This is a genomic window from Bacteroides ovatus, from assembly GCF_001314995.1.
In the GTDB taxonomy this organism is placed as follows: Bacteria; Bacteroidota; Bacteroidia; order Bacteroidales; family Bacteroidaceae; genus Bacteroides; species Bacteroides ovatus.
This window is the reverse complement of sequence record NZ_CP012938.1, coordinates 461,371-922,743: the sequence shown is the minus strand read 5'-3', so window position 1 is coordinate 922,743 and position 461,373 is coordinate 461,371. Positions and strand designations below refer to the sequence as shown.

General features: G+C 40.8%; 368 protein-coding genes, 8 tRNA genes and 2 pseudogenes (2 of these 378 cut by a window edge). 118 read left to right on the top strand and 260 right to left on the bottom strand.

The annotated features are described in order from the left end of the window. From Bovatus_RS03580 to tsaD, 13 genes are all read right to left on the bottom strand, one after another. Nucleotides 1-251: the 5' end (the start) of a vWA domain-containing protein gene (locus tag Bovatus_RS03580; RefSeq protein WP_004295974.1), read on the bottom strand. 733 nt of this gene lie to the left of the window's left edge; 251 of the gene's 984 nt are visible here — the first part of the coding sequence; the start codon lies at nt 249-251; the stop codon falls past the left edge of the window. A gap of 49 nt (nt 252-300) precedes the next feature. Further along, entirely contained in the window at nt 301-1,389 is a 1,089-nt protein-coding gene (locus Bovatus_RS03575) for a hypothetical protein (RefSeq protein WP_004295975.1), read from the bottom strand. After that, on the bottom strand, nt 1,389-2,258 hold the full coding sequence (locus Bovatus_RS03570) for a DUF58 domain-containing protein (protein ID WP_004295976.1): 870 nt from the start codon (nt 2,256-2,258) through the stop codon (nt 1,389-1,391). The genes Bovatus_RS03575 and Bovatus_RS03570 overlap by 1 nt, the downstream gene beginning before the upstream one ends. A gap of 83 nt (nt 2,259-2,341) precedes the next feature. Further along, nucleotides 2,342-3,337 carry an AAA family ATPase gene (locus tag Bovatus_RS03565; protein WP_004295977.1) on the bottom strand — a complete coding sequence of 332 codons (996 nt, stop codon included), beginning with the start codon at nt 3,335-3,337 and terminating at the stop codon, nt 2,342-2,344. A 237-nt stretch (nt 3,338-3,574) separates the two neighbouring features. Then, the gene (locus tag Bovatus_RS03560; protein WP_004295978.1) at nt 3,575-4,990 is read right to left on the bottom strand and encodes an HU family DNA-binding protein; all 1,416 of its coding nucleotides are present in this window, start codon (nt 4,988-4,990) and stop codon (nt 3,575-3,577) included. 12 nt (nt 4,991-5,002) lie between these two features. Next, entirely contained in the window at nt 5,003-5,275 is a 273-nt protein-coding gene (locus Bovatus_RS03555) for an HU family DNA-binding protein (protein WP_004306073.1), read from the bottom strand. Then, a complete protein-coding gene (gene rimO / locus Bovatus_RS03550; RefSeq protein ID WP_004295980.1) occupies nt 5,268-6,578 on the bottom strand; it encodes a 30S ribosomal protein S12 methylthiotransferase RimO in 1,311 nt (436 codons plus the stop codon). Before rimO ends, Bovatus_RS03555 begins: the two co-directional genes overlap by 8 nt. Beyond that, complete coding sequence (gene ftsY, locus Bovatus_RS03545) at nt 6,575-7,534, bottom strand: signal recognition particle-docking protein FtsY (RefSeq protein ID WP_004295981.1); 960 nt, start codon at nt 7,532-7,534, stop codon at nt 6,575-6,577. Before ftsY ends, rimO begins: the two co-directional genes overlap by 4 nt. Nucleotides 7,535-7,672: 138 nt before the next feature. After that, the gene (locus Bovatus_RS24540; RefSeq protein WP_004295982.1) at nt 7,673-7,831 is read right to left on the bottom strand and encodes a DUF4295 domain-containing protein; all 159 of its coding nucleotides are present in this window, start codon (nt 7,829-7,831) and stop codon (nt 7,673-7,675) included. A gap of 16 nt (nt 7,832-7,847) precedes the next feature. After that, nucleotides 7,848-8,036: a 50S ribosomal protein L33 gene (rpmG, locus tag Bovatus_RS03540; protein WP_002560155.1), complete on the bottom strand. Its 189-nt coding sequence runs from the start codon at nt 8,034-8,036 to the stop codon at nt 7,848-7,850. Between the two features lie 21 nt (nt 8,037-8,057). Beyond that, nucleotides 8,058-8,318, bottom strand: coding sequence for a 50S ribosomal protein L28 (rpmB, locus tag Bovatus_RS03535; protein WP_004295983.1), 261 nt, complete (start codon nt 8,316-8,318; stop codon nt 8,058-8,060). Nucleotides 8,319-8,440: 122 nt separating this feature from the next. Beyond that, nucleotides 8,441-9,673: a competence/damage-inducible protein A gene (locus Bovatus_RS03530; protein WP_004295984.1), complete on the bottom strand. Its 1,233-nt coding sequence runs from the start codon at nt 9,671-9,673 to the stop codon at nt 8,441-8,443. 42 nt (nt 9,674-9,715) lie between these two features. Further along, nucleotides 9,716-10,735, bottom strand: coding sequence for a tRNA (adenosine(37)-N6)-threonylcarbamoyltransferase complex transferase subunit TsaD (gene tsaD, locus Bovatus_RS03525; protein ID WP_004295985.1), 1,020 nt, complete (start codon nt 10,733-10,735; stop codon nt 9,716-9,718). Between the two features lie 200 nt (nt 10,736-10,935). On the opposite strand from tsaD, the gene Bovatus_RS03520 reads away from it, so the two are divergent. After that, nucleotides 10,936-15,390 carry a translocation/assembly module TamB domain-containing protein gene (locus tag Bovatus_RS03520; RefSeq protein ID WP_004295986.1) on the top strand — a complete coding sequence of 1,485 codons (4,455 nt, stop codon included), beginning with the start codon at nt 10,936-10,938 and terminating at the stop codon, nt 15,388-15,390. Nucleotides 15,391-15,477: 87 nt separating this feature from the next. Here Bovatus_RS03520 and Bovatus_RS03515 read toward each other — a convergent pair whose 3' ends face one another. Then, the gene (locus Bovatus_RS03515) at nt 15,478-16,335 is read right to left on the bottom strand and encodes a PepSY-like domain-containing protein (protein WP_004295987.1); all 858 of its coding nucleotides are present in this window, start codon (nt 16,333-16,335) and stop codon (nt 15,478-15,480) included. A 21-nt stretch (nt 16,336-16,356) separates the two neighbouring features. Further along, nucleotides 16,357-16,794 (bottom strand): PepSY-like domain-containing protein, encoded by a 438-nt coding sequence (locus tag Bovatus_RS03510; protein ID WP_004295988.1) that lies wholly within the window; start codon nt 16,792-16,794, stop codon nt 16,357-16,359. Between the two features lie 317 nt (nt 16,795-17,111). On the opposite strand from Bovatus_RS03510, the gene Bovatus_RS03505 reads away from it, so the two are divergent. The 3 genes from Bovatus_RS03505 to Bovatus_RS03495 are packed head-to-tail and all read left to right on the top strand — an operon-like array spanning nt 17,112 to nt 19,959. Beyond that, entirely contained in the window at nt 17,112-18,263 is a 1,152-nt protein-coding gene (locus Bovatus_RS03505; RefSeq protein ID WP_004295989.1) for a COG1470 family protein, read from the top strand. A gap of 3 nt (nt 18,264-18,266) precedes the next feature. Continuing rightward, nucleotides 18,267-19,010 carry an ABC transporter ATP-binding protein gene (locus Bovatus_RS03500; protein WP_004295990.1) on the top strand — a complete coding sequence of 248 codons (744 nt, stop codon included), beginning with the start codon at nt 18,267-18,269 and terminating at the stop codon, nt 19,008-19,010. Further along, a complete protein-coding gene (locus Bovatus_RS03495; protein WP_004295992.1) occupies nt 19,003-19,959 on the top strand; it encodes an ABC transporter permease in 957 nt (318 codons plus the stop codon). The genes Bovatus_RS03500 and Bovatus_RS03495 overlap by 8 nt, the downstream gene beginning before the upstream one ends. A gap of 129 nt (nt 19,960-20,088) precedes the next feature. Here the strand turns inward: Bovatus_RS03495 and Bovatus_RS03490 are convergent, their stop codons facing one another. The 5 genes from Bovatus_RS03490 to Bovatus_RS03470 form a co-directional block, all read right to left on the bottom strand. Further along, nucleotides 20,089-21,363 (bottom strand): sensor histidine kinase, encoded by a 1,275-nt coding sequence (locus Bovatus_RS03490; RefSeq protein ID WP_004295993.1) that lies wholly within the window; start codon nt 21,361-21,363, stop codon nt 20,089-20,091. Nucleotides 21,364-21,384: 21 nt separating this feature from the next. Beyond that, entirely contained in the window at nt 21,385-22,062 is a 678-nt protein-coding gene (locus tag Bovatus_RS03485; protein ID WP_004295994.1) for a response regulator transcription factor, read from the bottom strand. 207 nt (nt 22,063-22,269) lie between these two features. Beyond that, complete coding sequence (gene proS / locus Bovatus_RS03480; RefSeq protein WP_004295995.1) at nt 22,270-23,763, bottom strand: proline--tRNA ligase; 1,494 nt, start codon at nt 23,761-23,763, stop codon at nt 22,270-22,272. Between the two features lie 170 nt (nt 23,764-23,933). Further along, nucleotides 23,934-24,362 carry a DUF2867 domain-containing protein gene (locus tag Bovatus_RS03475; RefSeq protein WP_004295997.1) on the bottom strand — a complete coding sequence of 143 codons (429 nt, stop codon included), beginning with the start codon at nt 24,360-24,362 and terminating at the stop codon, nt 23,934-23,936. 137 nt (nt 24,363-24,499) lie between these two features. Next, a tRNA-Gly gene (locus Bovatus_RS03470) sits at nt 24,500-24,572 on the bottom strand. A gap of 776 nt (nt 24,573-25,348) precedes the next feature. On the opposite strand from Bovatus_RS03470, the gene Bovatus_RS03465 reads away from it, so the two are divergent. From Bovatus_RS03465 to Bovatus_RS03445, 5 genes are all read left to right on the top strand, one after another. Then, nucleotides 25,349-26,761 carry a TolC family protein gene (locus tag Bovatus_RS03465; RefSeq protein WP_004295999.1) on the top strand — a complete coding sequence of 471 codons (1,413 nt, stop codon included), beginning with the start codon at nt 25,349-25,351 and terminating at the stop codon, nt 26,759-26,761. A gap of 6 nt (nt 26,762-26,767) precedes the next feature. After that, the gene (locus tag Bovatus_RS03460) at nt 26,768-27,754 is read left to right on the top strand and encodes an HlyD family secretion protein (RefSeq protein WP_004296000.1); all 987 of its coding nucleotides are present in this window, start codon (nt 26,768-26,770) and stop codon (nt 27,752-27,754) included. 22 nt (nt 27,755-27,776) lie between these two features. Further along, complete coding sequence (locus Bovatus_RS03455; protein WP_004318255.1) at nt 27,777-28,961, top strand: ABC transporter permease; 1,185 nt, start codon at nt 27,777-27,779, stop codon at nt 28,959-28,961. Continuing rightward, complete coding sequence (locus tag Bovatus_RS03450; protein ID WP_004296002.1) at nt 28,945-30,129, top strand: ABC transporter permease; 1,185 nt, start codon at nt 28,945-28,947, stop codon at nt 30,127-30,129. Before Bovatus_RS03455 ends, Bovatus_RS03450 begins: the two co-directional genes overlap by 17 nt. Nucleotides 30,130-30,358: 229 nt before the next feature. After that, a complete protein-coding gene (locus Bovatus_RS03445) occupies nt 30,359-34,345 on the top strand; it encodes a hybrid sensor histidine kinase/response regulator transcription factor (protein ID WP_004296003.1) in 3,987 nt (1,328 codons plus the stop codon). Nucleotides 34,346-34,476: 131 nt separating this feature from the next. On the opposite strand, the gene Bovatus_RS03440 is transcribed toward Bovatus_RS03445, so the two are convergent. From Bovatus_RS03440 to Bovatus_RS03395, 10 genes are all read right to left on the bottom strand, one after another. Continuing rightward, complete coding sequence (locus Bovatus_RS03440) at nt 34,477-34,989, bottom strand: hypothetical protein (RefSeq protein ID WP_004296005.1); 513 nt, start codon at nt 34,987-34,989, stop codon at nt 34,477-34,479. A 13-nt stretch (nt 34,990-35,002) separates the two neighbouring features. Continuing rightward, the gene (locus Bovatus_RS03435; protein WP_004318258.1) at nt 35,003-36,892 is read right to left on the bottom strand and encodes a TonB-dependent receptor; all 1,890 of its coding nucleotides are present in this window, start codon (nt 36,890-36,892) and stop codon (nt 35,003-35,005) included. 30 nt (nt 36,893-36,922) lie between these two features. Then, nucleotides 36,923-37,342 carry a DUF1893 domain-containing protein gene (locus tag Bovatus_RS03430; RefSeq protein WP_004296007.1) on the bottom strand — a complete coding sequence of 140 codons (420 nt, stop codon included), beginning with the start codon at nt 37,340-37,342 and terminating at the stop codon, nt 36,923-36,925. An 8-nt stretch (nt 37,343-37,350) separates the two neighbouring features. Beyond that, entirely contained in the window at nt 37,351-38,754 is a 1,404-nt protein-coding gene (locus Bovatus_RS03425) for an aldo/keto reductase (protein ID WP_004296008.1), read from the bottom strand. 19 nt (nt 38,755-38,773) lie between these two features. Then, entirely contained in the window at nt 38,774-40,282 is a 1,509-nt protein-coding gene (locus Bovatus_RS03420) for a 4Fe-4S binding protein (protein ID WP_004296009.1), read from the bottom strand. 187 nt (nt 40,283-40,469) lie between these two features. Then, nucleotides 40,470-41,573 carry an MBL fold metallo-hydrolase gene (locus Bovatus_RS03415; protein WP_004296010.1) on the bottom strand — a complete coding sequence of 368 codons (1,104 nt, stop codon included), beginning with the start codon at nt 41,571-41,573 and terminating at the stop codon, nt 40,470-40,472. Nucleotides 41,574-41,721: 148 nt separating this feature from the next. Then, nucleotides 41,722-44,343: a carboxypeptidase-like regulatory domain-containing protein gene (locus Bovatus_RS03410; RefSeq protein WP_004296011.1), complete on the bottom strand. Its 2,622-nt coding sequence runs from the start codon at nt 44,341-44,343 to the stop codon at nt 41,722-41,724. A 124-nt stretch (nt 44,344-44,467) separates the two neighbouring features. Then, nucleotides 44,468-45,442, bottom strand: a complete 975-nt coding sequence (locus Bovatus_RS03405) for a FecR family protein (RefSeq protein WP_004296012.1) — start codon at nt 45,440-45,442, stop codon at nt 44,468-44,470. A 97-nt stretch (nt 45,443-45,539) separates the two neighbouring features. Then, nucleotides 45,540-46,091, bottom strand: a complete 552-nt coding sequence (locus tag Bovatus_RS03400) for an RNA polymerase sigma-70 factor (protein ID WP_004296013.1) — start codon at nt 46,089-46,091, stop codon at nt 45,540-45,542. A gap of 95 nt (nt 46,092-46,186) precedes the next feature. Further along, nucleotides 46,187-46,537 carry a winged helix-turn-helix transcriptional regulator gene (locus Bovatus_RS03395; RefSeq protein ID WP_004296014.1) on the bottom strand — a complete coding sequence of 117 codons (351 nt, stop codon included), beginning with the start codon at nt 46,535-46,537 and terminating at the stop codon, nt 46,187-46,189. Nucleotides 46,538-46,628: 91 nt separating this feature from the next. Here Bovatus_RS03395 and Bovatus_RS03390 point away from each other — a divergent pair, with 91 nt between their 5' ends. Further along, the gene (locus Bovatus_RS03390) at nt 46,629-47,648 is read left to right on the top strand and encodes an arginase family protein (RefSeq protein WP_004296015.1); all 1,020 of its coding nucleotides are present in this window, start codon (nt 46,629-46,631) and stop codon (nt 47,646-47,648) included. Here the strand turns inward: Bovatus_RS03390 and Bovatus_RS03385 are convergent. From Bovatus_RS03385 to Bovatus_RS03375, 3 genes are all read right to left on the bottom strand, one after another. Continuing rightward, a complete protein-coding gene (locus tag Bovatus_RS03385) occupies nt 47,620-47,898 on the bottom strand; it encodes a DUF3098 domain-containing protein (RefSeq protein WP_004296016.1) in 279 nt (92 codons plus the stop codon). The two genes, Bovatus_RS03390 and Bovatus_RS03385, sit on opposite strands and share 29 nt — an antisense overlap. A gap of 11 nt (nt 47,899-47,909) precedes the next feature. Next, nucleotides 47,910-51,047 (bottom strand): glycosyltransferase family 117 protein, encoded by a 3,138-nt coding sequence (locus Bovatus_RS03380; RefSeq protein ID WP_008775691.1) that lies wholly within the window; start codon nt 51,045-51,047, stop codon nt 47,910-47,912. Between the two features lie 509 nt (nt 51,048-51,556). Continuing rightward, nucleotides 51,557-52,672 (bottom strand): tetratricopeptide repeat protein, encoded by a 1,116-nt coding sequence (locus tag Bovatus_RS03375; protein ID WP_008999612.1) that lies wholly within the window; start codon nt 52,670-52,672, stop codon nt 51,557-51,559. Between the two features lie 255 nt (nt 52,673-52,927). Here Bovatus_RS03375 and Bovatus_RS03370 point away from each other — a divergent pair, with 255 nt between their 5' ends. Both Bovatus_RS03370 and kdsR read left to right on the top strand, forming a co-directional pair. Continuing rightward, nucleotides 52,928-53,548 (top strand): HAD family hydrolase, encoded by a 621-nt coding sequence (locus tag Bovatus_RS03370; RefSeq protein WP_004296019.1) that lies wholly within the window; start codon nt 52,928-52,930, stop codon nt 53,546-53,548. A 37-nt stretch (nt 53,549-53,585) separates the two neighbouring features. Next, nucleotides 53,586-54,395, top strand: coding sequence for a 3-ketodihydrosphingosine reductase (gene kdsR / locus Bovatus_RS03365; RefSeq protein WP_004296020.1), 810 nt, complete (start codon nt 53,586-53,588; stop codon nt 54,393-54,395). A gap of 150 nt (nt 54,396-54,545) precedes the next feature. Here kdsR and Bovatus_RS03360 read toward each other — a convergent pair whose 3' ends face one another. From Bovatus_RS03360 to Bovatus_RS03350, 3 genes are read right to left on the bottom strand one after another with little or no spacing between them, the layout of a single operon-like run. Continuing rightward, on the bottom strand, nt 54,546-55,274 hold the full coding sequence (locus Bovatus_RS03360; RefSeq protein ID WP_004296021.1) for a DUF6064 family protein: 729 nt from the start codon (nt 55,272-55,274) through the stop codon (nt 54,546-54,548). Between the two features lie 11 nt (nt 55,275-55,285). Then, a complete protein-coding gene (locus tag Bovatus_RS03355) occupies nt 55,286-55,771 on the bottom strand; it encodes a threonine/serine exporter family protein (protein ID WP_004296022.1) in 486 nt (161 codons plus the stop codon). Nucleotide 55,772: 1 nt separating this feature from the next. Then, nucleotides 55,773-56,540, bottom strand: a complete 768-nt coding sequence (locus Bovatus_RS03350) for a threonine/serine exporter family protein (RefSeq protein ID WP_004296023.1) — start codon at nt 56,538-56,540, stop codon at nt 55,773-55,775. Nucleotides 56,541-56,617: 77 nt separating this feature from the next. On the opposite strand from Bovatus_RS03350, the gene Bovatus_RS03345 reads away from it, so the two are divergent. Next, complete coding sequence (locus Bovatus_RS03345; RefSeq protein WP_004296024.1) at nt 56,618-57,871, top strand: MFS transporter; 1,254 nt, start codon at nt 56,618-56,620, stop codon at nt 57,869-57,871. A 118-nt stretch (nt 57,872-57,989) separates the two neighbouring features. On the opposite strand, the gene Bovatus_RS03340 is transcribed toward Bovatus_RS03345, so the two are convergent. The 18 genes from Bovatus_RS03340 to Bovatus_RS03255 all read right to left on the bottom strand — a co-directional run bounded on the left by Bovatus_RS03340 (nt 57,990) and on the right by Bovatus_RS03255 (nt 90,686). Beyond that, on the bottom strand, nt 57,990-58,241 hold the full coding sequence (locus Bovatus_RS03340) for a hypothetical protein (RefSeq protein WP_052587804.1): 252 nt from the start codon (nt 58,239-58,241) through the stop codon (nt 57,990-57,992). Nucleotides 58,242-58,323: 82 nt separating this feature from the next. Further along, nucleotides 58,324-58,875, bottom strand: a complete 552-nt coding sequence (locus tag Bovatus_RS03335) for an RNA polymerase sigma factor (RefSeq protein ID WP_004296026.1) — start codon at nt 58,873-58,875, stop codon at nt 58,324-58,326. Between the two features lie 176 nt (nt 58,876-59,051). Beyond that, nucleotides 59,052-62,171 carry a DUF6298 domain-containing protein gene (locus Bovatus_RS03330; protein ID WP_004296027.1) on the bottom strand — a complete coding sequence of 1,040 codons (3,120 nt, stop codon included), beginning with the start codon at nt 62,169-62,171 and terminating at the stop codon, nt 59,052-59,054. 30 nt (nt 62,172-62,201) lie between these two features. Then, nucleotides 62,202-63,884 (bottom strand): polysaccharide lyase, encoded by a 1,683-nt coding sequence (locus Bovatus_RS03325; RefSeq protein ID WP_004296028.1) that lies wholly within the window; start codon nt 63,882-63,884, stop codon nt 62,202-62,204. 58 nt (nt 63,885-63,942) lie between these two features. Beyond that, nucleotides 63,943-68,373: a hybrid sensor histidine kinase/response regulator transcription factor gene (locus Bovatus_RS03320; RefSeq protein ID WP_081015843.1), complete on the bottom strand. Its 4,431-nt coding sequence runs from the start codon at nt 68,371-68,373 to the stop codon at nt 63,943-63,945. A gap of 137 nt (nt 68,374-68,510) precedes the next feature. Continuing rightward, the gene (locus Bovatus_RS03315) at nt 68,511-71,165 is read right to left on the bottom strand and encodes a glycoside hydrolase family 2 protein (protein WP_004296030.1); all 2,655 of its coding nucleotides are present in this window, start codon (nt 71,163-71,165) and stop codon (nt 68,511-68,513) included. A 292-nt stretch (nt 71,166-71,457) separates the two neighbouring features. Next, complete coding sequence (locus tag Bovatus_RS03310) at nt 71,458-73,758, bottom strand: DUF5703 domain-containing protein (RefSeq protein ID WP_004296031.1); 2,301 nt, start codon at nt 73,756-73,758, stop codon at nt 71,458-71,460. Between the two features lie 33 nt (nt 73,759-73,791). Then, nucleotides 73,792-75,225 (bottom strand): sialate O-acetylesterase, encoded by a 1,434-nt coding sequence (locus Bovatus_RS03305; protein WP_004296032.1) that lies wholly within the window; start codon nt 75,223-75,225, stop codon nt 73,792-73,794. A 116-nt stretch (nt 75,226-75,341) separates the two neighbouring features. Beyond that, nucleotides 75,342-78,641 (bottom strand): glycosyl hydrolase, encoded by a 3,300-nt coding sequence (locus Bovatus_RS03300; RefSeq protein ID WP_004296033.1) that lies wholly within the window; start codon nt 78,639-78,641, stop codon nt 75,342-75,344. A 207-nt stretch (nt 78,642-78,848) separates the two neighbouring features. Next, complete coding sequence (locus Bovatus_RS03295; RefSeq protein WP_004296034.1) at nt 78,849-79,742, bottom strand: helix-turn-helix domain-containing protein; 894 nt, start codon at nt 79,740-79,742, stop codon at nt 78,849-78,851. A gap of 79 nt (nt 79,743-79,821) precedes the next feature. After that, nucleotides 79,822-80,187 carry a DUF4469 domain-containing protein gene (locus Bovatus_RS03290; protein ID WP_004296035.1) on the bottom strand — a complete coding sequence of 122 codons (366 nt, stop codon included), beginning with the start codon at nt 80,185-80,187 and terminating at the stop codon, nt 79,822-79,824. Between the two features lie 51 nt (nt 80,188-80,238). Then, the gene (locus Bovatus_RS03285; protein WP_004296036.1) at nt 80,239-81,033 is read right to left on the bottom strand and encodes a DUF1566 domain-containing protein; all 795 of its coding nucleotides are present in this window, start codon (nt 81,031-81,033) and stop codon (nt 80,239-80,241) included. 33 nt (nt 81,034-81,066) lie between these two features. Beyond that, on the bottom strand, nt 81,067-83,376 hold the full coding sequence (locus Bovatus_RS03280; RefSeq protein ID WP_052587819.1) for a DUF4906 domain-containing protein: 2,310 nt from the start codon (nt 83,374-83,376) through the stop codon (nt 81,067-81,069). 30 nt (nt 83,377-83,406) lie between these two features. After that, nucleotides 83,407-85,896, bottom strand: a complete 2,490-nt coding sequence (locus Bovatus_RS03275) for a fimbrial protein (RefSeq protein ID WP_004296038.1) — start codon at nt 85,894-85,896, stop codon at nt 83,407-83,409. 21 nt (nt 85,897-85,917) lie between these two features. After that, entirely contained in the window at nt 85,918-86,886 is a 969-nt protein-coding gene (locus Bovatus_RS03270) for a FimB/Mfa2 family fimbrial subunit (protein ID WP_004296039.1), read from the bottom strand. Between the two features lie 3 nt (nt 86,887-86,889). Beyond that, nucleotides 86,890-88,494, bottom strand: a complete 1,605-nt coding sequence (locus tag Bovatus_RS03265; protein WP_004296040.1) for an Mfa1 family fimbria major subunit — start codon at nt 88,492-88,494, stop codon at nt 86,890-86,892. 55 nt (nt 88,495-88,549) lie between these two features. Continuing rightward, nucleotides 88,550-90,091, bottom strand: coding sequence for a DUF3868 domain-containing protein (locus Bovatus_RS03260; protein WP_004296041.1), 1,542 nt, complete (start codon nt 90,089-90,091; stop codon nt 88,550-88,552). Between the two features lie 7 nt (nt 90,092-90,098). Beyond that, the gene (locus tag Bovatus_RS03255) at nt 90,099-90,686 is read right to left on the bottom strand and encodes a DUF3575 domain-containing protein (protein ID WP_004296042.1); all 588 of its coding nucleotides are present in this window, start codon (nt 90,684-90,686) and stop codon (nt 90,099-90,101) included. Nucleotides 90,687-91,306: 620 nt separating this feature from the next. On the opposite strand from Bovatus_RS03255, the gene Bovatus_RS03250 reads away from it, so the two are divergent. From Bovatus_RS03250 to Bovatus_RS03240, 3 genes are all read left to right on the top strand, one after another. After that, a complete protein-coding gene (locus Bovatus_RS03250) occupies nt 91,307-91,831 on the top strand; it encodes a hypothetical protein (RefSeq protein ID WP_004318320.1) in 525 nt (174 codons plus the stop codon). Between the two features lie 145 nt (nt 91,832-91,976). Then, nucleotides 91,977-92,258, top strand: a complete 282-nt coding sequence (locus tag Bovatus_RS03245) for a DUF3791 domain-containing protein (RefSeq protein ID WP_004296045.1) — start codon at nt 91,977-91,979, stop codon at nt 92,256-92,258. Then, nucleotides 92,252-92,980 carry a DUF3990 domain-containing protein gene (locus Bovatus_RS03240; RefSeq protein WP_004296046.1) on the top strand — a complete coding sequence of 243 codons (729 nt, stop codon included), beginning with the start codon at nt 92,252-92,254 and terminating at the stop codon, nt 92,978-92,980. Before Bovatus_RS03245 ends, Bovatus_RS03240 begins: the two co-directional genes overlap by 7 nt. A gap of 98 nt (nt 92,981-93,078) precedes the next feature. On the opposite strand, the gene mgtA is transcribed toward Bovatus_RS03240, so the two are convergent. The 5 genes from mgtA to Bovatus_RS03215 all read right to left on the bottom strand — a co-directional run bounded on the left by mgtA (nt 93,079) and on the right by Bovatus_RS03215 (nt 104,232). Continuing rightward, a complete protein-coding gene (gene mgtA, locus Bovatus_RS03235) occupies nt 93,079-95,730 on the bottom strand; it encodes a magnesium-translocating P-type ATPase (RefSeq protein ID WP_004296047.1) in 2,652 nt (883 codons plus the stop codon). Between the two features lie 120 nt (nt 95,731-95,850). Continuing rightward, complete coding sequence (locus Bovatus_RS03230) at nt 95,851-97,218, bottom strand: HAMP domain-containing sensor histidine kinase (RefSeq protein ID WP_004296048.1); 1,368 nt, start codon at nt 97,216-97,218, stop codon at nt 95,851-95,853. Beyond that, a complete protein-coding gene (locus Bovatus_RS03225; RefSeq protein WP_004296049.1) occupies nt 97,215-97,901 on the bottom strand; it encodes a response regulator transcription factor in 687 nt (228 codons plus the stop codon). The genes Bovatus_RS03230 and Bovatus_RS03225 overlap by 4 nt, the downstream gene beginning before the upstream one ends. A 145-nt stretch (nt 97,902-98,046) precedes the next feature. Next, nucleotides 98,047-100,896, bottom strand: coding sequence for a glycoside hydrolase family 2 protein (locus tag Bovatus_RS03220; RefSeq protein WP_004296050.1), 2,850 nt, complete (start codon nt 100,894-100,896; stop codon nt 98,047-98,049). A 36-nt stretch (nt 100,897-100,932) separates the two neighbouring features. Further along, the gene (locus Bovatus_RS03215; RefSeq protein WP_052587820.1) at nt 100,933-104,232 is read right to left on the bottom strand and encodes a glycoside hydrolase family 2 TIM barrel-domain containing protein; all 3,300 of its coding nucleotides are present in this window, start codon (nt 104,230-104,232) and stop codon (nt 100,933-100,935) included. Between the two features lie 144 nt (nt 104,233-104,376). On the opposite strand from Bovatus_RS03215, the gene Bovatus_RS03210 reads away from it, so the two are divergent. After that, complete coding sequence (locus Bovatus_RS03210) at nt 104,377-105,903, top strand: TlpA disulfide reductase family protein (protein ID WP_052587821.1); 1,527 nt, start codon at nt 104,377-104,379, stop codon at nt 105,901-105,903. A 62-nt stretch (nt 105,904-105,965) separates the two neighbouring features. On the opposite strand, the gene Bovatus_RS03205 is transcribed toward Bovatus_RS03210, so the two are convergent. Then, a complete protein-coding gene (locus tag Bovatus_RS03205; protein WP_004296053.1) occupies nt 105,966-110,165 on the bottom strand; it encodes a beta-d-glucuronidase/beta-L-arabinofuranosidase in 4,200 nt (1,399 codons plus the stop codon). A gap of 290 nt (nt 110,166-110,455) precedes the next feature. Then, nucleotides 110,456-113,155, bottom strand: a complete 2,700-nt coding sequence (locus Bovatus_RS03200; protein ID WP_059365503.1) for an alpha-d-galacturonidase — start codon at nt 113,153-113,155, stop codon at nt 110,456-110,458. 216 nt (nt 113,156-113,371) lie between these two features. Between Bovatus_RS03200 and Bovatus_RS03195 the strand changes: the two genes are divergently transcribed. Further along, the gene (locus tag Bovatus_RS03195; protein WP_004296056.1) at nt 113,372-115,804 is read left to right on the top strand and encodes a sensor histidine kinase; all 2,433 of its coding nucleotides are present in this window, start codon (nt 113,372-113,374) and stop codon (nt 115,802-115,804) included. Nucleotides 115,805-115,918: 114 nt separating this feature from the next. Further along, nucleotides 115,919-116,449 (top strand): GNAT family N-acetyltransferase, encoded by a 531-nt coding sequence (locus Bovatus_RS03190; RefSeq protein ID WP_004296057.1) that lies wholly within the window; start codon nt 115,919-115,921, stop codon nt 116,447-116,449. 444 nt (nt 116,450-116,893) lie between these two features. On the opposite strand, the gene Bovatus_RS03185 is transcribed toward Bovatus_RS03190, so the two are convergent. The 37 genes from Bovatus_RS03185 to Bovatus_RS03005 all read right to left on the bottom strand — a co-directional run bounded on the left by Bovatus_RS03185 (nt 116,894) and on the right by Bovatus_RS03005 (nt 169,551). Beyond that, a complete protein-coding gene (locus Bovatus_RS03185) occupies nt 116,894-118,129 on the bottom strand; it encodes an MFS transporter (protein ID WP_004296058.1) in 1,236 nt (411 codons plus the stop codon). 36 nt (nt 118,130-118,165) lie between these two features. Further along, on the bottom strand, nt 118,166-118,612 hold the full coding sequence (locus tag Bovatus_RS03180) for a YhcH/YjgK/YiaL family protein (protein ID WP_004296059.1): 447 nt from the start codon (nt 118,610-118,612) through the stop codon (nt 118,166-118,168). A 1-nt stretch (nt 118,613) separates the two neighbouring features. Continuing rightward, entirely contained in the window at nt 118,614-119,810 is a 1,197-nt protein-coding gene (locus tag Bovatus_RS03175; protein ID WP_004296060.1) for an AGE family epimerase/isomerase, read from the bottom strand. An 11-nt stretch (nt 119,811-119,821) separates the two neighbouring features. Next, a complete protein-coding gene (locus Bovatus_RS03170; RefSeq protein WP_059365501.1) occupies nt 119,822-120,739 on the bottom strand; it encodes a dihydrodipicolinate synthase family protein in 918 nt (305 codons plus the stop codon). Between the two features lie 31 nt (nt 120,740-120,770). Next, on the bottom strand, nt 120,771-122,324 hold the full coding sequence (locus tag Bovatus_RS03165; protein WP_004296062.1) for a hypothetical protein: 1,554 nt from the start codon (nt 122,322-122,324) through the stop codon (nt 120,771-120,773). 22 nt (nt 122,325-122,346) lie between these two features. After that, a complete protein-coding gene (locus Bovatus_RS03160; RefSeq protein ID WP_004296063.1) occupies nt 122,347-123,918 on the bottom strand; it encodes an outer membrane protein assembly factor BamB family protein in 1,572 nt (523 codons plus the stop codon). 3 nt (nt 123,919-123,921) lie between these two features. Beyond that, complete coding sequence (locus Bovatus_RS03155; protein ID WP_052587806.1) at nt 123,922-125,634, bottom strand: glycoside hydrolase family protein; 1,713 nt, start codon at nt 125,632-125,634, stop codon at nt 123,922-123,924. A gap of 13 nt (nt 125,635-125,647) precedes the next feature. Next, nucleotides 125,648-127,330, bottom strand: a complete 1,683-nt coding sequence (locus Bovatus_RS03150; protein ID WP_004296065.1) for a hypothetical protein — start codon at nt 127,328-127,330, stop codon at nt 125,648-125,650. 16 nt (nt 127,331-127,346) lie between these two features. Then, entirely contained in the window at nt 127,347-129,095 is a 1,749-nt protein-coding gene (locus tag Bovatus_RS03145) for a RagB/SusD family nutrient uptake outer membrane protein (protein ID WP_052587823.1), read from the bottom strand. Nucleotides 129,096-129,115: 20 nt separating this feature from the next. Next, entirely contained in the window at nt 129,116-132,364 is a 3,249-nt protein-coding gene (locus tag Bovatus_RS03140) for a TonB-dependent receptor (protein ID WP_052587807.1), read from the bottom strand. Between the two features lie 373 nt (nt 132,365-132,737). Next, the gene (locus Bovatus_RS03135) at nt 132,738-133,493 is read right to left on the bottom strand and encodes a creatininase family protein (protein ID WP_052587824.1); all 756 of its coding nucleotides are present in this window, start codon (nt 133,491-133,493) and stop codon (nt 132,738-132,740) included. A 27-nt stretch (nt 133,494-133,520) separates the two neighbouring features. Further along, a complete protein-coding gene (locus tag Bovatus_RS03130) occupies nt 133,521-134,513 on the bottom strand; it encodes a FecR family protein (protein WP_008640446.1) in 993 nt (330 codons plus the stop codon). Nucleotides 134,514-134,518: 5 nt separating this feature from the next. Beyond that, nucleotides 134,519-135,139 (bottom strand): RNA polymerase sigma factor, encoded by a 621-nt coding sequence (locus Bovatus_RS03125; RefSeq protein ID WP_004296070.1) that lies wholly within the window; start codon nt 135,137-135,139, stop codon nt 134,519-134,521. 182 nt (nt 135,140-135,321) lie between these two features. Next, on the bottom strand, nt 135,322-137,526 hold the full coding sequence (locus Bovatus_RS03120; protein ID WP_004296071.1) for an alpha-L-rhamnosidase-related protein: 2,205 nt from the start codon (nt 137,524-137,526) through the stop codon (nt 135,322-135,324). Nucleotides 137,527-137,647: 121 nt separating this feature from the next. Continuing rightward, on the bottom strand, nt 137,648-139,504 hold the full coding sequence (locus tag Bovatus_RS03115) for a right-handed parallel beta-helix repeat-containing protein (RefSeq protein WP_052587808.1): 1,857 nt from the start codon (nt 139,502-139,504) through the stop codon (nt 137,648-137,650). Between the two features lie 35 nt (nt 139,505-139,539). Next, nucleotides 139,540-141,636, bottom strand: a complete 2,097-nt coding sequence (locus tag Bovatus_RS03110; RefSeq protein ID WP_004296073.1) for an aceric acid hydrolase — start codon at nt 141,634-141,636, stop codon at nt 139,540-139,542. Nucleotides 141,637-141,764: 128 nt separating this feature from the next. Next, nucleotides 141,765-142,514, bottom strand: a complete 750-nt coding sequence (locus Bovatus_RS03105) for a DUF5131 family protein (protein ID WP_004296074.1) — start codon at nt 142,512-142,514, stop codon at nt 141,765-141,767. A 152-nt stretch (nt 142,515-142,666) separates the two neighbouring features. Further along, complete coding sequence (locus tag Bovatus_RS25615; protein WP_074558326.1) at nt 142,667-143,065, bottom strand: hypothetical protein; 399 nt, start codon at nt 143,063-143,065, stop codon at nt 142,667-142,669. Between the two features lie 349 nt (nt 143,066-143,414). Continuing rightward, nucleotides 143,415-144,353: an N-acetylmuramoyl-L-alanine amidase gene (locus Bovatus_RS03095; protein ID WP_004296076.1), complete on the bottom strand. Its 939-nt coding sequence runs from the start codon at nt 144,351-144,353 to the stop codon at nt 143,415-143,417. Between the two features lie 28 nt (nt 144,354-144,381). Beyond that, nucleotides 144,382-144,732, bottom strand: a complete 351-nt coding sequence (locus tag Bovatus_RS03090; RefSeq protein WP_004296077.1) for a hypothetical protein — start codon at nt 144,730-144,732, stop codon at nt 144,382-144,384. A gap of 85 nt (nt 144,733-144,817) precedes the next feature. Beyond that, nucleotides 144,818-145,336, bottom strand: a complete 519-nt coding sequence (locus Bovatus_RS03085) for an HU family DNA-binding protein (protein ID WP_004296078.1) — start codon at nt 145,334-145,336, stop codon at nt 144,818-144,820. A 312-nt stretch (nt 145,337-145,648) separates the two neighbouring features. Then, complete coding sequence (locus Bovatus_RS03080) at nt 145,649-147,598, bottom strand: protein-disulfide reductase DsbD family protein (RefSeq protein ID WP_004296080.1); 1,950 nt, start codon at nt 147,596-147,598, stop codon at nt 145,649-145,651. A gap of 57 nt (nt 147,599-147,655) precedes the next feature. Then, complete coding sequence (locus Bovatus_RS03075) at nt 147,656-148,171, bottom strand: hypothetical protein (RefSeq protein ID WP_059365497.1); 516 nt, start codon at nt 148,169-148,171, stop codon at nt 147,656-147,658. 168 nt (nt 148,172-148,339) lie between these two features. Continuing rightward, nucleotides 148,340-148,876 (bottom strand): hypothetical protein, encoded by a 537-nt coding sequence (locus Bovatus_RS03070; protein WP_004296082.1) that lies wholly within the window; start codon nt 148,874-148,876, stop codon nt 148,340-148,342. A gap of 167 nt (nt 148,877-149,043) precedes the next feature. Then, nucleotides 149,044-150,306, bottom strand: a complete 1,263-nt coding sequence (locus Bovatus_RS03065; protein WP_004296084.1) for a serpin family protein — start codon at nt 150,304-150,306, stop codon at nt 149,044-149,046. Between the two features lie 13 nt (nt 150,307-150,319). After that, a complete protein-coding gene (locus Bovatus_RS03060; RefSeq protein WP_004296085.1) occupies nt 150,320-151,696 on the bottom strand; it encodes a C10 family peptidase in 1,377 nt (458 codons plus the stop codon). A 131-nt stretch (nt 151,697-151,827) separates the two neighbouring features. Further along, a complete protein-coding gene (locus Bovatus_RS03055; protein WP_004296086.1) occupies nt 151,828-153,672 on the bottom strand; it encodes a S41 family peptidase in 1,845 nt (614 codons plus the stop codon). A gap of 29 nt (nt 153,673-153,701) precedes the next feature. After that, nucleotides 153,702-156,239: a PL29 family lyase N-terminal domain-containing protein gene (locus Bovatus_RS03050; protein WP_052587825.1), complete on the bottom strand. Its 2,538-nt coding sequence runs from the start codon at nt 156,237-156,239 to the stop codon at nt 153,702-153,704. Nucleotides 156,240-156,320: 81 nt separating this feature from the next. Further along, on the bottom strand, nt 156,321-158,540 hold the full coding sequence (locus Bovatus_RS03045) for a hypothetical protein (protein ID WP_004296088.1): 2,220 nt from the start codon (nt 158,538-158,540) through the stop codon (nt 156,321-156,323). 21 nt (nt 158,541-158,561) lie between these two features. Continuing rightward, complete coding sequence (locus tag Bovatus_RS03040; RefSeq protein ID WP_004296089.1) at nt 158,562-159,617, bottom strand: Omp28-related outer membrane protein; 1,056 nt, start codon at nt 159,615-159,617, stop codon at nt 158,562-158,564. Nucleotides 159,618-159,626: 9 nt separating this feature from the next. Continuing rightward, nucleotides 159,627-160,745, bottom strand: a complete 1,119-nt coding sequence (locus tag Bovatus_RS03035) for an Omp28-related outer membrane protein (RefSeq protein ID WP_004296090.1) — start codon at nt 160,743-160,745, stop codon at nt 159,627-159,629. A gap of 5 nt (nt 160,746-160,750) precedes the next feature. Further along, on the bottom strand, nt 160,751-161,848 hold the full coding sequence (locus tag Bovatus_RS03030; RefSeq protein ID WP_004296091.1) for an Omp28-related outer membrane protein: 1,098 nt from the start codon (nt 161,846-161,848) through the stop codon (nt 160,751-160,753). A 35-nt stretch (nt 161,849-161,883) separates the two neighbouring features. Beyond that, a complete protein-coding gene (locus tag Bovatus_RS03025; RefSeq protein ID WP_004296092.1) occupies nt 161,884-163,488 on the bottom strand; it encodes a DUF6029 family protein in 1,605 nt (534 codons plus the stop codon). Nucleotides 163,489-163,521: 33 nt separating this feature from the next. Beyond that, nucleotides 163,522-164,010, bottom strand: a complete 489-nt coding sequence (locus Bovatus_RS03020; RefSeq protein WP_004306197.1) for a TlpA family protein disulfide reductase — start codon at nt 164,008-164,010, stop codon at nt 163,522-163,524. Between the two features lie 36 nt (nt 164,011-164,046). Continuing rightward, nucleotides 164,047-164,940, bottom strand: coding sequence for a Calx-beta domain-containing protein (locus Bovatus_RS03015; RefSeq protein ID WP_004296094.1), 894 nt, complete (start codon nt 164,938-164,940; stop codon nt 164,047-164,049). A gap of 37 nt (nt 164,941-164,977) precedes the next feature. After that, nucleotides 164,978-166,561, bottom strand: coding sequence for a RagB/SusD family nutrient uptake outer membrane protein (locus tag Bovatus_RS03010; protein WP_224440794.1), 1,584 nt, complete (start codon nt 166,559-166,561; stop codon nt 164,978-164,980). Nucleotides 166,562-166,581: 20 nt separating this feature from the next. Then, a complete protein-coding gene (locus tag Bovatus_RS03005) occupies nt 166,582-169,551 on the bottom strand; it encodes a SusC/RagA family TonB-linked outer membrane protein (protein ID WP_059365494.1) in 2,970 nt (989 codons plus the stop codon). Nucleotides 169,552-170,489: 938 nt separating this feature from the next. Here Bovatus_RS03005 and Bovatus_RS03000 point away from each other — a divergent pair. From Bovatus_RS03000 to tnpC (Bovatus_RS02955), 10 genes are all read left to right on the top strand, one after another. Continuing rightward, on the top strand, nt 170,490-170,987 hold the full coding sequence (locus Bovatus_RS03000; protein ID WP_004296098.1) for a hypothetical protein: 498 nt from the start codon (nt 170,490-170,492) through the stop codon (nt 170,985-170,987). A 196-nt stretch (nt 170,988-171,183) separates the two neighbouring features. Then, nucleotides 171,184-172,026, top strand: coding sequence for a HamA C-terminal domain-containing protein (locus tag Bovatus_RS02995; protein ID WP_004296100.1), 843 nt, complete (start codon nt 171,184-171,186; stop codon nt 172,024-172,026). Beyond that, a complete protein-coding gene (locus Bovatus_RS02990) occupies nt 172,023-174,227 on the top strand; it encodes a DEAD/DEAH box helicase (RefSeq protein WP_004296101.1) in 2,205 nt (734 codons plus the stop codon). The genes Bovatus_RS02995 and Bovatus_RS02990 overlap by 4 nt, the downstream gene beginning before the upstream one ends. Nucleotides 174,228-174,468: 241 nt before the next feature. Further along, nucleotides 174,469-175,758: a ribosome maturation protein SBDS gene (locus Bovatus_RS02985; protein ID WP_004296102.1), complete on the top strand. Its 1,290-nt coding sequence runs from the start codon at nt 174,469-174,471 to the stop codon at nt 175,756-175,758. Between the two features lie 127 nt (nt 175,759-175,885). Continuing rightward, nucleotides 175,886-176,797, top strand: a complete 912-nt coding sequence (locus Bovatus_RS02980; RefSeq protein ID WP_004296103.1) for a DUF5655 domain-containing protein — start codon at nt 175,886-175,888, stop codon at nt 176,795-176,797. A 2-nt stretch (nt 176,798-176,799) separates the two neighbouring features. Next, on the top strand, nt 176,800-178,563 hold the full coding sequence (locus Bovatus_RS02975; protein ID WP_004296104.1) for a DUF262 domain-containing protein: 1,764 nt from the start codon (nt 176,800-176,802) through the stop codon (nt 178,561-178,563). Next, nucleotides 178,547-180,322 (top strand): DUF262 domain-containing protein, encoded by a 1,776-nt coding sequence (locus Bovatus_RS02970; RefSeq protein ID WP_004296105.1) that lies wholly within the window; start codon nt 178,547-178,549, stop codon nt 180,320-180,322. The genes Bovatus_RS02975 and Bovatus_RS02970 overlap by 17 nt, the downstream gene beginning before the upstream one ends. 109 nt (nt 180,323-180,431) lie before the next feature. Beyond that, on the top strand, nt 180,432-180,800 hold the full coding sequence (locus Bovatus_RS02965) for a hypothetical protein (protein WP_170834904.1): 369 nt from the start codon (nt 180,432-180,434) through the stop codon (nt 180,798-180,800). A 1-nt stretch (nt 180,801) separates the two neighbouring features. Next, on the top strand, nt 180,802-181,146 hold the full coding sequence (gene tnpB, locus Bovatus_RS02960) for an IS66 family insertion sequence element accessory protein TnpB (RefSeq protein WP_004297053.1): 345 nt from the start codon (nt 180,802-180,804) through the stop codon (nt 181,144-181,146). Between the two features lie 88 nt (nt 181,147-181,234). Further along, nucleotides 181,235-183,013, top strand: coding sequence for an IS66 family transposase (gene tnpC / locus Bovatus_RS02955; protein WP_004300191.1), 1,779 nt, complete (start codon nt 181,235-181,237; stop codon nt 183,011-183,013). A gap of 271 nt (nt 183,014-183,284) precedes the next feature. Here the strand turns inward: tnpC (Bovatus_RS02955) and Bovatus_RS02950 are convergent, their stop codons facing one another. Further along, a complete protein-coding gene (locus Bovatus_RS02950) occupies nt 183,285-185,048 on the bottom strand; it encodes a helix-turn-helix domain-containing protein (protein WP_004300495.1) in 1,764 nt (587 codons plus the stop codon). A 374-nt stretch (nt 185,049-185,422) separates the two neighbouring features. Beyond that, nucleotides 185,423-186,040, bottom strand: a complete 618-nt coding sequence (locus tag Bovatus_RS02945; protein ID WP_004300494.1) for a DNA polymerase ligase N-terminal domain-containing protein — start codon at nt 186,038-186,040, stop codon at nt 185,423-185,425. 221 nt (nt 186,041-186,261) lie between these two features. Between Bovatus_RS02945 and Bovatus_RS02940 the strand changes: the two genes are divergently transcribed. The 5 genes from Bovatus_RS02940 (at nt 186,262) to Bovatus_RS02920 (ending at nt 196,326) form a co-directional block, all read left to right on the top strand. After that, entirely contained in the window at nt 186,262-188,730 is a 2,469-nt protein-coding gene (locus tag Bovatus_RS02940; protein ID WP_004300492.1) for a glycoside hydrolase family 95 protein, read from the top strand. A gap of 13 nt (nt 188,731-188,743) precedes the next feature. After that, on the top strand, nt 188,744-189,946 hold the full coding sequence (locus tag Bovatus_RS02935) for a glycoside hydrolase family 88/105 protein (protein WP_004300491.1): 1,203 nt from the start codon (nt 188,744-188,746) through the stop codon (nt 189,944-189,946). Nucleotides 189,947-189,966: 20 nt separating this feature from the next. After that, on the top strand, nt 189,967-191,433 hold the full coding sequence (locus Bovatus_RS02930; RefSeq protein WP_004300490.1) for a glycoside hydrolase family 140 protein: 1,467 nt from the start codon (nt 189,967-189,969) through the stop codon (nt 191,431-191,433). Between the two features lie 31 nt (nt 191,434-191,464). After that, nucleotides 191,465-195,325 (top strand): family 78 glycoside hydrolase catalytic domain, encoded by a 3,861-nt coding sequence (locus tag Bovatus_RS02925; RefSeq protein WP_004300489.1) that lies wholly within the window; start codon nt 191,465-191,467, stop codon nt 195,323-195,325. Between the two features lie 113 nt (nt 195,326-195,438). Continuing rightward, on the top strand, nt 195,439-196,326 hold the full coding sequence (locus Bovatus_RS02920; protein WP_004300487.1) for an SDR family NAD(P)-dependent oxidoreductase: 888 nt from the start codon (nt 195,439-195,441) through the stop codon (nt 196,324-196,326). A 232-nt stretch (nt 196,327-196,558) separates the two neighbouring features. Here Bovatus_RS02920 and Bovatus_RS02915 read toward each other — a convergent pair whose 3' ends face one another. From Bovatus_RS02915 to Bovatus_RS02815, 21 genes are all read right to left on the bottom strand, one after another. Then, complete coding sequence (locus Bovatus_RS02915) at nt 196,559-198,523, bottom strand: 6-O-methylesterase (protein ID WP_004300486.1); 1,965 nt, start codon at nt 198,521-198,523, stop codon at nt 196,559-196,561. Nucleotides 198,524-198,619: 96 nt separating this feature from the next. Then, the gene (locus Bovatus_RS02910; protein ID WP_004306223.1) at nt 198,620-199,972 is read right to left on the bottom strand and encodes a glycoside hydrolase family 28 protein; all 1,353 of its coding nucleotides are present in this window, start codon (nt 199,970-199,972) and stop codon (nt 198,620-198,622) included. A 200-nt stretch (nt 199,973-200,172) separates the two neighbouring features. Next, complete coding sequence (locus Bovatus_RS02905; RefSeq protein WP_004300484.1) at nt 200,173-203,007, bottom strand: glycoside hydrolase family 78 protein; 2,835 nt, start codon at nt 203,005-203,007, stop codon at nt 200,173-200,175. 291 nt (nt 203,008-203,298) lie between these two features. Beyond that, nucleotides 203,299-206,619 carry an MGH1-like glycoside hydrolase domain-containing protein gene (locus tag Bovatus_RS02900; RefSeq protein WP_004300483.1) on the bottom strand — a complete coding sequence of 1,107 codons (3,321 nt, stop codon included), beginning with the start codon at nt 206,617-206,619 and terminating at the stop codon, nt 203,299-203,301. A 31-nt stretch (nt 206,620-206,650) separates the two neighbouring features. Continuing rightward, complete coding sequence (locus Bovatus_RS02895) at nt 206,651-207,574, bottom strand: glycoside hydrolase family 43 protein (protein ID WP_004300482.1); 924 nt, start codon at nt 207,572-207,574, stop codon at nt 206,651-206,653. A 205-nt stretch (nt 207,575-207,779) separates the two neighbouring features. Then, on the bottom strand, nt 207,780-208,448 hold the full coding sequence (locus Bovatus_RS02890; protein WP_004300481.1) for a DUF3826 domain-containing protein: 669 nt from the start codon (nt 208,446-208,448) through the stop codon (nt 207,780-207,782). 2 nt (nt 208,449-208,450) lie between these two features. Then, nucleotides 208,451-210,190, bottom strand: coding sequence for a thrombospondin type 3 repeat-containing protein (locus Bovatus_RS02885; protein WP_004300480.1), 1,740 nt, complete (start codon nt 210,188-210,190; stop codon nt 208,451-208,453). Between the two features lie 205 nt (nt 210,191-210,395). Continuing rightward, the gene (locus tag Bovatus_RS02880; RefSeq protein ID WP_004300479.1) at nt 210,396-212,609 is read right to left on the bottom strand and encodes a RagB/SusD family nutrient uptake outer membrane protein; all 2,214 of its coding nucleotides are present in this window, start codon (nt 212,607-212,609) and stop codon (nt 210,396-210,398) included. A gap of 12 nt (nt 212,610-212,621) precedes the next feature. Then, the gene (locus Bovatus_RS02875) at nt 212,622-216,008 is read right to left on the bottom strand and encodes a SusC/RagA family TonB-linked outer membrane protein (protein ID WP_004300478.1); all 3,387 of its coding nucleotides are present in this window, start codon (nt 216,006-216,008) and stop codon (nt 212,622-212,624) included. Nucleotides 216,009-216,038: 30 nt separating this feature from the next. Continuing rightward, nucleotides 216,039-217,562, bottom strand: coding sequence for a DUF4992 family lipoprotein (locus Bovatus_RS02870; protein ID WP_004300477.1), 1,524 nt, complete (start codon nt 217,560-217,562; stop codon nt 216,039-216,041). Nucleotides 217,563-217,733: 171 nt separating this feature from the next. Then, nucleotides 217,734-218,627, bottom strand: coding sequence for a sugar phosphate isomerase/epimerase family protein (locus tag Bovatus_RS02865; RefSeq protein WP_004300476.1), 894 nt, complete (start codon nt 218,625-218,627; stop codon nt 217,734-217,736). A gap of 299 nt (nt 218,628-218,926) precedes the next feature. Further along, nucleotides 218,927-220,588 (bottom strand): IS1182-like element ISBf3 family transposase, encoded by a 1,662-nt coding sequence (locus Bovatus_RS02860; protein WP_004300475.1) that lies wholly within the window; start codon nt 220,586-220,588, stop codon nt 218,927-218,929. A 154-nt stretch (nt 220,589-220,742) separates the two neighbouring features. Further along, entirely contained in the window at nt 220,743-223,016 is a 2,274-nt protein-coding gene (locus Bovatus_RS02855) for a GH92 family glycosyl hydrolase (protein ID WP_004300474.1), read from the bottom strand. Nucleotides 223,017-223,023: 7 nt separating this feature from the next. After that, nucleotides 223,024-223,992 (bottom strand): 1,4-beta-mannosyl-N-acetylglucosamine phosphorylase, encoded by a 969-nt coding sequence (locus Bovatus_RS02850; RefSeq protein WP_004318517.1) that lies wholly within the window; start codon nt 223,990-223,992, stop codon nt 223,024-223,026. A gap of 16 nt (nt 223,993-224,008) precedes the next feature. After that, nucleotides 224,009-225,337 (bottom strand): MFS transporter, encoded by a 1,329-nt coding sequence (locus tag Bovatus_RS02845; RefSeq protein WP_004300472.1) that lies wholly within the window; start codon nt 225,335-225,337, stop codon nt 224,009-224,011. Between the two features lie 98 nt (nt 225,338-225,435). After that, entirely contained in the window at nt 225,436-227,637 is a 2,202-nt protein-coding gene (locus Bovatus_RS02840; protein ID WP_081015842.1) for a DUF4838 domain-containing protein, read from the bottom strand. A gap of 164 nt (nt 227,638-227,801) precedes the next feature. Beyond that, nucleotides 227,802-228,767, bottom strand: a complete 966-nt coding sequence (locus Bovatus_RS02835; protein ID WP_004300470.1) for a BT_3987 domain-containing protein — start codon at nt 228,765-228,767, stop codon at nt 227,802-227,804. A gap of 23 nt (nt 228,768-228,790) precedes the next feature. Further along, nucleotides 228,791-230,002: a DUF1735 and LamG domain-containing protein gene (locus tag Bovatus_RS02830; RefSeq protein ID WP_004300469.1), complete on the bottom strand. Its 1,212-nt coding sequence runs from the start codon at nt 230,000-230,002 to the stop codon at nt 228,791-228,793. A gap of 22 nt (nt 230,003-230,024) precedes the next feature. Then, nucleotides 230,025-231,089, bottom strand: coding sequence for a glycoside hydrolase family 18 (locus Bovatus_RS02825; RefSeq protein ID WP_004300468.1), 1,065 nt, complete (start codon nt 231,087-231,089; stop codon nt 230,025-230,027). A 32-nt stretch (nt 231,090-231,121) separates the two neighbouring features. After that, a complete protein-coding gene (locus Bovatus_RS02820) occupies nt 231,122-232,699 on the bottom strand; it encodes a SusD/RagB family nutrient-binding outer membrane lipoprotein (protein ID WP_004300467.1) in 1,578 nt (525 codons plus the stop codon). A gap of 18 nt (nt 232,700-232,717) precedes the next feature. Continuing rightward, the gene (locus Bovatus_RS02815; RefSeq protein WP_055167753.1) at nt 232,718-236,044 is read right to left on the bottom strand and encodes a TonB-dependent receptor; all 3,327 of its coding nucleotides are present in this window, start codon (nt 236,042-236,044) and stop codon (nt 232,718-232,720) included. A 377-nt stretch (nt 236,045-236,421) separates the two neighbouring features. On the opposite strand from Bovatus_RS02815, the gene Bovatus_RS02810 reads away from it, so the two are divergent. From Bovatus_RS02810 to Bovatus_RS02780, 6 genes and pseudogenes are all read left to right on the top strand, one after another. Then, nucleotides 236,422-237,657 carry a site-specific integrase gene (locus Bovatus_RS02810; protein ID WP_004297598.1) on the top strand — a complete coding sequence of 412 codons (1,236 nt, stop codon included), beginning with the start codon at nt 236,422-236,424 and terminating at the stop codon, nt 237,655-237,657. Nucleotides 237,658-238,283: 626 nt separating this feature from the next. After that, nucleotides 238,284-241,088 carry a SusC/RagA family TonB-linked outer membrane protein gene (locus Bovatus_RS02800; RefSeq protein WP_059365491.1) on the top strand — a complete coding sequence of 935 codons (2,805 nt, stop codon included), beginning with the start codon at nt 238,284-238,286 and terminating at the stop codon, nt 241,086-241,088. A 17-nt stretch (nt 241,089-241,105) separates the two neighbouring features. After that, on the top strand, nt 241,106-242,656 hold the full coding sequence (locus Bovatus_RS02795) for a SusD/RagB family nutrient-binding outer membrane lipoprotein (RefSeq protein WP_004300463.1): 1,551 nt from the start codon (nt 241,106-241,108) through the stop codon (nt 242,654-242,656). A 27-nt stretch (nt 242,657-242,683) separates the two neighbouring features. Continuing rightward, nucleotides 242,684-243,823 carry a glycoside hydrolase family 18 gene (locus Bovatus_RS02790; protein ID WP_004300462.1) on the top strand — a complete coding sequence of 380 codons (1,140 nt, stop codon included), beginning with the start codon at nt 242,684-242,686 and terminating at the stop codon, nt 243,821-243,823. A gap of 8 nt (nt 243,824-243,831) precedes the next feature. Continuing rightward, complete coding sequence (locus Bovatus_RS02785; protein WP_004300461.1) at nt 243,832-245,031, top strand: DUF1735 and LamG domain-containing protein; 1,200 nt, start codon at nt 243,832-243,834, stop codon at nt 245,029-245,031. Nucleotides 245,032-245,054: 23 nt separating this feature from the next. Continuing rightward, nucleotides 245,055-246,004 (top strand): annotated as a pseudogene (locus tag Bovatus_RS02780) (DUF4999 domain-containing protein). A 333-nt stretch (nt 246,005-246,337) separates the two neighbouring features. On the opposite strand, the gene Bovatus_RS02775 reads toward Bovatus_RS02780, so the two are convergent. Beyond that, nucleotides 246,338-247,330, bottom strand: coding sequence for a FecR family protein (locus Bovatus_RS02775; RefSeq protein ID WP_004300458.1), 993 nt, complete (start codon nt 247,328-247,330; stop codon nt 246,338-246,340). 161 nt (nt 247,331-247,491) lie between these two features. On the opposite strand from Bovatus_RS02775, the gene Bovatus_RS02770 reads away from it, so the two are divergent. Genes Bovatus_RS02770 through Bovatus_RS02745 form a run of 6 tightly spaced genes read left to right on the top strand, consistent with a single transcriptional unit; the run spans nt 247,492 to nt 256,438 of the window. Next, entirely contained in the window at nt 247,492-248,100 is a 609-nt protein-coding gene (locus Bovatus_RS02770) for an RNA polymerase sigma-70 factor (protein WP_004300457.1), read from the top strand. Beyond that, nucleotides 248,097-248,723, top strand: coding sequence for a YhcH/YjgK/YiaL family protein (locus Bovatus_RS02765; protein WP_004300456.1), 627 nt, complete (start codon nt 248,097-248,099; stop codon nt 248,721-248,723). Before Bovatus_RS02770 ends, Bovatus_RS02765 begins: the two co-directional genes overlap by 4 nt. Before the next feature lie 8 nt (nt 248,724-248,731). Further along, nucleotides 248,732-251,902, top strand: coding sequence for a UvrD-helicase domain-containing protein (locus tag Bovatus_RS02760; RefSeq protein WP_004300455.1), 3,171 nt, complete (start codon nt 248,732-248,734; stop codon nt 251,900-251,902). Continuing rightward, the gene (locus Bovatus_RS02755) at nt 251,899-252,516 is read left to right on the top strand and encodes a radical SAM protein (protein WP_004300454.1); all 618 of its coding nucleotides are present in this window, start codon (nt 251,899-251,901) and stop codon (nt 252,514-252,516) included. The genes Bovatus_RS02760 and Bovatus_RS02755 overlap by 4 nt, the downstream gene beginning before the upstream one ends. A gap of 4 nt (nt 252,517-252,520) precedes the next feature. After that, nucleotides 252,521-253,528: an energy transducer TonB gene (locus tag Bovatus_RS02750; RefSeq protein ID WP_404977384.1), complete on the top strand. Its 1,008-nt coding sequence runs from the start codon at nt 252,521-252,523 to the stop codon at nt 253,526-253,528. Between the two features lie 30 nt (nt 253,529-253,558). Further along, on the top strand, nt 253,559-256,438 hold the full coding sequence (locus tag Bovatus_RS02745) for a PD-(D/E)XK nuclease family protein (RefSeq protein ID WP_004300452.1): 2,880 nt from the start codon (nt 253,559-253,561) through the stop codon (nt 256,436-256,438). Nucleotides 256,439-256,534: 96 nt separating this feature from the next. Here the strand turns inward: Bovatus_RS02745 and Bovatus_RS02740 are convergent, their stop codons facing one another. Both Bovatus_RS02740 and Bovatus_RS02735 read right to left on the bottom strand, forming a co-directional pair. Continuing rightward, nucleotides 256,535-257,668, bottom strand: coding sequence for a hybrid sensor histidine kinase/response regulator (locus Bovatus_RS02740; RefSeq protein WP_004300451.1), 1,134 nt, complete (start codon nt 257,666-257,668; stop codon nt 256,535-256,537). 19 nt (nt 257,669-257,687) lie between these two features. Beyond that, nucleotides 257,688-258,617, bottom strand: coding sequence for a UDP-glucuronic acid decarboxylase family protein (locus Bovatus_RS02735; protein WP_004300450.1), 930 nt, complete (start codon nt 258,615-258,617; stop codon nt 257,688-257,690). Between the two features lie 200 nt (nt 258,618-258,817). On the opposite strand from Bovatus_RS02735, the gene Bovatus_RS02730 reads away from it, so the two are divergent. Beyond that, nucleotides 258,818-259,777, top strand: coding sequence for a hypothetical protein (locus tag Bovatus_RS02730; RefSeq protein WP_004300448.1), 960 nt, complete (start codon nt 258,818-258,820; stop codon nt 259,775-259,777). Nucleotides 259,778-260,013: 236 nt separating this feature from the next. After that, entirely contained in the window at nt 260,014-260,973 is a 960-nt protein-coding gene (locus Bovatus_RS02725) for a hypothetical protein (RefSeq protein WP_004300446.1), read from the top strand. Nucleotides 260,974-261,087: 114 nt separating this feature from the next. On the opposite strand, the gene Bovatus_RS02720 is transcribed toward Bovatus_RS02725, so the two are convergent. The 13 genes from Bovatus_RS02720 to Bovatus_RS02665 all read right to left on the bottom strand — a co-directional run bounded on the left by Bovatus_RS02720 (nt 261,088) and on the right by Bovatus_RS02665 (nt 276,323). After that, nucleotides 261,088-264,306, bottom strand: coding sequence for a fimbrial protein (locus Bovatus_RS02720; protein ID WP_052588000.1), 3,219 nt, complete (start codon nt 264,304-264,306; stop codon nt 261,088-261,090). A gap of 44 nt (nt 264,307-264,350) precedes the next feature. Beyond that, on the bottom strand, nt 264,351-265,958 hold the full coding sequence (locus tag Bovatus_RS02715; protein ID WP_004300444.1) for a fimbrillin family protein: 1,608 nt from the start codon (nt 265,956-265,958) through the stop codon (nt 264,351-264,353). 41 nt (nt 265,959-265,999) lie between these two features. Continuing rightward, complete coding sequence (locus Bovatus_RS02710) at nt 266,000-267,112, bottom strand: fimbrial protein (protein WP_004300443.1); 1,113 nt, start codon at nt 267,110-267,112, stop codon at nt 266,000-266,002. Between the two features lie 2 nt (nt 267,113-267,114). Continuing rightward, a complete protein-coding gene (locus Bovatus_RS02705) occupies nt 267,115-268,113 on the bottom strand; it encodes a FimB/Mfa2 family fimbrial subunit (protein WP_004300442.1) in 999 nt (332 codons plus the stop codon). A gap of 274 nt (nt 268,114-268,387) precedes the next feature. Further along, nucleotides 268,388-270,100 (bottom strand): Mfa1 family fimbria major subunit, encoded by a 1,713-nt coding sequence (locus Bovatus_RS02700; RefSeq protein ID WP_004300440.1) that lies wholly within the window; start codon nt 270,098-270,100, stop codon nt 268,388-268,390. Between the two features lie 57 nt (nt 270,101-270,157). After that, nucleotides 270,158-271,669 (bottom strand): DUF3868 domain-containing protein, encoded by a 1,512-nt coding sequence (locus Bovatus_RS02695; protein WP_004300439.1) that lies wholly within the window; start codon nt 271,667-271,669, stop codon nt 270,158-270,160. A gap of 8 nt (nt 271,670-271,677) precedes the next feature. Then, on the bottom strand, nt 271,678-272,250 hold the full coding sequence (locus tag Bovatus_RS02690; protein WP_004300438.1) for a DUF3575 domain-containing protein: 573 nt from the start codon (nt 272,248-272,250) through the stop codon (nt 271,678-271,680). A gap of 21 nt (nt 272,251-272,271) precedes the next feature. Next, entirely contained in the window at nt 272,272-272,637 is a 366-nt protein-coding gene (locus tag Bovatus_RS02685) for a hypothetical protein (protein WP_004300437.1), read from the bottom strand. Nucleotides 272,638-272,825: 188 nt separating this feature from the next. Next, entirely contained in the window at nt 272,826-273,125 is a 300-nt protein-coding gene (locus Bovatus_RS24525) for a hypothetical protein (RefSeq protein WP_004318544.1), read from the bottom strand. A 423-nt stretch (nt 273,126-273,548) separates the two neighbouring features. After that, a complete protein-coding gene (locus Bovatus_RS02680; RefSeq protein WP_004300435.1) occupies nt 273,549-274,091 on the bottom strand; it encodes an IbrB-like domain-containing protein in 543 nt (180 codons plus the stop codon). After that, nucleotides 274,088-275,392: a DUF3440 domain-containing protein gene (locus Bovatus_RS02675; protein ID WP_004300434.1), complete on the bottom strand. Its 1,305-nt coding sequence runs from the start codon at nt 275,390-275,392 to the stop codon at nt 274,088-274,090. The genes Bovatus_RS02680 and Bovatus_RS02675 overlap by 4 nt, the downstream gene beginning before the upstream one ends. Before the next feature lie 3 nt (nt 275,393-275,395). Further along, nucleotides 275,396-275,803 carry a hypothetical protein gene (locus tag Bovatus_RS02670; RefSeq protein ID WP_004300433.1) on the bottom strand — a complete coding sequence of 136 codons (408 nt, stop codon included), beginning with the start codon at nt 275,801-275,803 and terminating at the stop codon, nt 275,396-275,398. A 112-nt stretch (nt 275,804-275,915) separates the two neighbouring features. Next, nucleotides 275,916-276,323 carry a hypothetical protein gene (locus Bovatus_RS02665; RefSeq protein ID WP_004300432.1) on the bottom strand — a complete coding sequence of 136 codons (408 nt, stop codon included), beginning with the start codon at nt 276,321-276,323 and terminating at the stop codon, nt 275,916-275,918. 379 nt (nt 276,324-276,702) lie between these two features. Here Bovatus_RS02665 and Bovatus_RS02660 point away from each other — a divergent pair, with 379 nt between their 5' ends. Both Bovatus_RS02660 and Bovatus_RS02655 read left to right on the top strand, forming a co-directional pair. Next, entirely contained in the window at nt 276,703-276,999 is a 297-nt protein-coding gene (locus Bovatus_RS02660; protein ID WP_004318548.1) for a DnaB-like helicase C-terminal domain-containing protein, read from the top strand. A 432-nt stretch (nt 277,000-277,431) separates the two neighbouring features. Further along, complete coding sequence (locus Bovatus_RS02655; protein WP_004300429.1) at nt 277,432-278,436, top strand: beta-ketoacyl-ACP synthase III; 1,005 nt, start codon at nt 277,432-277,434, stop codon at nt 278,434-278,436. A 73-nt stretch (nt 278,437-278,509) separates the two neighbouring features. Here the strand turns inward: Bovatus_RS02655 and Bovatus_RS02650 are convergent. After that, nucleotides 278,510-278,583 (bottom strand) — tRNA-Asp (locus tag Bovatus_RS02650). 152 nt (nt 278,584-278,735) lie between these two features. Between Bovatus_RS02650 and Bovatus_RS02645 the strand changes: the two genes are divergently transcribed. Together Bovatus_RS02645 and Bovatus_RS02640 are read left to right on the top strand one after the other, a co-directional pair. Next, nucleotides 278,736-280,052: an aminotransferase class I/II-fold pyridoxal phosphate-dependent enzyme gene (locus tag Bovatus_RS02645; protein ID WP_004300428.1), complete on the top strand. Its 1,317-nt coding sequence runs from the start codon at nt 278,736-278,738 to the stop codon at nt 280,050-280,052. Between the two features lie 94 nt (nt 280,053-280,146). Next, nucleotides 280,147-280,737 (top strand): YqgE/AlgH family protein, encoded by a 591-nt coding sequence (locus tag Bovatus_RS02640; RefSeq protein WP_004300427.1) that lies wholly within the window; start codon nt 280,147-280,149, stop codon nt 280,735-280,737. A 4-nt stretch (nt 280,738-280,741) separates the two neighbouring features. Here Bovatus_RS02640 and Bovatus_RS02635 read toward each other — a convergent pair whose 3' ends face one another. From Bovatus_RS02635 to recR, 3 genes are read right to left on the bottom strand one after another with little or no spacing between them, the layout of a single operon-like run. Continuing rightward, the gene (locus Bovatus_RS02635) at nt 280,742-281,278 is read right to left on the bottom strand and encodes a GNAT family N-acetyltransferase (protein ID WP_004300426.1); all 537 of its coding nucleotides are present in this window, start codon (nt 281,276-281,278) and stop codon (nt 280,742-280,744) included. Continuing rightward, the gene (locus Bovatus_RS02630) at nt 281,275-281,733 is read right to left on the bottom strand and encodes a hypothetical protein (protein ID WP_004300425.1); all 459 of its coding nucleotides are present in this window, start codon (nt 281,731-281,733) and stop codon (nt 281,275-281,277) included. Before Bovatus_RS02630 ends, Bovatus_RS02635 begins: the two co-directional genes overlap by 4 nt. Nucleotides 281,734-281,759: 26 nt before the next feature. Beyond that, nucleotides 281,760-282,377, bottom strand: coding sequence for a recombination mediator RecR (gene recR / locus Bovatus_RS02625; RefSeq protein WP_004318553.1), 618 nt, complete (start codon nt 282,375-282,377; stop codon nt 281,760-281,762). A 91-nt stretch (nt 282,378-282,468) separates the two neighbouring features. Between recR and Bovatus_RS02620 the strand changes: the two genes are divergently transcribed. From Bovatus_RS02620 to Bovatus_RS02590, 7 genes are all read left to right on the top strand, one after another. Continuing rightward, nucleotides 282,469-283,923, top strand: a complete 1,455-nt coding sequence (locus Bovatus_RS02620) for a sodium:solute symporter (protein WP_004318555.1) — start codon at nt 282,469-282,471, stop codon at nt 283,921-283,923. A 124-nt stretch (nt 283,924-284,047) separates the two neighbouring features. Then, nucleotides 284,048-284,653, top strand: coding sequence for a ribosome biogenesis GTP-binding protein YihA/YsxC (yihA, locus tag Bovatus_RS02615; RefSeq protein ID WP_004300422.1), 606 nt, complete (start codon nt 284,048-284,050; stop codon nt 284,651-284,653). After that, on the top strand, nt 284,643-285,266 hold the full coding sequence (locus Bovatus_RS02610) for a DUF4923 family protein (RefSeq protein ID WP_004300421.1): 624 nt from the start codon (nt 284,643-284,645) through the stop codon (nt 285,264-285,266). The genes yihA and Bovatus_RS02610 overlap by 11 nt, the downstream gene beginning before the upstream one ends. A 97-nt stretch (nt 285,267-285,363) precedes the next feature. After that, the gene (locus Bovatus_RS02605) at nt 285,364-285,759 is read left to right on the top strand and encodes a DUF1573 domain-containing protein (protein ID WP_004300420.1); all 396 of its coding nucleotides are present in this window, start codon (nt 285,364-285,366) and stop codon (nt 285,757-285,759) included. Between the two features lie 105 nt (nt 285,760-285,864). Continuing rightward, the gene (locus Bovatus_RS02600; RefSeq protein ID WP_004300419.1) at nt 285,865-287,853 is read left to right on the top strand and encodes an OPT family oligopeptide transporter; all 1,989 of its coding nucleotides are present in this window, start codon (nt 285,865-285,867) and stop codon (nt 287,851-287,853) included. 6 nt (nt 287,854-287,859) lie between these two features. Next, a complete protein-coding gene (locus Bovatus_RS02595; RefSeq protein ID WP_004300418.1) occupies nt 287,860-289,416 on the top strand; it encodes an N-acetylmuramoyl-L-alanine amidase-like domain-containing protein in 1,557 nt (518 codons plus the stop codon). Between the two features lie 2 nt (nt 289,417-289,418). After that, complete coding sequence (locus tag Bovatus_RS02590; RefSeq protein ID WP_004300417.1) at nt 289,419-290,336, top strand: PorV/PorQ family protein; 918 nt, start codon at nt 289,419-289,421, stop codon at nt 290,334-290,336. On the opposite strand, the gene lipB is transcribed toward Bovatus_RS02590, so the two are convergent. Further along, complete coding sequence (lipB, locus tag Bovatus_RS02585) at nt 290,293-290,976, bottom strand: lipoyl(octanoyl) transferase LipB (protein WP_004300416.1); 684 nt, start codon at nt 290,974-290,976, stop codon at nt 290,293-290,295. The genes Bovatus_RS02590 and lipB overlap by 44 nt on opposite strands. A 66-nt stretch (nt 290,977-291,042) precedes the next feature. On the opposite strand from lipB, the gene Bovatus_RS02580 reads away from it, so the two are divergent. Continuing rightward, nucleotides 291,043-291,882: a helix-turn-helix domain-containing protein gene (locus Bovatus_RS02580; protein ID WP_004300415.1), complete on the top strand. Its 840-nt coding sequence runs from the start codon at nt 291,043-291,045 to the stop codon at nt 291,880-291,882. 178 nt (nt 291,883-292,060) lie between these two features. On the opposite strand, the gene Bovatus_RS02575 is transcribed toward Bovatus_RS02580, so the two are convergent. From Bovatus_RS02575 to Bovatus_RS02560, 4 genes are all read right to left on the bottom strand, one after another. After that, entirely contained in the window at nt 292,061-294,271 is a 2,211-nt protein-coding gene (locus tag Bovatus_RS02575) for a heavy metal translocating P-type ATPase (protein WP_004300414.1), read from the bottom strand. 98 nt (nt 294,272-294,369) lie between these two features. After that, entirely contained in the window at nt 294,370-294,693 is a 324-nt protein-coding gene (locus tag Bovatus_RS02570; RefSeq protein ID WP_004300412.1) for a heavy-metal-associated domain-containing protein, read from the bottom strand. Nucleotides 294,694-294,762: 69 nt separating this feature from the next. Next, complete coding sequence (locus tag Bovatus_RS02565) at nt 294,763-296,985, bottom strand: TonB-dependent receptor (RefSeq protein WP_004300411.1); 2,223 nt, start codon at nt 296,983-296,985, stop codon at nt 294,763-294,765. A gap of 124 nt (nt 296,986-297,109) precedes the next feature. Next, complete coding sequence (locus tag Bovatus_RS02560; protein WP_004306293.1) at nt 297,110-297,508, bottom strand: hypothetical protein; 399 nt, start codon at nt 297,506-297,508, stop codon at nt 297,110-297,112. Between the two features lie 196 nt (nt 297,509-297,704). Here Bovatus_RS02560 and Bovatus_RS02555 point away from each other — a divergent pair, with 196 nt between their 5' ends. The 6 genes from Bovatus_RS02555 (at nt 297,705) to gcvP (ending at nt 304,474) form a co-directional block, all read left to right on the top strand. Beyond that, on the top strand, nt 297,705-298,790 hold the full coding sequence (locus Bovatus_RS02555) for a metallophosphoesterase (RefSeq protein WP_004300409.1): 1,086 nt from the start codon (nt 297,705-297,707) through the stop codon (nt 298,788-298,790). 73 nt (nt 298,791-298,863) lie between these two features. After that, nucleotides 298,864-299,097 (top strand): YecH family metal-binding protein, encoded by a 234-nt coding sequence (locus Bovatus_RS02550; RefSeq protein ID WP_004318565.1) that lies wholly within the window; start codon nt 298,864-298,866, stop codon nt 299,095-299,097. 144 nt (nt 299,098-299,241) lie between these two features. Next, complete coding sequence (locus Bovatus_RS02545; RefSeq protein ID WP_004318567.1) at nt 299,242-300,093, top strand: RsiV family protein; 852 nt, start codon at nt 299,242-299,244, stop codon at nt 300,091-300,093. A 113-nt stretch (nt 300,094-300,206) separates the two neighbouring features. Further along, nucleotides 300,207-300,827: a 16S rRNA (guanine(527)-N(7))-methyltransferase RsmG gene (gene rsmG, locus Bovatus_RS02540; RefSeq protein WP_004300406.1), complete on the top strand. Its 621-nt coding sequence runs from the start codon at nt 300,207-300,209 to the stop codon at nt 300,825-300,827. 43 nt (nt 300,828-300,870) lie between these two features. Continuing rightward, a complete protein-coding gene (locus Bovatus_RS02535) occupies nt 300,871-301,509 on the top strand; it encodes an MBL fold metallo-hydrolase (RefSeq protein ID WP_004311627.1) in 639 nt (212 codons plus the stop codon). A gap of 115 nt (nt 301,510-301,624) precedes the next feature. Continuing rightward, the gene (gene gcvP, locus Bovatus_RS02530; RefSeq protein WP_004300404.1) at nt 301,625-304,474 is read left to right on the top strand and encodes an aminomethyl-transferring glycine dehydrogenase; all 2,850 of its coding nucleotides are present in this window, start codon (nt 301,625-301,627) and stop codon (nt 304,472-304,474) included. A 122-nt stretch (nt 304,475-304,596) separates the two neighbouring features. Here gcvP and Bovatus_RS02525 read toward each other — a convergent pair whose 3' ends face one another. The 16 genes from Bovatus_RS02525 to Bovatus_RS02450 form a co-directional block, all read right to left on the bottom strand. Continuing rightward, entirely contained in the window at nt 304,597-305,166 is a 570-nt protein-coding gene (locus Bovatus_RS02525; protein WP_004300403.1) for a nitroreductase family protein, read from the bottom strand. Nucleotides 305,167-305,234: 68 nt separating this feature from the next. Continuing rightward, on the bottom strand, nt 305,235-306,320 hold the full coding sequence (locus tag Bovatus_RS02520) for an HpaII family restriction endonuclease (protein WP_004300402.1): 1,086 nt from the start codon (nt 306,318-306,320) through the stop codon (nt 305,235-305,237). Nucleotides 306,321-306,399: 79 nt separating this feature from the next. Then, nucleotides 306,400-307,149 (bottom strand): C39 family peptidase, encoded by a 750-nt coding sequence (locus Bovatus_RS02515; protein ID WP_004300401.1) that lies wholly within the window; start codon nt 307,147-307,149, stop codon nt 306,400-306,402. Nucleotides 307,150-307,245: 96 nt separating this feature from the next. Next, complete coding sequence (locus Bovatus_RS02510) at nt 307,246-307,863, bottom strand: IMPACT family protein (protein WP_004300400.1); 618 nt, start codon at nt 307,861-307,863, stop codon at nt 307,246-307,248. Nucleotides 307,864-308,118: 255 nt separating this feature from the next. Further along, nucleotides 308,119-309,366 carry a DUF1015 domain-containing protein gene (locus Bovatus_RS02505; protein WP_004300398.1) on the bottom strand — a complete coding sequence of 416 codons (1,248 nt, stop codon included), beginning with the start codon at nt 309,364-309,366 and terminating at the stop codon, nt 308,119-308,121. 162 nt (nt 309,367-309,528) lie between these two features. Continuing rightward, the gene (locus Bovatus_RS02500; protein ID WP_004300396.1) at nt 309,529-310,449 is read right to left on the bottom strand and encodes an NAD(P)-dependent oxidoreductase; all 921 of its coding nucleotides are present in this window, start codon (nt 310,447-310,449) and stop codon (nt 309,529-309,531) included. Between the two features lie 99 nt (nt 310,450-310,548). Beyond that, nucleotides 310,549-311,616 carry a 3-phosphoserine/phosphohydroxythreonine transaminase gene (serC, locus tag Bovatus_RS02495; protein ID WP_004300395.1) on the bottom strand — a complete coding sequence of 356 codons (1,068 nt, stop codon included), beginning with the start codon at nt 311,614-311,616 and terminating at the stop codon, nt 310,549-310,551. Nucleotides 311,617-311,821: 205 nt separating this feature from the next. Next, on the bottom strand, nt 311,822-313,156 hold the full coding sequence (locus tag Bovatus_RS02490) for a DEAD/DEAH box helicase (protein WP_004300394.1): 1,335 nt from the start codon (nt 313,154-313,156) through the stop codon (nt 311,822-311,824). 46 nt (nt 313,157-313,202) lie between these two features. Then, nucleotides 313,203-313,382 carry a hypothetical protein gene (locus Bovatus_RS02485; protein WP_004300393.1) on the bottom strand — a complete coding sequence of 60 codons (180 nt, stop codon included), beginning with the start codon at nt 313,380-313,382 and terminating at the stop codon, nt 313,203-313,205. Between the two features lie 250 nt (nt 313,383-313,632). After that, nucleotides 313,633-314,907, bottom strand: a complete 1,275-nt coding sequence (gene nqrF / locus Bovatus_RS02480) for an NADH:ubiquinone reductase (Na(+)-transporting) subunit F (protein ID WP_004300391.1) — start codon at nt 314,905-314,907, stop codon at nt 313,633-313,635. An 18-nt stretch (nt 314,908-314,925) separates the two neighbouring features. Further along, the gene (gene nqrE, locus Bovatus_RS02475) at nt 314,926-315,552 is read right to left on the bottom strand and encodes an NADH:ubiquinone reductase (Na(+)-transporting) subunit E (protein WP_004300390.1); all 627 of its coding nucleotides are present in this window, start codon (nt 315,550-315,552) and stop codon (nt 314,926-314,928) included. A gap of 110 nt (nt 315,553-315,662) precedes the next feature. Next, nucleotides 315,663-316,304: an NADH:ubiquinone reductase (Na(+)-transporting) subunit D gene (locus Bovatus_RS02470; protein ID WP_004300389.1), complete on the bottom strand. Its 642-nt coding sequence runs from the start codon at nt 316,302-316,304 to the stop codon at nt 315,663-315,665. Between the two features lie 21 nt (nt 316,305-316,325). Beyond that, nucleotides 316,326-317,000, bottom strand: a complete 675-nt coding sequence (locus Bovatus_RS02465) for a Na(+)-translocating NADH-quinone reductase subunit C (protein WP_004300388.1) — start codon at nt 316,998-317,000, stop codon at nt 316,326-316,328. Between the two features lie 13 nt (nt 317,001-317,013). Next, nucleotides 317,014-318,186, bottom strand: a complete 1,173-nt coding sequence (locus Bovatus_RS02460) for an NADH:ubiquinone reductase (Na(+)-transporting) subunit B (RefSeq protein WP_004300387.1) — start codon at nt 318,184-318,186, stop codon at nt 317,014-317,016. Between the two features lie 133 nt (nt 318,187-318,319). Beyond that, nucleotides 318,320-319,669 carry a Na(+)-translocating NADH-quinone reductase subunit A gene (locus Bovatus_RS02455; protein WP_004300386.1) on the bottom strand — a complete coding sequence of 450 codons (1,350 nt, stop codon included), beginning with the start codon at nt 319,667-319,669 and terminating at the stop codon, nt 318,320-318,322. Nucleotides 319,670-319,841: 172 nt separating this feature from the next. Beyond that, nucleotides 319,842-321,236: a C1 family peptidase gene (locus tag Bovatus_RS02450; protein ID WP_004300385.1), complete on the bottom strand. Its 1,395-nt coding sequence runs from the start codon at nt 321,234-321,236 to the stop codon at nt 319,842-319,844. 213 nt (nt 321,237-321,449) lie between these two features. On the opposite strand from Bovatus_RS02450, the gene Bovatus_RS02445 reads away from it, so the two are divergent. The 8 genes from Bovatus_RS02445 to Bovatus_RS02410 all read left to right on the top strand — a co-directional run bounded on the left by Bovatus_RS02445 (nt 321,450) and on the right by Bovatus_RS02410 (nt 331,543). Beyond that, the gene (locus Bovatus_RS02445) at nt 321,450-322,460 is read left to right on the top strand and encodes an acyltransferase family protein (RefSeq protein WP_004300384.1); all 1,011 of its coding nucleotides are present in this window, start codon (nt 321,450-321,452) and stop codon (nt 322,458-322,460) included. 107 nt (nt 322,461-322,567) lie between these two features. Beyond that, entirely contained in the window at nt 322,568-323,839 is a 1,272-nt protein-coding gene (locus Bovatus_RS02440) for a BamA/TamA family outer membrane protein (RefSeq protein ID WP_004300383.1), read from the top strand. Between the two features lie 137 nt (nt 323,840-323,976). Next, nucleotides 323,977-324,723, top strand: coding sequence for a TolC family protein (locus tag Bovatus_RS02435; RefSeq protein WP_004300382.1), 747 nt, complete (start codon nt 323,977-323,979; stop codon nt 324,721-324,723). Between the two features lie 12 nt (nt 324,724-324,735). Then, nucleotides 324,736-326,958, top strand: coding sequence for a GumC family protein (locus tag Bovatus_RS02430; protein WP_004318575.1), 2,223 nt, complete (start codon nt 324,736-324,738; stop codon nt 326,956-326,958). Continuing rightward, entirely contained in the window at nt 326,948-328,276 is a 1,329-nt protein-coding gene (locus tag Bovatus_RS02425) for an O-antigen ligase family protein (protein WP_004300380.1), read from the top strand. Before Bovatus_RS02430 ends, Bovatus_RS02425 begins: the two co-directional genes overlap by 11 nt. Then, on the top strand, nt 328,273-329,199 hold the full coding sequence (locus tag Bovatus_RS02420; protein ID WP_004300379.1) for a glycosyltransferase family 2 protein: 927 nt from the start codon (nt 328,273-328,275) through the stop codon (nt 329,197-329,199). Before Bovatus_RS02425 ends, Bovatus_RS02420 begins: the two co-directional genes overlap by 4 nt. A gap of 5 nt (nt 329,200-329,204) precedes the next feature. After that, nucleotides 329,205-330,398, top strand: coding sequence for a glycosyltransferase family 2 protein (locus Bovatus_RS02415; RefSeq protein ID WP_004300378.1), 1,194 nt, complete (start codon nt 329,205-329,207; stop codon nt 330,396-330,398). Between the two features lie 26 nt (nt 330,399-330,424). Continuing rightward, a complete protein-coding gene (locus Bovatus_RS02410) occupies nt 330,425-331,543 on the top strand; it encodes a glycosyltransferase family 4 protein (RefSeq protein WP_004300377.1) in 1,119 nt (372 codons plus the stop codon). A gap of 103 nt (nt 331,544-331,646) precedes the next feature. On the opposite strand, the gene Bovatus_RS02405 is transcribed toward Bovatus_RS02410, so the two are convergent. The 4 genes from Bovatus_RS02405 to Bovatus_RS02390 all read right to left on the bottom strand — a co-directional run bounded on the left by Bovatus_RS02405 (nt 331,647) and on the right by Bovatus_RS02390 (nt 334,755). After that, nucleotides 331,647-332,093 carry an N-acetylmuramoyl-L-alanine amidase gene (locus Bovatus_RS02405; RefSeq protein ID WP_004300376.1) on the bottom strand — a complete coding sequence of 149 codons (447 nt, stop codon included), beginning with the start codon at nt 332,091-332,093 and terminating at the stop codon, nt 331,647-331,649. A gap of 4 nt (nt 332,094-332,097) precedes the next feature. Beyond that, nucleotides 332,098-332,403: a hypothetical protein gene (locus Bovatus_RS02400; RefSeq protein WP_004300375.1), complete on the bottom strand. Its 306-nt coding sequence runs from the start codon at nt 332,401-332,403 to the stop codon at nt 332,098-332,100. A gap of 56 nt (nt 332,404-332,459) precedes the next feature. Continuing rightward, complete coding sequence (locus Bovatus_RS02395) at nt 332,460-333,002, bottom strand: HU family DNA-binding protein (protein ID WP_004300374.1); 543 nt, start codon at nt 333,000-333,002, stop codon at nt 332,460-332,462. Nucleotides 333,003-333,195: 193 nt separating this feature from the next. Then, nucleotides 333,196-334,755, bottom strand: a complete 1,560-nt coding sequence (locus Bovatus_RS02390) for an ATP-binding protein (protein ID WP_004300372.1) — start codon at nt 334,753-334,755, stop codon at nt 333,196-333,198. A 180-nt stretch (nt 334,756-334,935) separates the two neighbouring features. On the opposite strand from Bovatus_RS02390, the gene Bovatus_RS02385 reads away from it, so the two are divergent. Then, entirely contained in the window at nt 334,936-335,193 is a 258-nt protein-coding gene (locus tag Bovatus_RS02385) for a DUF4248 domain-containing protein (RefSeq protein WP_004300371.1), read from the top strand. Between the two features lie 125 nt (nt 335,194-335,318). Here Bovatus_RS02385 and Bovatus_RS02380 read toward each other — a convergent pair whose 3' ends face one another. Genes Bovatus_RS02380 through Bovatus_RS02375 form a run of 3 tightly spaced genes read right to left on the bottom strand, consistent with a single transcriptional unit; the run spans nt 335,319 to nt 338,243 of the window. After that, complete coding sequence (locus Bovatus_RS02380) at nt 335,319-337,112, bottom strand: bifunctional DNA primase/helicase (RefSeq protein ID WP_052587994.1); 1,794 nt, start codon at nt 337,110-337,112, stop codon at nt 335,319-335,321. Nucleotides 337,113-337,128: 16 nt separating this feature from the next. After that, nucleotides 337,129-337,284: a hypothetical protein gene (locus Bovatus_RS25420; protein ID WP_004300369.1), complete on the bottom strand. Its 156-nt coding sequence runs from the start codon at nt 337,282-337,284 to the stop codon at nt 337,129-337,131. Continuing rightward, nucleotides 337,272-338,243, bottom strand: coding sequence for a DUF7833 domain-containing protein (locus Bovatus_RS02375; RefSeq protein WP_032843448.1), 972 nt, complete (start codon nt 338,241-338,243; stop codon nt 337,272-337,274). Before Bovatus_RS02375 ends, Bovatus_RS25420 begins: the two co-directional genes overlap by 13 nt. A gap of 148 nt (nt 338,244-338,391) precedes the next feature. Between Bovatus_RS02375 and Bovatus_RS02370 the strand changes: the two genes are divergently transcribed. From Bovatus_RS02370 to Bovatus_RS02320, 11 genes are all read left to right on the top strand, one after another. After that, complete coding sequence (locus Bovatus_RS02370; protein ID WP_004300366.1) at nt 338,392-338,730, top strand: hypothetical protein; 339 nt, start codon at nt 338,392-338,394, stop codon at nt 338,728-338,730. 74 nt (nt 338,731-338,804) lie between these two features. Continuing rightward, nucleotides 338,805-339,917 carry a glycosyltransferase family protein gene (locus tag Bovatus_RS02365; RefSeq protein ID WP_004300365.1) on the top strand — a complete coding sequence of 371 codons (1,113 nt, stop codon included), beginning with the start codon at nt 338,805-338,807 and terminating at the stop codon, nt 339,915-339,917. Beyond that, nucleotides 339,910-341,364, top strand: coding sequence for a lipopolysaccharide biosynthesis protein (locus tag Bovatus_RS02360; protein ID WP_004300364.1), 1,455 nt, complete (start codon nt 339,910-339,912; stop codon nt 341,362-341,364). The genes Bovatus_RS02365 and Bovatus_RS02360 overlap by 8 nt, the downstream gene beginning before the upstream one ends. Before the next feature lie 2 nt (nt 341,365-341,366). Continuing rightward, entirely contained in the window at nt 341,367-342,278 is a 912-nt protein-coding gene (locus tag Bovatus_RS02355) for an SP_1767 family glycosyltransferase (protein WP_004300363.1), read from the top strand. Between the two features lie 64 nt (nt 342,279-342,342). Then, entirely contained in the window at nt 342,343-343,470 is a 1,128-nt protein-coding gene (locus Bovatus_RS02350) for a glycosyltransferase family protein (RefSeq protein WP_004300361.1), read from the top strand. A gap of 39 nt (nt 343,471-343,509) precedes the next feature. Then, a complete protein-coding gene (locus tag Bovatus_RS02345) occupies nt 343,510-344,667 on the top strand; it encodes a glycosyltransferase family 4 protein (RefSeq protein WP_004300360.1) in 1,158 nt (385 codons plus the stop codon). 14 nt (nt 344,668-344,681) lie between these two features. Then, on the top strand, nt 344,682-345,536 hold the full coding sequence (locus Bovatus_RS02340) for a glycosyltransferase family 2 protein (RefSeq protein ID WP_004300359.1): 855 nt from the start codon (nt 344,682-344,684) through the stop codon (nt 345,534-345,536). A 13-nt stretch (nt 345,537-345,549) separates the two neighbouring features. After that, entirely contained in the window at nt 345,550-347,049 is a 1,500-nt protein-coding gene (locus Bovatus_RS02335) for a polysaccharide deacetylase family protein (RefSeq protein ID WP_004300358.1), read from the top strand. 102 nt (nt 347,050-347,151) lie between these two features. Beyond that, on the top strand, nt 347,152-348,366 hold the full coding sequence (locus Bovatus_RS02330) for a glycosyltransferase family 2 protein (RefSeq protein ID WP_004300357.1): 1,215 nt from the start codon (nt 347,152-347,154) through the stop codon (nt 348,364-348,366). A gap of 72 nt (nt 348,367-348,438) precedes the next feature. Further along, on the top strand, nt 348,439-351,060 hold the full coding sequence (locus Bovatus_RS02325; protein ID WP_004318609.1) for a hybrid sensor histidine kinase/response regulator: 2,622 nt from the start codon (nt 348,439-348,441) through the stop codon (nt 351,058-351,060). Nucleotides 351,061-351,137: 77 nt separating this feature from the next. Beyond that, nucleotides 351,138-352,238 carry an endonuclease/exonuclease/phosphatase family protein gene (locus Bovatus_RS02320; RefSeq protein WP_004300354.1) on the top strand — a complete coding sequence of 367 codons (1,101 nt, stop codon included), beginning with the start codon at nt 351,138-351,140 and terminating at the stop codon, nt 352,236-352,238. 130 nt (nt 352,239-352,368) lie between these two features. Here Bovatus_RS02320 and Bovatus_RS02315 read toward each other — a convergent pair whose 3' ends face one another. Both Bovatus_RS02315 and ettA read right to left on the bottom strand, forming a co-directional pair. Then, a complete protein-coding gene (locus Bovatus_RS02315; protein ID WP_004300353.1) occupies nt 352,369-355,749 on the bottom strand; it encodes a TonB-dependent receptor in 3,381 nt (1,126 codons plus the stop codon). A 216-nt stretch (nt 355,750-355,965) separates the two neighbouring features. Then, on the bottom strand, nt 355,966-357,657 hold the full coding sequence (gene ettA / locus Bovatus_RS02310) for an energy-dependent translational throttle protein EttA (protein WP_004300352.1): 1,692 nt from the start codon (nt 357,655-357,657) through the stop codon (nt 355,966-355,968). 120 nt (nt 357,658-357,777) lie between these two features. Between ettA and Bovatus_RS02305 the strand changes: the two genes are divergently transcribed. Next, a tRNA-Lys gene (locus Bovatus_RS02305) sits at nt 357,778-357,850 on the top strand. A gap of 72 nt (nt 357,851-357,922) precedes the next feature. On the opposite strand, the gene Bovatus_RS02300 is transcribed toward Bovatus_RS02305, so the two are convergent. Continuing rightward, the gene (locus Bovatus_RS02300) at nt 357,923-359,794 is read right to left on the bottom strand and encodes a PAS domain-containing sensor histidine kinase (protein ID WP_004318613.1); all 1,872 of its coding nucleotides are present in this window, start codon (nt 359,792-359,794) and stop codon (nt 357,923-357,925) included. A 192-nt stretch (nt 359,795-359,986) separates the two neighbouring features. Next, nucleotides 359,987-361,372: a GDSL-type esterase/lipase family protein gene (locus tag Bovatus_RS02295; protein ID WP_004300350.1), complete on the bottom strand. Its 1,386-nt coding sequence runs from the start codon at nt 361,370-361,372 to the stop codon at nt 359,987-359,989. A 91-nt stretch (nt 361,373-361,463) separates the two neighbouring features. Here Bovatus_RS02295 and Bovatus_RS02290 point away from each other — a divergent pair, with 91 nt between their 5' ends. From Bovatus_RS02290 to mtgA, 3 genes are all read left to right on the top strand, one after another. Beyond that, nucleotides 361,464-362,816 (top strand): MATE family efflux transporter, encoded by a 1,353-nt coding sequence (locus Bovatus_RS02290; protein ID WP_004300349.1) that lies wholly within the window; start codon nt 361,464-361,466, stop codon nt 362,814-362,816. A gap of 164 nt (nt 362,817-362,980) precedes the next feature. Beyond that, nucleotides 362,981-363,697 carry an OmpA family protein gene (locus tag Bovatus_RS02285; RefSeq protein WP_004300348.1) on the top strand — a complete coding sequence of 239 codons (717 nt, stop codon included), beginning with the start codon at nt 362,981-362,983 and terminating at the stop codon, nt 363,695-363,697. Continuing rightward, nucleotides 363,675-364,418 carry a monofunctional biosynthetic peptidoglycan transglycosylase gene (gene mtgA, locus Bovatus_RS02280; RefSeq protein WP_004300347.1) on the top strand — a complete coding sequence of 248 codons (744 nt, stop codon included), beginning with the start codon at nt 363,675-363,677 and terminating at the stop codon, nt 364,416-364,418. Before Bovatus_RS02285 ends, mtgA begins: the two co-directional genes overlap by 23 nt. Nucleotides 364,419-364,509: 91 nt before the next feature. Here the strand turns inward: mtgA and Bovatus_RS02275 are convergent, their stop codons facing one another. Next, the gene (locus tag Bovatus_RS02275; protein ID WP_004300346.1) at nt 364,510-365,013 is read right to left on the bottom strand and encodes an RNA polymerase sigma factor; all 504 of its coding nucleotides are present in this window, start codon (nt 365,011-365,013) and stop codon (nt 364,510-364,512) included. 240 nt (nt 365,014-365,253) lie between these two features. On the opposite strand from Bovatus_RS02275, the gene Bovatus_RS02270 reads away from it, so the two are divergent. From Bovatus_RS02270 to Bovatus_RS02260, 3 genes are all read left to right on the top strand, one after another. Next, the gene (locus Bovatus_RS02270; protein WP_004300345.1) at nt 365,254-365,814 is read left to right on the top strand and encodes a LemA family protein; all 561 of its coding nucleotides are present in this window, start codon (nt 365,254-365,256) and stop codon (nt 365,812-365,814) included. Nucleotides 365,815-365,859: 45 nt separating this feature from the next. Continuing rightward, a complete protein-coding gene (locus Bovatus_RS02265) occupies nt 365,860-366,822 on the top strand; it encodes a M48 family metallopeptidase (RefSeq protein ID WP_004300344.1) in 963 nt (320 codons plus the stop codon). A gap of 126 nt (nt 366,823-366,948) precedes the next feature. Continuing rightward, nucleotides 366,949-367,449 carry a DUF4251 domain-containing protein gene (locus Bovatus_RS02260; RefSeq protein WP_004306358.1) on the top strand — a complete coding sequence of 167 codons (501 nt, stop codon included), beginning with the start codon at nt 366,949-366,951 and terminating at the stop codon, nt 367,447-367,449. A gap of 8 nt (nt 367,450-367,457) precedes the next feature. Here Bovatus_RS02260 and Bovatus_RS02255 read toward each other — a convergent pair whose 3' ends face one another. Further along, nucleotides 367,458-368,081 carry a trimeric intracellular cation channel family protein gene (locus Bovatus_RS02255; protein WP_004300342.1) on the bottom strand — a complete coding sequence of 208 codons (624 nt, stop codon included), beginning with the start codon at nt 368,079-368,081 and terminating at the stop codon, nt 367,458-367,460. Between the two features lie 92 nt (nt 368,082-368,173). On the opposite strand from Bovatus_RS02255, the gene wecB reads away from it, so the two are divergent. From wecB to Bovatus_RS02230, 4 genes are all read left to right on the top strand, one after another. Then, on the top strand, nt 368,174-369,259 hold the full coding sequence (wecB, locus tag Bovatus_RS02250; RefSeq protein ID WP_004300341.1) for a non-hydrolyzing UDP-N-acetylglucosamine 2-epimerase: 1,086 nt from the start codon (nt 368,174-368,176) through the stop codon (nt 369,257-369,259). Between the two features lie 343 nt (nt 369,260-369,602). Next, on the top strand, nt 369,603-372,179 hold the full coding sequence (locus Bovatus_RS02240; RefSeq protein ID WP_004300339.1) for a DUF5686 and carboxypeptidase-like regulatory domain-containing protein: 2,577 nt from the start codon (nt 369,603-369,605) through the stop codon (nt 372,177-372,179). 6 nt (nt 372,180-372,185) lie between these two features. Continuing rightward, entirely contained in the window at nt 372,186-373,457 is a 1,272-nt protein-coding gene (locus Bovatus_RS02235; RefSeq protein ID WP_004300338.1) for a replication-associated recombination protein A, read from the top strand. Nucleotides 373,458-373,554: 97 nt separating this feature from the next. Next, nucleotides 373,555-374,511, top strand: coding sequence for a D-2-hydroxyacid dehydrogenase (locus tag Bovatus_RS02230; RefSeq protein WP_004300337.1), 957 nt, complete (start codon nt 373,555-373,557; stop codon nt 374,509-374,511). A gap of 146 nt (nt 374,512-374,657) precedes the next feature. Here Bovatus_RS02230 and cydB read toward each other — a convergent pair whose 3' ends face one another. The 3 genes from cydB to Bovatus_RS02215 are packed head-to-tail and all read right to left on the bottom strand — an operon-like array spanning nt 374,658 to nt 377,642. Beyond that, the gene (cydB, locus tag Bovatus_RS02225; protein ID WP_004300336.1) at nt 374,658-375,800 is read right to left on the bottom strand and encodes a cytochrome d ubiquinol oxidase subunit II; all 1,143 of its coding nucleotides are present in this window, start codon (nt 375,798-375,800) and stop codon (nt 374,658-374,660) included. A gap of 37 nt (nt 375,801-375,837) precedes the next feature. Continuing rightward, nucleotides 375,838-377,385: a cytochrome ubiquinol oxidase subunit I gene (locus tag Bovatus_RS02220; RefSeq protein WP_004300335.1), complete on the bottom strand. Its 1,548-nt coding sequence runs from the start codon at nt 377,383-377,385 to the stop codon at nt 375,838-375,840. Between the two features lie 20 nt (nt 377,386-377,405). Continuing rightward, complete coding sequence (locus Bovatus_RS02215; protein ID WP_004300334.1) at nt 377,406-377,642, bottom strand: DUF4492 domain-containing protein; 237 nt, start codon at nt 377,640-377,642, stop codon at nt 377,406-377,408. A gap of 218 nt (nt 377,643-377,860) precedes the next feature. On the opposite strand from Bovatus_RS02215, the gene Bovatus_RS02210 reads away from it, so the two are divergent. From Bovatus_RS02210 to Bovatus_RS02175, 9 genes are all read left to right on the top strand, one after another. Continuing rightward, nucleotides 377,861-379,258 (top strand): TolC family protein, encoded by a 1,398-nt coding sequence (locus tag Bovatus_RS02210; protein WP_004300332.1) that lies wholly within the window; start codon nt 377,861-377,863, stop codon nt 379,256-379,258. A 19-nt stretch (nt 379,259-379,277) separates the two neighbouring features. Beyond that, nucleotides 379,278-380,498 carry an efflux RND transporter periplasmic adaptor subunit gene (locus tag Bovatus_RS02205; protein WP_004300331.1) on the top strand — a complete coding sequence of 407 codons (1,221 nt, stop codon included), beginning with the start codon at nt 379,278-379,280 and terminating at the stop codon, nt 380,496-380,498. Between the two features lie 48 nt (nt 380,499-380,546). After that, entirely contained in the window at nt 380,547-381,290 is a 744-nt protein-coding gene (locus Bovatus_RS02200) for an ABC transporter ATP-binding protein (RefSeq protein ID WP_004300330.1), read from the top strand. Between the two features lie 120 nt (nt 381,291-381,410). Then, nucleotides 381,411-382,631, top strand: a complete 1,221-nt coding sequence (locus Bovatus_RS02195) for an ABC transporter permease (RefSeq protein WP_004300329.1) — start codon at nt 381,411-381,413, stop codon at nt 382,629-382,631. A gap of 48 nt (nt 382,632-382,679) precedes the next feature. Then, entirely contained in the window at nt 382,680-383,741 is a 1,062-nt protein-coding gene (locus tag Bovatus_RS02190; RefSeq protein WP_004306368.1) for a sensor histidine kinase, read from the top strand. Between the two features lie 42 nt (nt 383,742-383,783). Beyond that, complete coding sequence (locus Bovatus_RS02185; protein WP_004300327.1) at nt 383,784-384,482, top strand: LytR/AlgR family response regulator transcription factor; 699 nt, start codon at nt 383,784-383,786, stop codon at nt 384,480-384,482. Nucleotides 384,483-384,849: 367 nt separating this feature from the next. Beyond that, a complete protein-coding gene (locus Bovatus_RS02180; RefSeq protein WP_004300326.1) occupies nt 384,850-386,073 on the top strand; it encodes a tyrosine-type recombinase/integrase in 1,224 nt (407 codons plus the stop codon). A gap of 97 nt (nt 386,074-386,170) precedes the next feature. After that, nucleotides 386,171-386,341: a hypothetical protein gene (locus Bovatus_RS25415; protein ID WP_004300325.1), complete on the top strand. Its 171-nt coding sequence runs from the start codon at nt 386,171-386,173 to the stop codon at nt 386,339-386,341. Between the two features lie 41 nt (nt 386,342-386,382). Continuing rightward, nucleotides 386,383-386,832, top strand: a complete 450-nt coding sequence (locus Bovatus_RS02175) for a DUF5053 domain-containing protein (protein WP_004300324.1) — start codon at nt 386,383-386,385, stop codon at nt 386,830-386,832. Between the two features lie 343 nt (nt 386,833-387,175). On the opposite strand, the gene Bovatus_RS02170 is transcribed toward Bovatus_RS02175, so the two are convergent. The 33 genes from Bovatus_RS02170 to Bovatus_RS02010 form a co-directional block, all read right to left on the bottom strand. Next, nucleotides 387,176-387,541: a hypothetical protein gene (locus tag Bovatus_RS02170; RefSeq protein ID WP_004300323.1), complete on the bottom strand. Its 366-nt coding sequence runs from the start codon at nt 387,539-387,541 to the stop codon at nt 387,176-387,178. A 321-nt stretch (nt 387,542-387,862) separates the two neighbouring features. After that, nucleotides 387,863-388,282 carry a protein-export chaperone SecB gene (locus tag Bovatus_RS02165; protein WP_004300320.1) on the bottom strand — a complete coding sequence of 140 codons (420 nt, stop codon included), beginning with the start codon at nt 388,280-388,282 and terminating at the stop codon, nt 387,863-387,865. Nucleotides 388,283-388,293: 11 nt separating this feature from the next. After that, nucleotides 388,294-388,722, bottom strand: coding sequence for a hypothetical protein (locus Bovatus_RS02160; protein ID WP_004300319.1), 429 nt, complete (start codon nt 388,720-388,722; stop codon nt 388,294-388,296). Then, nucleotides 388,719-389,108: a hypothetical protein gene (locus Bovatus_RS02155; protein ID WP_004300317.1), complete on the bottom strand. Its 390-nt coding sequence runs from the start codon at nt 389,106-389,108 to the stop codon at nt 388,719-388,721. The genes Bovatus_RS02160 and Bovatus_RS02155 overlap by 4 nt, the downstream gene beginning before the upstream one ends. Nucleotides 389,109-389,495: 387 nt before the next feature. After that, the gene (locus tag Bovatus_RS02150) at nt 389,496-390,005 is read right to left on the bottom strand and encodes a hypothetical protein (RefSeq protein ID WP_004300316.1); all 510 of its coding nucleotides are present in this window, start codon (nt 390,003-390,005) and stop codon (nt 389,496-389,498) included. Next, the gene (locus tag Bovatus_RS02145; protein ID WP_004300315.1) at nt 390,002-390,583 is read right to left on the bottom strand and encodes an N-acetylmuramoyl-L-alanine amidase; all 582 of its coding nucleotides are present in this window, start codon (nt 390,581-390,583) and stop codon (nt 390,002-390,004) included. Before Bovatus_RS02145 ends, Bovatus_RS02150 begins: the two co-directional genes overlap by 4 nt. After that, the gene (locus tag Bovatus_RS02140) at nt 390,580-391,083 is read right to left on the bottom strand and encodes a hypothetical protein (protein ID WP_224440796.1); all 504 of its coding nucleotides are present in this window, start codon (nt 391,081-391,083) and stop codon (nt 390,580-390,582) included. The genes Bovatus_RS02145 and Bovatus_RS02140 overlap by 4 nt, the downstream gene beginning before the upstream one ends. Before the next feature lie 8 nt (nt 391,084-391,091). Continuing rightward, nucleotides 391,092-391,379, bottom strand: a complete 288-nt coding sequence (locus Bovatus_RS02135; protein WP_004300312.1) for a hypothetical protein — start codon at nt 391,377-391,379, stop codon at nt 391,092-391,094. A 203-nt stretch (nt 391,380-391,582) separates the two neighbouring features. Then, nucleotides 391,583-391,861 carry a hypothetical protein gene (locus Bovatus_RS02130; RefSeq protein WP_004300310.1) on the bottom strand — a complete coding sequence of 93 codons (279 nt, stop codon included), beginning with the start codon at nt 391,859-391,861 and terminating at the stop codon, nt 391,583-391,585. Beyond that, on the bottom strand, nt 391,824-393,245 hold the full coding sequence (locus Bovatus_RS02125; protein WP_004300308.1) for an RNA-directed DNA polymerase: 1,422 nt from the start codon (nt 393,243-393,245) through the stop codon (nt 391,824-391,826). Before Bovatus_RS02125 ends, Bovatus_RS02130 begins: the two co-directional genes overlap by 38 nt. A gap of 14 nt (nt 393,246-393,259) precedes the next feature. Then, nucleotides 393,260-393,667 carry a four helix bundle protein gene (locus tag Bovatus_RS02120; protein WP_004300306.1) on the bottom strand — a complete coding sequence of 136 codons (408 nt, stop codon included), beginning with the start codon at nt 393,665-393,667 and terminating at the stop codon, nt 393,260-393,262. 146 nt (nt 393,668-393,813) lie between these two features. After that, complete coding sequence (locus Bovatus_RS02115) at nt 393,814-394,623, bottom strand: Lcl domain-containing protein (protein ID WP_004300304.1); 810 nt, start codon at nt 394,621-394,623, stop codon at nt 393,814-393,816. 25 nt (nt 394,624-394,648) lie between these two features. Then, entirely contained in the window at nt 394,649-395,437 is a 789-nt protein-coding gene (locus Bovatus_RS02110; protein WP_004300302.1) for an Lcl C-terminal domain-containing protein, read from the bottom strand. Nucleotides 395,438-395,439: 2 nt separating this feature from the next. Then, nucleotides 395,440-401,613, bottom strand: a complete 6,174-nt coding sequence (locus tag Bovatus_RS02105; RefSeq protein ID WP_004300299.1) for a leucine-rich repeat domain-containing protein — start codon at nt 401,611-401,613, stop codon at nt 395,440-395,442. Nucleotides 401,614-401,646: 33 nt separating this feature from the next. After that, the gene (locus Bovatus_RS02100) at nt 401,647-402,891 is read right to left on the bottom strand and encodes a hypothetical protein (RefSeq protein WP_004300297.1); all 1,245 of its coding nucleotides are present in this window, start codon (nt 402,889-402,891) and stop codon (nt 401,647-401,649) included. A 3-nt stretch (nt 402,892-402,894) separates the two neighbouring features. Further along, complete coding sequence (locus Bovatus_RS02095) at nt 402,895-404,886, bottom strand: hypothetical protein (RefSeq protein ID WP_004300295.1); 1,992 nt, start codon at nt 404,884-404,886, stop codon at nt 402,895-402,897. 180 nt (nt 404,887-405,066) lie between these two features. Further along, complete coding sequence (locus Bovatus_RS02090; RefSeq protein ID WP_004300293.1) at nt 405,067-406,182, bottom strand: DUF2971 domain-containing protein; 1,116 nt, start codon at nt 406,180-406,182, stop codon at nt 405,067-405,069. Nucleotides 406,183-406,274: 92 nt separating this feature from the next. After that, on the bottom strand, nt 406,275-406,748 hold the full coding sequence (locus tag Bovatus_RS02085) for an RNA polymerase sigma factor (protein WP_004300291.1): 474 nt from the start codon (nt 406,746-406,748) through the stop codon (nt 406,275-406,277). Nucleotides 406,749-407,132: 384 nt separating this feature from the next. Then, entirely contained in the window at nt 407,133-407,714 is a 582-nt protein-coding gene (locus Bovatus_RS02075) for a hypothetical protein (protein WP_004300287.1), read from the bottom strand. A gap of 2 nt (nt 407,715-407,716) precedes the next feature. Then, nucleotides 407,717-411,628 (bottom strand): phage tail tape measure protein, encoded by a 3,912-nt coding sequence (locus Bovatus_RS02070; RefSeq protein ID WP_004300286.1) that lies wholly within the window; start codon nt 411,626-411,628, stop codon nt 407,717-407,719. Between the two features lie 2 nt (nt 411,629-411,630). Beyond that, a complete protein-coding gene (locus Bovatus_RS25410) occupies nt 411,631-411,792 on the bottom strand; it encodes a hypothetical protein (RefSeq protein WP_004311558.1) in 162 nt (53 codons plus the stop codon). A 30-nt stretch (nt 411,793-411,822) separates the two neighbouring features. Continuing rightward, complete coding sequence (locus Bovatus_RS02065) at nt 411,823-412,344, bottom strand: hypothetical protein (protein WP_004300282.1); 522 nt, start codon at nt 412,342-412,344, stop codon at nt 411,823-411,825. Nucleotides 412,345-412,545: 201 nt separating this feature from the next. After that, nucleotides 412,546-413,385: a hypothetical protein gene (locus Bovatus_RS02060; RefSeq protein WP_004300278.1), complete on the bottom strand. Its 840-nt coding sequence runs from the start codon at nt 413,383-413,385 to the stop codon at nt 412,546-412,548. Further along, a complete protein-coding gene (locus tag Bovatus_RS02055) occupies nt 413,382-413,954 on the bottom strand; it encodes a hypothetical protein (RefSeq protein ID WP_004300276.1) in 573 nt (190 codons plus the stop codon). The genes Bovatus_RS02060 and Bovatus_RS02055 overlap by 4 nt, the downstream gene beginning before the upstream one ends. Next, nucleotides 413,951-414,493 carry a hypothetical protein gene (locus tag Bovatus_RS02050; RefSeq protein WP_004300274.1) on the bottom strand — a complete coding sequence of 181 codons (543 nt, stop codon included), beginning with the start codon at nt 414,491-414,493 and terminating at the stop codon, nt 413,951-413,953. Before Bovatus_RS02050 ends, Bovatus_RS02055 begins: the two co-directional genes overlap by 4 nt. Before the next feature lie 8 nt (nt 414,494-414,501). Further along, a complete protein-coding gene (locus Bovatus_RS02045) occupies nt 414,502-414,924 on the bottom strand; it encodes a hypothetical protein (protein WP_004300271.1) in 423 nt (140 codons plus the stop codon). 4 nt (nt 414,925-414,928) lie between these two features. Next, a complete protein-coding gene (locus tag Bovatus_RS02040) occupies nt 414,929-416,506 on the bottom strand; it encodes a phage major capsid protein (protein WP_004300269.1) in 1,578 nt (525 codons plus the stop codon). A gap of 17 nt (nt 416,507-416,523) precedes the next feature. Beyond that, nucleotides 416,524-417,585: an HK97 family phage prohead protease gene (locus tag Bovatus_RS02035; RefSeq protein ID WP_052587993.1), complete on the bottom strand. Its 1,062-nt coding sequence runs from the start codon at nt 417,583-417,585 to the stop codon at nt 416,524-416,526. Continuing rightward, nucleotides 417,539-418,984, bottom strand: a complete 1,446-nt coding sequence (locus Bovatus_RS02030; RefSeq protein ID WP_004300265.1) for a phage portal protein — start codon at nt 418,982-418,984, stop codon at nt 417,539-417,541. The genes Bovatus_RS02035 and Bovatus_RS02030 overlap by 47 nt, the downstream gene beginning before the upstream one ends. 126 nt (nt 418,985-419,110) lie before the next feature. Further along, nucleotides 419,111-421,126 carry a PBSX family phage terminase large subunit gene (locus Bovatus_RS02025; RefSeq protein ID WP_004300264.1) on the bottom strand — a complete coding sequence of 672 codons (2,016 nt, stop codon included), beginning with the start codon at nt 421,124-421,126 and terminating at the stop codon, nt 419,111-419,113. A gap of 61 nt (nt 421,127-421,187) precedes the next feature. Further along, a complete protein-coding gene (locus Bovatus_RS02020) occupies nt 421,188-421,733 on the bottom strand; it encodes a terminase small subunit (protein ID WP_004300262.1) in 546 nt (181 codons plus the stop codon). Nucleotide 421,734: 1 nt separating this feature from the next. Further along, nucleotides 421,735-422,298 (bottom strand): phosphoribosyltransferase, encoded by a 564-nt coding sequence (locus tag Bovatus_RS02015; protein WP_004300260.1) that lies wholly within the window; start codon nt 422,296-422,298, stop codon nt 421,735-421,737. Continuing rightward, the gene (locus tag Bovatus_RS02010) at nt 422,267-423,058 is read right to left on the bottom strand and encodes an NAD-dependent epimerase/dehydratase family protein (RefSeq protein WP_004300259.1); all 792 of its coding nucleotides are present in this window, start codon (nt 423,056-423,058) and stop codon (nt 422,267-422,269) included. The genes Bovatus_RS02015 and Bovatus_RS02010 overlap by 32 nt, the downstream gene beginning before the upstream one ends. Nucleotides 423,059-423,159: 101 nt before the next feature. Here Bovatus_RS02010 and Bovatus_RS02005 point away from each other — a divergent pair, with 101 nt between their 5' ends. Continuing rightward, nucleotides 423,160-424,281 (top strand): AbiH family protein, encoded by a 1,122-nt coding sequence (locus tag Bovatus_RS02005; protein ID WP_004300254.1) that lies wholly within the window; start codon nt 423,160-423,162, stop codon nt 424,279-424,281. 30 nt (nt 424,282-424,311) lie between these two features. Here the strand turns inward: Bovatus_RS02005 and Bovatus_RS02000 are convergent, their stop codons facing one another. Beyond that, nucleotides 424,312-424,854: an ASCH domain-containing protein gene (locus Bovatus_RS02000; protein ID WP_004300253.1), complete on the bottom strand. Its 543-nt coding sequence runs from the start codon at nt 424,852-424,854 to the stop codon at nt 424,312-424,314. A 138-nt stretch (nt 424,855-424,992) separates the two neighbouring features. Here Bovatus_RS02000 and Bovatus_RS01995 point away from each other — a divergent pair, with 138 nt between their 5' ends. Further along, nucleotides 424,993-425,190 (top strand): hypothetical protein, encoded by a 198-nt coding sequence (locus tag Bovatus_RS01995; RefSeq protein ID WP_004300249.1) that lies wholly within the window; start codon nt 424,993-424,995, stop codon nt 425,188-425,190. Nucleotides 425,191-425,257: 67 nt separating this feature from the next. On the opposite strand, the gene Bovatus_RS01990 is transcribed toward Bovatus_RS01995, so the two are convergent. The 7 genes and pseudogenes from Bovatus_RS01990 to Bovatus_RS25405 form a co-directional block, all read right to left on the bottom strand. Then, nucleotides 425,258-426,172 carry a radical SAM protein gene (locus tag Bovatus_RS01990; RefSeq protein ID WP_004300248.1) on the bottom strand — a complete coding sequence of 305 codons (915 nt, stop codon included), beginning with the start codon at nt 426,170-426,172 and terminating at the stop codon, nt 425,258-425,260. 13 nt (nt 426,173-426,185) lie between these two features. After that, a complete protein-coding gene (locus Bovatus_RS01985) occupies nt 426,186-427,142 on the bottom strand; it encodes a tyrosine-type recombinase/integrase (protein ID WP_004300246.1) in 957 nt (318 codons plus the stop codon). Nucleotides 427,143-427,160: 18 nt separating this feature from the next. Beyond that, nucleotides 427,161-427,817 (bottom strand): annotated as a pseudogene (locus tag Bovatus_RS01980) (N-6 DNA methylase); the annotation flags it as partial. After that, complete coding sequence (locus Bovatus_RS01975; protein ID WP_004300242.1) at nt 427,814-428,407, bottom strand: hypothetical protein; 594 nt, start codon at nt 428,405-428,407, stop codon at nt 427,814-427,816. The gene Bovatus_RS01975 and the pseudogene Bovatus_RS01980, both read right to left, overlap by 4 nt. Next, nucleotides 428,400-428,957, bottom strand: coding sequence for an N-6 DNA methylase (locus Bovatus_RS01970; protein ID WP_004300240.1), 558 nt, complete (start codon nt 428,955-428,957; stop codon nt 428,400-428,402). The genes Bovatus_RS01975 and Bovatus_RS01970 overlap by 8 nt, the downstream gene beginning before the upstream one ends. Nucleotides 428,958-428,977: 20 nt before the next feature. Continuing rightward, complete coding sequence (locus tag Bovatus_RS01965; RefSeq protein ID WP_052587992.1) at nt 428,978-429,226, bottom strand: hypothetical protein; 249 nt, start codon at nt 429,224-429,226, stop codon at nt 428,978-428,980. A gap of 2 nt (nt 429,227-429,228) precedes the next feature. Then, nucleotides 429,229-429,387 carry a hypothetical protein gene (locus Bovatus_RS25405; RefSeq protein ID WP_004300234.1) on the bottom strand — a complete coding sequence of 53 codons (159 nt, stop codon included), beginning with the start codon at nt 429,385-429,387 and terminating at the stop codon, nt 429,229-429,231. Nucleotides 429,388-429,602: 215 nt separating this feature from the next. Between Bovatus_RS25405 and Bovatus_RS01955 the strand changes: the two genes are divergently transcribed. Further along, a complete protein-coding gene (locus Bovatus_RS01955) occupies nt 429,603-429,881 on the top strand; it encodes a hypothetical protein (protein WP_004300230.1) in 279 nt (92 codons plus the stop codon). Between the two features lie 77 nt (nt 429,882-429,958). On the opposite strand, the gene Bovatus_RS01950 is transcribed toward Bovatus_RS01955, so the two are convergent. The 35 genes from Bovatus_RS01950 to Bovatus_RS01805 all read right to left on the bottom strand — a co-directional run bounded on the left by Bovatus_RS01950 (nt 429,959) and on the right by Bovatus_RS01805 (nt 448,479). Further along, complete coding sequence (locus tag Bovatus_RS01950; protein WP_004300229.1) at nt 429,959-430,567, bottom strand: nucleoside triphosphate pyrophosphohydrolase family protein; 609 nt, start codon at nt 430,565-430,567, stop codon at nt 429,959-429,961. Nucleotides 430,568-430,578: 11 nt separating this feature from the next. Then, nucleotides 430,579-430,848: a hypothetical protein gene (locus Bovatus_RS01945; protein WP_004300228.1), complete on the bottom strand. Its 270-nt coding sequence runs from the start codon at nt 430,846-430,848 to the stop codon at nt 430,579-430,581. A gap of 23 nt (nt 430,849-430,871) precedes the next feature. Next, nucleotides 430,872-431,117, bottom strand: a complete 246-nt coding sequence (locus Bovatus_RS01940) for a hypothetical protein (protein ID WP_004300227.1) — start codon at nt 431,115-431,117, stop codon at nt 430,872-430,874. A gap of 88 nt (nt 431,118-431,205) precedes the next feature. Next, on the bottom strand, nt 431,206-431,928 hold the full coding sequence (locus tag Bovatus_RS01935; RefSeq protein ID WP_004300226.1) for a phosphoadenosine phosphosulfate reductase domain-containing protein: 723 nt from the start codon (nt 431,926-431,928) through the stop codon (nt 431,206-431,208). Nucleotides 431,929-431,949: 21 nt separating this feature from the next. Next, the gene (locus tag Bovatus_RS25850) at nt 431,950-432,276 is read right to left on the bottom strand and encodes a hypothetical protein (protein ID WP_008775932.1); all 327 of its coding nucleotides are present in this window, start codon (nt 432,274-432,276) and stop codon (nt 431,950-431,952) included. Continuing rightward, the gene (locus Bovatus_RS01930; RefSeq protein WP_004300224.1) at nt 432,273-432,737 is read right to left on the bottom strand and encodes a hypothetical protein; all 465 of its coding nucleotides are present in this window, start codon (nt 432,735-432,737) and stop codon (nt 432,273-432,275) included. Before Bovatus_RS01930 ends, Bovatus_RS25850 begins: the two co-directional genes overlap by 4 nt. Nucleotides 432,738-432,765: 28 nt before the next feature. Further along, nucleotides 432,766-433,413, bottom strand: coding sequence for a DUF3560 domain-containing protein (locus Bovatus_RS01925; protein ID WP_004300223.1), 648 nt, complete (start codon nt 433,411-433,413; stop codon nt 432,766-432,768). 48 nt (nt 433,414-433,461) lie between these two features. Further along, nucleotides 433,462-434,037: a hypothetical protein gene (locus tag Bovatus_RS01920; protein ID WP_004300222.1), complete on the bottom strand. Its 576-nt coding sequence runs from the start codon at nt 434,035-434,037 to the stop codon at nt 433,462-433,464. A 111-nt stretch (nt 434,038-434,148) separates the two neighbouring features. Next, nucleotides 434,149-434,901, bottom strand: coding sequence for a GREB1-related protein (locus Bovatus_RS01915; protein WP_004300221.1), 753 nt, complete (start codon nt 434,899-434,901; stop codon nt 434,149-434,151). Further along, a complete protein-coding gene (locus Bovatus_RS01910) occupies nt 434,870-435,526 on the bottom strand; it encodes a ParB N-terminal domain-containing protein (RefSeq protein ID WP_004300220.1) in 657 nt (218 codons plus the stop codon). Before Bovatus_RS01910 ends, Bovatus_RS01915 begins: the two co-directional genes overlap by 32 nt. Before the next feature lie 60 nt (nt 435,527-435,586). Continuing rightward, on the bottom strand, nt 435,587-435,880 hold the full coding sequence (locus tag Bovatus_RS01905) for a hypothetical protein (protein WP_004318818.1): 294 nt from the start codon (nt 435,878-435,880) through the stop codon (nt 435,587-435,589). Between the two features lie 109 nt (nt 435,881-435,989). After that, the gene (locus Bovatus_RS01900) at nt 435,990-436,427 is read right to left on the bottom strand and encodes a hypothetical protein (protein ID WP_004300218.1); all 438 of its coding nucleotides are present in this window, start codon (nt 436,425-436,427) and stop codon (nt 435,990-435,992) included. Beyond that, a complete protein-coding gene (locus tag Bovatus_RS01895) occupies nt 436,424-437,188 on the bottom strand; it encodes an HNH endonuclease signature motif containing protein (RefSeq protein ID WP_004300217.1) in 765 nt (254 codons plus the stop codon). The genes Bovatus_RS01900 and Bovatus_RS01895 overlap by 4 nt, the downstream gene beginning before the upstream one ends. 27 nt (nt 437,189-437,215) lie before the next feature. Beyond that, nucleotides 437,216-438,934 (bottom strand): ParB/RepB/Spo0J family partition protein, encoded by a 1,719-nt coding sequence (locus Bovatus_RS01890; protein ID WP_004300216.1) that lies wholly within the window; start codon nt 438,932-438,934, stop codon nt 437,216-437,218. A 101-nt stretch (nt 438,935-439,035) separates the two neighbouring features. Continuing rightward, nucleotides 439,036-439,257, bottom strand: coding sequence for a hypothetical protein (locus Bovatus_RS01885; protein ID WP_004318822.1), 222 nt, complete (start codon nt 439,255-439,257; stop codon nt 439,036-439,038). Further along, complete coding sequence (locus Bovatus_RS01880) at nt 439,214-439,630, bottom strand: hypothetical protein (RefSeq protein ID WP_008999325.1); 417 nt, start codon at nt 439,628-439,630, stop codon at nt 439,214-439,216. Before Bovatus_RS01880 ends, Bovatus_RS01885 begins: the two co-directional genes overlap by 44 nt. Nucleotides 439,631-439,757: 127 nt before the next feature. After that, nucleotides 439,758-440,570, bottom strand: a complete 813-nt coding sequence (locus tag Bovatus_RS01875) for a DUF6291 domain-containing protein (protein WP_004300213.1) — start codon at nt 440,568-440,570, stop codon at nt 439,758-439,760. 35 nt (nt 440,571-440,605) lie between these two features. Further along, entirely contained in the window at nt 440,606-441,070 is a 465-nt protein-coding gene (locus Bovatus_RS01870; RefSeq protein WP_004300212.1) for a recombination protein NinG, read from the bottom strand. 5 nt (nt 441,071-441,075) lie between these two features. Next, entirely contained in the window at nt 441,076-442,233 is a 1,158-nt protein-coding gene (locus Bovatus_RS01865; protein WP_004300211.1) for a DEAD/DEAH box helicase, read from the bottom strand. Further along, nucleotides 442,230-442,385 carry a hypothetical protein gene (locus Bovatus_RS25810; protein ID WP_326979553.1) on the bottom strand — a complete coding sequence of 52 codons (156 nt, stop codon included), beginning with the start codon at nt 442,383-442,385 and terminating at the stop codon, nt 442,230-442,232. The genes Bovatus_RS01865 and Bovatus_RS25810 overlap by 4 nt, the downstream gene beginning before the upstream one ends. 112 nt (nt 442,386-442,497) lie before the next feature. Then, complete coding sequence (locus tag Bovatus_RS01855; RefSeq protein ID WP_004300209.1) at nt 442,498-443,166, bottom strand: hypothetical protein; 669 nt, start codon at nt 443,164-443,166, stop codon at nt 442,498-442,500. An 18-nt stretch (nt 443,167-443,184) separates the two neighbouring features. Beyond that, entirely contained in the window at nt 443,185-443,637 is a 453-nt protein-coding gene (locus Bovatus_RS01850; protein ID WP_004300208.1) for a NinB/YbcN family protein, read from the bottom strand. 6 nt (nt 443,638-443,643) lie between these two features. Then, a complete protein-coding gene (locus Bovatus_RS01845; RefSeq protein ID WP_004300206.1) occupies nt 443,644-444,093 on the bottom strand; it encodes a single-stranded DNA-binding protein in 450 nt (149 codons plus the stop codon). Then, complete coding sequence (locus Bovatus_RS01840) at nt 444,090-445,004, bottom strand: hypothetical protein (protein WP_004300205.1); 915 nt, start codon at nt 445,002-445,004, stop codon at nt 444,090-444,092. The genes Bovatus_RS01845 and Bovatus_RS01840 overlap by 4 nt, the downstream gene beginning before the upstream one ends. Before the next feature lie 5 nt (nt 445,005-445,009). Continuing rightward, complete coding sequence (locus tag Bovatus_RS01835; protein WP_004300204.1) at nt 445,010-445,792, bottom strand: hypothetical protein; 783 nt, start codon at nt 445,790-445,792, stop codon at nt 445,010-445,012. A 236-nt stretch (nt 445,793-446,028) separates the two neighbouring features. Beyond that, a tRNA-OTHER gene (locus Bovatus_RS25370) sits at nt 446,029-446,111 on the bottom strand. Between the two features lie 101 nt (nt 446,112-446,212). Then, nucleotides 446,213-446,279: transfer RNA gene (locus Bovatus_RS25365), tRNA-OTHER, on the bottom strand. Between the two features lie 227 nt (nt 446,280-446,506). Further along, nucleotides 446,507-446,604: transfer RNA gene (locus Bovatus_RS25360), tRNA-OTHER, on the bottom strand. 92 nt (nt 446,605-446,696) lie between these two features. Next, nucleotides 446,697-446,767: transfer RNA gene (locus Bovatus_RS01830), tRNA-OTHER, on the bottom strand. Nucleotides 446,768-446,829: 62 nt separating this feature from the next. Further along, nucleotides 446,830-447,021, bottom strand: a complete 192-nt coding sequence (locus Bovatus_RS01825) for a hypothetical protein (protein ID WP_004300202.1) — start codon at nt 447,019-447,021, stop codon at nt 446,830-446,832. Beyond that, nucleotides 447,018-447,275 (bottom strand): hypothetical protein, encoded by a 258-nt coding sequence (locus Bovatus_RS01820; RefSeq protein ID WP_004300201.1) that lies wholly within the window; start codon nt 447,273-447,275, stop codon nt 447,018-447,020. The genes Bovatus_RS01825 and Bovatus_RS01820 overlap by 4 nt, the downstream gene beginning before the upstream one ends. A gap of 17 nt (nt 447,276-447,292) precedes the next feature. Further along, entirely contained in the window at nt 447,293-447,499 is a 207-nt protein-coding gene (locus tag Bovatus_RS01815) for a hypothetical protein (protein ID WP_004318833.1), read from the bottom strand. 26 nt (nt 447,500-447,525) lie between these two features. Further along, nucleotides 447,526-447,659, bottom strand: a tRNA-OTHER gene (locus Bovatus_RS25355). A 274-nt stretch (nt 447,660-447,933) separates the two neighbouring features. Next, complete coding sequence (locus tag Bovatus_RS01810; RefSeq protein WP_004300198.1) at nt 447,934-448,170, bottom strand: hypothetical protein; 237 nt, start codon at nt 448,168-448,170, stop codon at nt 447,934-447,936. A 15-nt stretch (nt 448,171-448,185) separates the two neighbouring features. After that, nucleotides 448,186-448,479 carry a hypothetical protein gene (locus tag Bovatus_RS01805; RefSeq protein ID WP_008765982.1) on the bottom strand — a complete coding sequence of 98 codons (294 nt, stop codon included), beginning with the start codon at nt 448,477-448,479 and terminating at the stop codon, nt 448,186-448,188. A gap of 153 nt (nt 448,480-448,632) precedes the next feature. On the opposite strand from Bovatus_RS01805, the gene Bovatus_RS24505 reads away from it, so the two are divergent. From Bovatus_RS24505 to Bovatus_RS01790, 3 genes are read left to right on the top strand one after another with little or no spacing between them, the layout of a single operon-like run. Continuing rightward, nucleotides 448,633-449,028: a helix-turn-helix domain-containing protein gene (locus tag Bovatus_RS24505; RefSeq protein ID WP_008999321.1), complete on the top strand. Its 396-nt coding sequence runs from the start codon at nt 448,633-448,635 to the stop codon at nt 449,026-449,028. Nucleotides 449,029-449,044: 16 nt separating this feature from the next. Then, a complete protein-coding gene (locus Bovatus_RS01795; protein ID WP_004300194.1) occupies nt 449,045-449,623 on the top strand; it encodes a hypothetical protein in 579 nt (192 codons plus the stop codon). 7 nt (nt 449,624-449,630) lie between these two features. Then, nucleotides 449,631-450,098 (top strand): hypothetical protein, encoded by a 468-nt coding sequence (locus Bovatus_RS01790; protein WP_004300193.1) that lies wholly within the window; start codon nt 449,631-449,633, stop codon nt 450,096-450,098. Here the strand turns inward: Bovatus_RS01790 and Bovatus_RS01785 are convergent. Then, on the bottom strand, nt 450,095-450,433 hold the full coding sequence (locus Bovatus_RS01785; protein ID WP_004300192.1) for a hypothetical protein: 339 nt from the start codon (nt 450,431-450,433) through the stop codon (nt 450,095-450,097). The two genes, Bovatus_RS01790 and Bovatus_RS01785, sit on opposite strands and share 4 nt — an antisense overlap. Before the next feature lie 156 nt (nt 450,434-450,589). On the opposite strand from Bovatus_RS01785, the gene Bovatus_RS01780 reads away from it, so the two are divergent. The 3 genes from Bovatus_RS01780 (at nt 450,590) to tnpC (Bovatus_RS01770) (ending at nt 453,171) form a co-directional block, all read left to right on the top strand. Then, nucleotides 450,590-450,958 (top strand): hypothetical protein, encoded by a 369-nt coding sequence (locus Bovatus_RS01780; RefSeq protein ID WP_170834904.1) that lies wholly within the window; start codon nt 450,590-450,592, stop codon nt 450,956-450,958. 1 nt (nt 450,959) lies between these two features. Then, entirely contained in the window at nt 450,960-451,304 is a 345-nt protein-coding gene (gene tnpB / locus Bovatus_RS01775) for an IS66 family insertion sequence element accessory protein TnpB (RefSeq protein ID WP_004297053.1), read from the top strand. An 88-nt stretch (nt 451,305-451,392) separates the two neighbouring features. Continuing rightward, nucleotides 451,393-453,171, top strand: a complete 1,779-nt coding sequence (gene tnpC / locus Bovatus_RS01770; RefSeq protein ID WP_004300191.1) for an IS66 family transposase — start codon at nt 451,393-451,395, stop codon at nt 453,169-453,171. Nucleotides 453,172-453,812: 641 nt separating this feature from the next. Here the strand turns inward: tnpC (Bovatus_RS01770) and Bovatus_RS01765 are convergent. Next, nucleotides 453,813-454,229: a hypothetical protein gene (locus tag Bovatus_RS01765; RefSeq protein ID WP_004297824.1), complete on the bottom strand. Its 417-nt coding sequence runs from the start codon at nt 454,227-454,229 to the stop codon at nt 453,813-453,815. A 230-nt stretch (nt 454,230-454,459) separates the two neighbouring features. Here Bovatus_RS01765 and Bovatus_RS01760 point away from each other — a divergent pair, with 230 nt between their 5' ends. Then, nucleotides 454,460-454,672, top strand: coding sequence for a hypothetical protein (locus Bovatus_RS01760; protein WP_004297825.1), 213 nt, complete (start codon nt 454,460-454,462; stop codon nt 454,670-454,672). A 23-nt stretch (nt 454,673-454,695) separates the two neighbouring features. Here Bovatus_RS01760 and Bovatus_RS01755 read toward each other — a convergent pair whose 3' ends face one another. The 4 genes from Bovatus_RS01755 to gnd are packed head-to-tail and all read right to left on the bottom strand — an operon-like array spanning nt 454,696 to nt 459,427. Further along, the gene (locus tag Bovatus_RS01755; protein WP_004297827.1) at nt 454,696-455,646 is read right to left on the bottom strand and encodes a Dyp-type peroxidase; all 951 of its coding nucleotides are present in this window, start codon (nt 455,644-455,646) and stop codon (nt 454,696-454,698) included. A 46-nt stretch (nt 455,647-455,692) separates the two neighbouring features. After that, nucleotides 455,693-456,424: a 6-phosphogluconolactonase gene (gene pgl, locus Bovatus_RS01750; protein ID WP_004297828.1), complete on the bottom strand. Its 732-nt coding sequence runs from the start codon at nt 456,422-456,424 to the stop codon at nt 455,693-455,695. Further along, nucleotides 456,421-457,917, bottom strand: a complete 1,497-nt coding sequence (gene zwf / locus Bovatus_RS01745) for a glucose-6-phosphate dehydrogenase (protein ID WP_004297829.1) — start codon at nt 457,915-457,917, stop codon at nt 456,421-456,423. The genes pgl and zwf overlap by 4 nt, the downstream gene beginning before the upstream one ends. 34 nt (nt 457,918-457,951) lie before the next feature. Then, a complete protein-coding gene (gene gnd / locus Bovatus_RS01740; protein WP_032846467.1) occupies nt 457,952-459,427 on the bottom strand; it encodes a decarboxylating NADP(+)-dependent phosphogluconate dehydrogenase in 1,476 nt (491 codons plus the stop codon). Nucleotides 459,428-459,536: 109 nt separating this feature from the next. On the opposite strand from gnd, the gene Bovatus_RS01735 reads away from it, so the two are divergent. Beyond that, nucleotides 459,537-460,706 (top strand): dicarboxylate/amino acid:cation symporter, encoded by a 1,170-nt coding sequence (locus Bovatus_RS01735; RefSeq protein WP_004297835.1) that lies wholly within the window; start codon nt 459,537-459,539, stop codon nt 460,704-460,706. A gap of 93 nt (nt 460,707-460,799) precedes the next feature. Next, a protein-coding gene (gene gmd, locus Bovatus_RS01730) for a GDP-mannose 4,6-dehydratase (RefSeq protein ID WP_004297836.1) crosses the window boundary here: on the top strand, nt 460,800-461,373 show its 5' portion. 497 nt of this gene lie beyond the right edge of the window; only the first 574 of its 1,071 coding nucleotides appear in the window; its start codon is at nt 460,800-460,802; its stop codon lies off the right edge, out of view.

Here is a 461,373-nt window from a genome sequence, read left to right as displayed (position 1 = left end):
TCACTGTTCTGCCACTTATTAGTAGTTTGCGGGCGTGCAAGAACCAAAATAACCAGTACTAAAGCAAGGCAGCGTAATAGAAATGGAACATGCAACAAATAATTCTTATAACTTTTAGGTGTATGCGCATATACCCGGGCATCTGAAATTTGAAGAGTTGCTTCACTTTTCTTTTGCTTCAGGATATACCATACAATATACGGTATAAGCAATAATAGCAAAAACAGATATTCAATATTGGCAAAAACCATTTTATTTATGATTTAACAGTTTACTATTTAGTATTAAGCTATACATCCTTTATACAAAAAGATTGTATAACTGTAGACCTATATATATAAAGGTACCGATCAATGCTGCTGATAACAATGCAATTCCACAAATCAGCATAGCTTTAACACGTAAAGAACGTTTCTCAATAATAGTGATTTCCGTTGGTTGCGGTTTCTGATTTTCCTCTTCCAGTTGTTTGGTCTCATTGATAAAATCAATGGCGTTAATCAAATTGGCATCGTTTTCATTCATCTGAGGATTATGCTTGGCGAACTTCACTAAATCAGCAGTCTGGAACAATAGTTTTAGGTCTGATATGGCCTCTTTATCATTCATTTCCAGTAACTGATCAATTATTTCAGAAGAAGTCATTTCCAATGCATTAAATCCGAAACGATCCTTAATATATGTACGAATAGCATCGGTAAGTTCGGTATAGTACTCCTTCGATTGCCCTTTCTGCCACACCTTCTCTGTCTTGATACGTTCTATCTCTTTCATTGCAGCCTGATGTGGCGGCAATTTAGGTTCAACTTTAATTTTACGGATAATCGGTTTATTATCACGTATGCGAACAATCAGATAGATCAGCAAACCAAGCAAAGGTAAAGCCAAGAATGAACAAGCGATCAATCCATACCAGTCTTCCCATGCAAAAGGAGCTTTCATCACAGATTTTTGTCCGAAGAACTGGTCCGGATGTAAGGTGTCAACCGGCATTGAATATACTTTTAATGCGAGAGCTTTGGAGTTGTACACTTTCCCATCTACGGTAACTGGCATTGGCGGGAGATAATATAGAGCAGAGTCAAAAGAAGTGATAATGTACTCCTGCGTAATCACCATCCGCTGACGATCATTCAGGAATTGGGTATCTGGTTTGACTGTTTCTATAATTTCCACACCTCTTACCAGTGTATCAGTGTAAGCAGGAAAAATAGCACGCTGTTTGGCATCCATGGCTACTTGCAGTTGCACTTTCGCCTGTTCGCCGATCAGTATCTGCAGTGAATCAATTTTTGCTTCTACTGTAACAGACTGTGCTACTGCTTTACTGACAAACAATAGACCTAATAATGCTATCAGAATAATATTTCTATTCATCTTTGATTCCATTAATTTCGTTTGGCAAATAAATTCAACAATGCCTTTACGTAATCCTGATCGGTTCTGACGGATACAGCATCTACGTTACTTTTGGTAAAAGTATCGTTCAGTTCAGTCTGCTTTTGTATCCACCAGTCGCGATGTGCCCGGCGTACAGCTTTGGAAGAAGTGTCAATCCATTGTTCATGCCCAGTTTCTGCATCTTTGATTCGCATCAGTCCTACTGGAGGAAGATCACTGACTCTCCTGTCGTATACTTGCAATGCTACTACATCATGTTTCCTGTTAGCAATGGTCAGCGCATTCTTAAAGCTTTCCTGGTCAATAAAATCTGATAAGATAAATGCAGTGCAACGCCTTTTCATTACGTTTGTCAAATATTCCAAGGCAAGACGAATATTTGTGCGACGGCTTTCCGGTTGGAAATCAATTAATTCACGGATAATATACAAGATATGTTTACGTCCTTTCTTGGGAGGAATAAACTTCTCTATCCGGTCTGAAAAGAAAATCACACCTATTTTATCATTATTCTGGATGGCAGAGAAAGCAAGAGTAGCAGCGATTTCCGTCACCATATCTTTCTTTAACTGCTTGATCGTACCAAATTCCAAACTTCCGGAAACATCAACCATTAACATAACTGTCAGTTCACGTTCTTCTTCAAACACTTTCACATAAGGTTTATTGAAGCGCGCAGTCACATTCCAGTCTATGTCACGTATATCATCACCGAATTGATATTCACGGACTTCCGAAAATGACATACCCCTACCTTTGAAAGCCGAATGATACTGGCCTGCAAAGATATTGTTAGACAATCCTCGTGTCTTTATTTCAATTTGGCGAACTTTTTTTAGTATTTCACTTGTTTCCATTTATACAGTAGTTAATTAGTAGGTAGTTAAGTAGTCATGCATAGATATTTATGACTACTTATTGACTGTATTATAACTACAAATTAGGGTACTTCAACCTTATTCAGAATCTTACTGATGATTTCGTCCGAAGTCATGTTGTTAGCTTCAGCTTCGTATGTCAATCCGATACGGTGACGAAGAACATCATGTGCTACAGCACGTACATCTTCCGGAATAACGTAGCCGCGACGTTTGATGAATGCATACGTACGAGCAGCTAAAGCCAGATTGATAGACGCACGAGGTGAACCTCCGAATCCGATCATATCTTTCAGTTCCTTGAGGTCATATTTTTCTGGGAAACGAGTTGCAAATACGATATCTACAATATAACGCTCGATCTTCTCATCCAGATAGACTTGACGAACAACCTTACGTGCTTCAATAATTTCATCCGCTCTTAGAATAGGTTTCACATTGAACTTCTCACCATTGATATTCTGACGAATAATCAATTTTTCTTCTTCCAACTTCGGATAATCAATGACTACTTTCAGCATGAAACGGTCAACCTGTGCTTCAGGAAGCGGATAAGTACCTTCCTGTTCGATAGGGTTCTGAGTTGCCAATACAAGGAAAGGTTCCGGTAACATGAATGTTTCTTTACCAATAGTAACCTGACGTTCTTGCATTGCTTCCAGCAAAGCACTTTGTACTTTTGCAGGAGCACGGTTAATTTCATCAGCTAATACAAAGTTTGCGAAAATAGGTCCGCGCTGCACTTTAAAAGATTCATCTTTCTGACTGTAAACCATTGTACCGATAACGTCTGCAGGCAATAAGTCCGGCGTAAACTGGATACGGCTATATTTCGCATCAATCAGAGAAGCGAGTGTCTTAATAGCCAAAGTTTTCGCCAAACCAGGCACACCTTCCAAGAGGACGTGTCCATCGGAAAGTAATCCGATAAGCAGTGATTCAACCAAATGTTTCTGACCAACAATGATTTGGTCCATACCTGTCGTAAGATTGGTAACGAAAGCACTTTGTCTTTCAATCCGCTCATTTAGCTCGCGGATATCAATTGATTCAGCCATAAATACTTAATATTTTATTATTTAAATCCCATTAATTTTATGTAAGCCTTGCCTGTGTCATAAGGCTTTTTATTTTGCCCCAAAAGTACGCCATATAATTAACGATTGCAACTAATTTTTATTAAAAAACAATGCGAAATCTTTAGATTAAGGTACTTTCATACGCTTTTGTATATCCATAACACTTCACCCGACCAATACAGGATTTGCATGGTCGGGTGAATGGATTATAACTACTTATTCTTTTGTAAGTTCTGGTATTTCAATAGTTGTGCCATACGGTACATTGTTGGGGTTCTTAATAACCTTCGGATTGTGTTTCACAATGTATGGCCACATTGCCTTTGTACCATAAAAACGCAAGGAAACCCTAGTCAAAGTTTCTCCTTCTTTGATTGTATATTTTGTCTTGGTTCCCGTAATCTTATAAGATGCTGAATCCAGATAGGCAGAAGTAGCAGGTTGTTGTGTAACCGTTTGAGGTTCTGCTTTGACAGGAATAGCTTCTTCTTTTTTGGCAACCGGTTGTGTCGTGGTAGCGACTTTGGATACATCAGGCGTTATTACCTTTGTAGTATCCTTATGTGCAATCGTATCAGAAAGCTGCGCTTCCGGTTGAACGGGTTGAGTGGTCACAGGCGGCATATCCAGTGCATTCTTGTCAGATGAAGAAGAGAATAAATCCGGATAATAAATAAAAAGAATGACACCTCCGCATAATAACAAAACGACTACAATAACAGCTATTAAATAAGGTACAGGAGATTTTTCCTTCACCGGGGCTGTCTTTTTAGAAACCGGTTGGGATACTTGTTCCGGTTGGACCGGCTTTATCGTTTCTTTTTCAGCAGGAGGCACTATAGGAGTCACAGGTTGCAGATTTGCTTTTAGAAGCTCTTGCTCTATAATCTTTTCGGCAGTGATCTTTTCTTTTTCTTCTTCTATAGATGCTGGTTGCTGCTCATCGATCGTCACTTCCTCCTCCGGAACCTCTTCATCTTCCAACTGTTCTACCTTTTCTTCGATATTAGTCTCTGTAATGATCTCTTCAGACTCTTTAGGAGATGTCTGTTCTGTCAATTCCTGTGCTATTGCAGATTCCTCAGTAATAGCAGGTTCTTCAATGGACTCTTCCACAAGTGGCTGACTGGCTATTTGCTCTTCCTGAATCGGCTCTTCTTCCGAAAGACCATCATCAGTACCTTCATTTTCTTCTATCACAGTAGTTTCAGAGTCATCCCCCATCTCATTCAAGACTGCCTGTGCTGATGCTTCCTCTCCTGTTTCTTCTTCCTCAGTCTCTTCTATCGGAGTATCTTCCAGAATTGTATTTTCATTCAATACAACAGTCTCAAAGTGTGCAAAAGGTTTATTTATCGTATCCCTTAGATTTGCATCCGGAGAAAATGAGACTTTTGTATGTCCTTTTATCTGGAAACGCTCGCCTGTGTTGACATTGACACTTTCCCGGCTATCTACATCAATAAGTTTGAAAGTTCCCAATCCTTTGATTTTTACAGTCTTTTCGTTCTCCAAGGCTTGTTCTATCAAGAGGAAAAACTCTTTAACAAACGCTTCGGCGTCTTTCTTGGTCATGCTATGTTTGGCTGCCAATAAGTCAGTAAGGTCTTGAATTGTTAGTCTTTCATTCATAACGGGAAATATTTATTTAAACTTATCTTTCAATGTATTGCTAGGTCTATACGATAATACCAATTTAGGTGGAACCAGCATGCGTTGTTTGCTTGCCGGGTTGATTGAAATCCGTTCCGCTTTCTTTTTCACTTCAAAAGAACCGAATCCTTGAATTGCAATCACATTACCTTCTTCCAATTCTTGTGTCATACTGGACAACAAAGAATTCATCAATTCGGAAGTATCCTTGATTGTGTATCCCAATCTTTCCGCTAGTTCGGATGTAAATTCCTTATTATTCATAGTCATTTATAATCTTTGCATATAAATCAAAATCGTCCGCATTCACCACTTCTACCTGATAAAACTGTCCGATCTTAAGTTCTCTCTCTGAACGATCAATCAATACTTCCGGATCTACTTCCGGTGAATCAAATTCTGTCCGTCCGATATAATAATCTCCTTCCAGACGATCGATGATCACTTTCATCTGTTTACCGATCTTTTCTGCACTTAACTCTGCCGAAATACCTTGCTGGATATCCATCAATTCATCAAGTCGGGCTTGTTTAACCTCTTGTGGAATAGAATCTTCGTATGTTTCTGCAGCATAAGTCCCTTCTTCTTCGGAATATGCGAAAGCACCCATTCGATCAAAACGTACTTTACGTACAAATTCTTTGAGATCCTCGAAGTCTTCCTCGGTTTCTCCGGGATGTCCTACCATTAAAGTCGTCCTCAGGTGAATGCCCGGCACTTCTCTGCGGAATTGTTCGATCAATTGGTAAGTATCCTCTTTGCTCACTTGTCGGCGCATTAACTTCAACATATTGTCACTGATGTGCTGAAGGGCAATGTCCATGTATTTACATACATTGTCACGTTCGCGCATAACCCGGAATAAATCTGTTGGGAAATGTGCTGGATAGGCATAATGCAAGCGAATCCATTCCACCCCGGGTATATCAGAAATACGCTCAATCAATTCCGGAAGCATTTGTTTCTTATACCGGTCTATGCCGTAATAAGTCAATTCCTGTGCGATCACCTGAAATTCTTTCACGCCTTGCGATACCAGGTATCGTACTTCGTCCAGAATTTCTTCTATTGGTTTGGAAATATGGTGTCCTGTAATAATAGGGATAGCACAATAAGAACATTTACGATCACATCCTTCTGAAATTTTCAGGTAAGCATAATGCTGGGGAGTTGTCAATGTCCGTTCGATATATAATTCATCGTGATAGACCTTTCCCAAGTCCTGTAAAAGCTCCTTCCAATTAAACTTCCCATAAAACTTATCTACCTGTGGTATCTCAACAGCTAATTCCTTGAGATAGCGTTCGGAAAGACAACCCATCACGAAAAGTTTCTTTAAATCCCCTTCTTCCTTTCTTTCAGCGAACTCCAGAATCATATTTATGGATTCTTCTTTGGCATCACCAATGAAACCACATGTATTGATTACCGCAATTTCTCCTTGCGGATTTTCAGTGTCATGAGTTACGCTGTATCCGACTTCCTCCAATTGGCGCATTAGCTGCTCGGAGTCAACCAGATTTTTAGAACATCCTAAAGTAATAATATCTATTGTTTTTCTTTTCATGCATTTTCTCCAAACAAGGAATCAACGAATTCATTTTTACGGAATACCTGCAGGTCTTCCATGCCTTCGCCTAGTCCGATATACTTAACAGGAATCTTGAATTGATCGGAAATACCAATCACAACACCACCTTTAGCGGTTCCATCAAGCTTAGTGATGGCCATAGCGGTAACTTCCGTCGCCAAAGTAAATTGTTTGGCTTGCTCAAATGCATTTTGTCCGGTGGAACCGTCCAGTACCAATAAAACTTCATCCGGTGCATCAGGCACTACCTTTTTCATCACATTCTTAATTTTGGTCAACTCGTTCATTAAGCCTACCTTATTGTGCAGACGACCGGCTGTATCAATAATAACCACATCTGCGTTATTGGCAACGGCCGAACTAAGAGTGTCATAAGCCACAGATGCGGGATCTGCTCCCATTTTCTGTTTAACTACGGGAACTCCTACCCGTTCTCCCCAAATCATTAGCTGTTCCACAGCTGCAGCGCGGAAAGTGTCAGCGGCTCCCAAGTAAACGGATTTACCTGCTTTCTTGAATTGATAAGCCAGTTTACCAATGGTTGTAGTTTTACCTACCCCATTTACTCCCACAACCATAATGACATAAGGTTTTCTTGCGATGGGTACGTCGAAATCAGCTACATCACCCGAATTATTTTCAGTAAGCAGAGCTGCTATTTCGTCACGTAATATAAGATTCAGTTCCTGAGTATTTACATACTTATCTGCAGCAGCACGTTTTTCGATGCGCTTGATAATATTTAAAGTTGTTTCTACGCCGACGTCAGATGTAATCAGCACTTCTTCCAGATTATCTAATACTTCATCGTCTACTTTTGACTTGCCAGCCACAGCACGAGCTATTTTACTGAATACGCTCTCTTTGGTTTTAGATAATCCTTTATCTAAAGTTTCCTTCTTCTCCTTTGAAAAAAAACTAAAAAATCCCATATTTACACTTGTTTGTATAATACATTTGCTACAAAGATATAACAAAGGATTGGAAAAGTAAAAAAAGAAGCAATAAAAAATCCCCTCATTGTTCGCCAATGAGAGGATTTTGCAGTTATAGCGTATATGCTATTTCGATTATTTTTTGAAAAAGTCTTGTACTTTTTCGTTCGGAACCATTTGTTCATCAAAAACGTATGCTCCAGTTTTCGGAGATTTTACCATTTTGATAACCTTGGTATAAGCACGACCTTCTTTAGAACCTTCGTGCAAACTTGCTACTGTTTTCTTTGCCATGGGTTATACTACTTTATTATTTAATTTCCTTGTGTACTGTTACTCTCTTCAGAATCGGGTTGTATTTTTTCAACTCAAGTCTTTCTGTAGTATTCTTTCTGTTCTTAGTTGTGATATAACGAGATGTTCCCGGCATTCCACTGTCTTTGTGTTCTGTACATTCCAGAATCACTTGTACTCTGTTACCTTTTGCTTTCTTTGCCATTGTAAGTTTTCTCCTCTACGTTTAGCCGATTACTTTAATGCTTTTCCAATCACAATAACCTTTAGCCACTGCTTCAGTCAGCGCAGCATCCAGTCCTTTTTTGTTGATAATACGCAACCCGTTAGCACAAATGCTAAGGCTGATCCAACAATCTTGTTCTACATAATAGAACTTTTTGTTAAACAAGTTCAAATCAAAGGTTCTTTTAGTTCTTCTCTTTGAGTGTGAAACATTGTTGCCAATCATGGCTTTCTTTCCGGTAATTTGACAAATCTTCGACATTTCTATCTTATTTTTATAGTTTTATATCTATACTTCTTTCAAACAGGACGCAAAGTAAGCACTTTTATCCGTATAAAACAAGAATTTCCTAAAATAATTCACTTCCAGGCACCTATTTTTCTTTATTTGAGTAAATCACGGAGCATTAATAGTGCATTATTGCCTGCTCTTTCGATATTCATGCTTCTTCCGCGGTTCGTTTCCTGTTTGTAAGTACGAATTTCGTTTTTATAACCAGCGGCTATCCAAACAGTTCCCACCGGCTTCTCGGGAGTACCCCCTCCAGGACCTGCTATCCCTGAAGTAGCAACGGCGCAATCGGTTTTTAGTGCTTTCATCGCACCTTTTACCATTTCAATCACAGTTTCTTCGCTGACGGCCCCATGTTGCTCCAATGTTTCGGAGGAAACGTGTAAAAGTCCCATTTTTACTTCATTAGAATAGGCTACTACGCTTCCGTTAAAATATTCAGAACTACCGGCAATGGAGGTCAAACGTGCGGCAATACTGCCTCCGGTACAACTTTCTGCGGTGGAAACGGTCAATTTCTTCTTTTTTAAAAGTTCACCGACTATAACTTCCAATGGCGTATCTTCTTCACCGAAAATGTCTTCACCAAGTATTTTCTCTAATTTTACCTTTTCACGTTCAAGAAGAACTTTTACTTCTTCCCTGTTTTGTCCGCGTCCTGTCAGTCTAAGACGAATAATCCCCAGCTTAGGCAAATATGCCAATTTGATACATTCTGGCAGAGCACTCTCCCACGGTTCCAGTTTTTCTGCCAATACGGATTCCGGATAGTGTTGTACAAGAAATGTTTGATGCATAATCACATCCGTTTGAAACCTCTCGTGCAGTTTAGGTAATACACTTTCTGTCATTACGGCAGTCATCTCTTGCGGAACGCCCGGCATGGAAACAAGTACCTTTCCATCTCTTTCGAACCAGCTGACAGAAGCACTTCCTACAGGATTATTTATCACTGTACAATCTTTCGGAACCATTGCCTGGCTTTTGTTGAGTGCATTCATTGGTATTTTCCCTGCCAGTACCCGTTTTACATTTTCGAATACTTCTTCGCTGAAAACCAGTTCTGTATGAAAGTATTTGCATAAAGTTTGTTTGGTGATATCGTCTTTGGTAGGTCCGAGTCCTCCGGTTACTAAAACAATATTCACCCTTTCCATCGCATTATCAATCGCTTCCAAGATTTCCTTTTCCCGGTCACGGATTGAAACAATACGAAGAACCTCAATGCCTATTTTATTTAATTCCTGCCCCATCCAGGCTGAATTAGTGTCGACAATCTGTCCTATCAACAGTTCGTCGCCAATAGTTATTATTTCGGCAAACATACTTCTTAGTTTTTATCTTATATATAATTAAGGTATACCTTATTATAACGTCACACGAGAATAAGCCGGAAGATCAATAGAACAAAAGTCCTTATCCAGATATTTGAAATATCCGGTAATGGCGATCATGGCTGCATTATCAGTCGTATAACTGAATTTAGGGATAAAAATGTTCCAGCCATATTTCTCGGCATGTTCCCGGAAAGCATTACGCAATCCATTATTTGCAGAAACTCCTCCGGCCACAGCTATTTCATTAATCTTATATTCTTTGGCGGCTTTTCGTAATTTATCCATCAGAATATCCACTACAGTAGCCTCCAATGATGCTGCAAGATCTACTTTATGGTGTTCTATGAAATCAGGATCTTCCTTTAACCAGTCGCGTAATGAATATAAAAAGGAAGTTTTCAATCCGCTGAAGCTGTAATCTAAACCAGGAATATGCGGTTTGCTGAATGTAAAAGCTTTCGGATTTCCCTGACGAGCCAGTTTATCAATGATCGGTCCGCCGGGATAACCAAGTCCCATCACTTTAGAGCATTTATCAATAGCTTCACCTGCGGCATCGTCAATAGTCTGTCCAAGAATCTCCATATCATTATAGGCTTTGACCAGTATGATTTGTGAATTTCCTCCAGATACCAGCAAACAGAGAAATGGGTAAACAGGTTGTCTCTCTTCTTCTCCTTCCGCTTTAATAAAATGAGCTAAAACATGTCCGGTCAAATGATTAACATCAATCATTGGGATGTTTAAAGAACGAGCGAATCCTTTTGCAAAGGAGGCTCCAACAAGCAAAGACCCCATCAATCCCGGTCCGCGAGTGAAAGCTACCGCGCTCAACTCTTCTTTGGTGACGCCGGCACGTTTTAATGCTTCATGTACTACCGGTACGATGTTTTGTTGGTGTGCCCGTGAAGCCAACTCGGGTACTACTCCACCGTATGCTTCATGTACGGCTTGACTTGATACCACATTTGACAGCAAATAACCATCCTTGATTACGGCTGCCGACGTATCGTCACAGGAGGATTCAATTCCTAAAATTATTGCACTCATAAGTATTTAAACTATTAAACGGTGCAAAAGTAATCATAAAACTACGATTCGTAACGAACTATTTTATATTTTTGTTCGCAAAATAAAAGTTATCGCATATCAGAACGCTGAAAAAGACTGTACGCTGGGTAGTAGGTATTGTACTGGGAGTATATATCGGGACTATTGTTTTGCTGAATATACCAAACATTCAGCAAGCAATGAGTGTATTTGTAGCTGAAGAACTTTCTGAAGTTTTAAATACAAAGGTAGTGATTGGTAGAATTAATATGGGTCTATTGAACCGTATTATTATTGATGATGTATTGCTTGACGATCAGAGTGGTCAGGAAATGCTCAAAGTCACACGTTTGTCTGCCAAGTTCGATATTATGCCCTTTTTTAAAGGAAAGATATCCATTAGCAGTGTCCAGCTTTTCGGATTTAATATCAATCTCCGGAAAGAGACTCCGGATTCCCCTCCTAATTTTAAGTTTGTTTTGGATGCTTTTGCTTCCAAAGATACCGTGAAGAAAGAAAACTCCCTTGATTTGCGTATTAATTCCATCCTGATTCGTCGTGGAAGGATGTCTTATCATGTGTTGTCGGAAGAAGAAACACCGGGGAAATTTAACGCTAAGCATATTCAGCTTCAAAATATCATCGCTAATATATCGCTGAAGGCATTAAGTAAGGACTCTTTGAATTTAGGGATCAAGCGATTGAGCCTTGATGAAAAAGCATCCGGCTTCTCTTTGAAAAAAATGAGTTTGAAACTGGTTGCCAATAACAAGCAGACAAACATTGATAATTTTACAATAGAATTGCCCGAAACCTCTCTCAAGCTTGATACCATTCATTTGGAGTATGATAGTTTGAAAGCTTTTGACCGTTTTACAGAACAGGTGCATTTCTCTTTCCGTACTTTGCCATCGCAAGTTACTTTAAAAGATATTTCTCCTTTTGTCCCTATCCTCTCGCATTTCAAGGAACCGGTGACGTTGGATATGGAGGTGAAGGGAACTGTGGATCAGTTGACTTGTTCGCATCTGGAGATTACAGCCGATGACCGTCAGTTCCGTCTGCGAGGAGATGTATCGCTTCAGGACTTATCGCGTCCACAAGATGCGTATGTATATGGAACCCTTTCCGAACTTTCGGCCAATACGCGCGGAGTCGGTTTTTTAGTGCGTAATTTGAGTCCTAATTATAATGGAGTTCCTCCTCTTCTCGAACGTTTGGGCAACGTGAGTTTCCAGGGAGAAATTTCGGGATACTTCACGGACTTAGTTACTTATGGACAATTACAAACGAGTCTTGGAAATGTAAAGACCGACTTAAAATTGAGTTCTGATAAGACAAAAGGATTGTTTGCGTATTCCGGAGCTGTCAAAACAGAGGATTTTCAACTAGGTAAATTATTGGATAATGAGGAATTGGGAGAAATTACTTTCAATCTGGATGTACATGGCCGGCATATTGCTGACCACTTGCCTGCCGTAGAATTGAAAGGACTGATTGCTTCGATAGATTATAGCAGATATAGATATGAAAATATCACACTGGACGGAGAATACAAACAAGGCGGATTTAATGGAAAGATTGCGTTGGATGATCCTAATGGCTCTATTTATCTGAATGGAGACGTAAATGTTGCATCCAAAGTTCCTACTTTTAATTTTCTTGCAGTAGTCAATAAAGTACGCCCACATGATTTGAATCTTACGACCAAATATCCTGATGCAGAGTTCTCTTTAAAACTGAAAGCCAATTTTACAGGTGGATCAGTGGATGAGATGATTGGAGAAATCAATGTGGATAGCTTGGAATTTACAGCTCCGGATAAAGCATATTTCATGCAGAATATGAATATCCGGGCAACCAAACAAAATGGAGAAAATCAGCTTAGATTGACTTCCGAATTCCTGAAAGCAAGCATAGAGGGAAAATTCCAATATCACACATTGCCTGCCAGTATTCTGAATATTATGCGGAAATATGTGCCGTCTTTGATATTACCTCCCAAGAAGCCGATTGAAACCCATAATAACTTTTTGTTTGATATACATATATATAATACGGACATTTTATCTACGATATTTGATATACCGTTAACGGTATATACTCATTCTACGTTGAAGGGATATTTTAATGATGCTTTACAACGCTTGCGTATAGAGGGATATTTTCCCCGTCTGCAATATAAGAACAACTATATTGAGTCAGGTATGATTCTGTGCGAGAATCCGGCAGATCATATTCGTGCACGGGTTCGTCTGACTAATTTGAAAAAGAAAGGGGCAGTCAATCTATCTCTGGATGCACAAGCTAAAGATGACAATGTCAGTACGACTTTGGATTGGGGAAATAATGCTGCAGCAACATATAGCGGGAAATTAGCAGCTGTTGCCAAATTTCTACGTACAAGCGGAGAAAAGTCATTGTTGAAAGCGATGGTGGATGTGAAGCCTACTGATGTTATTTTAAATGATACTCTCTGGAAGATACATCCTTCGCAGGTGGTGGTCGATTCCGGACGAGTGGATGTGAATAATTTCTATTTTAGTCATCAGGATAGGTATGTACGTATTAACGGCCGGCTTTCCGAGAATCCTAAAGATACTGTAAAGGTTGATCTAAAGGATATAAATATGGGATATGTATTTGATATTGCAAGTATATCCGACGATGTAAATTTTGAGGGCGATGCAACAGGAACGGCTTATGCAAGCGGAGTGTTTAAAAAGCCTATCATGAATACCCGTTTATTTATAAAGAATTTCTCACTCAATCACGGTCGTTTGGGTGAACTGGATATATATGGTGAGTGGGATAATGAAAACAGAGGTATCCGGTTGGATGCATCCATTCAGGATATATCTCCTTCTCCGTCGCGTGTCACGGGTATTATTTATCCATTAAAACCCGAGAGCGGACTTGATTTAAATATTGAAGCAAATGAATTGAATCTGAAATTCCTCGAACATTATATGAAGTCTATTGCCAATGATATTAAAGGGCGAGGAACAGGAAAAGTACATTTCTATGGAAAATTTAAAGGATTGAACCTGGATGGTGCGGTTATGACAGATGCATCCATGAATTTTGATATTTTAAACACACATTTTGCGGTAAAAGATACTATTCATTTGGCTCCTACCGGATTGACATTCAATAATATACATATCTCTGATATGGAAGGGCATTCGGGGAGAATGAATGGATATTTGCATTTCCAGCATTTTAAGAACCTAAACTATCGTTTCGAGATACAGGCAAATAATATGCTTGTGATGAACACAAAAGAATCGACAGATATGCCTTTCTATGGTACGGTATATGGTACCGGGAATGTATTGCTCTCTGGAAACGCCATACAGGGGCTCGATGTAAATGTGGGCATGACTACAAATCGAAATACTACCTTTACCTATATTAATGGTAGTGTAGCATCGGCTACTAGCAATCAGTTTATCAAATTCGTGGATAAAACACCTCGTCGTACTATCCAGGATTCTGTTCAAGTAATCTCATATTACGAACAAATACAGCAAAAACGTCAGGAGGAGGAAGAGCAGAAAACAGATATCCGTTTGAATATTCTTGTGGATGCAACTCCCGATGCCACCATGCGAATCATTATGGACCCTATTGCCGGAGATTATATCAGCGGAAAAGGTACGGGAAATATCCGGACGGAATTTTATAATAAGGGCGATGTGAAAATGTTTGGTAATTACCGGATCAATCAAGGAGTATATAAATTTAGTTTGCAGGAGGTGATCCGTAAAGACTTTATTATCAAGGATGGAAGTACAATAACGTTCAATGGTGCACCTTTGGATGCTAACATGGATATACAAGCTTCATATATAGTGAATTCCGCTTCTTTGAATGACTTGATACCGGATGCTTCGGCTATTATTCAACAACCCAATGTACGTGTAAATTGTATCATGAATCTAAGTGGTATGCTGGTACGACCGACTATCAAACTGGGTATAGAACTTCCGAATGAAAGAGATGAAATACAAACATTGGTGCGTAATTATATCAGTACGGAAGAGCAAATGAATATGCAGATTCTTTATTTGTTGGGTATTGGCAAGTTCTATACGGAAGATGCCCGTAATAATAATCAGAATTCGAATGTGATGTCATCGGTGCTCTCATCTACTCTCTCCGGCCAGTTGAATAATGCACTTTCACAAGTCTTTGAAACGAATAACTGGAATATCGGTACGAATTTGAGTACGGGTGATAAGGGTTGGACAGATATGGAAGTAGAAGGTATTTTGTCGGGACAATTATTGAATAACCGTTTATTGATAAATGGAAACTTCGGTTATCGGGATAATCCGATGGCTAATACTAACTTTGTAGGAGACTTTGAAGCAGAATGGCTGATTACCCGTTCGGGAGATATTCGTTTGAAGGCTTATAATGAGACAAATGACCGTTATTACACAAAAACAAACTTGACTACACAAGGTGTAGGTATCATGTATAAAAAGGATTTCAATAAATGGAGTGATCTATATTTCTGGAATAAATGGCGGTTACGCAATAAGCGGAAACGGGAAGAAGCTGAAAAGGTGAAACCGCAACAAACGGACAGCATCACTGATAAAACTGCTAAATCGGCAGTGAAAAGAAAACGTGTACAGGAGCAGTAAAAAATAATAAACGATGACATATCCACCAGGAATTATGTCATCGTTTGTTGTTTGTGAGAATTAAGTTTCAGAATTATGCACTTTGACCTATGAAAGGACAGCACCGTTCTCGCCTATGTTTACTACTTTATCTACATCCCCCTTCTCAAGTTCAATTCGATAATATATGCTACCATCTGCTTTTTCAATATACTCCGCTTCGTCAAAACGATATTCTCCATATTGATTATTGAGAGTATTGTTTACTGCTTCAGGCAATTCATTCTGACGTATTTCCCATGAAGTAGAATACCAATTTCCAGTCTGGTTGAACAATACATCTTTTGGGATTCCATTATGAATGATATCTACCTCTGTATATCCAAAATCCCAATCATTTCTATCATCCTCAACGTCTACTTCCATGATTCTTGCATTCGGATACTTTTCATTGATGAAGTTTTTCATAGCTTCAGTCAATTGTACAGGAAGATGTTCGGTGTTATCATCATCAGTGTCTACAATGCTTTTAATCAGAGTTCCATCAGCAGAATAATACAAATCGACCTCCTGATTCTGCTTTTCGACTTCAATTACGAAAACAGTTTCAACGCCTGTCCGTTCCAGTTTGTCTATATCATCCCGCTTCCATGAGGCATATTCGCTGCTCTCAAAAGACGTTTTTACTGCTTGTGGTAATGCATTGTAAGGAATGTCCGTTTCTGTCATTTGCCATTTACCATCTTGGGTGAACCATGCAGATGCTTCATATCCGTCATAGAAATCTGCTACATAATATCCAGACTTAGTTTCCCACTTCACATTTGCAGCATTAGGGAATTTGGATGAAAATGCACTTTGAAGTTCGGCAGGAACAGCTATTGAACCATCGTCATCGTTGTCACAACTTTGCAGACTCCATGTGACGCTTAGTGCCAGTAAAAGTGTATAAATCTTTAGTTTCATCTTTGTTCAATTTAAATAGGTTTAGAAATCAATATCAATCAAATTAAATTTCAGGTCAAACTTCAGTTCCGTACGGTTGGACAGTTTTACTTCATAATCTTTCTTATCTCTCTCAATTTTTAGAATTTTAGCATCAGGGTAATTGGTCGCTACGTATTTCTGAATAGCTGCCGGAATAATTGCTGTAGGTACAGAACTATATTTGCAGTTCACTTCTTCCCAGTTACCTTTGTTGTCAAACTCTACTTTATCGCCATTCGTGAAAATCACTTCATAACTTTTATAGAAGAAATCACTTTCCATTTTGGCTAATGCTACTTTGCTGTCGGCAAAATGCTGTTTGATAAACTGCTGTGCCGGTTGTGGCATTTGAGTTACCTGGATTGGTTTGTCGTCATCTGCACGAGCTACTGTTTGCAAAGTGAAAAGACACACTAATAAGAATACTAACTTTTTCATAATCGTTGTTTTTTAATATTGGTTTTTACTATTATTATTAATTTGATAATGCAAAGATGAGAGGAGAATCTGAAAAGATTTGGGAATTTTGAGAATTTCCGAAAAAAAATCGAAAAAATATAGTGACGCTATCCGGTTAACATAGCGTCACTATATATAAAGGATACCGTCACCATCCTATAGGGATAGTGTCACTATAATTTCTTCCTGAAATTAGATTCTTTAGGATTCTTTTAAAACTACTAATAGATACATCGTTTATTTTTGCACACACAAATTTGACAATATTCATATTAAACAACCATAAGAACTTTTGTATGACTATGAGAACAAATTATTTTTTATTATTAGCTATTCTATTGGGGATTATCCCTATGAGTTACACGCACGCCAATGATTCAATACCTAAGAGCGTGATTCTGTACACACCTTACACAAAAATCTCCGTATCTCCCGGAGCGTCAATTGACTACAGTATTGATCTTATCAACAACACGGACCAGTTGATGAATGCGAATCTTTCTGTCAGCGGATTGTCCGCCAGTTGGAAACACGAAATGAAATCCGGTGGCTGGAGCCTTAGCCAACTATCGGTACTTCCCAAAGAGAAAAAGACTTTCAATTTAAAAGTCGAAGTCCCATTAAAAGTGAATAAAGGTAATTATCACTTTGTAGTATATGCCGGAAACGCCAAACTTCCATTGGATGTGGTGGTTGCTCAAAAAGGAACATACCAGACTGAATTTACTACCGACCAACCCAACATGCAGGGAAATTCTAAATCAACCTTCACTTTCAGCGCCACTTTAAAGAATCAGACTGCCGACCAGCAGCTATATGCTTTGATGGCTAATGCACCCAGAGGTTGGAATGTAGTTTTTAAACCTAATTATAAGCAAGCCACTTCTGCACAAGTGGAAGCCAACAGTACCCAAAATGTAAGTATAGATATTACTCCTCCTGCCAATGTAGAAGCCGGCAGTTACAAAATTCCGGTACGCGCTGCTACAGGTACCACTTCCGCTGAATTGGAACTGGAAGTGGTTGTTACCGGCTCTTATCAAATGGAACTGACTACTCCCCGTGGGTTATTGAGCACAGATGTCACAGCAGGTGATATAAAGAAAATAGAACTGGAAGTCAGAAATACAGGTTCTTCATTACTGAAAGATATTCAGCTGTCTGCTAATAAACCTGCTGACTGGGAAGTAACTTTCGAACCTTCAAAAATCGATGCACTAAAAGCCGGAGAGACATCAACGGTTATGGCTACTTTGAAAGCTTCTAAAAAAGCATTGCCAGGCGACTATGTGACTACCATCATGGCAAAAACTCCTGAAGTAAATGCCGATGCGCAGTTCAGAGTTGCAGTAAAAACTCCGATGATATGGGGATGGGTAGGCGTTCTTATCATTATTGCCACCATCGGCGTGGTTTACTATCTGTTCCGTAAATATGGAAGGAGGTAAATTATGGGCGAACAAGTGATCGTACTTACCGATTTGACCAAACAATACGGTAATTTCACTGCTGTAGATCATATTCGCCTGAATATCCGGAAAGGAGAAATCTTCGGATTACTGGGACCGAATGGTGCTGGAAAATCAACTACTATCTTAATGATGTTGGGATTGACAGAGCCTACTTCGGGAACAGTTGAAATTTGTGGAATCAATTCTACTACACACCCCATTGAAGTAAAAAGGAAAATTGGGTATTTGCCAGAAGATGTAGGATTCTATGATGATATGACAGGACCGGAGAATTTGATCTATACAGCGCGATTAAATGGTATTTCTGATAAAGAGGCAAAAACCAAGGCTATGGAACTGATGAAGCGGGTAGGCCTTGAAGATCAGTTAGCCAAAAAGACAGGGAAATACTCTCGTGGTATGAGACAGCGGTTGGGATTGGCTGATGTACTTATTAAAAATCCGGAGATTATTATTCTCGATGAGCCGACTTCAGGGATTGACCCTGCAGGTGTTCAGGAATTTATCGAACTGATTCGCTGGTTGAGTAAAGAAGAAGGACTGACAGTGCTTTTCTCTTCCCATCATCTGGATCAGGTACAGAAAGTGTGCGACCGGGTAGGTTTGTTCAGTAATGGCCAATTACTTGCTTTGATCGATATGGCAGAATTGAAAGATAAGAAGCAGGAATTGTCTGATATTTATAACCATTATTTTGAGGAAGGAGGAGAAAGACATGAATAAAGTCAATCATCCTTTTTGGGTTATCGTCAACAAGGAAATTTCCGATCATGTCAAAAGTTGGCGTTTTATTATACTAATAGGCATTATAGCACTTACCTGTATGGGGTCGCTATATACAGCACTCACCAATATTAGTGAAGCCATCAAACCTAATGATCCGGACGGTTCGTTTCTTTTCTTGAAGTTGTTTACGGTTTCAGATGGGACTCTCCCCTCTTTTGTGCTGTTTATTAACTTCTTAGGTCCCCTATTGGGAATCGCTTTGGGATTTGATGCAGTCAATTCCGAACAAAATAAAGGAACATTGAGCCGTATGCTGTCCCAGCCTATTCATCGCGATTGCATTATCAATGCGAAGTTTGTGGCTGCTTTGATTGTGATAGGTATCATGTTGTTTGTATTGGGCTTTCTGGTGATGGGATGTGGGCTGATTGCTATTGGTATTCCTCCTACGGCAGAAGAGTTTTGGAGAATTGTTTTCTTCATCATTACCAGTATCTTTTATGTAGCATTCTGGTTGAATCTGGCTATTCTGTTCTCACTCCGTTTCCGTCAGGCAGCGACTTCTGCCTTAGCATCTGTGGCTGTTTGGCTGTTTTTTAGTGTATTCTATACCATGATTGTTAATTTGGTGGCAAAAGGGTTGAGTCCGTCACAGATGGCATCACCTTATCAGATTATCAGTTATCAGAAGTTTATTCTAGGGTTGATGCGTTTGGCACCGAGTGAACTGTTTAATGAAGCTACCACCACACTATTGATGCCTTCTGTCAGAAGTTTGGGGCCATTGACTATGGAACAGGTACAGGGAGCTATCCCTAGTCCGCTCCCATTGGGACAAAGTCTTTTAGTTGTATGGCCACAGTTGACCGGATTGATTGCGGCAACGGTTATTTGCTTCGCTATTTCTTATATCATGTTTATGAGGAGAGAAATACGATCCCGATAACCTGCTCACTATAAAAGACGCAGAGGACACGGAGAAACAGGTGGATGGATATACCTGACAAATTGGTTTTATGATAACCGACAGGTCGTTCACTTAAAATCCGTGTCCTCTGTGTTTTTCAGATGAATCTTATGATTGGGAAATCTCGAAGCAATGTTCATTCTGCTCGAAGTAATATTTTATATTCAGATGTTGCAAACGACAGATGGAATCGGCTATAGCTAATCCCAGCCCTGTAGATCCTTCTTTTTTGCTACCCTGATAGAAACGTTCGAAGATATGTTCCTTGTTCAGCGGATGTTCCACTCCCGAATTTCGGAAAGTAATGCCGTTCTTAGTAACGGTGATTCGGATATGTCCCCCGTCAATATTATGTACAAATGCATTTTTCAGGAGGTTAGTGAGTAAAGCAACAGCCAGGGATTCGTTCATTGTCACCTTGAAAACGCCTTGTTCATCTATCGTGACTTCTATGTTGCGATAATCATAAACTTCTTCGTAATCTTGCAGATATTGTTTGAGAAGTACATTGAGTTCCAATTCTTTGGTATCCGTAAACTGACCATTATCAATCTTGGAAAGCAATAATAGGGATTTGTTTAATTTAGTGATGTATTCTAAAGTCTGATGCGTTTTCATCAGTTCTTCCAGTTGTTTTTCTGATAGCGAATCATCTTCCATCAACATTTCCAATCGATTACGGCAGATAGCAAGTGGAGTTTGTATCTCGTGTGAAGCATTTCCGATAAACTGTTTTTGTTGTTCGAACATCTGCTCCGTACGTTCCACATAACGAATGGCAGCCTCATTTAATTTCCGGAATTCCGTGATTTGAGTATCGTTACTCAAAGGTTTATTTCTTTTTCCTGTTTGATAACCGTCCAGCCAGTGTAGAAGTACATAGAGCGGTCGCATATTCCGGTAAAATACCCATACGGAAATGATAATAATGCAGAATAATAAAGCTACATATAAAAATATAATCCACACCTGGATGGCATCTCTCAAATCGTCTTTTTCAATGCTGGGAGTTGATACTGTCAGCTCGTGGTATCGTCCTTCATCATCTTTAAAGATAGTAGTAAGAATACGTGCCGGCTCGGTCTCTCCTTTTTCTTCAATGTATACCATAGAGTCTTTATACTGAATATCCTCCCGGCTTTCCGCATACTCTTTGCTTACTTCCATCATATAATATTGATTGTTGGAGCCATTGGTTTTAGAAGGTAGCTCCTCTCCTGCCAATGCCCGGATAATGATGGTTTCCGAATAATCTTCCAAAGCATCATCCACTTCATCGTTGACTTCATCGATCATCGTAACATAAAAGAAGATAGCCCAGACCGTCAGTATAAGGGTCAGAGCAAGAGTAATACGAAGAATGATGTAATATATTAATTTCATGGACAATAATTTCTTTCTTTTTTATTCTACTATCATTTTATACCCAAATCCATAGACTGCTTTAATTTCAATAGTTGCACCGGAATCTTTGAGCTTTTTGCGAAGATTCTTGATTTGTGCATATATGAAGTCAAAATTATCGACCTGATCGATATGGTCTCCCCACACTGATTCGGCCAAAGTGTTTTTATTGATTAATCTCCCAGGGCGATTGATAAAATATAACAGGATATCATATTCTTTTCTATTTAGTTCCACTTCCTGCTCGTTGACAAATACACGATATTTATCCGGTTCTATCCGTACGTTGCCTTGGCGGATATCAATCTCTCCATCATGCTGATGGCGACGAATCACGCTTTTAATTCGTGCATTTAGTTCAACCAAATGAAATGGCTTTGGCAAATAATCGTCCGCTCCCAGTTCTAATCCCAAAACTTTGTCTTCCAGAGAGTCTTTCGCGGAAATAATAATCACGTTCTCCCGCTTATGGAGAGCTTTCAGTCGTTCAAGAAGATCAAGTCCGCTTCCGTCCGGTAGCATGATGTCCAATAAGATACAATCATAGTCGTAATCTTCAATTTTGCGTAGAGCAGAATTGAAGTCACTGGCTGTTTCTACAACGTAACGTTCTTTTTCAAGTGAACATTGAATCAGTTCTCTCAAAGAGGGTTCGTCTTCTACAATCAATATCTTCATAATTTTGTCTCCTTTCTTTTTTACATACTACAAAGAAAAGGGATATTTCTGAAATAAAACTGAAATGGATTGAAAAAAGAGCTTGAAATAACTATTGAATGTCTAATGAACTGTTAGGACAGGCCATAAATAATATAATAAAAAAAAGAAAAGGATGAAAGCGATTGAGCCGTTTCCATCCTTTTTATAATTATGTGCGAATTTTGTTTAATAAGAACGTGCAAATATCACGCGGCAAGCAGATGGTTTACCTGTTACCATACATTTACCAGGTTCTTTGTCTTCCGGAACAAATGACTCGAACGGAATACAACGAATGGTTGCTTTAGTTTCTTCCTTAATTTTTTCTTCGGTTTCAGTAGTTCCATCCCAATGAGCCAGAATAAATCCGCCTTCTTCGATTTTTTCTTTAAATTCGTCATAGGTGTCTACTGTTGTAATCTTGGAGTTACGGTAGTCCAATGCTTTCTTGTAGATATTAGCTTGCATTTCTTCAAGCAAATTCTGAACGTATGTTTCAATGCCTTCACAAGTAACCGTTTCTTTTTCCAGTGTATCACGGCGCATCACTTCCATAGTGTTGTTTTCAAGATCGCGACCACCCATAACCAAACGAACAGGTACACCCTTCAATTCATAATCAGCGAATTTGAAGCCCGGGCGTTTGTTATCTGCATTATCATATTTCACAGAGATACCCAATGCTTTCAACTTAGCTACAATGCCTTCTACTTTAGCGTCAATTTGTTTCAGTTGTTCGTCATTCTTATAGATAGGAACGATTACTACCTGAATCGGAGCCAAATGTGGAGGTAATACCAATCCGTTGTCATCCGAGTGAGTCATAATCAATGCACCCATCAAACGAGTAGAAACACCCCATGAAGTAGCCCAAACATACTCCAACTTGTTTTCCTTGTTAACGAACTGAACATCGAATGCCTTTGCAAAGTTTTGTCCCAGGAAGTGGGAAGTACCACTTTGCAATGCTTTTCCGTCCTGCATCATGGCTTCTATTGTGTAAGTGTCAAGTGCACCTGCAAAACGTTCATTGGCTGATTTCACTCCCTTTACAACGGGAACAGCCATATATTTTTCTGCAAATTCACCATATACATTCAACATTCTGATTGCTTCTTCCTCTGCTTCTTCACGGGTAGCATGAGCGGTATGTCCCTCTTGCCACAGGAATTCGGCAGTACGCAGGAAAAGACGGGTACGCATTTCCCAACGGAAAACATTCGCCCATTGGTTACAGAGAATAGGCAGGTCACGGTATGACTGAATCCAGTTCTTATAAGTATTCCAGATGATTGTTTCTGATGTCGGACGGATAATTAATTCCTCTTCCAATTTAGCTGCAGGATCTACTACGACTCCTGAACCGTCTTCTGCATTCTTCAAGCGATAATGTGTTACTACGGCACACTCTTTCGCAAACCCTTCTACGTGTTCTGCTTCGCGGCTTAAGAATGATTTCGGGATTAATAGCGGGAAATATGCATTTACGTGTCCTGTTTCCTTGAACATGTCGTCCAATTGACGTTGCATTTTCTCCCAGATAGCGTATCCGTAAGGCTTAATCACCATACATCCGCGCACGGCAGATTGTTCTGCCAAATCAGCTTTTACCACCAAATCGTTATACCACTGTGAGTAGTTTTCACTACGTTTGGTAAGGTCTTTCAGTTCTTTTGCCATTATATTTTTCTATTTAAAGTTTTCTTGAGTGTTAAAACAGGGTGCAAAAATACGAAAAATGCATGAACTGCCCTATTCTTCATGCATTAATTTTCTAAAGTCATTTGCTTCTATATTACATATCTCATTTTTCATATTCGTTATATCGTTGCATCCGCGACTATGCTTGTTCAGCATAGCGCCTTTTTGAGAACTAAAGGCACTATGACCCGATGAAAAGGTTTTATACAAAAGAAATAAGCCTTTCCTACCCAATTATGGTATTTTACTAATGTGGTAACCTCAATCATTTGTTTTCCTGTTTCCAATGGTGTAATGAAAATATCGACATAAAACAATAAATGTTTATCGTCTTTTCTCATAATTGCTTCTTGCTTGTCTTCCTCTATAATAAGTTCTTCACTTTCAATAGCTTTAGTTTCTATACCGAAAGGTTTGACTAAACAGGCCCTTATTGCATACAACATTCGGAGCCAAGCGGGGTTATGAGCAAAGACTTTTAAAATAATATCTTTAGGAGACAAACGATTTTCTGTAACTTCTATGGAAAAACTGTCACTGTAATCTACGGGGAGATATTTCTCTATTTTCTTAGCCATATTGGTTATTCAATTAGGGTTATTCTACAATAGTTTAGTTTAGGTTTCCTCCGATAATAGATAAAACCATAGAAAAGGGGGCTTGAAAAATAAAAAATCAGGCAGTTTATTTAAGATAACCACCTGATTTTCAAAAGAGCGGTAAACGAGGCTCGAACTCGCGACCTGCGGCTTGGGAAGCCGCCGCTCTACCAACTGAGCTATTACCGCATATTTACTGCATTTCTCGACTCAAAAGCCTTATGAAATGGTGATGCAAAGGTAAACATAATTTTTATATCTCAAATAAAATCGCAGAAATTTTAATGCAAGAAAAAAGAGAAATCAAAGCATCTTCAATTCTTTTGTTTTGATGAAAAACAACCGGATATAAAAAAACGCATATTAGTAGCCCGTATAATTAAAAATATACAGATTGACGATAGTCGCTATAGAAAAAACTCCAGGATTTCCGGTTAATAAGATTCAGATATAAACTATTTTAGTGAATAATCTATCACTAGGTTCTAAATAGAGAATGAATATTGAATATGTGAGAATAAAGTTGCTTATATTATTTCAAATTGACAGATTTAGTTTCTAGCAAAATAAATAAGATTTAGAAACAAACAGGTACTTTATGGGCTATTTGGTAGCTTCCTTTTAAAGGGAGAACACGCTTCTCACCGACCAACGGTTGGTTCCATTTAAAGGAACAGAGCTTTTCCTTTAAAGAAACAACTCCAATATGCATTTATATTTTGTATAATCAAGTAGTTTATATCCATTAATAACACGCTTATTGCATATACTTGCATTATTTTATGCATCATTTTTTCTATCTGATAGAAATGATACAAACGTGATTCAAAGAGAAGATGAAAAATAGAACATCTTATAAAAAAGCGTTGAAACCTTCTTTTGTTGTATTGCTATATTCTTTCTGATGAACAAACCTCTCTTTTCATCTGTTAGAATATCTCAAATTCAGATATAACCTAACCAGTATGAAAAAAAATAAGCGACTTTTTATACTATTGACTTTGTATTTTTCCATCGGTCAGATAGATGCACAGATACCATTAAGTTTCGAAGAATCACTGCATCTGTTGAATCAAGGAAATCAGAGTCTGAAAATAGCAGATAAGAGTATTGAGATTGCGAAGGCTGAACGTGATAAGTTGAATGCTTTTTGGTATCCTAGTCTTCAATCTACAGGTGCGTTTGTACACATGTCGGAGAAGATCGAAGTCAAACAGCCTTTATCGCAGTTTACCGATCCGGCTAAAGACTTTGTACATTCCATTATTCCGGATGACCAAATCATTTCGTCTATACTGGATCAAATTGGGGCAAATACCCTTATATTTCCTTTGACTCCAAGAAATCTGACAACTGTTGATTTATCAGCCGAGTGGGTACTCTTTTCCGGTGGTAAACGCTTCCGTGCCACCAACATCGGAAGAACGATGGTCGACTTGGCACGGGAAAGTCGGGCACAGGTATCGGCCAATCAGCAAAATCTATTAGTTGAAAGTTATTATGGGCTTCGACTGGCACAACAAATTGTGACGGTTCGTGAAGAAACCTACAACGGATTAAAGAAACATTATGAAAATGCCTTGAAGTTAGAGGCAGCAGGAATGATTGACAAAGCAGGAAGGCTTTTTGCCCAGGTAAATATGGATGAAGCCAAACGTGCATTGGAAGCTGCGCGAAAAGAAGAAACAGTAGTGCAAAGTGCCTTAAAGGTTTTGCTGAATAAAAAGGATGCAGATGCCAATATCATTCCTACCTCTCCCCTTTTTATGAATGATTCATTGCCACCTAAAATGCTATTTGATCTTTCAGTAAACAGTGGGAACTATACACTCAACCAATTACAGCTGCAGCAGCATATTGCCAAACAAGAAGTGCGGATTGCCCAAAGCGGCTATTTGCCGAATATAGCCCTTTTCGGAAAACAGACCTTGTATTCGCATGGCATTCAGAGTAATTTATTACCGCGTACCATGGTAGGCATTGGTTTTACATGGAACCTCTTTGACGGACTGGATCGTGAAAAAAGAGTGCGGCAATCGAAATTAACGGAACAAACTCTGGCTTTAGGCCAGATGAAGGCTCGTGATGATCTGGCTGTTGGGGTAGATAAGCTTTACACGCAGCTGGAAAAGGCACAGGATAATGTAAAAGCTTTAAATGCAACGATTGCCTTAAGTGAAGAATTGGTACGCATCCGAAAGAAATCATTTACAGAAGGGATGGCAACTTCTACCGAAGTTATTGATGCTGAAACCATGCTTGCCAGTGTAAAAGTGGCTCGCCTGGCAGCATATTATGAATATGATGTGGCACTAATGAATCTACTCTCGCTTTGTGGCACACCGGAACAATTTGCAAACTATCAACCTAAACCGTAACAAACAATGAAACCAACTAGTAAAACCCTATCATGGGCTTTTGTCATCATTCTTCTGGCTGTCGGTATTTTCACCGGCTTGGGAGTTATATTAATGCATAAACAGCCGCTGGTCTTGCAAGGACAAGCTGAAGCAACAGAAATCCGTATCAGTGGGAAACTTCCCGGCCGTATCGACACTTTCTTCGTTCAGGAGGGAGACTGGGTACACCGGGGAGATACTCTTGTCGTCATTAATAGCCCTGAAGTACATGCCAAGTATCAACAAGTGAATGCCTTGGAACAGGTGGCAGTACAACAGAACAAGAAAATAGATGCCGGAACCCGTCGTCAGATCGTGGCTACTGCACTGCAATTATGGAATAAAACGAAGAGCGATCTTACTCTCGCCCAGACAACTTACAACCGTATTCTTACTTTATATAAGGACAGTGTCATTACTTCTCAAAGAAAGGATGAAGTAGAAGCTATGTATAAAGCGGCTGTAGCAGCCGAACGTGCTGCCTATGAACAGTATCAGATGGCTGTAGATGGTGCACAAAAAGAAGATAAAGCGTCTGCTGCCAGCATGGTGGATGCTGCTCGAAGCACAGTGGATGAAGTCTCGGCTTTGCTGGTCGATGCTCGGTTGACCGCTCCGGAAAACGGTCAGATAGCAACAATCTTCCCTAAACGTGGAGAGTTGGTTGCACCGGGAACTCCCATTATGAATTTGGTGGTGATGGATGATATACATGTTGTTCTTAACGTGCGGGAAGATCTGATGCCGCAATTTAAAATGGACGAAACATTTGTTGCGGATGTGCCCGCTATCGGTAAAAAAAATATTGAATTCAAAATCTATTATATTAGTCCGCTAGGCAGTTTTGCTACCTGGAAATCAACCAAGCAAACCGGAAGTTATGACTTACGTACCTTTGAGATTCATGCCCGTCCAACCCAAAAGGTGGATGACTTGCGTCCCGGCATGTCCGTGTTATTGACTTTAGATTAATCGACATCAAATAAACCAGAGAATGGATGAATCACAAACATATTCCCCTTTTCGTTCCGTACTGCTCAGAGAGTGGCGGCGAATGACTTCACGGCGCCTTTATTTTGGTGTCTGCATTGTCTTGCCATTGTTCACCCTTTTCTTTATGGCTACGATCTTTGGTAACGGACAGATGGAAAACATTCCTATTGGTATTGTCGATCAGGATAATACTGCTACTTCCCGGACGATAGTCAGGAATATTTCTGCCGTACCAACTTTTAAAGTGACAAAGCATTTTGTAAATGAAGCAGCTGCCCGTGAATCTGTGCAAAAGAAAGAGATTTATGGATATCTTTCCATACCTCCCCAATTTGAACAGAATGCGATTGCCGGAAAGAATGCAACACTCTCCTACTATTATCATTATGCATTAATGTCGGTAGGTGGTGAGTTGATGGCGGCATTCGAAACTTCCTTAGCTCCGGTGGCTCTTTCTCCTGTGGTGATGCAAGCGATGGCACTCGGAGTAGAACAGGATCAGATTACCACCTTTTTATTACCCGTACAAGCTAATAACCATCCGATATATAACCCTAGTCTGGATTATTCGGTATATTTAAGTCAGCCCTTTTTCTTTGTGCTGTTTCAGGTTTTGATTCTGTTGATTACCGTGTATGCGGTTGGCATTGAAATCAAGTTCCGCACAGCAGATGATTGGCTGGCGACTGCAAAAGGCAATATAGTGACAGCTGTTTTAGGTAAATTATTACCTTATACCATTATATATATACTGATAGGATGGTTGGCTAATTACGTCATGTTTGGTATTTTGCATATTCCTTTTCAGGGGAGTTGGTGGTTAATGAATATCATGACTGTGCTTTTCATCATTGCAACACAGGCTTTAGGGCTGTTTTTATTCTCGCTGTTTCCGGCAATATCGTTGGTTATAAGTGTAGTTTCTATGGTAGGTTCTCTGGGGGCTACTTTGTCCGGAGTAACCTTTCCGGTTCCCAATATGTATCCGTTGGTGAGGGATGCTTCCAATTTGTTCCCTGTCCGTCATTTTACGGAAATGATGCAAACCATGCTCTATGGAGGCGGTGGGTTTATCCATCTTTGGCCGTCGGCTGTGATACTCTGTATCTTCCCGTTGCTGGCCCTGTCGCTGCTTCCTCATTTAAAACGAGCTATAGAAAGTCATAAGTATGAAAACATTAAGTAAGTTACAACAGTTGTCATTCATCATTCGTCGTGAATTTCTAGCTATCAGTACCAGTTATGCGGTTTTACTGGTGTTGATGGGAGGAATCTTCGTTTACGGGTTGCTCTACAATTATATGTATGCACCGAATATTGTAACCGATGTACCTGTTGCCGTAGTCGACAATTCGCACAGTGAATTGAGCCGTGATTTTATCCGTTGGCTGGATGCTACTCCCCAAGCAGAGATTTTTAGTCAGGCTATGGACTATCACGAAGCAAAAGAATGGATGAAAGAAGGCAAAGTACAGGGAATACTCTACCTGCCTCATGATTTTGAGGAACGGGTGTTCCGGGGAGATGAAGCCGTATTTTCCCTTTATGCAACTACTGATGCCTTCTTGTATTTCGAAGCTTTGCAAGGTGCTTCTTCACGTGTCATGCTGGCTATTAATGATAAATACCGGCCAGATGAAGCAGTGTTTCTTCCACCACAAGGATTGCTCGCCGTAGCTATGGCGAAACCGATCAATGTGGAAGGCACTGCACTCTACAATTATACCGAAGGATATGGTTCCTATCTTATTCCGGCAGTCATGATGATTATAATTTTCCAGACCTTGCTGATGGTTATTGGTATGGTGACCGGAGAAGAATACAGTAGTAAAGGAATCCGTGCATATACTCCTTTGGGGTATGGCTGGGGAGTTGCTATTCGTATAGTGGCAGGAAAAACGTCCGTGTACTGTACTCTTTATGCCATCTTTGCCTTTTTTCTATTAGGCTTGCTCCCTCACTTTTTCAGCATCCCCAATATTGGAAACGGATTGTACATCGTACTATTATTGATTCCATATTTGATGGCAACTTCTTTCTTGGGATTGGCTGCATCCAGGTATTTTACGGATTCTGAAGCTCCCCTACTCATGATCGCCTTCTTCTCCGTAGGATTAATCTTTCTTTCCGGCGTTTCCTATCCAATGGAACTAATGCCCTGGTATTGGAAAGTAGTCCATTACATTTTCCCAGCTGCACCAGGCACACTCGCTTTTGTGAAACTGAATTCTATGGGAGCCAGTATGGCTGATATCAGACCGGAATATATAACTCTCTGGATACAGGCACTTATTTATTTTACAATAAGTATATGGGTCTATAAGAAGAAACTGGAATCAAATCTGATTAGTTAAATTAACAAAAACAAAACATGCGCTAATTATAACATATAGCAAAAGAACACTTTCAGATAAATCAACTTCGCAAAGTAAATAATCAACTTTGGAAATAAAAATGTTTCTAAATAGATGTTTTCTTGTAGAATCTCTCCTATTTCTTTGCATTTGTCATTGTTTTTGTCTAGTTTCGTTAACTGTTATGTTTATATGATCGTTAGAAGTAGTTTAAAAAACAACTATTTATATGAAATACATTGTATATATTCTTCTCTTTTTTCCTGTTTGGGTTACAGCACAAACATACAAATATATAGGAATAGAAGATGGCTTGAGCAATCGCCGGATATTCAATATTCAGAAAGATGCTCAGGGCTATATGTGGTTTCTTACAAATGAAGGGATGGACCGATACAACGGTAAAGATATAAAACACTATAAATTAAATAAAGAAGGCACTATTTTGGATGCTCCCATACGTTTGGGATGGTTATATACAGAACCACATATCGGTATATGGGTGGTTGGCAAACAAGGACGAGTCTTTCAATACGAAGCCGACAGAGACGATTTCAAAATGGTATATAAATTACCGGATACCTCTGAAGCAATAAGTTGTGGTTATCTGGATCGCAATGATAATATCTGGATATGTCGTAAAGATACTGTATTGCTGTATAATATTAAAGATGCTCATATAGTTCGATTTCCCAATGTATTGCATAGTAGTATTACGGCAATAGAACAAGTAGATGAGCACCATTTCTTTATAGCAACGGAGACGGGCGTACGATATGTCAAACTGGAGAATGGTATTTTAGAGACCATGCCTGTTGAAACACTGGACTATTTTCATGCACAGGTGAGTGAACTGTATTTTCATCGGCAATTAAAAAGATTGTTCATTGGTTCATTTGAAAGAGGAGTTTTTGTGTACGATATGAATACACAGGAAATTATACGTCCGGACGCTGATCTTAGTGATGTAAACATAGCTCGTATCAGCCCATTGAATGAAACAGAGTTACTGATTGCAACGGAAGGAATAGGGGTGTATAAAGTTAACGTAAATACCTGTGAACTGGAAGATTACATTATTGCTAATTATCAGAGTTATAATGAAATGAATGGAAATAATATCAATGATGTTTTTGTAGATGAAGAAAAGCGGATATGGCTTGCTAATTATCCAACAGGAATTACAGTGATTGATAATCGCTATGAAAATTATCATTGGATGAAACATGCTATGGGTAATGCACAGTCATTAATCAATGATCAGGTACAAGCGGTTATCGAAGATCATGAAGGTGATCTGTGGTTTGGAACTAGTAATGGTATTAGTCTTTATAATTCAAAAACAGGTCAGTGGCATTCATTTCTAAGCTCTTTTAATCATCAACTAAAGGACAAGAATCATATATTTATTACTTTATGTGAAGTGGCTCCTGGCATTATATGGGCAGGAGGATATACTTCCGGCATTTATAAAATAAATAAAGAAACGCTATCAGTTGAATACTTCTCTCCTTACCTTCTTTCTCACGTCAATATGCGTCCGGATAAATATATTCGTGATATAGTTAAAGATTCAAGAGGACATATCTGGTCGGGAGGCTATTATAATCTAAAATGTTTTGATTTGGAGACTAACAGTGCACGTCTATATCCGGGACTGAATTCCATAACATCAATTGTTGAAAAAGACAAAGATAATATGTGGATCGGAACTGCTGCTGGCTTGTATTTATTGAATCGAAATACTGGTGAATATCAGTATATTGAAATGGAGATAGGAATCACTTATATTAATACGCTTTATCAGGCAGATAATGGGTTGTTATATATCGGGACAAATGGTATGGGAGTATTTATCTATAATCCTCAAGATAAGACTTTCGAACATTATTTTTCTGATAATTCTGCTTTAGTTTCAAATAGAATATTTACAATATTGCCGGAAGTAGATGGACGTATAATGATGAGTACAGAGAACGGAATAACCTGTTTTCATACTAAAGAAAAGATATTTCGTAATTGGACTAGAGGAGAAGGCTTGTTGCCTGCATACTTTAACGCAGCGGCAGGAACGGTGCGTAAAAATAAAAACTTTGTATTCGGTAGTACGGATGGAGCAATTGAACTTCCGATGAATGTGAAATTCCCGGATTATAAGTTCTCCAGATTGGTATTTAGCGACTTTCATCTGTCTTATCAACCTGTTTATCCGGGTGTCAAGGATTCTCCTTTACAGAAAAGTATCGATGAGACAGATGTATTAGAGCTGGCTTATGATGAGAATACGTTTTCATTTGAAGTTTCTACAATCAATTATGATTCTCCCGGAAATGCACTATATTCGTGGAAATTAGAAGGCTTTTATGAGAAATGGACTCAACCGGGAGCAAATAATTTGATTCGTTTTACCAATTTGCCTCCAGGTAGATATATTCTTCATGTACGTGCTATATCCAGAGAAGAACATGACATTGTTTTTCAGGAACGTGCTATGAAAATTATCATCACGCAACCTTTTTGGTCGAGTTGGTGGGCTATCTTGTGTTATATTCTGTTGGTAATAGGGGGATTTTATTTTGTTCTACGTGTGATAAATCTAAGAAAACAAAAGAATATATCTGATGAAAAAACGCAGTTCTTCATCAATACGGCCCATGATATACGTACTCCATTAACTTTAATAAAAGCACCTTTGGAGGAATTATTGGAAGAAGAGACGCTTACCGACAATGGAATAACTCGTACGAACATTGCATTGAGGAATGTGGAAGTTCTTTTACGACTGGTCAGCAATCTGATTAATTTTGAGCGAACGGATGTATATTCCTCTAAAATGAGTGTTTCCGAGTATGAGTTGAATACCTATATGAATGAAATATATAATTCATTCTCTTCTTATGCTGCCATTAGGCGTATTGAATATACATACGAGAGTACTTTCAGCTATATGAATGTATCGTTTGATAAGGAGAAGATGGATTCTATTTTGAAGAATATAATATCGAACTCGCTAAAATATACTCCGGAAAATGGAAAGGTCAGCATTTCCGTGTCCGATACGAATGATTCATGGAAAGTGATAATCAAGGATACAGGTATAGGTATTCCTGCCAGTGAACAAAGTAAGTTGTTCAAGCTTCATTTCCGTGCCAGCAATGCTATTAACTCTAAAGTGACGGGTAGTGGTATCGGATTAATGTTGGTAGGAAAACTGGTGAGCCTTCATGGAGGTAAAATTAGTGTAGATAGTGTCGAACATCAAGGTACGACAATCAAAATTGTTTTTCCGAAAAAGAATAAGACTTCTCAAAGTATCAGTGACGAAGCATCTTCTAAATTTGAGGCGTTGGCTCCTGTACTGCCCGCTCCGAATGTACCGGCAAAGACAACCGCTACGATAGATGATCCAAATTTACGACGGATTCTTGTTGTAGAAGACAATGATGAGCTACGCTCCTATCTGGTCAGTTCATTGTCTTCTATATATAATGTACAAGCTTGCGCTAACGGAAAGGAAGCATTGATTATTATCAAAGAATATTGGCCGGAACTGGTTCTTTCTGATATCATGATGCCAGAGATGCGGGGAGATGAATTGTGTGTGGCTATCAAAAGTGATATTGAAATTTCACATATTCCTGTGTTGTTGCTCACTGCTTTGGGAGAAGAAAATAATATTCTGGATGGACTGTCGATTGGTGCGGACGAATATCTCATCAAACCTTTCAGCGTGAAAATATTACGGGCGAATATCGCTAATCTGTTGGCAAACCGGGAACTGTTGCGCATGAGATATGCCAATCTGGATATAGAAGCGAAATCAATGGTTCCATCTGCAAACGGTACTAACAGCCTCGATTGGAAGTTTATATCAAATGTAAAGAAAATCGTGGATGAGAATATAAACAACCCTGAATTTTCCGTTAATGTGCTCTGTGAATCAAGTGGCATGAGCCGTACCAGTTTCTATTGTAAATTGAAAGCATTGACGGGACAGTCTCCGACAGAGTTTATTCGGGGGATGCGTTTGAAACGTGCTACCGAGTTATTGAAAGAGGGTGAATATGCTATTAATGAGATTTCAGACATGGTTGGATTCTCTGAAACTAAATATTTTCGGGAAGTATTCAAAAAATACTATAAGATGAGTCCGAGCAGGTATGCTAAAGAAGGAGGCAATCCCTCTGCTGAACTGGAAGATGACGAAGAAGATTGATAAATAAAAAGCGAATAGATACGTTGTATTTAAAAAAGTTCTCCTCTGTTATGGGTATCTATAACAGAGGAGAACTTTCTTTTTCAAGGCTTATAACTCTTTTCAGGGAAAAGCGGTTATTGATAAGGAAGTTATTTGCGAATCAAATATCTAATGAATAAATAACCTCCGAATACTTGCAGGCACATTCCGGGAATTCCAATGCGGAAATCCTGAATGGCATTGTAGAAATTTCCTATATACATCCACTCTCCCAATGTCCCTACAACTTGATAGGTAAGTACTACGCCAACCAATACCGGGATGGAGATACGTCCGAAACGTTGTGCGGCCCAACCGGCAGCAATGGCGAGCAATACGGACTTTAATAAAATAGCAGGCAGCACCACCGGCATCGGCATACCAAAAAGTGAGGAGTTGATAATAGGGGAAAGAACAGCAGTCAGCAGACCGACTTTCCATCCGTACTTATAAGCTCCGATCAGTGTGAAGAAATAGATAGGCAGCCAGGTTATTCCTCCTTGCGGTATGAGATGAAAAAATTGGGGAAAAAGGATGTTGCCAACGATGAATAACGAGGCTGCCAGATAAGTTCTCACATTGCCGTAATTCAGCGAATAGAGTTTTACAGTAGTTGATTCCATATCATTTTATTATTTAAAAGTTCAAATTAATACCACCCATAAACGTAGCTTTGGGCATGGGATAACCTGCATTTATTTCATAACGCTGTGCCAGCAGGTTCTCTCCTTTTATGAAGAGGTTAGCGAAACGGCAGACACGATAATTCCCACGAAGATTCCATAAAACAAAATGATCCTGTTGCTCGCTACCCTTTACAACAGAAGTATAAAGTCCTTTCACATATTGTACTCCAGTCGATATACTCCAACGTCCGGAAGTATAGTCCGCCCCTGCATACAATTTATGTTCGGGGGCAGCAAGAACGGGATTCTCCATGTGCAACCAGCTATAATTGGCGTTCACATTCCAGTGTGAATTGATGTGGTAGCCTATATTCGTTTCAACTCCCCAATTCTCTATCTCTCCGGAATTGATATTCAATGGAGGAAAGAGTCCGTTTGACATAATCAGATTGTCGCCATTGATATAGTAAAGGCTGATTCCATAGGACAATACCCCTTCCAGCAGACGTTGTGAATAGGAAAGTTCATAGTTGATTAGTTTTTCCGGTTTCAATTCCGGGTTGGCAGGAGGAAACATATACATCTCACGAATGGTTGGATTACGGTATCCTTTGCTGACCATTGCTTTAAGTTCTGCATTCTTGGGTAAATGAAAAGCCAGTCCGCCTTGTGGAATCCATTCTGTACCTACGTGTGAATGGTGGTCTACACGAATACCTGCGTCCAGTGAGAACCAACTGCTGATATCCTGACGGAAATCAACGTATCCGGCAAACTCATCCATTTGCTTGTCTACTCCCGGAGTATGTTCACCCGTAGCCAGTACTTTGTTCCATGATTCACCTCCGAAGTGTTGATAATCAAATCCTACGGTCAAACGATTACCGGTAAAGAAAGTGGCACTCTGATACCATGATACACCCAGCATTTTGTCTTTAGAGTTGAAATGTGATTTTTGCGGTTCTTTTCCTATCTGATAGCCATCATTGATTTTATGCCGTCCCCAGTTATAGAAAAAGCTCAAACCTCCTGAAGTCTTTTCATAATGATTTTCCAAAGCGAACGATGTCATTCCACGAGTGATACGAGAATCGTTGTCAATCAGTGGTACTTGGATAGTCCCCGGATTGGAAGCATTAAAATGGGTTACATTCACATCTCCCCATACTTTCCAGAAAGAACTGATATCATAACCTAACTTTGCGTATCCACCATATTGCTCGAACCCCATATCGGGACGATGTCCATCTGTACGATTATATGATCCGGTTACGACGCTACTGAAACGTCCCTTCTTGACACGGTTGGAAAATTCAGTCTGCAACGTGTTATATGAACCGTACCCAACTTGCATATTCGTCTTCACACCTTCTTCCTGTTGCCGACGGGTAACAATATTAATCACACCACCCATGGCATTCGAACCATAAAGTACAGATGCAGGACCACGTAAAACTTCCACTTTCTCTGCCATCATAGATTGATAAGCATCCGCTATCGGATGTCCCATCAACCCCATGTACTGGGGATGACCGTCAATCAGTACCAATAATCCCGCTGTCGGACTACCACCGATACCACGCAAGCTCATGCCACCTGCAGCTCCGGTAGATACGCCATATCCCATGATGCCACGACTGGTAGTGAATAATCCCGGTACCTGCTCCGTTAACAACGGCAAAAGAGAAGGCTCATATCTTTTCTCAATTTGTTGCCTGCCGACTACGGAAATGGTCATCGGAAGATGACGCACATCGGTTTCATTACGTGTTCCGGTGACTACGACTTCATCAATCATATAATTTCTTCCGGCCTGTATGCTATCCTTTTTAGTATGTGTCATTCCCGAGAGGGAAAGCAAGCTACCGAACAGGAATAAACAAGCTGTATTTCTTCTCATACTTTATTTCGTGTTTCAAGTTTCTTCTTTTTACTTCTTATTTCTGATCTTTTCCAGAAAATCGCGGATCAGTGGTAATATTTCTTCTGCTGATTCCACTTCACTGCACATTGTCTCTACAGGACATCCTCCTGTATGGTTACGGTTCCAGATAAAAGCAACTTCCTGCGCAAAATCGACTTTCACATCTGATTTCCGGAATAGCTCCAAAGCCTTGGTACTGATAATATCCGTATATAATTCTTTTATACCACCCAGAATCATCAGGGCGGCAGCTCCCTTGCCAACCACTTTATCAGCAATCAAAGCTCCTTTAAGAAACTCCGGTTCCTGTGTTAGCAAATCATAGAGATCGGCTACGCCACGTTGAGTGAAAGTGCGGATTTTTCCTCCGTTGGCAATGGTACAGGAGTATCCTCCCGTATGTAATAGATTGATTAATTTTTCCATCGTTTCTTTTATAAAGTACCTTGTTTCAATTGTTCTACAAACTGGTCGATCCGGTGCAGTTCTTTCGGAATATCAATATTTTGCGGGCAATGAGCCACACACTGATTACAACCGATGCAATGGCTTGCCTGTCGAAGTTTGGGCACGCTACGGTCATATCCGACAAGAAAAGCGCGCCGGGCTTTCGCATAATTTTCATCCTGTCCGCTTCTGGCGACATTACCTTCATTGACACAACGGTTGTAATGTAACAATACAGCAGGTATATCCAGTCCATACGGACATGGCATACAGTATTTGCAGTCGTTGCAAGGGATGGTAGGATATTTCAGCATTAATTGTGCCGTTTCTTCGAGGAATTCTTTTTCTTCATCTGTCAATGGCTCCAAAGGAGAATAAGTGCGAAGATTATCCTGCAGATGCTCCATATAAGTCATGCCGCTTAATACAGTCAGAATATCCGGGAATGAACCGGCAAAACGGAAAGCCCAGGAAGCGACACTGCTTTCCGGACGACGTTGTTTGAGCCGTGCCACCAGATTATCGTTCAATTTGGATAGACGTCCTCCCAAAAGTGGTTCCATAATGATGGCAGGAATCCCCCGTTTGGCCAGTTCGCCATAGAGATATTCCGCATCCGTATTTCGAGTATTGGTCTCTTTGGCATGTTTCCAGTCTACATAATTGAGCTGTATTTGTACAAAATCCCATTTAAATTCATCGTGTCGTGAGAGCAGATAATCATATACTTCAATGTCACCATGGTAAGAAAATCCGAGATTCCGGATGCGTCCGGCTTCACGCTCTTTAACCAGAAAATCAAGTATTCCGTTATCCAGGTAGCGTCCTTTAAGGGCTTCCATTCCTCCCATGCCGATGCCGTGGAGCAACATATAATCAATGTAGTCGACTTGTAGCTCCGTGAATGATTTGTGGTACATTTTGAGTGAGGCTTCGCGAGACCACGTATCAGGAGAGAAATTAGACAATTTGGTAGCGATGTAATATTTATCACGGGGATGGCGACTCAATGCAATACCTGTTGCCTTTTCGGAAAAGCCTTGTACATATGCCGGAGATGTATCGAAATAGTTCACTCCATGAGCGATTGCATAATCTACCAATCCGTTTACGGCATCCTGGTCGATAACTTCACCATTACCATCGGGAGCAGGTTTGAGCGGCCAACGCATACAACCATATCCCAAAAGTGAAACACGGTCACCGGTGGTTGGAGATGTGCGGTAAGTCATTTTATCGGTGGGCACCTCTCCTTCTCCTGTTGCGCTACTTGCAGAAGTAGTCCCCTTTGAAGAGCATCCGTATAACAGACCTGTCGATGTGGCTGCACTGATACCTACAATCTTAATAAAATCTCTTCTATTTATATCTTTCTTATTTTTATCTTCCATAATCTTATACTGATTTAGATCAAATAATTCTATGCATCTGATGTCCTGTCACATAAATGGCGCTGAAAGGACGGGACGGACAAAGGTTCTCACACGCCCCACAACCGATACATTTTTCTACATTTACTACCGGAATCTTTGGAGAATCTGTTTTTTCAGGATCGGAAGCTACCATCTGTATGGCACCTGTCGGACAATGGCGGGCACAGTTGCCACATTCCATTCCATCTGTCAAAGGTACACAGTTCTCTTTAATCCATACGGCATGTCCGATCTGAATAGCTGATTTCTCGGCAAGACTGGTGAGATGAATAGCACCGGCAGGACAAACTTCCGAACATTTAGTACATTCGGGACGGCAATATCCACGTTCGTATGATATTTCCGGTTGCATCAATGTCAATAGGTTGTCCGATGGGCGCAATACCTGGTTGGGACAAACAGAGACACATAATTGGCAGGCTGTGCAATGTTGAGTGAAATTGCGTGCGCTTAAAGCACCGGGAGGATAGATAGGGTTTTCTCTTTGGGGAATCTTTTTATCTTCGATAGTAGCCAATCCTCCGTCTACTTTTTTCTCTTGTGCTTTCAGTACAGAAGTTGTTGCAAAAATGGCCGATGCTGAAAGGAAGCTACGACGGGCATTGTCTACCTGTTCAGTAGTGACAGACTTTGCTTTCGTATCTTCGCTCGTAGCTGTTTCGTTCTTAGGTTTCCGTCTTGTGTATGTAATGGCTCCATGCTTACACTTTCCGATGCAATCCATACAAGTCACACAACGGCTATAATCTATTTCATGAGCTTTCGGATTAATACACGATGCTTTGCAATTGCGGGCACACAAACCGCAACTATTGCATTTGGAAGTATCAATTACCGGTTTGAATATCGCATATTTGGATATAAACCCTAATACAGTACCTACGGGGCAGATCGTATTACAATAGGTTCGTCCGTTGCGCCACGCCAGAATGAAAAGAACAACAAGGGTAACAATGGCAATCAGCATCGTCGAAAGACTCTTTATCCATACATCTACCTCATAAAAAGCATAACTATCCACTCGTTCGGCGAAGTACGCCAACAGGTTGTTTCCCCATTGCCAGACCGGTGCAAAAAGACTGGAAGCTATCCGGCCATAAGCACTATACGGTGCCAGCAAGATAGCCAAAGAGTTCAATCCTGCAACCATCATAATAATGAATACTCCTAAAACGCCATACCGCAACCATTTCATTGCTGGTGAATAACGGAACCGGTTTTTCTTTTGTTTGCCGGATACCCACGAAACAATGTCCTGAAACACTCCCAACGGACAAATAACAGAGCAGTAGATACGTCCGAACAGGAATGTAAGTACAACTAAAAACAATACGACACCTATGTTCAAGGCTAATAAAGCCGGCAGAAATTGAATTTTCGCCAACCATCCGAACCATGTGTGCAATGTACCCGTGAAGTCGAGAAAGAGCAGGGTAATAAGTGTAAAGCACACAATGGCGGTTGTAAGTCTGATAGTACGTAGCATAAACTAATTAATTTTCAATTTATAGTAGTTATATCTAAATGTCTAAAACTGTCAGGATTGAACCATCTATATTTCAACTTTGCAAAGTTAATCAGGGAAATTTGTTTTTCAACTATACAAATTACAGAATGTTTTACCAATTTCACTGATAACAGACGGGAAAACCTTTAGCCGATTGGGTAAAACACTATTTTTCTAATGCCACGACCTCTCCAATCTCCGGAATCAATACATTCAGAGAATCTTTATTCTTCATCTCTTCTGCATTTTTGAGAGGTTCATCCCAACGATGTTTGGCCAACGCATATTTAGAATGATGTACGGTCAGAACTCTTTTCGCTTTTAAATCTCTGGCCGTCTGTGCCATATATTGGGGCATCAGATGAATTAAGCTCCACTCTTCGTTGTATTGCCCGTTTTCAAGAATTGCGAGGTCGATGCCGGGGAACCGGTTGCCTATTTCTGCATAATGCGTATCATATCCTCCGTCTCCGCCAATGTATATCTTTTGTGAAGGAGCTTCTAGCAGGAAAGAAGCCCAAAGTGACTGGTTGGCAGTAAGTCTGCGACCGGAGAAATGACGGGCAGGCAAACAATGTATCATAAAGCCCGGAACGAGGTTTGCGTCTTCATTCCAGTCAAGTTCTATCAGACGCTCTTTATCAAATCCCCAATATTCGAAATGTTCGCCAACACCCAACGGACAAATCACTGCTCCAATCCGGTCTTTTAATTTTTTGACTGTGTTGTAATCCAAATGATCCCAATGATCGTGACTAATCACGAGATAATCAATGTCCGGCATATCATCCGGTGTATAAAGTTCCGTACCTTTGAATGGCTTGTTGACAAAAGATACGGGAGAAGCCATACAAAATACCGGGTCAACCAATATTCGCTTTCCTCCCGTTTGAATCAGGTAAGATGAATGTCCGAACCATACCAATATTTCTTCATTACGGCCAATCTTGCGTAAATCTGTTTTTATTGCTTTGACAGCCTGTTCGGGGCGCAAACCGTCTATCTTTCTGAAAATGAACTCCCAGATTCCGCTAAAACGTCCCCTGTCGGAAGTCATCAATAGAGTTTCATGCTGATTTTTAAATTCTCCGTTTCTGTAATTAGGAGATTTCATGACTCTTTCCAGCCGTTCCCCACGGGGAGTTCTGCCGAAACTGGCTTGATTGATAAAAACAATGACTGACACCGCCAGCAATGCTATTACAGCTAATATACATCCTACAATCATACGTGCTTTGAATTTCTTGAATATGATACGCATATAATTCATAACTAAATTATTTCACGCAGCAAATATACAGGTATTCAGAGAGCTTGTTAGTATATATATTACAGATTGTTATACCATAATTACTGAAAGCAGTTGCCTGTTGGGTGTCAGTCTATTGTGTGAACAAACCCTTTTCTTGTTCAGTTATTTAGAAATAAATTTTGTAGCTGATGTTCGGAATCAGACCCGCTCCGTCTTTTTCTTCTACTACACTCGTTCTTTCATTGTATTGATAGAAATGCATTCCGGTGCGCATACCCACATTCAGTATTTTCAGAGAAAACTCGTGGGATACTCTTTTCTTATTGATCCGGAAGCTGATCGAAACATCACCGTTTATAGATGGATTGAATCGTTTAGTATATGCTTTGCTCTCGTCAAAAACGATGTCTTTTTCTTCCTGACTTTTTTCTTCATCCACAGGTGTATAGCGTCCTCCTCCCTGAAAGAACAGACGGCCGTTTACACTTAATACATTCTGTTTGAGTCTGCCAACCATCCATTCTTTTCCGGCGAGCAGGTTCACTAAAAAACTTTTATCCAGTCTCGTATTTCGCCAGATACGGTCTCCTCCCCTATATTTCGATTTGAATAATGAAGCTGTAATCATATAGTAGAAGCCGTTTTTCATGTATTGTTCCAGTGTTATATCTATTCCATAGTTTTTGGCTATTCCGGTGTTTGTCAATATGCGGTCTAAATAGAATTCTTCATAATTGATAATCGAAAAGGAGGAGTTTTCCTCAACCGGTATGTGGAACAAGTATTGATAATAGGGTTCTATTTTCAGATGTAGGCTCTGATTGATATTCCAGTCATAAGTGAATCCGAAATGATGTGCCTTTGAGAAGTCCAGGTACCGGTTTGATTCCTTTTTACCATTGATTATCTGTTCAACAAAGTAATAGTCGAGCCTTTCCCGGCGGCTATGCAAGCCGTAAGCTGCTGCTAAAGAATGTGCAGGATTTATTTTCCATTTAAGGGCAACTCTCGGTTCTATCGACCAGTTCTTGTTTAAAGTAAAATATTGTCCGGTAACCCCTAAACTGGTTGTCAGATTGTTGCTCAAGTTTATTACAGAACTACTATATGCCGAGAGGACTGTACTTTCTCCACTGCCTTTCGATATTTGTTCCATAGGTTTGTTTAATCCCAAATAAGGGCTGACTTTGTAATCAAGATCATATTTAAGTTCCGTAATGGTAATCCCTGTTCTGTTGGTATGCCTCGGACTGAATTTCTTATTCAGATATGAATTGAATACTAAATTCCATCTGCTATTCTGAATATCTGCTACATTAATAATAGCGTCGTCGGTATGTAAGTCCGCCAATGAACGGTCTTTGGAATAGGTAGCGGATAGAGAAGAACGGATATAAGTATTTTCATCCAGTACATATTTGTGCGCTAAGCCACCTGCCAGTTTATCCAGTTTATTATATCCCGACGACCGGTCTCCCATCGTTTCCCATTTGGAACGTTCCAAAACATCTGCTTTATTTCTGTCTATCAATCCTAATCCCCAGATCGAAAAGGTTCCAGCTTTACGTGTGGGAAAATTTAGTTTGAAGGCTAAATCCTGATATTTCAGGTTGATGTCATTACCCGATGCCAGTGAAGTAGTAGAAAAGCGATAATTCACCAGATAGGAACTTCCCCGTTTTTTATTGATAGGACCTTCCGAAGCTAAATCTATGCCCATGAGTCCGACCTGAAAGGCGTGTTCGTACTTCTGATTGTTACCATTGCGCAAATGCATATCGAAAACACCTGATAGGGCATTACTGTATTCCGCCGGGAAAGCTCCGTTGTAGAAATCGGAGTTGCCGATGACTTGCGTACTCAAAGCGGACAGGAATCCTCCTCCCAAGCCTGATAAATCAGCAAAGTGAGTAGGATTAGGTATTTCAATTCCCTCCAGTCTCCATTGTGTAAATTGCGGGGCATTTCCCCGGATGGCAACCGCATTAGTACCGACATCTCCTGCTACACCTGCAAATGCAGAACTTAACCGTGCAGGATCGTCAAAACCATTGGCAAATCGGGACGCTTCTTCAATACTAATCATACGTCCTCCTGTGATAGCCATTGGGTTGACAGTCCGGTCTTTTTTTATTTCCGGCTTGACAAGTACTTCAGCCAAATCTTGTACATTCTCATCCATAGGAATCTCTACAAATACTTCTTTGGATGAAGTGACAGATACTTCGCTGATGATACTTGGGCGATACCCCATAAAAGATGCCTGAATATTATAACGACCCACCGGGACATTATTAATCCGGAAATTTCCCCGTCCGTCAGTCGAACCTCCCCGTGAGGGATCTTCTATTATACAGACAGAGGCATATTCTATGGGTGTATTGGTTTTGGAATCAACAACGATTCCTCTTATGGTTTGAGTCAGTTTTTGTGTATCATTGCTAGTAGTCTTTTGTTTGTTATCCTGCAAAAAAATTATAATATGATATCCTTTTATCTTATATACATATCCGGTTTCCTTCAATAGTTGAGCCATAGCTTTGTCAATGGTTACATTTTTGAATGATAAAGAGTGCTTCTTTTCGATATTCAGGTTCGATTGTTCATAAGCGATGCTATATCCGGTTTGTGTTTCAATTTGTGCAAAAGCCTCTTTTAATGAGATATTTTTATTTTGTATGGTAATCTTTTTATCTTTATTCTGTGCAATAGTTGTAAGAGATAGAAAAGTAAAAAATAAAAAAATGGCGAGCTTACCTGCCTGTTTATTTGTATTTATTCGATTCATTATTCTATATTTGTATGTTGATACTTCATTTTACGTCACTTGTTGAATGAGGGTAGACATTTCAGAACTGGGAAGAGGGTCTCAAGCTGCTTCCCGGTTCTTTTTATTCATAGGCTGTTTCTTTTTATTGTCGGGTTAATACTATTTTCTTTTCATATTGCTGATAATCAAAGCCGATGATATCTTTCAATATATTCAGTATTTCATTCAGACTTTCATCTTTCAGAAACTTAACCGTATATCGTTTGGATGCGGGGATAATTGCTGTATTATCAATAGTGGTGTTATAGTGCCTTTCCAAGGTTCGGAATATTTCTCCGGCGCTGGCATTGGTAAATACTAGTTTTCCCGCCATCCAACAATTTGTATCATTCGTATCTATCACTGATATGTGAATATCTGATGATTTTTTGTCGTATGTAAGCTGCTCATCGGGCTTTAGTATATGGGGAGGTTGAGACCGGACACTCACTTCCACCTTACCGCTAGTCAATGTAGTCGTTATTTTCTCATCATTAGGATAGGCTTTCACATTGAACCTGGTTCCAAGAACTTTCACAGAGAGTTGGGAGGTTTCTACAATAAAAGGACTTACAGTATCTTTTTTGACAGAGAAATAAGCTTCACCGTCAAGCATGACCAAGCGTTTATCTTTGGCAAAAGTTTCCGGGTATAAAATGCTACTTCCCGCGTTCAACCATACTTCCGAACTATCCGGCAAGATTAAGCGCTTCTGTTCTCCGTAGGCAACGGATATTTCTATCATTTCGTTGTGAGGAGAAAGATAGTAGAACATCCCTCCCGCAAATAGAAATAAAGGAACAATAACGGCGGCGACACGGGCAAACTTCTGGTAAGAAGCTATGTTGGTCAGATGCTCCTTATTATATCCTGTTCTTAAATTCACCCGTTCCAATGAAGCATAAGTGCTTGAATCGGCTTCTATGTCCAATTCATTCCAATAATCCAATGAGGCTTTAGCTTTCGCCTGCTGATTTTCATCTTTGATGATCCATTTCTGCACTTTCTCTTCCGTTTCAGATGGAAAGCGGGCGGAGAGGAACATTTTGATGATTTTACTGATATTACTTTTCTTCATTTTTGCTGCACTTTACTATATATACAGTTTAGTGGCAAAAAGCTCAATAAGAAAGTGGAAGTTTTTTTTATAAAGCAGAATGAAAAAAAATATAATGCTATAATAGTGATACCAGGAAACATGAAATAACCTTCCGTATTTCTTTCAAAGCAAGACTTAGCTGGCTTTCAACATTTCTTTTGGTAGTATTCAGGCGTTCGGCAATTTCGGCATTGGATAATCCTTCGTTACGACTCAATGTATAAATCATTCTCCGTTGTTCGGGCATTCCTCCGACAAGTTCGTCAATCAGCATTTCCAATTCCTTGGCAATAAGGTCTTCTTCGGAAGTAGAGCTATATCCTGTTTCTTGATTATTGTTCAGATAGGCATCACACACATATTTATGTTTCAGAAAGTTGATTGCTGCATTTCTTGCAATGGTGTGCAAATAAGAATTGAATGATCTGGACGTATCAATCGAATGACGGTTGATCCAAAGATTGACAAATAAATCCTCTGTCAGCTCTTCCGCATCAGGTTCTGATTTTATATATCCGTCAATGAATGTTTTGGTTTTGTTGTAGTATGCTATAAAAATAGTCTCAAAGGCCTTGTGATTCCCATCCTGAAAGGCCTCCAGCGTTTTTATATCAATGTTGTTATTCATACTATCTCCCAATTTTCATTTCATTAGGACAAAAGAAGCAATAATTTATTTTAGATAGATGGTCTTTTTTGAAATATTAATGATATTAGAAAGATTTATTCTATTTTCAAGATTCTCTTCATCTCCGGACGAAAGCTATCACCCCAGATTTCCAGTTGCTCAATCAGAGGAATCAGCGTCTTTCCCAATTCGGTGATAGCATATTCCGAATGGGGAGGAAGCTCCATGAATATCTTTTTGCTGATAATGCCGTGCATCTCCAATTCTTTCAGTTGTTGATTGATGACCCGGGGACTTGCCTCGGTAAATAAACGATGCAGCTCGCTGGGACGTTTCGGACCAGTGCATAATTCCTGAATGATGCAACTTTTCCATTTTCCCCCGATCACTTCCATCGTAATCTTTATCCCACAATCAATATCAAAAGGAATTTTCTTCTTATACATAGTTTTCTGCTTTTCTGCAAAAATAAGGATATCACTACAAAAACAAAAATAATAATCCCCAAATGTAGTATAGGGCTAAATTTATCAGTATATGAATAATTCGTCCCTACTTGCCGATGTTTCAGGTATTCCCTACTTTTGCTTCAAAAAGATGAGAAAGTATTTATTATCACTTGCATTAGTCGTTGGAGTCGTTTCAATGAATGCACAAGAAAAAGTAACAAACAATGTAAATATGGAAAATAAAAAATCAACTCTTCGTTTTATCTATCCTCAATGGCAAGGAGGAATTGTAGATCATTGGATGCCTGATATTCCGGCGGAAGATTCATCCAGAGGCTACTATCTGGGAGCACAGTTATTGAACTATTTAGCCCCACAGACCGGTCAGAATACGGTCGAAGTTCCGGTTTCACTGGATATAAATGACAGAGCGACGGAAAAAGGTATCAGTGCACGCAGTGTCATACTGAAACAAACTAAAGCTGCGCTTGATCTGCTTAAAGAGAATCATCCGGATCGGATTGTCACTTTAGGAGGAGAATGTTCCGTTAGTGTTGTTCCGTTTACTTATTTAATCAATAGATACCCGGATGATGTAGCTATCGTCTGGATAGACGCACATCCCGACATCAATCTGCCTTATGATGAATATAAGGGTTATCATGCAATGGCACTAACAGCTTGTTTGGGAATGGGAGATGAAGAAATAATGGAATTACTTCCGGGAAAAACGGATGCTTCCAAAGCCCTGATTGTCGGACTCCGCTCATGGGATGAGGGTATGCAGGAACGACAAAGAAAGCTGGGAATTAAAGGATTATCTCCACAGGAAGTTGCCAATGATCGTACAAAGATTATGGAATGGCTGAAAAGTACCGGGGTTTCGAAGGTGGTTATACATTTCGATATGGATGTATTGGACCCGGCAGAGATAATCGCTGCCGTAGGCGTTGAGCCTAACGGCATGAAGATTGAAGAAGTAGTTCGTATCATTAATGATATATCCTCCGAATATGATCTGGTAGGACTTACAGTTGCCGAACCTATGCCACGAGTGGCAATCAAACTTAGAAATATGCTCAATCAGTTACCTCTATTGAAAGATTAAATCCCCTTTGACGAGGACGGTAAAGAATACCGAATACATTCAGTAGATACCCCAATAAACACAATAATGGGGCAATACGTATGCGTGTTCCACTAAATATATCGGGATTATAGGCGGCAAGGGTACTCCCCTCGCCGCTCATTAATATATATCCTATGATAATCAATATAGAGCCGATAATTAAGATGACGTAATTTCTTTTGCCCAATACTGTTTTTATTTCTTCTTCTCTTATTCTTTTCGATTTCATATTCTTTGAGTTTAGTTGTGATAATTCATTAGTTGAGTAAAGCGCATATATTTCTTTTCAAATTGCTGATTACTCTGTTCATATCTCTCTTTATCCATACTCTTCAGTAATTCATTACACTGATTCCATTGCCAGAACCTATACAAACAATCCTGTTGAACCATCCCTATCCGGTTATCTCCCAATGAGAAAGCCCAGTCGATATAATTTTCCGATTCTGCTATCAGATGATTCAATAGATCGGTCGCTTTCTGCGTTTCTCCTATGGAAGCATAAGCGGTGGCTATATCATACGAACCACTCTCGTATACTTCAGGAACATTATATGCCGGAATAGCTTGCCCAGCATATTCCAATACTTTTCTGGCACGGATGTCGTCTCCTTGTTTCACCAATTCTTTAGCCAGTTGCGCAAAGAGCCTTCGATGAGAATAACAGATGCGCAGGGTTGTTTCGTCCAGATAAAGTCCGGGAGTATCCAATCCACCGTATTTATATCTGTTCATCACATTCTCGTAGAGCTTCTCCGTATCTATGGCATATCCATTGCCTTCTTCCACGTCTCCCCATTCTTTATAGTTGAAAGGAGTAAACCGGAATGCTAACCCTTCCTGAACAAAGTAGTCATCAAATTTCAGTTTACTGGAGTTGCCTACCGAGATAGCCATGTACAGGGGACGTTCCCAGTTACAGTTAGCCAGGATCTCGAGCATGAGTAAGTCCACTTTAGTCAACAGACGTATATTTTTTAGAGAAATAGACAGTTTATCCGGTATTGCATCTCTTAGTTCTTCCCCTTTTAAATGACGAATGGCTTCAGGCAACATCATTCCAGAACGGAGTACTGCATCCTTATCAATATAAATATTTATAGTATCGGTAGGTATCACATGGAATTCCTGTTTCTCTGCGAACACCCAATATTTCAGGATATTCTTTATTTCATACGGATCATTTCCAAAACTATCACGGGCTTCTTCGGGATGTTTCTGATACAATGCTTCTATCTGTTTCTTCAATTCCGGACGAACAGCCACATATTCGTTCTTCCCTTCCTGGTATTGATTTTGATCCCAACTGATCGGCAGTCCGGGAGCATCGTACAGAGGACATTGTTGCTGATAAATGTACCAGTCGGTCTGCGCATAACTTAAATTGCAGATACGTACATCTCTGCGTACTTCTTCCGTATCCTGATTATACCACAAGGGGAACGTATCATTATCCCCCTCACAGAATATGATCGGATTTCCTTTGTCGGGAAGTGTCATCAGATAATTAGCACCAAAGTCACGACAGGTATACCGGTTGCTTCGATCGTGGTCATCCCAAGTCTGGCTTGCCATTTGTATGGGGACAAACAGGCAAAGCAGCATAAGTAAGCCGACTGGGAGGATTTTTGCCTGTTTCCTGCGAAGCATGTCACAGCATCCGGCGGCTCCCATTCCAATCCAGATAGCGAACGCATAAAACGAACCTGCATACGCATAATCCCGTTCACGGGGTTGTCCGGGAGTCTGATTCAGATAGAGCACAATAGCCAATCCCGTCATAAAGAAAAGGAAAAATAAGACACTGAATTGCTGCTTGCCTTTTTTTCCACGTGTCCATTGCCAATAGATACCGAGTAATCCTAATAATAATGGTAAGCCATAGAACACATTGTGACCTTTGTTCTCACGCAAAGATTCCGGCAAAAGTTTTTGATCCCCCAGTCGCAGATTATCAAGCCAGGAAATTCCTGTAATCCAGTTACCATGTTCCGGTTCACCGCTTCCTTGAATATCATTCTGTCGTCCGACAAAATTCCATAAGAAATAGCGCCAGTACATGTAATTGAGTTGGTATGTGATAAAATAAGTCAGGTTCTCTTTTTGTGTAGGAGCCTCATTCGCACCTCCACCGGACCATCCTTTGTAAGAAGCGGCCGAACGATCATTCCACATTCGCGGAAATAACATATTTTGAGTGTAGCACACGTCTTCCTTATAGCGAATAATTTTATACTTGCCTTCTTTCTTATCCGGCCGATAGATGGCACTACCTTTTTCTGTCTTTACCTTGTAATAGTCTCCTTCGGGCACATACTCCGGTTCGGACGCATAGGTTCTCCCATAAAGTAAAGGAGCACTTTCATACTGTTCGCGATTCAGGTAGCTTTTGAGTGTGAAAATAGTATCCGGTGCATTCTCGTTGAGCGGCGTATTAGCATTGGCACGAATGAGTATGACCGCATAGGTGGTATATCCTATGGTGAGCATGAGTAAACACCACAAACCGGTATTCACGATGCGTTTTCTGAACCGATAAATGGCTCCTATCAGTAAAAACAGGACCAAACCCAGAAAGACGATCAATCCTGACTGGAAGGGTAATCCCATCACATTGACAAAGAATAATTCGAACCATCCTCCTACATCAGCCATTCCGGGTATATAAACAAAAAGAATCAATACAATAAGAATACCGGATAATGCAATGGCCCCGATAACTCCCTTGAGTGATAGAGTCTGATATTTTTGGTAATAGAACACTAATACAATGGCAGGAATACAAAGCAGATTAAGCAAATGCACTCCGATTGAAAGCCCTATAATATAGGCTATCAGGATAATCCAGCGGTCACCGGACACAGAATCTGCTTCATCCTGCCAGCGAAGAATCATCCAAAATACCAAGGCTGTGAGGAAAGAAGAGAAGGCATATACCTCCCCCTCTACCGCACTAAACCAGAATGTATCACTGAAAGTATAAGCTAAAGCTCCCACAAAACCTGCTCCCAGAATGATAATAACATCCATAACAGATAATTTCCGTTCATCGCCCACAAGCAAGGCTCTCACTAATCGGGTAATACTCCAGAAAAGAAACAAGATACAACCGGCACTCAATAGTGCATTTAAAAAGTTGACCATTCCCGACACTTGCGAAGCATCGGAAGCAAACTGGGTAAACAGGTTGCCGACAAGCATATAGAAAGGTGCTCCCGGCGGATGCCCTACCTGTAATTTTTCAGCACAAGAAATAAATTCGGGACAATCCCAGAAACTTGCGGTTGGTTCGATGGTCATCCCATACACAAATGCTGCTATCAGAAAGACCAGCCACCCACCGAAATCATTCCATCTTTTAAATAATAAGTTGCTCATTGTTCTGTACTTTTTTATTTGCAAAGTTACAGGACATACTGCTAAAATAGGCATTTTTTACCGGACGGATACGGACGGTCGTCAATGATAATATGTTGATAATCAATAATAATAAAAGTGAAGAGATAGACAAAAACAGACAGAGGATAAATTAGGTACAAATTAATAATGGCATAGTAAAGTAAATGGCATAAAAATGACAATGTATCAAATATGAAAAAACTATTGGGATATTAGGAAAAACAAGTGCCACTCTTGTTTTTTGCTATTTAATTTCGTATCTTTAATGACTTTCATTCTTCTAAAGACAGATAATCATATTACAGAATGACAAATATCACCTTATAAAGTGACATTTGTCACCCTATAGGATGCCCATCGTCCCGTTATAACGGGACAACTACCCGACTGCATAAAAGATTACTAATTTCTGTACCAAAAAACATTAATCTCTGCAACGAAAAGCCTTAAATGTAGTAAGGAGATAATGAATCATTACCAGATAATAATTAATTTCTTGCACAAAATGAAAGATCCCCCAATGATTTCACAATATCTTCCAGTGACTCTTTAGAATTTGCCAACATCAGTTTCTCCGTTTTTATTCTGGAGATTCTCCGGGTCAGCGTCTCTGTAGTCAGTTTCATTAAATCAGCAAAGCAAGCAGGTTGGACTCCCTCCCGCAGAAAAGCACATACCCTTAAATCCTCTTCTGTGAGCTTCGGACCTATTTCTTTCAATTTAGATACAAGTCCATAGACGTTTTCCTGAAGTCGCAGTAACTCTGTCCAGTCTTTCTCGGAGAAAGAAGGGATTTTAGAAGACAAAACATTCCGTTCTTTAAACTGTCGTACTTTTGAGACAACGGGGGAACTTTCATAGATATGTAGTTGAAGAGACTGATACTTCTCTTCGAGATGGTTACATTGCAAAATCAGCTTATCCGATTCAACATCTTTTTTCAGTATTTCTTCTTTGAAAAGATCCAATTGGGAAAGTGCGTGCCGATTTTTCTTCCAGAGTAGCCCAAGTAACAAAGACATCACACCAAACATTCCTAAAGCAGAAGAAAGAATTACTGAAGAATCGCTTTTACCGTCATTCAACATCAACTGACTGGCGTAAGCCTTTCTCTCCATTTCCAGTGCCTCATCAAAGTTACCGTATTTCTGATAATAAAGACTACATCGTTTGCAGATTTTTGCCAGATGGTCGTATTCCTCTGTTTCCTTGGCAAGCTTGATTGCCTTCTTAAAGTGGATTTCTGCCTCCTCTTTCTGTTCCAGATCACTTTCCACACAGGCAAGATAATAATATGCTTTGGATTTTTGATATTCATTGCCATTTTTCTCATAATAAGATGCCGCCTGCCTAATCTGCTTATCAGAGGAATGAGGAATGTTTTTATCCTCGTTGAGCTGGGTACACAATAAATTATACTCTGCCAGTTGAGCCTCATTCATTTGGCTTGACTGAATAGTCTCAAGAATAATGGATGCTGTATCAGGGTCCTGTGCCATGAGTTGTGCGGCTTTGCCTAACCCTTGCTTCACACTCGTTCCTTCCGGATGACATGCAGCCAATGAAAGGAGCATCATATACAATAAAATTCGAAGGTTATTCATAACTCTATTTTTGTCTTTACAAAGGATTGATTGGATTTGCAAATATAAAAAATAATCGGTATTTATCCTTCCCTAAGTCATACAAAAAGTATAGTGACGCTATCCTCTCCTTATAGCTACGCTATCCGGGTGTGATAGTGACACTATTTGGCAAGGATAGCGTCACTATGTTTTTTTGACAAATATCAAGCCGTTGTGCACTGCTAATTAAGAAGATAAGCCGTATCTTTGTAGCAAACAAGAAAATTATATATCATGATTAAAAACATTGTATTTGATTTTGGAGGAGTGATTGTAGATATTGATCGTGACAAAGCGGTTCAGGCATTTATCAAACTGGGACTGGCAGATGCTGATACCCGGCTGGATAAATATCACCAGACCGGCATCTTTCAAGAACTGGAAGAAGGAAAGCTAAGTGCGGATGAGTTTCGGAAACAACTGGGGGATTTATGTGGCCGTCCATTGACGATGGAGGAAACCAAACAGGCATGGCTGGGCTTTTTCAATGAAGTGAATCTAAATAAACTCGATTATATATTGGAATTGAGAAAGTCCTATCATGTGTATATTTTAAGTAATACCAATCCTTTTGTTATGTCGTGGGCATGCAGCTCTGATTTCTCATCGAAGAAAAAGCCGCTGAATGATTATTGTGACAAACTATATTTGTCTTATGAGGTCGGTCATACGAAACCTGCGCCCGAAATTTTCGAATTTATGGTAAATGATTGCAATATCATTCCTTCCGAAACTTTATTTGTAGATGACGGTGCTTCGAATATCCATATAGGCAAGGAACTCGGATTTGAAACGTTCCAACCGAAGAATGGTGAAGATTGGCGGGAAGAAATGACTGCTATCTTGCAGAAATGATAATTGAGCAGTTAGTACCATACCGCAAATAAAAAATATGCAACCACAAGTCATACTTATCACCGGAGCGTCTTCCGGATTCGGTAAGATTACCGCCCAAATGTTATCGGAACAAGGGCACATCGTTTATGGAACAAGCCGGAAACCTTCTGAAGACATGAATCATGTAAAAATGCTTGTTGTCGATGTCACCAATTCCTTTTCCGTTTGTCAGGCCGTAGAGCGGATTCTATCGGAGCAGGGACGGATTGATGTATTGATTAATAATGCTGGAATAGGTATCGGCGGCGCATTGGAACTTGCCACTGAAGAAGAAGTGAATATACAAATGAATACAAACTTCTTCGGTGTAGTGAATATGTGTAAAGCTGTTTTGCCATCTATGAGAAAGGCGCGAAAGGGCAAGATTATCAATATCAACTCTATCGGTGGTGTAATGGGAATCCCCTATCAGGGATTTTATTCTGCTTCGAAATTTGCAGTCGAGGGATATAGCGAAGCATTGGCTTTAGAGGTTCATCCGTTCCATATAAAGGTTTGTGTAGTAGAACCGGGAGACTTTAACACCGGATTTACTGATAACCGGAATATCTCCGAACAGACAAGACTGGATGCCGATTACGGAGAAAGTTTTCTGAAATCATTAGAGATTATAGAAAAAGAAGAACGTAATGGATGCCATCCGCGGAAGTTGGGTGCTGCCATCTGTAAGATAGTGGAACGTACCAATCCTCCTTTTCGGACGAAAGTAGGTCCCTGGATACAGGTATTGTTTGCGAAGAGTAAAAAATGGTTGCCTGATGCAGTGATGCAATATGCCTTACGGATATTCTACGCAATTAAGTAAACGATACGATATATAAAAGAAACTGTTCTCAAAGTTCCTAAAAGAAAAATCGTCCTTACTACGATAGGTTGTAGTAAGGACGATTTTATAAGATCAAGGCTTTTTTGAACGGCCTCTTTTTTTGATTTGAATATCTTCTATGTTTCCGGATTAACCCTTCGGAACCAATTCCAAAAACATGGTAGTAGTCAGCAACACGGCCAGTCCGACGCAAACGCTTATCAACAGCCAATTGATATATTTGGCTTTCGGCTTGGTGTCGGCATGCAGATTATTCAGGAAATACTCCCTGAAGAAAAGATACAGGCCGGGGATCGTGGCACTTGCCAACAAGAAATCTTCCGGAATCTGAAAGAAATAAGTTTTGGATAATCCGATCAGCGACCAGTGGCAAAGGAACAATACCAAAAACATATTGACCTTTTGCGCAAACAGCAATAACAATCCGATGGTAAACACCACTACCGAACAAGGCATGACCGGAGAAGTCATTTCCGGGAATGAGAGACCGCGTGCCAATGAAACCAAAGGGTATATAAAAGGCATTGCCAACAGGACATAAGACAGCAAATCATATTTGTGGGTACGTTCGAAGGTAGTATATCCCGTAATCGCATCCCATATCCAAATGATAGCCATCACACCCCAAAACATAGCCATTACTCCATTATAACTACGCTCTTCACAGTAGATATAATAGTAGACCAGAGAAATCCACGTATACAGACCTATCATATAGAACTTCATCGCCATTTTCACCCACGGACGTGGCCGGCCGATAAGCAATCCGGTCAATGCAATACCAATCAGAATAATAACTATCTGTAAAAGCCAGGTAGCTGAATTATAATATGCAATTGTTCTCCAAAAAATCTCCATAAAAGTTCGTTTTAATGTCTTGTTAATGAAAAGGCTCTATGTGGGAACAGGAACATCGGGAACGTAGCTCCTACCGCCAACATGAAAATCACTGTGCTTGCTATCAGAGTATTAGAGAAGAACATCGACATGAACTTGTCCAGCTTATCCAGATCATTTACATTTTGCAGACACATGATAAGTGAAAATACCATGTTGTATGCAAACTTTCCCGGAATCATGGGAAGTAATGCCGGAATGTACAATACCGTCATCGGGCAATATACTTTTTTCCCTAACCACAAACTGCCGAAGCCGATGACTAATCCGGCAAACAACGAACCTGTGGCAATGTCCATGCCTAAATAGGTCATCAAACAAAAACGACAGGCGTGTCCCAATGCTGCCAGTATGGCAATCATCTTGAATGCACGCAAAGGAGGATCGGAAATCGCACCAAATCCTATACCTGCTACTGCTGCAAAAAATCCATCAGTAAGAATGTCAAGTGCTATCATATCAAATTAAACTGTTTTTTACCATTAATAATGTGAAGGAAAGTCCGATAGCGATGCTGACAATCAACAAAGAAGCCTCTGTCAGACGGGCAAATCCTGTTAAAACGTATCCTTCTACTACATCAATCACGCCATTAATCAAGGGAACCCCAGGCACAAGATAAAGCACGCTGGTTGCCATGGCAATCTCCGAAGTTGTGTCGAAAATCAGCGCGGTGGAAGCACACAGGGAAGCAACAAAAGCCGAAACAATAAATACAACATAATGATTGATCTTTTTCGCCTGCATTTGTTGTTTCAGGTAGAATCCTGTAATGGTAGCCGAGAACACAATTCCCATCGAAATTAAATCACCGCCGAACAATTTGCAGAAAGACGCATTGGCAAATCCTACCAGTAGTAAAACGAAAAGCGGATGTATCCGCGGAGCAGAAATAATCTTCTTGTATTTGTCTTTCAATTCTTCCAATGACAAATGATTGTCTACTGCTTCCCAGCTTAATGCGCTTAACTCTGAATTATGTTCAAAACTGATCGGGTGTGCAGGAATGTCTATGACCTCGTTACAAGCCTCGTTTGTTTCTTTGTCTATAATAGTCAGAATGATGTTTCTATGAAATACGCTTAATTTGACATCTAGTCCGAAAGCCTCTCCAATACGCTTTGTGTTACGTACTACCCGCGAGGTGTGTACTCCGGCTCCCATTAAATGGGCTGAATATTCTGCAATAAATTTACCTATGGATAATAAAGATTCGCCTGTCTTCATGAATATGATATTTTTAAATCGGGCGCAAAAGTACAAAAAAAATAGATACCTTTGCCGTGATTAAAAATAAAAAATGCATGAATAACCAATTTACGCATCCAAAAGAGAGAATACGTTTTGCCATATTGACTTTTTTCTTTGCCCAAGGACTTTGTATGGCAAGTTGGGCCAGCCGAATCCCTGATTTTAAAGACGTTTTTGCCGCAAATTATGCTTTCTACTGGGGACTGATTTTATTTATGATTCCTGTCGGAAAGTTTGTCGCGATCCCCTTGGCTGGCTATCTTGTTTCGAAGTTAGGAAGCCGGAGCATGGTACAGGTCAGTATCCTGGGATACGCTTCATCCCTGCTTTGTGTCGGATTGGCTCATGAGGTCTATCTTTTAGGCTTTCTGCTCTTTTGCTTCGGGGTGTTCTGGAATTTATGTGATATATCATTCAATACACAAGGCATTGAAGTGGAACGTTTGTATGGTAAAACCATTATGGCCACTTTTCATGGAGGATGGAGTCTGGGGGCATGTGCAGGAGCACTTATCGGCTTCGTAATGATTTTGGCAGGAGTCTCCCCTATCTGGCATTACACACTGATATTTATCATCATCCTTATAATTGCACTTTCCGGGCGGAAATATTTGCAGGAGAGCGCACCGCAGGAAGCGGAAGTTTCTGATACGAAGACGCAGGAAAGAAATACGGCCAAAGCTCCCAATGGTTTTCGCCTGTTATTTCAAAAACCGGAAATGTTGCTTTTGCAGTTAGGCCTTGTCGGACTGTTCGCGCTGATTGTAGAAAGCGCGATGTTCGACTGGAGTGCCGTTTATTTCGAATCAGTGGTTCACGTACCTAAATCATTGCAAATCGGTTTTCTTGTATTTATGATTATGATGGCAACGGGCCGTTTCCTGACTAACTACGCTTATCAGCTTTGGGGAAAGAAGAAAGTCCTGCAACTGGCGGGCAGCTTTATCTGTATCGGCTTTTTTGTTTCTGCCCTGTTAGGAGGAGTTTTCGAATCTATGGCCATGAAAGTAATCATCAATTCTTTAGGTTTTATGCTGGTCGGCTTGGGTATTTCCTGCATTGTGCCTACTTTGTACAGCTTCGTGGGAGCAAAATCAAAAACACCGATCAGTATTGCACTTACCATTCTGTCAAGCATCAGTTTTATAGGCTCGCTGATTGCTCCCCTGCTTATCGGTGCCATCTCGCAGGCGTTCGATATCCGTATCGCTTATATGATTATCGGCATATTGGGTGGATGTATCGTATTAATAGTCAGTTTCAGTAGTGCTTTCAATATTCAGGAATCTGGCGATAAACCTGAATAGGACAAATAAAAAACGCAGTCTTTCACTGTGTTTAAAACTAAACCTCCTGTGAAAGACTGCGTCAATCTTTTAATGCCTTAACTAACCTAACTACTTTATCTTAACTATACTAACCTATCTACAAAATACCCGAAAAATCTTTTATACTACTAATAATCCTATCTTTCAATTCGTTGTTTTCAACTATTGAGAAGCCACAGTCTACATTTGCCGGAGCCAATAATACAGCTTTAGCTTCTTCTGCATCTGCCGTCTCTTCCGGGTGCTCTCTGAAATAAGTTTCCCATTGGGAAGCTGATTGCGGAGTTACACCCAGCACATAGTTGATAAAATCATCATCCGTCAAAAAATCCATTACCTTTGAGCACATATCGCATCCTTTTTAAGCGTTTACATAAGTAGGACGGCGTTATCCTGTCTATGTACTCAACCCATTTACCTTTTTACTAAAATTAACTCGCCAGACTACGCAATTTTGTCAATCCGCGATGCATCAGGTTGCGTACAGACTGATAATTCATATTCATAATCTCGCAGATATCCTCGTATTTCTTTTCTTCTATATAATATAATGTAAGCGCTTCACGTTGGCGGGGAGATAATTGATCCAGCAGACGTCTAACCAATGAAAATTCATTCTTGCGTTGCTCTTCTTCCATATAATCATCTTCTACATCTGTAGGAGTGGATATGCTAACTTCTTCTACTGCCGTATCAGACATATACATACGTCTGCGAAGTTCATCACACAACTTATTCTTTAAGGAGATAAATAAATAAGATCTCAAATTATCAATGGTGCCTAATTCATCTTTCTTTGTATAGAGTTTCACGAAGATGTCATGAATACAATCTTTCAGTAACTCTTTATCAATGGTCAACTTCAATCCGTAATTAAAAAGGACGTTGATGTGCAAGTTATACAGCTGTGAAAAAGCTGCCATGTTTCCCGCTTGAAAAGAAGCGAGTAAAGTGTCGGTTGAATGATTAGTCTGTTCCATCATAGCATTAATTCGATTGATTTGATGTTGCAAAACTAAGCAGTATCGACCGCAACGTTAGGTAAAATCTGGTTTGTGGATTGAAAAAACAAGTATCATGTTTTATAACACTCTTTTACTAGAAATTACCAATAAAAAGTAAAAATCCCGCTGAATAGTCTTCAACGGGATTCTCTGCTTTATAACTTATGGAACCAATAAATACCTTCTTTCTTATCTGGCACCTTTAGTTTGTATAAACCATTTATTTTCAGTGATTTATTCATCGTTTCAATCTTTCCGGAAGCAGGGTGGATGTACTTTAATACATACTTTCCGGACGATAATTGAACAGGAATTTCTGTTCCGGACTTGGAATAAATGATACTTCCAATATCAGATTTTACCATTTTCTTGTACTCATCCGTATTTGTTTCTTCCACATCCATTGCTGCTGCATCCTTCAGGAACGCTTTATCTGTGCACGGAATTACAGGACATGAACCTCCTGCCATAAATACAGCCCATCCCATAGCCGGATAATTCTGTGCGTAGAATGTCACTGCCTTTTGAGGAAATTTCTGACGATACTCATTGACAGCTTTATATGCTTCTGTGAAAGTTACCTTTCCCACTTTCATCTTCCGCATGTGCTGACGTGGCGCCATATTCTTTCCACCTTCCGGCGCAAAGATTCCGTCCGTCTTATAATGCCAGTATCGAATATCAATAATATCTACTACGGCAGCGCGTTTAGGATCTGCAAGGATTGCATCTTGTACATCTTTCGTTGTACTTAATGCTACTTTTGCTTTCTTTCCGGTTTCAGTTTCCCATTCAGCTATCACGTCCAACCAAAATTGTACGAAGTGCAACGGGCCTGTAAATTCGGCACTTGTCAACTGAATGACATTCGAATTGTCCGCGAAGTTATTCAGGCATTGGCGGATATATTGTCTGTGCAGTTCACGACGGACAGGATGAGTAATGTCATAGAACATATCCGCCACAAAGATTCGTTTGTCTCCGGCAAATGGAGCAGGTTCAGGAAATCCGGTCTGATTGATGTTATTGCTGCTTCTCCATGGAGAATCTACCCAATGCGCACCGGCTTCCAATATATTGTGTTGGAAATAGTTTTCATGGAACAACAGCAGTCCGTCCTTATTTCCTTTTTCTGCAAATTCTTTTAAGCGGCTCCAGTACCATGCATTAGGGCGCTTCAAATCATATTTGCTCAATCCTTCCCATGCTGTTCCCTGACCGCTACGACCAAATGGCTGTTCATAGAAAGGTCCCCATACATCACCATCGCGACGGCGAATCCGTTCGTGGTCATCCCGGCGACGATCGTACCAAAGACCATAATTCTGATCGAAAACAAGAATGTTTTTCTGTTTCATAAAGTCGACTACAGAATCAATGCGGTCGGTTAATCCCAATCCCTCGCGTCCCGGCACAAAGCGGGTGATGGCCGGACTTGCCTTTTTTAGATAATTGGTTTTGAGCTTTCCGTTCCACCAAGGGGTGGTATGACTGCCTCCCACCAATAGAGCACCGTCCATCTGAATACGTCCATTGGTTACAGTTACTTCCGGTTGGGTTAATAATTTAGCAGCAGTAGAAGAAGAATTTGCAAGTGCAGCGCTCTTTTTCTCTTTAATATCATCGATTGATTTTACTCCGGTTGATGCCACCGAAGGAGCAAACTTGTTATCGCCGATCCAATGTTCCAACGTCAATCGTGGTTTATATGCTTCTTTAGCGAGTTCCATAGCTACTTCCACTGTAGGACTACTGGTTGCACTTGTATTTCTGGGCAGAATACGTGCACGTTCTGCACATTCTTTGTTCAACCGTTCTTTCAATTGAGCATAAAAAATACTGCGAGGTTGTACATGATTGTTGGACTGTGCCCATTCACCGTCACCGGAGAATTGTGCCCAACAACCGTATGCACGGTTCATCGCATCTTTTGCCGGGGCATAACATTCGATTTCCGCTGCCGTACATTGCCAAAACAAGCTGTTTGCCGTATTCCAACCGGCTCCGTTTTTATCTTGTCCCAAATTCTTGAAAGTCAGGTTATGACCGTCGATATTTACTACGTCAAACAGCAGTCCGCACGCCCAGGCATCAATAGAACCGCTGAATCCCAAAGATTCATACGAATCACATTGTACAAAAGCATTGGGACCGGCTGCGCAATATCCGGCAGCAAAGTCATGAATACCCTGTTCCGAATAACAGCGTTGAAATAAAGTTTGTTGTCCCAGCGTATGGAAAGTGCAACGACGCATCCCTCCGATTTCTGAAACGGGTTCTTTCGAGATACAGTCTTCAACGGTAATTTTGGAACCTGTACGCTGAACAATTACAGCACTTCCTGCAAAATGCTTGAAATTAACCAGTCTCACCCAACAGTTTTCCGCATCTTCAATGGAAATACCTGTCCAGCAATGATCCTCGTCTTTAGGATAACGTTTGTCGTAATCAGAAATCAGTGTCATATTTTCTACGCCACAATCGTGAATACGTCCGTTCCATTGATAAGTCAACAGGGAAGAAGTTCCATAGTTGGCATCCAAAGCTACGGTCAGCGGAGTATCCAGTGTTACTTGGTTGCCATTTACTTCGCAGACTGTTCTGTCCCAAGTCAGATCCATGTCACCTTCTTTCCATCCCAAAGCACTGATACCTCCTCCAAAAATATCACAACCCAAAGAGGCAATCCATTCTTTGCCGGAAGGACGGGTAACCATGACACGGTCTCCTTTTTTCAGAGAAACACCCGAAGCGACTTCCAATGTTCTCGCGTTTACCGGAACATAGTGGGAAAGCACCTTCAATGTGTCTTGTACATTCAGGTCGTCCACTCCTTCCATGTAGATAAGCGCACCTCTGTCCACGCCCTTTTTCAGCAGTATTGTTTTTTCTTTATCCGTACCCCGCAATACAATTCCGGATGCGGAGATACGAATACTGCCGGACAGGGAAAACTCTCCCTGATCGAGTAATACGGCTCCCCGAAAACCGGAAGCGTCGGGAGTCAGCGAAGCTACATAATCAATGGCACGTTGAATGCGCGCTGTATTATCTCCGGCTTTCCAGGGTACAAACACCACATTACGGACAGAAGGAATATCCTGTTCGGAGGATTTATATCCGCATGTCGAGAAATCGAGAACCCGGTTTCCCCGATCATCATTCAGGTAAGTGATCTGGTCATTCTTAACCTGTAAAGCAAAGGTTTGCGCATAACTTTGCACAAACCCAATGCTCAATAATCCTAAAAGGATCGTTCTTACTTGTATATTCATTACAATAAACTTTAATCTCTTTTCATCCGGTTACAACAGACTTTTCCGTTTAGACAATGTATCGTAATTGTTCTTCAAGTCTGTCCAGTCCACTTTCTTTCTGGTGTCTATACCATTGATGTATTTTTCAATATTGGTATATCCGTCACCGTTGCAGTCCATGTTGGCGTCGGTCGGGTCATTCGGATTCAATCCGTTGGCAATTTCCCAAATATCCGGCATACCGTCGCCGTCCGAGTCTACTACCGCTTCACCTTTATATTCGGGCAGTCCGCCTACCTGACGAATATCTGTGATGATACCTTGCTTGTAAGAATCAGCCGGTAACCGTCTCTTCACGTAAGGAGAGACAAACTCCGGTGCATCTTTCGCATAAATGGCCTTTCCTGTTTGTACGGTTTTAATGACACGTGCATCTACTGCGTCACGTTTCGGAAAATTAGCTCCTACATTATCTAATACAAAGGTATAAGCTTTTTTGGTATCCATTACAGTTACCGGTGGCATTTTGAAAGCCTCGTCCGATTTAATTAGCGGCAGAAACTTTGCGGCGTCCACCTCTTCTTTAAGTTGTACGCCTCCGTCCCAGTTATCTTTTGTAACTTTGGCATTGCCATGGATAATATTTCCGTTTACGTATGCTTTTCCGAATGAAAGCGGTCTGTTTTTGTCACGTCCCGCTTCCGGTTTGAGAATACGATAAGAGATCGGTTTACCTATCGGAGTGATCGGACCGGGTTTGAAGTAGTTGTTTATCATATTGTAGAAACTGTTGTGATCGCCTCCGTCTACGGAACGGTTCCACCAGTTGAAAACAACATTATTGACGAAGTTAAAGTCGCCGTCCATACCTACCGAACTATTCCGGCTGATGTTGGAAGCAAAGAGATTACGGCAGAACATACTGTTATGCCCACCGATGGTTGCACCGAAAGCATGATTGTAGGTATCCAATGCTTCAGAGAAAATAGAATTCTGGATGGTAATGTTTACTGTCGGAAGTTTCAGCCCGTGTCCGTCTGCCCCTCTGTTGTATACATGACGGTAGATAGACATGTTTTCATCCAATCCCCAACTGGCGGAGCAATGGTCAATCATGATATTCCCAACCGCATTCCCTCCTACTGCATCATCACGGAAAGCTACGTCCTGCGCACCGCGACGGAAGCGCATGTGGCGAATCACAACATCGTGTGTATCGATCAGGAAAGATTGTCCGGTGACGCAAATACCATCTCCGGGAGCTGTTTGTCCGGCAATCGTTACATAAGGGGCACGTACGCTAATCGGGCTTTTCAAACGAATCACTCCCGCTACATTGAATACAATAATACGTGCACCTCCCGTTTCGCAGGCTTCGCGTAATGTTCCGGGACCGGAATCTTCCAGCGAAGTGACCACAATCACTTTACCGCCACGACCACCGGGAGTATACATGCCTCCGCCTTCCGCGCCGGGGAAAGCCGGGATATTACTTTTTATCAAATCTTCGGGTTTCGAGGCCCAAGGCTTATAGGGACGACCTTTCTTTGCTTCTTCTAACACTGTCGGCAAAGCTTTTTCCCATGCCGCATCCGATTTCCGTTCAAACTCCGCTTCTTGTTTTGCTCCTCTTGCTTTTACCGAGTCCGGAATTACAGGATACTGGGCTGCCACAGGTAGTACACAGGCAACCAGCATCCACGCTGATAATACTTTCTTAATGTTGTTCATTCTTTCGAATCTTAATTAGGTTTCTAAAAGGACGATTAAGAAAGCATTTTGTAATCGGTTATCTCTCTCCTTTCCGCCATTCATTCATATATTCGCGAGGGGACTGATTATATTTTTTCCGGAAACACTTACTATAATATCCCGAATCCTTGAATCCGACAGCAAAAGCAATTTCGGAAACACTTAAATCCGTATTTTTAATCAGTTCGATAGATTTATTCAAACGAATCTCTTTTACCAGGTCAACGGGCGCCAGGCCGGTAAGACTCTTCAGTTTCTTGAAGAATGCCGAACGGCTCAATCCGATACCGGATGCTATGGTGTCAATGTTAAAGTCACTGTCGTCCATATTTTCTTCAATGACCTGATGTATCTTTTCGAGGAACTGTACGTCTTTCTTTACCAAAAATTGTTCGTAGCTGTCTTCTTCGGTCGTCGTCTGGTTTTCCATTTGCTGACGGATTCGTTCACGAAACAGTTTCCGTTCGGCAAGCAACTGGTCGATACGTGCCAATAGATATTCCTTACTAAAAGGTTTGGTGATGTAGGCGTTTGCCCCTAAAGTGATCGCTTTGGTCTTGGCGCCTTCATCATTCTTCGCAGTCAGGATAATGACAGGGATATGACTGATTTGGAAATCTTTGCGGATGGATTGCAACATTTCAAGCCCATCCATTTCGGGCATCATCTGATCGGTCACCACAATATCCGGATGATACAGATGTACTTTCTTCAAACCTTCCACTCCGTTATTGGCAATATGGATATTGAACTTGTCCTCCAACTGAAGCTTTATCAACTGGCAAAGGTCTTTGTTATCTTCCACCAACAGAAGGGTCGGTAATGAAGCATCGATTTCCGGTTCTTCTTCCGTACCGTCTTCGGATATGGCATTTGCAACGGGATCTTGTTCTACCGAAACAGGGGCTGTCTCTGTATCTCCCACATAGAAGTCTACTTCCGACGGGCGGTAATGTTCCTTATCCATCAGAAGTTCCACAATAAACACCGCCCCTTGTCCTTCGGGACTTTCGGCACGAATCTGTCCATGATGCAGATTGACGATCTCTTTTGAAAGTGCCAATCCAATACCCGTGCCCTGATAATAGGAGTTTTTCGCGTTCTCTCCTTGCGAGAAGCGTTCGAAAATCTCGGTCAGTTTATTTTGTGGAATACCTACTCCGTTATCTTCCACCCGTACATAACAACGTTTACCGTCGTCCGTCAATCCGGTAGTTATATAAATACTTCCTCCGGAATGAGTGAATTTGAATGCGTTGGATATGATGTTGCGGATAACAATGCTCATTTTCTCCTTGTCCGCCCATACCATAATCGGTTCATCCGGCAACTGGAAAGTAAAACTGATCTCGTTTTCTTCGGAAAGTACCCGGAATTCTTTCTGGAAAGAAGCTATCATTTCATTAAAATCAATTAATGACACATGCAAACGCATCTTGCCGTTCTGAATCTTCCGGAAATCAAGGATCTGATTCACTAATTGCAGCATCTGATTGGTATTCTTCTCCATCAGATCCACATATTGCAATCCTTTCGGAGAGAGCTTTTCGCGTTCTCTTAGTTCCTGTATCGGACCTTTTATCAATGTCAAAGGAGTGCGCAATTCATGGGAGATATTGGTAAAGAACTTGATTTTCATCTCCGATACCTTTTGCTCGATATAAATATCATTCTTCATTTTGAGCATGAAGAAAGCCAGGCGCAGGCTGAAATAGAGAGCTGCCAAACCTAGAATTACATAAATAAGGGTTGCCCACCAGCTCAACCACCACGGTGGAAGGATAGTAATAGCCAATGTACAGTTGGAAACCAGCTCCGGATTGGCTTCATCTACGGTTTCTACACGGAATGTATAGTCTCCGGGAGGTACGTTGGTATAAGAAGCGATACGGTTCTTTCCGTTATAATGCCATTCTTTTTCATATCCTTCAAGTATATATCGATAAGATACCCGGTTTTGATTATAGAAATTCAATGCAGCAAATTCAATCGTGAACATGGATTGATTGTAGTTCAGTTCGATTGCTTTGGCGTATGTGATGGATTCTTTCAGGATCGGACATTCGCGGAAACTACGCAGATCGCGGTTGGAAACTTTAAAGTCAACAATACGTGTATCGTAGTTCGTATGCAATGTTTCCAGTTTGTCGGGAGAGAATGCCAGGATTCCCTGCCGGGTACCAATCCACAAATCTCCATTCAAGGTACGGAGGGCACTCCCCTCTTCCAATTCCACATTCAGGAAACCGTCGTATTTGTCGTAGTTGCGAAACTGTTCGGTAGCCTTATTGAAGCAGGACAAGCCAATTTCCGTTGTAAACCACAAGTTACCGTTTTTATCTTCTACGATGGATTTGACTACATCGTTATTCATTCCTTCGCGTATGCCGTATGATTTGAAGATCGGTTCACGCTTTTCTTTATCATAGCGGACTAATTTATTCAAACCGCCTCCGAATACACTTACCCAGATTTGCGAATCAGTATCTTTGTAGAGTACATAAATATCGTTATCCGCTACGTTTGAATTTTCGCTGACCTGTCGGTACGTTTCAAACTGGATCTGTTCGGGGGCAGTGAAATGTCCGTCGAAAGACATCAGGCCATCCATTGTTCCTACCCAAATACGTCCGTCTTCATCTTCCGTCATGGTACGTACCTCCATATATAGACCGTATGCAGGATATTGTTTCAAGCCATTGTATTTATGGATAAAGGTAATTGCTCCGTTCTCTTCGGAAATTAGATTCAGACCTCCTCCTAGTAATCCTACCCAAATGCGCCCCTGGCTGTCCTGATAAGTAAAGTACACATCGTTGTTACTGATAGAATTCGGATTCTTGGGGTCATTGATATAACGGGTAAAACGCAACCCGTGCGGTGAATTCATGTCCGGTTCGGCTTTGACAAGCCCGTTTCCTTTGGTGGAAAACCAAAGATTACCGTCTTTGTCTTCCATAATATGATATACGGCTCCCAACAGATAGTTCTTATCCGAGAAGATTTGTTTCACTTGTCCGTTACGATCCAGGCGATACAGAGCTTGCCAGCGGGTTCCTACCCAAATATCCCCATTTTGCGCTTGGAAGAGAGCACGTATTCCCTGATTCCAGGAAGTCGATCTTTCGGGCACTACCGGAGATGGAGAAACTTCTGTCAGCAGTTGGAATTGCTTCTTGGGGAAGTTAAGCCTATATACTCCGCTGCTTGTAGATGCCAACCAAAGGATACCATCTTTATCCAGCAGAAGATGGAAGAAAAGCTGATTGGGAAGATCGTCGGAGAAAGGCTTCAATTGGTTGATACGGGTCATTTCCAGTTTCTCCCTATCGAATAGAAGAATTTCCCCTCCCGGAGTCATAAAGAACATGCCCTGTTCGCCGGCATCCTGCATTTCAAAATTGCCGATTGCGTTCTGATTGGGGAATGTAAAGCGGTGGTGGCTCCTGTTCAGGGGATCATAATAGGTCAATGCCTGGTTGCCTTCCTGAAACCATACCTTATCGTATTTATCATAGAATATAATTCCATTGTCTTTTTCGGGGATGGTAAAGGGGAGCTTGGTCAACTGCTTGTAGCCGATATTGTACTCGTATGCTCCTTCGTTGGTGGTAATGTACATCAGACCGGATTCCGTTACCAGCAGATTAGAAACCGGCTGTTTGATTTCCGGTATCTCGTAACGGTTGACAACTCCGTTTTGCGGATCAATGCTATAAATGTGACCTTTCTTGTCTCCCAACCATAAGAATTTAGAATTATAAGAGGCACAAGTAAACTGATCCGGGTTAGCAGATACTTTTTTCTGTATAAAGTCGGCAGGTTTGTCTTTCAGCGCTTCCCCTTTCCGTAGGGACAGAATCTGATAATCCATACCGATCCAATTGATAAACTCGGCTGTTTCGCAGAATATGTTGTGTTTCAAACGCATGTCGTACACGTTCACGTTAGGACGCGAATCATGCAATTGTTTCATCGTTATTTTACCTTCCTTGTCGGTGTACGCACGCAAAAGGCTTTTATCTTTTGTCAGCAACAATACGTCGCCGTCTTCGGTCGTCTGAATCTTGATAATCTGAATGTTCTCGGAATATTCTTTCACATCATCGTAGACGGCATGAAAGCTCTCATGCCGTTTATCGAACAGATAGAGTTTACGGTCGATAGTCTTAATCCACAGAAAACCATTCTTATCTTCTACGATACGCTGAATTTTACGCGGCGGAATGTCTGTGGAATAAAAGCCGTCATGATTATCGTAGGAACGGAATTTACTTCCGTCAAAGCTGCATAGTCCATACCAGGTACCGAACCAGATAAATCCGTCTTGTCCTTTTAATGTACAGTTTACGATATTATTAGGCAAACCACGTTCAGCCGTGTAGTGTTCTACAATCATATTTGGATAGGCAAAAGCATACATGCCTATCATGGATAGTAATAGTATTAGAATATTCCGTTTTCTCATTGATAGCTATAATTGGAATTAAATGTACTCAAAGATAGTCTTTTTTTTTGAATAGTGCTTTAGTAACATATAAAAAACAAGTTGGCAGATCACCCTGTTAATCACTTATTACTAACCTGCTAATCACTTTTATCGTACTATTTTTCAGTTCCAAATTCAGTCTGTTGACGTTCTACTTCATCCAACACCCGTTGGCGTTCTTCCTCTGTCAGTTGTACTTTTCCTTCAGATGATCCCTTGACCGGGGGTGCATTAAGAGTGGACGGTGTTGTCCTTTGTATTTCATAAGCCTGTTCCTCATAGCAGAAAGGGAGTTCTGCAGGAACGCTTTCCAGTTCAATTTCAGTAGCTGTCGGAGCTTGAGTGCCCTCAAACTGTACGTGGGCTTTCACCTTAACTTTTCCGGCTTTCCGGGTAGAACGAATCAACACCGGAGCAGAGCCGAACTCCACCGCACGGGGATTGGCGCCAATAGTAGCATCTCCGATGATTTCTCCTTCACCTTCTACCGTGAAAACGATATTCTCTTTTGCCAGACGGCGCACATTTCCACTATCATCGGTTACTTCAGCAACTACGACGATAAAGTCGGAACCGTCAGCTACCAGGTTCACTTTTTGAGTATCTATGTAAAGGCGTAGTTTGGTGGAACGTCGGGAAGGCATTTTCTTTTGAGTGCATACCACTTTTCCGTCGATGATTCCTTCGGCAACCATGTTCACTTTTTGCCAGTTCTTTTGTGTATAGCTATATCCGCGTGCTTCCCAAAAGTCCCAGATATTTTCGAATATAACGGGAGCATTCGGCATGTGCCCTTTGGCATGTACCACCGGTTTCGTCCAGGTTTTCGTTCCATCATAAATAGAAAGACGGACTGAATCACAGTTTGTGAATACAACTACGTCCTTATCGGAGAACTGTGACATTTCATGAGCAATGAATATCATCGGGCCACATTCTGCCAATGGGTGTTGGAGGCTGGCCGGCGACTGGCTGCGAAATACTTCATACGCATATTTCTTCTGACGGAAAGCATCATAAATACCGCCCCAATAAGGATCCGGATGGTAACCACGCTGATGGTCGAACGGATGCCATTGGGCGCCACCGATAAATAAACCGGTCGTGCGGTACATCTCGTCATAGCTCTTTGCCAAGGACATAGCCTGTACTAGTAACGGGCGTTCTCCCCAACTGCGGCTGGCACGGTTATTATTGTTGTGAGCATACCAGTCGTCTACATTCTCTCCGAATTCACGGGTAAAGATACATTGCTCCGGTTTGTCTTCTTTTTCATCATCACCCGGCCAGCCATAAACAACGTCATAATGCTCTTTCACTCCGGCAGAATGGACATCGGCAGCAGCTACCGGACGTCCCGGATAGGGATATTCTTCTTTGGTAATCTCAAGAGCTTTCAAGGCAAAATCGAGCGGATAGCGGGTTTCATTCAAGATGGGTTCCCACATCAATACGGAAGGGTGATTACGGTCACGACGAATCATTTCGCGGGTATTCTGATGAACCAACTCTCCGAATTTCGGGTCTTTGTTCCAGTACTGCCATCCCGGAGTAGCGACAATCACAAACAGGCCGAGCTCGTCACAGGCATCCATGAAGGCAGGGTCTTGGGGATAGTGGGCTACCCGAATAATGGTACATCCGGCATCACGCAGACGTTTGGCGTCACGCCATTGCTGTGAGTTCGGCAAGGCATTGCCTACGTATGCAAAATCCTGATGGCGATTGGCTCCTACCAGTTGTCCGAAAGGTTTGCCATTCAGCCAGAATCCGTCTTTACCACGGAATTCTGCCAGACGAATACCGACACGGGTAATGCCTCCGTCAATGGATTTATTTCCTTTTTTAATACGTGATTGTACTCTATATAAATAAGGTGTGTCCGGTGACCAAAGAGTAGGATTCTTTACTTCCATCTGTTGACGGATGGATTTTTTCTCTCCCGGCTTTAAAGAAAGTTTTCCTGAACTGCGTTTGATTACTTTTCCATCCGCATCTGTCAAAGTCGTTTCTACAGTGACTGACTCGGAACGGGCGTCGTCATTCTGAACTTCGGTGTTTACATATACCTGCGCACTCTTTTCACTGATCTTATCAAAATGAACGAATACACCTCCACCGCCAACGGTTTGTGAATCGATAGCGTCAGTAATAGCTACCGGAGATTTGGCAATCATCCATACATCACGGTAAATGCCCCCATGATAAGCAAAGTCTAATGTATATTGACGTTTTCCGGGAGGATAGGATTTGTCATCACTGTTGTCCGTGAAAACAGCAAGCAGACAGGAGTCTCCAGCCTGTACACCATTGGCGGTCAAGTCTAAAGTAAAAGGCAGATAACCTCCCAGATGTTCCTGAATGCGTTTACCATTCAGATAAAGAATCTGTTTGCCCATAGCTGCTTCAAAATGAAGCACCACCCGTTGCCCTTTTGTTTCAGCGGGGAGGACAAAGTGTTTACGGTACCAGGCCGGTCCCTGATAATTGCGGCATCCGCTTCCTTCGGCCGGCATCAACTCTACGGTATGAGGGGTGGAAACGACGTTCCAGGAACGGTCATCAAAGTTTACCGCTTCTGCTCCCTGGACATCGCCTCTGAAAAAGTGCCATCCCGGATTGAAATTATAGACTTGTCGCCCGCTACCGGGAAGCTGGATGAATCCGGCAACCGATGTCTCGGGACGGTAAGTTTCTGTAGCCTGCCCTTTTTCTATCAAAGAGAACAGTAATAGAAAAGCTGATAAGATGATAAATGGTCTTTTATTCATAATTCTTTATTTATATATTTCATTCGTTAAATGGGAATTTAGCGGTTAAATGGGAATTTTGCAGTTAGGCTGAAAGCCTTACAATTATATATTTATTGGGGTGCCCTGAAAGGGCTTAATTATATAGCGTAGGGCAACGCCCTACGAAAAAGACACACCAGCCACAAGCCCTGAAAGGGCGGAACTGTATACAATTATGCCCTTTCAGGGCGCAAATTCAGATTGTCGTTTTTACGTAGGGCGTTGCCCTACGCTATATAATTAAGCCCTTTCAGGGCACTCCGCAAAATTATCATTTTTCCTTTTCAATCATTATAACAATATCCTTTTCTCTACTTTCCGGTAAAACTTTCAAGTCCGTCACTTTTCCGTTTTTCAGAGTGGCTTCTACTGTTGTTTCGCCCGGAGCATGAAGTTTGAAATGTACGTTCCATTCTTTCGGCCATGCCGGGAAAAGGAGTATTTGTTCTCCATTGGTTTGCAATAGCATTTCCTGAAGTCCTATCATGCCGCTACCTCCCCAGTTGTGATCGGGTGTCCAGTCATATCCCGGTCCCCAAAATGCGGGGAAACGATGCGGTCCATTCGATAATTTGGCTAAAGATAGTTTCTTTGCTTCTTCGGTCAGGCCTAAACAGGCAGCCCATATATTATCTTGTTTCCATCCGGTATGCGAACGTAACTTGATGGCATCCGGGTCATAAAAGTAGGTATTACGTGCCATATCCAGATCCTCCTTTCCTACTCCATAAATACGCCATGGAAACACTGGATAAAGTTGTGGCGTTTCAACATTATTAATTCGTTCCCAACTTACAGCGGGCGAAATTGTTTGCTTCAAGACCGGAGCAATAGTCGGATTCAACGTATCTTTTATTTCTATGTACCGCAATGGAATCGGAGGGATTGTCTTTAGCATCTCTTCTTTCTTTCCATAAGTTTCCAATACTGTTTTTAGAGCAGCGATGGTGCTACTGGCATTATTAGTCATCTTATATGTCTCACAAGCAGAGCCCGGGAAAAGAATCAGATGTCCGTTGCCATCCAACGCTTTCCGTCCCCGGCGGGAAGCTAGTTGTCGGTAATGTTCGTCGAAGAATGTCAGCGAACTCTCGATCAGAGGTAAATAAGGGGTAATATTAGCATTTGCATAGTTCTTTGTTTCCAATATCATTTGGCAGAATTCAAGAACCGTATCCCATTCATATTCCAGCCAGGCATTATATTCCAATCCTTTGTCGAACCAGTCCGGTCGTTTGAAACCATATTCTGCGGGGTTCGGTAAACCGAAATTTTCGATCTGCTCGCTAAAGCAGGCTCCATCATGTTGCCAGTATACACGGCTTCGCAGTTCTGCATTCTTCAACATGCGGTTATAAAAATCAAACTGGGAAGGCATCATATCAAAGTCTCCGCTTTTCAGCATCGGCCAGTATACTAAACGTTGATTCTGTGCAGTCATCGTACCACCTCCCCATTTCCGGTAGTCGGGGGTAAAAGATTGTTTTTCATCGACATGGCAAGGATCAAAGGTAAATAGTCCACCATTGAATTTAGTCGGTACGCTGCCATAAGCATTACATCCCAGCATATAGCGGAAAAGGGTGTAGTTTCTAGTTATTTCTTTTGCTTCACCATCTGCTTCGATAAAACTGCGTTGCCAAAAGGAATTCCACCACGAACGGGTCTGTTTTTTATCCTGTATGATAGTCTTCGATGAAACTTTGCCTTTGGGGGCTATTCTATGCAAAGCTGTTTGTATTCCCTGCTCCCACTCTTCTATTGTTTCTGTCTGGTCTGTATGTAACACAATGCAGAAATGTTCTTTCCGGGCTGCTTTGGAAGAACGGAATTTCCAAGCACGGTAGTCTGTTCCGGCATATACATCATCTGTGGTACCGACAAATTCTAAGTTTTCACCAAAAAGAGTTCCTCCGAAAGTTAAGTTTTTCAAAGGATTCATCATTTGAGATTTTACTTCGTTCATTCCTTGTTGAGCGACAACTACATCAAAAACGGTCTGTTCAGGATTGCGATGATAGAACAGAAGTTGATTTGTATTTACGGAAACACAGTCGGACTCCGTCACAGTACCTTTTGGGGGAGCCCATTTGTAGGAACACTGTTGCCCCTCTCCTTTTCTGACAGGCCGTGCCTGATAGCGCCAATTTTCATAAAAGACTTCAGTCTGCAACGGTTGTGCATTTGTTACCTCTACATGTATAATCGGATGAAAAACATCTACCCAAAATTGTATCTGCGTGTTTCCCGCCGCGATTTCTACATATCCGTCTTTCAGCTTCAACTCCTGACGAAAATTTTTAGCGTCTTTGAAAGGATTGGGCGACAGGCGGAGACGTACACGCCCTTGTTTTAACTGACAGTTGTTTTCATCGAATGTACCGCTACGGCTCACATAGAACATAACATCACCGTCTTCTACCCATATATTCATCCCAATATCTCCACCGCCACAGGGCATAGATTCAGAAGAATTACGACTGGGAGTATTCCAAATGACATTGGCATGCTGACTCCAAAGAGCCGACACGCCAACAAACAGTATGGTTATAATCAGATAAAGTCTCTTCATATATTTTTCATATTTTACCTTGTCTATTTGCGATTACCAATCATCCGAACGAAAAGACCCTAAAGGCAATCCGTCGCAATATACATCTCCTTCCACATAGTTTTCAAAACAATATCGAACAGCTACCGGGTGCGACACTTTATCGCTTTTCACCAGCATCTTACTACGTTCTATCCATGCTTTGGCCGGGTAAAAAACTTTATCTTCGCCGGCTACCTGAAAGTTTTTCGATTCGAAACAGTTCTTGCCGCTGATCCACATATTGGCACGTTCGAAGCTGACAACTACGGTGTCGTTCTTTATTTCAATGCTTTTATAATAAGGACTTTCGCCATTTACACCTTCCACTCCATACGTTTTAGTTAAAGCCAGAAGTGCCAGGCGTTCGCCTGCAACCTGTTTCTTCGCGGGATGAATACCTTTTTCCATTCCTGCATCCAGTAATACAGCCATACCACTGTTAGCTACACGATGCTCTACTTTTGCCTGTGCCTCCCGGAGATATGCCGAATTTATCACTTCCTTTCCTTTTTCGGTAATAATCCCGTAATCATACGGAGCTATCTGGCAATAATAAAAGGGAAAATCACCCTGTTTCCATTCGGCACGCCAACCATTAATCAATCGGGTAAACATATCAGTATACGTATGGGCACGATTCCAGTTATCTTCGCCCTGATACCAAATCACTCCTTTCATTGTCATACCGATTAACGGATGCAACATACCGTTATAAAGCACGGTCGGAGTACGGTTTTTAGATTTTATGTCGGCTTCCGTTTGAGGAATCTTCGCTTCCGGGAAGGCTTTCAGCCAGTCCGCTGTCATCCATGCTTCACAGGCGGAACCACCCCAGGCTGCTACAACCAACCCAACCGGAACATCTAATATTTCATTTACCAGTCTCCCGAAATAATAGGCTGTTGCGCTGAAATCACGGACACTGGCCGGGGTTGCTTCTTTCCACGAACCGATAACGTCATTCTGCGGAGTGAATGTAGAAGTACGTTTCACCGTAAACAGACGGATTTGCGGATTCTTGCTGTGAAGAATGTCCATATTGGCATTTTCTACCGGTTGGTTTTTGAAGCCTTTCATCGGCATTTCCATATTACTTTGTCCGGAACAAAGCCAAAGCTCGCCTATCAGAATATTATTCAGTTTCTTTTGGGTTCCATCATCAAAAGTCACAGTATAAGGGCCTCCCGCTTCGGGAGTAGCTACTGTCAGTTTCCATGCCCCATTTTTATCTGCTGTTGCTGCATATTGTTTTCCATTCCAACTAGTGGTCACTGTTACTTTTTTATGAGGAGTCGCCGTCCCCCAAAGGTTTGCATTGGTCTGTTGCTGCATCACCATGCCATCAGAAAAAATAGCCGGTAGCTTTACTTCTGCGTGTGTTGACAGGCAGGCAGCAAGCAGAAAACCTGCCAACATTGTACCTGTTTTAATAATTGAACTTTTCATACTTTAGCTATATTATAATGAATTGGGCACGGATTACATGGATTGCGCTGTTACTTTATGTAATACGATTCTCATAAACCGTGTAATCCGCGTAATCCGTGCCTTAAAAATCTATTTTATTCTGTGGTAGAAAAACTCAAAGGTCCGAGCAATCCTGCCGGAAGCAACGTTTTCTCTGCCCTGCGATATTTTGCATTAGTCCAAATGCCATCAAACGGTGCTTTTCCTTCATCAGCTCCTGTCAGTGCATTCGCCCAAGTATTTGTAACCTCTATTTCAAGCTCATTAGTTCCTTTTTTCAGGGCACCTGTAATATTTGCACGATAAGGAGCAGTCCAGATTGTGCCACAATCTACGCCATTCACACGAACAGTTGCCAAATTATAAACTGTTCCCAGATTCAGATAAATCTGTTGGTCTTTATTCGGTTTATTTTTCCAGCGGAAAGTTGTTTTATAGGTTGCTGTCCCCGAATAATAACGTATCTGTTCGTCCGATTCTTGGCTCCAGTCGAAGAGTTTTTTTCGTGTGAGCGTTTTTTTGTTAGCTGCAAAAGTTATAGCATATTCCTTTGCTTCCAAAGCTATGTTTAAAGGCTCTTTGGCTATATCTTTTTTCTCCTTTTGCAGTTGGAGAGAGGACTCTCCATAGCCTTCATGTACTCCCTCCGCAGGATATACGATGAATACGGACTCATTAGGAGCCAATGTGAGAGTAACTTCTGTCCGGTTTCCGTTGATACGATAGGAAGGATGAATATTCATCTCACCCGTCACCGGATTCCAACATTCCGGTTTCTTACCGTTAATACGCATACTTGCAGTAAACGTGCGTGTTTCGTTCTTTTGGTTGGCTACGAAATAGAGTTCGCCAAGTTCGCCACGACGATGCGTCCAGGCAATATCTTCCGGCACAATCATATCACGTTCCAGACCATACACAGAAAAATCTTCTTCTGTATAAGGTAAAGAAGGTACCAAAATGCCAGCTTCTTTTAGTTCATTGATTTTCTTCTGCACTTCCGATGACAATACAGGTTCGAGATTCATTGGACGCGCAAGAGGCAGTACCAATACTTTATAACTTGCTCCACCCGGCAACGTTATTCGTCCGTTTTCTGCTTTCGCCAAACGAAGGATTGCATCTTTATTAAAACTATCGTATGCATATCCACGAAGCGGATTCACCCATTTCTCCGGATCAGCCATGTTAGCTGAATGAGTAACACCTACCGGACGTACACGTAAAGGCTGTCCCTCATTAGCCAGACGGATGCGTTCACTTTCCACTCGTTCTGCACCGAAGATTCCCGGTAGAGAGGGAACCAATCGTTCCGGTAATATCGAACGCCTCGGCACTTCTTCGCCTGTAAAGACTGCGATGTCTGTTACCGGATGCCCATATTGCAATAACGACTGGCAACGGGTAGCATATTCGGAAAAGGCTTTTGCGCCTTTATCCCACCAGGTCTGATCCCGTTGGAAGAATAGTCCGATGCCATCCAATGTCATGCCGGGCTTGCGGTCCAGCCAGGGATTATGTACATATACATGGTAGAAAAGACGATTGATTCCTAATGCGTAATTACGATCCAACAAGGCTTTCAACATTCCGGGGTATTCATCCCACGTGCCACGCACTTCCGTGAACCCTTCAGCCTGAATAATATTCTTTCCGTAGATATGTGCTCCGCTAATAGCGTCGAGCATATCATTCGGTTTGTCATGTGTAGGACTGTTCAACCAAAATTCACCCATCGGAAGATCTACTTTTTGATAATGTAATAGACCATCGCTTACCATCGTCGGAGCTACACATTCTGCCGAAAACTGGCAATCATATTCTCTCGCACAGTCCGCCAATACCTGATAAAACACATCTACGACGAGTTCTGATATGGTAGTACGTACGTCTCGCAGAATCTTTTCACTTTGTTCGACACTTTCCATCGGAATACCTGCCAATAGAGGTAGATAAGGCATCAAATCGTAGCCACGACGTTTCTGAAATTCAATAGCGAAACGTTTATTCCAGTTTTGGCTGCCACATTCCCAACTGTCGACATGCATATATTTCAGTACGCGACGAGCTACTTCGGGATTGGTCTTTGCAAATGCCTGCGCAAACCAGTTATCGAATTGTTTCCGTACCGTTTTCGGGTTAAACTTATCACATTCCAATCCTTTTCCGCCTCCCGCTGTGGCATTGGTATGTCCGGTAGCTGTATGTCCCATGCGGAGTAATTTCCATTTTCCTTTGGGGAGAGTGGCGGTCAATGTTTTTCCATTCGAATGACTAGTATATTGCTCTGTCAGATTGATGACTTGTGAAAGTGAATAGCAGTCCTGTTTCCCAACTTCCTCTTCTTTGGTAGCTTGAGCAACACGCCATACCAGTCCGGCTTTTCCTTCCCACTGGTTCAGACGGGCTTCCCGATGCAGGCGTAATTCTTTTATTTTCAGATTGGGCTTCCATTTGGCAGCATCCATATCTTCACTTCCCGGTTCGCTTCCTTCAGGAGTCCAGTAGAAACGGAAGAAACGGGCGGTAGTCGGAGGAATACTATGAGTTGAATTCTCATCCGTATTCTGCCATCCCTGACGGGCAGGAACCAACTGCTTAACCAAACGATAATTCACTCCGTCATCACTGGCCATTACTTTCAAGCGGTGTGCCTGATAATTATTACCATTTAAAACGATTTCGATGTTCCGGCAAGTGAAAGGTTGCTCGTATTCATACTGGATATAGCATGGATAGGATGAACGGATCACTCCTGCCGCATCCATATTCACTGTTTGAGTAGCTTTTACATTTCCTGTCGTGGCTAGATTGACACAAGTAATCTTTGCCTGCATCTCGTCCGCTGCGTCTTCTACCGGCAAAGCGAATAATGCAATATCTTCATAATAGCTTTCATAGGCTTCCGGTTGTGGCAGGCGAATAGCCATCAGCTTTCCTCCGTTTACAATCGTATCGCTCCAAACCACTTTCTGCATAGATTCTTCGGGAGTAATCCAGGGACCTCCCGCCAATGCGAAACCATCACAAATGTGCATCCCCAATTTCAGCCCCAAACGATCTGCTTCTTCCATGCTGAAACGTACCATCTCCCACCATTCGGGAGTTAGCTGCTGCGCCTTGCCATCGTATTGGGCACCTTCATGAATACCTTTAATCGGCATCAGATAAGTACCTCCTAATCCGGCATGTTTCATTGCCTCCAAGTCGGCTGTAATCCCTTCTTTAGACACGGCACCATACATCCAATACCAAAAGGTCCAGGGTTTTGCTTCGTCTGACGGATTTTGAAATTGCTCCCTAAGTGAGCGTGTTTGCTGTGCATCGGCAGGGCATACGGCTGTCCATGCTAATAGAGAAAGTGCAAATATTTGTTGTTTCAGTCGGCTTTTCATTCCAGTCTATATTTTTACTAAAGTAAAGACGAAAATCACTCTGTTTTGTACTCACTATTAGCTTATGAGATCAGGAATATAACAACTTTAATCAAAAAAAGGTGCACCTCCTTTCCTACTCTCGGAAGAAGGTGCACCACACAAACAAAACAAACAATAGACGACCTTCACAGGCAGTATTTCGTATATTACTTAACTAACTATAAATCATGATCCATCTATCTGAATAAAAATTCTTTCTCTATAATCAGACGGTGTCATGCCGGTATGTTCGCGAAAGAACCTTGTCATAACGGAATTCGACTGGAAGTTTGTACGTGATGCCACTTCTTTTATTTCAAGGTCCGAATCCCGTAGAAGAGCCTTTATCTCAAGAATGGAATATTCTATAATCCAGTCTTTTGCCGAACGGCCGCTCATATCCGTAATTACCATTGTAAGGTGTTTAGCGGACACGCACATCTTTTGCGCATAAAACGCAACATCCCGGCTTACGGTATGAAATTCGATCACCAAACAAAAGAAGTCGAATAAAAGTTTTTCCTTACGGGTATATTTTACTAATTCGGCAGCTTTCGGATTTCTTTTATAAGCCACATAGATATCCCAATAGAAAACACGTAATAGTTGCATAATAGACTCCCGTCTGAATAAGTTCCGAGGCAAGTTGATACGATAAATCAGTATATGACAAAAGTGAATGAAGCGTTGACATTCTTCATCGCATAGCGGAGTGCTGAAATTTTTCCGCATATAAAAGAAAAAATCAAGAGTAGGTATACATACTCCGCTTATCGTATCCATAAACAAGTTTTTGGATACTTTGAGAAAAGTCATTGAAAAGTCATCGCTAATCTCTGTGACAGCAGCCAACTGGAAAGGAAAAATAACAACCAGATCATTGGGAACAATCCGTCGTTTATTACCAAAAACATTGAAAAGCGCACTGCCTCCCGTACATATCCCGTTTATCCCTTCTTCAAGATACGCAGGAGTTACATTAAGCGGTAAATCGTCTATTTTAGTATAGACATTAAACTCTTCTGTTTCTGATATATTATCAAATACTTTATTTTGCCTATATGGCTTATTATCTTTCATTGACTGCAATTTATGCTATTATGCTGTTTGTCTTTATTTCTTGCTTCTATATATACATATGTTAATCGTGACATTTTGATTAAGTAAATTGTACAATCAAAGATATGGGAAAGATATATAAGAAACTTTCTTTATCTTTCATCAGAATCATCAGTGCCAGAAAATATTCACCTTCATCAATATCAGGAATGGTTGTATACACTTTATCGTCCGAATATTTATGAATATCACCACATTCTATCAACATTCTGTCATTTACTGAAGACACAAGGTATAGATTGGCGCTATCCCATGTTAACATATCCAAGTGATGTCCAGTGATGACAATGGGGGCTTGTGGTGTAATCCTCCCATTACATTTTTTACTTGAAGGATCATATACTTTTTCAATGGCAGGGAATGGTGCTCCTTCAATCATTAATATTTCGGCTTTTATCGTTTTCATTTTGTATGATAATAAGTGTGTATATAAACTGATGATGATTTTGTTCGTAACTCATTTTAATGGAATATCCCGGATACAGCGGAGATAAAGAGTGCTACCCTTGGAGATAAGGGATGATGTATATTTCACTGCCATAGGATAAAATTTTATAGACCATGCACTCCCACTAGTATTATTTTCTGTTGCCAACCAATAAGCTGTTCCCTTTTTATCATCTAACGACAAATCAAACGGCTGGAAATCGGTGCCTTTATCCTTGGTTCTCTCTAATTCCTTATAAAAAATCATAATTAGGCTTCCCTCCCTTAATGTAGGTATCCGCCATGTCCCAGGTTCATCTTTCCCGTCCTTTCCACGATACATTGCACATCCTTTGGGTACTGCAAAACTTGCCGTAGTATAACTATTTGTGTTTGCCGTAGCAAGGTATCCGTTCGCTGTAGCCCATTTCATTGTTTTCTCTCCCACATTCTTTCCATCACTATCATTTCCATCGCTACATACATTATCCGGAGAAATGATAAAGTATTCCGATACTTTCCAAACGATTTTTATTGTTTGATTATTCTCGTTGTAAGGATGTCGTGTAATCCGTTTTACATAAACATTCTCACCGTTAACTTGAATGGGTTCAGTATCCATACCGCTGTCGGTGTACTTAAATAATTGAATAGTTTTATAAAAGTCAGGGTTTTCACTTCTATTTTCCACCCTGTTTGCCGGTAACTCCATTGATTTAATAGCTGCATACTTAATTCCCGCCTCTTCATATATTTCAATCTTTTGAGAATACCCTTTCAGCAGGATAAAAAAAGATACGAAGATTATGACTGTTATTCTTTTCATTTTGTTCTTTATTTATTTTAGTTCATGTCATCATTAATCAGTATCGAGCGAGATATCTATATCTCTGACACATCTGGATGATCCGGTTTGCATTTTTTGATTAGAATTTACCCCTTGGTACCATCTTTTGACATAGTCATTTCCATCTTCTGTTGTGGCACTACCTGGAAAGCTTTCGTTGTTTAAAAAACTGCCTATATACATACCAATCATTTGATTAGACGCCGGAAAATACCATTTCATCTCCTCTTTATCAATTCGTCCGTCTCCATTTTCATCCCTGTTTTTGTCATAGCAAACTCTCGCTGAAAAGGAGCTGGCCGGATATTGATATTGATAGAGTAATACATATCTAGATGCATCTTTTTGCGGGGCAGCTATTTTTTCGTTGTTCCAAGGAAGATTTCTAATATTTTCAGACAAATTTCTCGTTGCCTCTTTCCCATAATCCATATTATTGGTTCCGTATGAATATGCAGCTGTTTCAACTTTATCATAACCATATTGTATTGTTCCCATAGTTGTTATACTTTCTAAATATTTAGGGCCGCGCACAGGCAATCTGTCATGTACCAATCCCATCGTATAGTTTCCGTCTGCATCTCTCTCTCCTCCGAAACGTCCGGCATATACTGCCGGTCGCTGATCCATCTTGAATATATGATAAGCTTGCACTGCTCCTCCTCCTTCACCTTCGGTCGTGGTAGTCACTTTGATATATAGGGAACGCTTTCCGTCCTTATCATTTTCACCGGGATTGACCAATTTGCCGTTTTCATCATAAACATATTCATTATTGTAAAGATAAAACGTCACTTGTGTAGGAAGTATGGTATTTGCTTTGACAGATGTAGCCAGCGGCTCATCAACATTGTTGAACGCATCTGTATAATTAGATGAGGAAGACAGATAGAGCCAACTCTTATTAGAAGAAACTTTTGTGATACAGAGATTATCCGTATATATCCCAACTTCCACTTTCCTTCCTTGAGTCTGTATAACTATGGGACGTACATCATAGGCTGCATCAAGATCATAGCTTACGCCCGCTTTGTTGTATTTAGTATTATCAAATTTTGCTCCTCCACCAACGCTTATATTCTGGCTGGCATGAAACTCTACATACTGACTGGCGGTATACATTCTGATCCGTTCGTCATTCTTTGCCGAAGTAAGGTCTGTATTTATGGTAGTACGTAGGTTATAAAAATGGTTGGGTTCTACGTCAAAGTTATTGGTATTGTTATTTCCAACATACATCTGGTAAATTGCATATTCGTCAGTTGCAGATGCAGTTGTCGGGTATGCCCATGCCTCAATCTGCGTACCCAATGGCGGTGCATCCCCAGCAGGGGTTTTATCAACAATTTTATAGTAGCGTTGATTTTCACTAAGAATTTTTTCTATCGTCCCTTGACAATTCTGTGCAACATACCAGGTTGCCGAATAGAAATCATTGGAATCGGGTCCCTCAAAATCAACAGTTTCAAGCGTGGCATAAGTGTCCTCTGCGGTATTTTTTGAAGGGTTGGAAAGTCGAATCGTATTGTTGACATTCAATAATTTCAGTCCTTGTAATTGGTAATTCTCCACTTCAAATTTATAGCGTAATGTAATGCGTGCCATCAACCTCCTGACTTCAATACCTCCTACAAAACCAACGGGCTTGTTGTATTCCACCAGGCCACGTTTACCATCATCAACGTTTACGACAGTGACTCCTGACACTTCTCCGGCAAATGGCACCTCATTATCAGCTGTGATAAGCGATTGGGTATGTCCTTCTACATTAGTCAGATATTTGAAATTCCATTTCTTAAGATCATCAAGTGTTCCCACTTCACTCATATCATAATCAAGTTTAGGTCCCAGTACAAGCAGGTATAAAGTCTGATTATCTGCCACAACTAAGGGAACATCTATAGTTACCATGTCATTAATAGCTGTCTTTACATCACTAAGTTTGTGGGGTTTTCCGTTAATCGAACCATTCTCATGAAACTGGAAAAGCCAAAGATTATATAACGAGGTTGTACCATCGGATACCCGGGTATTGGAGTTTATTGCATATTCCTTTTGCCCCTCTCCCAAAATCACCGTAAACGGCGAATCAGCATTGGTTCTGTTTCTAAAAAATGGCTTGGTAACTGCATACCCGCTCACAGACGTTGGCTCTACAGCAGGAGGAAGGCTGACATTCAGGCTGACCATCACCATTTTGCCGGTAGCATTTCCTGGATCGAATTCTTCCAGTTTATCTTTTGTACAGCTTGTGAATATCAGTGAAAACAAAGCAATGCAAGCTGTCCGGAAATACACATTATATTTTATTTTTATTGTCATATTGTGTCTATTTATCATCATACTTTCACCTCAATTCTCATTGTTGGAGGATATTGTTCCGTTCTGCTTAATTGTCGGACTGCCAAGAGGAACTGTCAAGTTGTTTTCATACTCTAAATATATATTTCCTATAAGCTCAACGATACTTGGACTATTGTTTTCCGGAATTGTTATAGTAACATCATAACTATATTTATTCGGTTCAGTATGTACTTCAGTACTTTTGCACCTTATGACACCTCCATAAGTGATTTGTAAATACAGTTTTCCGGAAGAGATTGTTACGTCCGTAGGGGTGAGGTTAATAGTCGTAGTATAAGATCCTCCTTCTTGCGGTATATTACCCATGCTGCTTAATCCCGTTTTTGCACGTAAATCATATCCGCTTTGTGAAACTGTGAGTATTTTATTTACTGTTTTTCCTTCCAAACCGATCCCCTCCACTTTCACTCTGAATGAACGCGGTGAGGTACTTTCTTTACGTTTGACGTATATCGGTATGTTTTGAGTGTTACCGCCATGGGTGGTATGTATTGTTTCTCCGGCTACAAATGAGAAATCGTCAAATTCGGTTGTTGAACCCACATATGCTCCTTCTGTGACAAGTGTTGCTGTCCAGTAAGGAATATTCGAGATAATACCAAAATAAGCATTTCCGCTCGTTTCAGTTCCCTGATAAGTAGGACTGCTGATGATACCTACTTCCAGTTGGCTTTTTATCATCTCATTGCGCACACAACGGATCATATACGCGTTTTGCCTGTCCATATTTTCTTGAATTTCTGCATTTTGCGGTTCTTCTCCGGAAAAATGGAATACGGTAGCATTGTTATCCCAATACCATCCATTGGAACGGTCTCCTTGCGATATACCGTTCGTATCCCTATATCTGTTATGTGGAGAAAATAGCCAATGGAATGAAGGATAACCCTGTGAATTACTTTCATTTTCTGCTGCCGTTTTCAATATTAGATTTTCAGCCGGAGTAGCCATGCGCCACTGCTTATTATCCACAATCCCCAAAGTCTTGATTTGAGATTCGGACAGTCCGGCAAGTTTGCAAGGGTCTCCCTTTCCCGCTGCCACTTGGACAATTGTATTATCTGTGGGTATTTTATCCGTTTCCAGATAAGGAATATCCGCCCATTCCGTAATATTTAAAGGAGCGTACGAGCCCGGATACCAAAGTACATCATTCAATATAGTGGCATTGGTAGGTGGGGTGAATTCCGTATTTGCATCCGGTGAACTTATGGCTATCAGGCTGCCGTATTTAAATAGGATATCCTTGTATCCTGTTCCTGAATGATATGCTTTCAGTATCCCTGAATAAACACTAAAGTCATTCCATATATTCACATTTCTGGACGTATCGGCTACGGCGTCATAGTCTGCAGCCTTGTCACTTACAATAACCAGTCCGTCAATAGGTTTCCAGTTGATAGTGATGTCATGTTCCTCCATTGCCACTATTTCCGCATAAAGTCCCATTGCTCCCATGCCGGTAATGGTGGCGTATATCCGATAATGGTTGTTTCGTGTCAGGTTATGATTTTTAGGAGGCTCTTGACCGATATTCAGCAGATAGATGCAGTTCAGTACCTGTGTACTGCCGTTTTTAAGAACGCATTGTGCATCAATTTTAAGATAGGTTGCTTGTGAAGCATTTTGAGGTTCGGACAATAGATGTTCGGGAATATAAGTAATAGGAATCGTTATGAAATCTATGTTATCAGGAATGGTGTAGTTATTTCCATTTATCGTATACGTACCGTTATTATCGAGTTCACCTGTTCCTGATATAGTAAGATCATCCGACCATACATTTTCTGTATATGCCTGCCCCTCTCCTATAGTAGTGGCGACCGGCATACGACACACTTTTACATTCAGTTTGGTTACTTTAAAATCTTCATCCTCATTGGTGATATTTTTAATTGCCGTAAAGCTGATGCGGGACACCATACGGTTTACCTCAATCGGCAGTTCCGTTGTCGTAACATTATTGATGGTAACTGTGGCATTTGTTCCGTCGCTACGAGACTCCACATAGGCACGTGACACATTTCCATACATAGGTGGCGGAGCAACAATACCTATAGCAGAGAATGTCACTTTTTCTATTTCATTTTCCAATGTAATGGCGGCGAGCTTTTCCGTAAGCTCCGGTGTTTCGTTACAGATGATGTAAATGTTGTTATATCCCCGTGCCGCTCTTATGGGAGCGATATATATGTTATCTACGTTTATGGAAGCATCAGAAACATCGTTGTATACCAATTCGTTTTTGTCGTTAAAGACAATTGCGCGTACGGATTTTATGACTTCATCATCGTCAGCAGTAGTATTGCGTGCCCCCATTTTAATACTCATTGGTATCTTTTCTCCTTCGTAAATACGTGCGCCTGTTGTTTCGTTCTCCTTTGTACAAGAGTAAGCAAACAAAGCAAATATTGTCAAAAGCAGGACATTTGCCGAAAATTGTATGTTGATAGTTATATTCATCCTTAATTGTGCCATAATTTCGTTTCAAAAAACGGCTTACATATCTGTTGGTTGGAACCAGTAGGTCCAGTTGTTAATAGTGATACTTAATGCTACATAACCGTTCTCTTCCTTATCTCCGATGCGGATGTTAATGTCCCACTGATATCTGCGGTCGAGATATTCCTGGTCCCCCATCGTTGCTGGTTTACTTTTCAGCAAGTAGTCAATAAGGTTTATGGTTGTTTCTCCTCCAATGTCTATCGCTTTTCCTGATGTTTGCTCCGTAATGGAAAAAGGCATAGCGACATCTTTGACGAATCTAAGCGTGTGGAGCCGGGTCTGAAGAGATAGTTTGTTGTCTTCCTCATCCGCACAAGGGTGGTAAATTATGTTCTTGTTTCCATCTCCAAAATTATTTTTATAGTCATAAATACTGTTTGCCGCTATCAATTGTATATTGTATTTTGAAAGATCGACCTGATTGCTGCCTCGTGTAATGCCTATCGTTATATCATTGGTATTACGTATCAGGCTGACAGTTTCTGTATTGCTTATGTTCTCCGGAGAAAACATTTGCAGGGGACCGCTATGCCATAATGCATCAAGATGATTGTTGCTCATGTCATTATCGGGTTCGTATTTTAAGGATAGTTTGTCTATCGGATCACCTGCAGTCATTGACGATAGCCGGTAAAACTCATCTGTTTTTCCGGCCCATACAACAGCCGTACAGCCTTTCAGTCGATAAGGGATCAGCATACGATAGTCCGTATTTTTCAGCGGATTACCTTTTTCGATGAATGTCTGAAGATATTTCCCTTCTGCATCGAACACATAGACTTTTACTTCCTCCACCTGATCGGCAAACCAGTCTTCATTTACCATGTTATAGTCATACCTGAATTCAAGAAAAAGGTCACACTGGTCGAGATCGTCATGAAAGACGTCGCAACCGGTAATCCCTGCCGCCATAAAAGCGGCAAGGATTATTATGTATTTCTTTATGTGTCTCTTGATTTTCATCTATTAATGCAAATCAACACCTTGTGTCCAGTAAGTCCATGGATTGATAGTGATTTTTACAGAAATGTATGCGTCTGCTTCATCATCATCGGTACCCGGAGGTGTAGGATTAGTAGGATCAGGATCAGACGGGTCGGGAATCCACGGTGTTCCGGGACCGCTCACACTCTGAAGTTCCAGGTGATACCAGTTGTTACGTACCACACCGTATCTACCTAAAGCCATTTTGGTTGTTACATTTTGATCATGACGAATCAGGACATCGTAATAGCATACAGATTCATGATAATAACGTACGGCACAGAAGCGTCCGATGATACCGGTTTTCGCAGTAAATTTGTCTACGGTAAGAGCAGCTACGGCGGCATTAATGGCACTTTGTTCAGTGACACTTTCAGCCACGAGCTTTGCTTTCTTTAAGAATATAGGCAAATCTACTTTCAACCCGCTACCATCACTATGCTTCGTATATTCCTCTTTAAGTGCGTCTAATGTATAATAGTTTCCTTTCCAAGAGAAATAACTACTATTTTCGTTCAAACCACTAGGAGTATACGTAGCCTTTACCACGACTTTGGTGGTGAATCCTAATTGCTGTGCCTTAGCTTCCATTGTATTTTCCAGACAATACAGACTTGATCCATTTGTTTGTACAACAGCAGGTATATCGTCACTTTCATTATCTATATTTTTCAGATAATCGAAAGCAGCCATCAGATTGGCTTCGTCTGTTTTTTTATTTCCAGTATTAATAACGGGCTGTTCGCTAAGCAAATAGTTATTATCTCGACGATAAACCGCTCCATTCGTAGCATTGTCATAAGTGATAAGTTCACTATACAGTTTCACATTCTTGTTGGTAACACTCAATTCCCAACCATCGAAAGTAAATTTGGCACCATCAGGTTTTGTACTGAAAGGGTCTTTAACCGCAACTTCTACTTTTGCACTCAATCGATCTACACTAATTTCAGCAGGATTGTTTTTGGCATCTGTTTTTGCCTGATTTATGGCTTCATTGGTATATCCACTTGGCTTATGCACTGTTACATTCGTTAATGCTCCTTCTATCCCAGTATTTTTACCAGCGCTCACCATCATGAATTGATTAGTGGTAGTGACATTGGCAATAATCGTCTCAATAGCGGTGTTTATTGCAGACCAAGGTTTACCTTTTACAGCATCCGCAGTTAAATTCCACCCTTTATTCCCGTCGGTGTAAGGATTGATAACTACAAATACTTTTTTGGTCTTCTCCGGTACTAATTTTGCATCGCTAGCTACAGCTTCCGGGGTCCCTGTTCCACCGGATTCTCCTCCGCTATTCCCAACAGTAAGATCGTCAAAGTTAACCACATCAAGGCACACATCTTCCTCGTCAAATAATAAAACTCTGACTGTCCCTGCTTTACTTTCCCCTGAACTTCCCGGTTTTTCTACTACATTCTCTGCTCTTGTAGTGGATGTGTGACTTTGCAGGGAAAGCGACAGATACGCCTTTCCATTCAGTTCACCGCTCGGAATATTCCCTTCCCGAGCATCATCACTACTACAGCCGGCAAACATAAAAGTCACCAATGTAGATAATAGAAAACTTTTTGTTTTCATCTTTGTTAAATTTTAAAATGTTGTAAATAAAATGATAATTATAATAAATAAAAAATCAATAATCTAGTTTAGTCATTGATCGAATATCTTCTTCCTTTTTATTCAATTCCTCCAGATTGAAATATGCTTGTTCCAATCCGGATTCGGCAGCTTTGATTAGATGTAGCTTTGCCTGTTTATAGTCGCTTTTCAACAGGTACAACACTCCTACGGCATTTTCATATTCCGGTGCAGAAATCTCTGCTTTCTTAAGATATTTTTCTGCTAATGCAATGTCTTCTCGCGAAAGTGCAGCCGAGGCAGCATTCAGGTTGGCAATCTTATCATCAGGAAAGAGACTGACAGCTTTTTCAAACAATTCTATAAACTCCGGCGATCCGTTTTTGTAAGTGAGAGCGACCAAATAAATTTCATTCAGGCTCAAATTTTGTGGCCGACTATGAATCAGCACTTTTGCCTGTTCTATATTAAAATTCTGAACATCGTACTCTATTTTACAGATCGCTTTACGCAGATGTGGGTAATACTCACGCAACATAAACCGATAAGGATTGCCCTGTTTATATAGCATCAACGATTTCTTGCGACTGGTATTCGTTCGGTAGTTTATTTCAACTGGTATGTGATCTATAATATGAAGAATTCCATCCTTTTCTGCCATGTCAGACTCTGCAACCATTTTACGTAGTCCTTCCCAGTTTTCGCCACCATATTCCACCTTGTATAATTCTTTAGAGAAAGGGAAACGAGGGAGAAGGTAATTAACAAGTGCCTTTGCACGTCCTTCGGAAAGCTGTTTGTTAAAAAGGACAGAACCCTCCGGTGAAGCATAACCAATGACTGATATTCCACGAATGGTAATAGTTGTATCATTTCTCACTTCGGCAAGCATAGAGGATATTTTTTCCAGTTCGACCGGGTTGTTCATGTAATCCGGTCTTATGATGGTCTTTGATACAACAAAATCCAGGAACGCTTCACATGACATCTCACGTTTTTTTACAGGTTCAACTTGGGGGCGGACATAACTGATATGCGGGACGATGTGATATGGAACAGGCGGTTGCTCCAAAGTGACGGTACCGAAAAGCGGAAACGTCGATAATAACTTGCCCGGTTTGCAACAGCCCATTACTTCCTTTTTTATATCCAAACGTGCATCTTTCATCCACGATTCGAATGGAATGACCAAGGAATATCGAATTTGTTTTTCTTCGGTTATTCCATATCCTTTCACAACATAGTACGGAGCTTCCGACTGGTAAAAATCACGTTCCTGTGTATTCATTAAAGCCAGTTTACGTTTCAGGTTTTGGAAATTACTATGCCCTTTGACAGAAATCTCCGGTAACTCCAGTTGGTGGTTTGCAGCAATCAATACCGGTATCAGTTCTATCGAATGATTGGAACTGACTTTTATTTTATCAAGGTCATAAAGCACTTGAATATGTAGGGAATCCCCCACTTGTTGCAATTCGATGGCTGTTGCTTGTATCGTTCCTTTATACCATTTGTCCGGCAGGTTTTCTCCATATAGTAATGGAGAAACGAGCAGTGACAGAGGCAACAGCCATAGGATAGATTTTAGATTTATCATGTTTTTGTTATTTTATAAGAAATATAAGTGAAACTGCTGCTTTAGTAGGTCCGAAATAGTTGCGATTTTCTGTTCCGGTCTTTTCACCACAAGTCTCGCATCGGAACTTGTCATAATGTAGTCTGACATACCCTATACCTATATTTGCTTCGAGACTCCAACGATTGCCTAAAAGAAAATGGTAGCCGTACGAAATGCCTCCGCCTATTCCCCATCCTTCATAGCGATAGTGACCGGAATCATCTCCAAATAGAAGCGGCAAATGATGACCGGCTATGTTGTACTGTCCGCCTAGTATATGTATTCCCCAAAAATGTCCGCTGAATCTTTCACACGTCCAATAACGATATTCTACCGAGCCAAGCCAATGCACCAGTTTCTTGTTTGAGGATGAATGAACGGATGTAAACCAGTTGAAGCCAGCACCCAGATCTACTGTACCTCGCGGTGAAATCCCGAATTCGGTTTCCAGATTAGGTGAACTGGCGTATGTACCGTAGAGTAGGTTTGTTTTTACCGCTATCTTTTGAGCCGCACATTGTGAAATGCTTCCCCAAAATATAAAAAAAAGAATTGCTATGTCATGTATCTTCATTAAAATGCGTATATTTATTGCTTATTCGCTTATGTTTATTTAAATATTATATGCTGCAAATTTACAAAAGAAATATATATTAAAATAAAACGTTCTGAAATTGCACACAGATTCCGAAATTTCACTCAAAATAGCCACATAATCATCTAAGAAGCGAGTTTTAACACTCTCAAAAAAGGTTTATCCGGTAAACATTGTTAAATTATTATCCATTCTATTCAATTAACTTTCATGACATACCGGTTGTTTATACACGCGTAAAATAAACGATGTATAAAAATGATTATTTATATTTACACGTATTGTTTAATGCTTCAATCATCCATCTTGAAATATCGGAATATTACAACTAGTTTTGTTCCCGGATTTTAAGGAGTCATCCGTTTCTTTAAAAGGAACAAGGCGTTCCTCGGTGAGAAACAGGGCGTTCCTTTAAAAGGAACGGTTCCTTGGTTTTAAACCAAAAAACAGTATCTATAATACACTGTATATCAATTTATTATAAAAAGAAGAATTCCGTCCCGATAACCATGGGAATATTCTCAATAAACCAAACGGAATTCACAGTCCAAAGGGCTGTATATACATACTTTTTTATTACAAACTTTAAAAAATTTCCCATGGTTACAGTTACAATTAATATCAAGCCATATTTGGCTGGATATATGTATGTCCGATATCGACAAAGTTTAGAACCCGATCCAGAGAACCAGTCTCATTCCTCCTCTCCTTCTCCTTCTTCTTCCAAACGACTTATCCCTATCCATCTCTCCCACATTACTCCAGTTTATCACTTCCTTCATCAACTATCTGTCCCTCATCCGCAAAATACTTCATGGAAAGAAATTGGGAATATTTGCTTTGTACTGCCCAAACCGCGTAATGGGAAGAATCCGGAAGTCTATAACTATATCGGAAACGATAGTGCATTGATTATAGAAAAGGAAATAGAAACGGAGATGAAAGCGGAATTATATTCCTTTCTATTGGATAATAAGTTTAATAAAGGAGTGATGTTTAAAAAGTCAATAGAACAATTCGTAGAGCACTACGAAATGGTAGGACTGGTACAGGAAGAAACTCTGATGAGGGCATTTCAAAGATGGAGGAAATTGGTGAAAGAAGAAAAAGCTATAAAACTATAATGAAAGTATATTGATTTTGATTTAATATTCCATAAGGAAACGTGATATACTATACTAATTAATTGGAAGAAAGAAGGAACTTTTCTATCTTTGCTAATATTAATCTTTTTCGCTAATGGATTAAGATAAGAAAGGAGAAAATAATATGACCCTCAAAGAAAAACAATTAGAGTTTATTATCTATTGTATAGAGAATACAGCTGAACGGTTAGGACGCTATAGTGCGGATGTATATAATAAACTAAAAGAATTAGGTGCTATAGACGGCTATATAAATGCTTTTTATGATACTTTGCATACCCAAGGCAAAGCCTACATAGTAGATTCTTTATTAGAATATATCTATCATCGTGATCCACAATGGTTACCGGAAGATTATCGTCCTTTTCAAGTTTCGACACAGCAAAAAGGAGATAAGTCATGTTAACTGTTTATCATGGTTCTACTTACCGTGTAGAACAACCATTAGCTGGCGTATGCCGACCGAATCTTGATTTCGGAGTGGGCTTTTATCTTACTGATTTAAAGGAACAGGCAGTTCGTTGGGCTCTTCGCACAGCTGATATTCGCCATGAAAATAGTGTGTGGCTCAATATTTATTCATTGGATATAGATGCCTGCCGCAACTCTTCTTTTAATTATTTGCACTTTACCACTTACGATGCACATTGGCTGGATTTTGTTGTAGCATGTCGACAAGGGAATGTTATATGGCAGGATTATGACATAATAGAAGGCGGTATAGCAGATGACCGTGTGATACGTACTATTGACCTTTATATGCGTGGTGATTACACTCGTGAAGAAGCGTTGTCACGTTTGATTCATCAAGAGCCTAACAATCAAATTTGTATTACGAACCAAAAAGTAATTGACGAACACTTACATTTTGTGGATGCTATACTTTTGCCTTTCCCATCTCTCTCAAAAGAAATCCCCAATGCTGATATTGTAATGCAAGGCAAATATTACAGCATTGTAGAACTTCTTGCTGCCCGTCTGCATATTTCCAGTCTACAGGCACTTGATATATTTTATAATAGCGAAAGCTACCAGCGCATTGTCCACCGACTTGGAGATCTATATCTCATGAGCGATGCATATATTGTAGATGAATTAATGAGAGAGCTACAAAAAAGACAAGGTTAATATCAACCTTGTCTTTTTTGTAGGTTAGAATATTCTATATAAGAAAATATTAGATATTTATCGCTTAATGATTTCTGAATAAAATATGATACTGTGGATTATAACCAGCGCACAAACTTCTTAATATACCAATTCTTCACGATCTGCGTCAAAATGCAATAAGAGAGCAAAATCCCAACCAGCCAGGGGAAATAGCTCAAAGGAAGAGCTGTCAATCCGATGGAACGCCCGAAAGCGGTGAAAGGAATAAGAATACCTATTGCCATGATTAAGAAGGTCAGTCCCATTACAGGCCATGTGGCACGGCTTTGTATGAACGGTATCTTGCGGGTACGTATCATGTGGACAATCAATGTCTGTGATAACAAACCTTCCACAAACCATCCGGTCTGAAACAGTGTCTGATGTTCGGGGCTGTTGCAGCTAAATACGTACCACATAACCAGATACGTTATAATATCAAAGATAGAACTGATGGGACCTACATAAATCATAAAACGACTTAGATCGGACGCATCCCATTTACGGGGTTTCTTCAGGAACTCCGGGTCCATACGGTCAAAAGGAATGGTGGTTTGCGATATGTCATACAACAAGTTCTGGATTAATAGATGTATCGGCATCATGGGTAGAAACGGCAGGAATGCACTGGCAAACATCACACTGAACATATTACCAAAATTGGAACTGGCAGTCATCTTGATGTACTTATTGATATTGCCGAATGTCTTTCTTCCTTCAAGCACTCCATCTTCCAATACCATCAAATCTTTTTCCAACAAGATAATATCTGCGCTTTCTTTGGCTATATCCACAGCAGAATCGACTGATATACCAATGTCCGACTGACGTAATGCACCTGCATCATTGATTCCATCTCCCAGGAATCCCACCGTATTCCCTTGTCCCTGCAACAGAGAGATGATTTGCGTCTTTTGTAATGGAGTCAGTTTTGAAAATAAAGTGGTATCCTTTACCGCTTCTTTCAATGCTGTTTCGTCCATATTTTCTATTTCTATCCCCGTAAGAAAATGACTGGTGTCAATTCCTACCTGTCGTGCAATAGCTTTCACTACAATATCATTGTCTCCCGATAGAATTTTAACTGCTACTCCATGCGCATATAATTGTTCGATGGCTTCGGCAGCAGAAGGTTTCGGAGGATCAAGAAAAGCAAGATACCCGATCAATACCATTTCTTTTTCATCTTCGATGGCGAAATTACAATCTTTCTCGATAAAACTTTTTTGGGAGACTGCCAATACCCTCATCCCCTGCTGATTCATTTCTTCACTAATCATCTTTGCTTTGATTTTCAAGGCATCAGTCAAGGGATGAATCTGCCCGTTGAACTCGGCATAGGAACAGACATCGAGAACCTCTTCTACCGCTCCTTTGGTGATGATTTGCCGCTTTCCCTGCCTGTCTTCTATTACAACAGACATTCTTCTGCGCGTAAAGTCGAAAGGTATTTCATCCACTTTGGTGTAGTCATCCTTCAAATGTTCCAGACTCAAATCTCTTACATGAGAAAGAATCGCTTTATCCATCAGGTTCCTTAAACCGGTTTGGAAATAACTGTTGAAGTAAGCATGACGAAGAATACGTTTACTGTTGTCGTCACTGCCATCTGCATTGATATATTTCTCCAATACGATTTTATCGCAAGTCAATGTACCGGTTTTGTCAGTGCAGAGTATGTCCATCGCTCCAAAATTCTGAATGGCATTGAGATTCTTTACGATTGTTTTCTTTTTGGACATGGCTATCGCTCCTTTGGAAAGGTTGGCAGTCACAATCATTGGTAACATTTCCGGGGTAAGACCAACCGCAACGGATATGGCGAATATGAAAGCCTCGAACCAGTCTCCTTTCGTAAAGCCATTCACGAAAAATACAAATGGAACCATAACCAGCATGAAGCGAATCAACAAAAAGCTAACCTTGCTAATGCCTTTGTCAAAAGCTGTAGTGGCACGATGTCCGACCAGGCTCTTTGCAATAGTACCCAGATAGGTTTTGTTCCCCGTCTCAAAAACGATTCCTTTTGCCGCACCACTTATCACATTAGAACCCATATAACAAATATTGTCCAATTCAATGACACTTCCTTTTCGGAACTGCTGTCCCCGTACCTCCGGAAACTTTTCTATCGGTTCGGACTCTCCTGTCAATGAAGCCTGGCTGATAAACAAGTCTTTAGAATCGATGATCCGAATATCAGCGGGAACCATGTCCCCAGCTGCCAAATACACGATATCCCCCGGGACGAGTTCCGTAATCTCGATCTCTTCTTCATGCTCTCCCGCACGTTTGGCGAGACATGTGTTTTTTACCATTTTCATTAAAGAATCCGTAGCCTCACTTGCTCGCCATTCCTGCCAAAAACGCAGGATAGCACTGAACAGCACCATGGATGAGATGATAATGACTCCCGTCCATTCCTGCTCTCCAGGATCGGCCATCAATACATCCAAAAATAAGGATATTATGGCGAGCCCGGTCAGAACGCCAATGAAAGGATTGATAAACGTTTTGATAAACAGGATAAACGGATTCTTTTTCTGTTCATGTACCACTTCGTTTCTTCCATAAATGGATTGTCGCTCCTGCACTTCTCCCTGTGTTAATCCAAGCTTGGTTGTTTGCAAGTATGAATAGATTGACTTACCGGGTTGTGTGGCAACCAAAAATACTTTCTCTGAATTGAATGTGTACTGTGGTGAACGCAGTTTTTTCTTCCATACCATAATCTCTAATTTTTTTTAGTTACTAACTGCATTTATTAATTCGATGCAAAAGTAAGGAGGACTTCACCGGGAAGCTGTTAGAGAATGATTAGAGTGGTATTAGAAAACGATTAGAATTTCTTAGATATGCGGGAGCTTCACCACAAAGGTAGTGCCCTCATCCTTATGGGAAGATACGGTAAGTTCGCCTTTGTGAAGGTGGATGATCTTTTGTGTCAAGGCCATACCTATACCATTTCCGGGAGCAATATTCTTGTTTTCTCCGCGATAAAACAGTGTAAACAGGTTTTCTTTATCTGTATCAGACATGCCTACACCGGTATCTGACAGGCGGATGATTGCCCATTGCTCCCAATAGGCTATCAAGACTGACGAAGTTCGGTTGGAAGAATATTTGCAGTTATTCTCTATTAAATTCACAAAAGCGGTAGTCAGCAAATAGCTATTCCCGATTACCGTCAACACATTATCTTCTTCGGCTTCCTGCTCAAATACTAATTCGATGTGATAATCCGGATGGGCTTTTAATACCAGTTCTCTGGCATCCAGCAACAACTCGTCCAAACGGACTTCATCCATTGTTATCTGTTCCGACTGATAGTCGGCTTTTGCCAAATTCAACAATCCGTCGATCAGGTTTACAATCCTGTGAGAATCCTGCAGTGCATTGCCGATAGCTATCTGATATTGCTCGGAACTCCGTTCTTTCAATAAAGCTAAATCCAGTTCAGCTGTAAGGGCTGCCATAGGAGTACGTAATTCATGAGATACATTACTGACGAACATCTTTTGTGAATTGAAAGACTTTTCCAGGCGCTCCAACAATGCATTGAATGTCGTACTCAATTCTCCCAGTTCATCCTGTTCATTTTTTACAGGCAATCTTTTATCAATATGCGATGCTGTGATTTTTTCCGCTTCTTTCACTATATTACGTATCGGTTTTAAAGTGCTTCGAGACAGGATATACCCCACAACCACCAATACGCTCAATCCACCGATAAATAGGAGAATGAGCATGTTTCTTAGCGCATCCCGGTTGGCGTATCCATAACCGTCGTAGGCTGCGGCGGTAACCACATAGTCTTTGCCCTCAAACGGATACACCAGTCCTATAGCCTGATATTCATCTACATAGAAATTGATGTTCTTCCGCTGTAAAATACGCTTTATCATCTCCGGTGTTTCTTTGACAATATCGTTTTGCAGAGCGTCGTGATATAATATTTTAAAATCTGTTGTATAGACGGCAACCTCTACTTCATCAATAAACTTCTGATTATTCAGGTATATAGACTGCATGGTTTTGGCATCTACTTGATTTTTAAGGAATAAATGTGCTTTGGTTATAGCTTCACTTTGAAGATTACGAAAGAAAGCATTACTACGCGAATGTTCACTGACATAGTAGACCGCCATGACAAATACGAAAAATACCGCAGCTGTAAGCCCTGCATATTGTAGAGTCAACGTTGTTCTGATTTTCATAATTTATCGGTCAGTATGAATCCCATTCCGGCTTTGGTATGAATAAGTTTCGGTTCAAAGTCCCTGTCTATCTTTTTGCGGAGATAGTTGATATATACATCTATGAAATTCGTTCCTGTATCAAAATGGGTGTTCCATACTTTTTCTGCTATTTCAACCCTGCTCAATACTCTTTCGGCATTTTCTACCATATATAACAGTAAGTTGTATTCCTTAGGAGAAAGTTTTATGGATATGCTGTTTCGTTCTACGTCTTTACGTTGAAGGTCAATACGCAAATCTGCATAGACAAGTTCCTGCGGCAATTCCTGTGCATTACCCGCCACACGTTTCAACAGCACTTTGATTCTGGCATTTAACTCTCTGAAATCAAAAGGTTTCACCATGTAATCGTCTGCACCGGCATCGAAACCGTCCAGTTTATCGTTCGTCGATCCTAATGCCGTCAACATCAATATAGGGATATGGGGATTGGTTTTGCGAATTTCTTTCGCCAGTTCAAATCCGTCCATCTTAGGCAAAACGATGTCAGATATAACCAGATCGAATGTGTGCGTCTGGAAAAGCCGTAACCCCATTAGTCCGTCATAAGCCACCATTGTCTGATAGCCATTTTCCTCCAGTCCGTTCATCAGCAAACTTGCAACCCGGGGTTCATCTTCTATAATTAGTATTGTGTACATAGGAAAGAATTCATTAATCTGAATGTATAAAACGAAACAAAAATAATGATTATTCCCCACTTATAGCCTTTTTCCTTGAAAAATCGGTGAGAAGGCCAAATAAAAAAGGTACCTAACGCAATGTGGATACCTTTATATGATTCATTTACATAAACCGGAAAATGACTCGTCCGGTTTGTGGACCATTTACCCATTTCGGTTGTGAAGAGGGACCACACAAATCGGTGGAGTTTACTTTATTACGTACCGGAGGAATCACGTTCAGGACAGAGATTCCGCTTTCGGGAAGAGTATAAAGCAAACGGTCGCGGCCATCACGAGGCTGATATACTCCTATATACGTGTCGGGAGTTTCGTTTGTCAGACTGATAGTGCCTTCTTTCGTTTGGATATTCATCCAGGAAACATCACCAAAGTATCCTTTGAATTCGGGATATGTGAAGGTCTCACCCGGAATAGGATCGTTATAGTCGTTTTCCCATACATCGTATTGCGTTCCGTGAATACGGTTTTGCCATACACGGTAAGGTCCGGCACCCAGCCAGCGTTTGCTGATTACCTGATCTTCAGGATAGTCGAAACGAATACCCATCAAGTCTACGACACCGGAGAAATTGTAGGTGTAATCCAAAGCCAAATCCCCACTCGGGTTAATTGTCCATTGGGCTTTATCCAGATTGCCCAGTTTATAATTGGCGGTAACAACCAGATTACCTCCGTCTTCTTTCACATCCAGTTTCGTAAATACGGCAGCATCCGGGAATTCGCTGTATGTGCGGTCTTTTTCTTTTGCTTTCTCATCATCATGGTTATAGAACTGATCCAATGAGCGGTCTGCGCGACGGGCTCCAATAAAACGGGGGCCATTGGCGAAACTAATCTTACGGTTATCTACAGATACCCCTTTCAGTTGTCCGTCTTTCTTTGAGAAGATGAATGTACGCTTATTCGCTTTCACAGTAAGATCATTTTCTGTCTCTGTATAAGTAGGACGACTGGACAAGGGAGAAAGCTGTTCTGTTTGCTGATTCAGTTTATCAACCGGGAAAGTCCAGCGCCAAAGTTCATGGCCGTATTTATCAATAGCTGTCAGGTAAAGAGCATCTGTATCAGCGAGGATATTTGTTCTTATATCTAAGACACCTGCCGAATGAGCAGCCACATCACTACCCTGCACCTCTCCCTCTTTCAGCACTTGAACAGCGGCATTGGAAGCATCTGTTGCCAGCGGGAATTTTACTTGCTTCCAAAGGAAACGGCAAGTATTCAGATTCAGATAATCGTAACGGTTTTCTACGGAGAATTTGCCATCAAATTGCTTGTCGATAGAAGTATTCATGATTTGCACCGGACTCCATAACTGCTTGATAGTGTAGTAGCTACCCTCCTTTTCGTGATGTGGTCCTACAATTCCGTCTGCTCCAAAGTTTCCCTGGTTATCGATGAATCCGTCCATATCTACACGCTTCACACCTTCGTCTGCCAATACCCAAAGGAATCCACCGATACAACGGGGATGCTTGCGCATCATTTCCCAATAATCGTATAATCCGGCACCATGGCCGCCATCGTATAAACCATGCAAGAATTCCGTAGGCATAAAGATTTCCGGTAAGCGCATGTAGTTCTGGCTTTCTCCGTAAGAGCGGTAATGCATGGTTTCAAAACCGGAGAAGTTACCTTGCGGGTGAATAACCGGACGTTTCTGCGGATCGTATTTATGAAACTCTCCATCCAGTTCGGTATTCCATCCTTTTTCATTACCATTACTCCACCAAATAATAGACGGATGATTCACGTCACGTTCTATCATGCCTTCAATCAGACGTACTCCGGTGGGGGTATCATACTTGCCATGCCAGCCTCCCAACTCATCCATCACATAAAGTCCGAGAGAATCACAGGCTTCCAAAAATTCCGGGTCAGCCGGATAATGGCTCAAACGGACGGAATTCATATTCATGCTTTTCATCAAAAGAACGTCTTCGATATTCTTCGCTTTACTTAATGTACGGCCACTTTCAGGACGGAAACTATGACGATTGACACCACGTACATTGATACGTACTCCGTTTATATAAAGTCCGTCGCTTTCGCGTACTTCAATCGTGCGGAAACCAAAATTTTCCGTTTCACTATGCAAAACCTTACCAGCCTTATCCAATAGAGAGAATTGCGCTTTATAAAGATTCGGAGTTTCCGCTGTCCATAATGCGGGATTAGATACATTCAGTTGCAGGGAAGTCCAGTCGCCTCCAGCTTTTACGGGTACGGTGGTTTCCGTTATCTTTTTCCCTTTTTTATCTAAAATCTGTGTACGGATGCTCATTCCGTCATTAGAGATATTTGTGTAGCAGTTGGCACGGAAAGTTCCATCCATCTTTGCGTCAATGGCAATGTGCCGCAGGTTTACGGCTGGTTTCACCTCCAAGAACACCGGACGGAAGATACCGCCGAAATTCCAATAATCAGCACGACGTTCGGCAAGGTTCACACTGGCATTTTCACTCTCTTTGGCAACAGTGACTTCCAGTAAATTCTTTTTGCCATATTTCAGAAAATCCGTGATGTTGTATGAAAAACGATAGAAGGCACCTTGATGTTTGGAACCAACTTTGCGTCCGTTCACTTTTACCTCCGTATCTGTCATTGAAGCTTCGAATACAAGATTGACCTGTTTGCCGCGGAATTTTTCCGGAACTTCAAACTCATACTTATACATACCTTTTTCATTGGCAACGCCTTCAGGGAATGGTTTACCATAGAAAGTGATTCCATACTGATAGGTGCCGAATCCTTGCAGCTCCCAACAGGAAGGTACACCGATTTTTGTCCATTTGCCGGAATTGCGTCCGTCGGTACAAAAGAAGTCCCATTCAACCATATCGTCGCATCCGTGACCGGAGAGATATTGCCTTTCCGTTTGTGGAAGGTTTTGAGCAGCCAGGGTAGTTGCCAACGCCAAGGTCGATAATAAAGTGGTTACTTTTTTCATTGTTACTTTTATAATTGTGTTAGTTATTTATTGCTATCATTGTTTACTACTGATGCGGAGATGCAGCGTATGTTCTTTTTTCTCTATGGCATATTTCTTCAATACACCCGGTCCGCAACTACTGTTTCCTAATCCAAGTACGGCAGCATCCATACTAAGAATGATTTCCGCACGTGGTTTTAAATTACAATCGTGAGTTTCTTCATAGATGTCCTGTACGGTGTAATGCAGGGCAGATGCAGAAAATACGTTTTCTACCGCGTCAACACGAATACCTTTATTCTGTTTGTCGGTCAGGGTCAGATAATGCACTTCCTCTTTGTTCCCACTATCCTGCGGACGTGGATAATGTACGTACTGTTCTGCAACGCTTCCTTTCCAAAGCCCTATCATAGCAGATGTTTTGCGGTCAGGATAGTTATCCTGTGGCCCTCTGCCATACCAGGTAAATGTATCATAAGCAGGCGCCAGACAGAATGCGATACCTAAACGGGGAATTTCAGGAAGAACTCCTTGTGGCAAGAAAGTTGTTTTCAGATCAATCGTTCCATCTGAAAAGACCGTATAGACAGAAGTCGTCACCACTTTTCCTTCTTTATATAAATTACTTGTTTGAATCCGGACAATGGCCGCCCCGTCTGCACGTTCTTCATGGTGGAAAGATTCCAGATTTATCTGCGGATGATCCATTCCATGCAATTTCCAGTCTTTAGCCAACCAGTTTCCGAAGCTCTTGTCATTATCTGTCGGAGCACGGAAAACTTGAGTGACAGGCTGAACCGGAAAATCATCGGGGTGAGCCAACATTTCTTTGTCCTTATATATAAAGGAAGTCATACTTCCGTTCACTTTCTTTTCCCACTGAACAGAAAAACCGCGACCACTAATCAATAAAGATTTATCATCCTCTTTCACCTGAAGCGCTCCTTTATTAATCAGATCGGCAGAGGCTAAATCTCCTTTCTGCAAGCAGAATTGTTCTTGGGTCACTTCATGTCCCGCTTTCGCCCAAAGAACGTCCGATTTCAAAACAATGCTTACTTTCAGTTGGCAATCGGAAAGAGTTTTCACCGGTTTTCTATTTGTCTTACTAATTTTCTCACTTTTATTACTTAAAGAATAAATGTCTTTTAATGATTGCAAAGTCGGCAAATCGATTGTTCCACTTTCTCCTGGAGCTATTTCCGGTAATGTAATTTCTCCTTGTTCTTTCTGTTTTCCATCCACAGACAATGTCCATAAGCAGCGATAAGATGATAAATCGATATGATGATTCCGGTTCGTCACTTTCAGCTTTCCATTTTCCATTTTCAGTTCAACCGGTTCATATACCTTTTTTACCTCCCAATATTTAGGCGTAGTTTCACGGTCGCTCATCAGCAATCCATTAAAGCAGAAAGCTTTTAAATTCGGCTTATCGCCAAAGTCACCACCATAAGCCACCATGGTACGACCGTCGGGTAAAGTCTTGTAGATTCCCTGATCTACCCAATCCCATATAAAACCACCCAGCATACGGGGATTACTATATATCTCATCCCAATATTCCTTGAAATTTCCTAATGCATTCCCCATGGAATGTGCATATTCACTCGTCATCACCGGACGGTCGTCATTGGTACGCTCCGCAATCTCCAGCAACCGTTCCCAACGTGCATTTTCAGCGCGTTCTTTATCCTCTCCTTCTGCAATACCGGGATTTAAATATTCCTGTTTCACCCGGGTATAAAAGCGGCTGATAACATCTACCGTCTTCGGGTCAGGATTTCCGTCCACTCCCTGTGCCCCCTCATAGTGTACAGGGCGAGTGGGATCGAAATCATGCAGCCATGCCGAAATAGCAGCGAAGTTCGGTCCGTAACCGCTTTCGTTTCCCATGCTCCACATTACAATACATGGATAATTCTTATCACGTTCCGCCATACGGACCGCACGGTCCATAAATGCCGCATGCCAGTCGGGGGTACTTGCGAGTGTGCCACGCAATCCGTGTTCTTCTATATCCGCTTCGTCCATCACGTACAATCCCAAGCTGTCGCATAGCTCGTACCAACGACTGACATTGGGGTAATGGCTGGTGCGTACGGCATTTATATTCGCCTGTTTCATTAAAAGAATATCCTGAAGCATCCGTTCTTCGCTCATGACACGTGCCGTCCGTGGATCATGTTCGTGACGGTTCACTCCACGAAAACGAACCGGATTACCATTCACTAACAGTTGTCCTTTTTTGATTTCTACAGAGCGGAAGCCCACGGCCTGTTCTATCTGTTCTACGACTCTTCTTTCTTCATTTTGGAGAGTTAAGTGTAATTTATAGAGATAGGGCGTTTCTGCCGTCCATCTTTCCGGTGATTTTATAATAGCTGACAAACGTCCCATCTTACGCGGGCCACGCTGCGGATACCATTCATTCATCCGGCTTGCTTTATGTTCCAAATCAAGCATATCTTCCACATCACCTTTCAATGTGGCAACTTCTTTACCTGAAGCATCCTTCAGTACTCCCTGTAAAATATACCCTTTTCCGGTCATCCCTCGATATACACTGAATTGCGGATCAATCTGCAAAATAAAGTCTTTATAATTACCAACAGATGCGGGAAGAGTACGTACCGCATAATCACGGACATGAATATCCGGCGTATGTATCAGATGAATACTACGATGAATACCACCAAAACGCCAGAAATCCTGATCTTCCAGATAAGAACCGTCACTATATCGGTAGACTTCCAGTGAAATCTGATTTTCTTCGGATTTCAGATACTTCGTGACATTAAATTCGCTCGGTTCCATACTGCCTTGGCTATACCCTACCCGCTCACCGTTGATCCAAACATAAAAGGCGCTCATTACACCTTCAAAGCGTAGAAAAGTCTGTCCATTCACTTCCCATCCGGTCGGCAATACAAAAGTGCGGCGATATTGCCCTACCGGGTTTCTTTCTTTATACGTGGTATAGTCAGCTTTCGGTTCTCCCATCACCCGTGGAGGATCTATTTTAAACGGATAGCCTGCTGAAACATAGATAGGCGTACCATATCCGTTCACTTCCCAATTGGCGGGAACAGGAAAATCCGTCCAATCTTTATCATCAAAATTTATCTGATAGAAGTTCACGACTCTTTCATTGGGAACGGGAGTCCAACGGAATTTCCAGGTTCCGTCTAAAGAGATTGAGCCGTCTCCTTTCTGTACAGAGAAAGGGGTAAAAGCAGCTCTTGCCGGTTCACGGTTGATCTGGAGAACATGATGATTCTCCCAATCATGCATTGTTTGTGCCTGTGTAGGACTTACAAACAATGCGCCAAGCAGTAAAGTATATATTTTCATTCGTTCTTTTTTCTTCATATCAAGTAGACGGACGAAAAGGCATTTTGTACCCTTTTCTTTTACAGAAATATTAAAGAACAATAAAAGGAGTAACACTCTATGAAGAAAATCTTTACCTTGTGGCGTATAATTACTTCTAATATTATGATGATGAAAAAACGACTATTTAGCAGCCTCTTTTTATTAGGCAGTCTCGTTTCACAAGCACAACACGAGTACACAATTAAAGGTGAGGTAAAAGGAGTGAAAGACGGAACTCATGTTTCCTTATTTTTGACAGATGGACGTGTAGGAAGCGTAGTTGGCACGGATACGATACGTAATGGAACTTTCTTTTTTAAGCGAAATGCAGGAGAAAGTGGTATGGATCATCTGTCTCTCATGTGTCGCGATACGGATTTTCCTCCAATGGCGTTAGATGTTTATGCAACTCCGGGCACAAAAATAAAAGTAACGGGCACAAACCCTCTGATTTATACATGGAGGGTAGACAGTCCGGTAAAAGAGCAACAAGAACATAATAGATTTATCGAGGATTCTCGTGATTTATGGGACGAATTTCAACGTATAGCAATCAAAGAGAGTGGCATGCGATCGGCTTCCGAAGCGGAACGGGAAGCACTTCAAACAAAGAGTGATAGTATATTAGCTATTATCAGCCAGCGGGAATTGAATTTGATGAAGGAAGTCCCTATTTCCAGTGTCTGGATGGAAAAATTGCTCCGTTTGAGTATGTCTTTGAAATACAATCCCAAGTTTACCCATAAAGAAGAAATACTGGCTTTGTATGACAGATTAAACGAAGAACAGAAAGCTTCCATTGAAGGACAAGAAATCAAGGTTAATCTCTTCCCTCCTAAAACGGTGAAAGAAGGAGATGACATGGCAGATGCCGATCTTTTTGATTTAGATGGAAAAGTTCATCATTTGGCTGACTTCAAAGGGAAATATATGTTACTTGATTTTTGGAGCAGCGGTTGTGGTCCCTGCATCATGGCTTTACCTGAAATGAAAGAGATTCAGGAGCAATATAAAGACCGACTCACTATCATCAGTTTGAGTTCGGATACGCAAAATAGATGGAAAGCTGCTTCTGCGCAACATGAAATGACTTGGCAAAACTTAAGTGATCTGAAACAGACTGCAGGACTATATGCTGTGTATGATGTCAACGGTATTCCAAATTATGTTCTTATCTCTCCTGAAGGTAAAATAGTGAAAATGTGGTCGGGCTATGGTCAAGGCAGCCTGAAATTAAAGATGCGTAGATATTTGGATGCGCCAAAGCGTGAGATGAGTATCACCGGGGACACCAATAGAAAAGTCGTTAACCATCCAAGTTTTGAATCGACCAACACTGATATTCTTGAAGTGAAGCAGGTAGAATTGACTGACACAGCCACTATCGTTCATTTCTATGCATATTACATACCCAAATACTGGATACAAGTAAGTGCAAACGCCCAATTAGTAGACGAGCAAGGTGCATCATACACATTACAAAAAGCTGACGGCATTACTCCCGGTGAGCATTTCTTTCTGCCTGAAAGCGGAGAAGCCGAATTTTCCCTAACTTTCAAACCATTACCTCTCAAAACTAAATTATTCAATTTCACGGAAGGAACAGCCAAAAAAGATTGGCAAATAAATGGGATAAAACTTACCAAATAAAGAAAGAAATAATAATGGGACACTGAAAAGTTATGTATACTTCCAAGTGTCCCGTTTTTTATTTATTGAATATCCAATGCATCAAAAGCAATTCCGTCCATATTTTCTGCCGAAAGTAATACTTTGTAATGTCCGGCATTGATAAAGGTTCCGGTAGTGGTGCTCATCATCTTCCATTTATCCGGTGTTTCCGGGAAGTTCAATATGTCCTCTTTCAATACCACTCCTTTTGAATCAATGAATTTCATCAAGACAGGTATTGGCTTTCCGGTAGTGTTCATATATTTAAAGCGAAGCGCGTACACTTGTGCCAACCCGGTAGAAACATTCCATTCAATGCTGTTGCCTTTTCCTTTACCAAAAAACACTCCGATCTGTTTGCGATGTTCTTTCTTTTGAAATTTGCCTTTCAGTACAGCCATTTCCGCTTCGTATGATATACTGACACGAGCATTTTTGTCTTCCGGAAGCAACTCTTTCGGAGTCTTTTCCATCACTTCCTTATCCGCCTTTTCCCAACTCCAACCGGATGCAGGGAATATCTTCGGTTTCAGTTCCTGATCTGTGCTGGCGATAGCAATGCCTGAAATCAAGGCTTGTCCTGCTTTCACTTCCGGGAAATGAATTTTCAACATCCCACCTTTCACTGTGGCATATACCACTTTCTTACAAACTCCATCGTGACCGCTTTCAGCCCAAATATCCAAGTCATCTAATACAACAGAATCATTCACGGCAACATCGAATATGCGCAGTCCTTCACAGTCGGCAGAAGCGCTTCCGCCCGTGCCATGCCAAGGCTCTGTGAAATACAGTTCAATACGATATGTTCCGTCTGCCACAGGGAAACGATATTTCAGCTGATGACGTCCGAAGCGGAAATGTTGGAATAACGTCCAGTCACGAGTGCCATGAATCGGATCATTGGTGGTACGTTGACTGGCAAGATAAGGATTCAGATCCTTGAAATTCTCCGCCCATGAACAGGAATAATTCGTATTGTCCTGCAACCAGAGCTGTCCGAAACTATCTGTATAATCATCCCCTCCACAGTTGAGACGATACAGATAATTATATCCTGCCTCTCCTTTCAATATCTTTTTATCATCCTGATAAAGAAGTTCGAAGTTAGGGGCTTGCTCCAGACCATTCAATAGGATCAGGTCTTCTGCTACTGGTTTACCTTTATAATATCCTACTGCACGAAGTACGTTATAACGAATATCCCGGTTTTCCCACATAAAATGAGTGCCTGTTCCGTTGTTCTTTTTACGTCCGAGGAAGGTTGCCTTTTCATTTGTCAGATCGTTGTATAGCAATACAGAATCACAATTGCTGTAAGCCTCGATAGTGGCACGGCGACGTCCTTTTTCAAAGCGGTTGGCCCATGTATGTGATACCAGGTAAACCATCGGATCTTTTGCAGCCGGAACATAGTTGGCGCGATACATATAATATACGTCTAATGGTTCTTCCCACGGAGTAACCAATCCTTTATAATTGAACGGACCTACTTTATCTATCTTGCGATACGCTTCATCCGGTTGACGACGTCCGGGATTATCATGACTGCTGTATATCCACTGGAATTGTCCGCAAACACTATCTTTAGCCTGTTCTGCCAAACGGATTTTAGTTTCCATCAGCTGACACATACGGTCTTCACTCCACACTCCGTTCACCTGGAAATCTCCCGGTTCCGTATGCAGGTCGATACTTCTCCACGCTCCATATTCCCCGTTCAATAATTGGTTCGTTTGAGAGAGTTCACGACCGTATTTCGTCACATCTCCTCCATACGTACCACTCCAATTTTGAATTACATTCCAGTCTGTACCTTCACCGCCATTACAGGTTGTTATGACACGCATTGTCTTTGCAGTCGGATCCATCTCCCGAATAATATCACTGCACTCCTGTGCAAACTCACGAGGCAAAGTGCTTTCATTCTGCAATCCCCACATCACCACTGACGGGGAATTACGACGTTCTTTCACCCATTGACGAAGCAACTTTTTAAAGTTCTCACGAAACTCCGGAGTGTCATACCACACATGGGCGGAAAATTGTGTCCAAAACAAGATTCCCTCTTCATCCCAGTACTTCTGATAATCGAGATGATGGGGCTGATGAGCATCCCGGAATGCATTGAAACCGGCCGCACGTATCTGTTTTACCCTTGCAGCAACCTGTTCATTGCTGAACGCATGGCTTTGTCCAAACTGATGCTCATACTCGCATACTCCATTGATAAACACGGGCTTCCCATTCAGGTAAAAACGTCCGTCTCCATCGTTTCGTTTTACCGGCCAGCTAATGGTACGAATGCCGAAAGGTGTCGAAATTTCATCAGTTGTTTTCGTATCACGCTTAATCATGCTGGCCAATTTATAGAGATATGGATTTTCCGTATTCCACAAGACAGGATTCTCAACAGGAGCCTGCTGGCGAATCACTTTCATTTCTCCCGGAGCTAAAGTTACTTTCTCAACCAAACGGAAAACTTGTTTTCCATCGGCATTGCTTAGTTTATTGACTAACTCTACCGTTTCTGTTGTTTTACTATAATTCTTAACCTCTGTTTCTACAAATACGTTAGCAGCTTTTTCGTCATTCCAAATATGTACACCGAAAGGTTCTATACGAATCTCATCCGTTACTTCCAATACCACAGGACGGAAGATTCCTAATGGCTGGGAACCCTCACTGAATCCCCATTCCGACGAACATCCCCCGCATACCCAAGGCATATCGGCAATCATTTCAGGATGCTCTGCTTTCACTTCCAGGCGATTTACTCCCTGTTTCAATTCATCTGTGACATCCAAAGTCAATGTGGTGCGTCCTATGGGGTGGCGACCGAAATTCTTTCCGTTCACTGTAATGGTGGCGTATGTACCCACTCCGTCAAAACGAAGGAAATACCGTTTCCCGGATTTTACATCTGCCGTGAAATCTTTCACATACATAGCTGTTCCATGCAGGTTTCCATGTGTCAACTGGCGGTATCCATAATAATCGTCCCAGTTATGAGGAATGTTCACCGTTTTCGCACGCATCATAAAATTACCTTTCAAATGAGTTGCCTCTGTAATCCAGGTTTTCCAATCCTCATTCAATGTAGTGATCTGCCGGCGGTTCTTGATTTCCGGTTTCGGGAAACGGACAGTCGAACGTCCCATCGGCTTACTGGTAGCAATGGCAATGCCACGTTGCTCTGCGTTGTTTACCGCACAATAGAAATGATAAACCACTCCATCATGTTTTACCACATAGCTCTTATGAGCAAACAGTTCATCGTAGTTCTTGGAGGGAATAATCAGGTCGGCCCCTTTCCAGTCTGTCCAGTTCACCAAATCATAGCTGGCGGCAAATGTATTGAATGCTTTATATTTACGCGAAGGTTCAAAAGCAGAGAAATAGAACATCACATACACATCTCCCATCTTTTGGATATGCGCATCTCCTGTAATGGTTCCATCTGCTTCGTGCGCGAAGACCGGATTTCCGGAGTAGCGTTTCCATGTTTTCATATCTTTGGAAAGCGCAATGCCGACACGTTCGCCCTTTAAATCCGTTTCCGGATGACGCCCGCCCGCGTTGTAATACATCACAAACGGAGCTCCCAATGTTTTATCTTTATCCCAATAAACGGTACTCTTATATTGAGTCAGTTTTTCCCACCATTGGGCATCTTTATCATGGATGCTCAAAATCGGTTTGTCCAGAGATTCCCATTCATGTGCCGTAGAAATATCTCCTTTCGTCCATGCCAGTCCGACATAAAGCGGAGCTTTTACAGCTTCGTAGCCCGTTCCTTCACCACCGATATAAGTCATCCAATGGCGACCTTTATAAGTCTGAAGCTCATAGCTTCCACCCCATTCCATATCCGGCAATGCAGGAAATCCGCCACGCTGATTGCAGTCCCATTTTTCATCCCGATAAGAAAGAATCCGTCCCAAAGTGCGCCATTCGAGCAAATTATCACTTTCTGCTATCCACGTTTCGTAACCACGACCATCGGTTCCACCTTTGCCGTTGTAAACCACATAAGTCATCAGCCACTTGTCTCCCTGGCGAAAAACGGTAGGACAATCAATCTTATGAAAATTGTCTGCCGGGGCAACTGCAAGCCCGTATTTGTATGGTGTCTTTACTTCCTCATAAATCTGCTCCATTCGTTCCTGCGGAACTTCCCGTTGCGCATACAGAGAGAAAGTGGCGGTTATACTAAAAACTGCCAGCAATAACTTCTTCATGATACTTTTTCTAATCGTTTAATACTTAAATAGTGCATAACCACTAAATGATAATTTTGCGGAGTGCCCTGAAAGGGCTTAATTATATAGCGTGCAACGCCCTACGTAAAAACGACAATCTGAATTTGCGCCCTGAAAGGGCATAATTGTATACAGTTCCGCCCTTTCAGGGCTTGTGACTGGTGTGTTTTTTTCGTAGGGCGTTGCCCTACGCTATATAATTAAGCCCTTTCAGGGCACCCCAATAAATATATAATTGTAAGGCTTTCAGCCGAACTGCTAAATTCCCATTAATAAAACAACCAATCCATTGTTTCTTCATCCCCGGCAAGCCTGGCATTACGCACTTTCGTTTCCGCAGCCGTGAATCCCAACACTTGCAGATAGCCTTTGGGTAACATCAACGTATGCTTTCCGGCCGGAAAACTATATGCATGCACATTTGCCAAAGGCATTCCATTGATACGGACAGCATTCGTCAATACAGGTTCCGCCTGACCGTAATCATTGGCTGACGCATCGATTTCCAGTTTCGGAGCTTTTGCATACTTTTTCTGGTCGTCTTTGAAATAAGCGACTAACAATTTCACCGGAGCATCCGTTTCGAAAGTGATGCTTGTGCCTTTCTCTCTCTGCTCATTTCCATTAAAGCGGAGCGCCTTCATTCCTTTCAATTCCGGAGCTACTGCTTCTATCTTACCTGGAACATCCACAAATAAAGAAATACCCTCATCCACTTTCACTGTCGGATAATTAGAAATCAGTTTCACGTTTGCAGGAGTCCAGGCAGCAATCTCGACAGTTTCAGTCACTGCATTTCCATTCTGTTTTTCTTTCAACAAGGCGAGGTTGGCTTTGAAATTCTCCAATTCCTTCTCATAGTGTACCAGCAGTTCTTTCCAAGTCTTGTTCTTTCCATCATCTCCACCGATAGGAATACGACGTTGGGCAGTCTGCATACTGTTGGCATATAAGTAATGTTCATCCGTCAGTTCCACCAATTTGCGATAATGTTCCAAGCTTTGTTCCATCAAAGGAATAGCTTCTTCAAGATTCTTAATCTCTTTTCCCCATTGATAATCCAATACCAGTTTGGCAGCTTTCACTTTCAGGTTGAACGCATACGCAAATTCACGATAACAATGCATATCATTCTGCAAACGTGCAAATTCATCCTTATTTGAAGAGACGGAACCTGCTGCTTTATCGATAGCCGCTACCGCTCTATCTCCATGTTCTATTACTTGAGCAACAATATCCAAAGGCATTTCACCTACATGAGGTTGCTTTTTCCATTCTTTTTCTACATACTCTATCAGCTTCTCTCCTTCTGGTCCGCAGCTTTCATAGAATCCCGGATAGATCGTATATTTGTACGGATTGACAAGCTGACTCATAAACATACCCAGTAATAACGTTTGGCGATTTCCCTCTGTAATACCGAAACGACGTAACAACTTCGGAGCAATCTCTCCGCTTTCTTCGTATGCTACACGGATATTACTTGCATTTTCGTCAGAGGTTCCGTAGAACTTGCCCAACTGATGGTCCCAGTAACCCATTTCATCTGTACGGTCGCGATGGCAGTTCCACGCATAGCGTCCCCAGGTCTGATACCAGATCCAATCGCGATCCAACTGGAATTCACGTTCATTGTTTGGTAATTTGTCCGCCGTATAAGGCCAGTCCCAATATGAGGCCTGCGGATAAAGGTGCAACGCATTGGCACCGTGTACATTGTGCATGGCAGTGACCGCCTTTTGTACGAAATCCGGAGAACCCCAGCGGAACGGTTCCAAATTTGCCAGGATATGTACGTTACTGATATGAATGGAACCCAACGAACTCAAATCCGTATGAATTTTCGACCAGGGACCACGAGGTTCGTAGGTAGTCAACGATTCACCATTATACTTATGCATCGTATAAAGATTCTTATAGAGCGGCAAAGCAGCATCCATCACCAGTTTACAGTCCGTGTCGTGCGCACGCAACAAAAGAGGTGGTTCATCTGTACGTCCCAATGCCTGTAATCCGTCTTTCACTCCCGGAATAATTGTTTTTGTAAACCATTCCACATCGTCCTCCACTGTACACATCGCTTCACCCAGACAAACCAGTAATCCTACATTGGGATACTTTTTAATGAAAGCGGCAATACTCTTGCGTGTATAATCGGCAATCAGAGGAGTAATGGGACGGTTACGGTCCTGTGTTTTCAGTCCGTAATGTTCAGCAAAAGGTTTGGAAAGAATGATATTATAAAACATCTGTATGACAAAGATACCGCGTTTGTCTGCTTCTTCTGTGAGGAAAGAGAACATTTCTTCGTTCATTTTGAACGTTTCTTCATCTACTTCCAATGCAAACGGATAATCTTCCAGTTTCACCAATGACGCAAACGGATGACCGTTCCAAAGGTACAGCGAATTCATGCGGTTGGCAACCAGCATATCCAAGTATTTAATCCACTGTTCTTTATCATAAAACCAGGGGAAACTTTCCGGCGTATACGGATATTCGTATACACCATGTCCCGGCAGGTAGGTCATCTTCTGTAATCCTACACATGCACCACGCAATACCATTTCAGGACCGTCTTTCAGTTCCTCCGGGAAGTTCAACTTACTATCCGAATCATTCACACGGTCAATCAGTTCACGGCACCCGTAAATGACACCACTCCCATCTCTGCCGGACACTCTGGTCAGATTGCCCATCGTCGAAATATGAAAACCTTCTTTCTTGAGCGTCGTGTCATTTACTTCCGTCAAGAGAATCGTTTTGATTTCGGGATCGGAGAATGTCGTGTCTCCCTGTTGCATCATTACCTGATAACCGGCTTTATCCAAGGTCGTCTGTAACTGCTCCGCACCAAACAAAACACGATTTGACGCATCCGGCGGAGTCATAATCTTCACGGTTTGCCTGCCACACGCTGCCAAAAAAAGTGTGCATGCCGCAAACATGAATAATCTGGTATTTTTCATTCTTCTGATATATATTATAGATTATATAATTCACTTCTTCACTAAGAGAAAGACGAAATAATCCCCTGTTTGTACTCATTTGTCTCTTTTTCCACTTTTCAGCACCAAATTTCCACTTTCACCCTGCTGTGATATGCAAATTCCTCATTATTTAAAAGTTATGCTTATCTTTGCCGGCTAGCTTATAATATAAAACAGAAAACAAGAGCAAACAATATGAAAGAACAAACAAATTATGACTATGAAAAATACGTTCAGATAGCACAAATGGCCAAAATGGGATGGTGGGAGTCAGATTTGAAGAATAAAGAATATATCTGCTCTGACTTTATTGTTGACTTACTCGGCCTTGAAAGTAACCGCATCAGTTTCACCGAATTTCACCAAAGAATACGTGAAGATCACCGGCTGCGTCTTAAAAATGAATATATGTCTCTTTCTTATCTGGAGACATACGAACAGATGTTCCCAATCCGGGCAAAAGACGGAGAAATATGGGTGTACTCTAAGATTAATTTCCAAAAGCCCGATAAAGAGGGATATAGGAATATGACAGGCTTACTGCAATATATTGACAGACCGATCGATACTACGAATGAAAACATTGATTTCTTTCAAGTGAGCAATCTGCTTTACCAACAAACTAATATTTCATATTCATTGCTTGCTTTTCTGCAATGTGATGATGTCACTCAAGTGGTTAACAAGACATTAGGAGATCTCCTCAACCAGTTTTTGGGCGATCGTATCTATATCTTCGAAATAAACAGAAAAGAACAACGCCAGGATTGCACTTATGAGGTTACCGCCGAAGGAATATCCAAGGAACAGGAATTCTTGAGCAATATTCCCTGGGATCCTTCTACCTGGTGGAATCATCAGATAGCCGAAAGAAGGGCTATCATTCTGAACACGCTGGACGACATGCCCGAAGAAGCTGCGGAATATCGTCAGACGTTGGAGATGCAAGATATCAAGTCGCTGATGGTAGTTCCGCTAATCTCTAAAGAAGAGGTATGGGGCTATATGGGAATTGATATGGTAAGAACGCAGCGTAGCTGGAGCAATGTGGATTATCAATGCTTCTCCTCTCTTGCTAATATTATCAGTATTTGCATCGAATTGCGAAAGTCGGAATTACAAGCCAAAGAAGATCGTCTTGCTTTGGACAACAGCGAGAAGATATTGAGAAACATCTATAAGAACCTTCCGGCAGGCGTCGAACTTTACGACAAAGACGGTTATCTGGTAGATATTAATGATAAAGAGCTTGAAATATTCGGCTTGTCTGACAAGAATGAAGCATTGGGAGTTAATCTGTTCGACAATCCCAATATTCCTTTAGAGGTTAAAGAGAGATTGAGAGCGAAAGAAGATGTAAACTTCTCCATCAATTATGACTTCTCAAAAATAAATCAATATGTAGATAGCCGGAGAAATGGGATTATTAATCTTACTACTAAGGTTACTGCTCTCTATGATTCTCAAAATCGATTTATCAACTATCTGTTTATCAATATAGATACAACGGAAACGACCAATGCATACACCAAGATACAGGAGTTTGAGAATCTGTTTCTTCTAATCGGTGATTATGCCAAGGTAGGATTTGCTCATTTCAATGTATTGACAAGAGACGGATATGCCCAAGATACATGGTACAGGAATTTGGGTGAAAAAGAAGGTACTCCCATGCCACAGGTTATTGGAGTATATGCACATGTAGTTCCTGAAGATCAGGCTGTTCTGAAAAACTTTGTAGGTGAAGTGAAAACGGGAAAGGCAACCAGTTTGCGTAAAGAAGTTCGTGTATGCAGGGAGAATGGCAAATATACATGGACCAGCATCAATGTGATGGTCAGAGATTACCGTCCGCAAGACGGTATTATTGAGATGTTGTGTATCAATTATGACATCACGCCTTTGAAAGAGACTGAACAGAAATTGATTATAGCTCGTGACAAAGCGGAAGAACTGGATCGTCTGAAGTCGGCTTTCCTGGCTAACATGAGTCATGAGATCCGTACTCCTCTCAATGCAATTGTCGGTTTTTCCAGTCTTCTGGCAGAAACGGACAGCAGAAGCGAACGGCAGGAATATATCAAGATTGTGCAAGAGAATAATGAACTTCTCTTGCAACTGATATCGGATATTCTCGATCTTTCGAAAATCGAAGCGGGAACATTTAATTTTGTATATACCAATGTGGATGTAAATGAGACGTGTACTGAAATCATCAAATCAATGAGTATGAAAGTGAGTAAAGGTGTTGAATTGATTTTTGAGGAACCATTGCTGGAATGTTATCTCTATACGGATAAAAACAGATTCACCCAAGTAATCAGTAACTTTATAAATAACGCATTAAAGTTCACCCAGCAAGGCAGTATCACCCTGGGATATGAACAAGTATCCCATCAGAAAATAAAATTTTATGTGCGCGACACCGGAATGGGAATACCGGAAGAAAAGCAAAAGAGTATATTCGAACGTTTTGTGAAGCTCAATACCTTTGTTCAGGGTACAGGACTCGGACTTTCTATTTGCAAAAGCATTGTTTCCCAAATGGGAGGAGAAATTGGCGTGGATTCGACCGAAGGAATAGGTTCCTGCTTCTGGTTTACACATCCGTACCATGCTGCCGACTAGACTGACTATAAGTGAAGAGGGGATTCAATGAATAATAGTTAATACTTATAATAATGAATAACCTCCAACAAGGAAAAAAGAATTGTATCTTTGCATTCCATTATTATCATTATTATGCAAAAGTATATAGAAACACCCCGTCTGATTCTCCGCGACTGGAAAGAAGAAGACATCCCGTTTTTTGCCCGTATGAATGCCGATCCGAATGTGATGGAGTTTTTTCTTAATTCATTGTCATCGGAAGAATCATTTGCCTTTTATCAGCGTATTCAAAATGAGTTCCAAACCTGTGGCTTCGGTTTGTATGCCGTAGAACGAAAAGAAGATCATGCTTTTATGGGCTATACCGGACTACATCAGATTACATTTGATGTTGACTTTGCTCCGGGCATAGAAATAGGCTGGCGGTTAGCACACGAATATTGGGGACAGGGTTATGCTCCTGAAGCTGCAAATGCATGTTTGGAGTATACGCGCAATAAAACGGATATAAAAGAACTCTTTTCTTTTACTTCCCTTCTCAACCAACGGTCAGAACGTGTAATGCAGAAAATAGGAATGGAACGAGTGAGGGAATTCGATCATCCGCTTGTCCCTGGTGAGCATCCGTTGTGCAGGCATGTGTTGTATCACATCAAATTTTAAAATGCTATTGACTTTCCTCTTTTAATTTCGTATATTGATAATAACCAATTAGCAGACAACAGATATGATATATACAAAAATAAAGACATAAAGAGAATTTACAGAAACATAAATATGTGTCTGAAAGAATAGAAATGGGGTGGAATCTACATGGATTTCACCCCATTTTGTTTAATATATTCGTGCCTACTTAGTGAATTATCCCGAATATCGTTTATTATAAATGTAAGACCCGTTTATAATAAACTGTTTCATTATTTATTAAAAATGCAAATTGAGTTTATCAGCATCCTGTATAATAAAAAGAAAACAGTTTAAGAGTAAGAATAGTACGAATGCAATATTCACAAATATATCTATACATTTGAGATAATAAATGAGCTTTACACTAATATTCTTTTCTTCTTATTACTCATAACAACCCAAACTATAACTATCATTGTATTACTCCATATTATCCGTTTTAGGTCTTAAAAAGTAGATTTGTAGCCCTAATGCAAGTGCAACGACAATACTAAGCATAGCAAATCCTTCGCCCAGACTTCCACCGTCCGTCCATTTTCCCAATAATTGAGTTACTGCAGCTCCTGCAAAAACTCCTGTCATATTCATAATACCATATGCCGTCCCCCTATATTTAGCAGAAACGAACTGGCATAGAATAGGCATATTGTTGGCATCGAAAATACCAAAGCCGATGCCGAACAACAATCCTGCACCTATTACGCTAATGAAACCGTGTCCGAAACCTAACAATAACAGTGCGGGGATAGTCATCCCCAGTCCGATTGCCCCTGTGTAGACACGTCCGCGGATATTCTTCAGCACCCATCTATCCGACAAGAATCCTCCCAATATTACTCCGACAAATGAAGATAGAGCAATGGTAATCGTAGATATTGGTCCTGCCTGTGACATCGGAATATCCAGGTTCTCCGCAAATAGCGTTGGCAACCAGTTCTTTGTAGCCCACCCCGGTAAACTTGGAGCCGCAAAATAAAATAATATCACCCAAAAAGAAATATTTGAAAATAACAGTAACAGCCCTTTTCCAATTGAATTCCCCTTGCTAATGCCATTAGCAACAACCTTTTCTATTTTCATTCGGACAGGATTCTCATGTAGGAAAAAGATAAGAACCACAGAATAAGCAATACCTACAATGCCAAACCAGTGAAAAGTGCTCTGCCAGGAAAATGCAGCGGCTGCCGTAGCTCCAAACCCACCGATTGCCTGACCGACATACAGTCCGGTCATGTGAACTCCAATTGCCAATGAGCGTGATTTGTCCTGATGCCAATCCGCTATCAAGGACAGAGCGGAAGGAATATACAATGCTTCACTAATCCCCATCACTGCACGCAAACCATATAATTGCTCAAACGTCGTGGCATATCCCATCAGGAATGTTACAGCCGACCAAACAAACAAGCTTCCGACAATTAACCATTTACGACTAAGCCTGTCTGCAATAATTCCGGCAACCGGGCTCATAAAGCCGTAAATCCAAAGAAAGACTGCCATTAATGCACCGAAAGCTTCTGCCTTCGTCAGCTCTACAATATCTATTTTCATTGCTTCCTGCATTGTAGAAAGCATTTGTCTATCCATGTAGTTGAGCAACGCTACTACCCAAAGCAACGCAACCACTACCCATGGATAAATATTTTTATTTTTCATGGTAGTTGTATTTAAAAGATTTTTGAGACTGTTTACTTAGACTTTTACTTTAGCTATCAGTTTGCGTATCCAGCCTTTACCGATAGCCGGAGCATGGGGGTCCTCCGGATATACAATGACGAATTGTCCGGGCAAGAGATTGATGAAAGTAGTAGGAACGTCACCATATAGGGCACAATCACTCTTTTTATCATAAGCTTGTCTTTCCACTTTTAATTCTTCCAAGGCTTTCCAGCCAATGGTTTCTTTGCCTTCAAGCAATATGTGCACATCAATATAATCGTGATGCAGTTCTAATAAACGCTTTCCTTCAGGAATACATTCGGGATAGATATTATTGACAATCAGATTATCACCATCCAGTCTGATAGTTCCCAGTTCCTCGTGCAACAGATCGTGCGATTTCACATAATCGAAAAGCTGTTTGAACAACGGGTGAAGTTTCTCCACCCGTTGGCTATTTTGTAAATTGGATACAATCATCTTATTTCTTTTTTATTTCAGACATTATTTCCTCACAAAGCATATATCCTTTTGTCATCATGCGAGGGATATGAAAAGGTCCTTTAAACAAATTTCCTTTTGCCGGCTGGGCGACTGTTCCATCCCGATGGAGATAGCCATACCACTCTCCGTATTCTTTGTCCGGGAAATGTGTATATGTCCACTCGCTGATTTGTTGATGCATCTTCAGGTATTTCTCTTCTTTCGTCATCAGATAGGCATACAGGGTAGCGATAATTGCTTCTGTTTGCGGCCACCAGAATTTCATATCCTGCGCATAGTCCTGCGAAGGAAGGTTCCTGCAATCTTTGAAATTGATAATACCGCCGAATTCTTTATCCCAGCCCCACTCCCATGACCAGTCCAGAATCTTCAGCCCCAATTCTTTTATGTTTTTATCCCCTCCTCGGAGCTTGGATTCTTCCAGCAAAAACCAAGCTGTTTCGATACAATGCCCCGGATTGATGGTACGTCCCATATTAGAGTCTATAAATTCTCCGTTCGGTCCTATGGTTTCCAATAATGCCTTGAACTCCGGATGCAGGAAATCTTTTTCCAGACAGCTAATGGACTCGTCAATCTGCCGTGTCAGACATTCGTCTTGAATAGCTTCCCTGATTCGGGAAGCTACGTTTATCAATATCATGGTAATGGAATGTCCTTTCATGGGGAGCGTATCTGTATATTTGGGAGCAAGCAGTCCGGGAGTTTGCAGGAAATATTGCATACGTTTGAACAGTTCGAGTGCCTTCACCGCATACGCCTTATCCCCCGACGCTATCGAATATTCGGACATCGCTATGGCTGCAAATGACTCGGAGAAAATGTAACGGCGCTTACGTAAAGGGCGACCGTCTGCTGTCATCTCAAAGTACATACGCCCGTCCGAATCAAAGCAATACTTCTCTATAAAGTCTAGTGTGCTTTTTGCGGCTTGCAACCATGCCGGATTCTTTTCTATATGATTATAGGCATAGGAACAAGTAAATGCAAAACGCCCCTGAAACCAAACGGATTTTGTACTATCCATTAATGCACCGTCGCGATCTACACAAGTATATATACCACCATTCACTCTATCCAGTCCATACTTTATCCAAAAGGGCATGATATTATTCTGCATATCATCCTTATAGGTATTAGCCCATTGTTGTATATAGTCAGTAATATTCTTCATACGTCCTCCTGTTAGAATTTATTGCAACGTTCGAAGAAACGGATTTCTTCCAGTTCCGCTTTCATTTGTTTTTCTTCGTCAGCGGTCATGTTTTGGAAAGGAGTACGGTTGCCGCCCAAATCAAGTCCGATAAGCTTCATGATACGTTTGCCACCAACAATATTCCCACGGAAATGGCAGATTACGTTAATCACTTCCTGAGAGAAGTTTTGCAATTCACGGGCTTTCTCCAATTCACCGGCTTTCCAGGCATCAATGATACCTACCAGGTTTATTCCGTTATAGTTGGTCGTTCCGCCGATTCCGCCTTGCGCCCCTCCCATTGCGAGGCATGGAAGAATGGTTTCATCCTGCCCATGAAGCATATCGAACTTGTCGTCTTTATACAAACGACATTGATTGTATTCATACAGGCTTTCGAAGGTATATTTGATTCCCGCAAAATTGGGAATACGGTTTTCAACAGCTTTCAGGAAAGCAAGCATCGATAAGAATGCTCCATTGAATGCAGGAATGTGATAATAATAGAAGGGCAGCTTCGGTGCTCCGGCAGCGATTTCTTCGCAGTACTTTACCAATTCTTCTATTCGTCCTATTTTCGGGAAAGGAGGTGCCATTGCACCAATTCCCCAAGCTCCGATTTTCTGCGCATGTTCCGCCAGCATCCGGCTTGACTTTACGCAGCAACTCCCCACGTGTACAATAACCTTAAAGCCATCCGGTGCAACTTCCATCCAACGTTCTGCCAACTTCATTCGTTCTTCATCAGTCAACATATACCCTTCTCCAGAAGAACCGTTGATGAAAACACCTTTCAAGCCATTTTTTACAAGTAGCTTTGCATAGGCTTCGATTGGTTCATAATTTACTTCTCCATTTTCATAAAACGGAGTAAAAGGAGCATTGATTAATCCTATAATCTTTTCCATAATACAGTTTCTTTTTTTAAGTTTAATATATTTAGTTATTTTTCAATTTATCCATGGGGGTATCTATACCCTTGTCTGATAGTCCCGGTCCTCCACCGCCGGTATATCCACCACTTTCGCCTGTTTGCCATGCCGAAATCCAAAATGCATAGATATCCGCCTGATTCAGATAAAACTTCAACCGGACTGTTTTCCCCACCAGTGATGTTACGCCTGGATGTTTTTCCCATGAAATCATCTGTTTCGTTTTATCCGATTTTTTCATTGATATGCAGTCTTTCTTTGTAAATCCTTCCATTGGCTGACCGTTATCATCCAACACTTCTACCGCTAAAGTTCCCTTCACATCTGCATTTACAAACAAATAGTTTCCATTTGCCGGAATCTTAGTTTTTATTTCTACATATCCTTCTTTTCTTCCTGCCCGCATCGAAACAAAACCATCACGACGAAGCATCGCAAGTCCTGTGGCAAAATTGGAATCATGTTTCGGCTTGCTGTTATAGCGTCCACTGACATAAAAATAAAGAGAGTCTCCGACTATCAGAGGGCTACCCGCAGTAGACTGTACATTGCCTGCATTCCATGCATGAAAGTCCTCACTGACAGGAAGAAATGGTTTCTTGTTTTCCCGGTTCCAATGAAAACCGTCTTTGCTCCAACCTATCAGGACTTCATTCCTTTTTTGAATGTTCAGACTGTCACAAACATTGTTCTCCGGTCCCTGCCAAACGGTGAAGTAGCCTAATATACAGCCCTCATACGGCATTGCTTCATGATTGTATATCTGTGGACGCAGTTCGGGAAATTGAGGATGACGCGGATCGTCGTCATCGGCATTAAACCAATAACGGATAAACTTATCACTCTTGTTGTCATATATCCTATGTGCCAGGCTAACCAGCATTTCCGGATCTTCATGTTCCAAATAATTGCGTGAACGCCTATACACTCCATTTATGGTTTTCAATGACAGGACATATTTCTTGCGAAACGGGTCGTAATAAGCCGCACAACGGTCGTACAATTCTCCCGAAAGAGCTTTCGGCTCACTCCAATGGATTCCGTCAGAAGAATATTTGAGTTTCATGCTGACTGTGAAGCGATTATTAAATTCTACAACAAACATTTTATAACGCTTCGTCCGGTCTTTCTCAAATTTATCAAGCAACACGGAAACGCAATCATGCTCTAATGTATCTACGATATTGGTTCCCGGAACAACGTCCAGCTCCGGTTTTATCCAGACTTTCCCGTCGAACGACTCTGCATAGCAAGTGACGAGCCCTAATAACTTCCCGCCACCGGCAGAATACCACATCTTGAATTTTTGCTCTTCCTCATCATACCATACGCCACCGCTAAAAGGGGCGGCATAAGGGTCACCATTTATATTCAACTCCCATTTTTTATCAGCCTTCAATACAGGATTGCCTGAATAATAGACGGGGGAATGATGTATTCGTTGCAGATTTGTTTTCTCAATGAATGTTGTATCCACAAAAAGGATACGTCCTGTTTGCCCGCATACCGAAACATTGCACATTAATAATAAGAAAACTGCCAATAAAGAATATTTCTTCATAATCGTCTACATTTTAAACTACTTACTTTTGCAAACCTGTCCGTTGCGGATTCTGGCCTTTCATCGGCCATGCAGAAGCTGCATAGGAAGTAGCTCCAGATGAGATACATACCATATCAGATGCACCTGCGACAGCTTCTATGCCGATATATAAATATCCTCTTGAATCCATTACCGGACTGGAGGTACATTTAACTCCTAATTCGGCGGATGCAAGCAAACTACCGTCTTGTTTCACAATATAATAGATGGCTTTGTCCGAAATGATGTGGATATATCCTCTGTTATCGATGATTGGCACGCAGTTGCTAACGTCCTCCGTTGTAGCATAATGCCATTTTAAAGAACCGTCCGAATTCAAAGCGAAAACACCTGCCGAAGCTTCACCGGCAACAGTATTTCCACCGTTGGCATAAAGTGTTCCATCCGTACCAATCACAACACCACCGTTAACAATGGCTCCCGGTGTCTTGTACACCCATTTTTCCGTTCCGTCAGGATTCAGAGCTATGATGGCGCCACCTGATGTCAGTTCGGCTACGGTATAAATAGTTCCGTCTGTTCCTACTGTGTACGAGTTTCCTTTCAATGCTGTACCACCCAAATCTTTCTGATAGACAAACTTTTGAGTACCGGTAGCAAAATCATAACCGAAATACCCCGTATTCTTGGAAGAGCCGAAATAGACAGTTCCGTCTTTGGACAGAGACATACCGGACAACACTTCTACATCTAAAGCTATTTCTTTGACTACATCACCGGCAGGACTTAATACGATTAGTTTCTTTCCTCTATGTCCGAAGTAGATATTACCAGATGCGTCAATAGCCGGAGTAACAGCATATAAATTAGAATCGGCAGCTTTGTATGCCCATTTTCTACTACCATTGCTTCCTATGGCAAATAAGAATAAAGCACGGGGATGTTCAGTGGTAGCCGGCTTCAAATCGCGGACCACAATATACACATCTCCATTCGGTCCTACTGCCGGACTTGCATATACCATGCTTGCCCCACCACCCGGATTCAGTTCATTCATGTTGGCGGTTACGTCAAATGCCCATTTTTGTATCCCATTTTCCGTATCATAAGCATAAAGTTTCACGTCAAATGCTCCTGTGGAAGTCTGGTCGGTAATCATATAAACCGTTTTACCATCAGCCGACAATGCAGGTGAGACTGTACTTTCAATAGGTCCGCCCATTTCTTTCTGCCACATTACATTGATTGCTTTAGCGGGATCCAAGATGGTAAGGTCTTTCTTGGCTGTGGCGCTCAAGCCGTTATCATCAGTCACCGTCAGTTTAATGGTAAATGTACCGTCCGACGGATAAACGAAAGTTGGATTCTGTTCCGTCGAGACGTTTTTTTTTGTATCGCCAAACTCCCATAACCATGCTACTATCCGGCTTCCTTCATCGGGTATGGAAGCATCTTTAAAAACAGCGGTCTGTCCCAGTTCGTACATATTCTCACCAATGGTAAAGTCTGCCTTTGCCGCAGTGTGATAATATACCTTATCCTCTTCGCAAGAAGAAAATGCAAGAATACAAATCAATGATAATAAATAAGCTAATCTGTTCATAGTATTCATTTTTTAATTGGTTTTATCTATTCCGGAAATATTCAACCCGGGACCTCCGCCAGCGGTGTATCCCATACTCTCTCCATTCGCAGAAGGAGAAATCCAAAAAGCAAATATTTCACCGTTATCAATATAGAATTTCACTTTCAGTTGTTTGTTCTTCAAAGAGGCTAATGAAGCGTTGCCTGTCCATTCTATCTTCGCTTTTACATTATCCCCTTTAAAGGCTTTGCACTCATCTTTTGAGAATCCTTCGATTACTTTATTATTGGGATCTAAAAGTTCCACTTTCATTTCTCCCGTGACATTGGCATTGACAAAGAAGTACGAACCGTCAAATTTCAGTAAGGAAGTTTGCAACTCTCCTGTTCCTTTCATAGATGCAAATCCATCGCGACGAAGCATGGCAAGCCCGGTAGTGGTAATCTCTTGAGTGCCTCTCAAACGACGACCGCTCAGATAGAAATAGAGTTTGTCACCTACTATTAACGGTGCTCCGGCTACGGATTGCAGGTTACCTTGATTCCATGCGTCCGAGGTGGTCGTATTTACGGCATGGAAAGGATTCATATCCTCACGGAACCAACTGTAACCGTCACGGCTATATCCTACCATAACTTGATTTCTCTTGATTACGTTGTCCGAAGCACAAACATCATTTTCCGGCCCTTGCCAAACGGAGAAGAATCCCAGCATAATGCTTTCATAAGGCGTGGCATCCTGATTATATATCGCAGGCGCTATATTCGGATAGTCTGTATGGTGTTGCTCATTAGCCCACGGACCAAACCAGAATGCACTCAATAATGCTTCCGCTTTCTTTGTTCCGGCTTCCGGATCGGTGTTTTCATTATAATCCCTCGCACGTACCAGCTTATTCGCATCCACCCGGACATTATGCCGCATACTATATACCCAAACGTTTCTGAAAGGATTTTTATATACTGTTGAACGGTCGGCAATCGGTTCCGATTGAACTGCGGCACGCCAGACTTTGCCGTCCGGGGAAGTCTTGTAATGGTATCTCCATTTCCCGGATTCACGGGCAACTAAAAACATCTTGTATCTTTTCGAAGCATTACTTTCCTGTTTATCCAGCCAAATAACAGACGCGTCACGTTCTGAGTTATAGTCAACGATATTTGTTCCGGCTACAACGGAAAGAGTGGGTTTTGTCCAGTGAATACCGTCCGTTGATTCCGCATAACAAGTCACTCCTGCTCCGCTAGTTGCATAGGAGCCACCACCTGCCATGTACCACATTTTGTATTTTCCTTCCTTTTCGTCATACCATACCCCGTCGCTGAAAGGGGCGGCGAATGCCGCACCTTTTGTTCCAGTTTTCTCCCAATCCTGTTCTGGTGTCAGTATCGGATTGCCTGAATAATATTCAGGATAATAGAACGTACGTTTCAGATTAGTGGATTCTATCAGGAAATTGTCTACAAATAACTGGCGTCCTACCGAGATATTAATAACAGAAGGTTTATCCGACAGATAAAAAGGTGACATTCCTTTTTCCAGTTCAGACGAAGATGAACGTACCGGCGGCCACTGTTCGGGCAGACGAATACCATTGTACAATAGCCGTGAATCTACTGGCTCTTCGCTAGGGGGAGCCACTACCGGGGGATTATTATCTCCATCCGGAGTATCATCACTGCCACCGCAAGCTATCAGCATACAAGGCAGGAAAAATAGTAATGTATAAAATAAACGTTTCATAGTCATTTATCTTTTATTTGTTTGCAGGAACATCTATGCCACAGGTTGACAGTCCCGGTCCGCCGCCGCTTGTATATCCACGGCTTTCGCCCGTTTGCCACGGAGAAATCCAAAATGCATATATATCAGCGTTATCCAGGTAGAACTTCAAACGGACAGCCTTCCCGATAAGTGATGCTATATTCTGGTGTTTCTTCCATGTAACCAACAATTTTGTTTTATCTGTTTTCTTCATCGGTACACAGTCTTTCCGTGTGAATCCTTCTAATGGCTTTCCATTTTCATCCAGAATTTCTACAGCCAAGCTACCTTTTACATCTGCATTGATAAAAAGATGTTTGCCGTCAAAACGAACCTTCTCCGTCAGCAGATAGCCGTCCTTATCTCCATGCATGGAGACAAAACCATCTCTGCGCAAAGTAGCCAGTCCGGTAGATGTATAGCTATCCCACATAATCTTGTTCCTTTGGCGTCCGCTAGAATAGAAATAAAGTGAATCTCCTACTATCAAAGGCACTCCATTGATAGACTGCATATTTCCCCAGTTCCATGCTCCTTCCGTCTCATTCACTGCCATGAAAGGCTTGAAAGAAGGACGATAGAAATGGAAGCCGTCACGGCTATACCCTAGAAAGATTTCATTCTTTTTCTGAATACCTAGTTTGGCACAAACTCCATTTTCCGGTCCCTGCCATACACTGTACAATCCTAACATAATGCTTTCATAAGCAATGGCATCAAAATTGTAAATACCCGGTTCTACTTCCGGAAACTCCGGATGACGCGGCTCTTTATCGCTCGGAGTAAACCAGTAGACCATATTCTTATCAGGTACTCCTTTTCGGATACGATGTGCGAAACTTACTGCCATTTCCGGGTCTTTATTTTCCAAATAACTGCGTGAGCGGGAAGAAACTGTTGTCCCGTAACGCATACTCAATGCCCACACATCACGGAACGGATTGTAGAATGCGGATGAACGGTCGTATAAATCACCGGACTGGGCGACTCCCTCTCCCCAATGAATCCCGTCCGATGAGTATTTCAAGATAAATTGCCATCTGCGGTCGGTGGGGCGGCGTTCGACATTGAACATCTTGTACCGTTTGGACGGGTCTTTCTCCTGTTTGTCCAGCCAAATAGTAGCTGCGTCACGATTGCAGGTATCTACAATATTGGTTTGGTTCCAAATATCCAGTACAGGTTTTGTCCAGTACTTGCCGTCTTCCGATTCGGCATATCCGGTATAAAAGGTCTGATTGTCTCCTTTGTGAAGAACACCTGCACCTGCCAAGTACCACATTTTGAACTTCCCGTCTTTTTCGTCATACCAGATCCCATCACTGAAGGGTGCAGCGTAGAGTCCGCCTTCGGTTGTCTTTTCCCATTCCTTATCAGGTCCGAGTACCGGATTCCTTTCGTAGAACCGGGGAGTATGAATCACTCTATTCAAATTAGTTTCTGCAATCAGAAAAGAATCAACAAATAGTTGCCGTCCTACATTTACAGGAATTACTCCCGGCTTTTGTTCAAGATAGGGTATCGGCATATCTTGTGCTTTTTGTGGTTCCGCATAGCGGGGTGGCCATTGTTCAGGCAGGTGTATGCCATTGTAAAGTACTTCTGTTTGGGCAATAGCGAGCCCCGGTACTACCAAACTGAACAGTAGTACCGCAATATTTTTCAAATTTATCATGCTAATTCTTTCTTAGTTAATATCCCGGATTATTTTCTGTGATATAAGGGTTAGAATTCACTTCATTGATAGGAATCGGCAACCATTCGTGCTTATTGGTGACGAATCCTTTAAAGTCATCTGCCGATATGAACTTCTTGAAGTTAGGATCGGATTCCTGTAACTCTGTAAAACGGCTGGCTAGCTTGCCCCAACGGAGCAAATCATAGAAACGATGCCCTTCCAAAGCAAATTCCAGGATTCTTTCATTCTGAATATCAGTCATGGTTACCGAAGGGAGTTCGCTCATGTTGACACGTCCGCGTACTTTATTTACCGCCTGCAAGGGAGTCATGTTTGATGCTTGCGTGCCACCGCTAACGATAGCTTCCGCATACATCATCAACACATCGGCATAGCGGATATAGCGCCAATTCACTCCATGGGCACGGGGCTGATTATATACATACTCCTTAACGCCTGCACCTACACCGACCAGTTTAGGAGTCCCGTCTGCTTCCGTTTGTGTAGGCATGGAACAATCAATCCCTTTTCTTATACCTGCTTTGAATGAATGTGCCAAAGGATTGGACACGGTAGCAAATCCTTCTTTTCCATTCTTTGCAGGATAAAGTTCTTCCCATTTATAACTGCCGGGACCTTCCAGACGTACAGGATTGCCGCCTGCATCATTTCTCAAATGAATGCTCGCATCCAAATCATTGAATATCATTGTGGAGAACATCCGGATATCCGTATAACCGTCCTTGTCTACCGAATTCACAAATGCGTTATAAAGCCAGTTATGTACTACGCCTTCATAACCTACTCCCGCCCCCGGTAACATCAGTCCACGTGAATCGAACGCCAAACCGGAAGTGGCAAGCCCCGGATTGAATCCTGCATTATCGACATCGCCTAAGAATTGAAACTCAAGGATTGATTCTTCATTATTTTCATGAGCGACATCAAAATTATCAGCATAATTTTTAGTCAGGTCATAAGTTCCGTACTTTCCGTCTATAACATCACCAAATTCTTTGGCAGCTTCACTGTAAAATGTAGTCTTGTCTTCACCATAATATTGTTCGATTCCACTACGGTAGAGGTAAGCTTTTCCCAATAAGGCGGCTGCGGAAGCTTTTGTCACACGACCGGCATTCTTGCTGTCCCAATATCCCTTCACGGGCAACAGTTCTTTCGCATGTGCCAGGTCTTCTTGAATAAAATTCCATACGGCAGCAGGTTTTTCCAAAGGACGGACATAGTCATCGCCATTGCGTGGCATCTGTCTGATGGGAGATATATTCCGGAAATTAATCAATAGGTAATAATGCGCAAATGCCCTCCAGAAATAAGCTTCCCCCATGTATGCGTTCCGCAGTTCCTCATTACCGCTGAAATCAACAGACGGGGCGGTTTCAATAATGTAGGATGCTTGAGAAGCAGTGGTGTACATCAATGTATAAGGTTGCTCGATAGTGTAATAACTGGCATTTAAGTCGGCACCAAACATGCCCGGTTTGCCATAATCCGAATTGGACGATGCCTCGTCGGAGCGGATTATCGTTGTTTTAGAGCCGGAAGCTCCCAGGCAGCGTTGCGTAGACATATATCCGTACATGGTCATCACTGCGTCATTAACAGCGGACGGACTGGTGAAATAAGCTCCCATACTCGGCTGGTTCGGATTAATTGCCAGGTCATCAAAGATACCGTTGCATCCATGTAATATCAAGCCGCCCGCCAAGATAAATGCGGCATATACTTTCTTATAGTTTTTCATATTAATCATATTTTTAGTTATCAGAATGAAGCGTTAAAACCAAAAGTGAATGTCCGGGCATTAGGATATGAACTGATGTCAATGCCACGTGAGAACAATACATTTGAACTAACTTCCGGGTCATAACCGGAGTATTGGGTCAACGTAAACAGATTTTGTACGCCTGCATAAACACGCAGTTTATTGAACCGGATTGCTTCCAACCACTTTTTAGGCAGTGAATAGCCTAACTGAAGGTTTTTCAGACGTAAATAGGAACCGTCTTCAATATAAAATTCACTCGGCAAGGAGTTTCCGCCACTAGTGTTTTGGGTTTTCATAATAGGGATTCCTGTATTCCTATTTGTTTTCGTCCATCCATTCATAGCCTCTTTGACTACATTATTGGAATAATCAAAATAATAGGTGTACTTTTTCTGATTGAATATATCATTTCCCTGCACTCCCTGAAAGAAGACAGTCAAATCAAAGTCTTTGTATTCCATGTTGATGTTCAAACCGTATGTGAAGTCAGGGATAGGGCTACCCAGAATAACTTTATCATTTGCATTGACTACTCCATTCTTGTCCGTATCCGCAAATATGAAATTTCCTTCCGCATCAAAACCGTCAATCTTATAGCCATAGAATGAACCGATAGCTTCTCCCGGCATGGTAATGGAAGCTGCATCATTAAAATAGCTGGACATTGCTCCGGAAGTAATCGGCTGCACGTTTTCTCCCAATGATAATACTTTATTCTTCAACGTTGCGATATTGAATGTTGCATCTATATGGAAGTCTTTCGTCAATTGTTTCCTGTAATTCATCATAAACTCCCATCCTGTGTTTTTTACGGAAGCTGTATTAACGTAGGGTTTTTCACGTGAACTGTTGATTTCAAAGATTTGCCCGGAAGACAGGTTCAAGTCTATCTGTGCCAACAAATCTACGTTCTTTTTCACGAAATAGTCTAATGACAAGGTCAAGTCGTTGTTGAAGAAGCCCAGTTCGATACCAATATCTGTGGTTTTGGCAGTTTCCCATTTCAAGTCTTTCGATTTCAGATAGGCTGCGCGTCCTGTCACATAACGTTCACCGCCTACTGTGTAAGGAATAGGTCCATAAGCTATCGCGTCAAAATTATAAGGATTGAGGAAGTTGGCACCCAACTCACCGTAGCTAGCTCTGATCTTCAATTTGCTCATTACAGGATTTTGGAACCATTTTTCCTGGTGCACATTCCATCCGGCGGAGACAGAGGGGAAATAACCTACTCTATTGTCTTTATGGAATTTGGAAGATTCATCCCGGCGGATACTCAAGGACAGCAGATATTTATTATCATAATCGTAGTTCACACGGGCGAAGAAAGAGAGCAATGCTGCATTACTGTCGCCCGCCGAAATCTTACCATCTTCATTTTGGAATCCGGTAATATCCGTTCCTCCCAAATCGTTAATGGTAGAGTTGGTCATGTAACGATAGTATTCTCTCATCCAGCTTGTTCCTAATAAAGCGTCTATTGAGTGACGGTTGAATGTCTTGTTGTAAGTCAGCAAGTTATCAATCGTATAAGTGAACTCTTCACCTCTTGTTTCCGATACACTGTTACGTGTGTTGCCGTAATCTTTATCGGGAGTTCCATCCGAGTTCCACTTTGTATAGTACTCGGGGGTATGGGTGTAATTATGCTTATTGCTATAATTTCCACTTAACGATAATTTGTATTTTAAGCCGCCCCAAATATCCAGTTGGGCGTTCAAAGAGCCGATTAAATCCGTCACTTTATTAAACTGGTCTGTATAATGTAACGGGGCTATCTTATTCTGCGCTTTGCCATCTTCGGGGTTGATGTAATAATCAGGGCCACCGGAGGTAAACCGTCCTTGTTCATCATAAATAGGTAACGTTGGTAAAGCTATGTTGAAAGCTGTTGTAGGAGTTTTATCCTTATGCGTCAGTCCGAGGGTTTCAGAAAATGAGAAACGTCCTTTTTTATAAGAGGTATTTAGGCGGAAGTTATAACGTTTATAATCCGAATAAATCGTCATACCGGTTTGGTCAAGATAACCAAGGCTTGTGCTGAAAGTAGAGTTGTCTCCACCACCTGCGATACTGGCATTCAGATTCCATACTGGGGCAAACTGTATCCATTCTTTTGACCAGTCGGTATTCAGGTTCGGATTGGTGGGATTGTCATTCTCCGGTGCATGAGGCAAGCCGCTGTTATCTGCCACCATATTGGCAAATTCTCTCCATTCCGACGCATTGAGGAACTCCGGAATATTAGTCGTTTTCTGGAAAGCGAACGAACCGTCTATCTGAATGACGGGCTTACCGGACTTTCCTTTCTTGGTAGTAATCAAAACGACCCCATTGGCGGCACGTGAACCGTAGATAGCGGCTGCCGCACCGTCTTTCAGTACTTCGATAGATTCAATATCATTGGGATTCAATGAGCTTAATCCGGCATTACTGAATGCTCCATCAATGACATACAGAGGTTCGGTAGCGCCAAAAGAAGCGGCACCGCGAATCACGATGTTTACATCTGCCCCAGCAACACCAGCTTGCTGCACGATGTCTACACCCGGTGTACGCCCCTGTAAGCTTGAAGCAACATTAGATGATACCTGTTTGCTGATTTCCTGAGAAGAGATGGAAGCAACGGCACCTGTCAGGCTTGATTTCTTCTGCACGCCGTAACCAACTACTACGACTTCATCCAGTACTTCCGTATCGTCCTGCAATTGGATAGAATATGAGTTCTTATTCCCCACCTTTACTTCCTGTGTTTTATAACCAATATAGCTGACTGCCAGAAGAGCATCTGTCGGAGCATCCAATGTAAAGTTACCATCAACGTCTGTCACAGTACCCGTCCCCGCTCCTTTCACCAATACACTGGCACCAATTACTGGTTCGCCTTTGGTATCTGTCACGGTTCCCGTTATTTTCTTTGTTTTTTGGCTCCCTTGTGATGTAACGGGAGCTTCTTTTGCTTTCAAATATATTTTCTTCTCTCCAATTTCATAAGCTACATTTGTACCTGCGAATAAATCATCCAATACTTTAGAAAGGTCTTTGTCTTTTGCCTGGACAGAAACAATCCGTTCGGGATTGACAATCGTACGGCTATATGCTACCGTAAGTCCTGTCTGTTTAGTAATGAGCGAAAAGACTTTCTCCAACTTGACTTGTTGAAGATTCATTGTTATTTTCTGAGCCGACGCCGCAAGACTTACAGCAAAGCTCAATAACAATACAAGCAATACTTTGTTCTTCATACTTAGTTTGTTTAAAGTTATAAATAGGTTCTTAATCTCTTTGTATTTAGTGGACACACGAGATTAAGAAGCGGGTGAGGGAAAAAACGTTTTTTTCTGAAGTTTTTTTATTTCCAATAAATTTTCGTATGATAATACATTAGTTTTCAGCAAGATATAGTTTAGTTTTTATTTGTAGGAAAATGGGATATAAAAAGAAAAGTCCTTCCGGATTTTATTTTCAGAAGGACTTATAACAATAGATTCGTGTTCTTGGCAATTCGCTAGAAACAGTCTTTTGTGATAGTGACGGTATCCTGTTCACATAGTGACGCTATACTTACCGGATACCGTCACTATCACGCAAGGATAGCGTCACTATATTTTTTGTAATTTAGTAAAGTTCCTGATTCACCAATTCGTCAAAGAGCTTTGCATATTTCTCTGCGACTGCTTCCGCAAACTTCTTTCCTTTTTCTACGGAAGCTCCACGTGGATCGCCAACACCGGTATCTTTAGATACTTTCCCCCAGTTCCTGGGAATCCATGCTACTTTTTCATTCAAAGATTGTATGGCAAAAGTTTTATATTCTCCATTCCCTGCTTCTTCAAGATTGACTAATTCGGGGTGATAGTGCATCATTACGGATGTCTCGACTTCATCTGCATGGTCACCCGGATTTTCAAAATAGTCCTTTACCTTTAACACGGTGTACCATTCACTCGATGCTATCAGGAAGTCAGGATAGTCTACCGACAAATCACGAATCATACTTTTAAAAGTATTGCCTCCATGCCCGTTGATAATAACCAATTTTCGGATACCTTGAACATAAAGGGAAGAAACAATATCAGTCAGTATTGCTTTCTGTGTTTCATAACGCGTATGGATACAGAAGGGAAGTTCCCGTTGTCCCGGATTTTGTGAACCCATGCCGATGGGTGGCATAACCATGCAGTTCACGCCATATTTCTGTTTAGCTATCAATGCAGCATCAACTGCTACATCATGGGAAAGAATACAATCTGTCATATATGGCAAATGCAGATTATGAGGTTCAGTAGCTCCCCACGGCAATATCACAATATCATATTTCCTGTCTTTTACTTTTCCATAACAAGATACGGATAAATCCACTTCTTTATTCATATACCCCATTTATTTCTAATGATTATATTATTTCATTTTTACTATCACTTCTTTCTTATCTTCATTATACTCAAACTTCACCGGAGCGATTTTCTCTAAATCCATTAATACTTTCTCTAATAATGTATTGTCCGAAGTCAATGTATAGACATACTTCAAAACGTTTTCATCTTCGACTTTAAACTCTACATTATACCAGCGGTTCAATATTTTAATGACTTCCGGCAACGGGGTATCTTTAAATACTATCACATTCTGTTTCCACATCGATAGGCGTTGCATATCGTTCATTTTGGAAATGGTGCACTGCTGGTTATCTTTGTTGTACACTAATCTTTCGCCGGGTTGCACCGGGTATTTCTTTTCCGTAGGAAGGGTAAGATTAATATTTCCTTCATCCAGACATACTACTATATCCTTATTCTCCGGGTAATCCTGTACATTGAAAGAAGTTCCCAATACATGAATTGCCGGTCCACTTAAATTGACTATAAAAGGACGGTTCTTATTTTTGGCTACTACGAAATAGGCTTCTCCTTCAAGATAAACTTCCCGGGTGTTCAAAGCAAACTTCTTCGGGTATCTTAGTTTCGAATCAGAATTGATATATACTTTTGTTCCGTCCTGAAACATGATTTGTATGCGTTCTCCTTTATCTACCACCACTTCCTCATATTCGGAAGTGCCGAACAGGTCGACTTTTGAATTCAGTTGCATATAAAGTCCGACAATCAAGACAACAGGTATCAATACGGCTGCAACTCGGAAACAGATACGCTTCAATTTCTTGATGCGAATGTTCTTCCGTATCTGTTCTAATATTTTCTTTGAAGGAATATCATGGTCTACATACAAGTCTGCAAACTCATTTTTTATCAGTTCGGAATCCTGTGTCATAGCAGCTTCAAGATAGTCGCTACCTTCTTCCGTGGCAAACCACTCTGCCACATATTTTGCATCTTCCGGGCTGGCAATTCCTGCCAGGACTTCTTCTATTTGTTTATCAGTAGGTCTATTCATTTTTATCACTTTATTAAATGGACACTCAAAAAGGTCATTAGTGTGGTAAATGCAACAATTATTAACATCTTACTTAGATGGATACGGAGAAGTTTCAACGCTTCCGAATAATGTGTCTTGATAGTATTTACGGATAGATTCATCCGTTCCGCAATTTCCTGATTTGTCAGTTCCTCCTGTACTTTCATCAAGCAAATATCCCGTTTTTGCGCAGGAAGCATATCCACTGCTTTATAAAAACTGGACATCAACTCTTTTTTCTCCAGTTTTTCTATCAGATTATCTTCGTAAGGCGAAGCGGCTTGTGCCATCTCATAGTTCTTTGCAATCGCGCTGTTTTCATTGCGAATCAAGTTCAAGACATGATTTTTTGTCATCGTAAAGAGATAGTTCTTTAGGCTGATTCCCACACGTAGTTCTGAACGAAATTCCCACAAACGGCTAAAGACATGTTGCACTACATCTTCTGCCATATCAGAACTCATTAAATAACGATAGGCTAATACATATAATAGTTTATGATACCTTTCATAGGCTTGGGTGAAAGCTCCTTCATCACCTTGTTCAATCAAGGCGAAGAGTTTCTCATCATCTGTATCAGTATATTGGTCAATCTTGTTTTTCATTCTTCGGATTTTGTTTACTTGTTTCCAAAAGAACTAAATGTTTCTCTCTTTATGAAGAGCAAATGTAGCAAATTCCTTAGAAAACCTAGAGGTATTTACGAAAAAAGTCCCCGATTAACAATCCCCCATTAAAAAGAGGAACCGTTAATCAAGGACTACTCCACTAACTAATTAACAATGTATTATAAATGATAGGTAACAATTCTTTCTTCGGGTGAATCAATCCAGAGCCGCCATACTCCTTCCGACACTTTTTCCGGTGTTCCGATATTTGCTTTAGGTGGACGACGGCTTTTGATGGTTAGATAGCCTTTCCCTTCTGTTGCTTTCACTTTCATCGTTTTGCTGTTCATATAGACATGGATATTGCCATTTGGAGTGGGGACAGTGCCTTCCATCCATTTCAATCCTCCCAACACAGGAGTAATAGCAAACTCTTTATATCCTTCTTTTACAGGTTTCACTCCCAGATAATATTTGCCCAACAGGTAGATAGGACTCGCTCCCCAGGCATGGCACAAACTCTTGCCATAAGGACGGCCATACATGGCAAGATGTTGCGTTCCGATTTCTTCCGGGTTATATTTTTCCCAGAAGGAGGTAGCACCTTCCTTCAACATTCCTCCCCAATAGGCTTTCATTTCTTTCATTACAGCATCCTGTTCGCCAAGAGCACAAAGTGCTTCCAGTTCGTAAAAACGCATATAGGGAGTTGTTATTTTCAGAATACTGTCATTCAGAAGAACAGAGTTCTTGATGGCTTGCTGCTTATCTGCGTTCAAATATTGAAAGAATACAGAAAACATATTTGCATAGCGGGTGACTGCATCACTTTGCTGACCGTTGACACAGTTATGTACAAATGCCTGTTTCTGGTTATTCCAAAAGGTGGGTTCTAGTTTTGCTTTCAAAGCGACAGCTAATTTTTCGTATTTTTGTTTGCTATTAGTGTCTCCAACCAATTCTGCACACAAAGCCATCGTTTCCAGACTTCTGCAAAATAAAACTTGCTCAAAAGAGAGTTCGCCTTTCTTATCCAGATAGCCGTCTGCCCAGTCCACAAATACCCAGTCGCCCGTCATTCCTTCTACCATGCCATTCTTATTGGTACGTCCCAACACATAATCCATCATTGTTTGCATACGTGGATATAGTTGGTTGACAAAATGGCGGTCGCCACTATACATATAATAGTCATATACACTAAGAAACCAGTAGAAAGTATAGTCCATGATTGTATTACTGTGGCTGGTTACAGGATCCTTGCCACGAAGTAACCAAATTGTACGTTTGACAGACTCGTTATCAAAGAAAAGATAATAATTCATCAAATAACTTTGGATGGCATCGCCACTCCATACCCAACGGTCACGTTTGATACCGTCAATGAAGAATTCGCGGGTAGTGAGATGCATGGTGTATGCGCCAACTTCCCAAATACGATTCAATTCTTCATCATTACAACGGAAACTTCCGCGGTATTCTTCAGGAAGATATTCATATTGCATGGAGACTTCTCCAATCTGTACACCCGGCTCGTGAGTTACATAGACATAGCGAAAGGCTTTACTGTTCTCCAATGTATATTCGTTTTCAGAATTACTCAAGGGAGAAGTGCTGCGGATAGCAAGGTCGGTCACTTGTCCCGGTTCGAGCAAGAGTTTGTCCAATGTTTCGCAATATGCTTTATCTTTTGCTTCTTCCGGGCTTTCACCATAATAAATTTCTATTTTTCCTTTTCCGGAAAGATTCTTCAATGTGATGAATCCGAATGTTTCTTTTCCAAAATCATAAAGAATACCTCCTTCAGACTGTTCTGACTTCGTAACAGGTTGCTGCGGTTCACGCATCAGACTGAATTGTGAAGGACGTTGGGTAGCTCCGTCAAAGTTCCAGCATCCGGCATCCATATAGATAGTGGCAGATGTGTCACTGGCTTTTCCGCTCTCGTCAATCCATTCTTTATCTTCGTAAGTCACACGCCAGGAAGAGTCTGAATTCACCGTTTTTCCCTTCACATAAATAGTGGGAGGAGTTGCCTGATTCCAGACTTTGATGTTCAGATTATGTTTTCCGGCCGGAAGCAACATGGTTTCCGGCATACCGAACTGGAGCTTTCCATCCAGTTTGACGTTGTACTTTCCTTCGGCAGCAATAAAGATTTCTTCCGGCTCGGAAAGATTCAGTTGCTTGCTGAATTCTACGACAACATAATGACTGTCCGTTTTCCAAAAAGGAGGGAAAAATGCACCTCGTTCCGTACGACGGTTATTCATTTGATTTCCCAACCAGATTTCGTAGTCTCCCGGATACCATATCCAAGTCTGGGCAAATGTGCTGCTTGCCAAAGACAAGGCACTAAGCAATATCATATATTTCTTTTTCATTTTTCTTTCTATTACTAACAAACTGAATCATAAGAAATAATTCGTTCCACAGTGGTTGACGTTTAGTTCCACCATGGTGGAACGAAGCATATCTTACAATAAGATTATTTATCGGCTGCTATTAATAATTCAGCAGATCCTTATACGCTGCTTCCACTCCCGCACGTTCACGAATAACATTATCCACCTTCGGGCCATTGTTCTCCCATACATTTCCCGGGCCATTGGCATTTTGCAGATACTTCTCTCCTTCTGTCCAATTATCACGTACAGTAATAAAGGAAGAACCTTCATCCGTATAAAGATAGAACCAGTGATTAGGATCGTGTACATACCCCGGTTTATAAATACTATGCACGCAATTCTCCGTTACATAACTTTTCGGCTGCGAACCGAGTGTGTAAATACCTGCCACATCATACATGTGTTTCGCATAATGATGAATCAGATTGGCATGTACTCTGTTATTACGCATACAATTCACAGTTTGCGTCCATCCCCAACCAAGACTAATGCCACTATAAGGCACTTCGCTGATTTCATTATGCTCGATATTGACGTCCCCTACATATCCCGCAGCAATGGCAAGGCATCCCCAATCTTCATTGCCTATTTCCGTGAAATAGCAATTATTGATTTGTTGCTGTGTGCATACTTCCCGACGATCAGCAGGATCGTATGGCAAATGCGTCTCATGAGCAGCCGGAGAAAAACTGCCGACTAACAGACCATTTCCGGCAATATCGCGGAAGAGACAGCCACGAACAACACCGCCTTGCACCGCTTCTTCATAATCCAATCCGGTTGAGCCTAAATGTTCGAATCGGCACCGCTCGAAATCAATCTGCCTTGCAGCAACCACACGAACAGCAGCTGCGGGACGTCCCAACCATCCTTGGTTATCCAACGGATGATTCAAGTAGTTCCGTTGCATTTTCGGATCAATCCGGTAACCATCTGTCAGATACATACCTGCCTGAAGAGGTACATGTCCTTTTTCTGACGGACGCATCCACGTAGTATAGGAAAAAGTAATTTTCTCAAAACGAATATGACACACAGGGCGATCCAAAGTTCCTTCCACCCGTACTAATGTCTCAACAGCAGGCACGATCACTTCCGCCTCCTGCATCTTCTCTCCTTCCCGTGGATAATAATATACTTTACGGGCATCTATATCATGATACCATTCTCCAGGTACATCCTGTAATTCACGAGCATTTGTCAGATAGAAAGCAGAATTATGTCCGTTCGTCGTCACCATCGGACGCGGCCAGGGATGCTCAAACTGAATCCGGCTTTCCGGTTGATGAAAACGTATTGCCGCACTATCTCCCTGCACTTCAACTGAACGAATCCGAAGATTGGCAACACACCACATCTGATGTAATACCATCTCGGCATATTTAGCTTTCAAATTCCCTTTATTATCAATAAGTCTGCGAATGGAAACTGCAGGTACATAAAGAATTTCATTCTTCTCATCCACACTGCAAATGCGATTCATCTTTTCGAAATCTTCCACATCACGGGCACGAACTGCCTTTTTTCCATTCACCCACAACTGGCGGAAATCCAATGGACGTCCATTAAATGCCGGGACATCTGCTACCCAAACTTTCCCTTGCTTCTTCCAGCCATTTATGCTGATTCCCCCACTCAATATCACCTTTTCATCGCCTACCGAACGAATGACTGTGGGCGATTCCTTGGTTCCGCTATCTTCCGGACGGATAAAAACCGGTTCATGGAAGGCATACGTTCCACCTTCCATATAGATTGTGATTCCACCTTGAATACGGTTATCCTCTGTCCTGCGCCATTCTCGTGCTTGTCGCAAGGCAGAAGTCAGCGTGGCTTTAGGAGATTGACGAGTTCCGTCGTTGAAGTCACTGCCCTTGGGAGAAATCCATATCTCACCAGCCAATAGCCAGTGACTGCACAAGATACATATAGCCGTTACAAATAACTTTTTCATGTTTTTTTTCATTTCTGTATACTAAACAATCCGGACTATCTGGCAAGAGGCATCCATACAGTCATTTCTCCCTTTCCTCTGTTTCCCCAGGCATAATAAGGAATCAAGCGGATATTTACTGTCTTTTCAGCCTGAACAACCGGCCGGTAAAGCACTCCTTCCCACGAAGTTGCAGATGCCAGACGTGCCATTCCTTCAAGTGCAACAATCGGACTGCCTTCAATTGTGATTTTTTTCGGAGTTAGTTTTATATCAGCGGGAATCAATACATTATCAATCTTTTCCCCGTTTGCAATATCCATACTTTCCAGACAGTAAACCAACGGCCCGCGCTTCACGACCACCTGATTACGAATCTCCTCTGCTAACGGATGAGCTTCGAGCAAACGGACAGGCATATCCATCACCAGCTCCACTACATCCCCCTTCTTCCATGTACGATTTACTTCCGCATACGAATTTGCCTTTGCATTGGTTTGCAGCGGCTGTCCATTCACTGCGAGCGTAGCCTTTTCGCACCATTCAGGAATACGTAAGAAGAGCGAGAAAGCACCTGCCTTACGAGGAACTCTATCCAACGTTACACGTACCTTTCCTTCCCAGGGATAATCCGTCTCTTGTGTTAATGCCAGCTCTCCTTTGTCTTTCCAAGTCGTAGTCAGCGTGTTTGCACCATACAAGTTACAGTAAATGCCTTCCGGACTCAATGTGTAGGCGTAATTCTGTGCCTGACACAATGTACGCAATGTATTCGGCGGGCAGCAGAAACAACTGATATATTCCGTCCGTTCCTTCGGCCAACGAAGCGTGTAAGGAAGATCGGCACTGATACGAAGCGGATTGGTATAGAAATATTTCTTTCCATCCAGACTGATACCGCTCAATACACTATTATAAAGACAAGTCTCTACAAGATCAGCATATTTCGCATCCCCTGTCACTTCCAGCATACGCCAGTTGAAAAGCATATTTCCGATATTGGCACACGTTTCATTATGCGCAGTGCTATTCGGCAACTGATAAGGACGTCCATAACTCTGATGCACTTTCTGAATACTATCCGGCTCATAACACGTTCCATCGGGCGATGTACCATCATAAAGAGCACCGCAAGCTCCGGTCACGTACATTTTCCGGGTTACGATATCATTCCAGATACTAGTCAGATTCTTCATTAATTGCTGCTCACCGATTTCTGCATATACATCTGCTACTCCTGCATACAGATAATTTGCACGTACGGCATGCCCCATTGCACGATACTGGTCGCGGAAAGGAATACGATCCTGATTATCATCCGTTCCGTTTTCCACCATACCGCGAATATCAATCAGGTTCTTCGAAAGTTCCAGATAACGGGGATTTCCTGTGGCACGATACATTTCGACCACTCCCATATAATGTGAAGGGCAAATGGCATTACGAGCCAGTTCGGCAGAAGCCGTTTCGTAAAAGTGGCAAAGAAAATCCGTTGTTTTTACGGCAGCATCAAAAAGAGTAGTCTTTCCGGTGGCACGACGATGCACAATACCCGCCATCATCAGGTGTCCCAGGTTATATGTCTCAAAGTTCAACCGATTGGCAAAAGCTCCTTTTTCATTCTCATCACCTACTTTCGTTCCAATGACCGTTTGTTTATACTGATCCCCTAATGCATGGGAGTCAATCCCTTTATTCAGTTCTTCGATAACAACAGGTGTATGTATATAACCATCTGCACGTTGGGCTTTTACGACACAAGCAATAAAGTTATCCATTAACTTATCCAGTTCCGGATCTTTGTTGACAGCATAGACAGAAGCCACTCCTTCCATCCACTTATACATATCTCCGTCATGGAACGGAGGTCCCCAATGTTCACCCTTGCACACACCGGCAGCAATCTCAAAATTACGGAAACCGTGAGAGATCTCCGGCGTGTTCCAAGTGTTCCACATACTTTGCAGGGAAGTCCGGCTAAATACCTGAAAGCGATCTCCCCAGAATCCATCTGTCCAATGTACGGCACTGATTCCGGTATTCGCCATCTTCGCAAAACGGCTCTGACTCATATCCGTCAATCCATTGCTTTGCGCAAGTGCTCCCGTAACGGAGGCGGAAGCTAAAAGAAGTAACAGTTTTATCTGTTTCATTAATATGGATAATTTAAAATTTACACAATATCTTTATAAAAAGACGTGATTATCCGTATTTTGTACTCAATAAAACAAAAAAGCGAAGATTGCCAAGCAACCCTCGCTTTCAGTAAAAAATATCTAAACTAACCTTTTATTTCTTGTTTATCAGGCGTATAATTCAATCCTGCCTTCCTCGCCTGCGAATGTTGAAACTGTCGGGCAATTTTGTATTCATGTCCCTCTTTCAGCAAATAACTCCCAGTCTGCTTGAACCAAAAGCCGACATTCGCATCTATACATTGCTGCCGGATATCCAGCACCCACTCGTAGTCACACATTCGGGCTTCCTTTCCCGACTCTCCTCCGGCAACCACCTGTTCCACCCAATCCCCTAACTCACCTCTAAAATCAATCCGGCTAAGAAGCGGCTCGCAGATAATAATTTTATGTTTAATAGGAATTTCTCTATAAATAGGTAGACGATAATCCACCCTATCCTGATTCTCCATTGTGCAGCAGATTGTTACGTTCTCATACCCATCACCCCAATCCGGAGGCAGACACTGTTGTAATCGATCGATTCGTTTGGTGATAAAGAGGAAATGCAAGTCCTGCCGTATCCGTATCATCTCCCATGCTTCGGCACGCCATTCGTCGGCATCTTCTATCAGAAAATCCGAAGTAAAACAGGTATATACCAGATTTCCCGAAGGTATCTTATACGTACCGTTCTTTTTTCGAAGCAAAGGTAAATCAAACTTCTCCGTCTTTGTCACCACCGAACTGTCTTTTCCATATTTACCATCCGTCCGGTACACATAACAATGCCGACAGCCCTCACTCAATTTGTGACAGCCGTGCCAGAGATTCCACATTGAAGCCTTTTCACCCATCTTCTTTTTTCTTCAAAGATATATTTAATCTATGATATAACCATAAAAAGAGTGCACCTTATTCTTCAACAGAATAAAGGTGCACCAAAACACAAACAAAACAAACAATAGAGCGACCTTCACAGGCAGCCGATCCACGAGGGATCTTTATCTTAGTCAGCCCATCTTGACGATGGCAGCTTTCTTTTACCATATTTTTTTATCCAGGCATAAGATTTTCTTTTCCTTAGATAAAGTGAATCTCCACAATGTATCGACGCTTCCCAGTCGAAAATGGAGTGATTCCGGAACATCCGTTCCACCCAATACAGGAAATGATATGCGGACAAAGGTATCAACATAAACCACCATGATATCCACAGCGATACCCCTACTGCCGGCACCAATGTAGGCAAAAAGCATTCCGTGTATTGCCTTACATGAATCCGATTTTCCATTTCCTCCCAAAATTCTAATTGCTTATAACGGGTAAAGTAGCACCCAAAAATCATAAAAGAATGTTTCTTTTTATCGAGAAGACATTTTGCTAATCGACTATTATATATAATCATTAATCCCTAATATTGTTTGTTAGTTACCTTCTGCAAAGGTCCGTATAATCACAAATACGGCAAATTATATTCATGTCTAAGAGAGCAATATCTGTTTACAAACAAGACTAATAGCAAATATTATAAATAGCCTGTTTCAATATATGCAAAATTCAAACTCAAAAGCTACCACTTTTACGTTATTCGCACATTTAGGGCTACACAATTCCAATTATCACAATAAAAAATTTCGCCCTCATTCTCATTGTATATCCCGATGATGAATATGAATATTATTGAACAATCACTCCATTAAGCCCGATATACCTCTACAAAGATAGTATTATTCTATATATTTCTATGCAAATCCTCAAAAAAGAATTCTCCTCTTTTTATAAATAAAGTAAAGTAACATCAATGCCGATATACTAATTATTAGCATCCAACTTATATTTTTCCTATAATATAAGCTATTCTCTTCCTCCTCACAAACCACTTTGTGATGATTCGTGTCGATGAAAGATGATATTTGAGTATCTTCTTTCTCATCTATCCTCTCTTTCTTTTCAAAAACCTTATTCACCGTCTTTCTGCTACCTGAAATAAAACAGGTGGAAGAGAAATCCCCTGTCGCAGTATCTTTCCCCAATACTACCAATATTTGTTCGGTAGACTCCTCCATCCGTTCCAGCATCTTCTTTTCCTGATTAACATCATACGAAGCCACATGGGAAGAATGCCCGGAAGAACTTGAATCCATCTGCACCTCATTGCTTCTACTGATAACTTCCTTCTTACTCCTGCATCCCGACAACACCCCCGGAAGAACAAGAATCAGCAATAAAACAAACAGCAGCTCCCTCCCACTCTTCATAAACTCCCTCACATCAAAACAAGGACACGCTTTCACATATTCATAAGGTTCGATCACCCCGTCTCCATTCAAATCCGGCGAAGTATCCCGGTGTCCCAATACCTGAAGAATAGCATATTGCCGTTGCAAATCCATTATTACTTGATAAAGTACACGTTTTTGAGCATTTGTCCGGGTATCTGCCGGATGTCCGTTCTCATCCAGTCCCCCGATATAACAGATCCCGACACTTCGCTCATTCCAACCTTTACAATGCGCTCCTGCCAAATCAATCTCCCTTCCTTTCTCCAGTCTTCCGTCCAGACGGATAACATAATGATAACCGATACCATTGAACCCACGTTCCCGGTGCCAACGGTCAATATCTGCGGCGGTAAAATCCTGTCCGGCTTTTGTAGCCGAGCAATGCACTATAATAGAATCTATCTTTCTCATGACATTTTATTTTTATCAACTAACCTCATTAATATTCCGAAGGAGGAATGCGCTTCACACACCCTCTGATCTCACACTTTTTCACCTCCGACTCTTTCTGTGCCAACTCCACCTCATGGCATTTATGTATCCAGTCGATCTTCTCTTCCTGCTCCTTGCGAAGCTCGATATAAAGCCCGTCTATTTTCTCGTCCCGCTGTGCCAGGCGATCTTCCAGCCAATCCACCTTTTTACGACGATTTTCTTCTTCCAGACTGCTCACGTCTGCCTCTTCTTTCCGTGCATCCGTTTTCCGGCAAGAGATATATCTCACCATCCATTTCACCGCTTCCAAACCACCCATAGCAGTAATAAAAGCAAGGATTGTAGTTATTTGCATATTGATCTATTTATGTAGTTATAAAGAAAGAATGAGGCCGAAGCCCCATTCCATACAAAATCGCTAATTCCCGACTTTCCGTTTATCAAGCTGCCGGATCGGGTGCTTCACCATTACCTCCTGCACCTCCGTCAGGATCCGGTGCTTCGCCTCCTTCGCCTGAATCACCGTCGATGATACTTGAGTCGTTGATATGATCCAAATCCTTAAACTTCAATCCATCCGAACGCGTCGAAGTTCCCGTAAAGAGACGGATATCCGAATTCGCACGAAAACAAACCCGCAGACCACTGATGTCGGATACAGTAAAGTCTTCTGCCTTTTCCGTTCCTTTGCTTTGAGCTGAAAGGAAAAAGTAACCCAATCCCTTAATGTTCACTGAACGGCCCGAAAGTAATGTCTTACGTAGAAGTGTACGAAAATCTTTCAATACACTAATTGTTTCACCCTCACTTACACCGGAAGTAGAAGAGATTTCTTTTGCAAACTCATCCAGTGTAGCGCTCGTATCATATTGATAAGAAATCACCGGATACACTTTCTTTCCTGCCTCTTTGTTGGTCGGATCACACAGACGTTGAACTCTTTTAAATCTAATTGCCATAATACTTTTCTTTTTTTAAATGAATACTGTTTAATAATTACTTCGCTAACGTTAACAATGCAAAGATGCGACATATTCAACGGACATGAAACGACAAGCGATTATCGGCACTACAGAGCCTACAAACAGTATTTATAGCAAATAATCAACCCAATACCTGGAAAAAAGCGACAAGCAGAGGGACAAGGGAGCATAAAAAAGACCGGCAAACAAAGTCACGCTTTGTATGCCGGTCCCACTACCTAAAAACAAATTCCTTTTCTAATCCTATCGATCACAAGTCCAGGTTAAAAAGAGAATCAATGACTAAATTCATTTTACGTAATGTTCCAATCCTTTCTGTAAAAACTCAATATAAGAAGTAATATCTTCATTATATGCATACGACTTATTCAACGGATAACCTTCATTATCCAGCAATACATAAAAAGGCTGTGCATTTGCTCCAAACTTCACACGTTGCAGATAGCTCCATTTATCCCCTACCGAGCGTAAGGTACGTTCCGTTCCATTTTCCGTTACTTTGAGCGGCTCATTCAATGGAGTCTTATCATCTACATACAAAGAGATAAGCACATATTTATCATTGATGATACCGCCTACCTTACTATCTGTCCATACTGCCGCCTCCATCTTACGACAATTCACACAACCATATCCGGTAAAGTCGACCATCACAGGCATTCCCTGTTGCCGTGCATACTCCATCCCAATATCATAGTCCTTGAATCTGGGGTGAACCTCATTCGAATATAGATTAAAGTCCTGTGTCATCACAGGAGGAGCAAATGCACTGACAGCTTTCAAAGGTGCTCCCCAAAGTCCGGGGATCATATACACAGCAAACGCTAAAGAGACAAGTGCAAGAAAGAAGCGGGCTACGCCTACCCTACTTTCATCACCGTCATGCGGAAACTTGATCTTTCCTAACAGATATAACCCCATCAGTCCGAAAATCACAATCCATAATGCAAGGAAGGTTTCCCTATCCAAAATTCTCCAGCCATAAGCTAAATCCGCAACCGACAAGAATTTCAAGGCAAAAGCCAGTTCCAGAAAGCCCAATGTCACTTTAATTACATTCATCCACCCTCCTGACTTAGGCATTGATTTCAGCCACGAAGGAAAAAGAGCAAACAGTGTGAATGGTAAAGCCAAAGCGATGGCAAAGCCTAACATTCCGATAGCAGGAGCAATCACGCTACCAGTTGTAGAAACCTGTACGAGCAGAAAGCCGATAATCGGCCCTGTACAAGAGAAAGACACCAGAGATAACGTAAATGCCATCAGAAAAATACTTAGCAGCCCACTCGTCGCTTCCGCTTTGCTATCCACAGCATTACTCCATTTAGAAGGCAAAGTAAGTTCAAATGCCCCAAAGAAAGAAGCAGCAAAAATAATCAGCATCAAGAAAAAAAGAATATTGAATACGGCATTCGTTGATAAAGCGTTCAATGCACTAGCACCAAATATTAAAGTAATTGCTAATCCCAGTGTTACATAAATCACCACAATCGAAGCACCATAAGTCCATGCATCCCGAATCCCTTTCTTCTTGTCTTTGTTTCTTTTCAGGAAGAAACTCACAGTCATAGGAATAATCGGCCATACACAAGGAGTAAACAAAGCCAATAAACCGCCAAGAAATCCGGTGACAAAGACATACAGCCAAGATTTATCCTCTTGAGAATGTTCTTCCCCCAACTCTTGCAGTTCATTAATAACCGGCTTCCAAAGATCACTTTCCGATTGCTTCTCTAGCACATTTGCCGGCCTCTCTTCCTCTTCTTTTGCAACTGCTATATCTGCTTCTGCTTTTTTCCCATATTGAAAAGGAATTTGAGTCGGAGGTAAACAGCTCTCATCATTACAAGCCCCAAACTCCAGAAACCCTTCTATAAAGTAATCATTTCCTGTAAATCTCACTTTTTGGATAAACTGTACCGTATCTTCAAAATAACGCACGTTCATCTCGAACATCTTATCATAGATGCTGATTTCTTTTCCAACAGGTTGTAATTTACCCACTGTTTCTACATGACTACTCGCATTGATGTTGAAAGTAGCGGAAATAGGCCCATCATCCCCTAGTCCAGTCGAGTATACATGCCATCCTTTCTCTATCGAAGCGGTAAACACGATTTCCGCTTCCGTTTCAGAGGTCATTTTCAACTCATTTTTGAACTTTACAGGCTCCTTGATTTGTGCTTGTATATTCCCGATAGTGTACCAACCTACTAATAAAAATAAAATAATTCTCATTTTCTAAGTTCTAAATTATAATCTATTATACAACAAATTTATTTCGCTGTTTATATTCTATTGTGCTCGTCGGTCTCTTATATCTTTCAGCATCTCTATATATTCTGGAGAAGGATTCTTATTAGAGGTATCTGCATTTGATGGCGGGGGTATCACTTTGATGAATAAGAAGATGCAGAATATCACCCAAATAAGATTTATTGCTAAAAAAATCCAAACTTGCTTCATACGTTGTCGTTGTTTTTCTTTAGTTTCATTACGATATTTATCAGCAATAGACAAATATTGTCCATCGCTAATAAATAATCTATGAGCAACAAAAGTGAATATAACAGCCAAAAGTATACCTAACTCTTCATTGTTTGGTACTTCCAATGAATGTAATACTCCAACTATTGGGCCAACAAAAACAAAAGTAAACAATGAAGTCGGTAGTAATAACCCTGCCACTTCCGGTAACCGCTTTTCTCCCCACAATCTAAGCTGCCATATATATGTTCGATAAAACAGATATTCATATATCTCATATATATATTCAAACCAACACCTCTGATTTTTCTTCTCTAAAAACATTGTTTACTAATTATTTATTACTCTTATTTTATCAAATAGCAAGCATCATTAGAATATTACCAACTCCTCCAGATTGCTACTGCATGAAAAGCAAAAAGAAGCCACCAAACAATAGAACAAGAAACTCATCATATTTTTATCATTCATAGTATTCTTTTTTTTAGTTAATTAATTATTTACCTGCGTAATAGAACGAAACCACTTATACTCCCCCTCTACTCCTTCTCTCCATACTTTCAATTGATATGGCTTGGTTACAAAATATTTGTTTAAAGTAGGATTGTAAATTCTTACAGCAAAATTGTATGTTCCTTCACCACCATATAGTACTACAACAGTCGCATACCAATCAGAATTAAATATTTCCTTTATAGACTCACTCGCAGGTACAGGTCTATCTATCCAAAATCCATACTCATTCCCTTGATAGGCACCTCTCGGTATGACTATCGGATATTCAGAATCATAATTTACTATTGATATGTATGTATTAGACAAAGGACATTTATCACTCTCCCCAATACATAATAATTCACTTAAAGGTACTGTTTCTTCGTAATGGTTTGAAAGTATAATATCCCAACTAGTTATCACATTATCCACGACTTCATATTCTAATTTACTTTCAGAATCATCATCCGAACAACTGCTCAACCAAAATATTCCTAAGAATATTATTAGCTTATATAAAATATTTGTATTCATACTATTAATTCTTTGGGTTAATTCATCCTTCTATTAAAGAAATGGCAATATTACATTTATTCTCTCCTGGTTCTTCTTCATTTTTCCGCCCAATTATAAAAGATTTTATTATAAAAAGCAGAAACAAAGGTCGTTATCAGGAGTTTCAGTAATACATAATAATAGCTTTATAATTTAGTTACTTGTCCCATAAAAAGGATGAGCCCCGTACTCTTTTCTTTTATCATAAATATAAATGGGCGATCCATAAAAAAATGAATTATATCTTTGTCATCTCCTGTTGAAGTGGCAGGAACTTCTGTCGTAATAGCTGCACTTTCAGTTCCTTCTTCATTTACTTCCAAATAAGTAAACTGCTCCAATGAACTAAGATATAAATTTTCAGATGCCGATATATTTCTAAAATCCGCTAAACCTAAAATAAAGGCATCTTTCATTCCCAAAACACTCATATCACTATTCAATGGCTTTTGATATTTAAAAGAAAACTTAGGCATTTTAACCTGTAATTTTTGATAAGACATTTGCGTCTCGCATTGTTTCCAAGCATCATTTGATAACCATAATAAACTTTCCTCTAATGAACTATTTTCTACTGGCAAAACAACGACCATGCTAAATGCTTCATTACCATAAGGAAATTCAGCTATTGCAAATTTCTCATTGTTCATACAACGAAAACTTTCTTCTTGACACATCATATCTACCTTAACTTGTTCTCCATCTATGTTTGTAAAGAAATCATTTTTTGTTACTTCTTTTGAGAATGGATTAGTCCATTTCCCCTTAAAATATAATGCATTAATCAAAATTAAACGAGCTTCCGGAGATATCTCATCCATTATGTCAACAAGCCGATTTTCAGTATTTCTAGCACACCAAGCATTTATTGTAGCTATTGCAGATGCTGAACTAAAATCCAAACTTTCAACCCAAGCATTATATTTCAATTTATTTATATCAATAAATGTGTTTTTTACAACAAAACCCTGATTTATCCAAACAGAATTAGCTATACCAATTTGAGTTGTATTGTCTATATTTAATAAGGAGGACATAAGTTTCTGATTATAAGTATTAACCTCATCCATAGAAGAAGAAGAAAAGCCCAATACCTTTTTTATTTCAGTAAGCGTGTTTCCATTTGCTCCATTTGCTGACATAGAAAGACAAAGAGATACACTGAAAGGTGATATGAATATATTTGTTTTTCTATTTTCTGAAACACATACTTGTTTGAATAGCTGAAATGCAAAATCATTAGTTGATTCTGACATAGCTTGTTCTTCATGAGAAAGAATGATATCAACACGTGCCTTGGGCTCTTGTTGTTCATTTTTAGGGGACTCTTGCTCTTCAATTATCTCGTCGTTACTATGACAAGCTGCGAACAAACACAATATTCCTAATATTATTTCTTTCTTAAACATAACATTATTGTATTTAATAAATTATTATTTCATTTGAATAGCCGTAATTTACCATTACAAGTGACTGTGATATGTTACAATCAATAATTTCATCTACAAATTCCCGTTTACTAACATTAAAAATACCTGGCAGGAAATATCCATCTCCTGTCCCCTGCCATCCCCAATTACAATGCAACATAGTTCCTTGTTCGCGTCTAGTATAAGTAACCGGGGGATTATATCCACTCGTTTCTGTTATTACAACATCTCTTTCACAATTTAAATATCCATCTATAATCCACGCATGCCCACTAGAATTGCCCATATTAGAACCTCTTATATAAACAGGTTTACTAGCATTAAGTAACTTATATATTTTATCCATATTATCTTTAATAGTAACCCATTTTGCATCTTTATAATAAACAGGGTCTAATGATTTTAATCCAGCAAGTACATCTTCTATTGTAGCCCCTGTTCCTCCCTCATGAAAAAAGACATTAAAACATTTACCAATATGGTGGAGAACATCTGCAAGTTGATCAACATATTCACTTTTTTCCGGTAAAGGCAAAGCATCCGGATAATAAGGAAAATAATTTTTCATATTTAGATAATTCGATACTAATTTTAAATTATTCCATGGATAAGTTGCAGAATCTCCCGGTGCAGACATAGGATGACGATTAGAAGACATCATTTGAGCTGCTGCTATAACAGTACATCCAACAGACATTTGTGCTGTATATCCATTCCAAGTGACATAATCCATTTTCATATTAAATGGATAACCTTGATTCCACTTAACCTCAACTAAAGGTCCAACGTATGATATAGGTTCCCATTCTCCATATATATATGTTTTATCTACTTTGATGCGTGGAGTTACAACCATTGACTCTGCCAATAAATCATATATATAATCAATGCTTACCTCATTATTTCTTCCCCAATTATTAGTAAGTGTATTTATTGGTTCGTTATTAATATTTCGTCTATATGCATTAATCATGGCACTATTTAACTTCTTTGCATCTAGAGTACCCTTCTCTGTTAATGCATATATAGGTTCAAGAGAGTATCGAGCTCCTAAAACAGCAAAACCTTGATTATCCGCAAAATTTACGACATATGCAACAGTATCTGATAATGAATATCCATTGCTACGAGTTATAGAATTACCGCCACAAACACTTATAGCTTCAATCTGTCTCGTACAACCGCTACGTGTTTTAACAGGCATGGCATCCATCATTAAATAGAGTCCCTTTATTGCTTTTTCAATGGGAACCACATCATCCTGATTTATTCCATCGACTGGAATAGATTCTCTAAAATTAATATCAAGTGTTTCTTCAGAACACCCTATTAATATTAACAGAAAACAGAAAATAAGATTTTTTTTCATACGTAATATATTTAATAGTTAAAAAACAGCCTAATAATTAATGCAAAATGGGGATGCCCTCACTAACACCTTATCGAGAAGCATCCCCTTTAACTTAAGAGAAAATTTATTTCACAAGAGATTTAGTCTTACTAATATAAGTTTTCTACTTCCGGCTTGTTATAAATAACAGAGCCAAAAGTTCCTATCGAGCGTTTCACAGACACAGATGGTAATCTTTGAATTCCATCCATTTGTGGACGTTCCATTTTCATCTTTCCACTGCGAACTTTAGCTTTGCCTGTATTGGGTTCCACTCCTTGAATATCACACAAAGCATACCATAACGGTAAATTGAAATCGAAGTTATCCCAATCTCCAAAAGCATACGGAAACGCATTATCAATATCATCCGTATAGTCTGCATTTTGATTATTCAACATTACATCTGGTTCAATTCCATCAGCATAATCCCCCCAATCCTTTGCATTGAACGAACGGAAAGTAATCGGAGCAAATTCGTAATAAGAGTTACCATATTTATACTCTTGTACCTCCATACCTACATTTTTTCCTTCAGTACGACTACCAAATAGTTTTACAGGGAAATCAATTCCTCTTAATCCACTAATTACCAATTCACTGGAAGAAGCTGTCTCTTCCGAACAGATAATCCGTATGGAATTCAAACCTAAATCATCTCCATCACCAAACCGAATATATTCATCTGCACCAGAACTACGTTGCATCCTCATGAAAACATCAGAACGATGTGAAGAACCTGCAATAGAAGCTGATAAATAGCGTGACAATTCAACCGCACCTCCGTAATTATAACGTAAATCCAAGATTAAATCGGTAATACCTTCCGTTTTGAACTGCTGTATCATATATTTTAACTCTTCCGCATAATTCAAATCAAAACCTTGATAAACAAGGTAAGCCACATTCAAATTACCTTCTTTTTCTTTTATAAACATAGAATAAAGTACCGGATTGTTATTATAAGTACCTGTCGTCAAAATAACACTTCCATCTACTAATTCATATTTTTGCAAATCTTCATTAGGCACATAGCGTCTATATCCAATATTGAATGACTCCCCTCCACTTGCATAATATAATGCATTCATGTATTGCTGATAGTTGTTTTTATTCAAGGTTACCCCATTCACAGCAACAATTACATCACCGCGTCTTAATCCAGCTTTTGCTGCAGGAGAATCAACAAATACATATCCAATAGACAAACCGATTGTCGTTCTATCTGCCATATAGGAAGAAAAAAATGTTCCTAATCCTGTTCCTACCATGCTTGTAGCACGAGTTGTGGCACGAGTATCGCTAGAACCTACTTTTTCAATATATGAATAAATATAACGTTGACCGGCATTCACAGAATATGCACGGGAAATTCCTCCATCTTCTGTATTTGTTTTCATCTTCAAAAGGTAGGTAGATAAAAAGTTATCATACGAAACATTTTTGCAATCAACTTCCAGTGTATTATACTCATCCTTGAATAGATAATGTTCCTTCAAATAGTTATGCATAAATTCATTTAAAGCAATATCCGCAGAAGATACGTCACCAGATCCTGATTGTGTTATAGTACATACAACTTCAGGTGTTTTATATCCCTCAACTTGCACAAGCACTGTTAATATACGATTCTGTCCGGCTTCATTTTTATCAACCTTTACCCTGAATCCTCCTTTACCGGCAGTAGAACTACCACTGGTATTAGTAATAGCCGCCCAGTCCGATCCTGTAGAGTATTGTAAAGAAGGAGTCCATTTTCCTGAAGCGGTAAATGAGATTTCAACAGTCTCCCCATAAAGTGAAACAGTCTTTTCCGTTTCACTGCTAATTGCAGTGATTCCATTATCCGTACCGCCAACTTCTCCTCCGTCATCACTATCCGAACAATTACTGAAAGCAATCAGACACAAAGCAAGCAATACTACACTATAAAAGCTATTAAATAAGTTTTTCATCTATTATTTTATTAAATTAGAAATTAAAATTATTGCGTCGGAGCATCTACTACAGTTTTAGAAACCTCGTAAAAACGTCCTTCTTCATCTATCCAGGTAACATTGATATTAGTTGGCAATGTTCCATAAGTACTTCCCGAATAAGTTGTTGTTTGTTTTACACCATTTTGCATCACATACCTGATTTGTTCATCATACATACCAGTCAGGTAATCTGCCGGTCCCGCAAATACATAAAAGACTTTACAGGCAGACTTCGGTTTCACAGTATAAGAAACGGTGTAGAATTTGTCTTTTTCTATCTTGTCAATTGTTACTTCCGGAACACTGGCATTCCACAAATCGGCATCCCTTTCTTTTCGCACATAAGTCGGCTTTGCACTTGTATATTCCTTCTTTGTTACACTCGAAGAAGGATTACCATCAGCATCAACTGCTATCATGAACAGTACATATTCTGAATTAAATGCAATATCCTCAATCACCAGTTGATGATTCTTCAGTTCAGCAGCAACAATTTCAGTAACATTATCATTCATAATCAATGCTTGCTTTACTGTTTCTTCATTTCCCCAATACGGATAGCTTTTGAAATCACTCAATTTCATGTGGACATAACGGAATTTCACCGGATTTCCGGTCGGAGTCAGCGTTAAAGTCGCAGACACGGTTCCTGCCTCTATTGCCACATCCACCGAAATAGAAGAATTATAAGATATTTCCTTGGAATCAGCCTGTACTTTGACTAACGCCCCGAGTTGTCCTTTGTCATTTAATGCTACTGCAATAAAAAAGCCTTTTGTTCCCGGTTCTAAAGAAGCTCTTTCAAAGTTTTTTGCCTCTTTGGAAGAATCACCATTTTTAATAAGATAGGAAATAACCTCTTTGTCAGTGCTATAATTTGCCAAAGTCTGTTCTTTCATATAAGAATAATAGAACTTATAACAGTCAGTTCCGGGAGTAATGGTCGCACTTACACTTGAAACTGTAGTAACAACACCACTAATATTTATGGTCGCTGTTCCGTCATACGTCAACGCAGGAACGGGAATCTCCACCGCTACCAGCTCTTCTGTTCTATACCCCTTTTCTTCTTTATAAGGAATAGCCCAAAGTACGTATGTTGTTCCCGGTATTACTTTCGGAAGAAAATCTAGCACTTTTCCCTCCAATGGCCCATTATAATCCGAATACTGTTTAGTTCCGCCACCATAAGCCAAATCGTCAATAACCCCTTCTGGTGAATAATTAGACTTATCTAAAATCCCTGTATAAAAAACGTCACAGCCCTTTCTAATTGCAGAAACCGTTGCACCTTCAAACGTAATATTCGAAATCTTTAGTTCTACAGTCGGAGCTATCTTAATCACAGTAGCAATCACATCGTCAGGCAAACATACACTACCTGCCTCAAATGGGGGCACTGCCCAAATCATATATGTCTTTCCGGCTTCAGGATCCTTACCTATCAGTTCTGCCAATGGCATTTTATCAAGAGGTTCTGTCTTCATATACATACGGGCAGTATATCCGTTCACTAATTCAGCCACACTCTCTGCACTATATTCATTGATTTCCAATACTCCCAAATAATACATTTCTATGCCATTCGTCAAAGTAGTAGAAACTGTCTGCCCCACAGTAGATATAACTATAGGAGCATCCCCTATGATTACGGGAATCTCTGCGATAATACTCTGTCCGTTAGATGCAACAGCCATTATAGCTACTTTGCCACTCGTCTCCGCATACTGATTTTCTGCCACAGGAGCAGTAATAGTCAGTCCTTTTCCTGTCAGGGAAGCTTTCCAACCATCAGGTTTTGTTACGGTATATTTCGAAATTCCACTCATTTCAACTGAAATCAATTTCTCCTCACCATTCGTAAAGTATTGCTTTCCGGACAATATATCACATTTCAGTTCCTTAGATTTCGACAACTTTAATATTGTGCCATCTTTCAGAGTAAAATACGCATAATCATCATCCTGACTAACTCCACTAAAAAGAGAGGTATCTCCCGTTCCTTCTCCAGATGCGTAAACACCGGTAGGTTCCCAAGTCTTTCCACCGTCCGTAGAAATCTCCCATTCTTTCGTATTCGTATTAATGCGAATCTTAGGAGCGGCAGCCGTTACAGGCATCATTTTTCCTTCTCCATCTTTCAAGAATGTCTTTTTACCGTCTATACTAGTTATTCCCCAATAATAGATACCATCCTCTTCGTTCTTTATCACGGTTATTTGCGGAGCATCCTCCCCATTTTCACCATTACGAATAGTTACTTCTGTCTTATCTGAAAACTTAATTGTATAACTTCCGTCTTCATTCTCCAATACAGAAGCGATTGATTTATTTTGAGATAAAGCATCTGTCAGTGTCTTCAATGTGGAAATATCCGTCTGTACACTTTGTAACGAAGCTTCTAACTTATCCATGCGGTCTTCCAGACCGGAAATTGAGTTTTTTAAATCATCGTCATTATAACATGACGACAACATTACCACACATACTGCCAGGAAACATACATATTTCCCCATACTACATAAAAAATATTTTCTTCTCATATCCATGATAATTTAGATGATTAGAGAAAACCGCACGACAGACTTCCACGCTATCGTGCGGAATAATTGTGCCAATACTATTTATTTGGCGTGAGGATGTTTACCCAGTTTTTTCAAATCAAGATAAATAGTACTTCCGCTCATCATCGCACCAGGAGTACTCTTATCCACTTTCTCCTTAATAATCGTATTTGCAGGAATCCGTCTATCTTTCTTTATAACTTGTGGTTTTGCTGTTCCTATCATACCCTTTACTGATTTCGGAGCATCCGGGAACAATACAGAAGGATCAGTAATAATACCTTTATCTTTATCATAGAATACAGTATAAAGGTCGCCAATAACTTCATTGCCATCACTATCTGCCCCAATTGGTACACATAAAGCAACTAAACGTTTGGCTTCACTTGTCTTATCGTATGATTGAGTCGTTGAATTTACTGTTGTCAAGCCATAATCCAAACAATGTTCCTTCCATACATCCATACACTCCTGATAGGTATAATCACCACTTGCAGAATACGCATCTTCAAGAATTGTATGATAAACTTTAGCCACATCCTTTATAATGGAAAACTGGACAGTGAAATTATTCATTTCACTCATATATGCACGTAATTCCATAGTTGGATTCGGACCTGCCACAATTGCTTCGGTAGTAGCTTTTACAATCTTCACATCCGTCAATACGCCATTCCAGTCTTCAGCCATATATGCAAATATATATTCGGTAGCCGGCTCCAGACCGGTCCATGCAAAGCTTTCCACTCCTCCATTCGCATTTGCAGGCCATACATTCGAATCTGTTGACAACAAATACTTTATCAATTCAGCTTTATTACCTTCTTCAAGTAAATCCGGTGTCATGATATATTGATGATAATATACTGCTGCCTCCTGATTATAGGAATAGTTCAAATTCAGACTTGTCCGTCCCGGATCAGAAATAGTAATATCTATTGTAGCCTTAGATGCTCCGGGATTATCTGTCACGCGTGCTTTGGTAGAAAAACACTTATTTTCCACTTTTGACAACTGTCCATACATATTACGTCCTACATAAGCGACAACATAAGAACTATTCGGAGCAAGATCATACTGATACTCTGTGGCTGTATACGAACCTTCCTGACTGAAATTCATATTTTTAATGCCCCATCCTTCCTGGTCTAAAGCTTGTGCCAGTGCCGTCATTGTAGCTTCGTCCGCATTCTCATAAGAAGCCCAATCCGCCTCACTAAACACACGATAGAACATGGCATAACAAGTACTCTCCATTTTTACATCCATATTAACAATAGAAGCACCTGTCTTTGTGATTTGTAGATCGCATTTCGCTTCTTTGGCATCATCAGGAATCTTCTTCAATTGAAAATCCTGACGTATATACTTTCCTTTATTTTTATTCTCATCCAATCCTATAGTCGTAGCTGTAATCTTTCTTGTCGGATCGGCAGTATAGCCAAAATTCACTATATATAATAATTCATCTTCAGATGCTTGTCCATCCTCTGCAGACTGCGTCCAATGTCTCATAAAGTCAATATACATATCCTTCCCATAAGCATTGATAAATGCATCGATAGGTTCGGAATCTCCACAGAATTGATAAAAATATTTGCAATCTTCATTCGGAATATATTGAATAGCAGCTGCCTGATAGCTAGAATGGACATCGATATCAACGCGAGGATCACCTATTACATCTCCTGAAGGAGTCTTGAGATAACAGATTTTCATATCAGCCGGATTTTGTCCGCCCTCATCATTACAGCCTACTGTTATAATCAAATATTCTGCTCCCGGTACAATCTCCGATTGGGAATATTTGGAATTTACCCAGTCAAACTCTGTATTCGGATAGCTGTCTCCCAATGTTTTCCTATTGAATGTATAAGCACCGGCACCCTCCGAATTATAGAGGGCTTCCAAAATCAAATCTTCGATTTCTTCTTCACTTGCACCGACACCACCACCTTCAAATAAATAGTTATACATACGGCATAAAGGGTAGACATCCAAACGATAAGATTGAACCTTATCTCCCGGAGTACATTCAAACACAAAGTTATTGGCGGTTTTACTGGTCACCTTGATACCGACTCCACGTTCACCACCATCTACTTCATTTTCAACCCACCTGATAGGAGTCGGCACGGGAGGAAGTGGAGTATCCGGTTCTTTCGGATTTTCCGGATCTACAGTCTGCTGTTCATCCTTATCCGAACACGATAATACCATAGGGCTTACAACTAGCACCAGCCCTAACAAAAGTAATAAGCTTAATAATTTCTTCTTCATAACTCAAAGTGATAAATATGATTAATCATTTGTATACTCATAATCGGCATCGCCATCAATAGCCTTGCAGACAGCCAAATTATTTACATATCCGTTTTCATCGGTAACCAATGCATAAAAAGAAAGATTCTCCGCATTCCATCCTTCTTCCATTATAACAGTATAACTTATGCTTTTCTCTTTACCGGCTGCTATATGTCCCAATTTATCGCCATCAACGGTAGCAGACAGTAATTTACGTACCACATGGTTATGTGTGTAATCACGATAAACTCCCCCGTCATTTTGTTGATATTTCAATCCGTTTTCTACCGCATATAAAATCAAACGATATTCAGCACCTTTTTCCGATTTAACGCTTACCGTCACATCAGCCTGTCCGTTATATTGTGACTGGATGGCCACTCCGCAAGATGCGGGATACTCCTCCAAAGACTTATTGAATACAGCTCGCATGACACTATAATTTTCAGACAACCCCATTGCCTCACGCATATCAACCACACATGAAGGATAACCGGAGATAGAAAACTTTCTGGAAAGGATCGAAGACTGTTCGATTGTCATCGGATCAGCACTTGTTCCATCGACATGAAATGACATCAGATAAATAACTCCCTCATAACTCGAACTTATCAGATAGTTCAGGCGAGTCATTCCTGCCGGACACATGGCACACCACGTCCCAGTAAACTCCATTGCACAAATGCGTCTTACAAACTTAGAAGGTTCACCCGGTGCAGCACTCGCAACAACCGTTACCAACTTGGATACATAGTTACCATAAGATGCTTCAAAAGCATAGGTTCCGGCTTTAGAAGTAGAAAATGTACTTCCATCCAAAGTTTGTCCGTCCATCACGGAACGGATGATTGCATCAGCAGTTACATCCATTCCCGCATGCATTACCGTAAAGGTTATAATATCCTTTCCATCAGCAGTCAACGTATTTTTATTGACGCTCAAAATCACTTCTGTCTGCTCCGAATCATCGGAATTGCCAGAACAGGAAATCCAGAAGATTCCTACACAGCATATACAGACCAGCAATATTATTTTATAGACATTTATACACATAACTCGTCTTTATTCGTTATACAAGTAATCTGCCGATTCTCCAAGTTTGCACTCATTTACGTTGTTACACGTATAAGTTTTTCCCCCATCCAGCGTTGTCAACATCGACACAATCACACGCATATTATCCGCATTCCATCCCGATTCCAACTGACAAGATCGTTGCATGGTAGATTCTATTCCCGCATTTACTGCTCCATTGAAACGGTCACCATTCAACGATGTGGACACCACTGCACGTACTACATTATTATGAGTATAATCATTTCCTCCATTCGTTTGAAAGTATTTGATACCATCCTCTACCAGATAAATCAAACAACGATAGGTATTTGTTACGTTGGAAGTTAATTTGGCAGTAATCGTCACCGTACGGTCAGAAGCATTATATACAGATTCAATCGCTACCCCGCAAGAAGCCGGATAGTTACTTAATTCTTTTTGAAGCTCCTCTTCAATCTGGCTCTTGATACTGATCATTTCTTTAGTACCTTTACGCAGATTGTAAAAGAGACGAGGCAGTCCGGAGAAATTGCCGAGAATATTAGTCCGGTAATTATTGGTAGCTGCCGTACTCATGGGATCCGTCATTCCCCCGAAATCCATGTGGAAAGAAGCTACCGCCAGTCGTCCCGGTTGTTCATTCTGAATTGCTTTCAATGTAGTGCTAAGCGCCGGACAAGCCTGACACCCGACAGAAGTAAACTGCATCCCCAGTAATTTATGATAATAGCTGGTTCCTCCTGATACGGGAGTAACCTGAACGGTCACTTCATTTTCACTAACCATTGCTTTTCCCTCATAATAGCGGGCTTTAAAAACATACGTACCCGGCACTGAAGTGCTGAAAGCACGAACGCCATAATCCAGATTTTCTTCTCCCGACTCCTTTACCAGAATCAGATTCATCGTGCTTTCTTCGCTTACATCTTGTGTGCCCAGTTTGACCGTAAAGGTCACTTTTTCTACCCCATCTGCCTGTATAGCCGTCTTATCGGCTGTAATCCGCAAAATGCCGTCATCCGTCCCTCCATTCTCCGTTTCGTCCGAACTACCGGAACAGGATGACAGCATTGCTAAACAAAGGATCATTACAATTGGTAGAATTGTCGAGTATAATTTCTTCATAAGCCTCAATCATTATAGAGATAGTCTATGCTACCGTTGATAGAACATTCGGTTATATTATCCACCATATATGCGTCATCTACTTTACGTAATGCATAAACCACTACACGCGATGTGGCAGGATTCAGGTTCTTTGCATTAGAAATGCTGAAAGTAGCGGCAGTGTGCTCCTGATTTGCATCCACAGTAAACCGTCCGTCAGTTGACATCGACAGATAATTGTTGGAAATAGCTTTTACCGTATAATCGTATGAGTTCTCATTTCCTCCGGATGCTGTCAAGCCATCAGTCACCAAGACATAAACCAGGTCATATTCTCCTCCCTCGCTCGACTTCAATGCAGCATTTACTGTAATTTCGCCAGTAGAAGAATTATAGGATGTATTTACCTTGATTCCGCATGTAGCCGGATATTTTCTAATTTGGCTTTGTAATGTCTGTTTGATAGCACTCACATTCCTGTCTATTGACATCACTTTTAAATCATAAATACAGGTAGGAAAGCCGGATGCTCCAAAACGGCTCATGATTGTGCTTGTCTGTGATAAATGGAAGGGATCAGTCGCTGAACTGCTGGAAGAATGAAAAGCCATTTTCACCATACGACCCGGCATCAGTTCTTCCACCTTCTTTAATGCCGAAGTCATGGCCGGACAATAGGTACACCAAGTCCCGGTCATTTTAAAAACACCCACCTTGCGATAGAAAAGTTCATAATTCTTACGATTCTGTGCGGTTACGGAAACTTCATCCGACTCCCAGTCCAGATAATATGCTTTAAATTTATGAGTCCCGTTTTCTACTGACACGAACGTATTGGTCCGTCTCTCCAGATAATCACCGGTAGTAACATCTTCAAAATATACATTCTTCATATATTCAGAGGTCGTCAGTACTTTCCCTTTGGCATCAGTCACCGTAAAAGTCGCCATATCTGTCCCGTTAGCTTCAATCTTGGCTTTATCCACAGTCAAAGTAATAGGTCCTGTCACTTCGCCGTTGTCCGGCTCTTCACCATTGTCGTCTGAATTGCCACTGCACGCTGTAAAACATCCGCATAGGCATATCAGACTTGACATAAAAAACATTGTAAATTTTCTCATATTCTATATTCTAATTAATAAATGTTTCGATAAACTCAAAATGAAGTCGTTATAGTCAGGTTAGCCCCTGTATATTTAGGAATCGTCCGGCAAACTCCACCGGAACAGACATACCCTTCTCTATTACGACCATAACTCAAAGCTACACGCGTACGGGATTTGGCATAACTGGCTCCCACATTGTAATAATGGATTTTCTCCTTGCCGTGATTATACATATCACTTCCATAAATACTCCATGCCGGAGCAAAATTTATTTCCAACAGGGCCGCCATCCAGTCCTTTTGATCTTCCTTTGTAGTTAGGTATTGCAACTCCATGCGAGTTGAAAAAGAAGGTGTGAACTTATATTGTAAATCTGCTACAAAAATATTCGACAGGTTGGTCGCCTTATTCGCTCCGTACGAAGGACTATATTCTTGCATGGAATAAAGCAAGTTCATTTTGAATGACTTCGTCCATTGCTTTTCCACATCAATACTAAAATCACGGAATGACAAGTTGCCTATCTGGGCTGTACCTTCTTTTTCTAAAACATAATAGGTAGAAAAATTAGCATGTAATTTCAAACCGCGTTTACCTCCGATAACCGTTCCTCTTTTGAAATGATAAAAAATATCCAGTTGTCCGCCCATCTCCCCGCTGATTGCGTTTGTCACATCTCCTATTTGTGGAGTGTGAGGATGCAAGTTGGTCAGCATATAGGTATATTGCGTACTCATAGCCGGGACATAATTCAACAGATTCGAAGTCGAACCATTACCGGTAATAATCTCACTGTTCATCCATTCCAGTCGGCGTCCGGTCAGATTTACTCCCAACCCATTACCGCTATATCCCAGTTCCAGCAATTGTGCATTAGCACGTTTCCTCGCATAAAGTTTGTCATCATGAATGAAATTATAATACTTATTGCCACCGTCTACATATTCACCTTTCGCTGTAAATCCGGAGCGTTCAAAATTTATCCGTCCCGAGAAGCCATTCGAATAAGGTTTTCCCCCTTCTTCTTCGAGATCGATATTGATTTTCTCATACCGGTTCAACGCCCCTCCTTCAATACTCAAAGACGTGTTTTGCCAACTAAGCATTTCGGACAAGGAGAAACTTACATCTACACCACGTACTTGTGTATCGGAAAAGTCCATACCAAAACGTGGAGTTCCCCAAATGGCTTTCAATCCCACAATATTCTTGTAATTGTAGGTAAATCGTGCTCCCATCACTGCATTATTTAGTCCCAGCATACGGTCCTCCCAGCTACGGAATAGTAGTCCACTCCCGAACTGCTCATAAAACGTACCCGCTGTTACGGAAAAATCTTTATCAGCCCAAGATACATAATAGTTGGTCAGCTTTGCTTTCTCCAATTCTGCCGGGTATCCCACCAGTACCGGTTCATAGGCTTCCAACTGTACACCTACGGCAAACTTACCCTGATAGTAATCCAGTTTCAGATAATTGTTCGATCCGAAATGATCTTCCGGTGATTCCGCTTCTGTTTTACTATCATCTTTGTAATATATCGTATTCGTTTCAAAGCTCCCTGTCAGATAACCTTTCTTGTTATCTTCCTGCGCATAGGTCAATGTCGATGTTAACGCTAACAAAGCCAACACCTGAATTCTTATTTTAGTCATGTCATTGCGTTTATCTATGGATAATAACAGTTTCTATTTCTGCAGTTTTTTTATTGCTTTCAGTAGTTCCAGCTCACTTCCCGGCGCATATCCGGTATGTGAATAGACTATTTTCCCGTCAGCATCCACCACATATACCTGTGGAGTCAGGCTTACATTCATAGCTCGCATAAATTCCTGGTTTTTATCATACAGCATGATAAAATCATCCCATCCATGTCCCTCTGCCAATGCACGCGCTTTAGCTGTAGAACGGCTGTCATCTGTTGAAACAGCTACTACACGGAATTTGGCTTCTTCCAACCAATCGGGCAATTGTTCATTTATGGCGTCCAATTCACGAATACAAGGCTTACAGGTTGTTGCCCAAAAAGAAATAATCATAGGCGTTTTGTGATTAACCAGGGATGCAGTGTTAACTTGTGCTCCCTTAGTATCTTCAACCTTAACCGATGGTATTTGTGCCATAGTACAGGTTAACAAAGCAAACAACAGCGTAATGCAGACAATTAGTGCTCTCATAAGTTCTTTCTATTTGTTATGTTAATAATCTTGTTTTTATCTGATGTGTTCCATTTTACAGCCAAATAGCCTGAATTTCTGTATTTGTATCAGTCCGTCCTTATACATATCACCAATCAGATTGGCATTCTCGAAAGTGACAGTTTTAGTTTCAACATCATATTCTCCACGATATACGTCAGAAGTACTTCCGTCTAATGCCAGTCTCCTGAAACGAATGGTATACGGACCATAAGAAGCGACATCTTCACCCGGTACAATAGATAAATAGGTTTTCTGCGCCACCGAATCATATTCATAATGCAAACGCCAGCTAAATTCCCACTCAATGTCATTATCCGGATCAAATCCATTCTTATTCGAGCAAACCAGATAATGCTCGTATGCCTCCGTACCTTCTTCCGCGGTATTCACTTTTACGGAAAATCCCACTTGTACATTGGAAGCATTGGTAGCAGAAGCTGTTCCGGTAAATACCCAGGTTCCCGAAAGTGTTTCATAAAAACTGGAATCGTTATCTTTGATAGTCACCGTCAGACGATTGTTTGTACCAATGGAGGCCCCTTTCACATCGGCAATTTCAATATCAAAAGAGCGGTCGTCATTGACATCCTTGTCATCAACAGTTTTAAACTCAAAATTTATAGTTTCCTGACCGGCAGGAATAAGCAGCGTCTTTGTGGTGACGATATAGTTTTCATCCTCTTTGGCGGTATGATCTTTTAATTCGAACGTCACGCGGATAGTTCCGGTATGTTCTCCTGTCACTACGACAGGCACAGTGCATAAACCGGCAGACTCTTTCACTGTCATTGCTGTTTCCTGCAAACTTACCGTAGCCGCTCCGGAATTGAACTGTTCCTCATCGTCCGAACAGGCGGCGATCAGAACGGCACACAGAAGAAGGGTGTATATTTTCAGATAGTTCATTTTACTCAAGTGTTTGATAATTTATGTTATTCATTGATTAATATCCCGGATTTTGCTGACCTGCCAGTTGAGGGTTGGCATCCATTTCTGTTTTAGGAATCGGCCAGAGCATCCGCTGGTCATCCATAGGTTTATCCAGTCCGTCAGTACTTGCCTGTCCCGGAAAAAGCACCAGTCCTTTGCTTTGCGGTTTTCCACGCTTTACACCTTTCCCCCAACGTTTCAGGTCCATCAACCGGTATCCCTCACCTACAAGCTCACGTTCCCGTTCGTTCATGATTTCATTTAATAAAGCTTCCTGATCGTAGGTTGCATCAGTCCATCCCTCGATTCGCGCTTTTTTTAATGCATTCAAAGCATCATTACCTTTTTTTACAGCGGCTGCGGTTCCAATCTTTGCATTGGCTTCAGTGGCAATCAAGTACATTTCAGCAATACGGAATGGTTTGGGCTGATTCAAATAACGCGTTTCGCTTCCTAATGCATTGTAATATTCATTGCCCGGGTATTTATTAAAGAAATAGATATCCGCCGCATTACCTGACGATACGGTTAAGTGATATTTTCCGAAATAAGTCTTTAGCCGGATATCTTTTTCATTGTATAGGTCAATCAGTGTTTGTGTAGGAATATAATCCTTCTTTGTAGTCGGATAACCGATGAAAATAGTCCCCAGAGGTACACCGGCATCGTCGGCACTAGTCATGGCAATCTGCCAGATGGTTTCCGTTCCCTTGTCATTCTTCCATACGCTTTCAAAATCTGTTGCTGTGTTCGATAATGGATATCTGTTCGAATTAACCAGGTCTCCTGCATATTTGGCTGCATTTTCATAGTCATCCATCTGCAGGGCAACACGCACTTTCAAGGCAGTTACTACATCTACCGTAATATAATTCCCACAATTCTTGGGAGCCGTGTTGACTGTCACGTATGCGCCATTAATATACCTGTCATAATCAGCAATGCCATTTTTTGCAGTCTCGATACGTTCTTCGGCTTCTTCGAGGTCCTCCAATATCTGTTTGTAAGTATCTTCCAATGAAGATCGTCCCGGATATTGGGTAGCAGAAAGTTTAGGCTCATATTTTACCTGAAGCGGCAGTCCCGGAGTACTTGTTGCGGTAGCTACATCGTAATCGCGGCAAAATAAAGTAGCTAAATAAAAGTAGCAGTATGCTCTTGTAAAATACGCTTCCCCCTCATACACATTAATCTGTTGTCTCTGGGTTTCAGTCAATTCGATTTCCGGATTCTCATCAATCTTACCTACCCCGTCAATAAAGAAGTTGACACGTCCGATAGCGGCATAGTAGTTCGACCAGATTGTTTCTACGGTAGAGTTGGTGCTCTCGAAAGTCCAACGGTGCAACTCACCATATTTATTAGAGAAATCCGCCACTGCATTAAAGGCATCTGCCTGAACTTCCGGAGCTAATACATAACTTCCTCCTGTCAGTCCTAAATATACGGAATAGATACCGGCACGTGCTTCTTCAAAACCGACTATGGTTGTTAACGCTTCCTCTGTAGGAACAGCATCGTATGGCATTTTATCCATATCACAGGAAGTCATTCCTAGTGTCAGTATAGTCAATGCTATTATAGATATTTTCTTCATATTCACCATTCTTTATGTTTTTAGAAAGTTAGTTCGACTCCGAAAGAATATTGCTTGGTATTGGGATAGTTCCCCAACTGGATATTACTGTCTACTTCCGGGTCATATCCTTTATATTTAGTCACTGTGAGTAAGTTACGTCCTACAAAGTAGATTCTGGCGTTACTAATTACTCCTGTTTTCTGAATCACTTTGGGCGGAAGGGTGTACCCGACAGTCAGGTTTTTCATGCGCATAAATGAAGCGTTTTCCAGTAAATGCGTATCAAACTGCATCGGGGAGTCGGGAGTAGCAATTCTGGTTACATCTCCCGGTTTTTGCCACATCGTAAGCATTTCTACAGTTTGATTGTCCGAACCTGCAAAAGTGGGATTCTCTGTAAAAAAGCGTTCATTATTCAACATATACTGGCCGAGCATAAAAGAGAAGTCGGCACTGACGGAAATTCCTTTCCATCCGAACTGGGTACCAAAACCTCCGGACCATGGAGCATAACGTTGCTTGCCGACAAAAACGGCATCTTCTTCCGAATAGCTTTTTGTCAGATTTCCATTTTTATCATACCATGTATTATATCCGTCACGCGGATCGACCCCTGCCCATCTTACATAGTAGTATTCTCCCCAAGGTTTACCGACTTTCATCTTCAAACCGGTATCAGGCAAAGTATATTCATCCAATCCGTTAAATAGTTTAGTTATCTCATTCTTATTATAATTCAGGTTTCCTGAAACACTCCATGAAAAATCTCTCGTTTTCAGAATATCCACTCCCAGAGTAATATCGAAACCGCGATTGCGCATACTTGCCACATTTTCTACGCTACTGCCATGTCCGGTAGTGTATGACAATGGATACCCCATCAACATATCGTCCGTCTGGCGGTTATAAAATTCCAATTCTACAGAAAAGCGGTCAAACACTCTTGTACTGATGCCTACATTCAGTGTTTTCATGCTTTCCCATGTCAGGTTATCATTGCCAACGGTAGAAGGAGCAATACCCGGTTGTCCGTTATACAGCAAACCGGAACCGACCAATGCCAACGCATTATAGGCGCTGATACCGGAATTACCAGTTGTTCCATAGCTCACCTTCAACTGTAAACTGTTCAACCATGAAACGTTCTGCAGGAAATTCTCTTTTCTCATATCCCACATGGCTCCCAAAGAATAAAAGTTTGCCCACTGGTTGTTTTTGGCAAACAGAGAAGAACCGTCCCGCCGTGCTGCCAAATCGACATAATAGCGATCAGCGAAACTATAACTGATTGTGCCGAAATAAGAATTGAAAACCTTGTCATACATCGAATGTATCGGCACTTCTGACTCTGCTCCAGCTGCCATCAGCATCATTCGTGAGTCTACCATTTTTTTAGAAGTTGCCGAGAAATTCTCATTCTTTGTGATAATGGACTCCTGGCCAGCCAACACAGTAAAAAGATGCTTGTCTGACAGACTGAATTTATATTCCGCCGTATTGGTGAAAGTAAATGAATAATAACGTTCAAAAGACTCGGACGCCACTCCTGCCCCTTTAAAGGGGCCTTCCGGATAGGCTTTATGGGAGTTACGATAATCAAAGGCATCTACCGCCTGTGAGGTACGGATATTCAATCCTTTTATTGGATTTATATTAAAGAAGGTATTGCCATTGATACGTACCGTACTCCGGTCATTCGGTTGAAGTTCTGCCAAGTAATACGGATTATAATATCCCATATCGTCAAAATAGTCCAATCGTTTCCCATAACCTGTAAAGTTGCCTTCTTCGTCTGTCAATATCTCGTTTATTGTTTGGTCGGGACGATAAATACGGGCAGCATACGCTTTATTATAAACGCTGTTAGCTTCCGTTCCGAAAGTTGTCGTGTTATATTTCTGATAGGAAAGGTTCACGTTAATCCCGGCTTTCAGCCAGTCGGTTACCTTTACTTCCACATTACTGCGCAAAGTCTCACGGCGCAATGAGGAATCGTCCATAATTCCCTCTGTATCATAATGTCCAAATGAAATGTAGTAGTTGATACCTTCGGAACCGCCAACCACATTTACATCGTATTGTTGGGTAGGAGCTGCATCTCCGAAGAAGACATCCGCCCAGTCTGTAGATATACCATTATCTATATAGAACTTCTTCCGTTTTTGAAATGTAGTGTCGTATGCTTTTCCCGGATCTAGCATTTCCTGCAGGTTAAGCCATTGTTCAGTGTTCATCATCTCTATATTATCTCCTGTCATTTTCGACCAGCCATATTGTGCATTGATACTAACACGGGCCTTCTGTCCCATTTTTCCTTTCTTGCTAGTCATTATCACGACTCCGTTAGCAGCACGGGAGCCATATATAGCTGTTGAAGAGGCATCTTTCAATACGGTCATGCTTTCGATGTCGTTCGGATTTAATGCTGTAAATGCTCCGGATGATATAGGTGAACCGTCGAGAATAAAAAGAGGTTCTGTATTTGAATTGATCGAACTGACTCCACGCAATCGCATTACAACACTCCCGCTCGGTTCTCCACTAGGGGTAAACACTTGTAAACCGGCAACTTGACCTTGTAATGCATCTCCGGCATTAGCCACCGGTCTGTTGGCTATCTTACTATTATTTACCGTTGTTACCGAACCGACTACTGACCCTAGTTTCTTTGCTGATCCATAGCCTACCACAACAACTTCATCCATCAGCTGTGTGTCAGACTTTAAGATAACTCTAACAGTCGGCTGAACAGGAACCGACTCCGTTTTCATACCTATATATGATATTTGCAATATTTTTGCTGAATTCGGCACATTCAATAATGTGAAATGCCCGTCTATGTCTGTTATTGTACCTAAGTTAGTGCCTTTTACGACAATTGAAGCCCCTACAACAGGTTGTTTGTCATCATCGGAAATCACTGTCCCCGTGACTTTCTGCGTTTGAGCTGTTATCAGCCCGATACCTATAAAAAGGTATCCAAATAGCAGCGCTAATTTCTTCTTCATAAATCTCTTTTTAAGTTATTAAATAGCCCTAAAACAATTAAACTCACTTTTCACACTTCGATAAGTTCTATCAGAACTTAATAACGATTCATTGCTTTTGTTGTGTTTTTGCATCAAATATGCTATTTAGAAAAGAAATGTCGCCTGATTTTACTTTTTCAATCAGACTAGATGACGATTCCATAAAAAAAACATGTCTTTTTGTTGTTTTTTGCAAAAAGAATATATACTTTTGTTCCATTATATAATACCAAAAAGGAATTGTTAATAAATGAAATTAAAAAAAGATAGATAACTCATATTTTAATAACTATATATTTATTTTATTATAAATGGAGTATAAAAAATCACCAAGTTCTGATAGAACTTGGTGATTTTTCTTTTAATGAAGTAATCTATAGCAATTTTTCCTCAATTAACCTCCTATCAAACCTTTCATCAATATTATAATTAAATTTCAAATTGACATTAAACATAAAATAAAATCAGAATTATAAAAGAGTCTCGTTTAAACTATGTTAAATAGCTACTATCTGAAAATTCTTCATATATGACACTCGGTATATTTCTTTATACAGATAAAAACACTCAAACACATAGCGATACAATTTCTTTACATTGAAAATGATTAGATTATTCCTCTATTTTAATTTTTTGAGAGATTTACTATAGTTTTATCTCTTGATTTTAAGGAGCTCCTCGTTGCTTTAAAACCAACGAGGTGTTCCTCGGTGTGCAACGGGTCGTTCCTTTTAAAGGAACGACCCGTTGGTTTAAAACCAAGAACTACTTATGTAACCATCTGAAAACCAAATTATTACACAAGCATCCTCTCGTACCTTCCTTTTATGAGAAATTTCTCAACACATGAATGCAAATGCCAATATTAAAAACGGCACTACTCTGATAAATATTTTACAAATAAAATCTAAAAAATAATGGTTACAGTTACTTTCCAAATCAAGCCCTATCTAGCGGCTTACATGTATGTGCGCTATAAAAACCACCTCGACGTACCTCCAGACCGTTTTTCTTCCTCGCTTTCCGCCATCCATCTTCTCGATACCCAGCCTATCTACCACTTCCTCCACCAACTTTCCATCCCACACCCTCCCAATGCCTCATGGCACGAAATAGGAAATATCACCTTTACTCTCCCCCACCCTAGAAACGGAAAAAATCCAAATGTATATAATTATATAGGTCATGACAGTGCACTTATCATTGAAAAAGCAATGGAAGTAGAAATGAAAGCCGAACTTTATGAATTTCTCCTGGAAAATAAATACTGCCACGGCATCATGTTCAAAAAATCAATGGAAACTTTTGTCGCACATTATAATATGGTAGAGTTAGTGGAAGAAGAAAGTTTGATGAGGGCGTTTCAGAGGTGGAGAAAGATGGTGAAGGAGGAGAAAAAGTTAAATAACAATTAGTAAGCAAACTGAATTTATCGATACAACATCAATATAATCTCAAAAATAGTCAACATATAGTTATCAGTAAGAATAGAATTGTAATAAGGTATTTTAAGAAATTTAGTAATACAACTATTTATAATAGACTGTTTAATAAATTATCAGATTAAATTTATATCTTTGTAATAAATTTCAGTAAACATAATTTTATATAATGAGTAGACCTTTTAAATCTGATTTAGTAATTCAAGAATATATTTGTGAACCTACATTGAAAGCGTATCATATTGGATTCGATCAAAAGCAATTTAGACTACAGCCTTTGGTTGACATAGTAAGAAATGTAATACCCGAATTTTCTTTAGGTTATCACTGTGGTACTTCTATTCCACTTACTGAAATAATATCTCGCTTAAAAGAAGCCGCACAAATAGTATACCTAACAGACAAATATCAAAATAGAGGAGAATTTGGTGAACTAATTCTTCATTTATTGTTGCGAGATTTTCAGAACACAATTCCATTAATTTCAAAAATATATTTTAAAGATTCACACAATGTACCTGCTCATGGTTTTGATGGTGTACAGGTAACTATCACTGGAGACAAGAAAAAATTATGGCTTGGTGAATCTAAATTATACAAAACAGGAGATGCTGGAGTCCGAGATTTGGCTGAAGATATAAAAAAGCATGTTAATGCAGATTATTTACGAAGAGAGTTTAGCTTAATATCTAAGAAACTCCCAGAAAGCATTCCAGAGATAGAATATTGGCGAAATCTTATGGATGAGCATCAAAAACTAGATGTAATTTTTTCCAATATAGTAATTCCAATGGTGTGTACTTATAATAGTGATCTATTTAAAAATCATTGCGAAGAAAGTAATAAATATTTTGAGGATTTCATATCGGAATGTACAGCTCTTTGTAAGACCTTTGATAAATTGAAAGGGAATGTTTCAACAGAAGTCATATTAATGCTTCTACCTGTACAAAATAAAGATATGTTAAATACAGAATTAGATAAACGATTAAAATTAATGCAGCAAATATGACACCACAGAAAGTTCAAGATGCTATCATATATATAACAGAAACAAAAAACATTGATTATGAGCATAGTTTTTCGCTTTCGCAATTGTGTTCATCTTTATTACGTTCTAGAGAAAATAATAAATATGGTAGAGATATAATCATTAGAATACTAGATGCATGGAAGAAAGTAGATAAAAACACCTATTCCATTTGGAATGACTTAACTGCCGCTGCAGGTTTATATCCTTATGTTGATCCAAAGCAACTTTCTCAAAGCTCCCTTTTATGTTATGAATATCACAAATCCCCTCACTTAGATAATATTTATCTACATGAAGAGCAACAACATTTATCTATAGAATTACAGAGTAAACGTTCTTTGGTTGTAAGTGCACCAACAAGCTTTGGAAAGAGTTTACTTATTGAAGAAGTTATTGCCAGCAAACTATATGAACAGATAGTAATTATTCAACCAACTCTAGCTTTACTTGATGAAACCCGAAAGAAACTTTTGAAATATAAAAACTGGTACAAGATAATTGTTTCTACTAGTCAAGAGCCAACTAAAGAAAAAGGAAATATTTTTTTATTTACAGGAGAACGTGTGGTTGAATATAACCAATTTCCTGAAATAGAGTTTTTTGTCATAGATGAGTTCTATAAATTAAGTTTAGATAGAGATGATGATAGAGCTATAGCTTTGAATCAAGCATTTGCCAAACTATTGAAATTTACTAGTAAATTCTATCTATTAGGACCTATGATTAAAGATATACCTTTAAATTTCAAAAATAAATATGACTTAATTTGGTATCCTACTGAATTTGCAACAGTAGCAGTCAATGAGACTAATGTCAATATTCAAGGTAAAGCTAAAGAGAAAAAAGAATTAAAAAAGCTAGAACTCTTCAAATTACTTTCATCAACAAAAGAACAAACGATTATTTACTGTTCCTCTCCCAATAAGGCCACTAATCTAGCATTAGACTATGCTTCATATTTAAAAAATGAAAATAAATTAATGCTAGTTCCGTATGTTCAAAGAAATAAAGAAATAGGTGAATGGATTAAAGACAATATTAATTCCAAGTGGTCTTTAATAGATGCTTTGAATTGTGGTATAGGTTTTCATCATGGCGCTTTACCCCGTCATTTAGGCGGTTCAATTGTTGATTGTTTTAATGAAGGATCAATCAGGTGGCTATTTTGTACATCAACATTGATAGAGGGGGTAAACACATCTGCTAAAAATGTTATTTTATTTGATAAAGATAAAGGAGGACAACCTATAGACTTTTTTGATTATAAAAATATTGCAGGTCGATCTGGTCGTATGAGGAAACATTATATTGGTAATGTAATTAGATTTGAAAATCAGCCTGAACAAATGGAACTATTTGTTGATATACCTATTTTTAATCAAGAACAAGCCCCATTAGAAGTTTTAATTTCTATGGATGAAAAAGACATTGAAGAGAAAGCAAAAATAAGACTTGCGAAGTTTGACAATATGTCTCCCGAAATAAAAGAAGTAATTAGATCCAACAACGGTATTTCAATAGAAGGTCAATTAGCCATTATAAATAAAATTGAGTCTAACCTCCAATATTATAACTCCCAGCTAAATTGGACATCTACTCCCAAAACTTTCGACAATTTAAGTGTAGCTATCGAATTATGCTGGGATACGTTAAGTGGTGCAGGTGACAAAACATATATTGAGGGTATTGGACGTTTATCTGCTCGGTGGTTGGCTAGTTTCGCTTTTTCATATATTAACATGAAGTCTATAAATGCTGTTATTTCATATTATGTAAATGACAACTTTTGGTCTAGCAAAATTCCTAATAAACAAAAGCGGATTGATGTTGCTTCTTATGCCATTTTACATATTAGCCGACATTGGTTTGATTATAAACTACCCAAATGGTTAAATGTCATCTCCAACTTGCAGGAGTATGTATTTAAAAAATCAAATATGAAGTATGGTAATTATAGCTTTATTGCAAGTAATCTTGAAAATGGTTTTTTACATCCCAATATCGCAGCATTAATGGAATACGGTATTCCAATATCAGCAATTAGAAAATTAACAGAATATATAAACATAAATGAATCACCAGAAAATAATATACTAAAACTAAATAAGTTAGCAACAACGACATTGACAAATCTTGGTCTAATACAATATGAAATTGACAAATTGAGGAACTCTTATTAGTATTATAATCGGATAACCAAAAGAAAGGAGCACATCGTATCATTCAGGCAAAACATGATAATCGTAAATTTGAGTAAGTAACTGAATGGGGAGAATATATAATTTCTCTGACTGTTTATCTTTGTTACCAACATTAAATATTAATCAAAGTTTTATTTAATACTTCAAAAAGTAAATCCCTATATTAATACTCAATTTTATAATAAATAAACTACATTTGCTAATATCTAAGTGGCATATTATGAAAAAAAATGAATTATTAAATCTGTTATATGTAGAAAGACAAAGGCTATCAGAACAAAATAGTCATATTGGGTGGTCTATTTGGATATTAATTGGGTGTATTATAACATTATCATGGATGTTACTTGAACATTATGAAACTTCATCAATGAAATCAGACCAATTTTGCTGGTCGCAAATAGTTACTTTAATGGGAGATTTTATTACTGTTGCTTTCGCTTTATTACTTATAAAGAACTATTATAATGATAAAAAAAATAGTTTTCATTTTGATAGATTTGATAAGTCAAAACTTCCAATTTTTATCATTTTAGATACGGTTATAGCAATATTATTGTATATTTATCATAAAGTTTTCAGCAATGATAGTATCGGAATTATTCTTACGAATACAATTATATTTTATTGTGGGGTAAAGTGCTCTGAACTGTATCAAAGTTTAAAATGTAAGCAGCAAATACCATTATTATATAAACAACTTGTATATGCTTTCGCTTCTATTATAATTTTAATCGCTGCTGGATGCAAAATTGGTACACATTACAATTATTATATTATAAACACCAAATATGCGTTATTGGCTTCTGGAATAATTATTGTTCTATATATTCTATTATGGCATATATGGAATCCAATAAAAAAAAGTATTATTGCTATTGACAAGTTGATAAATGAAATGATAATAAATGAAGGTACTGATACAAAAGAGATTTACAATAATCTTATAGCAATAAAAATAGGATACAAATATAGTCAACTATACGAAAATAAGCTTCAAAAAATAGGCAGCTTACTTAAAAAACAAAATGGCTATATAACTTTAATCGAGAGAAATATAAAAAAATTGGAAATAGATCAAAATATAGAAACAGAAGAATTGAACAAAAACAGCAAGCTCTTCAATCTTATAAAAAAAAACAATGAAACAAGTTTTCACCTTATAGACAAAATCTTATCTAATATCCAGAAAGACTTAAACCATATACTAGTTAATGAAGAAAATGAAAAAGAAATCAATAAGTTACTTAGTATTATAAATAATAATCTTTCTATCTCTAAAAAGAAAAGAGAATTAATAGAGACGTTATTAAATAAATATGAAACACTACTAAACAAACAGGTTGATAAATATCAAAAAATGATTGACGAACAGAGTAAATGTCAATATTATTGTCGTTTCGCAAATAACAAATTTCTATGTTACACACATAGATGCTTATATTTTTTTACAAAGAAGTGGAATAGCATAAAAGTTTTCGTAGAACATTATAAATGGCGGCGGGGCTAGTGGGAAAAGAAAGTTTAATAAGAGTATTTCAAAAATAAAAAAAATGGTGAAGGAGAATTCGGGGAAAGAAATAGTAATATCAAAAGAATCCTTACCTTTACGGCAATAAACGATTCAAAATAAAATTATGGCACTTTACAAATATAATACTTCAGGCGTCTTTTCTGAAATAAAGGAAAAGCCTTTTAAATTGGAAAGAGATATTCAACGCATGTTTGAAACCAATATGTCCGAAATCATGGGACTTGAAATGATAAAGTCCGAATTTACGATCAAAGACCGCCGTATTGATACGCTTGCCTTTGATCCTCAATCGAAGGCTTTTGTTATCATTGAATATAAGAGGGAAAGAAACTCCAGTGTCATAGATCAAGGGTTTACTTACCTAAGCCTAATGCTGCAAAATCAGGCTGATTTTATTCTGGAATATAATGAAACACAAGCAGGAAATTTGAAACGAAATGAGGTGGACTGGTCGCAGACAAAAGTCGTTTTTGTTTCACAAGGATTCACGCCTAACCAACGAGAAGCCGTCAATTTCAAAGATTTATCCATTGAATTATGGGAAGTGAAGCGCTATGAGAATGATAGTGTTTCCATCACTCCTATTCGCAAAAGTCACGCATCGGCAAGCATTAAAACAGTGATGCAAAATAGTCCGGAATTTAAAGAAGTGACAGAGAAAATTAAAGAATATTCCGAGGAAAATTTGTTAAAAGGAAAATCTGACGATGTAGTAGAATTATACGAGAGTTATAAGAATGCAATTCTTAATTTGAATACAGAAATTGAAGTTAAACCACAAAAATGGTATGTTTCATTCAAAAAGACCAACAGCCATATTTGTGCACTTGAAATCCAGAAAAATGGAATAAAGCTTACTATAAATGTAGCCAAAGGACATTTAGAAGATAGCAAGCAATTAACAAGGGATATTTCAACTGTCGGACATTTTGGCAATGGAGATTATGAACTCAAAATCTCGGATACTAAATATTTAGAATATATCATGAGCCTTGTGAAGCAAGCGATTAAATAAATATGGCTAATTATTGTAACATAGACCAATACTTATATAATTATCTGAAAGGTTTTTGGGTAGATAAAAAATTCCATGGAGTATTCCCTTCAAGAACCTGGCAGTATAACAGATATATCCAAATCTCAACTCCAGTAAATGACTCTTCTATTCATTATGAATATCGTATAGATAATGAATGGAATGGATTAGTTGAACTTCATATAGAAGGACGCTATACTCAAACTGACTATATGCGTTTTTTACGTTATTTACAGAAGCAGACAGAGACCAATCCTGATTTATCATGGCATCAATGGGGAAAATGTAAAGGACGATGCAGTATTGAAATTACAATCAATAATTGGGAGGACATAAAGAATGCATTCCAGAAACTGATAATGTTTTTCGATCCGTTGCTGACGGATTGTATTGATAAATTCAATCTTCACAGAAAGAATGAGATTTCCAGCCCATACACACGAGAATTAGAGTTTAAAGAACTTACCAATTCTCAAGAAAAGGTCGTTTTGGAAACCAAAAATTTGCAAGATTTATTTTCTTCCAATTTGGTTATTCCCGATTATCAGCGAACCTATTGCTGGGAAGATAAAAATGTTACAGACCTTTGGGACAATTTGCTTGAAATGCCCCACAACAGTGACTATCATTTAGGATCTATCATCTTACAAAGAAGAACTGTGAATGATTGCACTCTTTACAACATAATTGATGGTCAACAACGCCTTGTCACTTTAACGCTTATTATGCGCGAGTTAGGATATACGGGGCAGATGCCTTTGCTTAAACAAAAATTCATATCAAAAGACGCACGTCTCCATGTGGCCAATAACAAAGCACTGATTAGAACTCTCAATCAGAGGAATACAGACATAGCCATGTTGGAACGTCTGTCCCATCACCTGATTTTCTCTGTACTTATTCTTAATGACAGCAATCTTGATCTGGCATATACATTTTTCTCAAATCAGAATTCAAAGGGTGTATCGCTTTCAGACTATGATTTGCTAAAAGCGCACCATCTACGCTATCTAAACATTGAGGATCAGGCAGAACATCTTGCTATGCGGTGGAATGATCTCTCATTAGAATGTGACAACAATGGAGATTCATATCTTACCCATACTTTGGGAGTACATCTCTTCAGATTAAGAAAATGGATGCGAAAGCATAATGTGGAGGAATTTCAGCCACGCAAGGTAAAGGAAGAGTTTTCGGCTGCCCGTATTATGTCCAGTATTCCTGCTTTTGGAGAAAAATTCTATTTCTATGAGAAAATCCAAGGTGGTTCGCATTTCTTTGCATACACTTCTATTTTTGTAGATAAATACAAGGAGTTTATCCGTACCAGGCAAATACAGCTACTAAGGAATCATCTTCAATGGGAGTCTCATTGGAAATATGCCGATATCATAGAAAGCCTCATGTTCGGTTATTTTATAAAATTCGGACATCAATATTTATCTGAAGCGTTGTTCTGTATTGCCGGAATCATGGCGCAGCATAGATATAGTGCCACGCGCGCTATCTTTTATAAGATTCGTGAATTCGCAAAAGATTCAGAAATTATAATGATGATAGATCAGGCATCTTCACCCACATTCTTTCTTGCCGAGGCCATTCCTTATATCAGGATTAGTGGATTGGAGCAAGAAGGTGACATCAAAGAGCGATTCTATAGATGTTTAAGACGTATCTTCTGTGAGCTGAATGATTTTTCGGATAAAACAATAATCGAAAAGAGAAACAATGAATATGGAGAATAAATATACGCCGGAACTTATTGCTACAAGTCAGTTTAAGTTTTCTATTCCGCTTTACCAACGTTTATTTGCATGGAAAAAGAAAGAGGTTACCAAACTTCTTTTTGATCTTAAGGAGCATTTTGCAAAGATGCCTGCCGATGAGCCATATTATCTCGGTATGCTTACTTGTATTGATATGAAAAATCATTATGACTTAATTGACGGTCAGCAACGATTTACTGTCATGACTCTTTTTGCCATCATTTTTAAGGAATATGATGATAAATGGTCCGGTTTCTTAATGGATGGTAATCGCCTTAATTTCATAGCGAGAAGCGATGATAAGGCATATATAAAGAGCAAGATCAATGGTTATCCGACTAAAACGTATGTCAATAAGAATATGGAAGAGGGACTCGCCGCTATAACTGGTTTCTTAGAATCCAATTTTAATACTCAGGAGGAACGGATTGAGTTTGTGCAACAAGTTTTCACACGATTGACATTTTTCTTTTCTTACTTGCCATCAAGCTATCTTGCAGATACCACTTCGCTGAATAAATATTTTGAAGCAATGAATGCACAAGGAAAAGGACTAGAACAGCATGAGATTCTTAAAGTGCAACTGATGCGGGGAGAAAAAGAACAGGATTACTTGACGCATATTTGGAATCTGACCTCCATGATGGATCATCCTATCATTGCAAAGGAAGAAGACCAGGACGAGGCTTGTTATCGTCAATTTTATGAAGAAGCTATAAGTCTCTGCCGTCAGAAACGGTTTCATGAAGCTTTAGAAAAGTGCAGATATACGTCTCTCGATGACGAGGAGGAGTATTCTATAGATGTGATCCAACCTGAAAAAATAGAATTTAAGCAGAATAGCTATGAAGATGGTGAAAACAGTATTATATCATTTCCGGAGTTTCTTCTTTTGGTACTTGATGTATGTACTGGCGGTGAGCAACCAGCCAGTCATTATCAGCCGGATAAACTGATAGAGAAGTTTGATGCTCTGAAAACATACTTCACTGCAGGGGAATTTTACGAGAAAATGCTTTATTACCGGCTACTGCTTGATTATTATACGATTAGAAGAGATATCAAGGATGGGCAAGGTAATTACAGTTTAATCCTGAAAGGTCCAAAGGATGATAGTGATAAATTAAAGCAATACCAATCGATGCTTTACGTTTCAACGGAGGCTTTCTACAATTGGCTCAAACCTTATTTGAGAAAATTAGAGCAAGATGAACTCCACTCCTGTGCAGAGATGCTCGCATTCCTTAAAAAAGGAGATAATGAACGTCACAGCATATTACCTGCCAGAAAAGATCTTTCATATAAAGCATCCGGTAACATTAGGTACTGGTTTTGGCGTTTAGACTATTACCTTTGGGAACAACGCAGCACTTTCTTCAATGAAGAAGAACAGAAGATTGTAGAGCACTATGTGTTTCGGAGAAATCGTTCTATTGAACATCTGCATCCTCAAGACGAATCGCACAATGAAGAATGGGAGGAAGAAGCTGTACATTCATTTGGCAATCTTGCCATGATTTCTCAAAGTTTCAATTCACAACAAAGTAATGACCATATACAAATAAAGTTTGCCCGAATCCATGAGCAAATCAGCAACAAATCACTGCAAAGCATTAAGATGTTTTTAATGTGTAAACTCGCTGACTTTAACTATCAAAATTGGACAATGAAATTGGCTAAAGAACACGAAAATGAAATGATTGAATTTTTAGAACGGTCTTTCTATATATCAGATTGAATCGTATATTGTTATATAACACATTATTTTAGTAACCATTCTATTTTCCGCCTTGACATAAGTTGTTAGCCGCCATATCTTTGCGCCGTAACCTTTAACAAGAATGATTATGGCAAAAGAAAAAGTAAACTATCAGGAGGTATATGACCTCTACCAGTTATGCAGCGAGACCAAAGATCTTCGAGAGTTCTGTGCTGATTATGGTGTAAATTACGACAAGTTCATGAACTGGCAGCGTCACCAGTTGTGGAGTGAGAAGTTAGGCAAGACAGTCCAGGTTGAGCAGCCCAAGGTTGCCAAAGTCCAGATAACCGGGAAACCATGCAATAGTCCAACTGTGAAGTTGGACGTGAAACATCCTGAAGGTGAACCACCAATAAAATGGATCAAGTTACAGCTGGCGTCTGGCGCAACACTGTTCCTGAGAAACACCACCGTTCTTGATTTGAGCCTGTTGCTTAATAAAATGATAGGATGATATGCTTGGACTGAGTGCTAACCTTAACTATTACCTGTTTAACGGTAATGTTGATTTGCGGAAAGGCATTTTCCGTCTGTGTGAGAGTATAAGGGAAGAAATGTCCCTTGACCCGAGCGATGCGTCCAATGTATATATGTTCATGTCCCGGAACCGAAAGGTTGTGAAGATACTTCATTACGAACGCGGTTTTTATGTGCTTTACGAAAAACGTCCTGTTATGGGCAAATTCAAGAAACCTGTATTTGATGAAGTCTCCAGGTGCTACCGGATACAGTGGTCGGACATGGCTTATCTTACGGAAAGCATTGTAGTTGACAAGATGTACGTTAGTCCGAAAGGCTAATATTAACATACTGATTATCAACAGGATAGTATAAAAAATAAACGGTAAAAAGTTTGCGTAAGTGCCTGATTTTTCGTACCTTTATATCATGATTGATGAAAGAGCATACGAGTTACTTTGCTGCCAGCTGGGTCTGGCGAATGAGGAAAAGGCAGGTCTTCGCAAACAGAATAAAGAATTGATTGCGAGGCTTGAGTCTATTGAAGAATCCAACAGGGAGAACTCTAAAAATCTGATAGATACCATCAATGATCTCAAAGATACCATCGAAAAGCAGTCAACCACGGTTGAACATTACAGGAAAGAAATGGAACTTATGAGAAAGCAGCTTGAAGCAAAGGATGAGGTGAACAGGATGCTGGCAAACGAGATCTCCAATCTCAGACTTCAGCTTGAGGACAGCAGGAAACACCGTTTCGGCCGTACTTCCGAGCAAAGAAGGCTGTTGAACAACCGTAATCTCGACAAGTCCGCTCTGGAACAATCCGAGTATGACGGTTCTGACAGGAAGGATGATAATAATAAGACCGATGATAACGAAACCGGCAGCAATACCTCTTCCGGCAACATACCTGCCCAGAACAGCAAACCTTCAAGGAGAAAGGAAACCGCACCACGTGCCGGGAAAACAAAATTGAAAGTTGACAAGGTGGTAGTACATGAAGTGGACGAGTATTACACGCTTCCAGAAGGGGGACGGTTTATGAACCGCAACGGTATGCCTGATGTGTGGGAATACAGGGTCATAGAACATGTAAGGGCTTATAACGTGGAGCATGTTTACAAGGTGGCAAGGGTAAAGCTTGCGGACGGCACTTTCACAAGCACCATGGAACATCCGCTGAAAAACCTTGGAGGTATCTTCTCTCCTGAACTGCTTGCCCGTCTGCTTTGTCTGAAATATGACTTCAGCATGCCTGAGAACAGACAGATAAGACTGCTTGCAAGAGAGGGTATCCACATAAGCAATACCACGCTGAACAGCTATATCCATAACGGAATCGCCAAACTAAGGGAGTTCATGGAAGATGTCTTCAAGGAGTTTGTACAGAGAGCTAATTACCTTATGGTTGATGAGACTACTGAGCTTGTTGGAGTGGAAACAAAGGAAGGTAAGGCTTACAGGAGAAAGTACTTATGGGCTTTCTTTGCCAAGCATATTAAGATGGTCTATTATCACTATAATAACGGCAGCAGGTCGTCCGATGCGGCAAAATCATTCCTGGAATATTTTATGGGAACCATATCCACTGACGGATATACGGTTTACAGGATGTTTGACGGAGACGACTCAAAGGTGCTTCATATAGGATGCTGGACGCATTGTAGAAGGTTGTGGGTTGATGCCCTGCCTTCAGACAGAACAGCGATGGACATAATAGATCCTATCGGTGAGATGTTCAGAAATGAAGACCTGTTCCGTATGATGAAACTCAGCGGTGAGCAGATTAAGGAAAGAAGGCTTAAGCTAACAGGACCGATTCTTGAACGTATCCATCATAAGGTGGTCATTATGATGCAGGATGCGAAGATTATGGCTAACGAACTGATGAGAAAGGCCGTGAACTATACGATAAACCAGTGGAAATCCTTGAGAAATATCCTCAAGGACGGTTCAGCAGAAATCTCGAACAACCTCTGTGAGCAAAGGATGAAACCTGTAAAGCTGCTGCTCAAGAACTGTATGAACGTTGGCAGTGAGGATGCGGCAGAAAACTCTGCATTCACCTTCTCTCTGATAGAAAGCTGTAAGTTGAACGGCATAGACCCTCAGAATTACCTGAAACACTTGTTTGAATGTATTCTTCATGGTAAGGACTGCGACAAGAAGGCTCTTCTGCCATGTTTCTATAAACCGGAATGTTAAAACAAAAATATTTTCTTACGGGCATTTTTATTTTATCGGCTGAAAGACAGCCGATAAAATTGGCGTGGCGGAAAATAGTATGGTTACATTATTTTAGTCTAAGTTCAAATACTTGATAGGTTTCCTTTAATTAGCAAAGTTCACTTAATCGCACACAATTGTATTAGAAATTAACAGAGCTATATGTTCTTCTCTATCTAATATTTACAATGAATATAGTACATATTTTAGTTTATATCATTTAAACTGAAAATATGTACTATATATTCTTTTACCCTATAATACTTTTAATGTAATCCGTAGGACATACATGATAGAAGTCTTTGAACTTCTTTCCAAAATATTTAGCATCACAATATCCCAGCATTCCTGCAATTTCCGAAACAGTGTACTGTTGGGAGGCTAGCAGTTTAAGTGCCCTGTCCATTTTGAACGAATAGATATAATTTTCCGGAGGATTCCCGGTTATCTCTCGTATCCTGCTATAAAAAGCAGTACGGCTCATTCCTATATCGATACTTAATTTATCTATTGTATATTTATCAGTAGAGATGTTCTTTTCCAGGATTTTATTGACTTTATCCATAAATATCTGATCCGTATTTTCTGTTTCCATTTCTTCTTTGGTGGGGACCATTGGAAAAACAGCATCTGACAAAAACAATTTGACCCGTTCACGCAAAACCATGCGGTTTTCTACAAGCATACGTATGTTTGCCCTTAGCCTGCAAATGCTTTCTGTTCGTAATTCCAGACGATCCGCCCCACTTCCTAAATGAGACAAATAACTTTCGTTATCAAAGGCCCTTATCAAAAGGACAACCGGTATATACCCTATCATTTTATCTGTTTTGATCCGGAAACTAAGTGTATCTCCATTTGTTCCGTTTACATTATCGTCAATAATTATAGCATCAGGATTTTGGCGGACTACTGTATCCTTCAGCAAATCAGGATCCTCCAAAGCTGAAATCTGAAAATACCGCGATAAGGCTTTTTTTAAATAATTCCTGAATGCCCCGTCCGCCATTACCAATAAGATATGGGATGTATCTTTTGTTTTAGCATTCGGGGTATCATCTTTATCACTTTCAGAAGATTTTTTAGCCTTATTCTTCGTATTTGTTGAAGAATGTTTGATAGCCGAACATTCCTGATTCCGGCAATGACAATCTGTTGGAATGACAATTTGGAAAGCAAATGATTTGCCATGTCTATATCCGTTTATTTTTCCACCATGCAGGCGAATGATTTTTCTTACAGTCCACAAATCACTATACCCATATATAGGAAATATGACCGGAATAAAAGGAAACATTTTCCCTACTCTTTTGTCTGCTATCTCACAATTAGTAATCTGCAACTGCCAGGAATCTGTTGTATGTGTTATATTGATTGATATGCAACAACCTAAATCGGAACCCAAAATTAGTTTGCTTATAAGATGCTGAAGCGCTGCCGTCATAATGTTTTCATTGATTCTGCAACTGACGCAATCCGAACATTCGCTGACAGTCAGTTGTATACGGCGCGAATCAGCATAAGGTCGACATTGATTGACAATAGAAGTAATATAAGAAGAGAGTTCCAAATTTGCCGTTGATGTCTTAGGAAGTATTTTTTTGTTTACCTTATTGAGGGTTACAATATTCTGATTGCAATATATGATGTATTCGGTATATCCCAATGCCTCTTCTACTTGTTGGGAAAGCGATTCGGGAAGATTACCGGTTTTAAGTTCTTCCAATTGATTTCGTAACAATATCAACGGGGTATACGTAGTATGGAGCATGTTCATAGCTATCTTAAGTTTTTCATGTGACAACAACTGAACATTATACTCTACCGCAAGATACGCAAACAAAACAATAAATAGCCCAATGCCGAAACTCTCTACAGGAACTGCATAACCAAGCAATGACAAATCAGGCAAAATTACGCCAATAGCTTGTTTACTGTTTACTAAATTGGCTCCACTATCTATAGAAAGTAAAGCGCGAAAGTTTAATAATAAACTCAGGTAACAATCATTCATACTTATATAGGATTTGATTAATACTTACATTTTCAGCAAAACACGTTTGATGACCTTTTAACGTGTCTAAATCCGGCACAAGTATAAACTTTTCAACATCCACATATGAGGTGGATTCTAACAAAAGCAATGGGTGTTTTCTATCAAAAGTGGTAACAATATCGTTTGTTACCGAAATATTAAGGGATAGATTCTAAAATCATCATTTTATTTGGCAAAACGTAGTGATTGTCAAATATTTTATCATACAATAACACAGCCATACGATCATATAGTTCCACTTAATCATTAGAATAATGAAATAAGTAGAATTATCAAGCCGCGTATATAATTTGAAAATAATAGACTTCTGATAAGTACTGTCAGATCATAGTTTACAGGAATACCTCATCATAAGACGGAATAATCTTTGCATCGTAAACGTGAGTGGCCGCAAATACATCGTCTTTCTTTATCAACAACCAGTCTTTATCCTGATCATCCATATTGGTATGTATAAGGACAAATAGCCCTTTGAGTTTATGCCCGTGTAACTTGAATTCAAGTATTCCATTTTTAATAGCAGCGGAAATGTTACGATTATTACCAACGTAAGCATAGGTTCCACTATCCCATATTTCCACCGTACCTGCTCCATAGTTACCTTCCGGTATAACTCCTTCAAAGTGCGCATAACTCAAGGGGTGGTCTTCTACTTCTATGGCCAACCTCTTATCTTTTGGATTCATGGAAGGTCCTTTAGGCACCACCCAACTTTTTAATACTCCATCTACTTCCAAACGAAAATCGAAATGAAAATGGCTGGCATCATGCTTCTGAACAACAAAAACAGGCATTCGATTGGGAGTTTCCACCGTCTCCGCCATCGGTTCCGGTGTTTTACCGAATTGCCTTTTTGCCCGGTACTCTTTGAGGTTGATCATAGAGGCTTCAACCGCCTGCTTTTCTACCATTTTGATGTTTTTTCCTTCATCGGGAGAATTCTTTGCCATAATCTGTATTTTTTAGGTGAATAAAAAAACGAATGATTCAATGTGACAACAATCAGTATATCTGTTTGTTTGTCGAAATTCATCTATTTTAATGGCTTTATAACTGCATTTAAGTTTGCTAACTTATTTTTATTCTTCTCCCTTTCTTACTGCCTGCATAGTGGGTACAAAAATCCCTTTCAATCGTCCTTTTATAAAAGAATAAAAGCAATTGGAAGGAAATGAATAAAAAGAGATTAATCGGATATCTGTTCGTCACGATGTCTGTTGGTTGTATTCAGGCGCAGGAACAGAAGTCTTCTGTACCCGAATACAAGCTATGGTACGACTGTCCCGCACAGGTATGGACCGAGGCATTACCCCTTGGGAATGGTCGTTTGGGGGCCATGGTATATGGAACACCAGGCACAGAACAAATACAACTAAACGAAGAAAGCATTTGGGCGGGACGTCCCAATAATAACGCCAATCCGAATGCACTGGAATATATTCCGAAAGTGCGTGAGCTGGTCTTTGCCGGAAAATATCTTGAAGCACAGACACTGGCCACAGAAAAGGTGATGGCAAAGACTAATTCAGGAATGCCATACCAAAGTTTTGGTGACCTGCGAATCGCTTTTCCAGGTCATACACGTTATTCCAATTATTACAGGGAATTAAGTCTGGATTCCGCACGTGCAATCGTACGTTATGAAGTAGACGGAGTGCAGTATCAACGCGAAACGATTACTTCATTTACCGATCAGGTAGTAATGGTACGACTGACCGCCAATCGTCCCGGACAAATTACTTTCAATGCACAACTCACTTCCCCTCACCAGGATGTTATGATCGCTTCTGAAGAGGGAAACTGTGTGACACTCTCGGGAGTCTCTTCCTTGCATGAAGGATTAAAAGGGAAAGTAGAATTTCAAGGCAGATTGACTGCTAAAAATAAAGGTGGGAAAATAGCTTGTGCTGATGGAATACTTTCTGTTGAGAAAGCCGACGAAGCGGTTATCTATGTATCCATTGCAACTAATTTCAACAACTATCAAGATATCACCGGTAATCAGACAGAGCGGGCAAAGAACTATTTGGCGAAAGCAATGGTTCATCCGTTCATTGAATCGAAGAAGAATCATGTTGATTTTTACCGACAATATCTGACACGCGTTTCTCTTGATTTGGGACGAGACCAATATGCGAATGTAACCACCGATAAGCGTGTGGAGAATTTCAAAAACACCAATGACACACATCTGGTTGCCACCTATTTTCAATTCGGACGTTATTTGTTGATCTGTTCTTCCCAACCGGGAGGACAACCCGCCAATTTACAAGGAATTTGGAATGACAAATTATTCCCTTCCTGGGATAGCAAATATACTTGTAACATCAATTTGGAAATGAATTACTGGCCTTCGGAAGTAACGAATCTAAGTGAACTGAATGAACCGTTATTCCGTCTGATAAAAGAAGTGAGTGACACAGGTAAAGAGACGGCTAAGATTATGTATGGAGCCAACGGATGGGTGTTGCATCATAACACGGATATATGGCGTATTACAGGAGCAGTTGACAAAGCTCCTTCGGGTATGTGGCCCAGTGGTGGCGCATGGCTTTGCCGACATCTTTGGGAGCGTTATCTATACACCGGAGATGTGGAATTCCTGCGTTCTGTCTATCCGATACTGAAAGAGTCCGGACGTTTCTTTGATGAAATTATGGTGAAAGAACCCGTACACAACTGGCTGGTAGTCTGCCCCAGTAATTCACCGGAGAATGTACATTCGGGAAGTAATGGGAAAGCTACTACAGCTGCCGGATGCACCATGGACAACCAATTGATTTTCGATCTTTGGACAGCAATTATATCTGCTTCTCAAATACTGGATACAGATCAGGAGTTTGCCTCTCATCTGACACAACGTCTCAAAGAAATGGCTCCCATGCAGGTGGGACATTGGGGGCAATTACAAGAGTGGATGTTCGACTGGGATGATCCGAAGGACGTACACCGTCACATTTCTCATTTGTACGGACTCTTCCCCAGCAATCAGATTTCCCCTTACCGTACTCCTGAATTATTTGATGCAGCACGTACTTCTCTGATTCACCGTGGCGACCCGTCGACCGGGTGGAGCATGGGATGGAAAGTTTGCCTTTGGGCACGCCTGCTTGATGGTGACCACGCCTACAAGCTGATAACTGACCAGCTGACTCTCGTACGCAATGAAAAGAAAAAAGGAAGCACCTACCCTAACCTGTTCGATGCGCACCCACCATTTCAGATTGATGGAAACTTTGGTTGTGCCGCAGGCATTGCAGAGATGTTGATGCAAAGCTACGACGGTTTTATATATTTGCTTCCCGCACTGCCTACCGTTTGGACAGAAGGTTCTATCAAAGGAATTATTGCCCGTGGAGGTTTCGAACTTGATTTGAGTTGGAAAAACGGGAAAGTCAGCCGACTGGTTGTCAAATCTCATAAGGGAGGAAATTGTCGTTTACGTTCGCTCAACCCATTAACCGGGAATGGCTTGAAGCGTGCCAAAGGTGAAAATCCGAACCCTCTTTATGCAGTCCCCACCATTCCGGAGCCATTGATTAACGAAAAGGCCAACTTGAACAAAGTGGAAATTGCAGAGACATACCTCTATGACCTACCTACCAAAGCAGGAAAAGAATATGTATTGATTGGAAAATAATAACTCGACCGATATGAACAAAAACTTATTGAAACTGATTGTCGCCTGTGGAACTGCTTGTTTCCTGGCTTGCGCAGCACCTCAAAAAACAGAAACGGAAAAATGGAGTGAACGCATGGCACGCTCCGAAATGAAACGTTTCCCCGAACCCTGGATGATTGAAAAAGCTAAAAAACCACGCTGGGGATATACCCACGGATTAGTAGTAAAATCCATGTTGGAAGAATGGAAACATACCGGGGACAGCGTATATTATGAGTATGCCAAGATATATGCAGATAGTCTGATCGATGCTGACGGACATATCAAAACCATGAAATATCTTTCATTCAATATTGATAATGTCAACGGTGGAAAGATTCTTTTCGATCTTTACGCACAGACCGGAGACGAACGTTACAAAATAGCCATGGATACTTTGCGCAAGCAAATGGCAGAGCAACCCCGTACCAGTGAGGGAGGATTCTGGCATAAATTGAGATATCCTCATCAAATGTGGCTGGACGGAATTTTTATGGCTTCTCCTTATCTGGTTCAATATGGTGCTACTTTTAATGAGCCCGCTTTATTTGACGAAGCAACAAAACAGATTCTTTTGATAAATAGCAAGACTTATGATCCTGCAACAGGGCTTTTTTATCACGGATGGGATGAAAGTCGCGAACAGAAATGGTCAAATCCTGAAACAGGTTGTTCTCCTAATTTTTGGAGTCGCAGTATCGGATGGTATGGAGCTGCTATTGTAGATGTACTGGACTTCCTGCCACAGGAAACAGCCGGACGCGACAGCATTATACAAATTCTGCAGGGATTGACAAAAGCGATTGTGAAATACCAAGATCCTTCATCCGGAACCTGGTATCAGGTAACCGATCAGGGAGCACGTGAAGGTAATTATTTGGAATCATCTGCCACTGCCCTGTTTATCTATACGCTTGCCAAAGCTATCAATAAAGGATATATTGGCAACGAATATATCGAACCGACACAAAAAGCCTTTGACGGAATGGTAAAGACATTTACCCGTTTGGAAGAGGATGGCAGCTATACAATTACCAATTGCTGTGCTGTTGCAGGATTGGGCGGAGATTCAAAAAGATATCGTGACGGCTCATTTGAATATTATATCAGTGAACCGATTATAGAAAATGATCCGAAATCGGTAGGTTCATTCATCTTGGCTGCTATTGAGTATGAGAAAATGACTAAAAAATAAACTAAAAACGATAAAATACAATGAGAAAATTCAAGATTATTCCCCTTTTGTTGCTGCTATTGACAATGGCAACTTCGGCTGCAGCACAGAAGAAAACACAAAAGACGTATATCCCCTGGGACAACGGCAAACTCGTAGTTTCCGAAGAGGGACGTTACCTGAAACACGAAAACGGTGCTCCTTTCTTTTGGTTAGGAGAAACCGGTTGGCTATTGCCCGAACGCTTGAACCGGGATGAAGCCGAATATTACCTGGAACAATGCAAACGTCGCGGATACAACGTGATTCAGGTTCAAACGTTGAACAATGTTCCGTCTATGAATATCTACGGACAATATTCGATGATTGACGGATACAACTTCAAAAACATCAATCAAAAAGGCGTATACGGTTATTGGGATCACATGGATTACATCATCCGTACAGCAGCAAAGAAGGGACAATATATCGGCATGGTCTGCATTTGGGGAAGCCCGGTGAACCGGGGCGAGATGACTGTAGAACAGGCAAAAGCATACGGCAAGTTTTTGGCAGAGCGTTATAAGGACGAACCGAATATTATCTGGTTTATTGGTGGAGATATCCGTGGCGACGTGAAAACTGCTGAATGGGAAGCTTTGGCAACCTCTATCAAAGCTATCGACAAAAACCACCTGATGACATTCCATCCACGTGGAAGAACAACTTCCGCGACTTGGTTCAATAACGCTCCCTGGTTGGATTTCAACATGTTTCAAAGCGGACATCGTCGCTATGGACAACGTTTCGGAGATGGTGACTACCCTATCGAAGAAAATACAGAAGAGGATAACTGGCGTTTTGTAGAACGCAGCCTGGCCATGAAACCCATGAAACCTGTGATTGACGGTGAACCGATCTATGAAGAAATACCTCATGGTCTGCACGATGAAAACGAACTGTTGTGGAAGGATTATGACGTACGTCGTTATGCTTATTGGTCTGTATTTGCAGGTTCTTTCGGACATACTTACGGTCATAATTCCATCATGCAATTTATCAAACCGGGTGTAGGTGGTGCTTATGGTGCAAAGAAGCCTTGGTATGATGCTTTGAATGATCCGGGCTACAATCAGATGAAGTATCTGAAAAACCTGATGTTGACTTTCCCGTTCTTTGAACGCATACCCGATCAGTCTATCATCACAGGACAGAATGGAGAACGTTATGACCGCGCTATCGCTACACGTGGAAATGATTATCTGATGGTATACAACTATACCGGACGTCCGATGGAAGTTGATTTCAGCAAGATTAGCGGCGCGAAAAAGAATGCTTGGTGGTACACCACGAAAGATGGTAAACTGGAATACATCGGAGAATTTGATAACGGAGTGCACAAATTCCAGCACGACAGTGGTTATTGCAGTGGAAACGACCATATCCTGATTGTAGTGGACAGTAGTAAGAACTATATAGGGAAAGACTGGACAGAGTTACCGGACGCACAACAAAAATGGAATAAATAATCTTATATAAACGAATGATGAAAACATACTTATGAATAAAAGAATAGTATCATTTTTCTTTCTTCTGCTCTTTGCAGGTTCACTATACGCAGCCATAGGTATAATTGACCTGCGAACGGAGCAGTTGAAAAATCCGGCAGGTATCGATGTGCGCCAACCCCGATTGAGCTGGCGCATCGAATCGGATGAACAGAATGTGATACAAACTGCGTATCACATTCTTGTCGCATCTTCCCCGGAGCTATTGGAACAAGGAAAAGGAGATATTTGGGATTCAGGAAAGATTGAATCTGACGCTTCTCAATGGATCACTTATCAGGGAAAAACATTAAAATGTAATGCCCCCTACTATTGGAAAGTGAAAATAGACACCAACAAAGGTGCAACAAATTGGAGTGCTCTGGCTTTCTGGACCACCGGACTATTTAATGAAGCAGATTGGCAAGGGCAATGGATCGGCTTGGACAGGGCCGCTCTCGGAGACAGCGAAACACAATGGAGCCGTTTGGCAGCCCGTTATCTCCGTAAAGAGTTTGCAGTAAAGAAAAGTGTGAAACGTGCCACAGTACATATCGCCGGAATGGGATTGTACGAGTTGTTTATCAACGGACAACGCATCGGCAATCAAGTACTGGCACCTGCTCCTACCGACTACCGGAAAACAATTCTGTACAACACATACGATGTTACTTCACTGCTTCAAACAGAAAATGCTATTGGAGTAACTCTTGGAAATGGTCGCTTCTATACGATGCGTCAGAACTATAAACCGTATAAGATACCGACTTTCGGTTATCCTAAACTCCGGTTGAATCTGATTGTGGAATATGCAGACGGCAGCAAAGAAACGATTGCTACAAACACTTCATGGAAATTGACTACTGAAGGTCCTATCCGTAGCAATAATGAATATGATGGCGAAGAATACGATGCCCGTAAAGAGTTAGGAGCCTGGAGTCAAACCGGATATGATGACAAAAACTGGATGCCGGCCCAACGTGTCAGTATTCCTTCAGGAACATTGCGTGCACAAATGATGCCGGGCATGAAAGTCACAGAAACCTTAAAGCCTGTTTCTATTAAAAAGCTCGGTAACAAATATATCCTGGATATCGGTCAGAATATGGCGGGCTGGGTACGTTTCCGGATAAAAGGACAGGCTGGCGATAGCATCCGTCTCCGTTTTGCAGAAAGTCTGCAAGACAATGGCGAACTTTATACAAGAAACTTCAGGGATGCCCGTTCTACAGATGTATATGTTGTCAGCGGACGCGAAACAAAAGATGCTACCTGGGCACCTCGTTTTATTTATCATGGGTTCCGTTATGTAGAAGTCAGCGGTTATCTGAATGCGAAGGCAGAAGATTTCGTTGCCGAAGTAGTAGAAGATGAAATGGAGCATATCGGTACTTTCAACTGTTCTGACGAAACTCTGAATAAGATTATCCGCAATGCATTTTGGGGAATCCGGAGCAACTATAAAGGGATGCCGGTTGACTGTCCGCAACGGAATGAACGCCAACCATGGTTGGGTGACCGTACTATGGGCTGTTGGGGAGAAAGCATGCTTTTCGATAATTACGCCATGTATACCAAATGGACGCGTGACATCCGCGAAGCACAACGGGAAGACGGCTGTATTCCTGATGTAGCCCCGGCATACTGGAACTACTACTCGGACAATGTGACCTGGCCTGCCGCTTTACCAATGGCCTGCGACATGCTTTTCACAAACTTTGGAGATAAACGTCCGATCGAAGAGAATTATCCGGCTATCAAGAAGTGGGTATCTCATATCCGGGAATACTATATGACAGAAGATTTTATCATCACCAAAGATAAATATGGTGACTGGTGCGTTCCGCCCGAATCACTGGAGTTAATTCATAGTAAGGACCCTTCCCGCAAGACTGACGGAGCTTTGATCGCAACGGCTTATTATCTGAAGGTATTACAACTGATGCACCGCTTTGCAAGCTTGCAAGGGCTGAAAGCTGACGCAGAAGAATGGGAAGATTTGGAACATCGCATGAAAGACGCATTCAATGCCCGTTTTCTTCACGTAAAGGAAGGTACCTCTCCCGTACCGGGACATACCTTATATCCGGATAGTATTTTCTATGGTAACAACACAGTTACTGCCAATATCTTGCCACTTGCTTTTGGTCTAGTGCCAAAGAACTACATCAATGAAGTAGCTAAAAATGCCGTAACTTCCATTATTACAACCAACAAGGGACATATAAGTACCGGAGTGATCGGCGTACAATGGTTATTGCGTGAATTGAGCCGTCGCGGCCATGCCAATGTAGCTTATCTACTGGCTACCAATAAAACATATCCTTCCTGGGGATATATGGTTGAAAAAGGTGCTACCACTATTTGGGAGTTATGGAACGGTGATACGGCAAATCCTGAAATGAATAGCGGTAATCATGTGATGCTTTTAGGTGATTTATTGCCTTGGTGCTTCAATAACCTGGCAGGTATCCGTGCGGACCGCTGGAAGTCCGGTTACAAGCATATCGTCTTCCAGCCGGCTTTTGAAATTCAGGAGTTGAGTAACGTGGATGCATCGTACATGAGTATCTACGGAAAAATAACCAGCCGATGGACAAAGACTCCCACACATTTGGAATGGGATATCGAACTTCCCGCCAATACGACGGGGGAAGTACATCTTCCGGATGGACGGAAAGAAAAAATCGGATCAGGAAAATATCATTTCAGTGTAGACATTCCCACCCGGAATACGGCTATTCTGACTGATGAATTCCTGTACGAAAACGCTTCTTTCCCCGAATGTCACGGAGCTACGATAGTAGAGCTGAAAAATGGTGATCTCGTAGCCTCTTTCTTCGGAGGAACCAAAGAGCGCAATCCGGATTGTTGCATCTGGGTATGTCGTAAACCTAAAGGCTCTAAAGAATGGACCACCCCCAAACTTGCTGCCGATGGTGTGTTTTCACTCAAAGACCCACAAGCAGTATTAGCCGGAATCGATTCAACCTGTACCCCGGTGAAAGATGCAAAAGGAACACTTATTGCCCGCAGAAAAGCTTGCTGGAACCCGGTTCTTTTCCAGATTCCCGGAGGTGACCTGATTCTGTTTTATAAAATAGGTTTGAAAGTGAGCGACTGGACAGGATGGCTTGTCCGTTCACGCGACGGAGGAAAAACCTGGAGCAAACGCGAAGCGCTTCCGAAAGGTTTTCTTGGACCTATTAAGAATAAACCGGAATATATCAATGGGCGTATCATCTGCCCTTCCAGTACGGAAGGAAGTAACGGATGGCGTGTCCATTTCGAGATTTCCGATGATAAAGGCAAGACCTGGAAGATGGTCGGACCACTGGATGCCGAGTTATCTGTCCCCACCCAAAATCGTAAAAAGGGAGGTGTGAATGTGGATGACCAAGAAGGCGGAGAAGCGATCAAAGGAGAAGGAGCCAAACCTGTTTATGCAATACAACCCAGTATTCTGAAGCATAAGGACGGAAGATTACAGATACTCTGTCGTACACGTAACGCACAGGTAGCAACTGCGTGGAGCAGTGATAATGGTGACACATGGAGTAAAGTAACGCTGCTGAATGTCCCGAATAATAATTCCGGTACGGATGCCGTGACAATGAAAGACGGTAGACATATCCTTATCTACAATAATTTCTCTACATTGCCCGGAACTCCGAAAGGTCCGCGTACTCCGCTCTGTGTGGCCGTTTCAGAAGATGGTATCAATTGGCAACCTGTTCTTACATTAGAAGATAGTCCAATCAGCCAATACTCTTACCCTAGCATTATTCAGGGGAAAGACGGGAAGTTGCATGCCATTTACACATGGCGCCGTCAACGAATTAAATATGCAGAGATAGATCCGACGAAGTTTTAAATATTGAACGATCATCCGAATGAAATCGACCGCTCCTTTGCCCGCAAAAGAGCGGTCGATTCTTGTATTTATCCATTTTATACTTTACATTTGCCAATAAATAAAAAATAACGATGGCAGATAATTATATAGAGAGACAACAGGAACAATACGAAGCCCGAAAAGCTGCTTGGAAACAAGCACAAAAATATGGTAAGAAGAAACTAACAGCAGTACGTCCGGCTGAATCGAAGTCTCACACTTCAACGGTTTCAAAACCGGAAGACTCAAAAAGAAGAGTATTTATAACAGGCGGAGCGGAAGGAATAGGCAAAGCAATAGTAGAAGCTTTTTGCCTAGCTGGAAATCAAGTTGCCTTTTGTGATATAAACGAAACATCGGGACAGGAGACTGCGAAGGCAACCGGGGCTACATTCCATAAGGTCGACGTAAGTGATAAAAACGCACTTGAAAGTTGTATGCAAACCATTCTTGCCGAATGGAACGATATTGATATTATTGTCAACAACGTCGGTATCAGCAAATTTTCTTCTATCACAGAGACAAGTGTAGAAGATTTCGACAAAATTCTTTCTATTAACCTGCGTCCTGTATTCATCACTTCCCGGCTGCTTGCCATCCATCGTAAAAAGCAGCCCTCTCCCAACCCATACGGCCGAATTGTAAATATCTGCTCTACACGTTATCTGATGAGTGAACCGGGAAGTGAAGGTTATGCAGCATCGAAAGGTGGTATCTATTCTTTGACTCATGCATTGGCTTTGTCTTTATCCGAATGGAATATCACAGTAAATTCCATTGCTCCGGGATGGATACAGACTCATGATTATGCTCAACTCCAACCGGAAGACCATTCACAGCATCCTTCACGCCGGGTAGGTAAACCGGAAGATATTGCCCGCATGTGTCTGTTTCTCTGCGAGGAAAACAATGATTTCATCAATGGAGAAAACATCACTATTGACGGGGGAATGACGAAAAAGATGATTTATATTGAATAGTTTGAAGTAAAGTCATCACCAAGAGAATCTTTCAACACGTTTCGAGTAACTTCCACTCCTGTCTTCACAATCAAAGCTTCGTGAAAGTGATAGCAGTGTTTTTTGAGAGCTAAAGCATAGTTTTAGATATGATAAAGCTATGCTTTGTCAGTTGCAAAGCATAGCTCTATTATATTCTTCTATTATCCCGGAGATTTTCCGGTTATGTAGGAGGTTAAGGGTTTACCCTCATTTATTTCTTTCCTTGAGCCTTCTTTTCTGCGTTTCGCTTATTCACGTAATCTTTGAACATCTGCCGCCAGTTGCGACCATGCTCATTGAAATACTGTTCGCATTTGGTTTTATAAATTTCGAAGATAGCAGAAATCTGCTTCATATTCTTGTAGTCAATAGCCTGTTCACGAGCCAATTTCAACTGTTCCAGAACGAAAGCCGTTTCCTCTTCCGTCATATTGGGTACAATGGCCTGATAACCTTTCAAGGTAAAAGCAACTTTACCTACCGTGTATTTATCCAGGATTTGTTCAATCTGTTCTTCCGTCAATACTCTGCGCAGATCTTTCATTAGCCTTTCATGCACTTCTTTCGGCATAGCAGAATCTGCAATCATTTCACGGTCGAGCTTGGAAAGCGGTTTGCCTGTCAGAGGATTGATACCCTCGGGGATTGTTGTATAAGGGTGCTCATTGTGCCAGTCACGCACTTTACGAAGATGATTATAAATGGCAGTTACTGCAAAACCTGCTTTTTTATCATCGTTCAACTCTAAAGAAGCTACCCAGTCAATGGCTTTCTTTTCGAGAGAAGCATCTGATTTTAAATTAGCAAAAGCCTTCTTGTCAAAATAAGCAGCTACCTTGTCAAAAGAACGGATGGCGCCTTCAGGAAGCAAAGCTCCTTTTTCACCAAAACTATACATAGCGGATTCCGGTTCAATGGTGACCTTGCTTTCATCCAACATCTTTTTATCCAATTTGAATACTTCTGCGAAGAAGTCATAAACAGCATTCCGCTTATTCGGGCCAAAGTCATGTTTCTCTTTGGGAAGATGTACATTCGTTACTTTATCTTTTGCCTGGTAGAATCCGTAGATTCGTTGCAGATAAGGAAATTCAAGAGTAGGAACACTGGCCGTCCAGTCGCCGCCATCCGATACGATCAGTTGTGGACGAGGAGCAAAAGTAGCGGCTAATTCCGCATTACAGGTTCCTCCTGCAGATAGTTGAATAGGCATTCCGCTTTCGCAGGGACAGCCACCGTCGAAGTGAGAAGCTAGGCTCACTACCGGAGCTGAAGCGGTGAAACGATCATCTAATACGCTCAACAATACAGTATGGGTACCTCCACCCGAACCGCCATTCGTACCGATACGGCTGGTATCAATGTCCTTACGGGAAGCAAGCATGTAGTCAAGAATCAGTAAGCCGTTCATTGCCTGAATAGTGTGCGCCGCACTACTACGGTGTGCCGCACTGCCCACTTGCAAAGCCGACTCTCCCCATCCGAACAAATCATAGTCTACACAAACAGCTCCCATGCGTGCTAAAGTTCCCATACGTTGTTGTTGGTCTTCCCGATAACGTCCGCCACCAAAATGTCCGTTAGGGCAGATTATCAACGCATGTTTTCCTTTCGATTGGGGCGTATAGATAGAACCGCAAATGTATAATCCGGGAAGTGTTTCAAGTGCGAAATTCTGCACGGTATAGCCATCAAACTTACGTATCTTTGAAAGAATAGGTTTGGTTTTGACACATTGAGCCAACAAAGTATCAATACCTAAACGCTGACGTACCTCTTTTTTCAGAGAATCGGCACGAAGTTGAAAGGACTGTTGGTCTGTATAGAGTGTATTCAGATAAGCCAGCATCTTCTCTCCGTCTGCATCTGTACGACGTGGATACTCGTATGCTTTCAGCTTATACATATTTCCTTTCTGCTTAACAAATTTATAATCGAAAGGTGCCAATACATTCGTCAAGGATTCTTCCACGGAATAAGGACGAATACGGAAATCGGCATAAGACAGCACTTTTCCCACCGTATCAATGTCATATTTCAAACGGACTCCGAAACGGTTCTGTATATCCGTCAGTACTTCATTCAAGGGACGGGCAAATTCCGTCTCGTATGTTTGCGTCTGGGCTTCGGCCGAAAGAGATGCGGCAAGAAGCATAGTAAAAAGGATTCGTTTCATTTATTTTTAATTTATGTAAGTTGTTTTTTCACCACAGATTACACAGATTTTCACAGATTTATTATTCTTATAATTTAGTCGAATTAAAAATCTGTGTTAATCTGTAGTATTTGTGGTGCTTTTAATTACTTCACCATTGACGATTACGTCATCCATCGTGATACGTTCACAATTTTCGAAGATACATTTCTGTTTCCCTTCTTGAATGTGAATATCACGCAAAACGATGTCAGATATCGGCGCTTCTTCCAAGCCCACTATTTTGATCGGAGTCTTTACGTTTGTCACAGTCATTCCGCTGATATGTACGTTACGGAATATCGGAGTGCGTTCACTCTTAGGTTCGACAGGCATTTTACTGTATTTCAAATTCAATACGACAGCTTCCTGTTTAATGTTGCTCATTACGACGTTGCTGACACGAATATCTTCAACGACTCCTCCCCTTCCACGGGTCGACTTAATACGGATTCCACGATCTGTTCCGTCAAACACGCAATTAGAAATAGTAACTTTACGCACACTCCCACTCATCTCGCTGCCGATAACAACGCCTCCGTGACCGGAAAGCATGGTGCAGTTGGTGATAGTGATATTCTCGCAAGGTACTCCCAAACGACGGGCCTGCGCATCTCTTCCCGACTTGATTGTGATGCAATCGTCTCCTACTGATATATGGCAGTCGCTGATATGTACGTTGCGGCAGGATTCCGGATTCACTCCGTCCGTATTTGGTGAGGGCGCATTATCTATGGTGATCCCCTTTATAGTTACATTGTCGCAAAACTCCGGATTGACCGTCCAGAAGGGAGAATTTATGATTTTCACTCCTTCAATCTTTACTTTCTTACAACGAACGGGCTGAATGAACGGAGGACGGAAAAAGCGACGTTGCAATGTATTTACATAATCCTTGTTCGTTTCAGCATAAATTGCTGTCGTATCATTTGCTGCATCCCACATGGACTGATATTTATTCACATCACGCATGCCATTGTCTTTCAAATCAATCATGACACGAAAGAACTCCATCCACCATTTCTTTCCTTGTCCGTCCAAAGTTCCTTCTCCTTTGATCGTAATATTCTCGGCATCTACCGCATAAATCAAAGGCTGGAAACTTTTCATCATCACTCCTTCATGACGAACCTCGACAAAAGGAAGATAGTCATCAAAGTTATCGGAAAAGAGCAAGGTAGCTCCGGCTTCCAACTCCAGTGTAATATTACTTTTCAGATGGATACTCCCCGTCAGGTAAGTTCCGGCAGGAAAGAAAAGAGTACCTCCGCCGCCACGGTTCAGACGGTCAATCGTTGAATTGATTAGCTTTGTATTAAGAGTCTTGCCATTTGCTTTTGCACCGGCCTTCAGCATATCTACACGCTCGGCACGAAGAACTGTGGTTGCACAGAAGCAAAGAAAGACAAAAAGAGTTGTTCGTAAATTCATAATCGATATTATTAAAGTATATTTCATCGTTTCCTTCTAAAAAATCATGCTAATAGAATCTTTTTTTCTTCCCAATGTTTGAAGACAATCATTGAGATGTTTTTTTCAAACATGCTACATGATTAAAATAAAGATGCTGCATGATTTTTTATACGAATACATTGTTTTTTAATTCTACAAATATATACAAAAAGGTTCTTTTATTTTGCACAAACCAATTGATATGTTCCGCTCTGTATTTCTTTCGGTTCTTTTCCGCCCGGGAGATAAACAACAGCGGTAGTATTCACCGGAACAGACACGTTTAAAGTGAAAGTCCCATTCTCACAAGTCCAGTCCACATTAATGGTACCGTATAAAGTTTCATACGACGCTTTGACATATTTCAAATCTCCCACAGGTTGGGGAGCGATGATGAACTTCTGATAACCTTGTTTTGGAGTGGTAGAAGGACGAATACCGACCAGTGAATTAAAGAACCATTCATCAATCTGTCCCATCATAAAGTGATTCCAGGAAGAACCTTGACGGGGGTCCCATTGCTCGGTCAAAGTTGTAGCGCCGAATTTTAACTGGAAACCATATCCGGGAGCTTCTTCATGATTGAACATTTTATAAATAAGTTCATGTTCCCCATTACGCGCCAATGTCTGAATCAGATAACGGTTTCCCACATCACCGGTAGTCAAACGGTTGCCATGTGCTTCCACATCTTTTATCAGATTCGCGAATACTTTCTCATTCAAATCTGCATCCGGTCGGTAGTTACCTTGTTCATCTGCATCCTGCGTCATTTGGAGGAACAGCGGAAGCGCATTACTACATTGGCTTCCTGTACCATATTGTGCCGTATCTTTATGAAGAAAACATTTATTAAATGCAACCATTATATCCTGTGCCAACGAAGTGTAATAATGAATGTCAAAGTCATTACCTACCATTTTCGCAGCTTGTACCAAATACATGACTGTCATGTAATAATGCGCAGTAGCCACCAAAGGAACGGGCGTATTCCGTGAGAATCCCGCACGAAAATCTCCGTAATCATACCAGTCTCCCAATCCGAAAGAAAGAATACCTTTATCTGCACGAGTCTTGAGATAATCCACGTAACGACGCATATTCGGATAATATTTCTTAATCAATGAATCGTCTCCATAAGTCTCATAGTACATAAAAGGGAAAATAACCAAAGAACCACCCCACTCCGGAGATTCGGCAAAAGCATCCATACCCGGACCTTCAAAAATCACGTATTCCGGAGCAGTTGTCGGCATGGCCCCGTTGGAATGTTGTGCATCTGCCATATTCTGCATAATCTGCGGAGCGTATGCTGTCAAATCATAGTTATACAACAAACCCGGACCATTCAGATGTACCTGTTCCAGCCACCCAAGTTTCTCACGATGCGGACAATCCGTAAACACAGACTGCATATTGCTGCGAACCGCTTTCTCGATCAATCGATGGGCAGCATTAAATATCCGGTTGGATGATTCGAAAGTGGAAACTTTCCTGGCTGAATTATAGACGAAACAGGATTGAATATTCTTTAATACAGGCAATTTCTGCGGATTCTTCTGTCCTTTTAAGACAGCCCCCTCTACCTGAATATATCTAAAACCATAATAAGAGAAACGAGGGTGCCAGGTTTCATCGCCTTCCCCTTTCAGAGTGTATTCGTAATAGTGTTGACGCCCTGTCTGACGCTGATTGCAAGCACCTTCCTCTGTCAATGCTTCGGCTACAATCAAAGTTACTTTCTGACCACGTTTGCCACGTACTGTTATTTCCGGAAAGCCAGCCAAATTCTGTCCCATATCCAACACAAAAGCAGAAAGATCGACTGTTCTCTTAGTTGATACAGAAGCTGATGCAACTTGGTCCGCATTTAGTTTGGTTACCTTTTGAATATCATACCGTTCCATGATTTTCACCGGAGCCGCCATCTGTGGACGAAGTATTCCTTTAGGAGCTTCCTGTATGACTACCGGACGCCAATGACTGTCATCAAAGCCAATCTGATTCCATCCTTTCTGTTCACGACGCGCATCATAATCTTCTCCTCCATATATGCAATTGAAGGTTACCGGACTAAAATCATATTTCCAATTATTATCGGAATGAACCGTCGTACATGTTCCATCTTCGTAGTTAATAACCAGCTCAAATAAAAGTGTGGGAGGACCAAAGCTGATCTGTAATTTGCGATAACGCCCCCCCTGCACATTATAGAATCCATTCCCCAATAAGATTCCTACGACATTTTCACCACGCCGCAATTGTTCCGTCACATCGTATGTGTTATAGTAAACAGTTTTATCATAATCACTCCACAATGGGGCAAACTCACTGTTACCCACCTTTTTGCCATTCAAAGAAAACTCATAGAATCCCAGACCACAAACGTATGCCGTTGCCTCCACTATTTTCTTGCCCGGTTTACGGTTTGCACCCCCTTCTTTCGCATCTCCTACCTGGAATGTTCTTCTCAAACAAATACTTTTCTTTGCCAAAGTGTCCACTGCTTCCCAAGCAGCTTTCACTTCCGGTTTCTTCAGCTCTCCACCGTGGAACTTACGCCCTTCCGGTAAATGAGCATTTTGTCGGGTAATAGCTCCAATCCACTGCCCCGAAGATAATCTTTCGGGTACTGCCCGGAATTTCGCTTCACTGCTCCACTCGGAAGGTGTATCTGTTTCATCCCAAACACGAACGCGCCAACTATAATTAAATGAGTTATCAGGACGTATATCTGCCCCCTTTGTAGAAACTAACTGGCTCTGCGAAGAATAAACCTTCCCACTATTCCAAACGGAACGCCCTGTAAAAGCTTCCCGAATATCAATCTCATAGGCAGATTGTCGTGTCCCATTTTCCGGCGATTCCATCACCCAGCCCAAACGGGGTGAACCTTCGACCACTACCAGTCCCTCCTGCATCTCACAGGTAAGACGACTGATGGTTATATTCTTCGCCTGTACAAAACAAGACAAACAAATTAGCAATGAAAGAAGAATCTTTTTGAATTTCATTTTTCAAGTATCTTTTATTTGTTCGATAAATGAGAATTTATCGGTTAAATGAGAATTTATCGGTTAGGCTGAAAGCCTTACAATTATATATTTATTGGAGTGCCCTGAAAGGGCTTAATTATATAGCGTAGGGTAACACCCTACGAAAAAAACACACCAGCCACAAGCCCTGAAAGGGCGGAACTGTATACAATTATGCCCTTTCAGGGCGCAAATTCAGATTGTCGTTTTTACGTAGGGCGTTGCCCTACGCTATATAATTAAGCCCTTTCAGGGCACTCCGCAAAATTATCATTTAAGTGCATTTTCACAAACGATTTTTGTCAATGTATTCGCCTGCCCTACTTCCTTACCATCTACAAAAATGCGCAATCCTTTTCCGCAATGATAGCGATCACCATTCTTATCCCAAAGAATCGTCAGATTATGACCATGATATAATACATTATCCAGGCAGAACCAATCCCACTTGTCGGCAGGAATTAAGGGGTTCACTTCAATCGTATTATCCAAACGCGGACGAAGCCCGATCAATCCTGTAATTATCAGGTCGTTGAAAGTGGAATGGTTATAATAACGGCTACGTTCCTGATCTCCTTTCAGCCAATAACCGGTCACCTCATCCAAATATTCACCAATATAGGGACGACCACGATGATACTGTGATTCCACATACAATTCCATCTGACGGAAATATACACTGTCAGACAATACAGTCTGCGGATAATTATTCATAAAGTTAGCCATTGCTGTCAATGTCTGTGCGGAAGCAAACGGCCAGATAGCACCGTCCCATTCACATTTGCCTACTCCACGTGTACGGAACTCCGGATGACGACGTTCTGCAGTTGTCAATCCATAAGGAGCAGAGAAGCCTTTTTCATCCATAATTTCTTTCCAGGCAATTTCATACTTTTGGGTGGTATCCGGCAGGTTGAAATACCAAGGAATATATCCGATTGCTTCACGCACATTCGCGGAAGAGTCCGTACGCATCGTCTCAAAAAACTGATGACGTGTATTCCACAATTCATTTTCTACCAGATTTTTCAAAGTATCTGCTCTCATGCCATATTTCATAGCCATCCCCTCATCACCGGAAAGAATTCCTATACATGAAAGTGCTTTAGCATTGCCATACATATAACTATTGATTGTCGGCCGGGCATATTTCTTCCTCCGTCCGCCACTGATTGATTCTTCCATACCATCCTGTACGTCACCCTGCCAATACAATCCGTTCTTCAAACGGTTCGTACGTTCCCAACGCTGGTATTCGGTTTCCAGATCTTTCTTCATATCCAGCAGATAGTCCTTATCACCATCTACCATGTAACGAGCCAAAACAGCATCTGCGTTCCATGAGCTGAACTTATCCATTTTCTTCATCGGACCGCCATCATTGCCACGATACCATGTATGAATAATCTGATCCAAATATTTCGGATCACGCAACCAACGGCTTTCATAAATGTGATGTCCAATTGCACAGGCAATCAAATTATATTTATCTGAATAAGAACGCTGAACGAGAAACTCGGTCATGCCATAGCCAACAGGAGTCTCTTTGATATGCTTACGCAATGACCACCAACGATAATAATACATTTCTTCAAAGTTATGTTGCGGACACTCGAACAAAGGAATATTTTCCTCCATCCATTCCGAAGCCTTTGCATTGGGAATTGCCTGAACAATATTTTCGTCTTCCATACCGTTGAAATAGTCTGCATAATGACTGAAGTCAGCATACTTTAAAAAAGCAGAAGACGCATCTTTATCTGTAGAAGATGTTTTTACATTGGCAATGCCATATTCAGCCAATGGATCTTGCGCACCTGCATTCGGCAGATCATAAGTCTGGTCGGCAGGAGTATCTACAGTCGGGAATGTACGAGGTACGCCAGTACGGAATACGATTCGCTCCACAGCAGCCACGGGCGCATAGAACATACGCAACCCTACTCTCTTGCCATCTACATACACTTGAATATTACGATCAACAGTAGAAAGGACTGCTTCTACATGATAAATCTTTCCTGCTTCATATTTCATCATATTTGCAAACCGGGAGCCGCCTTTCAATCGGAAAATGCCATCATCAGTAAGTTCCATACGGGAACAAGCTATTCCATTCTCATCCAGAAATTCAATGTGGAGTGTACCTTTATTATTCTGGCCGGCTTTCAAATCAAATGATACTTTTAATTCTTTAGAGGCCGGAATTTTACGTTCCACTTTGGCATAATCAAACGGATCTTTATCCTGCAACTTCAACCATTGATCCTCCAAAGAAACAGGGGCCCAAACCGGAGAATAAATATTCCAGTCAGTCAGTTCCGCAATTGATTTATTTTTAGAGAAATCATCATCCGCATGTGCTGAAGCATTTATTTCCACCGGGACAGGAATACGGGAAATCCACATATCTTCCTTGTTCACACTGTAAGAAACCCACAAATCACCATCGGCAGGTACCCCATTGCCTTCCTGAATACCACGTGGATATTGAGGACCGTATGATTTATAATTTCCTCCATAACGCATGGGAGTGATTTCACCATGCACCAGATTCAATGTTGTATATTCCAATCCATCTTTACTCAAAGATATAGCCAGCGGCCAACGAAATTCCGACGGATTATATACAGTGGCGTATGTACCATCACTTAAACGCTGCCCCCAAATTTTCGCATTGCTATTGACGAAACCTTTTGCACGAAGCACAGGCTCTGCCCAAGTATGTCCGCCATCCTCACTGATAGAGGTAAGCGCATGTTTCCAAAGACTGGCAATACGTCCATCCGGCAATGTATAACAATTGAATGCTTTGTATCCTTTCTTCAGCGGGAGAATAGGATCTTCACGGTCGGCTTCTTCCACCCACTGCATCATATACAGCGGATTGTCAAGAATTTCCTGGCAAGCCTTCACAAACTCACGATCCTTGCTTTTCTTAAAATACGGATAATCAGTATTCTTTTCATTAAATCCATGATTATAATAAATGAAATAGATCGGTCCGTAAGAACCGTCTTTCTTTATTTCACGAACCACCCGGCCAATACCGTTTCCATCATTGGGATCATCTTTTTTATCCAAAGCAACTCCATAATTTCCCATTGTAATCAGCTTGCCGGATTTAGAAACATAGAATCCGACACGCTGGTGCATAATGGCAATCAGATCTTTGGCCTGCACACCCGGACGAGACTCTTTGGTGTATCCATCGGGAACTTGATAAGGAGGAAACACAATTTCCGGATTTGTCCAGCGATATCCATCCTTCGATGTCATCAGAAAAGTCTGTGAAGGCGGTACGTGTTCGTCAGAAGGATCTGCCAGGTATTGATAGAAAAACTGTCCATTCCAATAAGCCAGCATCGGCTGATGATTATACGTCCATCCATTGCCGTTCGAAGCATCGGGATGTTCACGATTGGCACGTACCAACTGAATGTTATGTACTCCGACTACCGGAGACAGTTGTCCGTCGTGACAAGCAGGATTCGATAATTCTTTTCCTGTATAATGAATTCTATCTTGTGCAAAGGCTGTAGTAGTCAACCAACCGGCAGCCAGTACAACAAGAATTTTAGCAGAGTTGTTCATGATTTATTCTGATTTAAAATTGTTTCCGGGTTTATTTCTTTTCTTCGAGTAATGCTTTTACGACTGATTCCGGAGCCGTAAATATGGTCCCATGCTTATGCCCTACAGGGATGCTTACCTCTTCTGTTACATCTGTAAAGTTCCGGAAATCCTTCGTACGCATAGCGCCATATATTTTTTTCTTATATACATCAAAGTAGATTAGATAATCGTCTCCCACTTTCTCTACAGACGGTCCTTCTACAAAGGATTCTGTGAAAGGCTGGGATGCGGGCGAATAAGGACCGGTCATAGAATCGGAAAAAGCGATTTTCAGATTACGTTCCGGACGGGTGTTATCCTTGAGTACCATTACATAGTCATTCTTTGCCCGTTTCACGATAACGGCATCAATGGTACTGAATCCTGGATCATACAAAAGTTTTGCTTTCGAAACGGTTTTAAAATCTTTTGTAGTGATATAGTATAAACGATGATTATTATTCTCTTCTTCTATTCCCTTTTCGAAACGCCCGGGGACACAGGAAGCCCATACTACCATAAACTGATCATTCTCGTCGTCATAGAAAATTTCCGGAGCCCATACATTAATGGTAGTCGGTTCGTCTGCCATTACAGGAATCATCTGTTGTTCCGACCAATGAATCAGATCCTTGGAATGTGCATAGCCAAATCCTAAATCACCTTTCCAACTTGTAGTCCAAACCAAATGGTAGGTACCATCCGGAGTACGTACCATCGAGGGGTCCCGCATAAGCTGGTGCTGTCCCAGTTCCGGCTTTAGCCAAACTCCCGGAATACTGTCCCAGTGAATTCCGTCCTCACTGTATAAGTATCTCAACCCCTCATCAGCCGGTTCATGAAACGAAGTGAACATGTAGTAGTCTTTGTTCCCCCCACAAGAAGCCAGAAACAGAAGACTTATTGCGGCTAATGTATTTCTTAACTTTTTCATTTGTATATTCTATATTTGTATCTTTTATACAGAGGAGACGATAGAAAGCGTCATTTGTACTCAAATATACTAGAAGAATCAATAGATTCAAAATTTATATACGATAAAAGGGCGACTCTCCGAGCCACCCTTTCCACCATCAAACAAACTAACCATTTACAATGGGAAAGAATTTCACTTCTTTTTATAGTATCTTATTTTTTAATTATATAGAACCTCCACGGGCTTTTATACGTTTATACCATTCCTCTCGTTCTTTCTTCAGGTCATATCCACGTTTAGCCAGATAGTTGTTGATACGTCCTTTGTATTTTCCGAAAGCAGCGTGTTTCTTATTCGAATTTTCTGCATCCAACGCAAATTCACGGGCCTCTATCAACCAAGCATAAATTTGAGCTTTTTCTTCTTCTTTCAAAGTAGGAATCATGTCCAGATGTGAGTCATAAGTCACTTTTACTACTCCATAAGTCATGCCATCTTTAACAGCTTCTATTTGCTTTTCATCAAGAAAGAGAGATAAATTGGCAGGAAAAGCGAAATGTGAACGATATAGTGCCGCATCTTTTTCATTTTCCGCAGCTTTCAAAGCTTCATTTTTAGCCTCACCAGTCAACCCGGATTCTTTTACTTTCTTGACTTTCGCATCCCGTACCTCATAAATATCATTTAATTCGAAGTAACGATTGGCTATGACATTGCGAACATCTTCGGCTATTTTCGCATCTGTAAGTCCGAGTTTATCAACGATCTTTTGTGATCGGCCGACAATAGACTTTACATATTCAGGATCACGATTCTCTTTATTTAAGTCGACTGCCTGCGCAGACATCCAACCGGAAATAAAAAGCAATGATAGTATCAGTATCTTTTTCATAATTACATTAATTTTCCTTTTTCAGCCAATGTATCGTAGTTGTTCTTCATATCTCTCCAATCTACTTTATGCTTTGTGCTGATACCGTTGATATATTTTTCAATATTCGTATATCCGTCACCAGTACAGTCTTTATTGGCATCACTCGGATCGTTCGGATTTAATCCGTTAGCAATTTCCCATTCGTCCGGCATACCATCTTTGTCTGTATCAACATAAGGAGTACCTTTGTATTCAGGATAACCACCCATCTGGCGAACATCAGTAATAATACCCTGCTTATAAGAATCTTTCGGCAAACGACGATACTTGAACTGTCCGTCTTCCCCCATTGACTTAGGAGACAAACCTGTCAAGTCACCATAAGCGTCTTTAGGAAGTTTCTTTTCATAATAAGGAATACCTGTTCTTACTTCTTCAATCACACGTTCGTCAACAATATCACGACAAGGAATATTCGCACCTACATGTTTCAATACATAGTCATAAGCATCTTTAGCCCCCATGATATTGATATACGGCATCTCGAACGGCTTATAGCTACGCATGTATTCAGTATATCCGTCAGTGTTCGGTTGAGTTTCAATCTGAATACCGCCATTCCAGTTGTCTTTAGTTATTTCAGGATAGCCTTCCATTATATTTCCGTCGGCATATACTCGCCCATATTCTTTATGATCCAGCTTACTACGTCCTGCTTCCGGTTTCAAGATACGATGTCCTACATTGGAATCCTTAGGAGTAGCAGGTCCCGGTTTGTAGTAGTTGTTAATCATATTGAACATAGCGGTATAATCACCACCATCAGAAGAACGGTGCACCCAATTGAATACTACATTATTAACGAAATTGAATATGCCATTCCAACCGATAGAAGGATTACGTCCGGAGTTACTAGCCCAAAGGTTACGGGCAAATGCACAATTCTCACCACCTAACGTGCTACCAAACGCATGATTGTATGTATCCAACGCTTTTGCCGAGATAGTATTTTGAATAGTTACGTTTACAGTAGGAAGTTTCAAGTCTTTGCTTTCATATTGTCCTTCACTCGGGTCGTACATGTGGCGATAGAAAGAAATGTTTTCATCCAATCCCCATGTACAGGAACAGTGGTCGATCATTATATTACCAACAGGATTACCTCCGAAAGAGTCATCGCGATGCCATACTTTCGTTTCTCCACGACGGAAACGCATATGACGTACAACAACATCATGTGTGTCTACCCAAAATGACTCGCCGGCAATACAAACACCGTCTCCCGGAGCTGTTTGCCCTGCAATGGTTACATAGGGAGCACGGACGATAATCGGAGATTCCAGACGGATGATACCGGCAACATTGAACACAATAATACGTGCACCGCCAGTTTCACATGCCTCACGGAAAGAGCCCGGTCCACGATCATTCAGATTTGTAACAGTTATCACTTTGCCGCCACGGCCACCGAAACTATACATACCACCACCTTCGGCACCTGGGAATGAAGGGATATCAGCCTGCGGCAAATCGTACGGACGACCAGCCCAAGGAATATATGGACGTCCTTCCTTCGCTTCTTTCTGCACTATTGGAAGTGCCTTCGCCCATGCTTCATCAGAGCGCTTCCGCTCTTCAGTCATCATCTTTGTATAATTTTCTTTGGCTTCGCCGGTTATTTGTGGGTATTGCGCCCATGCAACGGTCGGAGTCAACATTGTTGCAGCAAAAACTGCTAAAAGTACCTGTTTCTTCTTCATTTTTATTTGGTTTTGTGAAGTTGTTAATTCAAAAATACAATAATAAGACGAAAGAAGAAAAGATTTGTAATCAGTAGAACAGAATTTATTATCCTAAATATGTTTTTCCCTCATAACCCATATTCCTATCAAAAAAATAACGTCTCCAATCCTCTCATTCAAGAGATATTAGAGACGTTATCAAGATAAATCAGATATTATAAATTTATTCTGCTAATGGATCGAAAGTACCGTTAGCACCACCATTATTATAATCTGCCCAACCAATAGTCTGTGGCAATGTCTGATTAGCCTTTTGAGCTCCTTCCGCAAAACCTAGGAAGTAATATCTAGGAAGAAAATTCATATATTTAGGTGTATGATCAGTAGTATATGCATCACCTTTCTTCATTTTACGCGTCAAATAAGTATTATAAAACTCAACTAACTTATTCTGTTGACTGGAAATATCCGCTTGTCTCAAATCTAATGCATCCGGACGTGTTACATCTTTTAAAGGGTCTGGATTTACTCCATTTATTTCCCACGATGTACCACCAAGCCCTTTACTCTCATGAGTACTACTAACACGGAATTCAAGATTATCACGGCGTTGCCCATTGAGTTGTTTAAAACCTAAATAAGTGCAAGTGTTTCCATTCCAACCAGACGGAACCCATGTGTCAGGAGCACCTTCTGCTCTTTCTGCACCACCATCAAACAACATCCAACGGCGTAAGTCATCAAAACGTTTTCCTTCATAAGCCAATTCAATCTGACGTTCGTACAAGATGGCAGCAAAACATGCAGCTTGGTCACCTGACAAGTTGGTCTGTAAACCGAAATTATTTGCAGATGTATATCCTACACGAGCACGTATCTTCTTCAATTGTTCAACAGCTACTCCCATTTCACCAGCACCACATGCAGCTTCTGCATAATTCAACAACACTTCAGCATAACGAATCTCCAAATATGGGCTGCCACTAAATTTAAAACCATTTGCTTGACTAAATTTATATCTGGCATTCGAATTCACATCTAAATCATCCGAACGTTTACGTATATAGAAACCTTTAGCATTTGTCAACAAGTTATCCGCACCATAAGTATTAGAGCTACTAGCCTCTTCATTATCTCTATCACTCTCATTAGCATACCAAACATAGTTCCACAAATTATACTTATCCCCTGTATAAGGATTATTATTGCTTGCGTTCTTAGGATCACCACTGAAAGCCCAACGTACTCCAGGGAAAGCAAACGTCCGATAAAAACGAGGATCACGATTGGCAAATGGAACATTTTTATCATAAGCAACAGAAGATTGCTCTAGTGTAGTATAAGTATTGCACGTAGAAGGTCTTTTTCCATCAGCCATAGGAAACATATCAACCATCATAGCAGAAGGAGTTTTGCCACCACCTCCCATGGCATTTGATGGCCGAATACCATGTTCCCATGAGTTGTTTTTACTAAAATCAGGTACTCCGCCAGTGGCTATATCATTATATAGCGTTACGAATACAGCTTCTGTATTGCCATCAACCATTGAAAAAACATTCGCCCAACCTGAAGCATTAGCTCCGGCATTACTTTCATTAGCTAAACCATATCCACAAGCATTTATTCTGGGTAAATCAGCAGTGATTTCATTATAAGCCTTCCTCCAACGTTCTACATCATTTTTACGGTTAAACAACGGACTTGCATATAACAAAAGAGTCCGTCCTTTCAATGCCAGTGCTGTACCGGAAGTAACACGTCCAAAATCACTTGAAGGCCATCCTCCATTTTCAGTAAACGGAGCAAGTAACTGCGCTGAACGCTCTAAATCCTCACAAATAAAATCAACACACGCTTTTGTTGTAGAACGAGGAGTGATAGCCCCTGCCACTGGTTCCTGTACTTCCGTAATTATAGGCACTCCACCATACCATTTCACTAAGTTGTAGTAACACCATGCACGAAAGAAATAAACCTGTCCGAGTAACTCATTCTTTTCTTCTTCTGAAAGAGTACTATTCTCTATACCGTAAATAACATCATTGCAATTACGAATACGTCCCCAAACACTTGCCTGAATATTATTACCACTATTATGAAAATAATCAGGAACCGTATTGTTTCCACTCTGACTGGTCATCGGAGCGTCAGGATCTACGAATGATCCGAATCCACTATACTCTTCTGTAGACTTAGACTGTAAATCGGCTGCTCCGGTACTATTGTATTTCCAACTTGGTTCGGAACTCGTATTAGGCAAGCACCAAGCATATATATCATCTACACGTGCTTTTGCGCCACTGAATGTATTATATGTACTTGCGTCAACATAGTCGTAATTTTTTTTATCTTGCAGAAACTCGTCACTACATGAAGTGAAAGCACCTATCGCCATTAAAGCAACACTGAAAGCTATTATATTTTTTCTTTTCATCGTTATTTCTTTTTAGAATGTCACATTTACACCAATAGTAAACTTACGCAAAGTAGGATAACTACCATAAGAAGTCATAGGATCTATAAAATTATCAGGATAAGGATTATAGAAACTAAATAAGTTTTGTCCTGTTACATTAAAACGACAACTTTCGATACCTATCAATCTTGTAAACTTCGATGGTATGGCATATGCTAATGTTAAGCGATTCATGCTAACGCGAGTTCCACTCACTCTCCAAAATGTTGAATTCACACTATTAACACTACCCCATCTTAAGTTAGGATATTTTGCATTGCGATTAGCTTTTACAACCACATTACCTGACGCATCAACTACATCATTATAAACAAACATATTATCTGTATTCCAGAAGGATGGCATATTGGTATATTCCAAGTCTGTATACGAACCCGATCCTGAACCAACCATATTACCGATCTTAAGTGCCGATGTTGGGACAAAACTATATCCTCCCCAACTTGCGCTTATCTGTGCAGACAAAGAAATACCTTTCCATTCTGCACTCAAATTTGTAGTGAAACCATAAGGATTACTTCGGTTTGACAAACGAACTTGATCATTTTCATAACTTACAACTCCATCTGGTCCAGCATAAGTTCCGTCGGTCTGTTCTGCACCACGAATATCTTTATATATTAACATACCAGGTTTTACATTATCCTTAGTCATACCCATATATGATGTAATATTATATTTGGTGAAATATTCATCTATATCTTGATAACTACGGAACATACCAAGACACTGCATTCCCCATGTTCCCATATCGGTACGACTGCCTTCATGAATCTTCATATAACGTTGATTGGTTTCCCAGTCCATCATAAGTACCTTATTATCCGTATACCCGGTATTCACAGACACTTTATATTTAAAATCTTTTCCTATTTTATCTCTCCAAGTCACAGATAACTCCATACCATATGTGTCCAACTCTCCATAATTAAAATTCGCAGACTGTGTTCCTACTGTACCTGGAATAGAAGCTGAATATGGGAGTAACATTTCGCGATTCCACTCATAATAACCATCAATATTGAATGATAAACGGTTATTCAACACATTGAAATCCAAACCAAAGTTTGCTTTATATGACTTATCCCAGTGTGCATCACGGTTTACAGCGGATATTTCTTTATTAATAGTTATATGATTACCAGCGTTTGTTGATGTATTAACACCAAATATAGGTCCTTTATCTTTATCAACCGCATAGTTCTGCATCCATTGCCATGCTTTCGTATTATCCCGACCTGTTAAACCAAATGAAGCTCGTACTTTCAAATAATCAACCCATTTCACACTCTTTTTAAACCATTCTTCTTGTGATATAATCCAACCAGCAGAAACTGAAGGAAAAACTCCCCAATAATTTTCAGGAGCAAACTTGGTTGATGCATCCGAGCGAAGCAGGAACTCAAACAAGTATTTATCAGCATATGCATAGTTCACACGACCAATATATGATAATGTACCAGACTCTGCACGTTTAAATTCTGTAGTAGACGCACTATTATATTGAACTAGATTCGATTGTCCATTGGTAAATTCATAAGGATTAGTAACCTGTCCCACTAAATATTCACTTTCAGCCTCTGATTTTTCAATAGAAAACAAAGCACCTATATGATGACTACCAAAATCACGGTTATAAGTTGCAGTGAAGTTCATCTGATAATTATCAGCACGGCTCATTGTACGAGACAAATAAGGATCCCCACTGGCATTGTTTATAGCAGAACCATTATTAGCTAGTAAGAAATTGTTTTCTGCCAGCAACTCTTCATAAAGAGATTCCTGCCCTTGGATAGGTGTATACAAATGATTTCCACTTCCAGCACGTTTGGACATATAATAAAGTTCATATGACGAACCATATTGATTGTTTTTTGTAGAATTGATACTCTTTGAATAAGAGAATTTTAGTTTTAACCCTTTCAACCATTTATTCCATCCAAAATCATATTCCAGTCCCGCATTAATGTTCATATTCGATGTTTCTGTTCTATTATAATCCCCTGCGTTTTGAAGCAGAGAAAATGAATAGTTTTGCGAAGAACTTACCTGTGAATTGCTAATACCATAAGGCACGATTGGAATACCATTCACTTCTTCAGGAATATAATATGGACGAACTAACAGAAGATTATAGTCTTTCTCGTCATTACTACCTCCAACCTTCACATTCGGTTTGTTTTTCTTTCCATAGTCACCTGAAACCTGAAGACTTGCTTTTAACCATTTACTAATCTTCACATCAACACCAGCACGATAGTTCCAACGGTTATAATCCAGATTACCAAGATTACCATCTTGATCAAAATAAGATATTCCTCCAAAATAATTAGCTCTTTCTGAACCACCGGTCATATTGATACTATGTTTTTGTGTCAATGCCGCTTTCCAGTATTTGTCCAACAAGTCATAATTCAAACCTTTCATTGCATTCAACTCGTCTGCCTGAAACAAATCATTTTGCAAATTAATAGATACGTCAGTCGGATCAGCCGCACGTACAGCATTCCAAAGTTGACCATATTGGTAAGCATTCAACATCTTAGCACGCGAAACCTCATCCACAACGCCAAAAGTTCCACTATATGAGATCTTAGGTGCACCTTGTTTACCTCTCTTAGTAGTAACCAATATAACACCATTGGCAGCACGAGCACCGTATACAGCAGCCGCAGCATCTTTCAAAACCGAAATACTTTCAATTACAGACGGATCCAAATTATTAAATGCAGTTGCTCCTAAGTTTTCTGTAACATCACCAATTTTCACTTCTACAGGATAAATATACCCATCAATAACATATAATGGTTCTGAAGCAGTACCACCAATATCTGATAAAACATCATTTTGACGAATATTAATCCGAGCATTCTCACCAGGTCGCGCATCTCCACCACTAACGCTAAGTCCATTTACCATACCACTCAACGTACTTGCCAAGTTACCGGAAGCAAGATCCTGAATATCATCCATAGGTACAGTAGCAATAGCTCCTGTTAGATGCGCTTTTTTCTGCGTACCATAACCTACCACTACAACCTCATCTAACTGCTGCGTATCTTCTTTCAGTTCAATCTTAGTCTGCTTAAAATCTGATAATACCTGTGTTATATACCCTATATAAGATATTTCAACCTGTTTTCCAGATGGAACAACAACCATAAATTTACCATCCAAATCAGTTATAGTCCCAGTAGTTGTACCTACCACCTTCACAGAAGCACCAATAATAGGTTCCCCCGTCGTATCTACCACTACACCTTTGAATGTCTGTGTTTTCTGGGCAATAGCAGGCAAAGCCATTGTGAAAGCCAGAAATATGCCAAGGCACAATTTAATTATATTATTATGTTTCATTATTATAGCATTATAATTTATACTTTATATTTATTTATACCAACGAGGGTCACCACCTTTATTTTTTACAGCTTCTGCACCTTTAGGTTCAAAATCAACACCACCGTTAGTTTTTAATAAGTCAAGTTCCTGCAAGAAAGGACCTACGAACGCAGGGTCTTCAAGTGTAGCAAACGGATTACCATTATCATCTTTTCGTCCTCCTGTATCATTGCCATTAGGAGTTCCACCATCAACTCCCCAAATAGTATTGCCAACAGTTGATTTCTTATTATTACTTTGAAGATACTGATATAAACGATATACATCATAGAATATATTGTATTCAACTTTTTGTGTCATTGAGGTCTTATCATTAGGTATATTATTGCCAAAGTCTTTATTTGAAAAAGTCTTACAGAATGTATTATTGGATATAATGTGAGTTGAAGTATTATCACTCTTGCCAAAATATTTCCAAGGTTGTGAGTTATTTTGATAACGAATAAAATAAGCAGAACTATTTTTCACTAAATTATAAAATGTACTATTCTTAATAGTCATATCTTTAATTGTACCCGTAGCACCATATAAATTAATAACCCCATTAGAGCCAGCATTATTCATCTGTACGATGCAATCTGTAATACGGAAATCACGTAAAGTCCATGGTTTTTTATTACCATAAAGCAAGCTATTCTGCAGATTTTTGATATTACATTCCTGAATAATTACAGGCTTATTGATGATATAACCATCTTGATTAGCTTCATCTTTATCATAGCCTAAACTCTTTATTGATATTGTTTCACTAGGTTCTCCACTTAGAGTTAAAAAACCAGCACCAGTCATTTCTGAACAATCAAAATTAATGAATTTAATTTTCAATCCAGCTTGCGTCATAAATCCTCCGCTAGCTCCAACTTTTACCGTTGGACGATTATCTTTATCAGTACTACGAAGTGTAATCACATTCAATCTAAAATCAACAATACCATTCAGAACATAAGACTTACCTGCTTCCAAAGCAAAAGCTTGTTCTTTATCACTATCTTTCAATTGATTATTAATATATTCAGCTATATCTTCACCTACAGGAATTGTTGTAGCAGGCACCAATGCAACATATTTAAAATCAGTACTCTCTTGTGCTTCCTTATTGTTCAGTTTTTCATTGCCAAGTGTCTTTATTTTTATTTTATAGGTAGCATCTTCTGTTTTCGTAAATACAACAGATGAACCATCTACAACACTATCTTGCATCACAACAACAGGATTCTCTGTAGTAACTGTAGGGTCTGCCGGATCTTCTATAAGATCTACATTAAGCAAATATCCTCCAGCTCCCATAACTACCGGCCACGTTATCTTTACACTTTCTGTACCATCAGAGTTTGTTAAGGTTGAAAAGCTATTATCGTCGATAACCGGCGATTCCAACTGTGCATTTGTCACACCTCCAGAAAAGGTTTCATTATCATCAAAACCTTTAGCACAAGAAACGAATAAAAGAATTGCTGACAAGCCCCATAACTTTCCGGCAATCTTCATTTTAATCTTCATTTTACTCTTCATAGATTAAATTTTAATTTAAACAAAAATAATATATTATATCTTCAAAATCTAAAAGATCTTTTAAGGAAAGACGTACAATCAAAAAATATGTAATCACTTAAAAGAATAAAAAAAATAGATTTTGCATTTTTTTCTCTCTCTTTGTAATATTAACTATATCATAATATCCTCCTATCTCTGTTGAAACACCTCTTTCAAATACTTAATATTCGTACTATAATTCTTTTTCACGTTCCGCACGTCATCCTTATCGCGCGAACGTTCTACTACCAGCCATCCAATCCATCCCATCTTATCCAGCGTCTTTTTCACCTTATTCATGTCCAATCGTTCATTATAAGGTAAAGTCACTCCATCTGTGTCCGTACAGTGAATCTGGCAAATCCTCTTTTTCCCCAGAATTTTCAGCTCCTTGCACAAATCCCTTCCATTCTCCAATGCATTTTGAAATTTAAAATAGATCTTGATTCCGGGAGAATTAATTTCTTTCAGTAGTTTCACATCTCCTTTTGCATCCAGTTGAGTTTCAATACCAATCACCACTCCTTCAGAAGCTGCCATATCTCCTACCTCCTTCAAGCGTTTTACAACTTCTGTCCGTAGTGCCGGAATCTTTTCCCATCCGGCTTTGATTCCTCCCAAAGGAAGAAAGGCTACTTTGGCATTCATCACTTTCATGGCATGAAGGCAATCCTGAACTAAATCTTTATAGTTAGCCCGCTCCAGAAAAGACTGTCCATAGAAACCGGACATAGCAATAGAAGAAACTTCTAATTGATATTTTTGAGCAGTTTCACGAAATAACTGCTGGAAATGGGGCTCACGCAATTTATTATCAAACATTTCCCTCTTGCCAAGACCACCCATATCCAATTCTACACCGTCACCATTCAATTCATGTACCAATTGGAATGAACCGATTTTCTGACGTTTCAGAATCATCCAGTCACATACGGCTATTTTATAACGTTGTTCCTTTTGCTGCGATCCGGCAATTGCCAATAGAGGAAAACACTCTGCAAGTATCAATATCCAAAGGATATGTTTAAATAAATTTCTTCTCATTTTTTATTTTATTGCATACGATTTACATAGTAGACGTATGGAATAGATTTTTGTAATCACCTATAAAACAGAGAATAACTAAAAATACTACGGAGTATAATTTAATAAAAGTAAGATAGTGACGGTATCCAAGACAAATAGTGACGCTATCTTGGTCCGATACCGTCACTATCCCGGGCATATACCGTCACTATTTTCGAAGAAGTAATAACAGAAGTAAATGTAAAAAAATGGAGGTTGTGTCAAAACGTTGGCACAACCTCTTTTATATTTTACAGTTCTGCTATATTTTCTTTTGGCTATGCTGCTTTTTCCTCATGCATTTGGCAACAAGTTGCTATATTCCAATTATATCGGGTTATAAATAGTCCCATAAACATATATTTGGCAACTGTAATGAGCCCCTTTCCTTCTTTTATCAGTTTAGCACACATTTTTTTGATATTAAAAGCTATAGCAAAGAAAGCAAAGTCCATTGTAACCTTGTCTTCTCCCACATGCCGGAATCTTCTGTATGCCATGTTGTATTTCATTTGTCCAAACACAGCCTCTGGTTCTATACACCTCCTGCCTCTATGCTTGATACCTTCTTCTGAGAGCAACCTTTCCCGTGCCTGCCGTTTGTATTGATTTAATCGGTGGTTGACTTCTATAATACGGTTCCCCCGAGCTTTAAAACAACTGCCACGCAAAGGGCAACCTTCGCATCTTTTTGCTTTATACCGGGCACTTTCGATGATGTATCCGCTCGCTGTCTTGTCACGTTTGGTTCCTATACGGTTCATGTGCTGTCCCATAGGACAAACGTAATAATCCTCTTGGGCATTGTTATGGAGACTTTCGGCATGGAATGGGTTGGGAGTATAACGAGGACGCTGTTCTTTATGGAAGTAATTGTACTTGATGAAGGCTTCTATCCCATTCTCCTGCATGAACCGGTAATTTTCTTCCGAACCGTAACCGGAGTCTGCCACACAGATATTCGGTAAACGGTTATAGCGGTACTGGAAAGAGTGGAAAAAAGGTATGAGGGTCAGTGTATCGGTAGGGTTGGGAAACAGACGGAAGTCTGTGATGAATTGGTTTTCAGTACCTATTTGCAGATTATATCCGGGTTTGGTCTGCCCGTTCTTCATGGCATCTTCTTTCATGCGCATGAATGTGGCACCAGGATCGGTCTTGGAATAGGAGTTACGTTCTCCAAGGGTATCAAGGTGATTGTCGTATTCTATCAGCTTGTCACGATACCCTTCAAGTTCCATGACCTGCTTCTTCTTTTTGCGCAGGGCTTTCTTTTCTTCCTTATCCTTTGTTGCAGGCTGGCGTTCCAGGGCTTCTTTAAGTTCATCCACTATGTCAGAGAGCCTGCAGGGAGTAAACTCCACGGATGTGTCTTTTATAGAGTTCTCCTGTGCAATGGCTTCATCCACCTGTTCCAAGAGAATACGGATTTTATCCATTAGTCTCGTACGGTTCCGTTCGACTGTCTTGCGCCAGACAAAAGTATATTTGTTGGCTTTGGATTCAATCTTGGTGCCGTCGATATACTCCACATCAAGGCTGATGAAACCTTTATCGGCAAGGACAAGAACCAACTGGGTAAATACATTATTTATTTCCTCCTTTACACGGTTACGAAAACGGTTGATCGTGATAAAATCCGGATGCTCATTACCGGCAAGCCAAATATAATGAATGTCACGAAGGAGGTGCTTCTCTATTTTACGGCAAGAATAGATATTATTCATGTAGGCGTAGATTATCACCTTAAGCATCATTTTAGGATGATAAGGACAACGGCCCGTTTCCTTATAAAGCTTCTTGAAACTCTCAAGATTGAGATTGTCAATAACAGCATTCACGATGCGGACCGGGTCGGTCGCAACTATGTTTTCATCAATTCTTTGTGGAAAAAGAACGGTTTGGTTGGGAATGTAAGGACGAAAATGTAACTTTGCCATAACGAAAAACTTTATACCTAAAGATACGAAAACTTTGGGTAATAACAAAGCCCGGGCTTGAGAAAGTCTGGGCTTTGCGCATAAAAAAAGGCTGTGTCAGCGTTTTGACACAACCTCTGTCAACCCAAAAACGATACCTATGAAACACTGTGTGTTATTTCAAATCAAACTTTAAATATTTGCCGTGAACAAGTTCATCATGTGTGATATGATATTTATTGAACTTCTTGCCATCCAATAGTACCTTATCAATATATAAAGTTCCTGGTTGAGTACGATTGGTTTCAATCACCAATTCGTTCTCTTTATACCATTTCGGATCTAACCGGATCGTTACCTTATTAAAGACCGGAGTCGTCAATGTATATTCGGGCAGTCCGGGACAATCCGGATAAAAACCGATCATATTGAAAATAGCCCAGGAAGACATCGTTCCCGTATCATCATTTCCTGGAATACCATCAGGTTTTGTTGTAAAGTACTTATCTAATAAACGCTGCGTCTCTTTCTGTGTACGCCATTCTTCACCTTTAAAGTATGAGAATAAATGAGCATAAGCAATATCCGGTTCATTTGCCGGGTCGTAAAGTCCTTCATCAAAAACCATTTGTAGTTTATCGATAAAAGGTTTCTTTCCACCCATTAATTTCGCCAAGCCATATACATCATGTGGTACATAGAACGTATAATTCCAGGAATTACCTTCATGAAAACCGGGATTCGGTTCAAAGTTCTCTCCTTGTCTCGGATTAAACGGGCTATAAAACGTCCCATCGGGGAGAATCGGACGGAAAGTACCAAATCCTTTACTATAATAATGTTTGTATCCTAAAGAACGTTTATAGAACATCTCCGCATCTTTCTTTTTACCTAAAGCATCTGCAAAACGAGACAGTGCAAAATCAGCAATATAATATTCCAATGCATGAGAGACGGAATTGTCATACTGTTCACGAAGGGGTACATATCCTTTAGACATATAATCATCATTATCAGGACGCATCAAGTTTTCTGCCCCCGGTAATGTAGCAGATTTGTACATTGCCTCATAAGCCAAATCAACATCAAAGTCACGCAAACCTTTCATCCAGGTATCTACAATTACCGGAATACTCGGATCACCTTCCATTGTCAATGTTTCTCTGCCATATAATTCCCACTTAGGCAACCATCCATGTTCACGATACATATCAAGCATTGTACGTACCATTTCCATCTGACGTTCCGGATAAACCAAGGTTAGCAATTGATGAACATTACGGTAAGTATCCCAAAGAGAAAATACGGTATAGCGATCACCTTTGGTTGTCAGGATCTTATCACTTTCCATGGCCGGATATTCTCCGTTCACATCCTGCAAAATATTAGGATGAATCAGCAAATGATAAAGCGCTGTATAAAACACAGTCTTTTGGGCATCTGTACCACCTTCCACTGTTATGCGTGACAAGTCATCATTCCATTTGGAACGTGCTTCCGCATGGATCTTCTCAAAATCCTTTCCAGCCTGTTCACGATCCAGATTCAAACGGGCATTTTCTACGCTTACAAAAGAAACTCCCATTTGCACTTCTACCTGTTCACCTTCTTCTGTATCGAAGGAGAAATAAGTACCAATGTCATCTCCTGCTATTTCTTTTCCGTAACGAGTATAAAGTTTATACTTTCCCTGATCCTTATCCCATTCAGCCTCAACACCCATCATCGGACGTTGTTTCTTCCAATACCCTGTTGCAGAAGGATTCTTCTTAACCCGCAATACAAAGTAAATGGGGAATACAGCTTGAGGATTATAACAAAATGTACCAAGTAGTTTGACTCCTTCCACTTCACAATCGCTTACACGACGAAGCATAGCGCCACTCTCATTCGTTAATCCCTCCCCCAGATTCAGCAGGATATGGCTTTTCCCTTTCGGGAAAGTAAATCGGGCAATACCGCTACGCGGAGTAGCCGAAACTTCTGTTTTTACATTATATTTAGTCAGATAATTAGAATAATAGCCCGGTGAGGCCTGTTCATCCTTATACTTACTACCATATTCTTTATAATCCACATTCAGTTCTCCGGTAGTAGGCATCAATAATAAAGAACCTAATTCCGGACAACCGACTCCACTCAAATTCACATGAGCATATCCGGTAAAGAAACAATTTGTATATTCATAAGGCGTAGACCACCATCGGGCATCTTTATCGTATGTGTTTTCGGAAGATCCCATCACATTGAAAGGAACCACAGACATCATACCATTGGGGCAAATCGCTCCGGGATTAGTCGTTCCGAAATTTGTAGTTCCGATAAAAGGATCCACATAATCTATCAAAAGACTTTTATCCGTATTTTTAAGGGGAGGGCTCCCCCCTTCCCCCGCATAGGCGGAAAGAAGGGAAAAAGCAAGTGTGTAAGTTAATATAATACGTTTCATATCTTTATTAAATGATACTCGTTCGTTTCGTAAAATCGATAATCTCTTTTATATATCCGAAGGCCATACCTACCACAGTATCTGCCGCACCATAATAAACAGCAACACGTTCACCATCTTGCAAAGCAGCACAGGGGAATACTACATTAGGAACGTCACCCTGAAGTTCGTAAGGAGCAGCCGGCCCAATCAGATATTCACGTGTACGGTAAAGAACTTTTTCCGGATGATCTTTATCCAATATGGCAGCTCCCATAGCGTAACGGAAACCATTACAAGTAGTGATTACACCGTGATAGAACAGCAACCAGCCTTCATCTGTAAGGAAAGGAACTGAACCTGCACCAATCTTTGTACACTGCCAAGCGCTTTCCGGGAAAGGAGTCACTTTCATTACACAGCGGTGTTCACCCCAATATTTCATATCCGGGCTATAGCTGATGTATATATCGCCAAACGGAGTATGTCCATTATCACTGGGACGACTCAACATCGCATACTTGCCATCGATCTTCTGCGGAAAAAGTACACCATTACGATTGAAAGGCAAGAAAGCATTTTCGCACTGGAAAAACTCCTTAAAGTCAAAAGTATAGGCAATACCAATCGTAGGGCCATGATAACCATTACACCAAGTCACCCAATAGCGGTCTTCAATCCATGTAACACGAGGGTCGTATTTATATTCCGACTCGATCATTTCCGTGTTACCTGCTTTAAACTGAATAGGTTCATGATTGATATCCCAATGAATTCCGTCCTTACTAAAACCTGCAAAGATATTCATCTGTACAGCTTTGTTATCACAACGGAATACGCCTGCAAAACCATCCTCAAAAGGAACAACTGCACTATTGAAAATACTATTAGATGAAGGAATATGATAACGTCCGATAACTGGATTTTGTGAGTAACGCCACATAACGTCCGTACATCCGACAGGACGATCTTCCCAAGGAATTTGAATTTTATTCATAATCGTTGATTTTATATTATTTATTTTTTGAGTCATCATACGTGAAAGGTATGAAATAAGTAATCAGAAAAGCTGGAATAGTTGCAATTAACACATAGATAAAGAAATTACGATATCCTAATAAGTCACTAAGATAACCACTAACCATTCCCGGAAACATCACTCCCAGATTCATGATTCCTGAAGCAAATGCGTAATGTGACATTTGATGTTTGCCTGGAGCAATCTGTTGCATCATAAACAACGTCAGTCCGACAAAACCAAAGCCATAACCAAAATATTCCATTGTTATACAAGTTCCGATCAGATATACATTAGTAGGCTGTGCAACTGCCAAAAAAGTATAGGCTACAAACGGAAGATTAAAAATACAGCAGAGAGTAAATAGTGTCTTTTTCAATCCGAACTTAGAGACATAAATACCTGCCAACAATGAGCCTAAAACGAAAGCAGCGGAACCAAAGATACCATTTAGCGTGCCGATCTCTGTCAACGACAGCCCTAAGCCGCCTACATCCCTTGACGCACGTAAAAACAGCGGAGCTATTTTCATGATAAAGCCTTCTGCCAAACGATATAAAATAATAAAACAGATGTAATAAAGAATATGCTTTTTAGTAAAGAAGTTAGCAATGACTGCTACCAATTCGTGCCCAACCTCCGATGCAGTTTTCTTCGTTGTTGACGGAATCTGTGTAGAAGGAAGCATTTTTATATGATAAATACCGATCAGTACCATTATTGCCGCAATTACGCCGAAAATAATCATCCATGCAGATGAATACGCTCCTTTGTTAGCATCTATCGAAGCACCTTCTATTGCTCCGAAATGCTCTGCCAATGCTCCTGCCATAGCAACTAATCCTCCATTAGCAACCAATTTGGCTACATTATAAAAAGCACCCTGCACTCCGATATATTTTGCCTGATCTTCTTTGTTCAATTCAGCCATATATACACCATCACAAGCAATATCGTGCGTTGCTCCACTAAAGGCAATCACTGCCATTGTAGAGATACTTATGGCGAAAAAGTAATCGAAAAACAAAGAAAAGGCTACTACTCCAAACAATACACCACTCAATAATTCTGTAATCAATACGAAGAATTTTTTCGTACGATACATTTCAAGAAAAGGACTCCACAAAAATTTCAGTGTCCAAGGCATCATAATCAGAGAAGTCCAGAATGCAATTTGCGTATCCGAAATTCCAAGATCCTTAAACATGAAAACAGAAACCAAATTAATAGCAATAAAGGGAAGTCCCATTGCAAAATAAGCAGTAGGTACCCAGCAAGCCGGGTTAATAGTTTTTCGTTGAGAAGCAGTTTTATTCTGTTGCATAAATCATAGTATATAGATGAAAAAAAACATTTTTCTGACCCATCTATATATAATACAACTAAAAGGGGGAAACTACTAACGTCTCCCCCCTACTTTTTTTATTTTATTATCACTTCGTCTATAAAGAACCACGAAGGATGACCTACACCATAATGCCAAGTCGGACATTCTTTCGTTCCAGTGACTTCTACTTTCACATAACGAGTTTTTATCGGTTCGGCTGATTCAGCCTTGACTCCACGGAATTCTACCTCACCGGTACGTTCTTCCGGTAAATCAATCGTTTTCCAATGTGTATAATGCTCACCGTCTTCAGCATATGAATAAACCACCTTTAGAGGAAAAAGAATCCAGGCCCCTATTTGATGAAGAAAATCTGTTTCCACACTTTGTATCTCTTTTGTTTCGCCCAAATCTATAACAAATGCACCATCGGTTCCTTCCCAACCAATCCAGCTATCAACAAAGGTTGCTCCACCAAACAAACCGTCAACCAATGCGTTCTTTCCTAATGCCGCATATTTTCCGGTAGGAGGAATTAGATAAGTAACTTTTGCACCCAAAGCTAAACTTCTTTCTTTCTGCGGCATGTAACGTTCGCGATACAATTTGCAATAGTCTACCGGTGAATTGGAACGCTCATTCAATGTAGGAACTTGAAACTCTTTCACGCGTTCCTCAAAAAGGTCTAACTTCTTATTAATATCTACCAAATCTTTTTCTGTCTCTGTTCGTGCAATCTCCAGTTCTGAATACTGAATTGGCAGACGTGCCCGTTGAACTCGTTTTAAGAAATCGGGTTCTGCTGCAACAGCCTTTTCAGCCAAATCAAATAAATGATTATAACGACGCATCAAAGCAGGCTTTAACATGCCATATTTATGTGATACAGGTGAATCATATATCCACAACCTCTGTCCACTACCAATTAATGCGCCTTCCATTATCTTTATGTACTGATAAAGATATGGCGCTGCTTCCCCATAATATCCATGCAGAAAATGTTGCATCAATGAGTCTACATTAACTTCTGGATTCCACATTAACTTTGACACTAAATAAGCGCGAAGTTCTGCAAAATCTCCTCCCCTGCTCCCTGCTATTTGAGAGAAATGCATGGTGGCATGATTCTTTTTGAAAAGACGGATATTGTCCTGTAAAATATGGAAATTAGGAAATGGAGCCAGATAATTATCAAAGTTAATACCGTAATCCCACACGAAAATATTATTGGTAATCTTAGACCATCCTTCCATGGCTTTCACAAACTCTTTTCCCGAAGCATTCTCCGTCAAAGTTACTTCACGGTCACAGTCAATATCACATAACATAATATTCACATTCGGCAAAGGTTTCACATGTTTCGGAGGATTCATCGTATATAGATAAGCCAATGTGGAAAATTCTTTATCCGGAAAACGGGCAGCCAACTTATTCAGAAAAGTGATGATACTTCCTGATAATGCTCCTTCATAATCATCAATTGCCTTACAAGCATCACACGTACAATTTGTATAATTACCATCATTCTGACTTACAGACATGATATGTTTATCTGGATTTGCTTTGAAAATAGAATCAACACGTTGAGCAACAATCTCAAAAACCTCCGGATTACTCAAACACCACTGGCTGGCCTTTCCCGGGTGGCGTTTTCCTTTAAAGTAAGAATAATATTCCGGATGTTCTTTCCCATAAATGGATGAAGGCAGAAGCTTATCAAAAGTATGCACCCAATAACCGGCAGCAAACACTTCATTCGGTTCCTCTAAACGATTCCACCACTTATAAATAGAGTCTGTATGGATAGCATAACATTGTGTCTGACGGTAACGAAAGCCCGGATTCTCGACTTTATTAATTAAGGGTAAGTTCACTGTTTTTGAAGGGGTAAGAGAATATTCATTCTCTCCCCAATAATCGATACCCAAATATTGCTCTAATAAAGTAACAACCCCATATACAACACCGTTTTCTTTACCAGATATTTTTAGAATACCATCTTGAGTAGAAATAGAGAATCCATCCTCTGTTACTTCCGCTGGAGATTGACCACCAATGAGAATATCTCCTTTTCGAGGAGTTTGACTTATAACAACAGGCAGCTTACAACTGGTTACTTTTTGAATAAATGTTTGTAACAAATTTGCAGCTGTCCACGATATTTGATTATTCTCTTTCAAAATGATCCTAGAACTTGTATTCCCATTAGTTACTAACATAGTTTGAGAGAGAGACGGAAACGCCATACTAATTCCCATAAACCATAAACAGAACCGTAGAATAATAGATAATTTCATGTTTTTCTTGCTATTAAAAGTTATTATATAATAGTAATACAATCAATATGATACTATTAAACAATCAATCTTTTTCTTTTTTCATTTATTAACTTATATAGTAAGTCCCACTTTATCCGAAAAAACGAAAAAGCGGGACTTAAAAATTTTCAATAACCTATTAATTATTTCGCATATAGGTCAAATTCCGTAAGGCTGACCGTATTGGGACCTTGTTTCACATAATACTTTAAATAACGCGTTTCAACGGCTTTCGAAAACTTAATATATTGTGTGCCACTCTTTGAAATAGTTACAGCACCAATAGATTTCCATTTTGCTCCATCACTCGAAGTAAATACTTCTACTGCAGTCGGTGAATAACTACTAGCATAACACTTATTTCTTATTCCTGTTAATGTCTGCACCTTACCTATATCCACAGTTAACCAATATTCTGCTCCTCCATCACGAGCTACATCAGAATTTGTTCCATCAATTAGATTTTTAGCATCTCCACGAGTCGTCGGGGCAACTTTTACAGTCCAGCCAGAACGATCGGCAATCAAAGTACCTTCAGCCGGTTGCCCGGACTCTACATTGACATGAATATTTTGAATTTTCAGATAAACTACTCCTCTGTTAGAGCTAAGTGCATCTAAGTTATTACCTTCTATAGAAGATATGGTAACTGGCAACAAATATCCCCCTTCTGTAGTCAACGATCCTACATTTAATAGCTCTATTTTTATAGAATCTCCAGATACACTTTCTCCATTTTCAATAGTAACAGTTTTATTGGTGAAAGAATAATTTTCAGCAGGTAATATGTTATATTCCGTATCATTAGCTTTATTGTAAGCACTTACTAGATTATCATCACTATCGGCTGTTATTTTCACATCTTTCGATAATCTCTCCGTGGCACATGCAACAAACCGATAATTAGGTTGTAACTCATTTACGACCACTGAATTATCTTTCAAAATCACTGACAACGATGCTTCATAAGAATCTACCGGAAAAACTTTCGTAGAAAGATAAAACTTAGAATTCATAGTAACTTCGTCATCATCGTCACAAGAGATGCACAGTGGTGATGCCATTAATGACATCACTACTGTTTTCCATATTATATTTTTCAATCTCATAATTACATCATTTGAATATTATATTATTTACCATCTGATCTAATGCCATCTACCCATCTGACAACTCCCTTAGGTGCCGTGGCTTTATTTCCATGACCAGTTGCATCTTTAAATTCGGTTCCTGACCCTTCATTCAATTTCCAATAAGCCTCCAAGCCATCTGTACCCGGATTTATCGCAAACATATTATTCTGAATCTGCGATTGTGAAATAGCAGTAGTCCAAAAACGTACTTCGCTAACTATAGCATCTGTAACCATCCAATCACCATTGCATATACCAAAGCTATTCTTAACAAGACGCAAAGGTTTTCTTGGAAGATCTAATGTTGCATCAATATTTCCATTTACATAAATAGTCAATTTCACTCCATCACAAACAAATGCTAAATGATACCATTGATTATTTTTAAACTTAGTAGCAGCATTTACTTGAGTACCTTGTGTTTTTATCTGCAAAATATTACCAGGAATCGGGCCATCACCAAAACGGATATAAATTTCACCATCTTCTGCGATACCATTACCTGGACCTGCAGAAAATATTGCTTGATTCTGATAGCTAGGAGGACCAGGATAACCAACTCCAGGAGTCACCCCATCCCCAAGTTCGCTCATATTAATACGCATTTCAAGTGACCATTGAGTTACTGTATAATCCTGACGCATTTCCATAGTAATTGGTTTTGTACCCGTCAACACTGGTGCAGAGGTTATAATAACCTGATCCATGATATAAATCATCACATCTGCACCTTCCAAAGTTTGTTGCCCACCTGATACAGCAGTAATAGCAACCGGTAGTGCAAATTTATCACCAGAATCAAGCATTTCCTTTGTCAACGGATCAATTGATACTTTAACAGTAGGAGCCACTAATTCTCCTTTTTTTATAACCACTGTCTTTTGATCAAAAGAATATGAACCTTCCGGCATAGATTTATAGTTCGTACCACTTTTTGTATTATATACTTCCAACGATTTCGGACTTAGTCCCAAAGTAACTTCTATATCTTTTGTTGCAATTTGTCCCGACCGAGGAGTCACAGTGACAACACTACCCTCTTCAGCTACTGTTACTTTTTTAGATTCATAAGACAAACTACTGGATTCAGCTAAATAAATTCTACTGCCGATAGTATCATACTTTGCATCTTCACAACTTGCTATAATTGCACAAAGCAATATGGCAAAGGCGAACATTATTGTATTTTTATTTTTTACCAGATATCTCATAATTATTATATCTTTAAATTTATTATTTTACCGGTGGATTCATAATGCGGATAGCATTACGCAAATAAGGATAAGATTCTTCTGTACCATCAATTGTATATTCATACTCCATATGATAAGTTCCGACCCCTCCTTTTACACATTTTTTCCCGTCAATAATAGGCGTCCAACGTGCCATACCTTCCAAAGACTTCATTTTATTTCCATATCGATCTGTGAAATCAGCACCACCAGACAAAGCCCATTTTTCAAAATTTTCAGTTACAATATATTTCTTAGCAACTTCTTCTGCAGTCAAATGCCCATCGAAGTTTCTTATTGTAGAGTTTAAACGGCTATCCAAATTGTCACGTCCAGTATTATCTCCTGGAGAATCATAAGCCTGCACTATAAAATAATTAAAATAAGGACCTGACTCCGATACAATACTTTGTGGCTCACCGTCAATTACTAATAGCCTGTCTGTACCCGATTTTGGTCCGATTCTTTCTCCCAAGGTCTGAATGAACAACAACATATTCTCATCACTTCCACTCATGTTACCTCGATGACCAAAATTAGGCTCATAGTCAATATCAAAGCCATCATATCCATATTTATCAATACTATCACATATTGCATGGGCATATTTCTTTATAGCTTCTTCCTTATTCTCATTCCATCCCCAGAATTCCAGATAATTATCTTTATATTCCTCGGGAGTCAATTGGTCACCGATATTTTGAACAATAAAACACATCAAAGCTTTAGTCCCTTTTACATTTTGTACATAACGCAAATCTTTTGTTTGCGCTTCTGTCAAATTTCTCCAGTTACCCCAAATAGAAACAAAATCCACACTATCAGGAAGTCCGGCTAAACATTTTTCTAAAGTAGCTCCATTTCCGGTCCAATTACCAAACCATCCGAAAGCAACCGGATGATCTGTTTTCTTATAAGCGCGAAGCTGGGCATAGTATTCTTCCGGAAGTGACGACTGAGTCATATCTTCCTGGAATTTTGGTTCCATGTCTGTCCAATCATCACACGCTGTATTCGCAACCGTTATGCCAAATAACAACATTATAAAATAGAATATCTTTCTCATACTATTTATATTAATATAGATTATACTATTATTCACTTATCCCTACGCTGCCACCAAACCTTAGTCTGATAATTATCAGCACCACCCAATTTACTTACAGCAGCATTTACATTAGCAGCATTACGAATATATTCCGATGGTGGGAACGGAATACGATTAGCTGAAGGAAGATTGGTTACATTCCCATTCAATAACGGGAAAAAACGCGGATACCCAGTACGACGATACTCACTCCATGCTTCTTGTCCCAAAGGCCACATTGCAATCCATTTTTGGGTTATTAATCTTTCCAGTTTTTCTTCCTCACCAGCATTATCTTTCCATTTGATAGTTATAGAGCTAATAGCACTTTCATTCCCCTTATTCTCATTAGGATCTACATAATCAGCCTGAGTACTTGATTCATCATTCAGGTATTGGTCAATACCATCCGATACTCCCCATTGTGCAAAAGAAAGTCTGATAGCTGATTCATACAAATCTTTCACCGTTTCTCCTTTTACATCCCATCCTAACATTGCCGCTTCAGCTTTATTAAAAGCTGTTTCAGCTGCACTCATCCATAAAGTACGATCCATCTCTCCAACATTTATTCTAGAGAAAGTCGGTCCGGTAATATCATTACCATAAGACAAACCTGCGCGCATACCCACATAATCATCATCTCCTTTATCGCTCGTTTTCTTTTTAAAATATTTCGACATACGCGGATCGTTATACCCTTTCATATAGGACGTAATATCCGCAGAGACACATTGATCGGGCCATTGTACCAATACCGTATACAATTGATTTTTAGTACCTAAAGAAGTTGCGTTATCTTCATTGGAAGTAATTACCCCTATAGAGTGGTTAATAGCTTCCTCCGCCATCTGTCTGGCATATTCACGATCTGCAAAACGAATACGAATGGCCATACGTAGTTTCAGTGAATTTGCAAATTTCACCCATTTCTCAAAGTCACCGTCATAAACTTTATCATACTTAGCCATCGTTCTGTTGTTTGGATTTTCGGTCACATAAACAGTCATTACATTAATTGCATCAGTCAGATCAGTAAACATAGCATGATATGCTTCCTCCATTGTATCGTAAGGAGCCGAAAGTTTATCACTTGAAATTTGGGAATAAGGAAGTGCCCCATACATATCAAGCATACGATGCATTGTCGCAATTCTCAAAATCTGTGCCCATGCAAAGTTAACTCCTGTTCCTTGGGTTACATTCTTTATTTTATTCCATGCACCATACGTCAATACCATTACATTATCATCTGCAAACTGCCAGTTTAACCAGTTCTCGGGTGCGTTATATGTAGCAAAATTTGCCCCTTTAAACTTATCTGTTGCCATTACTTGATAACGTCCATAGCAGTCACCAATCAAGGATTCATTGGTATTATAAATGTTTTCAGTAGCTATGGGATATGCATAATCACATAAAGTCAAGAAGAAAGCATTGGCAGCAAATCCATCTCGTCCAAGTTCTTCTTCCGAAACTTTTCCCAACGGATCATTCAAGCTATTATCCATGCATCCTTGTAACATTGGAGTTCCAACAAGCATACAGCCTGCAATAGAAATCTGCGTTATGAATTTATATATTTTCATTTGGTTATTCTTTTATCGTTAAAACTGTATTTTTACATTAAATCCCCAACTTCTCAAACTTGGTTGCATAAAGTAATCAACACCTTGATAATAAGTACCAGTAGAAGCGGTAGCTTCCGGATCAAATGGTGCTTTATTATAAATCATCCACAAGTTGTGACCTGTTATTGACAAACTAAGATTACATTTGTTATTAAACCATTTGGCTGGAAGTGAGTAGCCCACCGATAACTCTTGTAAACGAACATTAGTAGCACTATATACATAGTTAGACATCAATCCACTTATTCCACCCACTTCTGTATAATAAGTCTGGGGATCCACTTTTCCATTATTTACAGGAACACCTTCATTATCACGTGCTAAAGCTGTGACCTTAGATACTCCGAACTGATCCATTACAGCTTGTGTTGGTGAGATAACAATACCTCCAAAGCGGGCAGCAAGCATGAATCCCAAGCTAATGCCTTTATAAGAGAAATCATTTCTAAAGCCTAAATTGCTCTTAGGCAATACAGAGCCAATATGAATAAATTCATCCGAATTCTTTATATCCTCTTTCTTCACATTCTGGCTCGCTTTATCAATATATACATTTCCTTCATTATCACGTTTCAAACGATTAGTGACATACATGTCTCCCATGCTTCCTCCTTTACGAAGAATAACTTTAGCCGATCCAATGCCACCTTTATCTATCTCACTCAAACTATAGTGATTACCTTCATCATCCACTGCATCATCCAAGAGTTCTACAATCTTATTTTTATTAAAACTAAAAGTCAAATTTGAATTCCACGAGAAATCTCCCCATGATTTATTGTACCCTAAAGAAAATTCCATACCTTTATTCTCAATATTACCAGACTGCGCATACATAGTCGCATATACAGCGGTTCCTGATAAAGGAACTTGGAATGTTTGTTTGCGAGTATTAGCCTTATACCAGGTAACTTCCAAACTTAAACTATTATTAAAGAATTTGGCATTCAAACCAGCTTCCCAAGAATTAGTACGTTCAGGATAAAGTTTAGGCAAAGGACGATAAGTTTGTAATTTCCATTGACTAGTCGCAGGGTCCCACTCATACGTTTTGTTGGAAGAAAGATTCTTAGGAATAGGAGCACCTACTGAAGCAAATGAGCCGCGTACTTTCAAATAAGTAATAGCTTTGGGTAATTTTACCATTTCGGAAATAACTCCTGAAAGCCCTATTGATGGATAAAAGAAAGATGATTGTTCTGTATTAATCAATGCTGAATCCCAATCATTACGTCCGGTTAAAGTCATATACAACATACTCTTCCAACCAATTTCCGCACTAGCAAAAATAGAGTTGGTGCGTTGTTTGTATCCACTTTCTATAGGATAAGTATCTTTATCCAAAGTTGTAGTCATATTATATAGACTAAAAACATTAGACATATCTTTCAAACCACCTTGGAATCCTCTTTCGTCATAATAAGTTTGAGTAAAACTACCGCCAATATTAGCACTTAAACTTAAGTCACCAAAGCGTTTATTAATATTAGCCATCACATCTGCATAAGCCTGTCTATCGTCAGCTTTATAGTACTTATAGAATCCATAAATAGAACTATTAGTAAAGTAAAGATCAGTAGAAGCATTTCTTTTATCTGAATAATCATTGGTTGCATTATCAATGCGAACGCGCCCTGTCACATCAAGCCAATCCAAAATTTCATATTTTAAACTAGCATTAGCCATGTAACGTTGTTTTTTCATGCCATGGTTCATCTCATTAGCCACCCAATATGGATTATTTTTCATACTGTATCCAGGGTCCCCCCATCCCCAGTTCTGTACATCTATCTTACGAGTTGTGTCATACGTTTTATACATCCTCACAGCTTCAAAGTTTTCGCCACGCGGGAACAGATATACAGCTGGTAGTGGATTGAAATATTCACCTTGTGCCATTAGATTAAGATCTTCTTGAATAATATAGCTAAAACCCACATCTAATGTCATTTTATCCTTCAGGAATTTTGTTGTATTTCTGAAGGTAAAATTGTAACGGTCATATTTGCTATTTTGAATGATACCAGTTGCATTAGTAGTACCTACAGACAGATAAGTTTGATTCTTTTCATTACCAACAGATAAAGAAACGTTATTCTGAATATTAGTACCTGTATTGAAAAAATCTTTTGGCTCATAAGTTCCGAAAAGGGAAGACGCTTTATCTCCCCATGAAGCAAAGGAACCTGCGCGGTTTATATAAGAATTTTGGAATTCAGGCATTATAAAAGGATTGGAAAAAGTAGAATTATTAGAAATAATAATTCGTGCCTTACCTTCTTTTCCCTTCTTTGTAGTAATTAAAATTACACCAGACGCTGCATTAGAGCCATACAAGGCCGCAGCAGCAGGTCCACTTAATACAGACATGCTTTCAATATCTTCCGGATTGATATCAGATATACCCTCTCCTCTCGGTTGGGCTGAATATTGTCCGTTAGTGTCACCTTTATTTGTATTAAAAATAGGAACACCATCAATTACATATAAAGCATTATTGTCTGAAGATATAGATTTGGTACCACGCATAACTACACGCGTAGCCCCTCCAACACCGGATGAAGATGCATTGATATTAACACCAGCCACCTTTCCAGCCAGTGAGTTCATAAAATTGGCACTTTTTACAGTTGTCAATTCATCACCTTTTACTTCTTGCACATTATAGCTTAATGCTTTAGTTGCGCGCTTGATACCTAATGCAGTAACGACTACTTCGTCCAACACCTGCGTATCTTCTCCTAAAGTAACCTTCAAGGGTTGTGCACTAGTAAGCGTGATTGCTTGGGAGGCATAACCGATATAGGATACTTCAAGTACATCACCTTTAGCTGCTTGTATTTTGAAATTTCCATCCATATCAGTGATAGTACCATTTGAAGTTCCTTTTACCAAAATACTAACTCCAATCAATGGTTCTCCTTTTGAATCAGTAACAGTACCACTTGCAGTAATTGGTGTTTTTTTCTGCTGCTCTTCTTTATTACTCTTCGCAGAAAGTACAATATGATTATCTACTATTGAAAAACTGACATTTACTCCTCTGAATAACTGATTCATTACATTATTCAAAGATTCTTTTGTTACCTTGATAGATATGACACGATTTATATCGACATCATTTGTGTTATAGACTACTGACATTGAAGTTTGTTTCTCAATTTCTTTCAAAGCAGTGTTCAAGGGTACTTTCGATAGATTAAGAGTGATCGTTCGTTCTTGCCCATAAGCTGAAGCAAAACACGAAACCAACAAAAGGAAGAATAACAAGTATGAAAACTTGTGTTTTATAATTTCTTTCATCTTATTCTTTTTAATTAGAAATAGTTTTTAGAGAATTTGTAATTAGAGGCGGTAAATGAGATTACCGTTTTCACACAAAGGTTTCATGTATCTCTGTTTCTCATAATTAATAAATTTAAAGGTTATACTTAAAATAAATTCCATAAGCGCTTATTCAATAGTAATACATTTTATGTTGTAACCTTACTAAACGAAGATAAGATTTTTTTCGAAAAAAATAGAATAGAAAGATTCCTAATTGAAAAATAAATACTCAAATATTTGATAAATAGAATCTTATGTACTTATTAAAATCAGGCTGATTTATTACATTTGCATACATTTTGCATACAATATATGTATGCTTTACCTATTGTATAGATATAAATATTCATTTTATGTTCAAATATTCAAAAGATGGAATTTCGGTTTTAACCATATTAGATACCAGAAGAGCAAAAAAGAGTGGACAGTTTCCTGTTAAAGTTCAAGTGGTATATAGAAGAAAGCAAAAATATTACTCAACTGGGAAGGAAGTGTCAAAAGAAGATTGGGCAAGGTTATTAAAGGTAAAAAGCCGGTTATTGGCAGAAATTCGATCAGATATAGAGAGTAGTTTTTCAACTATTAAGCAACAAGTTAATGAACTGATAACAAAAGGAGAATTTAGTATTGAAACATTAAGCGTCAGGTTAGGAAGGCAGATGAATGATATGACTTTGCGCAGTGCTTTTCGCTTAAAAATGAAAGAACTGGAAGCCTATGAACAAGCAAACACTTACCTAAATTATCAAAGTGCTTTAAAAAGTTTAGAAGATTTCGGAGGTTCCACTATACCTTTGGAAAACATTACAATTGATTGGCTTAAACGTTGTGAAAAATTTTGGATGTCAGAAGGTAAAAGCTATTCAAGCATAAGTATTTATTTCCGAGCTTTAAAGTGTGTCTTAAATCGTGCTGTACATGATGGTATTATAAAAGAATCATCTTTTCCTTTTGGAAAGAATAAATATGAAATTCCTGAAGGGTGTGGACGTAAATTAGCACTTACTCTTTCTGAAATAAAAAAAGTAATGTCCTATCAATGTGAAACAAAAGATATAGAAGAATTTAGAGATCTCTGGGTGTTTTCTTATTTATGTAATGGCATTAATTTTATGGATTTATTATTTCTTCAGTATTCAAATATTATGGATGGAGAAATATGCTTTGTACGCTCTAAGACATCTCGAACTACCAAACATAACAAAGAGATACATGCAATCATTACTCCTGAAATGTGGAATATTATTCAAAAATGGGGTAATCCAAGATTAAGCCCGCAAACGTATATTTTTAAATATGCTAGAGGAACTGAAGATGCCTTTGAAAAGATTAGATTGGTACGGCGTATTATAACCAAATGTAACAGAAGACTTAAAAAAATAGCCCAAGACATTGGAATTTTTCAGTTGACGACTTACACGGCAAGGCATTCTTTTGCTACAGTATTAAAACGTGGAGGTGCGAAAACCTCATATATTTCTGAAAGCTTGGGACACTCTAACTTATCTGTAACCGAGCACTATTTAGCATACTTTGAAAAAGAGGAAAGAATAAGGAATGCTCAATTATTGACTAACTTTAATCTCTAGATTAATACATTTGCATGCAAATTGTATGTACAATGAAAAATGGACCAATAATTGATATAGGATAAAAGTGAGTATAATATTAAAAAACGCATATTCAGATTATCTATAATTTAGAATATGCATCTTGTTATCAGGAGTGTTTCGAAAACCGCAGGGATTTCCACTTTAGCCAAACGTAATTCAAATAAAAAAAAGGATGATATTATTGCAATTTATTCTTTTTATCGCCCGCGTAGTGATAGAATAATATCTAATATTGATAATATTAATCAAATGAAAAGATTCCGTTCTTTGTATTATCGGCACTAACTAGAAGAAAACAACTACTATAAAGCAAGTTATTATTATTCTTTAAATGATTTGTTAGGTTCCATTTAAAGAATCAAAATGTTCCACACCGAGAAACGAAGTGATTCTCGGTGTGGAACATTCCTGAAAAAACGTCTTTTATCGAATATTCATACCGCATATATGAATAAAAACAAGTTGATTACTGCATATTCATGCGCAATCTTACTAACTTTTTCTCTCATTCATTGAATTTACTTAATTGTATTTAGTCTGACATCTTAAAAATAGAACATCTAATCTATTTATCAAACAAGAATAGAATTTAGGGAAAGTATATGAAACTGATTTTCTCCCAAACAATCACGCTTGCCAACGCACAACCTATAAAAGTAACCTTAGGAGAAGATACGCAAGTATTGGACGAAGTAGTTGTTACTGCATTGGGTATCAAGCGTGCAACTAAGGCGTTAAGTTATAATGTACAAGAGGTAAAAGGTGACGAATTGACAGCTGTAAAAGATGCCAATTTTATGAATTCACTATCAGGAAAGGTTGCCGGTGTTCAGATTAATAGTGGTGCAACCGGTGCTGGTGGTGCCACACGTGTTGTTATGCGTGGTATGAAATCTCTGACTAAAGATAACAATGCATTGTATGTAATTGACGGTGTACCTATTTTTAATACAGGAAAAAGCGGTGGCGAAGGATTATTTGGAGAGATGGGAGGATCAGATGCTGTTGCTGACTTAAATCCGGACGATATTGCTAGTATTAGTATGATGACCGGTCCTTCTGCGGCAGCATTATATGGTTCTGCTGCGGCAAACGGTGTTGTTTTAATTACTACTAAAAAAGGCCAAACAGAGAAAACTACCATAACAGTATCCAACAGTACTACTTTCTCTAAAGCATATATTATGCCGGATATGCAGAACCGTTATGGTACAAGTTCCGGATTATTCAGCTGGGGAGAATTGACAAACCGTCGATATAACCCATCTGACTTCTTTGAAACAGGCTCCAATGTTATCAATTCGGTAGCATTATCTACAGGAAATACCAAAAACCAGACCTATCTTTCTGCTTCTACAACTAACTCCGGTGGAATTCTTCCGAATAACTCCTATAACCGTTATAATTTTACGGCACGTAATACCACCCATTTCCTGAATGATAAACTTACTCTGGATATCGGTGCACAATATATCGTTCAGAACAACAAAAACATGGTTTCTCAAGGACAGTATTATAATCCTCTCCCATCACTGTATCTATTCCCTCGTGGAGACAACTTTGACGAAATTCGTCTGTATGAGCGTTATAATACTAACTACGGCTATATGGAACAATATTGGCCTTATGGTGATGCAAGTTTGTCATTACAAAATCCATATTGGATACAAAATCGCATCAACCGTACTTCCAACAAGAAACGTTATATGATGAACGCTTCTTTGAAATGGCAGGCTGCAGATTGGCTCAATGTTGTCGGTCGTGTCAATCTGGACAACTCCGACTACCGGAATAAAAACGAAAAATCTGCTTCTACATTAACAACATTCTGTGGTGTAAGCGGTGGTTTTGAAGATGCCATGCGTCAGGAACGTTCTTTATATGCCGATTTCCTGGCTAATATAGATAAAACATTTGGTGATTTTCATTTAACAGCCAATGTTGGTGCTTCCATATATCATACTTCAATGGATCAGTTATATATTGCAGGTGACCTGGTTATTCCTAACTTCTTCCAGATCAACAATATTAATTTCTCCGCCAACTATAAACCGGACCCTACCGGATATGAAGATGAAATTCAAAGTATTTTTGCCAGTGCTGAATTAAGTTGGAAAAATCAACTGTATCTAACCGTAACCGGACGTAATGACTGGGATTCAAAACTTGCATTCTCCAAACAGAAATCTTTCTTTTATCCGTCAGTCGGTTTATCGGCTTTATTATCAGAAATGGTTAAACTGCCCGAGGTGATCTCTTATGCTAAAATACGCGGTTCATATACAGTGGTAGCCTCTTCTTTCGATCGTTTCCTTACTAATCCGGGTTACGAATACAACAGCCAGACACATAACTGGGCGAATCCGACCGTTTACCCGATGGACAACATGAAACCTGAAAAGACTAAGTCCTGGGAAATCGGTTTGAACTTGAAATTCTGGGGAAACCGTTTCAATTTAGACGCAACTTACTATCGTTCTAACACACTGAACCAAACATTTAAGGTAGATATTCCCTCTTCTTCCGGATATAAACAAGCGATTGTACAAGCTGGTAACGTGCAAAACCAAGGTCTTGAATTGGCTTTAGGGTTCAACGATAAATGGGCAGGATTCGGATGGTCTTCTAATGCAACCTTCACTCTAAACCGTAACAAGGTGAAACGACTGGCAAGCGGCAGCGTGAATCCCGTGACAGGAGAAGCTATCCAAATGGATGAAATGAATGTGGGTTGGTTAGGTAAAGAGAATGTAGCTCCTCGCGTCATCCTGACAGAAGGAGGCTCCATGACTGATATCTATGTATACAACCAACTGACAAAAGACAATAACGGTAATATAAAAGTCGATCAGAATGGTAATCTGGGTATCACTTCATCAAACACTCCGGTAAAAGTAGGTAATCTGGATGCTGATTTCAACCTCGGATGGACCAATCATTTCACTTATAAAGGAATTGATTTAGGAGTTGTATTATCAGCCCGCGTAGGCGGATTAGCTTATTCGGCTACTCAAGGTATCTTAGATTATTATGGAGTATCCGGAACATCTGCAACAGCTCGTGATAATGGTGGTATACCTATTAATAACGGTAAAGTTAACGCCCAAAAGTATTACCAGACTATTGGTACGGGTGAAGGTGGCTACGGTCGTTATTATCTATATAGTGCAACCAATGTACGTTTGCAGGAATTGAGTCTAAACTATACACTTCCTAAAAGATGGTTTAAAAATGTGGCGAATGTTACTTTGGGTATTGTAGGACGTAATTTATGGATGATTTATTGTAAAGCCCCATTTGACCCGGAATTGTCTGCCTCTACCTCCAGTAACTATTATATGAATGTAGACTACTTTATGCAACCTAGCTTGCGTAACTTCGGTTTTAATGTGAAAGTTCAATTCTAAAAGAAAAAGCTAATGTTATGAGAAAATATTTAAGAAATATCACAGTCGGTGCCGCTCTGTTGTTACTGGCAGGAAGTTGTACCGATAAATTTGAGGAGTATAATACGAATCAATATCAAATTCATGATGCAGACCCTGCGACTTTGATGAAGTCTATGATTGAAACAATTGTGAATATTCAGCAGAATGACTCTCAAATGCAAGATCAGATGGTGGGACAGTTAGGTGGCTATCTATGCTGTTCTAACACATGGAGTGGTACAAACTTCAGCACATTCAATCAGAGTGATGCCTGGAATGCTACCCCCTGGAACACTCCGTTTGAAAAAATATATGGAAACTTTTTCCAAATACAGGAAGCAACTAATTCTACGGGACATTATTATGCTTTTGCGTGTATGATACGTGCAATAACGATGCTTCGCGTTGCGGATTGTTATGGACCGATGCCTTACAGCCAAGTAAAGAAGGGTAATTTCTATGTATCTTATGATACCCAGGAACAGGTCTATACCAGTATATTAAGTGATTTAGCCAATGCAGCTGATGTTTTGTACAACTATTATGTAGAAACAAATGGCAATGCCCCATTGGGGGCCAATGATCCGGTTTTTGATGGAAATTATTCAGGTTGGGCTAAGCTAGCCAATTCAATGCGCTTACGTGTTGCAATGCGAATCAGCGGAACATGGCCTGGCATTGCTCAAGAGGCAGCTGAAGCAGCAGTAACACATAAAGCAGGATTGATTGAAAGTAATTCGGATAATGCTATGCTTTCTTGTGGCACACAGAGTAATCCATATCAACTGGCAGCTGTAAGTTGGGGTGATCTGCGTGTGAATGCAAATATTGTAGATTATATGAATGCATATGGCGATCCACGTATGCCGAAGTTCTTTAATAAGTCTACCCTTGCCGGGAAAACAGATAAATATGTAGGTATGCGTACAGGAGATGCTGATTTTAAAAAGGCAGACGCTGCAGGATTTTCTATTCCCGCATATACGGCAACCTCTAAATTAATGGTTTTCTGCGCTGCAGAAACGGCTTTTTTACGTGCAGAAGGAAAATTGCGTGGTTGGAATGTCGGTTCTAAAACAGCAAAAGCCTATTACGAAGATGGTATTAATTTGTCAATGGAACAATATCAGGTTTCAGCCACTGAATACTTGAAGATTGACGAAGCTCCTGTCGTATCACATGAAAGTGATGCTGTGCAAAATGCTACTGCTACAATTACCAATACAGTGAGTGTGATGTGGGATGACAGTGAGGCTGATAACGTAAATGGAAAAAATTTCCAACGTGTCATTACTCAAAAATGGATCGCCAATTATCCATTAGGATTGGAAGCATGGGCTGAATATCGCCGTACAGGTTATCCGGAACTTTATCCTTGTATCGACAATCTATCAGATTGTGGAGTGAGTAGCCAACGCGGTATGCGTCGTCTAAGCTTCCCTTATACAGAGGCACAAAACAATAAAGCCAATTATGATCTGGGAGTAGCAGAACTAGGCGGTGCTGATAACGAAGCTACTGACTTAAAGTGGGCTAAAAAGAACTAATTTATATAATGCATAAAAAGGACTTTTATGAAGAAAATTTATTTATTATACATTGTACTCATATCACTGGCAACGACCTCATTGATCGGTTGCAGTGACTGGACGGAGTCGGAAGCAAAAACTTTTCCCGAATCGATCGTATCGGATGAATATTATGCGGCCTTGCGTGCCTATAAGCAGACAGATCACCAAGTTGCCTTTGGCTGGTTTGGTGGCTGGAGTGGTGAAGGTGCCTATATGAAAAGCTCTTTAGCCGGTATTCCTGATAGTGTAGATATTGTTTCTATTTGGGGAAATTGGTCGAACATTACAGAAGCTCAAAAAAAAGATCTGCAATTTTGCCAACAAGTTAAAGGAACTCGTTTTACCATGTGTTTTATTATCAGAAGTGTAGGCGATCAAATTACTCCGCAGAATATTCGTGAAAATTGGGAAAATATGGGATTTTCATCCGAAAAAGAAGCTGTGAATGATTTTTGGGAATGGCCTTCCGATGAATCAAATAAGGAAGCAATAGAAGCATCCATTCGCAAATATGCAAGCGCCATTGCCGATACAGTAAACAAATATGGTTACGACGGCTTTGATATCGATTATGAACCTAATTTCGGCAACCCCGGTAATATCGTAGACGAAGACGATAGAATGTTTGCATTTGTTGATGAACTAGGCAAATATTTCGGTCCGAAATCAGGAACAGGTAAATTATTAGTTATCGATGGCGAACCACAGAGCATAACAGGTAGACCTGAAGTCGGGTTATATTTTGACTATTTTATCATTCAGGCTTACAATAATAGTAGTCCTGGCAGTGATTCTAAACTCGATAAACGTCTTATCACAGGCGGCGTAGCAGGTGCAGGACTTGTTCAGACGTATAGCAGTGTCATGTCTGAAGAACAAATCACGAAGATGACCATCATGACCGAGAATTTCGAGGCTACTGATGCTGCTATGGACGGTGGATATGATTACACTGATCGTTATGGTAACAAAATGAAATCTCTCGAAGGAATGGCACGCTGGCAACCAAGTAACGGATTCCGTAAAGGTGGTGCAGGAACCTATCATATGGAAGCAGAGTATGGAACTTCACCAGAATATAAAAATATACGCCGTGCTATTCAAATTATGAACCCGTCATCACATTCATTACTTAAAAATTAATGTAAACTATGAAACGTATGAATTATATAAAAATTTTATGCTTCTCCGCAGTCATAACAGGCTTAGGAAGTATAGTAAGTTGTGGAGATGCAAAATACGATACTTTAGATACACATGCTTATATTGAAGAAGCTCTTTCCAGTACAAGTCAAAAAGTGACCGTACAGGCTACTGGAGAAAGTTTTACTACCCTAAATGTGCATCTTAGTAATCTTTCTTCTACAGACAATCATTATAAATTGGTTACAGATCAATCAGTACTGGACACTTATAACCATATTAATGGAACCGGATATATAATGTTGCCCAAAGATTATTATACGTTGCCGGAAACGATTACTGTAAAAGCAGGACAATATGCAGCCGATGCCCTCTCCATCGCTTTGAAAGCTTTCAGTCAGGAAATGATGAAATCGGGAGAATCATATGCACTGCCTGTAAAACTAGTATTGCAAGATGGAAGTATTTCACCGATGGAAAATACCGGAACCTTTGTTATTTTGGCAGAAAGTATTATCGAATTTTCAGCTCCAATGTTTGTTGGCGCTCCTAGTTTAAAAGCTAATAAATTCACAGAATCTCCCGAAACGTATTCACAATATACGATAGAGGTTCGTTTTCAGGTAGCCAACACAGCTGACCGTGACCGTGCAGTATTTAAGAACGGAGGAGATGATGCAAACTTCATCCTTTTACGTTTTGAGGATCCTCAAAGTGACAATGAAAATTATAAGGCACATTCATTAGTACAGATTGTAGGACGTAACCGGCTTTATTTGAATCCAAGTAATTCTTTCAAGCCAAACGAATGGCAACATTTAGCATTGGTCTGTGATGGTTCCAACTATCGACTTTACATAAACGGAGTTGATTCGGGTGTGTTGAGTATACCAACAGGAGCAACAACTTTCTCTGATGTAAATTGGTTCTGCTTAGGTGATGATTCTTATAGTAGATGGGGAAACTGTAAAATTTTGATGAGTGAAGCACGTATCTGGTCTGTAGTTCGTTCCGCTTCTCAAATTCAAAATAACATGACTCAAGTTAGCCCAAAATCTGTAGGTTTGGAAGCTTATTGGCGATTCAATGAAGGACAAGGCAATGTATTCGAAGATGCAACCGGCAAAGGTCATACATTGACTACTTCTGCTACTCCTACCTGGATTGACGGTATTTTATCTACAGATAAATCTACCGAATGGAAATAGTAATAATTTAATCGTATGTACATATGAAAAATATATTTCAATCACTATCAATAGCAACTCTACTCGGCTTGTTTGTCCCGTTCATTTCGTCCTGTAGCGATGATGAAGAAGTTTTTAACGAATGGAATGCTACGTATGTGTCTCTACAGAGAAATGACTATTTATCGGGGAATGTAAAAAAGTTCAATCTGACTCATGATGCGAATGGAATCGGAGGAGATGAAATTAAGATGGCTTTTACTGTAAAAACACAGAAAGCAGTCTCTACAGATATGGTTATCGTATTAAGTGCAAAAAGTGAAACAGAAGGGCTTGATGCAAGCCAGATCGTTTTAAGTTCCTCACAGGTTACTCTCAAAGAAGGACAGATGACTTCTGAAGAAATCACTGCGACGGTTGATCCGACGATATTTGCCAGTATCATGGAAAAAACAAGTTTCTCTTTCAGTGTCTCAATCAGTAATGTAACTACCAATGATAAGAACACTGTTATTAGCAGTAGTTTAAGTACATTGCCTGTCATTATTAATAAAGCTGCCTATTGTAATCTAAAAAGCGGTATTCCTAGTAATAGCCAACTTATCAGTAATCGCGCCGGCTGGATTATTAATGTAGAAGAAGGAGTAGAAGGCGCACCCAATAATTTAATCGATGGCAAGACTGGAACTGACGTTGCTCTAAATAATAAAGGATTCTGGTTTACTGTTGATTTAGGAGAAGCTAAGGTTTTAACAGGTATCAAAACGAATCATTGGGCCAATGCATATGCTCCTAGAGAAGTGGAAATATTACAATCTGAAAATGGTACGACATGGAAATCTTGAGTTCATTAGCAATCTCCGGTGGTACACAGAATATTACGTTCATTTCTCCTATTACTACGCGATATCTGAAATATCAGATTATTACTATCTCTACAAACGGTCGTACGGATGTTACAGAATTTAATGTTTACGAACCCAAAAGTGAGTAAGTATTTATGAATAGATAACTATAAAAATATAGAATAGAGGCTATCAAACAGGCCTTAAGTTCATAAAATCACCCTCATTACAATGAACTGCACCCCAAAAGTTGAACACAAAACTTAAGGAGTGCAGTTCAGTCATGTAGTGAGGGTGATTTCTCGTTTTAAAGACTATCTAATCAAATCCCATTCCAATCAGTTTGCCACTACATATATGTGAAATGCCCCCAGAAAGTTATGTATCTAACTTTTGGGAGCACTTCACATCTTTATATAACGAACAAACCTTAATCTGTCAAGATCTAATTAGACAGCCTTTTAGAAACACTAACCTATCTTTTATTTCTTCATCACTCGGACAATCCGTCCGTCTTTCTTGTAAGAGAAATGATTAGTATGCATTAAAACATTCAGTATTTCATCAGCAGTGCTATCAGTAGAGAATTCACCGGTAAACCGTTCTGATTTCAATGTTTCATCCTTATAGATAAATTTGATGTCGTACAACTTCTCCATAATATTGGTTATTTCCAATAAAGATTGTTGCTTAAATTCCAACTTGCCATTAATCCAGAGAAGCACATCTGTAGGCTGGTTATATTCAATTAACTCTGCTTGATAAGTATCCGTATTCACATTCAATGTCTGTCCCGGTTTCAACAAATAGCCATTCTCTTCCGTTCGCGGAGAATCTACCCGTACCAGTCCTTGAAGCAAGGTAGTCACTACCCTATTCTCATCTTGGCGTGCACGCACATTAAATTTCGTACCAAGCACACAAGTCTTGATTTGCTTACTATTTACTATAAATGGAGCATGTTTATCATGAGACACTTCAAAATAGGCTTCGCCCGACAAATCGATTTGACGATCCGAACTCCAGAAAGAATTATGATAAACGATTTTTGAAGATGCATTCAGCCATACCTTACTACCATCCGGCAACACAGTCTGCGCTCTCTGTCCGGCAGCAGTTATCACCTCATAATCCGAAAGCTTATTAGAAAGTAATCCCCAGGCAATTCCACCGGCAAAAACGAGTCCGGTAAGAAAAGCAGCCGCCACAGTTGCATAACGTCCCCAACGGATCGATATACTTTTCCGCTTAGCTTTTTTCTCCTTTTCTCTGATAGCTGATTTAAATTGATCCAATGACGCCTCTGTATCTACAGTATTCATTACCGCTATACGCTCACCTACAAAAAGAGTGTAATAAAGTTGCTCCAAAGCTTTCCGGTTTTCCGGTCCTTCCTCGCACCAAGCTTCCACCCGGGCAGCTTCTTCATCATTACATTCGCCTTGCAGGTAATTCACCAAGATAGTTTCATCCATGCTCTTTTATCTTTTTACAAAAAAAACTATAATACCTTTGTAGTAATACAGTTGTGAGTACAAATATACTAAAGAGAAAAAGAAAAAAATATTTTTTCTCGCATTTTTATTTCATTTATCTACTTCTTTCATTATTTTTGTCTTACATAAATTAAAAGAGAATGTCACAATCTCCGATATATTTGGATATTAATAATAATAAGTCCGTTATCACTGCCCTAAAAGCAGGAGAAGAAAAAGTTTTTGACGTCGTCTACAGACATTATTTCCGTAGGCTATGTGCTTTTTGTTCCCAGTATGTAGGTGAGCAGGAAGAAATAGAGGAGATTGTACAAGAAACGATGATGTGGCTGTGGGAAAATCGTTGCACTCTTATGGAAGAGCTGACACTCAAAACACTTCTTTTTACGATTGTCAAGAACAAAGCTCTCAACCGTCTTTCCCATTTTGAGATCAAACGAAAAGTTCATCAGGAAATCGTTGATAAATATGATAGTGAGTTCAATAACCCGGACTTCTATTTGAGTGATGAGCTTTTCCGTTTATATGAAGAAGCACTAAAAAAACTTCCGAAAGAATATCTCGAAGCTTACGAGATGAACCGCAATCAACATCTGACGCATAAAGAAATTGCCGAGAAGCTGAATGTATCTCCACAAACGATTAATTACAGGATTGGACAAGCCTTAAAGTTATTGCGAGTAGCTTTAAAAGACTATCTACCCTTATTCATACTTATTTTCGGACCTAATTTTTTCGAACAATCATGAAATCAAAATTCGTATTTAGTAGTTCAAGCCTGTTTATCGGACTTCTTCTTTTCTTCTTCACTGAAAACGTGTGTTCACAAGAATCCGCTGATAACTGGACTCTTAAACAAGCCCGTCAATGGACACAAAAACAAGAATGGGCGAACGGATTGAAGGCAATGCCTCATAAAACGACCGATTATCAGGAATTTGCGTCACAATATCATAAGAACAAGAAAGTATGGGACAAGACTTTCCAATGGCTAGCTACCCACGACCTTGTGAATATGCCTGCCGGACGATACGAAGTGGATGGCGAACATTGTTACATCAATGTACAGGATGCAACAACGCAAGATGTCAGTAAACGTAAAATCGAAGCACACCGCCACGGCATTGATCTGCAATATGTAGTAAAAGGCACCGAACGTTTCGGAATTACTTCAGCAGAATATGCAGAGCCTATCACCGAATACAAACCGGATGTTACTTTCTACAAAGCCAAGAAAATAAAATATGTAGATTCCACTCCGGATACATTCTTCATGTTCTTCCCCAAAAACTTTCATCAGGCATTGGTAAAGGCAGGGAAAGAACCGGAGGACATACGGGTCATTGTTGCTAAAATCGAATATATCCCATAAACAGAAACATGAGTGAACTTTTAGTCTATAAAGCCTCCGCAGGTTCGGGTAAGACATTTACCTTAGCAGTGGAATATATCAAACTGTTAATTCTCAATCCCCGCGCCTACCGGCAAATTCTCGCTGTCACCTTTACCAATAAAGCAACAGCAGAAATGAAAGAACGTATTCTTAGTCAGCTTTACGGCATACAGATAGGCGATAAAGATTCCGAAGCCTATCTCAACCGAATTAAAGAAGAGACAGGAAAAACCGAACAGGAGATACGGGAAGCGGCAGGCGTCGCCCTTAGCTATATGCTGCATGATTACAGCCGGTTCAGGGTAGAGACTATCGACTCATTTTTTCAATCTGTCATGCGCAATCTCGCACGGGAACTGGAACTTAGCCCGAATCTGAATATCGAGTTAAATAACACCGAAGTTCTTAGCGACGCTGTAGATAGCATGATTGAGAAACTAGGACCCACTTCTCCCGTCCTCGCATGGTTGCTCGATTATATCAACGAGCGGATTGCCGACGATAAACGTTGGAACGTATCGGACGAAGTAAAAAGTTTCGGACGCAATATTTTCGATGAAGGTTATATTGAAAAGGGAGAAGGACTCCGGCAACGGTTACGAAACCCTGATACCATCAAAGAGTATCGCAAGCAACTGAAAGCGCTGGAAACGGAAATTCTGGAGCAAATGAAAGGATTCTACGACCAATTCGAAGGAGAACTGGATGGACACGCACTGACTGCTGATGATCTGAAAAACGGTTCACGCGGAATCGGAAGTTATTTTCGTAAACTTAATAATGGTATTTTAGGCAATGATATCCGTAATGCTACAGTAGAAAAATGTCTGGAAGACGCAAAGAACTGGGCAACCAAGACTTCTCCCCGCTACGCGGACATCATTAATTTAGCCAACTCTAGTCTCATGCAAATTCTGGAAGATGCTGAAAAGTTACGTTCCAAGAATAATTTGTTACTGAATAGTTGCCGATTATCCCTGCAACATCTCAACAAAGTGCAACTCCTCGCCAATATCGATGAAGAAGTACGTCAGTTGAATCACGACAACAATCGTTTTCTATTATCAGATACGAATGCCCTGCTCCATCAACTGGTGAAAGACGGTGACTCCTCTTTTGTATTCGAAAAGATAGGAACGAATATCCATAACGTCATGATAGATGAGTTTCAGGATACCAGCCGGATGCAATGGGGAAATTTCAAATTGCTCTTACTGGAAGGATTGTCTCAAGGAGCAGACAGTTTGATTGTAGGAGACGTTAAACAATCCATTTATCGTTGGCGAAATGGCGATTGGGGAATTCTCAACAGCCTGAATAATCACATCGAACATTTCCCGATCCGCGTCAAGACATTAGCTACCAACCGGAGAAGTGAAACCAATGTTATCCGGTTTAATAACCAAATCTTCACAGCTGCCGCCAACTATCTGAACGGAGTATATAAGCAACAGTTAGGCAAGGATTGTGAGGATCTGCAGAAAGCCTATGCCGACGTTTTGCAGGAATCTCCCCGAAGTACAGAAAAAGGATATGTAAAAGTCTCTTTTCTCGAACCCGACGAAGAACATGGTTATACCGAACAGACATTAATCAGTCTGGGAGAAGAAGTGCAACATCTCCTCACCTCCGGAGTACGACTGAATGATATAGCCATCCTGGTACGAAAAAATAAAAGTATTCCCCGAATCGCCGACTACTTCGATAAGGAGCTACACTATAAAGTGGTATCAGACGAAGCCTTCCGCCTTGACGCCTCTCTTGCCATTTGTATGATGCTGGATGCACTGCGATTCCTTTCCGATGAAAATAATAAAATAGCACGTGCCCAACTGGCCGTAGCCTATCAAAACGAGGTTTTACAGAAAGGACTGGATTGGAATACTCTCCTACTCCTCCCTGCCGAGAATTATCTTCCCGCCGCTTTTCTTGAAAAGACAAAGGAACTAAGGCTAATGCCTCTTTATGAGCTTTTAGAAGAACTTTTCAGCATATTCGAGATGAATCTTATCAAAGATCAGGATGCTTATTTATTCGCTTTCTTTGATGCGGTGACCGATTATCTGCAAAGCAACTCTTCCGAGCTAGACGGATTCATCCGGTATTGGGACGAAACATTATGCAGTAAAACAATTCCGAGTGGAGAAGTAGAAGGTATCCGGATTTTCTCCATACACAAATCCAAAGGATTGGAATTCCATACCGTACTCCTTCCTTTCTGCGACTGGAAACTGGAGAATGAAACCAATAATCAGCTAGTATGGTGTGCCCCGCAAACAGCACCATTCAATACATTGGATATTCTTCCTATTAACTATTCCACCCAAATGGCTGAATCGATTTATGGTAACGACTACCTGCAAGAACGTCTTCAACTTTGGGTAGATAATCTCAATCTACTATACGTTGCTTTTACCCGCGCTGGAAAAAATCTCATTATCTGGAGTAGAAAAAGTCAAAAAGGTACCATGTCCGAACTATTGGCAAACACCCTACCGATAGTAGCCCAAGAAGAAGGGATTGACTGGGAAGAAGACTGTTACGAGCAAGGACAACTATGCTCTTCCGAAAAAGAAAGAATCAAGACATCCACAAACAAGCTAACCCAGAAACCAGAGAAACTCCCTATTCGGATGGAATCCATGCGGCATGATATTGAATTTCGTCAGTCCAACCGCTCTGCTGACTTCATTCAGGGCATTGAAGAAGAAGATTCGGACGACCGCTTTATCAACCGCGGACGTATGTTACATACTTTATTTTCTGTCATCGAAACTGCAGAAGATATCGATCCAGCCATTGAACGGCTTATTTTTGAAGGAGTTATCAGAAATGATGAGAAAGAAAAAGTGGCTCGTGAAGTTGCAAAGAAAGCTTTTTCTTCTCCTGAAATTCAAGATTGGTATTCCGGAAAATGGACACTCTTTAATGAATGTGCTATTATCTATAAAGAAAAAGGAGTTCTGCAAACCCGTCGTCCGGATCGTGTAATGATGAAGGACGATCAGGTTGTTGTAGTCGATTTCAAGTTTGGTAAGGAAAATCCTAAATATAACAAACAAGTGAAAGGATATATGCAACTTCTTACCAAGATGGGATATAAAAATATCACCGGCTACTTGTGGTATGTGGATGAAGAAAAAATAGAAAAAGTATGAAAGCTGTTCCTCTCATCGGCATTGCCCGCCATCGACTAACGATTGACGGTGAAGGAGTTACAACATTAGTTGCTTTCCATGGCTGTCCGTTGCGTTGCAAATATTGTCTCAATCCGACATCTTTGCAGCCCGATGGTGTTTGGGAGAGCTATGATTGTAACCAGCTCTACGAGGAAGTACGCAAAGATGAACTTTATTTCCTGGCGAGTTGCGGAGGAGTCACATTTGGCGGTGGAGAACCTTTGTTACAAAGCGAATTTATCAGGCAATTCCGCCAACTCTGTGGCCCAGAATGGAGAATCACTGTCGAAACCTCTCTCAATGTTCCGCAACAGAATGTAGAAGAACTGATTTCTATTATAGACAATTACATAGTCGACATCAAAGATATGAATAATAACATCTATCAGCGATATACCGGAAAGAATAATGAAAACGTCTTAAGTAATTTGCGATATTTAATCGGGAAAGACAAAGCCAAGCAAATCGTTATCCGGACACCACTCATCCCTTCCTATAATACGGAGAAGGATATTGACCAAAGCATAGAACTTTTGAAAGAAATGGGAATCACCCAATTCGACCGATTCACCTATAAAACCCCTAATGATTAATGCCATGGCAAGAGGAAAACAAACCTGTAAAATCTTAAAAGAGATTCGTCAGCAGATAGCCGAAGCGAATGATATTGAATTCATTACCTCTGAATGTCAGTATCAGGGAGATTGTTTGGGTACTTGCCCCAAATGCGAAGCTGAAGTTCGATATTTGGAGCAACAGCTTGAACGAAAACGCCGTGTAGGTAAGGCCATCACTCTGTTTGGACTATCAACTGGTATACTTACAATAATACCTCCTACTTCATTGGACGCAGAAACACTGCAATGCCCTAAAATGAATTGGACCATTACTGCTGACAGCCTGATACAAGAAAAAGACATGAAAGGGGAAGCCCCCTTTTATGGTCCGGAAAAGCTACCGGAATTTCCCGGAGGAACAGAAAAATTTATAGAATTTCTGAAAGAAAATCTTCGTTATTCAGAAATAGATAGTATTGCTAATAATACATACACTGATGTAAAATTCACTATAGATTATGACGGACAAGTTATCAACCCTAAGATTACCCGCAAGATACACCCCAAAGTTGAAGCTGAAATATTAAGGGTCATGTCTCTCATTCCTCGTTGGACACCCGGCATATTGGCAAATGAGACAGTACAAGTGACATACAATCTGATGCTTTCATTCAGTGCGATGTATGGCCCGGAATTGAGAATCACTTATACTCGTATAAACTATCCTGACGTTTACGAGAAAGTACCTGTTATGCCCGATTTTCCTGAAGGCCAGCAAGCTCTCATGGAATTTCTTGCAAAAAAGATTCAATACCCTAATACAGGAACAGAAGGTAATGGTGTACAGGGGCGTACTATTATTCAGTTCATCGTTGATAAAGAAGGAAATATAGTCAAACCAAAAGTTTTACGTGGCGTAGATCCTTATCTGGATAAAGAAGCTTTACGCGTCATTAATCAAATGCCTAAATGGAAACCGGGAGAACTGGAAGATGGTACTAAAGTTGCTGTTTATTTCACCGTACCTGTTATGTTCCGATTACAATAAATACAAGAATCAGAAAATAGTTTAATCAATATGCAATCATTTCTCCAACTAGTCGCTCATGATTTATATACCAAGATAGGAAACGACCTGTCACGTACGGTACTCGTTTTCCCTAATAAACGTGCTAACTTGTTCTTCAATGAATATTTAGCAGGAGAATCCGATAAACCGATCTGGTCACCAGCTGCCATGAGTATCAGCGACCTGTTTCAGAAACTATCCGTACAGAAAAGCGGCGATCCTATTCGATTGGTCTGCGAACTTTATAAAGTGTTCAAAGAGGAAACACGGAGTCAGGAAACATTGGACGATTTCTACTTCTGGGGCGAATTGTTGATTAGTGATTTTGATGATGTAGATAAGAATATGGTCGATGCCGACAAATTATTCAGCAATCTACAAGATTTGAAAAATCTGATGGATGACTATGAATTCCTTGACAAAGAGCAGGAAGAAGCCATACAACAGTTTTTTCAGAATTTCTCCATTGAAAAACGGACCGAACTAAAAGAAAAATTTATTTCCCTTTGGGACAAGCTAGGTACTATCTACCATCGTTACCGTGCGAACCTGACAGAGTTAGGCATTGCTTACGAAGGCATGCTCTACCGGAACGTGATCGAACAACTCGATACCGACCAACTCAAATACGACAAATACATATTTGTCGGGTTCAATGTTTTGAACAAAGTAGAAAGTGACTTTTTCAGAAAACTGAAAGATGCGGGCAAGGCACTCTTCTATTGGGACTATGATATCTTCTACACCCAACAAATCAAAAAACATGAGGCCGGAGAATTCCTGAAACGTAATCTCGAGGAATTTCCGAACGAACTCCCGGAAAGCTTTTTCAACACCTTTAAAGAACCGAAGAAAATACGTTATATTTCCGCTTCTACCGAGAATGCCCAAGCACGTTTCCTTCCCGGATGGATTAAGGCGATAACAAACGATCATTCACAAATTACCGTAGAAAAGGAAAAAGAAAATGCTGTAGTGCTTTGTAATGAAGCTCTGTTGCTTCCCGTACTTCATTCCATTCCGCAGGAAGTGAAGAATGTCAATATCACCATGGGATTCCCATTGGCTCAAACTCCTGTTTATAGCTTTATCAATGCCGTAATGGAACTGCAAACCAATGGTTACCGCTCCGATACCGGCCGATTCACTTACGAGGCAGTATCCGCCATATTGAAGCATCCCTATACCCAGCAATTATCATCCCATGCCGGTCCCCTGGAACGTGAACTGACCCAAACAAACCGTTTTTATCCACTTCCGTCAGAACTTAAACAGGATGATTTTCTAACTACCCTCTTCACTCCCCGTAATGGTATAAAAGAACTATGCGATTATCTGATCGAATTAATCAAAAACATTTCAACCATTTATCGGAAAGAAGGAGAATACAATGATATCTTCAATCAACTATATAGAGAATCGCTCTTTCAAAGCCATACCAAAATCAACCGTCTCTACAGTTTGATTGAAAGCGGAGAACTAAATATACGCACCGATACTCTGAAACGACTGATTACCAAAGTACTGACATCTTCTAACATTCCTTTCCACGGAGAACCTGCTATCGGAATGCAAGTCATGGGAGTATTGGAAACACGTAATCTGGACTTCCGGAATCTCATTATATTGTCTCTCAACGAAGGACAACTTCCAAAATCCGGAGGAGATTCCTCTTTTATTCCCTATAATCTCCGGAAAGCATTTGGCATGACCACTATCGAACACAAAAATGCAGTGTATGCCTACTACTTTTATCGACTGATACAACGGGCAGAGAATATCACGCTACTCTACAATACTTCTTCGGACGGTCTCAACCGTGGAGAAGAATCCCGCTTCATGCTGCAATTACTTGTAGAAGGTCCACATGATATCACTCGCGAGTATCTGGAAGCCGGACAATCTCCGCAAAGTACCCAAGAGATACGAGTAGAAAAAACACCTGAAGTACTAAGACGAATCTATCGTGCTTACGATAGCACTCATCCAAATTCACTGGTTCTCTCTCCTTCCGCCCTTAATGCTTATCTGGATTGCCGGTTGAGATTCTACTACCGCTATGTAGCGGGCTTGAAAACACCGGACGAAGTGAGTGCTGAAATTGATTCCGCTCTATTCGGAACCATTTTCCACCTCTCCGCCCAATTAGCATACACCGACCTGACTGCAACCGGAAAAACGATACAGAAAGAAGATCTTGAACGCTTATTACGCAATGACGTGAAGCTACAAAGCTACGTTGACCAAGCCTTCAAAAAAGAATTATTCAAAGTTTCTCCCGAAGAAAAACCGGAATATAACGGCATACAACTTATCAACTCCAAAGTAATTGTTTCCTATCTGAAACAATTGCTGCGTAACGACCTTCAATATACTCCTTTCGAAATGGTCGCTATGGAAAAGAAAGTTTCAGAAGAGATTACTATACAAACAGGACAAGGACCGTTCACTCTCCGTCTGGGTGGCACAATCGACCGTATGGATGCAAAAGAAAGTACCCTGCGGATTGTTGACTACAAAACAGGAGGAAGCCCTAAAATACCTGCTAATATCGAGCAACTGTTCACCCCATCGGAAACACGCCCGAACTATATCTTCCAGACTTTTCTGTATGCTGCTATCATGAGCCGGCAACAATCGTTAATGGTAGCTCCTGCTCTGCTCTACATCCACCGGGCAGCATCGGAAAACTATTCGCCTGTTATTGAAATGGGAGAACCTCGTAAACCGAAAATACCGGTAAACAACTTCGCTTTCTTTGAAGATGAATTCCGTGAACGCCTGCAAACATTATTAGAAGAAATATTCAGCGAAGAAGAGCCTTTTACGCAGACAGAAGATACTAAAAAATGTTCGTATTGCGATTTTAAGGCTATCTGCAAACGATAAACCGAAAATAGAATATACCAATTAAATAAGGGCACAATTTACATATTCATGCAAACCGTGCCCTTATTATTTCTAGTCGTATTATCTATAGTTATCTTATTTCTCCAACAATGGAATTGAGAAACTAAATGTAGACCCGTCTCCCTTCTTTGAAGTAAACCAAAGTTTACCGCCATTTTTGACAACAAAGTCCTGACACAATAACAATCCGAGTCCCGAACCTTCTTCATTGTTTGTACCAAAGGTACTGAAATGAGTATCGGTATGCAGCAACTTCTTCTGATTTTCGTCATCAATACCGCAACCACTGTCTTTCACACTTACGATTGCCATACCGTCTTCTTCTGCCAGTGACACCACTACTTCCGAACCTTCATTGCTAAACTTAATCGCATTACTGATTAAATTACGAATCACCGTCTTAATCATGTCAATATCAGCACGAACAGCCACATTCTCTACAGGCACATCTTGTACTATCTTAATATTTTTCAGACTGGCCACCATCGTAAAGATTTCACTTACGCCCTCTACGACTTCCACCATATTAATATCCTGATAAACCACTTTCAGTTTACCAATCTGGCTCTTCGTCCATTTCAGCAGATTATCAAGCAATGAGAATACATCTTCTGTTGTCTGATTAGCCATTGTCAGCAATTCATACATCTCATCACCAATTGTTTCGCTTGGCAGATTCAGAATCAGCATATTCAGCACCATCTTGATAGATCCCATTGGTGAACGCAAGTCATGTGCAATCACAGAATAGAGTTTGTCGCGTCCCATGATCGTCTTACGCAACTCTTCCGTTTGTGCAACAATGATTCTTTTCGCTGCAACCAACGAAATCTGGTGCGTCACACGAATAATCAATTCTTCTTTATTGAATGGCTTTGAAATAAAGTCATTACCACCCACCTGAAATCCTTTTACGATATCCGCCGTACTATTTAGAGCAGTCAGGAAGATAATGGGAATTTCAGCCATTTCGGGGTCTGCTTTCATTTGTTGAGCTACCTCAAAGCCACTGATATCCGGCATCATTACATCCAGTAATACAAGATCCGGATTTTCCTTCTTCACTTGTTCCAACGCCTGTGTTCCATTACCGGCAGTCACAATTTTGAATTTCTCGTTGGTCAAAAGTACCTTTAATAAAAGGACGTTTGATATTACATCGTCCACAATAAGGACTTTATATTCAGAAGGATTAATTTCCATATTCATAATTTTCTTTTTTTATGCTTCAGACATTTTTAAAATATTCAATCATACGCTTCAGCCCCTCTTCAAGTTCAACAGTAGGCTGCCAACCCAGTTTCTCTTTAGCCAATGTAATATCCGGTTGGCGTTGCTTCGGATCATCATCCGGTAAAGACTTAAATACAATCTTCGAAGATGAACCGGTCATACTAATGATCCTTTCCGCCAATTCCAATACCGGAAATTCATTCGGATTCCCCAGGTTTATAGGACCTGTAAACTCGTCCTCCGTATTCATCATTCTTATCATTCCTTCAATCAAATCATCAATATACTGGAAGCTGCGTGTCTGCTTCCCATCACCATATATTGTTATATCTTCATTATTCAACGCTTGAAGAATAAAATTAGAAACAACCCGTCCGTCATTCGGCAACATTCGCGGACCATACGTATTAAAAATACGGATAATCTTCACACGCACATTATTCTGACGGTGATAATCCATAAATAATGTTTCTGCGCAACGCTTTCCCTCATCATAGCAAGACCGGTAACCTACCGGATTCACATTTCCCCAATAGCTTTCCGGTTGCGGATGAACGATTGGATCTCCATATACCTCACTCGTAGAAGCTTGCAGAATCTTGGCATCCAGTCTCATTGCCAATCCCAGCATATTAATGGCTCCCATCACAGATGTTTTGGCAGTTTGAATCGGGTCATGTTGATAATGAATGGGAGATGCCGGACAAGCCAAATTATAAATTTCATCTACTTCAGCCGAATAAGGATAAGTGACATCATGCCTCACCACCTCAAAATGATGATTATCCATCAAGTGAATGATATTATCTTTCGAACCCGTAAAAAAATTATCCAGGCATATCACGTCGTGACCTTCGTTTATAAGCCGAGTACAGAGATGAGAGCCTATAAAACCGGCTCCGCCACTTACCAATATTCTTTTCATTCTAAATATTTCTATTGTTTACTAAAGAGACGCTGTCTCTTCGTTTTGTTTATGGTCACAAATGTAACCGATTTGCTTAAAATAAACAATTTTCGGAGAGGATATTTTAAAAAAAAGCAGATTTAAATAGTTTCAATTTCCGAAACAACTTGCCACTGACAAATGTTTATAATAGAAAAGTATTATTTATTAGAACTATTATGATGACAAATAATCCAAATGCAAACCTCATAGAAGCGATGAAGGAAAAGCTTCCGCTCAAAGGACAACTGGCAGATATGTTAATGGACACGCTATACATAGGAAAAGAGGCAGTATACAGAAGATTGCGCGGTGAAGTACCTTTCACCTTACAAGAGTCGGCTCTTATTTCAAGAAAACTGGGTATATCGCTAGACAAGATTATAGGACTAAGTTTCAAATCGAACGCCATGTTTAATATAAACATTGTAGATTATGACGACCCGTTCGAGAGTTACTACAATATCCTTGAAAAATATGTCTCGCTAATCAATACGATGCCGGATGACCCGAATTCTGTAATGGGAACTTCTGCCAACATTATTCCCCAGACTCTCTATCTGAAACATGAACTTCTGGCAAAATTCCGTTTATTCAAATGGATGTACCAGAATAAATATATTGATTGCAAGAGTTTCGAAGAATTGGATATTCCACCGAAACTGGTCAATATCCAGAAAGACTATGTAGCAATGACACGTCATATCCACTCCATAGACTATATATGGGATAATATGATTTTCCAACACCTTATCAACGATATCCAATACTTCGCCAGCATCCATCTCATTTCCGACGAAACAAAAGAAGAAATCAAAAATGAATTATTCTTATTGGCGGACGAACTGGAAGAACTGGCTATCAATGGCAAGACAGCCGATGGCAATCGTGTACGCATCTATGTGTCGAATATCAACTTCGAGGCAACATATAGCTATGTAGACACCAATAACCTGCAACTGAGCCTCATACGTATTTATTCCATCAACTCCATTACCACGATGGACAACGAAATTTTCTGTACCTTAAAAGAATGGATTCAATCTCTGAAAAAGTTCTCCACTTTGATATCCGAAAGCGGTGAAATGCAGCGTATTCAATTCTTCAAACAACAGCGAGAAATTATTGACGCTCTTTAATTTTATTTTCGTAGATTAGAACTTCAATAAAAAATCAGTTCCAATAAATGAAAGTAGATAAGATTCTTATCTACTTTTTTTCATTCCCTGTCCTCACCACTTCTGTTTGATTCCCAATCAGAAAAAAACACATACATTCATCTCTGTTTTTCCACACAAATCTTTCAAACACAAGACGTAATTTTGCATAGAATGTATCACAGAGATTATTAACATTAAAATTAAAGGAACAAACAATGAAAAATGGTATTCTAAACGAATTAATATCTACAATGAGGGAGCGAATTCCTCAAGATATGAATCTGGCCAATACTTTGGCTGACATTTTATGCATGGGAAAGGAAGCTGTCTATCGCAGATTGAGGGGTGAGGTGTCTTTTACAATAGACGAAGTAGCGCTGCTTTCTCAAAAACTCGGTATTTCTATCGACCAGATTGTAGGTAGCCATGTATCTAATAAAGTTACTTTCGACCTGAACTTACTTCATGCCACTAGTGCGCTGGAAAGTTATTACGAAATAATCAACCGTTATCTGCAAATTTTCGACTATGTGAAAACAGATAATACGACGGAGGTGTATACTGCATCCAATTCCCTTCCCTTTACACTTTATTCTTCCTATGAGAATTTGTCTAAATTCCGTCTTTGCCGATGGATGTATCAGAATGGGGATATAAAGACGCCACATTCTTTGGAAGACATGTCTGTGGATGAACGGATCGTCAATGTGCATAAGAAGCTGAGTGAAAGTATAAGACAGTGTCCAAAAACGTTTTTCATCTGGGACACAAATATCTTTTATTCTTTTGTGAAAGAGATCAAGTACTTTGCCAGCCTGAATCTGATAAACAAGGACGATGTCATGCATTTGAAAGAAGAACTTCTTCAGTTACTTGGCGTGGTAGAACATCTGTCCATAAAGGGAGAGTTCAGCGAAAACAAGAAAGTGTCTTTCTATCTGTCCAATATCAGTTTCGAAGCCACTTACAGCTATATCGAGAAACATGATTACCAAGTCAGTCTGCTGCGGGTATATTCTATCAACTCGATGGATTCGCAAAGCTCATATATCTGCCAGATGCAACGCAATTGGATTCAATCGTTGAAGCGCCACTCTATTCTGGTTTCGGAAAGTGGAGAAGCACAGCGTATTGCTTTCTTGCAAAAGCAGTTGGAAGTTATCAATACGTTGTAAACAAAGGGAAACACACTAAACATTGTGGATTCTAGGAATAAAAAGAAAAGGATTTAATAGACGAGCTGTATCAGAATGAAGACAAACAACATTCTGATACAGTTCTTTTAGCTTTTATTCTATTGTGCGCACACAACGATACCAAGCCCAAGTTGTGGACTCTACCGTAGCCCATGCGCCGAATTCACCATTATTATGTCCGACCAGCCAATAGTTGCTATCGCGTGAAGTCAATGTCCAGTGCACAGCACTAATCTTCTCGAATCCGTTCCCTGTCCAAGTAGTCGAGTCACCGAAACCTTGGTTTTCGATATTGGTAACAGCCCCTCCCATACTGAGTACTAAATACATCTCACGCTGAGTAGGTAGACGCCAGCCACTCCCTTTGCTTTCGCATGCCGCTTTTGCTTCCGCCCAAGTTTTACCATTACTACTGGAATTTTCAATCTGAAACTTAGGAGCAACCTTATTCATTGCGCCACTTGTATCCGGAGTTTCACCTGAAGCAAATAACACCGAAGGATCTGTTCCTCCACTGGCATCGCGAGAGACAATAGTGACCCCCGAGGATTCTACCATCAAATAAGGGTACTTCTTTCCGCTATTTGTATTATCCCTTACGCAACGAAAATAATTATTATTACTAACAGGTGCGGAATCCGGATAACCTGCCGACATTTCCATCCCAAAACGTGTTGTAGAGCCTTTAGCCTCATAGTATGATGAAGACCAGTAGTTACCTGTCCAGTTTTGATACCACCCATATATATTCTGACCGTCATGATAATTACTGTTAATCGCATTACCACCCAAAGCATTTTCATAGACAAATGACAGCAACAGTTCACTAGCAGTAGGCAGACGCCAACCATCGCCTATATTCCTACAGATATCCTCCGCATCGGCTACATTTTCCAATCGCCCCACACTTTGGTTAGTTCCGTTATAATATCTCCTATTATCAAACCGAAGCGGATAAAGATAGAAAAGAGGTTCCCCGGCAGTTGTGTAAGATTTGGTTTCGGACACCATCTGAAGGTCAATCGTACGATAAAACGGGAATTCTTCATCCGCCACGGTATGCATTACATTTCTGAACGTGATTCTTATCGTTCCGCTTTTTCCTTCTTTCCACTTGCCGGGGTGAAGCTTCAGCCTGAAATCGTATCCATGACCAAGCACATCATTTCCCTTGCCGTCATCATAGCCTATGATAGACTCAAGATACATCTTGTCGTCCGCATTCTTTCTACCTATAATTACATCATTATCCGAATCGGTCCGAATCAGTCCGGTGCCATCATCGTTCGTTATATTCAATTCCTCAATATCCATAATTTCCCAATTGTTATTGACAAACAATTGCAAGTATTGTTCCGCACCCAGATTGACTTTATAAGTACGACTATTGACTGTAGTGGAAAGATATCGGAGTGAAAACTCCAGCTCCCCCTGATTGATGGGGAATTGTACTTGAGTAAGGTATCCTTCCTTATCGTACAGGTCGAACAACATAAAGTCCCAACGCCACCACCAGCCTGCACCATCTTCAACAGTACCATCGCCTGCTCTTCGCGGATTAGGCTGTATGGTAAACGCCTGTACTCTTTCACTGAACGGTATCGCATTCGTCCTGTCTAATTGCGGAATCAAACCGCCGGCATTATATTGGACCATATTGACACCGCCAGTGCCATAAAGCTTACCTTCTATCCTATCCACAGAAAACATGACATACACCGTCTGCGGTTCGAGAGGGAGTTCGTCGCCATCAGGATTTCGAATTGGAAAAAAAAGACCTCTCTCCAACACATTTCCGTATGCATCGACAAATTTGATAATTCCCGGATCTATTGTATACTGTGTCACTTCAATATTGTGAGTCAGGCGCCCTGCCGTCAACGTAACAGTAGCCTTACGCCCAACGCCAATATTTTCATTATTAAAATATGGAATTTTCAATTTGAGTTGGGTATCATCGTTCGCAACGCCCGATGCCGCATCAGCTCCACCTTCAAATTTGAGCCAGTCGCTCCCTGCAGTAACGGTGGCCTTCCAGCCGCCGGGACTGTCAGTAAAAACGTCTATGGCATAACTATTATTCTGGTATTGAGTTACAGCGACCTCCGATTCACCCACTCCGAGCATATATTGCCCATTGTAGACTACATCTTTGACTTTGTCACGGTCATAGTGTATCAACCGGATTTTAAGGTTGGACATGACTGTATAAGATGCCAACGCCTCGCTAAAACTTTTATAACCGGTACCCAACGCCTTAGTAATGGTAATGATGTATTTATGGTTTCGCTTCAAGGGCAAATATTCCACCTGCTCTCCTGTATTTCCGTTTTTGGTAAAATCCACCCGGTAAAATGTCGATTCACCCGTACCGATCTTTCCTTTCACAATCAGGCAAGTAGCATCTTTACGGCTCGCTTCTCCGTCTTGTCCCGCACCACCGGCATCCCCTGCCGCCAGGGACTCAAATGTATAAATCTCCCCATCGTAGGGTGTGTTACCATTTACGGAATAAAGGATTGCATTCCCTTCCTCCGTCATTTTACCACTGCCCGTGGGGAGAACAGGAGTATCCGGAGCCGGTTCAGTAACCTGTCCGTTTGTGTTCCATGCCGGAGCAATGTATCCGGTGGTATTATAATTGGCCAGGTAAACCTCTTCGACCGTGAAATTTGAAGTGACACTGTTATTACGGATATCGATACGCGCTAGCATACGTTTCATATTAATGTCGGTTATCGGATTCATCGAAGGAGTGATTTTGCTTATTACCTTCTCCCCGTACATCGGAATCCGCGTATACCCACCGGTTGTCGAGCCGTCTGCCAGCCATTTGCCGGTTTGGGTGTGAAGCATCTCTTCCATTGCCCGAACCTTGGTGGTCACTCCCTTCGTGAAGCCCGACACAATACCATCAAGTTCCTTATTTGCTACGACCACGATGCAGGTAGATGCGGTAGTGGGAGAAAGTACGGCAGAGAAACTCACAGTGGAATTGTCAGCCAAATCCTGCGTAACTTCTGTAGCGCTGGCCCATTCCAGAAATACTGCCGGCGTTTTTGACATATCAAAAACAAGAATATCCACCGTTTCTATTTCGTCTTCTTTCTTTGCTGTTCCCGTTCCGGTCATCGTACGCGAAGATACGGACGGGAGGTTTACATCGGGAACCGTTAATGTAAAGCGAATACCGTTTCCTGCCGGAGAAGGCGTCGACTCAAATTCTTCCTGTACGCATCCGGTAAGCCATACCGTCATCAACAGAACAGACAAAAGATAGCACTTTCTTTTTATTGAAAACCCATATTGCATATTTCTATTTCCTTTCCTTAAACTTTGATATTGCATATTCGTCATTATGGTGCGGTCAATGTCACCGTTATTGGCAGATTATCACCATTCGTATTGGTTAGTGTGAGTCTAGCCGTATCACCGGACACAGCATCGGCTCTAAAGTAGAAGTAAACCGCATCACCACTCACGCCACTTGTTTCGAGCATTGTCTCACTGTTAAGCAGAATTTTATCCGGATCCTGTATCTGGGTTATCTTCCACTCCCATATTCCCGGATTACCCGAAGTAAAAACAATCTTGCGACGTCGCATATTTCCGGTTCCATTATCGTTGCTGTCCAACTCTACGTTTGAGGTCAGCCACTCTCCGTCTTCTCTCCACTGGCTCAACAGTACATGGTGCTGCAGATTACCAGCATTGATATAAAAGCCTGTTTCCCGCTTAGTTCCGGTTCCTGAATTAAATTTGGGCATCACAACCTGGATATTATACGTATACACTCCTTCCGAAAGAGATATCTGAGTCATATTAACTGTCGGCCACGTATCCATGGTACTTTTGTTTAATGACGCCCCCGGCAGAAATCCTGTATCCGGACTAGCATCATAATTCGTTTTCACTTCTATATTGACAGTGACCCCATCACCAGCCGTCTGTACCTTGGTCTGCGATAATTTGAGATAATACTGTTTATCGAAAATTACATTCACCGGGCTTTCCGTCCATTCAAGCGGGGTAGCTGAAAGCTGATAGGTTTCGTTGGATATCGTAAGATTGTAGTTGATGTACTCGCCCGATTCCCAAGAATGCGGATTCTTGGCGAGAATATCACTGAACAGGAATTCCCGACCGCCAAAGTTGGTGGTAACAACAATTTTGGCGGTTGCGGAGAAAGCGTCAGTCGGCAACATGAGGAATGTATCACCTATCAAGGTGGCATCTTCGGTCACCGTTTTGTTACCGATGGGAGTAGAAGCGACCTTCCCGGTGACGACATCGCTCCAGACAAACTTCGGTTTGCCGTTTTTCGTCGTGGTGGTCGGAATTTCAGTCATCGCAAGGTTACCGCTTTTTCCTACATTCTGGAATTCTATTTTCTCGATAGTCACCTCATTCGGTACAGGAGCTACTTTCTTGAATGTAAAGGTAACCTTGGTCAATGTGTGGTAGAAGTGTATATTCACACCTTCAACCCATACAGGGCCCGATATAGCCGCCAATACATCGACATGATTGGCGGCAGATTCATTCGCTGTATAATTCAGCACCATTTCTCCGGGATCAATGAAACTCGCAGTAGGCGCATTCGCATCACTGTACGGATACCAGGAGAAGAACTTCATGCTCGCATTCAACAATCCTGGCCAATATTGCAACGGCGAGATGGTGGCTGTCAGGTCGGCGTTAACCGTAGCACTTGCATTGAAGTATGGTTGGGGAACAGAAGCATTGGGAGTCAGTGAGCCGTAAAGACCGAAAGTCTCTTCTTTCAGATCGGTATTCGAAGAGATTACCGTACCACGAGTGTAGACATAGCCACCTTCACCGATACGTTGCACAACAATTAATTCCTTATCACACGTCATCTCTTCTCTGACACACGAAAAGAGGACAACCGAAAGGACAGCCATTGCCATAATCATCCTAATATTATTTATAGTCTTTATCATCTTACTTCTTTTCCGAAATTAAAAACAATCAGCGAAAGATATTACAAGTCCATATCCAAATCAATGTCTTGTCTTTCACCCCAATCTTCTACGCTTATCGTCAGTATCTGAATACCTATTTTTCCTACGCGTGCCGTTACCTGATACACGTTGTTCCGACGGATCTCCGTAAAAGGTTGCGCTGTCGGACTACCTGTGCCGTCAACCTTTGTTACGCTTTCAATTACTTTCCCGGTTATTCCGGTGACGTCCGAAGGCCCTTTTAGGACATTAGCCATACTGATAGACAGTCGGTCGGAATAATCCGACTTGAATAGGCGTTCGGCTGTGTAGAACGAGCAAAGCAACTTCCGGTTTTCAGCTCCGGGAGCCGATGAGTATGCCCAAGTTTCTGTAGTCGCAGCCGTCCAGCTATGCGTTAATAAATTGCTTTCCGACACGTCTTCCTTCACCTTTCCGTAGTTTTTTGAAGAGTCGGCGTTATCACGCGTGCCGTTGCCCACATTTCCCATCACGAAATAGCTATCGTGGGAAAAATTATGCAAGGTGACACTGGTGCTTCCGGCAGTATATCCGGTCACTGCCCCGCCGTCTATAGCTTCGATAAAGACATCTACCCGGGCTACGGCACGTTCGATTACCATTTGCACTGTTTTGGTTTCATCGGGTGCTATGGATATATCCCGGATCACTCCTGTCATAGGCATTCCGGTCGCCGAAATAATCTGCCCGTCACTATTCAGTATGCTGGAGATGTCGTAAATCATCTCTTGCAACGTCAAAAGATTAGCTATACCGTCAAGTTGGCTTGTGAGACTCTGCGGTTCGTTGGCAATAACTACGACCAGGATATCATTGCTGGAAGTCACTTCGAGAAGTTGCGCATCTATATCAGTAGCTGTCTCCGGAGTGCTCAACAGGATGTGTTCATTCACATCCAGCCTCACGCCACCGGGCGTGCTGCCGAATACGATAAACCGCATGGAGTTTATCTTCTCCTGTTGTTCCACATCCCCATTGTTCACCAAGTCGATGCTAAGTTGCGCCCGGGTAGTATGGGCAGGCAACTCATAAGCCACATCAGCTTCTCTACTACATGAGAACAAAAGGATGGTGGATGCCAGATAAATGATATGTAATAGCTTTTTTCTCATTCTTAAACTTCCATCCCGTGGAGCCAATGAATCCAGGTCCCCACGACAATACCAATTTGAAGGAATCCTCCTCCGTTTTTTTCAACAACTGTAAATACCAGGTTCCATTCACTCTGCCTGTCAAGATACTCCTGAAAGGGAAGTTCCGTTCCGTCGTAACGGGAAACCGGCCGGGCAATGCTCAATAGTGTCATCAGATTGTAGCTCCAGACTTCGGCTTCGGTATTCGCATCCCTTATAATAAACTTATAATCCCATCCGCTCCTGTTGAGCAAACGCATCGTATTCAGGCGTGCGGACATAACCACATCGGATATTTCACCCGGACCTGTATAGTAAGGCACATAAGTAATTGGCCCTTGTCCTGTGGGTTCGTTTTCCCAGGAATAAACCGCATTTTCCGGTGCCTGAATTTCAAATGTATATTGTGTGCCATCCACTTTATTTTCCTCATATCCCATTAACGCGAGATTAAACCGATTGGTGTCACGTATCAGGTTCACCGGATAAATTTTGTGGTTGGTATTGGATGGCAGGTGGTCCACTTCCACAACTTCTCCGAAGTAAAGATGCTGAAATTCGAAATTAACACCCCCCGTCTCCCGCTTCAGGGATACAATGACTTGTTGGAGGGTGGTTGTTCCCGGCACCAGTTTATTACCTGCATTGTCCGAAAGCCGGAATCTGTCAGACAGACTTCCGACGGTCAGTACTTTATAACTTCCGAAATCGAGCTCGTCGGTCAACGACATTCGGTTTCCACCAACCAGCGCAGCAACCTTGACACTTTTGGTGAAAAGCAATTTATCATCGCTATCGAACACAAGTACATCCACCGATTTAACCTGCGGATTAAATGCATCCGCATATTCCATATTGTAGTCGAATACAAATTCCAACCAAAGCTCGCACCGTGGCAGGTCTTCGCGTATACTGTCGCACGAAGCCATACATAGCATCGAAGCAACGATAAGGAACAGCGATTTAGTTTTTCCGAACATATCTTTTCTTTTAGGGGGCAACCCTATCGGTTTGCCATTTTATATTGTCAGAGATCTCTATTTTGTGACCTCCGGTTATTTCCTCTTTTTGGGGCGCGCTTTGCATTTCATTGCATCTCGGATGCGCCGGTATATTTCAGTGCTGTTTTTGGGAAGCCTGTCACCGGCTTGTTTTTACTTTTTTCGGCGGTCTGTTCCGTACGGAATATCTATTTTAAAAGTACAGGGCAGGCAGTCCGCACTGCCCTGTTTTCTTTGAAAGTAAAGAATTTATTTAGATTTCGAAATTTGTAGTCCAGTATATCCACGGAGCAACTTTAATCTCAAAATGGAGATAGGCACCTTTCTTATCGATATCTTCTTCTTCATCCGGATCTTCGGGACCACCACCAGGATACCACGGTGTACCGTTACCATTCACCTTTGTCAGCGTAAGCGTATAATAGTTATTACGTACTACACCGTATTTCCCATACTCCATGTAAGAATTGGCTGCATTGTCATGACGAATCTCATAGTAGTAATAGTTGAGACTCTTTGGATACCAATAGATGCAACCTTCTTTTTTACACAGTTCACCACCATTCTGAATGTTGTTGTCGTCAAGAATAGCCTGCGTAAGGGATGCAAAATCACCCGGATCATTGGCGGTAAGTTCAGATTTTATCTGAGTATAGAACAGTTCGCATGCCGAAACTAAAAGTTTCTCCTGGGCGGTCATAGGGTCTGAGGCTGTTTCTTTAGCTTTGGCAGGCGTATAAGCAGCCAGCAAGTCGGCAAAACTCTTGAAGTTTACAGAGTTAGTTCCGTTAGGAAGACGATACCAGTCATTTCCTAAAGTAAATTCACCAGACTTCCAAGGTGCATACTGTCCCTTAAGTACCAGACGCGTAGCCGCACCGAACTTCTGATATCCTGCGGCCATCGTATTCTCGATACAGTATTTGTAATTATCACCTGCAGTCGCACTTTCAGCAACCCATTCCACCTTAGGTTCGCGAGTTGCAGCATCGAGTGTATTCTTAATAATGCCTGTAAGATATTCGGTTCCACCCGCAGTCGTAAAGTTCGGGTCGACTGTATAGAAGTTACTTTTGTAAAATCCGGTAGTATGAGACGATGCTGTGGTAGTCTTCTTTGCAAAAGGAAAGAACAGGGAGTTGTAGTAATCTATAGTCCAATTTCCAAAATCAAACTGTCCTAGACTTGCATTTGTTCCATCTTCAAAAGGTCCAACTGCTAATGGACTGCCAATCATAACCTCCAATTTTGCAGCAAGGCGTTCTATCTCAAGGGTAGCCGGATTACTTTTCGCTGCATTCTGAGCTTGCGCTTCCGATTTATAGTCGCTGACCAAAACAATCTTATCCGATACATCAAGCAGACATTCATCCTCCCATGCATGATTGGATGGATCTGAATCGGAATCATCGTAGAATCCGACATTAATCATTGCACAACCATTGGAGTGTACAACCTCCTCTACCAGATAAGCATTGTTGGGCTTAGTATTGTTTTCAGGAACTGTAATCATTCCATTGATGGTAGCATAGGTTGCACCCGCTGAAAGATTATCCAAGCGATCCTTTAATTGGTAACCTGGATTGGCAATAACAAGCAAATACTTAGTATTCGGATCCACTTTAACCGGAGTATTCGGAGTCGTAACTCCACTATTTGTTCCGAAAGAACTTGATCCCAATACCGTGGCATACTTAGTTGCCTTTTCATCCTTAGTCACCACCTTACTCGCATTGAACGTAATCAAATAGAGCTCATTAATCGCACTTTCCTCCTCTAAAGCCGTCTGTTCACCAGAAGCACGTGAACCAGGCACTTTGGGATTAGTCAGACTAATTGATACGTAAGCTACATCATAACCTGCTCCCCCTTCAACCTCCGGATTTTCCTCCAGATTCTCATTTGAACAACTTGCCAGTGCCGCAACAACCAGCAACGAAACTAAAATTGATTTAATCTTTAGCATAATACAAAAAAATATTAGAATTAATACTTATATAATTTCCCACTTAATCAGTAAGTTTTACTTACCATTCTTTTTCATTTTAGCAGCATTAGCCTTCTTCCTGACTAATTCTTCCAGATTGCCCCTAGCTGCATCCAGACCTGACTGCTCTGCAAACTTCAAATACTTCTTCGATGATTCATAATCTCCCTTCATTAACATTAATATTCCCATAGCATTATTATATTCCGGCAAATTCTTATTCGAATTCACCATGCCCAGATAACGTTCAGCCGAAACCAATTCATTGCGTGATAAAGCGGCAGTAGCAGCATTTATATTTGCAATCTCACTCTGCGGATACATCCGGACAGCCGTTTCGAACACATCAATAAATTCTTGCGAGCCTGTCGGATAGGTATTAGCTACCAGAAACATTTCATTCAAGCTCAAATTCTGCGGACGCGTCTTGATAATCTCTTTTGCTTCCTCCACACTAAAATCCCTCACTTCGTAATTCACTTTGCAGATAGCCACACGCAAACTTGGGAAAATATACTTCAACAAGTATCGGTAAGGCGTCCCTCCGTGAAGTTGCATCAGTTTTGTTTCTCTTCCTTTTTCAATAGGTATGTTCCTGATAATATCCAGCACTTCGTCTTTATATTCCAATTCGATTGTTTCAAGCGCCTTCTCCAGTCCGTCCCAGTTTTCACCTCCAAAGACAATGTAGTATTGGTTTCTCGGAAAATCGTATCTGTATGCCAGATAATCCCGGAGCGCCATGGCACGTCCTTCAGACAGACGTTTGTTCGCTGCCAATGTTCCTTCCGGAGACGCATAACCGATAATATCCAGACGGTTCACTTTCACATTCGGATCGGACTTCAGCTCATCGATCATCTTCCGGATTTTAGCCAGCTCCTGAGGGTTATTCATGTATTCGGGACGAATATTGACTTTATTCACCTCGAAATCCAGAAAACATTCCGCTTGAACATCCCGTTGTTTGATTTCTTCCGCTTTCGGTTGCAGATAGGCAAACTGAGGAGCCACTACGTAAGGCGTCCATACACGTTCCAACGTCACTTTGCCAAATTCCTCGATGTTCATTAATGCCGTTTCACCGCAACCACATTCGTCACGCTGCACGTCCAGACGCGCATCCTTCATCCATGATTCGAACGGAACCAGATATTGATACCGAATCGTATCATTTCTTAGTTTTCCGGCTTTTTCCACTATATACGGCTTCTCGTAGCTTCTCTTCTCCTTGGCGCTCATCAACGCAAGCCCACGCTCATACGCCAAATACTCGTCACGACCTTTAATAGAAACTTTCGGAAGATTCAGAGTGCGTCCGGAAGTCACCAGCCGCGGAATTAAATCCATTCCCCGGGCAGATTTCACTTTCACATTATTCAAAACAAAATCTATATCGACATGAATAAAATCACCTTTCTGTTCCAACCGCACCGGATTCACGGTAATGCCACCTTCGTAAGAGCGGGATTGAGCCATAGCTGTGTTTATATTCAGGCTGCAAACCACCAACATACACACAAGGAAACCTATATTTCTTATTATCATACTCCTTATTATTTAATTACATAAATAAGTGACACACTTGCTTTGGTAGGTCCGAAATAATTTTTGCTGCTTTCCTTCAATCTCGTACCACAGGTAGCGCAAGGATACTTGTCATATACAATGTGCGCATATCCCACTCCGACAGACGTTTCTATACTCCAGCGTTTTTTCAGAATCCACGAATATCCTACGGAAAAGCCACCGCCATAAAGATATCCCTGATAACGCGTATGCTGCATATTGTCACTGATAAAAGACCAGTCGGGCCACCCTCCTACATTGAAATCGGCATAATGTCCGTGCATTCCGATAAACATACGGCGAAAACTCTCACAAAACCAGTAACGAACTTCGGGTTGTATCCCCCAATGACGGAGGCGTTTGCCGTCGGAAAGTTTCCACGGATTATAATTGACCGGAATGTCCAGCGTCCATTTACGCACCAGTCCGATCTCCAACCCCAAATTCATGGTAGTGGTAGCGTCATACAGCAGATTGCTTTTCAACGCAACCTTCTGGGCATAACCCTCGGAAATAGCACATCCGAGCATGAATAATATGAGTATAGCAACTTTCTTCATTTATATCACATTTACTGTTATTTATTGCCCCAATTGAGTAACATCTATTTTTATGCGTTGCACATTACTGATGCCCGTTTTAACGGAAGACGCCATTGTTGTGAGATGTACGATTCCGTTTCTGGAATCCGCCTCTATATTGGGCAATACCTTAATATATATCTTACCGTCTTCAACGATAATGCGTTCTTCTCCTGTATGTTCCTCCGGCATTACGGAAGAATACAGACGGATCCAATTTTTAGCACTTTCATCCACTTCGCCCGTAAGGCAGAAATAATTGATTTCATATACCTCCGAATTTGAATTTTCAGTAGGCATGAGCTGAAGCGTACTTCCCGCAGCAGGAACAGCTTTCCTTTGTCTAATATGAACTTCTTTTTCCAAATTTCCTGTTTTTAATGTTAGATATACATCATCCTGTCACCTGTTTCTCTTTGTCCTTCTTCATACCACATCAACCAGTCAGAGTCCCCCACTGTTACCTATGGTTACCTATGTTATCACTAGACCAACGGAAGTGACTATCGGTATCTTGTAATAAGAGTCTTGACTTTTGTAAGTCCCTTGAATGTTCAGACAGGTGTTGTTCTGAAGCCGGACTCATACATAATATAATTCATGGGAATAGTTTCTTGAATGTCACTATAAGGCAGAGAGCCAAGCAATGGATTGCTCAATGGTTTAATCAACAACCCGGCATATATATCCGCACAAGTTGTCACCTCTGGCGTTAATTGGATGAGAGTGCCGGTCACATTCAACTCCTGCACACACCCCACCACAGATAATAAAGAAATCAAATATAAAAAACAGGTTGTAAGTCTTGTTATTTCTCTCATTAATTCTCTAATGTACTTTCTTCTACTTCTCATATATCTCTCTTACTTCTCTTTTTGCTTTTCTCTCAGGACAATATTTTTTGTCCAAATCTCATATTGCAAATTTCGGAATATTAAAGGAGATACAAAATTGTATTCATTTCTGTTACAGAGAATCAACTTAGAATAAAGGGACTAATTATGTAGGTAGCGAACAACAAGGTTACGAAATTCACAACAAAAATACTCAATATCCTCATTTCTTTCGATATGCGAACATTTTAAAATTCCCAAGTTTCTTTCATAAAAACTTGGACAATAGAGGGAAGTTATAGTTTTTCGTGTCATTTAGACACAACTTAGGCACAAATTAGACAGAATAACTAGCTGTTTTATACAACAAAATAAGCTAATAACTTGTATAATTTGTGCCCAAATGACAAAATGCTCAATTTCTGTATATATATAACTATCAGATTATAAGGTTTTACGCTCAGTTTCCGTAGGTGCCACCTCATCAGGAATACTGAATTCGCGATTAGCAAACAGATCAGCAAGTCCTGAAATTTGTTTCAGGCGCAACAATTCATCACGATCCATACCAATATTTTTCATTATCCATTGATCGGACATACCTGCCTTATCAAGCTCCGCAACAATGTTGCACATCAATTCAATGTTATGCATTCCACGCGCACGGTTGTGCCGGATTGTTGAACTCATACGGTTAGACAAGTCTTTGTCTATCACCACAATCGGCAACAAACCGTTTTCACGCTTATAGATTCGTTGGGAAGTTTTCAATACCGTATAGCGATGGTAACCATCCACCAGGATATAACGGTCTTCATCTTTATTGTAGTAACATACACATGGCATCGTAAAGCCATCTTCCCAAATAGAAAGTTCCAGCAACTTCATTTCAGGCGGTGCAACGACATTCGGATTATAATCGTTCGCATATACTTTTTCTACGGGTACCGCTTTTACCTCGTAAACAGGGCTTTTATCTACACTCATGATACTATGATTCTATATTGTTCCATAATTTGACTTCTCTTACTCATCTCCTCCTTTGTAGGTGAGAATCCCATATATTTGCAGGCATGGTCATTCTTAAGAATACAAACGCACATTCGCTTATACGTGGGTATTTCTTTGAATTCCGGAATGTCAATATCATCCTGATATTCCATACGTACCGGTTTTTTCAACGTTTTGTAGTTACTGTTGTCCATAACGATAATCGGTACTTTCGCATCAATCAGCTTCTGGATGGTGGCATCACTCAGGCATCCGCCTTTTGTCCGCCAGAAATTCACGCTCACTGAAAGTTTCCGTAGATAATTCTTCCTCGCCCGCTCCGGCAGAGTAGACAACAAAAAATACATAAACTCGCGCCATGTATATCCTTCGGGAAGTTTCACCGATTGCCATCCCATTGCATGAGTACCACCATACATACCGGTAAAGTTCACACCGTTCACCCTTCCCACCATTTTACCCCAGGTATTAGGATCAAGCACCCGGTAAAGCTGCAAGCTCTCTTGTGCCTCATTAATAAAGGGACTTGCTACACGCTGACGCTCCAGATTGACTCCGGCACGATAATAAAGATCGTATAAAACATTATAATCCCACTGGAATTTTCCATTGGCAGTCCATACATCCGTTGTTTTCCAGTCATAAATAGGGTAGGCATTATAAATATCATTCCCTACTTTTGAAGTCCATTTATATTTATGATACATCTGGAATTTACGGCTCATATAGATACATCTCCACCGATTGAAACTTTCCTGTGTACGAATCCCGATCAGACAACAAGTGCGCACTGCATCTTTTTTATTATGTATCCATTGCGCAAAACGCATCTGAAATTCATAATCCCACATGGTTGTATTATAAAAAGGAAAATCTTCTTTGGTCATTGCCTTTTTCGGCATGGAACGAACCCATATATTCTTTTTGCTGTCTTCCCACGGACGCCAAAAAGATTGATACATCGAGGTGCAGGTAGCCACACGGAAAGGGATGCATACCCGGTATACATCCAAAATATCCTTATTGGCCTCCAGCATCCGGTCTACATAGTCGATGGTCATTTTATACTGGATCTCATAATCCATGTGAAAAACTCCCAAACGTACCTTCAGGTTATTCTTCCGGATATAATCGATACACATATTCAGCAGTACCCCGCTGTCTTTACCTCCGGAGAATGACACATATATATTATCAAATTCATTAAATATAACTTTCAGTCGTTCTTGTGCTAATTCATATACATTCTTTGTGCCTGCTATTTTCTTTTTCGTCATAAGTTATCTATACATTTTTACATACCGTGTCCATTTCTTGTCCATCGATACAAATTCAAACTTTTCAAATGTTCCTTTATCTTGTACCAGTGTGACCGAATTGAGCAACCAACTCTCGGGCCTAAATTCCGCAACGATAGCGGGCAACAGATGTGACAGGATTTCCTCCCGTACGGTGCCTTCTGCCTTCACATAATAATTATTGATTACAGCTTTCTTCCGGCTTTTCTGTTCCACGGGGACGAAGCCCACCACTTCTTTATCTTCAATCGCAATGAACCACACATACTCTTCGCCCGTCTTGAAAGGGTAATTATTGTTTGCGCGTATCACTTCGGGATCCATCACCATCGGCGCTAAAAGCCGATATAAGTGTTTGTCTTTTCCTTTTAATCGTATTATCTGTATCATATCATTCAAAAATGGACACACAAAAATAAGGAAAAAATATCAAATTCGTCATTTCTGTTCCTAAAACATTTGTTTTTCACACTATTATCTCTATATTTCGATATTTTTGAAATCACCCATACGCCATTCCTCTTTCACGTTTAAAGTAAGTCAGTATAGTTGCAAAGCTTAAATATTCCCGTCCAGGAGTATGCAACCGACTTTTAAACTGATAGTAGGCAAAGATGACTTCGCATGCCAATTTATATTTGAAATGCAGCTTTAAACGGTGCTGCAAAAACTCAAACACCCGGCAGAGATATGCAAACACCTCCTCCACCCTAGCATTTGGAATCACTCGTGGCGCACGATTTACATCCGCTATATGCTCCATCTCATTAAGCACATATTCCAGTTGCTCAATTTCCTCACCGGTGTTTTGCATTGTACACTTCATTTGTTCTATTTTCTCTCCCTGATGGATGTACTGTTTTCGCTTTCGTTGTAAACGATCTTTTATTATTTCTATTCCTTTCAACATTATAAAATTTAGTTATATATAAATGGTTTGATATTACTGATTATTAATCGACAAAACCGTCATATAAAATTTAATATCAAATGCAAATATAGAAAAGATTGTTTAAATAATTAGATTTTTATTTAAAAATATTCATACTTATTTTACATTTAAATTACCAGCATCAGAAAAACGTTTTTTTCATCCAATGAAACGAGTCATAATTTTGCGGCGTACTAAAATATTTTAAACAATGGATAATCAATCTTTTGACTGGCTGCTTCACGGTTGCCACGTACTATCCGAGATGGCAGTGGCTTATTTTCCCAACTATCAGGATAACTGATATAGACGATACGCTGGCAAATGCCCATACCCTCCTCGACCGATTGGAAAATGAATGTGGTACTGCCGAACATCTCCGTTCCACGTCACAACTCATAGAGGACACTATAAGTTGATAGAGGCCCGCATGGCCAGCAACAAGAACAGTGCTACAGGACTGACTACTGGATTTGCCGACCTTGACCGGGTGACATGCGGCTGGCAACCCGGTGAGGAGATCGTTATTGCTGCCCGTCCTGCGGTAGGTAAAACAGCATTTGCACTGCATCTGGCACGTACTGCAGCTTCTGCCGGTTATCATATCGCTGTGTATATTTTCACATATACAATATTTTTCTTGATGAATAACTGACTATTACCATACATTACCGATGGCAGTATGGATTTAGAAGAACACACATTTGCAAGTCATCAAGAAAATCTTGAACCTGCAAGACAAGAAAGGAAGCGAAAATATGATTTGCATAAAATTTAAATAGTCTCTAACCAATAAGTCATCTTTATACAATGACGAGTTGTTTGACAAACTTCGTAGTTAGCAATACCGGAGCAACATTCACAATTACTTATGAATCAATTATTTACAGCAACTCTTTCATTTAAACAAAAATTGCCTGCTAAAAATTTAGACAAAATTTGGTCAAATATTCCTTTTTATTAATTAAAAAGGCTACAGTTTCACAAACTACTATTGGAATTCGGTCTCTTTTCCATATATTTGCGCCCGCATTTTTGATTTTCGAATGAACCTCCTTATTCAATTTACCAAAACTAGATAAAACGAATGGAAAAAATAAACGCAGTAATTACAGGAGTCGGAGGATATGTACCCGATTACATCTTGACCAATGATGAGATTTCCAAAATGGTAGATACTACCGACGAATGGATTATGGGGCGTATTGGTATTAAGGAAAGACGTATTTTGAAAGAGGAAGGACTGGGAACTTCTTACATAGCTCGTAAAGCTGTCAAACAGTTAATAAAACGCACCCGAACAAATCCGGATGATATTGATCTGATAATTGTAGCTACAACAACCCCTGACTACCGCTTTCCTTCCACGGCTTCTATTTTATGTGAAAGACTGGGACTGAAAAGAGCTTTTGCTTTTGACATGCAAGCTGTTTGCAGCGGTTTTTTATATGCACTGGAGACTGGAGCCAATTTTATCCGTTCTGGAAATTACAAGAAAGTGGTAGTTGTAGGCGCTGAAAAGATGTCGTCAATAATAAATTATGCCGACCGGGCAACTTGTCCGATTTTCGGTGATGGCGGAGCAGCTGTCATGCTTGAACCTACTACTGAAGATTTTGGCATTATGGATGCTGTGTTAAGAACAGATGGTAAAGGATTGCCTTTTTTGCACATTAAAGCGGGTGGCTCTATATGTACTCCTTCTTATTATACATTGGATAATCAAATGCATTATATCTATCAGGAAGGACGTACTGTATTCAAATATGCAGTATCCAACATGGCTGATGCCTGTGAATCTATCATTGCAAGAAACCATCTAAGCAAAGAAAACATCGACTGGGTAATTCCTCATCAGGCTAATCAACGTATTATCACCGCCGTAACACAACGTTTGGAAGTTCCTGTCGAAAAGGTCATGGTCAACATCGAACGATACGGTAACACTAGTGCCGGCACTCTCCCACTCTGCCTCTGGGATTTTGAAGATAAATTCAAAAAAGGAGATAACCTAATTCTTACTGCATTTGGAGCAGGATTTGCATGGGGAGCCATCTATGTGAAATGGGGATATGATGGAAAAAAGAGATAGCGATTATTCGCTATCTTCAAAATAAAAAATCCTCTGATTTACTGAAAATCAGAGGATTTTTTATTTCCTAATGCGGTGCGTACGGGACTCGAACCCGTGACCCCATGCGTGACAGGCATGTATTCTAACCAACTGAACTAACGCACCAAAATATTCACTTTAGCATCTCTCTCGATTGCGGATGCAAAGGTAGATATTTTTTTGAAACCTGCAATAGCTTCAGTATCTTTTTTCTGAAAAAGTGGGTTTATTAAGAATTATCGTGTACATTTGCAGCTACTAATAAAATAGAAAATAGAATGAAAAATACACCAATTGAACGACATCTGATTGACGAAACCATCAATGAGTTTCAAATTGTCGATTTTTCCAAAGCTACCATTCGTGAAGTGAAAGCCATTGCTTCAAAAGCAGAAACAGCATCGGGAGTTGAATTTATCAAAATGGAAATGGGTGTTCCGGGACTTCCTCCTTCCGCTGTAGGCGTGAAAGCGGAAATTGAAGCATTACAAAATGGCATTGCCAGTCTATATCCCGACATCAACGGATTGCCGGAACTAAAGAAAGAGGCATCCAACTTTATCAAAGCATTCATCAACGTAGATTTAAGTCCGGAAGGTTGTGTGCCTGTCACTGGTTCCATGCAAGGTACATTCGCTTCATTTCTTACTTGCAGCCAATGTGACGAAAAGAAAGATACGATTTTGTTTATCGATCCAGGGTTTCCGGTACAGAAACAGCAGTTGGTTGTAATGGGGCAAAAGTTTGAAACATTTGATGTGTATGACTACCGCGGAGAAAAACTGAAAGAGAAACTGGAAAGCTATCTGAAAAAAGGAAATATATCAGCCATCATTTATTCAAATCCCAATAATCCCAGCTGGATTTGCCTGAAAGAAGAAGAATTGAGGATTATCGGTGAATTGGCAACACTGTATGATGTGATTGTTCTGGAGGATTTGGCTTATTTTGCCATGGACTTCCGCCAAGATTTAAGTAAACCGTATCAACCTCCTTTCCAGCCATCAGTTGCCCATTATACGGACAATTACGTATTGCTGATTTCCGGCTCAAAAGCATTCAGCTACGCCGGGCAACGTATTGGGGTAAGTTGTATCTCTGATAAACTATACCACCGAAGCTATCCGGGACTGACCAAACGATATGGTGGCGGAACTTTCGGAACGGTTTTCATTCACCGTGTGCTTTATGCGCTTTCTTCAGGAACTAGTCATTCTGCACAGTTCGCCATGGCCGCCATGCTGAAAGCTGCCAACGAAGGACAATATAATTTCCTTAACGAAGTGAAGATATACGGTGAAAGAGCACGGAAATTAAAAGAAATCTTCCTCCGTCACGGTTTTCATCTGGTATATGACAACGATCTGGGCGAGCCGATTGCAGACGGATTTTATTTCACCATCGGTTATCCGGGAATGACCAGTGGCGAACTGGCGAAAGAATTGATGTACTACGGAGTCAGCGCTATCTCATTAGTAACTACAGGAAGCCATCAGGAAGGATTGCGCGCGTGTACCTCTTTCATTAAAGACCACCAATATGCTCAACTGGATGAAAGAATGAAACTATTTGCTGAAAATCATCCGATAGCCTGATTATTTGACATAAGATATTCATAAAAGCCATTCTTAAAATGAAAAAAAACGGAAAGAACGATTGTTATTCCGTTTTTTTTCTTACTTTAGTGGCATGAATATCGACTCTGACATATTTAAGATTCAATCGAATAATGTGTTGCCATCGAGAGGAAGGATTTTAATATCAGAACCTTTTCTACGTGACGCAACGTTTGGCAGATCCGTAATTTTACTGGTCGATCATACGGATGAAGGAAGTATGGGATTGGTTATCAACAAGCAACTGCCATTGTTCCTTAACGATATCATCATGGAATTTAAATATCTGGATGAGATTCCTCTATACAAAGGTGGACCTATTGCCACTGATACCCTATTTTATCTCCACACATTATCTGATATCCCCGGATCCATTTCTATCAGTAAAGGGCTTTATCTGAATGGAGATTTTGATGAAATAAAGAAATATATATTACAAGGGAATAAAATCAGTGAATGCATTCGTTTCTTCTTGGGATATTCCGGTTGGGATAGCGAACAGTTAAATAACGAAATCAGAGAAAACACATGGTTGGTGTCTGAAGAAGAAAAATCATATCTGATGAAAAACAATATCAAAGATATGTGGCGGACTGCTTTAGAGAAACTAGGCAGCAAGTACGAAACGTGGTCACGCTTCCCACAAGTGCCTACTCTCAACTAATATTTTATTTCTTAGGATTCAAACATTGGAGGAGCAATGCATCTTTGTAGCAGCCCTCCACTTGCAGCCAGTTTTTCAATAATCCGCATTGAACGAAGCCACAAGACGTGAACAGCTTTACACAAACGTCATTATCTGTCGTGACATGTGCATAAAGCTGACTTAAAGACAGAAAATCAAAAGCATATTCACAAAGCAGCTTCAATGCGTCGGTGGCATAACCTTGCTGCCGATAATCCTTATGCACGGCAATTCCTACTTCTCCCCGCGAATGAAGGGGAACGAAATCCGTAATATCAATCGTACCAAGTATACACTGGTCGGATTTGCGCACAATCATCAGACGTAATTGCTTATCCGCAAACACATCACACTGCGAACCTTCAATATATTGGCGCAACACGTAACGGGAGTATGGAACCGTAAAGTTACTGATGTCCCACATCGAAGGATCATTTTCCATCTCATACATTATATCCATATCTTCCGGTTCTACCGCACGAAGATAGATACGATCGTTCATCAAGAAGGACTGTCTCATAGCTTTTCTTCTTTTGCAATGTGAAGTTCGTTACGCAATCTCTTCTCGCTGGGCAGACAGAAAAGTGACGCTGTCAGGCCAATCAGCATACAGAGATTACCCGTATTGCTCAACGTCAGGTAGTAACACAAAAGGTTCACCACAATAGCTACTTCAAGCACTCCCAAGCGAACAATGTTCCATTGCACATATCGCTTCAAGGCAAGCGTGATAGTCATGTGATCTATCTTTTTCTTAAGCACCAAGCTAAATAATTTGAGAGAAAGAGGCACACACAAAGCAGTGAGCAAAATGCCGACCGTCTCAAAATAGTAGATAGCCGGTGCGTTATCTACCAAACCTCCTACGGGATAGAGTTCAAACTCTCCTGCCCCAAGCAAAAATGCCGGGAGCACCCAAAAGAAAACATAACTGATATTCAAATTTCTGACAGCTCGTTTTATCTGTTCTTCCATGTTCGTTCTTAAATAATTAATAATGATTATACAGTTCCGGTAAAAAGCGTCCGGTTCACAATGCTGCGTCCTAAAGTCACTTCATCGGCATATTCAAGTTCATCACCAATCGATATGCCACGGGCTATCACACTTAGTTTAACCCCTAGTTTATCCAGCTTGCGATAGATATAGAAGTTGGTAGTATCCCCCTCCATCGTAGTGCTCAATGCCAGAATAACTTCTTTGATTCCACCTTCAGCCACCCGCTGCACCAGGCTTTCAATTTGAAGGTCACTCGGTCCGACTCCGTCCATTGGAGAAATAACCCCACCCAAAACATGATAAAGCCCGCGATACTGCTGGGTTGCCTCTACCGCCATTACATCACGGATATTTTCCACCACACAGACAGTGGAAGCATCCCGTTGCGGATTAGCACAAATCTGGCAAGTTTCAGTATCGGATATATTATGACACACTTTGCAGTATTTCACCTCACGTTTCAACGTTATGATAGAATTTCCGAAAGCTTCCACAGTAGCCGTATCCTGACGGAGCAGATGCAGAACAAGCCTCATAGCCGTCTTACGCCCGATACCCGGAAGTTTGGAAAATTCGCCGACTGCCTTTTCAAGCAGTATAGAAGGATATTGTTGGTTCATAGATAATATTTGCTGTTCTATCGATAAAACCCTGCAAAGATACAGATTATTGTTTTTAATACCTACAAAAATTGCTACCTTTGCATCTGTTATGATGATACTAGTCACTATTCTTTGCTACTTCGCGGTATTATTACTAATAGCCCGTATCACCGGACGTAAGGGCGGATCGAATGCAGCGTTCTTCAAGGGAGAAAACCAATCACCTTGGTATATAGTCTCTTTTGGAATGATTGGCGCCTCTATCTCCGGAGTCACTTTCGTCTCTGTACCGGGAATGGTGCGCGGAATGGATATGACGTATATGCAAACGGTACTCGGATTTTTCTTCGGATACATGGCCGTAGCCCATATCTTACTTCCTTTATATTATAAATTGAATCTGACAAGTATCTACGGATATCTCGGCACCCGCATCGGGGTGCGTGCCTATCGCACCGGTTCCTTTTTCTTTCTGCTGTCACGCATGTTGGGAACCGCAGCCAAACTTTATCTGGTATGCCTCATTCTCCATACGTATGTATTTCAGGAAATGCACGTTCCCTTTTGGCTGATTGCTGTCGGTTCGGTTGCATTGGTATGGATATATACTCATAAAAGCGGAATAAAGACCATCGTGTGGACAGATACCTTACAAACATTTTGCCTGATTGCCGCTCTGATTTTTATCATCTATTTTACGATCCAAAGATTAGACCTTAACTTCAGCGGCATTGTGCAAACAATCCAAAACAGCGAACACAGCCGTATTTTTGTATTTGACGACTGGGTATCCCGGCAAAACTTCTTCAAACAGTTCTTCAGTGGTATCTTCATTGTCATCGTAATGACCGGACTGGATCAGGATATGATGCAAAAGAATCTTTCTTGCCGGAACCTCCGGGAAGCACAAAAAAACATGTACTGCTACGGTTTCTCATTCATTCCGCTAAATTTCCTTTTTCTATGCTTGGGAATTCTATTGATAGCGCTAGCGGGACAAATGCAACTCGAACTGCCAGCCATGAATGATGATATACTGCCCATGTTTGCAGCCCAAGGTTATCTGGGACAATCCGTATTGGTACTTTTTACAATCGGTATTATCGCAGCAGCTTTCAGCAACTCGGATTCCGCCCTGACAGCCATGACAACCAGTGTATGCGTAGATCTGCTAAATACGGAAAAAGACACAGAAGAAACGGCACGTCGCAAAAGAGACAAAGTGCATTTATCGTTATCAGTCTTATTGGCATTCTTCATCTGCCTGGTAGAAATACTTAATAATAAGAGCGTTATTGACGCCATATATATCATCGCCTCCTACACATACGGCCCCCTGCTCGGAATGTTTGCTTTCGGACTTTTTACACGCAGGCAAACGAACGACCGGTGGGTTCCTCTCATAGCCATCCTTTCACCACTGTTCTGCTATCTTGCCAACTGGTGGATTGGAAAAGAAACCGGATATAAATTCGGTTATGAATTGCTAATGTTAAATGGAACGCTTACCTTTGCAGGGTTAATGTGTATGTCCAAAAAAGAGAAAACGCTGAAAGTGCCATAAAAACAGGTACTCCAGAGTTTATAATAAATAATGGCAGAGTTTATTATAAACTGCGCAATAGTTTATTATAAACGATGAGCGAGTTTATTATAAACGATTTTATAAAGAAATAAATGACAAGAAAATGGAAATAACAAGTGCTGAATTTGTGATTAGCAATACGGACGTGAAGAAATGCCCGGCCGGTATTTTCCCGGAATATGCCTTTATAGGCCGTTCGAATGTGGGAAAATCAAGTCTTATCAATATGTTGACCAGCCGTAAAGGTCTGGCCATGACCTCTTCCACTCCGGGAAAAACGATGTTAATCAACCACTTCCTTATCAATAAGAATTGGTATCTCGTCGACCTTCCGGGATATGGCTATGCCCGACGCGGACAAAAAGGGAAAGACCAGATACGCACTATAATCGAAGATTATATCTTGGAACGGGAGCAAATGACCAACCTCTTTGTCCTGATAGACAGCCGGCTGGAACCTCAAAAAATAGACCTCGAGTTTATGGAATGGCTGGGCGAGAACGGTATCCCCTTCTCTATCATCTTTACCAAAGCCGACAAGCTAAAAGGTGGACGTTTAAAAATGAATATCAATGCCTATTTACGTGAGTTGGGCAAACAATGGGAAGAGCTCCCTCCTCACTTCGTATCTTCCTCGGAAGACCGCACAGGACGTATTGATATACTCAACTACATAGAAAACATAAACAAGGATCTCAATGTTAAATGAAAGAAGAATGAAAATGAAAAAGAATTTTTTATCTATTGCCTTTATGGCAGTATTTATGCTGATGGCGACTAACAGCCAGGCGCAATCATGGTCCGACTTATTTAATAAGGACAACATTTCAAAAGTAGTAAATGCCATCACCGGAACCACCGAATCTATCGACATGACCGGAACATGGAGCTACAAAGGTTCGGCGGTAGAGTTCGAATCGGATAACTTACTAATGAAAGCAGGCGGAGCTGCCGCAGCTACTATGGCTGAAAATAAGCTGAACGAACAATTAAGCAAAATAGGTATTAAAGACGGCCAGATGAGTTTCACTTTCAATGCCGACAGTACTTTCACCAGCACGGTGGGCAAGAAAACATTGAAAGGCACTTACTCCTACAATGCTTCAACCAAACAAGTTGATTTGAAGTATTTGAAACTTCTGAATCTGCACGCTAAAGTAAATTGCAGTTCCAGTTCACTGGAGTTACTGTTCAACTCGGACAAACTGTTGAAACTAATGGCTTTCATCGGTAGCAAAAGTAGCAGTACCGCACTGAAAACAGTTAGTTCACTGGCCGAAAATTACGATGGAATGATGCTCGGATTCCAGCTCTCAAAATAGCAAAAGAGAATCGTTTAATACTATTTCGCACTCCATAAAGTATATTTTAGGGGAAAAGCATTATCTTTGTCGTTTGTAATCAAAAAGAGAAGGAAAAATGAAAAAGATACTTTTTTTAATGACCCTGTTAGTAATGGGCGTAAGCTTTGCATTTGCGCAAACAAATGCAGATATCAAGTTTGACAAAACAACTCACGATTTCGGTAAGTTTTCTGAAAACAGCCCGGTTGTCAGTTGCACATTTACCTTTACTAATATCGGCGATGCCCCTCTGGTGATCCATCAGGCTGTAGCCTCTTGCGGATGTACAGTACCCGAATATACAAAGGAGCCCATCATGCCGGGTAAAAAAGGAACAATCAAGGTGACTTATAACGGAACAGGCAAATATCCGGGACATTTCAAAAAATCAATCACCTTGCGTACCAACGCCAAAACAGAGATGGTAAGATTGTATATCGAAGGCGATATGACAGCAAAAGATGCAAAGTAGGAAAAAATAGACTATTACATAAAGGAGAATCTTTCGGTTCTCCTTTTTTTTTGTTTACTTTGAGGACGGAAATGTAAATTAACACATTAGCAAATTATAAAAACTATGAAACAAGAAGAAGACAAATTCACCGGGTTACCCGAGAATGCGTTCAGAGAGTTGAAACCTGGGGAAGTGTACAACCCGTTGATGGGTCCCTCTAAAAATTATCCGGAAGTTAATATCTGGTCAGTAGCATGGGGTATTGCCATGGCAATCCTTTTTTCGGCCGCCGCAGCCTATCTGGGGTTGAAGGTCGGACAGGTATTTGAAGCAGCTATTCCAATTGCGATCATTGCCGTAGGAGTTTCCGGAGCTGCCAAAAGAAAAAATGCGTTGGGAGAAAACGTGATTATCCAGTCTATCGGAGCTTGTTCCGGAGTAATCGTTGCCGGAGCGATCTTCACCCTCCCCGCTCTTTATATTCTCCAAGCTAAATATCCCGAGATGACGGTTACCTTCATGCAGGTATTCATCAGCTCTTTATTGGGTGGCGTATTGGGTATTCTATTCCTGATTCCTTTCCGTAAATACTTCGTCAGCGACATGCATGGAAAATATCCTTTCCCGGAAGCAACAGCCACTACACAAGTGTTGATCTCCGGCGAAAAAGGCGGCAGTCAGGCCAAACCGTTATTGATGGCAGGTATGATCGGCGGATTATATGACTTCATCGTGGCGACATTCGGATGGTGGAACGAGAATTTTACCACCCGTGTTTGCAGTGCCGGAGAAATGCTGGCAGAAAAGGCAAAATTGGTATTCAAGGTAAACACCGGTGCCGCCGTGCTTGGTTTGGGATATATCGTCGGACTGAAATATGCTTCCATCATTTGTGCCGGTTCATTGGCTGTGTGGTGGATTATCATTCCGGGAATGTCTGCTATCTGGGGTGACAGTGTACTGAATGCATGGAATCCGGAAATCACCTCTACCGTAGGTATGATGAGTCCGGAAGAAATATTCAAATATTATGCCAAGAGCATCGGTATCGGCGGTATCGCTATGGCGGGTGTGATCGGTATTATCCGTTCCTGGAGCATCATCAAGAGCGCTGTCGGACTGGCAGCCAAAGAGATGGGCGGTAAAGGGAATGTAGAGAAGAGCATTATCCGTACCCAACGGGATCTTTCCATGAAGATTATCGCCATCGGTTCCATCATCACACTGATCTTAATCGTATTATTCTTCTACCTTGATGTCATGCAAGGGAATCTGTTGCATACATTGGTAGCCATTGTTCTGGTTGCCGGCATCTCTTTCCTGTTCACCACAGTAGCAGCTAATGCCATTGCGATTGTTGGTACTAATCCGGTTTCGGGAATGACATTGATGACACTGATATTGGCTTCCGTAGTGATGGTAGCTGTCGGACTGAAAGGTCCTTCGGGCATGGTTGCCGCATTGGTAATGGGTGGCGTAGTATGTACCGCGCTGTCGATGGCAGGAGGTTTTATCACCGACTTGAAGATTGGTTACTGGCTCGGAAGTACGCCTGCCAAACAGGAAACATGGAAGTTCTTGGGAACAATCGTATCGGCTGCAACAGTAGGCGGTGTAATGATTATCCTGAATAAGACATACGGATTTACAAGTGGCGCACTGGCTGCTCCACAAGCAAATGCGATGGCGGCCGTTATCGAACCACTGATGAGTGGTGTAGGTGCACCCTGGTTGTTATATGGTATTGGGGCTGTCTTAGCTATTATTCTGACTCTTTGTAAAATTCCTGCATTAGCTTTCGCATTGGGTATGTTTATTCCATTGGAACTGAATGTGCCGCTGGTAGTGGGTGGAGCAGTGAATTGGTTTGTTACAACACGTAGCAAAGATGCATCTCTGAATACGGAAAGAGGTGAAAAAGGAACCTTACTGGCATCCGGTTTCATTGCCGGAGGTGCATTGATGGGAGTAATCAGTGCCGCGATGCGCTTTGGTGGAATCAATCTGGTTAATGAGGCATGGTTGAACAATACTTGGTCAGAAGTGTTGGCATTAGGAGCGTATGCCTTACTGATTCTTTACTTTATAAAGGCTTCAATGAAAGTTAAATAAATCATTATGAGGAGACTATTATCCATTATAGTATCACTTGTAACTGCCATATCATTTGCGCAGCAGCCCGTCGAGCTACCTTTGTGGCCCGACGGTGCTCCCAACTCCAGTGGACTAACCGGAGAAGAGCAGGAAACGCGCCCTCATTTTGTCACGAATGTCACGCATCCCACCCTGACGGTCTACCATCCGGAAAAGCCGAATGGAATGGCTATTATCATGTGTCCCGGAGGCGGTTATCGTGGACTGGGTATGGATGGAGAGGGGTATGATATGGCCCCCTGGTTCTGCGGACAAGGTATTACCTATATGGTATTAAAATACCGGATGCCGAACGGACATTGGGAAGTCCCCGTATCAGACGCCGAACAAGCCATTCGCATGGTACGTCAACATGCCAAAGAATGGAATGTCGATCCTTACAAGGTAGGATTAATGGGAGCCTCTGCGGGAGGGCATTTAACTGCTACACTCGCTACTCATTATAATTCGGAAACACGTCCGGACTTTCAGATATTACTTTATCCGGTGGTTACGATGATGCAAGTCACCCGGGGAAATACCAGAGCTGCATTGCTTGGCAAAAATCCCACAATGGAACAAATACAGAAGTTCTCTGCCGAATTGCAAGTAACGCCCGATACTCCACAAGCATTTATCGCTCTTACCTCCGACGACCCTTCCGTAGCACCTTACCACGGAGTGAACTATTACCTTGCTTTACAAAAAAACAAGGTTCCGGCAACTCTCCATGTTTATCCTACCGGAGGACATGGCTGGGGATTTCAGGACCATTTTAAATATAAGCAACAATGGACACAGGAATTGGAGAAATGGTTGCGCGACGGCGTTGTATTCCCGGAAAACCCCGAACCCATGTTACGAATCGGGAAATCTTACCTGGGAACTAAATACGTGGCTAACACATTAGATCAAAACGGAGAAGAATCATTAGTGATCCGGACTGATGCCGTAGATTGCCTCACTTTCGTAGAATACACGTTGGCACAGGCACTCGGTTCTTCCTTTGCCGACAATCTGCAAAAAATACGTTATCGGGACGGCATCATCAACGGATATCCTTCCCGGTTGCATTATACTTCCGAATGGATAGAGAATGGAATCCGCCACGGATTCCTCACCGATATTACTGCCAAAAACAGTGCACATACCCAGAGAATCTCTCTTTCCTATATGTCTACCCATCCCAAGCAATATAAAAAATTGGCTGATTCGCCGGAAAATGTACGACAAATGGCCGAATATGAAAAAGCAATCTCCGGAAAAGTCGTACATTGGTTGCCGAAAAGCGAACTGCCGGAAGCCGGATTACCCTGGATCATGAATGGAGATATCATTGCTATCACAACGAAGATGCCCGGACTGGACATTGCTCATGTGGGAATAGCAGAATATAAAGAGGGAAAACTGCACCTGCTGCACGCTTCTTCTACATTGAGAAAAGTAGTTGTCAGCGACGAACCTCTCAATCACATGCTAAACAACAATAAATCGTGGACAGGCATACGTGTTGTCCGGATGTCTCACTCTAAAAATAACTGATTATGAAACGAGTAAAACATTTCCTTCTCGCCTCGTGCTTATTCCCCACTTTGCTGGGAGCACAAGAAATGGCAAGCGCCTATTTTCTGGAACTTACTCCGGACGCCCAATCGGCAGGTATGGCAGGTACAGGATTAGCTACCACCGACAACGGTAGTACAGCTATTTTTCATAATGCTTCTACCATCGCTTTCTCACAAGAAGTGATGGGTGCGAGTTATTCATACGCTAAGATCAACCAAGATTATGCGCTACATAGCGCCTCTCTTTTCTACCGGATCGGAAGGGAAGGCATACATGGATTTGCTGTAGGTTTCCGACATTTCAAAGATCCTAAGGTGCTTGATTACCGTCCTCACGTATGGGACTTAGAAGCTGCTTATTTCAGAAATGTAGCCAAGAATCTGTCTCTTTCATTAACGTTCAGATACCTGCAAGCCAAAGCCGCGGAAAGCGCAGACAGCAAGAATAGCGTTTGTCTGGACTTCGGCGCGACCTACTATCGCAATATGGCTCTATTGGACGAAATGGCTTCCTGGAGCATTGGTTTCCAAGCTGCCAACTTAGGTAAAAAGCTGGACGGACAAAAGTTACCCGCCAGATTAGGATTGGGAGGTACAATCGACCTGCCATTCAGCATAGAAAACCGTTTGCAGGTGGCGCTCGACTTCAACTATCTGCTCCCCTCTGAAATCCGTCATCTCCAGGCTGGCATAGGAGCCGAATATAATTTCCTGAAATATGGTGTTGTCCGTGCGGGATATCATTTCGGAGACAAAGACAAAGGAGTAGGCAACTACGGCACTCTAGGCTGCGGAATAAACTTCTGGCCGATACGTGCAGACTTCTCATACGCCTTGGCTGATAAAGATTGCTTTATGCGCCGCACCTGGCAACTGGGAGTTGGAATAGTTTTCTAAGCTCCTCTTCGAGGCGTTGCTTCACTTCGTCCATCGGCACATCGTGCTTTAATTCCTGACGAAGAGAAGTGACGCCTTTATCTATAAATCCGCAAGGGTGGATATAACTGAAATAACGTAAATCGGTATTCACATTCAGAGCCAGTCCATGCATCGTGACATAATGGCTGCTTCTCACTCCGATAGCACAAATCTTACGCGCACGAGGCGTATCACCTTCCAACCAGACACCTGTCGCTTTCTCCAAACGTCCGGCTTCAATGCCATAAGAAGCACATACCCGAATCACCGCTTCTTCCAACAGATGAACGTACTCTTTCAATCCTAACTGAAATTCTTCCAGGTTTAATATCGGATAGCACACCAGTTGTCCCGGACCATGATAAGTAATGTCCCCTCCTCGATCAATATGATAAAGGGTGGCATCAATTGCTTTCAGTTGTTCATCACTCAACAACATATTATTTTCTTTCCCGCTACGTCCTAATGTATAAACATGGGGATGTTCGCACATCACAATACGGTTTTCATAACTCTCGCCCTGAACTTTTGCCCGGACAATGTTATCAAACCATTCTGTTTGCCGTTGCCATGCTTCGGCGTATGGTATCAAATTCCAATCAATAAAAAATGTTTTCATAAAAACAAAGGTAAGAAATAAAAAGAAAATGCGTACATTTGTTGGCCTAATATAACACACACAACTATGAAAATGGACTTTCCACAGGTAGACTTGCCTACCGAAGTATTAGCATGGACGAATGTAACAGAAGACATTCTCAATATTTACAAGCAATCTTGTCGGTTGCAAGCATGTATTGTTGCCATCTGTACCGAAGGTTCGATGAAAGCCTCCATCAATCTGCTTGATTACGAAATTCACCCCAATGACTTAATAACATTATTACCGGGAACAATCATTCAGTTTCGGGAGAGAACAGAAAAAGTATGCCTTTGCTTTGCCGGCTTCTCTGCTCATTGTGCCGGACGAATCAATCTCATGAAGAATATTGGTAACGCATATCCCAAACTGATAGAACAGCCGGTAGTTCCTCTTAATGAAGAAGTAGCCAGTTATCTGAAAGACTATTTTGCTCTATTATCACGGGCCAGTTGCAATGAGAACTTCGAAATGGATTCCGAATTGGTCGAATTGTCTCTTCAGACTATCCTGACAAGCATACGACTGATATATCATAAATTTCCGGGCGAAAATAGCAGTTCGAACCGCAAAAAGGAAATCTGCCGGGAACTGATTCAAGCCATCACCGAGAATTATAAAAATGAACGTCGTGCACAGTTCTACGCAGATAAATTAGGTATATCTCTTCAACATCTAAGCACGACCGTGAGGCAAGTGACAGGTAAAAGTGTTTTGGATACCATTGCATATATCGTTATCATGGATGCTAAAGCCAAACTGAAAGGGACCAATATGACTATCCAAGAGATAGCATATTCTCTAAACTTCCCCAGCGCCTCTTTCTTTGGCAAGTATTTCAGACGATATGTAGGAATGACACCATTGGACTTTAGAAACAGATAATTTTCACGAAGGACGATAGAAAACATAAATGGTGAGATGCAAAACAATGAACGGTGAATAAATTGCGCATTATCCGCAAAGTATTCACCGTCTATTATTTACAGTTCGCTGTTCATAAATAACAGCTTACCATTCATCGTTTACAGCTTACAGGTTCCTGTCTTTTATGGTTCGTTTCTTATTTTCGTCCCAAACTCAAAGAATTGAGCACTACACTCACGCTGGAAAACGCCATTGCGGCACTTGCCAGCATCGGATTCAACAGCAAACCATTCAGCGGGAACAAGATACCGGCAGCAATAGGAATACCGATCAGGTTATAAATAAACGCCCAGAAAAGATTCTGATGAATCAGTTTGACCGTCTGCTTTGACAACTGGAAGGCTTTAGGAAGCAGCAATAAGTCCGATGTCATCAAAGTCACCATAGCCACGTCCATAGCAATATCAGTTCCTTTTCCCATGGCAATACTGACGTCAGCCAATGCCAGTGCCTGCGAATCATTGATACCATCGCCCACCATCGCAACCTTCTTTCCCTGCATTTGAAGCTCACGCACAAATTCGGCCTTATCGTCCGGTAAAGCGTCGGCAACAAAACGTTCAATTCCTAAACGGGAAGAAACGGCTAGTGCAGTCCGTTGTCCGTCGCCCGTCAGCATACAGATGTCAATCCCTTGGCGTTTCAGTTCCTTCACTGCTTCGGCAGAAGTAGCCTTTATCGGGTCGGAAACAGCAATGATAGCCAACAACTCGTTTTCACGTCCAAAGTAAATGATGCCGTTACCGTCCGATTCATAGTGAACCAGCATTTCAGCCATCACATCGCTTACTGTCGCACTGAAATCTTTCAGGAGTTTATGACTGCCTACCCAGTAAGTATGTCCCTCATACGAGGCTTTGATTCCTTTTCCCGTAATGCTTTCAAAGCTATCCAACGCGGCAGGTTTTATTTTTTCTTCGTCCTGAAGCGCAGAGACAATAGCGCCGGCAAGCGGATGCTCCGATTTCATTTCCGCAGCTAAAAGTACATCTTTGAAATGTGGTTCCTGCGACTGCGCCCATAACCATCCGGTAGCTGTAGGATGTCCTTCAGTCAGTGTTCCCGTTTTATCCAGAACAACGACATCTACTTTGCGCATTTGTTCCAAAGCCACTGCATCTTTAATCAGAATATGCTGGCTGGCAGCTTTACCTATACCCACCATCAACGCAGTAGGTGTAGCAAGTCCCAATGCACACGGACAAGCAATGACAAGAACAGAAACAGCCGACAAAATACCATAAGAGATATATTCACTACCACCAATGGTAACCCACAATACAAATGTTAGAATGGCAATACCCAACACGACAGGTACAAAAATCCCCGTAATACGATCGACAATGCGTTGCACGGGAGCTTTGCTACCCTGCGCTTCCTGCACCATAGCGATAATACGGGCAAGCACGGTTTCACTGCCTACCTGTGCGGCACGAATGATAAATGAACCACGCTGGTTGATCGTTCCTGCCAACACTTTATCACCTTTCTTCTTTTCTACCGGAACCGGTTCACCGCTAATCATACTCTCATCGACATACGAGTCGCCTTCGGAAAGCTGACCGTCCACAGGTATTTGCTCTCCCGGACGTACAACTACCAAATCACCTACCTGAAGTTTCTCAATCAAGATCTCCTCCTCCACTCCATTGCGCAGAACACGAGCCGCTTTAGGCTGCATTCCCATCAACTTACGGATGGCTGTTGAGGTATTTCCTTTGGCACGTTCTTCCATCAACTTTCCGGTAAGAACGAAAGCAATAATCACCGCAGAAGCCTCATAATAGACATGCGGTTCCAATCCGCGGTCATACCAGAATTCGGGGAAGAAAGTGTTGAACAGACTGAACAGAAAAGCAATGGAAGTACTAAGCGCAACCAAAGTATCCATATTGCTCCGTCCTAATTTAGCCTGTTTCCAGGCTCCGGTGAAGAAACCACCTCCGAAAAAGACCATAACAGGGATAGCAAGTACCATTTGAATCTCATTAGAGTATGGCACATGCATCAGTATCATGGAATATACCAACAATGGTACTACCAAAATCCACGCTCCAATTACCTTCCATTTCAAACGAGTGTAACGCTTATGCTGTTCCTCTTCCCGGCGTTCTTCTTTGTGGGCTTCTTCCACAATCAGATCATAACCTGCCGCAAGCACAGCCGCACGAATCTCTCCGGGAGTCAGCTGCTCTTTCTCATAAGAAACGGTCAATGTATTGGTAGCAAAATTAACGGAAGCCTCAATGACTCCCGGCAATTTTTTTACTGTTTTTTCTACATTATTGGCACATCCTGCACAATGCATATTAAGCACAGGAAATGCCTTTTTTGTTGTGTTACCCATATAATTATAGTTTACGGCCTTCCCCTCCTCTCAAAAAAGGAGTTGGGGAAGAACCTTTGTTTGTTTATAGAAACAAGCTAATACAGGTATTTGTTCAATTACTTCTTATCAGCCTTCTGATCGTCTTTTTTTGTTTCTTTTACAAATTCGGCTTCATAACTGAACTTATTAAACCCTGCCTGCAACTTCTTTACATTCGTTTTTTCAGCATCATACGTGATGGTTACCATTTTCGTTTTTACTTCGGTCGAAATATCCTTCAGCCCTTTCTCAAAACGCATATTGTCCTTTACTTTCTTTTCGCATTTCTCACAGTGCATCTGCGACACTTTAAATACAACAACACGAATATCTTTTGCCAATACAGCTGTTACACTCAAAAGAGCCACCACGCAAGTGGCCATCCATCTTTTTGTTCTCATTTTTCTTATCAGTTTAAAATTAATATTCTTTATTATGTGATCGTTTCTTTCATCCGCTATTTCCTGCTTTTACTCACTATTTCTAGCTAAGTTAAAACGTATTCCGATATATCCTTTTGCTCCGTGCACCGGTCCCCAAATCATGGTAGAATCAAAGTTGTTCCCCCAGGGATTTGCCGCATCGATAATCGGATTCTTTTGTTTGAAATTTGTTAGGTTCTCGCCTCCTACGTAGATAGACCAGCGGCGGAAGTAACGGGTCACCTGCAAGCTCAACTGCTCAAAACTGCCGTAACGACGTTCCCAAGACAACTGTCCGTCTCCCTGTTCATAAGGAGTAGGCATCCTACCGCCACCATTCAGTTGCAGTGTGGCGTCAAACTGCCATATTCCCAGCGGAGTTTGGTAAGAAGCCGTGAGTAGTCCTTTATATTTGCTGGTCAGCGGTTTCTCCATTCGTTCACCTTTGTAGGTCGTTTTCGCATCCGTGAGCCGGTAAGCACCTGTCAGAGTGAATCCTTTGAAGAAAGGATAACTTGCTTCCACTTGGAACACATGCGAATAAGAGCGTCCATCCAAATTGTAAAAAGCTACTTCATGGGGGTTGCTATCCATATCCACTATCACTTGTTTCAGGAAATCCGTATAATAGTATTCTGCATTCACATTCAGCGTTTTGCCGAATATAGGGATATAAGTAGAGACGCTGGCACCGTAGTTCCATGCTTCTTCCATATCCAGGTTCTTTGCTATTTCCACCTTACGACTGCTGGAAAGCAGGTAGTTGTTTTCTGCCAACACATGATTGGTACGGTACCCTTTTCCGGCAGAAAGACGGAAATTCACATAATCATTCGGATTGTACTTCAGATGCGCACGCGGAGTCACGAAGAAACCATGTTCGTTACTGTAATCACCACGCAGACCGGCCATTACCATCCATTTATCATTCAGGTTCAACGTATATTGCACGTAAGCACCGGGAACAGCTTCCTTTTCAAAGGCTTTGAGAGGATTGTCCGTTGTATTTTCCAAACGGTAATGTTGGTCATAAGCGTCATAATTGAAGCTCAACCCTGCGGAGAAACTATTTTGCGGATTAAATTCCGTTTCAAACATCAGCGAAGCATAGACGTTGGTTTGATCCACATTATACAGTTTGCGTCCATACGTAGCATCCTGATTGTGTAAAGTGGTGGAAAGAATCAAAGCCAGGTTCGTATTCTTCTCCTTATTAAAGATATAAGCATTCTTGGTGAAGAATTCATAGCGTTCCGTATCGATCCCTACTTTATACAGGTCACCGGAGTGCATTGTCCCTCCATGATTGGCCTGTCCGCTGGTACGTGTTTCAGAAAGGGCTTTGATACCTGCCTGGAAAACATAATGGTCGCCCATGTATGCCCACCGGTTCCACACATTACACTGTTCCACCTGCGGAATATCCACAAATCCGTCATCGTTGCCATCATGCGCCTTGGTCTCATTTTCGTAATGCGCCAGCAGAGAAGTGCTCCATCGTTTGGAAAGTTTCAATGTAGCGTCCGCATTGGCTTCATACCGGTTAGTAGTGCTTGCAAAAAGATTGGCAGACACCCAATCGGCTTCCGGCAACTGTGGTTTCTTAAATTCTACGTTTATCTGTCCTGTGATGGCTTCATAACCATTCTTCATCGAAGATGTTCCTTTGGAAACCTGTATGCTCTGCATCCACGGACCGGGGACATATCCCAATCCATAAGGAGCGGCGGCTCCCCGATAATTCGGAATATTTTCCGTCAACATCTGCACATAAGTGCCGGACAGCCCCAACAATTTAATTTGTTTGGCTCCTGTTGCCGCATCGGAATAACTCACATCTACTGAAGGATTGGTCACAAAACTTTCACCTAGATTACAACAAGCAGCTCTACTCAATTCAGCACTGCTTATCATATCTTCATTCATCACGCTACTGCGTAATTTCATCGTCCCCAGTTTGCGAGTGACAATATTCACCTCATTCAATTCCACTCCATCACGAAGCACAATATCCAACTGCTGATTTTTGCTGCTCACATGAATGGTATCATTCTGGAAACCAATAAAACTAATTATTAACATGTGGCTTTTGGAAGGTTTTGCAATAGAAAAACTACCATCTTCCTTAGTTGTCACTCCTTGTCCTGTATTCATCCAGAATACATTTGCACCCGGAATAGCCTCCCCAGTACTATCTTTTACCGTTCCCCGTACTTGCGCATATATATTACCGGCAAATAACAGGAACAGTCCTATTATCATATATTTCATTCTTTCTAAAGTTACTTTCGAGATACAAAATTAATTCATTTCTCATGCAACTTAGTTGCATTCAGTTTCGCTTTACTTCCATATTCAATAGAAAGCAAAGGAATAAATAAGAAAGAAATAGTGGCTAAATAATATAAGTGGAATATAGCGCCAGCTTCTGCCTCGAACAGAGAGGTGGCGGAGAGGTCAGACTATCATATTCTACCGATTTATCCGCATAGGTCGGAGTCAACAGATAGCAAAAATGCTCACACAAAAGATCGACTACTAAAGCTGATGTTGTCAGTTCAGTAGTATGTTTCATCAAATCGAGCTTATAGATAATAGCTGTACAACCCTTATCTTTACAACCTTTTTTTGAATCACAAGTATGAGTCTTTTTACACTTCGGACAGCCTGTATCACAACAGCTCTGCACCGTTTCACAACGGACACAGCAATAATGCACAATAGAGACTCCACCTCCTGAATAGATAATCAGGAGAGAAAGGATAAGTGCTGTTATGTAGGCTAGTTTTTTCATTTCAGAGGACAAAGATAAGAATAAAAACAGGTTTTCCTATAATTTTTCGTAATTAAGATTCAATCAATCCAATACAGACACATTCTCTTTCCTTTATTTGGCTATTTTAGAGTCATATCAGCACTATTAACTCTTTTTACTCAACAATAAAACCTATCTTTGCCCCAATAAATTCTCTGATTTTTAAGTAAACGCTATGCTTACATATTTACTCATCATTATCACTCTTTATCTGGCAGGTAATGCCTACATATTTATCAGAGCAAAGCAAGCTCTGAAAGTTAAATCTCTCGGAGTAAAAATATTCCTGACCGTTTTATTCTGGATATGTGCTTTATCCTTTTTCGGCACAATGTTGGCTCGCAACCTTGAGATGCCTGTCTTTATCTCCCATTCAATGTACATCCTTGGAACAAGTTGGTTGATATTTACTCTATACATGGCATTATTCTTGCTTTTGTTTGATATCTTGAAATTATTCAAAGTTGTCTGCAAATATAGGTTCTATCTGTCTTTAGTGTTCACGTTGGGATTGCTGGGATATGGGGTATATAACTATCATCACCCGGAAACCAATGTAGTCAGCATTTTAACCAATAAACGATATGAAGATACTCCCCAAGCAATTAAAATCGTCGCAATCAGCGACGTTCACTTGGGAAACGGTACAGGGAAAACTGCATTAAAAAAATATGTGGAAATGATAAATGCGCAGCATCCCGACTTGATACTGATTAGTGGTGACTTAATTGATAATAGCGTCGTACCTCTTTATACAGAGAATATGGCGGATGAATTGGCTAACTTGAAAGCTCCTATGGGCATCTATATGGTTCTCGGCAATCACGAATACATTAGCGGTATCGATGAAAGTATCCGATATATTAAAAGCACTAAAATACAATTATTGCGCGATTCAGTAGTTACACTTCCCAACGGTATACAACTGATAGGACGTGATGACCGTCATAACCGCAAGCGTCGTTCCCTGCAAGAGTTAATGGTGAATATCGATAAAAGCAAACCTATCATTTTATTGGATCATCAACCTTTTGATTTGGAAGAAACAAAAGCTGCCGGCATCGACCTGCAATTCAGCGGGCATACACACCACGGACAAATATGGCCTATTAATTGGGTGACCGATTATATATTCGAGCAAAGCCACGGTTATCGCCAATGGGGAAACAGCCACGTGTATGTATCTTCCGGATTGTCTCTTTGGGGACCACCTTTCAGAATAGGAACGCATTGTGAAATGGTTATTTTCAATTTTCAATGAATATTATGCAGTTTTGTCACATATGTTACAGTTTCTAAGCAATCTCTGCCCTATCTTTGCAGAAAAAAAGATTATGGAACAATTACATGCTCATGAAGTCCTCCACATGATGGAAGGAAATAGCTACTCGGAATCATCATTGCGGGAAGCAATCATTAAGAAGTTTGGCTCACAGCAACGTTTTTATGCCTGCTCGGCAGAAAACATGGATGTAGATACCCTTATCGAATTTCTGAAAATGAAAGGGAAATTTATGTCTGCTGAAGATGGATTCACAGTAGATATCACTAAAGTTTGCAAGCATTGATTGGCGGATAATATCCGCCAATCCCATTTTAGGCGATAAATAGCTGCAAATTTTTCTGTTTTTATTAGCCCGGTTCACGAATTTCATCTATATTTGTCAATAGTGAATGATAAAACAAATGTTGAATTTACAGAAAAAACGGGTATGAAAAAACAATATGTCAGTCTGCTTGCAATTATACTTTCGGTAAGCGGCTTTTTGTTTTCTTGTCATGACAAGATGAACAAAAATACAGGTGCGTTACAATTTGATAGCATTCAAGTGAATAAGACAGCTCACCTCTTCAATGATACAGCCAAACCGGCCTGCAATATTATTATTAATTTTGCTTATCCGGTAAAATCATCGGATGATATGCTGAAAGACAGTCTGAATACTTATTTCATTTCGGCTTGTTTCGGAGATAAATACATCGGCGAAAAACCGGAAGAAGTTGTAAAGCAATATACCGAGAATTATATCAGCGAATACCGTCGCGATCTCGAGCCTATGTATACCGAAGATGAGAAAGACAAGGAAGACGAATCTTCCATCGGTGCCTGGTATTCTTATTATAAAGGTATAGAAAGCCATGTGCAACTGTATGATAAAGATCTACTTGTATACCGCATCGACTATAACGAATACACCGGAGGTGCACATGGAATTTACATGGCAACTTATTTAAATATGGACCTCACCCTGATGCGTCCGCTCCGCCTCGATGATATTTTTGTCGGAGACTACAAAGACGCATTGACCGACCTGATCTGGAATCAGCTCATGGCAGATAACAAAGTGACCACTCACGAAGCATTGGAAGATATGGGATATGCTTCCACCGGGGACATCGCTCCGACAGAAAATTTCTATCTAAGCAAAGAAGGAATCACCTTCTATTATAATGTATACGATATCACTCCTTATTCTATGGGACCTGTAAAGGTAACAATCCCATTTGCTATGATGGAACATCTATTAGGCAGTAACCCGATTCTGGGAGAGCTAAAAAATTAAAAATCATAAAAAGCTGAACACCAATGAATATCCTGTTGTTATCACTTCCATGTGACAGAATAGGATATTCATCCACATCTATCATTCAAAACTTATAATTCAAAATTCAAACAGTGGAAATCATACTGAAATATTTTCCTGATCTGACGGAAGAGCAGCGCAAACAATTTGCAGCTCTATACGACCTCTACACTGACTGGAATTCAAAAATCAACGTTATCTCCCGCAAGGACATTGAGAATTTATATGAGCATCACGTGCTCCATTCATTAGGCATTGCCAAAGTCATCCAATTCCGCCCCGGAACCAGCATCATGGACTTGGGTACAGGAGGAGGTTTTCCTGGCATTCCTTTAGCAATCCTGTTTCCCGAGGTAAAATTCCACCTCGTAGACAGTATCGGCAAAAAAGTACGTGTAGCAACCGAAGTGGCAAATGCCATCGGACTGAAAAATGTGACTTTCCGCCATGCCCGTGCAGAAGAGGAGAAACGAACGTTCGACTTTGTTGTCAGCCGTGCCGTAATGCCTTTGGCGGATTTGATTAAGATTATTAAAAAGAATATCTCTTCGAAACAACAGAATGCATTGCCCAACGGACTTATCTGTCTCAAAGGCGGTGAACTGGAGCATGAAACAATGCCGTTCAAACATAAAACGGTCATTCATAGCTTGAGCGACAACTTCGAGGAAGAGTTCTTTAAAACAAAAAAAGTGGTATATGTTCCGATTTAAACAAGACTATATGTTCTGATAGATGATAAATCATAGAGAAACCATGAAAATAAAAAGATTTGAATTTAATATGTTTCCCGTAAATTGCTACGTATTATGGGATGACACTAAAGAAGCAGTCGTAATTGATCCGGGCTGTTTCTATGAAGAAGAAAAGCAGGCACTGAAAAAGTTCATTCTTACCAATGAACTGAATGTAAAGCATCTGCTGAATACTCATTTACACCTGGATCATATCTTCGGAAATCCGTTCATGCTGAAAGAATTCGGGTTATCGGCAGAAGCAAACAAAGCAGACGAGTACTGGATTGACGAAGCACCGAAACAAAGCAGAATGTTTGGTTTTCAGTTGCAGGAAGAACCTGTACCACTGGGCAAATACCTGCACGACGGAGATATCATCACTTTCGGACATACCAAACTGGAAGCAATACACGTACCCGGACATTCACCCGGCAGTTTGGTGTACTATTGCAAAGAAGACAACTGCATGTTCTCTGGTGACGTTCTGTTCCAAGGTAGCATCGGCCGCGCTGATCTCACAGGAGGCAACTTCGATGAACTGATAGAGCATATTTGCAGCCGTTTATTTGTTCTTCCCAACGAAACAGTCGTTTATCCGGGACATGGAGCTCCCACGACTATCGGAATGGAGAAAGCTGAAAACCCATTTTTTAGATAATAAAAAATAAGTATCAAGCATCAAGTATTAGGTATTAACAAGGCAAATCGCCCATTAACTACAGTAATACTTAATACTTGATACTTCATACTCGATACTTTAATACTTGATTATTATGAAAACCGATTTGTTAGCTAGCCGTCACATCGGCATCAATGAACAAGATACAGCCATAATGCTCCGCAAAATTGGCGTGAACTCACTGGACGAACTGATTAATCAGACAATTCCCGCCAATATACGGCTGAAAGAGCCGCTTGCATTGACTAGTCCGCTGACGGAATACGAATTTGGAAAACACATCGCTGAACTGGCAGCTAAAAACAAACTATATACCACATATATCGGTTTGGGATGGTACAACACGATCACCCCGGCTGTTATCCAGCGGAATGTATTTGAAAACCCGGTATGGTATACTTCTTACACTCCGTACCAGACAGAGGTATCGCAAGGACGTCTGGAAGCATTGATGAATTTCCAGACAGCCGTATGTGATCTTACTGCCATGCCACTCGCCAACTGCTCACTTCTGGACGAAGCAACTGCCGCCGCCGAAGCCGTAAGCATGATGTATGCCTTACGCTCCCGCGCGCAACAGAAAGCCAATGCGAACGTAGTCTTCGTAGACGAGAATATTTTTCCGCAGACATTAGCTGTCATGACTACACGTGCCGTACCTCAAGGCATCGAACTACGTGTAGGTAAATATAAAGATTTTGAACCTTCACCGGAAGTGTTTGCCTGTATTCTGCAATATCCGAACTCACATGGAAACGTAGAGGACTATTCTGAATTTACCGAAAAAGCACATGCCGCAGACTGCAAAGTAGCTGTTGCCGCTGATATTTTAAGTCTCGCCCTGCTAACTCCTCCGGGAGAATGGGGAGCAGATATTGTATTCGGAACCACACAACGCTTGGGTACCCCAATGTTCTATGGCGGTCCATCGGCTGCTTTCTTTGCTACCAAAGACGAATACAAACGGAATATGCCGGGACGAATCATCGGATGGTCTAAAGACAAATATGGCAAACTCTGCTACCGAATGGCTTTACAGACACGTGAACAACATATCAAACGGGAAAAAGCAACTTCAAATATCTGTACCGCACAAGCATTATTAGCTACTATGGCAGGCTTTTACGCCGTTTATCACGGTCAGGAGGGTATCACTACAATTGCATCACGTATACACAGCATTACTGTATTTCTTGAAAAGCAATTAAAGAAATGCGGATATACACAAGTCAACGCTCAATACTTTGACACCTTACGTTTCGAATTGCCCGAACACGTTTCGGCACAGCAAATCCGCACGATAGCACTTACCAAAGAAGTTAATCTGCGCTATTATGAAAATGGCAATGTTGGTTTCAGCATTGACGAAACAACAGATGTGGCAGCTGCCAATGTGTTGCTCTCGATTTTTGCCATTGCCGCCGGAAAAGATTACCAGAAAGTAGACGACATTCCGGAAAGAAGCAACATCGACAAGGATTTAAAACGTACAACTCCTTTCCTGACACATGAAGTATTCAGCAAGTATCACACGGAAACAGAGATGATGCGTTACATCAAACGTCTGGACCGCAAAGATATTTCTCTTGCACAATCCATGATTTCCCTCGGTTCATGTACAATGAAGCTGAATGCAGCCGCAGAAATGTTGCCTTTAAGCCGTCCCGAGTTTATGGGTATGCACCCGCTGGTTCCGGAAGACCAAGCAGAAGGTTATCGTGAATTAATCAAGAACCTAAGTGAAGATTTGAAAGTTATCACCGGGTTTGCAGGGGTCAGCCTACAACCCAATTCGGGTGCTGCAGGAGAATATGCAGGCCTTCGTGTGATTCGCGCCTATCTCGAAAGTATCGGTCAGGGACACCGTAACAAAGTCTTGATTCCAGCTTCGGCTCACGGAACAAATCCTGCGTCTGCTATACAGGCAGGCTTCGTAACTGTTACCTGTGCATGCGACGAGCAGGGGAATGTAGAAATGGCTGACCTACGTGCAAAAGCTGAAGAAAATAAAGATGAATTGGCTGCACTGATGATTACTTATCCTTCTACACATGGTATCTTCGAGACCGAGATAAAAGAGATTTGCGACATCATTCACGCCTGTGGTGCACAAGTATATATGGACGGAGCCAACATGAATGCACAGGTAGGATTAACCAATCCGGGATTCATCGGTGCAGATGTCTGTCACTTGAATCTTCATAAAACATTCGCTTCCCCTCATGGTGGCGGAGGTCCGGGAGTCGGTCCTATCTGCGTAGCCGAACATTTGGTTCCTTTCCTTCCCGGACACGGAATCTTCGGCAACTCACAAAATCAAGTATCAGCAGCTCCATTCGGCAGTGCAGGTATTTTGCCTATCACATACGGATATATCCGTATGATGGGTGCAGAAGGACTGACACAGGCAACTAAAATTGCGATCCTGAATGCTAATTATCTGGCTACTTGTCTGAAAGATACGTATGGAATTGTTTATCGGGGAGCTAACGGTTTCGTAGGACACGAAATGATTCTGGAATGCCGGAAAGTACATGAGGAAGCAGGCATCTCGGAGAATGATATTGCCAAACGCCTGATGGATTACGGTTATCATGCTCCTACCCTCTCCTTTCCTGTCCACGGTACCTTGATGATTGAACCAACAGAAAGTGAAAGTCTGGCAGAACTAGACAATTTCGTAGATGTCATGCTAAATATCTGGAAAGAAATTCAAGAAGTGAAGAATGGCGAAGCGGATAAAGATGATAATGTATTGATTAATGCTCCTCATCCGGAATATGAAATTATAAATGATCGTTGGGAGCACTCATATACACGCGAGAAAGCAGCTTATCCTATAGAAAGTGTACGTGATAATAAATTCTGGATAAATGTAGCTCGCGTAGATAACACCTTGGGAGACCGTAAGCTACTACCCACTCGCTATGGTACTTTCGAGTAAAAAGAGGTCTATCCAAAGAGATTTCTAGAGCACTGTCTCTTAAAAAATCACCTCACAAAATAATTCCGGGACTCACATACGTTAAGTCCCGGAATTATTTTTATCAGACAAGAAGCTGTATTCTATCTAACGATAGTTATTGTATTAGCCTTTACCTTTTTCTCTTTTATTGGAATCTTCGAATCAGGATAACCCAAAGCTACACAACCGTAGACTTTATGATTGGCAGGAACACCTAAAGCAGTAATAAATTCACGAACCTCCGGATCATCACATGTTGTCCCCAACTGATTGATCCAACAAGAGCCGATACCTAAAGACTGGGCAGCCAGGAACATATTTTCTATGGCACAAGCACAATCCATACCAGCCCACCATTGAGTAGGCTCATTAGATACAATCACTAAAGTCGGAGCATGATAATAGCAACAATAAGTCTTACTATGTCCACGTTCCTGCAAACGAGAATCGTCGCTTTTTGCAAAAGCCCCTTTAATCCGTTCATTCAGTTCTGTCAACTTATCCATATTTTGAATAGCCGTAAAATGCCATGTTTCCAGATGCATTCCACTCGGTGCATAAGTTGCAGCTTCCAAAATAGCCTGCAAATCCTCTTCTAAAACTTGCTGGCCAGTATAAGCCCGTACGCTACGGCGTGCTTTAATGTTCTCTAAAACTTCATTTGTTTTCATGGATAACAAGTATTTTATATAAGTATGCCATCATTATTAGTTTAACTGCATCAATACATTATACTTTTCTACCGTTTGACCAGCCCAATCTTTGCATTCAGTTTGAAATAATAGACTCCATTCTCTCTCTCCAGGAACCCGTATTTGTCTTTCTCTAAAGATCCTTTTTCTAAACGGGTATTTAAAAACAAAAAATCCTCCATTATTTGCTTTTCCGATTTATGATAACAGAGCACTTCTCCATTTCCATCCACCAATAGAATACCTTCCACTGCCGAATCCAATCCATTGTAAATCTTTGCAGGACGCATTCCCAATACTAATGCCATCAAGAACTGCTTCATCTTGAATTCATAGAACTTATGCTTATTGATTAGTTCATCTTTAATCTTCAACGGATTCATTTGTTTAATAACTTCCGTCAACTCACTAATACGGGAGATACCATCCAAATGCATGATACGAACCATTTCTGTCAGTACACGTGGAAAATGCAGATCAATCATCAAAAGATTACTGCGGAATACGCGGTCGGCTACATCAGCGTATTTAAGTACGCCCCCCAAACGTTCGATCATCATCATCCGTTCGGCAACTTCATTCGGAGATTCAGGCAAAGCATTGATTTTATTCACTGTTGGAGTGGCAAATTTGACTCCACTCTGTTCCAGTTTAAGATTCGCTGCACGTCCTCCGTCCAACAACGGATTCATTACGCCCAACCGTGAACGGACATTGAAACCTCTTAACGGAGCTTTCGGATGCCAAAATGCAATGGAAAAATCTGTGCGATCTTCTGTTTTTGCTTCCAAATCGAAAATGGCAGCTTCGTCTAAAAACTCTTCTACTCCTTCCGGAGAAACAACATCATTTTCCGACGAAGATTTCACAGCCTGTAATATCAGATCAGCTACAATACCAAAATCTTCACGAGGCATGGACTTACTCCCATTCTCTCCTTCTATACGAATCGTATCTTCTTCAATATAATATTGACGTGTTCCATCATGTTCTTCCCGTTGAATCATTGCAACAGGCCAAAATGTATCTCCCGCCTTTGCTTCTGCTGTGCCTAACACTACTTTTCCATCTGCTAAGAGACGAAAGAAAGAATAGAGTTCGCACCATTCTTTTTTGGTTGCTTCAAATGCCATATATTTTTGTTCTTCTTTATTTTACTACAAATGTTCTATCTTAATTCTACTACTGAATTTTCCTAACTATGAGTTGCTTCTACTGATTGATAACCTGCGGTAAGGTTACAGACGACACAACCGGAGGAACTATATGAGTCACCTCCTCCAATGGAGGGAGCTTGCCTACCTGTGCAAACAGGGAGTTTCGTATCCATTCTCTGGGAGTGACTATGATAAATCGTCCCGTCCAACAACCATCAAAATAGGAAGGGTTACCCGGCTGTTTCTTAATGGGATAACAGATGTTTTCTCCTTTAGTCCGCATCTCCGGCGAACGTCCGGGATCATTCACCCACACATGTTTATCATCAATGCCACGAAGCACCATCCAGTGCCCTCTCGGACCAGGACGCAAACCACGAACTGCACCTGTATATCTCACATTTACAAGCACAGGAATGCCACGATCAATATAATCTTTCAATATCCGATAATCTTTCTGCTGGAAATGTTCGGCACTTATCATGTTTTCATAATAACGTGTCAACGAATCAATCTCAAAAGAATAATATCCTCCCTGCCCTATTGAAGTACGGCGACGGAAAGGAGCACGTTTTTTCAGAAAGTAGTTCCGCTGATATTCAATCAGTTTCTTTTCTGCATCCTGGGCTGTACGTTGTGTATCAGCCGTCATTCCCTTAAAATAATCAAAGACCATTAACGAAGAAGCCAGAGAGCAATGCGAGTAAGGGCATCCCGCGATTTTCTGCGAATACCACGGAACAGGAATATTATTAGGAGCCAGTTTTTGAGTTTCCTGTATTTGTGCTTGCGCCTGAACGCTCATCCATACAAAGGAACTTAAAAACAGACTAAAAATTATGTGACATTTATTTATCATGCAATCCACTCTCTATCTCTATTACTACTTCTAATACTTTACCTACAAAATATTCTCATCATCAAGAATCCGCGCTGTCTCCACCTTCTCCAAACGTGCACGCAACTTAGGCATCATCGAACGACGAATCCGCAATGTCATGCTACAATCCATGTCATACGACTGATTAAGAATCTCCGGTTCCTCTTCTTTCACAATGCGCATGACATCATTCATAAAAGGATATTCAAACATTACCGTCACATCCTCATCTACCGTCTTTTCTATAATAGTAGCGGCAGCAATCGCTTCGGCAGCAGCGGCCTTGTAAGCAACAATCAATCCACTTGTCCCCAACTTGATTCCTCCAAAATAACGAACTACTATAATCAGTATATCCGTCAGTTCATTCGAGTTTATCTGTCCGAGAATAGGTTTACCCGCTGTTCCGGAAGGTTCTCCGTTGTCATTGGCACGGAAATCCTTTCGCGCAGCTCCCAACATATAAGCATAGCATACATGCCGTGCATCATAATACTTTTTCTGATACGTTTCAAGATGCATCTTTATCTCATCGAGAGTACGCACAGGAAGGGCTATAGCAATGAACTTGCTTCGTTTTTCCGTATAAATACCTTCGGAAGGCTCAATGATGGTTTTATAAGTATCTTCAGCAGTCATGTTGCAAAGATACGGCTTTAATGAGAAAAGTCAATCTATCATTTGGAAATATTAATGTTCCACTTATCGATGATAGGCAGTTGGGGGAATTAAAAATAGTGACGCTATCCAATAAAAATAGTGACGGTATACCACAACGATACCGTCACTATCCCGGGCATATCCCGTCACTATTTTTTCTACATCAATCAAGCGTCACATCTACTGATATAGTCCCTATCAACAATGATTTTCGCATCATCTTACAGATATTTTTTAATCTAACTTATGAATCACCAGTCCCGAACGAAGTTTCGGTTCAAACCAAGTAGTCTTCGGCGGCATAATATTGCCTGTATCTGCAATATCCATCAACTGTTTCATAGATACGGGATAGAGAGCCAAAGCCACTTTCATTTCACCGCTATCCACACGCTTCTTGAGCTCTCCCAATCCACGGATACCACCGACAAAATCAATACGTTTATCAGAACGCAGATCCTTTATACCTAAAACTTCATCCAAAATCAAGTTGGAAGAGATTGTAACATCAAGCACACCAATAGGGTCGTTATCATTATACGTACCGGCCTTAGCAGTCAAGCTGTACCATTTACCACCCAAATAGAGTGAAAAATTATGTAAGCCGGATGGTTTATAGATATCCGCACCCTTCTCTTCTACTATAAAGTTTTTATCAAGTGCAGCCAGGAATTGCTCGGGAGTCAAACCATTGAGATCTTTCACTACACGATTATAATCGATGATGGTTAGCTGGTTTGCAGGGAAGCAAACAGCCATGAAGTAATTATATTCTTCATCACCACGATGATTCGGATTTTGCTTTGCTTTCTCTGCTCCCACCAATGCAGCAGCGGCAGAACGGTGATGCCCGTCAGCAATATAAAGAGCAGGCATTTTAGCAAATTCGGCAGTAATGGTAGCAATATCTGCATTCTGGTCGACAATCCAGAAAGTATGTCCAAAGCCATCACCCGGAGCGATAAAGTCATAAACCGGCTTGTTTGCTGTATATTTCTTTATAATAACATCCAGCTTCTCATTATCAGGATAAGCAAAGAAAACAGGCTCAATGTTTGCGTTGTTCACACGTACATGTTTCATACGATCCTCTTCCTTGTCACGACGGGTAAGCTCATGCTTTTTGATAATACCATTCATATAATCGGGAACATAAGCACCGACCACCAATCCGTATTGCGTTTTCCCGTTCATCGTCTGGGCATAGATATAATAGTTTTCCTTATTATCCTGCACCAACCAGCCTTTGTCCTGAAACAGTTGGAAATTCTCGGCAGCTTTAGCATACACCCGTTCGTCGTGTTCATCCATACCAACAGGGAAATCTATTTCCGGTTTAATAATATGATAAAGAGACTTTTCGTTACCTTCCGCTTCTGCGCGGGCTTCTTCAGAGTTCAGTACATCATAAGGACGTGAAGCGACCTGTTCTACGAGGTTTTGCGGAGGACGAATGCCCTTGAAAGGTTTGATTATTGCCATGATATTAGTATTTTATATGTAAAAAATTAAAGCCACAGACTTCTTGAAAATCTGTGGCTCAAATATACTACTTATTTCTAAAAAAGACATTCTGCAACGGATTGTTTTTATTCAGATACTACCATAGTTATCCTGAAAAATCCGGCAGACTTATTCAGAATCTTACTTGTTTACTCTAAATTTCTCGCAACCATCTTTCAAGAAGCCCACAATTTGTTGAGCAGCAGCAATACCGGCATTGATATTTGCTTCGGCAGTTTGAGCACCCATCTTCTTAGGAGTTGAGAAATAACGTCCGGCAAACTTTTCTGCAAACTCTGCGTTAGCAGCAGGCATAATATCTGTGATATATTTGAAGTCTGCACGCTCTTCCATCAGTTTGATTAGTTCTGCTTCGTTAATCACTTCCTTACGGGCAGTGTTTACCAACATAGCACCTTTCGGCATATCTTTCAACAGAGCATAATTGATAGAGTTCTTTGTTTCGGCAGTTGCCGGAATATGAAGAGATACCACCTGGCAAGTCTTGTACAATTCTTCTGCAGAATCAAGTGCTTTCACACCATCTTTTTCGATTACTTCTTTCGGGCAGAATGCATCATAAGCATACACTTCCATTCCGAAACCTTTGGCAACACGAGCTACATTGCGGCCTACGTTTCCATAAGCATGAATACCCAATTTCTTGCCCATCAATTCTGTACCGGAAGTTCCGTTATAGAAATTACGGACAGCATATACCATCATACCCAAAGCAAGTTCGGCAACAGCATTAGAATTCTGTCCCGGAGTGTTCATCACGCATACATTGTGAGCTGTGGCAGCAGCCAGGTCCACATTATCGTATCCTGCACCGGCGCGAACTACGATTTTCAATTCTTTAGCAGCATCAAGCACCTCTGCATCAACAATATCACTACGGATAATGATGGCATTAGCATCTTTCACTGCATCCAGTAACTGGGCTTTTTCTGTATATTTCTCAAGTAAAGCAAACTCGTATCCGGCTGCTTCTATTTCTTTACGGATACCGTCTACTGCAACTTTAGCAAACGGTTTATCAGTAGCTACAAGTATTTTCATAATCTAATTCTGTTTATAAAGACTCACCACAGATTACCCAGATTCTCACAGAATAAAAAAAATCTGCGTCCGTCTGTATAATCTGTGGTGAAAATATTATTAATGAAGTTTTTCAAATTCCTGCATACAATCAATCAAAGCTTGTACGCTTTCTTTCGGCAGAGCATTGTAGCAAGATGCACGGAAACCACCTACAGAACGGTGTCCCTTGATACCTACCATACCTCTTTCAGTAGCAAACTTCAAGAAGTCAGCTTCGAAGTCTTTGTATTCGGGAGCCATCACGAAACAGATGTTCATACGTGAACGGTCTTCTTTGGCAGCAGTACCCACGAACATTTTGTTACGGTCGATTTCAGCATACAACATATCCGCTTTTTCAATGGCACGACGTTCCATTTCTTTCACACCACCCTGTGCTTTGATCCAGCGAAGCGTCTGCAATGCTGCATAAATAGGTACAACAGGAGGAGTGTTAAACATAGAGCCACTGTCAACATGAGTCTGATAATTCAACATCGTTGGAATGTAACGGGAAACCTTACCCAATGCGTCATTCTTAACGATAACGAATGTAACACCAGCAGGAGCCAGATTCTTTTGTGCACCACCATAAATACAGATATATTTAGAAACGTCGATCGGACGTGAGAAAATATCAGAAGACATATCGGCAACCATCGGAACTGGAGAATCGAGATCTTTCTTCAATTCTGTACCGTAAATTGTGTTGTTAGTCGTAATGTGGAAATAATCTGCGTCTGTCGGGATTGTATAATCTTTTGGGATATAAGTATATGTAGCTTCAGCAGAGGAAGCAACTTCTACAACTTCGCCAAACCCTTTAGCTTCTTTCATTGCTTTCTTAGCCCATACACCAGTGTTCAGGTAAGCAGCTTTTTTTTCCAGGAAGTTATAAGGAACCATGCAGAACTCCATACTAGCACCTCCACCCAGGAACAGTACCGAATAGCCTTCGGGGATATTGAGTAATTCCTTGAATAATGCCTCTGCTTCGTCAACCACAGGTTGGAAGTCTTTGGCGCGGTGGCTGATTTCCATCAAAGAGAGACCAGAGCCGTTGAAATCTAAAATAGCCTTCGCTGTATCCTCTATCACCTCACGCGGAAGAATGGAAGGTCCTGCATTGAAATTATGCTTTTTCATTTGAAGTTTGTTTTTGGTTTAACAATTTCGTTACTTTTGTCTTTTGACCTTGCGAATTTACGAATTTATTTCCGCCGTACAAATCTTTCCTTATAAAAATACTGTTTTAAAGCAGATTTTCCTTTCTTTTTATTGGTTTATACAGGATATATACACCATTTTGTTATCCATAGATGTCAAGTAAGGTATCTTACAGAAAAGATCTTTACTTCGCTTCTTCTATAATAGTCTTCATTCCTTTGATTTTCTCCCCCTGAATCAGATTCAGGAGTTGCTTCACCTTAGCCCGGCGAATAGCTACGAAAGCATAATGCTCTTTGACATCAATCGCTCCGACATCTTCACGAGTCAGATTTCCTTTTTTGTATAAGAATCCGGCAATATCGATCCGACTAAGTTTCTCCTTCTTTCCTTTACCTATATATATAGTAGCCCAGACCGATTTCGGAGGCCGGGGAGGGTTTTCAGGCAACACTACTATCTCCATTTCTTCCGGAATATAAGAAGGAAGTTTCTCTTCGGCATGAAGAATCAGATAAGACGTTCCGGTCGCATCCCAACGTGCTGTTCGTCCGTTGCGGTGCGTAAAGGCTTCTTCATTGACCGGCAAATGATAATGGATGATATGTCCGACTTCTGGAATATCCAGTCCACGGGCTGCCAGATCGGTAGAAATCAAGACATGACAACTGCCATTACGGAACTTGTAAAGCGCACGTTCACGGTCCGGCTGTTCCATACCACCATGAAAACGTTCTGCGAGTAGTTTTTTATCTGCCAATAACTGATGTACACGGTCCACCGCATCCCGATGATTACAAAACACGATGCTCGAACTGCTTCCCAATGTACAAAGCAGATTATATAAAGTATCAATCTTATCTTTGGAAGGTGAAAGCACCTTCATTAATTTCAAGCGCGACTCTTGTTCTTCAGAATCGTCCGAAAGGAAGTCCAACTTAACTGTGCGGTTCAATCCTGTAAATTCGGGAATCTCTGCCGCATCAGTAGCTGAAAGTAACATACGTTTTTTTAATCCCGGAAGCTGGGTGATAATCTCTGCCATTTCATCGTGGAAACCAAACTCCAACGATTTGTCGAACTCGTCAATAATTAAAGTTTCAATGGTTTCAGGGTTGAAATTGCCTTTCGACAAATGGTCGGTGATACGTCCCGGAGTACCGATGATGATAGCAGGATGATTGCTCAATATACTTTTCTTTTCTTCGGCGATAGGATGTCCACCGTAACAACAGCAGGTTTTCCAGGAAGTCCCCATTGCTTTGAATACAGAATCTATCTGTAAGGCCAGCTCACGCGAAGGAACGAGAATCAAAACCTGCACGCTGTCGTCGTTCGGTTTTAGAGTAAGGAGTAAAGGTAACAGATAAGCCAATGTCTTGCCCGATCCTGTCGGTGACAATAGTATAACGTCTTTTCTTCCGGTAGCTTGTTCAAGTGATGCTTCCTGCATCGGATTCAGCTCCTCAATCTTCAAATTGCGGAGAGCCGACTGTATAATTTCATTTTTCTCTAACATGGGGGCAAAGATACAAAAAGGAAAGAGTACGGAGATAAAAATACAATCAAACTTTAGCCATGCCGGTCAATATATAATAACCTTTCAGATTATTCTCTTTCATGTAAATGGTTACTTCTGCCCTACAAGCTGTCACCAAGGCATATCCCGTTAAACTTGAACTCATAGCTTTGATAAATGAATACTCTGTATCATTGTGAATAAAAGATATACGATGATATTCCATAACCTATTGTACTTTAATAATTCTATTGTGTAGCCAAATATACGAATATAATAGATAAGTACGGATAAAAAAGGAGAACTATCTTTAAAACAGACATAAAATAGATACAAACCATAACGGAAAGACATTATGAGATAATACCAAAAAGAAGCGGGAAATCGAAGAAGCATTACTGCTTTTCAGATTTCCCGCTCTGTGTTTATGTAACCTTTCCGGTCATTGTTCCGACCGGTTTGTTCTCTTCTGCGAATTATCCTCCGAAGTTGTCGAACATCAGGTTCTGTGCCGGAACGCCAAGATCGTCGAGCATCTTCTCTACAGCTTTCGACATCGGACCAGGACCACACATATAGTATTCAATATCTTCAGGAGCTTCGTGATTCTTCAGGTAAGTTTCGTAAATTACGTTGTGAACGAATCCCGGAGTGTACTTCACGCCTGCAGCATCAGCAGCAGGGTCCGGACGGTCGAGAGCCAAATGGAAAGTGAAATTCGGGAAGTCCTTTTCGATTTGCAGGAAATCTTCCAGATAGAACACTTCGTTCAGCGCACGGGCACCGTAGAAGTAAGACATCTTACGGTCAGTAGTATGCAATGTCTTGGTCAAGTGCATGATTTGCGCACGCAACGGAGCCATACCGGCACCACCACCAATCCACATCATTTCCTTCTTAGAATCGAAGATTGGGTGGAAGTCTCCGTAAGGACCACTCATTATTACCTTGTCACCCGGTTTCAGGGTAAAGATATAAGAAGAAGCGATACCCGGCATTACATCCATAAATCCAGGACCTTGTTCTTTCGGTTTGAACGGCGGAGTAGCGATACGTACTGTCAACATGATACGGTCACCTTCGGCAGGATAGTTGGCCATAGAGTAAGCACGGATTGTTTCCTCGTCGTTCTTACACTTCAGACCCAGCAAACCGAATTTCTCCCATGCAGGAAGATATTCATCACCAATCAAGCTCTTATCGATGTCCTTGTCATAGTCCATTGAGAATTTAGGAATCTTAATCTGCGCATAAGAACCCGGGATAAAGTCCATGTGTTCGCCTTTAGGCAGAGCAACGATGAACTCTTTGATAAATGTAGCCACGTTCTTGTTGGAGATTACTTCGCACTCCCACTCTTTCACACCGAGTACAGATTCATCAATTTTGATAGCCATATCCCCCTTCACTTTTACCTGACAACCCAGACGCCAGTGGTCTTGCTGCTGTTTACGGCTGAAGTGAGGAACTTCAGAAGGCAGAATTTCACCACCACCTTCAAGCACCTGGCATTTACATTGCCCGCAAGATCCCTTACCACCACATGCGGATGACAGGAATATTCCGTTTACAGACAGAGTATTAAGCAAAGTAGAACCGGAAGCAACTTCCAATTCCTTTTCGCCATTGATTGTCAGTTTCACGTTTCCTGATGGCACCAGGAAATTTTTGGCAACCAGCAAGATAACAACAAGCAACAGAATAACCACAAGGAATACCCCAATGCTCGCTAATATTAAATTCATATCCATTGTCTTATTCCTTTCTTTTTAGATGTTCAAACCAGAGAAACACATAAATGCGATTGCCATCAGACCTACTGTGATAAATGTGATACCCAAGCCCTTCAACGGAGCAGGCACGTCAGAGTAAGCCATTTTCTCGCGGATAGCAGCCAGACCTACGATAGCGAGCAACCAACCGATACCGGAACCTAATGCATAAGAAAGAGCATCCCATACATCACCGATATATTTCGGGTCGCTCGGACCAAGGTTGATACGTTGTTGCATGAACAGAGAGGCACCCATGATGGCACAGTTAACAGCAATCAACGGCAGGAAGATACCCAGCGAAGCGTACAGCGAGGGGCTGAAACGTTCTACCACCATCTCCACCAGTTGCACAATACCGGCAATAACGGCAATGAAAAGAATAAAACTCAAGAAGCTAAGATCAACACCTTCAACAATAGCATTGGCAGCCAGCACCTTAGTTTGCAACAGGTAGTTGACCGGAAGCGTCACCAGCAACACGAAAGTCACGGCGATACCCAGTCCTACGGCAGTCTTCACATTCTTCGAAACAGCCAGGTATGAACACATACCCAAGAAGAATGCGAATATCATGTTGTCCACAAAGATAGAGCGGACGAATAAACTTAATAAATGTTCCATAATTCTTTTTGATTTATGATTTATGATTTATAATTTATGATTCAGCAGACTTATCATGCGACTATGACTATAAAGCTAGACATAAATCATAATTCAGAAATCAGAAATAATTAATTACTTTGTTCTTGCAATTCTTTATGACGTGCACGTTGATACCAGATAATGCATGCTACGATAATCAATGCCATCGGCGGCATCAACATCAAGCCGTTGTTTACGTATCCGATATTTTGAATCGGTTCATAATTCAGGATATTGAAACCAAGCAATGTTCCCGAACCAAACAATTCGCGGAAGAAAGCAACGATAATCAAAATCTTAGCATAGCCTAAACCATTACCTACACCATCCAAGAAAGACTCCCAAGGACCGTTCTGCATGGCAAATGCTTCCAGACGTCCCATCAAGATACAGTTGGTGATAATCAAACCTACATAAACAGAGAGCTGTACGCTTACGTCGTAAGCAAACGCTTTCAGGATTTCACTTACGATAGTTACCAAAGCAGCTACCACAACCAACTGGACGATGATGCGGATGCGGTTAGGAATCGTCTTACGCAACAGTGAAATAACAACGTTGGCAAATGCAGTAATCACCGTTACTGAAAGTCCCATCACGATGGCAGGCTCCAGCTTTGCGGTAACAGCAAGTGCAGAACAGATACCGAGCACCTGTACGGTTACCGGATTATCAATTCCCAGCGGAGCAGAGAATACTTCTTTATTTTTCTTTGAAAACAGTTGTCCCATATTCTATCTTTCTCCTCCTTATTATTTAGTTAAAAAACTCAAGTAACTATTCAGGCAAGACTTCAACATGGCATCTACACCTACTGAAGTGATTGTACCACCGGAGATACCATCCACTTGGTAATCAGGTTTCTCTACCTTGCCATTTTTTACGACTCCCAAAGTGATAGCTCCATTTTCCAAAGTCTTCTTACCTACAAATTCGTTTTGGAAATGTTCGGTTGCAATTTCAGCACCCAGACCCGGAGTTTCACTAGCGTGTGAGAAGTAAGTACCGTAAACGGTATCTTTATCTTCGTTCAGTGCAACGTATCCCCAGATAGCGCCCCAAAGACCGGCACCGTAAACAGGAACTACATATTTAGTCTGACCGTCCACTTCGCATACAAACACGTGCAGACGTTGTTGTTCTTTTGCTTCTTTCTCGTAGTTGGTAGCAAATTCGCCCGTATTTTCGGTCAGCGTACCGTCTACGTTCATCAGCATATCCCCTTTCACATATTTCTGATATTCAGCATCCGCATCTTCCACATTCTTAATGTTCAATGCAGCGAGGATTTGTTTCTTAGTGTCCAACTGCACATTCTTGTCTTGTGTAGATTTCAGTGAAGAACTAACGAATGCCAGCAGGAATGCTACGATAATAACCATTACCGAAGCATAAATGATAGTATAACTATTACTATTCGTATTCATTTTCTTTCGGTATTTATTGGTTAGACTTGATAGTGCGTTTCTCGCGACGGCTGATATTGCTTTGTACTACACAGTAGTCAATCAGCGGAGCGAAGATGTTCATCAGCAGGATGGCAAGCATCATACCTTCCGGATAACCCGGATTCAGTACGCGGATAACGATAGCCATCACACCGATCAGGAATCCGAAGATATATTTACCTCTTTCTGTACGTGCGGAAGTCACAGGGTCAGTAGCCATAAATACGGCACCGAAGCAGAAACCACCAAGAACGAGGTGTTCGTACCAAGGCATTTGAGCCATTGTGTTGTTTTCCATGCCGATTGAGTTGAATACCCATGCCATGAATGCGCCACCTACGAATACGGAAATCATTGTCTTCCAGCTTGCAACACCTGTCCAAAGCAGGATAACGGCACCAATCAGGATGGCGATTACGCTGGTTTCACCGATAGAACCCGGAATCAGACCTGTAATCATATCCATGTTGAATGCAGGCACACTGCCTGATGTAGCAGCTTGTCCCAGCGGAGTGGCAACGGTGAGTCCGTCTACGCTTTGTCCTAAACCGAAGATACTGTCGCCTGACACCCAAACGGCATCACCGGACATCTTGGTCGGGTATGCGAAGAACAGGAATGCACGAGTAATCAACGCAACGTTGAATACGTTCATACCTGTACCACCGAATACTTCTTTTGCGAAGATAACAGAGAATGCAGTAGCTACGGCAAGAATCCACAACGGACAGTCTACCGGAACGATCATCGGGATCAAGATACCGGAAACAAGGAATCCTTCCTGGATTTCTTCTTTCTTCCATTGAGCTACGACGAACTCAATGCCAAGACCTACTACGTATGATACGATTATTTTAGGCAGTACTGCCAGGAATCCGTAGATAAACATTTCGATGAAGCTGCCAGTAGCACCTGTGTGAGTGAAATGCTGGTAACCTACGTTGTACATACCGAACAGCAAAGCCGGTATTAACGAAATAACCACAATCGACATGATGCGCTTGCTATCGATTGCGTCATGTATGTGCGTTCCCGTTTTCGCAGTCTTGCTGGGCACGAACAGGAATGTTTCGAAGCCGTCAAACACCGACTGGAATGCGTGGAATTTGCCGCCCTCCTCAAAGTTCGGCTTTATCTTATCGAGATAATTTCTTAACGCTTTCATTTATTTAATTGAAAATTGAAAGTTGAGAGTTGAAAATTGGCTGTGCTGGGTTTATGCTGTATCCACAGAGAGCCGTTTCGCAAGATTTCAACTATCGCTTATTTTAATTTTTATTATTTAATCTCTTATTCGATTACGCCATTTCTGAACGGAGCATATCGAGTCCGGCACGAACGATGCGTTGCAGTTCCATCTTTGAAGAGCAGACGAATTCGCAAAGGGCGAAGTCTTCGGGAGCTACTTCGTAGATGCCGAGTGCTTCCATACGGTCGATGTCACCGGCGATAATTGCTTTAATCAGATATTCGGGCAGAATGTCCATTGGGAATACTCTATCGTATTCACCCGACATAATCATGTGACGTTCGCCACCTTTGATACGGGCATCCAACGTATATTCCTTCTTACCCATCAACCAGCTGAAATAAGAACGATTGGCACTGAACTGGTTGAAGCGTGGCATGATCCATCCAAGCATTTCGTGAATGTCGTCACCTTCGGGGATAACAGTCAGTTGGCTATGGAATGCGCCCAAGAATCCGTTCGGGGATACTTGCTTTCCTGTCAGCACGTTACCGCTGATGTAGCGTAAATCTTTGTCTTTTGTTACATTGCCGGCAAACACGTTGGTGAGCAATGCGCCTACCTGTAGTTTGCAGTATGCAGGTTTCAACACTTCGGAACCTGTCACAGCTACTGTACGGGTGAAATCTACATGGCCTGTATTGAAGAGGCGACCGATGAAGATTACGGCTTGCGGATCAATAGTCCATACCGTTTCGCCCTTGGATACGGGGTCGAGGTGGTTGATCTGAACGCCTACATTACCTGCAGGGTTCGGTCCGTCGAATGCGGTGATTGTAACGTTCTTAGCCTGTGTCAGTGCGGCAGCGTTCTGTTTCACACTGATGTTCAGGTAGGTTTTTGCCAGTTTGGCAAGAGCATCAAGCCCTGTCTGGAAGTTTGCTTCTTCGCCTTTGAGGGCGAACTCGAAATCCGGAGCCAATGGATTGGTATCGAATGCGGAGATGAAGATTCCTTTCGGGGTTACCGTCGGATCTGCAATGATGTCATAAGGGCGCTGTTTGATAAACGCGAAAAGTCCGGCTTCCAACAAAGCGGTTTTCACAGCTTCAGCATCCATCGAAGCAACATTCTTCTTCCCAAAATCTTCATAGTCCTGCTCTGCAGCAGCTTCCACAACGATGTTCAACACCTTACGACGAGCACCACGTTCAACACTCGTCACCACGCCGCTCACCGGCGAAACAAATTTCACTTCAGGATGATACTTGTCGATAAACAAGGGTCCACCAGCCATTACATATTCCTGCTCTTTCACGACTACCTTAGGCGTCACTCCAGGAAAGTCATCGGGTACAAGTGCGTAGAATCCCGGTTCTTTTACTGTTGCGTACGTTTCAGCAGCTTTTCCTTTCAGGTTTATGTCAAGGCCTTTACGTAACTTTATTACATTTGCCATGCTATATAAAATAATGGTTTCATAAATTTGCCGCAAAAGTAATAAATAAGATTGGGATTCGGGAGGAAAAAAGAAAGGAATTACGGAAAAATATCCGTAATTCCTTTCGTGTTCGTGCACGTAATCTTTTATCTTTTGTTCCGGAACAAAAGACAGAAGCAAAGAAAAAGAACTATTCAGCAAACATAGGATCCCAAGCAGGAAGTCGGATAGGCTTCTGTTTCAACACCTCGAGAGCTTTTTTCGATGCATATTTCGTTTCTACTACTAGGCGGAACATATATTCGTTAAACCAATCATCTGTCATAATGAGATAACCCTGATAACCGGCGGCGGGTCCCCAACTATTTTCAACCATCCATTTCGTCGGTTTTCCATTTTTGTCAAGATCGACGGCCATAAGAGTCATGGCGTGACTGGAGCCACTGGCAAAACTTTGGATACGTTGCTTCTTGTTCATGCCAAAAGAAGTACCCATAAGAGATTCGTAGTCGTAGTTTTTGACATCCAGCAGACCACGGTCAGAGTTTAGAAACTTACCTACATCGCAAGAAAAATACATCATCGTGCTATCCTTGAGAGAAGAAATAGCCATTTCTTTGATATCCTCGATGGGAAGATTGACATACGTCCAGTTTTTGCCGTCGTAACGGTGGCGGTCGTAATCTATCTCATAACACTTATAATATTCACGGCTCGGATCGTTCATTAACATGACATAATTATCAATCAGTTTTTCGTCACCATACTTTTTCAGGAAAGAAAGCGGAGTGTAAGTTTCGGTAGACACAGGCTCACCCTTAGCGTTATATTCAGTCCAGGTAAATTCAGTAGGAGGAACACCGAGATTCAACACTAACATGCGGTAGATGGTGCTCAACATCTCTGTTTTTGTTTTCTCAAGGGCAGCAGGCTTGGCACCTTGCGCAGCGAGACCACGGAGTTGAAGCCCCTGTTCACGAAGTTTCAGGGCGATCAGGCCTGCCATACGGGAGGTATTTTCACTACTGTTGGTTTCCGGCATCACATCTTTGGGAACAAGCCCGTATTTACTGACAATATCGGCTACACCGGTAAATGTTCCACCGTCACTCAAAGGATTGCGGAAGAGCCATTCCACCATTTTATCATCCATCGGCTTACTGCTGGTGTCGATAATACCTTGCAGAAAGAGATTAGCTTTCTCCAGCTGATCGAAGAAGAAAGGATAAGTTTGCGAAAATTCGAAAGAACCGAGGTTATGCTTGGCGATCGCTTTGGCACGCATCACATTCAAACCTGTGAAAAGCCAGCAACGGCCGGAAGATTTCTGATCGGTGATACCTTTGGAAGGCACTTTGATGGAGAAATGTGTGTCCATCCCTTTCAGGTTATCCTGATTGAGAGCCAGTTTACGAATGTCGTTGCTACCGATAGCGTTGCGGATAGCCTTGTCAGTAGGAGTGTTTGCGTAACTCTGCTTGATTTGTTGCATCATGGAGTCGCTGATGCCTCCTTTCACTTCTTGCGCTTGTGTAGAATAAGAAAAAGCACATAAAACAAAAATTGATAAAATCTGTTTATTCATTGATTTGATATTAAAATGTTGTCATATTTCACCTTCTTATAATAGATAAAACATATTACTCTTTTGCAAAGGTTGTTGAATTCTTAGATATATGCAAACAAACTCCTAAAAAACGAATAATATTTTTTAGCAAACAATAATAACTTATTGTAGAAAAACCTGCAGATAGAATAAATAATCGTATATTTACACACAAAATTAAAACACAACAAAATGACAAGCGCAAAATCAGTACGATATAATTGGATTGACTGGAGTAAGTCAATAGCTATATTTCTAGTTATTTGGGGACATGTACCAATGCAATCAGAGACGCACACGATCATCTATTCCTTTCACATGCCACTTTTCTTTCTTATATCCGGTTACTTATACAACCCTAAAGGAACAATAAAAGAAGAATTATATAAGGATCTCAAGACTTTGCTGCTCCCCTATCTCATCTATCAATTCATATTTTACCCGTATTGGTTTGTTAGAGAACTTATAGTACCTCATCAAGTCATCAATATACACAATAGTATCATACAACCCCTCATTCAATCACTGTCGTCAGACCCCATTAACGGCCCCACATGGTTTATATATTGCCTGTTTATGATAAAAATATATTCCTACACTATACAAAAAAAACAATCAATATACTGGTTGACGGCAGGTATCAGCAGCCTAGTCTCCATACTCATTTGTTATTGGCTCAACCAACACTCCATCTATGGTACCTATGCTACACATAGTTTTTTTGCATTGCAAATATTCTTTTTTACCGGACAAGCATTGAAACGGACAAAGATAAAAAACATCGCAAATTCCTTGCATCAAAGTATCATCTGGCTGATTTTATCCATTGTTTCATTTGCCACATTTTTTTCGATGGGATACACCAGTAACTATACAACACTGCCCGAAATAGTAAATTTCCACCTCCTGAGATTCACCGGAAGCTGTATGATTCTTGGAATCGGATTTATACTCAACCAAATTACATCCACCATAAATTATAATGTATCAATAGGCACAATGGTTATTTTAGGTATACATTGGATGTTCATAGGTGTATTCAATTTTGCTATAGAAAAATACCTGCATATCGATAATATTACCTACTCTACATTCATAGCCTTTATTATAAGTCTACTTATTACAGCAATCAATTATCCACTCATTATATTCTGCAAGAAGCATATCCCTCTACTGTTAGGAAAAATCCGCATACCAAAATAGCCTTTATTTGCCCTTAGAATGACTTTTTTAGATTTATTATCTAAGAACTTCAAAACTAATCAAAATAAAAGAGTTTTCTTTGCAGTCGAATTCCTCACAGAGAAATTATGAAGAAATATATAATAGGAATATTGATGATGCTTCCATCCATCAATATGATGTCAGCCGCGGCTGATAGTACGGCAGTAAAGAGCGATGAACTGCAAAGGTCTACAACTTCTATCAGTGATACTACTCCTACAGATATTGAAGACATCCCGTCAGATACCATTCCTGTCCTTTCAAAGCGCGAGCTGCGTCGCCAGCGCGTGGCAAACCGGAATTTACACTATAACATATTGGGTGGTCCCAGTTATACGCCGGATTTTGGTTTACTGGTGGGCGGTAGCGCACTGATGACATTCCGGATGAATCCGAGTGATACCACCCAACGACGTTCGGTAGTGCCGATGGCCATTGCCTTGATGTTCAAAGGCGGCTTGAACCTGATGACAAAACCACAGCTCTTTTTTAAAGGCGACCGCTTCCGTATCTTCGGAACTTTCTCATATAAAAATACAATCGAAAATTTTTATGGCATCGGATATTCCACTAATAAAGATTATGAACGTGGAGAAGATACCAGTGAATACCGTTATAGCGGCATCCAAGTAAACCCCTGGTTCCTGTTCCGTCTGGGAGAAAGCAATATTTTTGCAGGTCCCCAAGTCGATTTGAACTATGATAAAATTACCAAACCGGCTGCCGGAATGGTTAATGAGCCCTCATATATAGCGGCAGGAGGAACAGAACACGGATACAAAAATTTCAGTTCCGGACTTGGTTTCCTGCTGACGTATGACACACGTGATATTCCTGCAAATGCATATAGCGGAACCTACCTCGACTTTCGGGGAATGATGTATAACAAGGTATTCGGCAGCGATAATAACTTTTACCGTTTGGAAATCGACTACCGCCAATACAAAACAGTAGGACGCCGCAAAGTGATAGCCTGGACAGTGCAAAGCAAAAACGCATTCGGAGATGTACCCCTAACAAAATATGTACTTAGCGGAACCCCCTTCGATCTTCGCGGTTACTACATGGGACAGTTTCGCGACAAGTCCTCGCATGTCATGATGGCCGAATACCGCCAGATGATAAATACGGACAAAAGCACTTGGGTAAAAAAGATGTTAAGTCATATAGGATATGTAGCCTGGGGAGGATGCGGATTCATGGGACCCACTCCAGGCAAGATAGAAGGTGTGCTTCCCAACCTCGGATTAGGGTTACGCGTTGAAGTTCAACCCCGTATGAATGTACGCCTTGACTTCGGCAGAGACATGGTGAACAAGCAGAATTTGTTCTACTTCAACATGACAGAAGCCTTTTGACGCCATTTACGCGACAAATTGTGCACAAATTACAAGAAAGATTGTAAAATAGATAATAAAAGACTGCACATAAATGAAATTAATCCTTATATTTGCGCAAGCTATAACACAGCAAGAGCAAATAATAGGATTTTTTTATGAAGCAATTTATATGTTTTTTTTCGGGGTTATTACTTCTGTTCGTCTCTACCACTCGTGTAGTTGCACAAGAAGTGTCTGACTATTCTCAACTAAGTGAAGAAGATTATACTAAAATAGTGCTTCCCCCTCTATCCGTTTTATTCGAAAATGCCAAGAACAGCCCCATTTATGAGATGGCGGACGTAAAGGCGAGAATCGAGCGCAAATTACTCCAAAAAGAGAAATGGTCATTTCTGGGTTTCTTCAGTCTACGGGGAAGCTATCAATACGGAATGTTCGGCAATGAGTCCACTTATACGGACGTGGCACTCGCCCCATACCTCACCTACTCCACCCAGGCACAAAATGGCTACACAGTAGGTGCCGGTCTAAGCATCCCCTTAGACGACCTATTCGACCTCAAGGGTAAAATCAGCCGGCAAAGGCTCACATTACGCAGTGCAGAATTGGAACGGGAAGTGAAGTACGACGAAATCAAGAAGAATATTATTGAGATGTATGCGATGGCTACCTCACAGATAAGAGTACTTAAAATGAGAAGTGAAAGTTTGGTACTTGCTAATGTGCAATATGAAATTTCTGAAAAGAATTTTGCCAACGGAACCATAGAATCTTCCGACTTGGCCGTAGATAAAGAAAGGCAGTCAACTGCACGTGAGGCATATGAGAATAGCAAGTTTGAATTGACAAAGAGCTTAATGATACTTGAGGTTATTTCACGTACTCCCATCATAAGAAAATAAAAAAACTAAGATATGAACTTCATCATTTCTATCATACGGACCCTCTTTCGCCACCGTTGGCTAATACTGGTAGGGACCGCTATCTTCACGTTACTCGTCTTCTACTATACGCGTCACATGCAAGGTGGATACGACGTGAAAGCAACACTTTATACCGGAGTAGCCTCGGGATACAACTTGGAAAGCGATAAACGCACAGACTGGGCGACAGTACAAAATTCGATGGACAACCTGATAAGTATCATGCAAGCCGAGAGCACCCTGAAAAGAGTATTCCTGCGATTATTTGCCCGTGTACTTATCCAGGGAAATCCGGACAATGACAACGACGGAGTCACCCCATCCAGCTACAATTACACCTATAACCACTTAAAAAACAGTCCGCATGGACCGGAAATATTAAAGCTGATCGACAAATCGAGCGAAGATAAAACAGTTGCCAATCTGGAAGCATATATGCGTCCGAAAAAAGGTAACTACATCTATGAAATGTTCTACTACAATCACCCTTTCTATAGCTACAACGCTTTGAAAAACGTCAAAGTGCAACGCCGGCTCACGAGTGATTTGCTGGACATCAGCTATACTTCCGGCGATCCCGGCATAGCCTACAACACGGTAAGCATCCTGATGGACGAATTTGTGGAAGAATACCGCCGTATTCGCTACGGAGAAACAGACAAAGTCATCAAATACTTTGAGGAAGAGTTGAAACGCATCGGCAAAAAACTCAACTCGGAGGAAGACGACCTGACCAAGTACAACGTAGAAAAACGTATCATCAACTATCTGGACGAAACCAAAGAAATCGCGGCCATCAGTAAAGAATTCGAGCTGCGGGAACAAGATGCACTTTTTGCATACAACAGTACCAAGTCAATGCTCGAAGAACTGGAGAAGCACATGGACAGCAATGCCAAGCAAGTGCTCAAGAATATGGAATTTGTGGACAAATTAAGAGAAGCATCCAATATCACCAGCAAAATCTCGGAAGTGGAAGCAATGAGCGACTCCAAACAAAAAGATACCGGATCTCTGACAGGTGACAAAAAACGGTTGAGCGAACTTAAACAAGAATTAAATGATTTAACCACTTCCTACGTAAGTCACAAATACACCAAAGAAGGTGCCAGCCGGACCAATATCATCGACCAATGGCTGGAACAAACCCTGTTGTTTGAAAAAGCTAAGGCCGAACTACTAATTGTACAAAATGCCCGTCAGGAATTGAACGACCGCTACGTTTTTTTCGCCCCTGTAGGTACCACCATCAAACAAAAAGAACGCTCCATCAACTTTACGGAGCGCAGTTACCTGACCGTGTTACAGAGCTACAACGAAGCCCTGTTGAGAAAGAAAAATCTGGAAATGACTTCTGCTACATTGAAAGTGCTCAATGAACCGACCTATCCGATTGCATCCAATTCAACCAACCGCAAGCAGATTGTCATTGCCGCCTGCATAGGTAGTTTTCTGATAATCATCGCTCTATTATTATTAATCGAGATTCTTGACAGAACGTTGCGTGATGCAAACCGAACCAAACGAGTGACCGGATTTAAGGTAATAGGAGCCGTTCCCAGCCCCTCCTCTTCCCGTTATGGCGGACTAGCCAAAACCTACGTCCAACTTTCCATCAAAGAATTGAGCAACTCCATACTCCGCTTCCTGACGAAGCGGAAATCCCCCGGAGTATTTATCATCAACCTGTTCAGTACCAGCGAAAACTCCGGTGAAGACATCGTTGGAAATCTGATCTGCGGATATATGCAAAGCCGGATGTTAAATACGAGATTCATCACGTATGGAGAAGATTTTAACACAGATTCTACTCAATACCTGCTTGCAAAAAACATTACCGATTTTTATACCCTGCAAGGAGAAGACATACTGATCGTTGCCTATCCGCCATTGTCGTCAAGCAATATCCCGACTGCACTGTTGCACGACGCTAATGTCAACATTTTGGTCAGCCCGGCAGACCGCGGATGGAAAACCATCGACAAACAACTTTGCGAACAGCTCACGACACAAATGGGTAAAACGGATGTTCCGTTCCGTGTGTGCCTGACCAACGCCAAGCGTGAGGCAGTGGAAGATTTCACCGGACAACTTCCGCCATATACCTTATTACGCAGAGTCAGCTATCGTTTCAGCCAATTGTCACTTACAGAAAAAATCATATTCAATCTAAGTAGAAAAGCGAAAGAGACTGAAGAAGACGATGACGAATAATAAGATAGTGACTTTCCATATCCTGCTTGCTTTACAATTTGTGTTGGTTGCAGCAGGAATGTTAGTAAATATCAAGGTAGGGTTATTCTCTATGATCATTATCTTGTCATTTACTACTATCTGTTTGATACAACTTAACAATGATGAACAAACCAACTGGAAAGCAGGTCAAAACATCATGACCTATATGTTCACAATCTGGTTGTGCTTCTATCTTCTCGAAATTCTTAATCCCAACAACGTGCTGGCAGCATGGAACATCAACCTTACACCTTATGCGCTGATACCTTTAATATGCGCCTTTGTTGTTCCGCTCGTTGTCCGCACAAAAAAAGACATCGAGCTGCTATTAATCATCTGGTCGGTATTCGTCCTCGTCTTTACGATAAAAGGTTACTGGCAAAAAAACTATGGTTTCAGCTCCAAAGACCTCTATTTCCTGCACGTGCTGGGCGGATGGCGTACACATATCATCTGGTCGGGTATCCGCTATTTTTCCTGCTTCTCCGACGCAGCAAACTACGGAGTACATGCCGCCATGTCCGCTGTAGTCTTTGCCATCTCCGCCTTCTTTGTGGAGTCCAAATGGCTACGCATTTACTTCCTCTGCATCGCCGTCGGGGGACTTTACGGAATGGGTATTTCGGGAACCCGTGCAGCTATGGGAGTCATCATGGGAGGAATGTTAATGATAACCGTCATTGCCAAAAATTGGAAAGCGTTATTGGCAGGTATATTCATATCCATCAGCGTTTTCGTGTTCTTCAGTTATACCAATATCGGAAGCGGGAACCAATATATCCACAAGATGCGCTCCTCTTTCCATCCGTCCGAAGACGCTTCCTACCAGGTGCGTGTCGAAAACCGGCAAAGAATGAAAGAGTTGATGGCAAAGAAACCGTTAGGCTACGGCATTGGACTCTCCAAAGCCGGTAACTTCGATTCACGAGAGCAAATGCCCTACCCTCCCGACTCATGGCTAGTCAGCGTATGGGTGGAAACGGGAATTGTGGGACTGATACTCTACCTTTCCATACACGGCATTCTCTTTGCCTGGTGCTCCTGGATACTCATGTTTAAAGTACGCAACAAAGGCCTGCGTGGACTTATCGCAGCGTGGCTCTGTATGGATGCCGGATTTTTTATCGCCACTTATGTCAACGACATTATGCAGTATCCCAACCAGTTGCCCGTATACATAGGCTTTGCACTCTGTTTTGCAGCTCCACATATCGACAAGCGCATCAGTGAAAAAAAAGAAGAAAGCGAAGAAAAAGAACGGCAGCTATCTAATAACGAAACCAACGAACAAGAATGACAAACAGTAGTCCCGACATATCATTTATTACCATCTGTTACAACGGGTTCAAAGACACCTGTGAACTGATAGAATCACTGCACAAAAAGCTGAAGTCTGTGAGCTATGAAATCATAGTGGTAGACAATGCTTCACGCGAAGATGAAGCAGCCAAAATACACGAATTATACCCAACGGTTATCAGTATCCGCAGCAATGAGAACGGAGGTTTTTCCGGTGGTAACAACATTGGCATCCGTGCAGCAAAAGGCAAATACATTTTCCTTATCAATAACGATACATATATCGAATCCGATGAAATCGCCTACCTGGTGGAACGATTGGAAAGTCGTCCGGAAATCGGGGGCGTGTCTCCTAAAATACGTTTCGCCTTTCCGCCGCAACACATACAGTTTGCAGGATTTACCCCGCTGACAAAGATAACATTGCGCAACAATATGCTGGGCTTCGACTGTCCCGATGACGGAAGTTACGATACCCCCCATCCTACCCCCTATCTACACGGGGCAGCCATGATTATCAAACGCGAAGTGATCGAAAAAATCGGAATGATGCCGGAAATCTTCTTCCTTTATTACGAAGAACTCGACTGGAGCACAAGCATGACCCGTGCCGGCTACGAGCTATGGTACGAACCGCGTTGCACTGTTTTTCATAAAGAAAGCCAAAGCACCGGCCAACTAAGCAAACTACGCACCTATTTCCTGACACGAAATCGCCTGCTCTATGCCCGCCGTAATATGAAAGGCATGGAACGATTGATGTCCGTACTTTACCAGAGCACCATTGCAGCCGGCAAAAACAGTCTGTCATTCGCTTTCAAAGGCCGTTTCGACCTGTTTTGTGCCACCTATTATGGAGTCTGCACAGGGCTATTCATGTCTTCATCAGATACTAACAATAACACATTTAAAAAACTCTAGATACTATGAACATTATTGACTGGATTCTCTACATTCCCCTGGTATTTTGCGTATGCTACCTATTACTATACGCTATTGCCTCCAAGTTTTACCGGGCTCCCCAATACCCCGAAGCCCGTACGCTACGACGCATCGTCGTGCTCTTTCCCGCCTACAAGGAGGACCGCGTGATTGTTGCTTCCATACAGAGCTTTCTTGAACAGGATTATCCGAAGGAACTCTATGAGATCATAGTCATTTCCGATCAGATGCGACCGGAAACAAACGACGCTCTGGCAGCCCTTCCCATCCGCCTGTTGATGGCAAATTATAAGGAAAGTTCGAAAGCCAAAGCACTGGCAATGGCCATGGATTCCATTGATACAAATGCATTCGACATTGTAGTCATCATGGATGCCGACAACATGATCACGCCCGATTTCCTGTCTACCATCAACCGTGTTTTTGACAGCGGCATAAAATCCGTACAGGCACACCGTACAGGAAAGAATCTGAACACAGACATTTCCGTACTCGACAGCGCCAGCGAAGAAATAAACAATGGATTCTTCCGCAGCGGACATAACGCTATAGGACTTTCTGCCGGACTATCCGGTTCGGGAATGGCATTCGAAGCAGAATGGTTTCATCAGAATGTGAAATATCTCCAGACAGCAGGTGAAGACAAAGAATTGGAAGCCATGCTCCTGCAACAGCGCATCTATACCGTTTATCTGCCCGACCTGCTTGTGTTTGACGAGAAAACACAAAAGAAAGAGGCTATCAGTAACCAGCGCAAACGCTGGATAGCAGCACAATTCGGTGCACTCCGCGCTTCGCTGCCTCACTTGCCTAAAGCATTCATACAAGGAAATTTCGATTACTGCGACAAGATATGCCAATGGATGCTTCCGCCACGATTGATTCAGTTGGCAGGAGTATTCGGCTTGACCTTTGTCTTTACCGTTATCGGCCTTATATTGAGCCTATGCAATGGCAGCAACGAATGGATGATAGCCATCAAATGGTGGATATTGTCGGCTGCACAAGTAGCGGCCATGACGCTACCCGTACCGGGCGGCAGACTATTTACCAAACAGGTAGGGAAAGCAATCACCAAAATGCCTATGCTGGCTGTTACTATGATTGGTAACTTATTTAAATTGAAAGGAGCCAATAAAAAGTTTATCCATACGGAGCATGGTGAACACCATAAATAGAAATCAAACATAACAAGAAAACAACAATGAAAATCGCTATTGAAGCCCAACGAATTTTCCGCACTAATAAACACGGAATGGATTTCGTTGCTCTTGAAAGTATCCGGGAATTGCAAAAAATAGACCATGAGAACGAATATTTCATCTTCGTTACTCCTGGTGAAGACAGATGCTTGGAAGAATCGGAAAATGTGCATATTATCGAACTAAAATGCCCCACTTACCCCCTTTGGGAACAAGTGGCTCTTCCACGCGCAGTAAAAAAAATCATGCCCGATTTATTGCACTGCACAAGCAATACTGCCCCATTGCAATGTCCCGTACCATTAATACTAACACTACACGACATTATTTATTTAGAAAAGCGTCATTCTTCCAGCTTCACCTGGTATCAGGAAATGGGATGGTTTTACCGCCGGATGGTAGTACCACGCGTATTGGCCAACTGCGAGAAAATTATTACAGTCTCGCAATTTGAGCGTGAACGAATCCTTGACGTGCTGCATCTGCCGAAAGAACAATTAGTAGCCGTGTACAACGGTTTCAATAGTCATTTTCATGTACAACCCAAAGCTCCGGAGATCACCCGAAAATATATTGATGCAGACAATTATCTATTTTTTCTGGGAAACACCGACCCTAAGAAGAACACTCCCAGAGTGCTGAAAGCATATAGCGACTATCTGAAACAATCCACCCAAAAGCTGCCATTGCTCATTGCCGACCTCAAGGAAGATGTTATCGACCGGATATTGGAAGAAGAAAATATTACAGAAATCAAGAGTTATATCCACGCTCCGGGATACATTGCGAATACCGACCTTGTAGCACTCTATTGCGGTGCATTCGCATTCCTTTATCCATCGCTTCGCGAGAGTTTCGGCATCCCGATGCTGGAGGCAATGGCTTGCGGAACGCCCATCATTGCGGGAAACACATCAGCCATGCCCGAAATTGCAGGCGAGGGAGCTTTACTGGCAGATCCGTTCAACTCCAATGATATTACAAAAAAAATACTGCAACTGGAAAATGACCAGACACTCTATCAGCAACAAGTGGAATATGGCATACAACGTAGCCAGTTGTTTTCATGGCGGAATACGGCAGAATCGCTGCTGAAAATATATAAAGAATTTGCCAAGTAAAATACCAAAAAGCAATAACTAAATCAAAAAGAGAATGTGTCAAAACTTCCCTTTTTAACGAAATCACCTTCGCCACAGATAGTTGTAGCGAAGGTGATTTTATCTAACCATCCCACTCGGCTTTCACCTCGAAACACGGACATGCCTTAATCCATTCTTCGGGTTCAATCTCTCCGTTTCCATTCAGATCGGGGCTCAAATCCCGATGTCCGCACACCCGGCAGCCGGGATAATCACGCAAGAGCGTAAGAATCAGTACGTGCATTGAATGAACTTGCCATTCGGTACGGGTATCGGCGGGATGACCGTGGCAGTCAAGTCCGCCCTCATAACAAATGCCAATACTGTTCTGGTTGTGTCCTTTTGCGTGCGCACCGATTCGTTCAATCTCACGGGTGGTCTTTATATCTCCATTTTTACGGATATAAAAATGATAACCCGTCCCGTTGAAACCACGCCGACGGTGGCACACTTCCAAATCATCTTCCGTAAAATCCCTGTCCGCCCTTGTGGCGGAACAGTGGATCACAATCAAATTGATGGTTCGCATAAATTCATCCCTCCGTTTCAGTGACCATCTGTACTCGTTGCACACATTCCTTGCTGCTACACTGCAGAGCCGCAGCTTGCGTCAGCTGTCCTCTCAACGAGAAAATCTCCGCGTGCATCTCTTTCACTTTCGAACTAAGGTCGAAATAATCCTTCAACACTTTCTCCAACTGCTGCATCAGAAAAGTATACTGGTCTTTCACTAGTTCACTGAACTCTTTCACTTCTTGCGCCATCATCTGGCGCTTCTTGCGGCTACTGCCCAGAAAAGGCAGAATCGTCATGATGATTTCGATAATTTTATCTAACATTTTAATAGATTGAGATGATAAATTAATAAATTGAGAACAGAGTCAATCAAAGCGGTTTATGCTGCCGGATCCGGAGCTTCTCCACCACCGCTACCACCACCGGGTTCTCCCCCATCACCTTTACCATCATCATCGGAGCCGTCACCGCCGTTTCCTCCGGCAGCGGACTTCTTCTCCGTATACAATTCGAACATCATGTTATTATCCCCGCCACGAGTAGTTGCCGTGCTGTCATTGGCAAGACGCAATGAGTTGTCGACTTTGAAACGGAGATTGATGCGAGTGATATTTTTCACCGTACAATCCTTTTCCTGTTCCACACCCGGACAGGTCAGCGTGGTATAAAAAATACCCAGTCCATCCACTTTCACCTTATTTCCTGCCACAAGCACTTTTTTCATCGCACGGACAAAGGATTTCATCACATGCGACACGTCTTCCACCGAAAGCGACCCGATAGACTCGATTTCCTGTGCCAGTGAATCGATTGAATAGATTTTCGACTCCCCAGCCTTGGGCTTGAGAAGGTACATCATCGGTGATTTATCATCACCGAGCCGTTTTCTGCGCTTGTAGCGCACAACTGTAACTGTTGCCATAATATAACTTGTTTCTACGAAAAGAAGTACATTCTCCCTTTCTGTTGATGAAACAAAGATACGACAACACGTTGACGACTTGCCGGATTGCACCGGACTACACCGGATTATGCCGGATTAAAACGGATTACACCGAATTATACAAATTATACCGGAATATGTGGAAATATGTAGGAATATGTAAGATCATTCCCTAGTTTTCAATGACCCATTCTCCAATAGTTCGCGTACTACTGTCGAAATTAACTCCCACTTTAACGACTTTCCGATGATCTGCCTGATAAGGAATCGCATACTGCTTACTATTGATCTGTGCCAACGCTTCTTCAGGAGTACCATCTACTTTGAATTCGAATACATAGATAGCCTCCTGCATCTTTATCACAACATCAGCCCTGCCAACAGCGCTCTTTACTTCTGCATCCACATATTGCCCCATCAACCGGAACAGGAGGTAGAAGATGGTCTGATAGTGTTTCTCCTCCTTATTATTCATATCATTGGGGATAGAGGCGAAAAATGATTTGATCCGCTCCATACATTGATCCAGATTGCCGACCCGTAAGTCTTTGATAAACGATACTACATAAAATGTATTCTCGCGAGCAGGCAAATGCACATAAGCCGGCATTAATGATTCGATAAAGCCTTTCCGAACTTCTTTGTTAGGATAAGCCAATGTATAGATCTGAAAATCCCGGTCATACTCTTTGATAGTGAGATAACCGCTTTGGTAAAGTACCGGAAGCGGGTCTGTAATGACATTGGTAGGTGCATCAAACTGCTCGGCAGTAGCCGAAACGCCATCCAGTTGACGAATATCGAAATCGCTTTGCTGCAAGATGTCTATCAGGAAAGTGGGAGTGCCGGTAGAGAACCAGAAATTGGCATATTTCTTTTGAGCAAATGCATTAAACAAACTAAACGGATTGTAAATGTCTTCACTATTTTCACTGAAATGATACCCATCATACTGTTGCTTCAGATGCATACACGCCTCATCATACGTTTCACCGTTCGCCTCGGCCATCCTTCTTATATCTTCTTCCAACTGTGTACGCAATTCATTTTCCGTTATACCGCAAATGGCACTATAAGCATCTTGCATACTTATGTTCTGAAGATTGTTCAATTCACTAAAGATGCTCATCTGACTAAATTTACTGATACCGGTCAGAAAAAGAAAACGAAGATATTCTCCCTGCGCTTTCAACGGACTGAAAAAGTCGCGCATGATGCCACGTATTTCAGCTTGCAACTCCTCATTGTTGTTGCTATCCAACATAGGAGAATCATATTCGTCTACAAGTAACACAACCTGACGCCCGCTCTGCTCGTAAGCACGTTTGATAATACCTTTCAGACGGAGACTGAAAGTGTCTTCGCTCGTGTCACATCCGTAAATTCGTTCCCATTCCACCAAGCGATTGTTGATAGCGGAGCGCAGCATTCCCGCATTCATATACTTACTGATACTGAAATCAATATGCAACACGGGATAAACCGTCCAGTCTTTCTCCAACTGTTCCATCATCAGACCCTTAAACAGGTCTTTTTTACCAGAGAAATAGGCTGCAAGAGTGGAAACTAACAGACTCTTTCCAAAGCGTCGGGGACGGCTAAGAAAACAAGCCTTAGCCGAATTAGCCAAACGATAAATCAACTCTGTCTTATCAATATACACACAATTATCATTGCGTAGTCTCTCGAAACTCTGTATCCCTATCGGATAGCGTCTGAATGTTCCTTCCATCCTCTTTCTATGCTTTTAACGTGAAACATAAACAAAGATACAATAAATTTCAAGAATCGGCATTCTATTATTATCAATTCTTTTATGAATACGCCCGAACATCTGCTCTCAAAATTTGCCTATTCCACTAAAAATGAGTAACTTTACTTCAAATACAACAACCTAAAAGCACAACTATAAATGAAAACAAAAAACAAGATTCTCCCCGAACAAGAAGAAGAAAAAACATTCCAATACCGCACCTATGGGAAAGGCGAACTTGCCTTGTTGTACCTCCCCAATATCCTGCAACAAAGCGCAGTAGACCGATTCAACGAATGGATTGAAGCTGCACCCGGACTAAAAGAACGGCTCCTGGCCACCGGCATGAATCCACGCGCCAGATACTACACTCCCGCACAAGTAAGGCTCATCATCGAAGTGCTACAAGAACCCTAATTAAAGTATCAAGTATTAGGTATCAAGTATTAACCGTGGTAAACACATCACAACAACGGATAACATCATAATGCTTAACATCATAATACTTAACATCTAATACTTAATACTTGATACCTAACACCCTAAAACAGTTCTTTTTCAGGTAGCCAGCAGGAGTTGTCGAACATCGTATTTCGGACACGCTGGTCAGCGGAGAGAGAAGGGTCATGAGATTCTTCACAGGGCAGGTATCGTCCGCTTACGGGATCGTAGACAAAGGATGCCATTCCACCGACACCAAGATGCTTGAATTTCACCTTGTCCACATATACGCGGGTGACACCAACCTCCTTGTCACGTTCCACAATGATACCGTAATCCGCTTTGTTATAGAAATCGGCAGAGCCGTTGATGTCGTACATTTCCACACGAGGGGTAATGCCCGTGACAGGATTACGGTTCATTTTACGAGGATGGACTACAACCACGAGCAGACAATTATGTTGCACGGCAAATTCTGTAAATTTATTCAACAGGTTAGAAATATATTGCGTTTCCGTCTGTCCCGGTTGCGGGTTGTGGTCGAAACGGTTGAGCGGGTCGAAGACAATAATGCGGCAGCCGCGGCGGATAACAAGTTCATGAGCCTTGGCCAGTACACGATCTGGAGAAACATTACCTTTCAGAGAGATATGAGAGACGTTTTCAGTCAGAAAATCTTCCGAGTTCGCAAGGAGTCCCTCCGTCATGCCACAGCCGTTTTGAAAACGGTGTCCGGTGAGTTTCTCAATCAGTTTGCGGAGATGATAGACGATAGGGGTATTTTCCGGGCTAAAGAACCCGATTTTCCATTGATGCCGCAGGCAGAGACGCAACACCAATTCGTCCACCCACTCGGATTTTCCTGCACCGGGAACTCCGGTGACGTAGACACTTCGCCCACGTTCATACGTGCAGATCTTATCCATCTCCTCCCATCCCGTTTCCGCTCCGGGACCAAAGCCGTTGTCGAAAAGAGCCCGCAGATCGTCATGCAAGTCGGCAGCGGTGAAGATCCCTTCGAGCGGAACTTCTGCTGCCTGTTCGATGGCGATACGGAGACTGGCGATACCATATTTGCAGAGATGCTCGTTGGCATCTTTACACTCCGGACCGTAAGTCACCACCCGGCAGCGTTCAGCCCCTAGCCGATTGATGAGTTCATTGCGCAACCGGATTCCGGCAGAATCGGCATCAACGGCAATGATGATTTCTTTCAGGTCCTCGAAGTGCGTCTCCATAAAACGGTCGAGCCAGGAGAGGTTCGAATTGGCTCCGGCCGGCACGGAGATGACACTTTGAAATCCGGCGGCGATGGAGGAAGCAGCATCCAGTTCGCCCTCGTGGATGATGCAGGAGGTCTGCCCCACAATGGAGTCGATGTTGTAGGGAATCAGTTCGGCACCCTGCACCATTTTGAAAAGTTTCGGGAGAGCGCGAAATTTGGTGTTTATCAGTTGCCCCCCTTCAAAATAGTTGAAGCAGATGCAACGTTCCTTTTTGCCGGATTGCGGCATAAATTCTTCCTGTTCGGTGATGCGTAGGGCAGCTATGACGGACTGCGGGATGCAACGCGTCTCCACCAGCCAACGCTCCGTGTCTTCGGAAAGCGTGGTTTTCGAAACATCGAACATCGGACGCTGAAAATGCTGCGGAATGGCTGCCGCACGACGCTTGCGGGCTACCGCACGTTCGGCATTCTTGCGCTCTTCCACATCATCGGGAACATAAAAATCAGCGCCACAATGATAACAGTGACAATGGCCCGTGTCGACGTTGACACGTAGCGAACGGTCGCGCTTATTCTTGCGGGTAGGAAGACATTTTTTACAAATCGTCTTGAGCACTCCACTTGATTTACCGTGGATGTCGACATCATAGTTGGCAAAATTTCTCATAATTTTTTCCTTTTTTCTAATTAAAAAATAGTTTAAAATAATCATTCACACGCAGAGGACTTACCTGACGGACGAGTGTCTGCCACCTGCCGGACGAGCTTCCGTTACCTGCCAGACGAACATCAACAACCTGCCGGACGAAGCCAGTCATCTGCCGGATTAATGCGCCCATCTTTTCTTCACATCATCCCACACCGCCGATGCATCGGGACGTGGCGGCGCATCAGCCGGAATAAGATGTCCCAGATACGTTCGCCGCCCGTCGACGACGCTTTCAAAGCGGTTTACATCCTTGTCGACCGTATTCTCAAGCTCTTTCAGCAAGGTTTCCCTCAACGTGCGGCAAGTAACGGAACCGGCCGCGATATAATTTGAAAAATACCGTTTCACGTCCTCCGGGAAAAGCAGTCCGGCTCCTTTGTCATAAAGGCGGATATGTTTTTTGAAGATTTCCAGAATAAGTTTTTGATGGTCTACAAAAAGCTTTCCCAAACCGGAATGCTGCCCGGCCAATTCCATATATGACTGGAAAGTAGAAAGTTGGTCCACCAACTTTTCCCAAGGCAACACGGGTTGTAACGGACAATGATTGCCTTCATCCGCCAAACGGCTCACAAGAGACGACGGTGTTTCTATATTACTCCTATTATTGTTTACAACAGAAACACTTCCTTTACTCTCCTCTTCTTTACTCTCCTCTTCTCTCCTCTTCTGGTTTTCAGTGGGTTTTCTCCCTTTACTGACGGGCGTTTCAGCACTTTTTGCCACCTTTTTCGGACGCCCTCCTTTTTTACCGTTTTCGATGTCCATTTTCCGCTTCTCTTCCAAGCTTTTCATCACCCTATCCAAGTAAGAAGAACGAAACATCTGTCGTTCCTCATCCAGTTCGAAGAGATCGAATTCGCGAAGCACCCGCTCCACCGCTACTTCATCCACATCATACCGCCGGGCCATGGCCTTCAGTAAAACCGGTTTGCACGACGCCTCATAAGCATCTTTAGTGCGCAGATGCAACAGCAAGATCACGTAAATTCCGAGTGCTTCCGCGGCATTCATCTCCGACATCATACTGGCAATATTGTCGTCATTCAACAAATTTACCTCCAAATTGAAATACTGATCTTTCTTCATTTTCATTTATCATTTATTATTCCACATTTAATACTTCCGGGGCGCAAAGGTGCGAAATGTATTTTATTCCAGCTATCGCAAAAATGAGAGTTGGATTATATATTTTTTATCAGACCTTTGCCAAATATTATTAATACCCCCAAACAATATGGATACAAAACGCAACCAAACTTTGGAAGAAATAGAAGAAAATAAAATAGTAAGCGAGCATTATCAGAACAGAATAAAGCTGATAAAAGAGCTCCTGAAAACGTCACAGCTAGTCATAGGAGACCTCTGCGTTCATATCAACATCAGTGAAGCCTCCTACCACCGCTACACAAATTTCACCAGCTATATGAAGACAGACATTTTCATACATGCTTGCATCTTTCTCAAGCAATATATCGAAAGTCACCACATTCCTTATACCCAAGAAGAAAAACGGCTTATAAAAACATTAGACCTGTTTCAGATTTCCTCAAATAGCAACTTAAACTGCAATTAAAACACAGAAAAGAAGAAACTTATCATAAGTTTTATTACATTTGCAATGTAATAAAAGTCTTTAAAACTTAAAAAATGAATGATAGCGAAACAGACAGCCAATCAATAAAAGCACTGATCGTTTTCAGAGAAAACGGAGAAACCGACAATCTATTTGTTCCTATCTTATGCGATGCTATCAGAATGGCTGGAATTGACGTGCGATGTTCCACAAAAGAGTTTTGGGACTCGGATAAGCATTATGATATCATACATTTCCAGTGGCCGGAAGAAGTGGTGGGATGGACATGCAACGATCCTGATATCATCAGGCGTCTGGAAGAGCGAATCAGTTTTTTTCGTTCCGGGGGAACGCGCTTTGTCTACACACGCCACAATGTCCGTCCGCATTACGCAAACGGAATCATCAGCCGGGCCTATGACATTATCGAATCGCAGAGTGATATCGTTGTACACATGGGACGGTTTAGCCGGGACGAATTTCTCACGAAGTATCCTGACAGTCAAAATGTTATTATCCCTCATCACATTTACCAGTATACCTATAAAGAAGATATCAGCGTAGAGCGTGCACGTCAGTATCTCAACCTCTCGCAAGATGCATTCATCGTCACGGCTTTCGGAAAATTCCGCAACCGTGAAGAAATACGCATGGTGCTCGGAGCTTTCCGCGCCTGGGACGAGGAGCACAAGATGCTGCTGGCTCCGCGCCTCTACCCCTTTTCGAGACGCAACAGCTATGGCAGGAATATCATCAAACGATGGATTTCAAAAGCCGGATACTATCTGCTCATGCCGCTGCTCAACCGTATGTATAAACTACAGGCGGGAGCCAACGACGAGCTGATAGACAACTGCGATCTGCCCTACTATATGGCTGCTTCAGACGTGATATTCATCCAGCGGAAAGATATACTGAATTCGGGTAATGTCCCCCTCGCCTTCCTCTACCACAAAGTCGTGGTGGGTCCCAAGGTGGGAAACATCGGCGAACTGCTTTCCGAAACCGGTAACCCGACTTTCGATCCCGACGACAAGAAAGACATCCTGCGAGCACTCGAAGAAGCCCGCCGGCTTGCCGCATGGGGACAAGGGGAAGTGAATTACGCATACGGTATGGAAAACATGAGCATCCGCAAAGTGGGACAAGCATACGCGCAAACATATAAACAAGCAATCAATGGCTAATAACATTAAGAGTCAACTATTTTCGGGGGTATTTTACACAGCGCTGGCCAAATACAGTGGCGTCGTCATATCCCTTGTTGTGGCAGGAATTCTGGCCCGTCTGCTATCACCGGACGACTTCGGCATCGTAGCTGTTGCCACCGTCATCATCGCCTTCTTCAATCTTCTCACCGACATGGGAGTGTCTCCCGCCATCGTGCAGCACAAATCGCTGACTAAAGATGATTTGTCGGACATCTTCTCATTTACTATATGGACGGGCATCGGAATCAGCATTCTGTTTTTCGCTTCTTCGTGGATCATCGCCGATTACTACCAAAGTGACACCCTGCGCATCCTGTGCCAACTGCTGTCCGTCAACCTGTTCTTCGCCTCCGCCACCATTGTGCCGGGAGCCATGTTCTACCGGAACAAAGAATTTAAATTCATTGCTATCCGTAGCTTCGTCATTCAGATTTCGGCAGGTGCAGCCGCGGTAACCGCCGCCCTCTGCGGAGCAGGATTGTACGCATTGATTATCAATCCAATCGTATCCAGCGTACTGATCTTCGTAATTTCCTTTCAGCGTTACCCGCAACGGTTGCGTTTCACACTCGGACTGACGGTACTCCGAAAGATATTTTCCTATTCCGCCTATCAATTCCTGTTCAATGTCATCAACTATTTCAGCCGCAATCTGGACAAACTGCTGATTGGCAAATACATGAGTATGTCCGATCTGGGATATTACGAAAAATCGTATCGTTTGATGATGCTGCCCTTGCAGAATATCACGCAGGTAATCACTCCGGTGATGCACCCTATTTTCAGCGATTTCCAGAATGACAAGGGAAAACTGTTGAGTTCCTACGAACGCATCGTCCGTTTCCTCGCCTTTATCGGTCTGCCGCTTAGCGTGCTGCTTTTCTTCACGGCAGAGGAAGTGACGCTTATTATTTTTGGCGATCAATGGATGCCGTCCGTACCCGTGTTCCGGATACTGTCGCTCTCCGTAGGGATTCAGATTATACTCTCTTCGTCCGGCTCCATCTTTCAGGCGGCAGGCGATACACGAAGTTTGTTTGTGTGCGGAGTGTTTTCGTCCGCGTTCAACGTGGCGGGAATTTTGCTCGGCATCTTCCATTTCGGAACCCTGACAGCAGTGGCCAGTTGCATTGTGGTGACATTCACCATCAACTTTATACAGTGTTATTGGCAGATGTACCGGGTGACCTTCCGGCAAAGTGCCTGGCCGTTCATCCGTCAGCTTATTTCTCCGTTGGTGATTAGCATTTTGATAGCATTAGCCCTCATTCCAATGCAATATGCACTGGAAGGGATGAATATTTTTGTGACAATTATTGCTAAAGGTATCGTTAGTTTTATTATCTTTGGCATTTATATACAGATGACGCATGAGTATGACATGATCGGTAAAGTGCGGTCGTTAAGAAAAAAAAGTCTATAGCTATGAATATACGCGACATTTTTATAACGCTACGTTATAAAATAAGTTATGGTAGCACTGTGGAATGGTACAATTTCTGGTACATCGTCTTGCGAAAAAAGAGAAAAATCACACCGCAAGTAGCTTCCATCGACGAAACGATACGTAAAATCATCGACGACCGTTGCTCTGTCAGCCGTTTTGGCGACGGTGAAGTGTTGCTCACCAGTCCGGAAAAGGAAATCCGTTTCCAGAAAGGTGATCCGTTATTGGCTAAAAGACTGACCGAAGTGCTGCAAAGTCACGAAGAAGGACATATTGTCTGCATCTCCGACGCATTCCGCGATTTGTATCGCTACAATCGCAAAAGTCGCCGGTTCTGGAGAACTCATTTTTATCTGTACGGTTCTTGGTGGGACCGTTTGCTGGTAGCGGGACGAAAATATTATAATACATTCGTCACCCGTCCGTATATGGATTTTGCCCGCAAAGAAGATTCCGCCCGATGGTTTCACGACATGAAGGGCATTTGGGACAACCGGGACATCGTCTTCATCGAAGGGGAGAAAAGCCGGCTCGGAGTGGGCAACGATCTTTTCGATAATGCCCGGAGCATCCGGCGTATTCTTTGTCCGCCCAGAGATGCATTCGAACGCCTGGAAGACATCAAGCGGGAAGCCTGCAAAGTGGAAAAAGAAGCCTTGTTACTGATTGCCCTCGGCCCCGCAGCCACTGTGTTGGCCTACGATTTGTTTAAAGCCGGCTATCAGGCCATCGACGTTGGTCATGTGGACGTAGAGTATGAATGGTGGCGGATGGGAGCCCATAAAAAAGTGAAACTGGAACGAAAATATGTCAACGAAACTGCCATTGGCAGCGAAGTGGCGGATGCCGGAGAAGAATACCGGAAACAAATCATCGCCCAAATCGTTTGAGGAAGAAAAAACAGTTTGAGAAAGAAAAAACAGAATAAACAATTATTGAATACTGAAAATAAGAATGAAAGCTCTTTTCCTTATATTTCACGGCTTCAATGAGGCCAACGGAATTAGTAAGAAGATACGTTATCAGGTGAAAGCCCTCAAAGATTGTGGAGTGGATGTTCGCTTGTGTCATTATGATGTGACCTCTTATGGCGAACGGCGTTGGATGGTGGATGACGAAGTGATCGCCGATTTCGGCACGGGCTTTGCCGCAAAGATTTGGAAACGTGTCTACTACTCTCCTATTCTTGACTATGCACGCCGCGAAGGAATCGACTTTGTATATATGCGCTCTTTTCACAATGCCAGTCCGTTCACCCTCCGGCTGGTGAAGTCGTTGAAACGTACAGGCGCAAAAGTGGTGATGGAAATTCCTACTTATCCTTACGATCAGGAGTACGTCACCCGTTCCATGAAATTTCATCTAGCCATCGACCGCTGTTTCCGTCACAAGCTCGCAAAGGCTCTGGACGGTATCGTCACTTTCTCCAATGCGGAAGAAATATTTGGCGGAAACACCATACGCATCTCCAACGGAATTGATTTTGAGGCGATTCCGATGAAGAAGCAGCAGAATGACACATCGAAAGAGTTGCACTTGATCGGAGTGGCGGAAGTGCACTACTGGCACGGCTTCGACCGCCTTGTGCGCGGATTGGCAGATTATTACTGCAACAATCCGGAATATAAAGTATATTTCCATATTGTAGGCCCGCTGTCCGGCGAACGGGAACGGGCGGGGATCTTGCCTGTTGTCCGTGACAACCATCTCGAACCGTATGTTCTTCTGCATGGTCCTTTGCATGGCGACGAACTGGATGCGATGTTCGAAAAAGCAGATTTTGCCATTGGCAGCCTGGGACGCCACCGCAGCGGAATTACGTATATCAAAACGTTGAAAAACCGCGAGTATGCCGCACGTGGCTTCGCGTTCACTTACTCGGAAACCGACGACGACTTCGACCACATGCCGTATGTATGGAAGGTGGCACCCGACGAATCTCCGGTGGATATTCAGGGACTGATCGACTTCCGGAAAACGCTGAAAATGACGCCTGCCGAGATACGCGAATCGGTCTGCCCGCTATCGTGGAAGGCGCAAATGCAGAAAGTGATCGACGCCATAAAGACCAAAGATAAATAAACAAAAACACAATTAATAACAAACAATATTCTGATAAACATGAAAATAGCCTACTGCATCCCCGCCCTCTACTACCCTAGCGGCATGGAACGGGTATTGACCCTGAAAGCAAATTACTTCGCCGAAGTGTTTGGTTATGAAATACATATCATCCTCACAGACGGCAAGGGCAAGAAACCGTACTACGAACTGCATCCGTCCATCACTCTTCATCAACTTGACATTGATTATGATGAATTGAACGGAATGTCATTCTATAAAAAACTACCTAAATATATTGCGAAACAAGGACGTTTTAAAAAGAAACTCAACGAATGTCTGCACCAAATTCGTCCGGACATTACTATCTCCCTGCTCCGTCGTGACATCAATTTCATCAATCGGATGACGGACGGCAGCACAAAGTTGGGTGAAATACACTTTAACAAATCTAATTACCGAGATTTCAGCAACAGCCGTCTGCCCGCATTCTTACGGGCAATCGTAAGCAATTATTGGAGAGAGCAGTTATACCGGCAACTTCGCCAGTTGAAACGTTTCATCGTATTGAGCCACGAGGATGCACAGGAATGGACGGAACTGGATAATGTTGAAGTGATCCATAACCCTCTTCCTTTTTTTCCCGACCAAATATCTGACAATAGCCATAAACAGGTAATAGCGGTAGGGAGATATGTTCCGCAGAAAGGATTCGACCGCCTGATCCCGGCTTGGCAACTCGTTGCCAGAAAGCATCCCGACTGGATACTGCGTATCTACGGAGACGGTATGCGTGAGCAACTGCAACAGCAGATTGACTCTTTAGGAATCACTGCCAGTTGTATATTGGAACCTACTGTTTCCAATATTGTCGACAAGTACTGTGAAAGTTCAATTTTTGCCCTTTCATCACGTTTCGAAGGTTTTGGAATGGTTATTATAGAAGCAATGGCATGTGGCGTGCCGCCCGTATCATTCACCTGTCCCTGCGGCCCGCAGGATATTATCAGCGACGGAAAAGACGGTCTGCTGGTAGAAGACGGGAATATCGAACAACTGGCGGAGAAAATCTCTTATTTAATAGAGAATGAAGATATACGTAAGAAAATGGGACAGCAGGCGCGTATGGACGTCCAGCGCTTCCGAATAGAAAATATTGCCGAACAATGGAAACAACTATTTGAAAGCCTGATTATCCCGGTTAATGAAAACAAATAAAGCATTCAATATCTATGGAATGGTATTCTAAGTATTTACAGGTTTATGAGAAACCTTTTGCGGAAGCTCCGCAAGCCGTTATCGAGGAAGTACGCCGCAATCTGGCCGGATTGCAGAGTAACGAACCGCTTGTCACTGTATCACTCATCGGATACAATGAGGAAAAACATCTGCTTGCCTGCCTCTGGTCGTTGAGCGAGATGAAATGTAAATATCCTGTAGAAATCATTGGTGTGGACAACGAATCGAAAGATCGCACTGCGGAGATTTACGAGGCTTGCGGTGTGCCTTATTTCACGGAAACGCAACATAGTTGTGGTTTTGCCCGTCTTTGCGGACTGAACCATGCCCGTGGAAAATATCATATCAACATTGATTCTGACACGATGTATCCGGCAAAGTATGTGGAAACAATGGTGGATGCGCTCGAAAAGCCGGGTGTAGTGGCTGTCAGCTCGCTTTGGAGTTATATTCCCGACAAGGATCACTCTTGGATGGGGCTGAAAATCTATGAGGCTGCACGCGACTTGCATTTATGGTTGCAGTCTTTCAAGCGTCCGGAGCTTAGTGTGCGCGGACTGGTATTTGCTTACCGGACGGAATGTGCGAGGAAAACGGGAATCCGCACGGATATTATCCGCGGTGAAGACGGATATCTGGCTTTGCAGCTCAAGCAATTTGGAAAGATTGCATTTGTACGGAAAAGACGTGCGCGTGCCGTCACCGGATATGGGACGGTGGGAGCCGACGGAACTTTGTTCAATAGTTTCAAGGTGCGTGTCGTCAGCAGATTAAAAGGTATCGGAGGACTGTTCACCCAAAAGAAGGAATATAAGGATGAGGAGAGTAATCTAGTAAAAAAGAAGTAAGAAAGGAAAGCCTATGTGCAAGAATCTCAATATCGGTATCGTTTTATTTTTAATTATTGGCTTAGTTATGTCGGGATGTATCCGCAAACTGAATCTATATCAAGGAGATAAAGACGAGGATGAAAACAAGGATAATGGAAAGAGGCGGGATGTCATCTGCGAAACGGAATTCATATACCCGTTCGGTAATGAAACAGCCGATAAAGAAATAGAAATAACCATTCACCTGAAAGCAGACAGACAGGTAGGATATCTGTATACGGAAATACCAACATTGAAATATAACAAAGATTGGCTGTTTCTGATGACACAAGACGACTGTATGCATTCAGCCTTTTCATATACATGGGCTGCCATTCATGGCAAACCTTTATCTTATATTTACTACTGCGATCTGGCTCATCTGCAAAACGGTGATTTGCCTCCTGATTATTATTCATTAGGAAAAACATTAGCTACCACCAATGGTACCGGACAGGAAGTACGTTTCTCTTTCGGAACTACCGTGGCTGCCGATGATGATTTAATGAACACACAAACATGGGTACAAAATGGATATACAAGAGATTATTTCCGCTTTTATAAAAAGACAATGTTAGTATGGGGCAACTTGCAGGAAATGATGAATTACGGAGTAAGCATCGCTTTCCATGACTTGAATCTACCTGACGAAGATAAAACAGAAGATAAGTTGCTGGCACAATTTCCTGTTGCTCAAAGCATGATACGTGAGAAACTGAATAATCGAACTTGTAAAATGCTGGCAGAGCCTAATGGAGATAAAAATTATATCAAAGCGGCTTTGAGATATGATAAAATCAGAACCCTGTGTGCACAAAGCGGAGCTACAAAACTCTATCCATTTCAAGAAAACGGAGATATTGAACAAGTAGTGATCGAAAGAGCTTTCTATGACCCACCCGAAGGTAGCGGGCTGACAAATCCGGATATGATTAAGGCGGCTATTCTCAAGGAAATGGAAAATCCAAAAGAAGAGCGGGCAGCTATTTCTATAGGTGCCCATAATACAGATACTGGTTGGGTAAACTTCTTGGAATGGCTCAACGACACATACGGACGAGATGGTGACGACTCTATGTGGTTTACCAACCAGGAAGAATATTATGAATATTATTACTATCGTTTGCACAGCAAACCGGAAATCAAACAGGTAAATACGCACACGTGGAAACTGACACTAAATCTGAATGGAGAGGACTCCGCTCCTTTCTATTACCCTTCCGTGACTGTAAATATTTTCGGGCTTAAAATGGGGGACATTGAAAGCATAAAATCAAATGAAGATGTTACAGGACTCTCTTATGGTGACCATAAAGATTTCTTCATGCTAAATATCGACTGCCGAAAATACCTGGCGGAACACGCCGAGAATTTCGTGAAACGATATGAAGCGAATCCGACAGATGTTTCTGCCAAAGCGGACGCCAACTACTTTGTGAATATGCTGAAAGATTCGGATAAAAAGACGGAGTTGAAGAAACGAATCGAATAAATGGCCGGACGCAAAACGAACTGTTAAGCTATTTGGGCATAAACGAATAAAAAAGATGGAACGTAGAGAAAGAAAAAGAAGAAGTAATAAACAAATATAATTATGAACGAAACCATGACCCTTTGTCTTGAAATTATTTTCTGGCTTGCCCTGTTCGTTGTGTTCTACACCTATTTGGGCTATGGAATTGTGCTTTATATTCTTGTCAAGTTGAAAGAGCTTTTCGTGAAGCCTGTGAAACGTTCGTTGCCGGCATCGGACGCAGACCTGCCGGAAGTTACCCTCTTCATTACGGCATTCAACGAAGAAGATGTAGTGGACGAGAAGATGGAAAACAGTCTTGAGCTGGATTATCCTGCGGACAAGCTGCACATCGTATGGGTGACGGACGGAAGCGATGACGGTACGAACGAACGATTGCAGACGCGCTGGCAGGGGAAAGCGACCGTACATTTCCAACCGCTCCGGCAAGGTAAGACGGCTGCAATGACACGTGGAATGACGTTGGTGGACACTCCGCTCGTTGTTTTTACGGATGCCAACACGATAGTGAACCGGGAGGCAATACGGGAAATTGTGCTTGCTTTCCAGGATCCGAAAGTGGGCTGCGTGGCTGGTGAAAAACGGATTGCCGTGCAGACCAAAGACGGGGCGGCTGCCGGTGGTGAAGGTATTTACTGGAAATACGAATCAACCCTGAAAGCACTTGATGCACGGCTCTACTCGACCGTAGGAGCAGCAGGCGAACTGTTTGCCGTACGTAACGAGCTGTTCGAAGCGATGGAGCCGGATACGTTGCTCGACGATTTTATTCTTTCACTCCGGATCACAATGAAAGGTTACACCATCGCTTATTGTACGAATGCTTATGCCATCGAAAGTGGTTCGGCGGATATGCGCGAAGAAGAAAAGCGAAAAGTGCGCATCGCTGCGGGAGGATTGCAGTCTATCTGGCGGCTTCGTCCGTTGCTGAATCCCTTCCGATACGGGATACTTAGCTTTCAATATACGTCGCACCGGGTATTGCGATGGTCTATTACTCCGTTCCTGTTGTTTGCGCTCTTCCCGCTGAATATTGCGATTCTGCTGTTGGGTGGTTCCACGATATTTTACGGAGTGCTGCTTGCCATGCAGGTTCTTTTTTACGGATTGGGATATTGGGGATATTACCTGTCTACGAAACAGATAAAAAACAAGTTGCTCTTTATCCCCTACTACTTTTTATTTATGAATGTCAATGTGCTGAAAGGCATCCGCTATCTCAAGAAGAAAAAAGGAAGCGGAGCTTGGGAAAAGGCAAAGCGCGCTGAAAAGTAAGAACAAACGCTATTATCTTTTGTTATCCTTAATTATAAGACATAAGTCTCTATCATCTAATAAAAAACAGACATGGACAGAATATTACATGATGCGAATAACGCACAAAGAATATTGAAACTGACGGCAGATACAATGCTATTGGTTGACAGGCATGGCGTCTGCGTAGACATTGAGCCTCATTGTGATCTATGGTTTCTGCAAGAGGATATACTTTTAGGAAAAAATATATTTGAGCTTTTACCGGAATATACAAGAGAGAGGGTGATGCCCATCTTTCAGATTGTGCTCGAAGAGCAGCGTAGCATCAGCAAGAACTTCAAGCTGGTGCTGAATGACGAAATTTTCTACTTCAAATGCCTCATGTTTCCGTATGATGGCATGGTGCTTTGCCAATATCGCGACATCACGCAAAGAAGCAATGTAAAAAGACGGTTGGAACAAGCAAATCTCACCCTGCGGGCCATCCAAAAGGTAGCCCAGATAGGACAATGGGCGTACAATACGAATCAGAATATTTTCCATTATTTGGGTTATACAGGCGTTTTGTGTGAGGAAAGTGTGCAGAATCTCGCCATTGAAAAATATGTGGAACTGATTGTAGAAGAAGACCGTCAGAGTTTCAGGGAATGGTGTCGGGTGAACGAAAGGGAGCTCAACATGGAGAGCATCAGCTATCGCGTCCGACTGAACGGGGAAATCTTCTATATGCGTATCCAGACTTATTTGCGTGAAGAGCGCCCCGACGGCAGTTTCAACATCGAGGGGTATATTCAGAATATTACGGACATACAGCATCGCAGAAATGACATCAATACGTTGACGCACGCTATCAACAACGCCAAAGAGAGTATCTTTGCCGCCAGACCCGATGGCACGATTATCTTCGCCAATCGTCGTTTCCTGCACAATCACGGTATTCCCGAAAGTGAGGATATCAGTCAGTTGAAAATCTACAATGTCGCCGCAGATATGCCTACGCAAGAGGCTTGGGACGAACGTTGTAAAGATGTCATACACGGTGGCAGCAGTAACTTTGTGGCTCATCATCCATCGAAAATCAATAAAGGTATATTGGCTTACGAAGGTACGATGTACAACGTCACCAATGACTCCGGAGAAGAAAGTTACTGGTCGTTTGCTCATGATATTTCCGAGAGGATTCGATACGAAGCCCAAATCAAACGGCTCAATCAAATCATGGATACGACAATCAATAATCTCCCCGCGGGGATTGTTGTGAAGGAGATCAACAATGATTTCCGGTACATTTATCGAAATCGGGAGGCTTATAACCGCGATCTTTACAAGAACGATCCTGTCGGTAAGAATGACTTCGATTTCTATCCGCCTATCGTGGCCGAGAAGAAGAGACAGGAGGATATTCAAGTGGCCACCAGTGGAAAAGGTATGCACTGGACGGTGGAAGGAAAGGATCGGAACGGAAACCTGATTATCCTTGACAAGCGGAAAATCCGGGTGGATGGGGACGAACTGTCTTCGCCTATCATCGTCAGCATCGAATGGGATGTCACGGAACTGGAAATGATGAAGCGGGAGCTACTGTCTTCGAAGGAAAAGGCGGAAATGTCTGATAGTTTGAAATCAGCTTTCCTTGCCAATATGAGTCATGAGATACGTACTCCGCTGAATGCTATTGTGGGGTTCTCGCATCTCATTGCCGAAAGTGATGATGCGGAAGAACGAAAGACGTACTACAACATCGTAAACGCGAACAACGAGCGTCTTTTGCAACTTATCAACGAGATTCTCGATCTCTCGAAGATTGAATCGGGAACTATCGAGTTTTCCTTCGGACCGGCTAGTCTCCATAATCTCTGCCGGGAAGTGTACGATGCTCATATATTCCGTACTCCGCAGGGAGTAAGCCTTGTCTATGAGTCTTCGGACGAGAGTCTGATGATTGAAACGGACAAGAATCGGGTATTCCAGGTGATTTCGAATCTGATTGGGAATGCTGTTAAGTTTACGAAAGAAGGAAGTATCAGTTATGGTTATAAGCTGGTGGATAACCAGATTGTTTTCCACGTAACGGATACCGGAACAGGAATTGAGCCGGAGAAAGTGGGTCGTGTGTTCGAACGTTTTGCCAAGCTGAACAATCATGCACAGGGCACTGGGTTGGGATTATCTATCTGTAAGTCTATCGTTGAACGGCTCGGGGGCAAGATTTCCGTCAGCTCCGAATTTGGTAAGGGAACGACGTTTACATTTACTTTGCCGTATACGGTTGCAGAATCCGTGAGTGTAGATTCGGAGAAAAAGAATGATGATGAGACAAGCGGAGGTATGAGCAGTGCTGTAAATACACGGCATGCTTGTATTTTGGTTGCCGAAGATACGGACAGTAACTTTGATTTATTGGAGGCTATCTTAGGTAAGGAGCACCGGATTATTCGTGCGCATGACGGAATGGAGGTTGTCACGATGTTCGATGAGGTGAAACCCGATCTTATCCTGATGGATATTAAAATGCCGAATTTGGATGGATTGGAGGCAACGAAAATCATTCGGGAGCTGTCTGCCACTGTTCCTATCATTGCTCAAAGTGCCTTTGCTTATGAGCAGGACCGGAAAGCGGCGAAGGAGGCCGGATGCAATGATTTTATAGCTAAACCGATAGCGGATGATAAGCTGAAAGCTATGATTCATAAATGGTTGTCGCCTCCGTAAAAGGGCACATATTATAGAGTACATATTGTATAGAAAACGCTTTAATAGTGATATAATCACCCAATAACTTAGATTAGATGAAAGCCTTTTACAGACTGTTTTATTACATATCCATCGTGCTGACCAGTATTTTGGCAGGAGTTACCATTGCGGGCGCCTTCGTAGGTAATGCCGCACCGGATAGTTTCAAATTTATGCCTTTCATCGGTTTGATGTTACCGATACTTTTGTTGGCTAATCTTGCTTCTGTCATCTACTGGACGATCCGTTGGCGGTGTTGGGTTTTCATCCCTCTGATTGCTATATTCAGTAACTGGAGCTATATTAGTTGTGTGATTCAATCTTCTTTTTTCAGCCCGGCTTCGGCTCCAATGGTCAAAATGAATGCGTATACTCCTGGTATTTTAACTGTTGCTACTTACAATGTTGACGCTTTTAATCATGAGCATACCGGTTATTCATGCAAAGAGATAGCCTCTTACATGAGAAATCTGCAAGCAGATATTCTCTGTTTTCAGGAGTTTGGCATTAATGATGAGTTTGGTGTAGACAGTATAGCTGCGGTTCTTTCTGATTGGCCGTATTATTATATCCCTATTTCTCCCGAAGGAAAACATTTGTTGCAGCTGGCTGTTTTCAGCCGCTACCCCATCAAGGAGGAGAATCTTATCGTCTATCCTGATTCGAAAAATTGCAGTCTCTGGTGTGATATTGAGACTAATGCCCGTACTATCCGCCTGTTCAACAATCATCTCCAAACAACGGAAGTGAGCCAGAACAAGCGCAAACTGGAAAAGGGACTCCACACGGATGATTCTCAAAGGGTGGAACGTGCTGCTTTGGGATTGATTGACGGATTGCATGAGAATTTCCGGAAACGTGCCGTACAAGCTAATACTCTAAAGCAACTGATAGCTGCCTCCCCCTATCCTACTATCATCTGCGGTGACTTTAACTCTCTGCCGTCTTCGTATGTTTATCACACTGTAAAAGGTGATAAGTTGCAGGATGGCTTTCAGACGAGTGGTCATGGGTATATGTATACTTTCAAGTTTTTCAAGCATCTGTTAAGAATCGACTATATTCTCCATTCACCGGAACTGAATAGTACGGATTACTTCTCGCCGGATCTTACTTATAGCGATCATAATCCGGTGGTGATGAGGGTGAAGTTATAAAAGAGTAAGAGGATGATAAGCTAATAATCATATCCTTAAAGATATTCCGTTTATATCAAAATCTTACTGATAATAAAAAAGGCTGTCCCGAACACGAGACAACCTTTCATTATTTTGAGATTTTATCGAATTAATGGAATATATAACGAAGACTAAACTGAACAGAGTAAGTAGATCTAAAATCTTTATACTTTGTATACGTTTCAGTCAATCTTTTGCCACTATTCTTTTGGAATGTATATCCCTTGCCTTCTCCAGTAGTACTATTTCCCTTATCGTAAGCCAAGAGATTGGTATTATTTACGGTCTTATACAATCCCCAATCTGAATTTAACAAATTCAAGAAGTTCTTAATATCAACACCAAATTGAAGAGTATGACGTTTACCACCAACTTTAAGATAGAAATCTTGCATAAATTTCAAATCCAATTGATGATGCCAAGGCATAACCACTCCACCGCGATCTACATATTCGCCTTTGTGCTTCTTCAAATAGCTATCTTGGTTGATATATGCCCAAAAGTCATCTTTTTGTTGATCTGCACTATAAATTTGCCCGTCTAATTTATAGTCATCATATGTTCTATTTACACTATTATATGTTTTTTCCGCAAATGTCCAATTATTCAGCTCTTCTCTTGAAGCAGGAATATATAATAAGTTATTAGCTCCACCATCGCCAACAATGTTGCCAGCAAATGTATAGGAATAACGAGCATAACCATAACCACCAGCATATCCCATATTCATTCCTTCATAAATGAATGATAATGAGGAAGCAAATCTTTTAGCATATTCCAAACGATAACCAGCTGAAGCTACAATACGGTGAGGAGAAACATAGGTACCATAACCTGTTTCATGTTCATTAATACCGCCTACAGAATAAGTATTTGTTCTATATGCAGAAGTTACCTGATCACCAATACCATCACTGTACGCCTTAGCTTTCGAATGTGTATATGCTGCAGACAAATACAAGCCAAAATCAAAAGATTTAGCTAATTGAGTAGTAATAGAATAATAATAGGCCTTGTGACCACCATTCTCTATATAGAATACATTCTGTTTTCCACCTGCGTTTGTCCATGAAGCATCAGAGTATTTGCTATATGAGTCACGTGTATCATTCGGATTAAAAGTGATCGTAGCTTCTGAAGGCTTAATAGCTTTATTAGAAATAACGGCAGGATTGATGTCTTTATTAAAAATACCTTCTATTGAGAAATCAATATCCCCCGGAAGTTTAGCATCAAAGGCTAAAGAGGTTTTCCAAGTAGATGGCATCTTTAAATCTTTATCAATAATAGTTGGATCTGTAGGAGCTTTAATATCAGCAATTCTACCATTCGGATACAATTCATTCAATACTCCTGATACAGAAGGTTGAAAATGAGGTTTCAAAGCTGCATCAGCTACCTTAGTATAATAATATTGATTCTGACCGACATTAGAGTTTCCAACCGCAGATACTAACCATACAAATGGTAAACGACCTACATAAAGCCCAGTACCTCCACGAAGAACATATTTACGCTCACCGGTAATATCCCAATTGAATCCTACACGTGGAGACACAGAAATCTTTGCAGAAGGAACTTGATCTGTAGAGTAGCTTACTCCGCCAAACTCACATCTTGCAAAATCTTCATTATAGTTATTCTTTAGAGAAGGATATTTAGGCATCTCAAAACGAATACCAGCAGTCAACTTAAAGTTCTCACTAATATTCATCTGATCTTGTAAATACAATGAATATTGCAAAGTTTTCATTTCAGCCTTAAATTGGCTATAATCTGCCGCATTAGAGTGTGTGATAGCAAAAGCCTTAGGATATTCATTATTTACGAAGCTATCCCATGATTTATACACATAATATCCATTACCAGCTTGTTGGAAACCATTTGTAGCCTTGTTATACTCAAACTGGAAACCAGCCAATAAATTATGAATACCTGCCGTATAAGACATTTCATCTGTGAGAACAAATGTTCTGGCTTGAGCTAAGTTGCCCGGAGAAAAGATATCTGGTCCAATACGTGCATAAACAGCACCGTCTTCCAAAATATCAATTGATGGAAAATCTGCTGCTCCCTCATAGCTTCTTGGCTCATCTTGGAAGGAGTAAGTGACACGTGTCACATTATTCAAACTACCATCTAACCATTTTGAGTTCCATTCTGAAGCATACGATGTAAAGTTATATTCCTTGAAGTAACGAGAATTTTCAAAATACATAGCAGCATTATGATTCACATTCCCAGATCCTTTGGAAGCTGCTGTTCCACCATCATAAATATCTGTTGCATAGAAAGGAGAAACAGAAGAAGTTGGGCCACTATTATCTTTTGAATGGGCACGTGTAAAACGGAAATTGAGTTTATTATTATCATTAATATTCCAGTCCAAACGTGCCATGATCTTGTAGGCCGGAGTCTTGATAGAGTATCCCTGATAACGTCCCGGATCATAGTCATACTTGTCTATAAAATAGTTGCGAATCTCATCCATCTTTCCTACTGTAGGACGATTCACATTGGCTGTATTAGATCCCCAATCATCACTGTCGCTTAAACGAGCTCTGCTCTTAGGACCAGCTGTTACATTATCTTCATATTCACCGTTTACAAAGAAAAACAACTTGTTTTTTATGATTGCACCTCCAAAACTAGCGCCATAGAGGTATTTTTGAGATTTCTCACGTATTAACTCTAAATCACCTACCTTATCACCATTCAAATTCTCATTATTTAAATAAGTATAAGCTGTTGCATAGAAATCATTGGTACCACTTTTAGTTACAGCATTGATTGCCCCACCAATGAATCCACTTTGGCGAACATCAAACGGAGTTACAGATACTGCTATTTGTTCCAATGCATCCAAAGAAATAGGTGAACCTCCGCCCGGCAAGTTAGAACCGATACCAAATGAATTACTGAAAGCAGCACCGTCGACAGTTACAGAAGACTGACGGTAATTACCACCACCTACGGCAAAACCATTACCTGTGTTAGCTCCTTGCGGAGTTAAACGCATAATATCATTCATACTACGTCCAACAGTAGGGATCATAGCCATCTGCTCTTCTCCAATATTAGTAATAGCGCCTGCACGGTCACTCTTCATATTGCTGTTTTTTGAAGCCGTCACCACGATTTCATCTAACAATTCAGAGCTTTCTTTTAAAGAAACATTTAAAACATAATTCTCTCCCAATGAAAGGTTAATTCCCTTGTAAATTGCTGTTTGATAACCAACATAAGAAATTTCTACTTTGTAAGGGCCGCCGGTACGCATACCCTGCAGATTAAATTGACCACTGACGTTAGTCACTGTACCATAACGAGTGCCTGATGGTTCGTGAACCGCAACGACTGTTGCTCCAATGATTGGTTCATCTTGTGCGGTCACTTTACCACTCATCGTGGCTGTTGTAACCTGCGCGCTCATCGTGACAGCAATAAACAACATTACTAGCACTAAGAAAGATCGCATTCTCTTTAACATAAATGTAGTTGATTAGTTAATATAAATTGTTTGCTTTTAAAAACTGTGCACAAATATAATTAATAATATTTAGAACTACATTACGATTATACTACATTTTTTTAAGAGAGATAAACGTTTCACTACCTTATAAAATGATAAAGGCTCTACAATATTTGCAGAGCCTTTTATTTTGAAACAGAAAGCATTAGAAATGCTTCAATCTATTACTTTATACTAGTCAGTCATTAACTTTCTATAACGAACACGCTTCGGCTCTTCATTTCCCAAACGTTTCATTTTGTTTTCTTCGTATTCTGAATAAGACCCTTCGAAGTAGAATACATTGGAGTCTCCTTCAAAAGCCAGAATGTGTGTACAGATACGGTCGAGGAACCAACGGTCATGCGAGATAACTACGGCACAGCCGGCAAAATCTTCCAGACCTTCTTCCAAAGCACGCAGTGTGTTTACGTCAATATCATTGGTAGGCTCATCGAGCAACAGTACATTGCCTTCTTCTTTCAAAGCCATCGCCAAGTGTAAACGGTTTCTTTCACCACCGGACAGTACACCGCAAAGTTTTTCCTGATCGCCTCCGGAGAAATTGAAACGGGAAAGGTATGCACGCGCATTGATGTCACGTCCTCCCATGCGGATCAACTCATTGCCACCGGAAATTACTTGGTAAACACTCTTATTCGGATCAATATCTCTGTGTTGCTGGTCTACATACGCCACCTTTACAGTCTCTCCTACTTCAAACTCTCCTTTATCTACTGTCTCCAATCCCATAATCAGACGGAACAGTGTCGTTTTTCCCGCACCATTGGGACCGATCACACCAACAATACCATTAGGAGGAAGCATAAAGTTCAAATCGTCAAACAATAGTTTATCGCCGTATGCTTTGGCCACCTGTTTCGCTTCAATGACTTTATTACCCAGACGCGGACCATTCGGAATGAAGATTTCAAGTTTTTCTTCTTTCTCTTTCACGTCTTCATTCAGCAACTTGTCATAAGAGTTAAGACGTGCCTTACCCTTTGCCTGACGGGCTTTCGGAGCCATGCGCACCCATTCCAACTCACGTTCCAGTGTTTTGCGACGTTTACTGACGGTCTTTTCTTCCATTTCCATGCGTTTTGTCTTCTGTTCCAGCCAGGAAGAGTAGTTACCTTTCCAGGGAATACCTTCACCACGGTCTAGTTCGAGAATCCATCCGGCAACATGATCGAGGAAGTAACGGTCGTGCGTCACGGCAATAACCGTACCTTCATATTGCTGAAGATGTTGTTCCAACCAGTCGATAGATTCTGCATCCAAGTGGTTGGTAGGTTCGTCCAGCAAGAGCACATCCGGTTTCTGCAACAACAAACGACATAAAGCTACCCGACGACGTTCACCTCCGGACAGGTTTTCTACCGGCTGATCTTCAGGCGGACAACGGAGAGCATCCATCGCACGCTCCAGTTTGCTATCCAGATTCCATGCATCAGTCGCATCAATGATATCTTGCAGTTCGCCCTGACGGGCAAAAAGAGCATCCATCTTATCCTGATCCTCGTAGTACTCCGGTAAACCGAACTTCTGATTGATTTCTTCGTATTCTGTCAGTGCGTCAACAATGGGTTGCACGCCTTCCATTACTACTTCTTTTACTGTCTTTGTGTTGTCTAAATAAGGTTCCTGTGCCAAGTAACCCACGGAATATCCCGGAGAGAACACCACTTCTCCCTGATAGGATTTCTCCAAACCGGCGATGATCTTCAATAACGTTGATTTACCGGAACCGTTCAAACCGATAATACCGATTTTCGCTCCATAGAAAAACGACAGGTAAATGTCTTTCAGCACATTCTTATTGGGGGTGAAAGCCTTGCTCACTCCCACCATCGAGAAGATAATTTTTTTATCGTCAGCAGCCATACGTATGATTATATATTGTTGATAATGGCACAAAGATAAGAAAAATGTTTGAATTCTTTTGGAGTTATAAAAAAATGTTCTACCTTTGCACCCGCATTCGAAAGAAAGCACTGAAGGACCGATTCGCTAGCTCAGCAGGTAGAGCACAACACTTTTAATGTTGGGGTCCTGGGTTCGAGCCCCAGGCGGATCACAAAAACAAAATTAATCCCTTGATAATCAGTCGTTATCAAGGGATTTTTCTTTTAAGATTCTTCACATATACTTACTCAACAAGCATAGAACGACACGGCAGTTCGATTACAAAAGTAGTACCGATCCCCAGTTGGGAATCAACTAATACCCGCCCGTTCATCTTCTCAACGATTAGTTTGCAGATAGATAAACCCAAACCGGCCCCTTGAGCAAAGGAATCCAACTTCTCAAACCTTTCGAATATCTTTTCAAGCATATTCTGCGGGATGCCCCGACCGGTATCTTTAACACCGATTCTGACAGATTGGTGGTCTACCTCATAGAAGACTTCCACATGTCCGGTGGTAGTGTTCTTTAAGGCATTCGAAAGAAAATTACTCAAGATCTGTTTGATACGCAGGCTATCCAGTTCTACCAGAGAATCATGTGCCGGATAGTTAGTCAGAAGTTCAACGCCGGATGGTACTTGATGAGCATACTCCGCTACACTCTCGTCAAGAAGCTCGGTAAGATTAACCCAGTCCGGACGCAATTCCAGATAACCGGATTCTATTTTAGAAAGATCAATTACATCATTAATCAGATTTAATAATAGTTTGTTGTTATGTCCAATCAGAGAATTATATAGTTCCTTTTCCGCTGCATTTTCCGTACTAGTCAACAGGCTTGAAAAGCCGACAATAGCATTTAAAGGAGTACGGATTTCGTGACTCATATTAGCCAGGAAAGCAGACTTTAACCGATCGGATGCTTCTGCTTTATCACGTGCCTTGACAAGCATTTCTTCTGTCCTTTTCAGTTCTGTGATATCATAATTGATGCTGATAATCTCGATAATCCGGTCTTGCGGGGCATATTTCTTTACTAACAGATTGACATGCGTCCATGTGTATGTGCCATCCTCCCTAAGGACACGCATCTCTTTGCTAAGTTGGGTGGTAAGTCCATTTCGTGCGTCGTCCAGAAAACGAATCAACAAGGCACGGTCATCGGGGTGGAAATGCCGGTATGTGCCAAAGATGTCGGACAACGGAGTTTCATACGCTTCACCCACATTTCTGTACCAGCTTTTTTGAGCATAGCCGTGTCCACTCAAAACATTGAAGTGGGCATAACCGACCTTGGCATAATCGCCGACCAGTTCAAAGAACTCCTCAAACTCCTGAATCTTATTATAGGCTACTGTTGTTTCTGTCTTATCCGCATTAATCAATAGATAGTTTATTGGCTGATGCTCACTATTATATAATGTAGTCACTTTAGTCACTAAATCAATTGTGCCCTGTTTCTGGGTATTCTGATAATACGAACCAACCTTCGAGAAGTCATAACGGAAAGTAAAGTCGGCATCTTCATTTTTCTTCAGCCGTTCTTTCATTTCTTTCGGGAAAATAGGGTTCTCAAAAATATTGATACCCAATACATCTTCCTTCTTCTCTATATGAAACATCTCCAATTCCTTATCGTTCAAATCCACCAATACCCCATCCATATCGTATAATTCGATACCAATAGGCAAATACTTGAAAATGTTAGATAAGAGACGCTCACTGTATTGCAAAGCTTGATAAGCAGATGCCATATCAGGACCATCTTGCACTTCGGATATACCATAAATGATTTCGTTTCCGTTTTCATCCGTTTCTTGAAAACATACCTTGCTACGTACCCAAACAGGTCCTTTCACCGTATCAAGCAAATACACCACCTCCGGCCGTTGATACACACCATAGGAATGAATAGTTGTAGAAAGTTGTTCCTCTTTCTGAATACGTTTATTGAAATCTTCAAAACTAATAATTCCGGTCTGATCCAGACCTAATAACTCTACTATAAAGTCAGAACATTCATAATTCGCAGTTGATAAATTGGCTTTCCACCATCCCATATTAGCGTTAGCCATCAACTGCGAGAAAAAGGTAAAATCTTGTAGTCTATTCATAACGCTATTTATCATTTTATTATTTTTCGGGCGCAAAAATATAGATTAGCGACATATCTAACTTTCAGAAAGACACTTTTTTAGCATATTATAAGAAGATTATTTGTGATTAAACTAAAAAATTTCCGATTAAAATTTTCTCTAAAAGAGATTATTTCAACCGGAAATTTTACAATCGTCAAGTTCCTTATTTTACTTTTTCAAGGACTGATAAACAGCTTTTGCCATCACTTTAGCCCCTTCTTCATTCGGATGGATCTTATCCGGAAACAATTGGGGCATTCCGTCCATTGCTGCGTGAAGATCGATGACAGACAAGTTATTTTTCTTGGCAACCTTCTTTATCATCGGAATGATTTGTTTAGAGATGATATCATCGTTGATATTATCACCGGTCTGATAGGCTTTAGAAGGATAACAAAGATAAATCTTCGGTTGAGCTGGCAGCGCTTTGAAAGCATCGACCATTGTTTGCAGATCTTTCGTGAAGTCGGCCTTATATTTCCAGTTGAATGATTTACTGTCATTCGTACCCAACTTGATAACAACGATATTAGGATTGAAAGCCAGCGCATCCTGATAAGCCTTTTCATTCATATAAGGATGATCGCCCTTGTTCAGCAGAGTGCGGGCACTGACTCCGAAGTTCTTTACCCAATAAGCCTCTCCCAACATACGGCTCAACACGGCCGGATAACTGTCACGATCACGATTCTTGATACGTGCTCCATACGTAATACTATTTCCAATGCAAGCTACACGGATAGCATCTTTATGAGGTACTTTGAAACTACGGAGCCAAGACGTCAGTTCGTCCAACATTTCATTCTTATAGAGGAAACCCTCGCGAATTCCCCATCCATGTCCACCGGAAGGATAAATATGAAGCACTGAAGGAACATTGTTCTTGTTCAGCGCCAAATAATAATTAACTCCGTTAGCAGGCGGAACGACTTTATCATCATCACTATATACGATAAAAGCACGCGGTGTATCTTTCGTCACTTGCTTTTCATTAGAATACTCAAGTTCCAATTCAGCAGAAGCATCTTTTCCCAAAAGGTTGTCGTGAGAGCCCCTATGGGTATAAGATTTATCCATCGTAATCACAGGATAGAAAAGAATCTGAAAGTTCGGACGAAGTTCGGGCTTGGCATGAGTGGCAATGGTAGAAGCCAGATGTCCACCGGCAGAAGAGCCCATGATACCAATGTCATTCGGGTTCAAATTCCAGACATCGGCACTGTCACGCACCAATTTCATTGCTGCTTCAGCATCCGAAATGGGTAATGTACGATCACCGTTCGGCATCCGGTATTTTAGCACAATCAATGCAATACCTTGTTTATTGAAATAGGGCGCCCAATCACAGCCTTCGTGTTCGAATGCCAAATGTGAATATCCACCTCCCGGACACGCAACCACAGCACGCCCTGTAGCCAGTTCTGGCGCAGGAAGGAATACGCGAAGTGAAGGTTGTTCAATATCAAAAGGTTTCGGAGCATTTTGCGCTACCACTCGTGAACCTGCTAAAAAGAGAAGCAGCAAGATAAAAATAGTAGAAAATTTCTGTTTCATAGTATCTATGTACTTTGATTAATGAATAATTAGATGCGCGAAGATAGTAATTTTGCGTATCTTTGCAGCCCATTTTGATTAGAAAAATTATATGCAAGGAATAAAGAATCTGACACAAGGTCCTATCAACCGTCAACTGTTTAATCTGGCAATGCCGATCATGGCAACGTCGTTTATCCAAATGGCATATAGCCTCACAGATATGGCGTGGGTAGGACGCCTGGGAAGTGAAGCCGTAGCCGCCATCGGTTCTGTCGGAATCCTGACCTGGATGTCCGGTTCTATCTCCTTATTAAATAAGGTAGGATCTGAAGTGAGTGTCGGACAATCCATCGGTGCGCAAAGCCAGGAAGATGCCCGCAGCTTCGCGTCTCATAATATTACGATTGCTTTGATTATTTCCATTTGCTGGGGCGGACTCCTTTTTATATTTGCAGAACCTATCATACGTATTTATGAACTTGAGGAACATATCACAGCCAATGCCATTCAATATCTGCGGATTGTTTCTACCGGATTACCTTTCGTTTTCCTTTCCGCTGCCTTCACCGGAATTTATAATGCAGCAGGACGCAGCAAAGTCCCGTTCTTTATCAGTGGCACAGGGTTGATATTGAATATCGTTCTGGACCCACTCTTTATATTCGGTTTCGGACTGGGAACAAACGGTGCGGCGTACGCCACCTGGATTGCAGAAGCAAGTGTTTTCCTGATTTTCGTCTATCAGTTGCGTTGCAGGGATGCGCTGTTGGGCGGTTTCCCTTTCTTCACCCGGCTAAAGAAAAAGTACACGCGGAGAATCCTTAAACTTGGATTACCCGTAGCGACTTTAAATACATTGTTTGCCTTCGTCAACATGTTCCTCTGCCGCACCGCTTCCGAACAGGGAGGGCACATCGGCTTAATGACGTTCACCACCGGGGGACAAATCGAAGCAATTACCTGGAACACCTCACAGGGATTCTCCACCGCACTAAGTGCCTTCATCGCCCAAAACTATGCTGCCGGACGAATCGAACGGGTACTTAAATCCTGGTACACTACCCTATGGATGACGGGAATCTTCGGTACACTCTGTACTTTGCTATTCGTTTTCTTCGGAAACGAAGTTTTCGCCATATTCGTGCCCGAACAGGCTGCTTATGAAGCCGGAGGCGTATTCCTTCGTATCGACGGATATTCCCAGCTCTTTATGATGCTCGAAATCACCATGCAGGGAGTTTTCTACGGCATCGGCCGCACAATACCCCCTGCCATTATCAGCATCAGTTGCAACTATATGCGTATTCCGCTTGCTATCCTGTTTGTACGGATGGGTATGGGAGTGGAAGGAATCTGGTGGGCAGTCTGCGTCACCACCGTTGCCAAAGGTTTAATTCTTTTGAGTTGGTTCATTATTATCAAAAAGAAGTGCTTAAGTATTCCTTCAACGATAAAAGGATAATGTTCGTTTTCCTTTATTAACAAACAAAGGGATTCATCCGAGTTATTTTAACTTAAAAAGTACATGCTTGCCAAATAATATGTATCTTTGCATTGTTATTTATAATACGAAGCGATTCGTATAAAAACATTATTTATAAACCAATTAAAAAAAACATCAACATTATGAACAAGATGAAATTTATGGTTCTCTTCATGAGTATTGCCATGATATTTGGTAGCTGTGGAAGTATGAACAACACTGGTAAAGGTGCTGCTATCGGTGGTGGTTCGGGTGCTGCACTGGGTGCAATCCTGGGAGGTGTTATCGGTAAAGGTAAAGGTGCCGCTATTGGTGCTGCTATCGGTACGGCAGTAGGTGCAGGTACGGGTGCTCTTATCGGTAAGAAGATGGACAAAGCAGCAGCAGAAGCAAAACAAATTGAAGGCGCACAAGTAGAACAGATAACAGACAACAACGGATTGCAAGCCGTGAAAGTAACATTCGACTCGGGTATTCTTTTCACTACCGGTAATGCAAATCTAAGTGCTGCTGCTAAATCTGCTTTAAGCAAGTTTGCCAACAATGTGCTCAATCAGAACCGGGATATGGACGTGTCTATCTACGGATACACTGACAACCAGGGCTGGAAAAACAGCACTGCCGCACAAAGCCAACAGAAAAATCTGAACTTGTCACAAGAACGTGCACAGAGCGTGTCCAGTTATTTGTTGAGCTGTGGTGTTTCCACCAATCAGATCAAAGGTGTACAGGGAATGGGTGAAAGCGATCCCGTTGCAAGCAATGATACTGCTGCCGGTCGCGAACAAAACCGTCGTGTAGAAGTATACATGTACGCAAGTGAACAAATGATTAAAGATGCACAAGCAGCTGCTAATTAAAAAAATTCTGCGCTATACGCGCAACCTGCTGATTTTCTTCTTTGCATCCACTCTGTTGGCAGTGATTGTGTATCGGTTTATGCCGGTTTATGTCACTCCGTTGATGGTTATTCGAAGCGTTCAGCAGATTTTTTCAGGAGATAAACCCACGTGGAAGCACACGTGGGTTTCTTTTGATAAGATATCTCCCAATCTGCCGATGGCGGTCATAGCCTCCGAAGACAACCGTTTTGCCGAACACAACGGATTCGATCTTGTAGAAATCAAGAAAGCGATGAAAGAGAACGAAACACGCAAACGGAAACGAGGAGCAAGCACCATTAGTCAGCAGACAGCCAAGAATGTGTTCTTATGGCCGCAATCTTCGTGGGTACGCAAGGGACTCGAAGTCTACTTTACGTTTCTCATCGAACTGTTCTGGTCGAAAGAACGAATCATGGAAGTCTATCTCAACTCTATAGAAATGGGAAATGGCATCTACGGCGCGCAAGCTACCGCAAAGGTCAAATTCGGAACAACAGCTGCCCAGTTGACCCGGGGACAATGCGCACTTATCGCCGCTACTCTGCCCAATCCGATACGGTTTAACTCGGCGAAACCTTCGTCATACATATTAAAACGACAAAATCAGATATTACGGCTGATGAATCTGGTTCCTAAATTTCCACCTGAAGAAAAAGCCGTTGAAAAGAAAAAAAGCAAAAACAAGAAAAGCAAGTGATAATTGAATCATAAATAAAAAGAAAGGAGCAACGAGGATCTATCCCCTTGCTCCTTTTGCTTATAAGCTTGTTTGTATGCGTTATCCTCATTTATACAAAATCTTTCAACTCTTGTTGTAAACGTTGACGTGTGAAGAATATGCGGCTCTTCACTGTACCTAATGGCAATCCTAATTTCTCTGCAATCTCACGGTATTTGAAACCTGATACGTGCATGGAGAAAGGAATCTTATACTCCCGGGGGAGTGCGTTGACGATGCGATGCATCTCTTTCAGGTCGTAAGCACCTTCGGTACTTTCAAATCCTGAATCTTGTGGCAGATTTAAGTGATAATAATTATCGGTGGTATCAACAAAGGTCTGATCGCGTACTATTTTGCGGTAGTTATTAATAAAGATGTTACGCATGATTGTGTACATCCATCCTTTGAAATTTGTGTCCGGAACATATTTCTCTTCATTGTCTAATGCTTTTAAAGATGTTTCCTGCAATAAATCATTTGCTTCTTCACGGTTGGCCGTTAATTTATAAGCGAAACGAAGCAATTCTTCCTGTACTCCAATTAAATCTTTTCTGAAACTTAAACTTTTCATACTTTAATGGTTTTATGGTTAATATTCGTTTTTTCTCGACATTTGCAAGTTTAAAGGAATTTTGTGTATCCAACAGGGGAAAATTTGTCATTTCTTGGGGGTTAATTCTATCAAATGACAGATTTCAGGTGCTTTCTGATAGTTTTTAGGTGGTATTTAGTAAATATTTCCTTTACCTCTTGGTTAAAAGAACCAAATAGATTACTTTTGATTTTATATTATTAAATAAAACAAAAGGCTATGACCATACTTATTATTGTAGGAATTATTGTATTGCTGGGCATTATCTTTGCTTCCATGTACAACTCATTAGTGAAATTGAGAAACAATCGTGAAAACGCATTCGCCGACATCGACGTGCAGTTGAAACAACGCCATGATCTCATTCCCCAACTGGTAGACACCGTGAAAGGATATGCCGCACATGAGAAAGAAACGCTCGACCGGGTGATTCAGGCACGTAACGGTGCAGTCAGCGCAAAAACGATCGACGATAAGATAGCTGCCGAAAATCAGTTGAGCTCCGCTCTTGCCGGATTGAAGATTACTCTCGAGGCTTATCCCGATCTGAAAGCTAATCAGAATTTCCTGCAATTACAGGAAGAAATTTCTGATGTAGAGAATAAACTGGCTGCTGTTCGCCGCTACTTCAACTCGGCCACTAAAGAATACAATAATGCCGTGCAGACATTCCCGTCGAATATCGTAGCAGGAATGACCGGATTCCAAAGAGAGATAATGTTCGACTTGGGGAAAAACGAACGTGCGAATTTGGAGCAGGCACCCAAAATTAGTTTCTAAAACCTTTATATACACCGTCCATCCAATTACAAAAGTCGAACACGCATGCAATACGTCGGAATCCAAACACAGCAGAGCCGGAATAATCTGCACTCTGCGTTTCTACTATTCCTGTTTCCCTGTCTCGTGGCAGCACTCCTCTATTTGGCCTGCTACCTGTTGATTCTTTGGGGATATAGAAAGGATATGGAAGTCGAAATGATACCAATAGTCAATTATTTCTTCCTCTCTTCGTTGCCATACACCATGGGAATCGTATTAATTTGGTTTCTGATTGCCTATTGGGCTAACACAAGCATTATCAATTCCGCCACCGGCTCCAAGCCGCTGAACCGTCAGGAGAATAAACGAGTTTATAATCTGGTGGAAAACCTCTGTATGTCTCAAGGCATGAAAATGCCGAAAATCAATATCATCTATGACAGTTCCCTGAATGCATTTGCCAGCGGTATCAACGAACGCACATACACCGTTACTCTCTCGGAGGGCATCATCCGGAAACTAAATGATGAGGAACTGGAAGCAGTCATCGCGCACGAGCTAAGTCACATCCGCAACCGCGATGTACGCCTGCTGATTATTTCCATTGTCTTTGTCGGTATCTTCTCCATGCTGACAGAAATCACGTTTTATGCCATTACGCACATACGCGTGCGTAGTAATAGTAAAGGTAGCGGCGGTGTGGTTCTTTTTATTCTTATTGCTTTAGTGATAGCCGCCATCGGTTATCTTTTTGCAAGCCTGATGCGTTTTGCCATCTCACGCAAACGCGAATATATGGCAGATGCAGGTTCGGCAGAAATGACGAAGAATCCGTTGGCACTGGCCAACGCTCTCCGCAAAATATCAGCAGATCCCGCTATCGAGGCAGTAGAAAGGAAAGACGTGGCACAATTATTTATTCAGAACCCCAAAAAGGCATCTAAAAGTATATTCAGCGGACTTAGCGGACTGTTTGCCACTCATCCTCCCATCGAAAAACGAATCGAAATACTGGAACAGTTCTAAATCGGGCTAAACTCATAAATAACAGGGGGGTCTGTTTAATTTTCATTAAAAGAAACAGAAGTATCCCTGTCTTTTTAGTATATTTGATTGTTATACATATATACATCAACCTAAATGCAAACTGATATGAGAACGAAGAAACAAATCTTTATGCTGTTACTAGCCTTGCTAGTGGGCATCCCTACCCTTTCGGCTCAACAAAGTAAAAAGGAAAAGAAGGAACAGAAGAAAGAAGCAGTAATGAAACTGATTGAATCTGAAAATTATAAGATAGATGTCAACACTGCCATGCCGATGCGCGGACGCTCCATCCCTTTGACATCTTCCTACTCACTGACAATCAGAAATGATTCGGTTATTTCTTACTTGCCTTATTATGGGCGGGCTTATAGCATTCCGTATGGTGGAGGTGACGGACTTAACTTCAAAGCCATCCTCAAAGAATATAATGTGGAAATGGATAAAAAAGGGAATGCCGTTATCAAGTTCGTCGCACGTAATCCTGAAGACAGATATGAATTCAGAGCAAAAGTATTTCCCAATGGTTCGGCAAGTATCGATGTCAATATGCAAAACCGTCAGTCCATTAGTTTTCAGGGAGAACTGGATATAAAGGAGGAAAAATAATGCCGTCCTTATTCTTCCGGCTCTTCACTACCTTTTAATATAGGTAGGCAAATGTGATATTTGACAGCTAAGATGCGGGTCAGGAATACCGCCAGTCCGCCAATCAACTGACAGGCGTATGATTCCAGACCTGCAACGTCGCACAGCCAGTATGCAATACCGCCTACAACGCAGGCCATTGCATAAATTTCTTTTCGGAAGATAAGAGGTATTTCATTGATAAATACGTCACGAATCACTCCACCGGCTGCTCCTGTAATGCTACCCATGATAATAGCCACCCAGAAAGGATAGCCTAAAGCAATGCTCTTGCCTACACCTACCACGGTAAACAATGCCAAGCCAATGGTATCGAAAATAAAGAAAGTATTATTGAGCCGGATGAGCCAACGTCCGAAACAGATTACCCACAGCAAAGCCAGTCCCGTACAAATCAGATATATAGGGTCGGTCATCCACCCCGGTGTCACGTCGAGCAGGACATCACGAATAGTACCGCCACCGATAGCAGTAGCAAGTCCTACCACATAAGCACCAAACCAGTCGAAACGTTTCGCCGAAGCCAGCCGGATGCCACTTATAGCAAAGGCAAATGTGCCTATAAAATCAAGAATTTGAACGAATGTGGGCATATATTTGTTATTTTGTATGCAAAGTAACGAATAAATTCCGTAAGAAAATGTACTTTTGCTTCACGAATTAAACCGAATAAGATAGAAACAATATGAAAATAACAATTGTTGCGGGGGCACGCCCCAATTTTATGAAGATAGCTCCCATTACACGCGCTATTGAAGCCGCACGGGCGCTGGGTAAAAGTATCTCTTACCGACTGGTATATACAGGAAGGAAAGACGATACAAGTCTGGATGCTTCTCTCTTTTCGGACCTCGATATGAAAGCTCCTGATGTTTATCTGGGAGTGGAAAGTAGTAATCCAACGAGTTTGACAGCCGGAATCATGGTAGCCTTCGAACAGGAACTGACGGAGAATCCGGCACACGTAGTTCTTGTGGTGGACGATCTGACTGCCACCATGAGCTGTGCCATCGTTGCCAAGAAACAAGGAATCAAGGTAGCGCATCTCGTAGCCGGAACCCGTTCTTTCGACATGAAGATGCCGAAAGAGGTCAACCGTATGATTACAGATGGAATATCCGACTATCTGTTTACTGCCGGCATGGTTGCCAACCGCAACCTGAACCAGACAGGAACGGAAAGTGAAAACGTATATTATGTAGGTAACATTCTCATAGATACCATCCGCTACAACCGGAACCGTTTGCTCAAACCTATATGGTTTTCCGTATTGGGACTGCAAGAGGGAAATTATCTCCTGCTCACCCTCAACCGTCGCGTATTGCTAAACAACAAAGAGAATCTGCGTCAGTTGCTGAAAACAATCATTGAAAAATCTGCCGGTATGCCTATCGTAGCACCGCTGCACACATACGTACGAAATGCCATCAAAGAATTAGGCATCGAAGCTCCGAACTTCCACATAATGCCTCCGCAGAATTACTTGTTCTTCGGTTATCTGATAAACAAGGCAAAAGGAATCATTACGGATTCGGGCAACGTGGCCGAAGAAGCAACATTTATGGGTATTCCATGTATCACGCTCAACACGTATGCCGAACATCCCGAAACATGGCGCATGGGAACCAACGAACTTGTCGGGGAAGATCCTGTCCTGCTTGCCAAAGCAATGGATACCTTGATGCAAGGCGAATGGAAACGAGGCGAGCTTCCCGAGCGTTGGGACGGACGTACCGCAGAGCGTATCGTACAGATCCTTACGAGTAAATAACAGTCACCTTACTTGTCCCATTCCGTTTCCCGGCATGGAATCGTTAGTTTCACGCCTTGAAACTAGTAGTTTCCATCAAGGAAACCAACAGTTTCACACCGAGAAACCAATAGTTTCATGCCGGGAAACACAAAGTTTCAAGCGTCGAAACAAAAAGTTTCAAATGCCGGAACCTGGAGAACAAAGTACCGAAACAGCCTTATCAAAAGGATTAACAAAGGGAGATTCCTTTAATTATCGGATGACATATGCTTGTAAACAACAAAAAACGATGGGTAAAAAAAGTTATATATTCTGTTATCCTTAGAGTTATTTGTTAACTTTGCGCCCTACTACGAACGTTATGAAACAACGATATAGCAAAATACTTATACTGTTCTTACTCGTATTGGCAGCTTCAAATGCTTTTGCGCAGCAAATAAAAGGGGTAGTCACTGATTCAGTTACCCACGAGCCATTGATGTATATCTCTGTTTACTATCAGGAAAAGAGAGATATGGGTACCATCACCAATATTGACGGAGAATACAGTCTTGAAGCCCGCAGAAACGGAGGAACTCTTGTGTTCTCTGCTGTAGGTTATATCAGTAAAACAGTTAGAGTCGGTTCCAACAATCAGACGGTAAACGTTAAGCTGGCTCCGGATAATGTGCTCCTGAACGAGGTTGTTGTGAAACCTCAAAAGGAAAAATACTCCCGTAAGAACAACCCGGCAGTCGAATTCATGAAGAAAGTAATCGAACACAAAAAGGCACAAGTCCTTGAAGTGAATGAATACTATCAGTACGACAAGTACGAGAAAATGAAGATGTCTATCAACGACCTCACGCCGGAAAAACTAGAAAAAGGAATCTACAAGAAATATTCATTCCTAAAAGATCAGGTGGAAGTTTCGGAAACAACCAACAAATTGATTCTCCCGATTTCCGTACAGGAGACGGCTTCACAAACTATCTATCGCAAAAATCCTGAAAGCAAGAAAACGCTTATCAAAGGTAAAAACTCCAACGGTATCGATGAATTCTTCTCCACAGGAGATATGCTCGGCACTGTATTGAAAGACGTATTTGCCGACATCAATATCTACGACGACGATATCCGGTTGCTCCAACAGCGTTTCGTTAGTCCTATCGGTAACAATGCCATCTCATTTTATAAATATTATCTGATGGACACATTGATGGTAAACAAGCGCGAATGTGTTCACCTCACGTTTGTTCCGCAAAACTCGCAGGACTTTGGATTCACCGGACATCTTTATGTATTGAACGACTCCACTTATGCCGTTCAGAAATGTACGATGAACCTGCCTAAAAAGACTGGAGTAAACTTCGTCAACCGTATGGACATCGTGCAACAATACGAGCAACTCCCTAACGGAAACTGGGTGTTAGCGGATGATGACATGACCGTAGACCTATCCTGGAATTCCAACAAAACAGCAGGCGGATTGCAGGTGGAACGAACTACGAAGTATAGTAATTATAAATTCGATCCTATCGAACAACGACTGTTCCGATTGAAAGGCAGCGTGATAAAAGAAGCGGATATGCTTTCGAAAAGCGATGAGTATTGGGCGAGTGTTCGTCAAGTACCGCTGACGAAGAAAGAAAGTTCGATGGATGTATTCGTCAACCGCCTCGAACAGATACCGGGATTCAAATACATCATCTTCGGAGCGAAAGCGCTGATTGAAAACTTTGTAGAAACAGGAAGCAAAGGCCATCCGAGCAAAGTGGATATCGGTCCTATCAACACCATGATTTCAAGCAACTACATTGATGGTACCCGTTTCCGGTTAAGCGGCATGACAACTGCTCATTTCCATAAACACTGGTTCTTGAACGGATACGGAGCTTACGGTCTGAAAGACGAACGCTGGAAATATAGCGGTACGGTGACTTATTCGTTCAATAAACGCGATTATGTTGTCTGGGAATTCCCGAAACATTATCTTTCGGCTTCGTACAGTTATGACGTAATGTCTCCGATGGATAAATTCCTGTTCACAGATAAAGACAATATCTTCCTGTCGGTAAAAACAACGACAGTAGACCAGATGTCGTATATGCGCGATGCCACCATTAATTATGAACTTGAAACGCTGACAGGATTCGGAGTGAAAGCCATGCTGCGCCATCGTAACGACGAGCCTACCGGCAAACTGGAATATCTGCGCAATGATGCCGCGCAAACCCGTGTGCATGATGTCACGACTTCGGAAGCGAGTCTGACACTGCGTTATGCTCCGGGTGAATCATTTGTCAACTCCAAACAACGCCGCGTACCTGTATCGCTGGATGCTCCTATCTTTACCCTGACTCATGCCATGGGTTTCAAAGGAGTACTAGGTGGAGATTACAGTTTTAACCGTACGGAAGCAAGTGTATGGAAACGTTTCTGGCTCCCCGCTTCCTGGGGAAAGATTGATTGTAGCTTAAAAGCAGGCGCAGAATGGAACACAGTTCCTTTCCCGTTGTTGATTTTGCCGGAAGCTAACTTGTCCTACATCACCCAGCGCGAAACGTTCAACTTGATTAATAACATGGAATTCCTGAACGACCGTTACGCTTCCATGTCATTATCTTATGATATGAATGGAAAACTATTCAACCGTATTCCTCTTATCAAGAATTTGAAATGGAGGGAAATGTTCCGCGTACGTGCTTTGTGGGGAACATTGACAGATAAGAATAATCCGTTTAAGAGCAACAATCCCGATTTGTTCCGTTTCCCGACACGCGACGGTAAGTTCACCAGTTTCGTGATGGACCCGAAAGTGCCTTATATTGAAGGAAGTGTAGGTATCTACAACATTTTCAAGTTGCTGCACGTTGAATATGTACATCGTTTCACTTATCGTGATAATCCGGGTATCAACAAAAACGGTATTCGTTTCATGGTATTAATGGTATTCTAAAAAATTATGCAACCTTTAGCAGAACGGTTACGGCCAAAAACTTTGGATGAATATATCGGTCAGAAACATTTAGTTGGACCGGGAGCCATCTTGCGGAAGATGATTGACGCAGGACGCATCTCTTCTTTTATTCTCTGGGGACCTCCCGGAGTAGGTAAAACGACTCTTGCACAGATCATCGCCAACAAACTGGAAACGCCTTTCTATACTTTGAGTGCTGTGACCTCCGGTGTGAAGGATGTGCGCGAAGTGATAGACCGTGCCAAGAGCAACCGTTTCTTTTCGCAGTCCAGCCCGATTCTGTTTATCGATGAAATCCATCGGTTCAGCAAGTCACAGCAGGATTCACTGTTGGGAGCTGTAGAGAACGGAACAGTCACGCTGATTGGTGCAACAACGGAAAATCCGTCGTTCGAAGTCATCCGCCCTCTCCTATCCCGTTGCCAGCTTTATGTACTCAAATCTTTGGAAAAAGAAGATTTGCAGGAACTTCTGCAACGTGCCATCACTACGGATGCCATACTGAAGGAACGAAAAATTGAATTGAAAGAAACAACAGCTATGCTGCGCTTCTCCGGTGGAGATGCCCGCAAACTGCTTAATATATTGGAACTTGTTGTGCAATCGGAGACGGAGGAAACAGTTGTCATCACCGATGAAATGGTGACCGAACGCTTACAACAGAATCCACTGGCTTATGATAAGGATGGAGAGATGCATTATGACATTATCTCGGCTTTCATCAAGTCTATTCGCGGTAGCGATCCTGACGGAGCGATCTACTGGCTTGCCCGTATGGTGGAAGGAGGCGAAGATCCTGCTTTCATTGCCCGTCGGCTTGTGATCTCGGCTTCCGAAGATATCGGACTTGCCAACCCGAATGCGTTGCTTATCGCCAATGCATGCTTTGATACATTGATGAAGATCGGTTGGCCCGAAGGACGGATTCCTTTGGCCGAAGCGACGATATATCTAGCTACCAGTCCTAAAAGTAATTCGGCATACAGTGCAATTAACGATGCATTAGAGCTAGTCCGGTCAACCGGTAATCTGCCTGTGCCCTTGCATCTGCGCAATGCTCCGACCAAACTGATGAAACAGTTGGGATACGGACAGGAATATAAATATGCGCACAGCTATGAAGGTAACTTTGTCAAACAGCAATTTCTTCCGGACGAGCTGAAAGACAAACGGATATGGCAACCGCAAAACAATCCGGCAGAACAGAAACATGCCGAGCGAATGATACAGTTGTGGGGAGACAAATTTAAGAAATAAGTGTTCGTAAAATAAGTCACTCCCTTCTGTAAGAGAAGCTAAAAGCAAAATAAAGCAGTAGGAAACATTGTAACATATTAATAATATTGAAATTGAAATGAAGATTGTAGTTTTAGACGGCTATGCCGCCAATCCCGGAGATTTATCCTGGGAAGGTATGAAGGTGCTTGGAGAATGTACAATTTATGATCGTACAGCTCCGGAAGAGGTATTAGAACGTGCAGCCGGTGCAGAAGCAATTCTGACTAACAAGGTAATCATCAATGCAGACCACATGGCTGCACTGCCCGAACTGAAATATATCGGTGTGTTGGCTACCGGATATAATGTGGTAGACACAGCTGCTGCAAAAGAACGAGGAATCGTCGTTACTAATATTCCTTCATACAGCACCGCTTCCGTTGCTCAAATGGTATTTGCGCATATCCTGAACATCACTCAACAAGTGCAACACCATTCTGAAGAAGTGCATAAAGGTCGTTGGGCTAACAACAAGGATTTCTGTTTTTGGGATACTCCGTTGATGGAACTGCGGGAAAAGAAAATCGGTCTGGTAGGACTGGGAAATACCGGATATACCACAGCGCGCGTTGCCATCGGTTTCGGTATGCAAGTGTATGCATTGACTTCCAAATCTCACTTCCAGTTGCCACCGGAAATCAAGAAGATGGATTTAGATCAGTTGTTCAGCGAATGTGATATTATCAGTTTGCACTGCCCGCTTACTCCGGAGACACGCGAAATGGTAAATGCACGCCGTCTGGGTATGATGAAGCCGACAGCTATTTTAATCAACACCGGTCGCGGCCTGCTTATCAACGAACAAGACCTTGCAGACGCTTTGAACAGTGGCAAGATTTATGCAGCCGGAGTAGACGTGCTTTCTACTGAACCGCCTTGTGCCGACAATCCATTACTAACTGCGAAGAACTGCTACATCACTCCGCACATTGCCTGGGCAACCATCGAGGCTCGTGAACGTCTGATGAATATTGCAATCAGTAACCTTCAGGCTTACATTGCCGGAAAACCGGAGAATATAGTCAATAAATAAAAAGCGATATATCCGAAAAGATAGAAAAGGCTTATATATAAAAACTCCCCTCATTTAACTTCTCTACCATGACATAGAGAATTAAATAAGGGGAGTTTATTTGTTCCTACAAGAATCTCAATTCGAAATTCTATGTGGACAAAGTATCAATATGAGTGTCCTCCTTCATCCATTTCTTTCTCGGTAATTTTGTGACGATCGATACTACGCCAAGCATAGAAAATATATGCAATTACGAATGGAACAAGAATAGAGACATAGGCCATTGTCTTTAGTGTAAATTCGCTGGAACAGCTATTGGCTAAAGTTAATGAGCTTTGCAGGTCTGTATATGACGGATAATAAGCGGTATTGTTGTACCCTGCTACCAGCAATAAAGATAAAACAGTCAGTACCGTACCGATTCCCGTAAACCAGATTCCTTTATCAAACGTCTTTTTAAGCAATGTCTTTCCAATGCCGAAAAGAACCAGTACCACACCAATCAGGAATAAAGCCAGCACTACCGGCATTTCGATAAAGTTAGTGAGATACTTATATGGCTGCATATAAATTTCCTGTGTATCCGGATTAACGGCAAAGCCATCAGATACCAATGTACGAATGACAAATGCCAAAAAGAATACAAGGAACAAGACTGTATTATTGCGTACTGCACGACGACATTTATCAGTCAGCTCTTTATCATCAATATTATTAATGAAATAGAGAGATCCCAACACACGGGCAAGGAAGAATACAGCCAATCCAAGAATAACATTCCAAATGTTGGTCAGTGCATCCAATCCGTGCCAGCCATTTCCCCAATGACTGATTACCGGCATAATGGTATCTGTCATATTGGCCTTATTAATATAGAAATCAGAACCGGTAAAGAAAGTAGCCACTGCCCCACCAAGTAACACAGGACCTACCACTCCATTAATCACCAAAAAAGTCCGGTATGTCTTTTTACCTAACAGATTTCCGGCTTTACTCTGAAACTCATAACTGACAGCCTGCAATACAAAACTGAAAAGTATAATCATCCAAAGCCAATATGCACCGCCGAAACTGGTACTGTAAAACAAGGGGAAAGAAGCGAAGAAAGCTCCTCCAAATGTAACCAATGTAGTAAACGTAAACTCCCACTTACGTCCGGTAGAATTCACCATCATCTTACGATGTTCTTCGGTTTTACCCAAGCAGAACAACAAAGAATTACCTCCTTGTACAAACAATAAGAACACGAGTATGGCTCCTAACAAGGAAACGACAAGCCACCAATATTGCTGTAAAAATATATACATATAGCTAAAATATTAAGTAATAAGTAATAGGTAATTATCAATTCTCCGGTCCTTTTTTGATAGCCTTTACCATAATTCCGACACCTGCAATCAGCATCACTGTAAACAGGAGCAGGAAGATAAAGAAAGTCGTTTGTACAGAGCTTACATCCAGTTTGGAGATGGCAGCCATTGTCGGCAACATATCACGGATAGCCCACGGTTGACGCCCACATTCGGCAACCACCCATCCGGCTTGTCCGGCGATGTATCCCAAAGGAATTGTCAGCAGAGCAATCCAGTGCATCCAACGCATCTGGCTTAAATCTTTCTTATAGATAAAGAAGAGAACGACAATAAAGAACAGGATGAAGTATCCGCCCAAGATTACCATTACACGGAACGCATAAAAGTTCAGAGGAACATTCGGAACCAGTTGGTTCACATCTTTGATATATCCGTAACCGAAATATGGAATATTTTCCTGTAATACTTTATATGCAATTTGAGCATCCTCCTCATGTCCTGCACTCTTTGCTGCACGATAGGCAGCCAATGCACCGATAGCCGTTTTTCCACGTTCTATCTTCTCGGCAGCAGAAAGAGCTGTCGATCCGTCTTTCTGTTGATAACCACCCTCGATGATATTTGTAATACCAGGAACGTAGCCGTCTACATTACGTTCTGCAAGGAAAGAAAGCATGCTGGGGATTTCAAAACGGAAGAGGAAAGGATCTTTCCCATCGTTGTAAGTCTTCTTTTCCGGGTTCAACACTCCTATTCCAACCAGACCTACATTAGTGCCGCCTTCATACAGACCTTCCACAGCAGCCAGTTTCATCGGTTGCGTCTGGGCAATCTGATAACCGGAACCATCACCTGTCCAAACAGAAAGCAACGATGCTACTAATCCGAAAATCGCCCCAATCTTGATGCTGGCAAGCGCAAACTCACGATTACGTTTCTTCAGCAGATACCAACAACTGATGCCGACTACAAAAATAGCACCCAGCACCCAGCCGGACAATACCGTATGGAAGAATTTATTGACCGCTACAGGTGATGTAGCCACTGCCCAGAAATCTACCATCTCATTACGAACTGTATCAGGATTGAATTCCATGCCTACCGGATGCTGCATCCATGCGTTGGCAACGAGAATCCACCAGGCAGAAATCGTAGCTCCCAAGCCTGTGAGCCAGGTAGAAGTCAAATGGAAACGTTTACTTACTTTGCCCCACCCAAAGAACATGACGGCGATAAATGTGGCTTCCATAAAGAATGCCAAAATACCTTCAATAGCCAACGGAGCACCGAAGATATCTCCTACAAACCACGAATAATTGCTCCAGTTCGTACCGAACTCAAACTCCAGAATCAAACCGGTTGCCACACCAATGGCAAAGTTTATACCGAAGAGTTTCATCCAAAACTGGGCAGTCTTTTTCCAAAATTCATTGCCTGTTTTATAATACAGCGTCTCCATGATTCCCATCACCACTGCCAGTCCGAGTGTGAGAGGAACAAAAATCCAGTGGTACATGGCTGTCATCGCAAATTGGGCTCTCGACCAATCGATCAGCGAGGTGTCAATACTTTCAATCATAATCCTATGTAGTTTAAGAGTTAAAAATCAGTAGATTTACCGGGGATGGCACGTTCTATCAGTTCGTTTCCCACGTATGTTCCCTTGTCATCATCCGTAGGATGGTCACGAAGGAAATCAGGGAAAAAGAACATTTTAAGGATGAAGAACATAACGAATAATTTCAGCAGAATGATAACCCACAGGGTACGCCCCAAGGTCATACTACGGAAGCCCTCCAAATAGAAGTTCCAGATCGTAAGCAGTGTATTCTTCATATGTTGACGTTATAATTTGTAATGAGTACAAATATACATTTTTTATAATTAAAACAAACAACTAGTCAAAAAAGTTGTGTGATTTGTTGTGTTTTTCTTCAAAAACCTGCCTATCGACAGAAAAAAAACATTTAACGGCGAAATTACGTCATCCGTCTATCGTTTTTGCGGCATATATAATATGTACGTACCTTCGCTAACAGTAAATCAATAGAAGTATGAATATGATAAATGTAAGAAGATTGACAGTGATGACATTTCTTGGAGCAGGTATGCTGTCCGGCATATCTGCCCAAGTTTCTCCGCTGCAAGTCGATACGCTGAAAGAAACGAAAATTCCGGCTCAATGGGATTTGCAGTCATGCATCGACTACGCAAAAGAGCAGAACATCACGATTCGCAAGAACCGGATCACTGCGGCCAGCACGCAGATTGATGTGAAGACAGCTAAGGCTGCCTTGTTTCCCAGTCTTTCGTTCTCTACCAGCCAGCAGGTGGTGAATCGTCCGTATCAGGAGACGAGTAGTCGGGTAAGCGGCAGCGAAATTATCAGTAGCAATAGTAAAACGAGCTACAATGGTAATTATGGACTGAATGCGTCGTGGACTCTATATAATGGTAATAAAAGACTGAAAACCATCCAACAGGAAAAGTTGAACAATCAGGTAGCCGAACTGGACGTAGCGACTTCCGAAAATAACATTCAGGAATCTATCGCCCAAGTGTATATCCAGATTCTTTATGCGGCCGAGTCTGTCAAAGTAAACGAAAGTACCCTGCAAGTCTCTATTGCGCAGCGTGACCGCGGACAGGAACTTCTGAACGCCGGAAGTATTGCCAAAAGCGACTTCGCCCAATTGGAAGCACAGGTGAGCACAGACCGATACCAACTTGTCACAGCGCAAGCCACTCTTGAAGATTACAAATTACAACTGAAACAATTGCTCGAACTGGATGGGGAGAATGAAATGAACATCTACCTCCCTGCCCTGTCCGACGAAAATGTACTGGCTCCGTTGCCTACCAAAAAAGATGTGTACATTAGTGCATTGAGTCTTCGCCCGGAGATTGAAGCTAGCAAACTTAATGTAGAGGCTTCCGAACTGGGTATCGGTATTGCCAAATCAAGTTATTTGCCCACAATCAGCCTTAGCGCAGGAATCGGAACCAACCACACCAGCGGCAGCGACTTCACTTTCGGAGAGCAAGTGAAAAACGGATGGAACAATTCGATCGGATTGTCTGTCAGTGTGCCGATCTTCAATAACCGTCAAACTAAAAGTGCCGTACAGAAAGCAAAATTGCAATACGAGACGAGCATGTTATCCTTGCTTGACGAACAAAAGGCTCTGTACAAGACCATCGAAGGACTCTGGCTGGATGCTAACAGTGCACAGCAACGTTATGCAGCAGCAAACGAGAAGTTGAAGAGTACGCAAATCAGCTATGAGTTGATTAGCGAACAGTTTAATCTGGGAATGAAGAATACCATAGAACTTCTTACTGAAAAGAACAACTTGCTACAAGCACAGCAGGAACAGCTTCAAGCCAAATATATGGCCATACTGAATACGCAGTTGCTGAAGTTCTATCAGGGAGATCAATTAGCATTATAAATAAAAGCATAATAAACGAATGAAAACGAAAAAGATTATCTTAATCGCTGTGGCAGTCGTTGTGGTAGCAGGTGCAGGAATCTGGTTCTTTGCAGGTTCACCGGCCAAGCACAAAGTCACCTACGCCACTGCCAACGTGAGCAAAGGCGATATTTCAAATTCGGTCACTGCTACCGGAACCATCGAACCGGTGACGGAAGTAGAAGTCGGTACGCAGGTTTCCGGTATCATCGACAAGATTTACGTAGATTACAACTCGGTAGTAACCAAAGGACAGTTGATTGCCGAAATGGACCGTGCCACATTGCAAAGTGAACTGGCATCACAACAGGCAACGTACGATGGTGCAAAAGCCGAATATGAATATCAGAAGAAGAATTATGAACGTAGCAAAGGCTTACACGAAAAGTCACTGATTAGTGATACGGATTTCGAACAGGCCCTTTACAACTATCAGAAAGCGAAAAGTAGCTATGATAGCAGTAAGGCATCGCTCGCAAAAGCAGAACGTAACCTGGCTTATGCTACTATCACCTCACCGATTGACGGAGTAGTCATCAGCCGTGATGTGGAAGCTGGACAAACCGTTGCTTCCGGATTCGAAACTCCGACACTGTTCACCATTGCTGCCGACCTGACACAGATGCAGGTAGTAGCCGATGTGGATGAAGCTGATATAGGCGGTGTAGTAGAAGGCCAGCGTGCCAGCTTCACGGTAGATGCTTATCCGAATGATGTATTCGAAGGCGTAGTTACACAAATTCGTCTGGGAGATGCAAGCAGTACGAGCAGTACGAGCACCACCACTACAGTAGTTACTTATGAAGTTGTAATCTCTGCTCCCAACCCTGATTTGAAACTGAAACCTCGTTTGACAGCTAATGTCACGATCTATATTCTTGATAAAAAGGATGTGTTGTCTGTCCCGAACAAAGCACTGCGATTCACACCTGAAAAACCGTTAATCGGTAATAATGACATCGTAAAAGATTGCGAAGGCGAACATAAACTCTGGACTCGTGAAGGAACCACATTCACCGCTCATCCGGTAGAAGTAGGAATCAGCAACGGTATATCTACAGAAATTATCAGTGGCATTTCCGAAGGAACAAAAGTAGTGACCGAAGCTACCATAGGAGCAATGCCCGGTGAAAATGTGGCTGCTGAAGGAAATCAGGAAAGTGGCGGAGAAAGAAGTCCGTTCATGCCTGGCCCTCCGGGAAGTAAGAAGAAAAAATAATTATTCAATGTGCCAATCCGTTATTGGCACATTAACACATTATTTACGATGAAAAAAGTAATTGAAATACAAAATATCAAACGTAACTTTCAGGTAGGCGACGAAACCGTCCACGCATTGCGGGGCGTTTCGTTCAATATCAATGAAGGAGAGTTTGTTACCATCATGGGGACTTCCGGTTCGGGAAAATCCACGCTGCTTAATATATTAGGCTGCCTGGACACCCCGACCAGTGGAGAATATCTGCTCGACGATATTCCTGTACGTACGATGAGCAAGCCTCAACGTGCAGTACTAAGAAACCGGAAGATTGGCTTCGTGTTCCAAAGCTACAACTTGTTACCTAAAACGACGGCTGTAGAAAATGTGGAACTACCGCTTATGTACAACTCTGCCGTGAGCGCTTCCGAACGCCGTCGCCGTGCCATCGAATCCCTACAAGCTGTAGGATTGGGAGACCGTCTGGAACATAAATCCAACCAGATGTCCGGTGGACAGATGCAACGCGTTGCCATCGCACGCGCATTGGTCAACAATCCGGCAGTGATTCTTGCCGACGAAGCGACCGGAAACCTCGATAGCCGTACCTCTTTCGAGATACTTGTACTGTTTCAAAAGCTTCATGCAGAGGGACGTACGATTATCTTTGTAACACATAATCCCGAACTTTCGCAATATAGCAGCCGGAATATCCGTCTGCGTGACGGTCAGGTTATAGAAGATACAACCAATCCGAAAATTCTGTCTGCTGCCGAAGCGCTGGCCGCATTGCCGAAAAACGACGAGGATTAATAATTATTCAATGTGCCGATATACTAATGTGCCGATTGGCTGTACAATAAACAAGTTGGGAGAGTATACCTTCAGGAAATTGCCCCATTAGTATATGGACAAATTAGCAAATTATTCATTATGAATGGAACTAATTTATTTAAGATAGCTCTCCGGGCATTGGCGAACAATAAGCTGCGTGCTTTTCTAACCATGCTCGGTATCATTATCGGTGTTGCTTCCGTCATCACGATGCTGGCTATCGGACAAGGTTCGAAGAAAAGCATCCAGCAGCAGATTTCCGAAATGGGATCGAACATGATTATGATTCATCCAGGAGCTGATATGCGCGGAGGTGTCCGGCAGGACCCGTCTGCTATGCAAACGTTGAAGCTTGCCGACTACGAAGCCTTGCGTGATGAGACAAGTTTCCTGTCCGCCATCAGTCCCAATGTTTCATCATCGGGGCAACTCATTGCCGGAAACAACAACTACCCAGCTTCCGTGAACGGTGTCGGAACAGAATACCTCGACATCCGCCAGCTGACTGTTGAAAACGGAGAGATGTTCACAGAGGCCGACATACAGAGTTCGGCGAAAGTATGTGTGATTGGAAAGACTATAGTAGACAATCTTTTTCCGGACGGAAGTGATCCGGTAGGTAAGATTATTCGTTTCAGTAAAATACCGCTTCGTGTGGTAGGTGTGCTTAAAGCCAAAGGCTACAACTCCATGGGACAAGACCAGGATGCAGTAGTGCTTGCACCATACACCACAGTGATGAAACGTCTGCTTGCCGTTACGTATTTGCAGGGAGTGTTTGCCTCTGCCCTTACCGAAGATATGACGGATTATGCTACTGACGAAATCAGTACGATCCTCCGTCGCAACCATAAGCTGAAAGCTTCGGATGACGATGATTTCACCATCCGTACCCAACAGGAATTGAGTACAATGCTCAACTCAACCACCGATTTGATGACAACCCTGCTGGCTTGTATCGCAGGTATTTCATTGGTAGTAGGTGGTATCGGAATTATGAATATCATGTATGTATCCGTTACGGAACGTACCCGTGAAATCGGTCTGCGTATGTCTGTCGGTGCACGTGGAGTCGATATTCTAAGCCAATTCCTTATCGAGGCCATCATGATTAGTATCACGGGAGGTATCATCGGAGTGATTATCGGTTGCGGGGCTAGCTGGATTGTCAAGAGCGTAGCGCATTGGCCTATCTATATCCAGCCGTGGAGTGTATTCCTTTCCTTCGCAGTATGTACCGTTACGGGCGTCTTCTTCGGATGGTATCCGGCTAAGAAAGCAGCTGATTTAGACCCGATAGAAGCCATCAGATACGAATAATTGATTGACAACCGTCGGTTGTCAATTAAAAAAATTATCTTTGTCTTTATGAAACAAACCTTTACATCCGCACGTCGTCCCCTGGAGATACTGATACACATTATCAGCTGGGGGATTATGTTCGGTTTCCCGTTCTTCTTCGTTGAACGTGGAAACGGGAACATTAACTGGATGGCCTATATACGCCATCTTGCTGTACCACTCTCTTTTATGATTGCGTTCTACGTGAATTATTTCATTCTTGTTCCCCGTTATCTGTTTCAGAGTCAGGCCAAAAGATATATCGTCTACAACATTATCTTTTTATGTGTCATCGGCATTTTGTTACATCTCTGGCAAAGCCTGACATTCGATCCGTCATTTGCACCCAAAGCCAAAAGACCGGGTATGCCTCCGGGATGGCTATTCTTCCTTAGAGATATGTTGAGCCTCGTATTTACTATCGGCCTAAGTGCCGCTATCCGTATGAGCGCGCGATGGACGCAAAATGAAGCTGCCCGCAAAGAGGCGGAACGAAACCGTGCGGAAGCGGAACTGAAAAATCTGCGAAACCAACTGAACCCTCACTTTCTGCTGAATACCCTGAATAATATCTATGCACTGATTGCATTTGATTCGGACAAAGCGCAACAAGCAGTTCAGGAGTTGAGCAAACTGCTTCGTTATGTGTTATATGATAACCAACAAACGTACGTTCCTCTCTGTAAAGAGGTTGATTTTATCCGAAATTACATTGAACTGATGCGCATCCGCCTGTCGGCCAATGTACAGATGATTACTAAATTTGATATTCAGCCTGACAGTCAGACGCTTATTGCTCCGCTTATCTTTATCTCATTGATAGAGAATGCTTTCAAGCATGGCATCTCCCCTACTGAATCGAGTTTCATCAGTATTCATCTTTCGGAGAATGATAAGGAAGTGATTTGCGAAATTCGCAACAGTAATCATCCAAAGACAGTGGAGGATAAAAGTGGCTCGGGTGTGGGACTGGAGCAAGTCAGCCGCCGGTTGGAGATTCTTTATCCCGGGGCTTATACCTGGTCGAAAGGTATCTCAAAAGATGAAAAAGTATATGAATCGAAATTAAGTATCAAGATCAGAGAGTAGATTTCAAAACATTGAATATAAAAACTTTAGATATAAAATAGTATGATGTTACGTTGTGCAATTGTTGACGATGAGCCGTTAGCTCTTAGCTTGTTAGAGAGTTACGTGAATAAAACCCCGTTCCTGCAACTCGTAGGAAAGTATTCCAGTGCGGTTCAGGCAATGAAAGAATTGCCTGGCGAAGAGGTCGATCTCCTGTTTCTGGACATCCAGATGCCGGAGCTTAATGGTTTGGAGTTTTCGAAGATGGTAGATCCGCACACCCGCATTGTGTTTACTACCGCTTTCGGACAGTATGCCATCGACGGTTATCGTGTCAATGCACTCGATTACCTGCTGAAACCAATCTCCTACGTCGATTTCCTGCAAGCTGCCAACAAGGCCCTTCAATGGTTCGAACTTGTACAGAAACCGGAAGAGATAGACAGTATTTTTGTGAAAAGTGACTACAAACTGGTGCAAGTGGACTTGAAGAAAATCATGTATATCGAAGGACTGAAAGATTATATTAAAATATATACGGAAGATGCTTCCAAACCTATTCTATCACTGATGAGTATGAAAGCAATGGAGGAACTTTTACCTTCCAGCCGTTTCATACGCGTGCACCGCTCATTCATCGTACAAAAAGATAAGATACGTGTGATCGATCGCGGGCGTATTGTTTTTGACAAGACATATATTCCTATCAGCGATAGTTACAAGCAAGTTTTTCAGACTTTTCTTGACGAAAGGAGCTAATTATTCATGAATTTATCGGTAAAAAAGTGAATTTTGTCGATTATAGTTTGCCAAAACCCGTTTTATATCTACCTTTGCAACGAACAGAAAGGGATTGTGAAATTCCAAGAATAGAATAGTTTAGTTAAGTCTAGTTTAGTTTTTGTGTTGATCGGAAGCCTGCGAGCGAGCATGAGCTTCCGATTTTTATTTTACTGATATACAGCATATTAAAAGCACAATCGAACTATTTTTCTTATCAATTAGTAGTCTATATTAGAGAACAAAAACGTCACTTTTGACGCTATAAAATGGTCGGATTATGGTCGGAAAATTCCCCGATTAGAATCTGATTATAAGCAAATTACAATAGGATGTTAAAAAAATAATGGTCGAAAACGCCATTTTTACCCTAAAAACACAAATTATGGCTACATTAACATTGGTAATAGTTCCCGCAAAGAAGTTATCAGACGGGACACACAAAATAAGAATTCGAGTCGCACACAACTCTGAAACGAGATTCATCACCACGGATATAGTGGTAAGAGAAAACGAGTTTAAGAACGGGAAAATAGTACACCGTCCAGACAAGGATTTTCTCAATACAAAATTACAGCAGCTATACAACCTTTATTTCAAGCGATACATGGAACTGGACTACCCTGATTCGCTCACGTGCACGCAATTAGTCAAAATGATAACTAACCCATTAAACGGAGAAAAGCACCGTAAGTTCGAGGATGTCGTGGATGAATATCTGTCCCAAATAGATGAAGAAGAACGTACCAAGACATACAAACTCTATCGGCTGGCCACAAACAAGTTTATGCAATTCATCGGGAACGGTTCTCTCATGGAACATATTACCCCTATCAGAATGAACCAGTACATATCATGGCTCAAAAAGACAAAGCTGTCAAGCACCACAATCAACATCTACATAACCCTGCTAAAGGTTATTATCAACTATGCCATAAAGATGAAATACGTTACCTACGATATCGACCCTTTCATCACAGCCAAGATTCCATCAACCCAAAAGAGAGAAACCCAAATTACAGTGGAAGAACTCAAAACAATCAGAGATGCAAATTTAGAGCATTACAATCTCAACGTAACACGGGACATTTTCATGCTTACTTATTATCTTGCCGGCATGAACCTAGTAGACATACTAGCATACGATTTCCGGACGGATGAAATAAACTACATCCGGAAAAAGACCAAAAACACCAAAGAAGGGGACTCCCTGATTTCCTTTTCCATTCCCGAAGAAGCAAAGCCCATTATAAAAAAGTATATGAAAAAGAATACAGGGAAAATCATATTCGGGAAATACAAGAACTATACCTCCTGCTATAACCTGCTGGCCAGGAAAATCAGTCAATTAGGCAAGGTGGCAGGAATCAGGCATAAATTCACCCTATATTCAGCCCGCAAATCTTTCGTCCAACATGGATATGACCTGGGAATTCCTCTTAGTACACTGGAATACTGTATCGGGCAATCAATGAAAGAAGATAGACCAATCTTCAACTATGTCACAATAATGAGAAAACACGCTGATAAAGCAATCAGGGAAATACTTGACAACTTGAAAAATGAATAATCACATATAAAATAAATCACTAAGAATTTGCACAATAACCAAATGCTTATTATCTTTGTAGTGTCAAATAAGAGTTCTTAATTTTAATGTTTAACTGATGAAAGATGAAGAAAAAAAAGAATTAGAACAAGAGTATGAGAATTTAAAACTTCTCGCTTCATTTCACGAGGCCTATGGGGTTCCTGAAAATGCCAAAGAACGGGAAACGCTTATAAATGACATACTCGATCGGATGAACGAAATCCAAGAGAAATTAAAAAAGTTGTAATTAACATCCCTCCCTTCGGGGAGGGACAAACATTAAAAGCTATGATAGATTGGAATGATTGCCTGCCAACAAAAGAAATGCAGGCTGACTTTGAAAGATTCAAAGAACTAAAAACCACAGAAGAAAAAGAAGCTTTCAAAAAGGAAATGCAGGATAAATATAATAAACTACCGGAAGCCCAAAAGGAAGCCTACAAAAAAGCATCTGAAGCTGGGCTAAAAGCAACGGTAAATGCCTGCAATGATTATATAGAAAGAGTGGAAGAAGCCATATTACGTGATAAACTTGGAGAATTGCCCGAAGCAATCTCATTCAGTTATATTGCAAAGAAATATTTTGGTAAAAGTAGAAACTGGCTATACCAACGTATTAACGGAAATATAGTCAACGGGAAAAAGGCTCGCTTTACTGACAATGAACTCAAAACGTTCCTGAACGCTTTGAACGATGTTAGCGAAATGATTCATCAGACATCATTAAAGATCAGTTAAGCTCTTATTTGACACCATCCCTGCATTTGAGCCGATGCAGGGATTTTTATTGCTTTATCAAAAAATAGTAGTATCTTTGCAACATCAAGATAATACGGACATAATTCGGATTATTTTGGTTTGACTTTGGTGAGGGGGTGGTTCCCCTCACTTTTTTTATGCCCCTACCGAACTTTTCATTTATATGTTAGTACTATCTTATGTAAGCCTTCTTGAGAGTGTGTTGATTGTGTGTGTTGTTGATCGGAAGGATTACAAAACAAAGAGGTAGCTTATTCGGCTACCTCTATTTTATTATTTTCTAATTTCAAACGGAATTCTTGAAGTTTAGATTAAAAGAAACTTATTTTCTTTCAAATCGGCTCAAAAGTTTTATTTTAGAAAAATAATCATTCCAATACTCATTTGATGATTGAGGATTAGTTCTGTCATTGTATAAATAAATACGATTAATTTTCCCATCAGTATCTCTCTCTACAAACTTTTCATCTCCTGCAATTTCAAAAAGCTTCTTTTCTGTTACTTTCTCATACTCTGTATGGATGGGAATATTCCCAAAAGCATTATCAGAATTTATATCTACCGGAGAATCCTCTCTTTCATTCCATCCAAGAGGTAAATACTCCCGGTTGAAAGCAGACCATCTACCTTTAGAATCTCGGACAATGCCATAAGGAAGATTAATTCTAAAAAAATCAGTTAGTGCCATGATGCATTTTTTTTTATTAATAATTATGTAAACTGTAATACAAAGATAACATATTGTTAGTCATTAGCACTTCGTTAGTACACCAAATTCATGATATTAATAAAAAAAGCCCTGACTACACTTAGTCAAGGCTCATCCTTTTTGGAGTAAATAACGTATTATCTCTCAAACCCAAAATCTAGCAAATCTTCCACGTAGAGAGATGATACAACAGACATCCACGTCTGTACACAAATATAGGAATTATAAATGAGATGAGCAAAAGAAAAGCCCCGAATCAGTAAGACGCGAGGCTAAATATCCTATAATACAAAATACTCATCATTCCTCTTTCTTCGTATTTTCCTTTAGATCCTCAGCAATTGAAGTTAAATTCATTGTTGGAATATTGACAGCATCAATCCCTGATAATACTGTTAATGAAGAAACATATGCTCTAACATAAGGAAATATTATTGCTGGAGCATTTTTATAAAACATATCACTTAACGTTTTCTGAGTAATATCTGAAGAAAATTCATACGTGGCAACTACTTGCACAAAAATCTTTAATGCTTTATTTTCGTCTACAATCTTTGTAATCAATGTCAATTCAAACAGATTGTCTTTTTTAATAAGCCCTTTAACATCAAAACCAATATTTCGCTCTGAACTGACTTCCTCTCCATTATAATCAAATATGGATTTATCAATTACATAATTTTTAAGTCTAAACTTAGACACAATCGCTTTTCTTTCCATTTTCTTATTATTTAAGCGGCCAAATCAAAATTGTAATTATCCCACTTCTTACAAGTTGCAAAGATACCAGATTCTATTTTCTTAAAATTATCATCCTTAAAATCAAGAATATAATCCTCTAAGTCAAGAATAAAGCTGTCATCTTTAATCCATTCAATATTTTTTTGTCTAACTTGCCCAATAACAACTGCATTTTCTGAGCATCTATAAAATTCTGTTCCATTTGAGAATATTACAGACTCATTAAACTTTTGCTCAAAATCACAAGAAAAGTTATACTCTTCATTAGCATATTCTTCACTTCGTTCTATAGAATTTGCTGGGAGAACTTCAATACAATATGCAAGTAATTTATGAGAATATTCATAACGAAAAGTAATCCAATCAAACTTGGCTATCATTTCATTGAGCCATGCAGCAATGTATTCTTTTTCATTCATAAAACAAACTCCTTTTTTATTTTTTTTATTAGCGCATCAGCCTGTTCATACATCCCAAGACTATCAACATCCTCAATTTCATCTTCTAAGTAATCAGCTTTCCTTCTAAGGGCCTTGGCTGCATCAAATGATCTTTTAATTGATTCTTTAGTTTGGATACTCCTTAATTGATATAATATCTCATCTCGAATATATATATGACTGTCTTTATCCTTTGGCTCATTTTGCTTTTCATAACTAATATGGCACTTTTCGTTAAGTGCATATTTCATTATTTGCAATACAGCATAATAAGAGCAATGTACGCTAGAAGTAAACTTCTTATTATCATTAAGAAGTTTTGCGGCTTCTAAGTTCTCTTCTGACTTATACTTAATGAGACTCATTAATTAATAACAACTTCTACTGAAACTTTGTTTTAAACAGATTTATCGAATTAGCTTTATCGCTACTTTTGTTGCGACAAAGCTAAACATTTAATTTTTAAGAAACAAATTTGATTTTTCAAGGATATTTTGTACAAAACTTATACGCATGGATGATTGATTGATTGATTGATGAGTTAAAAACGACGTATAATCCTGTTATTCAAATAAGTACAGACTTTATTTATCCCTATAAATGAATAATATATTCACCTTGTTACTGACGTAGTGTTAATACATTTTTAACATAAAAACATCGCAATCATCGTTAATATTGATGCATTACTGTCACAAATGTGTAGCAAGAAATCAAAAAGCTTGTGATTCACAAAGATCTCTAATCAAGTGCTATTTTATTTTAGACCTATATACCATCCAACCAACAATAAACAAACCTATTATCCCTATATACACTTTATCCTTATGTAAATCCCACCATGATAGTTCTACGACAGTTTCTTTTTGATTCAGCAAAACATTAACCTTATTACTAATAGTATCAAGTCGATTCGAGAACTGCTGCAAAGTAATGGATAATGTTTCATCAACTTCTGTTCTTTCCTGATCCTGCTTGGATGCAGTAGTAGTACTTTCTTTAATCGGATATTGCTTTCCAGTTGAATCCGGAGACGACAAGTAAACTGTTTTATTCTCAATCTTCAAATCACTCAATTTGTCAGTAGTAATCTTGGTTTGCTTATTCACATCCAACCGTAGTGATTCTATCAAGTTTTGCAGATACAAGAAATCCCCTGAATAGTCAATCTGCTTCTCCGTCTCCATGTTCCGAGAAGTCTTACAAGAAGTAAACCATATTCCCGACATCAGGAATATGGTTATATAAATCAAGGCTTTCATAATCCCAGGTATTTAACGATTCCTTCAATATGTATCTGAGCAACTGCATCTTTACCCTCCCGAGACAAAAGGTACTCAACGTCCTCTTTATTGTCCTGGAAGAAGTTCTCTGTTAATACAGCCGGACAATTAGTATCCCGACAGATGGCAAGATTCTGTTCCCAGTATTCCCGTCCGGGCATCTGCTTTCGGACGGGAACCGGAATACATTCTGCTACTTGTCCCAGGCAGTCTGCTAATTTTTTGCTGTTACTAGAAGCATTATTCGATACAAACACGCTCCAACCTTTTGCGCTCATCCAAGAACTACCATTGCCGGCTGCATTACAATGAATAGATACAAGGATAGCTTTTTTACCTGCTTCCTTGTAAATAGCATTAGCCCGTCGGCATCGCTCAGACAATGGAACATCTGTATCCTCTTTAACGATGCGCTCGGCATCAATTCCCAACTTGCGCAATCCTACTACTACCATATCGGCAATCTCTCTTGAATACGCCCACTCTCTCAATCTTCCGTCCGGTGAACGTTTACCAGGTGTATTTTCACCGTGACCATTATCAATCAATACTTTCATATCTTTTCCTCTTTATCTAATTCGTTCTCGATTCTATCAATAATTCCCTGTACATGTGTAGGCGTGGCCCGTTTAAATTCAAAGCGTATTACATGATAGATAATACGAAACCCTTTGTTTTTAGGATAAGCAATAATTAGATTCTTAAATGCGTTCTGAAGATACACATAAGAGAACACATACGTAATAGTCTTAATAACTAACAATGAGTTCTCACCGTCTCCTATCAAGGTCATAAAGGAGAAGACTACCTCAATGATTATAAGATAGAGGAGAAGTTCGACCAAGGCATTTTTAAACTTATCCCACTTAAAGTTTTTACAACGTATAATTGAAACACCATCAGCCCTCATTCCGCACCAAATATTAAATCCAAACATTACAACTAATGCTATAAGAAAACCTTTAGTCGGCGTTAAATAAGCAAGAAGAGAACTGAACATCGAAACGAAAATAATTCGTATCTGGTCTACATTAAATAACTCATATAACCATCTCATAATATTAATCATAAAGTTACTACCAATATTGAAAACACAGTAATCAGCCCAGGAAGCAAAACAGTAGCTAATGCGTCAAGCCAATCAAAGATGAACCCGCACTTTTTCTGAATGTACTCAACCACTATTGCGGCAATGGCGGTTGTCGTTAAAGAAACAATAGCAGATTTACAGAAATCAATGCCTAATAGAAGGAAACAGAAAACAAGCATTACAACAAAGACGAACATCCCGGCTTTGACGTGTGCCGGTCGGTTAGATTGCAAAAGCCAATCATACAATACTTTTATACCCATACTCATAGCGTTTAATTATTAATAAAATATTCTGTATGGAACAAATGTATTGAGTATAATAACGAGTTTTACAAAAATGGAAAATCTTGGAAATCAATTCTATGATAAATATCTATAAAACAAGACATTATAATTTTCACTTTTTCCATAAATAAAAAAGGGATGCTTGATAAGCACCCCTAAACAACCAACAGATTGAACTATTAATCCGTAAACATATACACGGAAAGATCAACCTTTTCTATTTCGTCTGAAATCGTATCTCCATACATTGTAAGACACACCCGATAACGGTCAATACTTCTTTGAATCTGTTGCAAGGTAGGTTTCTCGGGATATTCCGAACTGGCAAAAGTTACCAGTTCTTCACCATTCTCACTGGTACCAACCACCCGGAAGTGATGACGTACAATCCAAGTTCCGTCCGGCTGTTGCTCGATAGGCTTAGCAATCCCACGCGGTAAGATATTTTTTTGATCCATGTCTTTTGATATGTTTAATTAGTTGTTTTCTATGGTTATATTTATTCTTCAATACAAACTTTTCAAAATGTCCTTCGATATAAACATATTCCCACCATTCAGGAAGTAACATCGCTGCAATTCTACGGCGGATATTGTACGTTGCAAAGTGTTTCATCAGGCCATAATAAGAGTTCATCGTACTCACAAACTTCTCAACATACGCTTCTGCAAATCCATTTTCAGCTATTCTATTAAATTTCCTGACAGCGTTATATGTGTTACCAACCACCCTGTCAGATACATAAATTCTACCAGGCAAAATGAACGCCCCTACAAACAAGACTCCTTTTTTATAATGCTGAAGATACAGTTTGCGTGGATGCAACCGTAAAAGGAGTTGTTCTTTCAGGAAACCATCAAGAAGATGGACTTTGGACAATATTTCTTCCGGTGATTTCACTACGATACAAAAGTCATCAACAAAGCGTACATAATACATGAATCCCAGTATTTCCATCACGAAATAATCATATACAGACGCCAGAAAGTTGGCTATGAGTTGCGACGGCAGGTTCCCGATAGCCACTCCCCTGTCAGGGTCATTATGAAACAGACTTTTATTACTGGGAAGTTTGTCCCACATGGAGACGGGAGAGCGTCTGATACACTTATTTTGTGGACAATGAAAGATAGTAACGGCTAGAAGGTAAAGCAAACATTCAATATCATCGCCTTTATAATTGTCCCTTACGAATATGTTCAGCATTTCCCATACCAACGATTTCGAGATAGACATGAAGAAACTGAACAGGTCATCTTTGAAAATGTACGCATCGGCAGTATAATTCTCACTGACCTCGACTATCATGTTATTCAGATAGTGCACGGCAGACAAGCATCCCTCACCTTTCCGGCAGTTCTTGGAGACGTTTCCTTGTTCCCGGAAGCGTTCCTCTAAGATCGGCTCGATACGAAGAGCGATCCAGTGATGGACAACACGATCAATGAAAGCGGCGGCAAAAACCTCCCGATATACCGGGTAAGTCCGTATGAATACTTTTGAAAAGTCCGGTACATATTCACCGTAAATAATAGAATACCATAGCCGCACCAATGCGGACTGATAATCATTATAGAACTCAACACAATCCGTACTCGTTCTTTTCTGCCTGGCACAATCTTCGGATGCTTCGAAAATACTGCTAAGAAGTATGTCATAGATTATATTACCTGTTGCGGCGAGGGGACGAACCCGGTTCGCGTTCTGGCGGTTGTTCGTGTTGACGTTGCCGTTGTTGAAGTTCACGTTCCAACTGCTGGAAGCCGTTGCATCCGCTATCTTAGTCTTTCCCGGCTCATCACCGGGGGGATGCCCAATAAATAATTCTAATTGCTCACTCATAATCCCCTTGGCGATTATGACTCCGGCTTTGCGACTTGTTGCGATCCGTTAGCTTTTTGCCGTTGGAGATCTGCAACCGTTTTTTTGTACCAGCCGGTACTTTGCTTACCGATGCTCTCTGCAAGCAGACAGATTTCGGCTGTTTGAGTCAGGCTGGTCAAATGTCGTTCTTCACACACTCTTAGCAGTAATTTCAATGCATCAAACTCACACAAAAACTTCATCAGATAATCTGCACGGTGCTCAAGGTTCATATCTGTATTTGCATAACGGATATATTCGCAACAATGGACGGCAAGCATCATCAACTCCGTACCAAATTCATACCGGAACGCCTTGGGGAATTGTTGCCGGGCATCAATGATAAGATTCAGAAGCTTATACATCGAATTTGATATAGGAAGGTCTTGTGTAAGTGCCATGTTAATTTTTTAATATTTTAATGTATGTATTAGAGGGCGCAAAGTTAATAACTGTAAAGTAATTAACACAATTTTAGCACAAAAAAGTGAAACTGAAAAGCCCCTACCGGGGCTTTTATTTAGCTAACTCTCTAAGGGATAAAGAATTAAAGAGATAAAGTGTTTATTGCGGCGAGCGGACGAACCCGGCTCGCGCCCTGGCGGTGGTTCGTGTAGACGTAGCCGTTGAAGAAGTACACGTACCAACTGCTGGAAGCGTCATATTCGGTACTAGACCAATACCAGTCGTTTGTAAATATATTTTGATTGCCAAACATAGAAGTTATGAGCTCATTGATTTCGGTTTTATACTTGGCCATAAGCATAAGTTCACCCAATGCGGGCAGGTTCCACACGGTTGTATCTTCAATTCCGTCAGATTCAAGCGTACAGGCTTTATAGGCTCTGGCAACTTCGGCGGCAGGGGCGCCGACAGTTCCCTGGGTGTCCTTGACGCCTGCAAGGGTTTCTATTATAACATCGGTATTTTCCTTGCCGTCGAAGGTATCATAGAGTCCTTGGTTACCACTGCCGTAGTTTTTCAGGCCGCGTAGGTCAGTTCCGTAGCCACCCCATTTGAACGTTTTATTGCCGCCTGCGTCAACGCAGTCGCTTTTGGCGATAATGAACTGGTGGCATTCGGCGCGAAGTCGGATGCCGATACGGATATACTTGGAGCGGTTATTTGCGCTCATGGAGTTCCATTCGGAAGCCGTGAAAAAGACTTGTTCACCGTCTTCAATCCGGAGCGTAGCCAAAGAAAGGTCAAGAAGCGTACCTGACCATTGCATATATTTGGCGATGTCGCTTGCGGGGGTGTTTTCATTCACGGTTGTAAAACCTATTGATTTTAAGGCTTCTATCTGGTCTTGTTTATTCAAGCGCAGAAGCATGGCGTTGGCGATATTTTTATCCATTTTATTGTATAATATTAAGTTAATACTATTCGGAAGCAACAGCTCTCACATGAAGAAGGGCTGAATTTTTGTTTTGATTCGTAATACGCCCGGTATTCAGTTCGAACGCCCAGGCGGAGTTAGTATCCCAAATTGTTGATGACCAGTAGTATTTATCAGTCATCAGCATACTGTCACTACTCCAAAAGGTACGCATCATCTCATTGATTTTATCCCGGTAGCGGTACATCAGAAGCATTTGGCCAGATGAAGGAAGGAACCAGTTGGATTCATCCTCGATACCGTCACTTTCCAAAGTGTAGGCACGGTATGCACGGGCGGCTTCGGCAGCCGGCGCACCGATTACACCGCTATTGTTTTGGTCTTTCAGGCCAGTGATAATCAGGTCGGTATCTTCCTCACCCGTGAAGCAGCCGTACATGGCACCCAGTCCTTTTTGGTTCAGGCCGTCTATGGCTTTACCCTGACCGCCCCAATAGAAGGTAGTAGTCATATCGGCATTATAGCACTCCTGGGCGGCGATTACGAAGGAGTGTCCATGGGCACGGATACGAAGCCCGCGTTTGATATACAGTTGCTTATTAGCGAGCGTAAGGGAGTTCCATTCGGCAGCAGTAAAGTATGCCTTGGAGTTATCCGAAATACGATTACAGGCAAGATGCAGATCAAGCAGACCGGCGGCCCACTTGATACGTTGTCCAAATTCAGATGCGCGGGAATTCTCGGTGACATCCGAGAAGCCCACGGCGTTCAGTGCTGCCACTTGTGCCTGTTTATTCAAGCGAAGCAGCGTTGCGCTTTGTTCATTCGTCATAGTTACTTGTTGATTAAATCATTAATATCCATATTGTCTTCAGCGAAGCGTTCGAGATATTCTTCGTAGGTTTCGCCGTTATAATATTCAAGGACTTCATTGATGTTGTCCAGCGTTACGTTATCGTAGTACGGTTCTCCGCCATAAGACTCATTATTGAACCAGTTGATCAGGTCGATGTAGGCATCTATGACGGTAAGGATGACAAGGCCGTCGATACCGGATTCAAGGGATTCGATTTCATCCGTTTCACGGATAACTGTCAGTTCATACGTGCCGTTGACTACCGGTTTATCCTGTCTGTTGCCGTCCTCATCCATTCCGGCAACTCCATATTCGAGAATGGCAAGAAGCTCGGAGCCGTCAGCCTTCAGTGTCATGTTCGAGATACGGAGCATGGAAAGTTTACGGGATGCCGTTTGTGAAGCGAGGACGTCACGGAGCATCTGAATGGCGTCAAGTTTAGGCGACGTTTCAAGACGCAGGCGTTGGACGTTCGGCATGGATTCTATTTGCAGGCCGGACGGGGCGGAAAGACCTGTATAGGTCAGTTCAGGAAGACCGACAAAACGGAGGCTTGTCATTGTTGCTGGAAGAGAGATGTCATTAATCGGAGAAGTCTCTGCAAGAGTGATGTTCTCCAGTTTGCTACCGGACGCATTGATATGGGCGATACGTGGGCATTTGTCGGTGACGAGCGTAGCGATTTGTGTGTTCCGGATATCGAGTGATACGAGGAAGGGCATTTCGCCGCAGTTCAGCGAGGTAAGCGGTGCGTAAGAACCGATGGATTGTTCTGTATGGGTGTCAGAGCCCAAGATAAGGGTTTCCACAAGTTGCATGGCGGAGAAGCTCACCGTACTTGACAGGGAGATTTCAGACAGGTCGAGCAGCTTCATGCGGTCAGCCTGATAGATATACAGCAAGGCGCCTTCCTCATGTGAGAAGTTGGTGAATACATATTCTTCGCCCGCTTCAAGGAAGCAGCTTTCGGAAAGGTTGCCGCTAGCGTCATTGCCGACACCGAAGTAACCGTTTTTAGCAGCGACAATCCGGATGGTGGCGTTTGATTTGGAAGATACGCGCCCGGAAATTACACCGCTGAAGAAATCACCGGTTTGGAAATAGCCGTCACGAATACGCCAACGTCTTTCGATGAAAGACGGAAGGGCGGTAAGTCCAAGACCTTGCAGGGCATAGAAGTAAATAGCATCAGAGGTGGCGGTATAGGAGATGTATTTCCGTTCACCGTCGTAAGAACTAACCAGTTTCTGCCATTTTTTGAGCCGTTTGTCAATGAAGAAATGCGTAGCTCCTTCGGGTGAGAACGGGTGCAGGGTGACGCCGTCAATGGTCGCCTGAACGTTACGCATGGCGGCGGCAACGGTACGCAGGGAGAGTTCCGTACCGGATGAGTCAGTCCACACTACTTGCTGGAGATAGATGTTATTAAACAGAACGGAGCCGTAGCCAGCATAAGGGTTAGTGAATGTTTCATCGCTCGTCCGGTTGGGGTCCACCTCGGCGTCAACCGTGCAACCACCGTCGTTGTCCTTGCTATTGAGCGTATCACAGTCATAGATTTTATTCAGGTACATGCGCATGGCATCCTCGGAGCTGTACACACCGTCTGTTACGGAAGCATACTCTTCCAAGAACCACATCGGCTGCATATTCTTGGCGCGTTGGTCAGTGGCGGCAAGGTAGTCGGTGAAGATGTCATAACTCAAGACACTTTCTGGGCAGGCGTATTTATACAGGTTTTCCTTCCATGTTCTTTGCCAGTTCCCGCCTTTGGAGTAATCGCAGGAATCACAGAAGCGCAACCATCGGTAGAGGTTATACGGCACTTTCTTACCCAAAGCGTAATCAATGGCGAGCTGGTCATCATCGACAAGCGATTCAAAGTAGTAAGTCCATGCCGGGAAGGTATCAGCAGAGATAGTTCCGTTATCCACGAGTTTTTGAACCCATGAGGACTTGTCCGTTTTCATGGCCATCATATCCTGAACAGAACCGACGCCCTGAAACCAGTCCATACCTTGGTAGTTAAGAAGTTCGAAGCCTTCAACCGGATTCAGGATGTCACCGGTGACATTCCATTTGCCGTTTTCATACTTCATGGAACCGGACTGCTTTTTCCAGACACCATCCTGGTACCTCATTATCCGGTATGAGCTGCCACAATACAGGGAAAGCAGGTACACACTGTCCGTATCGAGGCCGTCAGTCTGTTTGAAGCGTATCTCAATTGCGTCTAAAGTTTCGTCAGGAGTACCGAAGAACTCTATGAAGTCACCATAATTCAGGCAACCTTTGTTATAGCCGGGGGTATCTTTGAAGCCGAGGGCAAACTGTTCCCCTTTGTCTTCTTTCCAGTTGCCTTTGGCATGGAAATAGACGTTTTGCAGGCTGTCATCCTTACACCGATAGGTGGCTACCGGGTGATTGGCGGTAGAGTGGTTCATCTGCAAATCTTCGATATGCAAGTCACCGCTGTCAAATGTTCCGTCAAATGCACGTTGGACAGGTGTCATATAGTTACCACCCAAGGCACGGTATGTAACGTTCATCATTTCACAGGCGCCGCAGTCGTTCGCATTGCCGGAATCGGAGTAATCGACTTTTACGGTAATGACATCGACCGGGATTGTATTATCACCGACCTGTACTTTGTTGATGGCAGCCAAGGCTATTGCACGGCGTCCTTCCTCCGTCGTATCGTCCGGATTAAGTAATATGATTCGAGTGTCCTTGTTTTTGCCTTTGCTCTTGGCGAGGTAGTAGCGTTTATTCTTTACCGGGCGTTTGGCAGAGGTGGTTCCCTGGTTGCGGGTTTGGACACTCACGGCCTTGAAGTTACGCCACGGGCGTTCGGGGTCAAAGTAATAGAGCGTGATGTATATCTTCGTACTGGTGGAAGTGGTGCCGTCCAGTGCTTCTATATCGGAGCCTTCATAGGGGCATTCGACAATGTAAGGCATACCGCGTGAATAGATTTCGGCAGCCGACGGGCGGCTTTGGGTACTACCCTCGGCTGTCTGGCTTTTAAGGATGTCCTCAAAGGCGTATTCCTTCACCATTACCTCTGTATCGGTCAGACGGACAAGGTAGTTCTTGAACGCCTGTGCCCATTCCATATAGGAGTTCCAGGCCATCATGTAATAAAGATACAAATCACCCAGTTTGCCATCCATCGTTATATACTTGGTCTGAATCAGGGAGCCGCCGCCCGGAACATAACCAAGGCAGGCGACTTCCTCACCGCTGAGGAAGAGTTTCATCATGGAATACCGTGTGCCGTCACGTTCAACGTAGTTGCTTGCAGGTTCAACAACCACGGCTACGGTTATCTTTTCACCCTGTCGATAGGCGCGTTCTTCACGACGGGAAACGCCATTGTTACAGAAGATGCCGACCACCCGGCCGGTGACATAGAAGCCGGCACCGGACGTTTCGTCATAGCAGCTAAGGAGCAGGGCATCATCATCGGTCACGTTCTTGGAAGCGAAAGCGAACTGGATGGCGGCACCGTTGGATTCGATGGACGAGCCGGCAAACGGGGCATGGTTTAATGACACGCCCACATTCTCGGCTACGCGAAGGCAGTTCTCACCCAAGAATGTGCCAAAACCGTTGGTAGTCCAGTTGGCACCGTCCACTTTCATTTCATAATTACCGCTGACAATGCTATGGTCAGTTTCCTGATTGGTACGGGATGAGAAGTCAAAGTTATAGATGGCGCCTTCTTTTATGGCGGCGTCAATGGCGGAACCGCTAACTGTCACCCGGACAGGTTCGCTAGTCACGTCCTTGCATACGGCAGTATAGTTGACCGTATCGGTGCCGTCAGCCTTGTAGCCCTGCAGTTGTTGTTTGACCTGATAGGTTTTGTTACGACTGGCAGCAATTTGTGTTACCTGCACGTTATTGGCTTTCACGCTGACGGGTGAAGTCATTTCCAACGGGTCATAACAGGCAACATCAAGTTCTACGGTTTCGTACAGTCGGACTACTCCACCGTTTTTATCATCGTATCTCAAGGCGACAAGAGGTGTGGAACTATTCGGGTCAATTACCATGACAGCCGTGTAGATGACATTTCCTTTCACTCCGGATGCGACATCCGTTCCTTGGATGCGCAAGGGATAGGTACCGTGTTCTAGGCCGAGGGAAGCAGGGCGGATTACAACGGAGTGCGAGTAGTTGTCATTTACAACGGTGGTAGACAGGGATTGCCATTCACCATTAATCTTGATGTCAACCTGGGCACTGATACCTTTATCAGAGGTGTTGTTTCCGAACTTATAGAGTGGAAGGCTGAAACTTTCAGTTGTCGGAGTAAGCAGAGTTTCAGGGGTATAGTTGAGCACCTGCACACAGGTACAGGTAATATCAACAGCTGTTACATTGACATTCTTGGAACCGGTGTTGCCGCTTTCGTCAGTGGCTATCAGCTTGAATTTCCGAGTACCGGCAGCCGTAAAGTATGTGGTGAAGTCCAGTTCAAAGGAGAAGTCCTTCATGTCACCGGAAGATGCTTTGTTGACGGTTTCAGTCCAGACGGTAAGCCCGCTTTCACGGTCTACGAGTTCCAGTTTCTCAATCAGGTTGTCAGAGGATTCGACACCGTTCGAGGTCACGGAACGAATGGCGGCAAAGGTTCGTAGCGTGGAGCCGTAAGAGCCATAGACAGGTGTCGACTGGAAAGCAATGGCAACAATGGTACCACCAGTTTGACCGCCGCCACCCGTGCCGATAGCGAACTGCACTTCATCGCCAAGGGTTTCACCGGCAGCGTTCTTCATCTGAAGTTTTACAATGCCTTCTGTTTCCACGTTTACGTCGAGGTTAGCCGGAACATAGGCATAGGCGCCACCAGTTGAAAAGGCGTCCTTTCCCCCTTCCGCCGGTTCATCGGAAGTTTCAAAAACGGAACCGCCACCACCATTCCCGAAGGGTTTCCAAAGAGAAGGGGTCGCAAAATCGGACACAGCACCCTGGAACTGCCGGGTTTCCATTTCATACTCGCCTGTTTTGTAAGTAATGATGAGACCCGTTCGCTCATATTTGACGCCAGATTCCTGTTGATAGGAGACAATGGCGGCAATAGCGGTTTCAAGGGTATAGTAGCCGTCTTTCAATGGGCGGATCTCATCAACAATGACGATGGGGTGTGTTACATCGTCAGCGGGCGTGCCGCTCTTCATATCCTCAAGGGCTTGCTTATCCTCGGCGGACAAAAGGCCGGCTTGTTCAAGGGTAGCAGAAGGCAGACGGAAGCTGTCATCCGTTTCTTTACCGGTTGTTTTGGACACTTTCTTAAAATACACATCGAGATAGGAAGCGTCAGACAGGACGGAGAAAGAACCCGGTTTGATTATATCGGAAGGGATATTTTTCATTGTATCTTCCAAAGACTTTCCACGGTTGCCGGGGAAAGCTTCTTCTTCACCTTCCCCAAGAGACAACGGTTCAGGCAGACATTCAGAAGGAACTTTACTTTCTTCGTTCAAAGGAGCGATACCGTTCGCTTTTCCTATCCTTTCCTCAAAGTCATTTATTACAGAAGTCCATTTGCCCCATGCAACACTCTCATTGGAAACAATACCTATTCGTGAGATTGTACAAACTGTACCTAAATATACACCTTCGGCATTGTCTGACATGGTAGCCAGTTGTATACACGAAGTGAATGATTGACAAACCTTATTAAGCTCCAACCGTTCAATTTGTATATTTACAGGAATCTTAGACGAATCAACAGACAAAATACACCGATAATTCCCAATAGAAGAATCCCCGGAATACATTGTTTTTAATTTATCTTTAAAGCTACCAATAGTAGTAAAAGAGCCAATACTTTTAAATGGGTCAGTCAAAGGATTGGATTTATCAGACACTCCTGTTATACGTTTCAATAACTCGGCGTCTCCATCCGATAAATCTTTTGCAATCTTATTGACATTCTCCACTAATGCATCAAAATCCCCATTCACCATTTTAGCAATGGTACTTGAAAGCAAATCAATAGATATTTTCCGACCACCACTAACTTCAACATACATATCTCTAGATAGCTCTGTTGTATCAGCCAGTTGTTCTATTGTAAGACTGTTTGTCTTCAACGCTTGCAGCACAAGGCTAATAATTTGTTGTTTCTCTGACTCTGTCATTTTATTCTATCTTTATTGTTTAAAACTATTATATTAATTTGATGACGGATCAGAAACTTCATCAGAAGCAACAGGTAACGTATCAACAAATTCACCGTCCCAAGTCACCTCATAATAAGTCCTATCATCAGTTCCTTTCAAGAACTCTAATATACCTCCTGATAATAAATCAATATCGTATGAACTTCCCTTTTGAGAAAATTGAACTTCATTCGAATAACCTCCCAAGACAACTGTAATCTGATTAACTTCCGAAGTTACGACACCAGCGCTTGTGAGATTAAAAGGTATCATGAACGTCACCCCACTATTAGCCGGTTTATCCAAAATCACTTTACAACTATAATTATGAGATGTAAAAAGACTAGTCATAATCTTCTGATAATGCACATACAACTTACCGGTGATTACTGACGTATATTCTTCTACAGCTTCACCACCAGACTTTATGCTCCTCAACTCTCCACTGTCAGATGTTATCCTATAAGTATCATTTTGAATTCTTCTTATAGACATTTGGTTGTTCCACTCCAAAACAGGATTAATCGTTTTTACCCTCTGTAACATTTGATTGAATACAAAACTCTTCAATCCTTCGATTTGCTGGTTAAGTTCCGGAACATTACTTTCCTTTCTTGCATATCGAATACCATCAAAGTAGACGTAATTACAGCATAAGACACGATTCAATAATTCAGCAAACCATACAGGGCATCCCATCCCATTTCCAAGCGTGAATAATATAGTTGTATATTCGTGGCTGAATAGCTCAACAATATCCTCATCAGAAGTCACGAACTGCTCATTATCCACACCGAACGTCCATCCGTTATCTTTGAAACCACCAGGAACTCGAAAATCAAAAAAGTATTGCATCCCATCTATCCACCAGACAGCATCAAGACGCTGCTTATTATCTTTCATTGAATACTGAATAAGGCTGGTTTCTGATAACTCACACTCATCATCCGTAACTTTAAAAATCTCACTCGTATTCCCATTAACTGTTACAGTATAATATCCACATGGAAGCAATGAAATGTTATAGAAATAGAGAATCTTATCATCATTCATCTTCCATGAGCTTAATGATACAAGTGTAGATATATTACTTAAAAGATTATTAATGTAAACAATAGGCTCCTGCTCTTTGGGTGTCAAAATCAATTCAACAAAAATCCTGTCTGTACGTGCGAATAACTGCACATATTTACTTTTCGCTCCAAATTTATCGGTAGACGGAGAAAAAAACAGTGGGGTAAACGGACTTATAATCATATTCTAGGCTTTTGTTATTGAACGGACAAATAAATCATACTTCACTCCCTCGTTTCTCTCAACTGTACTACTCACCTCTTTGATGTAACCTTCGTAAACAAGGCCACCTTTTTGAATCTTAATCGTTCCATCATCTGTTTGTGGAATATCCTCATCAAAGGTTGTAAATGAAACATCTCCACAAGTGACCAAATGCTCTTCAAGTATAAAGTCATCAGTTAATTTCACATCATTGACTATAACATTGCTATTCCCATCCGAAGAAGCATAATGAAGAGAATCAGCGAACATGCCAATATACTTAGCATTAGCTTTCAACATAGCTTTCTGCCAATACATAACATTAAACATTGCATCAGGATTTAGAACACCTGCAATCTTCCAATCCGCATTCCTTTCTAGTACATATTCCGCTTTCCCAATAACCTTATTATAAGCGAGCATTGCGCCAACGATAAACACATCATTATCACTTTCGTTATCAGTAGAACTACTTCCCCTTTTCTGTGACACGATTTCCAAGCCATAAGCATCTGCACGATAAGGGCTCACTAACTCTAGTGTATTATCTGTTACTTGCAATCCAGTAGTATATTCAGCAGTAAATCGAAATTCATCACGACCATTCAAGCATTCATAATCAACTTTATCATAACCAACTTTAACTCGTGCATATATCCTAGAACTGTCTACTTTAAATTGAAAATCTGAAATGTTTCTTGATATATTCTTATTACCATTAAAAGTAAATAAGCTGTCACGATGGACAAACTTTACAATATCCCCCTCAATCTTCTGAACAAAGCCAAAACAGGCTTCCATCCAGTCTACAAACTTCGTATATGAGGTATATAATTTAGCAGACAATATCCCACGAATACTTTCGGCAGCCAAAATAAGGCAATTGTCCAACCGATTGTCTACACCGGAAGCTATCTCGCCTTTTATACCCCCTTTACCACCATTCATACTTTTGAGCAAACTATTCAGAACAGTAATAGGTTTTACCACATCTATATTGATAGGTGATGCTATTGAAGTCCATTTAATCTGTAGTGAATATTTAGAAAAATACACCTTTCCAGGTCCGTTAACATTCATATTACCTATCGGATCATGTATGACAAATTGAAGACATTCACCATCTTGAAGATCTATTGCATAAACATCCCGATATTGTTCGGGTCTATAAGTGTCTTTTTCTGTTGTATGTGTATTTCCTGAATAATCGGTATTTATCCAACTCGCAATAGTGCTTGTGGTACCGTTCCCATCAACTTTAGCAAGTGTCAACATTACATCTCCTCTGCCTAAATAAAAGTTGAATTCGGGGGTTATATATACCTTGACTGGTTTATGCGCCCTTAAAAAAGCAGGTACAGAAGTATCTAAAGTCACAGAATTTATTTCTACAGGACTATCTGATTCTGGTAAGTCTTTTTCTACGACTTCCAATGGAAGAGACTGGAATATAGTTTTTCCTGTTATATCTCTTGAGAAATCAACATATTGCCCTCCATCTTCTAAAGAGTATCCACCACATATATAGTTCGCGTAGTAATTAAACGGTAGTCTATCATAATAAAGCTGATATACATCTTTTATCTCATCTACCGAATATTCGTACTGCGTTCCTTTGTTAGCCTTTATGATATTAGCGACACTATCATCTATCGAATTAATAGAAACAGTATTTCCATCATAGGTCAATGAACCGAAATCCAGTCGGCAACTGAAGAATTCTTCATAAGTATGAGAATTAGTTATAGTATAAACAGTGATACTAGCATTAGAAGCTAGGTATTTGCTCAAATACTCCTCCAATATGAGATCATAGGCTTCTCCCACAAACTGGAATTTTGAAGTAAAGGTTCTAGTTATTCCTTCAAGTCCGGAGCGTTTACGGGAAAACTTTATTTCATCCCAATTCTGAATACAAGATTTGGGAATATCATAGGAAATACTATCAACGGTAAGTACATATTTACAAAGCATTTTAACTCCTTTTGAACGTTCACGAGCAAATATATAGAAAAAGCCAACCGGTTTTCCGATTGGCTAAATTCTTGAAAATCACGCATTACAAAACACAGATGTAAGCATCAGATTTTAAGCATATTACGAAATTATCTAGTAAAAATAGAATTTATAAGGTAACCGGAATCAACTTAAAAACTATGTATCAATATAGTCTTTATATAAGATTTTATTCACTTTCAACTTATAAACGTTATTAGGATCATAATCCATCTTAAAATACTGAACTCCTTCTCCTAAAATTTGCATTATATTCTTTACACTACTTTCAACGCATCTATAACCGAAATAAATCGCTTCAATCATAGAGTTCTTATCAAGAGGAATTTGAAGATGATCATCTTTACAGCTTGGGTCATAACTAATTAATCTTATTTCATTTTCATATTTCCATTCTGTAGATTTCCATATAAACAAACTATTTGTATCTTTCTTTTTAGTTAAAATATCACATTTCTCATTTTTAGAGAGATAATGCACCCTCTTTAAATATTTATGAGAATAACCATTACCCTGAGCCTGTTTTATAAATACCGTTGAAAGTTTATATCTAATACAAAAACCTTTATGAGCATCAGCATAATGAGACCACATGACCACCTTTCTTATTAGGTTATTATCTAAACTTAATTTTTTATTTCCGACAAAACTTCTAATTTTAAAATATTGAAAAGAGTCACTGAAAGGCTTTATATGAGCATTATTTTTACAAATTCTATTCAAATTACTTTCACTTGACCACAAAAGAAATAGACTATCAAAGGGGTCATTCATTTTAGAAGGATGACACACTGTTATAGTATTTGATATTAAATCAGACAAAGAATAAATACTCACACTTCTAAATGAATAAACAATTCCTGACTTTACACCGTCAAAATCAGACTTTAATTGGATAGAATAATACTGTGACTTTATGTAAAATTCAGTCGCTTTATCTTGTTCACCTAGGATTGCATATATTTCTCCTGCAGCTCTATAAACATATGCTTGCAAAGAAGGGAAAAAAGTTCCCAACTCACACTTTAAATCATTTTCATCATACGCTTCAATCATATGAATAGAAGTATTAATTTCTATCATTGCGTTAGATAAATCTTGCTTATCCAAATACACACGTGCTTTCAAATAATGTGCCTGATAACAATCTATATCATCCAACCTAGAAAAATACTCTTCTTGCGTTATTTTAGAACCATAAAATTCATTAGCAAGTACCTCCAATTCATTTGTGGTTATTATTTTTTCATCCATTATAGTTTATAAAAAAATTATTCAAAATTAAATATTCAAACATAATATATTTTCGTGATATTATAAAGTTAATTCTCTAATAAGTCACACTATTAATATTTGAATTCTTGAAGTAGCATTTTCCGACCAGAAGAAATACGACTTCTTACAGTTCCAACAGGAATGTTCAGGATTTCACTTATCTCATCATATGAATACCCACTAGCATAATACATCACACTATCAATACAACGGGATTTTTTAGCACACCGTTGTATTGTGGAAACCAAATCATCAAACAGTATTGAATGAGCTGTACAGTTAGAAATGGCACTTCCGTCTACCATATCAAGCCCTGTAAAATGTATAAGGGAATTTCTATTGTATCTTATTATATAAGTATTCCTCATTATAATAAGGCACCACGGTTGAAGTGGTTTAGAACAATCAAATTTATCACGATTCACAAGTAGCTTATAAACTGTATCACCGGCTAAGTCTTCAGCATCTTGCATGGAACAGCAGAATTTTCTTGCCACCTTTAATATCCAAGGATATATTTCTGATAATTCCTTTTCAAAGTCCATTGTCAGCCCTCCTTATTAGGTGTATCTTCGGTTCGCCATTAATGCACCTTTCCACATATTTCCGGTGCATGATACTTTGTTCGTGCATTTCCTTAGCAGAACGCTCGATTGAACTAATAAGAGTGCCTATATCGGGGGGCAATAAGGCAATCATTTTTTTTACCTCGGACACTTCTGCCGTTATCCGATTACACTTCGTCTCTAATGTACGTAATTCTGACAATAAAACATTGTATAAATGCCTATTTATACAATGGATGCTGTTTTTTCTATTCATAAAAAAGTCGTTTGTGATTCTAAAGGAGATGTACAAACGACTGTATGAAATAATTCGCTTTAATTAAAAATTAATCGAATTACAGCATATATGTAATACCAATATTATCATGTGCTTCTTTTTCTGATCGATATTTCAACATCAGCTTGATGAACGATATTCGCATAGACAGCAGCATTAATTACGCGGGAATCAATACTCATTTTAAAGAATGTCATTAGAAAAGCAATCTCTGCATCAAAAGAAGAACGAATTTGTTCAGGAGTAGCCTTACTTCCTTTATGTTCCTCACTGCGTCTCTCCTCATTCCGTTTTTGCTCAAAAATTGCAGAATGAAGTAAATAATCAAGCTTCGATATAACTTGCTCATCACTCATATCCCGGATATCTACATTTAGTTGGCCCAACACCTGACGAACATCATCATAAAAGCCAAGAGAAACAAGAGTCTGACATATACGAAGGCTCAATAGTTTGGCACGTTCCTTCACCATATCCTCTTTGTCCATAATCATAGCCTGCATACCTGAAGGATTAACAATGCTTCTGTATTCGATAATTAATTTAGATGCCATCTCTTTAAGCATGCTTTCAGACACAGATCCGCGACCCGAAAGCAAACAAGCATAGTTTCCACATGAAAGCTCAATGAAATCATTCAATGTTATCTGATTTAATCTTTCAATCATAGCTATTTCAGTTTAGACAACTTATACAGTTCAAAATCACGGTTAGACGCATCCTGACGCTGCATTTTAAGACTCTTCATCAAAAGGAGATTTGTTCTATCAACTCTTTTTTCTAATCGGGAATAATCATTGAAAACAATGGTGTCACCGGAAGAAGATGCAAAATATGTCGGTGAAAATGTAGGAAAGTCCCAATCCGGCATATCAAAATTAGAGATATCTACCTTATCAACATCAGGAAAGACTTGTGCACCTTTAGGAATATCAACTAAAGTTGGAGCATCAGGAGTAATCCATGCTTTTCCAGAATACATGATAACCTCATGTTTACCAGCATCACCAACTAAAGCGGTACCGCCAGGATGCCTATCATTACCTTTAGTACCGTCTGCATAGGAAGGAATAGGAGTTGCAAGAATAGTTGCAACCTGAATTGCTCCCATGGCACCAATAACAATAGATAAAGGAATATTCGGTAAAGCTTCAGTTATTGCCAGTGCAGTGGCTATTCCAGCTTGAGCGACACTAGTCGCCTTTTCCCAAATGGCTTGTTTACGTGCCATTTCTTGTTTTTGTTTTTCTAGTTCAGCATTTTTTGCTTCTGTCAAAGATTTTGCAGCACGTTTACGCGCTTCTGCTTCTTCTTCGGAAATAGCACCTGACTCTGCCAGTTTATCAACCCGTTCAACATCTTTATCATATTTTTCATCATTAGCATCCTGCTCTTCCTCTATCTTATCAATTTGAGCATCATAAAGTGTAGAAACAAGATTTCCAATAGTCCCTACAGCTTGTGATGCAGTTTGCAACCATTTTTTGAGATTCTTTTGGCGTTCTTTTAACGCTTTATCTTCAGCTTTAGTAATATTTTGAATAGCACTTATCTGTAATTCTGCCTCCTTTTTAGCGAGAGCAGCCTTCAAAACATACAACTGAGTAACAATCTTAGTACGTTCTTCAGCAGTAATATTCTCAACGGTTAATTCCAGTTCCAAAGCTTCAATCGCTGCTTCAGTAGTCTTATGTGCATATTCAAGTTGTAAATTGTATTCCTCTATCGCATATTGCTCTTCTGTTATTAGCTTGGATGCTAACTTCTTTTTAAGAGCAAGCATATCCATTACATACGCAGCGTCACGTATCTCTTGCTCATGGGCTGCATTTTCCGCAATCAATGCTACCTGATCAGAAGCATACTTTCCGTAAATCTCTTGTTTTTTCCTAGCATATTTTTCATCTATCAATATTACATCTTCACCTGTTTTCTCTGCTGCATCAATTTCTGCTTCACGTTGCAATTCTAACTGGTGCAATTTCAAATCAAGTTCTTCCTGGGACCCCTTTTTTACAACAGCAAGAGCGTTCTCAACATCCTTCTTCTCACGATCAGAATTATACTTAATAGTAAACTCATCTAGCCTTTCCTGCATTTCCTTAGCTAAATTCTGACGTGTAGCAATTTCCTCTTTGCTATTACCCTTGACGGCAGCAATCTTCTTCGAGTAAGCAACACCAATTTTAGCAAGTTCTTTCTCCAGTCCCTCATCCATAAGAGCTAGTTCTGACTCCTGATAAGTTTCATGAATTTTCAGCTTCTCTTTGAGAGCTTTTTCCTGTTCACGTTTTTCTTTATCAGTAAGGACTGTTATACCTGAACCATTTTTGTCGTTACCCTTTGGACGGAACTTTTCTGCAATCACATCAAGTCCACGATTAAACTCATCGCTAGATGCTATTTTGAATAAGTTTTTAGAAAATTCCAACTGAGCCTTATCCGCTTTTTCTGCTTCCGACGTGTAATAGCCAAACATTTTAGCAGCACCATTCTTTATCCAAGACATATCTTCAAACTCTGATGTTGCATATTGAGCACGAGTTTTCATCCGTTTTAAAGCTTCTCTCTCTTGGGCCGTTACTTCAATACGTTTATTTTTCATTTGAATAACAGCTTTTGTGTATGCTTGTTCCTCTGTATCACCAGCATCAATAAGCCTCTTATATTCTGCCTGAAAATCTTTTTCTACTTCCAATAACTTTTTGTTCGCATCTTTTTTTGCAAGTGTTCTAAAATTATAATCTATCTTTTCTATTTTTTCTTCAGGAGATTTCAAATCATTGGCGATACCTCTTATTTTATCAGCCATCCAATTAAGAAACTCCTTAGCAGGTCCCGTTGACTCGGAGAAAGAAAGCATAAACGCTTCCCATGCTGAAGATAAGTTAGCAAGAGCTCCATGAACATTATCTCCCATCGTGTGAGCCATATCGCCCAATTCACGTTCTACACCAGTAATCTGTTCTCTAAGTGGTAATATTTTATCAACAGCGGTGAGAAAGGCATTAAAAGCGGCAACACTACGCTTATCAGTTAATTCAAGAGTAGTATTCAAGTCTACCCCTTTTTCTTTTAGCGATTTCAATCCTTCAACTAACTCAGGCAATGTTTTAACGGGCTTACCTAACGCCTTTGCCAGCTTTCCATTACTATCAGCTAAATTTAGAAAAACATTACGGGTAGCAGTAGCAGCCATTGAAGCATCAAAGCCGGCATCCGATAATTTACCCAACAAAGCCAAAGTATCTTCAATACTGAAATTAAAGGCTTTTGCAACCGGTCCAACAATTGGTAATGCAGTAGCGAGATATGAAAACGACAATGCGCTTTTGGTTGTTGCGACAGCCATCGCAGACACATATCTTTCAGTTTCTCTTGTATCAGCATTAAACATACGAAGAGAAGCACCTGCCAATGAAGCCGCATCTGCTAATTCTGCCCCGGTAGCTTGTGCAAATTTTAGAACGTGCTCTGTTGCATCTAATATTTCTTTTCGAGTAAAACCTAGTTTAGCAAGTTCTATTTGCAAATCCGTAGCTTCGGATGCAGTGTATTTCGTTGTAGCACCCAAACGTTGAGCATCCGCAGTTAACTCCTTCACTTTATCAGAAGTGGTTCCTAATATTGCAGCAAGCCTACTATTAGCTAATTCAAATTTAACAATATCACCTACTCCTTCACGCAGTTTTGTAAATAAAGCAACAACTCCACTAACAACAGCTTGTGCACCAATATATCCAGCAGCCCACCCTTTCAATCCTGCACCAACTTTGTTTAGCCCAGGAGCCATCTCCGTTTTAAGCATCATTCCAGCATTCCGGGCAATAATTCCCATGTTCTGCATGGACTTATTACCGTTCTGTATTTCAATCCATGCCGCCTTTACTTCTTCCCGATATGCACCAATGGTCATTTTCTGTTGACTATATCGATCGGAATTTCGCTTTATGTAATCAGTGTTGATTCCAATAGTAGAATTAAGACGGGCAAGTGTACGAATATAGTTTTCATCCGTATCTTTCAAAACATCAACAGCCTTTTGTAGCTGCTTATTCATTTCCTTTGCTTGTGAACGGCTATGTACTTCCTGATTAGTCAAGGTAATAGCAGTTCTGATAAGTTTTAAACGTTCTTCTTCAGATAAAACAGCTTTCTTACGAGTAGTATTACCGGCATTCTGCGCTTTTGTCAAGTTAGCTTCCGCTTTAACAGCCTTTTCCAAGGACGCAGCATTATCCGAGTTTGCCTTGGTTAGTTTCTTCAATTCAGCAGCAGATAATTTCTCTACATTTAGCTTTTCCTCTATCTTCTTACTGACAGTTTGAGTTATTTCAGACTGTTTTCTAAGAGCCTCGGTTAATTCAGCAGATGCAGAGCCAGCCGTTTTTGCTTGGGTATTATAAAGATTACTCAACTTTTCAAGATCAGCAACGCCTTCTACATTTAGTTTCAAACCTTTTGCTAATTCTTTGGCCGCATTAACATAATCAGCCCTCACACGCTCAATAGTATTATCAAGCTCCACCAATTTCTGCAAATCGTTCTCATCAACGAAATCTTTTAATTTTAAATCTGCCATAATTACAGGTAATGTCTATATTCAACAATCTTTCCTTTTATCTCAACTCCTAGTTTATCAAAAGCATAGGTACCATCTTCTTTCTGATAAACGACATACATGCAACCATCCAAGACAGCTGCTTTCTTTGCAAGATCACTGATACGTTCCAGTTCACTCTGCATCTTTTTTATTTCGCAACTACAAGCCATTTTCTACCGATATCCACATTCTGAAAAGAAACGTTCCATCCAGGGACGGAGATACATAATATTAAAGTACTCTTTAGCTGTATCACCAATGCCTAAAATCTGCTCACCGTATTTCTTCTCAATAGAACTACCGTCCGTAAATCCTTTCGTTGAGAATCGAAGCCCGGAATCAATTCTATCGGCAGTTATGCTATCATAGAAAGTACCAGTAATAAAGAGGTTAGGTACCTCAACCGGACGCGGTGGCAAATAAAGCATCTCACTTCTAAGAGGTGGAGTTATCCTCTCCTTCCATCGTTTATATTGTTCCGCACGGTTCTGCCAGGGACCGGGCTCGTTAAAATAGGTGTCAGTATCATAATCAGGATTCAATAGATGTTCAGTACCGTCCAGACCGGAATATAATTGCTCCTGAATGCAATCAACGAGCACATTCTTATGTTCTTCCATACACCTAATACATTCCTCTTCAAACCCGGATGCAATGGAATGAATAACTCTATGTAATTCATCAAAATCTGCCATACAGTAAAAATATAACGGGCCGGGCTGTAATCACACCCCAGCCCGTCGGTTACTTAGTTATCGCATCGTACACTTCCGAGAGCTTCTTCTTGCGGTCAGCTTCCTTCAGTTCCTGCCACACGACTTTAATGTGCGCATTAATAAACTCTTCCTTCGTCATGCCCTTCACAGCAACCTCGACGAACGTAACATTATCTACCTTCATGACACCTGCTCAATACCTCTGATTCCTTTTTCATACAATACAGAAGGAGCTTTCAACGAAGGAACCGCCCCAGCTTTAGGAACAATGGTAATGATACCATCCGAATACGTAGCAGAAGTTACGTTATTCATAACTTCAGCAGCACCATCAGCAATAAGACTGCCAAATTCTTCTGTACGGTCATAACCACCAACAACTTCAACTATTTTGTAAGTATTTTCGGCCTCCAACTTTTGAAACACAACATCAACCAAGCCTTTAACGAAATTCTTGGGATTGAAGTCTAACTGCACGTAGTCAAAGTGCAATTGGCTGTCTTCCACATCTTCATGTGAAAAACTAACAGTCATCGCAGACTTAGCACTACTGGTCGGGTACTGTGTCACGGTCGGATAAACAGTAGACATCGGAATACCGGCAAGGATATCAGTGTCATCATTATAACCGATCAACATATTATCCTGATTCCAAAAGTAAACGTCCCATCCTTTATTGGCACATTTCAGAAGCTGGGCATTCAAAACCTCATCAAATTTCTTCAAAGTGAAGGTGTCTGTTTGAGCGCTAAGCCCGTTGTATTCACTTGCACCGTACCCTACAGGATTAACTTGAGGCTCTCCACCATTCTTGGCATACTCCAGGAATGGCAAAATAGGGTAAATACGCCCGGGACGGTCTGCATGGCACAATTCGAGCAACTTCTCACCTGTTATATCAGCAGGGAGTTTGACACCATGTTCTGTCAAGATAGCACCTTTGACCTTTTTCCAGTCAATGCTACAAGCAGAACTACCAGTGTTCATCCGGGAACCCTTACACGTTCTAATCTTTCTCATTTTCTTCTACAATTAAGATTATTAATTTTTATTTCCATCGAGCGTATATTTATGGCATCAATCGGCTCGCTCACAGCCTCACCGGAATCTGTATAGGCTCCGTATCTGCCATATGAATAGTTTTCTGAATAACTATGTTTCACTTTTTCGTCATAGTCGCAGTCGAACCGAGAATCTTCATATAATACTTCCAATAAACGTTTATAGATTGGCCGAAGGATATTTTTAAAAGATGTGGTTCTGCGCATCTCATTGCTCCACTCTTTACAAGAAGAACATGCTATAATTAACGAAACCTTTGCTTTTGAAAAATAATCCGCATCACCTCTATCCTCACTAATTGGAGTGAATAGTGCAACCAATGGAAACTTCCTTTCAGACTGGGCAGAAGACTTACTGTATTCATCTAAAATATCTTTGATATATTGACTGCTACCGAAGATGTAATTCAACCTTGGGGACTTCATAACTTTAGTTCCCCCTTTCCCATTTGGATAGAGAATTTCAAGCCCTTCTGGAAGTTCCTTTACAATCTCCTCAAACAGTTCTGTTATATCTAAATCTATCATAAATTGAAAGCATTAATTGGGGTCAAAAGATTCTTGGTTATTTTCACATCGAAAGGACAATCATTCGACATAGCCCATTCAACAAACTGTTTATTCTTCTCTACCATGCTATTCCATGTGCTTACTTGTCTCTTCAAAGGAGCTATATATTCATTAGCACATTTCAAACGGACAAGCCCGGTTATTGTAGCCTGGGTGTTTGCGTCACGAAGAATATGATAAAAGACATAGTCAGCGAACGGTTCACACAGCTTCTCGCATAATACTGCATATCCGGACTGGGGGGCTTCCTTCTCTTCTGAAATATCAACTTCATCTGAAGAATCTTCCTTTTCCCGTTCAATAAGCTCCAAATAATCTGTGATAGCTTGGGAAAGAGTCACACCAACAACATTCCGGAGAAATTCGGGCTGAAATGCCTTAATATACCCATTTATCACCTCATTCACAGCAAGAGATTGGGGCGAAGGCATTTCAGCGACCGAAACATTCTCAATATGCCTGGGACCTGACATAAAATATGAAACATCAATCAACATAGCGATAGTTATTTAGAAGTCTTGCCTTTCCCGGTTTTCTTTTCATCTTCCACGGAAACGGCTTTATCATCTGTAACAGTTACCTCCTTGGCATCTTCCTCTTGCAAATCTTTTGAATCGGCAACCGGAAGATTCTTTTCATCAGAAGGCACCTGTACTTCAAGTTCTGCAATGCGAGCTTTCATTGTTTCACGCTCTTCTGTCAGTTCAACAATTGTCTTATCTTTCTCTGCAATGGATGCAGTAAGCCTGCCAATCTCTTCATTTTTCTCTGCAAGCATACATTCCAATGTCTTTCGGGCATCTTCTTCTGTAACAAGACCACATTCGGAAATAGGGATGAGTTGAATCATCCCTCTATTAATCCGAATGCGTTGCTCTTTAAGCACATTGGTTACATCCTTATCGTTACCTCTAAGTATGTAATCCATAATCCTACGCTTTAGTTATTGCAGTCTTCAATGCGGCCAAATCCCCATAAGCGAAAGCCCACGGCATATAAATCGGGAAGATAACTTCTTCTTGTGCCATCAGCACAACCTCATTGCAAAGCTTGGTCTCCACATCTTCAGCCCATTCAAGTGTCAAAGTGGTATAATCAACCAAATTTGCGGCTTGGTTAAAGTCACCTAAAAGATACTTACCTGGAAGAATGCCACCATACTCGATAATCGGACGACCGGCAATATATTTCACCCCATCAACCATTTTAACGATACCAAGATTACGTCCTGTCGTATCTTTCTCTGATTCCATACCGTTAACAGTCATTGGATTAAGAATAATGGCATTCGGAAAATACTGGGCATATGTCATTGCGGCGAAAGCTGTTTTCACTACATCTTCAGAGTTGGGTTCCTCAATGTTCTTAAAGCCGGCTTCATGAACACTGAATGTCATTTTATCCGTAGCCGTTTCAGCACCGGAGAACGCGACACCAGGAATAAGGATACGACCATCTTCCATTTTCACAAGAGCGTGTGTTTTGTTCAGTTCAGTGAGAACAGCAGCACCAGCGAACGTGATACTCATTCCATCAAGAATCAAATCCTGTGGTTCTGCAAACTCTACAATCACATCCTTATCACCGTTATATCCGGTAATAGCTTTTACAGCACCGGCGGCACCTGTAACAATGGCTGTACTGATAATCTTCTCTACAGAAGTCACCCCAGTATTATTAATAATACCAAGCAAATTCTCACCATTACCGTCACCAAACAAGATGTTCCAGTCTTCTGCCATCCAAACAGCTTCAGGAAGCATGTTCAAGATGTAGGAACGAATGTACACTCTTGATTTCAACATACGTTTTGAAATACGGATATGAGTACCAAGGCGCTTAGTTCCTGTCTGTATCTCTTTTACCTTGATACTTGATTCCGGTAAACGACCGTTCTCAGTTACAAAACGGGCATTACGGTTGAAAGCATATACTTGCGCATAGGCGAGTTGAGGATATGCAGGATCAGCTGTCAGCGTCGTTAATACATCACGCATATGCAACTTTTTGTTGGCAACCTGAGTCACAACACGTTTCTGTTGTTGAGTAATCAACAAATCACCGGTGTAGTTGTCAGTCATGGAAACGACATCTTTCAAGGAGAAGCCGTCAAATTCTCCTGATTTGCGTGTTTTTCCTTCTGCGAAATCTCTGAATTTTTCAGAATCAAGCATCTCGTTCAACTTCTCATCGAACTTGTTGATAGTATCCATAGAAAGACCTTTCTGCTTCATTTTCTCGATACTTTCACCAAGAGTTTTAACTTGTTCTACAAGTTGCTCGTTGTCCTTTACCAATTGCTGGAACTTTTCTCCATCATAGGCTTTCAATAGATTATTGATGTCACCAAACTGTTTCGTTACCTCCTCCGGTGAAGCAAATCCTTCAAGTGACTTGTTAACTACTTCACACATCATGCCGGCGATATTTTCCATAAATGTTTTCTGTTCTGCCGGCAGACCGTCCGTTTTCAGATTAAAATCTGATACTGTAAATTTTCTAATTGGCATAAAATTTAAATTTTAAGTTATTTATTCTCGAAACAGCTATTCAAACTCTTGAAATCGAGTAAAGTGCCATTATCAGCGGCTTTAATCGTTACTTCATCGTCCCCATTTTCCCCGTCATTCTTTTCTTGAGTGTCAACAGACGGCTCATTTTTTCCGGTGGTATCTTCAGAAGTATTTTGCAGAATAGCATTCGAACGATATACTTTTCCCCAACAGTGGGGACATCTTACATAATTCATAAGGTCTTGTAGACCCTTTTGAGTAAATTCTTTCTTTTCTGATTTGACAGAATCAATAAGAGAAATTACTTGGGTTCTAATCTCTGGAGTGAGCTTCTCCATTTCTTCCCTTACAATGTCCTGTGTTATCCATCTCTGATAATCAGCAGCATAATCTAATACCTGTTGGGCAAAGGTATGCTCCGTTTCTGCATCATAATCAAATTGATAACCACAATGAGGACATGAGACAACGGCACCACCGTTGAGGCTCTTCAGTAATAAACTTAATTCCATATCGTATCCTTTTAAACGTTCATCACTATATCCATGCTGCAAGAACGCTTTCCGGACGAAATCAACAGCCTCCTTTACCTGGTCAGCAGTAGCAGACTTAATATTCACAAGGAACGTCTGGGGATTACTCCCCCAACTTGTCAATGTTGAATATTCCATCATACGCCATTCAAGCACCTTACAAGGATCGATAGAATCCCTTTTGATAGCTTTTACTCCGATAGAGTGTTCTAGGGTTCTTCCATTCTCTGCAAACAGCTTATAATCAGCCAACGTATCACGTCCAATCTGTTTTTCAAGATTTAACTGACCGACCATAACCAAATTACCTTCTGTTTCCTTACCACTCAACGGAACACCTAACAACTGGTCTGTACGATGATTCAGGAACCAACGCATCCGACCAATATTTTCTTTCAATGTCTTATTGAATGAGCCGGGCATAGATATGTCATTTTGTGAGTCCTTCACACCGATACCGTTCACCGCAACGGTAACGATACCCTTCTCATCAACATCATTTGCCTTTGTCTTGTACTGAAGGCTTTTGATTTTCTCTTCCATCTTTTTCATCTCCACTTTTAGTGTTAAAAACTCGATTTACTTTATCCAGTTCCTCATCTGACATATCAAATTTCAATTTGTCAAACAAGGGATTTTCTATCATACTTTCGCCTATTTGGGCACGCCAGTCATTGAGTGTTATAAGCCCACATGAGAATTGTTCACGACAACGTTTATTTATATTTGTCTTTACGTCCTCGGATTCTTTCAATCCTTCCTGCAAACAATCAACATCAGAGAAATCACAATCCAAATAATATCCACCTCCTTCAAGACCAAGGAAAGCTGTAAAATCCTTGCAGAATTGTTTGGCCATAGGAATAACAGTTGAACAATATACGCTCTTTTCAGCAGTAGCCTGATTGCTAAATGTGGACTGGTCTTTTCGCGGAACAAGAACGGCAGGGATGCCGTATGCCCCTGCAATATTTATTGCATCAGCCAAAGTCTCTTCAAACGGCTGTAACTCTGCAATAGAAAGATTAGTACGAACAAAGTCAATGTCTGCATCTGAAATACCATAAGGTACCTGGCCCTTCCTTACACCATACTTCTCAAAATTTTGCTTCAAAAGCTGTTCCTTTTCATCGTCAGTCAACGCTATTGAACCGGTAGCATCAGTTTTCTTACTTACAATAAAGCCCAATCCACCCCGCTTTACATAAATCACATTTCTAGCTTCATATACAGCTATTAGATTTGACATTGGCTTATTTTGGGAAGCAAGACGACTTTTGGACTTCAAGAACATAGCCCCTGAATAGAACTCTGCACTTCCGTCTCTATCATGCCATATTTGGTATGGAGGAATTTCCAAACTACCATTCCAACCATACTCCAAACGATAGCTACGAATAATATCTTCTGTTTGGGCAATGCCAAACAATGGCATATTCCCGTAAACAGGTTCTACAATAGTCTTATCAGAAGGTAGCACCCAATAATTATCGCAATATCTCCATTTTTCAGCTGTAGAAAAGACATCAGGCATAGCGGCACGAATAAAGCTATTCCCTGTACACAATTTATAAATATGGTGCTGATAAATCAATTCTTTCCAACGCATCAAACAATTAGGACGACTAAGTATGCCATTCATTCGTTTATTCGCCCATACTATACTGTCATCCTTAGTTTTCTTCAATTGAAAATTAGCACCTGCAATTCGCGATGCAATATAATCGATCGGGAAAAAGACTTCAGGTATCGTACTGAATAGCGTTAGATAGTTACTGCCCGCTACAATAGGACTAGTAAGGTCCTCAATGTATGCAACTGACCATTTTTCAGTCTTGCCACTTTGAGTATCTATATCCTTATTTTCAGATGAAGTAACTATTTCAACTTCACCTTTAGTCTTAGATTTCTTTCCAAATAGATTATCAAAAAAAATATTCATTGGGTTCCTTTTTGAGCAAAACTAAGTAAAAAGGAAAACCGTTTTCCAAAACACTAAAATCTTGAAATTACGAAAACATAATACCAACAATATAACATTCTTATTTTCAATCACATATAACACATTTCAATTCAAACCTAATTTTACAACGAACTGTACTAGCCCACTCAAAACAGCACTGGCCTCTTTTGTTTCACTATCTTTATTATAGTCCATCAGATTATTCATGAAGGCAACATATTCCGTATCAGATTCTACTTTTGATGCAGAAAAAAGAATACTATTTTTCACATAATCAGATGTTGCAGCAATACGCTTATCTACATCCGGAAACTCTTTCATTACACGAATCTCCTTGTTTGTACTAGAACGGAGTTCCCGGATAAAAGGGAAATAAGCATCTGTACATTCAATTACACATGAATCAGATTCATGGGACAAAATAGAAGAACGTATATCTTCTGTTGAAGTAGTATCCATAAATACGACATCAACAACATGCCATTTATTTCCACATCTAAACGCTTGTATAAGGACAAATTTCCCATTAACATTCGGCATCACATATAGAATCTTCTTAGTGTATTTACATTCGGTATCTGGATTGAAGAAATTAATAGTGCCATTACAAGCATACAAGTTTCTTTTTCGCCGGTTACTAAACTCTATATACTGCTCACTACACAAATCCACAACGACATATCGGAACGTATCAGACAGGTGCCCGTGCTCCTCATAAGTCTGCAAGGTAGTTTTATTCTTGACCTTAGTTTTAAGAATGGCACCGTTAGCATCTTTCTGTACGCTCATGTAGTCCTCAATAGATACCGAACATGATTCGTCAATGTATATCTCTATACCGGGAACAGTACAATCAAAGATAGCATTGATAAACTCACCGGTCATGGCAACACTCGGATTCTTATTGCCTACCTTATCCTCAATCTCGAATCCTTCTTTCTGCAATGTATCTATGAATAAGTCCATCCAAGAACGTTTTTCATCATCAATGCTATTGGCCACCTTTGTTGAGGCATCCCCGTGTAGGTAGACTTTATCACTATACCTGATATCTTTCAGATACTTGGCTACAAGTTTAGAGGACTTCTTTACTGTATTGTTAGGATTTTCGGCGCATGTCTCATGGAACTGCCAAACCTTGATACCGGTAGTGAAATCTACTTGCCAGTACGACACACTGATATATGGCAGTACGTTATTATCTACTGATATATGAATAGGCAGGTCCGGGATATATTTATGTTCACCGGAATGTTTGCCACGGTTGAACGAACCGAAGAACTCGCTACCGGTACGAATAACACCCCACTCTCCCAATGCGTACACATTGTAATAATCCGGATCGTGGACTCTATCATACTCAAAGTCGGCAACACATTGCTCATCATAGAAACCATACGTACCGTCAGGACTACCGACCACCCAAAAATTATTCAAATAGGTAGATTGGATAATAACTGTATTAGGTGCCTGTTCCTCGATTTGCTTAGTACGAAGATTAAGTATTTGCCTGGGTGCATTCTTCTTTACGGATTTGACCTTGGTAAGTTCTTTCGGCAACTCTTTGCCGGCAATGGTAACCGTCATCGGTACATCATGCCATTTGTCTTTATCAATGAACTCTTTCTTTATCCAGTGGCTTTCACTGATCGGATTAAAGGTACAAATAATTTGCTGCCCTTTCTTACCACGCAAACGCTTACGTAGCTGCTTGAAATCCGGATGCTCGAACTCTGACCATTCCTCTAACTGAACACGCTTATAATTGGAGATACCTTTTATCTTTTCCGGATCGTCAAGACCGGAAAAATCTATCTTCGCACCATTAACCAGACACTTAATAGTATTCTGTTGGAACTTGAACAAATGGGATATGCCAAGACCGGCCGCAGCGACTTTATAATCTTCATAAATGGTTTTGAGAATAGAAGCTCCTACCTTACGCATTACAAGAGTGTTTTCACCATCCTGTAATGTCTGTATCAGTATTGTTTGTGCCACACTATACGACTTACCGGAAGATGAACCTCCATAGAGAATGATAAAACGGATAGTCTCATCATTCAAGTACTTCAATAGATAGAATCCGTTAGGATTTAGCTTCTTATAATTTATAACCATATTGTTCTAAAAGTAAGGTTTCTCCGTAGGGTGAATACCGGATTTTGCAGTTCAAATTGTTCTATTCTTCCGAATCTCCTTTTTCATCAAAGCCGATACGAAGTTCACCGATTTTATTTCCATCTCCACCTTTGATGTTGACATTCTTATCTGCCTCCCATCCATTCCAAGCACCTAATATCCGGGCCGCTTCTGTTTTGCCATTGAACTCATAGGTAACCTCTCCTCTCTTATTCTGTATCTTCTTCAATGCGTTACGGGCACGTTTGGGAAGTTGGGAAGGAGTTCTCATTTTTGTTTTCCCGGTTGCAGGGTCAACAAAATGAAGATCATCGGGATTGGCAAGCACTATATCCATTAATACCCTCTCAACAGTTTTCCTCTCTACTTCAGACTCTTTCGCTCTCTGCGCCTTAATCTCATTTATCCTTGTACTAACCTTGCTATTTGCTAATAGTCTACTCGCAGCGCTCCAAATTGTCTCTGGCTTCATGTTGGAAGTATTATAAGACATTCGATATGCTTCACTTGCATTACCTTCTGTATCAACGTAATATTTACAGAATTTCTCTTGCTTAAATGTTAATGGTTCCTCTCGCTTTCCCATATCAATTATTGTTTATTCCTATGAGAAAAAGAAGCTGCTCTCTATCTCTTAAAAGCTCATAGGTGGCAAGTAATGTACTGCCGGTTGTTAATATGTCATCATACACTATTATCTTCTTTTCCTTTATCGGACGAAGAAGAAAGAATTCCGGATTCAATCTATCTTTAGTTAGGCACTGAATTGCATTCTCATAGAATGGTATTTTCACCGCCCCAGCTATTTTCGTGCAGATAGAGGTTGCAAAATGAAAGCCCTCGTAGTGTCTCCGTCGCGGTGTGGTGACTATACACCATCCTTCACATCCCCCTACAATGAAGCGGTGGAGAAACTCACACGCTCTCTCTGCAAAGAATGATGCAAGTTCCTCCGACTGTTTAATTTCTGAAAAGCTGGTACCAGTCTTGGAACGGATGAACTGGGAGATGTAATAGATATCACCCTTTTTATGAAGTGACACCTTTTCTCTCAAATCACATAACCGTTCCTGATGAGACCAGCTCTTACCTTTCACCGCTTCCGGCTTATCCCAGTCGTCAATACGACATATCTTTCCCTTTCCTTTCATCAAAGATCTTCTTTACTCCGTCCTCGACAGATGTGTAAGACAAAGGTACTAAATAGATATCCCGGTTCACCGACTGCTCCAAATTGTCAAAATCTCGTTTTTTATTAATCAACTCTATTTCAATCGGTTTGTAGTATTTTACTAAAGAAGCAAAATACATAGTAGTCACAGGTTGAACGTTACAAATATTGATAAGTTGCCGGTTACAACCCACCGAATAGATAAGCCCCTCAATGACATCATCTATGTAAGTGAAGCACCGGATATTCTGACCACAGTTGTATAATGACACGTTTTCCTTTTCCATCAGGAACCAGAGAAGAGTTCTTTTTCGCGGATTAGGTCCATATACATTATGCAGCCGGCACCCGGTCGCAGCCTTACAATAGATAGATGCATACTGTTCATCAAAGTACTTACTTATACCATAGAGACTTGTTGTGTTCTCCGGGTTCGCGGTCGATGAACTGGCATATACTAATTTTACATGGTATTGGTTACATGCATCGGCTATGCACATAAAGGTATCAATATTATCTTTCCGGATCTGTTCCAGATTTCCATTGAATACACTTGTTTGTGCTGCCAGGTGAAATACACAGTCGATATCACCGTACTTTAGAAGTTCACATACTTTTGAAGCTTCAGTACCGTTCTTTCGATCGATACCTATCACTTCAACATTTCTTTTCGCTAATTCTTGGCAGAGGGCTTTACCTATGAAGCCTTCACTGCCAGTTACAATCATTTTTCTCATCATCACAAAAAAATAAAGGTGTATCGGATAACCAATACACCAAAGGTTCAACAATTATATAAATTTCAGTTCTTATTATCATAATCTTTCCTTACTTTTGCAGTATGAATAAAGATAGAAAAAGAGTTCTGATAATAGGTAACGGATTTGACCTTTGTTTAGGCAGAAAGACTTCATACAAGGACTTTTGCCAATCTGAATTTTGTCCCAAAGACTACCCATCTCCTTTAATCAAACATTTAAATGACAAATGGAACGATAATTTAGATGCGGTCAAGTGGTATGATTTGGAGAATGAACTAAGTTATTATTATACTAAAATTAAGAATAATAATGGGCATCCATTCGATTTATATAATAGCACAGAAAGAAAAATATTAGAAATGATACATGCCTATCATGGTATTTCTGAATATAATGATTTAATACAAACAAATGCTGAGACTGTTAATAGACTATTAAAGATAGGCGTATTATCCAAACCTGGACTTTCTTACATAATCTGTTTATCACATGAAGATGTGCTAAATTCTCCAATTGAACGAGATAAAAAAGCCGTACAGTTGATTAAAGTTGGGTTAATGCAATACCTAATAAAAATTCAAAAAGAAGCTATTAATGAAAACTCCATAGCTGCTACAGTAGCAAGAACATTTATCAAAAGCAATGTAAATGATGAAATTGTCATATACTCTTTTAATTATACAAGTTTTGGAGCAATAGCTCCCAACTCTAGTTTTGCTATGGAATTTAATGATGCAGTTAAGTATGTACATGGCTTATGTTTAGACGGGAATATCATTTTAGGAACAAGAGATGAAAACATAGACAAAAACTATGATTTTATACAGAAATCATTTGATTCCCAATATAATCCCCCAGCTATGGTATATGATTTAATGGATGCTGATGATATTACAATATTTGGGCATTCATTAGGCATAAATGACAGCCAATATTTTAAAGCCTTTTTTGAAAGACAATCTTCATCCACTAATCCCCAAAAGAAGAATATTACAATATTCACTAAAGACGCAAAATCGGAAATTGAGATAAAACGCTCACTACAAGAAATGACAAATTGGAATTTGACATCTTTATATGGATTGAATAATCTCCAAATAATTAAAACAGATGAATGTGTCAATAATCCAACCTTATTAAGAAAATACATCAAAATGTATGTTGACAATGAAGAAGATATTGACAGTATAATTCATATCTAACTATTATGTTACTATTATTCTGTACTATTGTTATTTACTCCATTTACTACCACAGTATACACATCGGTCATACTCTCCATAGCTAACGACTTGATTCCTTTCATTTACGACCAAATTACACAAGCAAATATCGTCCTCTGAATTGATATTGGGATACTCCCAAAATGACAATTTCCCTTTAGCCGGTATCGGCTCTGGAAATAATATAGGATTAGCTAGTACCCAGTTATAAATAGGATTTTCATAATAGCCTTTACTATCATCTGTTTTCTCTGCCCATTTAGAAGGATGATTGATAGAGCATCCAATTATTTCTACACTTCCAATGATAGCAGAATTGACAATGCCCTCTGCACATATTATTTTTCGTTGAAACTCAATAGGCAGACTATCCCATTGAGCTTTTGTAAATACACTATTGGGATTTCTCATTTCTACAGGTTTCCCACTTGCATGGATTAACACTCTATGCCCTATGTATTTCCATGGACACGCCCAAGTACGGTTCTCAATATCCTTGATACCATGCACTATTAAAGAAGCCCATGGTTGTTTTATTGTTATTGCTTTCATTGATAATTTTAAAGTTTGAGTTTTCTATATAATTATTATCTTTGCAGTTGTTAGTAATAACTAACTGAGAAATTCTGACCATAACATAGTTTGTTAGGTAGAATCTATCTAGTATTAACCTATAAATAATGTATATTTATGAACAATAAGTATTATTTATTTATCGCTGCTTGTAAGGGAGCTGCTTTACTTGGAGAGTTTATCTACCTACATGGAAGAGGAGAATTCTCTGGTGCTCGCGGTGCGTACAATTACTGTAAACGCACAGGAGATAAAGCAGGTGAGTTAGCTATATATAATTGTGTAGTTAACCGTAAAGGGCAGAAGGTTTACTGACCTATGGACCGGGAAAATTTTCCCGGTCCTTTTTATTCTTAATATTATCATAACTTTCGTATTGTTATTAATCAAAATATCCACTACATTTAAACCCTTTTCGAGGGATAAAATCTTTAAATTCACAGCTTCTAAACACCCACTTCTTATCAGCCCATCCGGCTAAATCCTTTTGCCATTGAGGAATAATTTGACGAGGATTATTTAAGTCCCTGTAAGGCTGGCAATGCGGCAAGAACCGACTGCCTTTATTCTTCCAATGATTGACACGCTCAAACGATTCTTTAAAGTCACTAAGCAGGATACAATAAAAGAAGTATTCGCCTTTGTAACCGTACTTATCAATCAAAGCCGTAGCACGCTCACATTCTGCTATTTGTCCCGGTGTATCACAACCGAATCTTATGCGCTTCATCCACTTTACTTTTGCAAGCAACCGGGCTATATCATCCGTAACCAACCGGGCATCTAATCCTTGATTGAAGTCTACACGTACTCCCATGGAGATAATCTTTTCAATCTGCTGCAAACCGTAGTTGGATGCAAGTATGTTGTTATCCATGAGAATCACATTTTTTCGCCCAGCAGATACTTCCGCAATATCCATGTAAGGAGTGATGTTTCCTTCTTTGGCAGGTACAACACACCATTTACAACGATTAGGACAGCCCCTTGTCAAAAAGCCATAAGCCAAATTTTTATCAACATTATACAGATCGTAATCAGGAATCATTCTATCAATTTCCGGTAGAAGAACCTTTTTTATGTCATACCCTGTACCGCCTTTCTCAACTTGATCGGCATTGATGTAATAGCCGTAATCCGGCGTAAAGCTAAATACTTTTGCAATGTAAACCTTATCATAAGAACAAAGGGGATTATACCATTCTACATTATCACCTCTTGCCTTGTGATAGCTACTTATCTTCATCAAAGCTAGATTAGGATAGTTGCTATCGACTGCTAGTATTCCGATATTCATCACTTATTTGGGGCTATTTAAAAATTCTCCTTAATCCTGAATTAACAGCATCGGTTTTAGCTTCCTCTGATGGATGAACATAAATATTCAAAGTGGTACCTACATCTGAATGACCAAGAATAGTAGATACAGTTTTGACATCAATTTTATTCTCTATAAGAGTCGTGGCAAAAGTGTGCCTTAATCCATGATACTTGATACAGTGGTCTAGTTTTACCTTTTCAAGAATAAATTTCTCATAATAATTCCGCAAGGTCCGAGGTTCTGTATATTGCTCACCACAAGTACACACATAATAATCGGGATTACACACAGCAGAAAACTTCTTCACCAAAGGGAAAATGTTTTTTAAGATAGGAATATACCTATCAGAATTTGAAGTTTTCGGGGGCCCAATCTCAATATGGGTTTTTGCTTTATTAAATGTACCATCCTCGCCTGGCATATATATGCGTTCTAAGGTTTTACAAATATGAATAGTCTTTTTATCTAAATCTATATCCTTCCATTGTAAGGCACATACTTCCCCTATACGCATACCGGAACATATCGTTAGCAAAATTCCAAGATTACGTGGAGATGGATTCGCTAACACATAATCGACGATTTTCTTATATTCAGCAGGAGAATAACGTTCCAGCTTTTGAGCAGCTATCTTATTTTTACTTGGCCATACCATCTTCCATGTAATGTTATGTACCTCAAGGTCTAACTCTTCGTCAGCAAACCGAATTAGCATTTTTAGAACTATCAGAATATCATTGCAGTACTTCACAGATAACCCCGAATTATCCATAAGATCGTTCATGAATGGCACAATAACCTTTTTGCTCAATTCCCCAACTCCCATACATCCTAACATTGGAGAAAGCTTTTTCACGTATATCTGCTGGTACGATGCCAGTGAACTAGTCTTGACTTGCCTTTTCTTTACAGAAATCCAAGCCTTATACACATCATCCAATTTCATATCTTATAAATTTGTTATTTAAATCAGTTTCAATTCTCGCAAATAAACATCAATCTCCTTATCCAATTCGGCACGTTTGGCTTCCAGCTCTTTTATTTCATCCATAACAGCCTTAATGTCAATAGGTTCTTCTTCCTCAAATACATCTATGTATCTCGGTATGTTAAGATTAAAATCATTAGCCATAACCTCTTGCAATGTGGCACAATGACTGTATTTCTTAATTTCCTTACGCTCTTGGAACGTCTGTACAATCTTGTCTATTTGTTCATCACTCAAAGAGTTCTTGTTTTTAAGCTTTTCAAAATCTTTGCTTGCATCAATAAAAAGGATGTTCTCATCTTCTTTACGACATTTCTTTATTACCAAGATACAAGTAGGAATACTAGTACCATAGAATATATTGGCCGGTAGCCCAATGACAGCATCAATGCAGTTTTTATCTTCAATAAGAAACCTGCGAATAACACCTTCGGCAGCACCACGAAATAAAACTCCATGAGGAAGAACTATAGCCGCAATCCCTGTTACATCCAGTTTATGGACTATATCCAAGACAAAAGCATAATCAGCTTTAGATTTAGGGGCTAATTTCCCAACTTCACTAAATCGTTCATCATCCATAAAAGAGACATCTGCACTCCATTTGGCGGAAAAGGGCGGATTTGCTATTACTGTTTCCATTTTGATTTATTTTTTTGATAATACACTTTCATATACTCACGTATTTCACTTTTGTGAGCTAATTGATATTTTCTATTTTTCTCTAATATCTTTTCCTTATTAACCTTATATCTACGCTTGTAACTAGCCCTCTCCAATTCTCTATAATGTTCAATATTGGCATTTCGCAATTCTTTCCTACGGGCAAGTAATTTGTCTCTGTTACGAATCCGATATGCCTTATTATTCTTCAGTATTTTTTCCCGATTTTCAATATAATAACATGAATTACAAATTTTCGTACTTAAATAGAATTTGCTTTCAGGTACATACTCCCCACATTTATTACATAATAAAATATTTTCAGGAGTATTTCTAATTGCTAAATCAGCTTCCCCAAAACGGTTGTTTCTTTTTATAAAGGAAACCTCATCGTAAATCAGACGATCAACCAAATCCCGCCAATTTTCAATAGAAAAACGTTCGTCAGCTATAACGGAATGAGAGATATCCATGTAATTAATATCAATGCCAGGAAACAAGAAATTGATTCTTTTCCTAGTGTATTGGTACAGATTCTTTATAAAATTATCGTCAATCATAACTAATCTTTTCTATAATGGAAAAATCGAATGGAATATCTTTCACGTTCAGCAAGCGATATTCACTTTTTATTGATTTTACAAGTACATCACCATGATACACAGTTGCATTAATACCACGTATCGATAAATTAAGCAAGAGTAACGGAATAGACCTATCAGACAACTCCCAGCATTCAACGGGGTGTTCAGACGGTTTGAAATCAGTTCCTAAAGTTTTAACTCTATGCCACCAGTTAGAAATAATAAGGGAACCATTCCCGGCAGTAGGTTCGTAAATCACCCCTTTGGAAACCCCTGTCAATCTTGATAGTAGTATTCCTACTACATTAGGAGTAAAATCCTGCTTGTTTTGGTTTCTTTGAGCCAATTCACCCTCATATATATCTTGAAACCAATCTCTTGAAAGATCATGAGTATTGAGTTGTAATAACTCTCGATATATATGATGCAATCTTTCGTCATTATCAAAGATTATTTTAAAAATCGCATTAGGAAGTGATAATATATCCTCTATTTGAAACAACTTCTTTAATTCTACTTCACTCATATTTACTCTGTATTTGAATATTAATCTCTTGCTTCAGCCATTCTTCGGCCTTTAGCCGTTGCCGAATAGATATTCGGCTTACCACCGCTGAAACATTTAGTTTTTATCCATTCATATCTTTCAGCTTCCCGGAGATAGAATAATATTCCGTATTCAGATGTATTTTTCAACCAATCTAATTTCTTGATTTGCTCAAATGTCATAGGACCGCCATATACAAGCAATGATGTTAACATCTGAGCTCTTTCTTTCAATGAATATTCACTCATAATCAATACGGGTTTATGCAATTCTCCATAGCGTTCCGCCACTCATCCTCCGTTATCGGGATCATGTCATCATAAAGGTTGAACCCTATGATGTAGCACCCGCTCTTATAGTTGTTCTCGATACATTCATAATGGAAAGTCCGGGATTTCTTGTCAAACATGCTTTTAGGAGTCAGCCGGAACACCTTCCTTCCATGTCTGTACCACCTGTGGGGTACCTTCTTGCTGAAATGCTTTACAAAAACGCTCATTTCTTTTTATGATTTTAATTAATATTTATCCATTTACATATCATTTACATACTGTAAATCAATCATCTCATTGTTTTATAAATAACTATTGCCTATCTTTGTTGTCTAATTTTAAAAATAAAAATATGTTAGTAATTAAATCTACAAAAGAAGGCTATGAGCTTAATCAAAGGATTTCACTGAGATTGTTTGAGCCATCCGGAAACACTGTTGTAAAAGTAGTATGTGAAACTCCTTATTACGGGGAACCGAACCATTTAGAAAACGCTATTTGTAATCACATAAATAGCTTAATGCCTGATGGCTATACAGTAAAAACCAATCATGTGACTCTTGAATCAAGTACTGGAAGTGATATGAAAGGCAAATATGTCGAATCTCTAATGTTTCAGATTTATATCTAATCTCAGTAAAGTCCTGACTACCTATTCAGGACTTTTTCATTTATCGCTTTACTCATTTCTATCTTCGGTATTGAGAGTTAATACTTCTTCCCGTGCATCTTTTCACGAAGTTCGTTATACTTCATTTTCTGCTCGATGTGCCAAAGCAGGTCTATATCTAAGTGCTTGGCAAGCCCGAAGATTGATAGTATCATATCATTCACGGTTGTAGGAAAATCAAATATTCCGTCATACCTAACAGGAAGTGTAGAGATGGAATAGATTGATTCGGTGAAAGTTTCGTCTTTACAAGCTTCTGCCATATCTTCAATACAGTCATCAATATCTCCGTTGGCAAGTTCAAGGCTTATTCCTCGAAGTCCTGCAAGCTCAAGCAAGCGGATTACAGCATCGACTAACTCTTCCTCAATTGAGCCTTTTATAGTTTCATTGTATGCGACTTCGTAACCACGCTCTTTGGGAATGTCAGAATCCAATCCTTGACAAATGCGGCTGTTAGCAATCTTCTTATTATACCGATCAACATTAGCACGCCTTCCTTTTCTATCTGCTTCCACAGCTTCCATCAATTCAGAAATCACAAGGCAAAGAAAATGATTGTTACTTAGCTCTTGATCGTGAAACCCATGTTCACAAGCTGTTTTATATGCTTTGTCTCTTAATTCATTTAAATTCATTTTACTCATCCTTGTAATGCTTAAATATATCTATCCAATTCCTTTTCTAATAATTCTCCATCTATTTCAGGAAACAGCTTCAGAACTAAATCCAATGATTTGCAATAATTGTTATTGTATTCTTCAGTATCCATTAATCGAAGTACCATAGAACAAAAATTACCTACAATTATTGAAGTAGATTCAAGAGTTTCCGAAACACCATTATTCCACTTTGCATCTTCAATAAGTTCCCTCACATATTCTTGAACTCTTGTAATGTTCTGCTCTATTAAATCTTTTTTACTCATAATTTCAATTCAATTAAGTTCGATTATTTTTTTGCAATATTCTCCCAAAAAGCAACGCCTTCAGGAGTACCATTAAAAGGGAATGAGATAGCTAGAAATCGATGAAAACAGCAATCAACATCTAACAAATTGTTCACCCGCTCTTCATTTGTCATTGAGAAGTCAGGACACTCAATATTAAATGTATCATTTGCTCTTTCTGTGTTATATTTCCATTGATTGAAAATACCTAGTCTTTCTAATTTTTCTATTTTTTCATTCCTCTTCATGTTGATTGACTTTTAATGCTTTACGTCTATAAAGGTAATCGTTATTGACAAGTTTAGCAAACAGAAACTTCGCCATTTTAACGCCATTTTAATCAGTTTTTTTCTTCAACAATTCACGTCTAAATCTTTCCTCTAAATCAAAAATGGTTTCTCCACTATTACGACGATAGGGCCTATCGGTATTTAACTGAAGTTCTTTCAGCTTTTTCCAATACCATGGAAGGTACAAATACATATTCTTCAACTCCTTCAAGTTCTTATTTCCACAACACCAGCAACTCACACGATCAAGTAGCTCATATAGCCTTACTCCATCCTCATGCCAAACAAAGCCTTTTGTGTAACAATACTGGAGTGCATCTGCTTCAGTAATGCCCCAATCACGAAGTGGTAAAACCCGATTTGGTCGTTTTTCCTTTTCAAAACGATGGGTCTCATCGGCAGCAATACCGACATAATCAATTCCGTCTTTTGTGTGAGCTTTCAATGCACGAAGTTTTTCACTCGTTCCCCACCGGCATGTTCCCCCACACCAACTATATCCTTTTTTATGGATAATATTGGTCCCTCTTTTCTTAACCGGCCTTTCAAACATTGTCCAAAGAAAAGGTTGCTCCGGATGCAGTTCTGTATATTTAATGCCAAGTTTTTTAAGAATTGGAAGAACAGCATCACGAGTGTTATAGATTGCCTGAAATTCCATACCTGTATCATAGAAAACGACTTCATCCAACTGATATCCTTTATCTATTAGCATGAAAAGCATTGCCAAGGAATCCTTTCCAAAGCTAACTGAAGCATAATATTTCATACAAAAAATTTAATGGACAAGTCACTTTTTCTTCTTTGCCCTCTGATTATTAATCTGTGACATACACATACGGCACCAGGAAGTCAACAAATGATATTCCTTACCTTTTCTCACCACTATACGATTGTAGAACCGGTTCAAGTAGAAGTAATTTCCGCAATGGGTACATCTTTTCATTTCACGTCCTGAATCATCTATAATCCGATTACGCGGCTTACGACGAATTAGAGTACAACTTTTACACTTCTCATCAGTTTCGCGGTGCCGCCGGCAATGTGATAAGGATTTTGCTCCACATTTAGCAAACACCTTACAATCTCTACGAGGTATTGATTGACACACATTCATGGCTTCCTCGCATTCAAGAATTTATTTACTACACGAGAAAGTACATCCTCATTCTCCGGCATCAGCCATTCTTTTGCAACGTTCCAAGCAATACTCATAGCAGGATTGAAGTTATCCTTCCTGACTGTGTGATGAGACAAACGTCCTTCAGTGGGCTTCAAACCCTTATCATGTAAGATACACAGTCCATTCTCGAAAAAAGCACAATACTCCTTACCAGCAACGGGCTGAATCATCGGAATAGCAATATTAATAACCCCTAAGAATATACCAGCAGCCCAGTTCGTCAGCGCTAACCTGTCGGCATAACCTGCATCAATAATTCGTTCAATATCATCAGGAGTACCTAAACATGGCGTATGACATTGTTGTTTACAAACACTGCATGAGCATTGTACAGGTACACGACCTGAAGCCCTCATTACCCTTTGTAATGAGGTTTCTTTTGATAATTCTCTCATAGTAAATTATTTGAGATACTACAGATTATTAAACATCGCCCCACAGCTTTACTGCAAGGTCATAATTTTTTTTAGCCTCTTTTACTGCTTTATTGGCATAAGCCATAGCGTATGTATGCTCGCGTCGGTACTTACCGGACTTCAATCCTTCGTGATATTCTTTTGCTTGTTCCAACTTATGTTCGTAGAAATCTATACTTTCCGGCATGGACAAGTTTATCGTATTAGCCCTTTTTTCCCAATACTTCGCAACTCTTTCATGTTCGGCAGCCTTATCGCTAAACTCAACGCTTTTCCCCATGTTATTCCAGGCATCATCTATCATTTTGCGATGTCCTCGTTCGCTGTGGTGTCCAACTTTGATAGGCTCACCCAAAGAAAGGAAATCACGATGCTTATTTGATTTCTGAAAATACTCATTACTTTTTTGTACTGCCGATGACGCCCATTCATGCCTGCGTTCCGCTCTTTGCTTAGCCCATTCTTGAACATTAAAGCCGTCAGCTCTAACGATGGAATAATAGTAAAACCCATCTTTTTCGAAGATTAGGTTAAATACTATACTTTCGTTCTCCTTACCATACTTGGTGGTAACTTCAATAGTTTCACCTTTTTCGTGCTTCTCATCACACTTTGCCAAAAATACATTTGGCGCAAATTTGTAATACGTGTTCATTTTTTTAATTAAATTGGTTTGACTTATATGAAAAATGAGAAACCACAGCTACTTAGCCGTGGTTTCATCATTAAATAACTTTGGTTGACTGGGTTGAACCAAATCATCGAATAAACCAGGAACACGAGGTTGTAACGCCTTGTATTCTTCCTGAAAGAATTCTTCTTTGGTTCTCCCATGTTTTTTACCCTTTCGTGTATGTACATCGAAAGTGTAATCTGGAATAGGAATAGGGTAACGCCTGACATCATTTATCCACTTTTCTATATCAATATCCTTTCTATCATAGATGAAGTTTTGCAAATGATCCGCATCACGATTCTTTCTACATTCACAAAGGAGAATAACAGCTTTACTGACAAATATCCTCCCTTTGGGTTCAGTAGCAGTCTTGTTTACCAGCTCATGCCCCTGCCACAATGCTTCTATCTCTTTAGTAATGATTCCATAGCAATCTTCAGCACTAATGGTAAACAGACGCTTCCACACATAGTCGCGGTACCCACTCGCCCAAAGTTCCAATGCAAAAAAGCCGGCTACCCCGGTGTCGGCTCGCCTAATGGCTTTCTGCATTGCAGAACTCACCTCAAAGAAATCATATCCGCAAACTGTTCTTATAATCATAATTCTAATTTAATGGTTTGACTTTTAGTTTATTACGTCAGTAAAGTTAGCTAAAAAAGGCGAATATGACAAACAGAATGGACGCCATTTAAACGCCTTTTTTACAGACTATTAGAATTTGAATTTGCATGATATATTATATTGAACGAGCTGCTTTGTTTTGTCTTTCCCATTAGTGGTTGCACTCTTTAGCAAAATACTATCACCAAAATTCTTTTTGATAAAGAGGATAGATTTACGTTCCTCTTCCTGATTCCTTATAGAAGCAAGCCCACCAGCGTTTACAAAAGTGTTCTTTTGCTCAAAATTATACCGCAAATCGGTTAAAACCTTACGTTCTTTGTACTTCATGTAACAAGAAATCCAAAAATCTTCCTTCAAACGTATTTCCTCATTCCACCAAGTGTTTTTGTTATAGATTACTCCATAACTGCAACCGGTTATCATTTTCGAAAGAGAAAGAAAAGCGGATTCATCATACATTACCGGCGATATCCGAGCGGTGAAGCCAAACAGATGTACATCCATCATACTGGCCATCTCAAATAATGACTGAATGATATTAGTTATCTTATCTTTATCCTTTATCCGGCTAGGTTCTCCTTTTTCCACATAAATAGGTTTGCAGGCATGGACATCATCATCAAGCATGAAAAGTTCTCCAAAATGCTTTGCCATCCAATTACGTTTCGGGATGAGGCCCATAACGTCGTCAGGATGAGTTACAATTTCACATTCCGGGTTAAATTGCTGATATAAGTCAGCTTGACTTTCAGCAACGCAAATGATAGGATCGTTCACCAACTTTTTAGCGAACACCCGGTCATGGCGTTTATGACTTGGTATTACTATTTTGCAGGGCATGGCGAACGTCTTTTATATCAATTACATTGGATTTACTTATTTTCCCGGTTTTGTACGACTTCATGTGCTGCATGTCCAGCCTCTCACGAAGCCAGTTGCTATCTACCTCATTACTTGAGGTGATGATAAACAACTCATGTTTTTCGTCATACTTTGGAATGAGAGGATAAATGGCTGTATCATCCGTGATGGCATCGAAGCGCTCTTTAAATTCATCCTCTTTCTTCTCCGGGGCAAATTCGATGCCCCAGTCTTGGAGTTCCGCCTTATTCCACTCGTTTTCCATAACGTCCAAATCATTCTCACCAAAATTGACATTATCTTTAGTGGCATATTCCCTCAACTTCTTAACGGGGGTATCAGGTGCCAGAATTTTACAAGGCAGTTCTTTATAACCTAACTCCTTGCAAGCTCGCAAACGTAAATTACCACAAACAACAATATATCTGCCATCATTGTAGGGAAAAACTATAAGTTCTCGAAGCTCAAGCATCTCTGGCGAATCCTGAATGCTTTTCTTCATCGCTTCAAAGCGGTAATCACGAAAAAAACGTGGATTTTTCGGCAATCCCGTGAGCTGCCCCTTATTAAAATCAAGTAGGCAGACTTGAATAATCTCTGTCATAACTAACTATATTAAAATCAACAACACAAAATCAACAACACAAACAGTCAGTAACAACACCTAATCATTTTTTCTATCATCGAACTCTATCTTATCTTTGATAAGCTGTTCAATGTCCTCACAACCAAATCTTTTTAAATAGGCAACAAGGTAAATTATCATCTCGGCTGCCAATTCTTCATCTTCCGAATATTTAGGAAGATTATCACTCCTATATTTAGAAGCAATATCGAATTTTCTCCAAACGGCTTCAATTCTTATGCTAAACGCTTTTCTTGAGCTATGCTCATTCATCTTAAAGCGCTTCCTCATGATATTCAAGCATCTCTGGGCAAACCTATTCAATGTTATCATATCGATCGGGTTAAATTGTTAGACTATGAATAATCTCACACGATTCTATTAGGTTGGTCTCTGATGCGAAACCAATGAACATATTCTTTATCTATCAGCATACTATTATTTATTTTGAGGGGTCTGTTGTATCTAAATATTTCCTGTACTCTAATTCTGTCTTAGCAAGATTGATTACGGTATTAACCCCTTGGAAAACTTGTTTTGCTTGGCTCACTTTACTAGGATCTTCTTTCACATCCTTAATTTGTTGAAGAACCAAATTCCTCAAATCTTGTAAAATGGTAGGGTTCACTGTAGACACCTTATTCAACCGTTCATTAGCCAACACGACAACTGTGTTTGTTATTGGCCGAAAACGATTCAATTTGGAAGCCAAATCAAACATACTAAATACCAATACTTTGCCATTATTCAAGTATATCTCAACTTCGGTACCATCATCACCGGTACCGTCACAGTAATTGAGAATTACAACTTCTTCATTCTGATAAAGGAATGGTTTATTAACCATTTCTTTCAATCTATCTATTGCTCCATCAGTCATGATTCATTCTTTTTTGTTGCTTTATTAATTTGTCTATTCAAAGCTCCTTTTAGTTTGATTAGGTACTGAACATCTTCCGGATATCGGGCATACAAAGAATTCTCTTTTTTTAATTGTTCAGAACGACTAATCATGTAAAGGTTCTCAATGGAAACGTTTTGCCTGTTGCCATCTTTAAACTGAATATTATAACCAGGGGGGATTTCTCCATTATGCTCAATCCATACAAGCCGATGTTTAAGTTCAAAGACATTCGGTTCGGCAGTTTTCACTTCAATGTAACCGTCACGAGTTATGCGTTCATAACCGACTGGTTTATGATTTTTGGGGACATGTCCTTTCTTAAATCGAGTAGCTTTCGTTTTTGCTAATTGTTCCTCTGACATATATTCCGTTTGCTTACGTCCCTTGTTCATCGGTTGGTGGCCTTTGGGAAAGAAGCTTTTAGAAGCGCATTGAAATTTAAATTCTTTAGATTTAAAGAGCCGTAATTTAAATGCAACTCCATTTACAGCAGAATAAGTGGTACCTAATATCTGTGCTATTTCCTCATTAGTATGATTGGGATACAACTTTTTCAATTTATCAAGTCTCTCACTATTCCAAAACGAGATTCTCGGAGAGCGCCTAAGTTTTCGAATCAAGGCCTTTGTTTTAACAGCACTAAGTGTTTTATCAAGACGCCTAGCAAGTTCTTTTAAATCAGCAGTCGGGTACTCACTGTCAAGTATAGCAAGTTGTTCGTCAGTCCACGTTTTCATAAGTGCGTCAATAAAGAGAGGAAACCACTAGGCTTCCTCTGTGTTATCGTTATTTAGTTCTTTCAGTCTTTCTTTGAGCTTCTTTTCTTTCTTATCATATGAATCCGCAAGTTTCTTAGAGAGCGCTTTGAAATCATCCGGATATTGTTCTGCAAAAAGGATTTTCTGACACTTTTGCAAATAGGAGTAGAAATTCACATTATTCGATGATAAGCATTCAGCAATAAAGGCTCTATACCATTGGTGTCGGTCAGCTTGGTTGTTCTTGACATAATTTACAAAATCACTCTCACCATTCCATTTTTTTAAATTCAGTTTTTCAAGATAAGTACTGCTACAACCGCTAAGAACCAGCACATCAAAAACAAGTTGTTCATTTTCAGAGAATTCTTTTGTTCTCTGATAATATGTTTTCTCTTGCGCCCACTTGCGCATTTCTTCAGCAGACTTCTCCTTGACTATATCCTTCGCTCTTTTTAATTGGGCGTTTATTTTTTCCCTTTCTATCTCTTTTAGATCGGCAACGGCGGAAGTAGAGGAAGCCGTTTCTTTTCTAACATAATAGAAACTAACGTTAAATTCGGGAGAATAATGTCCAAAAAATGAAAGACAACGATAAACTTCTCCATCTTCAAGCATTTTCAAAGTGCGTTCATCATCTTCTGAATACCAGCACTTACATCTAAAGATTTCATCAGGATCAACTATTTCAAATCCAAGTTGTTTAACAGCTTCCAAAGTTTTTTCATAGAAAACCTTTCTATCTTCTCCCCAATATGTATCGGGACGTCTAGCGATAATTACTGTTTTTCCAAATGAAAGAGGTTCGCCAACTTTAACAAGATGTTCATATTCTAGTTGAATTTTCCGCGTCACATAAGCAATCTGTTTTTTCTCATAGCAAGCAGCATTGATACATCTAGCATCCTTACTATTCATTTCATAGAACAAACAACCATGATTACACGTATTATTCTCACATTGAGAACATGATTTAATATCGGTATTTTCCCAATTATCGGAATCATCTTTAATCCAAGGTGCGTTACCAAGCTCCATGAAAGAATTACTCACAAATTCTCGAATCATAGCAGTAGTACATTGTTCTTCCTCCTCCTCATGAAACTCTTTTTGAGTATCTTCATCCAATTTAGAAAGAATCATAGCACCGGACAATGGTATATCTCCATTTCTTACCCGCTCTTTTAGTTCAGGAATAAGAGAATTCAATTTAATACGGTCAAAAACAAACCGGGTAGACTTTCCTATTTTAAGAGCGATATCTTCCAAAGTTCGTCCTTTTTCAGCCAACTGCGCAAAGGCAAAAGCTTCTTCGATGGGATCAACATCTTTTCTTTGAAGATTCTCGGTAATCATCGCTTCAAAAGCCTCATCATCTGTCATTTCTCTGACAATGCAGGATATTGTCTGAAATTTTTCCGACTTTTTTCGATGGGCTTTGATTTTTGCAACATTCGCTTCATCTTCCTTTGCTTTCAAAAGTGACACAGCCCGGAAACGACGCTCACCGCAAACAATTTCGTATGTGTAAGGTAATGGGGTAACATCTCCGGTTTCTAGGTTAGTCATCTCCTCGGATTTAGCAACTCTGACAGTGATAGGTTGCAATAAACCTTGCTTTTCAATGTTGCTTGCAAGCTCTTCAAGAGCTGCTTCATCAAAAGTCTTTCTCGGATTCAAAGGAGAAGGACTGATAAGGTCAATTCTAATGTTTTGTACTTCCATAATTTAATTATATTGGTTTGACTTTTAATTCATTACATCAGTAAAGTTATCGTAAAATGACAAGTTATGCAAACAGAAACTTCGCCATTTTAACGCCATTTTCATGCGGGCTTATTACGTATTTGAATGAAGCCACGTTTTTCCGTTTCCCGAAGCAATTCCATATCTTCCTCACGGATATAACAATCCGTTTCACCATTAACAGTTGTGTGATTAGGAATACCAAAACGCTCCCGTATTCTTCTTTTCACTTCAGGAATATCTTCAAGTTTGATATGCCTAGTGTTCCAGTAAATTGTCACCTTCTGCTTCTTGTTTGCCATATTCTCTTTTGTTTAGATAAGAGATTATTTCATTTGAGAGACTTAACGCTTTAGCAGCTTCTTCATCTCCTTGCTCAACTCTAAGTTTGAGTTCGTTCCGGTATTCTTCATACGACAAGCCACTTGTAAAACTCGTTTCCCCTGACAATTTAGCCTTATGAGTATTCCATGACTGATTATCAGCAACAGCACAACGTTCTTTGTTGTATTCACGAAGCCATCCCATAATGATAGAACCATCAATACGATTGTAATTTTCACCATATTTCATTTTCATTGCATTCTTGAAACACAGTTTAAAATCATCAGTTTTCATATAGGGATATTCTTCAATGATTAAATCTACTGTAGTAGCAACTTGGGTAGCAGACATTGTATTACTGACATTGAAAAACTCCAAGGCATCAGCTATCAATATGACCAGCACTGCTCTAGCCTGTGGTTCACCAAACTTTCTTATGATAGTGCCAATAGAAGGTTCATCACTTTGAAATACATCTTCAACCTTCTTTGGGCATAGAGCTTTGCAGTAGTTCTTCGGCGAGGTCCGTAAGACTGCTAACCGATTCTCTTCTTGTGGCCGCAGTATCAGTTCGTTTTCCATTATAGTTACCTTCTAAAATATTTGTAAATTTTGTAGGCAAGAATATCCAGTCAAAAGTGCACCTCCAATTTTTATCGTTTTGTCCAAGCAAGAAAGGACTGTCTAAAACCAATTGGAACACATCGAATATAGCTTGCTTCCCGTATTGTGCGACACGTGCTTTAATAGCTTTCTTTCGTTTTGCATCTATGGACTTTATAGCAGGAAGTTTACCTTTAAACGTGGAATTAAAATAATCCATTAGCCCACCCCAATCAATCTTTTCCTCGGGGAACAAAGAAAGCTCGTCTTTCTTTGATTCTCCTTTAGGAGAAGTTTCTTTCTTTTTTAAATGAGAATCATTATCATCTACATAATCATTATCATATTCATTATCATTATCGGGTTTTGTGGGTTCTTTTGGGTTTCCAAATAACCCAGTGGGTTTTGTGGGTTCTTTGGGTTCTTTTGGGTTTTCACTTTTCGGACGTCCCCCCTTAGAACCATTGCTCTTATTCCTTTCCACAATAGACATATACTTTTCAGTATCCCTGTCTATATCTATCTTTATAAAGTTGAAAGCAATATTTGCCATAGGTTTCAACCCCCGAAGATTTCCCGTTGTCGCATACTCAATTATGCTTTCGTAAATCTCCAGCCTGACATCATCCGGCAAATCCTTGATTGCTTCTCTCCACCCTTTATAAAAGATGAATGAATTTCTTTCCATATTTTAAGGGATTATACTCCGATTAGTAATAAAACTCACAGACCTTTTGCTTCCTTCAGTTTTTTCGCTTCTTCCTTGTAATGAGTAATCAGCTTTTCTAATTGAAAGTCACTAAATTGCTTAGTAACATTTTTCTTGGCTTCCAGGATCAGCACATTTCGTTCACCATACTTGGCAACTAGACGTCTGCGATAATCCTGAATATTTCCTTCCATGAAGCGGTTACAATGTGAACATTGAGCATTGCAGTTCATTTCATCAAAGCGAGTACTCATGTGTTGGCGGTTGATGTAATGACCGCAATCTGCTTTATTGAAAGGCTTTATTTTACCACATGAAATACACTGAAAATATCCATTAGGCATCGTATCACGATAACGGATGAATAAACTAAATATTCTGTCTAGTTTATCGACAAGATCAGGTTTCTTCTTGACCTTAACACCTTCTACCTCGAAAAGAGGCTTTTTCTTTTCTTTCTTCTTGTAATTTCTCCACATGATAATTAAAATACTACATTGGTTAATTGACGGCCACGACTCATTATACACCATTTTCCCTTTTCAGGCTGTTCTATGCGTAACTCTTCAACACGCCCAAAACGCCGGAAATTCCCACTCAAATCAACAACCCAACCCTCTTTACCTTGGCAGGGACGAATAACACGACCGACCATTTGATAATAGAGGGAAAGGGATTTGGTTGGACGTGCAAGAACAATCGTATCAAGCTCCGGGTAATCGAATCCGGTTGTAAGTACTCCGACATTAGCAACAACTTTTATTCTTCCATCTTTAAAACCTTTCAGAATTCGTGCCCTTTCTTCCTTTGGAGTAGAACCGCTAACGATCGCACAATTAGGAATTTCGGAAGCCAGTTTTTCAGCTTCACGAATAAACCTCGTGAATATTAAAATACCTTTGCGTGGTATGCCCGATTTGGGGTTCAACAGACGTTTTGTCCATCCAACTATATCTTTGTATATGTCCACACGTTCAAACTCTTGCAGAAGACTTTTTTCATCGTAATCTGCACCAGTAGAATTAGTCCTGACTCTACTTAAATCCAACTTTGTAATATCATAGTATTTCAAACTTGCGAGAAATCCTTTAGCAAGTAGTTCACTCACCTGACAGTGATAAATAACATCAGTGAAAACCTTTGGCTGGGTACGAGTTATAAATTTAAGCATAGCACCACCTCTTCCTGAACATAATCTGTAAGGAGTCGCTGTCAGCCCAATAACTTTCCTTTGCTCATCTTCAAAGAATTCCTTATACATTCCTTTCTCCGGATTCACTAAATGACATTCATCAATCAGAACGTGCTTGAAATGTTTGAAGAAACTCATGTGTTTCATCACACTACCAATCATAGCAAACGTAATACGATTGATATCCTTTCTTCCGGCAGAAGCTGAATAAACTCCACAATCGAATATGCCGTATGATTGAAGTTTCGCAAAATTTTGTTCGAGTATTTCCTTGCTAGGCTGGAACACTATCAGCGGCCCGTCTATCCGTGCAGCTATATTGGCAATGACAAGGGACTTCCCGGCACCAGTGGGAAGAACTATCACGTAGTTTTTCTTTTCCTTGGATTTAAAAACGCTGACCGCTGCATCACTAGCACTTTTTTGGTAGTCTCTTAACTGGTATGTCATAATTTGATGTGATATTTATGAACTTTCAAATGACAGTCACCACAAAGGGTAACGAGACAATCAAGATGTTCAAGCTCATGACCAACGATTGATTTTCCGTTAACCCTGTATGTTTTGTGGTGAATCTCTAAATTAAAGTCTTTACCGCACATCTGGCATTTATGTCCGTCCCTAATACGAACTTTACGCTTGGCTTCTTCCCAATCTGGATTATTCACAAGCCGCTTCACATAGTTGGACTTCCTGCCTTTTTTGTGCTGCAATCTACTCATCGTCTTCCGGTTCTTCTTCAGGAAGTTTATCAGACAGGTCTTCTTCGAACTTGTCCCCATAATCTTCTGTATCATCAATAGGACGTTCTACTTCAGGATATTCAATACCAAACAAATCAAGCATCGCTTTTCTGTTTCGATCTTCCTGTGCCCAAAGAGAACGTTTGTCCCAATCAGGAATTTTTTCAGCTTTCACAAGCTTAAACTCACCGTTCACCCATGAATAATACAGGAAATATCCATCAAGAGCAAACCGGATCGTATTCTTACTTGAAAGATGATACTCCCTCGTCCCCTTTTTGACCTCGGCAGCCAGGTCTTTAATTTCAGTCTTAATAGAAGCTAACCTGTCTTGAGCATCACTCTTAATTTTCTTCGCACGTTCAATGGCTTCCAACAATTCACGTTCGCGTTTGGGGACCTCATTCTCTTGCTTGATGCAATACTCTTCACGAATTTCGGAAATCTCAAATTCATCCAGTAAACGTTGTGTCACCTCACTTTCAGGGAATGTAGCATTGAAATGCTCATTCACCAACTTTATCAATTCATCTACATTCGTAGAACCCTGAAATAAAACAGGGGGAAATTTTTCCCGAATAGAATCGGGAACTACAAACTCGATTGTCTCGGGTTCGTAGTTTCTCAAATTTGCAATCATAAATTATAAAAGGATTAATTAGTACCGGTTTTGGTACTCATGAATAAAATCTAAGTAATGCTGGTCTTCAGGCAATGGAAGTGTAATACCAAACTCGGTGGCCGCATCTATTTTCACGCTTTCCATGAAATTATGCATCTCTAAAGTATTAAGTTTACTTGTTCCTCGCACAATAGTTTCCACTTTACCATTCACATGAACCTGTTTCACAAGAAACTTCTTACAATACAAGTCATGTATATCCTGAACTCCAGCAGCAGTGCTCCAATACTCTTCACCTGTGTATTCACGCAAACAGGCACCAATACACTGAAACCATTTCCACATGAGAGCATTTTGATTTAATGTTCTCGGCTGTGTTTTTTTCTTAATGGTTACAGTGTATTCTCCATTACGAAGTGTGCTGCACATGAACTCGAAAGACTTATCCATTTGGATTTTGCCATCTTTCTTCGTCAATGTTGCTTCCATAACCTATCAGAATGGCAAATCGTCCTTGGTCGGTGGTGGCGGTGGCGGGCACTCATTCACCGCACTTCGAGTCTGATTATTGGTGTGTTCCGGAAGAGGTGGCGGTGGTGGCGCTTGTTGAGGCTTAACAGAAAGCATCTCCATATTATCAACAAAAAGTTCTGTAATATACCGTTTAATTCCTCTGCTATCATCATAACTCCGAGTTCTTATCTTTCCTTCCAGATACAACTTGTCTCCCTTATGGACATACTTCTCAACAACATCGGCAAGACCACGCCAAACAACAATATTATGCCATTCAGTTCTTTCAGGAACCTGTGTTCCATTGGCAAGGGTATAACCTTTTTCAGTGGTGGCAAAGGAGAAAGTGGCCACTTTAGAACCAGCTTCCAAAATTCTAATATCGGGGTCTTTGCCAACATGCCCGATAAGCATCAATTTGTTTAAACTCATGATTTATCCTCCCTTATTGTTACACGGATACTATCAGCTTTAGGAACTGTTTTGATATACTTAGAATATAATTCCGGATAGTCAGCCTGAAACTTTTTAGTATCAAAATTGTCACTCGTAGAAGCGGGTGTATAACTAACTCGCAATCTTCCGGCATCCCATGACTTGACACCATTCTCACGCATAGCAGTTTTCAATTTTGCCTTATAATCTTTCTGAATCTTGGTTAGATCTGCAAGTTCTTCCTCAATCCCGATTATAGTATTTACAAGCTGCATTGGAATAAGTAACTTGTCATCATCAGGGGCAGGAACGGGAAGATTGGATAGATATTGCTCACCCTTCTTCTCGCATTCCATTAACTTCTTGACTTCTTTATCAGACTTACGGCTAATTTCAACAAATTCATGTTTATTACCACGCAACCAAGTGCTAAACAATTTATCAACTTTGAGTAATGGATTTTGAAGTTCAAAGAAATAAGCATAGATTGACAACTGCCAACTTAAATACTCCTTATCAAGATGAAGGGTAGTTTTGATGTCAACAAGACTAATTCTACCGGCTTTCTCCCAAACACAATCTATATTCGATGCAAAGTATTCGTTATCAGAAACGGTATATTCATTGGCAAGCGCCTTATATCCGGCATTTACCCTCATTCTGATATAATTCTCTGCTTCAATACTTTCAGGAGGTAAGCCTGTTACATCAGCAAACTGGCATTGAGCATGAATAAGGCTACCCTTCTCTGCAGCTCTCTTCAATACAAAATCGGGGACATCTTTATATTTGTCAGGGAACAACTGCCGGCTAATCATACCGGTTATACCTTGCAACTGTTTTTCACCGAGCATATAAGTGTGGTTTTCCTCATTGAAAACCACACTGGATTTCACTAATTCTATCATTATTATCAATTTCTAGGAGGATACGTTTTCTGCATGTCAATAGTTATGTTTCTGAACTCCTTATTATTGTGAAGTTCGGGATGTTCAGCCCAAACTCTCTCAAGCTCTTCGCGGCTTTTAACACCAGTCATTTGTTTAATTGCACGATCTAGGTCTACACCAGTATATACTTTGCCCGAAGCGTTTGAAGCAGAAACATTGGGAGCATATACTTTTTCCTTTGTATTACCATAAGCAAAACGAACGCGGTTTTTATTGTCCACAATAACAAGTAAAATAATCTCCTTTTGCTCGTTATAACCAATCTCTTTTACACTGAATTTGGTGTATAGAGCAGGAGAACCTGTTTTGCTCTGATATATTTCATTTTTCTCAAGTGGAATCCAAATGAAAGGACCCGTATAAAGTTCACGCCCAATTCCCCAGTTAAATCCTGCACGTTTAAAGGCGTCCGAAGCCTGCCCTTTCTCTTTTTCTGTGCTAGATTCTGTCCCAACATCCTGTTTACTCACCCATTCCTTCTTTTCATTATCCCAAATGGACAACGTACAGAATAGATTCCCATTAACGACATCATGGTGCCGTTTCCAGTTCATTTCTCCGAACACTTCATCAAGTATTCTCATGTCTACTCGAGCATCCTTGTATAATAGCAAGGAGCAGCCCGAACCGTCCGGTTTCATAGTACCAACCCTACATTCAATTTCAGAAGCTAGAAGCGGTCTGATAGAATTTTTCTTCTTCTCTTCATTCTGAACCGTTGATACAGTGTTTTTTCTCGCTGTCATAATTCTAATTTAATGGTTTGACTTTTAGTTCATTACATCAGTAAAGGTAATCGTTATTGACAAGTTTAGCAAACAGAAACTTCGCCATTTTAACGCCATTTTCAGGTAGTAAAAACTGCCTGTACGATATTGTACAGGCAGAAAAATAAGAAAATGAATAATCCAATGTACCTTATGGAACGGCTACGCTTTGAAGGGTGTACGGCTCCCTGATTTATACATAATGTAAATGCTAGTGGACGGAACCGGAGTCGAACCGGTCTCACGGAATATTGGTGCACCTCACCGCAGTTTCAACCAACGATATACATATCCGCCCGATTAATTAAAAAGGTGCACTATCTTCACAGACCATACACCCCAATCACAAACACAAAACAAAACTCATGAACTACTATAATTTAATTAGGATCAGAAGGGTGAATGGCGTGGGGATCGAACCCACATCACGCATATCTGCGTATGCTGCCAATTACACCAGCCATCCGTTTTAAGTGAACTATTCTCACGAACCATTCACCTAGAACACAAACACAAAATAAAACACGACATTAACTATTAAATAGCACTCTCACGAGCTTCTTGCTTCCGGATAGCCGTTCAAAGCACACCGGAATAGTATAGAACAATTAAAACTCAAATAACAGGGGCTTTAACCCTACAGCGTCCTTTTCGCTGGCAACATTAGTTAAACATAAAAAGAAAAATTCTCTGTGAAGGAACCCGGACTCGAACCGGGATGATAGATTACCTATGTATGACTTTCTTCAATCTATCTGCATACTTGCGTTTACCAATTCCGCCATTCCTTCAGGTCGTAGCCAGACGCTTCCGGCTACATTGATTGTATATATAATGCAAATATATTTTCACCCTCACGGGTTACTTAACTCTGATTGAGTTGAGCCGGGAAACGGATTCGAACCGCTGACCTCATGTAGAAACATGCGCTCTAACCAACTGGGCTATCCCGGCAGATGCCCGGCGAACCGGGCTAAATAAACATGACAAATACTAAAATTAAGCAATGCAGACCTTCACAGGCTATCCTTATTTTGTTTCCTATCTTCGTAGTATCGAAAACAGATATAATTCACTGATACGACAGTCACCAATACAAAAGCAGCAATAAATTCTTTCTTGCTAACTTCAATGCTATCTATAAGATACAGTGTTGTCCATAAGGCAATGAACATCATGGCATACTGTATCACTTTAATCTTTTTCATTTCTTCCGTTTTTTAGATTTAACTTTCCTTCCCGCACATCGGCAATGAAGTAATACTTGAGCAGCATTACAATGCCACTTGCCGTTTTGGACATTAGTGGGCTTATCACTTTCAATCTTACCCGCTTCTATAAGATTCATCAATTTCTTTTCCCCACCCACATAATACGCAGACTTATCTTTTCCAAACGTTTCTGTAGAAAACAGACGGAGAATATTATCTAGCAATATTTCAGCCATTTCACCTCTGATCATCTCAACAAGCAAGGTAGTTATGCAATTCTGGTTACTATAAACTGCATATTTTTTACATCTGACTTTGTTTTCCAAGCCATTCCTTCAGCTTTTTCTTTATAAAGCCGAGCATTCAATGTATTAGTTACAGACGGTTTCTGAACGATAGGAAATACTTCTATTGCACCAACATCCATACTCCGTAATACATCAATTACGTTACGTCTCTGAATATCCTTTTCCATACAATCTAATTTTAAATTAAACATTGAAGCGATGAGCGGATTCGAACCGCCGACCTCTACTTGTGGTGCTCTTCCGTTAAGCTAAGAGTATTTCTTGAGAGACTCGAACTCTCAACCATCCACCACACACAGCGCTCTAACCTGCCTGAGCTACATCACCTTTATATACATAAAGCAAATACCTCGATTTGCCGACAAACGTCTAACTGATTTAGTTTTACAACGATACGGCTTGACCATTAACCACAGCATTATATCGTTGAGAAGCCCGCCTACGTCAGTAATCCCTTTCAGCACGTGTCGGCTTCCAAAACACCATTTTACCAATATGTCAAAGAACTCTTCTCTGTTGTTCCCAGTCTCCCTTCAAGGGCAGGCTCAAAGACCGGACTGGGTACCGGATAACCGGCGGTTTGGTTTGACTTTAGTGAGGGTTAGAGAATACTTTGGTTGTTCTTCAAAACTATGTCCATTAAGTTTCGTTGCGATTCAATAAATTTCTTCAAATCATCACATTGGGAAACTTTCTCTCTATAAAATCCACGTTCTGATTCTAAATCTCGTTTGAGTTTTTCATTTTCACCTCTCAAAGAGCTGATCAACGCGTCTCGTTCTTCAATCACAGCTTCATATTTGTCTCGCTGTATTTCTAGTTCGGTTCTTTTATCCATTGTTGTATAATTTGATTAATCTCCGACGTAATGTGCACCGTAATGAGTACTATTTGGGTTGTAGTAAGCGGAAGCGGGAATATTAAGGTTATTATATTCCTTGCTAGGTGTAGCTTTGGCAGTCTTGCTCATAGCTTCATGTCTTTCAGCTAAAAATTTATCAGTTCTTGATTTCACTGCTTCCGGTGAGAAACTTTCTTGGAGTTTTGCAAAGCTCCATGCAGATTTTAAACACTCTGAAAATGTTTTTCCACCCTTCTTGTAATTGCGGTGTGCAGACTTCATTATTTGTGATAAATTGTAGCTCATAATCGTTATTTTTTAATTGGTTTTATCAATCATTTTTTGTATGTTTGTATGATTGATTGATTTATGATGCAAATATAAACGTATTTACGTTAATTACAAAACATAAAACTTGATAAATAATCGCATTTACGTTAATTAACTATTAATATAGATATGGCTGAAACAAGCGTAAACGAAAAAATTAGAGAGATTATCTCTTATTATAAGCTGTCAGACAGGCAGTTTTCCATTAAAATTGGGGTAACCCAATCGGTGATTGGTTCTATGTTTCAAAAAAACACAGAACCTTCCTCTAAAGTAATTAGGCTCACATTAAACGCATTTACGGATATTTCAGCAGATTGGTTACTACGCAATAAAGGTCCAATGCTGATTTCAGATATCAAACCTGATCCAAATATTGAACGCATGGAACGTTTAGTTGATACAATAGCAACCCTTCAGGGGACTATAAATGAGCAGATGAAAACAATTCAACTATTCACTGAAGAGAACCAAAAACTGAAAGGCGAATTAGCTATGTTGAAGAATGAACGTAATATAGGATAAATAAACACATTAACGAATGAAAAAGATACTGTTAATACTAATGCTTTTTACTCCTATTATAACATGGGGACAAAAAAGTGATTTGATTAAATTCTTAGATGCATGTAAGACTTTTGAATTTGAAGAATCTAAAGAAATTATTTCTAAATATTCTTTTAATCTAGGAAATATGTATGATTTACTAAATTATGAAGAGCCAACAGGTATATTATTTGATACAGATACATTAAATATTAAAGGATATAAAGCAATAATTAACTGTAAAATAAAAAACAAAGCAGGACAATATATTGACAAAAAGATGATAGTAGTAATGTATTTGAATAAGGAAAATAGCCTTTGGTGTGTTGAAATGTTCAGGGAAGCAACAGACCCGAATAAAGAATACAAGATATCTAAACAAGATGTAGATTCCGGCAAATTTTACACTAAAAAACAATATGTATATAGAAATCTTGCATATTGGGCAATAAGTTCCGGTAAACTAAATGAAGCTATAAAATACATGAATATATCTGAAGAAGAGGCTGCCAAAGTAAATGATACAAAATTCAACATCGATTCACAAAAAGAGGTATTGAGAAAAATAATTTAATTATTATATGTGCCAAATTAGAACTGCACCACCCAAAGATGAAAGAGAATATCCTTTAGTTATAACGGCTGAAGAAAAGGATAAAGTATTAAATTATATTTTGGTTGTAGCAAACGGGAAAAGAACAGCTAAACTAAATTATAAAGATATACCAGACCTTAGGATCAGTAAAGAACAATATGAAATAGTTTTAGAGGAGTTCAAAAATAGGAGATTTATTGACTATAAAGGATATGGTATTGAATATCTTACGTTGAATTTTGAAATATTCAATTTTGCAGAAAAAGGGGGATTCACTGTTGAAAGAGACTTATATATATTAAGTTTTGATACATTTCAAATGCAGCTAGAACGATTAGAAAAGGAGTTAAGCCCTGATACAGCAGCAAAAGTTGATGATGTTGTCGGAAAAGCCAAAAATATAACTGAACTACTGATAGGGCTCTCTGCTCTAGCTGAAAAAATGAATCTCTAAGATTTATTATCAGGATCAGTTAATAGGAACTCCAATATAGAAGCTGCACGAAGCAGTCTTGAAGCATATAGAGTTGCATCTGCATCCGGGTTGTATTGATAACGCCTAGTCTGAAACTTTTTAAAAGTAACAAAGCCACTAGACATATCATTAGCAAGTGTTTTCAAGCTTGATATAGTTTCTTTTACATTTTGGTCATAAGACATTTTTATACGCATACGAGCGGAATCATCCACTTTTGCACAACACTGGGGATAAAAGGCTGTTGCATTATCTTCTTTAGAAGATTGTTTTTTACTTATCCTTCTTAGGACATTTTTTAATAACGATTTCATAAACGCACTATTTTAGTTTGACAATGCGCAAATATAATATTTAAAGTAATATAAAATATGAAATATAGAAATCTTGATGTAACCATTCTATTTTCCGCCTTGACATAAGTTGTTAGCCGCCATATCTTTGCGCCGTAACCTTTAACAAGAATGATTATGGCAAAAGAAAAAGTAAACTATCAGGAGGTATATGACCTCTACCAGTTATGCAGCGAGACCAAAGATCTTCGAGAGTTCTGTGCTGATTATGGTGTAAATTACGACAAGTTCATGAACTGGCAGCGTCACCAGTTGTGGAGTGAGAAGTTAGGCAAGACAGTCCAGGTTGAGCAGCCCAAGGTTGCCAAAGTCCAGATAACCGGGAAACCATGCAATAGTCCAACTGTGAAGTTGGACGTGAAACATCCTGAAGGTGAACCACCAATAAAATGGATCAAGTTACAGCTGGCGTCTGGCGCAACACTGTTCCTGAGAAACACCACCGTTCTTGATTTGAGCCTGTTGCTTAATAAAATGATAGGATGATATGCTTGGACTGAGTGCTAACCTTAACTATTACCTGTTTAACGGTAATGTTGATTTGCGGAAAGGCATTTTCCGTCTGTGTGAGAGTATAAGGGAAGAAATGTCCCTTGACCCGAGCGATGCGTCCAATGTATATATGTTCATGTCCCGGAACCGAAAGGTTGTGAAGATACTTCATTACGAACGCGGTTTTTATGTGCTTTACGAAAAACGTCCTGTTATGGGCAAATTCAAGAAACCTGTATTTGATGAAGTCTCCAGGTGCTACCGGATACAGTGGTCGGACATGGCTTATCTTACGGAAAGCATTGTAGTTGACAAGATGTACGTTAGTCCGAAAGGCTAATATTAACATACTGATTATCAACAGGATAGTATAAAAAATAAACGGTAAAAAGTTTGCGTAAGTGCCTGATTTTTCGTACCTTTATATCATGATTGATGAAAGAGCATACGAGTTACTTTGCTGCCAGCTGGGTCTGGCGAATGAGGAAAAGGCAGGTCTTCGCAAACAGAATAAAGAATTGATTGCGAGGCTTGAGTCTATTGAAGAATCCAACAGGGAGAACTCTAAAAATCTGATAGATACCATCAATGATCTCAAAGATACCATCGAAAAGCAGTCAACCACGGTTGAACATTACAGGAAAGAAATGGAACTTATGAGAAAGCAGCTTGAAGCAAAGGATGAGGTGAACAGGATGCTGGCAAACGAGATCTCCAATCTCAGACTTCAGCTTGAGGACAGCAGGAAACACCGTTTCGGCCGTACTTCCGAGCAAAGAAGGCTGTTGAACAACCGTAATCTCGACAAGTCCGCTCTGGAACAATCCGAGTATGACGGTTCTGACAGGAAGGATGATAATAATAAGACCGATGATAACGAAACCGGCAGCAATACCTCTTCCGGCAACATACCTGCCCAGAACAGCAAACCTTCAAGGAGAAAGGAAACCGCACCACGTGCCGGGAAAACAAAATTGAAAGTTGACAAGGTGGTAGTACATGAAGTGGACGAGTATTACACGCTTCCAGAAGGGGGACGGTTTATGAACCGCAACGGTATGCCTGATGTGTGGGAATACAGGGTCATAGAACATGTAAGGGCTTATAACGTGGAGCATGTTTACAAGGTGGCAAGGGTAAAGCTTGCGGACGGCACTTTCACAAGCACCATGGAACATCCGCTGAAAAACCTTGGAGGTATCTTCTCTCCTGAACTGCTTGCCCGTCTGCTTTGTCTGAAATATGACTTCAGCATGCCTGAGAACAGACAGATAAGACTGCTTGCAAGAGAGGGTATCCACATAAGCAATACCACGCTGAACAGCTATATCCATAACGGAATCGCCAAACTAAGGGAGTTCATGGAAGATGTCTTCAAGGAGTTTGTACAGAGAGCTAATTACCTTATGGTTGATGAGACTACTGAGCTTGTTGGAGTGGAAACAAAGGAAGGTAAGGCTTACAGGAGAAAGTACTTATGGGCTTTCTTTGCCAAGCATATTAAGATGGTCTATTATCACTATAATAACGGCAGCAGGTCGTCCGATGCGGCAAAATCATTCCTGGAATATTTTATGGGAACCATATCCACTGACGGATATACGGTTTACAGGATGTTTGACGGAGACGACTCAAAGGTGCTTCATATAGGATGCTGGACGCATTGTAGAAGGTTGTGGGTTGATGCCCTGCCTTCAGACAGAACAGCGATGGACATAATAGATCCTATCGGTGAGATGTTCAGAAATGAAGACCTGTTCCGTATGATGAAACTCAGCGGTGAGCAGATTAAGGAAAGAAGGCTTAAGCTAACAGGACCGATTCTTGAACGTATCCATCATAAGGTGGTCATTATGATGCAGGATGCGAAGATTATGGCTAACGAACTGATGAGAAAGGCCGTGAACTATACGATAAACCAGTGGAAATCCTTGAGAAATATCCTCAAGGACGGTTCAGCAGAAATCTCGAACAACCTCTGTGAGCAAAGGATGAAACCTGTAAAGCTGCTGCTCAAGAACTGTATGAACGTTGGCAGTGAGGATGCGGCAGAAAACTCTGCATTCACCTTCTCTCTGATAGAAAGCTGTAAGTTGAACGGCATAGACCCTCAGAATTACCTGAAACACTTGTTTGAATGTATTCTTCATGGTAAGGACTGCGACAAGAAGGCTCTTCTGCCATGTTTCTATAAACCGGAATGTTAAAACAAAAATATTTTCTTACGGGCATTTTTATTTTATCGGCTGAAAGACAGCCGATAAAATTGGCGTGGCGGAAAATAGTATGGTTACAATCTTGATAGTACATAAAACATCAAATGGTCGAATTATAGTCGAACCATAAAAAAAAGCAGGACTATATAATTGATATACAGAATATACAACTAGATTTCCAAAAATGTGTCTAGTTTAGTTTTTGTGTTAATAGCTCCCTCGTCAGCGGACGAACTAGGGAGCTATTTTTATAATTGATATACAACAAACTATTAAATTCAAATCGAGCCCTTTCTTTCTTAATGAGTATTTATCATTGAAAGTTAAAACGTCACTTTTGACGTTATTTACATTGCCGCAACCGTACTGCGGCAATACATACTAATTAAATAGAATTTAAACATGGCTAATCTATTTATTTTATTACCAGTCATATTATATCAAAAGAAAACGAAAAAAAGTGGCTTGATCATCATTTGAATAAAACTGGAATCAAGTCACTTTTAAGACCTTCTGATGAAAATAAAATGTTTGCATACCAAATAAAAACGACTTTCTAAAGAAGGATTCGGAAGATGAAACAATACTACAAAAAACTTAAAATTTAAACAGCTAATTTTACTACTTGAATTTTAAATTAGGTTATTATAGAATTCACCATACGTTTCTCCCATATCTATAATATCAATGTCATTTATACGATAAGAAATCGAAAGAACATCTGGGTCATAATTAATATTTATACATTGATCTTTTTGTAACTTTACATGTTTTGAGAAAGAAGCAGATGTATTATATCTTGCATTTTTACAGCTACAAACATAAACATTATAAAATACATTAGAAAAAGCTTCTCGATATTCAAGTTCAACCCCTCCATTTCTATCAATATTACATGTTGTAATTGGAGAATCCATTCTATCATAAACTTCCTTTATAATATTCCACATTTCAATTGTTAAATGTGAGGGAATATTCCACTTTGTAGCATACTTGTTAAATGAAGACATACATTTTGCAGCACAACTCATCGCCTGTTCTTTATTCATAGCATTAAAATTTGATTTATTTTTCAAACGTACTAAATAGTTTCGTTATTAACAAGTTAAAGGACTTTTTTTATTCTATAACATGTGTATTCTAAATTTATACCAAGAATCTAACTTACTTTGTCATGGATTAGAATAAATCAAAGAACTATTTTCCATAGATTACAGGAATATTATTGCACAAAATATACATATTTTCCATAACTTTGCAGCGACAAAGGATCACACAAATGGAATATAGCGTAGAAGAACTAAAAAGTGCATTAATAGAGAAATGCAAGAGTGAAGGTATCCTGTATGCAACGGTTGCAATGGACCGTCGTACTAAAGAAATGATTCTTCCTGATACTTTACAAGGAGCTCTGAAACATCCGGAATTCTTCGTATGTACCTGCAAGAAAGTAAAAGACCAATATGTAGTGGAGGAGATTACTAAAGTGTAATACTCCCCCCAGTCTTTTATTTTTTATTCGCCCAGTTCACTTAGCAAATCGTAGGAAGGAGCAAAGAAAAGTGTTCCCGTAACTGCTGTACTAAAGTCCAGTAAACGGTCGGTATTGCCTACCGGATTGCCAATAAACATACTTTCCAACATCTGCCGGGTAGTAGTGAACGTACTTGCATAGCCGATGAAGTAAGTACCATATTCTCCCTTAGACGTATTGGCGAATGGCATATTGGCACGCACTATTTTCAGGTCATCACCAATATTAGTGACGGCATTATGCGCATTTTGAGGTTTCTCCTCGTCAGACAGTTCGACATCGTTAAACTTACGACGCCCGATCACTTTCTCCTGTTCTTCCACAGGTAAGGAGTTCCACGCAACCATATCGTGAATATACTTCTGCACAAAGACATAGCTGCCTCCTGCAAAATCAGCATCTTCCTCTCCTACAACTGCAAAATGATAGGGATTTTCATCAACCGCCGGATTCTCCGTTCCATCCACAAAGCCGATAATGGCTTTGCCATCCATATATCTGAAACCGTGAGTTTCGTCGACAGGTTCAACCACGCCTTGAAGTTTCTCATCGATGATAGATGCAAACTCAAAACATAATCCCATCTGTTTTGCACGGATATGAAACAATAAGTCGCCCGGAGTAGAAACTGCCGTATGCTTCTCGCCTTTTATCTCTTCGAAAGTTTTCAGTTCTTTGGGTTTTCCCTGTTCCGGGAAAAGACGGTTCCAGGCATCGGCTCCAAATCCCATGGTACAACTGAACATCATATCAGGAAAACGGTTACGCATACTGCGAATCAGGGCCGAGAAATTAGCACACACATCTTTTACTTTGCCAAGAGTTTCAGGCGAATCTTTTAAAGTATAAACAATAAAAATAACATTTTCGCCTTGTTTCCCCGCTACGTCTTGTGGGATATTACCACCAAATGAATGTTGATAAGGATTCATATTTTTCTTTTTTTTCTATTAGTTTCGTCAATGAAATAGTTCTGTTCTAACTCATCTTTTTATTAGGATCTTCAATATATGCGGCAGCCCCTTTATCCATAAACAGTTCTACATTTTGCGCATGATGAGCCACATAGGCTGCGGGACCAGTGTCTCCCGAATTACAGATTTCTTCTACTACATCGGCTTTATTTTTTCCGGTAATCAGGAAAATGACATAGCGGGCATTCTGAATGGGGTATCCCGTCATTGCGATACGCTTCTGCCCGTTACGGGGATGTGCACTGACCACATAAATAGAGTTTGAAGTCAGCAAATCTTCTTGCCCGGGAAAGATCGAAGAAGTGTGTCCGTCATCTCCGGCTCCCAACAGTATAATATCGAATTCGGGCCAACCACGCTTAAACGGCACTTGCTGCCGGACTAACTCCGAATAACGAACCGCCTCTTTCGCAGGCTTTGCCTCTCCACGGATACGGAATACATTCTCATAGAGAATAGGAGTGATACCCAAAAGAAGGTTGCGCATCATTCCGTAATTACTGTCCGAATCATCGGGAGGCACACAACGTTCATCCACCCAATAAATCCGCATACGGTCCCAAGGGGTAATTTCCATATATTCATTCGCCCATAAATCGAACATCAGAGCAGGGGTATTACCACCACTAACTGCGATATTGAACACTCTGTCCGGCTCTTCATTCATGATTTCCACCAGGCGGAGTATCAATGCTCGTGAAGTTTCAATTGATGAGGGAAAAACTGATAGTTTCATAATTCACAATATTGATCTGTATTTGTCAAATTCTTACAAGGATTCGTCCAGTCAGCCCCATGTTCGTGCATCATTGCTTCACTTTCCAAAGGTCCCCACGTACCTGCGGGATAACCGTAAAGAGGCGCATCGGGGTTATCTTTCCAATAGCGGAGCACCGGATCGAAGAATTTCCATGAGGCTTCTACTGCATCACTTCGAGTAAATAAAGTCGGATCGCCCTGGATACAATCATCTATCAGACGGGCATAAGCGTCACCACTAGGCACACCGCCCAACTGTGCATAACTGAAATCCATCGTCACCTGGCGGACTTCGAAACCTGCACCGGGGACTTTCATTCCGATTTTGAGCACAATTCCTTCATTCGGTTGCAAACGAAGGATCAATTTATTAGCCCGTGGACAGTTGCCACTAGCACAATGAAACATCTGGTGAGGTGTTTCCCGGAAATGCACAACGATTTCCGTTACTTTCGTCGGCATTTGTTTACCTGTACGAATGTAGAACGGAACGCCACTCCAGCGCCAGTTACTAATGCCCAGTTTCATGGCAATATAAGTTTCCGTGCGCGAATCGGGAGCCACTCCTTTTTCTTCACGGTATCCTTTTTTACTACCGGAGGCTGTATATTGTCCGCGAACAATATGTTCATTCAAATCGATATCATTCAATGGAGTAAGAGATTCGTAGACCTTCACCACTTCATTACGGAAATTGTCTGCATTGAAAACAGCAGGCGGTTCCATAGCCGTAAGGGCCACGAGCTGTATCAGATGATTCTGCACCATATCCCGCAGCGCACCTGCCGTTTCATAGAACCCGCCTCGTTGCTCGATACCCAGATTTTCTACGGCTGTAATTTCTACGTAGTCAATATAGTTACGATTCCAGAGAGGTTCGAAGATACCGTTGGCAAAACGGAAAGCCAGTACATTCTGGGCCGTTTCCTTACCGAGAAAATGGTCGATACGGTAAATTTGATGCTCATTGAAAACAGAGGCATACGTTTTATTCAGTTCAAGTGCCGACTCGAGATCATAGCCGAAAGGTTTCTCAACGATGATGCGCGAGTGGGGAGTGTTAAGTCCGGCAGCTTTCAAATAGAGGGGCACTACTCCGTAAAGTGATGGCGGAGTGGCAAGATAGAACAGCAGATTGTCCGGATCTACCTCATTAGTCAATTCAACCAGACGTTGGCGGAGTTGCGGGTAACCTTCTTCTTTTGCCGGGTCCATCGGTAAATAGTAGAGATGGGAGACAAATGAAGCCATAAGAGCTGTGTCCTGTTCTTCAGACTTGACAAACAGTTGTAGTTCTTCTAATATATAGGAACGGTAGTTATCGTCAGAATAGACCGTACGCCCGATACCCAATATGGAAAACTCTCCGGTCAACCGTTTTTCACGGTAGAGGGAGTAAAGGGCAGGCATCAGCTTACGCTTGGTCAAATCACCTGACGCACCGAAAATTATCATTGCAAATTTATCCACTTTATTAATTTCTAAATATGAATTATAGGTTTACTCAAACATTATAGGTGCCCGATTTCGTATCTCCTCCGTGGCCTGTCCAGTTCTCGTGAAAGAACTGTCCGCGCAACTCATCCTTACGCTCAAAAGTGTGCGCACCAAAATAATCGCGTTGTGCCTGTACAAGGTTGGCGGGCAGATCGGCAGAAGTGAGCGAATAGAAATAGTTGAGGGCAGAGGAGAAAGCAGGAACGGGAAGTTCTTCTTTCATGGATTCCGCCACCAGGCTCTTCCATCCGGGAAGCAATGTCTTCATTTCTTCTTTAAAATAAGGAGCCAACAACAAGTGTTTAGGCTTGTCGGTGGCTTCGAAGGCAGCTGCAATATCGTTCAGGAATATACTGCGGATGATGCATCCCCCACGCCACATACGCGCAATGGAAGCCAGGTCGAGATGCCAGCCGAAAGCGTCGGAAGCACGTTGCAACACGGCGAATCCTTGGGCATAAGAGACGAGTTTGGAAGCATAAAGAGCAGAAAAGATATTCTTTACGAGTTCCGCCTTATTATATATAGGTTGTGTATGTTGACACTGGAATTGCTTGGAAGCCAAGTGACGCAAGTCTTTCTGTGAAGAAAGGCTTCGTTCGAATACCGCCGTGGCAATTAGCCCTAACGGCATACCGAGTTCCATCGCATTGATAACCGACCATTTTCCGGTTCCTTTCTGTCCGGCTGCATCCAGGATTTTATCAATGAGATAACCTCCGGATTTGTCTTTATGCCGCAGAATGTTGGCGGTGATTTCGATCAGATAACTGCGGAGTTTGCCTTCGTTCCAACGGGCAAAGACATCAGCCATTTCCTCATTGGTCAGATCAAGCAGCTTTTTCATCACCCAATAGGCTTCGGCAATCAGCTGCATATCACCATATTCGATACCGTTGTGAATCATCTTCACAAAATGACCGGAGCCGGCAGGACCCACCCATTGACAACAAGGAGTGCCGTCCGGTGCTTTTGCCGCAATACTTTGAAGAATCGGTTTCACTTCCGGCCATGCTTTTTCCGAACCACCGGGCATGATAGAAGCTCCATTCAAGGCTCCCTCTTCACCACCGGACACACCGCTACCGACGAAAAGAAATCCCTTTGATTCCGCCAGTTGGACACGGCGGTTCGTATCTTCGTAATTAGAATTACCGCCATCAATAAGGATATCTCCCGGTGAAAGCAGCGGGAAAAGCTGATCCATCAGTTCGTCAACCGGACTTCCGGCACGAACCATCATCATAATCTTACGGGGAATAGCTATCGAATCTACAAACGCCTTTATATCTGTGAATCCTTCGATGTTTTTACCTTTTGCACGACCATTCAGGAAGCGTTCTACCACCCCCTCTTCTACTCCGGGAACAGTACGGTTATAAACCGACACGTGCCATCCCTTACTCTCCATGTTTAAAGCAAGATTCTCGCCCATCACAGCCAAGCCGATAAGTCCGATATCTGTTTTATTCTGATTTGCCATAACTTGTATATTTTGAATATTCTTTATCTTAGTAACATTTGAAATGCACATTTGTTCGCAATATTTTAGATTAAAATATTATTTTTGTGGTCTACAAATAAAATCAAGGATGAAGAAGATCAAAATCGGTTTGTTGGCACGCATCGTTATCGCCATCATTTTGGGTATTGCCATCGGCACAGTTTTCCCAGCTCCGCTAGTGCGAATATTTGTTACGTTCAATGGCATTTTCAGTGAATTTCTTAATTTCTCTATCCCATTGATTATCGTCGGACTGGTTACTGTGGCTATTGCCGACATCGGAAAAGGCGCAGGAAAAATGCTACTCGTGACAGCTTTGATCGCCTACTTCGCTACTCTTTTTTCAGGCTTTCTCTCCTACTTCACAGGAGTCACAGTATTTCCTTCGCTCATCGAACCGGGTGCACCACTTGAAGAAGTAAGCGAAGCGCAGGGAATCCTCCCCTACTTCTCCGTCTCCATTCCGCCACTGATGAACGTAATGACAGCTCTGGTTTTAGCTTTCACACTAGGGTTAGGACTGGCGTCACTCAACAGCGACGCATTGAAAAATGTGGCACGTGATTTTCAGGAAATTATCGTACGAATGATAAGTGCCGTCATTCTACCTTTGCTACCGCTTTATATCTTCGGCATATTCCTCAATATGACACATTCGGGGCAAGTATATTCTATCCTAATGGTGTTTATTAAAATTATCGGAGTCATCTTCGTTCTTCATATTTTCCTGTTGGTTTTTCAGTATTCCATTGCGGCATTGTTTGTGCATAGAAATCCATTCAAATTGCTTAGCAAAATGCTGCCCGCTTACTTCACAGCATTGGGTACACAATCATCTGCAGCCACCATTCCCGTGACACTGGAACAGACCAAAAAGAACGGAGTATCTGCTGAAGTAGCCGGATTTGTGATTCCGCTATGTGCCACCATCCATCTATCGGGCAGTACACTGAAAATTGTAGCCTGTGCACTGGCATTGATGATGATGCAGGGAATGCCGTTCGACTTCCCCCTGTTTGCCGGGTTTATCTTTATGCTGGGTATCACTATGGTAGCTGCTCCGGGAGTCCCGGGTGGAGCAATCATGGCTTCCCTGGGGATTCTACAATCCATGCTCGGTTTCGACGAATCGGCACAAGCTTTGATGATTGCGCTTTACATCGCCATGGATAGTTTCGGTACTGCCTGCAATGTAACGGGAGACGGAGCTATCGCTTTGATTATCGACAAAATAATGGGAAAAAACCGTGCTGAATGACTGTGCTGAAAAATAATTGGAAAGTCACTTGGCTGGGTCACAAAAAATGCCGACATTTGCACCCACATTTTCAATTATATAAATAATTAGCGTATGAAAAAAGCCCTAATTTCAGGCATCACCGGGCAAGATGGTTCTTATCTTGCCGAATTTCTATTGCAAAAAGGTTACGAAGTACACGGTATACTCCGTCGTTCTTCTTCGTTCAATACAGGACGTATTGAACATTTGTATTTTGACGAGTGGGTGCGCGACATGAAACAGAAACGTACGATTAATCTGCATTATGGGGATATGACAGATTCTAGTTCGTTAATTCGTATTATTCAACAGGTGCAACCGGATGAAATCTACAATCTCGCAGCTCAAAGCCACGTGAAGGTTTCGTTCGACGTTCCGGAATACACTGCCGAAGCAGATGCTATCGGCACGTTGCGTATGCTCGAAGCTGTACGCATCCTGGGACTGGAAAAGAAAACCCGCATCTATCAGGCTTCTACTTCCGAATTGTTCGGTAAGGTGCAGGAAGTTCCACAAAAAGAGACAACTCCATTCTATCCCCGTTCTCCGTATGGGGTAGCCAAACAATATGGTTTCTGGATTACTAAAAACTACCGCGAAAGCTATGGTATGTTTGCTGTAAACGGTATTTTGTTCAATCACGAGA

Bases quoted from the DNA above. Each gene is read 5' to 3' on its own strand.
- Bovatus_RS24505 (WP_008999321.1), top strand. From the start codon at position 448,633: ATGGCTGAAACAAGCGTAAACGAAAAAATTAGAGAGATTATCTCTTAT.
- Bovatus_RS02775 (WP_004300458.1), bottom strand. From the start codon at position 247,330: ATGGATGAAACTATCTTGGTGAATTACCTGCAAGGCGAATGTAATGAT.
- Bovatus_RS01915 (WP_004300221.1), bottom strand. From the start codon at position 434,901: ATGCCCTGCAAAATAGTAATACCAAGTCATAAACGCCATGACCGGGTG.
- Bovatus_RS03070 (WP_004296082.1), bottom strand. From the start codon at position 148,876: ATGAATACAAATATTTTATATAAGCTAATAATATTCTTAGGAATATTT.
- Bovatus_RS02945 (WP_004300494.1), bottom strand. From the start codon at position 186,040: ATGGCAAAGAATTCTCCCGATGAAGGAAAAAACATCAAAATGGTAGAA.
- Bovatus_RS03115 (WP_052587808.1), bottom strand. From the start codon at position 139,504: ATGAAAAAGTTATTTGTAACGGCTATATGTATCTTGTGCAGTCACTGG.
- Bovatus_RS02040 (WP_004300269.1), bottom strand. From the start codon at position 416,506: ATGCCAATTAGAAAATTTACAGTATCAGATTTTAATCTGAAAACGGAC.
- Bovatus_RS25615 (WP_074558326.1), bottom strand. From the start codon at position 143,065: ATGATTATATATAATAGTCGATTAGCAAAATGTCTTCTCGATAAAAAG.
- Bovatus_RS01910 (WP_004300220.1), bottom strand. From the start codon at position 435,526: ATGACAGAGATTATTCAAGTCTGCCTACTTGATTTTAATAAGGGGCAG.
- Bovatus_RS01785 (WP_004300192.1), bottom strand. From the start codon at position 450,433: ATGAAATCGTTATTAAAAAATGTCCTAAGAAGGATAAGTAAAAAACAA.
- Bovatus_RS03475 (WP_004295997.1), bottom strand. From the start codon at position 24,362: ATGGCTAAGAAAATAGAGAAATATCTCCCCGTAGATTACAGTGACAGT.
- Bovatus_RS02315 (WP_004300353.1), bottom strand. From the start codon at position 355,749: ATGTTAAAGAGAATGCGATCTTTCTTAGTGCTAGTAATGTTGTTTATT.
- Bovatus_RS02790 (WP_004300462.1), top strand. From the start codon at position 242,684: ATGAAGAAAATTTATTTATTATACATTGTACTCATATCACTGGCAACG.
- Bovatus_RS03455 (WP_004318255.1), top strand. From the start codon at position 27,777: ATGGATGAATCACAAACATATTCCCCTTTTCGTTCCGTACTGCTCAGA.
- Bovatus_RS02065 (WP_004300282.1), bottom strand. From the start codon at position 412,344: ATGGCAGATTTTGATGAATTACATAGAGTTATTCATTCCATTGCATCC.
- Bovatus_RS02725 (WP_004300446.1), top strand. From the start codon at position 260,014: ATGAAAAATGGTATTCTAAACGAATTAATATCTACAATGAGGGAGCGA.
- Bovatus_RS02300 (WP_004318613.1), bottom strand. From the start codon at position 359,794: ATGAATAGACTACAAGATTTTACCTTTTTCTCGCAGTTGATGGCTAAC.
- Bovatus_RS03350 (WP_004296023.1), bottom strand. From the start codon at position 56,540: ATGAAGACAGGCGAATCTTTATTATCCATAGGTAAATTTATTGCAGAA.
- Bovatus_RS03045 (WP_004296088.1), bottom strand. From the start codon at position 158,540: ATGAAGAAGAAATTATTAAGCTTATTACTTTTGTTAGGGCTGGTGCTA.
- Bovatus_RS03345 (WP_004296024.1), top strand. From the start codon at position 56,618: ATGAATAACCAATTTACGCATCCAAAAGAGAGAATACGTTTTGCCATA.
- Bovatus_RS02720 (WP_052588000.1), bottom strand. From the start codon at position 264,306: ATGCAATATGGGTTTTCAATAAAAAGAAAGTGCTATCTTTTGTCTGTT.
- Bovatus_RS03200 (WP_059365503.1), bottom strand. From the start codon at position 113,155: ATGAAAAATACCAGATTATTCATGTTTGCGGCATGCACACTTTTTTTG.
- Bovatus_RS03195 (WP_004296056.1), top strand. From the start codon at position 113,372: ATGAAAGAACAAACAAATTATGACTATGAAAAATACGTTCAGATAGCA.
- Bovatus_RS02620 (WP_004318555.1), top strand. From the start codon at position 282,469: ATGATGATACTAGTCACTATTCTTTGCTACTTCGCGGTATTATTACTA.
- Bovatus_RS03420 (WP_004296009.1), bottom strand. From the start codon at position 40,282: ATGCTACGTACTATCAGACTTACAACCGCCATTGTGTGCTTTACACTT.
- Bovatus_RS02500 (WP_004300396.1), bottom strand. From the start codon at position 310,449: ATGAAAATACTTGTAGCTACTGATAAACCGTTTGCTAAAGTTGCAGTA.
- Bovatus_RS03150 (WP_004296065.1), bottom strand. From the start codon at position 127,330: ATGATAAATTTGAAAAATATTGCGGTACTACTGTTCAGTTTGGTAGTA.
- Bovatus_RS03370 (WP_004296019.1), top strand. From the start codon at position 52,928: ATGATTAAAAACATTGTATTTGATTTTGGAGGAGTGATTGTAGATATT.
- Bovatus_RS03355 (WP_004296022.1), bottom strand. From the start codon at position 55,771: ATGATAGCACTTGACATTCTTACTGATGGATTTTTTGCAGCAGTAGCA.
- Bovatus_RS02595 (WP_004300418.1), top strand. From the start codon at position 287,860: ATGAGGAGACTATTATCCATTATAGTATCACTTGTAACTGCCATATCA.
- Bovatus_RS01920 (WP_004300222.1), bottom strand. From the start codon at position 434,037: ATGATTATAAGAACAGTTTGCGGATATGATTTCTTTGAGGTGAGTTCT.
- Bovatus_RS03555 (WP_004306073.1), bottom strand. From the start codon at position 5,275: ATGAATAATAAGGAATTTACATCCGAACTAGCGGAAAGATTGGGATAC.
- Bovatus_RS02770 (WP_004300457.1), top strand. From the start codon at position 247,492: ATGTCACAATCTCCGATATATTTGGATATTAATAATAATAAGTCCGTT.
- ftsY (WP_004295981.1), bottom strand. From the start codon at position 7,534: ATGGGATTTTTTAGTTTTTTTTCAAAGGAGAAGAAGGAAACTTTAGAT.
- Bovatus_RS02545 (WP_004318567.1), top strand. From the start codon at position 299,242: ATGAAAAAACAATATGTCAGTCTGCTTGCAATTATACTTTCGGTAAGC.
- Bovatus_RS02975 (WP_004296104.1), top strand. From the start codon at position 176,800: ATGGCTAATTATTGTAACATAGACCAATACTTATATAATTATCTGAAA.
- Bovatus_RS02420 (WP_004300379.1), top strand. From the start codon at position 328,273: ATGACAAACAGTAGTCCCGACATATCATTTATTACCATCTGTTACAAC.
- Bovatus_RS02910 (WP_004306223.1), bottom strand. From the start codon at position 199,972: ATGAATTTACGAACAACTCTTTTTGTCTTTCTTTGCTTCTGTGCAACC.
- cydB (WP_004300336.1), bottom strand. From the start codon at position 375,800: ATGTATATATTTTTACAGCAATATTGGTGGCTTGTCGTTTCCTTGTTA.
- Bovatus_RS02815 (WP_055167753.1), bottom strand. From the start codon at position 236,044: ATGAAAGAAATTATAAAACACAAGTTTTCATACTTGTTATTCTTCCTT.
- Bovatus_RS02345 (WP_004300360.1), top strand. From the start codon at position 343,510: ATGAAAATAGCCTACTGCATCCCCGCCCTCTACTACCCTAGCGGCATG.
- Bovatus_RS02200 (WP_004300330.1), top strand. From the start codon at position 380,547: ATGAAAAAAGTAATTGAAATACAAAATATCAAACGTAACTTTCAGGTA.
- Bovatus_RS01890 (WP_004300216.1), bottom strand. From the start codon at position 438,934: ATGGAAGTACAAAACATTAGAATTGACCTTATCAGTCCTTCTCCTTTG.
- Bovatus_RS02035 (WP_052587993.1), bottom strand. From the start codon at position 417,585: ATGGAAGAGAAAATCAAAAGCCTTCAGTACAAGACAAAGGCAAATGAT.
- Bovatus_RS01815 (WP_004318833.1), bottom strand. From the start codon at position 447,499: ATGGAAAAGGATATTCAGAGACGTAACGTAATTGATGTATTACGGAGT.
- Bovatus_RS03340 (WP_052587804.1), bottom strand. From the start codon at position 58,241: ATGTGCTCAAAGGTAATGGATTTTTTGACGGATGATGATTTTATCAAC.
- Bovatus_RS02000 (WP_004300253.1), bottom strand. From the start codon at position 424,854: ATGAAAGCAATAACAATAAAACAACCATGGGCTTCTTTAATAGTGCAT.
- Bovatus_RS03430 (WP_004296007.1), bottom strand. From the start codon at position 37,342: ATGGAAAAATTAATCAATCTATTACATACGGGAGGATACTCCTGTACC.
- Bovatus_RS03285 (WP_004296036.1), bottom strand. From the start codon at position 81,033: ATGAAAAGAATAACAGTCATAATCTTCGTATCTTTTTTTATCCTGCTG.
- Bovatus_RS03145 (WP_052587823.1), bottom strand. From the start codon at position 129,095: ATGAAAAACTATAAGAAAGTATATGCCGCATTTATCTTGGCGGGCGGC.
- Bovatus_RS03030 (WP_004296091.1), bottom strand. From the start codon at position 161,848: ATGAGAAAATTTACAATGTTTTTTATGTCAAGTCTGATATGCCTATGC.
- Bovatus_RS01930 (WP_004300224.1), bottom strand. From the start codon at position 432,737: ATGAGAGAATTATCAAAAGAAACCTCATTACAAAGGGTAATGAGGGCT.
- Bovatus_RS03005 (WP_059365494.1), bottom strand. From the start codon at position 169,551: ATGAAGAAGAAATTAGCGCTGCTATTTGGATACCTTTTTATAGGTATC.
- Bovatus_RS03050 (WP_052587825.1), bottom strand. From the start codon at position 156,239: ATGAGAAGAAAATATTTTTTATGTAGTATGGGGAAATATGTATGTTTC.
- Bovatus_RS01780 (WP_170834904.1), top strand. From the start codon at position 450,590: ATGGCAAAAGAAAAAGTAAACTATCAGGAGGTATATGACCTCTACCAG.
- Bovatus_RS02510 (WP_004300400.1), bottom strand. From the start codon at position 307,863: ATGACTGCTGAAGATACTTATAAAACCATCATTGAGCCTTCCGAAGGT.
- Bovatus_RS25410 (WP_004311558.1), bottom strand. From the start codon at position 411,792: ATGCAGAGTGAACTGGAACGTATCAGTGATCTTGCAAAGAAAGCAGCT.
- Bovatus_RS02075 (WP_004300287.1), bottom strand. From the start codon at position 407,714: ATGATTGAAAGATTAAATCAGATAACATTGAATGATTTCATTGAGCTT.
- Bovatus_RS02090 (WP_004300293.1), bottom strand. From the start codon at position 406,182: ATGGATGAAAAAATAATAACCACAAATGAATTGGAGGTACTTGCTAAT.
- Bovatus_RS02675 (WP_004300434.1), bottom strand. From the start codon at position 275,392: ATGACGAAAAAGAAAATAGCAGGCACAAAGAATGTATATGAATTAGCA.
- ettA (WP_004300352.1), bottom strand. From the start codon at position 357,657: ATGGCTGCTGACGATAAAAAAATTATCTTCTCGATGGTGGGAGTGAGC.
- Bovatus_RS02055 (WP_004300276.1), bottom strand. From the start codon at position 413,954: ATGATAGATTTAGATATAACAGAACTGTTTGAGGAGATTGTAAAGGAA.
- Bovatus_RS02990 (WP_004296101.1), top strand. From the start codon at position 172,023: ATGACACCACAGAAAGTTCAAGATGCTATCATATATATAACAGAAACA.
- Bovatus_RS03410 (WP_004296011.1), bottom strand. From the start codon at position 44,343: ATGAATCGAATAAATACAAATAAACAGGCAGGTAAGCTCGCCATTTTT.
- Bovatus_RS03520 (WP_004295986.1), top strand. From the start codon at position 10,936: ATGAGTGTATTTGTAGCTGAAGAACTTTCTGAAGTTTTAAATACAAAG.
- Bovatus_RS02330 (WP_004300357.1), top strand. From the start codon at position 347,152: ATGAACGAAACCATGACCCTTTGTCTTGAAATTATTTTCTGGCTTGCC.
- Bovatus_RS02905 (WP_004300484.1), bottom strand. From the start codon at position 203,007: ATGAAATTCAAAAAGATTCTTCTTTCATTGCTAATTTGTTTGTCTTGT.
- Bovatus_RS02630 (WP_004300425.1), bottom strand. From the start codon at position 281,733: ATGGAAGAACAGATAAAACGAGCTGTCAGAAATTTGAATATCAGTTAT.
- Bovatus_RS03335 (WP_004296026.1), bottom strand. From the start codon at position 58,875: ATGATGGAACAGACTAATCATTCAACCGACACTTTACTCGCTTCTTTT.
- Bovatus_RS02980 (WP_004296103.1), top strand. From the start codon at position 175,886: ATGGCACTTTACAAATATAATACTTCAGGCGTCTTTTCTGAAATAAAG.
- nqrF (WP_004300391.1), bottom strand. From the start codon at position 314,907: ATGGATATGAATTTAATATTAGCGAGCATTGGGGTATTCCTTGTGGTT.
- tnpB (WP_004297053.1), top strand. From the start codon at position 180,802: ATGCTTGGACTGAGTGCTAACCTTAACTATTACCTGTTTAACGGTAAT.
- Bovatus_RS02150 (WP_004300316.1), bottom strand. From the start codon at position 390,005: ATGAAAGCCTTGATTTATATAACCATATTCCTGATGTCGGGAATATGG.
- Bovatus_RS02165 (WP_004300320.1), bottom strand. From the start codon at position 388,282: ATGGAAAGAAAAGCGATTGTGTCTAAGTTTAGACTTAAAAATTATGTA.
- Bovatus_RS02890 (WP_004300481.1), bottom strand. From the start codon at position 208,448: ATGAAAAAGATACTGATACTATCATTGCTTTTTATTTCCGGTTGGATG.
- Bovatus_RS03500 (WP_004295990.1), top strand. From the start codon at position 18,267: ATGGGCGAACAAGTGATCGTACTTACCGATTTGACCAAACAATACGGT.
- Bovatus_RS01905 (WP_004318818.1), bottom strand. From the start codon at position 435,880: ATGATAACATTGAATAGGTTTGCCCAGAGATGCTTGAATATCATGAGG.
- Bovatus_RS03230 (WP_004296048.1), bottom strand. From the start codon at position 97,218: ATGAAAATCAGAACAACGTTGACTCTACAATATGCAGGGCTTACAGCT.
- Bovatus_RS03055 (WP_004296086.1), bottom strand. From the start codon at position 153,672: ATGAAAAACTTATTTAATAGCTTTTATAGTGTAGTATTGCTTGCTTTG.
- Bovatus_RS03305 (WP_004296032.1), bottom strand. From the start codon at position 75,225: ATGAAAAGTTCAATTATTAAAACAGGTACAATGTTGGCAGGTTTTCTG.
- Bovatus_RS01965 (WP_052587992.1), bottom strand. From the start codon at position 429,226: ATGAGTGAATATTCATTGAAAGAAAGAGCTCAGATGTTAACATCATTG.
- Bovatus_RS03185 (WP_004296058.1), bottom strand. From the start codon at position 118,129: ATGAAAAATAAAAATATTTATCCATGGGTAGTGGTTGCGTTGCTTTGG.
- Bovatus_RS02360 (WP_004300364.1), top strand. From the start codon at position 339,910: ATGGCTAATAACATTAAGAGTCAACTATTTTCGGGGGTATTTTACACA.
- lipB (WP_004300416.1), bottom strand. From the start codon at position 290,976: ATGAAAACATTTTTTATTGATTGGAATTTGATACCATACGCCGAAGCA.
- Bovatus_RS25405 (WP_004300234.1), bottom strand. From the start codon at position 429,387: ATGTTTGACAAGAAATCCCGGACTTTCCATTATGAATGTATCGAGAAC.
- Bovatus_RS02440 (WP_004300383.1), top strand. From the start codon at position 322,568: ATGAAGAAATATATAATAGGAATATTGATGATGCTTCCATCCATCAAT.
- Bovatus_RS02940 (WP_004300492.1), top strand. From the start codon at position 186,262: ATGAATAAAAAGAGATTAATCGGATATCTGTTCGTCACGATGTCTGTT.
- Bovatus_RS02205 (WP_004300331.1), top strand. From the start codon at position 379,278: ATGAAAACGAAAAAGATTATCTTAATCGCTGTGGCAGTCGTTGTGGTA.
- Bovatus_RS03510 (WP_004295988.1), bottom strand. From the start codon at position 16,794: ATGAAAAAGTTAGTATTCTTATTAGTGTGTCTTTTCACTTTGCAAACA.
- Bovatus_RS03225 (WP_004296049.1), bottom strand. From the start codon at position 97,901: ATGTACACAATACTAATTATAGAAGATGAACCCCGGGTTGCAAGTTTG.
- Bovatus_RS03565 (WP_004295977.1), bottom strand. From the start codon at position 3,337: ATGGCTGAATCAATTGATATCCGCGAGCTAAATGAGCGGATTGAAAGA.
- Bovatus_RS02820 (WP_004300467.1), bottom strand. From the start codon at position 232,699: ATGAAAATATATAAATTCATAACGCAGATTTCTATTGCAGGCTGTATG.
- Bovatus_RS03000 (WP_004296098.1), top strand. From the start codon at position 170,490: ATGGTTACAGTTACTTTCCAAATCAAGCCCTATCTAGCGGCTTACATG.
- Bovatus_RS02505 (WP_004300398.1), bottom strand. From the start codon at position 309,366: ATGGCAATAATCAAACCTTTCAAGGGCATTCGTCCTCCGCAAAACCTC.
- Bovatus_RS02010 (WP_004300259.1), bottom strand. From the start codon at position 423,058: ATGATGAGAAAAATGATTGTAACTGGCAGTGAAGGCTTCATAGGTAAA.
- Bovatus_RS02795 (WP_004300463.1), top strand. From the start codon at position 241,106: ATGAGAAAATATTTAAGAAATATCACAGTCGGTGCCGCTCTGTTGTTA.
- Bovatus_RS02470 (WP_004300389.1), bottom strand. From the start codon at position 316,304: ATGGGACAACTGTTTTCAAAGAAAAATAAAGAAGTATTCTCTGCTCCG.
- Bovatus_RS03530 (WP_004295984.1), bottom strand. From the start codon at position 9,673: ATGTTTGCCGAAATAATAACTATTGGCGACGAACTGTTGATAGGACAG.
- Bovatus_RS02130 (WP_004300310.1), bottom strand. From the start codon at position 391,861: ATGGATCAAAAAAATATCTTACCGCGTGGGATTGCTAAGCCTATCGAG.
- Bovatus_RS01850 (WP_004300208.1), bottom strand. From the start codon at position 443,637: ATGGAAGCAACATTGACGAAGAAAGATGGCAAAATCCAAATGGATAAG.
- Bovatus_RS02710 (WP_004300443.1), bottom strand. From the start codon at position 267,112: ATGAGAAAAAAGCTATTACATATCATTTATCTGGCATCCACCATCCTT.
- tnpC (WP_004300191.1), top strand. From the start codon at position 451,393: ATGATTGATGAAAGAGCATACGAGTTACTTTGCTGCCAGCTGGGTCTG.
- Bovatus_RS02335 (WP_004300358.1), top strand. From the start codon at position 345,550: ATGTGCAAGAATCTCAATATCGGTATCGTTTTATTTTTAATTATTGGC.
- Bovatus_RS03155 (WP_052587806.1), bottom strand. From the start codon at position 125,634: ATGAAACGTTTATTTTATACATTACTATTTTTCCTGCCTTGTATGCTG.
- Bovatus_RS03080 (WP_004296080.1), bottom strand. From the start codon at position 147,598: ATGAGAATTATTTTATTTTTATTAGTAGGTTGGTACACTATCGGGAAT.
- Bovatus_RS02405 (WP_004300376.1), bottom strand. From the start codon at position 332,093: ATGCGAACCATCAATTTGATTGTGATCCACTGTTCCGCCACAAGGGCG.
- Bovatus_RS02865 (WP_004300476.1), bottom strand. From the start codon at position 218,627: ATGAGAAGAAATTTATTTAAACATATCCTTTGGATATTGATACTTGCA.
- Bovatus_RS02085 (WP_004300291.1), bottom strand. From the start codon at position 406,748: ATGGACTTTGAAAAGGAATTATCAGAAATATATCCTTGGATATTAAAG.
- kdsR (WP_004296020.1), top strand. From the start codon at position 53,586: ATGCAACCACAAGTCATACTTATCACCGGAGCGTCTTCCGGATTCGGT.
- Bovatus_RS03165 (WP_004296062.1), bottom strand. From the start codon at position 122,324: ATGAAGAAATATTCTTTATTGGCAGTTTTCTTATTATTAATGTGCAAT.
- Bovatus_RS02070 (WP_004300286.1), bottom strand. From the start codon at position 411,628: ATGGCAGATTTAAAATTAAAAGATTTCGTTGATGAGAACGATTTGCAG.
- Bovatus_RS03575 (WP_004295975.1), bottom strand. From the start codon at position 1,389: ATGGAATCAAAGATGAATAGAAATATTATTCTGATAGCATTATTAGGT.
- Bovatus_RS02490 (WP_004300394.1), bottom strand. From the start codon at position 313,156: ATGTTAGAGAAAAATGAAATTATACAGTCGGCTCTCCGCAATTTGAAG.
- Bovatus_RS02260 (WP_004306358.1), top strand. From the start codon at position 366,949: ATGAGAACGAAGAAACAAATCTTTATGCTGTTACTAGCCTTGCTAGTG.
- Bovatus_RS03495 (WP_004295992.1), top strand. From the start codon at position 19,003: ATGAATAAAGTCAATCATCCTTTTTGGGTTATCGTCAACAAGGAAATT.
- wecB (WP_004300341.1), top strand. From the start codon at position 368,174: ATGAAAATAACAATTGTTGCGGGGGCACGCCCCAATTTTATGAAGATA.
- Bovatus_RS03245 (WP_004296045.1), top strand. From the start codon at position 91,977: ATGACCCTCAAAGAAAAACAATTAGAGTTTATTATCTATTGTATAGAG.
- Bovatus_RS03505 (WP_004295989.1), top strand. From the start codon at position 17,112: ATGACTATGAGAACAAATTATTTTTTATTATTAGCTATTCTATTGGGG.
- Bovatus_RS03125 (WP_004296070.1), bottom strand. From the start codon at position 135,139: ATGAAAAACAAGATTGACCAATATACTGATACAGATGATGAGAAACTC.
- Bovatus_RS03405 (WP_004296012.1), bottom strand. From the start codon at position 45,442: ATGAAGAAAAGTAATATCAGTAAAATCATCAAAATGTTCCTCTCCGCC.
- Bovatus_RS01985 (WP_004300246.1), bottom strand. From the start codon at position 427,142: ATGAAATTGGATGATGTGTATAAGGCTTGGATTTCTGTAAAGAAAAGG.
- Bovatus_RS03025 (WP_004296092.1), bottom strand. From the start codon at position 163,488: ATGACTAAAATAAGAATTCAGGTGTTGGCTTTGTTAGCGTTAACATCG.
- Bovatus_RS02965 (WP_170834904.1), top strand. From the start codon at position 180,432: ATGGCAAAAGAAAAAGTAAACTATCAGGAGGTATATGACCTCTACCAG.
- Bovatus_RS01795 (WP_004300194.1), top strand. From the start codon at position 449,045: ATGAAAAAGATACTGTTAATACTAATGCTTTTTACTCCTATTATAACA.
- Bovatus_RS02115 (WP_004300304.1), bottom strand. From the start codon at position 394,623: ATGGATAAAAATATCGCCAACGCCATGCTTCTGCGCTTGAATAAACAA.
- Bovatus_RS02755 (WP_004300454.1), top strand. From the start codon at position 251,899: ATGAAAGCTGTTCCTCTCATCGGCATTGCCCGCCATCGACTAACGATT.
- Bovatus_RS03375 (WP_008999612.1), bottom strand. From the start codon at position 52,672: ATGAATAACCTTCGAATTTTATTGTATATGATGCTCCTTTCATTGGCT.
- Bovatus_RS03560 (WP_004295978.1), bottom strand. From the start codon at position 4,990: ATGAATGAAAGACTAACAATTCAAGACCTTACTGACTTATTGGCAGCC.
- Bovatus_RS02560 (WP_004306293.1), bottom strand. From the start codon at position 297,508: ATGAAAAAACTAGCCTACATAACAGCACTTATCCTTTCTCTCCTGATT.
- Bovatus_RS01990 (WP_004300248.1), bottom strand. From the start codon at position 426,172: ATGAATATCGGAATACTAGCAGTCGATAGCAACTATCCTAATCTAGCT.
- Bovatus_RS02385 (WP_004300371.1), top strand. From the start codon at position 334,936: ATGAAAACAAAAAACAAGATTCTCCCCGAACAAGAAGAAGAAAAAACA.
- Bovatus_RS03060 (WP_004296085.1), bottom strand. From the start codon at position 151,696: ATGAAAAAAAATCTTATTTTCTGTTTTCTGTTAATATTAATAGGGTGT.
- Bovatus_RS01865 (WP_004300211.1), bottom strand. From the start codon at position 442,233: ATGACATACCAGTTAAGAGACTACCAAAAAAGTGCTAGTGATGCAGCG.
- recR (WP_004318553.1), bottom strand. From the start codon at position 282,377: ATGAACCAACAATATCCTTCTATACTGCTTGAAAAGGCAGTCGGCGAA.
- Bovatus_RS01955 (WP_004300230.1), top strand. From the start codon at position 429,603: ATGTTAGTAATTAAATCTACAAAAGAAGGCTATGAGCTTAATCAAAGG.
- Bovatus_RS02235 (WP_004300338.1), top strand. From the start codon at position 372,186: ATGCAACCTTTAGCAGAACGGTTACGGCCAAAAACTTTGGATGAATAT.
- Bovatus_RS01945 (WP_004300228.1), bottom strand. From the start codon at position 430,848: ATGAGTAAAAAAGATTTAATAGAGCAGAACATTACAAGAGTTCAAGAA.
- Bovatus_RS03450 (WP_004296002.1), top strand. From the start codon at position 28,945: ATGAAAACATTAAGTAAGTTACAACAGTTGTCATTCATCATTCGTCGT.
- Bovatus_RS02895 (WP_004300482.1), bottom strand. From the start codon at position 207,574: ATGAAAAAGTTAAGAAATACATTAGCCGCAATAAGTCTTCTGTTTCTG.
- pgl (WP_004297828.1), bottom strand. From the start codon at position 456,424: ATGAAACTATCAGTTTTTCCCTCATCAATTGAAACTTCACGAGCATTG.
- Bovatus_RS02445 (WP_004300384.1), top strand. From the start codon at position 321,450: ATGACAAGCGCAAAATCAGTACGATATAATTGGATTGACTGGAGTAAG.
- Bovatus_RS03190 (WP_004296057.1), top strand. From the start codon at position 115,919: ATGCAAAAGTATATAGAAACACCCCGTCTGATTCTCCGCGACTGGAAA.
- Bovatus_RS02600 (WP_004300419.1), top strand. From the start codon at position 285,865: ATGAAACAAGAAGAAGACAAATTCACCGGGTTACCCGAGAATGCGTTC.
- Bovatus_RS03095 (WP_004296076.1), bottom strand. From the start codon at position 144,353: ATGAGAAAGATAGATTCTATTATAGTGCATTGCTCGGCTACAAAAGCC.
- Bovatus_RS02265 (WP_004300344.1), top strand. From the start codon at position 365,860: ATGCAATACGTCGGAATCCAAACACAGCAGAGCCGGAATAATCTGCAC.
- Bovatus_RS02240 (WP_004300339.1), top strand. From the start codon at position 369,603: ATGAAACAACGATATAGCAAAATACTTATACTGTTCTTACTCGTATTG.
- Bovatus_RS03515 (WP_004295987.1), bottom strand. From the start codon at position 16,335: ATGAAACTAAAGATTTATACACTTTTACTGGCACTAAGCGTCACATGG.
- Bovatus_RS03390 (WP_004296015.1), top strand. From the start codon at position 46,629: ATGAATAATTCGTCCCTACTTGCCGATGTTTCAGGTATTCCCTACTTT.
- Bovatus_RS02145 (WP_004300315.1), bottom strand. From the start codon at position 390,583: ATGAAAGTATTGATTGATAATGGTCACGGTGAAAATACACCTGGTAAA.
- Bovatus_RS02155 (WP_004300317.1), bottom strand. From the start codon at position 389,108: ATGAGTCTCATTAAGTATAAGTCAGAAGAGAACTTAGAAGCCGCAAAA.
- Bovatus_RS03485 (WP_004295994.1), bottom strand. From the start codon at position 22,062: ATGAAGATATTGATTGTAGAAGACGAACCCTCTTTGAGAGAACTGATT.
- Bovatus_RS03270 (WP_004296039.1), bottom strand. From the start codon at position 86,886: ATGAAAATCAAGAGACACATAAAGAAATACATAATAATCCTTGCCGCT.
- Bovatus_RS02555 (WP_004300409.1), top strand. From the start codon at position 297,705: ATGCTTACATATTTACTCATCATTATCACTCTTTATCTGGCAGGTAAT.
- Bovatus_RS01760 (WP_004297825.1), top strand. From the start codon at position 454,460: ATGGAATATAGCGTAGAAGAACTAAAAAGTGCATTAATAGAGAAATGC.
- Bovatus_RS02705 (WP_004300442.1), bottom strand. From the start codon at position 268,113: ATGTTCGGAAAAACTAAATCGCTGTTCCTTATCGTTGCTTCGATGCTA.
- Bovatus_RS02930 (WP_004300490.1), top strand. From the start codon at position 189,967: ATGAGAAAATTCAAGATTATTCCCCTTTTGTTGCTGCTATTGACAATG.
- Bovatus_RS03215 (WP_052587820.1), bottom strand. From the start codon at position 104,232: ATGAAAATATATACTTTACTGCTTGGCGCATTGTTTGTAAGTCCTACA.
- Bovatus_RS03105 (WP_004296074.1), bottom strand. From the start codon at position 142,514: ATGGGTGAAAAGGCTTCAATGTGGAATCTCTGGCACGGCTGTCACAAA.
- Bovatus_RS02060 (WP_004300278.1), bottom strand. From the start codon at position 413,385: ATGAGAAAGATTAGAACGTGTAAGGGTTCCCGGATGAACACTGGTAGT.
- Bovatus_RS03440 (WP_004296005.1), bottom strand. From the start codon at position 34,989: ATGGAATCAACTACTGTAAAACTCTATTCGCTGAATTACGGCAATGTG.
- Bovatus_RS03010 (WP_224440794.1), bottom strand. From the start codon at position 166,561: ATGAAGAAAATATCTATAATAGCATTGACTATACTGACACTAGGAATG.
- Bovatus_RS03240 (WP_004296046.1), top strand. From the start codon at position 92,252: ATGTTAACTGTTTATCATGGTTCTACTTACCGTGTAGAACAACCATTA.
- Bovatus_RS02380 (WP_052587994.1), bottom strand. From the start codon at position 337,112: ATGAGAAATTTTGCCAACTATGATGTCGACATCCACGGTAAATCAAGT.
- Bovatus_RS03075 (WP_059365497.1), bottom strand. From the start codon at position 148,171: ATGTTTTTAGAGAAGAAAAATCAGAGGTGTTGGTTTGAATATATATAT.
- Bovatus_RS03265 (WP_004296040.1), bottom strand. From the start codon at position 88,494: ATGAAAACAAAAAGTTTTCTATTATCTACATTGGTGACTTTTATGTTT.
- Bovatus_RS02185 (WP_004300327.1), top strand. From the start codon at position 383,784: ATGATGTTACGTTGTGCAATTGTTGACGATGAGCCGTTAGCTCTTAGC.
- Bovatus_RS01880 (WP_008999325.1), bottom strand. From the start codon at position 439,630: ATGTCTGCTACCCAAGTTGCTACTACAGTAGATTTAATCATTGAAGAA.
- Bovatus_RS03090 (WP_004296077.1), bottom strand. From the start codon at position 144,732: ATGCAAATAACTACAATCCTTGCTTTTATTACTGCTATGGGTGGTTTG.
- Bovatus_RS03035 (WP_004296090.1), bottom strand. From the start codon at position 160,745: ATGAAGAAATTATACTCGACAATTCTACCAATTGTAATGATCCTTTGT.
- Bovatus_RS02435 (WP_004300382.1), top strand. From the start codon at position 323,977: ATGAAGCAATTTATATGTTTTTTTTCGGGGTTATTACTTCTGTTCGTC.
- Bovatus_RS03425 (WP_004296008.1), bottom strand. From the start codon at position 38,754: ATGGAAGATAAAAATAAGAAAGATATAAATAGAAGAGATTTTATTAAG.
- Bovatus_RS02365 (WP_004300365.1), top strand. From the start codon at position 338,805: ATGAATGATAGCGAAACAGACAGCCAATCAATAAAAGCACTGATCGTT.
- Bovatus_RS03065 (WP_004296084.1), bottom strand. From the start codon at position 150,306: ATGTTTAAGAAAGAAATAATATTAGGAATATTGTGTTTGTTCGCAGCT.
- Bovatus_RS01755 (WP_004297827.1), bottom strand. From the start codon at position 455,646: ATGAATCCTTATCAACATTCATTTGGTGGTAATATCCCACAAGACGTA.
- Bovatus_RS02920 (WP_004300487.1), top strand. From the start codon at position 195,439: ATGGCAGATAATTATATAGAGAGACAACAGGAACAATACGAAGCCCGA.
- Bovatus_RS02410 (WP_004300377.1), top strand. From the start codon at position 330,425: ATGAAAATCGCTATTGAAGCCCAACGAATTTTCCGCACTAATAAACAC.
- Bovatus_RS02870 (WP_004300477.1), bottom strand. From the start codon at position 217,562: ATGAAGAGTAAAATGAAGATTAAAATGAAGATTGCCGGAAAGTTATGG.
- Bovatus_RS02970 (WP_004296105.1), top strand. From the start codon at position 178,547: ATGAATATGGAGAATAAATATACGCCGGAACTTATTGCTACAAGTCAG.
- Bovatus_RS25415 (WP_004300325.1), top strand. From the start codon at position 386,171: ATGAAAGATGAAGAAAAAAAAGAATTAGAACAAGAGTATGAGAATTTA.
- tnpC (WP_004300191.1), top strand. From the start codon at position 181,235: ATGATTGATGAAAGAGCATACGAGTTACTTTGCTGCCAGCTGGGTCTG.
- Bovatus_RS01975 (WP_004300242.1), bottom strand. From the start codon at position 428,407: ATGATTGACGATAATTTTATAAAGAATCTGTACCAATACACTAGGAAA.
- Bovatus_RS02845 (WP_004300472.1), bottom strand. From the start codon at position 225,337: ATGCAACAGAATAAAACTGCTTCTCAACGAAAAACTATTAACCCGGCT.
- Bovatus_RS02355 (WP_004300363.1), top strand. From the start codon at position 341,367: ATGAATATACGCGACATTTTTATAACGCTACGTTATAAAATAAGTTAT.
- Bovatus_RS02030 (WP_004300265.1), bottom strand. From the start codon at position 418,984: ATGAATATTTTTTTTGATAATCTATTTGGAAAGAAATCTAAGACTAAA.
- Bovatus_RS02535 (WP_004311627.1), top strand. From the start codon at position 300,871: ATGAAAATAAAAAGATTTGAATTTAATATGTTTCCCGTAAATTGCTAC.
- serC (WP_004300395.1), bottom strand. From the start codon at position 311,616: ATGAAAAAGCATAATTTCAATGCAGGACCTTCCATTCTTCCGCGTGAG.
- proS (WP_004295995.1), bottom strand. From the start codon at position 23,763: ATGGCAAAAGAACTGAAAGACCTTACCAAACGTAGTGAAAACTACTCA.
- Bovatus_RS03395 (WP_004296014.1), bottom strand. From the start codon at position 46,537: ATGTATAAGAAGAAAATTCCTTTTGATATTGATTGTGGGATAAAGATT.
- Bovatus_RS02550 (WP_004318565.1), top strand. From the start codon at position 298,864: ATGGAACAATTACATGCTCATGAAGTCCTCCACATGATGGAAGGAAAT.
- Bovatus_RS02655 (WP_004300429.1), top strand. From the start codon at position 277,432: ATGGAAAAAATAAACGCAGTAATTACAGGAGTCGGAGGATATGTACCC.
- Bovatus_RS01845 (WP_004300206.1), bottom strand. From the start codon at position 444,093: ATGAGTTTAAACAAATTGATGCTTATCGGGCATGTTGGCAAAGACCCC.
- Bovatus_RS02375 (WP_032843448.1), bottom strand. From the start codon at position 338,243: ATGAAGAAAGATCAGTATTTCAATTTGGAGGTAAATTTGTTGAATGAC.
- Bovatus_RS02140 (WP_224440796.1), bottom strand. From the start codon at position 391,083: ATGAGATGGTTATATGAGTTATTTAATGTAGACCAGATACGAATTATT.
- Bovatus_RS01835 (WP_004300204.1), bottom strand. From the start codon at position 445,792: ATGACAGCGAGAAAAAACACTGTATCAACGGTTCAGAATGAAGAGAAG.
- Bovatus_RS02995 (WP_004296100.1), top strand. From the start codon at position 171,184: ATGAGTAGACCTTTTAAATCTGATTTAGTAATTCAAGAATATATTTGT.
- tsaD (WP_004295985.1), bottom strand. From the start codon at position 10,735: ATGAGTGCAATAATTTTAGGAATTGAATCCTCCTGTGACGATACGTCG.
- Bovatus_RS02215 (WP_004300334.1), bottom strand. From the start codon at position 377,642: ATGAAGAATACACTGCTTACGATCTGGAACTTCTATTTGGAGGGCTTC.
- Bovatus_RS02285 (WP_004300348.1), top strand. From the start codon at position 362,981: ATGAACAAGATGAAATTTATGGTTCTCTTCATGAGTATTGCCATGATA.
- tnpB (WP_004297053.1), top strand. From the start codon at position 450,960: ATGCTTGGACTGAGTGCTAACCTTAACTATTACCTGTTTAACGGTAAT.
- Bovatus_RS03040 (WP_004296089.1), bottom strand. From the start codon at position 159,617: ATGTGTATAAATGTCTATAAAATAATATTGCTGGTCTGTATATGCTGT.
- Bovatus_RS02095 (WP_004300295.1), bottom strand. From the start codon at position 404,886: ATGCTTTGTAAATATGTACTTACCGTTGATAGTATTTCCTATGATATT.
- Bovatus_RS02175 (WP_004300324.1), top strand. From the start codon at position 386,383: ATGATAGATTGGAATGATTGCCTGCCAACAAAAGAAATGCAGGCTGAC.
- Bovatus_RS02830 (WP_004300469.1), bottom strand. From the start codon at position 230,002: ATGAGATATCTGGTAAAAAATAAAAATACAATAATGTTCGCCTTTGCC.
- Bovatus_RS03220 (WP_004296050.1), bottom strand. From the start codon at position 100,896: ATGAAAAAAGTAACCACTTTATTATCGACCTTGGCGTTGGCAACTACC.
- Bovatus_RS01875 (WP_004300213.1), bottom strand. From the start codon at position 440,570: ATGGAAAGAAATTCATTCATCTTTTATAAAGGGTGGAGAGAAGCAATC.
- Bovatus_RS02100 (WP_004300297.1), bottom strand. From the start codon at position 402,891: ATGATTATAAGTCCGTTTACCCCACTGTTTTTTTCTCCGTCTACCGAT.
- Bovatus_RS02190 (WP_004306368.1), top strand. From the start codon at position 382,680: ATGAAACAAACCTTTACATCCGCACGTCGTCCCCTGGAGATACTGATA.
- Bovatus_RS01810 (WP_004300198.1), bottom strand. From the start codon at position 448,170: ATGGATAAAAGAACCGAACTAGAAATACAGCGAGACAAATATGAAGCT.
- Bovatus_RS02690 (WP_004300438.1), bottom strand. From the start codon at position 272,250: ATGAAGAAAGTTGCTATACTCATATTATTCATGCTCGGATGTGCTATT.
- Bovatus_RS03110 (WP_004296073.1), bottom strand. From the start codon at position 141,636: ATGAAACAGATAAAACTGTTACTTCTTTTAGCTTCCGCCTCCGTTACG.
- Bovatus_RS02050 (WP_004300274.1), bottom strand. From the start codon at position 414,493: ATGTTGATTGATGTTTCATATTTTATGTCAGGTCCCAGGCATATTGAG.
- yihA (WP_004300422.1), top strand. From the start codon at position 284,048: ATGGAAATAACAAGTGCTGAATTTGTGATTAGCAATACGGACGTGAAG.
- Bovatus_RS03320 (WP_081015843.1), bottom strand. From the start codon at position 68,373: ATGAGAAAACGGAATATTCTAATACTATTACTATCCATGATAGGCATG.
- Bovatus_RS01940 (WP_004300227.1), bottom strand. From the start codon at position 431,117: ATGAAGAGGAATGAAAAAATAGAAAAATTAGAAAGACTAGGTATTTTC.
- Bovatus_RS02605 (WP_004300420.1), top strand. From the start codon at position 285,364: ATGAAAAAGATACTTTTTTTAATGACCCTGTTAGTAATGGGCGTAAGC.
- Bovatus_RS02425 (WP_004300380.1), top strand. From the start codon at position 326,948: ATGACGAATAATAAGATAGTGACTTTCCATATCCTGCTTGCTTTACAA.
- Bovatus_RS02670 (WP_004300433.1), bottom strand. From the start codon at position 275,803: ATGATACAGATAATACGATTAAAAGGAAAAGACAAACACTTATATCGG.
- Bovatus_RS02290 (WP_004300349.1), top strand. From the start codon at position 361,464: ATGCAAGGAATAAAGAATCTGACACAAGGTCCTATCAACCGTCAACTG.
- Bovatus_RS02740 (WP_004300451.1), bottom strand. From the start codon at position 257,668: ATGAATATGGAAATTAATCCTTCTGAATATAAAGTCCTTATTGTGGAC.
- Bovatus_RS02825 (WP_004300468.1), bottom strand. From the start codon at position 231,089: ATGAGAAAGATATTCTATTTTATAATGTTGTTATTTGGCATAACGGTT.
- Bovatus_RS03210 (WP_052587821.1), top strand. From the start codon at position 104,377: ATGATGATGAAAAAACGACTATTTAGCAGCCTCTTTTTATTAGGCAGT.
- Bovatus_RS02580 (WP_004300415.1), top strand. From the start codon at position 291,043: ATGAAAATGGACTTTCCACAGGTAGACTTGCCTACCGAAGTATTAGCA.
- Bovatus_RS01995 (WP_004300249.1), top strand. From the start codon at position 424,993: ATGAACAATAAGTATTATTTATTTATCGCTGCTTGTAAGGGAGCTGCT.
- Bovatus_RS01825 (WP_004300202.1), bottom strand. From the start codon at position 447,021: ATGAAAAAGATTAAAGTGATACAGTATGCCATGATGTTCATTGCCTTA.
- Bovatus_RS02810 (WP_004297598.1), top strand. From the start codon at position 236,422: ATGTTCAAATATTCAAAAGATGGAATTTCGGTTTTAACCATATTAGAT.
- Bovatus_RS02220 (WP_004300335.1), bottom strand. From the start codon at position 377,385: ATGATTGAAAGTATTGACACCTCGCTGATCGATTGGTCGAGAGCCCAA.
- Bovatus_RS02660 (WP_004318548.1), top strand. From the start codon at position 276,703: ATGTGGTACTGCCGAACATCTCCGTTCCACGTCACAACTCATAGAGGA.
- Bovatus_RS01895 (WP_004300217.1), bottom strand. From the start codon at position 437,188: ATGAAAACGTGGACTGACGAACAACTTGCTATACTTGACAGTGAGTAC.
- Bovatus_RS03435 (WP_004318258.1), bottom strand. From the start codon at position 36,892: ATGAGAAGAAATACAGCTTGTTTATTCCTGTTCGGTAGCTTGCTTTCC.
- Bovatus_RS01790 (WP_004300193.1), top strand. From the start codon at position 449,631: ATGTGCCAAATTAGAACTGCACCACCCAAAGATGAAAGAGAATATCCT.
- Bovatus_RS03360 (WP_004296021.1), bottom strand. From the start codon at position 55,274: ATGGAGATTTTTTGGAGAACAATTGCATATTATAATTCAGCTACCTGG.
- Bovatus_RS24540 (WP_004295982.1), bottom strand. From the start codon at position 7,831: ATGGCAAAGAAAACAGTAGCAAGTTTGCACGAAGGTTCTAAAGAAGGT.
- Bovatus_RS02765 (WP_004300456.1), top strand. From the start codon at position 248,097: ATGAAATCAAAATTCGTATTTAGTAGTTCAAGCCTGTTTATCGGACTT.
- Bovatus_RS03015 (WP_004296094.1), bottom strand. From the start codon at position 164,940: ATGAACTATCTGAAAATATACACCCTTCTTCTGTGTGCCGTTCTGATC.
- Bovatus_RS02230 (WP_004300337.1), top strand. From the start codon at position 373,555: ATGAAGATTGTAGTTTTAGACGGCTATGCCGCCAATCCCGGAGATTTA.
- Bovatus_RS25850 (WP_008775932.1), bottom strand. From the start codon at position 432,276: ATGAATGTGTGTCAATCAATACCTCGTAGAGATTGTAAGGTGTTTGCT.
- Bovatus_RS02160 (WP_004300319.1), bottom strand. From the start codon at position 388,722: ATGAATGAAAAAGAATACATTGCTGCATGGCTCAATGAAATGATAGCC.
- Bovatus_RS02015 (WP_004300260.1), bottom strand. From the start codon at position 422,298: ATGAAAGGAAAGGGAAAGATATGTCGTATTGACGACTGGGATAAGCCG.
- rpmG (WP_002560155.1), bottom strand. From the start codon at position 8,036: ATGGCAAAGAAAGCAAAAGGTAACAGAGTACAAGTGATTCTGGAATGT.
- Bovatus_RS02325 (WP_004318609.1), top strand. From the start codon at position 348,439: ATGGACAGAATATTACATGATGCGAATAACGCACAAAGAATATTGAAA.
- Bovatus_RS02485 (WP_004300393.1), bottom strand. From the start codon at position 313,382: ATGGAATATCATCGTATATCTTTTATTCACAATGATACAGAGTATTCA.
- Bovatus_RS02915 (WP_004300486.1), bottom strand. From the start codon at position 198,523: ATGAAACGAATCCTTTTTACTATGCTTCTTGCCGCATCTCTTTCGGCC.
- Bovatus_RS02880 (WP_004300479.1), bottom strand. From the start codon at position 212,609: ATGAAAAGAAAAAATATAATAGCTTTCAGTGTTGCTTTAATGGCGATA.
- Bovatus_RS02255 (WP_004300342.1), bottom strand. From the start codon at position 368,081: ATGCCCACATTCGTTCAAATTCTTGATTTTATAGGCACATTTGCCTTT.
- Bovatus_RS02415 (WP_004300378.1), top strand. From the start codon at position 329,205: ATGAACATTATTGACTGGATTCTCTACATTCCCCTGGTATTTTGCGTA.
- Bovatus_RS03385 (WP_004296016.1), bottom strand. From the start codon at position 47,898: ATGAAATCGAAAAGAATAAGAGAAGAAGAAATAAAAACAGTATTGGGC.
- Bovatus_RS01870 (WP_004300212.1), bottom strand. From the start codon at position 441,070: ATGTGGAGAAATTACAAGAAGAAAGAAAAGAAAAAGCCTCTTTTCGAG.
- Bovatus_RS01735 (WP_004297835.1), top strand. From the start codon at position 459,537: ATGAAGAAGATCAAAATCGGTTTGTTGGCACGCATCGTTATCGCCATC.
- Bovatus_RS02295 (WP_004300350.1), bottom strand. From the start codon at position 361,372: ATGAAACAGAAATTTTCTACTATTTTTATCTTGCTGCTTCTCTTTTTA.
- Bovatus_RS02695 (WP_004300439.1), bottom strand. From the start codon at position 271,669: ATGATAATAAGAAATATAGGTTTCCTTGTGTGTATGTTGGTGGTTTGC.
- Bovatus_RS02180 (WP_004300326.1), top strand. From the start codon at position 384,850: ATGGTCGAAAACGCCATTTTTACCCTAAAAACACAAATTATGGCTACA.
- Bovatus_RS02465 (WP_004300388.1), bottom strand. From the start codon at position 317,000: ATGAATACGAATAGTAATAGTTATACTATCATTTATGCTTCGGTAATG.
- Bovatus_RS03290 (WP_004296035.1), bottom strand. From the start codon at position 80,187: ATGAAAACGATAAAAGCCGAAATATTAATGATTGAAGGAGCACCATTC.
- Bovatus_RS02590 (WP_004300417.1), top strand. From the start codon at position 289,419: ATGAAACGAGTAAAACATTTCCTTCTCGCCTCGTGCTTATTCCCCACT.
- Bovatus_RS03085 (WP_004296078.1), bottom strand. From the start codon at position 145,336: ATGGCAATTAGATTTAAAAGAGTTCAACGTCTGTGTGATCCGACCAAC.
- Bovatus_RS02850 (WP_004318517.1), bottom strand. From the start codon at position 223,992: ATGAATAAAATTCAAATTCCTTGGGAAGATCGTCCTGTCGGATGTACG.
- Bovatus_RS02985 (WP_004296102.1), top strand. From the start codon at position 174,469: ATGAAAAAAAATGAATTATTAAATCTGTTATATGTAGAAAGACAAAGG.
- Bovatus_RS02745 (WP_004300452.1), top strand. From the start codon at position 253,559: ATGCAATCATTTCTCCAACTAGTCGCTCATGATTTATATACCAAGATA.
- Bovatus_RS02735 (WP_004300450.1), bottom strand. From the start codon at position 258,617: ATGAAAAGAATATTGGTAAGTGGCGGAGCCGGTTTTATAGGCTCTCAT.
- Bovatus_RS02750 (WP_404977384.1), top strand. From the start codon at position 252,521: ATGGCAAGAGGAAAACAAACCTGTAAAATCTTAAAAGAGATTCGTCAG.
- rimO (WP_004295980.1), bottom strand. From the start codon at position 6,578: ATGAAAAGAAAAACAATAGATATTATTACTTTAGGATGTTCTAAAAAT.
- Bovatus_RS02320 (WP_004300354.1), top strand. From the start codon at position 351,138: ATGAAAGCCTTTTACAGACTGTTTTATTACATATCCATCGTGCTGACC.
- Bovatus_RS02645 (WP_004300428.1), top strand. From the start codon at position 278,736: ATGAAAAATACACCAATTGAACGACATCTGATTGACGAAACCATCAAT.
- Bovatus_RS25420 (WP_004300369.1), bottom strand. From the start codon at position 337,284: ATGGGCGCATTAATCCGGCAGATGACTGGCTTCGTCCGGCAGGTTGTT.
- Bovatus_RS01805 (WP_008765982.1), bottom strand. From the start codon at position 448,479: ATGAGCTACAATTTATCACAAATAATGAAGTCTGCACACCGCAATTAC.
- Bovatus_RS03275 (WP_004296038.1), bottom strand. From the start codon at position 85,896: ATGGCACAATTAAGGATGAATATAACTATCAACATACAATTTTCGGCA.
- mgtA (WP_004296047.1), bottom strand. From the start codon at position 95,730: ATGGTATGGAAGAAAAAACTGCGTTCACCACAGTACACATTCAATTCA.
- Bovatus_RS02950 (WP_004300495.1), bottom strand. From the start codon at position 185,048: ATGAATGATTGTTACCTGAGTTTATTATTAAACTTTCGCGCTTTACTT.
- Bovatus_RS02835 (WP_004300470.1), bottom strand. From the start codon at position 228,767: ATGAGATTGAAAAATATAATATGGAAAACAGTAGTGATGTCATTAATG.
- Bovatus_RS02105 (WP_004300299.1), bottom strand. From the start codon at position 401,613: ATGACAGAGTCAGAGAAACAACAAATTATTAGCCTTGTGCTGCAAGCG.
- Bovatus_RS03260 (WP_004296041.1), bottom strand. From the start codon at position 90,091: ATGATAAATCTAAAATCTATCCTATGGCTGTTGCCTCTGTCACTGCTC.
- Bovatus_RS02350 (WP_004300361.1), top strand. From the start codon at position 342,343: ATGAAAGCTCTTTTCCTTATATTTCACGGCTTCAATGAGGCCAACGGA.
- Bovatus_RS02635 (WP_004300426.1), bottom strand. From the start codon at position 281,278: ATGAGACAGTCCTTCTTGATGAACGATCGTATCTATCTTCGTGCGGTA.
- Bovatus_RS02935 (WP_004300491.1), top strand. From the start codon at position 188,744: ATGAACAAAAACTTATTGAAACTGATTGTCGCCTGTGGAACTGCTTGT.
- Bovatus_RS02565 (WP_004300411.1), bottom strand. From the start codon at position 296,985: ATGAAATATATGATAATAGGACTGTTCCTGTTATTTGCCGGTAATATA.
- Bovatus_RS02860 (WP_004300475.1), bottom strand. From the start codon at position 220,588: ATGGCAAAGTTACATTTTCGTCCTTACATTCCCAACCAAACCGTTCTT.
- Bovatus_RS01765 (WP_004297824.1), bottom strand. From the start codon at position 454,229: ATGAATAAAGAACAGGCGATGAGTTGTGCTGCAAAATGTATGTCTTCA.
- Bovatus_RS03135 (WP_052587824.1), bottom strand. From the start codon at position 133,493: ATGAATAAAGAAGTGGATTTATCCGTATCTTGTTATGGAAAAGTAAAA.
- Bovatus_RS02570 (WP_004300412.1), bottom strand. From the start codon at position 294,693: ATGAGAACAAAAAGATGGATGGCCACTTGCGTGGTGGCTCTTTTGAGT.
- Bovatus_RS02785 (WP_004300461.1), top strand. From the start codon at position 243,832: ATGAAACGTATGAATTATATAAAAATTTTATGCTTCTCCGCAGTCATA.
- Bovatus_RS03170 (WP_059365501.1), bottom strand. From the start codon at position 120,739: ATGGAAAAGATTATAGGATTAATCAATGCTCCTTTTACTCCGTTTTAT.
- Bovatus_RS03160 (WP_004296063.1), bottom strand. From the start codon at position 123,918: ATGAATACTATGAACAGATTAGCTTATTTATTATCATTGATTTGTATT.
- Bovatus_RS02525 (WP_004300403.1), bottom strand. From the start codon at position 305,166: ATGAAAACAAATGAAGTTTTAGAGAACATTAAAGCACGCCGTAGCGTA.
- Bovatus_RS02730 (WP_004300448.1), top strand. From the start codon at position 258,818: ATGATGACAAATAATCCAAATGCAAACCTCATAGAAGCGATGAAGGAA.
- Bovatus_RS01925 (WP_004300223.1), bottom strand. From the start codon at position 433,413: ATGAACACGTATTACAAATTTGCGCCAAATGTATTTTTGGCAAAGTGT.
- Bovatus_RS02450 (WP_004300385.1), bottom strand. From the start codon at position 321,236: ATGAATAAACAGATTTTATCAATTTTTGTTTTATGTGCTTTTTCTTAT.
- Bovatus_RS01900 (WP_004300218.1), bottom strand. From the start codon at position 436,427: ATGACTGATGGAGCAATAGATAGATTGAAAGAAATGGTTAATAAACCA.
- Bovatus_RS02680 (WP_004300435.1), bottom strand. From the start codon at position 274,091: ATGAGTGTAGATAAAAGCCCTGTTTACGAGGTAAAAGCGGTACCCGTA.
- Bovatus_RS02400 (WP_004300375.1), bottom strand. From the start codon at position 332,403: ATGTTAGATAAAATTATCGAAATCATCATGACGATTCTGCCTTTTCTG.
- Bovatus_RS02390 (WP_004300372.1), bottom strand. From the start codon at position 334,755: ATGGAAGGAACATTCAGACGCTATCCGATAGGGATACAGAGTTTCGAG.
- Bovatus_RS24525 (WP_004318544.1), bottom strand. From the start codon at position 273,125: ATGAGAAGTAGAAGAAAGTACATTAGAGAATTAATGAGAGAAATAACA.
- rpmB (WP_004295983.1), bottom strand. From the start codon at position 8,318: ATGTCGAAGATTTGTCAAATTACCGGAAAGAAAGCCATGATTGGCAAC.
- Bovatus_RS03255 (WP_004296042.1), bottom strand. From the start codon at position 90,686: ATGAAGATACATGACATAGCAATTCTTTTTTTTATATTTTGGGGAAGC.
- gnd (WP_032846467.1), bottom strand. From the start codon at position 459,427: ATGGCAAATCAGAATAAAACAGATATCGGACTTATCGGCTTGGCTGTG.
- Bovatus_RS03295 (WP_004296034.1), bottom strand. From the start codon at position 79,742: ATGAAAGATAATAAGCCATATAGGCAAAATAAAGTATTTGATAATATA.
- Bovatus_RS03330 (WP_004296027.1), bottom strand. From the start codon at position 62,171: ATGAATATACAAGTAAGAACGATCCTTTTAGGATTATTGAGCATTGGG.
- Bovatus_RS02005 (WP_004300254.1), top strand. From the start codon at position 423,160: ATGAATAAAGATAGAAAAAGAGTTCTGATAATAGGTAACGGATTTGAC.
- Bovatus_RS02455 (WP_004300386.1), bottom strand. From the start codon at position 319,669: ATGGCAAATGTAATAAAGTTACGTAAAGGCCTTGACATAAACCTGAAA.
- Bovatus_RS02840 (WP_081015842.1), bottom strand. From the start codon at position 227,637: ATGAAATTATCTATTATTCTACGGTTCTGTTTATGGTTTATGGGAATT.
- Bovatus_RS02925 (WP_004300489.1), top strand. From the start codon at position 191,465: ATGAATAAAAGAATAGTATCATTTTTCTTTCTTCTGCTCTTTGCAGGT.
- nqrE (WP_004300390.1), bottom strand. From the start codon at position 315,552: ATGGAACATTTATTAAGTTTATTCGTCCGCTCTATCTTTGTGGACAAC.
- Bovatus_RS02715 (WP_004300444.1), bottom strand. From the start codon at position 265,958: ATGATAAAGACTATAAATAATATTAGGATGATTATGGCAATGGCTGTC.
- Bovatus_RS02020 (WP_004300262.1), bottom strand. From the start codon at position 421,733: ATGGGAAAGCGAGAGGAACCATTAACATTTAAGCAAGAGAAATTCTGT.
- Bovatus_RS03020 (WP_004306197.1), bottom strand. From the start codon at position 164,010: ATGAGAGCACTAATTGTCTGCATTACGCTGTTGTTTGCTTTGTTAACC.
- Bovatus_RS02640 (WP_004300427.1), top strand. From the start codon at position 280,147: ATGAATATCGACTCTGACATATTTAAGATTCAATCGAATAATGTGTTG.
- Bovatus_RS03465 (WP_004295999.1), top strand. From the start codon at position 25,349: ATGAAAAAAAATAAGCGACTTTTTATACTATTGACTTTGTATTTTTCC.
- Bovatus_RS02460 (WP_004300387.1), bottom strand. From the start codon at position 318,186: ATGAAAGCGTTAAGAAATTATCTCGATAAGATAAAGCCGAACTTTGAG.
- Bovatus_RS01885 (WP_004318822.1), bottom strand. From the start codon at position 439,257: ATGGCAAACAAGAAGCAGAAGGTGACAATTTACTGGAACACTAGGCAT.
- Bovatus_RS02120 (WP_004300306.1), bottom strand. From the start codon at position 393,667: ATGGCACTTACACAAGACCTTCCTATATCAAATTCGATGTATAAGCTT.
- Bovatus_RS03460 (WP_004296000.1), top strand. From the start codon at position 26,768: ATGAAACCAACTAGTAAAACCCTATCATGGGCTTTTGTCATCATTCTT.
- Bovatus_RS03280 (WP_052587819.1), bottom strand. From the start codon at position 83,376: ATGACAATAAAAATAAAATATAATGTGTATTTCCGGACAGCTTGCATT.
- Bovatus_RS02575 (WP_004300414.1), bottom strand. From the start codon at position 294,271: ATGGGTAACACAACAAAAAAGGCATTTCCTGTGCTTAATATGCATTGT.
- Bovatus_RS02275 (WP_004300346.1), bottom strand. From the start codon at position 365,013: ATGAAAAGTTTAAGTTTCAGAAAAGATTTAATTGGAGTACAGGAAGAA.
- Bovatus_RS02610 (WP_004300421.1), top strand. From the start codon at position 284,643: ATGTTAAATGAAAGAAGAATGAAAATGAAAAAGAATTTTTTATCTATT.
- Bovatus_RS02855 (WP_004300474.1), bottom strand. From the start codon at position 223,016: ATGAAACGTATTATATTAACTTACACACTTGCTTTTTCCCTTCTTTCC.
- Bovatus_RS03120 (WP_004296071.1), bottom strand. From the start codon at position 137,526: ATGAAAAAGAAATATATGATATTGCTTAGTGCCTTGTCTTTGGCAAGC.
- Bovatus_RS01820 (WP_004300201.1), bottom strand. From the start codon at position 447,275: ATGATCAGAGGTGAAATGGCTGAAATATTGCTAGATAATATTCTCCGT.
- Bovatus_RS02875 (WP_004300478.1), bottom strand. From the start codon at position 216,008: ATGAAACATAATAATATAATTAAATTGTGCCTTGGCATATTTCTGGCT.
- Bovatus_RS03325 (WP_004296028.1), bottom strand. From the start codon at position 63,884: ATGAACAACATTAAGAAAGTATTATCAGCGTGGATGCTGGTTGCCTGT.
- Bovatus_RS02210 (WP_004300332.1), top strand. From the start codon at position 377,861: ATGAATATGATAAATGTAAGAAGATTGACAGTGATGACATTTCTTGGA.
- Bovatus_RS02430 (WP_004318575.1), top strand. From the start codon at position 324,736: ATGAACTTCATCATTTCTATCATACGGACCCTCTTTCGCCACCGTTGG.
- Bovatus_RS03315 (WP_004296030.1), bottom strand. From the start codon at position 71,165: ATGAATAAAAGACCATTTATCATCTTATCAGCTTTTCTATTACTGTTC.
- Bovatus_RS01855 (WP_004300209.1), bottom strand. From the start codon at position 443,166: ATGATTGCAAATTTGAGAAACTACGAACCCGAGACAATCGAGTTTGTA.
- Bovatus_RS02760 (WP_004300455.1), top strand. From the start codon at position 248,732: ATGAGTGAACTTTTAGTCTATAAAGCCTCCGCAGGTTCGGGTAAGACA.
- Bovatus_RS03180 (WP_004296059.1), bottom strand. From the start codon at position 118,612: ATGATTGTATCCAATTTACAAAATAGCCAACGGGTGGAGAAACTTCAC.
- Bovatus_RS02045 (WP_004300271.1), bottom strand. From the start codon at position 414,924: ATGGATTACATACTTAGAGGTAACGATAAGGATGTAACCAATGTGCTT.
- Bovatus_RS02885 (WP_004300480.1), bottom strand. From the start codon at position 210,190: ATGAAGAAGAAACAGGTACTTTTAGCAGTTTTTGCTGCAACAATGTTG.
- Bovatus_RS02520 (WP_004300402.1), bottom strand. From the start codon at position 306,320: ATGGCATTTGAAGCAACCAAAAAAGAATGGTGCGAACTCTATTCTTTC.
- Bovatus_RS03400 (WP_004296013.1), bottom strand. From the start codon at position 46,091: ATGAATAACAACATTGATATAAAAACGCTGGAGGCCTTTCAGGATGGG.
- Bovatus_RS02125 (WP_004300308.1), bottom strand. From the start codon at position 393,245: ATGAGTGAGCAATTAGAATTATTTATTGGGCATCCCCCCGGTGATGAG.
- Bovatus_RS01970 (WP_004300240.1), bottom strand. From the start codon at position 428,957: ATGAGTGAAGTAGAATTAAAGAAGTTGTTTCAAATAGAGGATATATTA.
- Bovatus_RS03570 (WP_004295976.1), bottom strand. From the start codon at position 2,258: ATGGAAACAAGTGAAATACTAAAAAAAGTTCGCCAAATTGAAATAAAG.
- Bovatus_RS02900 (WP_004300483.1), bottom strand. From the start codon at position 206,619: ATGAACAACTCTGCTAAAATTCTTGTTGTACTGGCTGCCGGTTGGTTG.
- Bovatus_RS02665 (WP_004300432.1), bottom strand. From the start codon at position 276,323: ATGTTGAAAGGAATAGAAATAATAAAAGATCGTTTACAACGAAAGCGA.
- Bovatus_RS03300 (WP_004296033.1), bottom strand. From the start codon at position 78,641: ATGAAAAGCCGACTGAAACAACAAATATTTGCACTTTCTCTATTAGCA.
- Bovatus_RS02370 (WP_004300366.1), top strand. From the start codon at position 338,392: ATGGATACAAAACGCAACCAAACTTTGGAAGAAATAGAAGAAAATAAA.
- Bovatus_RS03205 (WP_004296053.1), bottom strand. From the start codon at position 110,165: ATGAAGAAGTTATTGCTGGCAGTTTTTAGTATAACCGCCACTTTCTCT.
- Bovatus_RS25810 (WP_326979553.1), bottom strand. From the start codon at position 442,385: ATGTGCGGTAAAGACTTTAATTTAGAGATTCACCACAAAACATACAGG.
- Bovatus_RS02110 (WP_004300302.1), bottom strand. From the start codon at position 395,437: ATGACGAATGAACAAAGCGCAACGCTGCTTCGCTTGAATAAACAGGCA.
- Bovatus_RS02700 (WP_004300440.1), bottom strand. From the start codon at position 270,100: ATGCTAAAGATTAAATCAATTTTAGTTTCGTTGCTGGTTGTTGCGGCA.
- Bovatus_RS03415 (WP_004296010.1), bottom strand. From the start codon at position 41,573: ATGAATTATATGCGTATCATATTCAAGAAATTCAAAGCACGTATGATT.
- Bovatus_RS02025 (WP_004300264.1), bottom strand. From the start codon at position 421,126: ATGGTTATAAATTATAAGAAGCTAAATCCTAACGGATTCTATCTATTG.
- Bovatus_RS03250 (WP_004318320.1), top strand. From the start codon at position 91,307: ATGGTTACAGTTACAATTAATATCAAGCCATATTTGGCTGGATATATG.
- gcvP (WP_004300404.1), top strand. From the start codon at position 301,625: ATGAAAACCGATTTGTTAGCTAGCCGTCACATCGGCATCAATGAACAA.
- Bovatus_RS03130 (WP_008640446.1), bottom strand. From the start codon at position 134,513: ATGAATAGACCTACTGATAAACAAATAGAAGAAGTCCTGGCAGGAATT.
- Bovatus_RS01950 (WP_004300229.1), bottom strand. From the start codon at position 430,567: ATGAGTAAAATGAATTTAAATGAATTAAGAGACAAAGCATATAAAACA.
- Bovatus_RS03140 (WP_052587807.1), bottom strand. From the start codon at position 132,364: ATGAAGAACAAAGTATTGCTTGTATTGTTATTGAGCTTTGCTGTAAGT.
- Bovatus_RS02515 (WP_004300401.1), bottom strand. From the start codon at position 307,149: ATGAGCGTTCAGGCGCAAGCACAAATACAGGAAACTCAAAAACTGGCT.
- Bovatus_RS03310 (WP_004296031.1), bottom strand. From the start codon at position 73,758: ATGAAGAGACTTTATCTGATTATAACCATACTGTTTGTTGGCGTGTCG.
- Bovatus_RS02800 (WP_059365491.1), top strand. From the start codon at position 238,284: ATGAAACTGATTTTCTCCCAAACAATCACGCTTGCCAACGCACAACCT.
- Bovatus_RS03445 (WP_004296003.1), top strand. From the start codon at position 30,359: ATGAAATACATTGTATATATTCTTCTCTTTTTTCCTGTTTGGGTTACA.
- Bovatus_RS02340 (WP_004300359.1), top strand. From the start codon at position 344,682: ATGGAATGGTATTCTAAGTATTTACAGGTTTATGAGAAACCTTTTGCG.
- mtgA (WP_004300347.1), top strand. From the start codon at position 363,675: ATGCACAAGCAGCTGCTAATTAAAAAAATTCTGCGCTATACGCGCAAC.
- Bovatus_RS02395 (WP_004300374.1), bottom strand. From the start codon at position 333,002: ATGGCAACAGTTACAGTTGTGCGCTACAAGCGCAGAAAACGGCTCGGT.
- Bovatus_RS01840 (WP_004300205.1), bottom strand. From the start codon at position 445,004: ATGATAGAATTAGTGAAATCCAGTGTGGTTTTCAATGAGGAAAACCAC.
- Bovatus_RS01935 (WP_004300226.1), bottom strand. From the start codon at position 431,928: ATGAAATATTATGCTTCAGTTAGCTTTGGAAAGGATTCCTTGGCAATG.
- Bovatus_RS02170 (WP_004300323.1), bottom strand. From the start codon at position 387,541: ATGGCACTAACTGATTTTTTTAGAATTAATCTTCCTTATGGCATTGTC.
- Bovatus_RS03490 (WP_004295993.1), bottom strand. From the start codon at position 21,363: ATGAAATTAATATATTACATCATTCTTCGTATTACTCTTGCTCTGACC.
- Bovatus_RS02270 (WP_004300345.1), top strand. From the start codon at position 365,254: ATGACCATACTTATTATTGTAGGAATTATTGTATTGCTGGGCATTATC.
- Bovatus_RS02195 (WP_004300329.1), top strand. From the start codon at position 381,411: ATGAATGGAACTAATTTATTTAAGATAGCTCTCCGGGCATTGGCGAAC.
- Bovatus_RS03380 (WP_008775691.1), bottom strand. From the start codon at position 51,047: ATGAGCAACTTATTATTTAAAAGATGGAATGATTTCGGTGGGTGGCTG.
- Bovatus_RS03175 (WP_004296060.1), bottom strand. From the start codon at position 119,810: ATGAAGAATATTACTGACTATATACAACAATGGGCTAATACCTATAAG.
- Bovatus_RS02135 (WP_004300312.1), bottom strand. From the start codon at position 391,379: ATGGGTATAAAAGTATTGTATGATTGGCTTTTGCAATCTAACCGACCG.